Source organism: Priestia flexa (genome assembly GCF_021441905.1).
GTDB classification, from domain to species: Bacteria; Bacillota; Bacilli; order Bacillales; family Bacillaceae_H; genus Priestia; species Priestia flexa.
The window spans coordinates 173,015-634,387 of the sequence record NZ_CP090431.1 but is presented as its reverse complement, the minus strand read 5'-3'; the positions used below and the strand labels follow the sequence as shown (position 1 = coordinate 634,387).

Sequence of the window (461,373 nt, the reverse complement as noted above, 5' to 3'; positions counted from 1 at the left end):
ATGGGGAAAAACGTAATTAAGACCGTTACAACTACTTTGCTCCAGATTGAATAGCCAAACCAAAGTACAAAAATAGGCGCTAGCGCTATGATTGGAATGGTTTGCGAAGCTACTAAAATAGGATAGATAGCCCGCTCAATGGTTTTGTTGTTATTCATCCAAATCGCAACCACCACGCCTACAACAATTGAAATAGCTAAACCTATTAAAATAATCCGTAGCGTTGAAGGTAAATGTTCAATGAACAGCACATCTTTTAGCTCCCATATTCTCACGCACACCTCAACTGGAGATGGTAAAATAAAGGGCATCGCCACAACATAAGCGATAACCTGCCAAATAAGCAGCAACATGAGCGTTAAAATAATAGATGAACTCCACTCTTTTACCTTCTTCATGCATCCACCTTCATTCTGAGCTCTTCCATCAGTTGATGCTTTAGCTTTACAATCTCTGGTCGATCTATATCCTGCAGAGACCTTGGCCTTTCAAGAGGTACCTTGACCTGCTGAAATTCCTTTAAAGGCTGCTTATCAAAGATAAAGATTCGATCTGATAAAAACAGCGCTTCCTGTACATCATGGGTGATAAACAAAATGGTTTGCTTACGCTTTTGCCACTGTTCAAGCAGCCACTCCTGCATGGATAGACGAGTAATGGCATCCAAGGCACTAAACGGTTCATCTAGCAAAAGTACGTTTGACCCGCTTAGCACGCTACGAAGAAACGAAACCCGCTGCTTCATTCCTCCTGATAAATTGGCTGGAAATCGATGTTCATACCCTTCTAACCCAAATTCACTTAGCAGCTCTTTTACTTGTGTATATGCTTTTCCCTTCGCTACTCCTTTTAACTCTAAAGGTAAAGCAGCGTTATCTAGAATCGTCCTCCAAGGTAAAAGAAGATCTTCTTGGGGCATGTATCCCACATGACCCAATCTACTATGATGCTGCTGACCATTAATTAAAATCCTTCCGGTCTGCTCTATCTCTAACCCGGTAATGAGTCGAAAAAGCGTGCTCTTTCCTGAACCGCTTGCACCAACAATGCTGACAAACTCTCCTTCTTTAATATCAAAATTAAGAGATTCTAAGATTGCTCCTCTGCTTTCTTCATATGAGAAAGTCACCTTTTCAAACTCCAAAGCTTTTTTATACATGAACAGGCCACATCGCTTTTTCATAAGCCATATCCCAGAATAAGTATTCAAAGCGCGTCGTATTAATAAAGATTTCTTCTAGCTTGTTAAGCTCTGCTTCTGATTTTCCTTCTGCTAGCTGATCCATTAGATCAATGCACCAAATCGCAAGCTCACCAAATTCAGCTGAGCTGTACATGTGAATCCACTCACTATAAAGCTCATGAGCTGCTCCAGGCTGAGTGGAAAGCTCTTTGCCAATTTCCCAATAGCTCCACATGCACGGGAGCAGTGCGGCAACAAGCTCAGCTAGCGTTCCGTTTTGAGAAACGTGAAGCATATAGTGCGTGTAAGCAAGCGTTGTTGGCGCGGGCTCTGCTGTTTCTAGTTCTTCAGGAGTAATTAAAAAACGTTTTGCATATTGTCTATGTAGCTCCATCTCTTCGTTGATTGTTGAATGTAATAACGCTGCAAATTTCCCCATCGTTTGAACATCTGTTGCTTTTACTGCTCCAAGTGCAAATAGCTTCGCATAATCAATTAAATACACGTAATCTTGTACCATATAAAAGCGAAACTTCTCTTGCTCTAACGTCCCTTCTCCCATCCCCTTTACAAAGGGATGCTCATGCGTTTGCTTCCAAATAGGCTTTACTTTTTCATATAAACGTTCACTGAATCTCATTAGGCACTCTCCTTTTTTGTATGTAGCCACTCATAAATAAACTGAACCATCACTTTCGTGTAATCGAGTAATTGATCAACGGACAGCTTTTCATTAACAGCGTGTGCTTCCGTTAATTCGCCTGGGCCATAAATAGCTGTAGCTATACCTGCATCAGCTAGCCAGCCACCGTCCGTAACCGTTGGAGAGACGTTGACTTTCGCTTCTTTCATTGTCACTTCTCTATGAGCACTGACTAACGAGTGAACTGCTGGGTGATTTCTATCTACTTCAAATGCAGGGAAAATTTCACCTCTATCTTCAATCATTGATGTTCCTCCCCACTTAAACGTTGGGAGATTTTCTCTTAGCCACCGATCTGCTTTTGCAACCTGTAACAGATGGTCTTCTACTTCTTTCGCTACTTCTTCATACGATTCATTTGGATAATAATGAACGGTCACCCACAGCCTGCACTCATCTGCGATAAACGCTGCGTGGCGACCACCTTCAATAACCGCTGGATTGATTGTATTTGTTCCAGGCGGAAAGCCAGGGTAGCTTTTGACAACAGCCCAGTGGCGCTCTAACTCTTGTAGTGCACCAATTAATTTCGTCATTTTTTCAATTGCACTGGCTCCCAACAAACCGCCGCCGGCATGAATCATTTGTCTTCTTGTGGCATCATGATATGTTTGCTTACTTTTCACAGTTATCCACCCGGTAATGACTCCACCTTGACCTTGGATTTGCAAATCACTTGTATCAACCACAACCGCAAAGTCTGCGCTATATCCTCGCTTGCAGCATTCAAGGGTACCTGCTTCTCCAACCTCTTCACCGATAACTGACTGAAACACTAAATCACCAGGAAACTCCACTCCAGCTTCACGTAGAAGCTTAATAGCAAACAGCGCACCAGCGAGTCCGCCTTTCATATCGGCAGCGCCTCTCCCCGTAATAAATTCTTCACCGCACCTCGCTTGAAACGGATCAGCATTCCATCCTTCGTCTTCGTTAACAGCTGCAACATCAATATGTCCATTAATAATTAAGCTCTGGTACCCACTTCGATTTGTTCCCTTTAATGTTCCAACAACGTTAGGATCATTTGGATACACGTCCCACATATCTGTTTCAAAACCATAGCTTTCCAACAGCCGCGCAATATAGCTCTGCGCTTCTTTTGTATTACGTGCAGGTGGTGCTGGTGTTTTGTAAGATATGAGCTTGGTCAAAAGTTCAATAAGCTCATCTCGTTTGTCATCTACTTGCTTTACTACATCCGTAATATTCATGCCAATTCCCTCCTTCTAAACCACATAAAAAAGCGCTTCTTTTCATAGAAAAGAAGCGCTTGAATATACACATGTATCCCTCTTACATCACGTAAAAGTCATAGATGTAGCACACAATACCTCTTTCCTACGCTAGTATTACCTAGTTCAGGTTATAAGGGTTAAGACAAGCGTCTCTCTCAGCTTTGAAAAGCACCCCTAGTGGTTTGATAATGACTATTTTTTTGTAAAACTATCTGATTATTACCTCTATTAGTTGTACCACACTACCTTATATAGTTCAATACAATTTGCAGAATTCTAATTTGACCTTCAAAGCCACAATAGCGTTATGTTTAATTCTATCGGATGCCTACTAAGTATAGAAGACTAGGGACGAGCTATTCAGCTTAAAATCCCTCCTTTTCTATACTTACTTCTTTTGACAAGTTGGACAGTAATACAACCGCCTCATATTCCGTTCCCAAAAATACACTTAGAACCATAGAAAGTGGAGCTAATGCTAGCTCCACTTTTTTAATGACTTACCTGTTCAATTACTTCTTGCAACGACTTCTCTTTCATAGAGGCAATGCGTAAGTGATACGTTTCAAACGTCAAATGTGCAGAGAGACGATTCGGCACAATTACACATTGTAAACCCGCAGCAATCGCAGCTTTTGCACCGTTGGCTGAGTCTTCAAAAGCAATGGCTTCAGAAGGTTTTACGCCTAACTTTTCAACTGTTTGCTTATAAAGAGCTGGATCTGGCTTAACTTTTTCCACGTCGCCACGCGTTTGCATCACTTCGAAATGACCAAGGAGATCTAATTCCTTTAAAAACGACGTAACCCATGCACGGTCTGAACTGCTAGCTAAACCAATTTTCAGTCCTAATTCTTTCGCTTCTTTTAAATACTCAAGAACGCCTTCACGAGCTGCAAGCTGCTTCATTTTTTCTTGGTGACGCTTTAATGACTCTTTTGCAATTTCTTCCTTCGTTAATTCACGACCAAACTGCTCATATAAAAAGTCGTAAAGCGCTTTAGTATCCGTTCCTATATAAGACGCAAACTCTTCAATTTTCAAATGTACGCCACGAGGTTCTAGCATATCGCAGTATACTTCATACCAAACTGATTCTGTATCTACAATTAATCCATCAAAGTCAAACACAATTGCTTTAATCATCTTTCATACCGCCTTTATATCTCAATTCTAGTTAATATCCTATCACGTTCTTATGAGTAGAGCTACAAATGTATATTTCAGCTAGCACATCGACATATGGATATCATTTACATTTTTCTATTTCTTTACGCTCAACTTTTCTATTTCAGTTGATGAGCAAACAATACCCCCTATATAATTAAGGTACATTTTGAACTATAGGTTCATTTTATCGAACTGTATGTACAAAAAGTTTAGAGAGCATTTACTCTTTTCCATCTCTATAGAAGGAGGAACGAACAATGAAACAAGAAGTAATTCCGGTAACTGAGATACCAAAATTCCAAACGCGTTCAGAAGAATTTTTTCCGATTGATTGGTACAAAGAAATGCTAAATCAACACCCTGTTTATTTTCACGAAGAAACAAATACATGGAACGTCTTTACATATAAGCATGTAAAAGAAGTTCTAAGCAACTATGAGTTTTTTTCAAGCGAGGGACCACGAACAACCATTTTTGTTGGGAGTCAAAAAGCCAATGAGAGTCGTTCTGGAGTTACCAAACTAACGCTGTTAGATCCACCTGATCATCGTAAAGCACGCTCTTTACTTTCTGCTGCTTTTACACCACGTAGCTTAAAGAACTGGGAGCCACGCATTCGTCAAATTGCTGCTAATCTTGTCAAAGACATCGAAGCGAATACAACTGTAGATATTGTCGAAGTTTTTGCATCGCCTTTACCTAGCTACGTGATTGCAGATTTATTCGGCGTACCGATTGAAGACCGTCACCAGTTCAAACATTGGATAGACGTATTATTTCAACCTTACGATAAAGAGCGCCTTCATGAACTCGAACAAGAAAAACAACAGGCAGCTAAAGAATATTTTGAATATCTCTATCCACTTGTCGTTCAAAAACGTTCAAATCTTGCAGATGACATTATTTCGGATTTAATTCAAGTCAATATAGATGGAGAAGGTTTCACAGACGAAGAAATTGTTCAAACAACCATGCTCTTACTTGGAGCTGGTGTTGAAACAACAAGCCACGCTATCGCCAATACGTTTTATTCATTACTATACGATCAACCTTCTTTATATCAAGAACTACGTGAAGACATGTCCCTCATACCAAAAGCCGTGGAAGAGATGCTTCGCTATCGCTTTCATATTTCTAGAAGAGACCGAACAGTCGAGCAGGATAACGACTTACTAGGAGTGCCTTTAAAAAAAGGGGATGTTGTAATTGCATGGATGAGTGCCTCTAATTTAGATAAAAAAATGTTTAACGATCCCTTTACGCTCGACATTCATCGTTCAAGCAATAAAAAGCACTTAACCTTTGGAAACGGTCCTCACTTTTGCTTAGGTGCTCCGCTAGCACGACTTGAAATGCAAGTGGCGCTAGAAGCCTTTATCCAAATTTTTTCAGGAATTGAACCCGCTTCAGACTTTATATTAGAAGACAACCTAACCGCTTCGGCAACGGGTCAAACGCTCGTCCGCCTACCGGTCAAAGTATATAGCTAACTAAAAAGCCACGCTCTCACAGGAGCACGGCTTCTCTTATTTTTTCGCAACAATTAAAACGGATTCTGCTTGAAACGATTGAATGCTTTTACCGTCTGTTTGAATATGAAAGAACGTTTTCAGTTCACTTGAAGCACGCAGCATCTTTTCTATGAGCTCTTGCTTATCGTTTAGCGGTACTTTCATCATTTCACACCAATCATCAAACAGAAATGTTTTTGGAAAGCGCGTCATTAGCTCAATTGTGAAGCCCGCTCCCTCTAACATTTTAAACCACTCTGTCTTTTTATAAGCACGCTTATGGCTAGGATCTCGCTTCTTTTCCACTTCGTTATAAAAAGTATCATATGCGTCACTTTCTGGCGCCACGTTATCCACGACTATAAACGCTCCGTCTTTCTTTAATACCCGAGCTGATTCGTTAACAAAGCTTTGCACATCGGTAAAGTGATGAGGAGCGATTCGGCACGTTACGAGATTAAACGCTTCATCTAAAAACGGTAGTTTCTCTGCTTCACCCTGGACAAACGATACGTTCTCATGACCGTTATTTTTGATAAATTCTTCTGCATAAAGGAGCATTTGTGGAGTAAGATCAAAAGCTACTACCTCACCAAATAAACCGGCAAGCTTATTAGCTACGTGGCCTCCACCCGTTGCGATATCCAAGGCTTTTTCTCCGGCATAATCAGCCGCTACTTCTGTTAAGAAAGCTAAATCAGCTCCTTTGGAATGGCCTTTGCTTTTCACATAGTTTTTAGCATTGCTGCCAAATTGACTCACCACTAGCTCTTTTTCATGATTCATTTCCCACCACTACCTCTCTTCATAAGTCAGCTATTACCTTTCTTGAACCTTAGCATGAGCATGAACTTTCTGCTCCCCAACCTGATAGAACCATCTAAAGATTGGTGGTAATAGCAGCGAAACAATTAAAATACGAAATACTTGAACAGCTACAACAAACGGTGCATCTGCTCCTAGTACAACAGAAGTGGTCGCCATCTCCGCAACTCCTCCTGGAGCAAAAGCAAGTGCTGTTGTAATAAATGGTATGCCTCCAACCTCAGATACGATATATGCACATAGAAACATCGTACCAATTAACACAATTGTGCTAATAAAAGCCACTCCAATCGTTCGCTTCATACCCTGAAACATATCAGCGTGAAAACGTGAACCAATGCTTGTCGCAATGATTACTTGCGCAATAATTAAGACAAGATGTGGCCACCACGCTGTTAAGTTATAGCCTGCAATCGCTGAGCCTGCTACTTGCATGATGCCTACCGTCAGCATCCCTCCAACAAGCCACGGAGCCGGAAATTTGAAACGCTTGCCAATTAGGTATCCAATAAATGCTGCAAAGACTAATACAAATGTCCATGATACTGACTCTAAACTAAAAGAAAAAGCTGCCTCAGAGGGTGCTGCTACTGTTGCTTGTTCTCCTAACGATGAAACAAGAAGTGGAACCGTAAGCACAACAAGGAATACGCGCATAATTTGAACAACGCTTACCGTTGCAGTGTTTGCTCCCACCTCTTCTGCAATCCCTGGCATGGCACTTAGTCCACCAGGAGCTGTACTGAACAAGCTTGTTAACAAATCATTTGAGGTGAATTTAAAAAGAATAAACCCAGAACCTAATGAAAATAAAATAGAGATTAATAAAATGATAGATACAGGAAGCCAATTATCTACAAATGTGCTGACAACCGTTAGATTAATTTGTTGCCCTAGCTCAATTGCTAGAATAAGCTGACCAATATACAGCCAAACCTTTGGCATTCCTTTAGAATTCGAAGGAACCTTCAAAAATTGAGGACGAGTAATTGCTAAAGTTGTTGCCACAATAAGTGTTCCAATCATCCAGCCGATTGACATTCCTAATGAAGACAATAACAGCCCGCCTAAAGCGCTTAGTATAATCAATAAAAGCGTAGATGAAAAAGATAATGTTGCTTTCATTTCAAATCCTTCTTTCTATTTTTGCTACGATTACTTTGTCAGTTAAAAAACAAAACAAGCGGTTTAAGTCCCCTTGCTCTTACGCATAAACTTTACGTTTTCTATCTATCTAAACTATAGTATACTTTTAGAGATAATTGAAATATCGGATTTGTATGTAGAAAGATAAAAAAAATTAATACCTGAATAAAGGAGGAAGACATGGACGATCGCGATTGGCTCATTTTACAGCTTTTATACCAAGAAAAAAACATCACAAAAGCTGCAAAACTACTTTATATCTCACAACCAGCCCTGACGAACCGCCTGCAACAGATGGAAAAAGAATTTGGTGTACAGATTGTTAACCGTGGGCGCAGAGGTATCCACTTTACACCTCAAGGAGAATATTTAGCAAAATCTGCTGATAAAATGATTGCGCAACTCCAGCACATAAAAGACCACGTCTTAAATATGGGCGATAAATTAACAGGCACACTAAGGCTTGGCGTCTCGAATTTCTTCACAGATTATAAATTACCCGGACTCTTGCGTTTGTTTAAAGATAAGTATCCGGATGTTGAATTTAAAGTAACAACCGGCTGGAGCAGCGACGTTGTAAACCTCCTGCATCACCAAGATGTTCATATTGCTTTTGTAAAAGGTGATTATAACTGGCGCAACGCAAAGCGGCTTATCTTTGAAGAAACGGTGTGTATTGCTTCAAAGACACCGATCAAGCTAAACGATCTTCCGCGTCTACCTCGCATTGATTATCATCAAGACCGCTTTTTGAAAACAGCTGTCGACCATTGGTGGAGCGAAAATTTCAATCAGCCTCCAAGCGTCAGCATTCACGTAGATAAAGCAGATACATGTAAAAAGATGGTAGAAAACGGCCTTGGTTACGCGATGCTTCCCCACATGCTAGTTGAAGATGTTGAAGGGCTTCACGTCATTCCGATGCAAAACGAAGATGGGACTGCTTTGCTTCGAAAAACGTGGATGTACTTTCATGAGGAGTCACTTGAAATTAAAATTGTAAAAGCATTCATTGAGTTTATTGAAGAGATTGATTTGCATGATATTCATTAAACAAGTAAGAAGCTATATGAAGTCATATAGCTTTTTTACTTGCCGCTCATTAATTCTTCATACAGCTTACTTTGTCTTTCCAAAAACACAGAGGCACCGCTGCTGTTTTTATAAAAAGGATAAAAATCATTTTCTTTTAAAAGCTGTTTCCATGCCTTCGTATTGACCATTTTGTATATGGCTTGATTCCAGTAATCAATTTCTTCTTGCGTCATATTTGGTGGACCCATTAATCCTCTCCAATGGCTAAAAACAACGTCAATTCCTTCTTCTTTCCACGTTGGAACGTCATTAAATTCTGCTAAGCGCCGCGGAGCTGAAACGCCCAAAATCCGAACATCCCCTCGCTCATACGCATCCTTCGCTTCTGATAACGACATAGGAGCTACTTGAACTTCATTCTCTTGGAGCGCGTCCAGCACGCCATGGCTACTTCCATATACGTAAAAAGCTAAGCGAGACGTTTCAACTTTTGCTTTTTGCGCTGCTTGCACAAACGACAAATGATCATCATTACCTAACCGAGGAGATAATCCAATCTTTAATGGATGATGATTTTCTTTTAAAGCATCCATCAAGCTCTTCATTGTCATAATGGAGGAAGAGGCTGGAACAACGATGACTTCCCATTCGGTTGCCAAAATCGCAAGAGGCGTAAAGTTTTTATACGTTAGCTGACTTTGCCCCAGTAAATGATTCGTAATCAATAAGCTAGAGTTACCTGAAATGACGTTTCCCCCTTCAAGTTGCTGTACATAACGCCACGCTTCTTCTCCTTGACTTTGTGTTTTATTGACAACAGAAACAGGTACATCCATTACTTCTTGTTGTAACACGTGCTGCATGGTCCTAGCGGTTAAATCCGCTCCACCTCCAACCGCTCCTGGGGCTACTAATTCTACGTGATCAAAGTGCACACTTTGATCATGATTACTACAGCTCATTAACACAAGTATTATGCTTACTAAACTAATCCACTTCTTCATATAATTCATCCTGACCTATGTCAAATGATACTTTCGCTCTGGTCGACCAACAATGCCATAATCATACTGAACATGACATTCTTGCACAGATACTAAATATTCTAAGTAACGACGAGCCGTCGTTCGAGATACGCCCATCTTTTTGCCCATTTCTTCGATTGTAATACCTTCTGTGAGGCCTTTTAAAATAGCTTTCACCTGCTTTAACGTGATACCGTCAATTCCAGATGGTAAGACTTTTTCCACTGGCGACTGCTGCTTATCATAGCCAAAATACGAATTAACAAACGATTGGTCCACTTCATCTCGAGCTTGCAGCAAGCTTCTTTTTTTCTGGTACCCTTCAATTGCTTCAATGAATGACTCCATTTTTACAGGCTTAATCAAGTAATTAACAACACCATTTCGCAAACATCGCTCTAAAATATCCCTTTCAGTGGCAGCCGTCACCACAATGACATCTACTTCCGGAAATCGTTCTCGAATACGTGGTAATAAATCCGTTCCCATTTCATCAGGCATATAAATATCCAAAATAAGCAAATCGATAGGTTCTTGCTCGAGCATCTCTATCGCTTCTTTAGCATTTAAAGCTTTTCCTACCACTTTCACATTCTCTATTTCTTGTAAAAATCGTTCTTGAACCTGAGCGATTCGAAAATCATCCTCTGCAATGGCTACTTTTAACATGATGTCTCTCTCCTTTGTTTGATTTTCTCTCATCCCAATTGCGTCTACTTTTGCTTCGGTAGATAAACAGAGAATGTGGTACCTTCTTCTTCAGGATGAATGTCAATCCAACCTTGAAGCTCATCGATCATTTCTTTCACGTTTGAAAGCCCATATCCTCGGTTTTGTCCTTTCGTCGAAAATCCTTTTGAAAACAATTTATCAATTATTTCTTCTGAAATTCCACTTCCATTATCACTTACTTCAATAATGATGTCTTGACCAATATCGGTAATAAAAAACGATACTTTCTTGTCATCTTGCGTACTAACTGCATCAAAAGCATTATCAATTAGGTTTCCAATAATGATGATTAAATGTGAGACATCAATATGCGAAGGTAGCTCTTTCAATAAGCTATCCTCTGCAATGGTAAACTCTACTTTCTTTTCAGACGCTTTGCCCATCTTACCTAATAGCACAGCTTGTACTTTAGCATCCAAAATTTGATGAAATAAAATTCGATTTTGCGTTTGGTGCGCATTGGACTCTTTTTGAATAAATTCAAAGGCCTCATCATACTCTCCTAGCTGAAGCAGTCCAGATAGCACATAAAGCTTGTTTGTGAATTCATGTGTTTGTGCCCGTAAGTCCTCAGAGTATCTCCGTACTTCTCCTAGCGTATGGATTAAATGATTCAGCTCTGTTTTATCGCGGAAACTTGCTACGACACCAACGATTTTGTCATTTTCAATAATGGGCAATAAGTTTAAAATAAAAAGCTTATTATGAAAGCGAATCTCTTGATCATTTTGCGCTTGACCATCTACCAGCACCCGCATCATGTTTGTATAAGGGAATACTTCAATGATTGACTTTGGGATATAGTTATCCTGCAAGCCGAGCATATGCCTCGCTGATGTATTCATCATCGTAATTCGACCTTTCGCATCAATGGCGATAATGCCTTCTTTTATCGATCGCAAAATTGCACTACGCTCCCGATACAAAGAAGCGATTTCGTTTGGCTCTAAGCCAAGAGTATCTTTTTTAATGCTTTTAGCGAGTAAGACTCCCCCAACGATTCCAAGAAGAAGGACGAGAAAAGCGTAAAAAATAATCTGTTGAATGCGCTTAATTAAATGAGCATGAACGTCTCGCTCTAGAAATTCTACGGTAACGACACCAATAATTTCACGGTATTTTCCTTGTTCGCTAATCACCGGAGCTTTCCCCATAATAGATAGACCCGAAGTTCCCATGCCTTCCAGCGTATAGTACCCTCCAAACATAAGCGCACGATAGTTGGAACTGGCATTGGTTTGACGGTCTGTTCTTTTCTCTTCGTCAGGCGAATAAATGGCTTTTTTTCGGTTTTCAACGATAATGGCTTCAGCACCAATTTGTTCACGTACTTGCTCTGCTAAAGGCTGAATGACCTTTGAAGGATTCTTGTCATTGAAAGCTTGTTTGACTTCTGGCATAAAGGAAATCGATTTGGCAGCCTGCAAAGCTAACTGTTCTGCTTGCTTTTTTGACTCCACTGCTTGCATATAAGAAAAGATACTAGCAAGTAATGTAACCACAAGTAGTACCAAACCAACAGTAAGGCCAACTGTTTTTGTTTCTAACGAAATGGAAATTGTTTTTTTCATTCTATTTTGACATCCTTCTTCTATTTGCACTCCTCTTTTATTCTACCAAAATTTTTATCTTACGTTTCGATTTGTCTGACTTTTATAAATATTATCTTTCAGCTTTGAATAAGGTCATTACAAAATGCGCTCTCTGCCTGGCAGGAGGCTTTCGAATAGGCACAACCTTTGAGGAGTTTACTCTCTTGTTTGAATTTTAAAAGTACTCTTTTTACGTAGTGTGATTTCCATTCCAGATTGCCCCCTTTCCGCAGGGCGAGCGCCGAGCCTCCTCGTAAACTGCGGGGTCTCGCTAGTCCTGCAGGAGTGGCGCATCTTCCATTACAATCACAGGTTTTTTTATTAAGGTGCCTTTTGATGAGAACCGTTCATTTTTTTGTGTTTTAAAAACCTCCCTCTACTTGGTATGAGGTTTCAAGATAAGAACTCTATCGTCTTCTTGATTATTTAAAAGCATTACTATCGAATTAGACTACTTTTTATATCTTGAACTTACCTATCAATTATATAGAAAAGAACTTATCCGCTTGAAAGCGAATAAGTTCTCATGTTACAAGGTAATGACCCCTGTAATGATAGCAACAAGCAGCATGACCATTGATGTACCAATCGTCCATTTTAACGTGTAGCGCTGGAATTCTCCAAGGTCAACTTTCGCCATACCTACTAATAGATATGTAGAAGCAACAAGTGGACTTAGCAAGTGAACTGGCTGACCGATTAATGATGCACGCGCAATTTCAGCTGCGTCGATTCCGTATGTGGCTGCTGCCTGTGCGATAATTGGTAGAATGCCATAGTAGTAAGCATCATTTGACATAAAGAATGTAAATGGCATGCTTGTAATGGCTGTGATGACTGACATGTAAGGTCCCAGTGCATCTGGAATAAGAGAAACTAAGCTATTTCCCATCGCATCAACCATCTTTGTACCAGATAAAATCCCTGTAAAGATCCCTGCTGCAAATACTAGTGACACAACGGCTAGTACGTTACCCGCATGAGCTGTAATTCGTTCTTTTTGTGTTTCTAAATTTGGATAGTTAATCATAATCGCAATCGCAAACGCTATCATAAATAAAATTTGTAAAGGCATGATTCCGCTAATTAACCCAACCATTAATAAAATTGTTAAGCCAAGATTTACATAAAGTAATTTTGGACGCTTGTAGCTTGGCTGCTCCACTGCTGCTGCTTGCTCTGCAAACGCAACTTGTACAGATGAAATATCTTTTAAATCAATTACGCCTAAACGTTGACGTTCTTTTTTACCAAATAGGTAAGCGGTGAAGATAACCCAAATTGCTCCTCCAACCATCGCTGGAATTAACGGTGTAAATACTTGAGAAGCGTCTAGATTTAATGCACTCATCGCACGAGCAGTTGGACCACCCCAAGGCGTTAAGTTCATAACTCCGCTTCCCATAATCGCAATACAGGCTAACATCATCGTACTCATGTTTAACTTTTTATAAAGCGGTAACATTGCAGAGAGCGTAATCATGTATGTTGTTGTTCCGTCACCATCCAATGAAATAGTTAAAACAAGAATGGCTGTACCAATCGTAATTTTCAGTGGATCCCCTTTAACAATCTTTAAGATTTTACCTACAACTGGATCAAATAACCCAGCATCAATCATAATACCAAAGTATAGAATAGCAAACATGAGCATTACGCCCGTTGGTGCTAATTCTTTTACACCTGCTAACGCCATTTCACCTATATCTGTTGTAAAGCCACCAATGATTGCAAATATAACAGGAATAACCATCAGTGCAATTAGTGGTGTTAAGCGATTTGTCATAATTAAAAACATGAAGGTACATACCATTGCAAAACCAAGTATTGCTAACATATAAATCCCCCTACCCCTTGTTTTGTATACGCTTTCATTAAAGTTGACAAAGCTATGGTTTTATCTGCATTTACATGATGTTAAAAACTCAGCAGCCAGTTATACTAGTTTCTGTTCTTACAGCACCTTAATTTTCTGTTTTTTCTTAAAATAATCATAATTTAAGATTCGGTTCGCTGTAAATAATTCGTCATATAAATACTTTTAAAACTTTTTATATAATTAAATCCTTTTTGTTCATGGCTTTTAAAACATAGGTAGGAGTGGGTTCGTTATTCAACACGAAGAGTAAGCGGAGGACAGAATGGATAGTGCGATTGTTGGTATTCCTGAATCGCTTCTTGAAGGTAAGGAATATTGTGAAGCTGCTTGGATTCCATTCCTTCCATTTGTAAAAAACGTTCAATTGCATATGTGTTTGCAAATAGTTCTTGCTGCTTGTTTCCTTCTCTTAATACAGCTTGGTTTTGAGTTCGATCTACGTGATGACCTAGTTCATGAAGAACGATGAAAGCGAACTGATGAGCTTTTTTGTTTTTCATGGTGTCAACAAAGACAATAGGACACTCTGTCACTGTATATTTTTTATAGTTAATTTCAAATTGTAGAGCTTGCTTTTTTGAAGAGGTTTGCTTTGGAAATTGTCCGTAATAAACGCCTAATACGTCTCTTCCTTGTACCTTAACACTGCCGAGGCAATAAACGCCTTTTAAACCGTTCCATTCTTCAGGGGAAGTAACTTTTTCAATTTCTTTGAGGATTGCTCGTTGCTTTTTACTCAGCAAACCGTAAAAAAGTACACCATGAACAGCTACGGGTTCATCTTTTTTCCAAAACATCTTGTCGCCTCCTCTACAATCGATTAATTCTTTGTTACCTTAACTATATGATATTTATAGCCATAGTTAAAATATCGTTTTTTTATCGTTAGCTATTATATTTAGTTATGTCAGATTTAACTTGTTTTTAGAGGGGGAAGCACTTGTTCTCTGCCTAGCGTGATTTCCATTTCAGGTTGCTTCCTTTCCGCAGGGCGAGCGCTGAGCCTCCTCGTAAACTGCGGGGTCTCATCTGGCCCGCTAATCCTGCTGGAGTGGCGCACCTTTCATTTCAATCACGGGGCTTTTGAATAGGGAAAAACTTGATAAGGTTACTCTTCTATTCTAACAACACCCTTTACCTAGCGTGATTTCCATTCCAGATTGCTTCCTTTCCGCAGGGCGAGCGCTGAGCCTCCTCGTAAACTGCGGGGTCTCATCTGGCCCGCTAATCCTGCTGGAGTGGCGCACCTTTCATTTCAATCACGGGGCTTTTGAATAGGGAAAAACTTGATAAGGTTACTCTTCTATTCTAACAACACCCTTTACCTAGCGTGATTTCCATTCCAGATTGCTTCCTTTCCGCAGGGCGAGCGCTGAGCCTCCTCGTAAACTGCGGGGTCTCATCTGGCCCGCTAATCCTGCTGGAGTGGCGCACCTTTCATTTCAATCACGGGGCTTTTGGATAGGGAAAAACTCGATGAGATTACTCTTCTATTCTAACAACACCCTTTACCTAGCGTGATTTCCATTCCAGATTGCTTCCTTTCCGCAGGGCGAGCGCTGAGCCTCCTCGTAAACTGCGGGGTCTCATCTGGCCCGCTAATCCTGCTGGAGTGGCGCACCTTTCATTTCAATCACGAGGCTTTTGGATAGGGAAAAACTCGATGAGATTACTCTTCTATTCTAACAACACCCTTTACTTGGTATGATTTACAAAGAGCACGCTGTAAAATATCATATTACCCTTTGACTTTACTTCTATATATGTTCTACTTTCTGATTTCCCGTCATAAACTAAAAAAGACACCTTCGCTTAGCAAAGATGTCTTTTCGTATTATCTGGTGAGCTTTGTAATTGATTCAATGTCTTCAGGCGTTGTTCGGCAACAGCCACCAATAAGCTGCGCTCCCGCTTGGCGCCAGTCGGATGCGAAGCACTGGTAAGATTGCTCTGCTTCTACTCCTCCCCAAGTTTTGCTTGTTGGGTCGTATTGTTCACCAGAGTTCGGATATACAAGAAGTGGTGTCTTCGTTTTGGCTTTCATGCTTTTAATTAGACTTTTTACGTATTGAGGAGGCGTGCAGTTAATCCCTACCGCGACTACTTGTTCATGGGAACTTAGCCATTCTGCACACGCTGCAGCTACTGTTCCATTGCTGATGTGTTCTTCATCTTTGGCGCTGAAGCTAACCCACGCATAAGCATCAGGAAATTCTTTTAGCACCCGCACGATTGCTTTTGCTTCTTGCAAACTTGGAATTGTTTCACAAGCTAATAAATCAACGCCAGCTTCAAGCAATGCTTTTATGCGAGGACGATGAAAACCTATGAGCTCTTCTTCTGTTAAGCTATAGTCTCCAGTGTACTCAGATCCATCTGCCAAGTACGCTCCGTATGGCCCTACAGAACCTGCTACTAATGGTTTTGGTCTGGTATCAGTTTGATTCGTTTGCCAAAATTCATCTCTTGCTTCAATTGCTAACTCTGCAGAAAGCTTCATTAAACGAATGGCTTCTTCTTTATTAATACCGCGCTTGGCAAAGCCTTCAATCGTTGTTTGATAACTTGCCGTTATGGCACAGTCGGCTCCTGCTGCAAAATAATCTTTATGTACTTGTTTAATGGCTTCTGGTTTTTCAACCAATACTTTCGCTGACCATAAGCTGTCATTTAAATCACAGCCATATCGTTCTAACTCTGTGGCTAATGCGCCGTCGAGCACAATAAGAGGGTGTGTATGTAAAATATGTTGAATTGGATTCATAGCATGTAGAGTCTAAACTCTTTTAAAGCCACCTTTCAGATTATTTAAAATATGTTGAACAGTCTAATAGAGGCAAAGGTGTTTGTCAAGAAAACCTTTAGGTAACAAACTCTTAACATGAGATTAACAGTTTTTTCACTTGAATTTCATAAAGAAAGAGTAAGATTAACGTTGTAAAGATTCTTTTTGAAAGTAGATGTGCAAAATTTCACAAAGTGTTCATTTTTTTAGTGAAAACGCTTACTATTTTTGTGTATACTAAAAGTAGATAAAAAAACGCTTACATTTTACTTCGGTTTTCATAAATAAAACATACCATGAGAGGAGATTATCTAATGATTTTAAAAGCTTTACGAAAAAACGGTTCTGTTACAGTTAATTATTATCGTGATGGTTTATTAGAAACTTTCAAAGGAAAAGTGAAACAGTTAAACCTAGTCGAACAAACATTATCTTTACAGGATGAAAATCACAATACGTTATCTTTACGCTTATCAGGAATTAAAGAAATCTATGAATCATAGCTACAGAGACCGGTCCAGCAAAGAACCGGTCTTTTTTATGACTACTTTTGTTGCAATAAATAACGGTTAACAGGCCTGCCGACTCGGCCATACTCTACGTAAAGCTCAACTTCTTTCTCTTGATCTAAATACTCTAAGTATCGACGTGCCGTGACCCTTGCAATACCCATTCCTTCTGCAACTTCTTCTGCTGAAATTGGATCAGTTTGGCTATGTAAATACGACCGGATTCCAGCTAACGTGACCGTGTTTAACCCTTTCGGTAACGTTGGATTTTTCTCAACGGCTGTTTTAAATAATAGCGTATCGACTTCGTCTTGAGTGATAGATTCGCTTTTGCTTAGTTTGGTTTGGCGCTGTCGATAGTTTTCTAAAGCTTGCTTCATGCGTTCAAACTTAAATGGCTTCATAATATAATCAACGGCTCCGTATTGCAATACACGCTTGACCGTTTCACTGTCACTGGCCGCTGTGACGGCAATTACATCTGATTGATAGCCCTTTGAGCGAATTTTTTGAAGTGTGGTAAGCCCGTCTTGATTCGGCATATACATGTCGATGATGATTAGATCCGGATTATCTTTTTCAATCATTTGTAACCCTTCTACTCCGTTTGATGCGACGTTTGTCACTACAAACCCTTCCACCTGCTCGATGAATTGCTTATTCACTTCTTGAACCATTAAATCATCTTCAATCACAAGTACCTTCCATTGGCTTTTTGTCATGCTTCCATCCCCTTTTCACTTATAACCTATAGTACAAATGTAATGGTAAACGCCGTGCCACGCCCATATTCTGTTTCAATCGCAATATCTCCATCACCTTTTTGAACAATTTGGTGAATTAAATAAAGACCAATACCTCTATTTTCCTTTGCCTTTGTCGAAAATCCCTCTTCAAAGATATGCTTCGCTTCTTCTTTAGCCATGCCGCATCCGTTATCCTCTACCAAAATAGACAACACGTCCTCTGTTTGTTCAATGCTTACATAGACTTCTTTCTCATCATGAAAAGAGTTAGCATACGAATCGAAAGCGTTTTCAATTAGATTCCCAATAATGATTACAAAATCATGATGATCTAAATGCTGAGGAAACGTTTCTAAATAGCTATGCTTATCAATTGTTAACGTAATTCCCAATTCTTTTCCTCTGCTTACTTTGCTAATTAACAAGCCTGATATGCTTTCATTTTTAATATTTTTGTGTAAGAAATTCGTCAATTCTTCCTGCTGCTCGGAAACATCGAAGACGTACTCCAGCGCTTTTTCATTGTTTCCAAGCTGTATCAGCCCTGCAATTGTATGAAGCTTATTCATATATTCATGACTTTGAACGCGAAGTGCACTGACAAATGCTTTTACCCCAGTTAGTTCTTCAGCTAGCTTCTTTACTTCAGTTCGGTCCTGGAAAATCGCAACTGCTCCTACCGTTTCTCCTTTTACCTTAATTGGAACCCGATTGCTTAAAATCGTTAAATTCCGTACTTGAAGCTCTTTGTTATAAACCGGTTGATTCAGCTGTAAAATCTCTGGTAAACGGGTATCTGGAATGACGTCATAAATCAATTTTCCAATTACATCATCATGAATATTCATAATGGTTTTTGCTTTATCGTTAAAAATTGTAATATACTCATCTTTATCAATCGCGATTACAGCTTCATGCATAGCGTTAAAGGTTTCCGTTCGCTCGACAAATAGCCGTGCAATCTCATCTGGTTCTAACTCAAACATTTGCTTTTTTATGTGAGAAGCTAGTACCCAAGCTCCCCATCCACCAAATAGTAGAATTAGCAGACTGATGATAAAAATCTCTTTTTTCAAGCTCTGTATAATTTCTGAAAAAGTCGGCAACAAATAACCACTAATTACAACGCCAACCTGTTCATGGTGGTGATTAATAATTGGAACGAGTGAACGCACTACGGTGCCACTTTCTCCTTTGGCCTTATCCGTGTATGTGTGTTCAGCAAATGCTTGTCCTTCATCTTCACCATGCGATTTTGTGCCAATCATAGCGTTGACTGGATGAGACAGCCTTATCTTTTCCATATCAAGTACCACTACATAATCTGCCCCGTGAATAATTCGAATGGGGTCTACTATTGTGTTAATTTTCTGCCTTTTTTGTTCATCTCCCGTTATCTTTTCGCTAACCTCCGTCATTTCAGCTACAGTTCTTGATGTTACAAGAGCTCTCTGACGTAAATCTTCTTCCTTTGATTCCACAAACTCTTTAATCACGACAAGACCGGCTAAAAACAGCGCAAAGACGATAATAAAAAAGATTAAGGCAGTCATCTTCGTTTGCATTGAAAATCGATTCATAAAGCCTAAGCTACCTCTTCTTTCTCACATATACTATCTATATTTATTTTACCATGCTCCAAATCTGCATGGTAAAATAAATCATAAGATTACAATTCTTCTCATCGAGATGCGAGGAGCTGAGAGTAAGACCCTATGCGAATATTTATTGTAACAGCTTTATTTGTCAGCGCTTTCTTTACTTATATTTTGCTTTTCCCTCCTTCGTTTTTACATTCAGAACACGTCTATAGAGATGATGAACAACGAGGACTGGATGAGCAGATTGTGATTAACTTTAGTCATGTTGTAGCTGAAAACACCCCAAAAGGATTAGCAGCTCAAAAGTTTGCCAAGGTTGTTAATGAACGATCAGATGGCAAGGTTAAAGTTGAAGTTTTCTCAAATAGTGTGCTCTATTCTGATACAGAAGAAGTAGATGCTTTAAGACGAAATGACGTTCAAATGATTGCTCCTTCTTTCTCAAAACTTGCAGATGTAAACGAGGATTGGCTACTTTTTGACCTCCCATTTATGTTTAAAGATGAAGGTGAAGTTGAAGCCGCGTTAAACGGTCAGATTGGCAAGAGTCTGCAAGCATCTCTCAAAAAAGAAAATTTAAAAGGACTAGCATTCTGGAACAATGGATTTAAACAAATGACGAGTAGTCAAAAAAAGCTGGCTGTCCCGGATGACTTTAAAGGCCAACGCTTTCGTATTATGCCAAGCGAAGTCATAAAAAAGCAGTTTGATCTACTTGATGCTAAACCTACCATTGCTCCATTTAACCGAGTGTATGAATCGCTGGAAAAACAAGAGTTTGACGGTCAAGAGAACACAATTTCAAATATCTATTCAAAGCGTTTATATATGCTGCAGCGCTACATGACGATTAGTAATCACGGCTACTTAGGCTATGCGGTCATGATGGACGAGAGCTATTGGAACAGCTTGCCTCCCGATGTTCAACTTCTGCTTTCAAATGCGATGGAGGAAACAACAGCTTGGATGTGGGAGCACTCGAAAGGAATGAATGATCAGCAGCTCGAAAAAATTAAAAGTGAGTCTTCGATTCAAGTTCATTATTTAACAGAACAGGAAAGAGATAAGTGGAAACAGCGCTTTAAACCACTTTATACAGAGTTTCAAAAGCGTTTAACAAAAGATATTGTGGAAGAAACATATAAGAAGTAATTAAAGAGACTGAGACATAAGTAGTTCAGCCTCTACTATACCTGAACGATTGAGAGTTCCTCACTTTTAATCGCTCAGGTTTTTTGTTGATTGTGAAAACAATGTTGGAAACAGGGTGGAATGGAGCGTAGGACACTCGACTCCTGCGGGAAAAAGAGGTAAACCTGAGATCCCAAAGCGCAGCGAGGAAGCTCAGGTTCCTCCCCGCAGAAAGCGAGTGGCCGTAACGCAATGGAACGAACGTGTTCAGATAACCTAAAGAGATGGGAACAGCTATTGCTCGTCTTTTAGAAGCAATTATTTTGTTATGTCCCAAACTCTTTTCTATGAAAATTCTAAGAACTTAATGAACAAAAAGACCATTATCACCAGAAATTTCACCCCCCATTCATATGCGGTACTATAGGTTTACAAGATAAATGAAAACGCTGTCAAATTATGAATCAAGGGGGATGGAAGATGAAGATTAATTTTAACAACTTAACAGTTCGCGTTATTATTGGGATTATCTTAGGGATTATGGTTGGGTTTATTTTTCCTGAATTCGGCGCGCAGCTGAAAGTATTAGCTGACATCTTTATTAAATTAATTAAAATGGTTATCGCACCGATTATCTTTTTAACTGTTGTCATTGGAATTGGTGGTATGGGCGATTTGAAAAAAGTCGGGCGTATTGGTGGTAAAGCACTTCTTTATTTTGAAATTGTCACAACGTTCGCTTTAGCTATTGGTATTCTTGTTGTTAACTTCGTAAAACCTGGTCAAGGCTTTAATATAAGCGGAGCACAGGGAGCTGACGTCTCTGAGTATACGAAGCAAGCAGCCGAAGCTGAACATGGATTCATGGACTTTGTGATGAGCATTATTCCAGATAGCGTCTTTGGAGCAATGGCTAACGGAGAACTGCTTCCAATCTTATTTTTTGCCGTGTTATTTGGACTTGCAACAGCAGCTCTAGGCGAAAAAGCAGCACCTGTCATTACATTCTTTGAACGAGTGACGGATATTTTCTTCGGAATCGTTAATATGATTATGAAGATTTCTCCAATTGCTGCTTTCGGCGCGATGGCTTATACAATCGGAAATTTTGGAATTGGTTCACTTGTTTCGCTCGGAAAATTAATGGGATCTGTCTATATTACGATGTTCTTATTCATCATTTTTGTTTTAGGTACAATTGCTAAATTTTATGGCTTCAGTATTTTAAAATTCATTGCGTTTATTAAAGAAGAAATTTTACTCGTGCTTGGTACATCGTCATCTGAATCAGCTTTACCAAAAATGATGAATCGTATGGAGCAATACGGGTGCTCTAAGTCCGTTGTAGGTCTGGTTATCCCTACTGGTTATTCATTCAACCTTGATGGGACATCTATTTATCTATCAATGGCAGCAATTTTTATTGCACAAGCCTACGGAGTTGACTTAACGATTTGGCAAGAGTTAACGCTACTAGGTGTGTTAATGCTAACATCAAAAGGTGCCGCTGGCGTAACGGGTTCTGGGTTTATCACTCTAGCAGCAACATTAGCAGCCTTCCCAATGATTCCTGTTGAAGGTCTTGCATTATTAATTGGTGTGGATCGCTTTATGTCTGAAGCTCGTGCTATTACGAACTTAATTGGAAACGGAGTTGCAACGGTTGTTGTTTCAAAAATGGAAAACGAATTTCATCCACCAGCTCCACCTCAAAGTTCTGATTCTTCAATACCACTTGCAAAATAAAGAGAACCTTCCTCAGCTGATTGAGGAAGGTTTTTTCGAATGGAAAACTTTAAATAATTAACAATATCAAATAATTTGTTACAATAAAAATAAGTTTAAAAGATAACTAGTTTGGGTAAGGAGGAAAAAATATGATTCAGACCATTACAGCGCATTTAAAACAAGGCTTGCTTTCTTATAGACAAGCGATTTGGATTGCACGCTATCTCATCCTCGGTTTTATTGTATTTGGCACGGTTGAAAAGATTTTAATGTTTCAAAGTCATGAACTTAACGGCTTACAGCTCACATTTGAGCTAACTGCTGCTTTAATCTGTGCATTAATTCCCTTTGCATACGGCATTGACTCGTCCAAGCAAGAATAAAGGCAACGTTTTCTGATGAAACGTTGCCCTTTTTTTATAATCAAGCTTTTATCTGCATTTTTTTGTGATACAATTCCCCAAGCTCTACATCATCTAGCTGCCACACAACAGATTCACATTCTGGAAAGCTAGTAAGCAATGCATCTTCTAATTTTTCGCGTTCCCTTTCACTCAAAACATAGCGTTTCAATGTAAGCACTGACATTTTATGTTCCCCTCTCACAATTAATGTTAACGCTTTCGAGATTGATGTTTATACATATCTTATACGAATAATATCTCATATGTACAATGAATAAATAGAATAATGCGAATAAGCAAATGGAATATAGGAAACACTCATAAAGAATAAGAAGGTCACCTATGCTAGAACACTCTTGTTTAGACCATAGATTTTTGTCAGAAAAAGACGACAATCAATTATATAACAAAGTTGATATATATATCCTGTTATAGTACAATTATCATTACTTAATTCGATTTTAAATGGCTTTCTTATCTCCCCCATAGGCTGTAAGCTACGAACCATTTTTAGAAACATCGCATAGCTTAGAGTATGAATAGGTAACTAAAAATTTCTGAGGAGTTGATTTCCCCGTGGAAAAGCATTTGAATCATATCCAGAAACAAAATGAAGAAGATACAATGAATTCATTAACGGCTGAAATGGTATTAGATCATGCGCTTCGGATGTTTCAAAAACAACAGCTTCAAAAAGAAATTGATCATGCCTTATTACATCGTAACAAACAAGAATTTCTTAAACTATCGCAACAGCTACAAGCATATCTATAAGCAATAAAAAGAAACGAGGGAAATCCTCGTTTCTTTTTATTTAGCAAATACGTGATTTCCGATAACTGCTGTTACTTGCTTTGTTTCTAACCACGAATTTGTTGCAATCTGTGGATTATAGAAAAACAGCGCAGGGTTTTGATGATCTGGATTTGCTAACGCTTCTTCTACAGCACGTCTTGACTCCTCAGAAGCAGGCTGATTAATCGTTCCATTGCCTACTGGAGAAAACTCGTAACCACCGTTAGCTAAAGGTTGATTAATAACCTCTGTAATGCTGTTAGGGAATTGGGCTGACGCCACACGATTCATAACCACGGTTGCTACCGCTACTTTACCTTGGTACGGCTCACCTTTCGCTTCTGCTTCTACTAATCTTGCTAATAAATCTTTTTCCGCTTCCGCAACTCCTACGTTTGTAGGCTGTGGTGCTGGTGCCGCTTCAGAAGCTCCTTGTCCCGTTACAACTAGCTGTTGTCCTACGTTAATAAGATCACCTTGTAATCCGTTTAAATCTTTCAAACGATCTACGCTTGTATTATATGTCTGTGAAATACCAAACAATGTCTCACCTTGTACTACTGTATGTACTGTCTCTTTTTCTGGAATTGTTAGGACTTCTCCAACATAAATCATATCATTCGTGCGATTATTCGCTTGTTTTAATTCATCTACCGATACACCTTCTTGTTGACTAAGCTTCCACAGCGTATCTCCTGTCGATACTTTATGAGATGCAGCTGATGCAGCTGTTCCTTGTACTCCAAAAAATGAAAGTGATGCAGCTGATGTAATGACCCACTTTGTCAATTTTCCTTTTTTCATAAAAATACCTCCCGAAAAAATAACCTGACATTATCTTAGCATAGAGAAAGCCAGTTTCATTGAAAGAATGGGTAACATTTGTTCAGATTGGATTAAGTTTCTTACAAGAGAAATAATAATATTACAAACCATATAATTCCTTTAAAATTCGTAATGAAACTAACATTTTTATGACTGTTACTTGAATTTTATGGATTATTTTTACTTTTAGCTTTCGGCAACTGAAACCCATTCATTATTTTAGAAAAATAAGTAAGTATATTCCAATCTCCAACTACATCTCAGGTCTTACCTATAATTCATTCCTCGGGCTATTGATTAACTCCCACAAAATGGATAACATTGGTGATGTATCTTATTTCTTTATAAAATTGAAAGCAGGGTGAAGCATGAAAAAACTATTGTTTTTGGTTCTAGTATTTATCGGAGCTGCTTTTCTTTTGACTAATCCATTTACCACATCTACATGGACGTTAGGATCCTCCAAAACCGAAGCAGCTCTGACAAATTCAATTGAAAGTATTAAGCTTAAAACAGCGAACGTAAATACAGTCATTGAAGAATATAACGGAAAAGAAGTAAAAGCGGATTTACAAGGGAAGGGAAAAGTAAATGTTCAACGCAATGGAAAAACGATTACCGTTACGTATAAAAATAAGCCTTTTTCATTTTTCTCATTCGGTAATAGCAGTAAATTAACAATTTATATTCCAAAAGAATACAGCAATGATTTAGAGCTAAACGTAGGTTCAGGCGATGTAGAGTTTAACGAAACCTCTTTATCTCTTACTAATTTTTCAGTTAAAGTCCAATCTGGCTATACTGTTATTCAAGGAATTGATGCGGATAAATTAGATATCAATGTTTCCTCAGGAGACCTCGTAATCAACAAAGTGCGCACAAAAGAAGGCTCAGTTGATTTACAGTCAGGAGATATTACGATTAAAAACTACGAAGGAAAGTTGGATTCTCACGTGTCTTCAGGTGATGCTTCTATTTCTATAAATAGAGTGGTTGATTCGATTAAAGCTCACGTTAGCTCTGGAGACATGACTGTTACGCTGCCACCTAAAGCTGATATTACCTTACAAGCCAAAGCGAGCACGGGAGATATTAATAATCGATTTAACTTTAAAACAATGAAAGAACAAGAAGATGAAATTCAAGCTACGAATGGGAAGGGTACGCATCGAATAGACGTAGATGTCTCAAGCGGAGATTTCAATTTGCGATAAAAACCGCAGCTGGGACATAACTAAATGATTTCTTCTCAAAGACAAACCATGACTGTTCGAACATAGTTAGGCAGTGAGAACACGTTCGTTCTATTGCGCTGCATTCCACTAGTTTTTTAACTTGTTTTCGGAATCAACAAAAAAACATCCGAACGATTGCAAGTCAGCAATCGTTCGGATATCTAATTGACTGAAATACCTCAGCTACCTACCACAACAGTTTAACCTCTTCTTCAAGTACGCTAGTTAAATAATCTTTACCCTCTAATAATATTCGAGGTTCAAGGTAACCTACTTTCCAAATTAAATATTTGCAATATAAACAGCAACGGCAATAGCAGAACCTACTAGTAGCGCTACATAAATAAATGATAAGTTTCGAATTCGTTTTTTTCCAGTCTTTTTATACTGTTTGTCATCGTTATTCGCAATCCATATCGTCCCGACTAGCGAAACAATCCCCACAAACAAAATAAGAAAAAGTGAAATGGTCATCCTCTCTCCCCCTATTCATGTCCCCTTATCTTCTATTATATTATACATTCATCTAAAAAAAAGAAAATCACTCTGGTTTTGAGTGATTTTCTTCCTTATTCATATCTTAACGCTTCAATCGGATCGAGCTTGGCTGCTTTATTTGCTGGAAGCATTCCAAAAATCACGCCAATTGTCATTGAGAACAATAGTCCAATGACAATAATTTGCCATGAAATTAACGGTGGCCATCCTGCAAACATCGAAACGATAGAAGCACCGCCTGCTCCAAGTAAAATGCCAACGATACCGCCGATTAACGTTAGCGTTATTGATTCAATCAAGAACTGTGTTAAAATCTGTCTTTTCGTTGCGCCGAGAGCTTTACGAATACCTATTTCTCTTGTTCTTTCTGTAACCGATACAAGCATGATATTCATAACGCCGATGCCGCCAACTAATAATGAGATTCCAGCAATTGAACCAATAATTGTTGTCATAATTGTTGTGACTTGCCCAATGCCATCCGCAATGGCTTCCATATTCATGACGGTGTAGGAATCTTCTGTTCCGTACGTTTCATTTAATAGATTTGCTGCGCTCTCTCCAACAGTTTGTAATTCATCTGGATTGGAAGCTTGAAGACTTACAGACGTATAGTCTACTTTTCCAAAGCTTGATTTATACGTGTTGCTCGGCATATACACTTCCATCATGCCAAATGACCCTAATATGCCGGTTGGCTTTTCTAAAATTCCTACAACTTCAATTGGCTGGTTTTTCACCCAAATGATTTCGCCAAGGCCACTGCTATCTTTAAACATTTCCTTGTTTAGCTCATCGCTGATAAGAGCAACTCGGTTACCCGATAAAAAATCACCATCGGTTAAGCTTTGTCCCTGTGCAATTTTTAAATCATTTACGTCCAAATACGACTGGTTAATAGCATATACCGTTGTATCTAACGTGTCTTCTTTATAACGGACCGACATCATTTCCTGTAGAGATGCCACAACATTTTCAACACCTGGTAACTTGCCTAGATTATCAATATCTTGCGACGTAAAAAACGCCTGCTCCCAAATGTTTGGGTTTGTTTGTATTTCTTCCTCTGAAGGTTCGTACATTAAGTCAACCGTATTGCTATCGCCTGTAATTTGCGATTTAAGCATCTGCTCTCCACCTTGACCAATCGCTACAACGATAATAACTGCTGCAACCCCGATAATAATACCGAGCATCGTCAAGAGCGAGCGTAGCTTATGCGCAACAACCGACGCCAAAGCCATACGAATATTTTCCATCATGCTCATAGTTCAAGACTCTCCTTACCGTTGTACGCAACGATATTTCCATCACGAACTAATATTGTTCTTGAAGCATATTCAGCTACTTCTGGCTCATGAGTGATGACCACTACGGTTGTTCCATCTTTGTTTAAAGCAGCAAATTCCTCCATAATTGATACGCTTGTTTTTGTATCAAGCGCTCCCGTTGGTTCGTCTGCTAAAATGAGACTAGGCTTATTAACGATGGCACGAGCAATAGCAACACGCTGCTTTTGTCCACCCGATAGCTCATTTGGTAAGTGATTGATTCTTTCACCTAATCCTACCTTTAACAGCGCAGCTTCAGCACGCTCGCGTCGCTCTTTTCGAGATATGCCCGTATAGACCATCGGCAGCTCTACATTTTCCACGGCTTTTAACCGCGGCAACAGCTGGAATTGCTGAAACACAAATCCAATCTGTTCATTTCGCACCTTAGCTAGCTGATCATCACTGTACGTTGAAATCTCGAGTTCATTTAAAAAGTAAGCACCTGAAGTTGGTCGATCTAAACAACCAATAATGTTCATCAAGGTTGATTTACCCGAACCTGAAGGACCCATAATGGCAACAAACTCACCGTCTTTAATCGTTAAATCAATCCCTTTTAAAATAGGAACTTCTTCTTTCCCAAGACGATAGCTTTTAGAGATATTTTCTAATTTAATCATTTCACTGTCACTTCCACACCATCTGCTAGCTCATTAGATGGATTTGAGATGATTTGATCCTTACTCGTAACGCCTTTAACAATTTCAATTGACTTGTTTGTTGTTTGACCAACCTTCACTTCTCGCTTAACAGCTTTTCCATCTTTTACGATATACACGTACTTCTCATCGCCTTCATTGACAATTGCTTTTGATGGAACGGCTTTTGCTTTTTTGCTTTCAGTTTCAATTTCTAATAAAAGCTTAAAGCCTGGACGAATACTTTTAATCCCTTCATCCGTTACCTTTACTTGTACTGGATATTGATTCGCTGCGTCTCCACCACTTGCTGCATCGGACTGCTGTGGTAAGAAATCAACTTGCTGAACTGATCCTTCCCACTCTTTGTCCGGCACCACATCAGATGTAATTTTTACTGGCTGACCTACTTCAATATTAAGAGCATCATATTCTGATAGAACACCTGTTGCCAAATATTGATCCGTATTGCCAATATGTATAAGCGGCTTTTGAACCTCGCTTGTGTTGTGAGCAGCTTCTTTATCCACAGACAGCACTGTGCCAGCTAATTCACTTTTTTCAGTGAGATTATTCTCTTTCTTTGTTAATGACTTGCGCTCTAGCTTGTTGCGTTCAGCTTCAATTTTTGCTGTTTCAAGATCTAAATTAAGCTGAGTACGTTCTTCTTCTATTTGCGCTTTCGCTTCTTCTTTTGGAAGTTCTTTTTCCAGCTTCTTCTGCTTATCTTTCAGCTTAGCAATCTGCTTATTTAGTGAGCTAACCTGTAGTTCATTCGATTTTTCGCCAAGCTTATTTTGTTCTTTTTCAAGCTCTAAATCATCATTTGTATATGTGACAAGCGGTGTGCCAACTTGAACTCTTGTACCTTCTGTTACTTTAATATCTTCAATCTCACCATTTTCTGGCTGATAATACACATACTGCTCATCGGCAAGCTTAAGAGTACCTGGAATCATAACCGTACTGCGCAACGTCATATCTTTTAATGACGTCACGCTAACTTGTACGTCTTCACTTTTCTGTGCTTTAAACACGTTTACGCCAATTAGTACTACGATTAAGAGAGAAACAACTGTGATGATTATACCTTTTTTCATTACGCCATAACACTTCCTATAATTTGTGAAATAACAGACAGTACAAAAAAGACACTAGCAATAATAATTGCAGCTTTTTTAGATAAACCGCCTACTTTTTGTAAGCCCATTGCTGTTAAGATTAGCGACCAAATCGAGAAAATTTCAATGCTTGCTAATACGCCACCAACAGCTCCTTCAGCTCCAATTAAACCATTTAAAGACGTTATATTTATTCCTGTTCCAGCTACAACTGCAATGACTGTATTTAGTAATAAACCAAGCATTGTAATGAACGTAATAAATGCTGTTAAACTAAACATGTGCTTATACTTTGCTGTTCCTTTTCCGATTTTTACAATAAGTAAAAGGATTCCTGCACCAATTAACATCGCGATAGGCGTGACAATTAACGCTCCAATTCCAGCTCCAATCATGCTAAACAATTTCATAGAATCATCTGGCTCAATCCCAAGCTCCTGTAAAGAAGCCAAGCTTTCTGGCGTAATGGTACTAAGTGCGAATGCAACGGCACTTAGTAAGATAACGAGAATGAGTGAAGCCACAATCGCCGGACGCTGCTTCATTTTGTCAAACTCAGCGCCTGGACTAAAAATAAACTTAAATACGGACGGCTTTGGCCCCTGCTTCTGTTCGGTCGTCGTAATTTCTGGATTCATATAATAGCTCCTTTTTCAATAAATTTTTATTTGTTTACCTTTACACAGAACCCTGATAAATTATAAACAAATCAGTAACATTTTAACATAAAAATGTAATAAAGTTTACTTATTTACTATATTTTTACTTTTGTAGTTTTATACTCAACAAAAAAGATGCTGCTTATTAAGATAAACAGCATCTTTTCTTTCTTATTATATAGTTTTTGCCTTTCTTCCCACATCGCTTCCAAACTCAACGCCAAGCTCTCCTAACCATTTTCGGTATGCAATGCTAACGCGATCAGGATTAAGATGCAGCTCTGCTTGTAAGTCTAACGGAAGTTCTTCTGGCTTTTGACTTTCAACAATGCCTGTATCTTGTTCGATGATAAGCTGTTGAAATTCTTGAAAATATTCATCTGGCTTATCCAGCTCATAATTTCGTGATACGAGTGCAAAAACGGTTGATTTCAGCTGTTCTTGGGGCAATACGGCAAACAGCATGGAGAAGATTTCGTTGGTTTGATAATTCACTTTTTTTAACCGCGCAACCGTCGGGCGAAGAATTTCAAACGTATAGTAAATGGTTGACCAGTTCCCTGTGCCGTCCGCATCAGCATATACTTCAATCTCGTCTGAGACGTAGTGGTTATCACGCCAGTTCACTTTGTAATCCGGAATTTCTGTATAATCTGGATGCCCTAAGCTTCCTTCATGAACAAATGCAAGATGGCTCACATCCAAAAAATTCTCAACCACGCGAGGTGCCGCTGCATTCATCGTATGAGCATACGCATGGACAGTCTTAAAAGATGGGTGATTATATTCCCCATAGTAAGGAAGAGGTTCTGCTGCATCAGATCCTTGTTCACTGAGTCGAACCCAAATCATTCCGTATACTTCTCTGCACTGATATACAATAGCTTTTGCTTTGAGTGGAATCGCTCTATTCGGTGGCTGCTGCGGAATTTTTTTACACTGTCCATCCACATTATATTCCCATCCATGATAAGGACAAACGATGCAATCATCTTTTACCTTACCAAGCGATAAAGCAGCTCCTCGGTGAATACAAAGATCTTTAAAGGCTTTAATTGCTCCTCTTACCCGAAAAAGCACTACTCTCTCTTCCAATACCTTCACAGCAAGTGGATCCGCTCCTAGATCTTGACTGTACGCAACTGGCAGCCATTCTTTTGCTAATACAGCATCTTTAAACATCTGCTTCCCCTCCAGTTTGTAGACGAAAATGATATTTTAAAGATTAGCATCTCCAGCACAATCCGTCTTTTAGTTGGTAAGGTTAGCTGACAGATAATTTACATTTAGTTCCACGGCTGCTCGAGGCTTAAGAACTGTGCTAAGCTATTGCTGTTAGCGCGCACACTCTTTCTAATTTTTGCTCGCTCAGGTGCCGTTTGATATAAATACTTTTCTTCATCCGTTTCTGGGATTACGCTCGGCACTTCGCAAGGCTTTCCATCTTCTCCAAGCGCAACAAAAGTGATAAAGGACGTAGCAGCAATTTTTCGCTCTCCTGATTTTAAATTTTCTTTTATGATTTTCACAAAGATCTCCATTGAAGATCGGCCTGTCCAAGATACATATGATTCAAAACATACCGAATCCTGCGGAGTAATCGGATGTAAGAAATGCACAGAATCAGTTGATGCTGTTACGCACTCTGCTCGGCTATGACGAGAAGCAGAAATTGAAGCAATCATATCAATATCGCTCATGAGCTTACCACCAAATAACGTTTGATGATTATTTGTATCATTTGGAAATACGCGACTCGTTCTAACCGCTTTTGATTGTCTACAATATTTTGCTTTCATCTTCCATTCCTCCAACTATACACATAAAAACTTTTATTGAGACCATCATACTAGCACATCTTCATAAAAATAACTGTAAAATTTGCTCAAAACACAAACAAAATTTACAGTAAGCGCTTTATAACAATCAAAAAAGAGAGAAGATCATCTCTTCTCTCTTTCTAGGCTTACATCTTTAGTTAATGTCACCCGCAGCGAATGCTTTTTCAACTGTATCGCTATATTTATCTTTTGGCTTAATTTCCCATTTTCCGTCTTTTTCAACCATTTCAATTTCTAATGGATAGTTGCTTTCTTTAAGCTCTGCCCCACCTAGAATGTCTTTGAATTTTGAAATTGCATAAGCTTCTTGTTTTTTCGAATCATATTCATTTGTTTCTTGATAATAAGCGCGCTTATAATCAGAAACTGTATTATATAAGTTATATACGCCGATACCGGAATAATTCACTTCTACAACTGCTTTTCCATTAACATTTTCAATCGTTTTAGCTTCAAACGTCGCTTTTGAATTCAACTCGTCTTTATACATTTTGTATAAATTAGACGCACCTTCTTCTGTTAAATCATTTGAAAACACTTTATTAATTGATTCACGGAATGCTTTATTAGCAGACTTTTCAACCTCTTCCTTATCTGCTATTACATATTTATTGAAGTCTTCATTTTCTTTCCCTAAGAACAACACGTCAATATAGGCTGTCAATGCTTTTTCAGGAGTTTCTAAGTTTTTTAAGCTTTTCTCATATTTTGCTGTATCTAATTTTAGCTTTACTTCTTCAATCTTATTATCGTAGTCTTCACTAATTGGCTGAAGACCAATTTCATACTCTTTATCTTTTTCTACGTTAAAAAGATACGTAAGCTTTTTGGACTTATCAGACGCAATCTTTCCAGATCGCATGGACGTTTCAATTTCATCGCTGTATACGTCTGTATTAGGTTCTAATTGTTCGTCACCATCGTAAAGGCTGACATCATTGCTAGACAACGAAATGGCATCCTTAGACGTATTCTTTACTTCTAACTCCACCGCAAGTAAGGCCTCATCTCCGCTCACGCCACCGTCTTGCTCCGATACTAATATGTACTGTGCACCATCAATTTTTGCTTCAAACGACTTGTTTGCACCTGCTCCTTCTCCTTCTTCACTTGATCCACACGCTGCTAAGCCCAGTGAAAGAGCCCCAATTAAGACTAAACCTGCTGCTTTTTTCACGTAATCCTCTCCGTTTCTCTTTATGTTTTCATGAACTCTATCATCGACTAATTTCATAATCTCTATATTCACAATCACTTATTTCGAATTACTTTTTTACAGTTATTTGATAAAGTTCATTACTTAATTCTCCTTTACCATCATAAGGAAATCCTTAAACATCTTCAATCTTCCATAAGTCATTAAATTACCAGGATATTTTTGTAAGCATTTCGACTCATATTGTCCCCTTAATCTACCTACTTCTCAGTTATTTAAAAATACACTCTTTCCATTACAAAACCTACCATGATAATATTTACCATATACATTCCTTTTTTTGGCGTTGTATTTTAAGCTTGTTTCTTATCATGGAACAGACTTATAGTTCAAATGAACCATTTAACCCCTTTTAGGAATTTAGTTTTAGTTATATTTCATTTTTTTACAGATAATCCAACGTTAGTTTATTTCTTTTACGAAGAGGGAATGTTAAGAAAATACGATATTTGGAGGAGGAGAGATTGTGTCAGATGTAAAAGTTTTGTTTTTTGATGATGATGGGGTTATTCCCAACCACCCTTCCCTTCCTGTTTTACTCTATGAACATGCATTAATTGATCGTAAGGATAAAATGGAAACTATCTTTCATAATCACAACTGGAAAAATAGCTGGGTCAATGGCATTTATGATTTTCATCACTACCACAGCAACACACATGAGGTTCTCGGTATTATACGAGGCTGTGCTCGCTTACAGCTAGGTGGTCCCAAAGGTGAAAATATTGTTGTACACGCTGGAGATGTAATTGTACTGCCGGCAGGTACGGGACATAAGCGCCTTCAATCAACGGCTGATTTCCAAGTAGTTGGCGCGTATCCTGATGGAAGCAACTATAATTTAAAGACCGGTAATTCTAACGAACATACAGAAGCTGTCAAACAAATAAAGAATGTGCCTCTTCCGAAAACAGATCCAATCTACGGAGAGGATGGACCCTTACTTTCTTTTTGGCAGCAATAATATATGCAAAAAAATGGAAGGCCGTTTAAGCCTTCCATTTTCATTTACCTTACTCCCTTTTCTATTCGTGCACTCCATGCAGTGAGTAAAACAGCTCCAATCACCATTACTCCACCAATCCACGGCGTATGAATAATGCCGATTGAATCCACAATAAGCCCACCTACAAATGCACCGATTGCAATTCCGATGTTAAATGCAGCGATATTAAGCGCTGATGCCACGTTCACAGCAGATGGAACATACTTTTCTGCTAAATTTACCACTAAAATTTGTAAGCCCGGAACGTTCATGAAAGCGAACAGCCCCATTAAGAAAATCGTAATTAAGCCAACTATCTTAAACGGTGCCGTAAAGCTTAAAGCAACTAAGACAACAGCTTGCAAAATAAACATCCAAAACAGTGCTTTAAGCGGTGATTTATTCGCTGCTTTTCCACCTACAGTGTTACCAATTGCCACTGCAACACCATAGACCAGCAAGATGATACTTACCCATTTAGCACTAAAGCCTGTTACATTTTCTAAAAGAGGTGTTAAATAAGTGAACGCAACGAACGTACCTCCGTACCCTAGTGCCGTAATAGCAAATGCTAATAAAAGTGGACCATTTGTTAAAATCTTGACCTGTTCTTTAAACGACGTAGGCGGTGCTTCTTTTAAGTTATTCGGAATTAAAATTGCGCTTGCAATAATTCCAACCACTCCAAGTAAAGCCACTGCTCCAAAGGTTGCTCTCCAGCCAAATGTTTGACCAATAAACGTACCAAGCGGAACACCTGTTACGGTTGCAACGGTTAACCCTGTAAACATAAACGCAATAGCGCTCGCCCTCTTATGCTGTGGTACAAGATCTGCTGCAATTGTTGACCCAATTGAAAAGAATATTCCGTGTGAAAAAGCCGTAATGAAGCGGGCAACAAGCAATAACGTGAAACTTGTAGAAACTGCTGCTGCTGCATTGCCAATAATAAATACCACCATAAGTGCCATTAATAATGTTTTTCGATTCATTTTATTGGTTAAAGCCGTTAAAACTGGTGCGCCGATTGATACACCAATCGCATAGCCTGAAATTAATAATCCTGCTAGCGTAATTGAAATAGATAAATCATTCGATATACTAGATAATAAACCAACTGGCACAAATTCAGTTGTTCCAATACCAAATGCACTGATGGCTAACGCTAATAATGCAAAGGTACCGCCTTTCTCATTTGTTTTTGTATGTGAAAGTGAACTCATTATTTTTCCTCCTTAATCATTGCTTATCTTTTTTATTTTATGTTGAGCTCAGTATAGGCGCCTTTCTAGTTCCTGAGTCAATTCTGTCAGCAGCTAGCGCCGACTGGCTAGCTCTGTTAGTCATTATGCAAGATACCAATCCATAAAAAAAGTACGCACTTTCAAGTACGATAGGCACCAAAAAGTACCTAATGGACTATTTTGGGCGTAAAGCGGTACAATAACAATAAATTGATTAACGTTCACGCATGAGGAATATTTGTCGCATGCAAACGAATAGACAGAACATTGTTACGTAAGGAGGCTTTTAGTAATGAAAGTTTACAATATTCCAGTCGAAGCTTCTCTCGAAGTAATTGGTGGTAAGTGGAAAGTAGTGATTTTATGTCACTTGATTAAAGGAAAGAAAAGAACCGGAGAACTAAAGCGCTTGATGCCAGGCATCACTCAAAAAATGCTAACTCAGCAGCTTCGTGAGCTTGAAGAGGACGGCATTATTTTACGTGAGGTCTATAACCAAGTTCCTCCGAAAGTCGAGTATTCTCTAACGGAATATGGCTGGTCTCTTAAAGGAATTTTAGATGCTCTTTGTGCATGGGGCGAGCATCATATTGAAAAAACATACCCAAATAAAGAAGATGTGCTTGTACAGGTTGACTAAATCGTCAGCACATCGTGAAAGTGAAGTGGATAGAAATGAGCGGGCAAAATCGAAATGATATTTCTCCTGGAACGAAGGTATCAATCGTTCTGAAAGCTGATCAACGAACTGGAAAATTAACGGAGGGAATTGTGAAAGACTTGTTAACAAAGTCTTCGTTTCACCCTCACGGCATTAAAGTTCGGCTAACAGATGGACAGGTAGGGCGTGTAAAAGAGATTCATTCTGTCTAAAAGCTGTCGAAACATTGGCTGATTTGTAAATAAAAGTAAGACTTTGTATCTATTTTTATTCATCTCAATGAATATAGACGCTATTATTACTGATTACCCTGATTTTGTTCAAAAATGACAAAAAGCGAAGTGGAATTCTATCCACTTCGCTTTGTTTTATTAGTCTAAGAACTTTGTTTTATTCCCAACAGAGATGAGCTGCGTACGACGTTGATTTGTACTGATTATATACACCGCTACTAAAAAGACACCTACGACAATTGCTGATCCAATATTTACTAGTCCTTTTTCAGCATACCATACGATTGCATACCCAACCGCTCCGGATAAAAGTGCATAGTACATAAACGGCAGCAGCGTTTTTCGAATAACCGCTCCTTCTTTTCCAACCAGCCCTACAACAGCTGAAGCTGCCACAACATTATGAACGCAAATCATGTTTCCAGCCGCTCCTCCAACCGCTTGTAAAGCAACAATCCAAGTTGGATTCACGCCAATTTGGGTACCAACATCGTATTGAAATAACGAAAACATCATATTGCTTACGGTGTTGCTTCCAGCAATAAATGCACCAAGTCCTCCAATAAAAGTTGAAAGCAACGGCCAATATTCGCCTGCTAAAGCTGCTGCACCGTTTGCTAATTCAATTGGCATTTTATCGAACCCCGCTTCTCCTCCTCCTGAATTAATAAAAACCTGTACCATCGGAACCGTAAAAATTAAAGCTGTAGACGCAGCAATCGTTGTTTTTGCAGACTGTGCCCACGCCTTTTTATAAGCTTTTTTATTCATATGATGAAGGAAATAAGTGATTAGAGATACTAAGATGAAAATTGTTCCCGGAAGATACAGTGGCTGAAAGCTTGCACTTACTTCAGAACCAAATATATTCGGAAACGAAACGGTCCATGATTGTAGCCACCCTAAAATAGGAAGCGCTTTCAATCTTGATAGCACTAAGAACACGCCAACTAATACATAAGGGAGCCACGCACGAAACATGCTCATTTGTCCGTTATGATACGCAACATCTTTTATTTCTAAACTACCTATCCACTCAGGGTCCCACTTGCTTTTCTCTTCAAAGTCCCATGCTTCTTCTTTAGCTGGCATTAAAAATCCTCTTTTAGCAGCAAACACAACAACGACAAGTCCGACTAATCCACCAATCATTGATGGAAACTCAGGACCTAGTAGGTTTGCAACCAAGACATATGGAATGGTCATTGCAAACGCAGCAAAGAGTGCAAACTTCCAAACGCGGATTCCTTCCGTAAATGATTTATTCTTCCCAAAGAACTTTGTCATAAGCGCCACAACAAACAGTGGAATAAACGTACCCGCGATCATGTGTAAAATTGCTACCTGTCCACCAATTTCAGTTACCAGTGCTAGAAAGTTATCCGTAATGCTTGCATCTGCTGATAATCCTGTTTGAACGCCGACTAGCATTGGTGTTCCTACTGCCCCGAACGAAACGGGCGTACTTTGAATAACCATTCCAGCAATAACCGCTGCCATGGCAGGAAAGCCTAGGCCTACTAACAGCGGAACCGCAACCGCAGCCGGCGTACCGAAACCCGAAGCTCCTTCAATAAAGGAACCAAATAGCCATGCAATAATAATAACTTGAATACGGCGGTCCGGTGAAATATCCGTAAAGCCTTGGCGGATGGTTTTAATTCCGCCGCTTTCTTGCAGGGTGTTCAGTAATAAAATTGCACCAAAAATAATATATAAAAGCGTTCCTGCAACGACCAAACCATTAATGGAAGCAGCAGCGATTGTTACGCCAGGCACCTTCCATACAAATAACGCTAACCCTACAGCCACCAAGTAAGAAATTGGCATCGCTTTGCTAGCAGGCCATCTCAGCCCTACTAAAAAAATACCAACCGCTAAAATCGGTAAAAGTGATAGAAGTGCTAACATTCCAGTACTCATGCTTTTCTTCCTCCTTTTCAACAAGTGTTTAAAACAGTTTATTTTATGTGAGAGAATATCCGTTTCAGTCAAGCTATTACCTTTTTTCATAAATAAAAACCTGTTCGAAATCCGATTACGTCGCAATTCGAACAGGTTGTTTTTTGTTGTGATCGAAATACCTAAGCAGCCTGAACCTGTTTTATTCATGTAGACAAGCATGTTTACCGCAGATACCAAGCTGTATTCAAATCATTCTTTCTTATTAATTCACGCTGACTTTTACTTTGCTAAAAGTATTTTTCAGCGAGCCAATTTCATCAATATGACAATTAATAATGCTTCCTGTGCCCACTAATTCCGCTCCTACTGGACTACCTGTTAAAATAACGTCTCCTGGTTTGAGCGTCATCACATTTGAAAGATAAGCAATCATTTTTTCAACCGAGATGATGATAAGATCCATACCGCTATTTTGTTTTTCTATGCCATCCAGCGTCGCTTTTACACGAATGTTTGCAAGATCAAGCTCGGTTTCAATATAGGGACCAAGCGGCGTGAATGTATCAAATGATTTCCCCACCGTCCAGTGGCCGTCCGGGTGAATAAACTGCGGTGCTGTGACGTCATTTCCAATCGTATAGCCAAAGATATACTCACGAACATTTGACGCTGAAAGTTTTTTTGCTTCTTTTCCAATGACAACCGCAAGCTCAGATTCAAACTTTACTTCTTCAATTCCTTCTGGAATGATGATATCTTCACCAGGCCCAATAACCGATGAAATGGGTTTAAAGAAAAATACCGGAATATCAGGAAGCTTTTCAGGCAGCTCGCTCACATCTTTCACGTAATTAGCTCCAATGCCAATAATCTGATTTGGCTGTATTGGTGCTAACAGCTTCACATCTTCTCGTATAAATGTGCGCCCCGTGTATTCCCATTTCGTAAACAAATCTCCTGTTATTTCACGAATGTTTTCTTTTTCTACTACTCCTTGGCAAATCACACCTTCTGATTCAAAACGTGTAAATTTCATACGTAGCCTCGCTCCTTGATTCGCTTATTTTTGTTCGATTGCTTGCTTTGCTTTTGCTTCAATGCGGCGCGCATGCAAGATTGGCTCAGTATATCCGTTTGGTTGATCATATCCTTTAAACACAAGGTCGCACGCTGCTTGGAACGCAATAGACTCTTCATAATGAGGTGCCATTGGCTGATAGTTAGCGTCACCCGCATTTTGGCTATCCACGACTTTCGCCATTCGTTGTAGCGTCGCAAGAACTTGCTCTTTTGTACAAATTCCGTGATGTAACCAGTTTGCTACGTGCTGACTTGAGATACGAAGCGTTGCTCGGTCTTCCATTAAGCCTACGTCGTTGATGTCTGGAACCTTTGAACACCCAATTCCTTGATCTACCCAGCGTACTACGTAGCCCAATATACCTTGTGCGTTATTATCTAATTCTTGCTGTACCTCTTCTTTTGTCCAATTTGGTTCTTCAGCAAGCGGTACCTGTAAAATGTCATCTCGCAGATTAGTAGAATTGTTCGCCAGCTGGTTTTGAACATCCACAACCGAGACTTCATGATAATGAAGAGCATGTAACGTTGCAGCGGTTGGGGATGGAACCCATGCCGTATTTGCTCCTGCTTGTAAGTGGCCTACTTTTTGTTTCAGCATTTCAGCCATTAAATCTGGCATTGCCCACATACCTTTTCCAATTTGCGCTTTTCCTTGGAATCCGCTTTCTAAGCCTGTTAGTACATTTGATTTTTCATATCCTGCTAGCCAAACGGAAGATTTCATATCATTTTTTCGAATCATGACGCCTGCTTCCATAGATGTATGCATTTCATCTCCGGTGCGGTCTAAGAACCCTGTGTTAATGAACGCAACGCGATTTTTAACTTTTTCAATGCACGCTTTTAAGTTCAGTGACGTTCTGCGCTCTTCGTCCATCACTCCAATCTTAAGAGTATGGCGTGGCAATCCGACTAAATCTTCTACGCGATCAAACAGCTTATTAGCAAATGCTACTTCTTCAGAGCCGTGCATTTTCGGTTTTACAATATACACAGAGCCTTTTTGAGAGTTTTGATACTTACCAGTTCCAAGCAGCGTATGCTTTGCAATTAAACTCGTAATCATGCTATCTAAAATACCTTCTTGAATTTCATCACCGTTGGCGTCTAAGATGGCGCTGTTGCTCATCAAATGACCTACGTTTCGTACAAACATCAAAGAGCGTCCGGAAAGCGTCACAGTATCTCCGTTTGCAGTTTCATACTGACGATCGTCATTTAGCGTACGGGTCATTGTTTTTGCACCTTTTTTAAACGTCGCCTTTAAATCACCTTTCATTAAGCCTAACCAGTTGCGATACACTTCTACTTTGTCTTCTGCATCTACTGCAGCTACCGAGTCTTCACAGTCCATAATAGTTGTGACAGCCGATTCAAGCAGCACATCTTTTACGCCTGCATCATCGCTTTTTCCAATCGCATCCTGGCGGTCAATTTGAACTTCAAAATGCAGCCCGTTATTTTTAAATAACAGGGCACTCGGGTTTGAACCATCACCTTGATAGCCAACCCATTTGCTCGGTTCTTTCAGCTCCGTTGTTGTCCCGTCCTGCAACAATGCTTCCACCTTATTTGTCACGACGTACTGCACAACGTCTTCGTGTTTGCCTTCTTTTAATGGAATCGTATGATTTAAAAAGGATTTTGCAAACGTAATGACCTTTTCACCCCGAATCGGATTATACTGACTTTGAACTCCAGCTCCATTTTCGGAGCTAATCGCATCCGTTCCGTAAAGCGCATCGTATAAGCTACCCCAGCGAGCATTCGCCGCGTTAATTGCGTAGCGGGCATTATTAACTGGTACAACAAGCTGTGGTCCAGCTTGAAGCGCAATTTCATCGTCTACGTTAGCTGTTGAAATTTGAAAGTCAGCTACGTCTGCTTCTAAATAGCCAATGCTCGTAAGAAATGCTTTGTACGCTTCAAAGTCAAAGGAATCACGATTTTCACGATGCCATCGATTTAATTTGGCTTGCAGTTCATCACGTTTAGCAAGCAGTGCTTTATTTTCCGGTGTTAGCTCATGAATAAGTTGTTCGAATCCTGCCCAAAACGCCTCCTCTTGTAGTCCAGTCTCCGGAAGAGCTTCTTCATTAATAAATTTGTACAAAACAGGTGCTACTTGAAGTTTTCCAATTTGCTTATAAGCTACCATTTTACTTCCTCCTTTTAATGATTACGGACGTGCAACTGTTTGCTTATCCTTTAAATCACGCTTAATTTCAGCGCAGCGACTTGGACTTGGAAACAGTTTACCCGCATTTAGTAAATTTTCTGGGTTAAACACTTCACGAATGTTTGTTTGAGCCAAAATTTCTTCATCCGTAAAGACAAATTTCATTTCCTCTTTCTTTTCGATACCCACACCGTGTTCTCCTGTAATGGTTCCGCCAACATCTGCACAAACCTGTAAGCACTCACTGCCTGCTTTTAACGCTCTGTCTGTTTCTCCCGGCTTTGTCATATCGAATAGAATGAGCGGATGTAGATTACCGTCACCAGCATGAAAAATATTCGCAATTCTTAACTCATATCGCCTGCTAATTTCGTTGATCCGCTCCAGCACTTCTGGCAGTTTGCTTCTCGGAATGACGCCGTCTTGCACTAGATAATCCGGCGAGATGGCTCCCATTGCTCCAAAGCCCGTTTTCCGGTTTGCCCACCAGCTCGCTCGTTCTTGCTCATCTTTTGCAACTTTTACTTCTCTGACATGATGCCGTCGGCAAACGGCAAGAATTTCTTCAATTTGTTCCTCAATACCTGCTGAGATTCCATCAACTTCAATAAGCAACACCGCTTCAATATCTTTTGGATGTCCTACTGGAAAAGCAGCTGCTTCTACGCCTTCAATCGCAATTTTATCCATCATTTCAAGAGCCGCTGGAACAATACCTGCTGAAATGATGTCAGACACGGCTTGGCTTCCATCTGAAACATGGTCAAAATACGCTAGCACCGTCTGCTTGGCTTCAGGATTTTTCAAAATACGAACCGTAATTTTTGTTACGATTCCAAGCGTCCCTTCAGATCCTGTCAAAAGCCCAAGAAGGTCATAGCCTGGCGTATCCTGGATGCCTTCTCCACCAATAGTGATAATTTCACCATTCGGCAATACCACTTCAAGCGCTAAAATATGGTTTGTTGTGACTCCATACTTTAAACAATGAGCGCCGCCTGCGTTTTCCGCAACGTTGCCTCCGATTGTACAACAGTATTGACTTGATGGATCGGGAGCATAATAATAGCCCTTATCTGCAATTGAGTTTGTGAGCTTTAAATTAATGAAGCCGGGCTCAACAACTGCTTGCCGGTTTTCAAGATCCACGCTCACCAAGCGCTTCATTCGAACAAGGCTAATGATCACTTCATTGTTGAGAGGAATAGCTCCACCGCTTAGCCCTGTACCAGCTCCTCTAGCTAAAAACGAAAGGTTATGCTTCGCACAGTAGCGCACAACTTTTGCTACTTCTTCAGCATCTTTTGGAAACACCACCGCTCGCGGCAGTTTGCGGTGAACGGTAAACCCGTCACAGTCATAAGCGAGCAAATCAGCTTCTTCATATAAGATCGACCCACTGCCTTCCATGAGAGCAGCTAGCGCTAGGATATGCGCATCATTTGAACGAATTTTTTTCTTCTTCATGAGCGATACCCCTTTTCTTCATCTTCTTTTTCATACGCCCACTGCAGCAGCTGAACCGTATGGACAACCTTTTGGCTGCGACCGTATTTTTTTACACCCATGGCCATTTGGAGCATGCAGCCAGGATTCCCCATTGAAATTAACTCTGCATCTTCCGGCACGCTTTCCATTTTGCTTTTTAAGATTTCACCTGCCATTTCTGGATTGGTCATATTATAAATCCCCGCGCTACCACAGCACCGATCAGCATTTGGCATATGCACCATTTCCACTCCCGGTATATTAAGAAGTAAATCGCGCGGCTCTTTTCTCACGCCTTGACCATGCGCAAGATGGCAAGCATCATGATAGGTAATCGTTGTGTGTAAAGACGCTTTCGGTTTTTCATAGCCCGTATCGTATAAGTATTTTGAAATATCTTGGACTTTTCTGGAAAATGCTTTGGCTCTGTCGTACCATTCCGTTTCCTCTTCTCGAAACAGCTCGGGATATTCTTGCAGCATACACCCGCATCCCGCTGCATTTACAACGATGGTTTCCTCATTTTCAAATGCTTCAATGTTTTGTTTTGCAAGCTTCCTTCCCGTATCTCGGTCGCCGGCATGCACATGCAAAGCACCGCAGCACGTTTGTTTTTTTGGAATCGTCACGTTGTTTCCGTTGCGGGTTAATACTTGAATAGTAGCATCATTAATATCGCTGAACATCACGTCCATGACGCACCCAGTTAAAAAAGCCACGTTTGCTTTCGCTTCATTTTTTGCAGGAATCGTTGTTTGCTTCTTATATTTCTTTTGTACAGGCTTTTTAATATCTGGCATAACTGCTTCCATTTCAGCTAAATGCTTTGGCATCACGCTCATAAGTCCCGTTTTTCGCACAGCTTTTTGCAGCCCGCTTTTTTGATAAAACTTCAGCAGTGAACCGACGGATTCAAGACGTCGCTGGTATGGGAATAACCCTTTTAAAAAGAACTCGTTTACAGTTCCTTTCACACCAGTAAGCGGCATCGCTTGACGGATTTGGCCGCGCGCTTCTTCAATCAACCCACCGACATCCACATCGGCTGGACAAGCTGTCGTACAGGCTCTGCAGTCTAAGCAATCAAAAACTGGATCAATTAGCTGTTCGTTTACTTCAAGCTTCCCTTCAGCTACGGACTTAATGAGATGAACGCGCCCTCTTGGTGAATGCTGCTCTTGACCCGTTATCTCATAGGTTGGGCACGATTCCAAGCACATGCCACAGTGCACACAATCAGCCCATTTCATTGGGTCAGGCTTATCTTTCCATAAGTAGTTTGTTAGGCTACTTGCTGTACAGGCCGGCTCGTTTACAACCTCTCCACTCATAAATCAAATCCCTCCCACAAATCGCTTATGATTTAACATTTTGTTCGGGTCTATCCTTGATTTAATTCCTTCGTATAAAAAGAAGTGAGATGGCTTTTCTCCCCAGACGTTGAGCTGCTGACGAAATACAAGCGGTGCGTGCGTAACGACTACATATCCTTTTAGTTCATGAGCTTGCTTACGCATATCAACAATTGCTCCTAGAATGTCTTTAGAGCCCCCACTAATTTCGATTTGACAAAGACCGTGACCGATTCCCCCATGTGCCCGAATGCGGACATCATATCGATTCGTAAGCAAATATGCGCTTTCTACTACCTTGAGGGCATCGAGATTTTTCACTCCTACCTTTAAAACGGCTGTTAGAGAGTCCCCATCTATAAAAGAAGCTCCATTGACACCCATTCTGTAAAGCTGGTGCCAAAAGCGAATTCGCTCCTCTTCCGATTTGATGGAAACAACTGCTTGTGAGCTTCCCAGCCCTTGAATTGCTTTTTCTTGATAGCGAACAGAGCTCTCAACATCCTCCAGCGCAATGGCTAAACAGTAAGCTTCTTCTCCAACTAGCTCTCTACTCAAAGAAGGACTCATGAGTTGTAGGGATACGGGCTCTAGCATGGAATCCAGGATCTGAGTCGCTAAGGACCTGATATCAATTAAAGATGCCTCTGGAAACGCGATAACGACGAGTGATTGGCACTTTGGAAGCGGACGAAGCTTTAGCGTAATTTCAGACATAACAGCAAGCGTCCCCATTGAACCAATGAAGAGCTTATTCATATCGTAGCCGGCTACGTTTTTGACGACTTTTCCGCCAGAACGAATGATTTGTCCGTCAGCATACACAAGCGTCATGCCAATGACAACATCTCGACAAGATCCATATCCAAGGCGTTTAGGACCGCTGTCATTGGCTGCTACAATACCACCAATTGTTGCTGTTTCGGGCCAAGATGGATCTAACGAAAGCTGCTGACCGTATGTGGCTAAATGATCTTGTAACTCCTTAAACGATGTACCTGCTTTCACCGTAACCGTCATGTCGCCCGGTACATGCTCCACAATTCCCTTATAGCGAGAAAGAGATAGCAAGATATCAGCAGATTGAACTAAACCGCCGAACCCTCGCTTCGTACCTGCACCCATGATGGATACCGTATATCCATTTTGATTCGCATACGTTAAAACAGCTGCAATTTCGGCTTCAGAAGTCGGGTAAACCGTAACCTCCCCTCCATTTCCAAGCGGATGTGCTACTGCTGTTTCCTGCACTTGCTCAGTAGAAAAAAGCGCTTGAAGGTCAGAAAAAAGTCGTTCTGCAATCATCAAACTCCCCCATCGAAATTCAATTTTTATGAAGCATTAGCGCTGGATGCGCGCTAAGCTTGTTTGTAGAATATTTTCAACAAGTTCTAAATGATTCAGCATGTGTATGTAGGCATCTTTTGAATTTGATTGTTTAATGGATTCATAGATGTGATAGTGGTGTGACGCAATTTCTTTTAAAAAGGCTTCGTGTGGTTGAATGTACTGATAAAAATCAATCATTGCTTTTTGCATCGTCGTGGAAATAAACTGGATGAATTGAGTTAGCATTTTATTGCCTGCTGCATGGACAATCACTTGATGGAAGTGGTAATCGGCTTCCCAGTCATTTTCAAATGTTTTGGAAAGCGCTAGTTTTAATTTCTTTAAATCTTCTGGAGAGCGATTCTTGGCAGCCATTTCAGCAATGCCCGGCTCCAGCATTTTTCGGACTTGAAATAGTTCTCGAACATCCTCTTCGCTCGGTAAAAGCATGGTATATTGAAACATTCTTGATGAATCAAACTGACAAATAAACGTGCCTTCTCCCTGCTTTACATCCACAATTCCTTTACCTTTGAGTGCGGTAATGGCATCGCGTACAGATGAACGCCCCACGCCAAATAACGTGCACAGCTCTCTGACTGAAGGAAGCTTCTCTCCAGGCTTAAACTGACCCGAGGCAATCATGCCTTCAATTTGCTCTTCAATTGATTCTGAGATTTTCTTTCGAGCGATTCGTTCTACGTTCACAATAACACCACCTTTCAGTTATCACATATGTGATATGTTATCGCTTACATTTATTAAAGCACCTTCAGTTTTTGATTTCAATCTTTTTTTAAAAAAATTTACAAAAAATAAAATTAGCATATCGATTTGCAACATCAAAAAAGGACACTCATCGAAACGAATGTCCTCTTTGGTACAATCTTATTCTACTACTTTCCATACGACGGACGTACCTGGCGTATCACCAAGCGTCCACCACCGTGCTTCGTATGTGCGGTTTCCATAGTTTACTTTTGAACCACTTGGATAGGCTTTTTGTGCATTCCACTCCACTACGGTATCACTTACTAATTCCCACGCATCTGATGAATCAGGCTGATTGCCTTTGGTCCAGTATTTCGCTTTATATTCAAGCCCTTTAAACTGAACAATCATGCCAGCAGTATAGACTTTCTCTTCGCTCCATTCTTCAACGGAAGAATCACTTTTTAATGTCGATACCTCTAGCGGTGAGCTTGAATCCGAAACGTTCCCTGCTCCATCAATAGCAAAGACTGTATACGTATAGCTCGTATCTGGCTTAAGATTTTTATCAATATAGTACGTAGTAGCCGTCGTTGCAACTAGCTGTCCATCACGGTAGACTGCATATTCTTTAACGCCTACTTGATCTTCTGATGGCGACCACATTAATTCAATAGAACTCTCTGATTCTTTCATACTATGAAGACCGCTTGGGGGTGTTGGGGCTTCCATGTCTTCAACTGGCTTTAGTGTTTTCACAGCTACAGCCTTACTAGCAGAACTAGTATTACCAGATAAGTCAATGGCTTTTACATAGTATTCGTAGCTTGTGTCTGGCTTAACGCCAGCATCTTTATAGACGGTATTCATCGTAGTAGCAACCTTTTCTCCGTTGCGATAAATTTCATATTCTTTAATTCCTTGATTGTCCATTGATTTATTCCAGCTTAGCTCAACCATTCGATCTGTAACGTTTAACGCTTCAACGCTCGCGGGTGCTGTCGGTGGCTCTTTGTCGACTTCTTCACCGTTAATTAAATTCACATCAATGACGTTATAAAACGCATTCGGTGTATCCGCTACGTCCCATACGCCTAAAATAACGTGATAGCCACTACGATCTATAGGCACGTTAATTTCATGGGTTAAATTTGTATTTGCTGCTGTTCCATTGTGATTCACTGTACTAATTAACTCAAAATCCGATCGTTTCAAAGGTTCATTTGGATTCAATAGGTTTAGAAAAACGTAGAATAACCTTGTCTCATTTCCAGTTATATACTCATAAAGAACTAAACTTTATATTTTCGCATTCATTTTTTAAACAGTGCTCTAATCTAACGTTCAATATACAAACCCAAGAAGTAGATTTAACAAAGAATTTTCAATTTATGACATAAATCTGAAAGAGAAAGGTGAATAAGTTGGCTAACATTACAAGGCTCATACGCGCATACTGAAAGCTGATAAGAATCTCCTATGTTCTGTTGTTTAAAACAAATATTCTTAATTGGTTTATTCTTCACCGTATCTATAGCAGTTATAGGTTCTTCATCTTTTCCTTGAATCTGAAAAGAAGTAAGAGGTCTACTCATTCCTTCCCCCGTTGCTTTAATATAACTTTCCTTTAAAGTCCAAACACGATAGAAAGCTGTGATTTTATTCTCTGATTCTTTAATAACCTCTTTGTATTCTTCTTCAGTAAAGAATCCTTTTGCTATGTTCATATCAATGGATTGTACCTTCTCAATATCAACTCCTACACTTTTGTCATGCACAGCGCAAACAACAAATTCACCAGAATGAGAAATATTATATTGAAAATCTGGATATTCAGGGACAAAAGGCTTCCCGTATTTATTTTTATGAAACGTTAGCTCCTTTGGTATCACGTTGTATTTCCTATAAAGTCCATAACGTACTAATAGTTCACCAATTGCAGTGCGGTAAGAATCTTCAAGGTGAAAAAAACGCTTAATTTGTTTTTGTTTGGCCAACGAAAGCTGTGATGCAATTTTATTTAACGCGTCATCATCTATTGTTTTAGGAAGCTGACATATGTATATATGAACCAATTTTTTCTTCCTTTCTATTTTTAATAAATGAGAGTACTACTTATAAGCAGTACTCTCATTTATTACACTTTATTTACTAACTTTTACATCTTCGTTCATTGAACTATCGGAACGTGTGAAACGTTTTGTTTTTGGCATTTCAAAATTAGCTGTATGGATACGAAACGTTAAAATTAACGCAAGTAATAGAAATAAGCTGGCTACTAATAATGCAATTTGATAAGGAATTACGCTTGAATAATCTCCATCAAAAGCCGTTTGTTTCATTCCAATAATACTTGATAAGATAGCTATACCAACAGCTGATCCTAATCGATTTTGAACATTAAACAAGGTAGTTGCTCTCCCCATTAAGCTAGGGGAAATATTATTAAAGCTGATTGCTTGTACAGATACGACCGTATGTCCTAAAAACAATCCAACGCTAAACAAAATCATGCGAAAAATCCATGGACTTGCTTCTGTACTAATCAAGCTTAAACATATAAGCATAAGCGCCGATCCTACTAAACCCATTCTAATTACCCCGTGAACCCCTATCTTTTTGGTTGACCACGGCATAATGCGAGAAGCAATAATTAAGCCTATTGCTTCTGGAAATGTTGTTAATCCACTTTCCAGCGCTGAAGCACCAAAAGCATTTTGATACATTAAAGGAAACACATAAAGAATGCCTAGTAATCCAGCAACGCAAAGCGCTGAAATTATGCTCATTGTTTGAAACAAGCGATCTGATAGCAAGTGAAAATTCAGCATCGGATTTTTGGTACGCAATTGAACTCCAATAAAGATTGAAACGAATAGAAGGCCCAATCCACCTATCGATAAGATTAGAGGTGATAACCAACCTACTGATGGCCCATGGTTTAAAGCATACATCAAACTAGCTAAACCTACAGCAGACAGCATAAACCCTCTAAAGTCAAAGCTACCAGCTTCATTTTCCTTATGTTCATTTAAAAACTTAAGTCCAAAGAAAAATGCGAAAAATCCAAATGGAATGTTAATATAAAATACCCATGGCCATGACATAGCTTCAACTAAAAGACCACCGATAACAGGTCCAATTGCAGGTGCAACTGCAATTGGAAGTACTAGCGTACGCGCGACCTTCGAGCGCTCTTCTGGTAAAAACGTTCGATAAAGCATAGCCATTCCTACAGGTGTTAGTAACCCTCCAGCCGCTCCTTGACAAATACGGAATAGATTTAGTGAAAAGAGATGGGTTGCTAATCCACATAAAGCAGAAGAGACTGTAAAAATAGCTAAAGCAACTAAAAAGACTTTCTTTGTGCCAAATCGATCTCCAAGCCAACCCGATATTGGCAAAAATACGGCTAGACTAACAAGGTACCCTACATTAATACTACCGGTAGCCGCCGGAGAAATTTGAAACTCTTGGCTAATAGTTGGTAAAGCAACATTTACAATCGTACCATCCATCGCAGCCATAAACATTGCCATTACATACACAATCATAACAACTAGCTTTTGATTAGAATAAAGCTTCACTTCAATTACCTTTTAAGCTGCTTGCAACAAGCTTTAAACTATTCGGCTTGATATCAATCCAATGAGAATTTATATATTTTAAGCAGCTTTCACGATTTGATTCTCCATATACAACTTTCCACCCTAAAGGTACCTCAACAAAAGTTGGCCATAATGAATGTTGGCCTTCTTCATTAATCAATACTAAATAAGAACCAGATTGATTTTCAAAAGGATTCATTTTTTACTTCCTCTCTTTCATTTTTAATAGCATATCTATTCTTTCAATGAGAGTAACTTACGTGCTACTATTTCTCCAATTTCAGCAAGTGGCTCAGGCTGACACATATCTTTATGACGGCAGTTGATATCATACTGTTCAATTTCACCATGAATAAAAGATTTCCATGATTCTGGCTCAATCGGATCAAACCACTCTGGAATAATTGTAGATCTAAAAAATAAAAGATTGCCTGTAAATATTTTCGGATTATATTCCCCTAAAATTTGCACTGAGTTCACATAGGTATCTTTTAAGTTTAATATAGTTGATTTTTTTAAGCTCGCCAGCGCACTTCCATCTTTGCGGAGAAATTCAATTGCACTAGCAATATCCAACTTGTCCGCGCCTACGCTTTCTGGGTCATATCCACCTAAAGCAAGTAGTGCAACTAATGCTTCCTCTTCATTAGGCGCTTCATTTATTGGTAAGAAGTGGCTCGGATATGCATCTAGCATAGCAACAAGCCTGACTTCTTCACCTTGATTTTGAAGTTGAGTTGCCATTGCATGAACAACGTTTCCTCCAAGAGACCAACCTAAAAGATGGTATGGTCCTTCAGGCTGAACGGTACGAATCTTCTCAATATACCTTATGGCCATTTCATCTAATGATTTAGGATGTTGTCCTTTCTTAGCAATTCCTTCAGCTTGCAATCCATAAATTGGGTAATCCACACCCAAAGATTTCATTAAACCGGCATAGCACCAACTTAATCCTCCTGCTGGGTGTACACAAAATACAGGCAGCTCTTTTCCAGTTATTCTCAGTGGCAGTAAACTATCCAATGCACTGCCTTCACTACCTTTTTCTAAATATTCAGCTAATCCAGCGACTGTTGGAGCTTCAAAGAGACTACCGATTCCAAGCTCTATACCAAAGGCATCGCGAATTTTACTCATTAGCTGTACCGCAAGTAAAGAGTGCCCACCTAAGTCAAAGAAACCATCGTCAATTCCTACTTTTGTTAAACCTAATACTTCCATAAACAGCTGACAAAGTATTTCTTCTTTTGGATTACGAGGTACACGTTCTGTCACAAGCAAACCAAAATCTGGATTAGGCAAAGCTTTACGATCCAGTTTTCCATTTGGCGTAAGCGGAATACTTTCAATCTTCACGAAAGCTGCTGGTACCATATAGTTTGGAAGTTGATTAGACACGTACTGACGAATTGAATTTACATCGATAGATTCAGATTTATGATTTGGTGCTACGATGTACGCAATTAAGCGTTTGTCTCCAGGGTCACCCTCATGTACAACAACCACTGCATGTTTCACAGCAGGATGCTGAGCTAGAACCGCTTCAATTTCCCCTAACTCAATTCGAAAACCGCGAATTTTAATTTGATGATCCGCACGGCCCATATAATCTAGAGAACCGTCTTGACAAAAACGCGCTAAGTCACCCGTTCGATACATTCTCTTACCTGAAGTGCTAAAAGGATTAGCTACAAAGCGTTCCGCAGTTAAGTCTGGTCGACCTAGGTAGCCGCGAGCAAGACCTTCGCCAGCTACATACATTTCTCCAACAACGCCCGGTGGTACTGGTTGCAAATATGAATCCAACACATACACATCAAGATCCGAGATGCCTTTACCAATCAAACTGTTAGCCTTTGAAACAGCGATTTCTTTCGTAACCTTTAAATAACTAACGTGTACTGTTGTTTCGGTAATGCCATACATATTAATGAGAGAAGGAGAACCTTCTGGGTGGCGCACGTACCACTCATTTAAACGGCTAAGCTCTAGAGCTTCCCCACCAAACACGATATATCTTAAGCTTAATCTCTGGTCAATGGGAGATGCTTTATCTGCTTCAATAAGCTGATAAAAAGCCGATGGCGTTTGGTTCAAAATCGTAACATTTTCATCAACAAGCAGCTGTAAAAAATCTTTGGGTGATCTCGTAACATCATGAGATACAATAACAAGGCGTCCACCATATAGTAATGGTCCCCAAATTTCCCATACAGAAAAATCAAATGCATAAGAATGGAACATTGTCCACGTATCATCAGAACTAAAGTTAAACCACTGCTTTGTTGTATTAAAAAGACGAACAACATTTTGGTGAGGAATAACCACACCTTTTGGTAGGCCAGTAGAGCCTGAAGTATAAATAATATAAGCAGGATGATCAGGTGACAGTGGCTGTGAGCGCTCATTGTCACTTGGATTAATGCTAGAACAACCCTTTAACTCTTCAACGATGTCCCAATTATCTAACAATACTAAAGATGCATCCTTCATATCAGGGAGCTTTTGATATACAGAACCGTTGGTTACTACGTACCTAGGCTTTGTATCTTGTAGCATAAAGGCAATTCGCTCGTTTGGATATTCTGGATCTAAAGGTAAATAGGCGGCTCCTGCTTTAAGAATCGCAAGTAAGCCAATAACCATATCAATCGACCTCGGCAGGGATAAAGCGACAAATTCCTCAGGTCCAATTCCTTTAGAAATAAGCCAATGCGCAAGCTGATTCGATTTTTCATTTAACTCTTGGTATGTTAATACTTCTTTCTTAAAAGTAACTGCTATACGATGAGGGTGTAACACAACTTGCTTTTCGAATAATTCTGTCAATGAATGTTTTGATGTTTTCGTTGTAGGTTCATTCCAGTCTACAAGAATTTTGTGACGTTCCTTGTCAGTCATAATGTCCAAACGCTCAATTGGCTGTTCTGGATGCGAAACTGCCGATTCTAATACTGTTAAAAAACGTTTAATAAACGTTTTGATTGTCTCTTTTTTAAATAAATCTGTGCTATATTCCAAAAACCCTTCTAAACCACTAGCTTGTCCTTTATTATGAGTCTCTTTAAACTCTAATGTCATATCAAATTTAGCTGCACCAACGCTACGGACTTCCACAGTTGAATTAACCTTAGGTAAATCTACTTTTGGATCTGGTGTGTTTTGTAAAGCTAACATTATTTGAAATAAAGGATGTCTAGAACGCGATCTTACAGGATTTATAATTTCTACTAAGCGCTCAAAAGGTAAATCTTGATGGTCATAGGCTCTTAAGTTTACCTGCTTAACGCGTGCTAATAATTCTAGAAAGCTTGGGTTTCCAGAGGTGTTGGTTCTTAATACTAACGTATTGACGAAAAACCCAATTAAATCGTCAAGGACATCGTCATTTCTTCCTGCTATTGGACTACCAATAGGAATATCATTCCCTGCTCCAAGCCTTGTTAATAAAGTTGTTAACCCTGCCTGTAAAACCATGAATAAGCTGACACCTGCTTTTCTTGATAGCTCCAACAGCCTCTGATGTAAGTGAGCATTAATGTTAATTGCTATGGTTTCACCAAGATAACTGGATTCTAAAGGTCGAGAGTAATCACGTGGAATATCAATTTCACCTGGAAGATCCTTTAACTCTTTTTTCCAAAATTCAATTTGCTCGTTGACTAAGCTATTTGCTTCTTCATTATTTAATAACTTCTTTTGCCACATTGTATAATCGGCATATTGGACGGATAGAGGCGCCCATTCTACTTTTGAGCTTTGATAACGTGCTTTATACGCTTTAGATAAATCACGTGTAAGAGGTGTTAACGACCATCCATCTCCTATAATATGATGAACAACCAATACAAGCACGTATTCTTGAGAGTCAAGGGCAAAAAGCTGTGCACGAACGGCTGGTTCACTCTCAAGATTAAAACTATACCTCACTGCTTCATTTATTTTCTCTTCAACTTCTCTCTTGTTAATATGAGAAACCTTAAGCTCAACATGCATTTCATTTGGTTGTAAGATATGCTGATAGGATTCCCCATTTACTTTCGGAAATATTGTACGAAGTGGCTCATGACGATTCACTACGTCGTTTAGAGCTTCTTGGAGCGCTTTTATATTCAGCTCACCCATCAACCTTACAACTATAGGAATATTATAGGTAGGGCTTGCTCCTTCTAAATGGTTTAAAAACCATAATCGACGCTGTGCAAATGACAGTGGGATTCGCTCAGGTCTGCTTATCTTTTCAATAGGCGGTCGTTTTGACTGCCCTTTATCTAACTGACTGGCTAATCCAGCAATTGTAGGGGTCTCAAAAATTTGAGAAATTCCTAATTCTATCCCAAAAGAATCACGAATACGCATCATTAGCTTTGAAGCTAATAGAGAATGTCCACCTAATTCAAAAAAGCTGTCGTCAATGCCAATATTAGAAACACCCAGAACCTCACTAAATAAATCGCTTATTATTTCCTCTTGAGGTGTACGAGGTCCGCGGTTCGTCACCATCGCTTCAATATTAGGAGCTGGCAGATTTCTTCGATTCAATTTGCCATTAGACGTCAGCGGAAGTTCGTCCATTACTACAAATGCAGATGGAATCATATAGTCTGGTAATCGCTTATTTATATAGTTTCGTAGGCTCTTAAGGTCAAGCTTAGAAGTAGTTGGAACAAGATAAGCAACTAGACGCTTATCTTCTTTTATATCTTCTCTTACAATTACTGCAGCTTGAGCAACTTCAGAGTGACTCGTTAGCGCAGTCTCTATCTCTCCTACCTCAATTCGAAATCCGCGAATTTTAACCTGGTAGTCTGATCGACTAATATATTCTAAAGAACCATCTTTATGCCAACGAACAAGATCACCCGTGCGATACATCCTACTTCCTTTTTCTCCGTAAGGATTTGCAACAAAACGTTCAGCTGTTAAATCCATACGTCCTAAGTAGCCGTGTGCTAACCCTTTACCACCTATATATAAATCGCCAATAACCCCTTCTGGAACAGGCTGTAAACTGTTATCTAGCACATACATCTCAGTATTCCAAATTGGAAAACCAATTCTTGGCACACCTTTCTCTTCTGGATTCAATTTCAATGAAGAAGACCAGATTGTTGTTTCAGTAGGTCCATACAAATTAGTTACTTCACACTCTAAATCCTGTAGCTTGTCTTTAAGCTCACGAGAAAGAGCTTCTCCTCCTACCAAGACGCGGAGACCTCTTAGTTTTTCTGGATAACTTGAGGACAACGCCTGCCAAAGTGTAGGGGTTGCTTGCATGATTGTAATGTTGTGTTCATGCATCATATTCGTTAGAGTTTTTGGATCTTTAATATCTTCCTTCCTGGAAATTACGCAGCTAGCTCCACTAATTAGAGGTAAAAAAATTTCTAAAACTGAAATATCAAATGCAATTGTTGTTACAGCTAGTAAACAATCATCTGTACTTAAAGAGAACTGTTGTTTCATAGATAATAAAAAGTTAATTAATCCTTCAGAGGAAATGACAACTCCTTTTGGCTTACCAGTTGAACCCGATGTATAAATCATATAAACCGGGTTTAATACATGCCTTGGACCGTAAATGGTAGTCAGGTCAACGTTTTCATCTGAATAAATTTTCAGTGTTTTTGTTGTTTGCTCATCGTCTAGAATAAGTAGATTAATGTTCGAATAATCTAGCTGCTTACTAGTTACTTTATCCGTTACTATGTAAGTAGGTTGAGCATTACTTAGCATAAATTCAACTCTGTCGGCTGGATAATCAGGATCAATTGGTAAATAGGCTGCTCCAGCTTTAAGAACAGCTAACATCGCAATTACCATATCTGCAGAGCGTGGCAATACTAAAGCCACAAACTGCTCAGGTCCAATGCCTTTTTCGATTAATAAATTAGTAAAGCGATTTACTTGTTGATTTAATTGACGATAACTCAGAGTTTTACCTTGATAAAGTAAAGCTGTAGCTTCAGGATTTTCTGCTACTTGTTTTTCAAATAATGTAGGCAAGCTCACTGCAGGAAGTGGCTGAACTGTTTCATTAACTTCATGCACTAACTGCTTTCGTTCCCGCGATAATAATAGATTGATATTTCCAATGAATACATCTTTCTCTGCTTTGGAAATAGTTTCAAGTAGATGTAAAAAGCGACGATGATGCATATTTAACTCTTCATGGCTATAAACGGTAGGATTTGCATCTATGTCAACTCTTAACCCGCTTTCATGAGCTTGACTATAAACATTAATAGATAAGTCATCAACTGGACCCGTTGCTAACTTATGTGTAACCCCCTGACTTCCAGCAAAATTCAAACTATATTCAAACGGCATAACATTTACTTGCGGCCCAAATAAGCGATGGTTGTCTCCCACTAGCTTCAAATTTCTACGAAGCTCTTCATGGCGATACTTTTGGTGCTTTCGTATAGCATTAATTTCAGTGGAAATTTGCATCACCAAGTCTGACAAGCACATATCAGGACGTACTTGTAACCGTAGTGGCAATAAGTTCATAACCATAGCAGGTGTTTTAATCGCTTTGGAACCTAACCTTCCCATCATTGGTAAACTAAGCACAACATCGTTTGTACCAGTCAAACGACTTACGTACAAAGCAGTAGCTGCAATAATTAACTCGTGCCACTTTCCATTAAACAATTCTGATGCTTTATGTAACTCTTTCGTTACAGTAGGTGATAAATTCCCTGTCGCTTGAAGGTAACTAGTAGAACGCTTGGGTACCTGATTGGATAAGCTTGCAACTTCTAGATTTTCCTCGAAACGATTAACCCAAAATTCTTGATCGTTTATAAAACTTTCTGAATGACGATAAGCCTCATCTTCTTCTAACACAGATTGAAATGAATTGAAGAACCTTTCTTCATAATTGTTGTCATTCATTAATGCCGTATAAAGTGTCGCCACGCGCTGCGAAATAAGTGAAAAGCCAAACGCATCCATGACAATATGATGGATTCGCTGATACCATAAAAAGCGATGATTATTAACTTTAAATAAAGCTTGATTAAAAAGCGGATCTTTTTCAAGATCAATTGGCATTTTCAAATCGTTAAGCATTTCTTCTTTTGCTAACTCTTCGGCATTTGGCTGATCACTCAAATCAGAAAACTGCAGTTTAAATACGTCTGGTTTTTCAATTCTTTGCTGAGGTCCTTGTTCACCGTTCTCGAAGCGAATATGGAGAGCATCAGCTTCGAGAATTGTATATTGAACCGCTTTTTGAAATGTTTCAATGTCAACGGGTCCATTTATTTCAATATATTCACCTGTATTGTAAATTGGGTTATTTGGTTCTAACTGTTGAGCAAACCAAATCCCAGATTGTGCGCCGGACAAAGTCCAGCGCTCCTGTTGATTGCTTACCATCTTCTCTCTCCTTTCTACCTTATTCTGCATTTACTACTTCTGTTAATTGTTTATCTAAAACTAACTCCCACCATTTTAAAATCGTTGGTTCTTCTGCTAGTGTCATAAAGTTAACATCAACCCCTTTACCTCGAAGAGTTTCTACTAGACTCATCATTCGAATAGAATCTAAGCCTCTGTCAATGAGGTTTTCATCTTCTTTAATTTCTGAAGTAGATTCTTCTAATAACTTAGCGACCTCTTCCTTTAGTTCATCTAATGTAAAACCTTTAGCAACTAAGCTTGTATTAGCTTGTAGCTGATCTAGTACTTGAGCCGTAGAAGCGGTAACTGCGCAGCGTTCAGCTGCATATTGTATGGCCATTTTGTGATGCTCTAATGAAAAGTCAGCTATAGCATCTGCTACCAAGAAGGATTGAATATCTTCCATAAATGCTTCATTTGCTGTTGTTAAGCAACCGATATGCGCGTAAACCCCTGTAATAATTAATTGATTTCTATCTTGTTGCTTCATGATTTCTTTTAATTTTGTGCGCTTAAAGGCACTGTATCTCCATTTTGTTAATACCGTATCATTTTCATTTGGGGCTAATTCATCAATAACTTTTGTTTGCGTAGGATCATCTTCAAGTCCAGGCCCCCAGAAATCTGTTAATAACGCTCGGTCTTCTAACTTTTGATTTCCTGGTTGTGCCGTATATACAACTGGAATTCCTAGCTCAATGCACTTTTCCTTTAAAGCTTTAACATGTTCAATCAGTTCAGGAATAGGTGATTCAGAAAGCGTGTAATTATTAAGAAAATATTGTTGCATATCGTGAATTAATAACACGGCTTGGTTTGGATTTACGCTCCAAGAAACTTTATTTTTAGGTAAATTAGATTGTTCAGGCATTACATATGGTGTGATAGCTGGAATTGCCATCAAATCACTCCTTCATTTTTAATTTGGTTTTTGATTAGTTAACTGTCTTCATTAATTGGTCTGCAATCTGTTGGCGCAGTTTATTTTTGCTGACTTTGCCTAATGGTGTGTATGGAAATTCTTCAACAAATTCAATTCGATCGGGAATTTTAAAAGTTGCTAAGCCACGCTTCTTTAAAAAACTTTTCAGCTCATTGCTTGCGATTGTGGAATGCGGGCGACGAATCACAAACGCGCAAGATCGCTCTCCTAAATATTGATCCGGCATGGCTACAATTGCGACATCGTGTATATCTGCATGAGCTAGAAGGTGGTTTTCAACCTCTTCAGCAGCTACCTTTTCACCTCCTCGATTAATTTGATCTTTGTCACGCCCTTCTACCGTTAGATAGCCTTTTGAATCAACGCTTACTAAATCACCTGTACGATAAAAACCATCCGTCGTAAACGCTTTTGCGTTATGTTCTTCAGCTTTATAATATCCACGAATTGTATAAGGTCCTCTTGTTAAAAGATGTCCTACTTTCCCAATCCCTATGTCCTCGTCATTATCATCAACGACACGTATTTCATCATAAGGAGACATAGGCTTTCCTTGAGTGAAAATAATTGTTTCCTCGTCATCATCTAAGCGCGTATAGTTTACTAAGCCTTCTGCCATTCCAAATACTTGTTGTAACAAGCAATCGAACGTAGGCTTTATTCGCCTTGCCACTTCAGCGCTTAGCTTGGCACCTCCTACCTGCATAACTCGTAAACTAGAAAAATCATAATGGCGCGAACTTTTTGCTTCTAACCATACTAAAGCAAGCGGAGGCACCAGTGCCGTAATGGTCACACGTTCTTTTTCAATAAGAGGAAAGGCTTGATCTGGACTCGGTCCTGGTGACAGAACCACTCTTCCTCCTGCATATAGTGTTCCCAGTACCCCTGGCGAACTCAAAGGAAAATTATGAGCAACAGGAAGAGCACATAAATATACGCTTTTCTCATTCATTCCACATACTTCGTTACTAGTTCTTAAACTATAAATATAATCATCATGCGTTCTAGGTATTAGTTTAGATAGTCCTGTACTTCCACCTGATAGCTGTAAGAATGCTATATCACTCGGTGAAACCTCTAGCTTTTTTTGAATTGGTTTACGATATAGTGTAGATAAATTCACAAATTCTTGAGAGTCGCCAACTACAATGACATGCTTTAAACTAGGAGCGCTTTGCTTAGCTTGACGAGCTAATGATCTATAGTCGAATCCAGCATGCTTATCTGCAATGACATATGCAGTGGCCTCAGCAAACTGACAAAAATAATTAATTTCACTACTGCGATGAGTTGGAAGTGCAAATACAGGCAGTGTACCAATTTTAAACAGGGCAAAACATACTTCAAAGAATTCAATGATGTTTGGAAGTTGAATCACAACCCGATCATTCTTTTTCAGGCCTATTGCTAGGAACCCTGACACCAGCTCATTAACTCGTTTATCTAGCTCTGCATAACTTACGTTCCTTGCACCGCATGTGAGCGCAACGCAATCACCATAAGAGTTTGCACGCTTCTCTAGCATTTCCCCAAACGTTTCTCCCCTCCAGCACCCTTCTTTTCTGTAAAGCTCTTGAAACTCTTTAGGCCACAGTGGGCAATCCTTTAACATCATCATTCCTCCACATTCGATATAAACCGTTCTTCTTCAATTCCCATAGCCTTTAGAACGGTACGAAACTTAGCAGATGTTTCAGCTAGTTCTTCTTCTGGCTTAGATGCCCCAACCACTCCTGCACCGGCAAACAATTTAATTGAGCAGTCTTCAATCTCAGCACAACGAATTGTGACAATCCACTCTCCATCACCATTTTCATCGCACCACCCGACCATACCTGTGAAAAAAGCTCGGTCAAATGGCTCAATTTCATAGATTGATTCTCTAGCTGCTTCTGTTGGCGTACCACAAACAGCTGGAGTTGGATGAAGAGCACTTGCTAATTGGAAAGAAGATGTTGAAGAATTTACTATTTCACCGCGAATTTCTGTAGACAAGTGCCACATCGTTTCCGTATGCATAATGGATGGTTGGCTCGGTACTTCTAGCGTTTTACAATATGGCTTAAGAGCTTCTGCTACTGCCTGTACAACCACTGCGTGCTCATGCAAATCTTTTTCCGATGCTAAAAGCTCTGCTGCCCTTCTTTCATCTTCAACAGGATCTGCACTGCGAGGTCTAGATCCTGCAAGTGGATTAGCCACTATTTTTGGGCCTGCCTTAGAAACTAATAATTCAGGGCTAGCACCAATTAATGTGCGTTCAGGGGAATGATGACTGTCCTGATGACCTTCGTCTTTCAAATTAACAGCGAACGTATAACCTTGATGATTATGCTGTGCTAAACTACTTAACAATGCAGGCACATTCACTTGCTGCGAAGCCGTAAGATGCAGTGAACGAGATAATACAATCTTTTGAAGATTTCCGTCTTTTATCTGTGCAATACCTTTCGCTACCCCTTGCTTGTATTGTTCAAGGGAAGGTACAGATTTAATACGGTATGAAACCTCTGCAGCAGATGGTGCTTCATTCTCTACTGGAATATTTTCTGATTCAGATATCTCTACATGCTTAGGTATAATTAACTGAGCGCTGTTTTGATAATCGAATGGTACAGCTCCAACAACAATTGGTTTTGAATGCCCAGCCAATTTTGCATTTATCAATGTATCTGAAATACGATTTGCTAAGCCTTTTAGCTGGTTATCATTGGTATGATCGCGAGGAACTTGCGCAAAAACACCTTTTCCTAAAACAGTATTGCTTGGAGAAGCTAGAAAAAAATCTCCTGGTTGATAATCAGCCAACAGGTGTTTTTCTAAGAGAATCGTTTGATTAGTATTGTTCATAATGTCTATACCTCCATTTGACAGATGACGTTGAATGTTATGCTCCTAAAGTAGCTCCTCCATCTACGCACATGTCGTTCATCGTAATATGACTAGCCTGACTAGAAATTAAAAACAGAACTGCATTCGCAATATCAGAAGGCTTTGCAATTTTTTTCAAAGGGATTCCTACCTTAAAGTTTTCAGGTGTTCCTTGAATGACGGTCTCAGCACCTTTATCGCTATCCCATAAAGACCACTGCATCTCCGTATCTGTAGAGCCTGGTGAAACTAAATTACAACGGATGTTATGCTTGGCTAATTCCAGCCCTAAGCACTTTGTAAACATTGTCGCTGCCGCTTTTGATGCAGCATAAGCAGCCATCGATACTCGAGGTACATGAGCTGCATTTGAACCGATAGTGACGATATTTCCACCTTGCCGCAAAATCATTTTTTTACTTACAGCTTGCGAGACATTAAATACCCCTGTTGAATTCACAGAGAATATATCATTCCAATCCTTTTCTCTAATAGATTCGATTGTATCCATTTTCAATATGCCAGCAACGTTAATAAGAATTTCAATTGGCCCTATCTGTTCTTCAACTAAATCAACTTTTTTATTAACTTCTTTATAATTACTTACGTCGATTTCATATACCGTTACGTCCAAACCTTTAGACTGTAACTTTTCTTTTAGCATTTGTAGTTTTTCTATATTTTTATCTGTTGCAACAACTCTCGCACCAAACTTAGCTAATTTTCGTACAATTTCTTTTCCAATCCCTTGAGCACTGCCTGTTACAAGTGCTACCTTTCCTTTCAATTCCTCAGCTTCCATTTAGGTACTCCCCTGCCTTCCATTACTATAGTTTACTTTGATTTCAATTAATTGATAAAGATTATCGTTATCACTTAAAAAGAGGTAGACTGCTGCCTTTTCATCATTTCTTAAAGCGTAAGAAATGCCTTATTAAACAACGGATGAAAACCTTATTGCTTTGTTAACTAGCGGAAGCAGTACGGAAAGGTGACCTTCATCTTCAAACTCCTTAAATTCAACGTGTAGTCCATACTTCTTGAATCGATTGGAACATTGAAACGCATTATCGTTCATACCGCTTTTATGGTGTTTTTCTAATTCTCCTACGCTAATTAAAACATTAACATTAATTTTTTCTTTTCTTGCTTTTTCTTGAAACTGCTCTTCCAGCTGCGAAAATAACCGTTTATTCCAATGAATCGATGGACTTCCAGCTATATAGGTTTGAAATGTATGAGGCTTTACTAACAATGTGCTAAGAACAAAAAGCCCTCCTAGGGAATGACCAAAAATTGTTTGTTTATTTTGATCTACATGAAAATCTCGATGCATAATAGGTTTTAAGTCTTCCTCAATAAAACGCAAAAAGTTTTCAGCCCCCCCGTGTTTAGGCCACGCCCTTCCAGATGGTGAAAGCGGTAACTCTTCATTTGTAGATGGGAATGTAAAGTCATAATATCGCTCTACAGAAAACGGCGTATCAACCGGATAACCGATTCCAACAATAATTGCCGGAACTACGCCCGTTTTTTCTGACCTACCACTTTGCAAACGCATCGCTTCAACAACAGTACCAAAGATGGAGTTTGCATCTAATACATAGATAATTGGATAACCATTCTCGGGCGGTTCACTTGAAGGTTTTGAAACAAAGATTTGATACTCTTTGGCTTCAAACCTTGATTTAACTTGCTTTTGCTCTGCTCCAACAATTACTACTTCTTTTCGTTCAGTTGTGTTCACATAAGCCCTCCTTTTATTTTTTGTTTAAAACTACCAAAAACCATTGAGAAGTGTTATCATTTAAACAAGTCAAATGATAAACATTCTCAATAGTTATGTCAACCATATTTTCTTTTTTTTATAAAATATGGTCTTATTACCCATTTTTATTTAATTAGAAAATTTTTAATAAATAAAGATAAATTCTTCTTGAAATGATCTTTACATAGTTATATACTTGTCAATGCAAGTAATTGATACTGATAATCATTTTCAATTATTGAGGGAGGAGGTGATAAATATACCCAGCACACACGTTATTTTCTTAATATTCAGTATTTAAATTTAAAATTCATTTAAAAAGGGGCAATAAAACGATGAACGTAAAGAAAAAATTATTTTTAGCTAGTATGGCAACTGTTATTAGTATTAACCTGGCCGCTTGTGGTAGCACTGAAACAACTTCACAGTCTGACACAAAGCAAGAAACAAACGCCAAAGATAAAGAAAAAACTGAAGCAAAACAGGAAACAAGAGAAATTACATACCTTGATAAAACCTATACTGTTCCTACAAATGTTAAGAAAATTGCAGCAGCTAGCTTAGAATCCATGGAAGATGCGGCCGTATTAGGAGTAAAACCTGTTGGGACAATTACAGTAGGTGGTGAGCTACCTTCTTATTTAGCTAAAGAGCTACAAGGTGCTGAATCACTAGGAGAAAAAATGCAACCAAACTACGAGACTATCTTAAGCTTAAAACCTGATGTTATTTTCTGGACTTCTAAATCTCCCGAAAATGTTACGCAACAATTAGAAAAACTTGGTCCAACCTTCCCTTATTCTCATATTTCAACAAACTGGGAAGCTAACTTGCGCTTAATGGCCGAGCTTACTGGTAAAGAAGATAAGGCGGAGAAAATCATTTCAGATTATACGAAAAATGCTCAGGAAACAAAAGCGAAAATTGGCGATCAACTAACTGATAAAAAGGTTATCGTAGCTAGAGTACGCAATGGTAATCTTAACCTGTATCCACAGGATGTTTATTTAAATCCTGTACTATACAATGATTTAGGCATTGCTGTTCCAGAAGAAATTAAAAGTGTAAAAGCTCAAGAAATGATCTCAGTAGAACAGATGGCTAAGATGAACCCTGATTATATCTTTTTACAATTCGCCGAGAGCGAAAACGCTAATCAACCTAAAGGACTAGAAGAATTAGAAAACAACCCTATTTGGACAAGTATGAATGCTGCTAAAAATGATAAAATATTTGTTAATTCTGTAGACCCTCTTGCTCAAGGCGGTACAGCATGGAGTAAAACCAAATTTTTAGAAGCAGCATCAAAAGATTTAACAAAATAACAGGTGTTAACCGATATGACAAAAACAACTTGGTTACCAGTGCTCATTTTAGTAGTGGCTCCTTTATTTGTGGTTGGTTCTCTTATTCTATCAATCCTATATGGTGCCGATAATATTGGAATTAAAACCGTATGGAATGCTATTTTTCATTATGACCAAGCAAACGTGGATCATAATATAATTCTTACTTCGCGCGTACCAAGAGCGGTTGCTGCATTACTTGTAGGAGCATTTTTAGCCATATCGGGTTCCATTATGCAGGGGATGACAAGAAACTATCTTGCATCCCCTTCCATTATGGGGGTTACAGATGGCTCTGCTTTTGTTATTACGCTTTGCATGGTGCTTGCTCCTAGTATGTCTTCTTTAGAAATGGTGTTATTTTCAATCGTTGGTTCTGCTTTAGGAGCTGGAATTGTATTTGGATTCGGGTCTTTACTTCCAAACGGCTTATCTCCTGTTAGATTAGCAATTATCGGTACCGTCATAGGGACCTTTTTAAGTGGTACCTCTGCAGCTATCGCTTCTTATTTTCAAGTTTCTCAAGATATTAGCTTTTGGTATAATACAAAGCTTCATCAAATTGACCCTGCTCTCTTAAAGTTAACGATACCTTTTGGTTTAATTGGACTCCTTTTAGCACTGTCAATTTCAAAATCAATTACAATTCTTTCTCTAGGTGATGAAGTTTCAATTAGTCTAGGTCAACGTACGAAGGCTATTAAATTACTTTCTCTTTTAGCGGTTGTTTGTTTAACAGGAATTGCTGTTGCGCTTGTTGGAAAAGTAGGTTTTGTAGGATTGATTATTCCACACATCACCCGCTTTTTAGTCGGCATTGATTATAAATGGGTAATACCTTGTGCAGGTGTAATCGGAGGTGTCTTTCTAGTAGTATCTGACATTATCAGCCGGTTTATTAACTCCCCATTTGAAACACCAGTGGGCGTAATTACATCTCTTATCGGTGTACCATTCTTTCTTTATTTAATTCGAACACGAGGAGGAGAAAAGCATGCTTAATACTCCTCAGCAAAAATATATTGCAACGCTATTTATCATCACCATTCTAATTTTTATTTCTGCGTATTTAAGTATAAGCAGTGGTTTATTTAACATGAATATCTGGGATATTATAAAAACAATTTTGCGCATTGATCCAAATCCAGATTACGATTTAGTTATCTTCGACTTTAGACTTCCTCGGATTGTCATTGCGCTCTTAGTAGGAATTGGATTGGGGATTGCAGGAACAGTTGTTCAAGGGATAACTCGAAACGGATTAGCAGAGCCAGGTATTTTGGGCATCAATGCTGGCGCTGGAACCGCCATCGTTATTTTTATGCTTATCTTTCAGTTTCAAACTGCTGCAACAGGGTGGCTTGCTATCATGATGATGCCTCTTTTTGGACTGGCTGGTGGTTTACTAGCCGCTTTCTTAATTTATACATTCGCTTGGAAAGACGGCGAACTTGATGTGTCTCGCCTTCTACTAACAGGAATTGCAATTGGTTCTGCTTTCGGATCTTTATCTTTATATTTATCGTTAAAGATGAAGGCAACTGATTTTGAAATGGCAGCTGTTTGGGTTTCAGGAAGCATCTATGATGCTAACTGGATATATATTTCAGCTATGCTACCTTGGCTTATTCTTTTCATACCCATCATCTATAAAAAAGCGTACTTACTTGATTTATTTCAACTGGAAGAAACAAGTGTTAAAAGCTTAGGAGTATCTGTTCAAAAAGAGAAATCCATTTTACTCATCACCAGTATTGGATTAGTAAGCGCCTGCGTAGCTGTTTCAGGTAGTATTGGTTTCGTTGGGCTTATCGCTCCTCATATCGCTAAACGCCTGGTAGGCATTGATCATCGCTATGTTTTACCAGTTAGTGGCGCAATCGGTGCGTTATTGGTTATGTTCTCAGACTTTATTGGAAAAACCGTATTTGCCCCAGCTGAGCTTGCAGTAGGAATCGTCATTTCCATTATCGGCGTCCCTTATTTTCTGTATCTATTATTAAAAGCAAAAGCTTAGAAGGAGAGATTACTTATGAGCATTCTCCGCGTAGAAGATTTAGAAACTTGCTACGACAAATCACCTATCTTTCAAAACTTAAATCTAGACATACAAGAAGGAAAGATTACAACAATTATTGGACCAAACGGCTGTGGGAAATCAACGTTATTAAAAACAATTGGGCGAATTTTAAAGCAAACAAACGGAAAAGTGTATCTACAAGAAAAAGACTTAGCAACGATCCATACAAAGGAGATTGCTAAGCATCTTGCTTTACTTCCACAGCACCCAACAGCTCCAGGGCAGTTAAAAGTGGAAGAGCTGATTTCATACGGAAGATATCCGCATCGTAAAAATGTAAATAAACTTACAAAACAAGATCAAGAATTAATTAATTGGGCCATGGATATTACCAATGTTTCGGATTTTAAGAACCGACAAATTGCTAATCTATCGGGTGGGCAGCGCCAAAAGGTTTGGCTTGCAATGGCTTTAGCTCAAGAAACGGATATTCTACTATTAGATGAACCGACTACGTTTCTTGACATGTCTCATCAGCTTGAAGTTCTTCAAATTGTTGAAGAACTCAATGTAGAAAAGCATTGTACAGTTGTAATGGTGCTGCATGATATTAATCATGCAGCACGCTTCTCTGATGAAATCATCGCAATGAAACAAGGAAAGCTAATAAACGTAGGAAAACCTACTGAAATCATTACACCTGAAACACTTAAAACAGTTTTTGAAATCGAAGCACGCGTAATGGTGGACCCATATACTGGAGCTCCTGTTTGCTTTAGCTATGATAGCTTATCATCTAAAAAGCCTACTTTAGATATGTACGTCACAAACTGAATGAGGAGATTTCTATGAGCAATTCTACTTATCAACCAAACTCTAGTACGGAATCTTGGTCCATTACTTCTAAGGTAGATCAAACACAATATGAAATTGTGATTTCAAAACCCCTACCGCCTCCTCCACCTACAGGCTATCCAGTAATTTACGTATTAGATGGAAATGCTTTTTTCCAAACGGTTCAAGATGCCGTTCGTTTGCAGGCTAGAAAAAGTGAGAAAACAGGGGTATCTCCTGCTGTTGTAGTAGGAGTTGGTTATGCAACGGACCAAGATTTTGATACCGCTAACCGCTTGTATCATTTCACTCCTACTTCGAGAAGAAGTATAGATGCGGGAAAATCAGGTGGGGCTAAAAATTTTTTAGCATTCATTGAAGAGGAACTAAAACCACAAATTGAAAAGACTTTTTCTATAAATGTCTTGCATCAAACTTTATTCGGACATTCTTTAGGAGGATTATTTGCTTTATATACGCTGTTTATTAAAGCTACAGCTTTCCAATATTACATAGCAATTAGCCCTTCTATCTGGTGGGATAACCGCTATATCCTAACAAGAGTAGAACCATTTATGACAAATCTTCATAAACAAAAAAACAGGCTGAATCTATTTTTAGCAGTGGGCTCTAGAGAAACTGACTTTATGATTTCTGATTCAAGTGAACTATTTCATACGTTATTTCCCGCTACAAGCAGCAACCTTAACGTAACGTATTATAAAGCTGATGAAGAGAATCATATTTCAATGGTTCCCTCGGTTGTTAGCCGCGTGTTAAGATTTATATCAAACAGCTAAATATGAACAGTCTTTATTTCTAGTAAATAAAGACTGTTCTCGATTATACTTGTTTAAACAAGTATTTAAGAAATACTGTTTTTGAAGGATATAAAATAATACAAACCTATAGTCCCAACAATCATTAAACTACTTTTATCACTGTACCTTTATGTCCTCCACAACAGATTTGACTGACTAAAAATTTTCAAGGAGTATATAAACCATGTCAACAGACGAATATTTACTTTTTTTAAAACAGAACGGTTATCACATAACAAACCAAAGACGCGTCTTAATCTCTTTTTTTTGTGACCGCCAAGATGCCGAGCTGTCTGCTCAGCAAGTTATTGATCACTTGAAGAATACAAATAAAAGAATCAGCTTCGATACGGTTTATAAGAACTTATCTTTATTTGTAGAGTTAGGATTCTTAAACTGTAGAGAAGATGAAACAACAAAGACATTTTCATTGAATATAGTTGACTCTCCTGTTTACTACTGAGAGAAGTTACTACATTTACTCAATACAAAGAGCAAAAGGGTTCGCAATCATGAACACTTTTGCTCTTTTTCTTATTATTCTTGGCTTAATTCTATCGCTTGCTTAAGGTCATCAATAATGTCGTCAATCGCTTCCGTTCCAATTGATAAACGAATTAACCCTGGCGTTACTCCGCTTGCTATCTGTTCTTCAAGTGTTAGCTGTTGATGCGTCGTACTCGCTGGATGAATAATTAATGACTTGGAATCTCCTACGTTCGCTAAATGAGAAAATAGCTGAACCGAATCAATAAGCTTTTGACCCGCTTTGATTCCTCCTTTAATTTCAAACGTCATAATGGCCCCTTGGCCTTTTGGCAAATACTTTTTAGCTACCGAATAAGATGAGTGACTTTCTAAGCCTGGGTAGCTCACTGAGTCGACCGCTTCATGCTGCTCGAGAAACTGAGCTACGGCCAGTGCGTTTTGACTATGACGCTCCATTCGCAAATGCAAGGTTTCAAGACCTTGTAAAAATAAAAAAGAGTTAAATGGCGACAGGGCTGCTCCTACGTCTCTCAGTAATTGAACGCGTGCTTTTATAATATAAGCGTTTTCTCCAACAACGTCCGTGTACACCACTCCGTGATAGCTTGGGTCTGGTGTCGTTAGCCCTTTGAACTTCCCGCTTTTTTTCCAATCAAACTTGCCGCTGTCCACAATGACACCACCGATTGAACTGCCATGCCCTCCTATAAACTTCGTAGCGGAGTGAACCACAATATCTGCTCCGTGTTCGATTGGACGCAATAAGTACGGTGTTGGGAACGTATTGTCTACGATTAAAGGAATATCATGACGATGAGCCACGTCTGCTACTGCTTCAATATCAAGAACATCCCCTTTAGGATTACCGATTGTTTCTGCGAAAATGGCTTTTGTTTTATCTGTAATAGCATGCTCAAAATTGCTAGCGTCACTAGCATCTACAAAATGCACCTTGATGCCAAGCTTCCCTAACGTATGGGCGAATAGATTGTACGTTCCTCCGTAAATACTGGATGACGACACAATTTCATCGCCCGCTAACGCAATGTTTAAGATTGAAAACGTAATTGCCGACTGACCGGATGCTACCGCGAGCGCTCCCGTTCCTTTTTCCAGTAGCGCTATTCGCTTTTCAAACACGTCCGTAGTTGGATTCATAATGCGGCTGTAAATATTTCCTTCACTCTGTAAGCTGAACAAACTTGCTGCGTGTTCACTATCATGAAACACATACGAAGACGTTTGGTAAATTGGGACTGTTCTTGATAACGTCGTCGGATCAACTTCCTGCCCTCCGTGAATAGCTACTGTTTCAGGCTTCAATTCTCTTTTTTGTGTCATAATGCTTTCTCCCCTTGTCTTGGTTTTAACATAAGAACATTCTTTTACATAAATGCACAAAATCCTTTTTATTTTTACAACAAGGCAAATTATTTTTTCTATACCATTTTTTAGTTCACAAAAATGAATTGAATGATTTGCTACAATAAATCAGCTTAAACTGATATACCAAGTTTTATTTTTATTAGCAATCAACTAAACTTTTTATTGATAAAAATAGATATAAACCACAACTTTTCTCTAACTCTTTCTTCTAAACAATAGATTTTAACAAAAAGGAGCGTCAATCACTTGGTCGATTTACCAAAAAACAGATTTCTCTCTGGTACGATCAGTACGGTGAAGCAGTCTTTAAGTTTATCTTTATGATGATTAAAGACTACCAGCAAGCAGAAGATTTAACCGAAGAAACCTTTGTAAAAGCATACGTTCATATCGATGCTTTTCAAGAAACAGCGGACATTCTAAACTGGTCAGAAAGCAAAGTGAAGTCTACTTTATTTCGGGCACTGCACGGCTTAGAACGACAGCTTCTGAAGGGAGATTATGAATATGACAGCAAACCAAGACAAACGCAATAAACATATTTTCAAAGAGTTAGATGCAAGCTTTTCGCTGAGCGAATCAACGAGGAAAAGAATGAAGCAAAATATTATGGTGGAAATTGACAAAAGAGCTACAAGAATTCATTCACCTGTCCGAAAGAAACCGTTTCAAAAGAAGCTGCTTTATACAAGCTTAGCCACATGTCTACTAGCAGCTTTGTTTATTGGTTCAACCTTTGTCTCACCTGCCATGGCTCAGGTAGCTTCTAAAATCCCTTACCTTGGAAAGCTTTTTGAACCTGAACCAATTACAGATATAATCTTTGATACCTTAGAGAAACAAAACTATAAAGTAAGCAGTGTAGGAACTGTTTATCCAGACGGCAAAATCATGGATGACATACAACGAACATTGAAAGCTAAAGGATACCATTTAGTAACGATTGGAATTACTACTCATGTTGATAAAGATAATCACGATAGCTATTCTATTGACCTGGAAATAGCGGATACAGAAACAAGAACAGACGCTATAAAAAAAGAAGCGCAACAAATTTTAAAGAAATATGATCAAGCAAACACGGACATTACATTTACAAAAGTAAACGGACCAAAACGCGAACAAGACGGACGCTGGGGAACAATCGTTACCACAATAGGGGATGGTTTACTAAGCAAAAAGAAATATGAAGTCGTTGGAATTGGTTATTCAGTTAACCCATCTCCGCACCTAAACATTACAATATCTCGTCAAGAAGAACCGCAGCTATTTGCAAAAGAACTAGAAAAAGTTGTAGAGGAATTTTTAGAATCAGATAAGATGAAGAAACAACTTCAAGGTGATTCATATGAAGTTATTATTCAAAATGAAGCTGGGGAAAGGTTAAACTAGTTTCATAAAAAGCACCTATTTTAGGTGCTTTTTTGTGTCTACTCTTTTACAGGTTAATACAGTTCGTTCCCCTTGATATAGATGGGCGCCTAAAATTTCTAGTGAGACAATAATTCTTTTTCCATCCACTAAAATAGTTTGTTCAAAAGCTCTTAAACTTATAAAATTAAAAGTAATAGTTATCTCAAATAGATACTAGGTTGTAAAAACAAAAAGAAGTCAATCTATATTCAGATTGACCATTTAAAAGAGTAATTACATCACCCTTTTTTATTTTCTATCTCTTCTGATACTTTATGAATGCTTTTTATATTTAGAATCCATAGGATACTTACTCCTACATAATATATGCCTATTATTGATAGATTATCTGATAAATTAACCCAAATAGGTTTTGATAAGCCAAAATGCCCCCAAATAACAGCTATAAAGAAAAAGGTTAAAGGAGTGACCAGGTGGACCATCCCATATAAAACTTTGCTAAATTTCATAATTTATTCCCCCTTAACTTTTAACAATTTCTTTCTTACTATCCATGTTTATAGGTGCACACTCCTCCATAATAAATTAAAGTGCCTGCTAAACCAACAGCATTTGAGCCTACGGCAAACTTCACTAGTAATTTAGCCGCTTCCTTATAAGCTTTCTTTTCAAGATATGCCCATAACCCACCTTCAAGTGCAGCTGTGACCATCGCTACTCCGAAATGGTCTTTTATAGCTCCTATCATACATGATTTCCAAGCTTCGTTTGATGCCGTTACCATTAAATTCCCATTTCTAGATTTTGTGTTTTCAACTGGCTGAAGACCAACCGTTAACATCTCAATTTCATCACGGACTTCCTTTCCAAATTCATCTTCAATCTTTTCAAAGTCAAATGTTCTTAGTCCATTTTCTACGACCAAAGCTTCTTCCATCAAGAACTCAAGTTGAGCTGCTAATTCCTCCACTAGTTCTTCTTCCGCAGGAAATCCTTCAGATCCTTTTGCTTGCAAAGGAAAGCAGAAAGCAACAAAAAGTGCAAGTATCAATGTTGGGACACAAGTTAATCTTATTGCTTTGTTATTTATCATTCTCCCTAACTCTTTTTTGGTATTTTATTACACAAATTTAATATTAAAGCACATTTGAACCTGCTTCATTATGAAAATATAAAAAAGGAGAATCGATTCAAATTAATACAAGATAATGGATTGATTAGGTAATAAAAGTATTAGTTAAAAAACACTAAAAACTCTTCACATTAGCATTTAAAGGGCTTTCATATAATAAATAACTTTTTTCAAATATTCATGTAGTACAGATCTAAGCTTTCCCACCAAAATCAAAACCACAAGAAAAAACCGAGAAGCATTTACATCTTCTCGGCCTACTTTTACTGTAAGAGCTTCCTATATATAATACATGAGAGAATCGTCTTGCTCACTCTGCTTGTTCATATTTTGTGCATGTAACGACTGCGTAGATTGGACCTTATTAACGCGCTTCTGACGATTGGAAAACAGTAAACAAACGGAAAGAACGGAAGCTACTAAGCCTACAATTAAGGCACTCACCTGACATTCCTCCTTTATAGAATATATATATTCTATTTTACCACTAATGTACGTAAATGAAGCCTTTTTCTCCAAAATTCCCATCTACTTTTACAGAGTTGTTGCTTGCTTCATTTCTTCCTTCGTCTCTTTATTCCCTTTCCTACTCGATACGTAGCTATTTAGCGCCATACCAGCAATAACAAGTACAATTCCAATGCACGAAACATATGTAGGTAGCGGCATGCCAAGCAGAATCATTTCGCCAAGTAGCGCAAACAATACTTCAAGCGACTGAGTAGCTTCGACTGCTCCGAGCTTTTTCATATCACCTTTGACCATATTGGTTGCTGCAAAGAATAAGACCGTCGCAATAACGCCTGAAAACAAAGCAACCCAGCCCGATTGAATGACCTGTGAGGTGCTAGGTGGCCCAGCGGTAATCAAACCGTAAATCGCTAAGATGATCCAAAACGGTAAACTTGCAATTGTCATTCCGAGCACGCGCTGGTAAGCATCTAAGCGGTTGGATACAACCACCATCATCTTACGATTGCCAAGCGGATAAGCAAAAGAAGCAACTAAAATTGGCAATGTACAAAGCAGTACGCTCACAAGCGATAGTGTTGTTGCGTGTTCAATTTGCATAATGGCTACGCCAAGTAAAATAATGAGGGCCATCGCTAAGCTTTTAAAAGGTATTTTTCCTTTTACTTGAATAGGTCCCTTACTCGTTTGAATCGTTTCATAAAATAAAGGAGCTAGAAGCGAACCTGAGATAATCGTAATTTGCCACGTTCCCGCAATTAACCAGCTCGGACCGTAAGCACTCGCATAGCAAAGCGGCGCGTAGAATAACCCAAAGCCAATCGTGCTCCACATAACCCACTGCATTGGCGCTTTTTTCATTTCCGCAAACGTAGCGGAAAGTTTTTTCCTAGCGATGACGATGATCAACAGTAGTGGAACCATAAAGAAAAAGCGTAAGGAAGCACTCCAAATCCAGCTTCCACCTTCAACTTCCATCATACGATTTAAAACAAATGTAAACGCAAAGAAAAACGCCGAGCACACGCCTAATATAATTGGCTTCAATTCCCTAACCCCCGTATGTAACACATAATAATGTAAATAAAATGTAAAACCAATATATCGCATTTTGGTTATTTATTCAACGCTATTTTTAACTCATAAAAAAGAGCCCTCACGCTCGTGATGACTCTCTACGCTAATAGCTCTCCAAGGCTTAGCCAATTTTTCTCTACGAGATTCGCTGCTTGGAGCGGTTCCTGACTTTGACACACCTCAATAATTCCTTTGTGCTCGCTTACTGATTTGAATCCTTTCTCAGACGAAAACTTAGCTACTTCCAACCGGTAAATTTTTGACTCACTGCGCTCTAGTGCTAAGAGAATTTCAGGGTTATTCGCAGCTTCTAAAAACACGCGGTGAAAGGCTTGATCTGCTTCGATGGCGCCGATGATATCATGCTTTTCCACCGCACTCTGCAGCGCAGCATTATGATGAGCTAGCGCTTTGAAATCTTCTTCTGTCAGATGCGCAACGGCAAGCTTAGTTGCCAATGCATGAAGAACGGCAACTACGGTAAACGCGTGCTTGGCTTCTTCAGGGTTTAACGAAGATACTTTAGTAATGGAGCCTGGAATCGATTCAACAAGCCCTTCATCTTCCAAGCGTTTTAACGCTTCTCTTACCGGCGTTCTGCTGACGCTAAATTTTTCAGCTAGCTCCTTATCATTCAAGCGCTGGTCCGGTGGAAACTCTAACGTAATAATTCCTTGCTTTAAAGTTTGATAAATTTCTTCTCGCAATGATAAACGTTTAATGGGTTTAATCAATTCTCTTTTCATAAAACCAATATATCAAATGCTGGAAGTTTGTTCAATTCTGTACTTAGTCACCTTTTAAGTTAGGCTTATATGTATATATTACCATTTATAAACAAAAAAAATCCGCATTGTTTTACGGACTTTTTCGAGAACTTATTATGCATACCCAAGCGCTTTTAAAGCGGCTTTGACATGCGTATAGGTTTTTAAGACTGTAAAGTTTACTTGAAGGTCTCTCATTTTTTTCGCTATAGAAGGCATGATGCCTGTTATGATTACCTGCGTTCCGGTAATGGTAATTAAATCGTGCAGATTATACATGTAAGCTACTACATCTTCATCCATTTCCAATAAACCTGAAAAATCGATAATAAAATGATCATCTTTACTTTCATCAATGTATGTTGATACTTTGGATGCAATCATATGATATCGCTGTTCATTCAAAACACCAACAATCGGTAGAACAGAAACCCCGTCTTTCACTGGAACAATTGGCGTTGACATCTCCTGCATCCTTTCATAGTAGTCATAAATCACTTCTTCTTGCTTCATTTTCCCCGTAATGTCCTTTTGAATCCCAATAAAATAAACTTCATCATCAATCCACATTGGATCAATAAATAAGTCGTTCCAAAAAGGTTGGCTTTCTTTTGTATAGTTTAAAATTTGTACATTGACCGACTTTTTTTCGCGGATAGCATCTCGAATTTTTCGTACCGTATCTCGGTCGGTATTTTCCCCTTGTAAAAAGCGGCAGTTCTGTCCTACGATTTCTTCTTTCCTGTATCCGGTCATATCCAGAAAACCTTGGTTCGCATAAACAATCGGATTATCGGGCAAAGCAGGGTTGGTTAAAATTAATCCAGCTCTTGTAAAGTCTAGGGCTTTTTTAATAAATGCTAGTTCTTCTACCTTATGATCATCATTTGCAAGCAAGCTCTTCTCTCCTTCTCAAGTATAGTATAAAACATGACTTTTACTATGTATTAACGTACTTAACAACTTCTCTCTAATTCTGTCATATCTTGTGTCTTTTTTCTATAAATTAAAACCATTTAAATATGAAAAAAGCTTACATCTCTGTAAGCTTTTGTAGTATTAATCGATTAACTTTGTAAAGTTTACGCGCTTATGAATTGCCAGCATCACTGGAATTCCAACAAGCATCACTACAAATTCACCAATCGCAGTTGTTAACCATGTTAGTAAAAATGGAAAACCTAGTGCTAAATGAAGCTCAAACGCGATGATAAACATCGTAAACGTAAAGATCAGTGTATTGGTAACCATACGAGCAACCGTGCCCTTGGCAAACTTCATCGCAAAGATCATCAGTAATAAGGAAATTAAAGATTGTCCTACGCCAAATACCAAATCATACGCCACCATTGGTGAGAAGAATAAATTGGCTAAAAATACGCCTAGCACAATTCCATACAAATACTTCTTATTAAAAATAATCAAATGATTAAACATTTCCGCAATACGGAACTGAATATTTGTAAAGCCAAACGGCTGAATAAACATCGTTACCGCAATATACATTGCCGCAATAATACCGTTGACTGCAAGTGTTCTTACATTCATGCTGCATACTCTCCTTAGTTTTTTTTACGTGGGATGGTTCCGAACCACGTCTTACGCAAATACTAAAGAATCATACAGCAGTAAATTATATTAGTCAAGTATCTCAACCCTCTTTCGGTTACTGATCGAAATTCAATCTAAAAAATCCGCTTTTATGCAAAGCGGATTTTCTGTTACTTTGATAATGTTTCTTCTTTAACGATTTTTGGAATTTTCACTTCTTGAATACGCCCTTTTTCCATTTGCTTTTTATTGATAAACCAATATACGCTTCCTACAAATAAAGCGCCGCCTACAATATTCCCAAGCGTAACCGGGATCAGATTATGTAGCAGTCCAGCTAATGATATCGTTTCAGGGTGCGGATGAAGTAAAGCCAAACCAAGGAACGTCATGTTTGCAACGCTGTGTTCATAGCCAGATGCAACAAAGGCAAACAGCATCCAAAAAACTAACATAATTTTGGCCGCATCGCTTTTGGTTCTCAAAGCTGTCCAAATGGCTAAGCAGACGAGCCAATTACATAAAATCCCTCGAAAAAAAAGTTCGCTCATTGGCAGGTTCATTTTCTTTGCTGCGATTGTCAGTAATAAATGTGTATCGCCTACTCCTTTAAACAAACCAGTTCCAACGATTAAGAGACACAATACGAACGCTCCCAATCCGTTTCCAACAAAGCACCACAGCCAATTTTTCAACGTATCTTTCCACGTAGTAGCACCTGATAATGTACTGATTGTATAAAACATATGATTGCCTGTAAACAACTCGGCTCCGGCAAACATAACAAGTAGTAACGCAATGGCAAACGATAAGCCCATGACTAGTGAGACTATTGGTAATGATGCTTCGGCTAACGGAGCACCAACTGAAAGAGCTAATACTACACCAATTCCGACATAAGCACCTGCAAGCATAGCCAACAGTAAATAGCTCGGCAATTGTTTATTCACTTGATTTGTTTTTTGACGAGCTATGTCCGTCATAGACTCGATTGACGCTTTAAACACGCTTATCCCTCCCCTATTTCGTTAAAATTCTCTGATAAATTATATAATAAAAATATTACGCGTACACTTCTTGAAGTTTGGACTTTGAGAACCAGGAGAGAGTCGCTGATTGTTTTACCACTTCTCCGACCACAATCAGCGCTGGATTACTGACTTGTTCACTAGTGGCTATTTCTACAATCGTTCGCAGCGTACCAATTAAAACCCTTTGGTTAATAGAAGTACCTTCCTCAATCACCGCCACTGGTGTCTCTATGGACTTACCACCAGCTAAAAGCTGTTCACAAATATACGGTAAGTTTTTAACTCCCATATAAATAGCAAGCGTATCAACGCCTTGAGCTAGATGATGCCACCTAATATTTTCCGGAGTTCCAGTTAAACCGTGTCCGGTCACGATTGCAAATGAACGGCTTAACTCTCGATGGGTGACAGGGATTCCAGCATAAGCAGGAGCAGCAATCCCCGCTGTAATACCGGGGATGATTTCAAACTCAATGTGATGCTTAGCTAATACTTCAGCTTCTTCGCCTCCTCGCCCAAAAATGAAAGGATCTCCACCTTTTAGCCGTACAACTATCTTTCCTTGCTGGGCGTAATGTAATAATAAATCTTGAATGACTTTTTGAGGAACACAGTGATAACCAGGCGTCTTTCCGCAATACACAAGTTCTGCTCCCTCTTTTGCATAGTGTAAAAGATCAGGATTTACTAGCCGATCGTATAAAATAACATCTGCTATTTCTAAACACTTTCCTGCTTTAATGGTTAACAACTCTGGGTCGCCCGGTCCCGCTCCAACAAGATAGACTTTTCCTTGTCTCATTCTCCGCTTCACTCCTTCGGTATAACTATGATGGGATGTTTAATAGATGATTTACAACAGCTTATTAATCTTCTAACCACAGATATACAAGCTCTTCTTCAACAGATGTTCGGTATGACTTTACTAAGCCAGTATCAGGTTCATGAACACGCCCGTTGTCCAAACAAATTTTCCAATCATGCATAGGGCAAAATACCGAATCACCGCTCACTATTCCTTCACTTAATACGCCACCTTTATGAGGACATCTGTTATCAACGGCCTGAATTTTACCGCTTGATAGCTTAAAGACAGCAATTTCTTTTTGATTCACTTTCACGGTTTTACCTAGGCTTTCTGGAAAATCATGAATTGACCCAAGCAACACTTTTGTTATGTTTTTGTTTACCATCTTTTTCTCCTCCATTTGTTTTGTTATGATGTTACAACTGTCTCAAACAATTCTTTTTTTGCTTGCTTGTTCTCAACGATTTCCTTCCATGGATCTCGATACGTAGATAAGGCTTCATCTATACGAAGGTTTAGTTTCTTTCTTTCCTCTACATTATCAAGAATAGCCTGAACGTTTTTAATACCGATTCGTTCAATCCAAGCTGAAGTACGCTCTAGATAATTTGCCGTTTCACGGTAATATTGTAGATAAGCTCCTGTAATTTCCATTAACTCTTCGTCTGTTTTCACCTTATATAGCAAATCGCCTCCTCGTAAATGAGTGCCTCCATTACCACCAACATAAATTTCCCAACCACCGTCTATTCCAATAAAGCCAATATCTTTAAAGCCTGATTCAGCACAGCTTCTTGGACAGGCCGATACAGCCATCTTTACTTTATGAGGAGTCCATAATCCTTCAAATTTCTTTTCCAGCGCAATCCCTACTCCCATCGAATCCTGCGTACCAAAGCGGCAAAATTGTTCTCCAACACACGTCTTCACCGTTCGAAGTGATTTGCCATAAGCATAACCAGAAGGCATATCTAGCTCTTCCCACACTAAAGGTAAATCTTCTTTCTTTACACCGAATAAGTCTAAACGCTGTCCTCCCGTTACTTTTACAAGCGGGATGTTGTATTTATCAACCACGTCAGCAATGCGTCGTAAATCATCTGCGTTCGTGACACCTCCGTACATTCGAGGAACAACAGAATACGTACCATCCTTTTGGATATTAGCATGCATACGTTCATTTACAAATCTAGATTCTCGTTCATCTACATAGCCAGTTGGATTCACCATACCTAAGTAGTAATTCAATGCTGGACGACACTTAGAACAACCTTCTTCGTTACTCCATCCAAGCACATTCATCACTTCACGCGTATGAGATAAGCCTTTTGCTCGAATTTCCTCTACCACCTCATCTCGAGAAAGAGATGTACATCCACATATCGCTTCCTTTTGAGCTGCTCCATCAAACTCACTTCCAAGCGTGTGCTGAAGCAATTCAGCAACAAGCGGCTTACACCCTCCGCACGAACGTGAAGCACTCGTACAGGCTTTAAGCTCATCCACTGATGTACAGCCTTGATTTTGAATAGCTTCTACAATCGTTCCTTTCGATACGCCATTACATCCACAAACAATATCATCCGCACTCATACTTGCTACCAGACTTCCGCTTCCTTGCCCGCTTATTGGTTGTAGAATTGAAATCTTCTCCACTTCCGATACGTCCTGTTGCTTTTGAATCATGGAAAACAAGCGGTTTCCATCACGGCTGTCACCAAATAAAACGGCCCCTACAATTTGATTTCCTTTTAAAACAATTTTTTTGTAAATACCATCTTGCTCATCGAATACCTTGATCGATTTCTTTTGTTCATCTTCTATAAAATCACCGGCTGAAAAAACATCTACGCCCGATACCTTTAACTGAGTGGATAGAACAGACCCTTGATAAGGACGTACATCTCCTCCACAGATCGTTTTAGCTAGTACTTTTCCTTGCTCGTAAAGAGGAGCTACCAACCCATAAACCATACCTTTATGCTCTGCGCATTCGCCTACGGCATAAATGTTGGCACTACTCGTTTCCATATAATCATTTACCACAATTCCACGGTTGATATGAAGACCCGCTTTTTGAGCAAGTTCAGTATTCGGTCGAATGCCTGCTGCCATTACTACAAAATCTGTTTCCAATAGGTTTCCGTCTGAGAACTTTAACCCTTCTACGCGCTCATGACCCGTGATTTCTTGGGTTTGTTTCTCAAGCAAGAAACTCATCCCTTGCTGTTCTAACTCTTGTTGAAGCAACTTTCCAGCAGTCAAATCCAACTGACGCTCCATTAAATAAGAGGATAAATGAACAACCGTTACATCCATTCCTAAGTTTAAAAGTCCTCTCGCTGCTTCTAAACCTAATAATCCGCCTCCAATTACAGCTGCTTTTTTATACTGCTGAGATGCTTTTACCATTTGATTCGTATCGCTTATATCTCGAAACGTTGTAACGCCTTCTTTCTCTACTCCTGGAATTGGAAGAATAAATGGCAGAGAGCCCGTTGCTATGATCAGCTTATCGTAAAATTCAATCCTCCCTTGATCCGTACGTATTTCTTGATTAATTGAGTCAATGCTTATAACCTTTTCTTCTATATAAAGAGTAATATCGTTCTCCTCATACCAGTTCCAGTCGTTTAGCGTAATGTCTTCTACGCTTGTATCCCCTTGTAATACTTTAGATAACAAGATGCGATTATAGTTTGGATGTGGCTCACTCCCAAATACAGTGATATCAAATATTTCAGGGGACAAACTAATAATCTCTTCAACTGCTCGAATTCCAGCCATCCCATTCCCAATTACGATTAACTTCTCTTTTCTCATACTTCATTTCTCTCCTTTGCCTTCATTATTTTCGACTAAAAGATGCATTTAAAATGAATGTTTGAGTCTAATTTAAAGCAATTTTCCGAAAAGTTAAACAATTATGTTATATAATCTAACATATTTTATTAGTTTATTGAGTAAAAACCACCATCAACTTTTCAATTTTTTACTAATAAACAAAAAATATCCAAACGATCGAAAGTGTTTAACTCGCGATAGTTTGGATATATCATTAGCTGAAATATTTATGACTCAGATTCTAGTATAGCGTTGAATTGTAAAAAAACAGCTCACTTATTCTTGTAATCCATTAATAATCGTTTCCGTATTCCACTTCATCATTTTTAAATACGTGTCTCCGTCTTCCCCTGGTTTCCCAAGCGAATCGGTAAAAATTGTGCCAGCAATCGGAACCTGCGTTTCTTTGGATACCGTTTCCATACTTCGTTTATCTACGCTTGTTTCGACAAATAAAGCTGGAATGTTATTTGTTTCAATTAAACTTACCACGTCTCGAATTTGATCGGGCGTACCTTGGCTTTCTGAATTAATTTCCCAAATATAACCTGTATTTATTCCGTATGCATTTCCAAAGTATTTAAAAGCTCCTTCGCTTGAGATTAAGAAACGCTTTTCTTTAGGAAGCTGTTGGATCTTATTTAATGTATCATCGTGTAACTTTTGAAGTTCTGCTATATACTCTTTAGCATTTTTTTCATAAAATTCTTTGTTATCAGGATCCTCTTTAATAAGTGCTTTCTTTACATTTTCAGCGTATAGGATTCCATTTTCAATGTTCATCCACGCATGTGGATCAGGCTCTTTTTCTAATCCTTTTGTTTCTAGATAAATAGGTTTTACCCCTTCACTCACTCGATAAACAGGCGCGTTCTCACCTGATTTATCCGCTGTTTTCAATAATTTGTTAAACCAAGCTCCACCTTCTTCTAGATTTAACCCATTGTAAAATACACCGTCTGCATCCGTCATCTTCATTACATCTTCTGGAAGCGGATCATATTCATGCGGGTTCTTTCCAATTGGAACCAAACTATGAATCTCAACTTTTTCTCCACCGATTTGATTAACAATATCATAGATAATGGAATAAGTCGTAACGACTTTCAATTTGTCACTGTTCGCTTCGTTTCCATTGGTGCCACTGGAACACGCAACTAGTGTAAAGACTAGTAGACTAATGACTGATAACAACCAAATTTTTAATTTCATCTTCATCCTCCAATCGACTTTGAGAGCTTAGCTCGATTTCTTTTTATTTTTATCATTCTCCAAAACAGCCCTTGTGAAGGTGAAAAGAAGAATGCTAACGCAAATAAGAATGTTGCCACAATAACAATACTTGCTCCTGAAGCAAGGTTATATGAGAAGCTAAAATATAGCCCTACTATAGAAGAAAGCGCTCCGATACCAGCTGCTAAATAAATCATGACCCATAACCGGTTCGTTAATAGGTAGGCCGTAGCCGCAGGCGTAATGAGCATGGCAACTACGAGAATAATTCCTACAGTTTGAAGAGAGGCAACTGTCACCATCGTCAAAAGAACCATGAGCCCGTAATGAATCCATTTGTTTGGCAAGCCGTAGCTTTGTGCCATAGTTGGATCAAACGTCGACACCAAAAGCTCTTTATAAAACACATACACCAAGCCCATAATAACGACACCGATAATGAGTGTAGTCCACATATCAGAAGAGCGTACAGAAAGCACATTTCCAAACAAGATGTGATAAAGATCAGAACTGCTTTTCATAAAGGTAATTAAAATAATCCCTATAGCAAATACGGACGTAAACATAATACCAATTGCCATATCATGTTTGATACGACTATTTTGACTAACAAAGCCAATTCCAATCGCAGTAATAACTCCCGTTAAAACTGCACCGATAAAATAATTCATTCCCATCATGTAGGAGATAGCAACGCCTGGAAGAACAGCGTGTGAAATTGCGTCTCCCATCAGTGCCATTCCTCTTAAGACAATAAAACACCCAATCACTCCACAAATAACTCCTACCATAACGGACGTTAGCAACGCTTTTTGTAGAAAGCTATATTGCATCAACGCATTCATAAATTCTACAACCTTCATGATGAATGTACCTCCGTTGGATGATTAAAAAAGAGTTCTTGATTTACATAGGCTTTTACCATCACGGCTGGTTCGAGTACGCTATTTACTTCTCCATAATGAATCAATTCTTTATTCAATAATAATAATTTATCAAAATAGGATTCTGCTTTACTTAAATCGTGATGTACAACGACCGTTGTTTTTCCTTGTTGACGTAACTCTCGAAGAATAGTGATAATGGTTTCTTCACTCGTTACGTCTATTCCAACAAATGGTTCATCTAAAAAAAGGACCTCTGCTTTTTGAGCAAGCGCTCTTGCTAAGAATACGCGTTGCTGTTGACCACCTGACAGTTCGCCGATCTGACGGTGTTTAAATTCTTCCATTCCTACTTTGTGCAAACACTGTAACGCCCAACTCTTATGCTCTTTCTTGGGTCTTTTCATTATTCCCAAGGATGGATACGTTCCAATTAATACAACATCTAAAACGGTAATCGGAAAATCCCAATCAATCGTACTTCGCTGTGGAACGTAAGCAATTTGTTTCCTAGCACTTCGAATATTCTCTCCCAGGACTTCAATATGTCCTTTATCATTTGGGATTAAATCCAAAATAGCTTTCATTAACGTTGATTTACCAGCTCCATTCGGACCAATAATTCCAATAAGCAGCCCTTTCTCAATCGTAAACGAAACGTCTTTAACCGCTTGATTACCTTGATACGATACAAACAAGTCTTTTACAACGATTGCGTCAGTCATTTTATATACTCTCCTTTTTATTGGGTTCATTTAACTTTTTTGCACACAGGCAAAACTCAGGTAAAAAAATATAATACTCACGTATTACGAGTATATCAATAAATATTTTTCCTAAGGGAAACTTTTTTATATTAATCAAATTATATAGCCCATATGCAATTTTGTAAACATCCTCTTATTAAATTTAGTGGAAAAAGCACTAAACATAGAGGATTACGCTAAAATCCACATCGTACATGTTTTTTATTCGGCTTAAAAAAGTGAAATAAAACGATTTTATTGATATTTTATGAATGAGGGAATAAAATGATACCAAATATTTTACCAAAGGAAACTTTTTAGACAAAGGTAAATTATTTAATAAAGATCCCCATCAAAAGTAGAAAAAAGAATGAGAGGTAGCCTAGAACTACTTCTCATTCTTTTTATTGTTATTTCATTGGAAGCTCTTGCACAGAAGGTTGACCAACTTTATTTATCTAGACATAAAAAAGAGCCATTATGTTTCCAACAATGACTCTCATACTTTTTTATTTTCTAAAGACTATTATATAGCATCATTATGACTATCTAGCGAAATAGGAGGTCTCTTTAAAGGAACTTTCCAGTGCCACCAGTTGAAGATTCTAGCGATGATGATACACCCAAGGAAGATTCCGGTACAAGTTCAATGCTATCCGCTCATTAGCATTGCGGGTCCTGCCGACCGTGCAAATAATTCTAAAAGAGTACTTACAAATGTTAATCCGTTTACAACTTATTTTGTCGGTTATAGCTCTTCCTCTTATGTTATATAGTTTCATAACAAAGGATTATACTTTGCAGCCCTACGCGACGTTACTTTTCGGTTTAATCATGTTAATAATAGGACTGGTACAATTTCAAAATAAAAGTAAAGGTTTTGGCTGGCTGTTTTTATTTATATCTATTTATACTTTATATACAAGCGTCGAGAGCTTTTTATTGAAGTAGAATTGACAATGGATGTAGATGAAGAAGTGCAACCCATGTTTGCCCTACATCCTTAGCAAACCTTCTTGTGTGTCTCTCTTATTTATCATTCTCTCTTTCTTTTTAGAGAATAAAGACAATGCCATTAAAAGTGAAACTATACGTATGTAATTTTCGTTTAATAGCTAATTCGAGAGTTATTACTTATAAAAACCAGTTTGTTTTGGATTTTACGATTCCCATAGTGTTGGCAGCTTTTGAGAGAAGTCTTTTTATCCGTAATCAGTTTGACCTTAAGTTTTGTATTTAATTTAGCTTGTTGATTCACCTTGCTCGCACTCATTAATAAATAAGTACGTAATATATGAACGTAGGTCAAATTGATCTTCACTAACAAACGTAGAAAAAATGTTTTTGTTTTCGCTCATTGAATTTCCCTCCGATATAAAAGTTTCTATTTCTACTATTCCCCAACTAGTAATCTCTTATACATATAATTTCATATAAATAGTTTTTCATTATGGATTGAAGTAGAAAGTTCCTCTTGTGGAATCTGTTTAAAATTTCCAATAACCCTTTACTAGCCCTATAGTGTGCAGGTATGTTTTACTATGGAAGAATGCAATATATATACTTATTTTATGCAAAAATAAGTATATCAAAATAAATTATAAAATAAGTTTTTTTTGTTGCACTGCCTTTTTAAAAAACACATCATCTAATACCGCCATATGAAAATCATACTATTTATTTACCTTTTACAAGGGATATCCCATATCAATAGTGGTATAAAAGAATGGATTATCTAAAAGAATTTCTTTTTATTTTGTAAATCAATTATTTTTAAGTTAATTAATGGTAATACTAATTTGTTGATCAAAAAACTAAATATTCCTCAAATTATATGAAATTTCATGATACAATACGTATTAAAATACAAAGATATGTGTACAAACTGGCTAATCGCTAGCAAAAATAATGAGAAATCAGAAGAAGAAATGATAAAGTTAATATCTATCATAAGTGTCTCCTATACCTATGTAACTATTAAAAGTGAAAAGGAGTGATTTTTGTGGATTTCGAAAACCAAAAAAAATTGCTGTTAGATTTACTGATCACAACATGGGAACTTAATGGATCTCAAGTAGCTTTATTTGCCAAAGAGCTGTCGGAACAATTCAATATCACAATAGACCCTTTTAAAGGAACTATAAAAGCAAATGAAGATGGACAAGATGTAACGCTAAGATTCCTATTAAACAACCAAAACATCAACGTTACTTCTATAAATTATGATGATAAGCAGTTTTTCATAAGAAACAATATTGAGTATAGGTTAAGAAGAATCAGTTTAAGAACAATATGTGAAGTCCAGTATAATGGAGAAGTATACATTCCGAGTTGGAAGGAATCAGTTATGCTTAGGTGACCAATGATTCGTCCCGTGTTAAAAAGAACGGCCTGCTTGTTACTGAATTTGAGATTTATGAGAATAACAACCCCTACCATCAATTTTAAAAAGAACTTCAAATAAAAAAACATAGGAAGATCTTGATCTTCCTATGTTTTCATTCATTTTATTCATCTATTTTGCTTCTTTTTCAAATACTCCGCACGAAGTTTTTCAAGTTGCTGCTTTTTATCAACTTTAGTATTTTTTTGTTTTTCATGATACTTTGTCATAGCCATCTGGCCTTTGGTATCCAATAGATATTTGCTCACTTTGTTCACCTACATTTCTTGTCCTTTAAAAATTACTTCACCAAATATACTATACCTTATTTTACTGAAGTAAACCTTATTATTTATTAATTAGTTTATTGCTAACTTTGCATATATCAGTAAAAACATTAAAAATGTAGTAAAATATTTCATTGCTAATTGGTATTTATTTCGTTGGGATAATCAAAACAAAATGCCCAAATCCTTTATACAAAAGGATTTGAGCATTATTTAAATATGACCTGTGAGGGATTTGAGCTCCGCCCCCTTCCCGATCATTATTAATTATGTGAATAGACAACACTAAGTTGGGCACAGAAGCTAAAAGGACTTGGGGATTACTAAATTTACTATGTGCGTTTCTTACTACATCTAACATCAACAATCACAATATGTTAATATAAGGTAAATTAAACTAAAGGAGTAGTTACAATGTTAAATCGTTTACAGCTTATATTGTCAGCTATAGCTCTTCCCATTGCAATCTATGGAATAATAAGGAAAGATTACAGCTTGCAGCCCTATACAATATTACTTCTTGGTTTAATAATGTTAATAATGGGATTGGTACAATTTCAAAATGGTAGGAAAGGCTCCGGATGGCTGTGTGTATGTGTATCTATGTTTATTTTATATACAAGCTTTGAGAACTTTTTATGGATGTAGCACCCGCTTTGAAATTGTTTAAGGTGAAGAAGTGAGATACACAAAAGGATATTAAATAGATTTAATCACCTGCTGCACATATCACCTTACCTTTTGCTAAGGCATCTATACATAGTTGCCTTAAATCTTTAGCAAACCTTCTTATGTCTTGATCTTGTTTATCACCCTTTCTGTATTCTTCCAAAAGCGCTTCACATATTCCTTTTAAAGTATTTATTTCGCTTATTGAAAAAAGCTTACCTCTATATGGATTTAACGCAAGCAACAACTTTAGATACAAAAAACCCTTTGCTACAAGGGACTGACCCCTGTCTCAAAAACAGGAGTCAGTCCCAACAAGGATGGCTTTTTTTAGTATAGTTTTGCTTTAATTAGTTAGCCGTATATATGAGCATTACCTTCATAATACCTATCATAGAAATCGTTATAACGATCTTTTAACTTGGAAATGTTAGTAGCATTACTTGAAATAATATCAATAACATCACTACTTACATATAGAAGATATTCATTTGAATGAAATGCTATATATGCTCGTGTTAGTCCTTTTTTTACACTTAAGCAATAATTATATACATCTGTCGGATTTAAGCTTCCGATAGTACTATAAACGATTCCATCGCTGGTACCTTCTTCTAATACTACATGTTCTTTCCAATTCTTTAAATGAATAACTTGACCAATTCTTGTTTTAGCAGATTTGCGCTTATTGTTGACGATATATTCCGAAACAACAATTGCGTTAATTTGCTTATCCTTATTGAAAATATCATTAATAATTAATTTCAAATTAGCCATGTTTAGCGCATCGATATCAAATCTTACCCTATTATCTTGATGGACTTGAAAAAAAGGTGTCATTCCATTGCAATCGAAATCAACACTAAATTCTTTTAATTTCACCAAATTCATCAGTCTCCTATTCTCTTTAATTCAGCATCGTAAGTACCTGAACGCGTTTTCTTTGAACCTAAGTTTTTAATAGAGCTAGCTCCCTTCCAAGCTCCACCGTTATGACCATCTTGGTCTATTGATATATATTTAGGACTTCCTTTTTTATTATAAAATATCTTAGCTCCGTGTGAATACTGACCCTTAACCTCTGTATAGCCTAAATCTTTAGCCGCTTCTTTTGCTACAGCAGGAACTGAGCGAATCATAGAAGTAACAATGCTCTTACCCCACTTTTTCACAGCTTGTTTAATACCTTGTTTTGCTATGAAACCAACAATAACAGCAACTACAGGCCAAACTGAAGCTTGTAACTCTGAACTATCATACAGATATTCTTCTCCAGTTTGTTGATCAATAAAACTAGCTTTAAAATTATCTTCATCAGTAATTGACAAAAGCTTAACATCGAACTTTTTATCAATTGAATTACCATACGCGTCATCTAACTTAGCACTTACTGTTATAGTGTCTGTCTCTTCATTAAATTCTAGCAAGCTATCGATTGTAACTTCTTCTTTATTTAAACTAGATTCAACGTACTTAGAATCACCATCTACACTAAAATTAGTTTCTACTTCGTCACTATCTGAAACAAGATTACTATCTTCTGTATTAAGTTGAACCACTTCTGGCTTGTCATTCTCAATAGATGTTGCATGAGCTACACTTGCTACACCACCATAAGCGATAAATAAAGATAAAGAAAGTATTATCGTAATTATTTTTTTCATCATTCTTCCCCCTTATACTGTATTAAACCTTTTCCATAAACATTTTCAGATCCTAATTCTAATGCATTGGAATTTAAATATTCAGTAATTTCTTCGCTGTTCAATGATGTTTTAAGCACAGAGATAATTCCCGTAGCATAAGCTGCAGCAAAAGATGTTCCAGTTTGTTTATCAACTTTCCCACTTTCATTTAAAACCGGAACCTCCACCCCTGGAGCTACATAATCAACTTTTCCTTTTCCTGCATATATAAAGATGTTTTTTTGTTTATCAATTGCAGAAATAGATAAAACTTCTTTATATTTAGCGGGGTAATCGATGGATAATCCAAGGGTATTTCCTGAAGCCGCAACTAATATAATCCCTTCTTTTTCAGCTTTTTGTATAACTCGATGGAATTTAGGTTCATCTTTTGAAAAGCCATAGCTCATATTAATAATGTCAACTTTGTTCTCAATAGCCCATTCTATACCTGAAATTGTGTGTTCTATAGCCCCTACACCAGTTTTATCAAGTACTTGAACATCATAAATTTCAACTTGTTTATTGAGACCAATAGGGATTTTTCCAGAATATGTACCTGCTATAATACTGGCAATCATTGTGCCGTGATTATTTAAAGGACTTACTTCTGAAGAATTATCAATGGCATTATAACTTTTTACAACATAAGGACTAAGTTGCGAAATATCTTGATTGATACCGCTATCAAGTATTGCTACTTTAACAGGTTGCCCATTCGGAATTTGTTCCACTTCAAAAGGTATAGTTGTACATATAGCCCAATTCTTTTCACACGCTACATTTTCTTTTAGATTCTTTGAGCTACAACCGCTAATCACTACTAAAAGAAAAAGCAACAAAAGTAATTTTCTCTTCATTAATTCCTCCTTACATTTTTTATTACACAAAATAGAATTATATCATTATTTTGGAAAAAATAAAGAGTAAACGTTTACATTTATTCAAAAAAACAAGATAAATATAGAGATTATTGGTGTATCCAAAATAACGGCTAGTGTATTGATTCTGCTACTGAAATTTTTAGTAAGGAATGCATATTTAAAGATTCTTCATAGTAAACTATCTCTTCCCAAACTTCTTCGTGTTTCATTGATTTATCTAAATCTAGTTTTTTATAAGCATTTGCCAATAAATTTCTTATTTCTTTTTCTTTAGCAGAAGTATTATGGGTTCTGGTGCAAAAAACTAAAACCACCTGTAAATAACCTCTAAATCTTGGACAAACTGATACTAGTACTCTAAAACGAAGGACGTGATCAGTATGAAAAAGGAAAATCTATTCAAATGGAAACAGTATCAGCCAGATATTATTTTATTAACCGTAAGATGGTACCTACGGTACAATCTCAGTTTTCGTGATGTAGTCGAAATGATGGAGGAACGCGGACTATCGATTGCTCATACAACCATCATGCGCTGGGTTCACCAGTATGGTCCTGAATTAGATGAGCGAGTACGGCGTCATCTTAAGCCAACCAATGATTCTTGGCGAGTCGATGAGACGTATGTGAAAGTCAAAGGTCAATGGATGTACCTCTATCGTGCCGTTGATTCAGAAGGAAATACGATTGATTTTTATTTAAACAAAACAAGAGATCATAAGGCTGCAAAGCGCTTTTTCAAGAAAGCTTTGCGGTCTTTTCATGTTTCCAAGCCCCGTGTGATCACAGTAGACAAGAACCCAGCCTATCCTATGGCGATTGAAGAGTTGAAGAAAGAGAAAAAGATGCCGGTAGGCATCCAAATACGGCAGGTAAAATATCTGAATAACATCGTACAACAGAATCATCGATTTATTAAAAAACGAGTGCGCTCTATGTTAGGGTTAAAATCTTTTCGTACAGCTACATCTATTATTTGTGGAATAGAAGCGATGCATATGATAAAAAAAGGGCAACTTATTTCACGAGACAAGTCTGCCCAAAATCAAGTGGAGTTCATCCATGAACTATTTGAAATTGCTACTTAAGACTAGATTCTACTAGGGAGCTTTTCACCTCTTTACATCTTTCTTCAGTATTTGCACCAGAACCCCATTTTAAGCCAACGAACGATTCTTGACGGGATGTTTTCTTTTCAAAAAAAGGATTAAACTTTGTCTAATCCTTTTTTACTGTATTGTTATTAAATTTAAATTGATGCCTATACTGATCACGTCCTTTTTTAGAGTAATAGTATCAGTATGTCTAAGTTTGAGAGAATACTTGCAGATATTTTGAAGTTTTTGCACCAAACTCTCCAGGGTGTAGTTCATATCAAGGGCTCGTTCCCTTGTTGTTTTTCTTATTTATATATAGATGATGTAATGAAATCTTTATCTTGTTAAAAAGAAAAATAAATGCATAAAAGGGCAGCTATTTATATATCAATTTCTTTTATAAATAACAAAGTGATAATTAGATTTTCGTTTTTTTGGAAAAAGTCAATATATCAAGCCAATTCTTTGTCTATAACAATGAGGACTCAATTATTTTCATAATTTGTTGTTTTGTTTGACTCAAGTAGTTTCTTCTTTTAGAAGAGATCAATAGTCCTATAGGCATTTTGGGGTTAAATCCTTTTACCTTAAATGAGATGTTACTTGATTTTAAGGTTGTTCCTTTAGGAATAATACCTATTGCATCTCCAAAGATCATGTCTGGAATTAGATGTAACGCATTGCAATTATACACTCTTTGAAAAGTTAAATTGTTTTCTGATAAGAAATGATTTACGGATTGATAATAATAACAACTGTTTTCTCCAATCAAAATAGGATAGCGAATAATATCAGCTATATGTACTGAATCTTGTTGTAACAGTGGATGATTAGGGGTATTTACAATAAATTCGATTTGTTCTTCGCTAATTTGAGTAAACTGAAAGCCTGACAACTTTGTATTATGTCCACAAACAGCAAAGTCAAGTTTATTTTGATCTAATAAATCGGCTAACAGTGCTGTGTTATCAATAAAAAACTCACAATGTATGTATGGTTTATTAACATTTAAATAGTTTAATATAGCTGGGATTAGCTTCTGAGCAATAGTTTCTAATAAGCCTATTTTAATTGTCCCTTTCTCTTCATTGCTAATACGCTGAGCTTGAGATATGGAATAATCCCAATGTTTTAACAAATCCTCTACTTCTTTTATAAATAATGCACCTTCATCTGTTAATTTGGCATCCCAACCTCGTTTGAATAAAAGAAAACCAAGGTCCTTTTCAAGTTTTTTTATGTGTGTTGTTACTGTGGACTGAGCATAATTCAACTTTTTTGCAGCAAGCGAAAATGTTCCTTCTTCAACAATTGTGTTGAAGGTAGTTAATTCTTTAATTTCCACTTTCTAACCTCATCTCTATCTGTTTTTTTGATAATTATAAGATATATTTTCAATTATACAAATGAATATTTTAGAAGTAAAATAATTATATAGAAAGTAAGGTAACATATTATATTTGCTAATTTTTATTATCTATTTTCCATAATTCGCAGTATCTCGTAGAAAATAGGAGAAAGAGAATAGATAAAATAATTTATATTTCCATTGCATGTGGGCAGGGAAGAACAATTGAGCAGAAAAAGAATTTATACCAATCTATTACCTAGAGTCTTCACACTCATTCAAATATTGCCGTGAACGACATCTTTATTACGCTAAATGAAACATCTGCCGAAAACTGGTCATTTGGGCAAGGCATAGCACAAATGGTTAATCTAAGGGAGGAAAAATAAAATGAACACTCATATTGAATCCAAGATACCGCAAGAAATGAGAGATCTTGCTCCTGACTTTGTGAAGTATGGAGAAAGTATATTATTTGAAGAAGTTTGGAGAGATCCGACTTTAACATTAAAAGAAAGAAGTTTAAGCACACTTTCTGCTTTAATCAGTATTGGCAACACGGAACAATTGCCGTTTCATCTGCAATTGGCTAAAAAGAATGGAGTTACTGAAAAAGAAATTATCGCACTGATAACTCATATGGCCTTTTATGTTGGATGGCCAAAAGCATCTGCAGCACTAAATATAATAATGAAGTAACAATATAAGAGGTGGAGAAATCATGTTTAAGAATAAAGTAGTGCTGGTAACAGGTGGCGGTACAGGAATTGGCAAGGCTACCTGTATGAGGCTGTCTTCTTTAGGGGCTAATGTAATTATAAACTATTCAAAATCTGTAGAGGAAGCAAAAAATACATATAATCAGTTATCAACTGATGGACTATTATATCAAGCCGATATCAGTGATAAGAGTCAAGTGAAAAATATGATTATTGCTTGCGTTAAGAAGTTTGGAAAGTTAGATTACCTTGTTAATAATGTGGGGATTACGCATCAACTGGATATGGATGACCTGGAGGGAGCTACCGATGATGTATGGGATAAACTTTGGGACGTAAATGTTAAAGGAACATTTTATTGCATTAAAGAAGCCGTACCTTATTTGAAAAAAGCAGAAGATGCAGCAATTATTAATATTGGTAGTGTAGCAGGTATAACTGGGTTAGGTTCCTCCGTTCCATATGCAGTGACAAAATCGGCTGTTCATGGATTAACTAAATCACTGGCATTTTCACTAGCACCAGACATAAGAATTAACAGCATTGCTCCAGGTGCCGTGAAAACAAGATGGTGGAAAGGAAATGAAGAAAAAATGAAAGACCTGGCTGGAAATATTCTATTAAAAAGAATCTCTACACCTGATGATATTGCTGAAGCTATCTGTTACACACTTCTTCAAAAGTCACTAACAGGACAGGTTATTACAGTAGACAATGGTCAAACTTTGTAATAATAAATTAGAAAATAAAAATTATCCCATTTAATTTTTTCACCTTGAAAATCAATTTCAACTATAGATGTTAAATCTTTTTTATCGTCTGCTAGTATGTTTCGCAACTCAATAATTTTTTTCATTGTCTCTAAATAAGAACTTAACCTCCCTTTACCTTCATACTTTTTGTTTGTTGGAGATACTTTAGTACCTTGTTGTGTTTTATCTTTTTTTCCTCTTTTCCGTCAAGCTCATCATGAATCATTGTTAATCTAAAAATAAAATTCTTTTTATCTAAACGTGATAAAACATCATCATCTGATAACCTTGCTAAAATCCCCATCTGTCCTACAGCATAATACTGACACGATTCAATATGTTCTTGTTTACGTACAAAACAAGCCGTGACAACACTCTCATACCATTTATGTGCCCTTCTGTGAGACATTGATATAACACAATCTCTACACTTAAGGCCAACCTTTAAAAATTCATTTTTACTTACTTCTTCTGCCGAAACTTCTTTATTTAAGATTTGAGAAAAAGCTTTTTTCATTCCACATTCCCCTTTACAAACAATGTCATAAGAAGCGCTCAAATTGCCTGTTTTTCTACATATGGAGTAAGTACAAAAAAAGAGCAACCCTAGAGGCTACTCTTTTAATACTCAAATACAACTTCTAATAAGATATATTAAACAAATAGCTTCTAGTTTAAAAAGCTATTGCCTATTTAGAGCTTAAATTTAGAAAAAAATTCACCCTTGCTAAAAGTATTAGTTTTTGAGTAAATACGTTTCACATGTGTTCTTACTGTGTGAACAGATATTGAATGTATGCTAGCTATTTCTTCACAACTTAGGTTTTTTAACCATACATATGCAATCTCTTTTTCACGCGGAGTCATATTATAGTTGTTAAACATAATAAATATTTTTTCTTTTTGATAGATGGAACAAAATTTTAATAATCTGTCTTCTATGTTGTTAGAGAGTTGTTTCATCATTGGTATAGCAAATGTAATATCTTCTGCTTGTTGAAACATTAAGTTTAGAAAGCCAACTATTCTATTGCTGACCTCAATTGGTGTACAAATACAAGAATAACCCCTAAATAAGTTTGATCTATGTTCCCTTCCTAGAACAATACTTAGTTTTCTAGTTTCTTTGGCAACACCAATTGCATTATGCCCAATATGTGAGCTGTCTAAAGATGTCCCTAGTTCAATATCCATCTGAGTATTTATATTTATTACACTTAACACATACCCTCGAGGTCCTGCAAATATAAATGAATGTGGGCTCGTTATATATCTACTTAAATTCTGTAACTCTTCATGTATTATAGAGAGAGCTTCCTCCATATCATTTAATGAAGTAGTTAAATCATCTTTATTAAGTATATTTTCTAAATTACTATGGCTTGTTATAGCAGTTGCAACTTCCATTGGCTTGTCAGGAATAAATTTAGATTCATTACTCAATGGGGAGTTTCTAACTGTATTAGTTGTCACTGGCATAATATTGACCTCGTATAATTATTTTAGAAGCTTGTCTTACTCATTCGTCCGGGTGATATGATACGAAGTTACTCTGCGCTTCCGTTGTTAGTAGCTCTCAACTTAAGATTTGATTAAACAACTTATAATTAAACTTTAATGTAATTCCTCTTTACTTATCTGCCAATATGAGCCTTGCAAGTAATATCTTAAAGAAAATTTTAACTTTATATAACTACTTCAGAAACTTAGATTAATTAAATCTAATAATAAGATAAATTATAATAGCATTAACCCATTAAAGATTAATTATTTATAATTTTTTAAATATATAAAAATCAGAAAAACAGGCTGGAAGACACTAAAAAGAGTAACATACGTATTCAAATCACCCTTATTCGATTAACTTTTTAATTTTTCCAACCTATTTTATTTACCTTTGACGTCATGCTTCCTCCTTTTTCATTAGAAGTTTTAGATGACTATGATTAGGAATGTAGCATATAGGCGTCTTTTTCCTCGTTAACACTTAAATCCTGACTGTTTAAAATATCAAAAGCAATTGCATCTGCATCAATCATAAAATCAATCCACTTATGTGGGCGACTGCTACCCGATTGCATAAACCAACGGGTATGCTCAGTCGGTATACCTAGTACATATAGCTTTTCAGCGATAGTTCCATCTGCTCTGATTGGATGAAAGGGAGATAATGTAACATTAACTCCTCCTGTTTGGAATTCAATATCATCTTTTTTATTAACAAAAGGTACAAAAATTCCATCTTTAATAAGCGATTGAGTCAAATTTGAACAATCATAAGTAATATCAGTTGTTGGAATTCTAGCATCAATTACGACATTAAGTGCTACGTTAGAATTTTGTACATGCGGTGAATACATATAAATACATCTATCATTGCTAGAAGTTTTAATTTTCATTGAAGGACCAACAACGGTTAGAATTTTTTGTTTTATTAAGGCTTGCAGTTGCAGACTTCGAAAAGCTGGTGGTCCAGCAGAAAGAAAACTACTAGCAGAATTAAATTTATTTAGAAACTCAAATTGATGTGAATAGGGATGTAATCCACCAAAATCAACAAATAAACGTACTACTGATCTAGTGTTACGAATAACATCAAATGCTGCCTTTATTGGAGAATCCACATTTCCATTCATTGCCTCATTATAGTCATCTAAGATTATAGAATACAACTTTTTGTTAAATTCTTCAATAGATGGAAAAGTATTATTTTTGAAAGGATCTGCAAGATCGTAAATATTAATGGAAATAGGATGAGAAACCCCATATTTAAGAGCCAATTCATTTACACCATTTGCAGATTCTACCTGGGATTTGATAACATCTTTTCGTAATTGTTGTGCCACTAATTTACTTTTATTAAGTCGTAGTTCTGTCTCCGCATATACTAAAGTCATCTCTGCTTCTAATAATGGTAAGACATCACGCTCAAAGTAAATGTTTCCACGCTTTCGAATATTTAAAGCACGCTTTAGAGTGAAAATTGCTGGCTGATACTCATAGTCAAATGGCTTCTGATTACGTCCTCTTACTGGAAGTGGCATACCACTACGGCTTCCTGCATATATACGTGGTTCTTTCCCTGATGGACAATACCTTAACTCACCATTCTCTTCTGATACAAACTTTCCTCCACGACCTATAGTAAGTTCTGCCATCAAATCGTAGAAAGTTAATCCCATTCCAATAATGCCTACTCCTTGATCCGGCTGGATAGAAGAAAGGTCCATTTGAGCCACTGACCCACCTTTAATGAAGGTTACAGGAGGTGTATTAGAAGCAAAATCATCTAAATCCTTTTCAATATCCTTTAACTTGTTAGTTGAATGACCTGTTGCTATGACCGTTCTATTAACTAGTATTTCTTGATTATTAGAGAGTTGTAATAATTGATACTTTTCTGTTTCATCTAATCTTTCTACCCGAGCCGAGATTTTATGTAAAGTAACAGAAAAAGGAAGCGAACGTTCTATAGTTGATAAAACATATAGTAAGTATTCACCATAATATGCACGAGGTGCATAACCATTAAAGTCTGAATAATCATTACGATATTTTTGCCACCACTGAGCAAAAGAAGGTCCACTACCTGGTCGAGGTTCTTTTTCATCCCATAACCCAGAAAAAGCTGATATTTCTTGAGCTATGGTGTTCATTAGAAGAAGAGAAGATTGTTCTGTAGACCATATTCTTCCTGTTCCTACATGTCCATCGTCAATTAGGAAAATTTCAACTTTCTCTTTTATATCTAATTCAATTAAACGAGAAGCTAGCCTTTCTAGTACTGACATACCGCGAGGTCCACTGCCAATTATAGCAATTCTTACAGATTCAATTGGTATCTCATTTAAATTGGACATTGCTAATACCTTCTTTTCTTCTTAAAGTATTGGCTAGCTGTCTACTTCTAACTTTTTCGAATCCTTTAATACAGTCAATATCTTCAAGAGTTTGTTCGATGTCATCTAGATTAAGAATATATTTTTTTTTGAAATTCGGTGCAATAATTGCAGGTAGTATGTAGTCTTCGATATTAATAGTTTCAGCTTCCAAATCAATTTCAATTAATGCGTTAGGGTTGCGAACAAGAATACTCCATAAGGTTTCAATTCCTTGCTCAGTCGTTTTTAATGGTAAAAGATCGTTGATAATGGCATTTTTATAAAAAATATCACCAAAGCTTTGTGCAATAACAACTTTAAAACCATAGTCTTTAATTGCCCAAACCGCATATTCTCGTGATGACCCAGTTGCGAATTCACGACCTGCAACCAAAATAGTACCTTCTGAGTAACGTGAATCATTTAATACAAACGATGGATCTTCACGCCAATCACCAAATAACGAATTGCCATGCCCCGAACGTTTTGCTTGATAGCAAAAACGTGCGGGAATAATTTGATCTGTATCAATATTATTTCTAAACAAAGGAACACCTTGTCCATTAATATGCTCTCTACTCATTATATCCTCCATTATTATAAATCTGATGGACTAGCAATTCGTCCCATTATTGCACTAGCTGCTGCTACAGCAGGGGAAGCAATATGTGTCATTGAACCAGGTCCTTGTCTTCCTTCAAAGTTACGGTTACTTGTTGAAACAGAACGTTGTCCTCTCTGCATACTGTCTTCGTTCAGACCTACACACATTGAACAGCCAGATAGTTGACGAAAATCTGCTCCAGCCTTTTTGAATATAATATCCAATCCCTCATGAATTGCTTGATCTCTTACTTGGATTGATCCAGGAACGATTACCATATGTACTTCTGGATGAACTAAGCGTCCTTCTAAAATACTCGCCACTATACGCAAATCTTCTATGCGTCCATTTGTACAAGATCCTACAAATACTTTATCTATTAGAATGTCTTGGAGACATTGACCTTCTTTTAGCTTCATATATTCAAGAGCACGTTGAGCTGCTACTTTTTCACTTGGGTCTTTATAGCTCGCTAAATCTGGAATACTCTCATCAAAGGAAATATTTTGAGATGGATTTGTTCCCCAAGTAACTCTTTCATTAACTTCTCTACCATCAATGACAACTTCTTTATCGAAGAAGGCATTAGAATCACTCACAAAATTACGCCACCTTATAATTTCTTCCTCCATATGAGGTTTTCCGTCTAATACTTTGTACAAATAATCGATGGTTACATTATCAACACCAATAATCCCCGCACTTGCGCCTGATTCTACTGACATATTGCATAATGTCATTCGGGCTTCCATACTGAGTGAATGGATTGCTTCTCCAGCATATTCTATAACATGTCCAATTCCGCCGCCGGTTCCTATGTGACGAACAATATAAAGTGCCAAATCTTTTGAAGAAATATGTTCTGGTAAAGTATTTTCTACTTTTACACACATAGACTTAAACTTTTGGAGTCTTAAAGTTTGAGTTGCTAATACATGCTCTACTTGACTTGTACCAATACCAAAAGCAAGCGTAGCAAAGGCACCATGCGTAGTTGTATGTGAATCACAGCAAACAAGAGTCGTTCCAGGCAGAACAAGGCCTTGCTCTGGTGCAATTACATGTGTAATTCCTTGCCCAGACTCCCCAAGCTTATACAAAGGAATACCAAATTCTGAGCAGTTTTCACGTAATAGATCAATCTGTTTTTTACGTATTGTATCTCTTTCTAGTACTTCAACAGAGCGAGTTGGAGTATTATGATCCTCAGTTGCTACAGTTAAATCTGGTCTCCTTACTTTCCTTTTATCAGCACGTAAACTATCAAATGCTTGAGGAGTATTAATTTCATGTAATAAATGCATATCAATGTAAATTAAATCTTCAGCATCGCCTAAAGACTTAATGCAATGCTCATCCCAAATTTTTTGAAGTAAAGTTTTAGCCATTACTTATCCCTTCTTTGCCGATAGGTTTTTAATAAATATGTTCATAAATTATTTAGTAGCGCAAGGTTTGATACTCATCACACCACATATATTGTTCTATGAAGTCAGTTGTAATACGATAAGGAGCAATAATAAATTAATTGCTCCACTAATTTTTTTCAATATCTCATCAGTTAATTTCTAAGACTGTAGCACATAACTTGAAAAAGCAAAGTGAATAGATTAGATTTATTTATGTGCAATATCTAAGACATTTTGCGCAGGTTTTTCCCATACAATCAATGCCAAGCAACCTTTCTCACTTCTTGAGCTATGTTGACTACCAGGGGGTAATAACATTAAATCATTTTTCTTTAATGTTCCTTGATTGGTAATCATTTCACCATCGAAAATATATGCAAATTCATAACCTGTATGTACGTGAAGTGGAGATTCACCACCGGGATAATAACGGATAATAGCAGCACCACTTCCTCCAGTTTCCTCCGGATGAAATAACCAGTGAATTTCAGATTCTAACCGACCGCATTTACCAAATGGTGTAAAGTCAATATCTACCTCGGAAAGCATTCCTATTTTATTTTCCTTAAGAAGTACTGGAAGACCTGAGATAAGTCTACTTAATTGATTTTCCATAGGTTGGGATTTCCTTTCTCGTTTGCTATATTATAACTACGATTTAATTTTTAATAGTTTCTTTTATCTGATCCTTTGCACAACCGTAAATACCATTGTTCCAGTAATCAGCATACGTATCAGCTACTTTAGAATCCTTAAATGAATATGTTTTTAAGAGCCAACGTTTAGCTGTATCTTCTGCATTATTTACTTCAATACGTTCACGATTATGAAGTCCAGCTTGATTTGCAAAAACCAATAAATCTCCATTCTCCAGTCGATGACGTACTTTAGGAGACTTCGTCATAGCATCTTTAAATGCTAATAATGCTTCAACTGCACCTCTTGGTGCATTAGCAACAGGCTTAGTAAGAGTATCTTGAAAACAGATATTTCTGCCTTGGAGAATAGCATGGGAATTTGATTTTTCCCAATTTTCTGCCTTTTCTCGTGTTAAATCATCTACTTCAGTATAATACCAATTTTCACTTAACATTAGGATTTGCTCTAACGATAAGTGATTAATAATATCTTGGCCATCTACGTAAGTAGTATAAACCAAGTCATTTGCAGGACAACGTACACCTAATAAAGTTACATAATCTGCTCTGACTGGATGACTAGTACGATCATTATGAAAAATTAAATCTCCATCAGTAAACCCAGTGCGCTTACCTTTAAATCGATTGATGCTTACTACATCTGTAAAGAAGTCACCATTATTTCGAGATGCGTAAGATAATAATGGATTACCCAAAAGGTAAGCGAATGTACCTAAAAATGCTTCTCCAAGGAATGTTTTCTTAAGTCGATACTTATCATTTACTGGATCATCGTGATTTAAGTCTGGAACTTCATTATCTACAGGACAATTTTTAAGAACATGAACTTGTTTACCATTTTCTCTGTCTTCGCGGATATGTTCACACAATTTAATGAAGAATTCTGGAATTAAGTTTTCTTGAATATTACGAATCATAGCCTCTTTGAATTTAGAGTATTCTACATATGGTGAAATTGAAGCTACATTGGAAAGTGCTAAACACAATTCATTATGTTGTTCTTCTGTAAAAGTATGGATTGCCTTCATAATTAATTTTCCTCCTTAATTAATCGCTCAACATTATAGATATCTGAAAGTTTTTCAATAACATTCATAGCACATTCATGACTATACGAATTACTTGACGCAATACAATCTGATAGAGTTCTAACTTCGTACCCACGATCGTGCCCACTTAATACAGTGCTTAACACTACAAACTCTGTTGCTACTCCTGTCAAATAAAGCGTATCAATATTCATTGAATCTAAGACTATTTCTAAATTTGTATTATAAAAAGGATCAATACGATTTTTTGTGACCACAACCTCCTCTGGTAAAGGCTTAATTGCATCGTGTACCTTTGTCGCCCACGTACCTAGTAAGACTTGTTGCTTGTTCTTCACTTGACGAAATAGTTTAGATTTTTCACTCCATTCCGGATAACCCTCACTAAAACCAACGATTACATAAATAACAGGAATACCAACTTTTCTACAGTGTTCTATAGCTTGGGCAGTATGGGCGATTGTTTGTCGCTCCTGTACTTGATTATAAAAACCATCTTTTCCGACACTTCCGTTTTCATGAGTAATATCATTGATTAAGTCAAGCACAAGTAATGCTTTCTTCATTTAATTACCTCCAGTTTGTTATGAAGTTCATTTTGAATCTTCTGTTTAAAGGAATTTAAATCATCGTAAGGATTTTCATTTTGTCCAGCAATAAATTTTTCATATAAATAATCAACTTCATTATCATTTGTTACACCTAAATCCTTAAGGATATGACGAAGTATTGTTCTTCCTGAATGACGAGAGACTAAAATTTGTCTCTTTCTTCCAAAGTCCTTAGGTTTTACATATTCATAAGTATCAGGGTCATTTAACATACCTTGTTGGTGGATCCCCGCAGCTGTGCTAAATACATACTTCCCAAATAAAGGCTGCATACGGGATTCTTCTAAGTTAATAATTTCTTTTAATTTCAAGTAAGTTTGATAGAGTTTATCAAGTTGAATATTAGTATCTAAGCCGTACTCCTCTCCCTTGTATGCAAGAATGGTAGCCATTTGTTCAAGGGAAGTATTTCCTGCTCGCTCACCTATCCCACCAATAGTTGCTTGAATCTCATCTGCACCAGCTTTAATACCTTCTAAAACATTTGCCACGCCTAGACCTAAGTCATTATGGCAATGTGTTGAAACTTTAATTTCAGGGCCAGATACTTTACGTACAAAACGAATTAAATCTCCAAAAGATGTAGGAGTTGCGTATCCTGTTGTATCTGCAAGAATAATTTGGTTTGCTCCTGCTTTCATAGCTGCTTTAGTAATTGCTTCCACGTAGTCATATTGACTACGACTAGCATCCTCTATACCTACGGCAATATTTTTTAGGCCCTGTTCTTTTGCATAAGTTACTGCTTCAACTATTTCAGCTAGTCCTTGCTCCCGCGTAATATTTCTCTTATTTTTCAAGTGTAAATCGCTACCGGTAGCTACCAGCATTACTAAATGCTGATCACTCACTCCCCCAGCCTCTAAAGCAATTTTCACGTCTTTTACTTGAGCACGGGAAAATGTAGCAAATGATGCTCTTGTCAACTGGGCGCTAATCATTTGAGTCGCTAAGAAATCTGCAGGAGATGATGCAGGAAATCCAGTTTCAATAGTATCTATCCCAGCATCTTCAAGCATTAGAGCTAGTTTTAATTTTTGTTCGGGCGTCATAGCATTACCTGGCGCCTGCTCACCATCTCTGAGCGTTGTATCAAGAAAAGTAATAGTACGTTTTTTCATACGCTTAATCAACAACTCCTAAAATTTACTTCAGTGAGTATTTTATTCCATACATCACGGGTTATAAATACCTAAAATTGGGTATTTAAGTTAATTTATTAGTCTTATAGTATAGTGCTGGTAATAATGATTTTAATAAACCTATATGGGAATTTAATTACAATATAACTAAGACTAAAGGAGTTGTAGAATTGAAAGTTGCATATCTGGGACCACAGGGTACATTTTCAGAAGAAGCTGCATTTCGTTATTTCTCACCCAATAAAGTAGAATGGTTAATGTGTGATTCTATTTTAGACGTACTGGATGCTATAAAAGAATTGAAAGTAGATAAGGGCTTAGTACCTATCGAAAATTCTATAGAAGGCACAATTAATATGACAGCAGATGGTTTATTAACGGATGATTTTTTTATTGAGGAAGAAATAATACTGCCAGTTTCTTTAAACCTACTTACAATGAAAGGAGTGAAAACTAACCAGGTAGAAGAGGTTTGGTCGATTCCTCCTGCATTAGCTCAATGTAGAGATTATATCAGGGAATTAAAAGCTACAAGTAAACATTTTAACAGTACATCCTCTGCAACTAGAGCTTTACGTGATAAAGCTCGAAAAAATGTAGGAGCTATTGGATCAGAATGGTCTGCACGCATGTTCAATTTACAAGTTACAGAAAGAAACATCCAAGATCATCACGAAAATTGCACTCGATTTGTATTGGTAAGAAATTCTCGAAGTGCAATAGTTAATGCTGCAAAAACCCTCCTAGTTGTAACACCAAACGATGAACGACCAGGTATATTAGCAATCATCTTAAATGTCTTTTCTTCCCTTTCAATTAACCTTACTTGGATTGATTCTCGACCTACGAAGAGGAAACTAGGTACATACCGTTTTTTTATAGAAGCCGAAATGAGTTTATATAAAAAGAATATCCATAAAGCTATTGCTATTCTAGAAGCCTATGGACATAAAGTTTCAATTTTAGGTAACTATAATACAACAAAATTATAAGACTAATGTATTTATATTTTTACAGGCGTAAGTTCTAGTTACAATAATGAACGTTATTGATAACAGAATAAACAGGATAAAAGCGAATTTGTATAAAATACAAACTCGCTTTTATCTCTAATCTATCGAACATATTCTTAACATTGGAAATTATGTCAATGCTTTTACAAGGCTCCGACCAAATTCTTTGGCCCCTTCTGGACCATCACCTGTAATGATATCTCTATGAACAATAACGTGTTCTGAAACATAGTGTACTTTATTTTCTTTTAATACATTCATTTGGACATCTACTGGATAGCATGTGGCTTTTCGTCCTTTTAATAACCCAGTGTTTACTAGAGTCACAGATCCTGCACAGATGCCAGATAAAAGAATCTTTTGCTCATAAGCCTGCTTTAAATAATCTTGTAAGTCCTGATTTCCCCATAAATAATCATTTGTTCCAGATCCTCCAATAACGGCAATAACATCGTAATCTTTAAAAGAAACTTGAGAAAAAATTACAGTTGATACTACTCTACCGTGATAATCTCCTATAATTTCACCAGTTTTCGTGCTTGCAATAGTCACCTTAATTCCTTCATTTTCTAACACTTCTTTTGGCTGAAATAATTCGTCTTCGTTAAAACGTTCTGGTGGTATAATAAATAATGCTTTCTTATCCATTGTATGTTTTCCTCCTGAGGTATAAAAAAATTCAAATACTAAACATAGTTTAACTCGGTTAGGGTAGCCTGTGAAGAACGCACTTTATTGTGCGGAGGTTACCAAAAGGTTACTATTATAAAATAAAGGGGAATAAAATTTATGTCAGATACACTACGAGAAGAAATTAAAGAGAAAATCCTTCGTGGAGATTTTAATTGTGAGAAGGAGCTTACTTTATCTATTTTTAGTGGGAAATGGAAAATTGTGATTTTGTGGCACCTAGGGGTAGAAGGACCACACCGGTTTAGCCAACTTCAAAAGCTTTTCCCAAAAATATCTCATAAAATATTATCGAAGCAATTACGTGAATTAATGGAAGATGGAATAATACATCGAACAGTGTATCCTGAAATTCCTCCTCGAGTTGAATACTCCATGACTGAACGAGGAATGACATTATTGCCTATAGTTGAAATGATGTATGAATGGGGAAAAAATAGAATGTGTGAGTTAAAGAAAGATATACACCTTTGAAATACTGGATTGGTCGCATGTATCATTCCTATATTATTAGCGTTAACTCCTCTTCTTAAACTGTGTCACACTAGTTGTTTAGCCTCTTTATGTAAAAAATAATTTTCCATAAATATGTTTTTTTAAAAAAACATCTCTCTAATTATTAGAAAAAATTAATAACTAGAGAGATGCTTAATTTTATTAACTCTTCTTTCTGACTTTCTATAAGAAGATTGAGAGGTAAGACCGTTAAAAGTTTTATCCAATTAAATAAGAATGTTTGTCTACTGTTTTAAATAGAAGAGGTCAAATTGTACCTTCCCTAAATATTATATTTTCTTTTTCACCTCCCTTAGCTAAAAGTTCTTCTAAGTGGACTTTTACTGAAATCCACTCTTCATTTGTAATACTGTAGAGAACAGAATCACGGATATACCCATCATATAACCTTCTTTCATTGCGTAAGACTCCTTCTCGCACTCCTCTAATGCGCTCAATTGCCCTTTGAGCCATTACATTACGAACATCCGTTTTAATTTGTACACGTATCATATTTAGCTTTTCAAAGGCATACTGTAACAATAAATATTTACATTCAGTATTAACGCTTGTTCTTTGTACAGATTTATCATAAAAAGTAGATCCTAGTTCAACTGTATTACAATTAAAAGATATATTATATAAACGAGTACTTCCAACAATCTTATTACTAGTTTTATCTACCACTACAAAGGGAAGTTCTGTCCCCTTATCTAGATTCCCCAGTGCCTCTATTACTATTTTTCTCATATCTTCTGGACTATCCATTTTTCTAGTCATATATTTCCATAAACTTGGATTTTTATGAACGATATTATATAGGGACTCTATATCTTTTATGTTCATTAGTCTTAATTTTGATTTAACACCCATTAACTCCATAATTTTTAAACTTTCCTCTCCAAATTAAATATTTTTTTAGATAATTTGATTTTTCTTTGACCTTTAAAAAATGAATAGATTGTTACCAGTGAAACGAATATTACGCAAACTACTGAACTTGGTCTATTATCAGGCCTTATTAAAAAAACAATGAAACTAGTAGTTAACACAATTATAGAAAAAATAGTTAAATAAGGATAAAACCATAGTTTGAAATATGGCTCTTGTTTGTAAGTTCTTCTAAGTTTCAGCTGAGCTAGGCAAATGCTAATCCATATTATAGAAACTGTAAATCCCGGAATAGCTAATAAATAATTAAAGGCTTTATCTGGATATAAATAAACAATATATGTTCCTAATAGTAAAAATATAACGCTGAACAATAAACTGTATATAGGAACTCCCTTTCTATTGACGTACGATAAATACTTTGGAATATCTCCTGATTTAGATAAAGAAAAAAGCGTTCTTGTACAGCCATAGATACCTGAATTGGCGGCAGATAGGACAGCTGTTAATAAAATGAAATTCATAACATGAGAGGCCCCTTGAAGCCCCACAATTTCAAATACTTGTACAAAAGGACTAGCATTTACATCAATTTTATCCCAAGGAATTAACCCACATATTATAAGGATTGGTAAAGTATAAAACAACATAACTCTCCACATAACACCTTTCACTACCCCGGGTAATACTTTTTCCGCATTCTTCGTCTCAGTAATAGTTAGGCCAATTAATTCTGATCCCCCATACGAAAAAATAACGACAAGTAATGTAGAGAAAACACCCGTCCAGCCATTAGGAAAAAAATCAGTATAGTTTTGCATGTATGAATCGCTACTTTCGCTTGGCACAAACCTAATTAAAATAGCAGCCCCAACTATGATAAATGCAATAATAACAAAGATTTTTATACCGGCAAACCAAAACTCAATTTCTCCAAAAGATTTTACACTATTAGCGTTTATTAAGATAAGTACTACAGAACAAAGTAGACAAAGTATCCACAAAGGAATACTAGCAAACCAATATTGCAAGAAACTTCCTGCTGCTATCACTTCAATTACACAAACGGTTAACCACATAAAACAGTATGTAGAGCCTACTATAAAAGAAAAGCGTTTCCCTAATGCTTTCTCAATTAAATCTTTCATATTATGAGAAGGATGAATAATGGCCATTTCAATTAAAGCTCCCATAACAATCATGAGTAATAAACCAGCAAATATATAAGAAAAAATAACTCCTGGACCTGCTAATCCCACTGTATCCGCACTTCCTTTAAAAATTCCAGTACCTACAGTCCCTCCAATTGCAATCATTCTAATATGACGTGGTAATAACTGTTTTTTTAATTTTTGACTGGGTATATTGTTTTCTATCATAAATTCCTCCGAAGTTAATTAATTGTACATAAAAAATCCATACTGAAAGAATCAGCATGGATAAAGTCGAAACCATACTTAAGACTTATAGAAATAAATAAAAAAAGAACTAAATAAAGTTAATAGAAACATTACTAACATCCTCAAAAAATATTGAACGATACGAGACATTTAATATCTATTGAAAATGACTATACTTCCGAAAATTCCTTATTTGTTCTTCTTCTAAAACAAATAAGGAATCTCCCTAACAAGAGTTAATGTTAGAGAAAATTCCTTATTCACTAATTAATTTATTTTACAACCCTTTGCTAGCGATATAAGCTGTTAAGTCTACAACTCGATTAGAATAAGCCCATTCATTATCATACCAAGATACGACTTTAACCATATTTTCACCTATAACCATTGTTGATAATGCATCAATTGTAGAAGAGGCCGGATCTCCATTATAGTCTTTAGAAACAAGAGGCTCTTCATTATAATTTAAAATTCCTTTTAATGGTCCTTCAGCAGCTTCTTTTAATGCCTCATTAACTTCTTCCAAGGTTACATTTCTTTCTAATTCAGCTACTAGATCTGTAAGAGACACATTTGGTGATGGAACTCGCATTGCCATCCCATTTAATTTCCCTTCTAATTCAGGTAATACAAGGGTAACTGCTTTTGCGGCACCTGTTGTTGTTGGAATAATATTTAATGCTGCTGCACGAGCGCGGCGTGGATCTGAATGGTTAAGATCAAGTATTCTTTGATCATTGGTATAAGAATGAATAGAAGTCATAAGACCCTTAGCAATGCCAAATTTATCATTAAGTACTTTAGCATAAGGAGCTAAACAATTTGTTGTGCATGATGCATTAGAGATAATTGTATGTTCAGAAGGATCATATTGATCTTCATTAACCCCCATAACGATTGTAATGTCTTCATTCTTAGCAGGAGCAGAAATAATGACCTTTTTTGCTCCACCTTTTAGATGTGCTGCTGCTTTTTCTTTTTGTGTGAAAATTCCTGTAGATTCGATTACGACTTCTACACCATAATTACTCCAAGGTAGATTTCCTGGTTCACGTTCAGCAAAAACTCTAATTTCTTTTCCATCAACAATAAGATTATTCTCTGCAGCCTCTACCTTTGCGTCAAGTGCTCCATGATTTGAGTCGTATCTTAACAAATGAGCAAGCATATCTACATCCGTCAAATCATTAACGGCAACAACTTCTACCTCTGGATTTTTCATTGCAGCACGGAATACATTACGCCCAATTCTCCCAAAACCATTAATACCTACTTTTACCATATCCATTTCCTCCTAGATTCAATTTATAACATGTAAGGGTATATTAAACTTTTATATAAGAAAATATCTTTTCTTCTTCACGACTATCCAGAAAATAAAATTTAAAAATATCAAAAAATATAATCAAAGAACATTCATCATTGCCTTAGCAACTCGTTCCATATCAGCTGTACTAAGGCTGGCTATGCACATTCTTCCACTATCTAAAAGATAAATACCGTAATTTTCTCTCAAAGATTCTATCTTTTCTTGTGAAAGATTAAGGTAAAGAAACATACCTTTTTGTTGACGGTAAGGCATAATTTCATCAATAATGCCATTGTTAGACAGCTCAGAAAAGAACAAACTACGTCGTTGGTCAAGATCGTTACGTATGCTTTCAACTTCTTTCTCCCAATGAGCAAAACGTCCAGTATCATTAATAATGTGACTTGCAATAAAACTGCCATGTACTGGGGGCATAGAATAACTGCCTCTGATTAATCCTCTTAAGGTTTTCTTCCAATGAGCCAACTTCTCTCTATCTTTAAAGACAAGAGTCAATGCTCCTGTACGCTCATCATAAATCCCCATATTTTTCGAGAAAGAATTACAAATAATAAGTGTATCAACATATTTCTTAAAAATAGTAAGAGGTTCAGCATCCTTTTGAATTGAATTTGCAAAACCTTGATATGCAAAGTCGAATAAAGGAATAAGTTTTCGCTTCGCGAAAAAATCTGCTAGTAGCTTCCAATCAAAAGATGTAGGATCAATTCCAGTGGGATTATGACAACAAACATGCAATAACACAAAATCCCCCGGATTTGCCTGTTGTAAGTCATCTAACATGGTATTTAAACAAAGTTGATCCTTATTTGCAGCTTGATATCCGTAGTACCCAAATCCACCTAAGTGACTCTCTAAAAGTGCAGGGTGGTTTTCCCATGTTGGGGAACTTAACCATATTTTAGCTTGAGGAGCATAATGTTTTATCAACCGACCAGCAAGGTGGAGAGCTCCACTAGCACCTAAAGTTTGAGTCACTTCGGTATATTCATCCTCATTAATACCTTTTGTATCTGGAAACAATACAGTACGTACAGCTTGATGAAATTCTGCTGCGCCCGAAATATTAAATGATGCTTTACTAACTTGATTCTTAGTACGGTAATATTCGGCTTCTTTTACTGATTCAAGAATAGGAGAAACTCCATCTTCATTTGTATAAATACCTGCCGTTAAATTTACCTTTTCTATACGCTTATCCATACTATATTGTTCTAACAACTGCATAATATTAGTTTTTTTCTGAGATTTTATCATATATATTCACACTTCCTTTCACACTATTATTTTACAAACATGAATTAACTTGATTAGTTGTTCTATGATTCTAAATAGAGAATTAACAACGTATCACCCATCTATTTAATAGATAACCATGCGTGTAATCAGGTGTGTAGCTAATATACTAAATTAATATGAAATTAACTTAAATACCTAATATTAGGTATTTATTTATTATTTTTAGTTAGATAACATGGTTCATGTAAATACCAAATCAACCAATATGAGGAATATTTAAGGAGCGTTTAATTAAATGATACTTATGGGTGTGTTATTAATGGATTAAAATATGAAATTAAAATTTTTTTTAATTAAACATACAAAAATAAGAAAGGAAAGTATGATAATGTAAAAGTAATATCATACACGGTGAACAATATGAACTTTAAATTACCCGTACTTCACACACTAGATCAATTAGGGAAACTTTCTGAAACAGAAATTAACTTTGAATCTTATAGTGCAAATGAGCGCTCAAGCTCAGATATTCATTGGTTATTTAGACCTGAGGAAACTGGAGGTTCTGGTGCTGCTCTAATACGTTATAAAGCTGGTGGGACTTCTCCTCTTCATGTACATACAGGCTTTGAACTTGCTTATATTCTTGATGGAGAATTTATTACCGATCAAGGTACCGTTAAAAAGAACGACCTTATTTTGTTACCTCCAGGAAGTCAACATAATTCAAGAAGTGAAACTGGAGCCTTAGTTCTAATCATTTGGGAAAAACCTGCTGAATCTGTAGAGGGACAATGAATATGGAAGCAAAATATTCATCTGCCTCTAAATATCGATGGTTAATACTGTTTATTGGCGTTATTGCACAAATCACTTTTGCAATAGGGTTTGCAGGTATCCCTACTGCTGGAGTTATTATGCGCAATGATTATCACTTTACCATTGGTCAGTTAGGATTTGTCCTTGGATGTATGGGATTGGGTGTTGCAATTTCTGAAATTATATGGGGCGTTTTAACAGATAAACTTGGAGATAAGGTTGTTTTAATTATTGGACTTGTATCAATGGGTCTTACCTTTTTAATTATTTCATTTGGTTTTGTACCCAAAGAAGGCATGCTTCCTAGTTATAAATCTTTGGGAATACTATTAATTATTGCCGGCGCAGTAGGAGGGAGTATTAACTCTTCTTCAGGCAGTGCAGTCATGACTTGGTTTCAAGATAATGAGCGAGGCTTTGCAATGAGTGTACGCCAGACAGCTATTCCAGTGGGTGCAGCAATTGGTGCAGTGCTAGTTCCCTATATTGCTTCAGTGTATGGCTTCGGCCGTGTATTTCTTATTCTTGCTATTTTATGCTTTGTTGTAACTCTTAGCGTATGGATTTGGATGGTAGAGCTTAAAGTATCAGATGCTCCTACATCTACTTCAGATAACGGAGGAGTTTCTCCACTTAAACGAATGTCTGTATGGAAAATTGCTATAGCTGGTGCAGCGTTAACATTTCCTCAGATGTCAGTACTCACTTTTGCATCTGTGTTTCTTACTGACGAACATCATTTAAGTATGGGAACAATATCGATCATTGCTTTTAGTATTCAAATTGGCGGTGGTTGTTTAAGGCTGCTCACTGGTCGAATTACTGATAAATATAAAAATCGACGCAAATTAATTTGTATTATTGCTTTGATTGCAGGAATAGCAGGCATAATACTTGGATTAGTATCAAATCAAAATATCTATATTGTAGTATCTTTACTCATTCTTACTGGACTTGCTGGAAATGCTTGGCATGGCATTGGATATACGGAGATTGCAGTGAGCGCTGGTGTACAGTATGCTGGTAGAGCATTAGGAATGTTAGGGGCAACAGTTTTTGCTGTATCTTTCCTTATTCCTTATATGATTCCATTTATATTAAAACTAACTTCGTGGAATGGTGTTTGGATCGTGGTAGGTGTTGTATCCCTAATTGCTTGGCCACTTATGGTTGAAGTTAAAAGAGAAACAGATAATAAAGAAGTTAGGATATCTAGAACAAAAGAAGGAAAAAGTATTAGTTGAAATATAAATTTTTCATCAATCAAGCCAAATCAAATAAGTGATGAACACACTTAATTTGATTTAGAACCAAACTGTTATCTTTTTTAAACGATAGAAAAATTGACTATTACTTTTTTATCTCTCATTTTATATAGCTAGTTTTGTACAGAATTTTCTATAGTAGTAGCACTATGGCGAAGATCTTGTATAACAAAGGTCCTGCGAGTCTTTCAAATCTTTGATATTAATATAACCAAAAATATGTAACAGAATTATTGTAACAATACTTCATTTCGTAATTTTTAATAACAAATAACAAACAACATGTAAAAGGGGTTCTGGTGCAAAAACTTCAAAATATCTGCAGGTAATCTCCCAAACTTGGACAAACTGATACTAGTATTCTAAAAGAAGGACGTGATCAGTATGGAAAAGAAAAATCTATTCAAATGGAAACATTATCAACCTGATATTATTTTATTAACCGTAAGATGGTACCTACGGTACAATCTCAGTTTTCGTGATGTAGTCGAAATGATGGAAGAACGCAGACTATCGATTATTCATACAACCATCATGCGCTGGGTTCACCAGTATGGTCCTGAATTAGATGAGCGAGTACGGAGTCATCTTAAACCAACCAATGATTCTTGGCGAGTCGATGAGACGTATGTGAAAGTCAAAGGTCAATGGATGTACCTCTATCGTGCCGTTTATTCAGAAGGAAATACGATTGATTTTTATTTAAACAAAACAAGAGATCATAAGGCTGCAAAGCGCTTTTTCAAGAAAGCTTTGCGGTCTTTTCATGTTTCCAAGCCCCGTGTGATCACAGTAGACAAGAACCCAGCCTATCGTATGGCGATTGAAGAGTTGAAGAAAGGGAAAAAGATGCCGGTAGGCATCCAAATACGGCAGGTAAAATATCTGAATAACATCGTACAACAGAATCATCTATTTATTAAAAAACGAGTGCGCTCTATGTTAGGGTTAAAATCTTTTCGTACAGCTACATCTATTATTTGTGGAATAGAAGCGATGCATATGATAAAAAAAGGGCAACTTATTTCACGAGACAAGTCTGTCCAAAATCAAGTGGAGTTCATCCATGAACTATTTGGAATTGCTACTTAAGACTAGATTCTACTAGGGAGCTTTTCACCTCTTTACATCTTTCTTCAGTATTTGCACCAGAACCGACAAATACACATACGTAATACCATTTTTGCTTGACTCTTACGTATGTTAAATCGCTTACGATCGTTGTCATTTCTTCTTCCTGATGGAACTCGCGGTTTAGTTCATTCTTCTGTTCGGATTCATTACAGGATTTCGCATGTGGCTTAAACTGAGCTACCGTGTAAGCAGAGACAAGACCCTGCTCTTGCATAATACGCCCAATTCTCCGTCTAGACACGATGAGTCCGCGTTTTTTTAATTCCATTTTAATTTTGCGTGTTCCATAATTTTGACGGCTCGCGTGGAATATTTCGATCACATCTGAGGTTATATCATCCACGGCTGCTCTTTCTTTGGCTTCATAATAGTACGTGCTTCTAGGTAATTGTAGGACTTTGCACATTGCTGATATCGAGTATTTATGTTGATTATTCTTGATGACATTTACTTTCGTCCTAGTATCAACGCGGCTTGCTTTAAAATATCGTTCTCCATTTGAAGTTGCTTAATCTCTTTGCGAAGTCGATTCAATTCCTGTTGTTCAGGGGTTAGGTTGTCCTGTTCTTTGAACGATCCAGATTCCTGGCTTTGATTCACCCATTTGTCCAATGACGAGGGTGTCAAGTTATACTCCCGGCTGATATCCTTTCTTGGCTTTCCATTAAGATAGAGCTGCACGATTTGTTCCTTAAATTCAGCTGTAAATGTTCGTCTAGCTTTTTTCGTCATAGTAGATGCTCCCCCGTAGTATTTACTGTATTCTACTTGACCTTATTTTTTCTGTCCAACTCAGTGTAGCCTATCCAAGCTGCATAAACGATAAATTGTAAAAGTAAACGAGCCTTTGTGTATCAAGGGCTCGTTTTTGTGGTAAGTTCCGGAAAGAGAGTTTATGTTAACTAGATGTGTATAATCTATACATTATTTAAAAGGTTACCAATTAGTAAATCTTTAGTCTCTTCTAAGTGGGTTTCTGCACTTTTATTATCAATAGGTTCACTCCAAGTAAAACCGTCACCTTTGTATCTTGGAGTGATATGTAGGTGATAATGACTCAAATCATTAATCATCTTCTTCAAATAATCGTTCTAACATTGTATCTCTATTGTTTAAAAAAAACTTAGAAATTTGATAATGTTGTGTTTCCTCATAAATAACTTCTTTCAAATCATCTTCATCAAAACTTATTATAGAAGCGCCAGGATAACCTAAAAGAATAGGAGAATGGGTTGCTATAATAAATTGTGCTCTATCTTTTTTACCAAGTCATTGATAATTTTAAGGAAAGCTAACTGATTTTGAGGTGATAGAGCTGCTTCAGGCTCATCTAATAAATAGATAGCTTTTCCACGAAATCTATTTAAAAATAAAGAAAGAAACGATTCTCCATGCGATTGATGGTGTAACGAACGGCCACCATATGCTGCTAATGCCCCAATTTTATCAATATGTGTAGCAAAATCATAAAAGGATTCAGCTCTTAAGAAGAAACCATTTGTGATTTTTGGCATCCATGATAGTCTTATATATTGTCCTAGAGCAGACTCTGCAGCATGAAGTTCATATTTATTATTTCTTCCACCTCCTGCAGTGTTAAAATCACACTTATAAGCTATTGCTTCAAGTAAAGTTGATTTGCCAGTTCCGTTCTCACCTACAAAAAAAGTAACATTACTTTTAATATGTAATTCTTCAAACTTATTAATAGAGGGAATAGAAAATGGATATTTATTATGGTTGCTATTATCTTTAATCAGCTTTATCTTTTTAAGAAACATAAATAACACCTAGTATATTTAGTTTGCCCAAATTACAATTGGTCAAATAACATGTTCATTTTTAAGTGATTTACAATATTAGTTTTAACGTCCTGTTGTAACATTGAATCAAACATTTCTTCAATTAATCCACTTGTTTCTACATCTAAAATCTTTTTAAAAGTGTTCATAACTTCTGTATATCTAATTTCTTTGTTCTCATCAAGAATAGATTCTGCTTCTAATTCTTTTAATACTTTAATGTGTTTGTCTTTTATCTTCTCTTTTATTAATTCAGACAGTACTAAAAAAAATAAATCAATTGATGATCTTTGAGTTGAAGTGATTCCTGAGGTTACCAAGAAGTTATAATACGGAAATTCATCACTTGTTACTTTACATATACTTAAAAGCCTAACTTGTTCTTTTAAAGTGTTTAATTGTTCTTCAAATATTTCTATTTTTTTCTCCATTGTAGTAACTCCTTTAAAAATAAAATAAAAGTAGAAGGATTAATCTTTCTACTTTTTCATTCTAATCTTTAGCTATTTTATAATGCAAGAAAACTTACAACGGCTGCCATATTCTCAGCAATATCTTCAGCGGGTTCTGGTGCAAAAAACTAAAACCACCTGTAAATAACCTCTAAATCTTGGACAAACTGATACTAGTATTCTAAAAGAAGGACGTGATCAGTATGGAAAAGAAAAATCTATTCAACTGGAAACAGTATCAACCTAATATTATTTTATTAACCGTAAGATGGTACCTACGGTACAATCTCAGTTTTCGTGATGTAGTCGAAATGATGGAAGAACGCGGACTATCGATTGCTCATACAACCATTATGCGCTAGGTTCACCAGTATGGTCCTGAATTAGATGAGCGAGTACGGAGTCATCTTAAACCAACCAATGATTCTTGGCGAGTCGATGAAACGTATGTGAAAGTCAAAGGTCAATGGATGTACCTCTATCGTGCCGTTGATTCAGAAGGAAATACGGTTGATTTTTATTTAAACAAAACAAGAGATCATAAGGCTGCAAAGCGCTTTTTCAAGAAAGCTTTGCGGTCTTTTCATGTTTCCAAGCCCCGTGTGATCACAGTAGACAAGAACCCAGCCTATCCTATGGCAATTGAAGAGTTGAAGAAAGAGAAAAAGATGCCCGTAGGCATCCAAATACGGCAGGTAAAATATCTGAATAACATTGTGGAACAAGATCATCGTTTTATTAAAAAGAAAGTTCGTTCGATGTTAGGATTGAAATCTTTTCGTACAGCTACATCTATTCTTTCGGGAATAGAGGCGATGCATATCATTAAAAAAGGACAACTTGTTTTACGGGACAATTCTGTCCAAAATCAAGTGAAGTTCATTCATCAACTGTTTGGGTTGATTACTTAAGACAAACAGTCACTAGGAATCTGTGGCTTTTTTAGATTTTCTTCAAATATTTGCACCAGAACCGTTTATTTCACTTTGAACTAATGCAATATTTTCAGCATGTTTTTGTATCAATTTACTGTCTGCACCAACACAATAAACTAACCCTAAGATAATTTGATTTATTGAATATAAAAAATTGTTATCTCCAAAGAATAAAATTAGTGGAACCACCTCTTTAAAGATGAAAGAGGAAATAGAAAATAACACTTCATACTCTACTTTATTTCTTCTATAATATATCGTTTTATAAATATTAATAACAGATAAAAACACATCCAAAATAGTTTACAGGGAAGCTTGCATTTAGATAAATCAGATTTGAATTTTTTACATGTATTTATAGTTAATGGGGAAAATATTTTTAAAGAAGACTATAGGAGCTTAAATTTAATGAAATTCATTAAAAAATTATTAGGTTACACAAGGGTTAAAAATGAAGATATCCCCTCGAAAAAAGGGTCACAAACCTCTAATGATGTTTTCTCGACAGTTGATGAGAATATATCTATCATAAATCAAATCTTTTCTAACACAGAGGATTTAGTTATCAAAGAATTAAAAATGAAAACCGTAAGAGGTGTTATGATTTACCTCGAAACAATGGTAGATAAAGAAAAAATACAAAAATATATTTTGAATACTTGTTTACAATGGGAATCCGAAAGTGTTTCGACATTACTTAGTACTAATTTTCAGCCTGCGACTATTTTCAATCAAGTTGAGGCTGCTCTTTTAGAAGGTTCTTGTATTCTAAGCTTAGATGGTTATCAAGAGCTATTTATTGTTGATGTTTCTTTATCTAAGGAACGCTCTATTATGGAACCGGAGAACGAAAAGGTTGTTCATGGAGCTCATGATGGATTTATTGAAACCCTTTTGACAAACCTTTATTTACTTAGAAAAACAATGCAAAGTCCTAACCTATCCGTGAAGTACTTTCCTGTCGGTGCACAGGTTAAATCTAAAATAGCACTTGTTTATTTAAATGACCTTGTTAACGAAGAAATAATTCATGAATGCGAATATAGAATAGAGTCCATATCGATAGATACTGTTGTAAATATTGGGTTCTTGGAAGAATTAATAGAAGATTCTACGCTATCACCTTTTCCTCAACTATTAAATACAGAAAGAGTAGATCGGGTGGCGGGACATTTAAATGAAGGAAGAGTTGCTGTTTTAATGGAGGGCAGCCCAACTGCTTTAATTTTCCCTGTTACCTTTTTTTCTTTTTATCAATCACCAGACGATTATAGTTCTCGGTGGATGATTGGGACGTTTATACGTTCTATTCGGCATGCCAGTTTTTTAATTTCAATTATATTGCCAGCTTTTTATATTGCTGTTATTGCGTTTCACTTTGAAGTATTGCCTGATGAACTCGTAAACCCTGTTGGAAGTTCAATTAATAAGATTCCTTTTCCTCCACTAATTGAAGCATTGATTATGGAACTAACCATTGAATTAATTCGAGAGGCTGGAATACGTCTTCCCTCAAGGATCGGTCAAACCATCGGTATAGTTGGAGGGCTCGTTATTGGAGATGCGGTCGTTCAGGCGGGGCTTATCTCAACTACAATGATTGTTGTAGTTGCTCTAACTGCCATTTCTTCTTTTTGTGTTCCATCCCATGGAATGAGTGACGCAGTTCGGTTATTACGTTTTCCCTTTATGTTTCTCGCTGCCTCATTTGGATTCGTTGGAATAGTCTTTGGTTTTATTGTGCTTTTAGCTCATTTATGTAAGTTGGAGTCTTTTGGCACGCCCTACTTTGCTCCATTTGCTCCACTTAGAATAAAAGACATTAAAGATACTTTTTTACGCTTACCAGTTTGGAAATTAAAAACACGACCATTGGATTCACACCCTAAAAATATTGAACAACAAAATCCTTTAAGGGGGTGGAACTACAATGATACGAAAAGAAAATAAAATTTCAAATACACAATTGTTTTTTATTATTATCCAAGTTCAAATTGGAGTGGGTATTTTATCACTACCTCATGACGTATCACTAGTATCCAAAAACGATGGATGGATATCTACTTTACTTGCAGGGGCAATGGTGCAAGTCATTATTTTGGTTTTATGGGGACTTGGCAGGAGATTTCCGTCTTTAACTATTTACGAAATAACCCCTCTTGTAATAGGGAGAAGGTTCGGAAAGGTTATCATTTTCTGTTATGTGATTTACTTTATTGTTACAGGGAGTCTAGTCTTGTCTCGTTTCATTCAAGTAATTGACACGTGGATCCTACAAAGAACACCTAACTGGATTTTAATTTTTTTAACGTTAGGAGTTTGCGTGTATCTTATAAAAGACACTTTAAGAAGCATTGCTCGTTTTTATGTACTTGTTACACCATTATTAATTATCCTATTTGGATTAGTTACATATGCACTGAAAGATGCTAATTTTCTATATATCTTTCCAATTGGTCAATCCGGCATACCAAATATAGTAAAGGGCTCTAAAGAAGCTATATTTTCAATGTTAGGATTTGAGTTTATGCTTTTTATATACCCATATGTAAAGGCAACTGATGGACGTAAGCTCATGGCAATTTCAACTGCCAACCTTTTCGTAACTCTCTTTTATACGTATATGGTGTTTGCTAGTCTAGTCTTTTTTGAAACTAGACAAGATCTATATCTTACTCCTCAGCCTTTGTTGTATATGATTAAATCCTACTCCTTTGAGATTGTCGAACGAATTGATTTATTTTTCTTATCCATCTGGATTATATCTGTTGTTACATCTATTGCAAGTTGGATTTTTCTTGCTTCTAATGGTCTTAAATACTGCTTTACACGCGTCAACCATGCGGCGTCTCTCCTCTATACTGCGGCAGTTGTTTTCATAATTGCTCTTCTTCCTAGAAATGAAACTGACCTTGAAAAATTCAATCAAATTTTAGAGCCGGCACACTTAAGCTTTATCGTGGTTATACCACTCTTTCTATTCTTAATGTCAGTTTTCTTCGCTAAAAAAAGAGATGGAGAACACAATATATGAAGATCAAAAGATTAATTACCATCAGCATATGTTTATTGTTAACAACAGGGTGCTGGGATCAAAATTTGATGAAAAATGCCATTCTAATCCAAACTATAACTTTTGATCGCACTGATGAAGACAAATTTTTATTTGGAATTGCAATACCTGGTATTTATAGCAACTCATTAACATCAGGACAAGAGACTCCAGCTAGTAATAGCCAAACTTTATCTACAATTGCAAATACGCCCAGAGAAGGCCGTATGAAATTAAATACAGAAATACCTGGTAATTTAGATGCTTCGAAAAATAAGCTTATATTATTCGGTGAACAATTTGCAAAAGATGATATTTACCCATCTCTAGATGTGATTTGGCGCGACCCACGTAATTCCATGAGTGCCAAATTAGCAGTAGTAAAAGGTAAAGCCGTGGATACACTCAATATTAAACCTAAGTTAGAGTCAAGTATTAGCCAAAACATCTTAAATTTAATAAAAGGTACTGAAGCAAATACAATCATTCCTAACGAAACCATACAGACTCTCGCTTCAGAGATACTTGACCCCGGTGAAGATGTTGTTCTGCCTTTATTAAAAATAGGTCATAATGGTACAACTATTGATGTGGAAGGCCTAGCATTATTTGATGACAGAAAACTAACAGGAACTCTATCTCAAGAAGAATCCACACTTTTTCTTTTGTTAAATAATAAGAAAGGAAAATATGCACGTTTTACAAAGAATACAAATGATAATAAGGCAAAGATGACAAATTTTATTTCTCTGAATGTTGATAATATGAAACGAAAACTAAATGTTTCTGTAAATAATAATGGAGACGTTTCTGTTAATTTAAATCTGCATTTAGAAATGGCAGTAGAAGAATTCCCTCTGGGAGATGTACCTAAGAAACTTAATCAATTAAATAAAGAACTGTCAAAAAACTTAACTAATGAAGCAGAAGCAGTAATCTACAAGTTGCAAGAAGCTAATTGTGATGCCTTTGGAATCGGAAGGCAACTAATTGCTTTTCACCATGGATCATGATTAAAAAAGGATAAAGCAAGCTATTTTAAAAACGTAAAATTTAAATCAAAAGTAGAAGTAGAGATTGTTCGGTACGGTATTGTTAAATAAATTAATAATAGAGAGAATAACGATGTAACAAGGATTTGAATTTGTTCTTTTAATAATAAGCCTCCTAAATGGAAGGCTTATTATTATTCATATTAAAAGTCAAAAAAGAGAATCTGTTGCATTATGAATTTTCTCTTGGTTTCAAGACCTTGGTAAATGAAATGGCTTATTTATTTATAAAATGAGTTATTACTTTTTCGTATCATTTAGAAATTGAAACTAATAATTTTACTGATTCGCTTTCACGACTTACGTCATACGCACGCTTCCATCTTACTTTCTGAAGGTGTAGATGTTGTGAGAGTATCTGCTCGCTTAGGACACGCTAATCCTAAAATTACATTAGAAACATATGCTCACCTCATTCCAAATGCAGATAATGAAGTAGCGGATATCTTCCATAAAGCATTTGAACAGTCCCGTGAGCAAAATGTGAGCAAACACTAAATTCAACCTAAATGATTAAGAAACAACAAAACACAAAAAAGGCCAAAACCCTTATATACCAAGGGTTTCAGCCTTTTTAATAGAATGACCTGTGAGGGATTTGAACCCCCGACCCCTTCCCTGTCAAGGAAGTGCTCTCCCGCTGAGCTAACAAGTCGCAATATGATGTATGTATTGATATTATTATAGAGATGAATCTGATGAGTTGTCAATACTTTCTTTATCGGATATAGAACGCTTTCAACTAAAGGAGGATGTTCCTTTGAATAGTCAATATTACTTTACTCGCTTTTTGGCCAAGCGCCCGGCTGAGCCAACGCTTGAGAACCTGGCATTTTTGCAGGAAAAGCATATGCTGCATATTCCGTTTGAGAACTTGGACGTGATCAGCAAGACGCCGATCATTACGGACCTTGAGCGCATTTTTGAAAAAGTGGTAATCAATCTGCGCGGAGGTTTTTGCTATGAACTAAACGGTTTGTTTGGCTGGCTGCTTCGTGAAATCGGCTATGATGCTCACTACGTGGGAGCGACGGTGAAAAAGCCCGACGGTTCGTGGACGATTGAAGGCAGCCACGCAACGAATCTTGTTTATCTAGACGGTGAAACGTACCTGGTGGACGTTGGTTTTGGCGATTCAGTTCGAAAACCTGTCCCGCTTTCTGGAGAGGTTGTTCAGGATGTTAGCGGTGAATACCGAGCGCTTCAAATAGACGAAGCTCACTATGACCTTCAGCGCTTTGAAGACAATCAATGGCAAACGCTGCACCGCGTGTCGACAGTGCCAAAAGAATTTCATGAGTTTGCGCCGATGTGTGAGTTTAATCAAACGTCACCAGAGTCGCCTTTTACGCATAAGCGCTTAGTTACAATTGCCACAAAGGAAGGACGCAAAACGCTTTCTGATTCGACGCTTATCGTTACAGAAAACGGACAGAAAACGAAAGAAACGATTGCTGAAGAAGACCTTCCTATGCTTCTTCAACAGCACTTCTATTTATTTTTAATGGACAGCTTTTCATAAGATAAGCAAAAGCAGCGGGACGCAAAAGAGTTATATCTCTTTTAAACATCCCGCTGCTTTTTTATTGTTGAATTTCAACAAATTCAAACGAAGCTTCGTACCCTTCTCCCTGCGGACTGCATGCATAGATACCGATTTGCACAGTCTCTTCTTCTGTGAATAAATGCGCAATTCTTAGCTGCTTCCACTTCTGTCCGTCAATAGAATAATAGAGCGAGTAGTCTTGTCCTACTTTCTTCATTCGAAAGTAAAGAGCTGACTGATCCTCTTCAAAATCCTGCGTAGACCAGTCTGAGTAGCCGTTATTGGTAACAACCGCTCCCAGCTTGTTTGCTTCGTTCGGAATGTACTCAACGGATGATTTAATCCACGTATCCTTTGAGACACGTACCATTAATCCTGCTTGGTCGTAGCGGTTCACAGGCTTGGTATGTACTTTCGTTGTAAGCTGAAAATCTCCAGATACTTCTTTATAAAGAAAGTGACCGTTATCTGCTTGAAAACCGTAGTGCGTTCGCTGCCAAAAATCCGTATTGGCCTCAGGTTTGATGACAAGATGTTGCTCGTTTAATTCGAAATGGGTTGGCTCTGAAAACCATTTGAAACCCTTTAAAAGTTCTGTTCCGTGAAACGTCTGTGACATGTTTTTTCCCCCTTTACGCTTTACTTCTCTAATGTAGCACAAAAACGCTCTTTCTATATAGAAAGAGCGCTTCAAAATTAAACAATTAAGTTTACGATAAGTACCGTACCGAACGCAATAAATGAAAGCAATGTTTCAAGTACCGTCCACGTTTGGAACGTTTCTTTTACCGTTAAGCCTAGGTATTCTTTTACCATCCAGAAACCTGCATCGTTAACGTGTGAGAACATCAGTGAACCTGCGCCTGTTGCAATAACAAGAAGCTCTAGATTTACACCTGACATATGCTCGATAACCGGCGATACAATTCCTGCGGCCGTTGTGAGTGCTACTGTTGCTGAACCGGTTGCGATACGAATTAACCCTGCAATCATAAACGCTAGAACAAGTGGTGATAGTGAAAGGTTCTCTGACATTTGAGCGATTGTTGTACCTACACCGCTTTCAATTAGAACTTCTTTAAATCCTCCACCTGCACCGATGATTAAAATAATCGAACCAACTGGCAGCAAGCACTCTTCTGATAGCTTTTTGATTGTTTCTTTTGTCATGCCTTGCTTCATACCTAAGAAGTAGAAAGCGACAAAACACGCAATTAATAGTGCGATTAGCGGGCTACCGATAAAGACTAGAAGCTTTTCAAGACCACTTCCTAACGGTAAGTACGGCGCAACCGCTGATAAAATCATTAGTAAGACTGGTAACAAAATAACAAAGAATGAGATCCCTGTTCCAGGTAATTCTTTTGAAAGAGTTGTTACGCGAATAAGTTCTGGCTCACCTTGTGGAACAACGCGCTTATGAATCCACTTTGCGTATACGGGTCCTGCAATAATAGCTGCTGGAATGGCAACGATTAATGAGTATAAAAGAACGCGTCCAAGGTTTGCATCGTAAATGCTAATGGCAGCTAGTGCGCCTGGATGCGGTGGTACCAATCCGTGTACAATTGATAAACCTGCGATAACTGGTAAAGCAATTAATAAAATATTTTGTTTCGTTGTTTTATGAATTGAGATAACGAGCGGTAGTAAAATTAAAATACCAACTTCAAAGAAAACGGGAATTCCGATAATGAATCCTGCGATAAGCATCGCCCACGGTAAACGCTTTGTACCAAATGAACGAACAAAGAAGTCTGCCACTTGCATACCTGCTCCGGAGTCAGCCATTAGCTTACCAAGGATCGTTCCAAGCGCTAAAATTCCAACTAAGTGTCCAAGTACGCTGCCCACTCCTGTTTCGTAAGCTTTTACAATTTGATCTAATTCTAACCCTGACGTAACCGCTAAGAAGATGCTGGCTACTGTTAAGCTAATAAACGCATGCCATTTAAATACTGACACCCCTATGATAACGATTACAATTGATACTAAAGTCATCAGTAGTAAATAAGTATCCATGTTCATTCCGCCTCTCTTGTTTGATATGTAATCGGTTTCTTTTTTCATTTAAATAAATCGAAGCCTTGTAAGCTTCCAAACCATTAAACTTGTTATCGCTTTCAATTATCTTTCAATAGAAAACGATTTCATCAACTACTTAAATTATATGAAAAAATTTTTCTTAATTCAACCTTATTTTAGAAAAAATAATATTTTAATGCAAAAAAAGTACCAAAGGGTACTTTTTTTGCGCTTTTATTATTCTACGTGCTTCTTTTGAAAGTTTGCGATATTGGCATATTCTTCACCTAATAAACGCGATAAGCGAATATAGATAGGTGTTAGCTCTTCATAAATGGAAACATGAGCTTCAATTGGCTTATGGTGATGCGTTGCACCGACCATATCGGAAACAACTTCAAGAGAATCGACTTCTCCTAAACCGTACATACCTAAAATGATTGCTCCTAGACAAGAGCTTTCAAAGCTTTCAGGAACCGATACGTCTTGGTTAAAAATATCAGCCATCATTTGACGCCATAGTGGTGAACGAGCAAAGCCACCTGTTGCTTGAATTTGCTTCGGCTCACCGATTAGCTCTTCAAGTGCTAATAAAACCGTATAAAGGTTAAAGATAACACCTTCTAAGACCGCACGAATCATATGTTCTTTTTTATGGTGTAATCCAAGGCCAATGAATGAACCTCTGGCATTCGCGTCCCAAAGCGGCGCTCTTTCTCCAGATAAATAAGGATGGAACAGCAGGCCATCCGCTCCTGGCTTCACCGTATTTGCAATATCTGTTAGCATTTCATACGGATCTTTCCCCAAGCGCTTAGCTGTCTCTACTTCGGCTGCACCCAGCTGCTCTTTTGCCCATCTGAAGATCATTCCGCCATTGTTCACAGGACCGCCAATTACCCAGTGGTTTTCCGTTAACGCATAGCAGAAAATACGACCTTTTGGATCCACAACCGGACGATCGGTTACGGCACGAATGGCGCCGCTTGTTCCGATTGTTACCGCTACAACTCCAGGTTTAATCGCATTTACACCAAGGTTTGAAAGCACTCCGTCACTTGCTCCAACAATAAATGAAGTGGTAGGTAAAAGGTTCATTTCGGTTGCAAGATCTGGATTTAACCCTTTCATACAATGTGTCGTTGATACCGGCGTTGATAATTTGTCAGCTGATACGCCGCTTACCTTTAACGCTTCCTCATCCCAGCTTAAGTTTTTTAAGTTAAACATACCTGTAGCTGATGCAATTGAATAATCCACTACGTATTCGCCAAACAGCTTATAAAACACATATTCTTTAATTGAAATGAATTTATGAGCTTGTTCCACAATATCCGTATGCTCATGAGATAGCCACGTCAGCTTTGCTAATGGTGACATCGGGTGAATTGGTGTTCCGGTACGCAGGTAAATTTCATGTCCGTTCCACTCATTCTTAATCTTCTCTGCCCATTTCGCACTTCTGTTGTCTGCCCACGTAATACACTTTGTGATCGGCTTACCGTTTTCATCTACTGCGATGACGCTGTGCATCGCAGAGCTAAACGATACGCAAAGAATATCTTCCGGATTCACATTGCTTTCGTTCATGACGCCTTTAATTGTTGTAATGACGGCTTGAAAAATTTCCTCCGGGTCTTGCTCTGCTACATCGGGTACGGGTGCATATAAAGGATACTCAACTCCTTTTCGTGAAAGAGCCGTTCCATCTATTGAGAATAGAACGGACTTTGTACTTGTCGTACCGATATCAACTCCGATTGCATATTTGGTGCTCATGCTGCTTTCCCCCTTGTTTGATTATTTCTTAACTGTGCTATGTCCTCCGAACTCGTTGCGAAGAGCCGCTACTACTTTCCCCGTAAACGTATCTTCCTCTAATGAACGATAGCGCATCATTAAGGATAGTGCAATAACAGGTGTTGGTGCTTGTAAATCAAGCGCTTCTTCAACCGTCCATTTCCCTTCACCAGAAGACTGCATAACCCCTCTAATTTCATCTAGTTTTGGATCTTTCGAGAACGCATTCTCCGTTAGTTCCATTAACCATGAACGAATAACTGATCCGTTGTTCCAAACGCGCGCTACTTTTTCGTAATCGTAGTCGAATTGGCTTTTCTCAAGTACTTCAAATCCTTCAGCAATTGCTTGCATCATGCCGTATTCGATACCGTTATGAACCATTTTTAAGTAGTGGCCGCTTCCGCATTCACCAGCGTACAGGTAGCCGTTTTCTACACAGATATCTTGGAATAATGGCTCGATTGTGCTGAATACTTCTTTGTCTCCACCAATCATTGTACATGCTCCGTTTCGAGCACCTTCCATACCACCGCTTGTACCTACGTCAAAGAAGAAGATTCCTTTTTCTTTTAAGTCGTTTCCGCGACGTACAGATTCTTTATAGTTAGAGTTACCGCCGTCAATTACGATATCTCCTTCATTTAATAAACCTTTAAGTTGCACTAGCGTTTGTTCTGTTGCATCTCCTGCTGGAACCATTACCCAAACAATTTTTGGAGATGGTAGCTTTTCAATTACTTGCTCTAATGAATCAAACGCTTCTACGCCTTCACCATTCATTTTTGTTACTGCTTCTTTATTTAAGTCGAATGCTACGACATTGTGATTGTGGTCACGCAAATTTAATGCTAAATTGTAACCCATTTTTCCTAAACCTACTAAACCTAATTTCATGATGTATGTCCTCCAGAAAAAAATTTTCTTGTCTATTCACTATTATACGAAATTTTTTTCATAACCGCAAACGATTACAAGAAAATTTTTTTCGTTAATTATTCTATGCTATACTATCTTTACAAATATTCTGAAAGGAAATTAGTTTATGACGCAAAACTGCTTAGGAAACATTCGGTCTCATTATGCTCGCTTTAGCGATAAGGAAAAGAAAATCGCGAATTATATTTTAGAACACCCAGAAGATATTATTCATAGCACCATTAATGAAGTTGCTGATAACCTAAACGTTGCGGATGCGACGGTTTTCCGCTTTTGTAAACGAATCGGCTTTAAAGGCTATCAAGCTATGAAAATTTCTTTAGCAGCTGAAATTATGACGCCTATTCAGCAAATCCATGAAGAGATTACTGAGGATGATAATGAACGCGTCATTGCTGAAAAAATTTTCCGTTCAAATATTCGAACGCTCGAAAACACGCTTCAAATTTTAGATAAAGACGCGATTGAAAAAGCAACTCGCCTCCTGCAGCAAGCAAAGAAAGTCTACTTTTACGGTACGGGTGGATCGGCTATTATCGCGATGGATGCTTACCATAAATTTGTTCGAACGGGTACAGAAGTGTTTGCGTTTATCGACTCTCACTTTCAGCTCATGTCGGCATCTCAATTAACGAAACATGATGTGGCGGTCATTATCTCTCATTCAGGTACAAATAAAGATACGTTAAACATTTTAAATACGGCTAAGCAGCACGGTGCGAAAACCATTGGCATCACGGGCTTTCCAAAGTCACCACTTAGTCAAAATGTAGACGTTGCCCTGTATACAAGCTCTGAAGAAACGGAATATCGTTCCGAAGCCCTCGCTTCTCGCATCGGCCAATTAAGCTTAATTGACGCTCTTTACGTCAACATTATGATTGCCAACAAAGAAAAAGCAAAGCACTCTTTAGAAAGAGTACGAGACGCTATCTCAGAAACGCGTATTTAAAAGCCTGTGATATAATAACGCAGGCTTTTTAACATTCCTTCTTTTTTTTCATATGCTATAAGTATTCACGCTAAGTGGGCTTTTGACTAGTGGTATGCAAACTGATAAAAAAGCAGGTGAAACGAAAAATGGAAATCGTCTACCGAACAGCAAGAATAGATGATTATCAAGGCGTTAATGCGGTTTTAAAAGAATCTTTGGAGCTTCACGCCCACGCTTTACCCTCTTTATTTAGCACAGACCATATCGTTATTTCGTATGAACAGTATCAAGCCATCCTCTACTACAACTCCACTGACATTCTAATTGCTGAATACAACGGGCGTATCATCGGCGCTTCCGTTGTTGAGCTAAAATACTCCCCTCCTGTTAACGATCAATCTTTCATGTATACTGCCTACATTCAATATTTTGGTGTTAAAAAAGAGTGGAATAACTATGGAATTGGAAAAAAGCTATTTCATCGAACAAAAGAATGGGGGCGTAAAAAAGGGGCAAGTGAGCTTCAACTGACCGTGTGGGCTTTTAATCAAAAAGCCCAATCCTTTTACGAGAAGCTCGGTCTTAGCTCTCTTAGTCACCTTCTTTCTACAAAACTCTAACAAAAAAAGCGAGATGCATGTTCTCGCTTTTTTTATGAAATGATTATCGTTTCTCTAGAGATTCTTGGTAGCTTTCTAGCTCGTCTCGCTGACGATGAGCCAAGCGGCTTGCTGCGCTTGAAGCAACGCTCGCAATTAAATCATCTAAGAACGTATGAACTTTATGCTCATTCTCTTTTTTACAATCTAGCTTTTTAATGACGCCTACTTTTACCTTGTCCAGATAACCAAATGTCGTCACAGCAATGCTTCCATATGTAAGGACTGCCCCTAAAGCAATGGTTTCATCAACGCCAAATAGCCCTTCATCTTGCTCTACAATGCTTTGAAGAGGTTCTGAGAGCTTGCCTCGTTCCGCTAATTTATCTAGTTCAATACCGACTAAAAGCGCATGCTGAATTTCACGTTTTTGCAAAACACGCTCAACGCTTTCTGCACACTGTTGAATGGTTAGGTCTGGGTGATAAGGCAGCTGAAGGTCATACACAATCTCTGCAATATCAAATACTGAAACGCCTCTTTCTTCCAATAAACCCAGCGTCGCTGCCGTTACTTCTTTACTTGTTGGGATTTTTTTTGATGTCATCTTCTCCCTCTCCTTTGTCTAATGATGTACATGCCACTTATCTTCAATAGTTCTACACATTCAGTCAAAATCCTTTTTCACTAGGGCCTCCACCACACACAAATATGCGAACCTGCCTATTAATTGGTATAATTATTTTATTGATTGAAAGAAAAAGGAGGGACAGCGCAAAATCAGTCCTTTAGGTATTGGTTACGCACCAGCATGTCACAACACGAAGAAGAATATAAGCCGAAAAAGCTCGGGAAAATTATTTTACTAGCAGCGATTGTCATCACAGCATTGTTTTTCATTAGTCAGATTATCTTTTTACTTATCTCAGGATTTAGCAGCAATAAAGACGAAGTTGCGTTTTTCGCTGGGAATCATTACTCCATTATCCGTGAAGATGATACGTATCGCTTGTATGATAAAAAGACGAAGAATGTCATTTTGGATAACGTGAATGGCTATTACTCGAACAACGCTGTGTATAGCTATATTAAAAATGAAGAAGAATATGTCGTTATTAACGAACAAGAAGAAGAGTACATTATTCGTGAGATTGATCCAAGCAATTCCCAAGAAAAAGAGCTGTTTGAAAAGTTTACGCCATTGTCTAAATAAGAGACGATGGCTTTCTCTTTATCCTACCTAGCTTAAATATGCTACAATAAAGGTAGCGTTTTCATTCACTATCAGTATAGGAGTCGATATCATGTCAGAAAGCAAACGGCATTTAGAAGAACTATCTTTTTACAGCGAATCACTTCAAGAAGACGTGACGCTGCTTGTGTATTTACCTTCAAACTATTCAACGCTGTATAAATACTCACTGCTTATCGCGCAAGATGGGAAGGATTATGTCATGTACGGTCGAGCTCCTCGCTTAATTGATGAGCTTATGAAAGAATCTACTATCGATCGCACCATTTTTGTTGGTATCCCTTATAAAGATCCGTCCGACCGTCGTGAAAAATATCATCCGAACGGCTCACAGAACGAAGCATATATTCGCTTTTTAGCTCATGAACTCATTCCGTTTCTCGATGATAAATATCCTACTTATCAAATGGGGAAAACCCGAACGCTAATTGGGGATTCGTTAGCTGCGACCGTTTCCTTAGTAACAGCCATTCAATATCCAAATACATTCGGCAACGTTATTATGCATTCACCGTTTGTAAATGAAGATGTCTTAAAAGCTGTAAACGAATTTTCAACTCCTTCTCTGCTGGATTTATATCATGTCATCGGCACACAAGAAACGGCTGTAAAAACAACAAAAGACGGCGTATTAAATTTTATTGAGCCGAACCGACAGCTTCATGAAGCAATGAAGTCTAAGGGCTATGCGGTCTTTTACGATGAATTTGATGGCAATCATACGTGGAAATATTGGCAGAAAGATATTAAACGTTCACTTGAGATGATGCTTCGCTAGAAAGATGTCGCATTGTCGGAAAATTTGTTATACTAAACAAATGATATACATATTTTAAATCATTTATGTTGGAGGGATTTTTATGAAATTTGGCGTTGTTCTTTTTCCATCAAAAAAACTGCAAGATGTAGCGAACTCTTACCGAAAGCGCTACGACCCTCATTATTCATTAATTGCACCACATTTAACGGTAAAAGAAGTATTTGAAGCTTCAGAAACTGAAATTGAGCATATCGCTGCTCAGCTTCGTCAAGTTGCAAAAGATGCTAAGCCATTCACGCTAAACGTAACCAAAGTTAGTTCATTCTCTCCTGTGAACAATGTGATTTATTTAAAAGTCGAACAAAAAGCAGAACTAACGGCTCTTTACAATATGCTACACGAAGGGCAACTTAAACAGCCGACTGAATACACGTTTATTCCACATATCACAATTGGTCAAAGACTTTCAGATGATGAGCATTTAGATGTATACAGTCAGCTTAAATTAGTAGACGTTGCGCACGAAGAAGTTATCGATCGCTTTCACTTAATGTACCAATTAGAAAATGACACGTGGACGGTCTTTGAAACATTTAGATTTGGAAAGGAATAAAGATGTATGGAAATTAAAGTAGTAGCAACAAAAGACGAGCGGGAAGATGCGTACTATGTAAGAATGAAGGTCTTCGTCGAGGAACAAAAGGTCGATGTGGAAGAAGAAATCGATCAATACGAAGAAGAAGCAACGCATATCGTTGTGTATGATGAAGGTAAGCCAGTAGGAGCCGGTCGCCTACGCGTAGTTGATGGCTACGGTAAAATGGAGCGTATTTGCGTCATGCCTTCACATAGAAAAGCAGGTGTTGGTAAACTTATTATGAGCAAAATGGAAAGCCTAGCTGTAGATAAAGGCTTATCCAAACTCAAGCTCCATGGCCAAACTCATGCCGAAGGCTTCTATGAAAAGCTCGGATACGTAACGGTTTCAGGTGAATTTATGGATGCTGGCATTCCACATGTGGAAATGGTTAAAAAGCTGTAAAAACGTGTTTTATTATAGTCAAAACAAAAAGCGTGTTGCCTATAAGCAGCGCGCTTTTTGTTTGCGTCATTTTTAATTTAATGATGGCTAGCATTATTTTAAGCCTGTTTGCTAGAGAATTTCTTTCGGTTTCTTAGAAATGCGACAAAAAGAAGCACCAGCGGAATGACTACAAAAAGAGGGATATGTAAAACCTTTATTACTATTGTTAACCCTTCTTGAAGATGCTCTTGAACATTGCTTGCACTCATAATGGATATAAATAAAATAGTGATGCCAAAAGGATAAGAAAGGCGTGAAGGGGATTCAACTTTAAATAAACTTGCTGCACTTAGCATAAATAAAAAGCGAATTGATCGAGCTGAAATAGCCATCTCAAAAGCTGGAGTCGCAAAGCTAGCTATAGCTGTAATTGAAACAACAATAACCATAGCTGGAGCAATTAGCGAAATAAGAAACATAAAGATTCGTAATAAACGAATAGATGTTGCAATGTCAAAGCGAGCATAGTAGTCTTCTGGAGATTGGAAGAACTGCATAAAAATAGCCGGAACGATTAATATAAAAGGTGTTCCATCTACAAAAATAGCTATTCATCCTTCTGATAAATTTCCCGCTACTACATCTGGTCTTTCCGTATTATAAACGGTAGGAAACGGCATCAGTGTTTGATCTTCAATAAACTGTTCAATATATCCCGATTCAAGGATACTATCGATATCGATTTCTTTCAGCCTGTTGCGCACTTCTTGAATAATTTCTTCTTTCACGACGCTGTTTATGTACATTAGATTGACCTTCGTTTTCGTTATACAACCTATTTTTAAAGACTCCGTCCGTAAGTCAGGGCTCTTAATAATCCGCCTTACCAGTGCTAGATTTACTCCTATAGACTCTGTAAACGCAGCTTTTGGACAACGAACAACCATTTCAGTAGTCGATTCAGAAATAGCTCGAGTTTCTCCCCAGCAGCACTGGCGCTTAGCACTTTATTTATTCCGTCTACAAGTATAATTGTGTCACCTGCTGTTAAGGATAAAAACACATCTTCCCACTTATTAATAACCGATAAATCATCAATAGTTACGATACTTTCCGAAATGACGTCTAAAGCATTATTTACAGTTATATTTGTTTTGCTCGGCTCTTTGGTTATAGAATCAATTAAAGAATCTTGAATAGATTGATTGTCTACAATTCCTTCTATATAAATAATTGCAACTTCTATCTCCAAATTCAGCCCTAATTTTAAATGTCGAACAACTATATCCGAACTGTCACCCATTTTCTGTGCGATGTACTGACGGTTTGCTTCTAGAGAAGATTCTACACAAGAATTAGAATCATTGGCCGTATGCGAATTCTTTTGTTTTTTTTGTTTCTTAAAGAACGAAGGCATGAAATGAAACACCTTTCTTTTTATTTCTATTATCTTAACCTTACAGGGATTTCTTATGTGAGATTTTGCATTTTATATCTTTTTATAAATTGAGATAAAAAGGGAAAGTTACTTAAATGGAGTGTGTAAGCGATGAAAATTATAGGTATTGCTTTTCTAGTGTTAAGCTGTTTAATAATATTTTCCTTGGTTATTGATATTTCTCAACAATTCACTATTCATGAGGCGCTAAACAATGCCATAAGTCCATTTCGCGTAATGGGCATTGGAGAAACTTTTGCTCTTTGGTTACTTGTCTTTCTTTTTTTTGTCCAAGCATTTTATTTCTCCTGGAAGGACAAACGCAAAAAGAAGTAGGTACGCCTTGATGTAGATACAAGTAAAAATCCTCTTTGGATACATGGCTTTTTCATGTCAAATTTCATTGGATAAAAGAGCATTTATCTTTCCATACTAATAAATAAATATGGAAACAAGGTGAAATAATGGAATTTATAAGAATTGCTTCAGAGTTATTTGTAGGCTTTATTTGCTTGTTTTTTTTGACGAAATTATTGGGGCGTGCGACCATCACACAGCTCACAACGTTTGATTTCATTTCAGCGCTTGTGCTAGGTGAACTGGTTGGAAACGCGCTATATGATTCTGAAATAGGGATTGGAAGGATTGCATTTGCTGTAGCTGTTTGGGGCGCACTCATTTACTTTACGGAAGTTATTACACAAAAAAATATTCCTTTTCGTTTGTTTCTAGAAGGACGACCTTCCATTATTATTCGGAATGGGAAGGTTTCTTACAAAGAGCTGCAGCGTAATCGATTAGATATTGATCAACTATTGCACATGCTCCGCTCTAAGAACGCTTTCTCTATTCGTGAAGTAGCATATGCCATCTTAGAAACGGACGGCACAATGAGCGTTTTATTAAAGTCAGACTATGCTGCTCCTACCAAAGGTGATTTTCAATTACCTGTTACACAACCGACTCTTCCAATTGCCTTTATCAGTGATGGACGTATTTTGACTAAAAATTTAACGGAGTCAGGCTTTACAGAGGAATGGTTACATCAAGAAATCGGAAAGCAAGGAATTCCTAGTGTTAAACAAGTATTATACGCAGAATGGCAGCAAGGCGATGCACTTTTTATTCAAAAGTATTAGCGTTTGTTAATACAGAATAAAAGCATCGCCTTCTTTTTTTTAGATTAACACAACGAGAATGTTTAGGCTTTCTCGTTGATATACGTTCCTTTTGGAACATCTTGCTCAATGAATTGTGGAGCTTTTCTATGCTGATAGCGCACGTAGTTGTTCATGGAAGATAAAGGTAATGTAGAGTTTCGTTTATTTTGTAAGCTCGCAATTGGTTGGACATTTTGCACGGTTAGCGGCGTGTTGTTTTTCAGCTGACTTCTTTGCGCATATTGAATCGATTGATACGGTGTAATAGGTAAGATATAACCCATATTCTCTCCTCCTTTTATAGGTTTTTTCCCGTTTTAACAAGAGATATTCGACATTTTACATAAACAGTTGTTTCACCTTCTACCTATTCGACAGTCATTTGAATATGGTATGATAGTCTTTAGCTGTTTTAACCGAAATGAAACGACAAAGGAGGTCAGCGGTATGCAAACTGCTCTACGTAACGGGAAGAATATTGCACTGGACACATTAGGTCGCAACCAGTTTCAACTGATTTATGAAGCAGGAATTCGAAATGAATTAACTTGTGCTCATTGTAAGGAACCCGTTCATCTTGCAATTGGAATCCATCGAGCTCCATATTTTTATCATCGTAACGCTCCTCACGAACGCTCAGAGTGTATGAAACCATCTCCTAAAAAACAACCCGTTTCTGTGCTGGCTTCAAGTGCAAGCTATGAAGAACAAGGAGGATTTCGGATTCCAAAAGGCAGAGCAATTGGGAAAAACGAAGTAAAAAATGAGCCTCAGTGGAAAAATTCTACTTTTTTCACCCCAATTCCTGCTTTTTCAGCATCAAAAGCGGAAGTGAAAGAAACGAATTCACCCTACTTTCATACATTGAAAGAACATCAAATTACGTTAGATACAAATCAGTGGAGCTCAGTTACTCACTCTGAAGGACCTCTTCTAATTTTAGCCGGGGCAGGAAGTGGAAAAACAAGAGTCTTAACCGCTCGTACTGCTTATATGATTCAAGAGCATAAAATTGATCCGCGTTCAATTATGCTCGTAACGTTTACATCAAAAGCAGCAAAAGAAATGAAAGACCGTTTAGCATCTTACCCTGGAATATCACCATCAATTATTAGGCAGATGCTCGTCGGTACATTTCATAGTATTTTCCTTCGGATGGTTGTTCATCATGCGCCTGAGTCTTGGCAAATGAATCGATTGTTAAAATGGGATTGGCAAAAAGAACAGATTTTAAAAGAAGCAGGCCGAGAAATAAATCTGGATGAAAAGGATTTCCCATTTGACCAAGCCATTCAACAGATCAGCTATTGGAAAAATACGCTTTTGGGTGTGAAAGATGTTCGCCCTGCTAGCCAGTGGGAAGAGCAAGTTCACCATTTGTATGTTCACTACGAACAAACAAAACAAACGCAAGGGCTGTTTGATTTTGATGACATGCTAGACGGTTGCTATCAAATGCTTAGAGATAACCCTGAGCTGCTTGTTCGTTATCAAAAGCGATTCCGATACTTTCTAATTGATGAATTTCAAGATATTAATAAAGTTCAGTATGCTATTATGAAAATGCTAAGCGCAGACTCTAAAAATTTATGCGTTGTAGGTGATGATGATCAGTCCATCTATGCGTTTCGTGGCAGTGACCCAAGCTTTATCTTAAATTTCGAAAAGGATTTTCCTGGAACGAAAAAAGTAACGCTTCACCAAAACTACCGCTCTGCTCATTCGATTGTGTCAGCCGCCAATAAGGTCATTGAGCGCAATACGGAGCGTCATACAAAAAATATGAAGGCACAGTTTCACCATGATCATGTGCCAACCTTTTTCTTCCCTTATGATGAAGAAGAAGAAGCCACAATGATTGTGCGAGATATAAAAGAAAAGGTTCAAACAGGTGCGTCCCCTTCTGACTTTTCTATTTTATACCGTACTCATGCTTCTTCACGTGCGGTTTTTGAACGGCTGTCCCAGTCAAACCTTCCGTTCACCATTGAGCAAGATGCAGATTCATTTTATGAACGTCGGATTGTGAGAACGATGCTTGCTTTTTTACGTCTTAGCTTAGATCCAAACGATAATCAGTCGCTTACTAGTATCGTACAGGCACTATTTTTAAAGAAAACCATCTTAAATGACTTAAAAGCAATGAGCATTTTAAATGACGTATCATTTGTCGAAGCGCTTGGTCACCTAAAGGATTTAAAGCCGTTTCAACAAAAAAAGTTACAAAAGATTATTCCGTTGTTTTCAAGCTTAAAAAAGATGAAGCCTGTTAATGCCATTGAAACCATTTCAAAAGATATGGGCTTTGATGATTTTGTCAAAAAGCGTGGAAATGAAGGAAATGCCATGGAAAAAGGATCAGACGACGTTCGAGACTTAAGAGTTGTTGCACGTAAATTTTCAACTGTCCAAGAACTGCTTGACCACGCAGATCATATGATTGGCATGAACAAAGAAATGAAGGTTTTAAGTAAGCAGTTTAATGAGAGCGTTCATTTAACAACCATTCACCGTGCTAAGGGCCTTGAATATAAGCACGTATATGTTTTAGGTAATGTAGATGGCGGTATTCCTCATGACTACGCGCTGGAAGCGTATCGAAACGGTGAGATTGGTGCATTGGAAGAAGAAAGACGCTTACTCTATGTAGCGATGACGCGAGCAAAAGTATCCTTATACCTATCAGTTTTACAAACACGACGAGGAAAAACAGCGTACCCTTCTCGCTTTTTAAAACCTTTTTTAAAAGCATATTAGTCATTGAATAATAAAGAGCCGGGGAGTCCCCGGCTCTTTATTTATTTCTTCTTCTCATTCAGCATTTTAGAAATGGTACTAAAGTCAATGGACTGATTATTGCTAGCAAGTGCTTTGACAATCTGATCTTCTTTTTGTTTTGAAATTGGTTTATTTGCAATTTGAGCTACACGTTTGACAATATTGCGCACGGTTTGTTCATCTTTAAAGTTTGCATTTTGTACGGAGTTCGCTAGCTCGAAAATATCCTTCATATTAACGCCTGTTTTCTTTTCAATGTTCTTAAACATATTGTTATCCATTTACATTGCCTCCTTTGGCATATAAAGCTTATGAAACCAAATTGCCTCTAGCCGCCATATTGTGTGAGAAGAAGCGGTTCTGTACGGAATACTCTATCGTATGCAGCAGCTGCCCAGATGGTGACCACTTTCAATCGACGGTTTGTGAGGTACACTATCAAAACAAAGTACGAGTGAACGTTCACTCGTACTCTTCTTTACTATATTCAGTAGAAGGGATTAGTTGTAACAAGCACAACCAATGATAACTAATAAAATAAATAGTACTACGATTAACGCAAAACCACCGCCGTAACCACCACCGTAGCCACAGCCATATCCGCTGTATCCAAAGCCCATAATTACACCCCCTCTGTCCTTCTTCTCTATACAATATGTGAAGCGGAATGGATTGGTATGGGCTTTTGGTCAAGAAATATTTTCATTGTCCAAATGGGTCATCATTATACAAATCATCAATTTGCTTTTCTTGCTTTTGTAATTGACGCTCGTGCTTTTCAAACTGGTGAGATAACTTTTCTACTTCATCCATCTTCTTTTCATGAGAACCAATAATTTGCTCTTCAAAAAACTTCTCTAATTGCTCAAAAAAATCTCCCATGGCATTCACCTCCTTCTATACTATGTATAGAAAGAAAAAAAGTACTGCCAAGATAGGCAGCACTAATGACTTAACGCTTCGGTAATTTAGCTCCGCAGCCACAGCCACCTTGCTTTGGCATTGGCTTTTGCACAGGCTTTGAAGGATATTTTACTGCTTTTTTCATCACCGGCTGCTGATAGTAATGAGGGTGCAGGTGAGGGTATGCTTGATTTTGATTATAATACATCCTATGGTCCCTCCTTTTCACAAAATGCAATCTATGACATTATATTCAGTTTCCAGCAAGAAGTTCAGTATTATTTGTCCATTTTACGCTGCAGCTTTAAAAACAAGTCCTGATTGCTAATTTCACGCTCACGGCTGACCGACTGCTGCCTCATCTTATGCCTTTGAACGCCACTTAGCTTTTGCTGAAGTTCACTGAGCCCTTGATCAATCGTTTTATCAAATGATGGGTGTGCATTTACAACTTCCTTCTGTTTTGCAGGTTCTTTTGGCTTTACAGCTTCTTTTGCTTTTGCTTCTATCTTTGACTGCGCTTTTTTCTCCTGCTCTTTTTGTTCATTGATCATTGCTTTTAACCAATCAATTTCTTCAACTAGCTTTTTATTTTTCTCTTTATAACTCTCTAAGTCTTCCCGAAGTTCTTCGTAATTTAGCTCTTCACTCTTATATTTTTGATATTCTTCCTTATAGAACTCTAATTCAGCTTTTAAACTTGCAATATATTCTCTTACTTTTACTTCAGCCACAGCGCTTCACTCCTCCATGTCAGCTAGTTACTCATAAAATTTCTTTCTAGATGAATAACACATTTTCTTAATATGAATATGCTGTAAGTGAGTTTATTATTTCCTTCAAATTTTATGCATAAAGCGAACTTTTCTAAATTCCGCTTTTGTCACGGTCACACAAAACCGGGTCATTCATACACTATAGTAGTCCGATACCTAGTTAACGAACAGCATAAAGGAAGGACAATTACGATTAGGAGGTAAAAAAGAATGGGAGAACATTTAGAATCATTATGTATTCGCGTTCCTAAAGTATATGATTGGGTGAAACGTGAAATTGAAGTAGCACGTATTTTTAGTTCAGAAGATTTATTATTTGGCGCTTTCGATCCTACATCACCTTTTGTAGATATGGAAGTTATCTTAACAGATGAAGCGGGTAACCCAGTTGATCTTAGCGACGAAGATTCAATCGCAGAAGTATTAGAAGTCTCAACTGCTAGAGGAACTGGCCGCAGAGAAAGAGAAATCTTATTACCTGATGGAGAAACAGTAACGCTACACGAAGTAAGATTATCTATCAGTGGTTTCTACCGCATTAAGTTTACAAGAGATGAGTTTGGCTGTGACGATACTGGAGCACCAGCTTGCTTCTTATCAACTGTATTACCATGGTCTACAACACAACGCTTCTACTTATGTGCACCAGAAGGCACGTATCCAGCTGTACGTTTAGATCACTTTGAAGGTCAAGGAAACGTTCAACTATCATCAGCAGGTTTATTCCAAGGTTTAGATTTAGACATCATGCTCTGCATCAGTGTGCAAGTAGAACGCTTTGTAAATATTGAAGTTGAAGGTAGCTATTGTCACCCTCGCCCAGAACTTCTAGAAACATTAGGATGCGGACCAATCGTTCATCCACCACAATGTCACGATTTATTCCCTGGCACTCATCATTCTCATCATGAAGATCACGGCGGAGAATACGAATTCGAATAAGTCAATGCATAATCAGAGGAGAATTTTTCTCCTCTTTTTTCATTGATAGCTGTTGCTTTGCATACATATGGAATATCGATAGCTACGTTACGAAAGGAGATTACAAGATGTCCCCTTCATCTAAAGATGACTCAATGCTAATGCGCCAAAAGCTCATTCACTATAAATCCGAACTGAAAAATTTTGAAAATCAAATGAGACAGCTGGAAAGAGCGCTAGACCGCGAAAAAGAAAACGCCTTATTTTGGAAAAATAAGCATGCGGAAGCCTATTCAGTCAATGACAAAGATGCGGAATTAGAAGAACTTGAAAAAGAACTTTATCAGCTTAAAAATGAGCACTCCGAACAAGCCATTATCATTGAATCGCTCAAAGAGAGAATTTCTCGTAAACAGCCGATTATTGAAGAGAAAGTGATTGAAAAAATCATTGAAAAGCCTGTTGAAAAAATAGTTGAAAAGCAAGTTAAAGTAGAAGTTGATCGCTTTCAAGCAACTGACATCATCAGTTATTTTCAACACTCTGTCTTGTTACCAACTCCAGATGAGGAAGAAATGATGATTCTTGGAAACGCTGTGGTTACAAATCAAACAAGCAAATCGCTTGTCTCACCAATTATCTGCTTAAAAGTGAAGCCTCATGAGAATGTATCGCTAACGGGAAAGGTTATTGATGAAAAGGAAATTGAAAATTCCACCATTCCCTCATCAGCTCTTCAATGGAAGTATGCCCACCCAAAATGGCGAGAAAAAATAAAGCAAGATGGCGAATACTGGATCAGGCCCACTCGTCCTACCCAGCTAGCACCCAATCAGCCAATGCGTTTTGAATCGTTTCAGCTTCTCATTCCAAAAGAATTAAACTCATCTTTTGTCATTGTAGAAGGGTATTTTTACAGTGAGGAGTGGAAGCAAGGAATTCCTTTCCTCAATAAAATCGTGCTTACTCTTCCAACAGAAGAATAAAAAAACAATCGGCTGTAAGTCGATTGTTTTTTCTATGCCCGTCCATTTATTTCATAAATGATTCAACAATCCCTGCACACCCGGCAATCGCTAAAACAATAATTACAGGAATAGCTACCTGCGGGAATAGCGTATAGCCTGCATAAACCGCGATTGCACACCACATGCCCGTACACCAATAGCAGCTTAAGAGTTCTCCAATCCACTTTCTAAGCCCTTTTCCTTTTACCGTTAAGTAAGTAATCTCATTTCCTTGTTCATCAGGCTCTGTAACCATTTCATGAAACGGCTTACGAATAAATCCTGTAATCTTATCAAATACAATCAGCCTTGTGAGGCGAAACGTAGCAAAAACGAATAAAAATAAATAAATCCAGGTCATTTTAAACCCACCTTTACTGAAAAAAGCTAACAAGAAAAATTCATTTGTTAGCTTTTTACTTCTTTAAATCTTAACAATTGAAATCGTTACGATATCTTTGACAGGCACCCGATTCGGCTTATCATGTGGAGGAGCTAAAATTGATACTTCACCGTCTACAAATTCCACAATTGTTCCGATAAACGAATTTCCTTCTACACTTATTTCACAAATTGGCTGCGACATATGTTTTGGAAACCCACATAGAAAATTAAGTTTTTCACTAATGTTCATATATTGAAATGCTTTATTTGGCTTTTTTTGCTCTTTCTGTTTATGAACATTTGCAGGTAACCCAGCTTTCTCAGGTTTAACTTCCTGTGACTTTACGTCTTCAATTGGTGAGAAAGTTGGTTCTTCTTTTAAGGGCTCCTGCTCTTTTTCATTTTGCTTCGAGCTATAAAAATATTGCATAGATCTCGTTGTTTGTGCTTGGTTCGGCTGCACAATATACATTAAAGGCTCGTTGTCTTCGGACCTTGAGCGAGAGTCAGTCATGAAGCATACCTCCCATTGCTTGTTATCGTTCTCTTAAAAATGTATGCTTGCTTGCTAGAAAACTTGTTTCTTTTTTTATAACGACACAAAAAAAGAGCGCTACATGCCGTAGCGCCCTTACAAGAACGATTAACGTCCGATAATATGGAAACCAGAATCCACGTGTAGGTTTTCACCTGTAATTCCACGTGATAAATCACTGAATAAGAATGTTGCCGTATCGCCAACTTCTTCTGGAGTCGTTGTGCGACGAAGCGGTGCACGCTCTTCAATTTGTTTTAAAATTGAGTTAAAGTCGCTAATTCCTTTTGCAGATAACGTACGAATTGGTCCTGCAGAAATTGAGTTAACGCGAATACCGTGCTGACCTAAGTCTGAAGCTAAGTATCTTACGCTAGCATCTAAAGAAGCTTTGGCTACGCCCATTACGTTATAGTTCTGAACAACGCGCTCTCCACCTAGATAAGTTAGCGTTACGATGCTTCCGCCTTCTGTCATTAGTTCTTTTGCTTCACGAGCAACAGCCGTAAGTGAATATGAGCTGATATTGTGAGCTAAAAGGAAACCATCACGAGATGTATCTACAAAATTACCGTCTAAATCTTCGCGATTTGCAAACGCGATACAATGTGCTACGCCGTGAATATGGCCTACTTCTTCTTTAATTTTTGTGAAACATGCTTTAATATCTTCATCTTGCGTTACGTCACAAGGTAATACAAGCGTATCTTCACGCTCTAATGAAGCTGCAAGATCGCGAACGTTCTTCTCTAAGCGTTCTCCCGCATATGTAAATACTAAACGTGCGCCTGCTTCGTGCAGTGAGCGAGCAATACCCCATGCAATGCTTCGTTTATTTGCTACTCCCATAACAACAAATGTGCGATTCTCTAAGGATAAGCTTTTTAACATCTTTTAATATCCTCCTACTTATTACAAGTTATTAGTACCTGGTATTAATATAAGTATAACATAGAAAGAGCAAAAAAAGCTATCATTTATATAGACAAAGAGACTGAAGCTTAGTGAAGTGCTTGCTTCTGAAAAGAGGAAGCTAATCCTTCTCACTGCGCTACTGGGTCTCAGTCTTTCCTATCGTTCGCGCAGGAGTCACGTATCTTATGCTCCATTTCACTTTTCTTTAAACGTGGTTTCCGAATCAAAAAAATCCGAACAATTGAGAGTTACCTCTTAATTGTTCGGATAAATTATTGACTAGGTTACTTCCATCTAAGTCTTGTTTCACTAACGAATTTTATATTCCAACAGCATTTTCAGCTCGTTTACGTATGAGCGCGATCCCGTTACAATCAGTCGGTCATCTAACGCTAGTTCCGTATCACCGTGAGGAACGATGGAGTCTTTACCTCTAAAGATACGAACAAAGATGACATCACCCGTAAATGGGAATTTACGAAGCTCCACTCCCTCGTATTTTGGGTTACGCATATTGATTTGATAAAGAGCCGACTCTTGGTTTGTTAAGATATTTAAAACCGTCGGTGACTCAATTAACGCTTTTAATAGTGCTGTTGTTGACAATAGTACGGAGAAGACTTCCACTTGGTTTGCTTTTAGCTTTTCATCGAGCTCTGGCGTTTCAACACGCGCAATGACTCGACCTGTCCCATATTCTTTGGCAGCTAATGCAATCGATGTATTGCGCTCTTCTTCTCCTGTTGTAACAACGAGTACATCCGTATCTAAAATACCTTGTTTTTGTAGATATTCTACATCATAAGATTCAATATCATTAATATTAAAAACAGAGTCAGACGTACGGTTATCCAACTTTTCGTTCGACGTATGATAAATCGTTACGTCATACATATTTAAATCAAGATCACGAATTACTGGTAGGGTAAATTGATTCGCACCAAGCATGTTAATCTTAAGTTTCTTCTCATTGATCTCTGGCTTTGGAAACAGCTTTCTAAAGACGATTGGTGTAATAATACACGTGATAACCGCCACTAGAATGAGGGCTCCTGACATTTGTGAATCAATGACACCAATGTTTTCACCAACCGTAGCTGCTGCAATAACAAGTGAAAGCGTTGATGTTAATAAAAAGCCTGATGCTAACACTGTTTTTGTATCGTACCAAATGCGCATAATCATTACTGGTAACAGCTTTGATAACAATAAAGCTAAAAGCAATAAAGGCATTAGAATAAGTACTTTTGAATCTCCAAACAGCGACCAAACATCAAGGTCTACCCCAACCATTACGAAAAAGATAGGGATTAAAAAGCCATAGCCGAAGGAATCTAGTTTATGCACAAGATTCTTATCTGGAGCAAGCAGTGATACAAGTACGCCGGCTAAAAACGCTCCTAAGATATTTTCCGCTCCAATTGATTCAGAAAGTCCCACTAGGATAATAATAAGCGCAAATACTGCTCGCGTATCAATCTGAACTGTTCCTTTAGACATCGTTTCAAGGAAGGAACGATGCTTAAACTGCTTACCGATAAAGTAGAATAGAACACCGGCAGCAAATAGAATAAGCAGTAGCCATGTGTTTCCTCCTCCCGATTCTGCATAAATTGATGCAAAAACAGCAAGAAGAATCATCGTCACAAGGTCTGCAATAACAGCAATTAGTAGGATTGTTTGCCCAATGGACTTTTTCATAATTTGGGCATCCTTTAAGGTTGGAACAACAACTCCAAGTGAAATGGTTGAAATAATAAGCGTCATTAGAAACGCATTGTCAATAAATCCTGTCCAGACAAAAATATAGGATAATAACAAGGAAACAGCAAAAATAGCAAGAAATACAATGGTTGATACAGCAAACGAATTCGGAATCGTTTTACCAGATTTCGTCTTTTCCTTTTTTTGTCCACCTGCAAATGCAGAAAAATCAATTTCTAGCCCGCTTAAAAACATTAAAAAGATAAATCCGAGGGTAGACAACGTCTCTAACCACATATCTTGTTGAACTAAATCAAATCCACTTTTCCCGATAATTAACCCCATAATAATTTCAGCTACTACGACAGGGATAACGTTGAGTTTAAAGCGATGAAGTAGAATTGGTGTTAAAAAAGCGACCGTAATTACGATGACAAGAGAGGTTACGGATGCATGATGTTCCATCTACTTTTCCCTCCTTTTCCTTCACTTGCTTAGTATAATAAATGTATATTAAGCTAGTGTTAAATTTAAATGTCAAGCATAAAAGGGAATGCTCAATCTGTCAACAACTCTATTTTAAATAACCCATAAAAGTTGTCGCTAATCCGAAATAAATTAAAATACTAATAAGATCATTAATCGTCGTAATAAACGGTCCAGATGCTACCGCAGGGTCAATCTTCAAACGATGCATAAATAACGGAATAAATGCGCCTGTTAACGTTGCAACAATCAGCGTAGCAAATACAGAAATACCAACTAACGCTCCAAGAATAAAATCACCTTGCCATACATATACAACTAGCGTTACGGCAATACCACAGGAACCTCCTGTAATGACACCTGTTAAAGCTTCTCGAACGAGTAGCTTTAGCTTTCCTTCTTCCTGAATTTCCCCTGTTGCGATACCACGAACAGCTACCGCTAATGCTTGAGTACCCGTGTTTCCAGCCATCCCACCAATCAGAGGAATAAAGATTGCTAAGATGGCTACTTGGTTTAATGTGTCTTCAAAGCGGCCAATTAAGCTTGCCGTCATCATCCCTAAGAACAGAAGAATAATCAGCCAAGGCAATCGCTTTTTAGCTGCGCCGAACGGACTGTTCCCCGCCGTATCGTCCACGTCGCTAATACCCGCAAGTTTGGAATAATCGTCAGATGCTTCTTCGTCCATTACATCAATTACATCATCTACGGTAATGATTCCGAGAAGGTGCTGCTGAAAGTCTACTACCGGTAATGCCAGGAAATTATAGTCCCTCATAATTCGAGCAACTTCTTCTTGGTCTTCCGCAACAGAAACCGCTACAACACGTTCACTCATAACATCACTAATCATCGTTTCTTCATCTGCAACAATTAAGTCTCTTAACGAAATAACGCCTACCAAATGCTTTTGTTCGTCCACAACAAACGTATAATAAATCGTTTCAGCTCCCGGAGCTTCTCTCCTTAAAATTTGCATCGCAGAGCGAACCGTTTGGTTTGCTTTAATAGCGATAAATTCTGTGGTCATGATACTACCGGCCGTGTACTCTTCATAGTGAAGCAGTTCTTTAATTTCATCCGCTGCTTCTTCATCCATAATGGTTAAATAGCTCGCTACTTGCTCTTTATCTAGTTCGTTTAAAACGTCAACGGCGTCATCCGTTGACATCTCAGCTAGCATATCAGCAGCAAACGTTGGATGCATCTCTGAAAGTAAATCTTGATAGTCTTCTTCCGGTACTTCTACTTGTTCGAAAATATTAGCCATTTCTTCTGGTGAAAGCATTTCATAGAGCGCAAATCGCAAATCTTCGTCTAGCTCTTCAAAAAACTGGCCTTGATCATATGGATGCATATCTAGAAATTCTTCTCGAAACGCATCAATTTCATTTTCTTTGAGCAAGTTAATTAATTGCTCCTGAAGTCTCTTTTGCTCTTCTCTTTCCATTGATTCAGTCATAAACATTTCCTCCTCTCAGAACAAAACTTCTCTTACTTTATTATGAAATGAACTAGATTTCAACTCATAACCCGTAGTAAAATTTTAAAAACTTCTGTTTATCTAATTATTATGTGATAAATCTTATCGATAGTTTGCACAATATAGAATGAAATTTCTACACCATAAAAGGTTTATTTTTCAAACGATACGAAATTCATTAGAAAAGAGCGTGAAGAAATGTGAAGCTAGACATAATTGGAGATATTCATGGCTGCTACGATGAGCTTGTAGAATTAACAACTAAACTGGGCTATAGCTGGACCTCTTCCTACCCTGACCATCCAGAAAAGAGGCATTTAGCCTTTGTAGGAGACTTGATGGACCGAGGACCTCACTCCTTAAAAGTAATCGAGCTTGTTTGGAATCTTGTCGTCAAACAAAAAAAAGCGTATTACTGTCCTGGAAACCACTGCAATAAGCTTTATCGATTTTTCAAAGGAAATAAGGTCCAAATTAAGCATGGGTTAGAAACAACCGTAGCTGAATATAATGACCTCTCCGAAGCACAGCAGCAAGAAATCAAACATAAGTTCATGGAACTTTATGAGAATGCCCCTCTTTATGTTCACTTAAAACAAGAACAGCTTGTTATTGCACACGCTGGAATTCGGGCAGACTATATCGGACGAAACGACAAAAAAGTAAAAACATTCGTTTTATATGGAGACATTACTGGAGAAACACACCCAGATGGTTCACCTGTGCGCAATGACTGGGCTAAACACTACAATGGGACACCATTGATTGTTTACGGGCACACACCGATTAAATCTCCTAAGCTACGTAACAATACAATCAACATTGATACAGGAGCAGTATTTGGTGGCAAATTAACTGCGTTTCGCTACCCTGAAAAAGAGCTTGTTTCTGTTCCCTCTTCCATGCCTTATGTGGCTGAAAAGTTTAAAGAATAGCATAAGAGCACTACTCGCAAGTAGTGCTCTTATCGTATTTACCCTCTGTTTTGTTGAACTAAACGCTGCATATCCTCAGGAAGCGGTGATTGAAATGCTAGTTCACGTTGCAAAATAGGGTGAAAGAACGTGAGCTTATAGCTATGTAGCGCCTGTCTGCTTATCTTCTCTCTGTTCCCACCGTATAGAGAGTCACCTAGTAAAGGACTTCCCAAATACTCCATATGAACGCGAATCTGATGCGTACGCCCTGTATCCAGCTTCAAGTCTACTTCAGAGAACCCATCGTATTCTTGTATCACTTTGTAATGCGTAACGGCATGCTGACCGTCTGAGCGTACCATTCTTTCAATAATACTATCGTTCTTTCTTCCAATTGGGGCGTCAATTACTCCCTCTTTTTTTGAAAGAGTTCCATGAACAAGCGCACGATATGTACGCTTAACCGCTCTTTGCTCTTGAGCTTGAGAAAATAAGAAATGAACATGGCGGTATTTAGCGACTATTAATAAACCTGAAGTATCGCGATCGAGTCTATTCACTAAGTGAACCGTAGAAGCAATACCGTTTTGCTCATAGTAAAACAGCAGCGCATTGCTTAGCGAATCATTCAGGTGCTCTCGCGTTGGAATACTAGGCATACCAGCGGATTTATTAATGACTAGCAAGTAGTCATCTTCATAAATCACATCTAACGGTAGAGGTGATTTATGAAGATTTTCACTTGGATATTCAGGTGGAAACGTCACTTTCACAAAGTCTCCGATAGTGAGTATATGTCGAACATTTACTTTCTCACCATTTACTTCAATACAACCACCCTTAAACTTGATATCCGTTAATGCTGCTCGAGATATATGATGCCTTTTTAGAAAGTCGCGTAATAAAGAACCGCTAAATGAATCTGTTACGTGCCAACTTAATGTAAATAGCTTGTGCATATCATATCTCTCCACTTAATCACATACAAATGAATCTCTTACTCGCTGCCAAAACGGAAAAGCTCGGAAGCGCGCGAAACGAATCTTTTCATTCGCAACTCGACACTGAATAGACTTAACATTTTGATGTAACAACGTTAAATGATCGATGGTGATTTGAAAATCTGCGTAATTAACAGGCTTTAATAAAGCCGTATGATGCCCTGGTAACACGAGCGGAGATCCAATTGTACGAAACACACGATTATTAATAGATGCCATTTCAGCAATCTGAATCGCATGCAGTGACGGATGTAAAATAGCACCTCCAAGGGACTTATTGTAAGCCGTACTTCCCGATGGAGTTGATATACATAATCCATCGCCTCGGAATGTTTCAAACTGCTGTCCTCTAATTTCAACATCCATCACAAGTGAGCCTTCAACACTTTTGACCGTGCACTCATTGAGCGCCAAAGAACGAGCTTCCTTTTCTCCGGTTGTGTAACGAATAATAACTTCAAGTAGCGGATATTCAACAACTTGATAAGGTGTTTTCGCAATAGCAATGACTAACTTCTCAATTTCATCCGGTGTCCAGTCTGCATAAAAGCCTAAATGTCCTGTATGTACTCCAACAAAAGCCGTTTTGTCTAACCGGTGCTGATAATGGTGAAAAGCATACAATAGCGTGCCGTCTCCACCCACTGAAATGACAATGTCTGGTTCATCTTCATCGTGCTCTAAGTGAAAATCTAATAAGTATGTTTTCATTCTTTCCATTAATGTATTTGAAACTTGATCGCCCCTGGACGTAATAGCAAACTTGATATTACTCACCTTCTTCCCCCCTATCTGTGTTGAAAAACCTGATTTGACTTTTTATTCTTTATTCATTTTCTGTATTCTCTACTTCTTTTTTACGCGAAAAGAAAACCTGAGCTTCTTGTATTTCCCCTCGAATCTTTGACATCTCTTCATCTAATTGAAAAGCTGCTTCTGATGCTCGCTGAAGTCGTTCTTTTATCTCTTGAGGGAAATTGCCACTGTATTTATAGTTTAAAGAATGTTCAATCGTGGCCCAAAAATTCATCGCTAACGTACGAATTTGGATTTCTGCTAAAATTTGCTTTTCTCCGTGTATGGTCTGAACAGGATAGCAAATCACCATATGATAGGAGCGATATCCACTTTCTTTTTGATGAGTAATATAGTCTCGCTCTTCTACTACTTTAAAGTCCGTGCGCTGCCTCAGAATTTCAACTACTGCTTTAATATCATCTGTGAATTGACACATCATGCGCAGACCTGCAATGTCCTGCATCTCTTCCTCTAAACGCTCTAAAGAAATGTTTTTTCTTGCCGCTTTATCTAAAATACTAGCAATGGGTTTCACTCGGCCCGTCACAAACTCAATTGGAGAGTGCGTAGACCTCATATCGTATTGAGAGCGCATGCCTTTTAACTTTACTTTAAGTTCTTCTACCGCTTGTTTATACGGTGCTAAAAATAAGTCCCAATGCCTTACCATTGCTATCCCCCTCACCTTGTTATCTGCTTTTTTTATCTAAGAAAATTTCTTCTACTCTTGCTACCATATCATCTCCGTAGTTTACATTTCCTTCAATGTTGCTGATTAAGTCTGTTAACTCTTCTTTCATAGCCGTTAGCTCAACGACTTGCTTATTAACTTCTAAGAACACCTTTTTATCATCTTGTAAAACGTTCTTTAAATGTGGCCACATATTGTCACTTAGTCCAACATACATAAACTGCTCGTTGACTTCCACAATGTATACAAATGACATATTGTCAGAATCAGCAAGCACTTGCTTCATATCTTCAATCTGCTCGATTTGTTGTTCAATAGCCTCTGCCTTTAAATGTAGTTCATCTTTCTTCATCACACAGGTTGTGATTTCGATTCGATTTTGCATATATATACTCCTTCCAACTATACAATTCGTTCTTATTTTAACACATTCAAACGTGGTTTAATAAAGCGAAACGAAATCTATTCGGGTTTTCTATTACTTTCTGTTCCATCCCTTTTACAGAACGCCTATCGATTCGAGATATTAACGATACAAATTAACCATTTTATGATAGATTATAAATGAAATCTTATGACAATGATGCATCTGTTTTGCATCTCATAAAGAGGAACATATCTATGCTAAACATTATAAAACATCTTATTATACATCCTTACAGATACAGCATAAAGGAGCTTATGTAGCATGAAACAAGAAATTGAAATTGAATTTAAAAACTTAGTAAATAAGAGTGAATTTAAAAAGTTACTAGCTTATTTCCAACTAACGGATCGTGACTTTATCATGCAGGAAAATCATTACTTTGATACAAATGACTTTCAGCTAAAAAGCGCAGGGGCAGCTTTACGAATTCGAAACAAAAATGGAAAGTTTGTTTTAACTTTAAAACAGCCCCATGAGCATGGCTTATTGGAAACGCACATAGATCTTACAGAATCTGAAGCACAAGAACTAATGACTGAAACAAAGAATTTTCCAACTGAAATGACAGCAGCTCTCCAAAGACTTGGCATATCTTCATCACGCTTAGCTTACTTTGGCACACTTAAAACATACCGAGCAGAAATTGAATACAAAAGCGGTTTACTTGTATTTGACCATAGCTTTTATTTGGATACTGATGATGTAGAAATTGAGTATGAAGTTCAAGATGAAACACAAGGACTTCTTGCATTCGAGAGCTTACTTCAAGACTTTAGTATCCCTAAGCGTAACACAGCGAATAAAATCAAACGTTTTTATGATCGCAAATATCAATTATTAAGTGAGGAATAAATCAATGGATGTTCAAGCTTATCAAACGTGGTTACAGCTACAGACCCTGCAAACATTTACGGCAAATCGACCGACAGCTTCACCTGCAACACTTTTAACTCCGTCGATATTTGCAAACATTTTGGCACAATATATATCTGAAGAGAAAAACGCTAATGAGCAAACAGCTCAGCTCACTTCTAGATCTAATGCGCTGCCCTTACAAACGAATGCGGCTCCTTATTTGAATACATCGGTTCAAAAAAGCAGTTTGCCTACATCAACAATCACTGGCTCACGCTTTGATGATCTGATTAATGAAGCGGCTTCGAAATATGATTTAGACCCTAAGTTAATTTCAGCTGTGATTAAACAAGAATCTAATTTTAACCCTAACGCCAAAAGCTATGCAGGGGCACTAGGATTAATGCAGCTCATGCCCGCAACGGCTAACTACCTTGGCGTTCAAAATGCCCTTAACCCACGCGAGAACATTTTAGGAGGCGCAAAGTATTTACGACAAATGCTCGATAAATATAACGGGAACGTTAAGCTTGCTCTTGCTGCTTATAATGCCGGGCCAGGAAACGTCGATAAATACGGTGGTATCCCTCCTTTTAAAGAAACACAAAATTATGTTGCTAAAATTACGTCTACCTATAATGCGTAGAAAATAACTCATCATTTTCGGAAAGGGTATGTGACGGAAAGTTTTTTCTATAAACCCTGCTATTTTTTCACTTATTTCTTTATCTAGCTACCCTATCACCTTTTCTGTTTGAAGCGGATAGTTTGAGATAAATAAGGTACACTGCTAAAATTAAGAAAAACGATGGTACTACTCCACCACACTTGATGGAGTACATTTCTAGGATAAAGGAGTTATCAACATGAAAGAAAAAGTCAAATCTCCCTACGAACTATTGGGCGGTGAACATACGATTTCCAAACTTGTTGATGCTTTTTATAACAGGGTAGCTAGTCATCCAGATTTAGCCCCTATCTTTCCAATAGATTTAACGGAAACAACACGAAAGCAAAAACAATTTTTAACACAATATTTAGGCGGGCCGGCTTTATATACAGAAGAACATGGACACCCTATGTTACGTGCAAGACATTTGCCTTTTGAAATTACGCCAGCTCGCGCAAAAGCATGGCTTCATTGTATGCATGAGGCAATGGATGAAATTGGATTAGAAGGTCCGTTACGAGATGAACTTTATCACCGGCTCATTCTGACTGCTCAACATATGGTTAATTCACACGAACAGAACGATGAGAAAGGATTTTCACATTGAAGAATTTACACAGCGAACATCAATCATTGCGACACCTTTGTCAGGGTTCTAATCAGAAGCCACTGGAAATTTACGTATTTGTTGATCCACTTTGTCCGGAATGCTGGGCACTAGAGCCTATCTTGAAAAAATTGCAGATTGAGTATGGAAATTGGATTACTCTTAAGCATGTTTTAACCAGTAATTTGCAGAAGCTAAACATTGGTACAAAAAAGAAGTTTGAAGATATGGCCAAGACATGGGAGCAAACTGCTTGTCGATCCGGCATGTCTTGTGACGGTAACCTTTGGCTTGAGAATCCAATTTCAACACCATTTGCAGCATCGATTGCAATTAAAGCTGCGGGTTTACAGGGAAAAAAGCAAGGCATTCGCTTTTTACGAAAACTTCGCGAAGCATTATTTTTAGAGAAACAAAACGTTGAAAAAGAAGATGTGCTTGTCAAGTGTGCAGAAGAAATCGGACTTGATGTCGAAGAATTTGTGCGAGACTTACACGCTGAGCATGCTACAAAAGCGTTTCAATGCGATTTAAAGATTACATCAGAAATGGACGTAACCGATATTCCGACCCTTGTGTTTTTCAATGAAAAAGTTGAAGAAGAAGGAATTAAGATTTCTGGGCATTATTCATATGAAACGTACGTACACATCATTTATGAAATGTTAGAAGAAGAAATCAATCCTCATCCGCTTCCACCTCTGCGATCGTTTTTAGCTTATTTTCAATTTGTCGCAGCAAAAGAAGTAGCCGTTGTTTACGATATATCCATTGAGCAAGCTGAGCGAGAACTGAAAAAACTTCAGCTTCAGCGCCTTGTAGAACAAGTTCCAGTGAAATACGGTACGTTTTGGAGAAGCTTAGAAAAAGGATGTTAAAATACAAAAAAGACTTGGCAAATGCCAAGTCTCTTTGTTTGTCCTAAGACAACAAGGGGATGGGAGAAATTTTTCACGGTCAAACAAAGGGGTATATGTTTGTTTTGTGATAAACTTCACGATTATTACTATAGCAAATTATGTCGAGTTTTGACAACCCTTTTTTGATATTTTCATGATTTTTTTTAAAAAAAGTATATTTTGGTGCCTCGATTCATATAGTTCAAGCATGACAAGCAAGCGAGGTGACCAAACATGAAGCTCATCGGAGTGATCATCAGCATTGCAATTCTCTGTTTTTCCTTTGTCTTTTATCTACTGTCGTTAATGAAGCTTGCACCGCTTGTGATTGCTGCTCCTCTTTTACTTCTATCTCTGTTCATTACTATTATGCTTCTTAATTCATTTAATCGATTTCGAGGATTTAAATAAACAAAGCTTTGCGGATGCGCAAAGCTTTGTTTATTTAAACTTAGTTTTTCTCTAACAAACGTTCCATCTCTTCAAGCTTTTCTTTAAACACTTCTAATGCTTCTTTGATTGGTTCAGCAGTTGTCATATCCACTCCTGCGCGTTTTAGCACTTCGATTGGATAATCAGAGCTTCCAGCTTTTAAGAAGCCAAGGTAACGCTCAACAGCCGCGTCTCCTTCTTCAAGAATTTGCTTACTTAGCGCTGCAGCTGCGCTGAAGCCTGTTGCGTATTGATACACATAATAATTATAGTAGAAATGTGGAATTCTTGCCCACTCTAAGCCAATCTCTTCATCAATGACTAAATTATCACCAAAGTACTTTTTATTTAAATCATAGTATAACTTTGTTAGCAGCTCTGGTGTTAGCGGTTCACCATTTTGAGCCCGAACGTGAATTTCATGCTCAAATTCAGCAAACATCGTTTGACGGAACACGGTACCGCGGAAGCCTTCTAAATAATGATTTAATAAGTATAATCGTTTCTTTTCATCGTCGATTGTTTTCAATAAATAATCATTTAATAGGGCTTCGTTACACGTAGATGCGACTTCAGCGACAAAGATTGAATAATCACCGTATGGGTAAGGCTGTTCTTTACGCGTATAGTAACTGTGCACTGAGTGACCAAACTCATGAGCTAATGTGAAAAGATTGTTCACATTGTCCTGCCAGTTCATTAAAATATATGGATTTGTTCCATATGTTCCAGAAGAATAAGCACCGCTTCGCTTTCCTTTGTTTTCGTGCACATCAACCCAGCGGTTTTCAAATCCTTCTTTTAAAATGGAAATGTACTCTTCTCCAAGCGGCGCCAAACCTTTTAATAAATAATCTTTTGCTTCGCTATATGGTATTTCCATTTTGACGTCTTGCACAAGCGGTGTATACAGATCATACATGTGAAGCTCATCAACACCTAACACTTTCTTTCGTAGGTCAATATAGCGCTGTAATAGAGGCAGATATTCGTTTACCGTTGCAACTAAATTATCATATACCTCTTCTGGAATATTGTTTGCGCTTAGAGCTGCATGGCGAGCTGATTCGTAGTTACGGACCTTAGCGCTAAAGTTATCTTTTTTAACCGTTCCGCTAAGAGTACTCGCAAATGTATTTTTAAACTTTCCATACGTATCATAGACGGCTTTAAACGCTTCTTCTCTAACGCGTCGATCACTGCTTTCTAAAAACCGAATATAACGACCGTGGGTAATCTCCACTTCTTCCCCGTTTTCATCTTTAATGGATGGAAACTCTAAATCAGCATTATTCAGCATACCGAACGTATTACTTGATGCTCCTAGCGCTTCAGATGCCTGTGCTAGAATAGCTTCTTCACTCTCAGAAAGGATATGAGGACGCTCACGATTCACTTCATCCAGCGCATGTGCATATAGCTGTAAATCCTTGCTATCTTTTAAATATTGTTTTAGCGTTTCCTCATCTACTGCTAATAGTTCAGGCGTGACGTAAGATAACGCACTCGCAATTTCTGTATACAACATTTTAATTCGATCATTTAATCCTTGATAGAATGAGTTCGTTGTATCTTGGTCATACCTCATATGTGCATATGTATAAAGCTTGCTGACCCGCATTGTTAGTTCATCTTGCTGCTGAAGTGCTTTAAAAAGCGTGTCTGCTGATTCTCCAAGCTTGCCGCGATATTGTTCCATTTCCGGAACTAACGCTTTAACAGCTTGAAATTCTTTCTCCCACGCTTCATCCGTTTCAAAAATATCTTCTAATCTCCATGTATCTTCTACTTTAATTTCACTGCGATTTGGCAGCTTTTTCACCGTGGATTGTTCACTCATATTAACACCCTTTCATCTTTTACTCCGTCTCTGTTACTAATTTCGCTATATAGAAGACGAATCCTTTTTTATTGTATGTGGCTTTTCAAAAATTAGTCAGCCTGTAAGTACGCCCAAACAGTGCTTCTATTTAAGCGTACTTATTTTCTGCTAACGTGTCACTTCTTTTGCTTGGTCTAACCATTTTTTCATTAATAACCCATCTTCTAAGAATGCATCTGAGCTGAGCATAGGAACTGTATACCCTCTCTCGATTCGATAAGAGTCATACGTAACAGGAGAAAAGAATTTTAGCTTGCATAGTACTTCTACGTACTCTAACAGCGGCTTTTCAATTGTAGACTGCATGAACGGAACATATCGTAATTTAATTAACTTTTGGCGAACCCGAGCGCTAAACTGCATATATAGCTGCTTAAGATTCACTACTTCCCCTACCTTTTTCACTTGCATGATATCAAGCAATAGCCAAGTTTGCCATATGACAGCCGGTGTTTCAATCATAAAAGCAGAAGGAATTGGAAAACCGGCTTCAGAAGGAAAATGAGTGGGTGGAATTTGAAGGGTATAGAGCTTTTCTAAAAAATGTTTATATTGTAAGCCCGGATATAGCATGTATGTTGTACGGAAGTTCCTCTTTTTTTGAATCCACCCTTCATGATAAGAAGGAGACGTATGCAAAGTAAGCCATTCTGAAAATGTATGAGAACTAGGTGTGAGAATTTTCAATTCAGCAAAAGCAATTTGGGAGGAAAACGGAATGATATGCTCAAGTTTGATTAACTCATTTGTGAAGGGTGAAAAATAATAAAGAGTTGGCGATTGGTCGGTGAGAGTGAGGTACTGCCATTCTTGAGGAGATAGGCGAAAAAGTGAGGTACCTAAGCGTTTTAATCGCTTTGCGCCCATTATCCAAAAAGGGTGATACCCTTGCTTTCTATAGCCGCTTGTTCGCTGAACGAACGCTTCAGTAGACAATGAAGCACACTGAAATTCAAATGCATAAGCTGCTTTTCCTATTTCAACAAACAAATCTGGACGTTGTTGGATTTGAGGCAAGTAGTGCTCTAACTGAGCTGAGGTATGAGTTTGTAGCCAACGAAACAGCTGGAGCTTTCCTGTTACGTGATAATCGCTCTCTCCTTCCTGGTCAACTGTACACTCTTTTTTTCGATGCGCAAAATGGGAACAGCGCTTTACTCCTACGCGAAGCACAACAGATTCATTACAAGCTGGACAATAAAAAGACCCCGTTTTTTGCAAACGCCGAAGCTCTGCCTCTGTAAAGCCACTGGCTAATGAAACCAAGCGATTATGGACTGTTTTTGCGACGAGCAATGGCTAACACTCCTTCCTTATTGAATTCTTACTGTTATTCGTTAAAGGTTAGCAAATCCCTTCTTTTTGTAAAAAAAAAACTACCTTGTTAGGTAGCTTTCTTAGAGTAGAGGTGATAATAATCGAGATGTTGACTCGAAAACTCTCTGCAAGATGGGACGCTTTTGAAATTGATCTAAATGAAGTGACGAAGACACCTCTAAGTCCTGCATATACTCATAAACGAGCTTTTGAGTACTTGCTGTTTTATAAAGAAAAGCATTCACTTCAAAGTTTAAATGAAAGCTTCTCATATCCATGTTGGCAGTACCAATCGATGCAATTTCTTTATCCACAATCACAATTTTACTGTGCATGAAGCCTTTTTCGTATTCATACACTTTCACTCCTGCTGCTAGTAACTCTGGAAAGTAAGAGCGTGAAGCATGAAAAACGATTTTTTTATCTGGTTTTTTTGGTACAAGTAACCTAACGTCTACTCCGCTAAGCGCTGCTACTTTCAGCGCTGTGAAGATATCTTCATCAGGAATAAAATACGGTGATGCAATCCAAATTGATTCTCGCGCTGACGTAATCATGGAGAAAAATAAGTGTTTAATAACTTCCCATTCTCGGTCCGGACCTCCAGCAATCATTTGAACTCCCCCGCAGCTCTCCTCATCAACATCAATTAAGTCTGGTGACAAATAGGTTTGGGTTAACAGCGTTTGACCCGTCATATAATACCAGTCCTGTAAGAAAATTAGTTGTAAAGAGCGCACCGCTTCGCCACGAACCTGAAGATGCGTGTCACGCCAAAAGCCAAAGTGTCGACTTTGACCAAGATATTCATCCCCAATATTTAACCCTCCGACAAATCCAATCGTTCCGTCTATCACTACAATTTTACGGTGGTTTCGAAAGTTAATTTTATTGTTTAACAGCGGCAAGCGAACAGGTAAAAATGGTACCATTTCTACGCCTGCTTCTCGCATTTCGTGAATGTAGTGCTTAGAAAGCTTAAAACTTCCAACGGCGTCGTACAAAAAGCGCACATAAATACCCTCTTGTACTTTTTCAATCAAAATATCTTTAATTTTTTGTCCTAGGTCATCATGTCTGACAATGTAATATTCCATATGAATGTGGTGACGCGCATGCTGTAGAGCTTCAAGTATTTCATCAAATGTTTCGTCACCATTCGTGAGTGCTCGCGTATCAGACGCAAATGAAACGGGAGCTTTCCCGAGCTGAGTAGCTAATGTTAATAACTGTTTACGTTTTTCACCAAAGCGCTCAACCTGCTCATCAAAGATTGAAGAATCTCTTTCCAGCTTCAATAAAACCTGCTCATCTAGCTTCGCTTTTTTTGCAAACAATCGTCTCTTTCGAATGTTTCGCCCAAACAGTAGATAAAAGAAAAAGCCGACAACAGGAAAACTTCCTAAAACGACAAGCCATGTTAAAGTTTGGGTTGGGTGACGATTTTCAAGTGAAATAACTAATCCAATAAAGATCACGCTAATGGTAATCAGCAAGCTCAGAATCCCAATAATTTGACCACTCAAATACTCTTTTGTCAAAACAAGAACGACAACAAGACCTGCAATAAACACAAGTAGCTGTAAACGATTTTTCAATTTTATTCACCTATCCTACTAATGAACATGCTGTTCGTTCATAATAAAGACCGATTTCACATACATGAAATCGGCCACTTTTATCTTAACGGAAAATGAGCCTTTAATTGTTCTAATGCATTATCGCTCATTAACTGCTTTCCATATTCCATTAAACGGTGCACAGTTAAATGAGACTCGTTTCCATACTCTAAAATAATGCTTAATATATTATCAATCTCAGTGACGAAGTCTTCATCATCTGTAAATTCTACATATAAATAATATTTGCCTTCAAACACATACATATGATTGATTAGCTCATCTAATTCTAGATGGTGGCTTAACATGATTAAATCTTCTAAGTCACGGAAATGAGCCACAAAATGCAGGCCTTCATCTTCAATGACATCCTCTTCAAGCTCATCCTTTTTCTTTTGGTTGGCTTGATGCTGATCTAACAGCGCTTCAACTTTTCCGTCTACAGGGATATCAATTTTATCATTTTCGCCAACTGGTACTTCGAATTTTTGACCATCTTTTGAAATTTGAGCTCTTGTTACAATAACTTCTAAGCCTTTTTCAAGCGCATGTACCTGAATCCAAAGCGGACCTTCTGCTACGAACTCTTCTTCTTGATGAATTTCATCCATCATCTCCCAAAACAGTTCCTCGCTTCGTTCTCTGCTAAACCAAATTTCATTTCGGTCAAATCCTCGTTCTTCAATATCAACGTATGTGACAAAAAATTTTACCGTATTTTCATTAATGCGTTCGATTTCCATTATCATCTCTCCCTTCGGAAAAATCAGTGAAGGCAATACGGTCTTTCTTTCTCATTACCTTAACGAAATAAGGACTATTTTCCTTTATGTTAAAGCAATACTACATGGACTTTACAAATTTGTAAAGTATTCTAACTCCACGTAAACAAGCATAGAATCTTTCTGTACACCTCATATATCCATTCTATGATAAAATCCTATGGAAGGGAAATAAAACACTCTGTTAACCATGCGAGCCGGTGCAACCTTAACATGATACGACTGAAGGCTCAATACTGCGTAATAGTACAAACTGTTACACAAATCGGGGGGCGACGTATATTGGACTTGGAACTACTCACCTCCATCCTACTCATTATCGGTATTGATATCGTACTAGGTGGAGACAATGCAATTGTAATTGCCCTTGCTAGCCGAAACCTCCCTGAGAAACAGCGCAACAAAGCAATCGTTCTTGGTACAGGGCTAGCTGTTGTAGTTCGTATTTTACTTACTATTTTAGCTGTTTATTTATTAACTATTCCTTATTTACAACTAATTGGTGGAATTTTATTAGTAGTCATTGCATTTAAGCTGCTCGTTTCAAATGAAGACGACTCCTCCAATATTAAGGCAAGTGCTACATTAGGCGCAGCGGTTCGCACCATTGTATTTGCTGACCTTGTCATGGGCTTAGACAACGTCATCGCCGTAGCTGGTGCAGCTCATGGGAATATCTTACTGGTGATTATTGGTCTTTTCGTTTCTGTTCCTATTATTGTATGGGGAAGTAAGCTTATCCTATACTTAATGGAACGTTTTCCTCTACTTATTTATGCAGGAGCGGGTATTCTAGCTTACACAGCAGGAAATATGATTCGACACGAAAAGAACCTACACGGCTTCTTCGCCAATAATCATACGCTTGAAACATCAATTCCAGTCATCACTGTCATCTTGGTCTTAGCGAGCGGACTATTAATTAATAAATTTCGCTCACAATAAGCATAATATAGGAGCAAGAAAGCCTTCATGTTATACATGAAGGCTTTTATATTATATCTAATGTTCTATTTAACCATTAACAAGGCGTTGAGCTTCACGAAGTTGGAAAGTACGAACTTTACGAGGTAAGAAACGGCGAATTTCATCTTCGTTATATCCAACTTGAAGACGCTTTTCATCAATGATGATCGGGCGACGTAATAAGCCTGGATTTTGTTGAATTAATTCATATAAATCTTGAAGAGGCATTGCGTCTACTTGAACATCTAATTTTTGGAATGTCTTAGAACGCGTTGAAATAATTTCATCTGTTCCATCTTCAGTCATTCGTAAAATTTGTTTAATTTCATCAATTGATAAAGGCTCTGAAAAGATATTTCGTTCTACATATGCAATTTCATTTTCTTCTAACCATGCTTTCGCTTTTCGACAAGACGTACAACTTGGTGATGTATATAATGTAACCATTTAATCCTTCACTCCTTCTATCATAATCGGTCATAATGGGCAAAAAATCTTAGCCATAAGTTATTTTTCTTTATACTAACATCGTGCTGTTTTTATGAAAAGTTAACGATTGTAAATAGTTAATGACTGATAATGAAAATCGATATTATTTTATAATTACTTTAAATAAGATAATATCTATTTTGCATTATACTACAATTTTTATTGAAATGGTATCCTTATTTTATTGTGCAAAACCATTTTTAAAATCTGTCACTAATTATTTACCACACTACTAATACGTTTAAACATCAAATTAAGTTTCAAATTTTTTATTTGTTCACTTTTTTGTCAAACTTTTATTTGTTTTTTTCCATCAAAGATCAACAGTTTGGATTTTTTCTTACATGAGCACCTTATTAGGCGAAATAATAGGAAGATACGTGTATATTAAAAGATAGGTATTCGTCAATTTTTGCATGACTTTTGTCAAAAAGAATCATAATTTTATAAGAGATAATAGGCAAACTGAGACGATGTAGTTTATTATGAAGAAATTTAGGCCAACGAGGTGATTCACACATGAAAATCTTGCAGCTTAGCGCTGTTGCGACTGTTTTATTATTAGCCGCTTGTGCTCCGCAAGAAATCACTACCGAAGACACGAAAGATAACGTACCGGTAGTAGAAACAGCAAAAGTTTCAAAAAGTGACTTGGTTAACACCACTGAACTATCGGGAGTAGCCATGCCTTCAAAACAAGTCCCTATTGTAACGGCAAACCCCTTAAACGTAGAAAAAGTCCATGTTAAAGTAGGTGATACTGTCCAAAAAGGTGATTTGCTTGTGTCTTTAGATGCTTCCGAAGCAACTAAACAGCTTAATGAAGCTAGACAAGCGGCTGCTGATATTAGTAAAGCGGTTAAAGAAGCAGAAGCAAAAGCTACGCCTGATCAATCCCAAGAAATTCAACAGGCTCAAAAGGAACTTGAAGCTTCAATGAACAAATCAGAATCTTTGCTAGAGGAAGCTCAAAATGGAGATGTAACCTCTTCTGATTTAGTGCAAAGCGGACTCGAAATTTCATTAAATCAAGCAAAGTTAGCTCAAAAGTCTCTGTCACAGATTTCATTAACTCCTGATATGCTTCCGCAGTTAAAACAGCAACAGCAACAAGCAAACCAAGCAGTTGCTCAGGCTGAGCAGATTGTTGCATCTACTCGTCTAACTGCTCCAATAAGCGGAACGATTGCGGATGTCAGTGCTGTTGAAAATGGAATTGCCGCTCCTAGTACTCCACTTATGACGGTCATTGATCAATCCAATGTGGATGCTACTTTTCAAGTTAACAGCTATCAAGTATCACAATTAAAAGCTGGAAACCAAATTAAACTTACATTTGACGGGGTAACACAAGAATTTACTAGTAAAATTTCAACCGTGTCTCCTACCGCCAATCCTGAAACTGGACTGTTCACAGTAAAAGCACCTATTGAAAATGCAAAGAGTCAAGTAAAAGGTGGCATGAAAGCAACTGGAGAAGTAACAATTGATTCTTTATCAGATGCGTTAGTCATTCCATCCAGCGCCATCTCGTACGATGAAGAGCAAGCGTATGTATATATTGTTAATGGGAAGAAAGCAGTTAAGACTCCTATCACATTAGGATTTGCAAATGACGACCAGTATCAAGTTGTCGATGGTCTAAAAGCAGATGATGTCATTGTGACTGATGGAAAAGATCAGATACAAGACGGCAATGAAGTAAAGCAACGAGCGAGTGAAAAACAAGATGAAAATAGTTAAGCTATCCGTTCTTCGCCCTGTTGCCATGTCAATGGTTCTTGTTCTTCTTCTCATTCTTGGAGGCGTTAGTGGAAGAAACATGCCCGTTGATTTATTTCCTGAATTAACGTTTCCCGTAGCTGCCGTTACAGCTACATATGACGGAGCAGGTCCAAAAGAAATTGAAAACCTGCTTGCAGAACCACTTGAAAGTTCTATGAGTACGCTGCCTAATGTTGAAAGCGTACGATCTGTCTCTCAAAACGGTGGCGTACTCGTGCTTGTTTCGTTTACGTGGGGAACCGATATGAACTTCGCTACGTTAAATATGCGCGAGCGAATCGACATGGCACGCGAAGCTCTACCTGAAGGTGCTTCCCTACCGCGAGTCATGCGCTTTGACCCAAGTGATCTACCGATTGTTCAGCTGTCATTAACAAGTGAAAATGAGCAAATTCTTGAAGATTTAAAACAAATTGCAGAAGAAGATATTAAAGCTGCTCTAGATGGAGCTGATGGTGTTGCTTCCGTTACGGTATCGGGTGGAGCGGAAAAAGAAATCTTACTAACGCTTGATCAGCAAAAAATGTCTTCTTATAACTTAACGTTACAAGACCTTCAACAAATTATCGGATCAGAAAATTTAAACTTACCTGCTGGAAATGTTCAAGATCAAAATCAAAACTTACCAATAAGGATTACGGGACAGTTTACTTCAATTGAAGATATTAAAGAGCTCCCGATTCCTACACAGTCTGGTGTTATTAAGCTCGAAAATTTAGCAGAGATAAAAGAAGCTTATGCAGACGCTGACCAACTGAGCTACCTAAATGGAAAAGAAGCTGTTGGAATCTCTGTCTTAAAACAGTCAGGGGCAAATACTGTTTCCGTAGCAAATGAAATTGATGACAGGCTGAAAGAGCTAAATCAAACGCTTCCTGAAGGTGTAAAAATAGATACGATTTTGGATCAGAGTGATTTTATTAATCAGTCCATTAAATCCGTAACGTCCAATATGATTGTCGGAAGCATTTTAGCATCAATTATCCTTTACCTATTTCTACGAAATCTTCGTAGTACCATTATTATTGGTCTTGCAATTCCACTTTCAATTGTCACAACCTTTGTATTTATGTACTTTAGCGGTCAAACGCTTAACTTACTCACATTAGGTGGACTAGCACTTGGAATTGGGATGATGGTAGATAATGCCATCGTTATTCTTGAGAATATTTTCCGACTTCGAAAGCAAGGGTTATCAAAGAAAGATGCGGCTATTAAAGGAACAAATCAAGTTGGGACAGCAATCATTGCTTCCACTCTAACAACCGTTGTTGTCTTTCTTCCAATAGTATTCGTAGATGGACTGGCTGCGCAGCTCTTTAAGCCGTTAGCTTTAGTTATCAGCTTTTCATTGCTTGCGTCTTTATTTACAGCTTTAATCATTGTACCTCTGTTTTCTTCACTGTTCCTTAAGTTAGCGACACGTGAAAAAGAGCAAAGTAATACAGATGGAAAGTTGTTTGGTAAAGTAAAGCATTTTTATAAACGAAGATTAGACACCGCTCTACGCCATCCGAAAAAAACAGTTGGTGCAGTTTTACTTCTATTTGCTTTATCCTTTGCAGGAATTCCTTTTATCGGAACAGAATTCCTTCCTGCCCAAGATCAGAGCACCGTTTCTGTTACAGCTAAGCTACCTCAAGGAACGGCTTTAGAAGCAACTTATGAGAAAACGGAAGAAATTAATGAAATTCTTAAAGATATTCCAGAGGTTGACTTATCATCCGTTACCGTAGGTGGATCGAATAACTTTTCAGGCTCCGCTGGATCGAATACAAATCAGGCTACTTATAACATCTTATTAAAACCTGTAGGTGAGCGAGATCGTTCAGATAAAGAAATAGCTGATGAAATCCGCAATAAGCTTAACGACATTCCGAGCGTTGATGCAACCGTATCATCTAGTGAAGGAGGCTTTACCGGAGATCCGATATCTCTTGAAATTTCAGGCCCTGATTTGGATGAATTAGTGAGAATCTCAGATCAAACTGTTGATATTTTATCTGAAATTGACGGGGTGAGAGAACCCGAGTCAAGCTATAACGATGGAAATCCTGAAGTTGTGATTTCAATCAATCGTGATAAAGCATCACAATACGGAATTGGAAGTGCACAAATCTCCAGCACGATATCAGAAGCTACACAAGGCGTTGTCGCTAGCCAGCTTGCTCGTGACGGTGAAGAGCTAAACGTTCGCTTATTAATTGATCGAAAAGATACAGCTTCAACATCTGACTTAGAAAATTTATTAATTAAGTCGCCAACTGGTACAACAGTTCCGCTAAAAGCAGTTGCTGATATATCAAGGGGACAAGGTCCATCGCAAATTACGCGTGAAGATCGATTGCGAGAAATTCGTGTCACAGCAGACATTATTGGACGTGACCTCGGAAGTATTACAGATGATATTGAAAAGCAGCTAAAAAGCGAAATTTCATTACCAAACAAGCAATATAAAATTGTATTTGGTGGTCAGAATGAACAGATGAATGATGCGTTTTATAAACTTTCACTTGCACTTGCTTTAGCAGTAGTTCTTGTTTATATGGTAATGGCAGGACAGTTTGAATCTTTCTTGTATCCATTTATCATTATGCTTTCCGTTCCCCTAACTTTTATTGGAATCATAAGCGGTTTGCTAATTACCAATCAACCTTTAGGCGTAGGCTCTTTAATTGGAATTTTAATTTTAACAGGTATTGTTGTAAATAATGCCATTGTATTAGTCGATTACTTACAGCAGCTTCGTAAAGAAGGCTACGAATTAAAAGAAGCGATTTTACTAGCAGGTCCAACGAGACTTCGTCCTATTTTAATGACAACACTTACGACGATTATCGGCTTAATTCCTCTTACGCTAGGTATTGGAGAAGGAACAGAATTACAGCAGCCAATGGCCATTGTCATTGTATTTGGCCTAAGCTTTGCTACTATTATTACGCTCATTTTTATTCCAGTCATTTATTATCTAGTTGAAAAGCGAAAGTTGAAAAAGAAAGCGAAAAAAGAACAAAAACTGATTGAAGAAAGTTAATCCCCTTCCCTTGAACCACTCATTTTGATGGCTAACAATTTAGTCCCCGTGATGAGTGGTTTTTCTATGTCTATTGTCGTTTATTTTAAAGAAAAACGGGTAATTCTAAAAGGAAAACAAAGTGAGTCACTTAGTCCCAAAGGAGGGGTATTATGAATTGGTATGAAAAATTAAGTCAATACTTTCCTATAGAAGAAATGAAATCGAAGAAGCATTTAGAGCTACTATTAAGTGAACAAAGTGAAATTTACAACAAAGATGAAGGTCCTCACCACGTCTTGATGTATGTCGAAACGGATGAATTTATCTTTGTTGATTACTTATTTATATCAAAGGATGCGCGAGGACAAGGGTTAGGTGGAAAATTAATCAACAAGCTTAAAGATCATCAAAAGCCAATTATTTTAGAAGTTGAACCCGTTGACTATGCTGATTCCGACAGTGAAAAACGTCTTCACTTCTACAAAAGAGAAGGTTTTAAGCACGCGACTTCTATTGGTTACAAACGTCGATCTCTAGCGACAAACGAAGTCAATCAAATGGAAATCCTCTACTGGTCTCCTACTGAAGAAAGCGAAGAGAGTATTTTAAACAGCATGAAAAAAACGTATGAATTAATTCATACTTACAAAGATAAAGAAATTTATGGTGAAAAATACCAACCTGTTGACGAAGTGTTAGTACTAGATAAAAATCGTGAAGATATCGACATTCTATCTGAGCTATAATCTTTCTAAAAGGGAACTATCCAACAATTGTTCCCTTTTTATATTTATACAAGATATAGAATAAAAAAATAGAAAAATATTGATTTTAAGAAGTTTTATATGCATAAAGAAAGAGATGTTATAAATTTCTGAAAATTTTTAATAGTATTTAATCCTACTTTCATGTATAATATTTTTAAAGTAAGATGTCAGAGTAAATGACATGATTTTCTAGTCCTATATAATCAGAAAAAACGACCTCTTGTGAGATCGTTTTTGTCAACTCGTGTATTTAGCAAACTCAGTTTGTGAGCAAGATACGTAGTGTCCTGGTGATACTTCACGAAGTTCAGGCTCTTCACCATCGTAATTATGAATACTTGGATCATATACTTGACGCAGACGCGTACGCTCACTATCCGGATCTGGCAACGGGATTGCTGATAGCAATGCTTTTGTATAAGGATGAATGGGGTTACGGTATAGCTCTTCGCTTGTCGCAAGCTCTACAATTTTACCTTGATACATTACGCCGATACGATCGCTAATGTATTTTACCATTGAAAGGTCATGGGCGATAAATAAGTATGTTAATCCACGTTCACGCTGTAGCTTCTTCATTAAGTTAACAACCTGAGCTTGAATTGATACATCAAGTGCTGAGATTGGCTCATCAGCAATAATGAAGTCTGGCTCAACAGCTAGTGCGCGAGCAATTCCAATCCTTTGGCGTTGGCCACCACTGAATTCATGTGGGTAGCGGTTTGCGTGCTCTCGGTTTAATCCTACTGTTTCAAGAAGGGCTTGAACCTTTTTCATACGCTCTTCTTTGCTTTTTGCTAAACCGTGAATATCAATTCCTTCTGCAATAATATCAGCTACCGTCATACGTGGATTTAGTGATGCATATGGATCTTGGAAAATCATTTGCATTTTACGGTTGAATTTCTTCAGTTCAGACTTTGACTTACGACCGTGAACATTTTCACCGTTAAATAACACTTCACCATCCGTTGCGTTATAAAGGCGAATAATAGTACGACCCGTTGTTGATTTACCACAACCAGACTCTCCTACAAGACCTAATGTTTCCCCCTTGTAGATGTCGAATGTCAGACCATCAACAGCCTTAATCGTTCCTTTTGATGTTGGAAAGTGCTGCTTTAAATTTTTAATTTCTAGTAACTTTTCAGCCATCTTATTCACCGTCCTTTCGAGATAAAACTGGTTTTGTATAAGCTCCTTTTACTGGACGCATACGGCTTGTCACAGATGCTGGCGGTTCTACTTTTGGTGCATCTGGATGTAATAACCATGTTTTCGCATAATGCGTATCCGATACTTGAAACATTGGTGGTTCTTGCTCAAAATCAATTTTCATCGCATATGGATTACGCGGAGCAAACGCATCACCTTTTGGTGGATTCGTTAAATCTGGCGGTGTTCCCGGAATTGCAGCCAGCTCTTCTTTTGTATCGCTGTCAAGGCTAGGCATTGAAGCAAGTAGTCCCCATGTATAAGGATGCTGTGGATTATAGAATACTTCATCCACTGTACCCGTCTCGACGATTTGACCGGCATACATAACAGCAACGCGATCCGCAACGTTAGCTACTACTCCTAAGTCATGCGTGATGAAAATAATAGATGTATTTGTTTTCTTTTGAATATCTTTCATCAATTCTAAAATTTGAGCTTGAATTGTTACGTCAAGAGCTGTTGTTGGCTCATCGGCAATTAATAGCTTTGGATCGGATGCCAATGCCATTGCAATTACAACACGCTGTCTCATACCACCACTGAATTCGTGAGGATATTGGTTAACACGCTGATTTGGAAATGGAATACCAACAAGCTTTAATAGCTCAATCGCACGCTCTTTTGCTTGTGTTTTTGACATTTTAGAATGCTTAACAAGTACTTCAGCAATTTGACTACCAACTTTCATCGTTGGATTTAAAGATGTCATTGGATCTTGGAAAATCATCCCGATATCTTTTCCACGGATTGCCTCCATCTGCTTATCTGTTTTCTTTACAAGATCAATACCGTCAAATAAAATTTGACCTTTATTAATTCGACCTGGTGGCATTGGAATAAGGCGCATAATTGTTTGTGATGTTACACTTTTCCCTGAGCCCGATTCACCTACAATTGCGAGCGTTTCACCCTTATCTAAGTGGAAGTTAACACCTCGCACAGCTTTAACTTCTCCACCGTATGTTTGGAATGAAACTTCCAAATCTTTTACATCTAATAAACGTGACATAGGTTTCACTTCCTTACTTACGTAGTTTTGGATCTAATGCATCGCGCAGTCCGTCACCAATTACGTTAAATGCTAAGATTGTTAAGCAAATGAACGTTGCTGGGAAGAATAAACGCCATGGATAGTATTCTAATGCTGGTAATCCATCCGAAGCCATTGTTCCCCAACTTGCAAGTGGTGCGGGAACACCTAGTCCTAAATAACTTAAGAAAGCTTCTGTAAAAATTGCTGATGGAATTGTTAACGTCATTGTTACTAAAATTGGTCCCATCGAGTTTGGAATTAAGTGCTTAAATAGGATTCGTTTTGTATCGGCTCCAAGCGTTTGAGCTGCCATCACGTACTCTTGGTTTTTCAACTGTAGTACTTGTCCGCGAACGATACGCGCCATGTTAATCCATCCAGTGATGGTCATCGCAAGAATCATTGTACCTAAGCCTTGCTCTAACACAACCATTAAAAGAATAACAAGAAGTAAATATGGAACACCGTATAAGATATCTGCAAAACGCATCATTGCTTCATCTGTACGTCCACCGCGGTATCCAGAAATGCTTCCCCAAATAACACCGATGAACAAATCGATTAAAGCAGCAGATAAACCGATAAATAACGAGATACGTGCACCTTCCCATGTTCTTGTAAACACGTCACGACCAAGGTCATCTGTTCCAAACCAATGTTCCGATGAAGGTGGTTGGTTCGTATTCATTAAGTCATTTGTTTTGTAGTCATAAGGCGTCATCATTGGCCCGAAAATTGCCATGAAAACTAATAGAGCTAGTAATACAACACCAAACATCGCTAATTTATTTTCTCGAAAGCGTAAGCCTACATCTTTCCAAAACGATAAACTAGGCTTTGAAATCTTCTCTGCTTCGTTTGCATCAACTGATGCTGGTTCAAACATATTTTTTGGAATTTGTTGCATCGCTCGTTACGCTCCTTTCTTTCCGCCGCTTAGCTTAATACGTGGATCAATTAATCCGTATAGAATATCAACGATTAAAACAGACGCTAGTAATAAGATACTATAGAAGACTGTTACGCCCATGATAACCGTGTAGTCACGGTTTGTAATGCTTGTTACGAAGTGAAGACCTAAGCCTGGAATACCAAAGATTTTTTCAATAACGAAACTTCCTGTTAAAATACCCGCTGTCAGTGGTCCAATGTAAGAAACAACTGGTAACATTGCATTTCGCATCGCGTGCTTCACCGTAATAACTGGTTTACTTAAACCTTTTGCTTTTGCTGTTCGAATATAATCATTATTTAGAACTTCAAGCATACTGGAACGCGTTAACCTTGCAATAAACGCCATTGGAGTAGATGCTAAAGCGAGGGCTGGTAAAAACGTATGTGCCCATGATTCCCAACGTGCAACCGGAAATAATTCTAGTTTCATAGCAAAGATATATTGTAATGCCGTTGCCATGATAAAGCTTGGTACCGATATTCCAAGTACTGCAATAATCATCGCCGTGTAGTCCTGCCATTTATTATGTTTTAAAGCGGAAATGACTCCTAACAACACTCCAAATGCAAGCGCTAATAAAATAGCTTCCATTCCTAGCATAAATGAAACTGGAAAGCCGTTGCTAATTAAATCATTGACCGTTTGGCCCTTGTATTTAAACGATGGTCCGAAATCAAGGGTTGCAACAGATTTTAGATAGTCGAAGTATTGAACATATAGTGGTTGGTCAAACCCGTAAAATTCATTTAGGTTTGCTTCAATTTCTGGCGGAAGCTTTTTCTCTGCTGAGAATGGTCCCCCAGGTGCTGCTCTCATTAAGAAGAACGTTGCTGAAACAATAAGGAAAAGCGATAAGAACATGTACAACAAACGTTTACTAATATATTTAAGCATCGACAAACACCTCCATAATTTAACATTTTTCGCTCTTTAAACAGAAAAGTATATGGGGGTAAGAGATCACCCCCATATACTTGTTAATGCTAGTTATTACTCAAAGTGAGCCCATTTGAACTGTACATCACCTGTAGATAATACAGTAACATCTTTTAAGCTATCGCTTTGAATCCAAGCATCAGTGTAGTAATAGATTGGTGCCGCCGGCATTTCATCCATTAAGATTTGTTCTGCTTGTTTTAAGATATCTAAGCGTTTCTCAACGTCCGTTTCACCGCGAGAAGCATCGATTAGTTTTTTGTACTCAGCATTTTCCCAGAACGTATCGTTGTTTCCGCCGTCTTTATCTTTGAACATTTCTAAGAACGTAATTGGATCGTTGAAGTCACCAATCCAGCCCATACGTCCAACTTCGTAGTTACCTTTTTGTAACTCATCAATGTAAACGTTCCACTCTTGGTTGTTTAATTCAGCTTTAATACCTAAGTTTTTAGTCCACATATCTTGAATTGCTTGTGCAATCTTTTGGTGGCCTTCATCTGTGTTATAAGAAATCTTAATTGCAGGTAATTCAGACATACCTAGTTCTTTTAAACCTTCGTCAAGAAGTTTCTTCGCTTCTTTAACATCAGCATCTTTGAATAGTTCGTTCTTTTCGTCACCATATGCTTGTGGCGGAACCATTGCTAATGCTGGAACTTGCTCAGCTTTTGTAACGTTTTCTACAATCGCTTTACGGTCGATTGCGTAAGTTAATGCTTTACGAATTTTTGCATTGCTTAAAGCTTCTTCTTGAGTGTTAAACTTGTACATGTAAGTACCAGTTTTCACTTCAATGTTTAAGTTACCTTTATCTTTTAACTGAGGAATTGCGTCAGTTGGAAGTTGCCCAATTGGGTTACCTGCCCAATCTAACTCATCTTTTTCAAACATTGAAAGCTCAGTGCTTGGCTCGTTAATCATATACATGTTAATTTTATCAAGTTTTACTGCATCTTTATCCCAGTAAGTATCGTTTGCTTCTAATACGATTTCATCGCTATGCTTCCACTCAGACATTTTAAAAGGTCCGTTTGATACGTAGTTTTCACCAGCGTCTGTGTACCATTTGTCATTTGCTTCAGCAACTTTTTTGTTAACAGGGAAGTACGTGTAGAATGCTGTTAACTCTAAGAAATATGGAGTTACGTGATCTAACGTTACCTCTAAAGTTTTATCGTCAACGACTTTAATACCCACATCATCAATGTTTCCTTGACCTTTGTGTGCTGCTTCTCCACCTTTTACATAGTAAAGCATTTCAGCATACTGTGATTCATTTTTAGCATCTAAAACCCATTTCCAAGCATATTCGAAATCTTGTGCTGTTACAGGGTCACCGTTTGTCCATTTTGCATCTTCACGAATTTTGAACGTGTAAGTTAATTTGTCTTCACTTACGTTAATTTTTTCTGCCATTGCTTCTGTTGGTTTACCGTCTTTGTCTAAACGAGTTAAACCTTCAAATGTTTGACGTAATACGTTACCAGATACGCTATCATTTGCTAAACCTGGATTTAAAGAGAATGGTTCTGTTTTAATATTTACGCGAAGCGCTTGTTCTTTTGAACCGTCGCCGCTACCGCCTTCTTTGCCGCTCCCAGAATCGCTACCGCCGAATCCACACGCAGCCAAGAAAAGACTCATTACCAGCAGCATGCTGAAAAGAATGGATAATCTTTTCTTCATTGAATCTTACCCCCCATTGGAATTGTATGACTGACAAACATAATTTTTAATCATTTTTCAATACAAAATAGTCAGAAAGTTTTTCACCTGGTAGAGCATTAAAGCCCCTGTAGCAAAAAGAATGCCTTAATTCTTAAAACGGTGGTACATGCATGTATATGTATGCCATTCATTAAGAAAAGACGTGCTACCTAGTTGTAATAAAACATTTTCTATTTTATATTTTCTGAAAAATTAAGATATTGTAATATCTTTGTAAAAAATATGTTTGTTACGCCTATTATAAATATTTTAAAAATTTATTGCAATACTATTATTTACTGGTATTTTTTTGCTACACCCTACAAAAGCCGGTTTTATGAGGATTATGACTTCTTGTCAGACATCTAAAATCTTTTTTGTAGAATAGATATTGCAATAATGTTACAAAAAATATAGCATAAAATGATTTACTTGCAAATGTTTTTTTTCAAGATTTCGGTTTAATTTTTTTAAAAATCGCGTTATAATGGACTACAAACTGAAAAATTTCATACTGTAAAGCGATGAAAAAGAATAGTACATAGTTCCTTCATTTTTAGAGAGTTTGTGGTCGGTGTAAACAAACAATGAAGCCTATGGAATGGACTTTGGAGCTTTCAAGTGCAAAGCTTGAACGCTAATTGGCGTTATGTAAATGAAGATGATTACATTGTAATCTAATTAGGGTGGTACCACGGTTTATGCGTCCCTAGCTCCGGCTAGGCATGCATAAACCTTTTTTTATTTTCAAAAAAGAAAGGAAGTACGTTATGCAAACTATATTTTCAGGCATACAGCCAAGCGGTACAATTACACTAGGAAACTATATCGGAGCAATGAAACAATTCGTGGAGCTACAAGATGACTATAACTGTCATTTTTGTATTGTTGACCAGCATGCTATTACAGTACCGCAAGATCGACTCGCTTTACGAAAAAACATTCGTAGCCTGGCTGCACTTTACATTGCAGTTGGTATCGATTCAACAAAGTCAACGCTATTTATTCAGTCGGAAGTTCCAGCCCACACTGAAGCTGGATGGATGCTTCAATGCGTTGCTTATATCGGTGAGCTTGAGCGCATGACGCAGTTCAAAGATAAATCTTCTGGAAAAGAAGCTGTTTCAGCAGGGCTATTAACATATCCACCTTTAATGGCAGCGGATATTTTACTATACAAAACAGATTTAGTACCTGTTGGTGAAGACCAAAAGCAGCATTTAGAATTAACGCGCGACTTAGCTGAACGCTTCAACAAAAAATACAATGATATCTTTACAATTCCTGAAGTGCGCATTCCAAAGGTTGGAGCACGCGTGATGTCTCTTCAAGAACCAACGAAGAAAATGAGTAAATCAGACCCAAACCAAAAAGCGTTCATTACGATTTTGGATGAGCCAAAGGTCATTGAGAAAAAAATTAAGAGTGCTGTAACAGATTCTGAAGGCATCGTACGTTTTGACAAAGAAAATAAGCCTGGAATTTCAAACTTGATGAGCATTTATTCAATCCTTGGAAATGTATCAATTGAGGAAATAGAAAGAATGTATGACGGAAAAGGATACGGTGACTTTAAAGCGGACACAGCAAAAGTTGTTGTCGAAGCACTTGCACCGATCCAACAACGTTACTATGAGCTAATTGATTCAGAAGAGTTAGACCAGATACTAGATGCTGGTGCTGAAAAGGCAAATTTCGTCGCTAATAAAATGCTGCGTAAAATGCGCAATGCTATGGGATTGGGACGCAAACGATAAAACAAACCATAAAAAAGCTGTGCAGGAAAACCTGCACAGCTTTTTTAGTTTACTTTTGGCTCTTGCTCAATCTCCCAAAGCTTTTCAAAGAAAGGTTGTCCTTTAATAAGATGCTCACATAATTGACGATGCTTTGATGACCACCCTCGCTTTGTTTCTTCATAGAGCTTGGACCAAACGTCTTCAAATGACATGATTTGAATATCTTCGTATTCCGTTGGATTCCACTCTGTATACCAATAGCGAATTTGAGCTGTGTTTTTCGTTGTATGTAGTTGATCTAATGCCATGAACAACAGCTGCTTTAACTGGCGCTCTTTTCGAGTTAGCCCGCTCATTGTTACAGGTGATGGCGATAAAATATGATATTCTTTGCCAACTAATTCAGATTCTGTAAATTTATAATCGATTACTTCTTGATCAGCAATCATTTCATACACAAGCTGTTCCTGTCTTGGAATAAGCCTGCTTTTACGAATTGGAATTTGATATCCCATTGTATCCACTGCTAGGATATTCGTTCCATCTGTTACAATAAAGCAATACTCTACTTGCGTACGCTCATGATTTTTCCGAATATAAGCTTTTTGATAAACATCTTGTAGTAACTGTTGAGGTAATTCGGAAAGATCATTTTCAATATAACTGAATAATAAAGGACTTACTTTTAACAACGGCGCTTGATCTAGCAGCTCCACACAATCATCTTTTCGCCATTCATGAAAATGACAAACATTGTAACCATTTTCTTCGCCTTCAAACCAATTAACCCATACATCATGAAGATATAGCATTTTTTACCCCTCACTTACTAACTGTTTGTTACCCCTCAGTATAGGCAGACAAAGGAAGTTTTATTCCAAAACATACTATTTTCTTTCTAATTTTTTCAAAGCTTTTTGTATCGTTATTTCTTTTCTTTTTTCGAGTTTCTACTATTATATATGTGTTTGTCAGACCTTCTGACAAACACATATATCGATTTGATTTTAAAAAGTTGATTTACTTAAAATTTCTTCTGATGTAAGCTGAAAAAATTTTTGTGTGTCATACCCAAACTGCTGAGACACTTTACTAATCATTTGATACCCAATATTGTATCCTAACATTGTTGGGTACCACTTATGGCCATATAATAAATCATCGTATTTTTTATCACGAGGTGTTAATTCTATATATTCCTCTACATACTTGTTCCAAAACCTTTTTACTTCTTCATACGTATAATAAGATGTCCAAGGTGCTAAATACGCCTTTCCACAATGCTCTTTTACGGCTAATTCAGCTAAGCCTTCCATCAGCATGGCATCTAATAAAGTAATGGTTCGATCACTTTTTTTCATCTGCATTAACCGACAAGCATGATGATATTCGTGTGTTAAAACAGAGAGAACTTCTTCATCAGTCGTTTGATTAGTTAACAGTACGAAAATTTTATCTGTAAACGCCACTCCTGCTCTGCCATGAAATTCTCTTTGCATTTTATGATTATGAGGATTGCTGGGCAGCAAAAATACCGGCACATCTGGTCCTCCCCACTCATGCTTCAACAGCTCAAATTTCCTCTTTACCTTTTTCCAAAGAGTATGTCTCTTTCCTATCTTTTCTAATTCAAGCATAAAGGTTGATGAAGGTGGACACATTCCATATCCGACTAAAACATCTAAGAATTTGTCTTTTGATAAATCTTTAAAATAACGCTCAAGGCGGGTTACAACTTCTTTTTCTTTTGTCCATTTTAACGTAGCGACAACCGGCATTATATCACCTTCAATTTAAATTACTGTCGCTTTCATCTTATGTAGGAGACGTTTTTTTGGTTTCTATATTTTCAACATAAAAAAGCTGTTTTACCATGTAAAACAGCTTTTTTATGTTGACGAGAACCTTACAGGTTTCTCGTCAATCTGAAAAGCGCAGCGGATTAGCCGCTGCGCTTTTTCTATTAAGCTTCATATTTTTTAAAGATAATCGTTGCGTTATGACCACCAAAGCCTAAAGAGTTACTTAATACTGCCTTCACTTCTTGCTTTCTAGCTTTATTTGGAACATAGTCTAAATCACACTCTTCATCAGGCGTCACATAGTTAATTGTTGGTGGAATAACACCATCAGCAATAGCTTTTACGCTAAAGATTGCTTCGACACCACCAGCTGCTCCTAGTAAATGACCCGTCATTGATTTTGTTGAGCTGATCGCTACTGATTTAGCATAATCTCCAAACACTTCTTTAATCGCCATTGTTTCAAACTTGTCATTATACTCAGTGCTTGTACCATGAGCATTAATATAACTGATATCTTGTGGCTCAAGACCTGCATCAGCAATAGCTTTGTTCATTGCGCGAACGCCGCCTTCTCCTCCTGGAGCTGGTGCTGTAATATGATGCGCATCACCTGTAGAACCATAGCCCACAATTTCTGCATAAATGCGTGCACCGCGTGCTAGCGCATGTTCAAGTTCTTCTAAGACAACGATTCCTGCACCTTCACCCATAATAAACCCATCACGGTCTTTATCAAAAGGACGACAAGCTTTTTCTGGGTCGGGATTCGTTGATAGCGCTTTGTTTGCACAGAATCCAGCGATCGACAGCTTTGTAATTGGTGCTTCTGTTCCGCCCGTAATCATCACATCAGCATCTCCACGCTGAATAACTTTAAATGCATCTCCGATTGAGTTTGTACCAGTTGCACATGCCGTCACAGTACAAGAGTTTACCCCTTTTGCACCTAGAGCAATTGATACTTGACCAGTAGCCATATCCGGAATCATCATTGGAATAAAGAATGGACTTACGCGACGCTGACCCTTTGAAAGCAATGTTTCAAACTGGTTTTCGAACGTTTCCATTCCTCCAATTCCAGATCCGATCCACACTCCTACGTTTGGTGCAATTTCGTCTGTAATGGTTAAGTCCGCATCTTTAACAGCCATTTTGGAAGCTGCTAACGCATACTGCGTAAAGCGGTCCATTTTGCGTGCATCTTTTTTGTCGATAAATTCCTCAACATTAAAATCTTTTAATTCCGCAGCTACTTTTGCAGGAAATTCTTCTGGATTTAAGCGAGTTAATGGGCCAATACCTGATACACCCGCAACTGCATTTTCCCAAGTTGTGTCCACGTTATTTCCTAATGGCGTTACCGCTCCAAGACCTGTTACAACAACACGTTTATTACTCATGTTAGCTTCATCTCCTTCAAGAAATTATCTACAATTATCTTCCCCATCTAATTGCGATTGCACCCCATGTAAGGCCACCGCCAAAACCTACCATTACGAGTAGATCATCATCTTTAATTTTACCTTGCTCCAATTCATGCACAATTGAAATCGGAATTGACGCAGCAGATGTATTCCCATAGTATTGAATCGTTTTTGACATCTTTTCTTCTGGTAAATCTAATCGCTGTCTTGACGCTTCCATAATGCGAATATTCGCTTGGTGTGGGATTAAGAAATCCACGTCTTCTTTTGATAACCCAGCTTTATCAAGAACATTAATAGCTGACTCACCCATTTGGCGCACCGCAAATTTAAATACTTCTCGGCCGTTCATGATGATATGATCATGTTCATCTTGATACAGATGCTTTCCACCCGTACCATCTGAACCTAGTTCAAATGATAAAATGCCTCGACCTTCTGATACAGGTCCAACAACAACCGCACCAGCACCGTCACCAAATAACACGGCCGTATTACGATCGTTCCAATCTGTAATTTTTGAAAGCTTTTCAACACCAACCACTAAGACATTCTTATAAGCATTCGTTTCAATGAACTGCTTTGCGGTAATAACACCGTACATAAAGCCTGCACAAGCTGCGCTCACGTCATAAGCTGCTGCTTTTTTCGCCCCTAGCTTTTCTTGTAGCATACAAGAAACCGTTGGAAACGGCTGGTCGGGCGTCACGGTTGCGACGATGATCATATCAAGGTCTTCAGCTGATATATTTGCATTTTCTAGTGCATTTACTGCCGCTTTATACGCTAAATCAGATGTATCTTCATTATCTGCAGCGATTCGTCTTTCTTGGATACCCGTTCTTGTACGAATCCACTCATCTGAAGTATCAACCATTTTTTCAAGGTCAAAGTTTGTTAAAATTTTCTCTGGTACATAACGTCCAATTCCAATTACACCAGCGTTCATATTCTTCACTCCTTTTATAGAAGATGTGGGAACTACACACCTTAACGCGACTGCCTGTATAAAACAAAGCAGCCTTTTTTGATCAATCCTCGCTACTAAGATGATCGTTTCTATATCTTTTACAGTTTATATAATCAAATATTATGAGTTGGTACTAATTTTACTTCATTTTTTATTTTTTGTCTATATAGGTGTTTGTCCTAGTCGAATTTAATGGCTTCTACATATAGTGTTTATACGCAATGTTTTTACTCTTACCAAGAAAGGATGAGACAACATGGCGCGCAGACGCTCACCTGACTTTTTCTCACAAGTGATGTTTGGTCGTTCTCCTAAGCAAGAGGAAGAAAAAGTAGACTGGGAATCCTTGCTTACTCAAATTGATGAGATTATCGTTTCAATCGATGAATTGGCTCCCCTACTGCTTGAGCTTTCTCCACTCCTTGATCGCTTCCTCGACAAAAAATAACAGTCCAGAGTGGACTGTTATTTTTCATTCTGCTCTTTTAACGCATCTTCTTTACCAAGTTCATAAGCATCATTCATTACTTTTGTTAAAAGCCCTAAAACTGGCTGAACGTGCTCCATAGAAAGCTCTACGCCTGTTTGATCTAAAATCTCTTTTGCTTCTGGTAAATACTTCATTGCGATTTGCATAAACTGCATTTGTTGTTCCATCATTCTTTCTCCTTCATATAAAGAATCTGTTCTTTCGTTTCACATTTTATATTAGCGATTATTATGCAAAAGTACAACCAGTATAGCTTCTGTTTTTAGTAAGTCATCACTATGACTAGAAGAATGTTCTCATATGCCTTCTTTGAGCGCGAATCCCCTCTTTTAAGGTTGTTTTTGTTTCATAGTTTAAAAGTGTTTTTGCTTTTTTACTATACTCATACGCTTCATGTCGACTATTTTCCTCTACGTAATCTTTGTTCAGTAACTGTGCACCATCTTCCCACTTTTCTATTTTTTGATCAAGTAAGTGAATCACTTCGTTTCCATTTGCTCTTTCTTCTTTACATTTTAAAAAGGCAGGTACAACATCTTCAATATACGCAATATAATCGGTACCTTCTCTTATATCCGCTGGCTTTTGATTGCTTAATAGCTGCGAATAGTACATAGAAAGCGGCTGCCATGGGCCATACAAGTTTGGTATTCGGACAATAATGCACATTAATCCTTTTTCGCGATACTTATCAATAAGCTGCTCAAACTGTAGAAAAAGGCGCCCTTCGCTATTGTCAGGTTCAGGCTTCGTTTCTTCTCTTACTTTTAGCTGTTTTTTTCCAAATACTCGTAAAGATGACGTAAAGATTAGCTTGGTATGAGTCTGAATGCATTTTTTTACTACATCACGCAACGTTTGATATGCATTATTCATCTCTTCTCGTAAAAAATCATCATGATAAAAGTCGCCACCGTCAAAGTATGCAAAGTATACAGCATCTGTTTCAGATGTAATCATCTCTAGAACATCACGATCCGTTCGCTTTTCAAAATTAGCATTTCGTCCTAGCAGCAACCCCATTTCATTTTGCAAACTCGTTTCTGAAGTATGAGCTTTATGAACAGATCCGCTCACTTCTTCTCCATTTTCTAATAGCGCCGTACAAAGGTGGAACCCCAAAAAGCGGTTCGCTCCTATCACTACAAAATTCCCCATTTCTTCTCCCCCAGTCTTATTCAGAAAAAAAGCTCCTATGATATGTATAATCATAGGAGCTCTCCTTATAACACTTTTTCATTTAGTTTATAAAATTGTAAAAGCGAACGTTCAAACAAATATTTTTTTTCCATTAGATAAAGCGACAATGAAATCGGTGATTGTAAGCTTAGGCGATGCTGCTCATACTGCTTACTGTGAATAAGCGGATAGTGGGTGACTTCATTAGCAGTCGTCCAAATTTTTACAGGCAGTGTAGACGTTAATTGTTCACATGTAGGATACTGAGCAATCATTTTCGCAACTTGTTTACGCTCTACATCATAGGCTAGCGTCATATCTCTTGTAAATTGCTTGTAAAAAAATTTATTCTGTTTCTCATGACTAGCATGCGTATGCAAATCAATACACGGGTTCAAAAGAGCTACCGATCGAATAAACGTTTCTCCGCCTTCCATTAACTGCATGGCAAGCAATGCTCCCATACCCTCGGCTAAAATATGAATGCGTTTATTTAAGATTTCTTGTTTCATAACCAAGTGATATAACTGTTTGGCTAAGCGGTTGGCTTTCGGGCTGCCCCAATGGCGTCCGTATAAGTTTGAATAAAAAACAGTATAGCCTTCATCTTGTAAATATTGCAGCAGTTGAGATCTGCCACCGTGCTGAATCCAAAGACTTGTAGAGCTTTCAACAAAGTGGTCTTTATCACCAAGTACTAACACACCGAAACCATTCGGCTTTTCTGGTACATGTACGACATTCCATTGAGTATCTAGACTAAAAAAACGTCGATGCATCATGACTGATCCTCCGTATAAAAAGCTACTTTCCTTTCATACAGCTTATGACAAAGCGTCACAATGTGACCGATTCGAATGCCTATTTATTCATGAGTTTATCAATACGCTATACATTTTTTTAAACAAAAAAGGACTCTGTGTATAAACGCACTGAATAGAAAATACTATTCATAAAAAATTCAATTTCTTCTTTGTAAACGCTATGATAAAATAAAATCAAACTGTACTGTGAATGGGGTGAAAGTTGTGCGCATTATTGCTGCTTTATTTTGGGGATTTTTATTAATTAACATGTCGGTTTATGTTATTTCTTCTATGTCTGGTCAAGCGTTTGATTTTGCAACCGCTTCGATTATCAGCGTGGTATTTACGCTGTTAGTTGTTGTACTTGGTGAAGCCGGTGTTCCAAACGAACCTATTGACACTCATCATTAAAAGAACCGCTAGCTTTTGCTAGCGGTTCTTTTTATTCGTTAATTAACACCACTGCTTGAAGCGGCTTCAGCATTAATTCACCTTTTACAAGCTCATTTGTTGCGGCAGTCTTCCATGTTCCATCTGGAAGTTCAACTGGTGTTGTCTCTGTTGTTGAATGATTTAAAAAGCTATAGAATTGACCTCTTTTTACAACTTCAACTTCACCATTTGTTTTAAATGTGTCTACTTGCGCTTCAGCTAAGATATCATCATATAATCCATCTAACATAGCATCTTCAAGCGCTGTACCGATATAATAAACAGTGCCTTTCCCAAAACTATTCTTAGTTATAGCAGCAGTGCCTTCATAGAAACAACCTTTGTACTCTGCCAGCACTTCAGCTGTTGTTGGCTCAATTAAGTCACACCAAATCGTTGCTGTTGACTCTTGCCCTTTTATCGTACCTTTTGTGCCTACAACCATATTTTGTTGTGATGTTTGTAGGGATTCATATTCATGAATTTGAATACCCGTAAACTCTGATAATGCACCTGGAAGCGTTTGTCCTGTGACAAAATTGTTTTCTTCTTTTACACCTGCACGATAAGATAAAATAGCTGTTCCACCATTTGAAACAAACTGCTTTAACTTCTCCGTAAACTCACTATTTGTTAGGAAGTAAATTGGCACGATAACCGCTTTGTAGCGCGCTAAGTCATCTGCAGCCGTAACCAAATCTGTTAATACGTTTGCACTATGCACAGGGCGATAGAAGCGAAGAAATTCTTGCTTGTAAGCAAATGCATCACTTTGAGGCTGAATTCCCCACGCCCATGCATTCTCAATATCATAGTAAGCTGCTACTTCCGCTTCATATGACGCATTAATCCACTCATCACCAAACGTTTTTAGTTCTTGAATAACTTCTTTTACTTCCTCATACTTGCGCTTTGGTAACCCATCATGATCTAAAATCCCATGACAAAATTCTTCTGTCCCGAACTGAGCTGCACGCCAGCGGAAGTAAACGATTGCTTCTGCTCCTCGAGAAATCGCTTGATACGTCCACAGCTTAATATGACCTGGACGCGGTAAGTAGCCAATACGACTCCACCCTTGCGCTCCCGATAATTCTTCCATTACCCAAAAGTTTTTTCCACCTTTTGCAGAGCGACATAAGTCGTGCTGCTGAGCGATTGCTGCTGGCTTAATTGGTTCAGCTAAACCGCCCCAGACAGGGTAATTATCAAACGAAACAAAATCTAAATCCTTTGACATATCCCATTGATTGATGGCTTGATCTGTAAATACAAAATTATGCGTAATGAATTGATCTTTACGAACAATGGAGCGTAAGATATCAACTTGAAGCTTATTATAAGCCGTATAAGCATCTGCACAGAAGCGGTCAAAGTCTAAAAGAAGGCTCGGGTTATGCTCTTGATAAACTTTACGCGGCGTTGGAATTTGTGACCAGTCCGTATACGTTTGACTCCAAAATACCGTTCCCCACTGCTGATTCAACTCATCAAGCGTCTGGTATTTTTCTTTTAACCAGCATTGAAAAGCAGCGCGATCAAGGGCTCCATAGCTACGATCTGACTTTTCATGGCCATATTCATTGTCTACCTGCCAACCGATGATGTCAGGGTGTTGACCATACTTTTCTGCCATTTTTGTTACGATTTTCTTCGTAAACTGATGGTATTTTCCACTATTAACCGTGTAATGTCTACGCGCTCCAAAGGAAATAGTTACTCCGTTTTCATCAACCGGTAAAATTTCTGGATAGCTATGAATCATCCAAGCTGGTGGCGTAGCAGTTGGTGTACCAAGCACTACTTTGATTCCGTTACTTGTTAATAGTTCGATAGCTTCATCATATAGTGAAAAGTCATATACTCCTTCTTCGGGCTCCATTAACTGCCAACCAAATTCAGCAATACGCACAACATTAATACCTAGTTCTTTCATTAAGCGTACGTCTTCTGCCCATCTTGTTTTAGGCCATTGTTCTGGATAATAGTCAACACCAATATACATATCTTTCAGTCTCCCTTTAGCTGTTTATTTATCAAATGAATGTAAGAATGTTTTCTAGGTTATTCGCTACGTGCCGTTTGTTTTTTTAGCTGCTTTGTAAATTGATGAAAAGCTTCTTTCCCCTGCTCGTCTCGCTTGAATACACCAGCATGCTCTAAAATCGTCATAAATGTGGTACCAAGCTCCTTACGAATAATTTGCTGGACATTTTCTTTAGTAAAGCCTTCATAGCTTTCTCGGAGCCGTTTCATCCATGCTTCATGCTTTTGAATATGTGCATGCTCATCTCGAATTGTACAATCTCCATTAACCAAGTATTCACTGACTAGACGCATTTCTTCTTGTAAGCGACCCGGTAATACCGCAAGTCCCATCACTTCAATCAACCCAATGTTTTCTTTTTTAATGTGGTGGACTTCTTGATGAGGATGGTAAATACCATCGGGATGCTCGATACTCGTTCGATTATTTCGAAGAACAAGGTCTAACTCAAATAATTCTCCTCTTCTTCTCGCAATTGGGGTTACCGTATTATGCGGCGTTTCCCCTGTGAAAGCATGAACCCCAACGCTTTCATCACTGTACTGCTGCCATGTTTTATATACATGATTAGCGCATTCCACTAGCTCCTTTTTATCAGTGCTCTGCAAGCGGATAACGGACATCGGCCACCTGACAATTCCCGCTTTAACTGTCGGATAGTCTTCCATTGTAAAAGTTGCTTCTACGTGTGCTTTAGCCATTGGAAACTCATGATTTCCACCTTGAAAATGATCGTGAGTTAAAATGGATCCTCCTACGATGGGCAAATCTGCATTTGACCCCAAAAAGTAATGCGGAAATTGGTCCGTAAATGATAGTAGACGTTCAAACGTAGCCGATGAAATTTTCATTGGCGTATGTTCACCGGAAAAGACAATCGCATGCTCTTGATAATAAACGTAAGGTGAAAACTGCAGGTACCACTGCTCTTCTGCAAGTTCAACAGGGATGATGCGATGGTTTTGTCTAGCTGGATGATTAACACGTCCCGCATAGCCCGCATTCTCTTTGCAAAGCAGACAGTTAGGATATGAGCTCTCCTTCAACGTCTTGCTCGCAGCAATTGCTTTTGGGTCTTTTTCTGGCTTTGATAGGTTAATCGTAATCTCTAACTGACCATACGGTGTATCAGTCAGCCACCCCTCATTTTTAGCAATTCGATTTGTTCGAATATAGTGAACATCTTTTGAGTATTGATAAAAATCTTGCGTAGCTTGCTGCGCGCCTTCTTGTTGAAATGTTTGATAAAAACGGCGATTAACCTCAGATGGAAGCGGCACAAAACTACTCATGATTTTTGTATCTAGTAAATCTCGGTACGTAATGGTATCTTCTATTAGATTGTGTTCAGCCGCCCAATCAAGCATTTTCTCTAAAATATCAACCGGATTTTCATAGGTTTCTTGGCTAACAGCCGCTGGGATATATTCATCGAGCTGCAGTATTTCTAACAGCTTATTCCGAACAACATCAACGTCCCATGCTGTTATAAGCTCTTTTTGCAATCCGTATTGAATAAGTCTTTGAATTTGTTCATGAATGTTGACTGACATACAACCTTCCTCTCTTCTCGTTCCGTAATCTATGGCTAAGCTATTTTCTAACAGCTTTTTATCGCTGAGGCTGTTTATACCCTTCCGGATGTGCTTGAAACCATTTCCATGCACTTTCAATCATTTGCTCCATTGACGTATAGCGTGGATTCCAACCCAGTTCATCCATTGCTCTTTGAGAAGATGCTACTAGTTTGGCTGGGTCTCCCGCACGTCTCGGCGCAACGATAGCTGGAATGGAATGATTCGTCACTTTACGCGCAGCATCAATTACTTCTTTAACTGTAAAGCCGTTTCCGTTCCCTAAATTGTAGGTACCGCTTGTATTGTCACGCGCTAACTTTTCAAGCGCTAATACATGCGCATCAGCTAAATCTGTTACGTGAATATAATCTCGAATGCACGTACCGTCTTTCGTATCGTAATCGGCACCAAAAATTGAGATATGCTCACGTTTTCCAAGAGCTACTTGTAAAATGATTGGTATTAAGTGTGTTTCTGGCGTATGATCTTCCCCTAGCTTCCCATCCATATGAGCACCTGCAACGTTGAAGTAGCGAAGAACAACATAACGAAGTCCATACGCTTTCTCTGACCATTTCAGCATTTTTTCAATTGCTAGCTTCGTTTCACCATAAGGGTTTGTTGGCTCTGTTGGATCATCTTCTAAAATTGGAAAGTTCTTTGCTTCTCCATATGTTGCAGCCGTGGATGAAAATACAATGTGCTTAACACCATGTTTATTCATCACTTTTAACAAGCAAAGTGCGCCGTACACATTGTTATCATAATATGTTAAAGGATCTGTTACGCTTTCTCCAACAAGAGAATCCGCTGCAAAGTGCACAACCGATTCAATCTCGTTTTCCTGAAAAACTTCATCTAAAAACTCGGTATCTCTTAAATCGCCAACATATAAACGTACGCCTTCTAAAATCGCTTCTTTATGACCTTTTTGAAGGTTATCAACAACGACTACGTCTTTCCCTTTATTCAATAACTCTGCTACCGTATGGCTACCGATATAGCCAGCTCCTCCACATACTAATACAGCCATTCTTGCTCCTCCTTTTATACCGTTTCCAATGCTAATTCTCGTGCGCCTTCTCCAACTTCAACAACGTAAAAGTTTGCTTGTAAGCCTGTTGCTTTTGTATAAGCAGCGCCTACTTCAGAAATAAATGAATCGACCTTATTTTCTTTCACTATACTAATTGTGCAACCACCAAACCCTGCTCCTGTCATTCGAGAACCAATCACACCTTCTTGAACCCAAGCAGCTTCAACTAATGCATCCAATTCTTTTCCCGTAACTCCATAGTCATCTCGTAGTGAGCGGTGAGATTCGTTCATTAATAAACCAAACCCTTGCAGATCACCGTTGTTCAGCTTTACCACAGCTTCTTTTGTTCGTTCATTCTCATAAACTGCGTGTTTTGCACGCTTTTGATTCGTTGGGTTTTTAATCAAATGTTTTAACTGCTCAAACTGTGCCTTCGTTAGATCGCCTAATGACTCAAGCTCATAATTACTTTTTAAGTCTGCTAATGCTTGATCACATTCAGAACGGCGTTCATTATATTTGGAGTCTGCTAGCCCTCTTCGCTTGTTCGTGTTTGCAATTACTAACACTGCATTTTCTAACTGAAGCGGGCTGTACGTGTAGTCAAGTGTTTGGCAATTTAACAGAATTGCCTTATCCTCTTTCCCCATTCCAATTGCAAATTGATCCATGATTCCACAGCTAACGCCAATAAATTCATTTTCCGCTTGCTGTGACATCTTAACCATCTCGACCATATCAATATCTAATTCTTCTAATTGATTTACTAAAACAGCCGTTGCTAATTCGATAGACGCTGAAGAAGATAAACCAGCACCATTTGGAATATTGCCATAGAATAACACGTCAAATCCATTTCTTAGTTCATAGCCATTTTTAACAAATGTGCTAATTACTCCTTTTGGATAATTGGCCCAATCATGTTCTTCTTCAAATACAAGCTCATCAAGCTTGTATTCTATTACACCTTTATCCTCAAAGTTTGCCGAGTACATACGAACCTTCTGATCGTTTCGCTTGTGCACAACTGCGTATGTTCCAATACTTAAAGCACATGGAAATACGTGCCCTCCGTTATAATCTGTATGTTCACCAATCAAATTAACGCGTCCTGGTGCGAAGAAGCAACGAACGTTTTCCGTTGTTTGAAAGATTTCTTGAAACTTTTTAATTAATTCACCTATCATGTCACATCACCTGTTTCTTTTTTATATCGTTATCGCCAAACTGTAAACGTATTCATGTCTCTATTTTAAAAGCGTTAAGCACGTTTTCTCAATGGTAAAAATAATCCCTGTAAACGGTAATTTCTTGCTAACAAACTTACAATTATGAACACCCACTGCTAATAAAAACAGTGGATATCTTTTGAGAATGTAAAGAGTTTGGGACATAACAAAATGATTGCTTCTAAAAGACGAACACTCGCTGTTCCCATCTCTTTGATTTGTCTCAACTCGTTCGTTCCATTGCGCTACGGTCACTCGCTTTCCGCGGGGAGGAACCTGAGCTTCCTCGCTGCGCTGCGGGATCTCCGTTTTCCCTCTCTTTCCCGCAGGAGTCGAGTGTCCTACGCTCCATTCCACCCTGTTTCCAACATTGTTTTCACAATCAACCAAAAAACCTGAACGATTAAAAGTTATGAACTCTCAATCGTTCAGGTATAGTAAGGACTGAATTACTTATGTCTCAGTCTCCTTTTTTAATATTTTCATAAATAAAGTGAAATATATATAGCGAAATGAAAACGATTACGTTAAAGTATAAATAACAACATTTTTTAAAAAAGAAGGTGAAAATTTGCTACCACAATTTCAAACAAAAGAATATGCTACCTATGCTTATCGTTTCTTCGAATCCCGTACCAGTGATGTTGCACAGCTATGGTCAGTGGGATGGGATGAAGTATACTCTCCTCTTTATAATTGGAGCGGGAAACAGCGAAAAGAGGTAGGGAAATATATTTTTCAATATACAGTGTCTGGATATGGAATGATTGAAGTAGACGGAACTCAATATAAGGTAGATGCAGGTAAAGCCTTTATTGTCAGCACGCCGGGAGACTATAGATATTATTTACCTAAAGAGAGTGAAAATTGGGAATTTATCTTTTTAACGTTGTATGGTGATGAAGTGAAAAAATGCTGGGATTACATCAAAACAAAGTTCCAGTCAGTCATTCGATTCCACCCCGAATCAGCACCGATACAGCTTCTGGCTCAAATCTATAAGGGAGCAAGTGAAAAAAACATTACAGATCCATTTTATGCATCAAGCCTGTGCTATCGCTTTGTAATGGAGCTTTATCAATATGTAAAGAATATGGACTCCTTTACTGAAGACTGGCCTGAGAGCATTATTAGCTCTATCTTATTTGCTAGAAACCATTATCATGAAGAAATCGGCCCAGATGAAATGGCGGAATCAGCAAATTTATCTCGCTATCACTTCAGCCGCTTATTTAAGCAAACAACGGGATTGACTCCGATTCAATATTTAACAAAGATGCGGGTTCAAAAAGCAGCTGAACTTTTGAACCAAACAAAATACTCAATTGAAGAGATTGCAGAAAATGTCGGCTATGCCAATGCTAATTACCTTACGAAGGTGTTTCGTAAAACCACAAATATGACGCCTGGACAGTATCGAAAGAGCAACGCATCAATTGATGAGCTTTTTACTCTTCCAAAATAATCGTACAAGCAAAAAAAATCCCTTTGTTGTCCAAGATTCTCGACAACAAAGGGATTTTCATTTATTTTTCCGGTATTTCTACAACAACAGAGCCGTTTTCATAAATAAAAGTAAGTTTCTTACCCGGAATAATCATATTTTCTAAAATGTCGCGTGCTGCTTGCAAAGCAATTTCCGTACGCTGTCTTTTTTCTTTTATTTCATCATCTGCTTCTTCAGTGCATTCAACGCTTCTAATTTGTTGAAGTGCTTGATCAATAAAGTCATATGCCTCATCATATACGCGCTCAACATGTTCTTTCATAAATTCAACCGATTCCTTTCCTTAACCTCTAATCGAATTACGCTTTGTGCTTATTATCTTAAAGGATAGTACTTCGTTCGACAATATGCAAGATAAGAAATATTCATTCAACCCGTAAAATACTCTACTCTCTAGAGACAAGTTTGTTACATTGCGCCCCAGACACTTGCTTTCCGCGGGGAAGAATCCCAGCCTGTTCGCTTCGCTGCGGGTTCCCAGCTCTTTCTCTCTTTCCCGCAGAAGTCGTCTTTTACGCTTCATTCCACCAGTTTTTCAACTTGTTTTCGGAACGAACAAAAAATATCCGACCGATTGCAGGTTAGCAATCGGTCGGATATTTCGTTGACTGAAATATTTATATCCCAGCCTCTTTTGTCTTAAGAAGCAATTCCAATTGGTGAAAAGAGCGCGTAAACTACTAACATTGCAAGAACCGCTGCAATTCCCATCGGATACAGAAGCTTCCAAGGAGTTAAATCTACTGCTTTTTGATCTTCTAACACATATAGATCTTGCTTTGGAGCAATTTTTCCGATGATAAACATTAATCCGCTACATAAAACGAATAAGATGGCTAAAATGTGAAGATAGTGTAAGCCTGTATCCCATACTAGCTGCGTTACCGCATAGATTGAGATAAATACAGCTAATGACACTTTTGCTGCAACCGCAGGCACTTTTTTCGTTACATAGCCGATAAATACAATCGTAAAGATTGGAACGTTATAAAAACCGTTAACCATCTGAAGATATGCAAAGAATCCGTTTGGTACATTTGCAATTAAAGGCGCTACGCACATTGCAAAAATAGCTAAGAATACGCCTACTACTTTTCCATTTTTTACAAGCTCTTTATCCGTAGCTTTTGGCTTAAAATAAGGCTTGTAAATATTTAAAACAAAAAGCGTAACGCTCGAGTTTAACGCTGAGTTAAACGATGATAAAATAGCTCCGAATAATACAGCGGCAAAGAAACCAACAAGTGGCGTTGGCAATACATGATTAACCAACTTTGGATACGCTTCCATCGGTGGAAGTCCTGGTCCAAAAATATTAAATGCAATAATACCAGGGATAATTAAAAATGCTGGTCCTAATAGCTTTAGAAATGCTGCAATAATTAACCCTTTTTGCCCTTCTTTAAGATTTTTGGCAGCTAATGCACGCTGCATAATATGCTGTGCTGTTCCCCAATAAAACAAGTTTACAAGTAGCATTCCCGTAAACATCGTGCTGAACGGCACGGGATCTTTCTCTCCACCGATTGAGTTTAGCTTCTCGGGGGTATTTTCCATAATTTTATTGAATCCATCAACTGGTGAACCATCACCTAAAGCCATCAGCCCTAAAAATGGAATCATTAATCCTCCAATCAATAAACCAATGCCATTTACCGTGTCTGATACAGCAACCGCTTTTAATCCTCCGAATATTGCGTAAATTGATCCAATAATTCCAATTCCCCATACTGTAATCCACAGCGCGGTCGTTGAACTAACTCCAAACATGCCTTGAACATTAAAGATGCTGCTTAGTGCAGTGGCTCCTGAATATAAAATAGGAGGTAATAAATTTAGTACATAGCCAAATAAAAATAAAATGGTAACAATCTGTTTAGTGCCTGAATCAAATCGAGATTCTAGAAAGTCTGGAATTGTTGTAATTCCACCTTTTAAATAGCGTGGAAGTAAAAATAACGCAACCAATACAAGAGCGATTGAAGAACCTACTTCCCAGCCCATTGCGGACATATTAAACGAATAACCATCCGCATTTAAGCCTACAAGCTGCTCTGTTGATAAGTTCGTCAATAACAGAGACCCAGCAATAACCCAACCAGTTAAGCTTCTTCCCCCTAAAAAATATCCTTCTGATGTTTCAAGATTTTCATCGCGAGTAAAGCGATATGAAATATATGCTACTAAAACGGTAAAGAATATAAATGATCCCACAGTGACTATATTCATTGATGAACACCCTTTTCTATTTTCTGTCGTGTGCATTTTGATGAAGGAGAGATATTTTTGAAGCAAACATCTACTTTTGTAACGCTTACAATTAGCTGTTTTCATATCATCATACTGTTTTTTGTCAGACAGTTCGATGATTTCTATACCTCTTTAATGAATCTATTTATACTGCTGCTTACTTTTTTTTATACGCTATTGATTCAACAAGCGCTAAACAAAGTAATGAAAGTAAGAGCTTGTCTTCTTTTCGTGCAAATTAACGACTTATTTTTTTTCATATTATATATGGTCGTAATTTTCAACGGAATTTTTTCATTTATAAACGAGCAGGTGTTACATAGCTATCGTTTATTTACGCTCGTATGTATGATTCCATTTTATTTCATTTTAGTCTGGCTTTCTCTTCACCTCTTTATAGAAATGAAAAAAAGCGCGTTGTTGACTCTTTCGTTAGGTGCTCTGCTATTAGCTTGTTATCCCTTAATATCGCTTATTTCGTTAGCATCACCTTTCTCTAGTTTACTATTGCTTTCCTCCTTTATCTGTATAAGTTCTTTTGAAACCAAACAAGTATACGCATAATTGTTTACTGTCCATTGTTTCTTTTAGGATCCCAAATAGTGCTTTGCTAAGAAAGCGAATTCAATAATTTATACTCATTCTATAAGCGCTTACAATTATAGTCAATAGTAAAAATCCATTCTCACAAAGGTAGTTTTTTGCTCATTAAAAAGATCGATTCTATAGCTCCAATGCTTACGAGAATACACTTCGTTTTTAAAAAGCACAAAAAGACCATTTAGCAATCACTAAATGGTCTTTTATTTATTGTTCAATAATGAACTCTTCACCTCTATTATCAATAACTACATCGCTATGATTTGTGATATGGCCAGCAATTAATTCCCTAGCAATTTTAGTTTCAACATACTTTTGAATAAATCGTTTAAGCGGGCGCGCACCATAAACAGGATCAAACCCTGCTTTCGCAATGTAATTTTTTGCTTCTTCAGTTAGTGTCAGCGTAATATGTCTTTCTTGCAAACGGCTTTCAAGCTGCTTAAGAAGCTTTTCAATAATTGATTTTACTTCACTCACTGATAGTGGCTTAAATAAAATCGTGTCATCCACACGATTTAAAAACTCAGGTCGAAAATGCTGGCGAAGCTGCTGAAGTACTTGTTCTCGACTTGACTCCTCAATGTTTCCATCTTCTGTTAAACCTTCTAACAGTGTTTGTGAACCAATATTCGATGTCATAATAATAATCGTATTTTTAAAATCAACGGTCTTTCCTTTTGAATCTGTTATCCTTCCATCATCCAACATTTGAAGGAGCACGTTAAACACCTCTGGATGTGCTTTTTCAATTTCATCCAGCAAGACCACGGAGTATGGTTTTCTACGAACAGCTTCCGTTAACTGTCCTCCTTCTTCATAGCCAACATATCCTGGAGGAGCACCAATCAAGCGTGAAACTGCATGCTTTTCCATGTACTCAGACATATCAATACGAATAATATGATCTTCGCTGTCAAACAACGTTTCAGCTAACGTTTTAGCTAATTCTGTCTTTCCAACTCCAGTTGGGCCCAGAAAGATAAACGAACCGATTGGGCGATTTGGATCTTGAATGCCTGCTCGTGCTCGAATCACCGCATCAGTTACAAGCGACACCGCCTCATCCTGCCCAATTACGCGCGCTTTTAAAATAGATTCCATTTTTAACAGCTTTTCTCGCTCTCCTTCTACGAGCTTTGACACTGAAATGCCTGTCCATCGTCCCACAATTTCTGCAATTTCTTCTTCCGTAACTTCTTCACGCAGCAAACGAGACTCTTGTTTTTTTGCAGCTTCGGCCTCAAGCTGTTTTAATTCTTTCTCATAGGCTGGAATATGTCCATGACGAAGCTCTGCTGCTTTATTTAGGTCATAACGCCCTTCTGCTTCTTCTAGATCTCGCTTTGCTTTTTCTAGCTTTTCCCTGACGTCTTGGACAGCTTGAATGGACTGCTTCTCCTTCTCCCATTGAAGCTTCATCACGTCTGCTTTTTCAGTTAAATTCGCTACTTCTTCCCGAATAGCGGTTAGACGCTGTGTACTAGCAAAGTCCGTTTCTTTACTTAATGCAGCCTCTTCAATCTGCAGCTGCATGACTCTTCTTGTTACCTCATCTAATTCTGCTGGCATAGAATCAATTTCTGTTCGAATGGTTGCACACGCTTCGTCAATCAGATCAATTGCTTTATCGGGCAAAAAACGGTCAGATATGTAGCGATCTGACATAACAGCAGCTGAAACAAGAGCCCGGTCATGGATGTTTACACCGTGATGAATTTCAAATCGTTCTTTTAACCCTCGAAGAATAGAAATCGTATCTTCTACCGTTGGCTCTTCAACTAACACTTGCTGAAAGCGGCGCTCTAACGCAGGGTCTTTTTCAATATATTGACGGTATTCATCCAGGGTTGTTGCTCCAATGCAGTGAAGTTCACCGCGAGCAAGCATTGGCTTGAGTAAATTTCCAGCATCCATGGCTCCATCTGTACGGCCAGCTCCTACAATGGTATGAAGCTCATCAATAAATAATAAAATTTGGCCATTGCTTTTTTTGACTTCTTGTAACACCGCTTTTAAACGCTCTTCAAATTCACCGCGAAACTTCGCTCCTGCTACTAAGGCTCCCATATCTAGAGCAAACACCATTTTATCCTTTAATCCTTCCGGCACATCTCTTCGCACAATACGCTGTGCAAGTCCTTCTACAATCGCCGTCTTCCCAACGCCTGGCTCTCCGATTAATACTGGATTATTCTTTGTTTTACGAGACAGGATTCGAATCACGCGACGAATTTCTTGATCTCGTCCAATAACAGGATCTACTTTGCCTTCTCGTACTTCTGCTACCAAATCACGACCATACTTGCTTAAAACTTCATATGTGCCTTCTGGTGTTTGGCTCGTAATGCGCTGGTTGCCACGAATTTTTTGCAGAACTTCCATTAGTTTTTGCTTCGTGATTCCATACTGGCTAAACAACTTTCCCAAGCTAGTTGTAGAGGCCCCATTAGCAGCGGCTAAAAATAAATGCTCCACCGCCATGTACTCGTCTTTTAAACCGTCTGCCTCTTCTTGAGCTTTAACGAGCAGTTGCTGTAGAGCAGACGTAATATATATTTTGCCAGCTTCAACACCTGAACCTGTTACAGACGGCTTTTTCGCTAGCTCCGCTTCTACACTTTTTACAAACTTCTCTGTTTCAATATGTAAGTGCTCTAAAATACGAACCGCAATTCCATCTGGCTGATGAATCAATGAGTAAAGCAAGTGTAGACTATCAATTTCTTGATGACCTCGCTTGATGGCCTCAGATTGTGCATTCATAACTCCTTCCTGAAGCTTTTGCGTCATTTTATTTACATCCATTGAAACCCCTCCGTTTTTGACTATTTTTGACCTTTGTTTCATATTATAAAATGGTTTTCACACGCAAGTAAAGCCATCTGCAGAAGATGGCTTTACTTGCGTATTATGGCTTTCTAATATATGTCCAATGACGATCATCATTAGACGTTTCTGGAAAGCGATCTCCTGCTTTTAACTTCACTTTTTGCGGATGATTCACGTTGCTTCCAGTTTCACCAATTTCTATATAAACACCGTTATTTGGCGCTTTTTGACCTGCTGTAAAATGACGATTTTGTCCCATTTCCCTTCCTCCTTCATTAATAAAATCCAGCTCTTCTCTTATACTATGCCCCCTGTTTTTCATTTCATAATCAGGATATGAACTAGGAAAACATTAGAAAAAGCGTTTACATTTAAAGGAATTCCCCTTTTCACTTCACAGTGGCGCAAAGTTTTTTTATACTGGGATATGTACCTTTAACAAGTATCTAAATTAACTATTGAAAATGTAGAAAGGATTTATGCATGGAACAATTTTATTTGCTTTTGAAATATTTATTTTTAGGCCTTTTCCAAGGGATTACAGAGCCAATTCCTGTCTCGTCTAGCGGACATATTGTACTAGCTCAACATTTATTTGGTTTAAATATTGAAGGCCTCAGTTTTGAAATTTTAGTCAATACAGCTTCTCTCATTGCGGTACTCATTATTTATCGTGAAGATATTATTCGACTTATTGTAAATGGCCTTAAGTTCTTAAAAACAAAAGATCCAAATTCGAAATCAGATTTTCAATTTATTATCTATTTAATTATCGGAACAATTCCAGCAGGCGTTATCGGTGTACTGTTTGGCGATGTAATTGAAGCCAATCTAAAATCATTAAAAGTGCTTGGTTTTGCTTTAATTGCTACGGGTATTGCCCTTTGGATTATTCGTAACCTTCGCGGGCGAAAAAATGACGCAGCGCTTTCTGTAAAAGACGCTATCATTATTGGATTAGCACAGGCCGTAGCGCTTATCCCTGGAATTAGTCGCTCAGGGGCAACAATTGTTGCTGCTATGCTACGCGGAACAAAGCAAGAAACGGCTCTTCGTTTCTCATTTTTACTTTACATTCCCGTGAGCTTAGGTGTAACAGTATTAGGAATTAGCGACATCTTAAATGATCCAAACTTTTCTGAGCTATTACTACCCTATACAGTAGCTTTCTTTGCTTCATTAATCGCTTCTTACTTCTCATTAAAGTGGTTTATGGGCATTATGGCGCGAGGAAACTTAAAATACTTTGCCATTTACTGCTTCATTGTCGGTGCATTAGTGGTTATTTTCCTTTAAACAAAAAATGCGGATGGTTTTTTCCATCCGCATTTTTTTAATGAGCAAATTGAATTGCTTGTTCAATTTCTGTTTTACCGCTTAATATTTCAAACGTTTTGCCAACTGTTGTTTCTTCATCTAAGCTTGCTACAAGTACTTTGGCAACGTCTGCTCGAGGAATTGTTGCTGATTTGTCAGCAATGTCTGTGTTCACATCAATTTCTCCAGTGGCTTTATCATCTGATAAACTTCCTGGACGAACAATTGTATACGCTAGGTTTGATTGTTTTAAATACTCATCCGCAATTGCTTTGGCACGAAGATAGAGTTGAAGCCCATCTGGACCTTGCTCAGGCGCATCCGTCCCCATTGAACTTAACATAACAAAGCGCTTCACTCCTGCTTTCTTTGCTGCATCAATAACATTCTTCGCTCCATTTTGATCCACGGCAATTGTCTTATCATCTCCCGTATGACCACCAGATCCTGCGGTAAAGATAACAGCATCCATTCCTTTAACTGCTTCTGATACGTCTTTTTCTAAATCAGCTAATACCACATCTACATTTTGTTGTTCGAATGCTTGTTTTTGTTCTTCTTCACGAACCATTGCATATGGTTGGTGTTGACTAGAGCTAGCTAATAATTCAACTACTTGCTTACCTGTTGTTCCATTTGCTCCTACTACTAAAACTTTCATTATGTCCTCACCTTTCGTTCTGCTTAATATGTTTATCGTGTTCCCCGGGAATGTCCAAATTAAACATGATACGAAAGGAACATATATACAACAGGCTGTGACATAACGAAATGATTCCATCTCTAAGACGAACCATAACGTTTCTAAACGAGTTAGGTTGTAAAAACAAGTTCGTTCCACTGCGCTTAAGACATTCGCTTTCCGCGAGAGTCGAGTGTCTTAAGCTCCATTCCACTAGTTTTTAGTGGTTTTTCAAACCAACAAAAACTATCCGAGCTACCAAAAGTATTTAACTTTCAATAGCTCGGATATTTCATTGGCTGAAATACTTATGTCCCAGTCTCTTTATGCCATCATTACGCTAATATTGCTTGCAGCAATGCTTTTTGTACGTGCATGCGATTTCCGGCTTGCTGGAATACAACGGAGTTCGGCCCGTCAATAATGCTTGCTGTTACTTCTTCTTCACGATGTGCAGGTAAGCAATGTAAAAACAGATAATCTGACTTAGCATGCTGAACAAGCTCATCGTTCACTTGATACGAAGCAAATACTTCTAAACGCTTTTTCGCTTCTTCTTCCTGCCCCATACTCGTCCATACATCTGCATAAATAGCATCAGCATTTTGAACAGCTTTAACAGGATTTTCTGTAATCGTAATGGTTGCTCCAGTTTCGCTGGCAACTTTTTTTGCATATTCCGTTACAAATGCCTTTGGTTCATAGCCAGAGGGACAACCAATTGAACAATCAATTCCCATTTTTGCACATGCAATCATTAGTGAATGAGCTACATTATTTCCGTCACCTACGTAAGCTACCTTTAAACCGCTGAACGTTTGTTTATGCTCATAAATTGTAAGCAAATCCGCTAGTGCTTGACACGGATGATAATCATCCGTCAAGCCATTAATTACTGGGATAGAAGCGTATTCTGCCAGCTCTTCTATTTTAGAATGTTCAAACGTACGGATCATAATCGCATCGATAAACTGCGACAGCACTTGAGCCGTATCGCCAATTGTTTCACCGCGGCCAATTTGAAGGTCTTGACTGCTTAAAAACAACGCATTTCCACCCAGCTGAAGCATGCCTGCTTCAAACGATACGCGCGTTCGTGTAGATGACTTTTCAAAAATCATTCCCAACGTTTTTCCTTCAAGCGTTTTAACGATTTCTCCATTTTTATGCTTTTCTTTTAAGGTAATGGCGCTTTCTAGTAAAAACATAATATCTTCTGGTGTTAAATCTTTTAACGTGAGCAAATCTTTACCTTTTAAGTTTGCAGATGCTGATACGGTACTCATGAGATTGTCACTTCCTTTTCGTTATGTTGAAACCATTCTTGTAATGACGATACGCTATACTCACTTACATGATATGACTGTAAGAACAGTTCAAACGTTTCTAGTTCTGTTAGTACTAGCAGACCGTGCTTTAATGCAAGCATACGATTATCTTTCTTTGCAGAATCAAAACTTACAAATAGTAATGCTTCTTTACCTTTTGTCCAAGCTTGTAAATCTTTCGTATCTGCCAGTTTCAAGCCAGCATGGGTAATCGCTGTTTTTAACTCTTCTGATACTTCTGCTGCATCAATATAGACTTCAACAGCTTCTTTTTTAGATGTTACGTATTGATGAAATGCTTTTTTAGATGCTTCTTCAATTGTAGAAGCAATCGCAATTCCTTCTCCCGTTGATTTCATTTCCGGCCCAACAAGCGGGTCTACTCCTGATAACTTACTTGTCGAAAAGACAGGAAACTTAACTGTTACGTATGATGGGTCTGGCAATAAACCTGTTTGTTCGCTCATTTCCGACAAAGATTTCCCGAGCAATACTTGCGTTGATAGCGAAATAAGCGGAACATCGCATACTTTACTTACAACAGGGACTGTACGACTTGCACGAGGGTTTACCTCTAAAACATATACTTCGTCGTTATAGATTACATATTGAATATTCATAGTTCCTTTATAGTTAAGCTTTTGAACAATTTTTTGAGCATATAAAACCATTTGTTGTTTATGAGCGTTCGTTACACTTTGAGCTGGTAGAAGCGCATAGCTATCACCAGAGTGAACACCTGCTTTTTCAACATGCTCAACGATTGTTGGAATTAAAACGTCTTTTCCATCGCAAACGACATCCACTTCAGCTTCTTGCCCTGGATAGTAAGCATCGAGAAGCATTGGGAAATGTGATGGTTTAATGGATGATAAACAATCCATGAGCTCCTGTTCACTTTGAAGCGTAAGCATTCCTTTTCCTCCAATAACGTAAGAAGGACGAATTAATAATGGAAAGCCCATTTCTTTTGCCTTTTTCACAAGCTGTTGCTCGTTGTCTGCCATCTCACCAGGAATATGAGGAATATGACAATCGTCTAACAGCTGATAAAATTGTTCGCGGTCTTCCAGTGCATCAATCATGCTGTTAGTAATACCAAGCAAGTTCACTCCTGCTTCTTCAAGTCCTTTAACTAATGAAATAGCCGTTTGCCCGCCATACTGAACGATAACGTCATTTACGCTTTCTGCTTCTAAAACGTTTAAGACATCTTCAACCGTAACTGGTTCAAAATAGAGGCGATCTGCTACTTCAAAGTCTGTGCTAACCGTTTCTGGATTGTTGTTAATTAAAATTGTTTCATAACCGGCCTTTTCAAGCGCCCACACACCGTGTACAGAGCTGTAGTCAAATTCTACACCTTGCCCAATTCGAATCGGTCCAGACCCGATAATTGCCACTTTTTTGTTTGAAGACGTTTCGATTTCATTTTCCCCATAGTAGCTAGAATAGAAATATGCAGTAGATGATTCAAATTCTGCTGCGCACGTATCAACCATTTTGTAGCTTGGATAAATCTTCATATTTTTACGCTTCGAGCGTACTTGCAGCTCTGAAACATTCCAGATCGATGCTAAATATGCATCAGTAAAGCCTTGTTCTTTTGCATTCTTTAGTGCTTCTTTTTCAATTGAATCCAAATTAACGTTCTTTAATTCTTGCTCTTGTTTAATTAAGTTACTGAAATGATTTAAATAGAAATAATCAATTTTCGTTTTTTCATGAATCTCTGTTGTTGTCACACTTCGACGTAGCAATTCTAAAATGATAAAGATTCGCTCGTCACTTTGATCTGCTAGCTTATCAAATAGAGCTTCTAAAGATAAAGCCTGTAGTTCTTCTACTTCTAGTCCATTTAAATCAATTTCAAGAGACGATAATGCTTTTTGGAAGCTTCTTGTAAAGGTACGATCAATCGCCATTACTTCACCTGTTGCTTTCATCTGCGTTCCGAGCGTTCTTTCTGCATAGAAGAATTTATCAAATGGCCATCTAGGAAACTTAACAACCACATAGTCTAACGCTGGTTCAAAGCTAGCATACGTATCGCCCGTAACAGGGTTTAATAACTCATGAAGGTTATATCCAACGGATAGTTTCGCTGCAATCTTTGCAATTGGATATCCCGTCGCTTTTGATGCTAAAGCTGATGAACGACTGACGCGCGGATTTACCTCAATCAGATAATATTGCTTGCTAGTAGGGTCAAGCGCAAATTGAATATTACAACCACCAATAATACCAAGCGCTGAGATAATTTTAATCGATGATGAACGCAGCATCTGATACTCAACGTCTGTTAATGTTTGTGAAGGTGCGACTACAACAGAATCCCCTGTATGTACACCAACTGGATCAATATTTTCCATGTTACAAATTGTAATGCATGTTCCGTTGGCATCACGCATGACTTCATACTCTACTTCTTTAAATCCTGCGATGCTTTTTTCAACTAAACATTGGTGAATAGCACTTTCTCGAAGACCTGACGTAGCAAGCTTTTCAAGTTCTTCTAGTGAATGTGCAATCCCTCCACCAGTTCCACCCAGAGTATAGGCTGGTCGAACAATAACTGGAAAGCCGATTTCTTTCGCAAACGTTAACGCTTGCTCAACTTCTGTTACAACTTCACTTTCAGGAACCGGTTCATTTAGTTCTTGCATCAGAGCACGAAACTCTTCACGGCTTTCTCCTTGCTTAATAGATTCAATTGGTGTACCTAGCAGTTTCACACCGTATTTTTCTAAAATTTGATGTTCATGTAGCTCTAACGCTAAGTTCAGTCCCGTTTGTCCTCCTAGGGTTGCTAAAAGTCCATCTGGTTTTTCTTTTGCAATAACCTTTTCAACAGAATCCACTGTGAGTGGTTCAAAATAAATACGATCAGCTATATGCGTATCCGTCATAATGGTAGCCGGGTTGTTGTTAATTAAAATGACTTCATAGCCTTCTTCTTTCAGTGAAAGACACGCTTGTGTGCCCGAGTAATCAAATTCCGCTGCTTGCCCAATGACAATTGGACCAGAGCCAATAACTAAAATGGTTTGTATTGTTTTATCTTTAGGCATATACTTTTTCGCTCCCAACTTGCTGTACTTGCTTCATAAATTCATCAAAGATATATGTGCTATCACTTGGTCCCGGATGCGCTTCTGGGTGATACTGTACTGATAACACCGGAAGTTGCTCATGTACAAGACCTTCAACTGACTGATCATTTACATTTTTAAATCGTACTTTAAGAGGCGTTTGTTCGATTGTCATTTCATCTACCACATAGCTATGGTTTTGTGACGTCATACATACTTTGTTCGTGAATAAATCAATAACAGGCTGATTTGCTCCACGATGACCGAACATTAATTTTTTGGTTTTTGCACCGAACGCTAGGCCAATTAACTGGTGACCAAAGCAAATTCCAAGCGTTGGATACTTACTGATAATTGCTTTGATTTCTGATAATTGATTCGCCACTTGCATCGGGTCTCCCGGTCCGTTTGATAGAACAATTCCATCTGGCTTTAAGTCTTTAATTTCGTCTAGTGAAGTCGAATAAGGAACCACCGTCACTTTGCAACCACGGTTTAACAATTCTTGTAAAATAGACTTCTTACAGCCAAAATCCATTAGTACAATATGTTGTTTATCTCCAGCGTGTGATACAACTTCTTTCGTTGATACTTGCTTAACTACGTATGGTTCAGAGTGCGTTACTACGTTACCTTGAGCAGAAGCGGAAAAGGCTGCTTGCATTGTACCCTCTTTTCGAATTCGTTTAACGACCGCTCTCGTATCCACATGTGTGATAAGAGGAATATTCCACTTTTTCAAATATTGCTTAAAGCTATACATCGCTTCATAATGGAATCCTTCATCGGAACATTCGTATACGACAACGCCTGCTACGTGAGGTTTTTTACTTTCAAAGTCTTTTTCATTAATTCCGTAATTTCCAATCAATGGATAGGTGAAAACAATAATCTGGTCTTTATAAGAAGGATCCGTCACAACTTCTTGATAGCCTGTCATTCCTGTAAAAAAGACAATTTCTCCGCTTGCTTGGTGAGAGGCAGTATGTTCAATACTACCTTCAAATGAATCTCCGTTTGCTAAATGTAAATATCCATTCATTTTGCATCCCTCTTCGAATAATTATTTATTTTAAAGAATTTTTATACATAAATTCCAAAAAAATACCGGTTATATCGTTACCTTAAGCTCTTGAAATACTTGCTTCATAATATTTAGTGCTTCTGCCAATTCTTCATTACTTACTGTTAATGGCGGTAGTAAACGTATCACGTGAGGACCTGCACCTAACACTAAGAGCCCTTTTTCACGCATCTCAGTGATTAACTGTGCTTGATATTCACCGCATTCAATACCAATCATAAAACCTTTTCCACGAACTTCTTTAACAACCGAATAGCTTTCTAGCATTTCTGCTAACCGATTGTTGAAAGTGACTGACTTGACATTGACTTCTTCTAAGAATTGCTTATTAAAAATAATTTGTAGCGTTGCTTTAGCCGATGCTAAGGCAATTGGATTCCCTCCAAATGTCGTACCATGGCTTCCTGGTCCAAATGACTCCGTTAAAAAGGCTTTCCCAATCATCGCACCAACAGGCATTCCGCTTCCTAACCCTTTTGCAGCTGTAATAATATCAGGAGATAAATTAAAATGCTGATAAGCAAATGGTTTACCTGTTCGACCGATTCCTGTTTGTACTTCATCGACAATAAACAGCGCACCGTATTCCTGACATAGCTTTTGAATAGTTGTTAAAAAGCTTTCTGTTCCTGGCACTACCCCGCCTTCACCTTGAACAACTTCTGTCATGATTGCAGCTACCGTATCATCCATTTCCGCCTCTAAGCTTTCTACGTCATTATATGGAAGATAAACAAACTCATTAACAAGCGGTCCAAATCCTTCATGAATTTTTGCTTGCCCAGTTGCCGTCATTGTTGCAAACGTACGACCATGGAATGATTTCGTAAACGTAATAATTTTATGCTTTTTGGTATGCTTTCTCGCTAGTTTAATAGCTGCTTCGTTAGCTTCTGCTCCGCTGTTACAAAAGAACACTGCGTCTCCGCTTGAATTAGCAACAAGCAAGCTAGCTACTTCTTCTTGAATGGATTGATGAAATAAATTAGACACGTGCCATACTTTATTTAACTGTTCTTCTACTGCTTTTTGAACTTCCGGATGACGATGTCCCACGTTACATACGGCAATGCCTGAAATAAAATCTAAATATGTTTGATTCTTTTCATCCGTTAAATGTGTTCCGTTTGCTTCTTTTACATGTATATCAAGACGTTGATAAGTTGGAAATAACGAGCTCATCTTTATCCTCTCCACCTTTAATAGTATGTTTAATTGCAGTTCCGACTAAGTTTCCACTTTGATCTAAAAAGCCGTTAATACCGCTGATAATATTGACTTCGTGTAGCGTTGGAGACAGCGCTTTGACTGCTGACATGACCTTCGGAATCATACCACCATAAATGGTTTTCTCTTCGATTAGGTGGTTCACTTCTTCTACCGTCAATTCTGGTAACAGCTGCTGGTCTTTTAAAACACCTTGCACATCCGTTACAAACATGAGCTTTTCTGCTCCGAGTGCCTTAGCGATCGAACCTGCTGCTACATCAGCATTGATGTTAAACATCTCACCTTGGATATTTACACCAATAGATGAAATAACTGGAATATAACTTTGATCTATTAGCTGCTTTAAAAGCTGCTCATTAACAGAAACCACTTCGCCGACATAACCTAACTTTTCAAAGTCGATAGCTTCGGCTTCTAAGAGCTGTGCATCACACCCTGATAAACCAACTGCTTGGAGGCCTTGAATTTGAATATCGCGCACCAGCTGTTTGTTTACTTTTCCTGAGAGCACCATTGTCACTACTTCTAAGGCTTCTTTAGATGTTCGGCGCAAGCCATCGACAAACTCTGCTTCAATATTAAGCTTTGCTAGCATATTCGCAATATCTGGACCGCCACCATGTACCAATACAATATTATGTCCACTGTCAATCAGCTTTTTTAAATCCCGAAAAAATGAATTGGTTAGCTGATTAATGATGCTTCCTCCACATTTTATAACAATTGTTTTTACACCTGACATCGTCTTCTCTCCTTACGTTCGGTAACTTGCATTAATTTTCACGTAATCGTAGGTTAAGTCACACCCCCATGCTTTCCCTTTGGCTGTTCCTTCATTAAGAGATACATTCACAGCTACATGTTCCTGCTGTAAATAGTTTTTAGCCGCTTCTTCATCAAACGCTTGAGGCTGACTATTTTTCAGCATCACGATGTCACCTAACGCCACCGTTATATCATTTGGATTAATTTTGACTCCACTGTAGCCAACTGCGCAAATAATTCTTCCCCAGTTTGCATCCGCTCCGTACACCGCTGTTTTGACAAGACTTGAACCAACAATTTGTTTAGCAATTATATTGGCTTCTTCGTTGGTAGCAGCGCCTTCAACATTTACTTCAATAAGCTTTGTTGCGCCTTCTCCATCGCGAGCAATTTGCTTGGCAAGATCCTCACACACAAGTCGAAGTGCCTCATAAAATGCTTTCCAATCAGAGTGATTGACCGTTAGCGTTTCGTTTTCAGCCTTGCCATTTGCAAGTACTAACACCATATCGTTTGTTGATGTATCTCCATCAACCGTAATTTGGTTAAAACTTTTATTCGTAATAGAGCGAAGTGCATCTTGTAAAACAGCTGATTCGATATTGGCATCTGTCGTTACAAATCCAAGCATCGTTGCCATGTTAGGATGAATCATACCTGACCCTTTTGCTGCTCCACCAATCGTAACGGTTTTTCCATCTACGACCACTTCATAGCAAGCAGTTTTCATCACCGTGTCAGTTGTTAAAATCGCTGTTTGAAAAGCTTCTGCTCCTTTCTGCGTGTTTACTGGTTGGAGTTGCTTAATTCCTGCATTAATCTTCTTCATGTTTAATAGTTCGCCAATTACTCCTGTAGAAGCGACGGCTACATAATGAGCCGGTACGTGAAACTGCTCAGCGCTTGTAGCACGCATTTCATATGCGTCTTCTAAACCTTGCTCACCTGTACAAGCATTCGCACAAGCGCTGTTCACAACAACGGCTTGTAATTTTTGTTCTTGACTGATGCTATCTTTTGTCACATATAAAGGTGCTGCTTGAAACGTATTCAGCGTATAAACTGCCGCACAATTAGCAGGCACTTCACTCATAATAACCCCAATATCTTTTTTCTCATATCGAAGTCCTGCGTGAACTCCCGCAGCGGAAAATCCTTTTGGACTAACAACTGTACCATTCTCTATCTTTTTAATATCTAGCAAACTCTTTTTTACTGTAATCACATTATTCCCTCCTACGCTGCTCATCATGGATAAACAGGTAATCCATTAATACCTAAATTCTCTTCAAAGCCCAGCATGATATTTGCATTATGTACGGCTTGCCCTGCTGCACCCTTCATCAAATTATCAATGACTGAGACAATTGTGACCCTTTTTGTACGCTCATCGTAATCAAGGCCTATATCACAATAGTTTGATCCGCTCACTTCTTTTGTTGATGGAAATTCTCCCAGCTTCCTCACTCGAACAAAAGGCTTTGCTTCATACGCCTGCACATACAGCGCATGAAGTTCTTCTATCGACTTTTCTTCTTTTAATTGTGCGTACATCGTAGTCATGATTCCTCGCGTCATTGGAACGAGATGCGTATTAAACATTACGTTACCAATTTCAGAATCCCATCGTGATAATACGGATTCAATTTCTGGAATATGTTGATGCTTATTAACTTTATAGATTTTCATATTTTCATTAATTTCAGCATAATGTGCGAGTTGGGACAGCCCACGACCCGCTCCTGAAATACCGGACTTTGCATCAATAATAATAGAATTAGAAACCACTATCTTTTCTTGAGCAAGCGGTGCTAGCCCTAATAACGTTGCCGTTGGGTAACATCCTGGGTTTGAAATAAAGTCAGCGGATGATACCTCATCTGCAAACCATTCTGATAAGCCATAAATGGCCTTCTCTAAATCTTCCAAACTAGCAGAAGGCTTTTTATACCATTGCTCATATAACTCTTCATCTTTTAATCGAAAATCTCCTGAGAGATCAACTACTTTTAATCCTTCGTTAATTAGTGTGGGAACTAGTTTACTCGATACCCCTGAAGGAGTTGCTGTGAAAACCAGTTCAACTTCTTTTGCCATTTCTTTAGGATTAATTTCTTTTAATTTATATGCAAAATGGGATAAGTGTGGATAAACTTCAGATATTGGCAAATCATTCTGTGAAGATGAATAAACCGAATGAATATTAAAATGTGGATGACCGTCTAACAACCGAATTAGTTCGACGCCACCGTAACCTGTTGCTCCAACAATACCGACGTTAACCTGTGTCATAATACTACTCCTTTTTCTACGTAACTGTTTGAATTATTTCTCATTATAATACTGTATAAAAATAAAATCAAACGAATATTTAAAAAAAGTCTATCTTTTTTGAAGTTTATTATTTTGTTTTAAATATACATACAGATTAATTTTTATTACATAACATTCAAAAAAAGTACTCCAACTTTTAAGCTGAAGTACTTTTTCTTCACTGAATGCCTAATGCGATTTTCGCATATCGTGACATTCTCTCCTTTTCCCATGGAGGGTTAAAGGTAATATTCACTTCGACATTTTCAACGCCGTCTACCTCGATTACATTTTTCTTTACGTCTTCTGTAATTGCTCCTGCTAACGGGCAACCAATTGATGTTAACGTCATCGTCACAACAACTGTTTGGTTTTCCTCCATAATTACGTCGTAAACAAGGCCTAAGTTTACAATATCAACGCCTAGTTCAGGGTCAACTACCTCTTCCAGTGATTCCATGATCTTTTCTTTTAATTGTTCATCCATGTCGCAATCTCCTTTCATATATGAGATTCTTTTTTGATTGTTTTACCGTAACAATCTCATTTCTATCTGTCAAACGTTGTGCTTTGTTCTTTCCACAAACTTATGTAAGATAGAAAATAAGCGAATGAATTACGCTCTTTTTTAATATATATAAATCCAACTAATTAAGTTCGATTACTTATTAAGATGTGTAAAGGAGACTGTATGAATACAAAAAAACATTTAATTGCTTTAGATTTAGACGGCACGCTATTAGCTGATAATAAAACCATTCTACCTCAAACAAAACGGACGCTGGAACGAGCGAAAGAACTCGGACATATCGTTATGATTGCTACCGGAAGACCTTATCGCTCAAGCGCGATGTATTATGCGGAAATGGAACTAACGACTCCTATCGTTAACTTTAACGGAGCCTTGGTTCACCATCCTCTTGAAAAAAATTGGGGGGTATACCACGAGCCGCTTCATAAACAAACTGTTGACGATATCGTTGAAGCAATGAGCACCTTCCGCATTAACAACATTTTAGCCGAAGTAAAAGATGATGTGTATCTTCACTTTGAAGACCGAAAGCTGATGGATGTTTTAAGCTTAGGAAACCCACGCTTGGAAACAGGTGATTTGCGTCAACGACTTCATCATAATCCAACTTCTCTGCTTATTCATGCCGATGAAGAGCACGTACCTGACATTAGATCTCATCTATCTGATGTGCATGCTGAAGTGATTGAGCATCGACGATGGGGCGCTCCTTGGCACGTTATTGAAGTTGTCAAAAAAGGGTTAAATAAAGCTGTCGGGCTTGAACGAGTCGCAAATTATTATGGCATTGCTCAAGAAAACATTATTGCCTTTGGCGATGAAGACAATGATCTTGAAATGATTAAATTTGCTGGGCATGGAATTGCAATGGGCAATGGTATCCAAGAGCTAAAAGATACCGCTCGTGAAGTAACACTTTCAAATGAAGACAATGGTATTGCTTATTATTTGGAAAAGACCTTAAATTTATAACTTAACTATTTTTGAAAGCACAGGTAATTTTTTTACGCTATCTTTTCATCAAAGCTGCACACACTATAATCGACGCTTAGTTAAGTGTCGATTTTCTTTATTTTAGAGGAGGAAGATATGATGGGTAGAAGCAATCGATCAAAGCGTTTTGTCAAACAAGGTGCAGATGCAGTACAAAAGCATGATGAACGTATTCCTTATCATATGACAATGGCGGAGGCTGAAGCGTTTCAAGCCCAGCAAAGTCAAGCTCCTCATGGAGGGCAATAACGTATGAAACAGTCATTTTTTCAACAAGTAAAAGAGACAATCCAAAATGTTGTTTCAAATCGCTCTGAGCATCATAAAGGCGAGAGTCATTCAAATCATGAAAATCATAAAAGCCACAACGGCGAACTTGATATTTCAGGCGAAATGTTAAAAGCCGTGATGTCGGATGCTTCACCTCAAGAACAGGAGCAAATTCAGCATTTCGAAAATTCTTTAAATCAAACATATAATACAAAGCAGGCTGCTTCATCACACACGCCAGCAGGTCAGATGGAAATTGCGGAAGATATGTTATCTCATATTGAAAACAATGCCTCTCCATCTGAACAAGCACAGCTGCATGAGCTTGCTGAAGATTTAGAGAAAAAGAATTAATAAAAGCAAAAGCACGCTATGTATTGTAGCGTGCTTTTGCTTTTTATTCTTCTTTGCGAAATAACCCGAATATGCCTGTCGTTTGTACAATATTCGTAAACGCATGAGGATCGACGTCTTTAATAGTTTTTTCTAAATCAAAAAGCTCATATCTTGTCAAAACAATCATTAGCATTTCTTTTTCTTCATTTGTAAAACCACCTTTTGCAGGAACAGCGGTGATACCTCGTACCAACTTGGAATGAATGGCTTTTCTAAGCTCTTCGCCTTTTTTGGTTACAATCATCGCTGTCACTTTCACGTGGCGCGTATGAATAACATCGATGACTCGAGTCGTTGTATATAAGGCAACGAGCGTATATAACGATTTTTCAGCCCCATATAACAGACCTGCAGCTGCAATAATGACAGCATTTAACGTAAATAAATAGCCACCGATTGGCTTATCTTTCATACGGGACAACACCATAGCAATGATGTCTAATCCTCCTGTTGAAGCACCAAACTTCAGCGTAATTCCTACTCCTACAGCTAAAATGACTCCTCCAAATACCGCGTTTAAAATGATGTCTTGAGATAAAGCTTCAATCGGTACAAACTCTAAAAACACCGTTGTAGCTAAAACGCTATAAAAGCTATAAATCGTAAACGTCTTACCTACCTTTTTCCATCCTAAAATTGTTACGGGAATGTTTAATAAAAGCAGCAAAATACCTGTGGAAATTGTAAACGGCGTATAGTCAGTTACAACGCTTGAAATTAATTGGGCGACTCCTGTAAATCCACTGGAATAAACATTCGCTGGAATTAGAAATAAGTTTAAAGCAACTGCGTTTAATAAAGCACCAACTGTAACAACAATAATTTTTTTGACTTCCAGCCACTTGTTCAATCGTTTCAAACCTCCAAACTTATGTATACATGTAGTATTTGCTCATTCTTTTTTTATAGTATGAACATTTTTATTTCATAAAAAAATTATTCATAAATTGTATTTTTTCCTCAGTACTTATACACTAGTATTATTATTGTATTTATTTTCTTTTCATCAAACCGTAAAAAAATAAACGCTTAGATAAATGTAGTAGGAAGGTGACATTTATGTCAATAAAAATTTTAACAGATAGTGCTAGTGACTTACCTTGTTCTTTTTTCGAAGAAAATAACGTTTCATTGCTTCCTCTTCGCGTTCATTTACGCGACACGGAATATTTAGATTTAGAAACAATTAATCCTGCAGAAGTATACGAAGCCATTCGAGAAGGAGCAATGCCGAAAACATCTCAAGCTGCTCCAGCTACTGTATATGAAACATTTGAAGAGTTGGCTAAATCAGGTGAGCAATGTATTTATATTGCATTTTCTTCTGAACTCTCAGGAACCTACCAAACAGCTGTGATGGTCAAAAACGAACTATTGGAAACATACCCTAACTTCGAGTTAGAAATTATTGATACAAAATGTGCGTCTCTTGGGCAAGGTCTTGTTGTACACTATGCTGTTCAACAGCTGGCAGCTGGTCTCAACTTTAAAGAACTTGTATCTAAAACAAGACAATATGCGTCTAGCATGGAGCATATCTTTACGGTAGACGACCTTGATTTTCTTGCACAAGGCGGACGCGTAAGCAAAGCTTCTGCATTTGTTGGAGGATTGCTAAATATCAAGCCTTTATTACATGTTGAAGATGGTAAACTCGTTCCAATTGAAAAATTAAGAGGGCGCAAGAAAGTGTTAAAGCGTATGATTGATATCATGGACGAACGCGGTGCAAAAAATCTAGCTGATCAAACCATTGCAATTAGCCACGGTGATGATGAAGAAACAGCTATGCAGTTAAAAGCACTGATTGAAGAGCGATTCGGCTGCAAGTCGTTTTTAATTAACATGATTGGAGCTGCCGTTGGTTCTCACGCTGGACCTGGGACGATTGCTCTTTTCTTTTTAAACGAAATTATCGAATAATGCTTGTAGTTAAGGGTAATCTAACGATATGTTCTAAAAAGGAGTGTGTGTTAGAATGCCTCATACAAGTGATAACGATAAAAAGGCAAAAGATAATCAAGCAAAGCAAGAACAAAAGAATCTACATGAACAAAGAAATAGACAAGCAGGAAAACATTCATTTTCTAAAAAAACGGATCATCTATAAAGGCATCACAAAACCGCTTGGAAGCTTCCAAGCGGTTTTGTGATGCCTTTATTTATCTTTTTTGAAGTATGTCCATCCTTCTTCTTGATAAACCTTGTCTTCTTTCATCAGCTTTCCTAATGCGCGCTTAAACGCTGCTTTACTCATATTGAAACGCGTGCGAATATCTTCTGGGTAACTTTTATCCCAAAATGGCATAACGCCTCCGCGGCTTTCCATGTAATCGTATAGAACCTGCGCATCTTCATCCATACTTTCTTGCTTACGAGGTAGTAACGAAACATTCAGTGTACCGTCTTCTTTTACATTCACAACGCGTCCCGTTACAAGCGCACCAATCTTCGGTTCTTCCTTACGTTCTGATTCATGAATAAATCCAACGTAGCCTTCTTCTGTCATAATGAAAGATCCTACTCGTAGCACGCGATAGATACGACCCGTGACTTCACGATTAAACAGGTGACTTGGAGCCGGCTTAGCCATTGCTTTCATAACATCATCTGTTGCCACTTTCCCGTAAATTTTTCCATGCTTTGATATTTTCATCGTACAGTAAAGCTTGTTTCCTACATCAGGCCACAGACTTTCTAAAGCTGGAAGATCCGTTGAACCGATCAGCATATCTTTACTCATACCAATATCCACAAATACACCTAAGTCATCATTTACGTCAACTACTTCGACCCACGCATACGTTCCCTCTTCGACAACTGGCATATGCATAGTAGCAGTTAATCGACTTTGGTTATCTAAATATACAAACACTTCTACTTCTTCTTGCTCTGCTAGCTCTTGCGTTGTTTCATTTTTATGAAGAAGGATTTCTCCATCTTCACTGTCAAGCATATATCCCATCGGCGTTTCACGACTTACAGTCAAATATGCTCTTTGGCCTGGTTCTACTCTACTCATTTTTTATCCATCCTTTATGTGAAGTTCCTTTATTTCTTTTATGATCAAATTGTATTATCATCATTGATTCTACATTATGAAAACAAACGTTCAAAATTGTATTGTATCAATTTCAAGATGCTTGTTCAATATCAGTTGTATCCCCTTTTCGTTTTATTTATAATTAAAGAAAAAAACAAGGAGGATTCTATGGCAAAAGATAGCTCATTTGACGTAGTATCACAGGTTGACTTACAAGAAGTAACAAACGGAATTACAATGGCTTTAAAAGAAATTCGAAACCGCTATGATTTTAAAGGAAGTAAAAGCGACATTTCTGTCGATAAAGAAGAGCTTGTATTAATTTCCGACGATGAGTTTAAGCTAGAGCAGCTAAAAGATGTTATGGTTTCAAAATTAATTAAGCGCGGTGTACCAACAAAGAATATTGAATATGGAAAAGTTGAGAACGCTTCAGGCGGTACGGTCCGCCAGCGCGGTAAACTGATTCAAGGTATCGATAAAGAAAATGCTAAAAAAATTAATAATTTAATCAAAAAAAGCGGTTTAAAAGTAAAGAGCCAAATTCAAGATGATCAGCTTCGCGTAAGCGCTAAAAGCCGGGATGACCTACAGCAAGTAATCGCAGCGATTAAAGAAGCGGATTTATCAATTGACGTGCAGTTTATTAATTACCGCTAAGTTTATTCATTATTGTTAAGGGTAAAGACCAGTAGCTATGCTATTGGTCTTTTTTTCCTTTACGCATACTTATTCTAGCACCACGCATACTATTTACATTCTATATCATCAATTACTTTTAAAGGAGTGTATAAGCAAATGAGTCAACAACAGCAAAAACAAACCTTTCCCCCACAACATCAGCAAAAACAACCTGGCATTGAATCAGAAATGAACCCAAAACCAACTGCGATTGAGCCGGAATACAAAGCTAGTGGAAAACTTTCTGGAAAAGTAGCCATTATTACAGGCGGTGACAGCGGTATTGGACGTTCAGTTGCGTATCATTTCGCAAAGGAAGGCGCCAATATTGTTATTACGTATTTAGATGAGCATGACGACGCAGATGAAACGAAGAAGACCATTGAAGAATATGGTGTATCATGCTTAGCTCTTTCTGGAGACATTGGTGAAGAGCTGTTTTGTGAAAAAGTAGTTCATGAAACCGTTGAGAAATTTGGACAGCTTGATATCTTAGTAAATAACGCTGCTGAGCAGCACCCTCAAAAAGATATTACACAGATTAGTGCTGAGCAGCTGCAGCGAACATTTCAAACAAATATTTTCTCATTTTTTTATTTTACAAAAGCAGCGATGCCTCACTTAAAAAAAGGAAGTTCTATTATCAATACAACATCTGTGACTGCTTACCATGGTCACGATCAGCTTATTGATTATTCATCAACAAAAGGAGCCATTGTATCATTTACGCGCTCGTTGTCAGCATCATTAGCTGCGAAAGGTATTCGAGTAAATGGTGTTGCTCCTGGACCTATTTGGACACCTCTTATCCCTTCAACCTTTGATGAACAACAAGTAGCTTCATTTGGTGCAGATACGCCGATGCAGCGTGCTGGCCAGCCTTCTGAGCTTGGACCTGCTTATGTATTTTTAGCAAGCAACGATTCATCCTATATATCTGGACAAGTTATCCATATAAACGGTGGAACCATTGTAAATGGATAATACGTTACTGAAGCTGTAGATTTCCCTACAGCTTCTTCTTTTTTGCATATAAAAGACATATCTGCTTAAATAATAAATGATAAGATGCTGCTTTAAAGGGGATTGAGGAAATGACAAAGTCTAACTATTCTACACCGCTGGTTCAGTCCATCTTTGAAAAAATCATTAATGAAGTTGATGCTGGTATTCATGCAATTGATGAACATGGTACAACCATTATTTATAATGAACAAATGATGAAAATGGAATCAATGGAAAAACATGATGTGCTTCATAAGAACTTGCTTGATGTCTTCATGTTCCAAGATAATCAAGAAAGTACGCTTGTCAAAGCTCTACGTGAGGGTAAAACAACCATTAATGTCAAGCAAACGTACTTTAACAATAAAGGAAAGGAAATTACTACAATCAATAATACCTTTCCAATTATTGATGATGGAAAAATTAAAGGGGCGGTTGAAATTGCGAAAGATGTAACTCAACTTGAAAAGCTCATCCGCGAAAACAACCGACACCGAGAGTCAAAAATGGTGACGTTTGAGCAGATCATCGGTAGCAGTACCGCTATTCAAGATGTAGTGAATATCGCTAAACGAGCCACGCGCACTCCTTCATCCGTTTTGATTGTAGGTGACACAGGCACCGGGAAAGAGTTATTTGCTCAAAGCATACATAATGGAAGCAGTCGATCAGCTAAACCGTTTATTTCACAAAACTGCGCAGCAATTCCAGATACCTTAATGGAAAGTCTTCTTTTCGGCACAGTGCGTGGTGCTTTTACGGGCTCAGCAGACCAGCCTGGACTTTTTGAACAAGCTAATGGAGGAACACTGCTGTTAGATGAAATAAATTCGCTTCCTACAAATCTTCAAGCAAAGCTGCTTCGTGTTTTGCAGGAAAAAACGATTCGTCGCATTGGTGACACGAAAGAAAGAACGATAGATGTTCGCATTATCGCTAATATGAACGAAGATCCCATTGACGCTATTAACGAAAACCGATTGCGAAAAGACTTATACTATCGCTTAGGGGTCGTTACGCTACAGATTCCTCCTCTAAGAGAGCGTAAAGAAGATATCCCAGAGCTTGTTCAAACATTTATTCAAAAATACAACGATCGCTTTCAAATGGAGGTAATGGGAATTGATGAACGAGTCATGTCGTCTTTTTCACAATACGAGTGGCCAGGTAACGTTAGAGAGTTAGAACATGTCATTGAAGGCGCGATGAACCTCATGATTGGTGAGGAGGAAATTCATTATCATCACTTGCCATTTCAATATCAAAACCGCTTCCTTCCCCCTGTTAATACCAAAGTGATAAGCCAGGTACGGAATGAAGATCAAGCCTATGTCCCCTTGAAAAAACAGCTTTTACAGTTTGAAGCTCACTGTATTAAAGAGGCGCTAGAACACCATGAAGATAACATTTCACAGACAGCTAAGGCACTAGGAATGAGTAGACAGAGCTTACAATATCGGATGCGCCGTTTGAATATAACGAAATAAGGCTTTTGCCTTATTTCGTCTTCAATAGCTCCGTTGTCACATGCTGGATGAACTGAGGTAAAATCTTAAATGAATAAGGCTTATAGACTCTTTCCGTCCATTTATGACCATCTTTTCCGTATACGCCAAGGTTGATAGATGGAATGTCTAAATCCTTAATTTCTTGAAATGGGATGGTTTGATCAAACTCCCAACCTGGAAAATTCCTCGTGAAAGACTGTATTTCTTCTTGCGTTTCTGAAAATGATAAAAAACTTCCATCAGATAAATAAGGAAAAAACTTTCGCACTTCGAATTTCTCATTCGTTTCAGAAGTGAACTTTTCCACACAAGCATGTATCACGTTCACAAGTTCATGCCCTTTCTCAGTGCTTACGTCTACGTGATTATGCGGTAAATAAGGTGGTGCATAAAACAAAATCACTCGAGGCTTATGAGAAGCATCCAAAGCTTGAAGTGCTTCTACTAGTTTAAAAGCTTTCATTCGAGCTTCTAACGACTCATATTTAATTAGCGTTTGCTTGATATGAGAGCGCGGATCAATGCCTTGTATTTGTAAGTCTAGAAGGTACTGGTGTAACGTAACGACTTCTACCTCAAATGACAGGGTGCGATTAGGCAATTGTGCTCTTCTACAAAAATCTTCATACGCATGAGCAAGCCTATGTTCAACCTCTTTACATGCTTGACGTGCAACTTTCAACAATTCATTCGTTACTTCATTGCTTTTCTTTTCATACATAAAATAATTAAAGTACAAATGCGTATATACAGCCGTCTGCACATTATATGCGTCTTTTCCATCTCTCTGGTACAAACAAGTCGGTGGTAAAATCATTTCACCTTCAAGCTCTTCTGCTAAGCTCATATTATTATGAATACTTCGCGTCAGCTCAGAGGCAATCACATTTGGATCAATTCCTAGCAGCGTATCGCCTACGTGCACCGTACGACCATGAATGTAAAAGCATGGCAATACCTTTCCAGCTGTACCCGTATAGAGATAGCGTGTTTGATCTCCTTCATACAAAGGCGCAATGAAGTCATTGTTAATGGCCGTTACGTAGTCTAGCTGATACTCTGCTTTCACTCGTTTCAACTCTTTAACAGCAGCTAAGATTCCTCGGTGCTCACTTTCTTCATCCCCATTAATGACCAATAATACATTTCCTTCGAGCTCCTTAATTCTTTCCGTAAAGTAAAGAGTGTTAACAAGATGAACTGCAATACCACTTTTCATATCAAGGGCCCCACGACCAAATAGCCAGTCACCGGATGCTGCATCAGCTTGAACTTCTGCATCCTTTTGCTGAATCATAAAATATGTCTTTAATTCATCAGCATCGTATGCAATGTGCTTAAGGTGTCCATAATCATCTATCCCCACCGTATCTAAATGTGCATGGTACACAATGGTTTTTGCCGATTGCTTTTTACCTTTCACAAATGCAAAGATATTTTTTCGATCCACGGGATCTTGAGGAACGCTTTGTACCCATAGGTGATGGGGGTTTTCAATAAAATAAGGAAATGTTTGAAGTAACTCTTTTACAAATTCAGCAAGCTTCTCCTCTCCTTCTGTTCCGTTGACGCTTTCGATTTTCACCAATGTTTTTGTGAGCAGCTCCACTTTTTGTTCCAATGACAAATGAACAAGTTGTTCATACATATTATCAACATCTCCTTCTATCGTAAAAAAGCTCAGTCGCACGATGTAACACCGTACGACTGGGCTTTTTAGATATGAAATACTTTTTGAATTCGCTCAATTGCCCAATCAAGCTCTTCTTTCGAAATCGTGAGCGGTGGAGCAAATCGAATAACTGTGTGATGCGTTTCTTTACATAAAAGTCCTTCTGCTTTTAACTTTTCACAATATGGTCGAGCTGCTTCGTATAGCTCTACACCAATAAATAGACCACGACCTCGAACTTCTTTAATAATCGGGTTTCCAATTTTGCTGAGCTCTTCTTTGAAGTAATTACCTAATTCCAATGAGCGCTTTGCTAACTCTTCTTCTTCAATCACTTCTAGCGATGCTAGGGAAACAGCACAAGCAAGTGGGTTTCCTCCAAACGTAGAACCATGCGACCCTGGATTAAATACACCTAGAATATCATCGTTTGCAACAACGCATGAAATTGGGAATACGCCTCCCCCTAATGCTTTTCCTAAAATCAGCATATCAGGCTCAAAACCTTCCCACTCGTAAGCAAATAACTTTCCAGTACGAGCCAGCCCCACTTGAATTTCATCTGCAATGAAGAGTACATTATTTTCTTTACAAAGTTCAAAAGCAGCTTTTAAGAATCCTTCTGGCGGAAGTACTATCCCTGCTTCACCTTGGATGGGTTCAATAAGAAATGCTGCTGTATTTGGTGTAATGGCAGTTTTCAAAGCTTCTAAATCACCATATGAAATTATCTTAATTCCAGGTAGCATTGGACCGAATCCTCGCTTATATTCCGCTTCTGATGATAACGAAACAGCTGTCATTGTACGGCCGTGGAAATTTCCTTCACAAGCGATAATTTGCGCTTGATCTTCCGCAACGCCTTTTATATCATACGCCCAGCGACGAGCAGCTTTAACTGCTGTTTCAACCGCTTCAGCTCCCGTATTCATCGGCAATGCCATATTTTTATTTGTCATTTTGCAAATTTTTTCATACCATGGACCTAACTGATCATTGTGAAAAGCGCGTGACGTTAACGTAACTTTATCTGCTTGGCACTTTAGTGCCTCAATAATCTTAGGATGACGATGACCTTGGTTCACTGCTGAATACGCGCTTAGCATATCCATATATTTATTGTTTTCTGGGTCATGCACCCACACTCCTTCTGCTTTTTCAATAACAATTGGTAGTGGATGATAATTGTTTGCTCCGAACCTTTCCGTTTGTTGAATAATTGTGTCTGTTTGTTTTACCTGTACCATTTAAGTCATCCTCCTTCGTTTTATTTTACGTATATTATTAGAACATTTCAGATGTTGTTTTTGCTTGCATATGAAGCAGTAAATAATCAGGACCACCAGCTTTTGAATCAGTACCCGACATATTGAATCCACCAAATGGTTGGTAACCAACAATCGCTCCCGTGCACCCTCTATTAAAATATAAGTTTCCGACATGAAATTCTTCACGCGCACGCTCAATATTAGCGCGTGTATTTGATAGGACTGCGCCTGTTAATCCATAATCCGTGTTGTTCGCAATTTCTAACATATGATCAAAATCTCTTGCTTTACAAACCGCTACAACAGGCCCGAAGATTTCTTCCTTCATCAAGCGAGCATCTTGATGTATATTCCCAAACACAGTTGGCTGGACGAAGAAACCGTTAGATGAATCCCCTTCCCCTCCTACTAATAAATCTCCTTCTGTTCTACCAATCTCAATATATTTCATAATTTTATCAAACGACGCTTGGTGAATAACCGGTCCCATGTACGTATCTACGCTTTCTGGATTCCCTACTTTTAATGTTTTTGTTAAGGAGACAACCTTTTCGACGACCTCATCATATACGTCTTCATGAATAACTGCTCTTGATCCTGCTGAACACTTTTGACCAGAAAAGCCAAAAGCAGAGTAAACGATGGATGAAGCAGCTAACTCTAAATCAGCATCGCGGTCAACCAACACAGTATCCTTGCCACCCATTTCTGCAATCACACGCTTTAGCCAAATTTGGCCTGACTGTACTTTTGCTGCGCGTTCATAAATACGACATCCTACTTCTCGAGAACCTGTAAACGAAACAAATCTTGTTTTTGGATGCTCAACTAAATAATCTCCAATAATAGATCCTTTACCAGGAATAAAGTTAAGGACACCTTTCGGTAAACCTGCTTCTTCCATGAGCTCTACAAACTTGGCTGCAACAACGGGCGTTGCATCAGCTGGTTTTAATAAAATGGTGTTGCCAGTTACAATGGCCGCAATTGCTGTTCCAGCCATAATTGCAAGCGGGAAGTTAAAAGGTGAAATGATGACCCCTACCCCTAACGGAACATAGTTATATTGATTATATTCGCCTGGACGACTATTAACTGGCTGCCCTTTTGTAAGCTCTAGCATTTGCCTTCCATAATATTCAATAAAGTCAATTGCTTCTGCTGTGTCTGCATCCGCTTCGTTCCAAGGCTTCCCAGCTTCTTTGACTAGATAGGCAGAAAACTCATGCTTTCGGCGTCTTAGCATTGCTGCTGCACGGAACAAAATATTTGCTCGGTCTTCAGATTTCCATTTTTTCCAATCTACAAAAGCTTCTAACGCAGCATTCATTGCTTTTTCAGCTAGCTCTTGATTTGCTAATGACACGTAGCCAATTACTTCTTTCTTATTTGAAGGGTTAATAGACGTTGTTTTTTCATCCGTTTCAATACGCTCACCGTTAATAATGAGAGGGTATGTTTTTCCTAATTGTGTATTCACGTATGATAAAGCCTCTTGAAATAGCTCTTGATTCTTTTCATCTTTAAAATTAGTAAATGGTTCATGTTGATATGTACGCACCATGTAAATACCTCCTAAAGTTGACTTTTCTACTCACTAATCTTTATTGCAAGATTGATGCCAACATGCGTATCTCCGTTTTTTTCTTATTTTTCAAGAAATTCAGCTCCGACCAATAGCAAAAAATATTTGCACGCAAAAGAAATATCTATCAATAAGCAAAATTATTTTGCGTAACCTTATGCACCCTCACTCCCACAAGGTTTTTGGTATTTAAACAAACGTTTGATTAATAAAAAAACGACCGTATATACACATATACAGTCGTTTTCTACTCATTACCGCTTTTTACACGATTGCCTTGTCACAATTGAATGTGGAATGCGAATACTTTCAATTGGTTGAGAAGAAGCTTCGATTTTTTTCGTCAAGCTACGTACAGCCTGATATCCTAATTCAAAAATATTAATATCAATTGATGTGAGTGCAGGTCTTGCCATTTCAGCAATTAATACATTATTAAAACTAATAATCGACATATCTTCCGGAACTGAAATTCCAATTTCATCAAGAGTATTGAGTACACCTAAAGCCATTAAATCATCTGCTACAACGAGAGCAGTTGGTCGTTCCTCTAAGCTTAATAGCTCACAAACAGCTTCTTTTCCACCTTCTTGTAGAAATTCTTCATGAATGACATACTCACTACGGTAAGGAATCCCAGCTCCTTGTATTGCTTTATCGTAACCTGTTAAACGATCAATCGTTACAACAAGGTCTAAACTACCTCCAATAAACGCAATTCGGTTATGCCCCAGTTCAATTAGGTATTCTGTTGCTTCTTTCCCGGCTTTGAAATTATCGTTGTCTACATATGTGATATACTCACTATCTTTGAACGGTTTTCCCACTACGACAAATGGAATGTTTTGTTCTTTTAAATATGCTAATACCGGATCATCAATTTTAGAATATAAGAGAATCAGCCCGTCTACTCTTCTCCCTTGTACCATTTGCATTACTTCTCTTAAAATTTCTGATTCTGCTTCACCGGTTGACATATATATAGCTCGCTTTTTTTCATGAGCACCTGTACTGATTCCACGCAGTACTTCTGGGAAAAATGGATTTTGAAAAACGTTCCCAGCAGAACTTGGCATAACTATACCAATTGCTTCTGTTGTTTTATTAGCTAAGTTACGAGCAATAATATTAGGGTGGTATCCTAATTCTTCCATCGCTGCGCGTACTCGTTGTTTTGTTTTCTCACTAATTCTTGAACTATTTGCAATTACGCGTGAGACTGTAGAAGGAGCTACCTTTGCTAAATTTGCTACATCTTTTATTGTTACGCTCACCGCATGTCCCCTCCTATATGATCATCTCTCCATTACTTGATAGCGCTGACATTTTATAGTCAAATAGTATCATCAAACGATCGAAAATCCTATTGTTTTTCAGCATTGATTAACTTACCTTTTTTTCTTTTTTTAGAAGCAGCAATCAAAAAAATCAAAAAGCCTCCATAAACAAAAACCATCATACTAATATACCATATATTAACTCCTTTATCTTCAGCTATTCGATATATATTCGAAGAATCTGAATCTAACTGAATATGATATTGTCCACCTTGGGACCGAATGATGCCACCTTCTATAAGGCCTCTCAACTCTTGATCTTCACCTATTTCTTTTTCTTCTATTTGAGCAACTTGCACGCGAGAATCATTATTTATAACAAACAACGTTTTTTCACCCTTACTTTTATGAAGGTACACGCCCATTCCTTTATCATCTGAAAGCTGAGTGACATCTCCTTGGCGAACGGACAAAAGCTCAGCTCTCACGCCTGCCAACTTTGTGAGATACTCAATAATTTCAGGGTTCGATTGAAAGTTCATGAGCCGATGTGCATCGCTTCCTTTTCCACCATCTAGCGCAATTTCCGTACCATAATAAACAATCGGCACAGAAGAAGACAAATACAAATACGCTAATGCTTGTTTGGTTCGTACCACCGGGTGTTCCTTAGCATCTAGTACGGTTCGTGTAAAACGCTCAGTACGAGGATTGTCTAAGAACGTACCGCTCGCTTCGTTTGAATGATAACTTAGCTGAGGAAGTGCACCACCTTTACTTAATTGTTGTGTCTGTGCATTAGACTGCTTTTGGTTGACAAATAAATCCCATGAGAGAGATTCTATATCGGAATCTTTCGTACCTTCACCAATTAAATAAAAGCCTGCTTTCTTATTATGAAATTGCTGGGATAGCCGATTTACAAACGCCGCTGGAAAATCATCGACACCCGCAAAGTAATAGCCATCTAAGTTTGTTTGTTCAATCCACCATTCTCCAACTTCTTCTATGTACTTCTGCACATCCGGTTGCTTGACTTGTAGCTCTACACGTTCTCCTTGCTCGGTAAACCACTGCTCCTTACTCAAATCTTCTAGCATAGGATGCTTCTTGCTGACCGTTACAGGCAGCTCCATGACCACTTTCATGTCTTCTTTATGAGCTTGTTTGATAAATTCCTTCAATTGTGGAAAGGTTCCAAAGCGTTCATCCATTTGATAATGATCGATAACGTTATAACCATGATATCCACGTTCATCATTCTTGAAAATTGGCGTGATAATAATGGTTGTAAACCCCATATCTTTTATATACGGAATTCGATTTTCCAATCCTTTTATGTCTCCACCGTAAAAGCTAAAAGGATTATTATAGTCTATTTTTACATCATTGCTCTCGTCTCCATTTTGAAAACGATTTACCATTACATAGTACATAATCTCATCTTTAATTGATTCTCTTGCATCGGCTTGTACCGGAATAAAGCTAACAAACAGCAAACCTAACAGTAAGCTAATAACTTTTCTCCCCAATCCTCATCTCCCCTGTCATAGAGCCTTTCCTCTAGAGTATCGCTTTTGACAATTAAACTCAACGCTTTCTTATCCCCTCTTAATTAACACAATAAAAAAAGCTAGGTGATAACCACCTAGCTTAACATCTTTCTAAACCGATTCTTTCACACCGCTATTTACTTTACTAGAGCTTTTTCCGACGCTGTTCAAGCGATCAATTAGCCCTAATCCAAATTCCGGATTGATATCTGCACTTCCTTTAGATAATAAGTTTTCACGGAATTCGTAAGCTGATGAGCCATGCTCTGCGAAATCTAAACCAGCAATTTCTTCTTCGCTTGATACACGAATGGATGTAATTCTCGTTAAGACGAATAAGAAAATTCCAACTGTCCCCATTGTCCAAGCCATAACTGCTAGAATACCAATCGCTTGAACTCCAAGTAATTGAGCGCCTCCACCATAAAATAATCCATTTGCTGTATCGAATAACCCAACTGCTAATGTTCCCCAAATTCCACATACGCCATGAACTGTAATCGCTCCAACGGGATCATCCAACTTCATTTTACTATCAATAATATTAACAGCTTCAACAAGGATTACACCAGAGATTAAACCGATCACGATTGCACCTGGAATAGATACATTTGCTGTTCCTGCTGTAATACCAACTAACCCAGCCAAAGCACCGTTTAACGTTAAGCTTGCATCAATGCGCTTGTAACGTAATTTCGTATAAAGTGCTGAAGATAATACTCCACAAGATGCTGACATTAACGTTGTGGCAATAATTGAAGGCACTAATGATGGATCAGCAGCCAGTGTACTTCCACCATTAAATCCAAACCAGCCAAACCATAAAATGAATACGCCTAACGCTCCAAGAGGGATGTTATGTCCTTGAATTGCATTTACAGAACCATCTTTACCGTATTTACCAAGACGCGCTCCTAAAAATGAAACTGCAACAACCGCTCCTAATGCACCTGTTAAGTGAACAACCGTGGAACCTGCAAAGTCCACAAATCCTAGTTCCGATAACCAGCCACCACCCCAGATCCAGTGGCCTACAACTGGATAAATAACGGCTACCATCGCAATCGTTAACAACATGTAGCTTGATAGCTTCATACGCTCTGCAACAGCACCTGAGATAATTGTTGCACATGTAGCAGCAAATACAATTTGGAATACAAAGAAACTCATTTGATCGCTTTGACCATTTAAGAAAAAGCCACTTGTTCCAATAAAGCCGCCGCTTGAATCTCCAAACATTAAAGCGAAACCAATAACAAAATATAAGACCGACGAAATTGCCACTGTTAGCATATTTTTCATCAAGATGTTTAATGCGTTTTTAGAACGTGTAAAACCTGTCTCTACCATGGCAAAGCCGGCATGCATCAAGAATACTAACACCGCTCCAAACATGACCCACATCATATCAACCGAAGCGCTGACCGATTCTACCGTTGGATCTGCCGCGTAAGCTGTTGTTGATGTCAACAAACCTAACATTAACAAGGTACCTATTTTCTTCTTCATACAATGATCATCCTTTCACACTGTTTTTATAATATCGCTTGTAAACCCGCTTCGCCTGTGCGAATACGAACCGCATCTTCAACTGAATAGACAAAAATCTTACCGTCACCAATTTGGTTTGTTGAGCAAGTAGATTGAACGATTTTGATAATTTCATCAACATGTTCTGCTTCTACGACCATTTCAACCTTCACTTTAGGAACGAGTTTAATTTCGAAGCTCTGACCTCGAAACAACCCTTGCTCTCCCTTTTGTTGACCACAACCCGCAACTTCTGAAACGGTTAAACCGTTAATCCCCACTTCTTCTAACTTCTCACGTAACGATTGAAACTTTTCTGGACGGATAATTGCTTCCACCTTCTTCATTCATCGTTCCCCCTGTTTAAATGTAAGATTTTATTACATTGTATGTTATGTTTAATATCATATGATGATTTTTCAAAAAATTCAAGCTAATTTCAATAAAAAATAAGTTTTTTTTCAAAAACATGTTATGTAATCGTTATCACTAAATAATCAAGAACAAAGTTTGTATTTATTGTAAAAAAATTCAATTTATTTGTGTTTTTAGACACAAAAAAGAGTAAGTAGTTTAACTACTCACTCTTTTTACGAAATAGACGTTAAAATCGTTTGTTTTTGCAGGCTTGTTACGTAATGCTTTTCAGTAAATACACGATACTCTTCTTTTCGAATTTTCTCTAAGATCGCTCGATACAAATGGGCAGCTCCCTTTAAAGGAAGCTGTGAAGAGATTGGATACTTATGAAGAGACTGTAAGCCTTCTTCATAAAATCGCTCTGCTTCAATCGCAAGATCTTCCCATATTGAAATAAATGCAGGGTTAATTTCTTGGTTATAAAGCATCTCTATTGTATAGCCTTTTTCGTTCATAAGATCTTTTGGTAAGTATACTCGTTTACGTTCTAAATCTTCTCCTATATCACGTAAAATATTTGTAATTTGCATCGCGATTCCAAGAGAAATTGCATCTGCTTCCAATTCACGATGTGTTTTTGGGGCTAGTATAGGCAGTAACATTAAGCCTACTGTACTAGCAACATGATAAGAATACAACTTTACTTCTTTAAGCGTTTCATATTCATGCTTAACTAAATCCATTTCTTGACCAATAATCATGTCGTCAAACGCTTTTTCATTCATTTCATATTGATCAAATACGTCTCTTAAAGCAATCCACATCGCTGTATCTAACACTTCTCCATTTTTAAACCTGGAGAACTCCGCTTTAAAATGCTGAAGTTCTACTTTCGGATTGCTTCCTTCATCTACAATATCATCCACTTGGCGACAGAATGCATAAACAGCCCAAACCGCGTTCTTTTGTTTAGATGGCAACATGGAAAAAGCCTTATAAAATGTTTTCGAATTCGCTGCAATAATTGTTTCACATTGTTTATAAGCTTCTGTTAGTAATAGGCTCATAGTCGTTACTCCTCTCGTTTTAAAAGGATGATTCATGTTCAATACAGTTTACCATCTTTCATGATGTTCGCTTATGACAATTTTTCAAACGATTGATGGGATGCTTGAACCAACGAGTCCGCTAGCAGTTTAGCTCCTTGCATCACGATAGGTACTCCTCCACCAGGATGAATGGACGCTCCAACTGCGTATACATTTTTGTACTCGTAAGGCTGAAGCTGTGGACGAAACACACCCGATTGGAAAAGCTCTGGCGCAATTCCAAAAGAACCTCCTTCATACAACCCAAAGTCGCAAGCATCCTTTGGTGTACGAATTTGCTTCCATTCAATTGCTTCTCGTAAGCCAGGGAACCCTTTTTGCTCCAACGTATCAATTATTTGATCCATAAATGCGGATTCTTTATCCCAATCAATGTCATGACCCGAGGGTACTGGAACAAGCGCATAAAGCACACCTTTTCCTTCCGGCGCAAGAGTGTCATCAATAAGAGAAGGATAAAACGTGTAAATGGCAGGGTCAGTTGGAACAGTTTTGCTCTTAAACACTTGATCCATATGCTCATTGAAATCCTGTCCCATAAAATATTGATGTATATTACTATGAGCGTACCGCTTATTTAATCCAAAGTAAAATAATAAGCAGCTTGAAGAAGATACATATTTCTTTTCTTTTACTTTTGAGAGTTTTGCCATACTTGGAAAGTCACCGTTTAAAATCACGGAGTCAAACTCATTAATTTCACCGCGTACTTTTAAACCTCTAGCTTCATTCTCTTCAATAATCAGCTCATCTACAGGCGCATTTAAATGAATTTGGACACCGGCTTTTTTCAAAGCTTTCTCTAATACTGGAATCAAGCTTGCATAGCCCCCCTTCACGTAAAAAATACCATGAGCATGTTCACTATATGGAATTAATGAATAAATTGCTGGTGATGAATAGGGGTTGCCACCAATATATAAGGATTGTAAAGCATAAGCACTCGCTAAGCGCTCATCATTAAAATAACGCGAAACGAATTTATGCATAGACTGATTAGCGTTTAGCTGCTTTAAAAATTTCACATTTTGCCACGTCCAGAAATCCCATTTATTTACGAAAGACTTTTGTAAAAACGCTTTCTCTCCAACTTCAAAACGTTTTTTCATATCAACCATAAAACGCTTATAGTTTTCAGATTCTCCAGGAAACGAGCGTTCAATTTCACAAAATTGCTCTTCCTCTGTAGCTCTTTTGGTATACGTTGTACCGTCAGCAAAATGAATTTTGTACAGAGGGTCACATTGGATTAATTCGTACTGATTTGAAGATATTCCTGCTTCCTCTAGAATTGTTGTTAGCATTTTGGGCAATAAAACAATTGTTGGTCCTTCATCAATGCGATAGCCATTGTGTTCAACAAAAGCTAAACGTCCTCCCAACCGACTTTCTTTCTCAAAAATATCGATTTGAAACCCTTGCTTTGCCAACAATAAAGCTGTTGTTAAACCTCCTATACCTCCTCCAACAATTCCTACTTTCATAATGCTCTCTCCAATTCATTCGTTGTTTTATACGGTTCATTTAATAGCTGTTGATTTTTCTTTAAAATTGCTTTTGCTGTAATCCGCGCTGACTCTAAAATCGTAGGTAATCCGCTACCTGGATGTGTTCCTCCACCAACAAGCCAACAATTTTTCACTTCTTCAAATTGATTATGAGGACGCAAGACCATCATTTGTGACAGCTGATGCCCTAAATTAAATGTTGCTCCTTTATATACAAGCACGTCTTCTTCCCACTGCTTTGGCGATAAGATTTTTTCCACTTCAATATGCGCTTCTAAATTTTTAAAGCCTGTTTTTTCTGCTACGATTTTTAAGATGAGATCACGAAATTCTTTTTGCTTCTCATCCCATTCAATTTCGCTAAAATTATTCGGAACCGGTGCTAAAATATATAAAGCAGATTTCCCTTCAGGTGCTAGCGTTTTGTCTGTTACAACTGGGTTATGAATGTAAATGGAAGGATCTTCTGAAAGCAGTAAGCTTTTCGTAATTTCCTCTACATTTTTTTTGTAATCTTTTGAAAACACAATTGTATGATGAGGCAAATCAAATTGCTTATCAATCCCTAAGTAAATCATAAACGTCGAACAGGAATATTTTTTCTTTGTTAATTTTTCAGGTTTATATTTTTTCAAGACGCCTTCATCAAATAAATTAGTCATGGCATGAGCAAAATCTCCGTTTACCACCACTTGATCAGCCAATACTTTCTCTCCATTTTCAAGAAGTACACCTTTTGCTTGTTTATTTTCAACTAATATTTTCTTTACTCCTTGATTTAAGTGAATAGCCCCTCCATGTTCTTGGACCACCTTTGCCATTGCTTTAGACAACTGATTAACACCACCAACTGGATGAAAAACGCCGTATGCGTGCTCCATAAATGACAAAATTGAAAAAGCACCGGGGCACTCCCAAGGTGACATTCCTAAATACTTCGATTGAAATGTAAAAGCTAAGCGCAGCTCTTCTTCCGTAAAATAAGAGCTCAGTACGTCATATAAGGTTTTACCAAGAGATAGATGCGGCAAAGCTTTTAACGCTTCCGGCTTTAAATAGTGATGATATCGATCCATCTGACCTTGTAACAGAGGCATAAGTGCATTCATCTTCTCTTCCGTTTCTTTCATAAAACGATCGTACCCTTCGCCGTTCCCAGGAAAAACGCGCTCGATTTCCCGCTTCATTTCTTCATGATTATCCGTCATCTTTATGTTATAACGATCAAATATTAGCTCATACATCATATTCAAACGCTTTAAATCCATATAATCGTATGCATTTCGATTTACAGATTCAAACAGCTCTTCAAAAATTTGAGGCATGCTTAGAAACGTTGGACCCATATCAAAGGTAAATCCATTAATATGAATGGAAGCATTTCGTCCGCCAACGTACGGCTGTTTTTCAAATACATCTACTTGATACCCGTGGCCTGCTAGTAGCATAGCTGCCGCTAAACCACCTGGACCTGCTCCAATTACAATAACACGCTTTCGCATGATAACCCCCCTAATAGTTATACATTTATTATACAAACATTATACAAATCTTTGGTGATAAACACAATTAAAAATATGTGGAATTTATTTTCAATCTATTATTTATTGTAAAATGCTTAAAAAATACTGTTCATATGATTGCATAAGTAGTAGTATCTACCCATCTTTTACCCTACCTCTATAAAAATATGTATGTGTTGTCCAAATAAAATAGACGTCTCTAGCACGCCATATAAAAAGCCTTTTGATTCAGTAGAAATTTCTGAATCAAAAGGCTATATAACTTTACTCTTTAATTTGAATGTTATTATGCGCAAACCACACGTGAATTTGTGCTAGGTGAGCAAGCAGCTGAGGTCCTGTCATTAATTGACCAAACCAAGGCACTTTAAAGTCTTCTCCACCGGATTTAATAATCGCGTTTAATTGCTCACGATTAAAGAATTCATGAAGCGCTGAAGATTTGTCTCCTAAAAGCGACTCCAACCAGAGCGTTACCGCTTTTGTATAGGCTGGATTATGGGTTTTAGGATAAGGACTCTTTTTACGATATAAAACATCATGTGGTAAAACCCCTTCTAATGCTTTTCTCAAAATCCCCTTCTCTTTATTACCAACCATTTTCATATCCCAAGGAATGTTCCATGCATATTCTACTAGTCTATGATCAGCAAACGGAACCCGTACTTCCAAACTAGCTCCCATACTCATGCGATCTTTTCGGTCTAATAAAGTTGTCATGAACCAAACCATGTTTAAATAAAATAATTTGCGGCGCTGCGCATCTTCACCTGATTCTCCATCTAGTTCAGGCACTTCTTTAATCGTCTTATCGTAGGTAGCTCTTACGTATTCTTCTAAATTAAGTTTCTTTCTCCAAGAATCTTGTAGCAAGTTCATTCGTCCTTCTAAAGAACGCATCCAAGGAAACGTATCGGATTGCAGGTCGTGTTGGCGATGAAACCACGGATATCCCCCAAAGATTTCATCTGCACATTCTCCAGATAATCCAACAACAAAATCCCTCTTAATTTCTCTACAAAACCATAATAATGAGGAATCTACGTCAGCCATTCCAGGCAAATCACGTACAATTACAGCTTCTGTTAAATGATGCACAAGGTCTTCCGTTGATATAACGCAACGATGATGATTGGTTTGGAAGGTATCAGACATGAGCTGAATATACGTATAGTCTGAGTTCGGCTGAAATTCATTTGCTTTAAAGAATTTGTCATTGTCTTCATAATCAATCGAATACGTATGAAGCTGACCTTTCCCATTCTCTTTAAATGAATTAGCTGCAATTGCTGTAATGGCGCTGGAATCTACTCCACCTGATAAAAATGTACACACTGGAACATCCGATACTAATTGACGCACAATCGCATCTTCAACTAAAAACTTTACTCTTTCCGTTGTTTCTGCTAATGAATCCGTATGCTTTGCACTTTTCACATTCCAATATCTCCACACTTTAAGTCCACTTTTACTTAGCGTCATTGCATGAGCAGGCCTTAATTCATCAATTCCTTTAAAAACACCGTGCCCTGGAGAGCGTGAAGGGCCTAATCCTAACACTTCAGCTAATCCATCTAAGCCAATTTCAGCTGGTACTTCTGGGTGAGCTAAAATCGCTTTTAATTCTGATGCAAATTGTATTCCACCATCATACGATCGATAAAATAAAGGCTTGACGCCTAGACGGTCACGTGCGATAAATAACTTTTCTTCAGACGCATCCCAAATAGCAAAAGCAAAAATTCCGTTGAAATAGTCCACACACTCCTCTTTCCATTCAACATAAGCTGTTAGTAGTACTTCCGTGTCAGAGTGCCCTTGGAATTCATACCCTCGCTTCAATAACTCTTTGCGAATATCTTCTGTATTATAAAGCTCACCATTATAGCAAATCGTATATTCTTTTTGCTCTTTCTGTCTAGTCATCGGCTGCTTGCCACCTTGTGGATCTACCACAACCAATCGCTTATGCCCAAACGCCGCATGCTGTTGAACCCACACGTTTGTATCATCAGGACCTCGCTTTTCTAATGTTTCCGCCATTTTTTTAACGGTGCCTTGTTCACCTAACAAGGACCGTTTAAAATCAACCCATCCGGTGATACCACACATTAGTTATCATCCTTTCCTTACGCGCTTTGTAATGAATGAAATAATGCCATTGTATGCATGGAATTCACACAGTTGATTTGTCCATCTATTTTATTTCAATTATTTTGGTTATAAACGCCTTTGTTTTAGGAAATACAAACAAATAACAATTTTGTATATGGAGGTTTGTAAAATGAAGAGTGATTCAAAATATTCTATTCTACAAAATCAGCCCCGTTCTTTTATGACGGGAACTGTTGAATACATTGATTCAGAATGGATTTTCTTTGATGAAGAAACAGATGAAGCATCTATGCTAAACGATATCTTAAACGAATCCGTTGAGCTATACGTCAATATGAGTTGGGAAAAGGGACTATTCGTCTCAGACCACCAATTTAAGATTCACAACATGATTTATCGAATTAAAAATGGTGATAAGCTTCGCGTAACAAGAAAGCTTCCATACGCATATGAGCAATTACTGAAACACCTAAAAAAAGAAGCGTTTCACACCCTTACAACCCACTTAAATTCATTAAATATCTCACTTTATGACTGTATCTATTGTCACAATACGCTTTGTTTCCTGCCAGAAGATAAAGATACAAAAGGAGCAAACTTTCTAATCTTTGATAATGAAGAAATCATTTGTTCCGTTCAACACTTATTTGAACGTGGCGAAAACGGTTTAGACCGCTTCGAATACACGTTAAGCGACGGAAATCGCTCAATGAATTTAATTCTTCACTAAGCTGCAGAAGTACAATTATACATCAATAAGCAAAACAAAGAATACAACACACCCATGACATTAGCAGGCCCATACAATTGTACGGAAAGAATCCTTTGTTCTGTACGATTTTTTTGTTAAACGCAATCTAAAATAAGGATGTATAAAAAGCAGTATAAATGATAAATAGATAACGTGAAGAGGATGGGACATAACAAAACAAATTTTCCAAAAGACGAACACTCCCTTTTCTCACCTCTTTACGTTGTCAGAACACGTTCGTTCCATTACGCTACGGCCACTCGCTTTCCGCGGGGAGGAACCTGAGCTTCCTCGCTGCGCTGCGGGATCTCAATTTCCCCTCTATTTCCCGCAGGAACGTAGTGACGAGGAAGTTCAAAGCGAGCCCCGTGGAAAACGAACAATCCGGAGTGGAAATCACCCCAGTTGCATGCGTCCTTCCCTCTTTCAAATAACAAAAAAAGCTGCCTATATCAGCAGCTTTTAACCTAAAACAACATATCCATAATAGAATACTAGCACAAGCGCTACGATTAGAAGTGCCCATGCACCTCCCGTTGCTTTGGCTTTTTTCGTTCTAACAAGTACCATTTCCATACCAACTAGCACTAGAACCCCAGCCAATCCTTTAATAAGAGCTTGTCCTTTAAACTGATACCAGTCTGCTAGCAAATGAGCACCTGATAACAACACAAGCACATACAACAGACGAGTAATCATATGTACAATCTTTGCGCCTCTTCCTTTACCAGACTTCGTTAAAACAACCGCTACCACAAAACCAATCAACAATAATGTCCATAATGTTACATGTAAATGAATCATCGTATCCACTCCTTTCATTCCATATCATACCACGAATACAAGCCTTCTCACCACTGCACATAAGCACCAAACAACAATGCGCTTATCACTTTCACATATCTGCCATATATCGCTTTAAATATGAATACATATGAACAGAAAGAACTTTTTAACATTCTTTTCATACCATGATAAGAGACTATAATGAAAAAGGATGTTTGCTTATGCCAGCCATCGTCGGTGTTGTCAACGTAAACAGTGTCGGTTCTTCTGGAGTTCTGCATATTGGCGATGTATATAGTATTGCTCCCATTTCAACAGCTAAAACATTTGCTGGAGCGGGATCGTTTAATACTGGAGACCGCCTGCATGTCATTAACCAACAAAGCGCAACGAACGTTCAAGATAGTGATTTGAATGACCAAAACATTACCGCTAATGCTTAAGTTTTAACAGAAAGGAGCTATCTCCATTGAACTTCTATGTAAATCAAAGCATTTGTATCCAAAGTTTAAAAGTAAGTGCTGTCAGTAACTCATCTGTATTACAAATCGGCAGCGCAGGCATCATTAAACCTAACTCTAACTTATTTAATACAGGTGGCTTTACTGGACCAGCCCCTGATGAACAAAAAAAAGGGATTCTCGGCTCAGTTTCTCCATCTACTTTCACACCGACACAATCTTCAGCCGTTCCAGCACCTTATTCTCAGTCGCTCACCCCACCTGTTCGGCCGAACAACTGACATGTTCATAACTTCTTCACCATATGTATAAAATATATCATCTTTAAATGACAATTTGCATACAGGGTGAAAGAAGGTGCCAAATATGAAAAGCATGGACTATACACAGCAAATGCATCGTTATATTGAACAGCTATCAGTGCGAGTTGCTACCCTTGAATCAACCGTTCAAAAACTAGAGCAACAGTTAAAAGAGTTAGAAGAACAAACGCCTATTAATATTGAAAAAATTGAATATAAATTTGAACAACTAAAAATCGACTCCCTTGATGGCACATTAAACATTGGCTTAAACCCGCTTACACCAGACAATCTAGAAGACATTATCATAAATAATCAAACTCCTGAAATTACGCTTCCACAGCAAGGACCACAAAACCCGAGTCTAAAGCCACTTGATCGTAATACGCTGAAACATTGGGTTGAAGATATATACGCATCTATGACGTCTGAACTTGACCAACACGGCTATTCAATGGTTCAGCATGTTCTTGACCAGCGCTCTATGACCATTGAAGGAGCGTACTACGACTTTATAATTGAAGACGTAAAAAAGCAGTTAGAACAACGTATTACCTATTATCTAAATCAAGTTCAACCTGAAGAATTAGAACAAAACTTTGAAGCAATTAAGCCCCAAATTATAGAGAAAATTTATGAAGATATCAAAAAAGGCATCGATGCTTTCTTAACTTATTTACCCGATTCCTTAAAGAAAGGCGGTCACAACCAATGAACTATACCGTCATCAATCGAGAATTAATGGTTGGAAACATTGATATCACCGGCGTATCTTCATCCTCTGTATTTTTAATTGGAGACGCTCACTATATCAATTTATCAGCAACATTTGATACACCAGCGGAATCTCTTATTATTGGTCCTTACGTTCCACTATCTCTTTCATAAAGGAGACTTTTTTATGCTATCTAGAATTTCTCAAGTCAATCATTTGACATTAAATTCTCTTTTATCATCCTCATTATGCCAGATTGGAGATTCTACTCATATAGTATTAAAGACGCGTGTCCTAGCAATAAAGCGGGAATATCCTTTATTTTATGGACGTGAAGGAGATTTCAATTCTTACGATGTTTTTAATGAGCCTATACCACAGCCAATAAATGAGTTTATCAATATGCAAGTAAATAATACTGCCCCACTTATTAAAGTGGACCGCGTTACTATTCGAGGATGCTCATTCTCTTCAGTTATTCATGTGGGCTCCACATGTACCATTGATGCAGAAGCACGAATTAAACATATCCGCCAACTTGAAGGAGATACACCACAAACTCCTGATATCGGCCTAGAAAAACAGCTAAGTACAACAGTCAGTGAACTTCAAGAGACCCTTCAAGACGATGCAACAAGATGAACAAATCTTACCGCTTCATCATACACTAGATTATTATCACGATAATAAAGGGTGGATATTATGCCAGCTTTAATCGGTCCTGTTAGTATTACAAGCGTGGGTGGCGGTGTTGTAACGTTTGGAGATACCTTTTATGTGTCCCCAAAAAGCTCATCAAAAACGAATACGGGCTCAGGAGCAGTTAACACCGGTAACTTCGTCAATACCAATACCGGAATCTCTGGAACAAATACGCTTGATCCCGATCTTGCAGATCAAAACAACGTTGCCAATGCATAAAAAAACAGCTGAAATGTCAGCTGTTTTTTTATCTTTTTTTTCGTTCATTCGACTTTTTAATTTTAGGCACTCGTGAAGATGGCTGCTTTTGAATCCACTTTATAAATGAATGAATCTGTAGATCATCTCTTAGTAGAGCAATTGTATTTAAGCGAACCGCTAATTCTGCATTCGTATAAAGCGCATGTATTTGCTTATGACACGGAATACAAAGGTTAGCAGTAGGCTCAAATGTCCCTCCCATTTCTTTGGGAGTGAGATGATGAACGGTAATTTCAACATCTTCTCGTTCACATAATTCGCACCAGCCAACGTGACGATCTTTTTTCCCCACTGCTTTTCAACCTTTCCCTTTATAACGTTTCAACAGCTACTCGTGTTCCCATACCAGTAGCATCAGCAGGCTGTACAATTAAACGCTTAGGTAAGCGTGCTCGAAGCTCTTGCACGTGACTAATAACTCCGATTGATAGGTTATCGGACTGTAGCTTTTCTAAAGCCGTCACAACCGTATCGAGAAGCTCTCCATCCAGTGTTCCAAATCCTTCATCTAAAAAGAAAAATTGTAAAGGGTACTCTCCCCGAAGCTGGATTTGTGCAGATAATGATAGGGCTAATGCAAGAGACGTTAAGAATGTTTCTCCTCCTGAAAGAGTTGAAACCGGGCGCTTAACTCCACCGTTAGCATCGTCTCTCATAATAAATCCACCTTGAGAATCCACTTCAATTGCATAGCGGTGACGTGTTAAAATAGCTAATCGCTCTGAAGCATCTCGACTAATCGCCATCAGCTGTTCTTCAGCCATATACTCAACAAACGTATTACCTTTAAACACAGACTGTAGCTTTTGATACTGTTCAAACAAAGCTTCTTTCTCTACCCTTTGCTTTTCAAGCTCGTTAAAGCGTTCATGTCTCTTTAACATATCTTTTAAGGTCTCTTCTGCTCCACCCTTTAGCTGATTTGCTTCGCTAACCGCTTCTTTTATGTTTACCAGCAGAGATTTAGTTTCTTCCCACTTATCTTTAGTTATAGCTTTACCATTAAGTTTTTTCTCAACTTTAGCTATGTCAGCTTTGGCTTGTTTTAGCTTATCCTCAAACTCTTGAATTTCTTCAGTTAATTTCTGTATATCATCACTTGTTTGAACTGCTTTTTTTACTTCCTCTTTTTCTGTAAAGCCTGACGGTTGAAGCTGCTCTTCCCATTCTTTTTTAACTTCTTCATATCGTTCTGTCAAATCTTCTAATACTTTACGCTCTGCATGCTCATTTGCCTGTAGCTTTTGATAGGTCACTTGCATACCATTTAGCGTTTCATAACAGGCATTCTCCGTTTGATCTAGCTCACGAATGCGCTGTTCAACCTCTTTTAGCTCTGACGCTACATCTCCTGCTTTTGAAAGTTCCGTAAGCATGCTTTTTTGTTCTTGGAGGGCTTGATGAAGGTTTTTCTGTTCTGCTTCTAACTGAACACTCTTACGCGTCGCTTGATCATACCCTTCTCTCGTATGCGCAATTTTAAGTTGGTGTTCATCAAAAAACTGATAGCTTTTATTGATGCGTTCAACAAGTGTTCGCTCCTCTGCAATTCGCAATTTCATTTTTTCTTGAACTTCATGAATGTTATTCATCTCTAGATGTGGATATAGCTGATGCCATTCTTTAATAAGCGTATCCTGATGGTCGTTGTGCTTACTTAACTCTTCAGTAAAGTTTTCCACCTCTTTTATGAGTTGCTGCTTGCTAAACAGTAAATCTTGCTGCTGCTTTTCACTTTGTTTATAGCGCTGTAACAAGTCTGATTGCTTCTCGCGAACTTCAATGTAATCTTGCTGTAAGGCTTTCAGCTCAATTTTTAACCTAGTGCTGTATTCACCGCCATTCTCTTCTAACGGCTGGATAGTCGGCAAGTCATACTTCGTATCAGCGACCTCGGGGTAAGCATCGAGTAACATTGAATGAAGCTGCTCTAAGCGAAGTTTTAACGCTCCGTACTCTTGCTTTTGCTCATCCAGTATATGCTTCTCTGATTCATAACTGGTAATCTGTTCATCCAATTGTAAGTTGGTGTGTACCTCATTAGATACTGCAGGTGAAGGGTGGTCATTTGAACCGCACACTGGACATGGTTTTCCTTCACTGAGACCATCGGCTAGCTGGTGAGCTAAGTGGTTAACCTTTTCCTTCATTTGTTGCTCACGCAGTGACTGTAATTGACGATTTACCGAGCTAAAAAGCTGTTCAAATTCACGTTCACGCTCACAAACGATATGATACGTGCGCTGAGTGGATACAAATAGCTTTTGTGCTTGAGAAGCTTGACTTTGTTTTAACTCTTTTTGTTTTTCAATGTTTGCTTCAGTTGCTTTCAGCTCTAACTGCTTTTTCTGTACTTTTTCTTCTTGTTCTTTTATAACTCTCTTTAATTCCACTGCTTTTTCTGCTTTTATTGCAGCTTCATAAACTTGTTCACGCTCTGTGTCAGAAACTTTTACCGTTTCTAATTCTTTTTTCAAGCTACTTTGAAGCAATTTCCCTTTTTCTAACTGTGCTTCAAGCTTTTGTAGCGCTTCCAAACTCTCTTTTACATCAGCTGAGGCCTGGTTATATGCTGCTTGCTTTTCAACGTAGCTCTTTTCTAGCTCCTGTATCAGTTCTTGAATTTTTTTCGCTTGCTCTAACTGTTCTTTCCGAATAAAGAGCTTTGGCTGTTCTTGCTGTTTCGTTAACCGTGCTTGGTCATACGCCACCTGGCTTTTTTCATACTTATCATACTGGGTACGCAGCTTCTCTTGAATAGCTGATACGTTTTGACGAGTCTTTTGCTTTTTCACCGTAAGCTGCTCGTACGCGTTTAGATATGGCAACAATTTTTTTGCTTCTTCAGCTATAGCTACTTGTTTTCGCTTCTCATTTATAAGCAGCTCTTGCTCATTTAATTCTTTTAACGTTTCTTCTAATTCATGTTTGATTTGCATATCATTCCAAATCGCAGTTTGTTCATCGTACAACTTTTCAATGTCTTTCAGTTCGCACTCACGCTTTTCCAGCAAAATGATACGCTCTTGAAGGACCTGCTCTGCTTGCTTAACACTTTCCTCTGATGCTTCCCCTAATCCCGTCTGCTCTGCAGAAATCGTATCAATTTCACCTTTTAATAGCTGAACATTTGAACGAATTTTTTTGTTAAGTTGATCACCGTACTGCTCTAAATTAAATAAACGCTGCAGCATTTGACGGCGCTCCGTGCCTTTCAATGATAAAAACTCAGCAAATTTCCCTTGTGGCAATACAACAGCGCGCGTAAAGTCGTCGATTGTTAAACCTAATAGCGACTGAACCTGCTGGTTTACGTCATTTGTTTTATCAGCCAGTACGATTGTTTCATCTCCTACTTCAATAAAACGGCTGGTTGCTGACCTTACTCGCATTTCATCTGAACGCTTGAAGCTACGCTCGACGGTATAGCGCTTTTTATGATTTGCATTTTCTAATTCAAACGTAAAAGCAACTTTTACTTCGTTTTCGGCGTGATTTAAAATGCCATGCGTGTTGTTAGCTGCCCTTTCTACTTTGCCGTAAAGCGCAAGAGTCATCGCATCTAAAATAGAAGATTTACCGCTGCCTGTTGGACCAAAAATACCGAACACACCGCCAGAACATAAGCTTGTAAAATCGATAACTTGTTTTTCTCTAAAGCTGTGCAAGCCTGCTATTGTTAACGTAATTGGCTTCATCTTCTACTCCTCCTCTTCTGCTTCTCGTGTATGAATCAATGATAAAAAGAGTTGAACCAACTCGTCGCTTGGTGTCGCTCCCCCCGTTTGCTTCCGATAGAATTTAGCAAACGACTCTTCGATTGGAACATTTCGCTGTTCTTGTTGAACTTGAACAGTTTCTTCCTCTTTAAAAACCGGTCGGATATGAATGAACCCTTTGTGCAGCTTACGTAATCGGTGAATTTCTTCAAGAGACAATGCATCTTCTAAGTGAATCTCTAAATCAATCCAAGCAGTGCTATCTTTTCCTTCATCCAGCCACTGGTACACTTCTGCGATACCGTTTTTCGCTTTCCATCTTGTAAGTGGTCTTCCGCTTGATAAAGGAATTTCCGTTACCTTCACTTCTTCTCCCGGCTTAGCATCGAGTATCGTTACGGATTTGGTATAGCCTGATTCAGAAAAGCTATAGGCAAGGGGTGAACCCGAATAACGAGCTTTTGTAGAAGCTCGCTTGATGTCCTGAGGTCGGTGAAGATGCCCAAGCGCTACGTACTGAGCTGCCGCTGGAAGGCTTGACGCTGCCACCGTATACGCTCCACCTACTTCAATTGGCCGTTCAGAATCTGTTGAGCTTCCTCCCGCAACATAGATATGACTCATGGCAATGTTTACACTGTCGTTTGTAAAATGTGAGCTCATCTTTAAAAAGATTTCGCCTACTCGCTCATCATATGAGTTTCGAAGCAACAATTCATCGTCTTCCTCAGCCAACATTTCCTTTAATCTTGATTCTGATGGATAAGGAAGTGCACCTACTTTTAACGTTTCTTCAACAGTTGGAAGGTAAATCTCTTGTACATCAGTTGTCGGTAAACCTATGAGCGTAATATTTTGTTCAAATGCAAGCGGAGAGGCTGCAGATAAGCGATCGGGATTATCATGGTTACCCGCAATTACAATAATTGGACGCTTGCCTTTTTCACTCAGCTTCGACATACTATCATAAAATAATTGCTCTGCTGCTGCGGGCGGATTAACGGTATCAAATACATCACCGGCCATTAAAATTGCGTCGATTTTTTCTTCCTTTACAATTTGAGCTAACTCATCTAAGAACTGAGCTTGTTCTTCAATTCTGCTCCTACCTTCTAAGGTTCTCCCTAAGTGCCAGTCGGCCGTATGTAATAACCTCATGTGCTCCCCACCTTTTCTTGACAAAAAGAAGACGAAAAGCTCGCCTTCTTTTTACTCTTCTATTTCTATTACATGTCCACCATCTAAAAAATATAAATAGCTATGTGCTATCGGCTTTTTCACGATGGTTTCTACCGCTTTTCGATACAGCTTCAGCTGCACTTCATAGCGGTTTTTCAAGATTTCTTCAGCGCTGTTAAAGTCATTGCTAAAGCGATTTTTTATATCATCGGTTTTGTAATCAACGAGGATTAGCTGACCATTCCATTCATATAAGCAATCTATAATCCCTTGGACTAAAATTGCTTCATTATCGTTCCACCCGTATACTTCTTCCGTTGAAACATTTAAGCTAAACGGCATTTCACGATAAACCTTTTCTGCTTCTTTGAGCTGTTGTCCAATGAAACTTTCCGTAAATTGAGCAATGTCAGAAGGGTTAATACTTTCTGCTTGCTCAGTTGTTAAAATTTCATTGGTAACGAGGGAATCAATAAGCTCTTGTACGGCTTCAATTGTTAACGATCCCTTAAATGGTAAATGCTGCATCACTGTATGCACAGCTGTTCCACGTTCTGCTGCGGTTAATGAATGCGACTGCATAAAGGCCGGGCGATCTTCAATAGTTGACTTAAAGCCTGTTATAAGCTGACTTTCTTGTTCTTCACCGCTCGCTTGGTACTGTCTCTTTAAATCAGAAACAGATTGCTTAGAGCGATGTGTTGTTGCTTCTAAATGACCATACTCCCAGCGTAATCGCTCTTCAATGCGTTCTTTATGGATACTTTCAATATGAACTTGATCACCTTTTTGTACCGCAGCTAACAGTTCTTCATGCTCCAATTGTTCTTCAACAAGCTGTTCAGATAGCTCCGCCGCTTGGATCGTTTGAATTTCCCACTTGGAGCTGTGCTCATACACCTCTTGCAACACCGCTCTTTGTTCTTCTGGTATCCATTTTTCGAAGTGACGATGTCTGGCCAGAGCAAGACCAATCCAATCAAGATAAGACTTTGCATCTACACGCATATAAGCCGGCAGTTCCCATTGATCATGGGTCAACACGTGACTCCATTTTTTCATTTGAGCCTCAGCATCTTTTACAGTTCCTACTAAAATTAATTTTTCTTTAGCACGTGTCAGCGCTACATATAAAACACGCATCTCTTCGGCAATGCTTTCTTTTTTCATTTTTTGTTTCATTACTTGCTGAAGCAACGTTGGGTACGTAATACGAAGCTTTGGATCAATATATTTAGAACCGAAGCCAAGTTCTTTATCTAGAATATAAGATTTATTTAAATCCATTAGATTAAATTTACGATTCAATCCAGCTACGAAAACAATAGGAAACTCTAAACCTTTACTGCTATGGATTGTCATTAAACGAACAACATCTTCTTGCTCACCTAAAGACCTTGCCGTTCCTAAATCATTTCCACGCTCTTTCATACGATCAATAAACCGTAGAAAGCGGAATAAGCCTCGAAACGACGTCGCTTCATATTGACGTGCACGGTCATATAAAGCTCTTAAGTTTGCTTGACGCTGCTTACCTCCAGGCAGACCTCCTACAAACTCATAAAATCCTGTATCACGATAAATTTGCCAGATAAGTGTAGATAAAGAAGTTTGACGTGCTTTTGTTCTCCACTCACTAAGCTTTATGGCAAAATGATGAAGCTTTTCTTGAAGATTTCCTTCAGGAGATATGCGCACATAATTTTTCATCGCTTCATAGTACGTTCCCTTCTTATCCTCAGCACGAATTAAAGCAAGCTCTTCATCTGACAAGCCTACAATTGGAGAACGCAATACAGAAGCAAGCGGAATATCTTGATATGGATTATCAATGACTTTTAATAAAGACATCATCATCATTACTTCCGTTGCATCAAAATACCCTGATGAAAGATCTGCATAAACAGGAATTCCTTCTTGCTTAAACTCTTCCATAATTTGTGGTGCCCAAGGCATAGAACGCAGTAAAATAACAAAATCTCGATACGTTACGTTTCGCATCACATCTAGCTTACGATCGTATACTTGAAAACGATCTTGAACAAGCTGTTTTATCTTCCGAGCCATTGCGCGAGCTTCTAGCTGAGCTGTTTCTAGCTCTGCTTCTGAAAACCCTACTAAATCCGACTCTTCTTCCTCTGCTCCACCTTCTTTGGAAATGAGCAAAAGTTCAGACTCCATCTCACTACTGCTAGGATACGATGCTCCTAGCTTCAAAGATGCATCATTGTCATAGGCGATTTCGCCAACTTCTTCATCCATTAACTGCTGAAAGATAAAGTTGGTCGCATCGATAATCTCAGAGCGACTGCGGAAGTTTTTATTCAAGTCAATTTTCATACCATTTTTTCGACCGTCATGTGTAAAAGTTTTATATTTTCCAAGGAACAGAAACGGTTCTGCTAAACGAAAGCGATAAATAGATTGCTTGACGTCACCAACCATAAAAAGGTTACCATTTTTACCATCATTATGCGTCACAAGCTGAATGATGGTCTCTTGTACCATATTCGTATCTTGGTATTCATCTACTAAAACCTCAACAAACTGCGTTTTATATTTATAAGCGACTTCAGAAGGTTCAACCCTTCCATCTACAGAATGGCTTAAAATTTGCAAGCAATAATGTTCTAAGTCTGAAAAGTCCACGAGCCCTTTCGCTCTCTTTTCTGCTTCATAGCGATTACCAAACTTCCTTACAAGCGATACGAGAACTTCTACTACAGGATACATTTTCTGAAAGTCACTCATGTATCCACTGAGCGGACGAGAAAATAAATCACCTTGCAATTTTTCAAGAGCTGCTTTTGCTTTTTTACGAAGCTCTCCAAACTCATCAAGTAAGGCAACATCATACTCGTCACCTTTACACGGCTTTAAACGCGTAAAGCTAAGAATTTGCATATGTTCATGTAGCTCAGCAAAAGTGCCAGCTGCAAGCATACGGTTAACCTGAGCTAAATCATCTTCAATATTTACTTTTCTTGGGGCTGGACCTCCAGGCATGGTTGTGAGCCTAGAGGCTTGGTTTAGCATAGCTTGAACACCGCTCAGCTGCTTTTTCACTTCGTCCATTAAAAAACTCATAAATGGAAGAGAGTCAATTGTAGCTTCTTCATCAATGCTATATTGGCGAAGGAGCATATCTAACCACCTATTTGGATTTGGATTAGAACGAGCAAAATCGTATAATCTGCGAACCATATGCTGCACGTCCAAGTCATGACGGTCACTCGTATAGCGGTCCACCAATTCAAAGAATGATTGATTACCTTCAAGGCTATACTGCTCTTCAAAAAGCTCGTCTAATACTTCTTCTCTTAAGAGTTCCGCTTCAGTATCGTCTGCGATTCGAAAACCTGGATCTAAGTTAATCATATAGTAATAGGTGCGAATAACTTCCAGACAAAATGAATGAAGAGTTGAAATAGACGATCGGTTTAGTAAGTGTAGCTGTCTTCTTAAATGTAAGGAAGATGGATTTACCTTTAACTCTTTTTCTAAAGCTTCTCCTATACGATGACGCATCTCTGCTGCTGAAGCGTTTGTGAACGTTACGACTAACAGACGGTCGACGTCTACTGGATTTTCAGGATCGATAATTTTTCGAATAATACGCTCAACTAACACAGCTGTTTTCCCTGAACCTGCGGCGGCTGCTACTAAAATATCTTGCCCAGATGATACAATGGCTTTCCACTGGTCATCTGTCCACTGCGAATCCGCTGGCTTACTCATTCGTTCCTGACTCATGCTTATCCTCCTCTCGTATTTTTTCTAGAATGCTATTTTGATTTTCATTTCTTAACTGACGATATTCATTTTCGCTTAATGCTTCATCAAATTGACAAATCGAACGATAGTCACAAAAAGCACACGGTGTTTTATCTTTAAGTTTATAGGGAGCAATGTCAATTTTACCTTCAGTAATTTCTGTCCCTGCCTCCACAAACTTTTTACGTACATATTGTCTAAGATGTGTAAAGTCCGTTTCAGATGCAATAGAAGAATTCGAATAGAAACCACCTGTTTTTTTAATACCAGCTGAGATAATTTGTGAATGACCGGACTCAAGCGTTTCGTCCATTAGGCGAACCGCTTCTTCATCACCTAGCAGTAAGCCTTTCATCTTAAATTTCTTAAAGATTTCTTCTTCAATCTGATTTTCACTCAGACTATTTGTACTATTAACCATCGGATTATGAACGTGGAAATATAAAACACCTGCAGGTAAAGCACCTTGGTTAGTTTTCAAAAGCTGCTCAGCGTAAGTTACCACTACATCCAAATATGCGAGAATTTGAAGTGAAAGTCCATAATAGACCTCCAGTAAATTTAACGCTTTGTCACTCGATTTATAATCGACAATCCGAAGTAGTATCCCTTTAGAGCTTTCTGCTTTATCCACTCGATCAATTCGTCCGACTAGCTCCATCGTATGCCCATTTGGAAGCGTAAAGGTCATGGAAGGTAGTTCTGCATTAGGACCAAATCCTAACTCTAGTCCAACTGGTACAAAACCGCTCGCTTTTGCATGTTGGCTTAATACAATCGACGCTCTTTCAATTACTTGCTGTAACTTATATGCGAGATATTGATGACGATTCGAGCTCAGCAATATTTCGTTTTGTAAGCGCGGCGCTAATTCTTGAACTGCAGTGGCTGAAAGGGATTGACAATCTTTTTTCGTTAACTGCTTCCAATCTTTCTCACCAGTTCGTAACTTATCCGAAATATGCTTTAACGCTGCGTGAAAAAGCTCACCAATATCAGGTGCCGCTAGCTGAAATACTTTTCGATCCTTCAGCTTTAAGCCATGAGAAGCAAAATGCGAATAAGGACAGGCTTCAAACTTCTCCATGCGTGATACGCTTGCTTGAATATGTTTTCCATACAAGCGCTCACTCGTCTTTTTACTTAATCGCTTTGCATCGTTTTGATAAAATAAGCTGCTCAGAACTCTTTGACTATATGTTTTCCAGTCTGAAGTCATATAAAAGTTATAAACGTCCCACCATGCATCGCTCATTGGATAATGTCGTTTCCAAGCCTGTAAGTTACTTGCTAAATAAGCCATCGTAGACAACGGATTCGCAATATAGTCAAGCTGCTTTTCCTCTTCTAAACTTGTAGGATCATTCATTAACAACGTTTCTTCAAGTAGTGGAAAGAGCTCTTTCAGTCGGTTAATAACTAAAGACGGAAGCAAAGACTTCCCCTCATCATTCGCTAGTGGGTAGCTGATATATAACTTTTCTTCAGAACTTACAAGCGCTAAATAAATCAAGAACTGATCATCAAACAGCTGCTGCTTACCAGTTGGAGCTAGCGTCACACCTGATTTGAATAATTCGTCGCGGTCTTGATCAGATAAAATACTATCTCCCTGCGGCTTAGCTGGTATTACACCATCGTTCACACCTACGATAAAGGTAGCTTTAATATTAGAAAAACGAGAGCGTTCAAAGCTTGCAACAAGGACTTGGTCAAGCGATGGTGGGACAATAGCAAACTGCATGCTATCTAATCCTGTCTCAAAAAGCTCAGCAAATAGCTTGATGGACACTTTTTCTTCTCCCATCATTTCTACAAATTGATCAAACAGGTTTAAGACAGCTTTCCATACTTGTTCATGTTCCCGTGCTTCCTGTACCTTTCCATTTTCTTCACAATGGTCACGAAGCTTCTCAATTTTTTGTGGGATGCTTAGCTCTGTCAAAAAGAGATAAAGAGCTTTTGCTTTTTCCTCTCCCGTCTTTCCTTTCTTTAAGGCCTGCTGTAGTTTCATAAGTGGGTTTACAACAAGTTCTTTTAGCTCATTAATTTTTTCTTCAAACTGTACTTCCTCATCCGTTTTTGGTAGATTCATATCCTCTAATGAACGATATTTTCGGTATTTCCACCTTTCACCATTCGTCCACTTAGTACCTTGAATCCCGTATGCTAATACGTAGTTTTCAAATTGATCCATACCTTCTCTCAATGCTTCAACCTCAGCCTCTATCGAAAAAAACATATCCGTCTTAATAGCACGAAAAATACTTTCATAGCGCCACGAACCACTCACTACCTCTAAGCTGGAACGAATAAACTCAATGATTGGGTGATGGAACATTGCTCTTTTTTGATCAATAAAGTATGGAATTTCATAATCACGAAATACGGTTTCAATTAATTCGCCGTAGTCATTTTTATTTCGAACAACTAGAGCAATATCTCGATACCGATAATTGGAGTCTTTAACTAGTAGCTGAATTTCTCTTGCAATTCCTTCTACCTCTGCACGACGACTCACAGCAGGATATAAAGAAATGTGAGTTGGCTTTTGAGAAAATTCAGCAGCTGGACGCTCATCATAATACTTCTCCAAATGAGACAGCTCTGGGCTGTTTGCATGGCGAATATTATCCTTTAATAAAACAGGGTCTTTTATTTCAATTCCATGTTCTAGTGCTGCTGTTGTTAATTCTCTATATGTTTCTCCAGTTAATCTAAAGAGCTGCAAATCAGTTGGTATATAACTTGCTTGTGTATGATCTCCGGTCAATGCGACAGTTACATCTGAACAAGCTTTCATAAGTTCAACTAAGACATCTAGTTCTTGCTTTGTGAAATGATGAAATCCATCGACATAAATAACTGCTTTCTTTAAATATGAGGAAAGCGGAATTTTTTCAGCTAATAGTTTTAAATAATCTTCGCTATCTACATATTTCATTAGCAGCTGCTTTTCTAGTTCTTGATATATAATTCCTAAATCATGCAGCTTGTCCGCTAGCACGTGCTCGTTATTGTCTTTAAACTCTTGTTGCAGAGCCCCTAACGATTCAGGCTCTAATCCATACTGCTTAAATTCTTTCAACATTTGTTCTAGCTTTGTGATAAACCCTTCTTTTTCAGATGCTGCTGCAAATAAAGTGAGCTCTTCTTTTTGTTGCTCTATAATTTTTCTGAGCATCATATGCATGCCCGTTTGATCAATATGATAACGGCTAATGCCGCCTGCTTCCTGGAGAACTCGCCACGCCAAACGCGTAAAACTATAAACTTGAGCTCTCATCATCCCGCCCAATCCCGGCGTTTGGATAAGCTCATACTCTGATTGGAAGGTCATTTGCTCTGGAACAATATAAATAATTGGGTTGCCCAGTGGCTCTCGCACCAATTCTTGGCGAATAGCATTTAAACACGCTGTTGTTTTACCACTTCCAGACCTACCCAGCATAAACTGTAGCATCTTGTTCACCCCTAACGAATTTGAACGCCACAAAAAAACGTGACGTTCAACAAGTTCTTTTTCTATACTTTTATCGATTTTTATCCTTTTTGTTACCATTTATTTTACTGGACTTACGTAAAGAAATCCAATAAAATAAACCGTTTTGGCTCATTGCCAAAACGGTTTATTTTTCCTATTACATCATAATTCCACCATCGACATGTAATACGGTTCCGTTTACATAATTAGATTCATCTGATGCTAAATATAAGTATGCATAGCCAATATCAGAAGGCTGTCCTAATCTTTGAAGCGGAATCGTCGACTTCATTTGATTAATGACTTTCTCTGGAACAGCAGCTACCATGTTCGTTTCGATAAACCCTGGCGCAACGGCATTTACGTTGATTCCTTTACGCCCAAGTTCTTTCGCCCAAGTCTTAGTCATTCCTACGACCGCAGCTTTTGCCGCTGCGTAATTGGTTTGTCCAACGTTCCCATATACGCCTGAAACAGATGAGGTACTAATAATTTTCCCTCTACCTTGAGCCACCATATGAGGGACAACAGCTTGTGTACAGTTAAAAACACCGGTCAAGTTAACGTTAATAACTGCTTGAAAGTCTTCCATTGTTAGCTTAGTTAACATTGCATCTCTGGTAATTCCTGCATTGTTAACTAAAATGTCTATCTTGCCGTAGGCTTCTACTACTTCTTCTACCATTCCATCTACATTATCACGATCTGCCACATTAACTTGAAAGAACGTGACGTCTCCACCTTCATTTCGTAAAACCTTTGCTTTCTCTTCACCTAAAGCTTGATCATAATCAACGAGTGCTACTTTTGCCCCTTCTTTTGCAAAAATTCGTGCAGCTTCAAAGCCTAATCCATTTGCAGCGCCTGTAATAATTGCCACCTTATCTTTTAATCTCATCTCCTACCACATAGTATGAACGTTCGTAAGAACAGGCTTGCCTTCATACTATGCATAGCCCCCTTTTACTTGACGACAAGCACGTCGTATTCGTAAAGCATGTGCAAAAGCGATGAATTAAACAACCCTTTTACTAACATATGTAGTAGAGAATTGTCCAAAACATTCATAACTTTTCAGAAAACAGGGAAATCAACAGATTAAGGTGAGGTAAAGAACATGTAAGGCTTCTAGAAAGTTTAGCAAAACCTGCTAATTTTATCCTTATTTTAACATATATTCTACAAAATCGAAATCATGAATTCAGAAAAGAAAATCTCTCTTCATTTTTACTACTGATTTGTACGAACATTTAGACGTCTCTCTATTTGTTTTCCCACAATCCATAATACAAAAACAACAATTAAAACAACAATAGCTTTTGTAGGCTGTTTTATAAAGGAGATAAAGTCAGCTCCTATAAAGCTCATCATAAAGATCATCACCATTTTTCCTGCTAAAACTGCTAATACGAATTGTGACATACTGACCCTAGATAAGCCAGCAACAACATTAATAGCAGCTGACGGAGTAAATGGGAAGCATAGCATTAAAAACAGTGGACCAAACCCATGACGTTCAACCCAAGTCATAATCTTTCGAATTTGAGCATGTCTACTTATAAAATTCAAGAAGCGAGCTTGTCCATATCGACGAAAGATAAGAAAAACAATAATCGCCCCTACACATGACCCGACCCATGAAATTAGAAACCCTAGCCATAAGCCAAATGCTGCAGCATTTGCCATAACGAAAGCAAAAAGAGGTAAAATTGGAATAAATGCTTCAAGAATAGGAAGTAATAATCCCGGTATAATGCCAAATGATTGATATTCTTTTAAAAGTTCAAGCACACCTTCAAGCGTTAAGTATTCCTTAATTGTATCAAAGTCCATTACTTAATCTCCTAACTGATGACTACTAACTTAATCAACATTGTACTACTTTCATTACCGAAACAAAAGCTACTCAAACATTTATATTTGTCTGACCAATATACAACAAAATACGTCTAAAAATTTAGAAAATTAGTTGTTTTTTTGTTCCTTACTCTATATACTAAGAAAAAGGCTGCAGAGGTGATGATGTATGAACAATGAAAAATCGTACGCCGAGATGATGAAATCCCTCGCTCGCAAAAGAAAGATTCGCGAAGCTGATAACGTGCTTGATATGTATATTGACATGATTATTGACGATGCCTTATTTAAACACAAAAAAAGCATTTTAGAAACTCAAATTAACTATGCATTAGATGAACGAGATCGTACTGCATTTTATGACTTGTCTCTTCAGTATCAATCTCTTTTAAAAACATCTACATGAAAAAGAGCATCTTAACTAGATGCTCTTTTTTAGTGGGCCTAAGTGGACTCGAACCACCGACCTCACGCTTATCAGGCGTGCGCTCTAACCAGCTGAGCTATAGGCCCGTTATGGAGCGGGTGATGAGAATCGAACTCACGACATCAGCTTGGAAGGCTGAGGTTTTACCATTAAACTACACCCGCATATATAAATTAAAGATATTTCCTGGTCGGGAAGACAGGATTCGAACCTGCGACCCCTTGGTCCCAAACCAAGTGCTCTACCAAGCTGAGCTACTTCCCGTTTTATGGCGCGCCCGAGAGGAGTCGAACCCCTAACCTTTTGATCCGTAGTCAAACGCTCTATCCAATTGAGCTACGGGCGCTTAATATGAGCCATGAAGGACTCGAACCTTCGACCCTCTGATTAAAAGTCAGATGCTCTACCAACTGAGCTAATGGCTCTTACTGGCTGGGCTAGCTGGATTCGAACCAACGCATGACGGAGTCAAAGTCCGTTGCCTTACCGCTTGGCTATAGCCCAATAAGATGGTGGAGGGGGGCAGATTCGAACTGCCGAACCCGAAGGAGCGGATTTACAGTCCGCCGCGTTTAGCCACTTCGCTACCCCTCCAGCTTAAATAAATGGTGGAGGATGACGGGATCGAACCGCCGACCCCCTGCTTGTAAGGCAGGTGCTCTCCCAGCTGAGCTAATCCTCCAAATTTTTCATATAAAAAAGGTGGTGACCCGTACGGGATTCGAACCCGTGTTACCGCCGTGAAAGGGCGGTGTCTTAACCACTTGACCAACGGGCCAATATAAATGCCTGGCAACGTCCTACTCTCACAGGGACAAAGTCCCAACTACCATCGGCGCTAGAGAACTTAACTTCCGTGTTCGGCATGGGAACGGGTGTGACCTCTCTGCTATCGCCACCAGACATGATTTGAGATTATTCTCTCAAAACTAGATAACATTTTGCTGAGTACTAAGTTTACTGTCTAGCTATGGCTCCTAATTAGTCGCCTTCGCTTTTCTAATTTGGTTAAGTCCTCGATCGATTAGTATCAGTCAGCTACACACGTCGCCGTGCTTCCACCTCTGACCTATCAACCTGATCATCTTTCAGGGATCTTACTAGCTTGCGCTATGGGAAATCTCATCTTGAGGGGGGCTTCATGCTTAGATGCTTTCAGCACTTATCCCGTCCACACATAGCTACCCAGCGATGCCTTTGGCAAGACAACTGGTACACCAGCGGTGTGTCCATCCCGGTCCTCTCGTACTAAGGACAGCTCCTCTCAAATTTCCTACGCCCACGACGGATAGGGACCGAACTGTCTCACGACGTTCTGAACCCAGCTCGCGTACCGCTTTAATGGGCGAACAGCCCAACCCTTGGGACCGACTACAGCCCCAGGATGCGATGAGCCGACATCGAGGTGCCAAACCTCCCCGTCGATGTGGACTCTTGGGGGAGATAAGCCTGTTATCCCCGGGGTAGCTTTTATCCGTTGAGCGATGGCCCTTCCATGCGGAACCACCGGATCACTAAGCCCGACTTTCGTCCCTGCTCGACTTGTAGGTCTCGCAGTCAAGCTCCCTTGTGCCTTTACACTCTACGAATGATTTCCAACCATTCTGAGGGAACCTTTGGGCGCCTCCGTTACTCTTTAGGAGGCGACCGCCCCAGTCAAACTGCCCACCTGACACTGTCTCCCAGCCCGATCAGGGCTGCGGGTTAGAATTTCAATACAACCAGGGTAGTATCCCACCGACGCCTCCACCGAAGCTAGCGCTCCGGCTTCTCAGGCTCCTACCTATCCTGTACAAGCTGTACCAAAATTCAATATCAGGCTACAGTAAAGCTCCACGGGGTCTTTCCGTCCTGTCGCGGGTAACCTGCATCTTCACAGGTACTATAATTTCACCGAGTCTCTCGTTGAGACAGTGCCCAGATCGTTACGCCTTTCGTGCGGGTCGGAACTTACCCGACAAGGAATTTCGCTACCTTAGGACCGTTATAGTTACGGCCGCCGTTTACTGGGGCTTCGATTCAGAGCTTCTCCCAAAGGATAACCCCTCCTCTTAACCTTCCAGCACCGGGCAGGCGTCAGCCCCTATACTTCGCCTTGCGGCTTCGCAGAGACCTGTGTTTTTGCTAAACAGTCGCCTGGGCCTATTCACTGCGGCTCTCTCGGGCTATACACCCTACCAGAGCACCCCTTCTCCCGAAGTTACGGGGTCATTTTGCCGAGTTCCTTAACGAGAGTTCTCTCGATCACCTTAGGATTCTCTCCTCGCCTACCTGTGTCGGTTTGCGGTACGGGCACCTCCCGCCTCGCTAGAGGCTTTTCTTGGCAGTGTGGAATCAAGAACTTCGGTACTATATTTCCCTCGTCATCACAGCTCAGCCTTATGATGAGCGGATTTGCCTACTCATCAGCCTAACTGCTTGAACGCGCATATCCAGCAGCGCGCTTACTCTATCCTCCTGCGTCCCCCCATTACTCAAACGGCGGGGAGGTGGTACAGGAATATCAACCTGTTGGCCATCGCCTACGCTTTTCAGCCTCGGCTTAGGTCCCGACTAACCCTGAGCGGACGAGCCTTCCTCAGGAAACCTTAGGCATTCGGTGGACAAGATTCTCACTTGTCTTTCGCTACTCATACCGGCATTCTCACTTCTAAGCGCTCCACCAGTCCTTACGGTCTAGCTTCGCAGCACTTAGAACGCTCTCCTACCACTGACATCTAAGATGTCAATCCACAGCTTCGGTGATACGTTTAGCCCCGGTACATTTTCGGCGCAGAGTCACTCGACCAGTGAGCTATTACGCACTCTTTAAATGGTGGCTGCTTCTAAGCCAACATCCTGGTTGTCTAAGCAACTCCACATCCTTTTCCACTTAACGTATACTTGGGGACCTTAGCTGGTGGTCTGGGCTGTTTCCCTTTTGACTACGGATCTTATCACTCGCAGTCTGACTCCCACGGATAAGTCTTTGGCATTCGGAGTTTGACTGAATTCGGTAACCCGTTGGGGGCCCCTAGTCCAATCAGTGCTCTACCTCCAAGACTCTCACAACGTGAGGCTAGCCCTAAAGCTATTTCGGAGAGAACCAGCTATCTCCAGGTTCGATTGGAATTTCTCCGCTACCCACACCTCATCCCCGCACTTTTCAACGTGCGTGGGTTCGGGCCTCCATTCAGTGTTACCTGAACTTCACCCTGGACATGGGTAGATCACCTGGTTTCGGGTCTACAACCACATACTAAACGCCCTATTCAGACTCGCTTTCGCTACGGCTCCGTCTCTTCAACTTAACCTTGCATGGGATCGTAACTCGCCGGTTCATTCTACAAAAGGCACGCCATCACCCATTAACGGGCTCTGACTACTTGTAGGCACACGGTTTCAGGTTCTCTTTCACTCCCCTTCCGGGGTGCTTTTCACCTTTCCCTCACGGTACTGGTTCACTATCGGTCACTAGGGAGTATTTAGCCTTGGGAGATGGTCCTCCCAGCTTCCGACGGAATTTCACGTGTTCCGCCGTACTCAGGATCCACTCAAGAGGGAACGAAGTTTCAACTACAGGGTTGTTACCTTCTTTGACGGGCCTTTCCAGACCTCTTCATTTACCTCGTTCCTTTGTAACTCCGTATAGAGTGTCCTACAACCCCAAGAGGCAAGCCTCTTGGTTTGGGCTAATTCCGTTTCGCTCGCCGCTACTCAGGAAATCGCATTTGCTTTCTCTTCCTCCGGGTACTTAGATGTTTCAGTTCCCCGGGTCTGCCTTCAATATCCTATGTATTCAGATAAAGATACTGCTCCATTACGAACAGTGGGTTTCCCCATTCGGAAATCTCCGGATCAAAGCTTACTTACAGCTCCCCGAAGCATATCGGTGTTAGTCCCGTCCTTCATCGGCTCCTAGTGCCAAGGCATTCACCGTGCGCCCTTTCTAACTTAACCATTAGCGAATAAATGGTGCAACTTGCGTTGCGTTATTTATTGGTTTGATTAAAGAAAAGTTTCACTTTTCCTCAGCTATTACTGTTATCTAGTTTTCAAAGAACAATCGCACTCAAAATTCTTCTTATTAGATAAGAAGAAAGTGATGTACTTTCTATTAAATGAGAGATTGAACTCTCAAAACTGAACAAAGCTTCAAAACGTACGTCTTGTCTAGCTACGGCTCCTAGTCATTCGATCGTTTCACTTTTGTCAACGAAACCAAATAACGGTTTCCCTGTCAAAAGCTCCAACGCTTTTCATGACTAAACAATCGCCTTCGCTTTTCATGTAAAAAATCCTTAGAAAGGAGGTGATCCAGCCGCACCTTCCGATACGGCTACCTTGTTACGACTTCACCCCAATCATCTGTCCCACCTTAGGCGGCTGGCTCCATAAAGGTTACCCCACCGACTTCGGGTGTTACAAACTCTCGTGGTGTGACGGGCGGTGTGTACAAGGCCCGGGAACGTATTCACCGCGGCATGCTGATCCGCGATTACTAGCGATTCCAGCTTCATGTAGGCGAGTTGCAGCCTACAATCCGAACTGAGAATGGTTTTATGGGATTGGCTTGACCTCGCGGTCTTGCAGCCCTTTGTACCATCCATTGTAGCACGTGTGTAGCCCAGGTCATAAGGGGCATGATGATTTGACGTCATCCCCACCTTCCTCCGGTTTGTCACCGGCAGTCACCTTAGAGTGCCCAACTAAATGCTGGCAACTAAGATCAAGGGTTGCGCTCGTTGCGGGACTTAACCCAACATCTCACGACACGAGCTGACGACAACCATGCACCACCTGTCACTCTGTCCCCCGAAGGGGAACGCTCTATCTCTAGAGTTGTCAGAGGATGTCAAGACCTGGTAAGGTTCTTCGCGTTGCTTCGAATTAAACCACATGCTCCACCGCTTGTGCGGGCCCCCGTCAATTCCTTTGAGTTTCAGTCTTGCGACCGTACTCCCCAGGCGGAGTGCTTAATGCGTTAGCTGCAGCACTAAAGGGCGGAAACCCTCTAACACTTAGCACTCATCGTTTACGGCGTGGACTACCAGGGTATCTAATCCTGTTTGCTCCCCACGCTTTCGCGCCTCAGCGTCAGTTACAGACCAAAAAGCCGCCTTCGCCACTGGTGTTCCTCCACATCTCTACGCATTTCACCGCTACACGTGGAATTCCGCTTTTCTCTTCTGCACTCAAGTTCCCCAGTTTCCAATGACCCTCCACGGTTGAGCCGTGGGCTTTCACATCAGACTTAAGAAACCGCCTGCGCGCGCTTTACGCCCAATAATTCCGGATAACGCTTGCCACCTACGTATTACCGCGGCTGCTGGCACGTAGTTAGCCGTGGCTTTCTGGTTAGGTACCGTCAAGGTACAAGCAGTTACTCTTGTACTTGTTCTTCCCTAACAACAGAGTTTTACGACCCGAAAGCCTTCATCACTCACGCGGCGTTGCTCCGTCAGACTTTCGTCCATTGCGGAAGATTCCCTACTGCTGCCTCCCGTAGGAGTCTGGGCCGTGTCTCAGTCCCAGTGTGGCCGATCACCCTCTCAGGTCGGCTATGCATCGTTGCCTTGGTGAGCCGTTACCTCACCAACTAGCTAATGCACCGCGGGCCCATCTGTAAGTGATAGCCGAAACCATCTTTCAATTTTCTCTTATGCAAGAAAAAATGTTATCCGGTATTAGCTCCGGTTTCCCGGAGTTATCCCAGTCTTACAGGCAGGTTGCCCACGTGTTACTCACCCGTCCGCCGCTAACGTCATAGAAGCAAGCTTCTAATCAGTTCGCTCGACTTGCATGTATTAGGCACGCCGCCAGCGTTCATCCTGAGCCAGGATCAAACTCTCCGAAGAAATGTTTGACTTGCTTGCTCATAAAAGTTTAAAAAATTAACGTTGACGTTTGTCGCTTTGTTCAGTTTTCAAAGTTCAACCGTCGCTCTTAAGCGACTTTACTATCTTATCAAGTTATCAACTCGTTGTCAACAACTTTTTTGTTTTTTATTTTATTCTTAACTTACTTGTTATCTGTTCGTTAAGAACATTTATTAATATAACAAATAGAATACTGCTTGGCAATCCCAAAGTAATAAGTTTAAATTTTCAATTATATTAAAGGAATAATTCCCCTCACAGCAAAAAACACAAGTGAAAGCCACTTGTGTTTTTTTGCTTCTTAATATTAATTACTTGTAAACTGCTCTTCTTCCGTTGATCCTTTTAGTGCTGTTGTAGATGATGTACCACCTGATACAACTTGAGCAACTTCATCAAAGTAGCCCGTGCCTACCTCTCGTTGATGCCTTGTTGCCGTATAGCCATTTACTTCGCTACTAAACTCTCTCTCTTGCAGTTCTGAATAAGCCCCCATACCTCTATCTTTATATCCTCTAGCCAACTCAAACATGCTATGGTTAAGCGCATGGAATCCAGCTAGCGTAACAAATTGAAACTTGTAACCCATCTTCGCAATTTCGCTTTGAAACTTTTCAATTGTTTTTGCATCAAGTTTTTTCTTCCAGTTAAACGAAGGTGAACAATTGTAAGCTAACATTTTACCAGGGAACTTTTCATGAATTGCATCCGCGAACTGTTGTGCTTGCTCTAAATTAGGCTCAGATGTCTCACACCAAATTAAATCAGCATACGGTGCATAAGCTAACCCTCTGGCAATTGCTTGGTCCAACCCAGCTTTTGTACGATAAAAACCTTCTGCAGTCCTCTCTCCTCTAATAAACTGTTTATCAACCGGATCAATATCGCTTGTGATTAAATCTGCAGCATCTGCATCAGTACGAGCAATTAATATAGTAGGAACTCCCATAACATCTGCAGCTAATCTAGCAGCAATCAAATTTTTAACTGCCGTTTGCGTAGGAAGTAAAACTTTTCCTCCAAGATGACCACATTTCTTTTCAGAAGATAATTGATCTTCAAAGTGAACAGCAGATGCACCTGATTCAATCATACCTTTCATTAATTCAAAAACGTTTAGCTGTCCACCAAACCCAGCTTCAGCGTCCGCAATGATTGGAGCAAAGTAATCCACTTCTCCTTCTCCTTCTAAATGTTGAATCTGGTCGGCACGTTGGAGCGCTTGATTAATTCTTTTTACAACATGCGGAACGCTATTAGCTGGATACAAACTTTGGTCAGGATACATATGGCCGGATAAATTGGCATCTGCCGCTACCTGCCAGCCGCTTAAATAAATAGCTTTTAACCCTGCCTTGACTTGCTGAACAGCTTGATTTCCAGTTAATGCTCCTAATGCATGAATGTAGTCTTCTGTCTGAAGCAAATTCCAAAATTTATTGGCACCCCTTCTAGCCAATGTATGTTCAATATCAATCGAGCCTCTTAAACCAATTACTTTTTCTGCTGAATAAGGTCTTTCAATTCCACTCCAACGCTCATCATCTTTCCAACTATCCTCTAATTGCTTTACTCTTAAATCGTTCACTTTAATATCCCCCTTGCGATTTTCTCTTCTTTTTAGCTTCTCTACTAGCTAGTAATCCGCTTACATGTACTTGTTAGAAACAACACATCAACTTTATAAGTGTGAGAGTTATAAGAATGAAAGTTGGATCTTATTCAGCGTATATTGGGATGCATCCGCTTCTTTGTTAAGTAATATGAAACGCTCCGCTATTTTTATAACTTTACATGTTATGAGAGTCACTACTCCTCCTTATCACTTTGTTATAAAACAGATAATATTTTACAATGATTATTATATAACAGTATATTCAAAAGATGAACCCTTGCTTTTACGAATTTTCTATATAAGCAAGGGTTTCACACCTAAAACCCTTGCTGTTAGTGGGTTTTTACTTATATTTACTTTCTTTATAACAGTTATTCTTCTTTATTATGCTCTTCCATAAACTCAATTCTCTCTAAAATGGTTGGATGACTATAACGAAATACTTTCACAAGAAATGGAGGGTTTACCTGAGATAGACCTGAACGACTGAGTGCTTGAAACGTTTTGACCGCCGCTTCCTTGTCTTCCGTTAACTCTAAAGCATAAGTATCTGATTGCACTTCATGGTGTCGAGATAATAAGTTTGTAGCTGGACTAACCGCAAACGTAAGAACGGAGAGCAACAGTAAGATTAGAGGTAATGATGATACATCCTGAAATGATTTAACCTTTAAGTTAGTCCCCCACTTACGCATTATCATGTCTGACAGCTTCTTTGTCATCCATAACCCAACCAAAGAAAGCACTAGAGCACTGGCAATTCCAACATAGATATGCTTTTTCACATAGTGTCCCATTTCATGAGCCATGATAAATAAAATTTCATTATCGCTTAATTTATTTAAAGTGGTATCCCATAGTACAATCCTTGAGTTTGCACCTATCCCTGTTACATACGCATTCATTGAATTTGTCTTTTCAGACATATTTACTTCATATACATGATCCGTAGGAATAGATGCTTCATCTGCTAAGTGGAGAATTTTTTCTTCTAACTGCTTATCCTTCAGCGGATAAAAGTCATTATATAAAGGGTCGATGACGACCGGCTGAATAAATGTGATAAATAGTGTAAAAGGAATTGATAATAGCCATGCATAAAGCCACCATCTTTTTGGCGACTTGTTAATTAGAGTATATAGAACAAACACGATTAAGCACACCATAATAAAACTTATCCAAAAGTCAATAGTCATATCCTTCATCCAGCTTGTAAAAGGTTGCGTTGTAATATTATAGGCCATCGATAATTTGTAGCTAATCCAATCAAGCGGGAACGTAAACACCTGTAAAAGCAATGATAGCCAGAATACGTAAATAGCAGTTTGCAAAGCACTCATTTTCGTAATGTCCTTTGCCCACTTACTAAATTTACGCGAGAATCCCAGTACTAGAACTAAAACAAAGCCCAACCATTCATATGGAACAGAGAGAAAAAATAAAAAATCTTTTATTTGTGAATATTCTTGTGCTAATACAAGTTCTCTCTCATTCATAAAAGTGGCCGGATCAACACTTGTCCCTTTTAACGCATCAGGAATAGAGGTATCGCTCCATTGAAATAAATAAAGCCATATTAATACAGCGTATACAACAAATAAAGTAAACGAACCAAGTACAATTTTTTTCATATAAACCCCTCCTTTTAAAACCATTCAAAAGTGTACAAACAGTTATCAGCTATTATTATTGTAGGTTTCATTCTGAAATTTAGAACAAAATTATTGGGTTCTTTTACTTTATATAGGGAGGTTTCCCGTTATCCTTTTCCATAGAAAAAGAACTGCCGCTATCGACAGTTCTCTTTCATTCTATTTATCTTCCTTTAAAGACAGGCTTTCTTTTCTCTGCAAAAGCTGTTAAAGCTTCAATACGATCTTCTGTTGGAATCGTTAACTCATACGCTTTCCGTTCAATTTGCAATCCCGTCTGCAAATCTACTTTCATTCCTTCTTTAATAGCAAACTTTGCTTGTTGCAAAGCAATTGGTGCATTTGCTAATATGCGGCTAATAAAACCGTCAACAACATCGTTTAATTCATAGAGTGGACTAACCTTTGTCACTAATCCAACCTTTTCTGCTTCCTGTGCTAGTAACCGCTCTGCTGTTAGAATTAGCTCAAGTGCTTTTGTTTCTCCAACAATGCGAGGCAATCTTTGAGTTCCACCAGCACCAGGGATAATTCCCAAGCTTGTTTCAGTTAATCCAAGTCCTACATCCGCTGCAGCAAATCGAAAGTCACAGGCTAAAGCCAACTCCATTCCTCCACCAAAAGCATAACCGTTAATGACGGCAAGCGTAGGTTGTGGAAGCTGTTCAATTTTAGAAAACACTTCACCAATTTTAAAAATATTCCGCTTTACTTCTTGGTCAGTAAGTGTTTTTCTTTCTTTTAAATCTGCTCCCACGCTAAATGCTCTTTCACCTGCACCGATAAACTTCACCACTCGCACATCTGGATCAATACGAGCTTTTTCTACCACCCGCTCTAGTTCACATAGCATGTCGTAGTTAAATGCGTTCATCGCTTCCGGGCGATTTAAAATAACTGTGGCGACTTGTTTATCCTTATCATACACAATAGATTCCATAGTACCCCCCTATTCTGAAATCGCTTTCAATTTTTTATTTACTTTCCTAATAACTCTTTTCGTAAAGCCTTTCGCAAAATCTTCCCTGTAGCATTTTTCGGCAACTCATCTAAAAACGTAATGCTACTTGGAATTTTATATTTCGCTAAGTGAAGTTGACAGTAATCAAGTAGGTCTTGTTCACTAACAGCAGCATCTTTAACTACAACGTAACATTTAATTTGTTCACCAAATACAGGATCTGGAACACCAAGTACTGCCACTTCTACAACGTTAGGGTGTGAATACAACACTTCTTCCACTTCTCTTGGATACACGTTATATCCACCTACAATAATCATATCTTTTTTGCGATCTACAATATAGAAATAACCTTCGGGGTCCATACGAGCCAAGTCACCTGTATACAACCACCCATCTCGAAGTGCATGAGCTGTATCCTCCGGCAGCTTATAGTAACCCTTCATGACGTTTGCACCTTTAACAATTAACTCTCCCACTTCTCCTACGGGAACTTCTCTTCCTATTTCATCAACTACTTTATTTTCGACATTCATAATGGAAGTTCCAATAGAACCAGGCTTACGCTCTTTATCAATCGGATTAAAGCACGTAACCGGAGATGCTTCTGATAAGCCATATCCTTCGGCAACAACCACTCCGAATTGTTTTTCAAATTCTTTTAATAAAGCCACCGGCATTGATGCTCCCCCAGATATGCATAAACGTAGCGTCTTCACTTTTTCTTGAGCACCCTTATTCGATTGTAAAAGGAAGTTATACATCGTTGGCACACCAGCAAAAATTGTTGCTCTTTTCTCTTCCACAAGCTGAAAGAAAATAGTTGGACTAAATTTAGGCATCACTAAAACTGTGCCCCCATTCATCAGCGGGGCATTCAGCGCAACAGTTAAGCAAAAAACATGAAACATTGGCAATGCAGCTACTACTCGATCTTCGCCATTAATACTTAAATAATCAGCGACGTCTTTAGCATTTTGATAGACGTTTTTCTGAGTAAGCATAGCGCCTTTTGGTTTACCTGTTGTTCCAGAAGTATATAAAATTAAAGCTGTGTCATCTTCATCAAGTGTTGGGAATTTATATGTAACGTCTTGGTGTTGTACAATAGATGAAAACGAATGAATATCATTTGAAGATAGAAAATTATGTTCTTTTTGAAGGCTACTCTCACAAACAACCAAATGCTGAAGCGCAGATATTTCTGCTTTCATTTCTTCCAACAAAGGTACTAAAAGATCAAGCGTAATAGCTACCTTTGCATCGCTGTTCTGTAAAACATACGTGATTTCCCCTTTCGTGTAGGTTGGATTAATCGGAATAACTGTAGCGCCAACTCTTAAAGCACCATATAATCCAATAATAAAATGCGGTGAGTTTCCAAGTAATAATGCAATATGGTCTCCTTTTTGAACTCCTAACCTTTTTAAACCGTTTGCAAATAAAGTGATAGAGGTATCAAGATCAGCATAAGTGACTTCCTTATCCAAAAACACGTATGCAATCTTTTCAGGATACTGCTTCGCAGTGGTATGAAGCTGTAACGACAAATTCAATTATTCTCCTCCTCTCGCCATAATGAATGAATAACCATTCATTATTTAGGCGTAATATTGGAAACTTTCTTACTATATTATACTTTTTTTTATCTATCGTTGACAAGACTCTTATAAAGATAAGACTGACTTTAAATTTTCTCCATTACAAACGATTACTGCAGCTATTATAGTTCTCTTACTTTTTATAGCTTCTTACTATATAAATAAAAAGCAGGCTAGAAAAGAATTAAGTTCTTTTCTAGCCTGCTTTACGCTCTTAATAAATAAGATCAATAAACTCTTCTTTTTCAACGTTCCCAAAATAGTGCTTCACATCAACATTTTCTAATGCTGCTGCAATACTCGATCTTTCGTATCGGATGTTCGTTAACTTTTCTTCGACTTCACTAACATCTCCTACTCCAAAGAAGTCTCCATAAATTTTACATTGTGTAATGGTACCTTTGCTTACTTCTAAGCGCACATCAATTTGTCCAACTGGAAAACGGTGAGCATGCTGCACGTTAAATTTTGGTGATTTCCCATAATTCCATTCCCACGTTTGATAACGCTCGTTCGAAATTTCGTTGATTTTTCCCCAATCTTTTTCAGTCAGCTTATATTCTTTAATATTTTCTTCTCCATCAAAAATGTAGCGTAAGATAAGCTGTTTAAATTCATTTACGGTAATTTTATCCGTTAAAAACTCACTGATATTTGCTACGCGACTTCTAATAGACTTAATACCTTTGGATTCAATTTTATCTTTTTTTACTTTCAACGCAGATACAACATTTTCAATTTCAGAATCAAATAAAAGCGTTCCATGACTAAACATACGACCTTTTGTTGAAAACTGTGCATTCCCAGAAATTTTACGTCCTTCGGCTAAAATATCATTACGGCCACTTAATTCTGCGTTTACTCCCAGTTTTGCTAATGCTTCAATAACAGGCTCCGTGAATTTCTTGAAATTATGAAAACTTTCCCCATCATCTTTCGTAATAAAGCTAAAGTTGAGGTTACCCAAATCATGGTACACAGCACCTCCACCTGATAAACGGCGAACAACATGAATTCCTTGATCTTCTACGTACTTCGTATTGATTTCTTCAATTGTATTTTGATTTTTACCAATAATGATAGACGGTTCATTCACGTAAAATAATAAATACGTTTCGTTAATATCTAAATGCTTAAGCGCATACTCCTCGATTGCTAGATTAATTCTTGGGTCATGTATATCTCCGTTGTTAATGTATAACATTTTTCTTTTATCCTCCTACTTATTCCATTGTAATCCTGAACTTGCTAAAAAAACGTTCCCTGTAAACTCGTTTTTTGCTTCTACTACTAATTGTTCTACTTCTCCGTAGTGTGGCAGATGCGTTAGCATTAGTTCTTTCGCGTTAGCACCGTGTGCTAACTTCCCTGCTTCGGTACTGGTCATATGCCCTGCCCCGCTTCCATTCTGGTGAGCATAGAAGTTGCATTCACAGATTACTAAATCAGCTTGCTGTGAAAAAGGCACGAACGCATCAATGTAGCTAGAATCTGCTGTATACACGACAGCTTTATCTCCAGCAGAAATTCGCATCGCATAGCATGTCACAGGATGCTTTGTTTGTAAAAATGTAATGGTAAATGGTCCAACTTCTAGCGATTGATTAGGGTTATAAGAAACCCCTTTTGTAATGCCAGAATGTGTCAGCTTTTCAAACGCTGCTTGATCGTATGTATGTCCATAAATAGGTAATTCTTTCACATCATTTCCTAAGTAAGATTGAATTAATCGAGCATATTGAAGTACGCCAATATCAGCAACATGATCATGATGATAGTGAGATAAAATAACTGCGTCAAGTTCTTGTGGAGCTACGTACTTTTGCAACTGTCCAAGTGCTCCACTTCCACAATCCACTAACAACTTATAGCCATCATGTTCAAATAAATAGCTAGAGGTTGCTTCTGACACGCCAGGGTATCCACCCCAAAAACCAACAACTGTTACTTTCATCCAAGTTGTCCTCCCTTTCTGAATGCCTTTAGCCCTAGTATACCCCAGGTCCATTTAAAATCTAAACAAAAAAGGATGGAACAAGAATTGACAGATAACTAACTGTTATATAACAAATTACATTTTTTTATAAAAAAGGGCTATTTTTGTTCTAAAACACAGTTGCCAAAATAAAACTGTTATAATACAATGTTAATAACAAACAAACGGAGGCGATGGAGATGTTAGAAAAAATGTCTGATTTTTTCAAAAAATTACCGACTAAAAAGTGCTTAGAATGCGGTCAAGAGATTGAAGAGCAGCATGAATGCTATGGAAATAAATGCGATAACTGTGTAGATGTTATGAAATAGTAAGCGGTTACGTCAAAAAGGCTCTGTTTTATAACAGAGCCTTTTTGACGTAACCTTCAGTATTTATGCTACTCTTTTCGATTATCAAACAAATAAAGGCCTTTCTCTAACGTATTTAAGCAATTTTAGTTGAGCCGCGCATACTCATTTTGCTTACAGAGAAAGAAAACTATTCATTTAATCACATGAATTCTTCAATTTTTGATACAAAAAAATTTTTTTATCTAACTCCTGGCTAACTTTTAGAATCGTGCCATAAGAGTACTCATTCGTTTCCTTTGCCAAGTGATAGATAATATCTTGTAAAGCACGAATCTCCTTTTCTAACTGAGATAGTTTCATCCAGTTACTTCATCCCCTAGGTTAAATTTCAACTACTTCATAATATCATTAACACCCGCATAAATTCATAGTTTTTTTGTAATAAATGCCATAATATTAGGCTAATCCAAAAAAGGAGAGCGATTTTTTATTCTCTCTCCATTTTTTATCTAAAAACAGGAAATTTGATGCTTTAGCCCCTGCCTTTTAACTAGATGGCTAACATATATGTTATCGCTTTTCTATGAAAAAAGAATATTTATAATATATAAACTTCTTAAAATACATTAATTTAATGTTGTCATACAATAGTCATATTGATAGAATGAAAACACATTTTTATACGCTTCCTTTGTATAATCGCGATAATATGGATCGCAAGTTTCTACCTAACAACCGTAAATTGTTAGACTATAAGGGAAAGCGGTACGTATGAGGTAAGACTTACTGCTGCTTTCTCCTATAGCTGGGAGGAAGCAGTTTTTTTATAGGAGGATTCCATCATGTCTTATCTTATCGGTCTACTATCGCTTGTAGCAATTTTGTTTGTCAGCTGGCTTTTAAGTACAAATCGAAAAATTTTTCCTTGGCGTACGGTTCTCGTAGGTCTTTCACTCGAAATTTTATTTGTACTTTTTGTTCTTAAAGTACCTCTAGGTCAAACTTTTCTTGAAAAAATGGCATTAGGTGTTCAAAAAGTTATTAATTATAGCAATGAAGGTGTTCAGTTTGTGTTCGGTGGTTTTTTTGAAAACACCAATATTACTTCTGTTTTTGCCATTAACGTACTAACCGTTATTATCTTCATTTCAGCTTTAGTGTCTGCACTTTACTATTTACGAATCATTCCTTTTTTTGTCCGCATCGTCGGAATTATCTTAGGAAAAGCTCTTGGCACTACGCAAGTTGAAACGTTTAATGCGGTTGGAAACTCATTTTTAGGGCTTGCTGAAGCGCCTTTACTCGTAAAACCTTACCTTGACAGGCTTACAAGATCTGAGCTTTTTGCTGTTATGGTAGGAGGAACGGCTTCTGCCAGTGGTGCAATTCTTGTTGGGTACTCTTTAATGGGAATTGATATGAAATATTTGCTCATCGCTGTCTTTAGCGTACCTCTTGTTTCAATTATTATTGCAAAAGTTATGTTACCAGAAACAGAAGAGTCTCAAACAAAAGAAAATGTAGCAATGGAAAAAAGCAATCATGCAAATGTGTTTGAAGCGATGGCAGACGGAACAGCAAGCGGTGTAATGCTAGCTTTAAATATCGGTGGTCTTTTAATTGCTTTCATTAGTATTCTTGCGTTGGTTGACGGGGCACTAGGCCTTGTAAACATAGATTTAGCAACCATTTTCAGCTATTTATTTTATCCTTTTGCTATTATTATTGGTATTCCTTTCTCAGATGCTTTACAAGCTGCTTCTATTATCGGAACGAAGCTTGCCGCTAACGAATTTGTTGCGTATTTAAGCTTAACTGAAGTGATGGATGAGCTATCGCCAAAGACCGTAGCAGTTCTTTCAATTGCTTTATGTAACTTTGCGAACTTTTCATCAATTGGACAGCTTATTATCGGCTTAGGTTCTTTAGCCCCTTCTAGACGAAAAGAAGTTTCGAAACTCAGCTTGCGCGCAATCATTGGTGGAACATTAGCAAGCTTCATTACGGCTATTCTTGTCGGTGTATTTATGTAAATAGAAGTCTGACGACAGACGTCATACTAAAAAAAGGCCTCCTTTTATTGCAAAGGAGGCCTTTTTTTAAACGGATAGTTGGCGGTATTCATTTGGAGTTAATCCTTCTAATTTTTTAAACACTTTACGAAAGTATTTATCATCTTGATACCCAATCATATTTGCTACTTCATAGATTTTCAGCTGCTCATTTTTTAATAAGGACTTTGCTTTGCTCATTCGAACTTTTACAATATAGTCAGAAATGTTTTCCTGAAATTCTTGTTTGAACTTTCTTGAAATGTACTCTCTGCTTAAATAGAAGCGTTCTGCAATTTCCTGAAGCTTCACGTCTCGATCATAATTCATCTGTAAAAACTGCTCAATTTCATAAATAATATCGCGGTTGTTTTTTTGCTTATCTCGCTTCACAATATTTAAAAAGCGTACAATCTCTCTTTGCTTTCGATTCATATATCTATCGAAGTCAAATCTGCCTTTCACATCAAAAAAAGCGGCCAGCGCCTTCTCATAGTGACTTTGCGCATTGTATGAAATCTCGTATTTTTTTAACCAGTGTTCACTAAGAAGCTGATACTCTTTTTCAATATGCAACAACTCCTTTAAAGATAAATAATTGGCCTGCTTCACAGCACTCTTCACTTCATCAAAAATCGTTGTAAATGCATCTATTTTGCCTATTTGCATTCCTTCTACAATCTTTGTATTGTAGTCCATCAAATTTAACAATACACTACTTCTCTTTAAACTACCCGCACTCTCATAGAACTCAACGCAACTGTCAGCTAGCACGTTGCTCGCTAACAAAGCATCTTTTGCTGTTTGATAGGATTCTAGCAATACTGAAACGGATTCAACATGACGCCCCTTAGCAAGTGGACAACATACGTTGAATGCTAAGAAAATCTCTTTGTGTAGCTTGTTCAAAAGCTGCTTGATTTCAGAGAAATGGTCCCAGAAAATCATTACGATTTCGCCCTTTTGCGATAAATAACGAAAAGCGACCCCATTCTCCTTTTCAACTAAAAGCTCATTAGCCACGTTTAAAATTGAAAAATAAGCTAAGTCACGATCTCCACCAAATGCTTGGATTGTCGCTTCGTCAACTCGAATAATAGCTACTTCATACTCACTGTTTGAGTGAAAGCCAAGCTCTTCATACACCGCATCCTGCAGCACATAGTTATTAATAATTTGTGTCAGCTTACGGTCTCGGTACATAGGCTTCATCTCATTAATTAACTGATAGCTGTTATTATGCTGTTTGCGCTCGTTCTCTTCTTTATGCCATTCATTAACTGCTCTAGTTAACGTGTCATTTAAGATTGAAGGGTCGACAGGCTTTAAAATGTAGTCGGTTGACCCAAAGTGAATGGCTTTCCTCATGTAATGGTAATCATCATAACCCGTTACAACAATGGTTTTCGTATGAGGAGTATGTTCTTTCATCCATTCCAACAGGGCAATCCCACCCATATTCGGCATCTTCATGTCTGTAAAAACGATTTGTGGTTTTTGTTCTCTTATAAGCGCAATCGCTTGCTCACCGTTTTCAGCTTCAATAATGCTTTCAATGTGATGCGTGTCCCAGTCGCCTAAGAGCTTAATTCCTTCACGAACGTGTTCTTCATCATCAACAATCAGGACTTTCATTATGATCATCTCCTTTGTTTAGCTCAAGTGGTAAAATCATTGTTACTGTAAAATATTCATTTTCTTTACTTTCAACTTCCATTTTTGCTGCGTTTTCATAGTAGATCAATAAGCGGTCTGCAATATTTTGCAAGCCTATATGCTCTCCTGTATGCTGATTAGACATCGCTAAGCTTTCATGTAAGGATGCTAATGCTTTCTCATTCATTCCTTTTCCATTGTCTCTTACGCAAATTTGAATAAAGCTTTCTTTTATTAAAGACGCTGAAATCGTTAGCTTTCCATCTCCTACTCTTGTTTCAAATCCGTGCTTAAAAGAATTCTCTACAAGCGGCTGTAAAATCATCTTTGGAACCAATGTCCTCTTTAACCTTTCGTCAATCTGAAATTCATACGAAAACTTAGAGCCAAAGCGTTGTTTTTGCAAGGCTAAAAATGCTTCAGCATGATTCACTTCCTCAGTAAGAGTTACAATATCTTCTTTCATATTCATACTGTACCTCATCATATTTGAAAGAAGCGTTAATAGCTTATAGACTTCGACCGCTTTATGTTTCAATGCAAGCGTGCCAATCGATTGAAATGCATTGTATAAAAAGTGAGGATTCACTTGGGACTGTAACACTTTGAGCTGCGTTGATTTATTTTCAATTTCCAAGCGGTACTTTCGCTTAATTAAATCATTAATCGTTTCGACCATGGATTTAAAATGCTGACCTAACATACCAAATTCATCGTTTCCTAATGTTTTAAACCGAACCACAAAGGAGCCTTTCTCAACTTCTTTCATATTTTGAATTAAAATTCGAATCGGCTCTGTAAATCGTACTGATACAATCAATGTAGCAATAATAATCATTAATAAAAACGGTAATCCAATTAAAACATTTATTAGAGCGGTTCTCCTTGCATCTTCATATAAAACACTATAAGGAATTCGCTTTACGATATGCCATCCATCAAATGGAGCTGCTAGTTTGTCATAAACGAGTACTCCAGAAAACTTTGAATCTTCCCATTCTACGCTATGAGATTCCTTGTTTTTCAATTGGTGAATCCACTTATATTTTTGTGTTGTTCCAATTGCTTTTTGATTTGATGAATACATGATCATCCCATCATCATTAATTAAATAAAAGTCTTCTTCTTCTTTATTGAATAAGCTATCCGAAGTAGATTTAATTTTAGACAAGTCAATGTCTATTGACAGAAAGCCTAACAAGTTGTTAGAAGGTACTTCATTGATCATGTGATGAAAGCTAATGACTTGCTTCGGATCAGAGTCTAAAATGGTCGATAAATTGTTGTAGCTGTATACTTTATGAGTAGGTTCAATTGATAGAAACTGCTGTTTTTCTTTTAACCTGGCATAATAAGAATGTGAATAAATATCTTCATACTTTTTCCGACTGCTAATTTTAGAATTGTATACCGTATAAGAATCTTGTCCATTTTCAATATATAAATGAAGCTGCCTAATTTCTGGTCGCGTATTAAATAAATAAGATAGCGTTCTTCGCACTTCTAATTGACTTGCCCCTAAATCATTATTTACACCTTCTTGTAATACTTTAATAAATGGATAATAGCCGTATAAACGCGGTGTAATATCAGAAATTTCATGCAAGTATGTGCTCAGATCATCACTACCGCTTTTGACCACTTGGTAATTCGTCGAAATAAAGCGGTTTTTCACAGTTTCTTTTGTATATTGATAGGTGAACACGTTTGAGATAATAAACGGTACAACAGTCGCAATGAGTAAAAACAAAATAAGCTTTTTGCGAATGCTCCACCCCTTCATCACACCCCTCCTTCTTCTTACTATTCGATAAATTATATTGCATTGCTATCATTATACAATAAAAGCGCTTTCAATCTACTTTTTTTTTACAGCTTCATCACAAAGAAGCCTTCTATATGTCTATCCTATACCATACAGAAGGCTTCCATTTTACATTTATTTTTTCATTTTCGCCCAAATTCCATCTAACTTTTTCAAGAACTCATCTTCTGAAATTTGATCTCCTGCATAAGACTGCATTGCTGCTCCAATTTCTTGTACAGCGCCGTCTGGATACTTAAACCAGTTCCATGATAATGTTTTGCCTTCATCAGAGTATTTTAAGATATCGTCTGATAAAGAATCGATTCCTTTTCCATCAATGCTCTTAAATGCTGGGATAAACTTAAATTCTTCTACTAAGAATTTTTGGCCTGTTTCAGATGTTACCAGCCAGTTTAAGAATTTTTTTGCTTCTTCTTTATCAGCTTCTGGAGCGTTCTTATTAACTACCCAGTTATTTGGTACACCAACTGCTAACTTATCATTTTTCTCTTTGTCGTCGCTAATTGGCATTGGGATAAAGCCCATTTCCATATCTGGATTGATTTTTGTAATCATGTTTACAGTCCAGTTTCCTTGCTGCATCATCGCTGTTTCGCCCGCAGCAAACTGCGTTACTTGCGTATTATAATCCGTTGTTAACGGATTATCATTTCCATATTTTAGCGTTAAGTCAAATAAATTCATAAATTGCTTAAACGTTTCGTTACCTTCAAACTTTGCAGTACCCTCATTTAACCCTTTAATGAAAGCATCAGGATCATCCTGCTGAGCTACCGGAATATTAAACAGGTGATTGCCTAATACCCACCACTCACCGTATCCATTTGAAAATGGCGTAATTCCTTTTGCTTTTAGCTGCTTAGACGCTGCTTCTAACTCTGATAATGTAGTTGGCAACTCTTTTATACCAGCTTTTTTGAATAAATCTTTATTGTAAATAAAACCATATCCTTCAAGGTTTAAAGGCTGACCATAAATCTTTCCATCAACTGTCATTGGTTCTTTTGCAACGTCATACAAATCATCAACCCAAGGTTGATCAGAAAGGTCTTCTAGCTTTTCTAGCCATGTTTGTGCTTCTTGGAACCCGCCGTTATTAAACAAGTCTGGCTCGTTACCAGAAGCAAACTGCGCTTTTAAAGCTGCACCATAATCTGCGCCTCCGCCAACTGTCTGAATATTAAACGTAACGTTTGGGTTTTCTTTTGTATATGCATCCGTTACTTCTTTTAACTGTTCAGCAATTTCCACTTTAAACTGGAACATATCAATTACGACTTCGTCCCCTGAACCACCGCTTGATTTTGTTGTTGACTCTGAACCAGAATTCGAGCATGCAGTTGCAAATAACAATGATGAAGCTAATACCCCAGATAATAATGTAAGCCTTTTCATTTTATATACCCCCTTGATTGTCAGGACCCTAATTCCATTGTAACGATTATAGGTAATTTGAATAGGAGACAATATTGAACAAAAGAGTGGAAAATATTGATGACCTGTTCAAGTCACAAGAACTGTTGGCCATATTCTCTAACTCTTCTATCAATGGAAAACAAGCAATTTGAAGAAAAATCAAGACTCGTTGCGCGTTCCTTCTCTATTCCAAACCCAACAAGTAAAAGAGTTTCCTCCTACTCAAGAAGCCTGTGATTGGAACGAAGGATGTGAGACTCCTACGGGATTAGCGAGACAGATTGAAATCCCGCAGGAACGCAGTGACGAGGAAGTTCAACACTAGCCCCGTGGAAATCGAACAATCCTAAGTGAAAATCACTACTCATTGCATGCGCTCTTCACTCTCCAACTCTATTTCAAACGACTAATAACCCAAACCTTTTTTCCCAGATTGTGATAATGCGAAAAATTGGATGCGATTAATTTCTTAGAACTATTCCACCTAATAACAAATTTAGACATAATTATGTTAAGATGTAAGATAGTAGATTGATAGCTCTATTTTCAATAAGTGAAGGTGTTTATATGAAACAAAAGAAAAGAAAAAGAAATCATGTCTCTTTACGCGTCAATATATTATTCTTTATTGTATTTATCCTATTTTCTGTTCTCATTTTGCGCCTTGGAATCGTCCAAATCGTTCATGGTGAAAGCTATAAACGCGAAGTTGAAAAAACCGAGGACGTCACGGTTAATACGCCTGTACCAAGAGGAAAAATGCTCGACCGATACGATCGTGTTATCGTGGACAATAAACCTTTAAACGCGGTTACTTACACCCGCTTAAAAGGCGTAAAACAAGAAGAAAAGCTAAAGATTGCGAAATCATTAGCTAAAATAATTGATCTTCCTGTCACAACAAATGTGTTTGGCGATGAGGATCAAAAAAGCGATGATAAAAATATCGTTAAGCTCACTGAGCGTGACTTGAAAGACTATTGGATTGCAACAAATCCAGAAGAAGCAAAGAAAAAGATTACGGATAGCGACTTGAAGAAAGTAGAACAAGGAAAATTGAAAGAAGAAGACCTTTATCCTCTACAGCTAAAGCGCATCACTAAGAAAGAACTCAATACCTTAAAAGATGATTTAGAAGTCATCGCTATTAAAAGTAAAATGGAAACTGGCTATGAGTTAACGCCTCAAATTATAAAAAGTGGATTAAACGACCAAGAAATGGCCGTTATTAGCGAACAGCTCTCTACTTTACCTGGCGTTGATGTGACAACCTATTGGGACCGTATGTATACATATGACAGTCTCTTAAGTACGCTACTCGGTAACATTACGTCCGCTGATGAAGGACTGCCGCGTGAGAATTTACAATACTACTTATCACACGGCTATAGCCGAAATGATCGCGTCGGAAAAAGTTACTTAGAAAAGCAGTATGAAAACGTACTGCGTGGACAAAAAGCCCGCATTCAGCACGTAACTGACCGCTCTGGAAACATTTTAGAAGAAAAAATTGTATCGGAAGGTCAACGTGGTAGCGACTTAGTCTTAACCATTGATATGGAGCTTCAAAAACAAATTGAAGAAATTCTGACTAACGGATTGCTAAAAGCAAAAGCAGCAAAACCTGGAACAAGTCTGTTAGACCGTGCTTTCATCATTATGATGGATCCACACACTGGTGAAATCTTAGCTATGGGCGGGAAACAGCTTGTTTATAATGAAAGCAGCGGTAAACGAGAAGTAAAAGATTTTGCGCTTGGCAATATTACAACCGCTTATGAAATGGGGTCAACCGTTAAAGGTGCAACCATTTTAGCAGGGTTGGATTCAGGAGCTATTAACTTAGGCACTGTATTTTATGACTCACCGATGTACTTTAAAGGCGGTGGCAAGAAACAGTCTTCTCACCCAATTGGATCTGCTGGCATCGGTCGCGCGTTAGAACAGTCTTCCAACGTATATATGTATAAAACCGTTTTAAGCATGGCTGGTGAAAACTATGTACCGCATGGTGGTCTTAATATTCCTCGAAAAACGTGGGATCAGCTTCGTTCGTATTACAGTCAGTTTGGTCTAGGCGTCTCAACGGGTATTGAACTAGACAATGAAACTACAGGGATGATTGGAAATGACTATTCTTTACCTGGTAAAGCGCTCGATTTGGCAATTGGTCAGTATGACACGTATACGCCTCTACAGCTCGTTCAGTATACGTCTACTATCGCTAACAACGGGTATCGTTTAAAGCCTCAGCTTGTGAAAGAAATTCGCGAGCCTGAGCTTGATACGGAGCTGAAAGGCAGTGTACAAAAATCCGTTGAACCGGAAGTATTAAACCGCATTACAATGAGCCAAGAGGAAATCAATGCTGTGAAAGCTGGATTCCGCCGTGTAATGACAAGCGGAACGGCTAGAGCTCAATTTAGCTCAGAGCCCTATAAGCCTGCCGGCAAAACAGGAACAGCTGAAACTTATAGTAAAGGCGTATCGGTACGTAATTCAAACCTAATTGCATATGCACCTTACGATAACCCTGAGGTAGCCATGGCAGTTGTAGTCCCTTCTGCATATGTTAAAGGTACAAGTCATGCGTTAAACCGTGAATTAGGCCAGGCTGCTATGCGCGCTTACTTCGACTTAAAGAAGAAAGGTGAACAAGAGCTAGGTGAGAAAGAAAAGCAACAAGAAGAACATAACCAAACAAATGATTAACGAAAAAGCCGGACTTCAATGAAGTCCGGCTTTTGTTTATTTAGTAAATAACCCTCTCAAAAAGTACAGTTCAATTAGTTCACCAATTTGCTGCTCAGATAGCGGCTTATGCTGTTTTTCCCAATCATAAACTAACGCAATGTACATTTTCACGAGTAAAAACGCCGTCACTTCTGGGTCACAGTTTTGAATTTCACCTTTTGCAATGGCTGCTTCAATTCTATTTTTTATATACGTCAAAATTTCGTTTTCAACCTGTACCAACACGTCTTTTACAGCTGACGTACCCATTTCCTGTTCCTGAACGAGCTTGAGCATAAGCTGATGCTCTGTTCGAAACTGGAGCATGCGATAAATAGCAGCTTGAGCATTTTCAAAAAACGTGCGCTCAGAAGAGATTGCTGACTCTGCTTGTTGCAGCATATCTCGAATCATTCTAGACACAATTTCATCAAAAAGCTCTTCTTTGTTTTTAAAAAACGTATAGATAGTTCCTTTTCCAACATTCGCCATTTTAGCGACTTGGTCCATTGTCGTTGCCTTATAGCCAAACAGTGAAAACGATTTTGACGCTGCGTCTAGCACTGATTGCTTTCGATCAATTGCCAATTGATACACCCCTCTTTTTTGACCAAATGAACATTATGGTCAATTCGTACGTTGTAACTATAGCATAAACCTGTCAGCCGACGCAACTCCATGAGAATTTTTACAGAAAAAGCGAAGCAGGTTTACTTCTGCTCCGCTTTTTCTGCTTGAAAATATTTCAAGACTTGCTTCGCTGCATTCTCACCTTGTTCGATGCAGTCTGGTAACCCAAGTCCTTCATAAGAGCTTCCCGCTAGATATAAACCTTTCAGCTGTTCTTCAATAGCTTGATTGATTTCTTCTAAACGCTCTTGATGTCCAACCGTGTATTGAGGCATTGCTTTTTTCCATCGCGTCACTACATAGAATTCTGGTTTTTCCGTAATCTGCATAATGCGATTTAAATCCTCTAATACCACTTGAACAATTTCTTCGTCGGACTGATCGACAATTGCCTCATCTCCTGCTCTTCCCACATAGCAGCGTAGTAGTACTTTACCGTCTGGAGTGGAATGAGGCCACTTTTTATGAGTCCACGTACAAGCCGTAATTGTATAATCGCTGTTGCGAGATACAACAAATCCGGTACCGTTAATATCTTCTTTCACTGCTTCTTTCGGAAAAGCCATCGCTACTGTAGCAACAGAAGTAGACGGCATCTCACGAAGTGGTTCAAAGATTGGATAGTGCGACAACATCGATTGAGCAGCGAAATGAGGAGAAGTGATAATGACTGCATCGGCAGTAATCTCTTTTCCATTGCTCAATGTTAAATCATATCGTTCACCCATACGGTTTACTTTTTCAACTTTAACTCCTTTGACGACAGCCAACGGATCAAGCTGCTCTTCAATTGCATCAACAAGCGACTGCAGGCCCTTTTTCAACGTTAAAAAAGCACCTTGCTTTTTTGCATTAGCATCCTCCGCTTGCTTAGGCTGAAGTTCTTTAAACTTCTTCATACCGACAATTAAACTTCGGTGTCGCTGCTCTGCATGTAAAAACTGTGGAAACGTTGATTTTAAGCTTAAACGGTCAATGTCTCCTGCATAGATGCCGGAAAGCAAAGGCTCAATTAAGTTTTCAACAACCTCATCGCCTAAGCGTCTTCTAAAAAACATGCCCAGTGATTGGTCACCTTCTTGCTTTGTTTTGGGAATAACAAAATCGGCAGCGGCGCGCAGTTTACCAATCGGAGAAAATAGACCCGTTGTCACAAAAGGAGAAATCTTTGTTGGCACGCCCATTACGGCACCTTCTGGCATTGGATGAAGGTTTTCTTTCACCAATACGTAAGACTGGCCGGTTGAGTTATGAACAAGATCATCCCCTAATCCTACTTCTTTTACCAGCTTAGAGCCCGGTAATTTACGTGCTAAAAAGGAATCGGGACCTCTTTCAATTGTAAAACCATCACGGGTTACGGTTTGAATTTTCCCTCCTAATCGATGGGTTGCTTCAATTAATTGAAATTCATACGGCAAGCCTTTCTCTTTAATTACTTTTTGTAAGTAATAGGCAGCTGAAAGACCTGTTATTCCACCACCGATGATAACAATCTTTTTGTTTGCTTCCGTCATGTAATCATCGCCTTTTCATTAAAATTCAATAGAAAGAGAAGCGGCTAGGGTCATAGCTCGCTTCTTCTATTTTTATTGATTTTCAGATTCGTTATTTAATTTCTTTAACACCACTGTTGCTAATGCATCAATAAATTCTGGCTTAGCATTTGGCATTTCCGGACGATAGTAGTTTGCACCTAATTCATCCGTCACAACCTTGCATTCATAATCATTATCGTACAACACTTCAAGATGATCCGCAATAAATCCTACAGGTGTATATACGAAGGAACGGTATCCTTTATGCTCATACAAATCACGTGTTAAGTCCTGTACGTCTGGACCAATCCACGGATCTGGCGTATTTCCTTCACTTTGCCAGCCAATTTCGTAATTGCTAACTCCCGCACCTTCAGCAATAAGGTCTGCCGTTTCCTGTAGTTGCTTCGGATAAGGGTCTCCAGCTGCAATGATTTTCTCTGGAAGACTGTGAGCTGACACGATAAGTACAGCTTTTTGTTTTTCATCGTCTGACATTAAATCAAACGTTTGTTTAACTTTCTCGACCCAATAATTAATGAACTTAGGCTCTTTATACCAGCTTTCAATTGAATGAATAACCAGGCCACCTAGCTTCTCAGCCGTTTCTTTTGCACGACCATTGTAAGATTTCACACTGAACGTTGAGAAATGTGGAGCAAGCACAATGCTAACCGCTTCTTTAATCCCATCTTTATGCATTTGTTCTACTGCTTCTTCAACAAATGGTTCAATGTGCTTAAGACCAAGGTAAGCCTTAAACTCAATTTCATCTTGAATTTCATTTAAATGCTGCTCAAGACATCGCATTTGCTCTTCGGTGATTTTCGCTAAAGGTGAAATACCACCTATTGCTTCATAGCGCTGTTTTAAGTCTTCAAGCGCTTCAGCAGATGGCTTTCTTCCTCTTCTAATATGCGTGTAATATCTTTCAATATCTTCTTCTTTATATGGCGTACCGTAAGCCATTACGAGTAACCCCATGACTTTTTTACTCATGATTTACACCTCTTTGTTAGAATTCGTCTGTTTCTACATTTTCTCACGAACAAAAATAAAAAGACAAAAAATAAGGCTCCGTTTTTTTTGACAATTTATTGTCTATTTGTTGAATATTCATGAATAAAAGCAGTAAGCCTTTTTAACGTCTCAGGATTAACCTGTGGAAATACACCGTGTCCTAAGTTAAAGATATAGCCGTCTTGCTGCATTCCTTGATCAAGGATAGTTTTTGCACGTTCTTCAATAACTTCCCAAGGAGCTAGTAAAATTGCTGGATCTAAATTACCTTGTAGCGTTTTAGTTAGGCCAAGCTCTCGTGCTTCTTGAACTTGCATACGCCAATCGAGACCTACTACATCTAGCGGAAGGTCGTGCCATTCTTTTGCTAAGTGACTTGCTCCTACGCCAAACATAATAAGCGGCACATTCTTTTCTTTTAGCTCTGTAAAAATGCGATTCATTACTGGTTTAATAAAGTAGCGATAGTCTGCTACATTTAACGCGCCAACCCATGAATCAAAGATTTGAATAGCTCTTGCTCCAGCATCTATTTGTGCTTTTACATATGTAATTGTCATATCCGCTAACTTATCCATTAATGCAAACCAAGCTTTTGGCTCCGTATACATAAATGCTTTTGTCTTATTGTAGTTTTTAGAAGGTCCGCCTTCAATCATATAGCTAGCTACTGTAAAAGGTGCACCAGCAAATCCAATTAAAGGAACGTTCAGCTGCTCCGTTGTTAAAAGCTTGATTGTATCTAATACATAGGCTACATCTTCTTCAGGCGTAATATACCCTAAGTTTTCAACATCTTGCATTGAACGAATTGGGTTTGAAATCACAGGACCAATACCTGTTTTAATCTCAACATCCACTCCAATTGCAGGAAGCGGTGTCATAATATCTTTATATAAAATAGCTGCATCGACTCCGTACTGCTCAACTGGTAAGCGCGTCACATAAGCTCCTAATTCAGGCTGATGCGTAATTTCAAACAGTGAATACTTTTCTTTTAAAGCACGGTATTCCGGCTGAGAACGGCCTGCTTGACGCATATACCAAACTGGTACATGATCCGTCTTTTCTCCTCGGCATGCTTTTAAAAATGTATCATTCATCAGTTGTTGACTCATGGCTTCCACCTTTCTCTATCTGTTCGTCTCAAGTACTATTTGTTTTTCCTAATCTAACTTGTCCTCAATACTAACCGCAGTTTGATAAAAACTGCGGTTTATCTCTTTTCTCTACTTGTCACTATACTCATTTCTGTATCCGTTGTATAGACACCTGCTCAAAATGTCAAAAAATCGACTAACTATAACAATTTAATCGCTAAATAATGTTGGTGTTACCTCATTAGAAGGCATTCCTTCTTCTTTCGTTTGCGAATTATAGGGAACGATGTAGTACGTTGGTGATTTAAATAGATTTATGCGTTCTACTTCATATGAGCCTTTGCCTTTCACTTTTCCAATTACGTTTCGTTCACTACCTTGCTTTTCATAAACATAGTAGACAACGCGCTTATCTTCTGAAGGTTCCCACGTTAGATTAACCGTCAGCAGTCCAAATGGTTGAAATGTTAACTCTTGCTGGAGCGAGTTAATAATTGGCAGCCTAATTGGGTCAGGTAAATCTTTGACGCCTTTTGGTTTTTTAAATACTTTACCTGTTTCTTGCTTTGCCTCTGTCAAAATATCTTTGAACAATTGACTTGGATAAGAGCTACCTTTTGTAAGGTAATGCTGGTTATCCGTACGATCATATCCCATCCAAACGGCTCCCACTACACTTGGCGTATAGCCAACAAACCAAGCATCACGCGTTGCTCCTTTCACCCCAGCATAAGAAGTGGATCCCGTCTTCCCAGCCAGCGCTCCTTCGTACTTACCTACCGATGCTGTTCCATCTTTGACAACAGCTTCTAGCATTTTCGTCATATACCATGCGTTTTGGTTTGAAAATACGTTTGTAGTACCCTGCTCTGCCTTAGCAATCACGTCACCGTTTTGGTCTTTAATTTCTGAAATAAAGTACGGTTCTTTCTTTTCACCGTCTTGAGCAAACGTACTATAGGCAGATGCTAGCTGAAGAGGCGTAACTCCTTCTGTTAATCCTCCTAATGCAATTGATAGACCCTTGTCTTCCGTTTCTATGTCCAGCTTTGTTAAATAGTCTTTTGCAGTCGAAATTCCTAGCTTGTTTAAGGTCCAAACCGCTGGAATATTCTTGGAGTCTTTAATTGCATCATACATTGTAACTTTTCCTGCATACTGCCCGTTAATATTTTGGGGCTTATATTGCCCAAAGTTTTGCTTCTTATCACTTAAGAGAGAATACGGTTTATAAAGGCTTTCCTGCAAAGCAGGTCCATAAACCGCTAAAGGCTTCATCGTTGAACCTGGTTGACGCTTTACTTTTACACGATTTAATCCTTTTTGAACGTAGTCTCGTCCACCCATTACGGATAAAACGCCGCCCGTACGATGATTCATTAATACAAAAGCACCTTGGGCTTGTTCATCCACTCCTGGAAAATAAGCAGCTTGTTGGAACAATTCATAAGCTGTTTCCTGATAGTCCCTGTTCATCGGAACAGTTACCGTATATCCGCCTCTTAATAAATCATCGCTTGAAATATGATGTTTTTCCGCTGCTTCTTCAATCACCATATCAATATAGGTTAAATAAGCAGGATTTTTCGTTTTTTGCTGTACGTCTAAACTAAGCGTACGTCCTTGCAGTCGTACCACCTCTTCTGCACTTAAAAAATCCGCTTTTTGCATCGAGTTTAAAACCACATTTCGCCGTTCAATACTCTTTTCTGGATGAAGAATAGGAGAATACGAATTTGGACCTTTGGGGAGTGCAGCTAGAAGAGCTCCTTCTTCTACGGTAAGCTCTGATACATCTTTGTTAAAGTACAGTTGAGATGCAGCTTGAATCCCGTAAGCACCGTGTCCAAAATAAATTTGGTTTAAATACATTTCTAAAATTTTTTGTTTACTATAGCGCTGCTCTAAGTTAATAGCTACCATTACTTCTTTTGTTTTACGAAGCCATGACTTATCATTTGTCAAAAAAATATTTTTAGCTAGCTGCTGCGTCAGTGTGCTTCCACCTTCTACTTTACTACCTGCTAAAATATCTTTATATAGCGCTCGCCCAATTGCTTTTACATCGATGCCGTGGTGCTCATAAAAACGGACATCTTCAACTGCAACAAATGCGTTTTGCACATGTTTTGGCACCTCTTCTATTGAAACCGGATCGCGATTTTCTACATATAGCTTCGTAATCTCATCACCGTTTTGGTCAACCAACTTTGTAGCCGAATTCATGACGAATTTTTTCTCATCAATTACATAGCTCCCAAAAAACAAAATCATAATATACCCAATCAGAGCAAATAATAAAATACCCGCTACGATAGAGAATATATAAAGTGCTCGTTTGTACATGCTACCACCTCTCTTCTTTTCATTGCATAATAGCGTATGTAGTACGGCGGTCATATGAAGAAAGCATGAGCCTGTCAATATCATCTTAAAGGACGAGCATCTATTTTTGTATTTTTTTGTTTAACATTTTATAATTTTAGTATGATTAACCTCTTTAAAATGTATGCATTTTCCAATTAAGAAGGAGTGTTCAAAAATGAATTTCTTTATTACATATGGAACCGTTGAATTTTTACAGCACTTAAAAGAACAACACCCCGAAGAAAAATTGTATTTACTTCATAAAGAAGGCGATCAAGGCTGCCTTTTACATGAAACAACTGGTGAAACAATATTTAAAGAAGGTCACAATTATGAAGCGCTAGATTACGTAGGCTCGATTGCAGATGGAAAATATGTGGTGATGAACAACATTGCGGTTACAGATGAAGGACGTCCTTTATTTGAAAGTAGATTTAATCAACGTGCCCGCTTAATTGAAAAAGAGCCCGGCTTTGCTGCGATTCGCGTTTTGCGTCCATTAAGCAACGATACCTATATTATTTTAACTGCTTGGGAAGAAGAAAAAGCCTTTACGGATTGGCAAGCGTCTCAAGCCTATAACCAAGCTCATAAAAAGCGCGGAACATCAGAAGGAGTAGATAAACAGCCAGCTATTTTTCTAAGACCTTCTTACGTCACAAGCTATCATGTTATGCACTAAAATACCCCAATCTCTCTACTAGGTCAGTGTCATATGAAAACACCCATTCATATGATACTATACACTGAACTATAGGGGGATTTTTTATGGGAATGGACCTCGTTTCTCTTCATTGGATATACGTCTCATTTATTTTACTTATCTTAGGATTCATGATTATTAGACGGGATACTACGATCATTTGTATTATCGGTATCTTTCTTCTTTCATTCACTGCTACTTCTTCTCTAACAGGATCGATTAGCGGCGTGTTTTCCAGCTTTATCTATGCTATTACAGAGTTGCTGCCTACTATTTTAATCATTTCAATCATCGTTTCCATGAGTAAAGCGCTTATTACAACGGGCGTCAATGACATGATGATTTCTCCTTTTGCTCGCTTCATTAAGACACCTACTCTCGCTTATTGGGTCATTGGACTTGTCATGATGATCATTTCCTTCTTTTTCTGGCCTTCTCCAGCCATTGCACTGTTAGGCGCCGTCTTATTACCTGTTGCATTAAGAGCCGGGTTACCAGCGCTTGGTGTCGCAATGGCCATGAATCTATTTGGTCACGGTATTGCTCTTTCTGGGGATTTTGTCATTCAAGCAGCACCAAAGCTCACTGCAGATGCAGCAGGATTACCCGTTTCAGATGTTATTCAAGCAAGCGTTCCATTAGTGATTACAATGGGCGTTGTCACAACCGTTACGGCTTTTATCTTTTTAAAGAGAGATTTAAAGAACGGTACACTTCCAGTTCAAGCTTCTCCTCTTATTGAAGCAGCTGAAAATACCGAAAAGGTGCAGATGCCTCTTGTTTTGAAAAGAATTCTTGCACTTTTAATTCCAATACTATTTGCCTTAAATGTGTGGGCAATGTTTACGTTTAACTTGCAAGGCGGGGATGCAACAGCTTTAATTGGAGGCACTTCGCTTTTTATCTTAATGATTATCTCCATCATCGGACACCAAAACAAAGGGTTAGAAAAAACAACGTCTTACCTAATTGAAGGATTTCAGTTTGGATTTAAAGTATTTGGCCCGGTCATTCCTATTGCTGCCTTCTTCTACTTAGGTGACGCGGGATTCACGAGTATTATCGGAGACTTTTTACCAAAGGGTTCTCACGGAATTGTAAATGACCTTGGCGTAGCCATTTCTTCCGTTGTTCCTTTAAATGAACAGATTGCTGCTGTGACCGTCATGACCATCGGTGCGATTACCGGCTTAGATGGCTCCGGCTTTTCAGGAATTTCGCTTGTAGGATCCATTTCTCAACTATTTGCTACTGCAATTGGCAGCGGTACTGCTACGCTGACTGCTTTAGGGCAAGTTGCGGGCATCTGGGTTGGTGGCGGTACGCTAATTCCCTGGGCATTGATCCCCGCTGCGGCTATCTGTGGTGTGAGTCCGTTTGAGCTAGCGCGCAGAAACTTAAAGCCTGTGGCAATTGGATTAGTTGTCACGACCGTTGTAGCAATGTTTCTTATTTAAATTTTACATTTTTATAAAGCATGAGTAATACAGTTAAATTTGGATACGATAAAAATCCTGGTCTAATAATCTAGACCAGGATTTTTTCATCCCATATATTGCTTTGAATTCATTGGAGCAGTTGGTGTTAAATAAGCTTTTACTAACGTATAAAACAGCAAACCCACTGTCAGCCAAAAACCACCTAGTAAGTAGCCACCCAAAACATCTGTCATATAGTGCTCAGCTAATAGGAAACGACTGACACCAATGAATAGAATCAGTAAACTAAAAACGATAATTGAAGCCTTTCTAACCGTCTCATTCTTCACATAAAAAATAATAAAAAACAATAAAAACCCATAAAGCATCAAACCCAGCATGGCATGACCACTTGGAAAGCTGTATCCCTCTACTCCCAATGTCGGACGGAGTCGTTCAATCCATGCTTTTACGGCGTTGTTCAGTAAATAACCGCTTAAAACAAAAGCCAGTACAGTCACAGCACCTACAGTGTCACGCTTGTTGAAACCTAATACTCCAACAAGTAAAAGGGATAGAATAATAATCATTGGCTTTGAAGCAAAAAATGAAGTAACTTCTAAAATTTGAATCACCAGCTCATGATTATGTATGTTTGTAGCAATGGTTAGAAAGAACGCATCTATGCCGTGCACCGGTCCATTAATTGTCATAACGACACCTATAAACATCCCCATCAGTGCAAGTAATAATAAAAGAATAAATCGATATTTCATACGCCACTTCCTCATGTATAAATTTATCTCCTTCTATTATTCATCGAACAAAAGCAAATGTGCAATCAATTTTTTATTGGGAACGCTTCATTTGTTTTCATTTTCATCAAATATTGATATAATATAAAATGTCAAATAATTCTAAACTATTTATTTATTTAACAAAAACTCTACAAACAGCTATTATTAATGAAAGGATCTGACTTAATGATTTCAGAACTACACTCTTTACTAGAAAAAAGCTATGATGAAATGGTCCAAATTAGACGTTATCTTCACCAATACCCTGAACCTTCCTTCAAAGAATTCCAAACCGCTACTTATATCCGTAGCTTTTATGACAAAATTGGCGTGCCTTACCGAGCAAACGTTGGTGGAAATGGCATCGTCGCAACGATTAAAGGAGAAAAGCCTGGTCCAACAGTTGCTTTACGTGCCGACTTTGATGCTTTAGCCATCCAAGATGAAAAAGACGTACCCTATAAATCAACTGTTCCTGGCGTAATGCACGCTTGTGGACACGATGGACACACGGCTACCCTTTTAGTTCTCGCTAAATCCATTCAACAGTTAAAAGATCACTTAGAAGGAACGATTGTGTTCATTCATCAGCATGCTGAAGAATATGCGCCTGGTGGAGCGAAACCAATGATTGAAGATGGATGCTTAGATGGCGTAGATGCGATTTTCGGCACACATTTATGGGCTGTTACCCCTACAGGTGTCATTCAGCACAGAAACGGTCCGTTCATGGCGGCAGCGGATCGATTTGAAATTACCATTAAAGGCGCTGGGGGTCACGGCGCTCAACCTCACAAAACCAAAGATGCAATTGTCATTGCTTCTCAGCTCGTGGTTAACTTGCAGCAAATTATCAGCAGACGCGTCAATCCAGTTGAATCAGCCGTCATTACTGTTGGTTCTTTCGTAGCGGAAAATGCCTTTAACGTAATTGCTGATTCAGCAAAGCTTGTTGGTACAGTTCGCACGTTTAGCGAAGATGTACGCAATGATATGGAAAGAGAAATTGAGCGTGTCATTCAGGGAACCTGCTTAGCTGCTGATGCTTCCTATGACTATTCATTTAAACGCGGCTACCCCGCTGTTGTCAATCATAGCGAAGAAAATGCGTTCTTAGCAAAAGTAGCAGAAACAATTCCAGAAGTGGAAAAAGTGGAAGAAACCGAACCGCAAATGGGTGGAGAAGATTTTGCTTATTATCTGCAGCACATAAAAGGAACATTCTTTTTCACAGGAGCGCAGCCTGAAGGCGTCGATACTCCTTATCCACATCATCATCCAAAGTTTGATTTTAATGAAAAAGCGATGTTAATCGCTTCAAAAACACTCGGTACAGCAGCAATTGAATACTTATCTAAAGAACAAAAAGCAGAATCCATTACATCTTAACTAGTTCGCCTCCATCTATTGAGTGTGGAGGCTTCTTTGCATAGGTAGAAACTTTTTGTCTCTTGCTTCGTATATAAGAAAAGCGGTTTTCAAAAAGGGGTGTCTGAATGACTGAGTATGAACAAAGAGCGTTGGCTGATGCAGAACACTGGAAGATTACGCTGTTAAAGCGCCCATCTGCCTTTCAGCGAAATGCCAAGCAGCTGCAAAACAAATTGAATAAAAAAGTACCAGAAAGCATTCATAAAATGATTACGGAAAGCATAAAAAAAATGGTAGAGACCACAATTATTGGCTCTACCATTACCACAAAGAAGGACTATAATCGCCATTTAAGCTTTGAAGAGCGTGAAGCTGAAATTAAGGCAACGATTTCTAAATATCGTAAAACTGCTGCCGTTGAGGGGGCAGGAACAGGCGCTGGCGGACTGTTGTTAGGCGCAGCTGACTTTCCTCTTTTTTTATCAATTAAGATGAAATGTTTGTTTGATATTGCTACTATTTACGGTTTTGACGTCCGCAAGCAAGACGAACGGCTATTCATTTTATATATTTTTCACCTTGCGTTTTGTAGCGAAGAAAAGCGAACGGAAGTCTTTGCTCTTATACAGGAATGGAATCAATCGTCTCAACATAATCTCGATTGGAAAAGCTTTCAGCAAGAGTATCGTGACTATATTGATGTAATTAAAATGCTTCAGCTCATGCCTGGATTTGGCGCTTTTGTTGGTGCTTTTGCAAATTATCACCTGCTTGATCATGTCACTCAGGTTGCAATGAATGTATATCGTCTGCGGTTATTATCCTCAAACGAAAAAAATCTGCCCTAGGAGGCAGATTTTTTTATGCAATGGCTTTTTTCTTAATATAAGCAGTAACAAAAAATTGAACAAATAGCCCACCTGCAACAAAAGCAAGCAAACCAACAAGCAAGTTAGAAGCTGCTACCACAATACTTAAACAAGCTGCTTGCAAAAATAAGACATTTCGAATAATGCTTAAAAACGCTGCTCTTCTTGTTTGCTCTTGAAGAGGATACAGAGATAACCACAAAACTTGTTTATGATGTTTCCATAGCGGCATGATTTGAAATCCTGTTATATAAAGCGTTAACAGTACAATAACAATATTTCCATAAGCAAAAGGAGTCGCTATCAAAATTAACCCGCTAATGACCGTCAAGCGTACTAGCAGACCTAAATAATCTCCTGCGCGCAAAAACGTACGCGTATATAAATAGCGATGAGTTGCCTGCTGTTGAAACGGGATGCTCTTTAGAATAGTGTCCAAGTATGCCCTACGCTTTACCTGCTCCTTTAGTTGCGGAACATCCGTAAATAAGTTAGCCAAGCGATAAAACATTGCCACTCTCCACTCTTCAAGCTCGATCAATGTTTCCCACTTCAACGGCTTTGCTTTTACAAGGGAACGGTAATATAGGGCTAAGCCGATAATAATAGCTCCTGTAACAGCAGGGAAAAACGCATAAGATCCCACAAATAGAAAATAAACAAACACTCCATTTAACAGGAAACGTACAAGGTAATCGATCCACCTTGCGTACTTTTCTTCAAAATAAACGCTCCACCACGTCATTTTTAAATTGATTGCTTTTAAAATCAGCAAGAGAATTAAATGCGTAAAAATCGTTGAGTACGTCTGGTCCGTTACTTTTACGTGCAGCGGAGCAACAGCGGCTGTTAGTATAAGTAGCACATAAATATATGTGGAAAACGTATAAAAAAATGACTTTTTAAAATACAACTGTAGCTTTGATTCAAGCGCAAGCATAAAGACTAAATCTGGCCTTTTTAAAAACGTACGAATAGAACCGCTCGTGAGTACCAGACTCATGATTACTGCAATTAAAAACGCTGATGGAAAAGCTGGTGTTAACGTATCTAACCACTGCTGATAATAATAAGCAGCTGCCCCAATGGCAAACACGAGCACAAGCTTTAAATGATCGTTAAAAATATACTTCATATAGCGGCGCGTATCTTTTAGATGCTGCTGAAATCGCTGCTGCCACAGCCCTTCAATACTACTCATAGTCCTCTTCCTTCGTCAGTTCAATATAGATTTCATCTAGCGTTGCGTTTGGCTTATTAAACTGGGCTCTTAAATCCGCTAGCGTTCCTTGTGCTCTTACTTGACCGTTATGTAAAATAACAAATTTATCACAATAGCGCTCTGCTGTGGCTAAAATATGCGTAGACATTAAAATGCCGGCTCCCTGCTTTTTCATATCAGTCATTAAATCTAATAATGACTGAATACCAAGTGGATCTAGCCCTAAAAATGGTTCATCAATAATATAAAGTGAAGGCTGAACTAAAAAGGCACACATAATCATTACCTTTTGCTTCATCCCTTTTGAAAAATGAGCTGGAAACCACTTCAGCTTTTTATCCATACGAAATTCTTTTAACAGCGGCTTTAAGCGAGCTTCATACGTTTTGGAATCTAACCCATAGGCCATTGCCGTCATATCTAAATGTTCTTTTAACGTTAGCTCATCGTATAAGATTGGCGTTTCAGGAATAAATGTAAATTGCGTACGATAGCCGGTTGAATCCTGTTGAAACGTTTTATTATGAATAGCAATGGATCCTTTCTTTGGCTCCATTAACCCAATAATATGTTTAATGGTTGTACTTTTACCTGCTCCGTTAAGGCCAATAAGCCCAACTAGTTCTCCTGCATTAACCTCGAAAGATACGTCCTTTAATACAGGCGTTTTTGTATATCCTCCAGTTAAATGTTGAATTTGTAATAAACTCATTGAATTCTCCTTTAAATACGTGAATTTAGTAAACAAAATAACGTGACATACGCGGTAAATGAAAGCGTTCCATACAACATAGCAATGATGACAAACCGCTCATTTTTATCTATTGTACCAAATCTTCTTCAAGGATACATTTTTTTAACCATCAAAGATAAGGATTATATTTCCAGTTTAAGTTTTTAAATACGTGGACATTCTAATTAGGGAAGAAGGAAAGCAGTTGATGTTCAACATTAGCTTTCTACATCTGAAATGAGGTGTCTACACCAGACATTAATCATGAAGCCCTATGTTAAGCGTTATAATAAGGGGATGTTAGTCATGAGCGTAGTTGGAATTGATTTATAAAAGGTAGACAATATTGTTCATTTATCACTGTGTAAATGAGGTGTTTGTCAAAGACCACGAACGACTTCGTTCAATTTATTTATCCATTCTACAAATTGCTTAAATGAGGTGTTTGTCAAAGAGAAGAAACGTTTTATTCTACGTTAATGCTTGTCATTAAAATGTCGAATGAGGTGTTTGTCGAAGACAATTTACATGAATTAGGCACATTATTACGTAAATGAGGTGTTCCTTAAACGCAATATAGTGAAATAGAAGCTTTGTTTCCTTCTTCATAGCGAGGTGCATCATTCGATTGCATCTCGCTTTTTACTGTTCTCTTCTTTTTCCTCTTCTATTTATGCTAAAATTAAGTCGTACAAGCTATTTTATTTTTATGAAAGAAGGGTGAATAATATGAGTAATCTCGATGAAAACTGCATCTTCTGTAAAATTATCCGCGGAGAAATTTCGTGTGCCAAAGTGTTTGAAAATGAACATGTACTAGCATTTTTAGATATTAGCCAAGTCACAAAAGGCCATACGCTTGTTATTCCTAAAGTACATAAAAAAGATATTCATGAGCTTACGCCTGAAATTGCTCGTCATTTATTTGAAGTCGTACCGCAAATTGCCACGGCAATCAAAGAAACATATGAGCCAGTTGGAATCAATATTTTAAATAATAACGGTGAAAAAGCAGGTCAATCTGTGTTTCATTATCATATGCATATTATTCCTCGCTACGGTGAAGGCGACGGCTTTGGTGCAGTGTGGAAAGAGCATACAAGCGACTACACACCTGAAAAGCTACAGAGCATCGCAGCTGAAATTTCGGAGCGTTTATAAGACAAAAGAGTCTGGGACAAAACAAAATGTTCCTTTCTAAAGGACGAATGATGCCTTTTTTAAAGTAGTTAGGTTATAATAACCGGTTCGTTCCATTGCGCTACAGACACTCGCTTTCCGCGGGGAGGAATCTGAGCCTCCTCGCTACGCTGCGGGGTCTCAGCCTTTCCTCTATCTCCCGCAGGAGTCACGTGTCTTACGCTCCATTCCACTAATTCTCTAAAATTGGTTTCCCAATCAACAAAAAATCCGAACTATAAAAGAGTCGTTAACTCTCAATAGTTCGGATAGATCATTGACTGAAACACTTATGTCTCAACCTCTTCTTTAATCATATCTACGTGCGGAATCCCGTCGTCATCATACACGTTTGAAATCGCATAAAACCCAAATGATTCATAAAAATGCTGCAGGTGACTTTGTGCCTGAATTTTTACAACCTCTTCTCCCATTTGATCCTTTAAGAACGCTAATCCTTTTTGAACTAACTCTCTTCCCATCCCTGTTTTTCGATAATCTGAGTGAACAAGGACGCGACCAAATGAGGCTTCTTGATAGCTAACTCCTTTAGGCATTAAACGGATGTATGCAATGATTTGCGCATTTTCCACTTTAAATAAATGATAAGAAGCCTGGTCCTTTCCATCCACCTCTAAATAAGCACACTCTTGTTCAACAACAAATACCCTAGTACGCTCCTGTAAGATGTCATATAGCTCATGCGTTGTCAGCTGCTCAAATGTTTTAATATGCCACGTCAAGATGATAACCTTCTTCCTGTTTAGATATTTTATGTATTTATGGATTTTAACACCTTTTGTCACGCATTCCTACGTTTTTTATTTTCTATACTGATTACTTAAAATTTTTCAAAAGTTTTCACACATTAAATTATTTTCATGATAGTATAGTGATATTCTTTCTGACAAAGAAGCAAGATACAGTCTGTGATGAATGTGAAAATCTGAGGAGGAATTAACGTGATTTCAGTAAAACGTGCTTACAATTTTAACGCAGGACCATCTGCACTTCCCCTACCTGTCTTACAACTTGCTCAACAAGAGCTAACGGATTTTAAAGGGACGGGCATGTCCGTAATGGAGTTATCTCACCGTAGCAAAGAATTCGAAAATGTTTTGAACCATGCACAAGAAACATTAACAGAACTACTTTCAATCCCAGACACACATGAAATTTTATTTTTACAAGGCGGAGCTAGCCTTCAGTTTTCAATGATTCCAATGAACTTTTTAGGAAAAGATCAAGTAGGAGCATTTGTGCTCACTGGTGCTTGGTCGGAAAAAGCATTAAAAGAAGCTAAAAAAGTTGGTGAAACAACGGTTGTTGCGTCTACTAAAGAAGAAAATTACCGTTCAATTCCAACATTAGATCGCGCTGCTCTACCTTCAAACACCGCGTATCTGCATATCACATCTAACAATACAATCTTTGGCACACAGTGGGCTGAATATCCAGAATTTGAAAACATTGATTTAATCGCGGATATGTCAAGCGATATTTTGTGCCGTCCAATCGACGTATCTAAGTTCTCCTTAATTTATGCCGGTGCTCAAAAGAATTTAGGCCCATCCGGCGTAACCGTTGTTATTATTAAAAAAGACTTGTTAAAGCGAATCCCAGCAAACTTACCAACTATGCTTGATTACAATACGCATATTAAAAGCAACTCATTATATAACACGCCTCCAACGTTTGGTATTTATATGCTATCTCTTGTTTTAGACTGGATTAAAGAACAAGGGGGCGTCACAGCAGTTGCAGAAAATAATAAGAAAAAAGCAGAGCTAATCTATTCTAGCATCGACAAGTCAAATGGCTTTTACACACCGCATGCAACAAATGATAGCCGCTCACTAATGAACGTGACGTTTACTTTACCAAATGAAGAATTAACCGCTGCTTTCTTAGCACAGTCAAAAGAACAAGGCTTTGTTGGCTTAGCGGGACATCGTTCTGTAGGCGGCTGCCGTGCTTCTATTTATAACGCTGTTCCACTAGAAGCATGTCAAGCATTAGCGGCATTTATGGATGAATTTGCATCCGTTCACGCGTAAACTGATTGATTCTATTTTCACAGATTTATGTTATAATTAGTCTATAAATATATGCAATAGGCACAGGCGCACTATTGGTATATTTAGAGCTTAGCTTAGAAGAGGAGAGATGAGAAATGAACACAAAAACATTAGTATCACTATCTTTATTAGTTGGAATTGGTGCCGTACTGCATGCGATTATGCCACCTGTCTTGTTTGGTATGAAGCCAGACATGATGTTAACCATGATGTTCTTAGGTATTTTACTATTCCCTGGGGTCAAAAACGTTTTACTGCTTGGATTAACAACGGGTGCTATTTCTGCCTTAACAACAGGATTCCCTGGTGGGCAAGCGCCAAACATCATTGATAAACCAATCACTGCTTTTATTATTTTTGGTTTATTACTTCTTGTTCGTAACGTTACAACAGTGAAGACACCTGTAGCTGCCGCTCTAACAGCGGTTGGTACACTTGTATCAGGCATTATTTTCTTGTCAGCAGCAGCACTTATCGTTGGGTTACCAGGTGGTTTAATGGCGCTAATTGTAGGCGTTGTATTACCTGCAACGGTTGTAAATACCATTGTTATGGTTGTGGTGTACCCGATCGTAAACTCTGTACTAAAGCGCACAAGTATTTCAGCAAAAGTATCATGATTTGAAAGGGCCTGTACCACGCGGGCCCTTTTTGTATTTAGCAGGTTTATTTCTTAACGGTTAGGAAACATAATACAGTATAAACTCTTTGACTCTTAAAAAGTTAGATGATGTCATTATGAACAACTTTGTTCATAAAAAGAAATAATATATAGGAGTGATTTTATGAAACGTACTACCTCCCTTTTTACAGGCATTGCGGCTGGGAGCATTGCCGCAGCTGCTGCAACGCTTTTGCTAACCCCTACTTCAGGTAAAACATTGCGCCAACGCATTGCGCAAGAAAGTCATCAAGTAAAAGAAACAAAAGAAGACATCTCCGGAAAGATTAAACATCTTAAAACGCAGATTCAAACGACTGCTAAAGATGGAAATACTATAGTGAAAAATATCGCAAAAGACCTTTCAAAAACGCTTAACGAATTCCAAAAAGACATTCGTCCACACCAGCAGTCCATCCAATCACACTTAAATGAAATTGAAGATTCACTTTCACACCTAGAAAAGCACATACAAACAGCCAAAACTGAAGGGAAATAAAGGAGGTTTTTTACCTCCTTTATTTAATTTTTTAAAATTTCGTAAATTTACATCTTTATAATTTTTTATTTTATTGGCATAATAGAAGATAAATAAAAAAAGCAATTGCGCTAAAGTAGGTGGGGAGAAAATGAAAAAAACAAGTGATCAAGTGTATGATTTGAAAGAAGCACTCTTATTTAGCCAACGTATTGCCCAATTAAGCAAAGCACTGTGGAAGACCGTAGAAAAAGATTGGCAGCAGTGGATTAAGCCCTATGACTTAAATATTAATGAGCACCATATTCTATGGATTTCATATCATTTAAACGGGGCATCAATTTCAGAGATTGCAAAGTTTGGGGTAATGCATGTTTCAACAGCGTTTAACTTTTCTAAAAAGTTAGAAGAAAGAGGATTGTTGGAATTTTCAAAAAAAGAAACCGATAAGCGCAACACTTACATTCAACTAACGCAAAAGGGCGAAGATATTTTACTAGCTTTAATGGAGAGCTACAAGCCATCTCAGAACTCTGTTTTTAATGGTGCTCTTCCCCTTCGAAACTTGTATGGCAAATTTCCAGAGTTTATGGAACTAATGACCGTAATCCGTAAAATTTACGGGGAAGACTTCATGGATATTTTCGAACGTTCATTTCATCACATTGAAGAAGAGTTTGTTGATAACGATGGCAAGCTAGAAAAAAGAGAAAAAATCGTGACTGATCAAAAAGAAAGCATTTCTAATTAAGAACTAGTCACGAATCCATTGCACGATACTAAAAAGCTCTGTCATTACATCTTGATACGAGCTTTGATTCAGTAAAGACTCGATTGTTTCCTGCGGGTCCAGCTTATAATTAAGCATTCCAACAAATTGTGTAAGAAGCGGAACGAAGTCAGTTAAGCCTTCCGCTTTTTGCTCAATGTACACCTCTTTAATTTCTTCGCATAGAAGTAAAACATCTTCTACTTCTCTTCTCGTTAGCTCTTCTTTAACAACGAGCTCAATAAATGGCTTTGCTTCCTGCTCAGGCGTTCCAGCTAGCAATTTTATGTAGTATTCTAAACGTGACACTCTAGATTCTAAAGTTTCCATCCTTTACTCTACTCCTTCACCGTTCATGTCCCTACTTCATATTGTACATGATTCGAACCCTTTCTTCCAAATAATTCTTTATGTCACAATGCATTTCAACGGCCTTGTCTTTATTTCGCAAGGACATTTCGATACCCCCTTATTTTCGACAGTTCTTCTGCAATTTACAGGAAGTTTTAGCGAATCTCTATCTATTTTCCTTATTTTTTGGTAATGTTAATATTGACATTACTCGCTAGATATTATTTTCTCATTAGATAAACTACGTATAGTCCAGATAATTGACGTCGATTTTAGGGGGATTCTACTTTATGTACATATTCTTTATACCGTTTGCTTTATTTATTTTATTTTACATTAATACACTAACAAATACATTATGTCTACAAAAAGAAATTCCTGAAGAGAAGCAACCAAAGGTATTTCGTACAATTAATATTTTAATTACAATTTTATTGATCTCCTCCTATGTTGAGGTATTATTCACATAAAACGCGGTGAACCCAGTCACCGCGTTTTACTTTATTGCTTAGTATGCTAAGCCATAGCCGATGATTACTAGTAAAATAAACAGGACTACAATTAAAGAAAAGCCGTTTCCATATCCATGTTTACCCATTTGTTTCTTCCTCCTTCATCTCCTACAGTCTCTGGTGTTATTAGTAGTAACAAGCACATCCGATAATTACTAATAAAATAAATAACACAACTAATAACGCAAAACCGTTTCCATATCCATATCCATTACTCATAATATGAGCACCTCCTTCGTTTACTAATACTGCATGTTATGCATGAACACTCTAAAGCGTCTAGGCGTTTATCACGATTTTAATAATTATTTCTGCATTTCTTACTTTCAGAACGGATTTAATTAAGGGAAATAATTACTTTTTATTCTTGTTTTCACTTTATTTCCATATTCATTTCGTTAAATTTGAGAAATATGGTATAGTAAAACGTATGAGTGAACTATCATTACACTTTATATGAAAACAAAGAGTAGGAGTGTGTACATATGAAAAAAAGCTTAATTGCGCTGTCAACTGCTGCAAGTATCGTAGCATTATCAGCTTGTAGTAGCGATGCTTCAGAATCAAAAGGTGACTCAGCAAAAGTCATTGTTGAAACTGATGCAGGAAACGTGACTCAAGGTGAACTATATGAGGAAATGAAGAATTTAATTGGTCAAGACCAATTCAACACTTTAGTGCGCAATGTAGTAGATGAAAAAGTACTTAGCGAAAAATATAAAATTACTGATAAAGAACTTGATCAAGAGTTAGACAATCTTCGTGAACAATACGGAGATCAAATTGACCAAGCTATTGAGCAAAATGGTGAAGATTCCGTAAAAGACATGCTTAAAGTAGACCTTTTACGTGACAAAGTAGCAACAGCTGATATTAAAGTATCAGAAAAGGAATTAAAGGAAGCATATGAAGCGAAAAAGCCTGAAATTAAAGCTAGTCACATTCTAGTTGAAGATGAAAAAACAGCAAAAGAAGTAAAGGCTAAGCTTGATAAAGGTGAAGACTTTGCAAAATTAGCGCAGGAATATTCAACTGATACAGGTTCTGCCGAAAAAGGTGGAGACCTTGGATATTTCGGTGCTGGCGAAATGGTAGAAGCGTTTGAAACTGCTGCTTACAAGCTTAAAAAAGGCGAAATTAGTGAGCCGGTTAAATCAGACTACGGCTATCACATCATTAAGCTAGAAGATAAAAAGAAATTAGCTTCTTTTGAGGATATGAAAGCTGACTTAGAGCAAGAGATTAAGCGTTCAAAAGTTGACCAAGCTAAGCTAGAAGAAAAGCTTTTAAAAGAGCTTGAAGATGCAAATGTAGATGTAAAAGATAAAAAGGTTGAGCCTGCGTTTGAAAAAACAGATAGCACAAATGCTCAGGGTTAATAACTTAACTTAAAAAAAAGGACCGTTCGAAGGAACGGCCCTTTTCTTATTCATGTGCTTAGATTGAATTGCCTTCGCGGCGCTCTTTTTCTACATTCATCCGGTCAATAAAAATTTGACCTTCCTTTTCAATAAATGACTCATCAATGTGCTTTTCTTGCTGTGCAGAGCGAATGGCCATAAATCCACTAAAAAAGATACCTGCTACAACTAAATAAATCCAAATCGGTAATGTTACCATCTCTTCATCCTCCACATCCGTTATTTACAACCACTATATGTACAAGTTGTCTCGGATATGACTGATACTTTTATTCAACTGTTGGTTTATAGAATGATCTATTGTCCAATGCAAAGATACGCTCTGTAAATTCACCTGGCTTTGTTTTGTCTAAAGCACGATCTAACATATTCATTTTAGCATCGACGTTGTCAATTAAATGGAGCATTTCTGCTTCTTTAATAAGCGGCTTTTTCGGGCTCCCCCACTCTTCTTTCCCGTGGTGAGATAGAACCATATGTTGAAGAAGCATAACTTCTTCACCTTCAATACCTAACTCTTCAGCTGTTTTCCCAATTTCATTCACCATAATTGAAATATGTCCCAATAAATTCCCTTGAACCGTATAGGTTGTTGAAACAGGACCAGAAAGCTCAAATACTTTTCCTAAGTCATGTAAAATAACGCCAGAATATAATAAATCTCGATTTAATGATGGATATAAGTCAGCAAACGTTTTGGCAAGCTTAAGCATCGATACAACATGATAAGCCAAACCTGAGACAAATTCATGGTGATTTTTTGTTGCCGCTGGATATTCTAAAAACTCTGACTGATACTTATTCAATAAATGACGCGTCAGGCGCTGAATATTAGAATTTTTCATTTCAAAGATGCTTTGTGTAATATATTCAACCATTTCTTCTCGAGATAATGGTGCTACTTCTAGAAAATCCGAAACTCGAACTCCATCTTGCGGCTGTGCTGGGCGAATGTTGCGCACCTTCAACTGATTTCTACCGCGATAATTCATTACTTCTCCTGCAACCTTTACGATCTTTTCTGCAGCATACGTTTCTTCATCTTCAGGAGATACATCCCATAGCTTCGCTTCAATATCGCCTGTTTTATCTTGTAAGATTACCGTCAAAAACGGCTTTCCGTTACTTGCAATTCCTCTTGTTGAAGATTTTATTAAAAAATATAAATCCACTTGTTCGCCTACTTCATGCTGGCCAATTCCTTTTGCCATGTCAGTTCCTCCTTACGTTACGCGTCTATTCTCGCTGTAACCTGTCATTCCTTTACATTTATTTTAACACCATCACTTCGTTAATGCACGACTCGACCGAAAAAGGCATGAACTCACTACGATATGAGCTCATGCCTTTTTCTGTTCTTATTTTTTTATGGATTCTTTCTTTGTTAACTGAAGTGCTTTTTTAATATCTTTAAACGATGAAGATTTTCCATACATCAAAACGCCACCTCGGTAAACTCGAGCACCAAACACAGCTAGTAAGCCAATGGTTGCAACGAGTAAGCCAATGGAAAGCGCAATTTCCCACACCGGCACTGTTAGCATTCCAACACGCAAAAACATAATCATTGGTGCAAAAAACGGAATAAATGACGTGATAGTAATAAATGACGCTTCAGGCTTCCCTAAACCAAACATAGCAATCATAAATGCTGCTACAATTACAAGCGTCATCGGTGTAATCATTTGCTGTACATCTTCAATACGGCTAACAAGCGACCCCAAAAACGCAGCTAGGGTTGCAAATAAGAGATAACCTAGAATAAAGAAAACGAACGCATACACAAACGTCTGAATCGGTACATCTGAAAACCCTAGGAAATCAGAAAGTTCGCTGGAACTTCCTTGTAAAGACATATAGCCGACCGCAGCAATAATTGTAAACTGAGTCAAGCTTAATAACGCAATCCCTGCAATTTTTGCAAACATTTGCTTTACTGGAGAAACGCTGGACACGAGAATTTCCATCACTCGTGATGACTTTTCAGTTGCAACTTCCATCGCAATCATGCTGCCGTACATAATAACGGAGAAATAAATAACGAACAGTAAGACGTACACAAGTCCCCTAGCTTGACTTAGTTCTTCCTCTGTTTTGGCATTATCTACTAACGCTTCTTTTTCAAATGCAACTGGACTATAAATCTCTTCAATCTGCTGAGGGTCTAAATCGACCTTCTGGGTAGCATAAGCAACTTTCATTTGTTGAAGTCCCTGCTGTAAGGACGTCGCAACCGCAGATTCTGCTAAAGAGTTTGACTTGTAAACACCTTGTGGTAGCTCTTCGCTATTGATTGATAGCTGAAGATACCCTTCAATCTCTTCGTCTTTGACCTGTTTCTTAGCTTCTGACTCCGACTTAATTTCTTTTAGCGCTAAGTCTTCATCAATGAGTTTCATATTTTCCTTGAATGTGCTGTACGTCTCTTCGGATTCACTGAGAACTCCCACAGTCGTTTGCTCGTCATTATCAAATGCTTTAATAATTGTATCTAAGTTCGTAATTCCTAATAAAAGCAGGACTGTAATAGCAGTCGTAATGATAAACGATTTTGTCTTAAGCTTGTTTAAATACGTATGCGCTACAATGATCCAAAATTTATTCATACGAAGCACCTACCTTTTCAATGAAAATATCATTTAGAGAAGGTTCTTCTACAATAAATTTTCGCACAAATGAAAAGTCTGCGAGCTCTTTGAAAATAGCTTGAGAGACATCCTCATTCTCGATTTGCAGATTAACACCTTCAACCGTTTGTTTCATTTTGACAACTCCATCTACAGCTTCTAAGCGTTCAAATGGACCTTCTCCGTGAACGATAACATTCTTCTTACCAAAAGAGCGTTTAATGTCCCCTAGCTTGCCGTGCACAACAGGCTGACCATGGTGCATGATGCATAAATGCTCACAAAGTTCTTCCACGTGTTCCATACGGTGACTTGAAAAGACGATTGTTGTTCCTCGCTCTTTTAAATCAATGACCGCTGACTTGAGGAGCTCAACATTAACTGGATCCAGCCCGCTAAACGGTTCATCTAAAATAAGCAGTTCTGGACGGTGAATCACTGATGCGATGAACTGGATTTTTTGTTGATTTCCTTTTGACAACTCTTCTACTTTTTTATTGGCGTAGTCAGGTACGTTAAAACGCTTCAACCAATAATCCATTTCTTTTAAAATATCATTCTTGTTCATCCCTCGTAGTTTACCAAGATAAACAAGCTGATCTCGCACTTTTAGCTTTGGGTACAACCCTCGCTCTTCTGGTAAATAACCAACGATATTGCTTGTTTCATATGTAATCGGTGCATCCTTCCACGTAATGGTTCCCGCCGACTGTTCAATCAAGCCTAATACCATTCGAAACGTTGTTGTTTTCCCTGCACCATTAGCTCCTAAAAATCCAAATATCTCACCTTTTGGAATATGTAACGATAAATTGTTCACGGCTGTAAATGAGCCGTATTGCTTTGACACATCCGTCAATAACAGAGACATATTTCTCCTCCTTTTAATAAATTACTTCGCTAACTATCTCTTGAACCAACAGCCTAGTCACCAGTAAAGAAACAGGATAATAGAAATGAATAAAAAGTTTTAAACAAACCGAAGTTTAAATGTTTTTATCACTTACTAATCTACTTATCCTTGGCGACGTGCTGAAAAAATCACTCAGTTAGACCTACTTCTTATTGTATGGAAATTTTATGTAGTTGTAAACCGAAGCAGGAATTTTCAATATAAACTTCGAATTTTAATAAAGTGAACAGATATCCATTTTCTAAAGGAGAGGTCTTCATGACAATGTATACGCTAACCGTTTTTGAAAAAGACGGAGAAAAACTATTGGATGAAACGTTTGAAGCTGCAAGTGAACGTGATGCAAAAGAAATTGGAATGAGTAAACTAACGGAGCTAAATTACCATGAAAAAACGCACCGATGCGTACAAGCTAACGGGAAGCTTGTATTATTTCATCGTTAAAATAAAAAAGCGTGGTTTCTAAAAAGAAACCACGCTTTTTTATTCACTTTACAGCTTCTTTTAATTCTTTACCTGCTTTAAATGCTGGTACTTTAGAAGCTGGAATTTGCATTTCTTCACCAGTTTGTGGGTTGCGCCCTGTACGAGCTGCGCGCTCACGAACTTCAAATGTACCGAAGCCGATAAGCTGAATTTTTTCACCTTGACCTAATGTTGTAGAAATTGTGTCTAGTAGTGCATCTACTGCTTTTGATGCGTCTGCTTTTGTTAATTCCGATTTTGAAGCTACTGCATTTACTAAATCTGTTTTATTCATCTTTCAATCACCTCATTAATTTCTATTATTATCTTTTGATACCACTGATGCTAATTTTTTAAACATGCTCTATCTACATGATAGACAAAAACACTTGCTTTTAAACTAGTTCACTTAATTTTCGGAAATATCTTTTGAACGCTGATTAAACACTGGCAAACGTTTCGCCAAAAATGCTTCAATCCCCTCTTGATGATCATCACTTTGGCTCATGCTAAACTGACTTCTTTTCTCTAACTGTAATACAGTCTTCAGCTCTTCAATTGACGTTTCAACGAAAATTCGTTTCGTCTCTTTTAAAGCAAGCGCTGGCTTTTTAAGCCAGTATGAAACATAATCTTCTACATGCTTCGCCAAATCTCCTTCTTTTATTTCATCAATTATCCCAATTTTATACGCTTTTTCTGCTGATAGCGTTTCCCCCTGCCAAATAAGCTGTTTTGCACGGTGATTACCGAGGCGTTTTGCTAATAAGAAGTGGCCTCCTCCATCTGGAATAAGTCCGATTCCAATAAAATTCATAGCAATCTTAGCATCTTTTTGCGCAATGATATAATCACTCGCGAGCGCAATGCTAAGCCCTAAGCCAGCCGCTGCTCCGTGAATAGCGCTAATGGTAAGCTGAGGAAGCGTGTATAACCTTAGCGTCACTTCATTGATTAAATCCATTACCTTACGAAATGAGTCTGCTCTGTTTGGATCCAGCATCATTTTGATATCACCACCTGCAGAAAATACGTTTCCTTTTCCTTGCAAGACGACAATATCTGCTTGGCTCTCTTCTACTTCTTTTAAGCATTGAACAAGCTGTTGCAGCACTTCTATATTGAGAGCATTTAATGATTCCGGTCGATTTAAAGATAAAATAGCCACGCGTTCTTTCATTTCTAATTCAACAACTTTTAAATTTACAGTCATCTTCCTTCACCCTTTCAATTCATAGCGTTCTAGTACTTGTTCACGAAGTGCTCGTTTTAGAAATTTACCGACGGTTGTTTTCGGAATTTCATCCATAAAAATCACATCGTCTGGAAGCCACCATTTCGCAAATTGAGGCGAAAGGAAAGTTAAAATATCTTCCTTGGTTACTTGTGCTGTATATCCTTCTTTTAAAACGACGCACGCCACTGGGCGCTCTTGCCATTTTTCATGAGGTACAGCAATAACCGATGCTTCAAAGACACCTTCATGCCCCATCAATGCATTCTCAATGTCGACCGATGAAATCCATTCTCCACCGCTTTTAATCAAGTCTTTTGTACGATCAACAATTTTAATAAAACCTTCTTCATCAACTGTAACCACGTCTCCTGTATATAACCAACCATCTTTAAACGCTTCGCTCGTACGGTCATCTTCATAGTATTCTGAAGCAATCCAAGGTCCCCTGAGCAAGAGCTCACCCATTTCATTACCATCCCAATCTACTTCTCCAGTCTGACCGATTACTTTCATTTCAACGCCAGGAACAAGGAATCCTTGCTTAGCTTTTAACGCTAATCGCTCGGGAGCAGACTTCTCTTCTTGATAACTTTTTAATCTAGATATCGTGACAAGGGGACTGGTTTCCGTCATGCCGTACGCATGCATAAATGGAATATTAAACTTTTCTTCAAAACGCTGAATAACGCTCGGCGGTGCCGCAGACCCTCCGCATAAAAACGCACGCACATGACTGGTATCATACTCACCTTTTTCAAGCTCTTGCAGCAAACCTAGCCATATTGTTGGTACTCCAGCTGCAATCGTCACTTTTTCATTTTGAATCATCTCCGCTAAGATAGTCGGAGTGAAAAAAGCTCCCGGCATTACAAGGGTTGTGCCAAGCCAAACAGCAGCAAACGGTAAGCCCCATGCATTAACGTGGAACATTGGAACTACCGGCATAGCAATATCAGCTTCAGACAGCTCTGCACCATCTCTTAATCCGAGTGCCATGCAGTGCAAATAAATGCCTCGATGTGAGTAAACAACGCCTTTTGGCTTACCTGTGGTAGCGGAAGTGTAGCAGATTCCTGCTGGCTCTTCTTCTTGAATATCTGAAAGAAAAGCAAACGTTTCATCTCCACGCTTTAGCAGCTCTTCGTAATGATAAATTGGCTTTACACTACTTTCAGGGAGCGAGGGTTCGTCAGACATAATAATATAAGCTTCTACGTGAGGTAATTCTTGGTGGATTTTTTCAAAGAGCGGTAAAAAGCACTCATCAATTAAAAGTACTTTATCTTTTGCATGATTAATAACATAAATAATTTGCTGAGGATCTAAGCGAATATTAATCGTGTGCAACACGGCACCGATTCCTGGAATTGCAAAATAAGCTTCTAAATGGCGATGATGATTCCAAGCAAACGTTCCAACACGGTCACCTCGTTCTACTCCGAGCTCTACTAGCATGGAAGACAATTTTCGCGTTCTCTTTCCCGTTTCTTCATAGGTAAAACGTTCCATACCTTTTGTGGACCTTGAAATAACCTCCTTCTTCTTAAAAAACGTCTCTGCTCGCTCCATCATTGAAGGAATCGTTAATTGTACATTCATCATTGAACAGCACCTCACTTATTTTTAGAAAACGTTTGCAACAAATTATATATTCAATCGTCTTCGACATATTTCCTTCTCTTTATGCAAATTAAAAAACTGCCATGTATTTTCGGAATAAATACACGGCAGTTTCTATTAAACATTGAATAAATCAGTTAGAATTTTAATTTTTTCTTCTGTATAATGCTTAAACCCATCATTATATGACTTCGGATCTTTCGGATTAGCAAAACGCGTAATCACACCTGTCTTTGGATGAACAAATTTACTAGAAGCCCCGCATCCTAATCCAATAATCGTCTGTTTCTCTTCCATAATCATAATATTATAGATGCTCTCTTGACCTGGAAATGCATAGCCCACATTTTCAAGATTACCTAAAATATTTTTTTGGCGATACAAATAGTAAGGCTTATAGCCGTTTTCTTTTGTCCACTCTGTTGCCATATCCATCATTTGGCTGATTTCATAACGATCAGCCACTTTATATTTACGCTTATTTTGCGTCATTTCAGATGCACGCTTAAAGGAAAGCGTATGAACCGTCAGCGATTCAGGCAACAGCTTCTGTGATTCTTTTAACGTATGTGAGAACTCCGTTACGCCTTCATTTGGTAACCCAATAATCAAATCCATATTAATATTGTTCATGTTCATTTCACGAGATAAATGGAATTTTTCAATCGTCTCTTCAACCGTATGATGACGTCCAATTGCTTTTAACGTCTCTTGCGTATACGACTGTGGATTGACGCTAATGCGGTCGATATTCCATTTTTGCAGCACTTTTAACTTATCAGCTGTAATGGTATCAGGGCGCCCTGCTTCCACCGTAATTTCACGAATGTTTTTCACATCAGGAAAAGATTCATACATTTCTTCATACAGCATGTCCATTTCCTCAGCAGTAATGCTTGTTGGCGTCCCTCCACCGTAATAAACAGTTGTAATTTTGATATTGTTTTCTTTTAACCATTTTCCAATTTCACGCATTTCGTAGTGAAGGCCACCCAGAAATGAATTAACCGAACCTTGACGCCCGTTAATCGCATAAGCAGGAAACGTGCAGTATGCGCACTTTGTCGGACAAAAAGGAATGCCAATATAAATGCTTACTTCACCAGATAACTCATGAAGATCAGGAACAGCGGCTAGTTGGCGATCGACGATATCCTGCATCAGCTGAATTTTATCGTCCGTAATTAAATACTGCTCTTTCAACTCCTGATGAGCTTCGTCTTTTGTTTTTCCAGCTTGAAGCTTCATATGAAGAAGCTTTGTTGGACGAATTCCCGTTAGAACTCCCCACTTTTGTACGATATTCGTATATTCTTGGAGCACAGATAAAAAGACGCGGAGGACAACATTTTTCACTTGCTTGAACTGTTCTTTTTCAGATAAACCTACTAAGTTTGGCTTTGATAGTTCTTCTTTATATACTTTATCATGGTCTCGAGCCTTTAAAGCAATATGTGCTGAAATCTGCTCATTGACAGTTAGTGTAAACGTAATTTGTAGGTCTTCTTCTTGATTTGAAGTAAAAGAAACATCGCTCTCTTCAAAGAATAAGTCAGAAATGAGCTGAAGCGGTCGAAGAAATCGTTCGTCTTCTAACCCTTGAACATATATTTTCACGATAATCACCTTTCAATTTTAAACATAGATAAGCTTCTATCAGTTTACAGAACATCAATGACTCGGTCAATTGCTGCTAAATTAAAAAACGAATTATGCCTTTTCTAACATGTTTAGGTTATCATAACTAGTTCGTTCCATTGCGCTAGTTCTCTAAAATTGGTTTCACAATCAACAAAAAATCCGAACTATAAAAGAGTCGTTACCTCCCAATAGTTCGGATTGATGATTGACTGAAATACTTATGTCCCAGCCTCTATGCCTTAGTTTAGTCTCGTTCCATCAAGCTGGTTCAAGTAACCTAATCGCTGCTGTTTTCTAAACAGCTCTTTAATCATATATGCCACTCCGTTTTCATTGTTTGACCTTGTGACCCAATCGGCCAGCATTTTGAGATTTGTTGGCGAATGCCCCATAGCTACACCCATACCGGCTTGCTCAATCATTTCGATATCATCATAGCAATTGCCAATTGAAACGACATCCTCCATCGGAATGCCTAGTCGACTTGCTACATAGCGAATACCGGATGCCTTATTCGCTCCTTTTGGCGTAATGTAGCATCGATTTTCGTTGGGGTAAGAAAACCATTCAATGTCCTTCACCGCAGATGCAATGGTTTGTTCTGCATATTCCTTTTCTCTTTTATCTGCAAAATACACTTCAATTTTTGGAGTCGATACTGGCTCATCCCTTAGCGCATCTCCCAATGAATCTACAAACTGAACAGGATAAAAAAGTGGTTCTCCTGTTTTTAACATCGTTTTAGCCACGATATTATTTGGAAGCTTGACACGATTACCAATTGAAAAGCGTTCATGTAAAATTCGAATATGACAGTTAAAGTTCTCTAACAGTTGAATAAGGTTAAACGTTTTTTCTTCGCTTAATCTTCGGTCTAATACCGGCTTATCAACGGAAGAAGCGATAAACCCTCCACTGTGCGTAATGAGCATTGTTGGATGAATTTTCAAGGACCTTGCAATCTTTCGCGCAGATGGAAAATGGCGATTTGTTACGAGCGTAACGTAGACGCCTTTATTTTTAACGAACTGAATTGCTTCTTTCGTTTCTTTTGTAACACGGCCTTGACTATTTAAAATGGTACCATCAATATTTAACGCCAGTAATCGATATGTCATTGTTAAATCCCTTCCTTCTCAGATGTCTCTCAGCTTATTACCACGTTAGAACGTTGGTATTTATTTAAAAAAACTTGATAATTAGTTATATGAGCATATGACTATAATTAGAAGGGATTAAAATGTGATTTTATCGTACGTTATACGAGATCGTTGATGCTTTTCTGAGCAATAGCCATGTTGGAATAACTGTTAAAACGGCCAGTACCGATATTGTACCTAGGTTAGGAGTGACCTGAAACGAGTCATTTATTGTGACAAACAGTTCAACAATCCAGTCTCTTGTAGTTGAAAATAAAAACAGCCCAAATAGAAAAGCAATGACACTTGCTCCTCCAATCAAACCCGTTCGGTAAAAGACGCTTCCTAACAAAAGCCCCGCTGATAGCAAAAAGAAACAAAGAATGCAGTCAAATAGAAGTTGGTTATACCAAGTAGAATTCATAGTAGTAGCTTCAATGGTACTAAAAATCCTGACCTGTGTAGATGTAATGTCAATGACTAGACGAAATAGTGCATTTACAAAAGCTTGAATAATGGATATCCCCGCCGCTAACAGTATGTTGAATAAAAAAACGCTTGTTAAAAAACTTTTTCGCGTCATGCCCATTTTAATACAAAAAGGTAGCGACTCTTTCACCATTACAAACCCTGCAATCCCGCAGAAAATAAGGATTGGTAAGCTTGGTGATACGACCATAACAGAAGTATCAGCAGCCGTCGTAATTGTTAAAATAGCCAAGATGCTCCCAATAAAAATGCCCCAAAAGATCAAAATTGACGAGCGATGGTCAAGAAATAAATAATACAGCATTGCTTTTGTATCTTTAAACATAAAGCTTTCCACTCCTTTTCTCTTCTGTGAGATAAACCATCAACTGCTGAACGTTAATACTCTCAATCGTTAATCTATGCTCACGTACTTCAGCAAGGTTATATGGTCCTCCAAACAACACTGCCGATTTTCTACCTGCGATAACAGATTGATGGATGACGTTTTGGTTTTTAATAAAAGCGTCAACTACATCTTCTTTCCCGCTAATATGAAGAGCCTTATTCATCATATTTTCTGCTGTTTCATGCAGCAACTTCTGTCCTTTTTGAATAACGACTACTTGTTCAAATAAATTGCTTACTTCATCAATTAGATGGGTAGATAGAATAATCGTTCGTGGCTTTTCTTGATATGCTTCCAAAATCAAGTCGTAAAACAAATAGCGTGCCGACGCATCTAAGCCGATGTATGGTTCATCAAAAATGGTAAGCGGTGCTTGACTAGCCAAGCCAATTGTAATACCTAAAGCAGACTCCATTCCTTTTGATAAACCTTTGGTACTCATTTTGCCATTAAGATTAAAGCGTGCTAATAAGTCATTAGCAACCTCTTGTGACCAGTTTGGATACACAAGAGATGACACCTTCAAGACATCTTTAATTTTAAGCTTTTTCTTGAAGTTGTTATTTTCACTAATAAAGCAAATATTCTTCAAAACCTCACGATTTTCAAAAGGTGATAGCCCCTCAACTTTTACCTCACCATCAGTTGGCGTTATGTGTCCTGCTAGCATTTGCATAAGCGTGGTTTTTCCTGCTCCATTTCGTCCAAGCAGACCATAGATCTTATTAGCTTCTAGACTTAAACTTAAGTCATTTAATGCTTTTTTCTCCCCAAACGTTTTTGTAACGTGTTCAACCGTAATATTCACCCTTATTCCTCCCTCTTTAATAAAGACTGTAGTTCTTCAAGTTGAATTCCTAACTTTTCAGCTTCCTGCTTTAGCGGGACAATATATTGATTAAAAAATGCTTTTTTTCGCTTTTCTAAAATAATACTCTTAGCTCCATCTGCTACAAACATCCCTACGCCCCTTTTTTTAAACAAAATCTCTTGGTCAACAAGCTGGTTAACCCCTTTAGCAGCAGTGGCTGGATTAATTTGATAGTACTTGGCAAACTCATTCGTAGAAGGAACGCGATCACCTTCCTGAATGGATCCGTCCAAAATACTTGTTTCAACCTGCTCTGCAATCTGCTGGAAAATTGGCAGATCCTCTCTTAATTTAAAATCCATACGACCACCTTCTAAGTTAATTGGTTAGTTACTCATGCAACTAACTATATAACATATGTATTTATTTGTAAATAAGTTCCTGTTATTTTTTTGAAATTTTTGCATGTACATGATCAAGCCCCTATCTTCTAGCAAAAAGGTACAGAGATGAGTGCTTCTTTTCCTATAACAGAAGCCGGTGATTGAAACGAAGGATGCGTGACTCCTACGGGACTAGCGAGGCTGCTTGAGACCCCGCAGGAGCGTAGTGACGAGGAGGCTCAACGCTCGCCCCGTGGAAAGCAAGCAATCCGGAGTGAAGATCAACCTTTTTGCATGTGTTCCTTCTATACAAAAAAGCGACTAGAACTAAAATTAGTTCTAATCGCTTTGATTTTTTAAGCTATTATTCAGCGTATAACTCTTCTAATGGCTTCATGATAATTTTGTTTAGCTCACCGATTACCATGCTCATGCGTTGCTCAGCTTCCATTAACTTCGCGATATTTTCATCTTGTTGAACAATCGCTACTGTTTGCTGTGCTCGTTGAACTTCTTCTTCCGTAATCTCTTGACCCGTCATTTGTTTTTGCTGTAACTCCATTTGTAATGTACGAAAGCGCTCAAATAATTGTTTTGAACCTTCGTCATTGTTTACAGCCGCATACAAGCTCTTTAGATTTGTATAATCGTCACTTTGACGAATGGCTCTTTCTAATTCATTTGCTACATCGTACAAGTTTACAGACATATAAACGTCCTCCTAAATTTTTTTGCTATAATCATCTTCCCAACTACTATAACAAATTATGGCGAGAAATTCAGCTTAAGACCTTTATTTCTCAAAATCAATCAAATAAAGTAAAAGCTCAATTAGTAAGATCGTTTTTTCTCTCTTGAAGTAAATACTTAAGCAATAAACAGAGCAATAACTCCTTGAACCACTCCAATTATCCCTCCAAGTAAAGCTCCTAGATACGTAATCATCTTAAACTCACGTTTTGAAATCCCTAAAATCAATTCCTCAATGCGCTCCACTGAAAACGACTCTACCTGTTCACGAACAATATCTTCTAATTTAAGCTGGCTCATTAACGAATCAATGCGCTCTACTAAAAAATCCCCTGCTTTTTCAACGACTACCGGAACAACCTTCTGCACATACGAATGAGCAGGTGCCACAAGCTCAGAAACAGGCTTCGCAAATAAGGTATCTACCGATATAGTTCGATCAACAATACTCTGAATGCCTTCTAACATTGTTTCTCTGCCGATAAACTCTTCCGCTTCATCCACCGTCTTCTCTTGCAGCTTCTTCCACTCTTTTTCAATCAAGCTTTCAAAAAGCTCACTCGTTCCTTCATGCTTGAAAAACTTAATAATTTCTGGCTGGACCTTATCGATGACTTTTGTATTTCCAAGAAACATTTGAATCATGTTTCCAAGCATCCCTTTTTTCATTAAAAAGTCATCAATCATGCGTTCTAAGCGACGTTTTCCCTCTTCGCTTTCAAAATACTCCACCGCTTTTTCACAAATTTGCTTTGCGATAACAGGAATGACTTGATCTACCTTTTGCTTTGTTCCCTCAGTTAATAAAGAAGAAAGTGACTCACCTGATTTGCTCGTCATAAACTCAATATACTTCTTTTCTACAAGCTTACGAACAGCGTTCTTTGTTTTATCTTGAGCTTCTTTAATACCAATAGCGTCAAGCACCTCGGCTAACGTTTGCTTCGTTGTAAATACCTTTTCAAGCCCGTCATTTGCCATTCGTAATAAGATTTGATGAAAGGCTGGATCTTTTAACTTTCTCTTTAAACTTTCTGGTGTTAATAAATAATCAACCACCGTTTTCCCAAGCTGAACAGCAAGTTCATCTCGCCTTTTTGGAATAAGCCCAGGAGTAAATGGAATTCTTTTCCTAAATAAATATTTGGCTTCGTATGGGTGAAACAACATTTTAATAGCCAAGTGGTTCGTAACACCACCGATGACCGCCCCAATGACGGCCATAATAATGATTGTAATAAACTGTTCCATTATTTTCTTCGACCTTTCTGTAACAAATTCTCTCACATATTCTCTTTGCAAATCATACCATATATCAGCATTCGCCTATAAAATTAAAAAATGAGGACGTATTTATGAACCCTCCATGCGTAATGATTAAAGCATCTCAGTCAAAACTGGGTAAGAATCAGATCTACATGAGTCAGGGACTTTGCCAACAACTTAGCTGCGATACTCATATTACCATCACATTCGGTCGTATGCACAAAGAAGTAAACATTATACCATTTACAAGCTCTGATTACTCTATTATGTGTTGCAAAACCCTTTTACAAGAATGGGGGCTATTTGAAGACGAAACCGTTCTACGATTTTCTTCTCCATCTAAGGATGAACTATTAATTGGTCCCGTTATTTGTGTCGTCACGGAAATTAAGTCATCGCTAGATCTCTTTGGAAGTATAACAACCTTCTGTGAAGAGTTTGCATCTCTTAGCGATTTGGAAAACTGCTTCTTTTATGTCAGTACACTAGATGATTTACTTAACGGAACGAAAAAAGGCTATACGCTTCAATATAATTCTTGGGTACTACAAAATGTACCTCTACCAAATGTCATTCATAACCGAATCCATAATCGAAAAACGGAGCATACGGCTAAATTTCAAGAGCTTACTACAAAAGCGATTGAAAATGAAATTCCCTTTTTTAACGCTCACTACTTAAACAAGTGGAAGGTGTTCGAACGCTTGTCTCAAACAGTGCACTTAAACACCTATTTACCCGATACGTATCAGCTCCGGTGTAAGCAAGATCTATTGGATGCACTATCATCTTACCAAACCATTTTTCTAAAACCCATACACGGTAGCCAAGGTAAACATATTTTTAAAATCGCGCACGTCAATGAGCAATATCACCTTGATTATACTACGATTGGACACGAGTATAAAAAAGAATACGATTCTGCACACGACGTATTTGAAACTTTATTTCACACGTTAAAAAAACAAGGGTTTATTATCCAAGAAGGAATCGACCTTCAAACATATAAGGGGTGCCCCTTTGACTTTCGTATCCTTTGTCACAAACACTCCCACTCCAAATGGAAAGTAACATCGGTTATAACGCGAGTTTCTCAAAGAGGTTGTTTTGTTTCAAATGTTGCACGTGGAGGAGAAATCTATTCACCCAAACATATACTCACTTCGTTATACGATGAGCATACTGCTAAACATATCATCGCTTTATTAAAAGAGATTGCGCTTGAAATTTGTATTAATTTACCATGCCAAGACGAAATTTATGCGGAGTTTGGCATTGACTTAGCTATTGATGCCAACGGGCAGCCTTGGATTATTGAAGTGAATACAAAACCTTCTAAACAAAGTGACGAAGCTTCTCAAACGATTCGTCCATCCACTAAAGCCCTTATGAATTATTGCCTTACCATTACACGTTTTCATTAAGATGAGGAGGTCTTTCTTATGATTTCATTAGGTTTTATTACCATTCATCCCGAACAGGAAGTAGAATATGCAACCAATCTTGCAAAATACGCAGCTGCGTACAATATTGAATTTTATCGATTTACTCCCTTTCAACTTCAGCCGGTATCGCAGAAAATAACAGGATATAAATATAATTCAGAAATAAATGAGTGGCAGTACGATACATTCTCTCTTCCTATGTTTATTTATGATCGATGCTTTTATCGCGGTGATTCCCTCTCTAAAAAAGCTATACCCATTGTCAACTGGCTGAAACAAAATCCAACGATTACGTTCCTTGGATATGGTCTACCAAATAAATGGGATGTTTACACAGAGCTCATAAAAGATGATGACCTGTCTCCTTATCTTCCTTCGACAACTAAAATCACGGCTGAAGAGCAGGTAACGCAGCTGTTACGCTTACATGACGCTCTTATTCTAAAACCGATTGCAGGTGCACAAGGAAAAGGAATTGTTAAGCTTGTTCAACGCTTTCGAATCATTGAAGCATCTTTTCATTCCAAAAAAGGTCTTCAAACAAAGCAGTTCACACAGCTAGCGGATTTTCATGCTTGGCTATTTAACATCATGCAAAATGCAACTTATCTCGCTCAGCCTTTCATTCCACTATTATCACTTCAGTACTCTCCTCTTGATGTTCGCGTTTTATTGCAAAAAGATGCAAGCGGAGATTGGAATGAGATTGGAAGAGGCGTTCGAAAAGGAAAAGAAGACTCATTTATTACAAATATTAGCCACGGGGCTTCTATTTCACCATTTGAAGAGTTAATGAAGCGACTTCCACCTCATAAAGCTACATTTATCACAGATGAAATTAGCAGCTTATGTGAACGAATACCGCTTGTGCTAGAAGCTCAGCTCCCTTCTCTTTTTGAACTTGGCTTAGATATTTGTATCTCTAGAGACTATAGCATTTGGCTTCTTGATTTAAATTCAAAGCCTGGAAGAAAAACAATCATTGAAACAACTCCAGAATCTACTGAAAAGATGTATGAAAATGTGATGGCCTACTGCTCATATTTGGCTACTTTACCTTCATCTCAACATAAGGAGTAGAACAATGACGAACTTACTTTTTCAATTAAAAGTGTTACCAGAACAAGAGGATGTACTCTATGTACCATCCTCTCTTTATCATCATCAACTAAACACTATTTATTTCGGTACGTTTTCTTCTATTTGTCAGGTTTACGAAGACCATGAAGCGGTGAATGAAATCAAAATCTCACAAAACCTGTTGGACTTATTACACCTTCCTATCCATAATGATGTTCATATCTATACCGATGAACATAACATCTATATCGGTCCTTTAATCGGCATACTATCAGCAGGATTTACCGGTTCGTTATTACGCCCAATCGGCAAACGATCTTTATTGTTTGCAAAGCTCTTGTCAACTGCTTCCATTACGGGAGGAATTCCATTTTTATTTGGCATTCATCATATTCAATGGGATTCTGGCACAATCTTAGGTTATTTTTATACATCAAACGGCTGGGAACAACGTGAAGTTCCTCTTCCAAACGTAATTTACAATCGATTACCGAATCGAAAAACAGAAAGCCTTGATGCCTTTCAAACGATTAAAGAAAAATTAGCCGATGAATATCAAATTCCACTCTTTAATCCTAACTTCTTTAACAAATGGACGGTCCACACCCTGCTACAGAAAGATGCGGCGGTAAGAGATTTCTTACCTTATACAATTGATGCACCTAGCCTCGAGCAGCTGTCTGAGATGTTAGAACAGTACGAATCAGTCTATTTAAAGCCCAAAAACGGTAGTCTGGGACGTGGTATTTATACACTTTCTTATTGTTCTACTCAGCACGTTTATCAAATTTGTTTTAAAGAAGAGAAACTCATAAAAAAAACACATGCTTCGTTAGCTGTCTTAGTCGATGAAATATTTAAAACAAACGAGCGCGAACACTACATTGCACAGCAAGCAATCCCACTATTTAAAAAGGATAACCGAATTGTTGATTTTCGCGTCCATACGAATAAAAATTTACACAATGAATGGGAACTATCTGCCATTGCAGCAAAAATTAGCGGTGGCGAAACGGTCACGACGCACATGACAAACGGAGGGGAAATTGAATCCTTACAGCGGGTTTTTACGAATCCAGAAACACGAAAGAAAACAGAAAAGCTATTAGAAAGTACGGCTCTTCTCATCAGCTTAGCATTAGATCACCAGGTAGAAGGCCTTATTGGTGAAATCGGATTCGACTTCGGCGTTGATACGAGAGGAAACGTGTGGATGTTTGAAGCTAACTCAAAACCAGGTCGTTCTATCTTCTTACACCCATCTCTACGAAAAGAAGATCAATATACAAGAAAGCTGTCGTTAGAATATGCCATTTTCTTGTCAAAGCAAGCCATTTTATCCCTTGAGGCTTCATATCCATGATTACTGTTTCTTACAGTAAAACAGACGACACTTGGTATCATCAAGAAGCACATTCCTCCTACGTATGGGGTTCACAAAACATCGAGCTTCCTGTTAAGCTTGAACCTACTGTGGCTTCCGTTCGCTTGCGAACTAGAGGAAATAAAGCAGGTCCCATAATTGGGATTGTTACGAGCAGCGCTGTTTTAAACAGCTTGAACCAGAAGCAACACCTCTACTTCAAGGAAATCCATCGAGCGCTGCAGACAACCGGAGGAATCCTTGTTTTATTTTCTCCTGAACAGTTCTATGAGCGCTACGTATATGGTGTTTATTTTGAGGAGATAAGCGGTGAATGGCGACAAGCCACGCTTCCTCTTCCTGATTTTATCTACAATCGCTTTCCCAATCGCTATACCGAACGTGAAAAACTTAAAGAATTAATGTCTCAAAGCGAGCATCTTCATATTCCTTTTTTTAACACCAGCTTTTTTTCAAAATGGGAAACGTATGAGCTATTATCAAAAAACACCGTTACACAAAAGCACCTCCCTGATACTCGGCTACTTTTATCGCTTGAAGATGTACGTATTATGCTTAAAAAACATCAAAAAGTTTACTTAAAACCAATTCATGGTAGCAAAGGGAGAGGAATTTTCACCTTAACAACTCTTCAAGATGGAAGCATTCACTATGAAAGCTCTCGTCAAAAAAAGATTTATTCTTCCCTTGACCATGTGCCTCTCCCTACTCGTTCTTACATTGTCCAAGAAACGATTGAAACCGATACCCTTCAAGACATGCGCTATGACCTTCGCATACTAGCTAATCGCTTTAAGAAGCGATATATCATCAGTGGAATCGGAGTTAGACAAAGCGAGCGTCAGAGTGTAACAACTCACACATTAAATGGAGGAATTCTTAGATCTATTGAGGAGCTACCTTTTGATATAGACACTTCTTTTTTAACATCTCTAATAGATGCATGCGGTCAGCAGCTTCATCAGCATTTTCAATTTGTTGGAGAATTTTCGCTTGATATCGGAAGAACAAAAACCGGTGATTATTATATCTTTGAAATCAACGCAAAGCCGATGATTTTTGATGAACCTCACATTCGATCCATTGGAATTAAGCATCTGATAAGGTTATTCTATAAATTAACGAATTTTTAAAATAGTTACTTTCCATTTCCTCTTCTCATGATAAGCTTATTAAAAAGCAGTGAAAATGAGAAAGGGGATTTTTTATGATTACACACTTTCGAATCAAGCCTTTGTATCAGCAAAAAGAAATGCCAGGATGGTTTATCTCCTTTTATATAAGCGGTACTTACTACGAAGCGAACTATCTAAAAACAGGAGAAATTCAGTTTAAACATCAACTCTCTCCCGCTATCAATCAAGAGGAAATTACTTCCCTTATTCATGAACTAATGTTATTTCATGTCTATCAAGACTAGTTAAAAGTACAGAGCAGAAAGGAGTTTCATGATGGAGCAACTAAAAAGCATCTTTGGCAATAAACTACTATATTCAGATGTTCCCTACCACTTTCACCAATATAAATGGTTTCGAAGCGATGAATATCATTTTATTGGAATTGAACAAGACGCACTTTCTGAGAAGGAACTTGCTCTACTCTCAGCGTTTCTTATTCCTTACGAAGCAATGACCACCACGCTGTCAGCAGAACAATCATATTGGTATCAGCTACTATTCGAAGACAAGCCTGCGGTGATAGATGAGCTGGATAAATTCAAGCTTATTCGCTTTACTTACTTTTCAATTAAACGTTTGTTTGAACAGCGCACAGAGTTTGAAGATGCCCTTTCATCCATGTATGCAACGCCCATTACCATCTTATGGGACAACTTACAAAGCGGAGTAATTATTGAAAAAGTAACGGACTCATCAGAATTAACAAGAGATTTACAGGACAGCGTAACAATTTTATCACATGACTTTGAAAGTGATATGCAGTTTTTTGAAGGACAGCTGCACTCTTTTCCTTTCTCACCCTCTCATGCTTTTCACATGGAGAAAAGCTGGTTTGAACAAGTTCAAAAAGTGTTTGAAAAAGAAAAGGTGATCAAGCTTTCAACGACGCTCCCATATTGGTTGATTAAAGAGATGTCTCCCGCTGCCAAGGAACAAATGAATACCATTTTATCGTTAATAAAAGATGATGAAACTTTGCTTAACACTGTTAAATGTTATTTAGAGTGCAACCTGAATGTATCGCTTGCTGCAAAGAAGCTATACATGCACCGGAACAGCTTGCAGTATCGCATTGATAAGTTTATTGATCGAACGGATTTAGATATTAAAAACTTTCAAGGGGCCGTTTCAGCTTACCTTGCTATCTTAGCAGCTGAGTCTCTAAATCAATAAAATGAAAAGGTTTTCGTAAACATGCACGAAAACCTTTTCATTTTTTTGTGCACATCTTCCATTTACCAGTTTTTCTATTCATCGTACACTATTCATACAGAAAGCGGTTTCATAATAACAAGGGTACATATTCAAGGGGGAGAATGAGAAATGGCTGAATTAAAATTAGAGCATATTTATAAAATTTATGATAAAAACGTAACGGCTGTAAAAGATTTTAATCTTCATATTGAAGACAAAGAGTTTATCGTATTTGTTGGGCCATCTGGCTGCGGTAAATCAACAACTCTACGTATGGTAGCAGGTTTAGAAGAAATTTCACAAGGTGATTTCTATATTGATGATAAGCGCGTGAACGACGTTGCTCCAAAAGACCGCGATATTGCGATGGTATTCCAAAACTACGCATTATATCCTCATATGACTGTATATGACAACATGGCGTTTGGATTAAAGCTTCGTAAACTTCCAAAAGATGAAATTGACCGTCGTGTAAAAGATGCTGCGCGCATTCTTGGGTTAGAACAATACCTAGATCGTAAGCCAAAAGCTTTATCAGGAGGTCAGCGTCAGCGTGTAGCATTAGGACGTGCAATCGTTCGTGATGCAAAAGTATTTTTAATGGATGAGCCGCTATCAAACTTAGATGCAAAACTTCGCGTGCAAATGCGCTCTGAAATTGCTAAGTTGCACCAACGCTTAGGTACAACAACAATTTACGTTACGCATGATCAAACGGAAGCAATGACAATGGCTAGTCGCTTAGTTGTTATGAAAGACGGTATTATCCAACAGGTCGGAACGCCTAAAGAGGTATATGAAAAGCCAGAAAACGTATTCGTAGGCGGATTTATTGGTTCACCTGCAATGAACTTCCTAAAAGGAAACTTATCAGATGGTAAAATTACGGTAGGCGATTCTGTTCTGGCAGTTCCAGAAGGAAAAATGAAAGTATTACGTGACCAAGGTTATGTAAATAAAGAAGTTATCCTAGGTATTCGTCCTGAAGATTTCCATGACGAGCCTGTCTTCATTGAAGCTTCAGCTGGCACAAAAGTAACCGTTAATGTTGATGTGTCGGAGCTAATGGGAGCTGAAACAATGGTTTATGCTAAAATTGGCGAACAAGACTTCGTCGCTCGCGTAGACGCTCGTTCTGAAGTAAAAGCCCAGCAAAAGCTTACTTTAGCATTAGACTTAAATAAAGCTCACTTCTTTGACGCGGAAACAGAAAGCCGCATTCGTGCAGAAAAAGAATAAGAATAAAAAAGAGAAGAGGAAAAACTCTTCTCTTTTTTATTCTTTAATGAACTTAATCTCTTCGTGCTGACATCTCTGACAATAGAAAAAATGTGTGCACATATGCTGCACGTAATCATTTGAAATGCCATTTTCAAGCTTTAATTCATCAATTTCCATATACGCGCTGTAATCATCGAAATAGTCGCTAACCTTTCCCATATCGCTTAACTCATAGCCACATACCTTACAATATTCAGATAAAGCGGACAGCCCATTGCAAAGCTCACATATATGCATCATTTCCTTACCCCTTCTTCACTTCGATAAGATATACATAATATGTGCAACTCCATTATTTCTACTCTACTGATTTTCCTTTAATTTACCAATAATTACTAATATTTTCTGGTGTATAAACTTTTGAATGCTTTATCATACTACTAGTAACAACAAAGCAAACATCTACTACTGGGCTACGCCAAGGTAGGCAGATAAGTTTCTTGCTAAACTTATCCACGCTGGTTCAATTCCAGCTAGCTCAACCATACTACTATTATTTTATCTAACGAGGAGATGAATAAACATGGCAAACTACCAAAAAGCATCAAACAGCAATTCATCAAACAAGTTAGTAGCACCTGGAGCTCAAGCTGCTATCGATCAAATGAAATTCGAAATCGCAAGTGAATTTGGCGTAAACTTAGGGCCAGACACAACAGCTCGTGCAAACGGATCTGTTGGTGGCGAAATCACTAAGCGCTTAGTACAATTAGCTGAGCAACAATTAGGTGGCGGCAAGTACTAATATTTACACAATTTTATAACATGGCTATAGCACCTCAACAGCTGTTGAGGTGCTCTTTATTTTCACGACAGTAAGATACCGTCTTTAGTCTGCTACTTCCATTTCGCTTTCGTTGTTTAACATTGACTGAATTTGAACGTTGACTTTACGAATCCGACGATTTTCAACCTCTTTAATTGTAAACGTTACGCCTTCATAACTAAAGAAATCTCCTGCAACAGGAACTCGTTCAAATTGTTCGAAAATCCAGCCGCCAAGCGTATGGTAAGAACTTTCTGGTGCCGGTACCTCAACATACTTTAAGAAATCATCAAGCGGAATTTCTGTATTAAATTCAAATTCTGTTTCACTAATTTGATCAACATAGCGAACAGCTTCATCATGTTCATCCCAAATTTCGCCTACTATTTCTTCTAAAATATCTTCAAGCGTCACTAGACCGGAAGTGCCACCAAATTCATCTACAACGATTGCCATATGTACTTTGTTCTTCTGCAATTCAGGTAGTAAAACAGAAATCTTCATTGATTCGACTACAAACATTGGCTCACGTACTAATTCACGAAGATTTACTTCTTTTTCTTGAACTAAGTATGTTAAAAAATCGCGCTCTGATAAAATCCCAATAATATTGTCAATATTGTCCTCATAAACTGGAATTCGCGAATATCGTTCTTCTAAAAAGATTTCTTTTATTTCATCAATCGGCTGATTGACCTCTATCGCTACCATATCGATTCTTGGTTTAAGAATTTGTCCAACAACAATTTCATTAAACTCTAACGAACGATGAACAAGCTCTTTTTCTTGATTATCAATAACGCCTTCTTCTTCACTTAAATCAACCATTACTTTAATTTCTTCTTCAGTAACCGAAGGGCTATATTCTTTACCTGTAAATAGCTTTGACACACCAGACTTCAGCAAAACAAAGAGATAAGAGATTGGTGTTAGTACTTTGATTAAAAAGTATAAAATACCGGATATCATCAATGTGAAGCTTTCCGCATGCTCTTTTGCTAATGATTTAGGTAATACTTCACCAAAGATTAAAATTAAAATGGTCATAACTACTGTACTGATGACAAGCGCTGAATTACCGCCGAATAAATCAATTGCTACTTTCGCCGAAATAGACGATGCAGCAATATTTACAATGTTGTTTCCAATTAAAATGGTGGATAACGCTTGGTCAAAGTTTTCAGTAATCAACAGCGCTTTTTTGCTTCCTCGTCTTTTTTCATCAGCATAGTTTTTCAGACGTATTTTATTTACGCTCGAAAAAGCTGTCTCAGCAGATGAAAAGAAAGCTGATAATAAGATAAGAACTGCCAACAAAATAATTTGACTCAGGGGTAGGTCTACCAAAGGTCATTCACTCTCCTAAAAAAATAATAAAATTTTATACTACATAATTGCGTTTACCCTTTAGTGCAAAATAGTACAAATATATCATATCAGAAACCTTCTTATTTGAAAATGAATGTCAACTGCTATTACAAACCATTTTTCATTTGGTTATTTCTAGAAACTACTTTATTATATTCTATGAAAGAAAGATTCATGCCCTTCGTATATTTACATAAAGGAGAGATGAGATATGAACATTGCTTTATTAGGCACAACAGGGCGCGTTGGCCAACAGCTTCTTGAACTATTATTGGAAAACAATCACAAAGTAAAAGCTTTGGTTCGGAACATACAGCGCCTATCTATTTCACATGCTAACCTCACAGTCATTGAAGGAGACGCTCGTGAAGAAAAAGTGCTGGATTGCTTATTTCACGGGCAAGACGTTGTCATTAGTACACTTGGTACAGACGGAGCTAACGTTATTTCAGAAAGCATGCCTGTTATTGTGAAAGCAATGAATAATCAAGGTATTGAACGAATTATTACTGTCGGCACAGCAGGGATTTTACAAGCACGAACGGAACCTTCACTATACAGATTTCAGTCTAGTGAATCAAAGCGTAAGCTTACAAGAGCTGCTGAAGATCACCTAAAAGGGTTTCTGACTTTGAAAGAGAGTAACCTTCTTTGGACGATTGTATGCCCTACTTACTTACCTGATGGACATATTACAGAGCGCTACCGCGTTGAAAAAAACGTCCTTCCCTTAGATGGAAAAAAAATATCCACAGGTGACACCGCTCATTTTATTTATAAAGAACTGTTAGATCCTCAATTTATCCGTTGCCGAGTGGGTCTGAGTGAATAGTAAACAGCATCTCAAAAGTAGAGATGCTGCTTTTTGCTGTCATGTTGTTTTACGTAAGCTTGCGATAAGCCCAATGGTTTGTAGGTCCATGCCCGCTTCCAATTTGTAACGTGTCCTTAATCGCAGCATGAACAAAATCTGAAGCAAGCTGAACGGATTCTAGAAGAGTTGCCCCTTTAGCTAACTCGGCTGCTATACAAGCAGCAAACGTACAACCTGTTCCGTGCGTATGCTTCGTATCTACACGCTTATGAACAATTTCATGAAAGAACTGACCGTCGTACACTAAGTCAACCATCTCCTCTTGTGATTTGTCATGTCCCCCTTTTATCACCACATTTTTCACTCCAAGGCTATGAAGACTTTTGGCTGCTTCTTTGCGCTGTTCCATTGTTGTAATTTCATATCCCGTCATAATTTCTGCTTCAGGAATATTAGGCGTCACGACTTCAGATAATGGTAACAGTACATCATTTAGCGCAGCAATAGCTTCTTGCTGAAGTAGTGATTGTCCCCCTTTTGCAATCATAACCGGATCCACTACTACATTTTTCAGTTCATACTTACGTAGCTTATCCGCAACAATACGAATAATATCAGAGCTAAAAAGCATGCCAGTCTTAATAGCATCCGGACGCAAATCAGTAACAACTGAATCAATTTGCGTGGCAATTGCTTCTTCAGTTAACGGATACACACCTTGAACACCTAAAGTGTTTTGAGCCGTTACTGCTGTGATAGCGGACATTCCAAATACCTTACGCTCTTGAAATGTTTTTAAGTCTGCTTGAATTCCGGCTCCTCCTCCGCTATCAGAGCCAGCGATTGTCAATGCTTTTGCTACACTCATAAAAATCTTCCTTTCGTCATTTACCCGATATAACGGTGATAAAGATTCTTTGCTTCTACTGTATCTTTTGTGCCGTGTACAAAGATTCTTCCATCTTGAAACACAACAAGGCGATAATCATCAATTGCTACGGACAAAAGATACGGATTTCGGTCCACTCGGTACCCTTTACCTTTTAAATGCTGTTCTAACTCCACTATGTTAGGTGCTTTTGTTGCCTTTGCAGGGCGAATTTGTACAGTATCACGTCCGCATAGTACCGCTGTTTTTAACTGATTTTCAAATTGAAGCGCAGGAAAAACTGGCTGTTGACCACACGATGAACATTCATCCGATTTTAGAGCATGAACATTTATGGTACGGTATTCATTTCTCCAAACGTCAAATGATACTAGCTGTGACCGTAGCGCCTCATGATCTTCTACAAGAATCTTTAGTGCCTCCGTGACTTGATGTGAAACAACCATTTGGACAGCAGGGCTAATAATCCCTACCGTATCGCACGTAACTCCACCTAAAGGTACTGATTCCAGCAAACATGCTAAGCATGGGGTTTCTCTAGGAACAATCGTATAGCTAATTCCATAGCTCCCCACACATGCTCCATAAATCCAGGGAATTCGGTGTTTTTGTGATAAGTCATTTATCACAAGCCGTGTATCAAAGTTATCCGTAGCATCGATTATTAAATCCACGTTTACCAACAGCTGTTCAATAAATTGAGGAGTCCCGTCCGCTACGTGCGCTTCAATATCAACATCTCCGTTAATTTCGACGAGCCTTTCCGAAGCAGCTACTGCTTTTGGAATACGATTAGCTGCATCCCTCTCGCTATAAAGCTGCTGACGCTGCAAATTACTCCACTCCACATAATCTCGGTCAATTATTGTTAACTTTCCAACTCCGGCTCGAACAAGCGCTTCCGCATTTCCTGTCCCTAACGCACCTGCTCCAATTAATAAGACATGCTTTTGTGATAACTTTTTCTGTCCTTCTTTACCTATTGGAGAAAAGAGCTCTTGACGTGAATAGCGCGCTGTCACCCGATGCTCATCCCTTCTGTTGGGCTACTGGCTACCGCATATTCTTTAAATGGAATGCGACCAGCTAAGTAAGCATCACGCCCCGCTTCGATTGCAAGCTTCATCGCGCGAGCCATTTTTACAGGATCTTTTGCACCTGATACAGCCGTGTTTAGTAGAACACCATCTGCACCTAACTCCATTGCTTTGGCAGCATCAGAAGCTGTACCGATACCCGCATCTACAATCACAGGCACATTAGATTGCTCAATAATAAACTGCAGGTTCAGCGGGTTAATAATTCCTTGTCCTGATCCAATTGGAGAAGCTCCAGGCATAATAGCATGAACGCCTAATTCCTCGAGTCTTCTAGCAAGTACAACATCATCAGACGTATACGTTAACACTGTAAATCCTTCTTTTAGCAATTCTTCACTTGCTTTTAATGTTTCAATTGGGTCTGGCAATAGCGTTTTATCACAGCCAATTACTTCAACCTTGACCATATCACACAGCCCAGATGCTTTTGCCAACTTTGCAATCCGAACAGCTTCTTCAGCATTTTTGGCTCCAGCTGTATTTGGTAAGAGCGTAAATCTTTTAACATCAAGAGCTTCAAGTAAGTTAGGCTGAGACTGATCAAAAATATCCATTCTTCTCACTGCAAATGTTAAAATTTCTGTTTCTGATTCTTCCACTGCTTGACGCTGCGTTGTGTAATCTGGAAACTTCCCTGTACCTAAAAGCAAACGAGATGCAAATTCATATTTTCCTATTTTCAACATAACTTTCATCCTCCTCCTACAAATGAAACAATCTCTAATAAATCGCCTTCTGATAGCAACGCTTTTTCATGATCTTGCTTTTGTAAAATTTTTTTATTTAACTCGACAATAACCACTTTCTCGTGTAAATCTCTTGATTCCAATAGTTGAGAAACCGTCTGAATTGAGGAATCTATATCAACGCTTTTCCCATTAATTATTAAGTTCAATACGTTCCCTCCATTTCTCTTTGTAAGCGAAAAGCCGTAAAAAAGGAATGTTTTGGATGTTCACCCATCATTTGTTCCGCCATAATTTTCCCTGTAATCGCACTTAGTAAAATACCGTTTCGGTAGTGCCCACAAGCTAAGTAAACATTATCTAGCTCAGGGTGCTGTCCTAAATACGGCCACCCATCTACGGTTTGCGGACGAAGTCCTGCCCATGCTTTTTCAAACGATGCATTTGCAAGTGATGGAACGAGAGAAATCGCTTTGCTAATTAGAAATTCAATAGCTTCTGCAGATACGTGCTTCGTGTAATCATGGGCGCGCTTTGTAGCTCCAATCACTACTCTTCCTCCTGCTTTTGGAACAATATAAAATCCTTCATCTAAAAAAATAGTCTTTTGAATGCTTGGCTGATTCGTCGTGAGAGATATACACTCACCTTTAATAGGAAACAGATGCTTTGGATGAATAGCGGCCACCAGCTCTTTTGTCCAAGCACCTGCACTTACCATCACTTGGTCGCTGTAAAAGTTGCCCGCTGATGTCCGAACGCCAACTACCTTTTTGTTATCGTATATAAAGTGATGGACATGACAGTTCTCATAAATTGCCGCTTGATGGTATAAAGCTCCGTGTGCCAAAGCATGAGTTAGCTTAGCTGGCATCAGCTGTCCATCTTTTGGGATGCTAATCGCCCCGTATGTATCAGGGGTTAAGAGCGGTTCAGCTTCACTTGCTGCGTCAGGAGATAACCACCTAACGTCTGAATCCCACCGTCTGTGGCGCTCCGCTTTGTCTTGTAGCACGTTTGCTTCAGCTTCAGTTGTTGCTACTTTTAACAAGCCTTTTTGAATGAGCTCAACATCAATATTTGTTTTTTCTTTTAATTCAGCTACCAGATTCGGAAAAAGTGCTCTACTTCGAATGGCTAGTTCCAAAAGAGGCCCTTCTTCATCAATTTCAGCTTGTGCTCCTAATATTCCAGCAGCTGCTCCCGATGCTTCACAACCAATCTGATTTTTTTCCAAAATGGCTACCTTATACCCCATTTTAGAAAGCTGATACGCGGTTGAAGCTCCAATGACTCCACCACCAATAACGAGCGCATCATAATGTGCCTCCATATGTATCACTCCACTTTCGTAGTTGTTCACCGTATTCCTTTGCCGCTTGTAACGGGTTTTCATCTTTAAATACACCAGCCATGACAGCGACGCCATGTGCCCCTGTACTCAATACCTCTCTTACATTGCAAGGCATAACTCCCCCGATTGCAATTACCGGTATCTGCACTGAATCAACGACTTGTTTCAGCTGTTCAAGTCCCCGAGGTGTTTGACCCAGTTTTGATTGCGATGGATAGATATGACCATAAATGACATAGTCGACGCCTGATTGTTCAGCTTCCTTTGCTTCTTTAACGCTGTGTACAGATTTACCAACAATCAATTGCTGAAAATGTGCTTTTACTCCTTGAGCACTTAGACTGTGATAAGCCAAATGCACACCTTTGACTTGAGCAGCAAAAGCTACATCTACTCGATCGTTAACAATTAGCTTTGAAGCCGGAACTTCTTTTTTCAGGTCTCCAATAAGCACTTCTAACTCTCGTGCCGTTCGCTCTTTTTCTCGAATATGGATAGCTCCTACATATGGTTCAATGTCTCTGATAATTTTCAAAAGCTGTTCAAGAGGCTGTTTCCCTGTTGACACAGCGTGTAACTTGGGTACCATAGCATCCTCACCTTTATTTCGACATAAACGTAAAAAACCACTCTACAACGTAGAGTGGTTTGGCATGCATTAATTATGTAAACATGGCTCATCCACTTCCCTACGCTGGTACAAACCAGATCAGGTTCAAAGGGTCCGAATTTTTCGTCTCAGCCATAAAGGCTCCCCTAGTGATTTTTTCTAATATTTTCACTTTTCATTTAGAAGTATAACATATTTGTGAGTGATTACAACCTACTGGACCGTTTTTCTCATGTATTGAGCTAATAATCTTCGAGCTCTTTTTCTTTTTCCCTATGCTCTTCCCACAGAAATGAGCTCAGTAAGATGGCAAATGTTAAAATATAAAATCCGTAGAATAACAAAGCAGCTATACTGTTGACCATTAAAAAGATAAAACTAATGACTTGTCCCGCAATTGTTACAATCAATAAAATATATTTCCATACTTCACGTTTTCTCATTAAACTTATCTCCACTTTTCAAATCCTAATTTCAATGCTCTTCTCTCTATTATAACAAGTTTCGAGTATGAGTAAGGAATATCTGATCAAAATAAAACAATTGTCCCAAAAACGATAAGAGAAGAGCGTCACGTTTGTTAAAGTATCATCGGCTATCTACTTATTCCCTTTCCTTTTTACCCTTAAACTAATCATCTTAAATGTGCTAAGCCCCCTCTTCCTTTTTTAGTCTTCACCCTTTTTCTGATGGTCTACAAAGTACATAAACCCATTGAGAAAAGCCATACTATCTATTAGAAGTTTTTTTATTGACTTTTAACTTCTTCTTGTTTAATATCAATTACGCTATCAAGAAATATAATTCCTATCAAATTACTGGGGGTTTAACAAAAAATGAAAAAATCAGTTGCATTTTTATTCCTTTTATTAGCGTTCACAGTTGTCCTAGCAGCTTGTGGCTCAAATGACAAAGAAACAAATAACGCAAGTAAAAGTGATCAAGATTTATACGAAAAAGTAAAAGAGGATGGCGTTCTGACAATTGGAACAGAAGGTACGTATCCTCCATTTACGTTCCATGACGACGCTAATAAGCTAACAGGCTTTGACGTTGAAATTGCACAAGAAGTTGCAAAACGTCTTGGCGTGAAAGCTGAATTTAAAGAAACACAGTGGGATGGAATGTTTGCTGGTCTAGACGCAAAGCGCTTTGACATGATTGCTAACCAAGTTGGAATTCGCCCAGACCGTGAAGAAAAATACGACTTCTCTGACCCATACATTGAGTCTGCAGCGGTGCTGGTTGTTCGTGAAGACAATAATGATGTTAAATCATTTGAAGACATGAAAGGTAAAAAATCAGCACAATCACTCACAAGTAACTATGCTGATTTAGCAAAAAAATATGAAGCTGAGCTCGTGGGTGTTGAAGGATTCACGCAATCAGCAGAACTAATCGTTTCAAAACGTGTAGACGGTACAATTAATGATAAATTATCATTCTTAGACTATAAAAAGCAGCGTCCAAATGCACCTGTAAAAATTGTGGATGAAGCAGAAGACGCATCAGCAAGTGGATTAATGTTTCGCAAAGATAGCGGTAAGTTAGTGGAAGAAGTAAATAAAGCTTTAGCAGATATGCAAGAAGACGGCACATACGCTAAAATTTCTGAGAAATGGTTTGGTGAAGATGTTTCTCCTAAATAGTATCTTTACTGACCCTGAGCGTGCAGAGCGCTTACTCTCTATCGCTCAATCCTCCCTCTATCCAATGATAGAGGGAGCTATTCAATATACCATTCCACTAACGCTTATTTCATTTGTATTAGGCCTTATTTTAGCTATTCTTACAGCGCTTGGTCGCTTATCTTCTATAAAAATATTTAATATAATTGCGCGCGTATACGTGTCACTTATTCGTGGGACACCTTTACTTGTGCAATTATTTATTATTTTCTATGGATTGCCAACGCTAGACATTACAATTGATCCATTTATTGCTGCAATCATTGGCTTTTCATTAAACGTGGGTGCATACGCATCTGAGATTATTCGTGCTGCCATCTTATCCATTCCTAAAGGTCAATGGGAAGCTGGCTATTCAATCGGCATGACATACGCTCAAGCTTTAAAACGTATTATTTTACCTCAAGCCGCGCGCGTATCGATTCCACCGCTATCAAATTCATTCATTAGCCTTATTAAAGATACGTCGTTAGCATCTCTTATTTTAGTAACCGAAATGTTTCGTCGAGCACAAGAGATTGCGGCCACAAACTATGAATTTTTACTACTTTATACGGAAGCAGCTCTCTTATATTGGATTATGTGTACCATTCTTTCCATTGTTCAAGGACGCATTGAAGCAAAGCTTGACCGTTATGTCTCAAGATAGATAACCGTATTAAAAAAGGAGTTTATTAGCGTGATTAACATTACGAACCTTCATAAATCATTTGATGATTTACACGTATTGCGAGGAATTGATTTAAACATAGAGCAAGGTAAAGTAGTGGTTCTAATTGGTCCTTCAGGTTCCGGAAAAACAACGTTTCTTCGCTGTTTAAACTTACTGGAACTTCCTACTAATGGTAAAATCATCATCGATAACCAAGAAGTCAGCTTTGAGAAAAATTTACCGAAGCAAAAGATAACGTCTTTTCGCAGCTTAACGGGAATGGTTTTTCAAAGCTACAATTTGTTTCCTCACAAAACAGCGCTTGAAAATGTCATGGAAGGACCTGTTATTGTAAAAGGTGTTCCAAAACAAAAGGCAAAAGAGCGCGCTGTTTCCCTACTACAAAAAGTTGGTCTAGGAGACAAAGTGAACTTTTATCCATTTCAATTATCAGGAGGACAACAGCAGCGCGTGGGTATCGCTCGTGCAATGGCTATGGATCCTAAAGTCATGCTATTTGATGAGCCTACATCTGCTTTAGACCCTGAGCTTGTAGGTGATGTGCTAAAAGCTATGAAAGATTTAGCAAAAGAAGGTATGACCATGGTCGTGGTTACACATGAAATGCGCTTTGCTCGCGAAGTGGCAGATGAAGTAATCTTTATGGACCAAGGCGTTATTATGGAGCGTGGAACACCAGAAGAGATCTTCCAAAAACCTAAAGAAGAGCGAACTCGTCGCTTTTTAAATATGATTCAGTAAAAGGCTGCTTAACCGCAGTCTTTTTCATTATCTGCATTACATTATACTTTTGAATTTTTGTGTTTTATAATAAACATAAGATTTATGATATGAAAGGAGACAAGACGACATGCAAAATTTTAAAGCTCTTGTATTAACAAAAGAAGAAGAACAGGTTCGTTCTCATATCAAAACGCTCACACTTGATGATTTACCACAAGGTGATGTCCTCATTAAAGTTCACTATTCAGGTATCAATTATAAGGATAGCCTAGCTAGCATTCCCAATGGAAATATCGTCAAAGCGTATCCATTTGTACCAGGAATTGATTTAGCAGGTACGGTTGTTACTTCGGATAACCCTCGCTTTAAAAGCGGTGATGAAGTGATTGCAACCAGCTATGAAATTGGAGTGTCTCATTACGGTGGCTATAGTGAATACGCTCGTATTCCTGCCGACTGGATTGTTCCTCTTCCCGATGGATTAACCTTAAAAGAAGCTATGATAATTGGAACAGCTGGTTTTACGGCTGCTTTATCTGTAAAGAAGCTAATTGATTCGGGCTTGAAACCACAAGATGGTCCTGTCCTAGTCACTGGCGCTACAGGTGGTGTGGGAAGCTTTGCGATTTCTATTTTATCAACGCTGGGCTATGAGGTTGCTGCGAGCTCTGGAAAATCTTCTAGTGCCACCTATTTAACCAATCTTGGGGCTACCACTCTTTTAACTAGAGAAGATGTTTACAACGGAAAGGTCAAAGCACTCGCCAAAGGAAAGTGGGCTGCTGCAGTCGATAGCGTAGGCGGTGAAACGCTCGCAAGCGTGCTATCACAACTTCAATACGGTGGGTCTGTTGCAGCTAGTGGCTTAACGGCTGGAACAGCTGTCCCAACTACAGTTTTCCCATTCATTTTACGTGGTGTGAACTTACTCGGTATTGATTCTGTCTATTGCCCAATGTCCCTTCGAAACGAGACATGGAAGCTGCTAGCAACAACTTTTAAGCCATATCAGCTTGAAGACTTCATTCAAAAAGAAATCTCTCTTAATGATGTACCGAACCATCTTCCAACACTGCTTGAAGGACAGGCTCAAGGTCGTATCCTCATTAAACTCTAAACACGCTAAAAGGAGAAGCGAATGCTTCTCCTTTCATTATAAGTGCTTTCGATGCACCGTTTTCCCGTCGTACGTAAATGCAATTGGCTTTTCTTCCATTACGGTTTCTAGATGCACTGGTCTCCCCCACAATTGATACAAGTATGGCACAACTTTTTCTAGATATTTAACATCTAGTTCAATTCCTTCATACCAATGTTTTAAGTATAACTCTCCATTTTTTAAGTAATCACCATTCGTGACTGTAATATATGGAAAACCACCATTTACGCGCATGTTAACAAGCTGATCTCGCACTTCTGTCCAGTCTTTATCCACAATTTTATAATCTTTCCCCTGTTTTTGAAATAAGTACATATCCTCTCTCATGACAAGGTCTTTTGTTAGGTAGTTTCGAATGAATGAAATATCAGATTCAACTTCCCTGACTTCAAACATTTTCTCTCGCCCTGAGCCTTTTTGAATACCACGTCGTTGCATTTCAGCAGTAGGATTATCATAACGTTCTTCAATATCCTCAAAGATCTTCAAGCCTAAATAATAAGGGTTGATGCTTGTTCTGGACGGTTGGACAACACCTGCATTTAGCTTTGCAAACTCAATGGCCTCATCGCTTGTTAAGTCCATCTCACGAATGATTCGCTGATGCCAATAGGATGCCCAGCCTTCGTTCATAATTTTTGTTTCAAGCTGTGGCCAAAAATACAGCATCTCTTCTCTCATCATCGTTAAAATATCGCGCTGCCATTCTTCTAAATATGGGCTGTATTGTTCGATAAACAAAAGAATATCCTTCTCAGGTTGAGGTGGAAATTTCTTAAACGTTTCTACTTGACGGCTCTTCTTTTTCCCACGTGAATCCAGGTTCCATAAATCATCGTATGGTGATGACACCTCTTCCTGTTCTTCTTCTACATCATCCATGCTCCATGACAGCTTTGCTCTCATTAAGGATGGGTCAATATGCTCTTGAACCGATAGAATGGCATCTAAGAACTTCTCCACTTCTCGCTTTCCATATTGTACTTCATATTCTTTAATACGATCTGCAGTTGCAGCCATGCTTTCAACCATATCTCGCTTCGAGTTTGCAAAACGGCTGTTATTTTTAAAGAAATCACAATGAGCTAAAACGTGGGCTACAATAAGCTTGTTTTGAATCAGTGCATTTGAGTTAAGTAAGAATGCATAGCAAGGATCTGAGTTAATAACCAGTTCATAAATTTTGCTTAAACCAAGGTCATAGTGGAGCTTCATTTTATAAAACTGCTTTCCAAAGCTCCAGTGAGAAAACCTTGTAGGCATGCCATATGCACCGAATGTATAAATAATATCAGCTGGACAAATTTCATATCTCATTGGATAAAAATCTAAACCAAAACCTGTTGCAATTTCAGTAATTTCGTCAATCGCTCGATGTAGTTGTTTATAGTCCGCTTCCTTCACTACAACTCCCCCTTTATATCCCTTAATTCAATCTATGTCCTAATGACACAAATCATGTGTTTTGAATCAGGTTCTTTATAAGAAATTAGGAAGGTAGTGTTTTACTTTTAGAAAAAATAATCGATTCTAATTTCATTTTGGCTCCCTAACCTTTATTTATACATTGGTCTTTTGACCAACATTTACAGGGGAACAAATTTCGTAAATGTCATACACTAATTTCAACTCCTCAAAAGGAGGACTGTTAATGGACACAATTGATTATGACCGTGCTTTATATTACACGAATCGATCACAATGGGATAACTTGTTAATTTTAATGGTTCGTACTGAAGATGATTTTCTTTCAAAGAAAATCGAACATTTTTTACACGCCTACAACTTTGAACGAAACTATCGAGTAATTCAAGAAGAACTGTACTCGTTATTGCGTTATATTGACCATGCTTCAGAGCTTTCAGAGCACAACCTGAATGATTTTGTGGCAGTGGATCCCTTAACGTAACATTACCTATAGATAAAAGAAGAGGCTTTCCTCTTCTTTCTTTTTTGTGAACCTAAATAAAAAATAGGTTGACATAAATAATCATTTACACGTACAATTTGAATATCATTCACTATCTTACATATGAAGGAGAAGATTACTTTGAGTGGAAAACCTCGTTTTCGTACACTTGATTTAACATTAGCAGGGATGTTCGCAGCTCTCATGGCTATCGGTGCAAACATTACATCTTGGGCGCCATTCTTACAGGTAGCTGGCGTTCCACTGTCTATGCAGCCATTTTTCGTAATACTAGCAGGGATTTTATTAGGAAGGCGCTTAGGGGCTATTTCCATGATTGTATACTTCCTTGTGGGGCTTGCAGGAGCACCTGTATTTGCTCAGTTTAAATCAGGAGCTAGTGTTTTATTTGGCAGTACGGGCGGCTTTTTATTATCATATATCGTTGCTGCCTATGTGGTGGGGAAAATTATTGAATGGAAAGGGAAACCTCACCTTTCAGTATTTATAAGCGCTTCGCTTGCAGGTATTGCCATTATCTATATCATTGGAACAACGTATATGTACATGGCCGTTAACTATTGGTTAGAAGCTCCAGCAATGAGCTACGCAACAGCTTGGAAAGTTATGCTTTGGTTTGGTGTAAAAGACATTATCTTTACGATTATAGCGGCGTTAATTGCGCCTCGAATTTATAAAGCTTTAACAGCTTCTCCTTATTACAAAGGAATTCATTCAAATAAAGCTGTATAGAAAAGGCTGAGCAAATAAGCTCAGCCTTTTTTTAAGCGTTCACGCGATTAATAACTTCTTCTACTTGATTCATAACGGCTTTTTGAACCTCAGCTAACTGGTTAGCGCTCGCTTGCTCATCCTTGGTTACGACACCAAAATAAAACTTAACTTTTGGTTCTGTACCAGATGGACGTAAGCAGAACCATGAACCATCTTCTAGTACATATTTAAGTACGTTTGATTTTGGAAGCTCAATATCTTCTACTTTTCCACTTTCAACAAACTGACGAGTTCCTAGCGTATAGTCTTCAAGAACAGATACTTTAAGACCTGCAATCTCTTTTGGTGGCTCATTTCTAAACGTCGCAAGAATATGTTGAATTTGTTCAGATCCTTCTTTTCCTTTTAACGTTAATGACTTTAATCCTTCTTGATAGAAACCGTATGTTTCAAAAATTTGATGAAGTGCTTCGTAAAGCGTCATACCTTGCTTTTTGTAATACGCGCATACTTCAACTGCTAACACAGCAGCTTGCACCGCATCTTTATCACGTGCAAAGCTACCGATTAAATAACCATAGCTTTCTTCATAACCAAATTGGAATTCGTATTCCCCTGTTTGCTCGTATTGCTTGATTTTTTCTCCAATAAACTTGAACCCTGTTAGCGTGTCGACAACATGTAAGCCAAACGAACGAGCAATCTCAGCTCCTATTTCTGATGTTACGATTGTTTTTAATACAACACCGTTTTCAGGAAGCACACCTTGTTCTTTTTTCTGAGAAAGCAAGTAGTGAAGTAAAATTGCTCCCGTTTGGTTTCCTGTCAGCAATGCATATTCACCGCTTGAATCCTTCACAGCAATTCCTAATCGATCGGCATCTGGATCTGTAGCAATCAATAAATCTGCATCGATTTCTTTTCCTTTGTTCACAGCATATTCAAACGCTGCTTTCTCTTCAGGGTTAGGTGATTTTACTGTTGAGAAATTAGGATCTGGTAACTCTTGTTCTGCAATAACAGTTACGTTTGTATAACCGATTGTTTCTAACGCTTTTCGAACAGGTTTATTAGCCGTACCGTGAAGTGGTGTAAAGACAACTTTTAATTCTGGACCTACCTCTTGTGCTAAGCTAGGATTTAATAAGATTGTTTTCAGCTTCTCATTATACGCTTCATCCATGGAAGCACCAACCATTTCAATCAAACCAGCTGACTTCAACTCTCGCTCTTCTTTTACTGACAGCTCAAGTTCGTTTTCAACAGCATTTACGTATCCTACAAGCTCATCTGCTTCTTTTGGAGGCAGCTGACCACCATCTGGACCATATACTTTATAACCGTTGTACTCAGGGGGATTATGACTCGCTGTAATAACAATCCCACCAAAAGCACCTAATTGACGAACTGCAAAAGATAGCTCCGGCGTTGGGCGAAGCTCATCAAATACGTATGTTTTAATCCCTTCAGTTGCAAGCGTTTTAGCAGCTTCCATCGCAAATTCTGGCGATTTATGTCTTGAATCGTAAGCGATAACAACTCCTTGCGTTTTCGCTTCTTCACCTGCAGCAGCAATGTAGTCTGCAAATCCTTTTGATGCTTTACGAATTGTATACAGGTTCATACGGTTAGTACCTGGACCAATTTCGCCACGCATTCCACCTGTACCAAACTCTAAGTTTTTATAGAAACAATCTTCCAGCTGTTTCTCATCCGCTTTAATGTTTGCTAACGCTTCCTTTAACTCTTCATCTAAATGTACATTTTCAATCCAAGATGTGTATACTTGCTTCCAGTTCATGAAAAAAGCCTCCTCATCAATACCTTTATGTATGAAAAGAGAAAAACGACAAATGTCGCCTTTCCCTTTAAAATGACATGTCATACCTTGTCAATATTGTAACGCAATATGATAAAAATTCGATGAAAGAATCGAATTTCCTGCTATTACTTCTTACGCAATTGACAATTTTTGAAATACAGTACTATTGTATCATGAAATATCAGCGATTTGGCTACCTTTTTCATCAACTGGCACAACTGCATCATGTAAATGTTTGTTAAGCTCTTGGCTATACTCAGACGTTTGCTGAGGCGTCCAGCTTAGTTCTTGTGCCATGTATTTAATAACGGCTTCTTTCCACTCACGAACCCAAGCAATATCAAAGAATAACGCGCCTGTACGACGGATGAATAAATCGATTGGCTTTGTCACCATCTCTTCTTCTATTCCATACTGTACTTGTAAAAATACGCTTGTCGGTAAGTTACTTGCCTTCATTTTATCCTTGTAGTCTGTCATGTAGCGATATAATACATCAATGTTAGAACCATAACGCTTAACAAGCTTTGTAGCTGCTTCAGGTGACAACCCCAGCTCTACGCCAACTTTCACTTTTTCCTCGACAAATTTCGGGAAGTTTTTAGAACCACCCACAGCTCCTCCAGAAATTGGTAAATATTTTGTTTGACTTGGCTTAAACGTAGCTCCTTCTGCTTTTAACTGCTCTGCAACTGTGTTTACCACAAGCTCTGCCATTTTGCGATACCCAGTTAACTTACCTCCAGCAATCGTAATTAGACCTGAATGTGATGTCCACACTTCATCTTTACGTGAAATCTCAGATGGATCTTTTCCTTCTTCATGAATTAATGGTCGCACACCAGCCCAGCTTGATTCAACGTCATCAACAGTAATGTTTACTGTTGGGAACATGTAATTGATTGCTTCAATTACGTATTCACGATCTTTCACAGTCATTTGTGGATGTCTTGCATCTTCTTTATAAACTGTATCCGTTGTTCCAACGTACGTTTTACCATCACGCGGGATAGCAAACACCATACGCCCATCTGGTGTATCAAAGTAAATAGCTTGTTGCAGTGGAAAACGCTTTTGATCAATTACTAAGTGAATGCCTTTTGTTAACTGTAACTGCTTTCCTTTTTTTGAATTGTCTTTTTCACGTAGAGAATCAACCCAAGGACCAGCTGCGTTAACAATTTTTTTCGCATGAATTTTGTACGATTTTTTCGTGATTTGATCAACAACAACTGCGCCAATAACCGTTCCGTTGTCGTAAATAAATTCCTCTACTTTTGTGTAGTTCACTAAATCTGCACCGCGACTTGCTGCTTCTTTCGCTACTTCAATTGTTAGTCGTGCGTCATCTGTCTTGTATTCAACATAATAGCCGCCACCTTTTAAGTCCTGTGACTTTACAAGAGGCTCACGCTTTAATGTTTCTTCAGCACTGAACATTTTACGGCGCTCAGAGCGTTTAACACCTGCTAGATAATCATATACGCGTAGTCCTACAGATGTTGAGTACTTTCCGAACGTACCTCCTGTATGAAACGGTAGTAGCATCCACTCTGGTGTTGTTACGTGCGGACCATTCTCATACACAATTGCACGCTCTTTCCCAACTTCCGCAACCATTTTAACTTCAAACTGTTTTAAATAACGCAGACCACCGTGCACGAGCTTTGTCGAACGACTTGATGTTCCAGATGCAAAGTCTTGCATCTCAACTAATGCTGTTTTCATTCCGCGATTTGCTGCATCTAAAGCAATTCCTGATCCTGTAATACCTCCACCAATAACAAGTAAATCATATTTTTGAGTTGTCATTTCTTCTAATTTATTTACACGCGTTTTGCTTGAAAACATTTGTCATTCCCCTTTTCTTTTTTCATTTTTTTACAGTTATCTAAAAAAAGAGACCACAAATCGCATATGTATAACATATGGATTCGTGGTCTCTCCGATTCTCCAACCAAATTATTAACTTGTCTTTAGTATAGCATAACCATGATTCATTTTAAAGGTTTTTCCTCTATCTCAGTAGGAATTTTTCAATTTTAAAACGCAAAATAACAATATTTACATTTACTTTTATTTAAACGCCATTGCTGCGTTAACTGCTTTTTTCCAACCTGCATATAAGTCCTCACGACGGCTTTCTTCCATATCAGGTTCAAACGACTTTTCCATATTCCACTGCTGCGCAATCTCTTCGCGATCTTTCCAGTAGCCTACAGCCAGACCTGCAAGATAAGCTGCTCCTAACGCCGTTGTTTCATTAATTTCAGGACGCTCAACCGGCACGTTTAACAAGTCGCTTTGGAACTGCATTAAGAAGTTGTTTTTAACTGCTCCACCGTCTACACGAAGGGTTTTTAATGTAATGCCTGAATCAGCTTCCATTGCGCTTAGCACGTCTTTTGTTTGATATGCTAATGCTTCTAGCGTAGCTCGAATAAAATGCTCTTTTTTTGTACCTCGCGTTAAGCCAAACATGGCACCGCGAACATCACTATCCCAATACGGTGTGCCCAGACCTACAAAAGCAGGAACCATGTATACACCATCTGTTGAATCTACGCGATTAGCATATTTTTCTGTTTCTTTTGCATCCTTAAACATGCGCAGCCCATCGCGAAGCCACTGAATGGCAGAACCAGCTACAAAGATACTTCCTTCTAGTGCATACTCAACTTTTCCATCTACGCCCCAAGCTAGCGTTGTTAAAAGCCCATGATCAGACTTAACGGCTTTTTCACCCGTGTTCATTAACATGAAGCACCCAGTTCCATACGTGTTCTTCGCCATTCCTTTTTCATAGCATGCTTGTCCAAATAAAGCTGCTTGCTGGTCCCCTGCTGCTCCTGCAATTGGAATGTGGTGACCAAAGAAATGGTAATCAACCGTATGCCCATACACTTCTGATGATGGCTTGACCTCAGGTAACATTGATTTTGGCACTGATAAGATATCCAATAGCTCATCATCCCATTGTAAATCGTAAATATTAAACATTAGTGTACGAGACGCATTCGAGTAATCGGTTACATGAGCTTTTCCTCCAGATAACTTCCAAATCAGCCATGTATCAATTGTACCGAACAAAAGCTCACCGTTTTCAGCTTTCTCGCGTGCACCTTCAACATTATCTAAAATCCATTTTACTTTTGTACCTGAGAAGTACGCATCAATTAACAAACCTGTTTTTGAACGAAACGTATCGTTGTATCCTTTTTCTTTCAGCTCTTCACAAATGCCTGCTGTTTGACGAGATTGCCATACAATTGCATTATAAACCGGCTTACCTGTTGCTTTTTCCCACACAACTGCTGTTTCACGCTGATTTGTAATTCCAATTGCTTCAATTTGTTTAGGCGTTACCCCTGATTCTGATAAGCAAGAAGCGATAACTGATAAAATAGAGCCCCAAATCTCGTTAGCATTATGCTCTACCCAACCTGGATTAGGAAAGTATTGAGTAAACTCTTTTTGAGCAACGTGAACAATTTCTCCTTTTTTATTAAATAACATTGCACGAGAGCTTGTTGTTCCCTGGTCCAATGATAAAATGTATTTTTCCATATTTTATTTCCCCTTTTCGTATCATTTCTTTTATTTTACTCTGGCTCTGATTAAAACGCATTCATTTATTTAATAGCGCTTTTCTTTACCATTCCTGGTGCATTTTTTTCTTTTGATAAACCATATATTCCTGCAAATACTATTACTACAATTGTTAATACAATCCATAATGCACTGCCTGTTTGGTTTTTAAATGCTGCAAGGTAAAATACTGCTCCTAACGATCCACCTATTACAGGTCCTAACACAGGTACCCAAGCGTAACCCCAGTTTGATGATCCTTTTCCCGCAATCGGTAAAATTGCATGTGCAATACGGGGACCTAAGTCACGTGCAGGGTTAATAGCATAACCAGTTGTACCACCGAGTGATAAACCAATACTTATAATAAGAAAACCTACAATTAATGGGTTTAATCCTTCTGTAAACTCGTTTGCTCCAATTGTTAATAAGCCAACCACTAGAATAAATGTGCCAATTGTTTCACTTAATAAGTTTGAAAATGGATTTGGGATAGCTGGCCCTGTTGCAAAAATACCTAATTTTGTTCCTTGGTCAGCTGTTTCTCTCCAATGCGGTAGATAGTGTAAATATGTTAATGTTGCTCCTAAAATTGCACCAATCATTTGTGCTAGTATATAAAGTGGTACTTCCTTCCACGAAAAATCTCCGACAATGGCTAATCCGATTGTTACAGCTGGATTTAAGTGAGCACCACTAATGTTACCAACTGCGTATACAGCCATTGCAACAGCTAGTCCCCAACCAAACGTAATAACAATCCAACCTGAATTTGCTGCATATGATTTTTTTAAATTAACGCCGGCACAAACTCCAGCACCTAATATAATTAAAATCATCGTGCCAATTACTTCACCTAAAAATGGACTCATATAAAAACCCTCCTTCGGTCTAATAAGAAACCGTTTACAACGATAAGAGAATAAAAAAATCCACCATACTTCCCTCTAAATTCATGTATATAAATTTAAAGAGCTATATCGTGGATCTCCTATTCTCCGTCACATGTATTAACTTGTTTACAAGTTTACTAGCTATTGAAAGCGTTGTCAACACATTTTCGACAAAAAATTCAAACTTCATAACTCTTTATTTAAATGTATTCCACAATTGTTTATTCGAAGTAGTGACTGCAGCTGCACCTGCAGCGATTGCATTCTTTACTTCCTCTTCCGTTCGAATAAGACCACCTGCGAGAACTGGTATCCCGGTTTCTTCCGCTACCTCTTTAAGAAGTGATGGAATAATCCCTGGTAGCAGCTCAATAAAATCTGGCTCGACCTTTTTAATGAGCTCATAGCTTTTCTTAAGGGCTGTACTATCTAGCAAAAAGACGCGCTGAATGGCATAAATACCTCGCTGTTTCGCTTTTAAGATCACGTTGGTACGAGTGGAGATAATGCCAGCTGGCTTCAATTCTTGACATAGAAAGTCGACTGCATATTCATCTTGCTTTAGGCCATGTATTAAATCGAGATGAATAATCATTTTTTTTTGATGACGATGAACTTCTTTCATAATGCCTCGCAGTAATCCCACTTGGTTATCTAACAAAACGCCATACTCATATTCACTTGCTAAAAAACGTTCCAACTGCTTCATATCACGTACAGCAGGCAAAACGGATTGTCCATGAAAACTCATGTTTTCCCCTCACTCTGTTTATTTATTTCTTTATATTATGACAAAAGATGAGCAAAAAAACACCATGCATTTGCATGGTGTAAAATAATTTACTTTTTATATTTAATATTATAGACGTCATGTCTACGATCTTTTAACTGACGAACTGTTCCTGACTGGCGCTGTCTGCGTAAAATCTCAAGATCAACGTCCCCAATCACAACCATCTCAATATTTGGATTACATTCCCCTACAATACCATCTCTTGCAAACTCAAAATCGGAAGGGGCAAAGATAGCTGATTGCGCGTATTGAATATCCATATTTTCCGTTTCTGGTAAATTCCCTACTGTTCCTGCAATTACGGTGTAGATTTGGTTTTCCACAGCGCGTGCCTGAGAACAATAGCGAACACGTAAGTAACCTTGACGGTCTTCCGTACAGAAAGGTGTAAAGATAATGTTAGCTCCTTTATCCGTTGCGATACGTGCCAGTTCAGGGAACTCAATATCGTAGCAAATTTGGATCGCGATTTTCCCGCAATCTGTATCAAATACTTCGACATCATTTCCTGGACTAATGCCCCACCATTTGCGTTCATTTGGCGTAATATGAACTTTATACTGTTTCTCAATTGTTCCATCTCTGCGGAATAAATACGCAATATTAAAGATATCACCGTCATCTTCTTCAACAAAGTGTGAACCGCCAATAATGTTTACGTTGTATTTTACAGCTAACCCTGTAAAAAGCTCAATATATTCTTCCGTGTACTCTGTAAGGCGCTGAATTGCTTTACTTGGAATTTGCTCATCTAAAAATGACATAAGCTGCGTTGTGAATATTTCTGGGAATACGCAAAAATCTGCTTTTGCATCATACGCAACGTCTGTATAGTACTCCACTTGAGTAGCAAATTCTTCAAACGAATTGATTTGCTTCATCATATACTGCACAACACAAATACGCACTGGGAATGATGTTTTAAAATGACGCTTTGAACGTCGTACATAGTCTACGTTATTCCATTCCATGAGCGTTGCGTATTTATTAGAAGCTAAATCATCTGGCAGGTAGCCAGGATTGATGCGCATCAAAGTAAAACCGTTCATTAATTGAAACGATAAAACAGGGTCATAGATTTTATGATGAATTACCTGTTCTACATATTCACGAGGGGACATTTCTCCTGAATGCTTATGGTAGTTAGGAATGCGCCCCCCAATAATAATACTCTTTAAGTTCAGTTCACGTGCTAAATCTTGGCGCGCTTCATATAGTCGTCGTCCAATTTTCATGCCTCGATAATTTGGATGAACCATCACTTCAATCCCATATAGGTTATAGCCTTCTGGATTATGATTTGTAATATACCCTTCGTCTGTAATATCATCCCATGTATGCTGGTCATCATACTCATCAAAGTTGACGATCAAGCTTGAACATGAACCAATAATTTCACCGTCAAACTCTGCGCAAATTTGACCTTCTGGAAAAATTTCTAGGTGGCTTTCTAACTGTTCACGCTTCCACGGCTCCATCCCTGGGAATGATAGTTTTTGAAGTGCTAAAATTGCATCTATATCAGAGTGTTTAATGTTTCGGATAATCATTTTTTTCTCAAACTTTGACAAATCTATTGTTGACATATTTAACAACCCTCTTTCGCACATAACTGAGAATTTAGTTTCCCTTTTTTTCATTATATTAAACAAAATTAAAAATTCTAACTATTCAACATCCTAAAAAGGAACATCCAGCGGATGCTCCTATTTTAATGATAATATTCAGTTTGAGATGAGGTCTGTGAATAGGATACAAGTAAATTTTCTCGTTCAAATAGTTCAATAGATAAAGGAAAGATAAACCCGAATTTACTGAGTATTCTAACATTTTTACTGAATCGATCACGATCACTCTTTTCAATTGGACGATGTTGAATCGATTCAACTAAAGCAATAACCGTTTGTAAACTACTAATGACTTGCAATGCTTCATCAAGTAATCCATTATATAATGGGTTAGACTCATCATGATGACCAAGTAAATAATGATTATGAATATGCTGTAGCCGTTCATCTGATACATATTGAGGTAATAAATCGTATAGAAGTTGTTCCGTTAATTCTTCTATGTAATGTTCCATCTCAGCTGGAGCTGCACATGCAATTTTCAACGTTGCCCCTCCTTTTATAAAACAAGTTTATATACGTAGGATAACATAAATAAAAACAAAGAAGGTAAGGTAGTTATTTCCTCCTAAAAAAAGGAACTTCCGCACTTGTTGAAATCTACCATAATTCATGAAAGAAAAGGATGAGATAAGCGTGAATGTACAGAGTGAATGGGTAACAATTCCCATTACTAAGCAAGACAATCAGTTAACAATTGAAGAATATTTAAAAGAAAAGTGGCATCTTCCTAAAAAAAACGCTGCATTTATTTCGAATGAATAAAAGCATCAAAATAAACGGGGAAACGCTATCGTGGAATTACGTGCTACAAGAAGGAGATAAAGCCGACCTTCATCTTTACAGTCCAGAAGAGCATACGATTAAGCCGTATCCTCTGCAGCTTGAGATTTTGTATGAAGACCCTCATGTGTTAATTATAAATAAACCGCAGGGCCTGGATACACACCCTTCATCTCCTGAGGATACTAAGACGCTGTTAAATGCCGCTGCTTATTATTTTTCTAAGCAAGGTTTATATACAAAACCCCGACACGTTCATAGGCTTGACCGCGATACGTCAGGAGCTATTCTATTTACAAAACACAGTATTGCTAGTTCTGTATTCGACCAACTGCTTGCGCAGAGAAAAATTAAGCGATCATACGTTGCTCTTGCACATGGACTATTTGCTAGAAAACAAGGAACAATTTCAGAACCAATTGGGAAAGACCGTCATCACTCTACAAGGCGAAGAGTCTCAAAATCCGGGCAAGCTGCAGTTACTCATTTTCAAGTGTTGACACAAAATAAGTCAAAAAACGAAACGCTCGTCTCACTTATGCTTGAAAGTGGACGCACGCATCAAATTCGCGTGCATTTAAGTTTTATTGGCCATCCTTTAATCGGTGACACCTTGTATGGTGGACGCAAACAAAGTGGTCAACAGCAAGCTTTACATGCCTTTAAACTAGCCTTTTGGCACCCGTTTACAGATGAACATATTTGCATAACAGCAAAAACGAATCAGACTCCGTTAATTCCTTACAACCAGTATTTTTAAAGATAAAACAGCTTTGTTCTACACGCTTAGTGTTGAACAAAGCTGTTTTTATTTGCCCTGAACAAAATTTCCTCTTAACATTTCGTTACTCTTTCTGTATAATACATTCTTAGAAAACATTTGTACTTCACAGGAGGACATCATGAAAAAAATTGGGCTTTTACCACGGATTATTCTGGCCATTTTTGCCGGTGTTGTAATCGGAAGCTTTATGCCGGGATGGTTTGTTCGTATATTCGCTACGTTTAATGAAATATTTGGAAACTTTTTAGAATTTGCAATTCCTCTCATTATTCTTGCATTCATTGCTCCAGGAATCGGAGAGATTGGAAAGGGAGCAGGAAAGTATCTCGGATTAACAACTGCTCTAGCCTATGGATCCACAGCAATAGCTGGATTATTGGCTTATCTTGTTGCGCATAATTTATATCCGGTTATGTTGAATAACTCCATTCAATCCTCTGCGTTTGAAAACCCTGAGAAAGCATTATTAAAACCTTTCTTAGAGCTTGAAATTCCGGCTCCAATGGAAGTGATGACAGCACTTGTTTTAGCTTTTACTCTGGGGCTAGGCATGGCCGCTATTAAAAATGATTCATTAAAAAAAGTAATGATTGATTTCCGTTCGGTTGTGGAACTACTCATCGGTAAAGTCATTATTCCTTTATTGCCCATTCACATTCTGGGGATTTTCGCTAACATGACACAAGGTGGTCAAGTGCAAACAATTGTGAGCGTTTTTGCAAAGGTATTTTTGATGATTTTAATTCTGCATTTTGCTATTTTACTTATTCAATACAGTGTATCTGGCACGTTGATTAAGAAAAACCCGCTTGCTTTATTAAAAAATATGATGCCAGCTTATTTTACAGCACTTGGTACGCAGTCATCCGCTTCAACAATTCCCGTTACAATGGAACGTGCGAAAAAGAACGGAGTAAGCGATAAAGTAGCTGATTTTTCAATTCCATTACTAGCAACGATTCACTTGTCAGGAAGCACTATTACCATTGTTTCATGTGCAATGGCGGTACTGTACATCAATGGTACAGAAGTGGCGTTTGGGACAGTCTTACCTTTCATTTTAATGTTAGGTGTTACAATGATTGCTGCACCGGGTGTACCAGGTGGTGGCGTTATGGCTTCTTTAGGTTTACTGCAAACAATGCTAGGTTTTGATGCGACGATGGCTTCTCTCATGATTGCACTATACATGGCTCAAGACAGCTTCGGAACAGCGTGTAACGTAACTGGAGACGGAGCGATTTCACAATTAGTTGATCGCTTTACTTCTAAGAAACCCAAAGCTGAATCCATTCAAAAAGCTAGCTGAATTTGACACTAAAAAGCACAGCCTGTGAGGCTGTGCTTTTTAGCTGTTTATTCTGCTTTTGCGCTCTCTTCAATTTTAAATTGATGAATCATTTTCATTAGCCCTTCACTTAGCTCTTGAAGATGTTCAGCTGATTCAGACACGGTGGAAATAGCTCGAATTTGCTCTTCAGTCGATGCAGTAATTTCTTCTGTTCCTGCAGCTGACTGTTGCGCTATGGCAGCAATACTTTGAATCGATGCTACCACACCATCTTTATGGGTATCAATTTCTTGCATATTATTCATTACATCTTGAATGGATGTAACGACCTGTTCAATATTTTGAGCGATATCATGGAACGATTGCTCTGTATCCGTTACAGCTCCTTCTTGCGCTACTGAAAGCTCTTTTGTGTGATCAAATTCTTGACGAGCCACGGCAACTTCTTTTTGAATACTAGCAATTGTTTGACGAACCTTCTCTGTTGCAGTAGATGACTGTTCAGCCAATTTACGTACTTCTTCCGCCACTACAGCAAACCCTTTTCCATGTTCCCCTGCTCTAGCAGCTTCAATGCTCGCATTTAACGCAAGTAAATTTGTTTGATCTGAAATATCATTAATCGTATGAATAACATATTCAATTTCTTGCATTTTATCCGTCAGTTCATTGATAACAACTTGAACTGATTCAATCGTTTTAGCAGATTGATTCGTTTGTTCACGCAGTGACTGTACTTGATGTAAGCCATGCGTATTTGCTTGAATGGCTTCATTAGTTAGCGTATTAATCTTCGTATTTTTGTCAATTACCTGCTCAATTTGAGCTGATAAACTCATCGTTTTATGGTTGGTTGAATCAGCATCAGAAGCCTGCTGCGTCGCTCCGCTTGCAATTTCATGAATCGCTCTTCCTATCTCTTCACTAGATGCCGTCGCTTCTTCTGATACTGCACTTAAATTTTCCACAGAAACCTTGACTGTTTCCACAGATTCTTGAACGGCTGCAATCAATTGGCGATTGCGCCCTACCATCACGTTAAACAAGTTGGTTAGTTGACCAATTTCATCTTTAGATTTGGTTTGGATATGAACCGTTAAATCTCCCTCTGCCACTTTTGCCACTTCTTCTTTTAATCGAACAATTGGCTTTGTCATGCTTTTTGAAATAAAGAAGATTAGGAGAATTGATAATAAAATCCCAACGGCTGCGATAGTCATAATAATACGAAAGATTTCCTTAGCGCTACTAAGCATATTATCGTAAATAAAGGCATTTCCTATTTTCCACCCTGTATCTTCAATTGTCTCAAAGGCTAGAACTCGATCCTCTCCTTTGTATTTATAATGAAGAAAGTCTTTATCTTTTGCATAAACGTCATCCATAAACGCTTCTTTTTGCAACTCATTGCCTGTTGCGGTTGGATGAACGAGAACAAGACCTTGCTGATCAAATAAAAAAGCGTAACCATCATAATTCACTTGAGCTTTTGCTACCATAGAATTTAAAGCATCTAACTCTAAATCGATTGCTAGTACCCCTAGACGTTGATTTGTTTTGGGATCATCAATGGTTTTAGCAATAGTCACGACAGTTTTGCCAGTAGATGCATCTTCATAAGGCTCTGTATAAATAACTTCTCCAGGACTTTCAACGGCTTGTTTATACCAAGGTCTAGCAGTTGGGTCATAGTCTGCATCATATTCTAGCGTCGGAACCGTGTACATTCCTTTATTTTCTGTTCCAATATACTGAAGCGCCATATTTGGATATTTTTCACTGACTTGCTGAAATTCCTTTTGAACCGTTTGCCAGCTAAAGTAGCTGTCTTTTTGTGGCTCTTTTTCTTCTTTTAGAAAATTAACCAGTACGTCGTTTTCACTATACTCAGCTACTTTACGACTATACATTTTCAAATAAGTATCGATATTTGTTTTGAGCTCTCCCACGAGCGTTTGTGATTGTACCTGCACATCGTGTTCAATTTGCTTTTTCGTAAATTGATAAACAATTCCTGAAACCAGCAATAATAAGATGATGATAATCGATGTGAAGAATAAAATCATTTTGGTGCTTAATTTTTTCATGCTCTCACCCTTCTACATTACATTCATTAATTCACTGTCCTCTTTTATAACGGATACTTGTCTGAAAATGTGAAGAGTTTTAAAATACTTTTTTCTAACAATCAATTTTTCTCAAAAGAAAAAAGAGTGCTTTCCCTAAAGAAAAACACTCTTTTCACGTTAACTTTCTTGATACATCCGGCTCAATATGTACCAGCGTATCTTTAATTTGATACTCGTCGCTCATCATATGTTCTATCTTATCAGCAATTTGATGACTATTAATGACGTCTAGATAAGGATCGACCTTCACCGTTACATCTAAAACAACGTGATTCCCTAGCATTCTTGCTTTAACATCGTGAACTTCATTAACTCCGTGAACTTCAGAAATAACTTCTTTATAATGCAACAACTGCTCTTGATCAAACCCGTCTGTAAGGGAATGTGTCACTTCTTTAAAGATTTCTACAGCCGTCTTACAAATGATCAGTCCAACAATGATAGCTGCTACCAAGTCAATCCACGGTAATCCAAACTGAGAGCCGACAATTCCAATAACAGCGCCAATGCTGACTAATGCATCTGATAAATTATCTTTTGCTACGGCTCGAAGCGACTGACTGTTTAGCTTATTAGCAAGCATAATGTTATAACGATAGACAAAGAACATAATAACTGCGGCTGCCAGCCCTACCCATGCAGCTAACAGATTAGGAGCTTCTACTTCTTTTAGAAAGATAGATTGTCCTGCATCAGCAAGAACTTGTAAACCAATAACCATCATAATAAATGACGCGATTAAAGAAGCGATATGCTCTGCACGCGAATGTCCATATGGATGATCATGATCTCGAGGCTTTTGAGAGATTTTCAATCCAACTAATACAGCGATTGAAGCAATAATATCCGTTACGTTATTTAAACCATCCGCTTTTAAAGCGAATGAACTAGTAATGAATGCAATGACTAACTTACAAATTGATAATGTAATATATGAGACAATGCTAACCCATGCACCTTTTTGAGCTTGTTCATAATAATTTTCCACACTGTTCGCAACCTTTCTCAACAAAATGAGCAAAACTAGTGTACCAAACGAGTTTCGTGTGGGTCTATAGAAACATTGTTGACTCTTAACACGTAAATAGAGCCTATTAAACTATTTAGTTTTATGGAAAAGAAGTTGTATTTGTACAACTTGAAAAGAGGCTAGGCCATAACTAAATGATTCTTTCTCAAATACGAATCATGACGTCTCTACAATCGTTAGGTTGTAAGAACAAATTCGTTCCATCATGCTACAGACAATCCTTCTATTCTAATAGTTTTTTAACTTATTTTCGAAACCAACAAAAATATCCGAACTACCAAAAGGATTTACCTCTCAACAGTTTGGATATCTCATCAACTGAAATAATTATGTCCCAGCCTTTCTCATTTACTTATATCCTGCTACTCATTTCCAAATCATCCGTCATAATAACCTCTACACCTTCATTGATAAGCTGAAGAAACAAATGCTTGTCGTTAACCGTATATACGCGAAGCTCTAGTCCAGACGCTTGTGCTCTTTTTCCTTCTGCTGAAAATGCATACTGAGGCTCACAGTGAAGGCCACTTGCCTGAATAGTCAAAGCTTTTTCAACCGCTTTGTTATCGATTCCTTCAAATAGAAATCCTAGTGAAATATGTGGATGTATAGACCTAACTTTCACCAAGCTTTTGTAGTTAAAAGATGAGATAACGACTTGGTTCACAAGCTCATACTCTTCTATAAGCTCTAGCACCTTTTCTTCCAGAGCTTCATACGCTATCACATCATTTTTTAGCTCAATATTAAGGATTAACTGACTCTTTGTACTAACTATCCATTCAAACACATCTCGAAGCGTAGGAATAGCCTCCTGGTGAAACGCCTTATGAAACCAAGTTCCGGCATCAAATAAAATAATTTGCTTTAAGAAAAAGTCTTGAACATAGCCGATACCATTAGTAGTTCGATTTATTTCTTCATCATGAATAACAACGACTTCTCCATCTTTTGTGAGCTGTACGTCTAATTCAATACCACTTACGTTTCTCTGCCTAGCTTCTTCAAATGCTCGCATCGTATTCTCTGGAAATTGGCTGCTAAACCCTCTATGAGCATACACCTTTGTTTTTTTGATCATACCGATTCCCCTTATTATGTAGAATAAAAGCCCGCTTGATTTTTCATAAACGGGCCTTATACCATTTCTTATTTTTGATTCGCTGCTTCAAGAGAACGATTGGTCTCTTCTGCTGCTCGATCTAAAGCTTCTTGTGGTTTAACACCCTGATATAAACTTTCCATCCCCGATACAATTTTCTGACGAGATTCTGGGAAAACAGAAATCAGCGCACCTTGTGTTGCTGGAGACGGCTTTGTCTGGCTCAATTGGTCAACCGTTACTTTTAATTGAGGATATTTCTCCCATTCCTTTTTTACAATATCTTGCTCGTATGCTTTTGGATTAATAGCAAAATACCCTGTTTCTACATGCCATTTCGCCTGAGCTTCAGGTGTTGCAAGATATTTCATAAAATCCCATGTTGCCTTTTGCGTTTCTTCACTGATTCCATTCGACATCCATAAAGAAGCTCCCCCAATAATAACGCCTTGGCGATCTTCTTCTTTTGGAACTGGTAAATAGGCTACCCCCACTTCGAACGGCGCATTATCAATCAACGTTTTGACACCTGCTGATGAATCTAAGAACATCGCAACTTTCTTCGATTGGAACGCAGCTCGAATGTCATCCCAATTCTGACCTACATTATAAAAAGTACCGTCGTTATACATATCTGAAATCAGATTAAAAGCGTTTAACCCTTCTTTTCCATTAAATACTGCTTTCTCAGCGTTACCGTTGCGTCCGTTTTCATTATCAACATACAAACCGCCTTGTGCAGCTACTAGCTCTTCAAAAAACCAACCATAATTTAAAATAGAGAACCCGTACTGCGTTGTTTGATTTCCTTTTTTCTTTGTTAATTTTTCTGCTGCTTTTTGTAGCTCATCATAAGTCGTTGGTGCTTTTTCAGGATCTAACCCAGCTTCTTTAAATGCATCTTTGTTATAAACAAGAACAGGCGTTGACGAATTAAAAGGCATTGAATACTGTTCACCATCTACTTGATAGTAGCTTGAAATATTTTGTTCCCACTGAGAGGTATCATAGTTTTCTTCATCAATAAACTTCTGAACAGGCTGAATTTTCCCGCTATCAATCATATATTTTGTTCCTACTTCAAATGTTTGCATAACAGCAGGCGCATCTTTTGTGCCTGCTACCGTGTTGAATTTTGTTAATGCCTCTTCATACGTTCCTTGAAACATTGGTTTTACTTCTACTTCATCCTGTGACTTATTGTAATCGTCTACCATCGTATTTAAAACTTTTTCTAAGTCACCACTCATCGCATGCCAAAAGACAACTTCTGTTTTACCATCCTCTGTTTTCTTTGTTTCTTGTACTTCAGAACCACTACTCGAGTTTGAACACGCTGCAACAAGCATTAACATACAAGCACTAAGTATTGCTAACCATTTTTTCATCACTGTCACTCCCTTATTTAATTGCACCTTGTGTAAGACCTTTTTGAAGTCGTTTTTGACCTAAGAATAGAAGCAATAATGTCGGTAAAATCACCACAACAACCGCTGCCATCACCACCCCCCAATCAGTTGAAATCTCTTGTGTTTGCATTTGCTTTAAACCAATTTGTACTGTTCGTGCCTCTTCAGTGTTGGTAACAAGAAGTGGCCACAAGTACATGTTCCAAGTCGTTAAAAAGCTATAGACTCCTAATGTAACTAAGCTCGTCTTTGAAACTGGTAGTACGACATTCCAAAAAAATCGAAATCGACTAATTCCAGCAACTTGAGAAGCTTCATACAGTTCATGAGGGATTGTCTTAAACTGTTGTCGTAATAAAAACGTTCCAAACGCTAAAGCAAAAAACGGAATCGTTAAGCTAAGATGGCTATTTAACCAACCAAGCTTTTGAACAGTTAAAAAATTTGGAACCATCGTCGCTTCCCACGGTATCATCATCGTGGAGATAAAGAGAAAAAATAATGCTTCTCTCCCTTTAAATGAGATAAACACAAAAGCAAAAGCAGCAAGACTGGAAACAATAATCTGACCAAACATAACTGAAATGGATACGATAAAACTGTTAAGTAAATAGTGTAAAAGCGGAACTCGCTCAAAGGCCGCTCTGTAATTATCGAACGTAAAGGAAGTTGGTAAAATCTTTCCTTCTAGTACTTGTGCCCCGGTCATAAAGCTGATGGAAAAAGCGTATAGAATGGGAAATACGATAATGAAAGTCGATATAATTAGCAACGTATACGTGATAAACTTTCTGGTTTTGCTCATTGATAGTGAACCTTCCTTTCGCCTAGTTTAAATTGAAGGACGGTTAAAAGCAGAATGCAAAAGAATAAGATAACGGCCTGTGCACTTGCAGATCCAACATTATAATTGATAAAGGCATCTTTATAGATAGAGTACACGATTACGTTTGTTGAATCTGTCGGACCTCCTTTGGTTAAAATGTCGATTTGGCCAAAGGTTTGAAACGCGTTAATAAACGAAACGGTAATGATAAAAAAGAGTGTTGGAGATAGCATTGGAATTGTGATTTTCCTTAGTTGATACCAATAACTTACCCCTGCAATTTGTGCGTTTTCATACAGCTTTTCATCGATATTTTGCAACCCACCAAGCAAAATTAAAAATGTAAAACCAACGTTCATCCAAATGGTTGAAATCGAAACTGCAATAAGCGAAAACTTTGGATCAAGCAGCCATTGAACTCCTTGAACCCCTACCGTATTGAGGACTTTATTTATAATGCCAATGGCCGGATTGTACATAAACATCCAAATAACAGATGATGCCGCTACGCTCATACCCATTGTCGATGAAAACATCGTGCGAAAAAAGCCAATTCCTTTTAACTTTTCATTGGCGATTAAAGCTAAAAATAAAGCGATAATAATCCCAATGGGGACCGTGTATAAAACAAATAAAAAGGTAGCTTTCATACTTTGTAAGAAATTAGGGTTCGATAGTAAATTCACAAAGTTATCCACCCCTACAAACCTTATGGGAACACCTTGACTATCTGTTATAAATAGGCTTAAATACAGCGTGCGAAGCATAGGATAGAAAAGAAACACGCCAAATAAAAGGATAGACGGCAATAAGTAAATTAAGCCTTCTAACAACGATGAACGTTCTCGAGAAGCAGGCTTTTGTTGTATCACCTCAGCATTTGATAGCTTTGGTATAGCACTCATGCTAACTCCTCCTCAACCGTATGTGACGTAATATGCTTTGTATCTTGATGCACGCATTCACCGGTTTCAGAGTGAAATAAAAAGATATCTTTCGGATCAATATAAATCGGAATCTCATCACCGACAGCAATGTTCCATTGACCATTCCATCTTGCAACCCATTGTTCAGTTGAACCAACTGTAAAAGTAATTAGTGTTTCCGTTCCTAAGATTTCTACGTTTACAACCTTTACTAACAGACTTGGCTCTTCCCCTTTTGCCAGCTTCACTTTTTCTGGTCTTACCCCAACGATTAAATCTTTGTATTCCGTCATCAATTCAATAGACATGGGGTATGAAAGTGACTGGCCCTGTTCAAAGACCAGCTGATGTGAATGCACCTGTACCGTTGCTAGATTCATAGGAGGCCCTCCAATAAATGAAGCAACGAACGTATTGTTAGGTGAATTATAAATATCTAAAGGCTTTCCTACCTGTTGGATATGTCCACCGTTTAAAATCATCATGCGGTCTGCCATTGTCATAGCTTCTGTTTGATCATGTGTTACATAAATCATTGTGATACCTAGCTTGCGCTGAAGCTGCCGAATTTCGGACCTCATTTTGGCACGAAGCTTTGCATCTAGATTTGATAATGGTTCATCCATTAAACATATGGGTGCCTGCGTAACAATTGCTCGTGCTAGCGCAACACGCTGACGCTGTCCACCAGAAAGCTGTTTTGGTTTACGATTCAAAAGTTGGTCAAGCCCCAAAAGCTCAGCAGCTTCTTGACAGCGCTTTCTTTGCTCTATTTTAGATATCTTCTTTGTATGCAATCCAAAGGTGATGTTTTGTTCTACGGTTAAATGCGGATATAACGCATAATTTTGAAATACCATTGATAAGTTGCGCTGACTTGGTAACAAGCCATTTGCTTTTTCTTCTCCAATAAACAAATTTCCTTCTGTAATTTCTTCAAGTCCAGCAATCATGCGGAGCATCGTGCTTTTTCCACATCCAGATGGTCCAACCAAGACGAAAAATTCTCCTGCTTCAATGGTGACGTTGATATCGCTAATGACATTTGTTTTTTGATCGTATGATTTTTTAAAATTTTGCAGTTGTACTCTCTTCATATCATCACTCCCTTTTTTACTTTACGGACCTAGACAATCATTCATGACTATTTTGTGTCTTCCATAACCAATTTCTACCTGTCGATACTGCTACTGCTCCACTTTGTAATGCTTGATCGATATGTCGTTGATTTTGAATGAGCCCTCCTGTAATGAGTGGACAAGAGGTTTTTACTTTTAACTTTTCAATCATTTCGGGTATTAAAGCTGGCATAATTTCAAGAGCATCTGGCTGGATTTCTTCAACCACTTTCAGCCCGTTTGCTACCGCGTCGGTATCCACCAAAAACAAACGCTGAATAGCAATCAAACCTTCTTTTTTCGCAAGCTGGATTAGAGAACTCTTTGTTGTCACAATTCCGGTAGGCTTTACGAACTTTGCAATAAATTTGAGACCCTCTTTGTCATAACTAATTCCCTTTATCTTCTCCAAATGTAAAAACACAAAGCGGTCATGTTCCGTTAATAGCTCTACATACCTTTTAATGACGCTAATGTTACCTGTAAGAAGAAAAGCCGCTTTCACTTCTGATTCTAAAAAGAGCTCTAGACTTTTCGGCGTTTTAACGGATGCAATCATTCGATCTCTATTTAAATAAAATTCGAATTCATTTATTCTATCCATGCGTACAATCACCTCAGATAAAGTAAATAAAAAAGCCATAAAAAAACGGATAGATCTTTCATTCTATTGTTTTTTCATGGCTTCTCTTATTCATAACCGGTTATCTATTCACTTGTCTTTCACAGTTATTATGTTAGCTTGTCTATATAAAGCCACTGTGAAGAAAGTGTATAGTTTTGTAAAGGTGGAATAGATGTTTTGTAAACAAAAAAAGAGCGATTACAAAGATGTAATCGCCACTTTTTATAGTGCACACTCTTCAATCTCAAACCCTAAATCTTCAATCAGCTGCCAATCTGACGTTGGCTCTTGTCCTTCTGTTGTTAAATAATCTCCAACAAAAATCGAGTTAGCCGCAAATAGCCCTAGTGGTTGTAACGAGCGAAGGTTAATTTCTCGGCCGCCGGAAATACGAATTTCCTTTGTCGGATTTACAAATCTCATCATCGCTAAAATTTTTAAACACTGCATCGGAGTAAGGGATTTTTGATTCTCTAACGGTGTGCCTGGCACTGAAACTAGGAAATTACACGGAATAGAGTCTGCATCTAACCTATTTATCTCAAAAGCTATATCTACTCGCTGCTCCTCCGTCTCACCCATTCCAAAAATAGCACCTGAGCAAGGAGATAATCCGGCTTGTTTTGACTTTTGCACGGTATCAACTCGATCGTCATAACTATGTGTAGAACAAATTTCATCATAATGATCAGCGTGTGTGTTCAAGTTATGGTTGTAGCGATGTACGCCTGCATCTACTAGCCTAGAGGCTTGATCATCATTTAAAAACCCTAAACAGGCGCAAATCTTCAAATCCGTTTCTTCACGAATCTGTTTTACAGCACCAATAACGTGCTCTACTTCTCTATCCGTCGGACGACGTCCTGATGCAACAATACAGTATGTACCCGCTTTACGGCGCTTTGCTTCAAATGCACCTTCAACGATTTTTTCTTGTGTTAACCAAGCATATTTATCAATTGGTGCCTCTGAAATAATAGACTGTGAACAGTAACCACAGTCTTCCGGACACAGTCCTGACTTTGTATTAATAATCATATTTAACTTTACTTTCCGTCCATAGTAATGGTGCCTAATTTGATAAGCGGCATTCATAATGTTTAAAATTTGTTCATCTGGAACAGTTAGTATTTGGTGAGCTTCTTCTTTTGTTAGGGCGTATCCTTCTTCAATAACCTGATTAGCTAGTTTTCCCCAATCCTTTATATAGGCTGCTTTCATGGCAATCCCCTCCCTCTAAATATGTTAATCTATATAAAATAAAAGTTAACATTTACCATAGATAAATGTCAACAAAATATATAAATAAGTTAACATTTAGACAAACATAAAAAAGCAGGTATCTTTAAAAGCTACCTGCTAAACCACTTTATTATAAATCTCTTTTAACCAATTGGATAACGCCAGATTTCAGACATCTGAATGTATGAAATCCTGAACTTAGAAATTGATTTTCACTATGAACCAACTTCCCTAAACAGTTAAATATCTTTATTTGCCATGTTCCACCTGTTAGCTTTACAATCATCGTCTCTTCTTCCGATCCGTTCACAATTGTACATAACTGATTATCTTTCTTTAACTGAATAGCAGTAGAATCATAGCGCACTATTAAACTCTCATTCTCATGCTGTACGCTCATAACCGCATTCAACTGGGCTGAACTAGCTCTTATCTTTTTAACATTTAGAAGGTTGCTATGATTCTTCCAAAATGTAATCCAATAAGATAATAGCTGAGAGTGTTCATAGCTTAAGTGCTTTAAGTTAATACTAACATGCGGAACTGCAAATAATGTGTTAATTAAATAGAGTGAGGCATTTTCTGCACTTTCATTTTCGTGCCATTGAATAATAGGTGATTGAATTGATTGATTTGGATACAAATACCGCAAATTTTTTATGTGTAATCGTTCTACCGCTCGATCACCCATCATGAAAGAAGAGGGAAAACTATAGTGAAGCGATTGCTTATCAACCATAAAACAGCCAACTTCTAAAACTTGAACCCCTTTTTGAAGGCTAGTAATATGCTTTAATAAACGATAAACCATATGTTCCGTGTCGTCACAATCAGAACTCGCTTGTACTCGAAGCTCTATTCGGTCAAACTTCCACTTATCTAAGAGCTGCTGCATATGTGTTAAGATATGTAGCCTCCTCGCGCTAAACTGCTCATTTGTGAGATAAACAGACAATGTGTAGTCCAGCTCCATTTGATGAATGTGCCCAATATGTTTTTGAATTGAAGCATCATGTTCCCTATCCTCTAACAAATCTTTTACTACTTCATACGAGACTTCAGCAACGATTCGTTCAAAACCAAGCTGCTTAGCTATATAGACATTTTCTTCAATTTCTTGGATTTCTGAAGGAAACGCACCTGTACATACATAAGTGGGAGAAGATACATGTTTTTTCGAAAAGTGAGCAAACACATTTCCTTTGTGTTCATGCCATTCTTTTAACTCTACTAGAGACTGTTCATATGGAATATCTCGTGTGTCGATGCGAATTTCGCACTCGTATTCTGCATTATTTAAAGGTATCTCCACCTGAAGGCTAAAGTTCATTGTCATTTTTGCTTGATCAAAGGCCATAAAAAGAGCAACATACCTTGATGTATCTGAACAGGTTACGCTATACCGATTTTCACCTTGATCATTATAAAAGCTATTAAGGTACGGTAGCTTTCTCATATCCTGGTCATCAAAACGTATACGAGACTGATTGAATAGCCAATAGCCATGAATATCCGTGCATGGATTTGTCCATTCTAACGATAGTTTTGCCCCTGCAGTCGCATGATTATTTTTCACCTTTACTTTTACCAAATGAATACCATCTTCATTTGTTTCATCTAATAGAACATGCATGGTTGGTGATTTGATAACTTCAAAGTTCAAATATTGTTTTACAGCCATTTTCTTACCACCCTCTTGTAAGCGTATACAATCTATTCCATTACTTTTTTTGTTAGTTTTATTTTATGTGTAAAACTACTTTCTCTCAATGGTAAATAACTAACGAAATAAAAGTACTTTTTTGCTTTAAACAAAACAAGCATGATGATTTATGCGCATCATGCTTTTAATCAATTCCATATCGCTTACATTTATCATAAAAGCTTGTTTTACCAATTTCTAAGAGCTTAGCTGCTTGCTGTTTGTTTCCATTCGTACTTTTTAAAGCTTTTATGATTGCTTCTTTTTCGGCTTGTGCCACCACGTCCTTTAGTGATGGGACCTCATCCTTTTCTGTCATCACTAAGCCTTTGCTTTCTTTTTTTATATCTTGATTGCCTCCTTCAAGGTCTTGAAGATATAAAGGTAAATGAGATAAGAGAATAGTTTGACCATCTAAAATATTAACAGCTCTCTCCAATACATTTTCTAATTCACGTATATTGCCAGGCCACGAATGCTTTTGTAACTGCTGTAACACCTCGTTTGATAATTTGAGATTAGGGCGATGAAAGTGCCGCTCTAGTTTTTTTAACAGCACATAAGCAATTTCAGGTAAATCTTCTTTTCGCTCACGAAGAGGTGGGATATCAACTTTAATAACATTCAAGCGATAATATAAATCTTCTCGAAACTCACCCTTTTCCACCATTTCTTCTAAATTTCGATGGGTAGCGGCAATAATTCGCACATCAATATCGATGGTTTTTTGACCCCCAACTCGTTCTAGCTCTTTCTCTTGTACCACACGCAGCAGCTTGCTTTGCATTTGAAGAGGCATATCACCTACTTCATCTAAAAAGATTGTACCTCTATGAGCTAGCTCAAATTTCCCTTTTTTCCCTCCTCTACGAGCACCTGTAAACGCACCTTCTTCATACCCAAACAGTTCAGATTCTAAAAGTTGCTGAGGAATAGATGCACAGTTGACTCGAACAAGCGGAAAGAAGCACCGCGAACTCGCTTGGTGAATTGCGTGAGCAAATAATTCTTTCCCAGTCCCAGATTCTCCTAATAACAAAACAGCAGATTTACTGTTGGCCACTCTTTCAGCTAACTGTTTAGCCAAGAGAAACCTTTCATTATCTCCAATAAGATCTTGAAAACTATATTTACTTTCCGATTCGTGCTCAAGTTTTTTCTTATAATAATTTAATTCTTCTAATAGAGGCTGTATTTTTTCAGAATAAGCTAGCCAATCTTTAGCATTCCGAAACATTACCGTTCCCACAGCTCCAACTAATTCATTGTCTACATATAAAGGATATCTATTTGCAATCATCTCATTCCCTTTAATAAAATGAATGCTAGCTACTTCTGCTTGGCCTGTTTGAGTCACAATATGCATTCTTGAGTTTTCAATCACTTCTTGAACAGAGCGTCCAATTGCTTGTTCAACAGTCGTATGTAAAAACTCACAGTAAGCTTTATTTATATAAAGGATTTCCCCCTGAACATTTACTACAACGATCCATTCTGTTGCTACATTTAAAATCTCTTCAAACCATTTATCAGGAATTCGATTTTTATTAGCCATCATCGCTCCTCCTATGTACACGCTTCTACTATCTATTATACCAAACTCTCCTTGTACAATTGTTTTCATTCCGGAAAAACGGATTTTTTCCGGATTTGCGGAAGTAAACATCTCTCATATTCCGGTTTTTCGGAAATAAAAATTATACTTCTCTATATTTCTATTCAAATATCCAGACTTTGTTTATTATTGTCTGATTTTTAGAAGTTGGCACGAATCTTGCAAATATATTTCGTTAAGTAAACGCTTACATTATTTTTTATAAAAGGAGGATTATATCGATTTAATAAAGTAAAGAACGCTATGGGGGGGATTTGAAATGGAACTAGTTATTATCCTTTTATCACTTAGTCTTTTAATGTTTGTCGCATATCGCGGATTTTCAGTTATTTTATTTGCACCGATCTGTGCACTTTTTGCTGTTGTGCTAACTGAGCCAAGCTATGTATTACCTTTCTTTTCAAATATTTTTATGGAAAAGATGGTAGGATTTATCAAGCTTTATTTTCCCGTTTTCTTACTAGGGGCTATTTTTGGTAAAGTCGTTGAAATGTCAGGGTTGGCTGAAACGATTGCTAAAACAATTGTACAAGTTGTTGGTGCAAAGCGTGCAATTTTAGCTATTGTCATCATGGGAGCGATTCTAACTTATAGTGGAGTTAGCTTATTTGTTGTTGTTTTTGCTATCTATCCATTTGCAGCTAATCTATTTCGAGAAGCCAATATTCCTAAAAGGCTTATTCCAGGAACGATTGCATTAGGTGCCTTTACGTTTACAATGGATGCTTTACCAGGTACTCCACAGATTCAAAACGTTATTCCAACTACTTTCTTCAAAACTGATATTTATGCTGCACCGATGCTCGGTATTATTGGAGCCATTTTCGTCTTACTTGTAGGGATGAAGTATTTAGAAGCTCGTCGTAAAAAAGCAGAAGCTGCTGGTGAAGGATACTACGGCTTTGACCACGAAACTGCAGCTGCAGCTGAGAAGCTAGAAAATGATGTAACAACAGGAGAAGAAGAAACAAGTACGAAAAGTGAAAAACCAACCTTGCCTCGTCAAATCTTAGCGTTTGTACCACTCATTTTAGTAGGTGTTATGAATAAAGTATTTACAATGGCTTTGCCTGTTTGGTATCCAAATGGCTTTGATTTTACTGCCATTGGTCTTGACTCCTTTGGAAAAGTTGAGCTTTCATCTGTACTTGCTATTTGGTCAGTTCAAATGGCTCTAGTAGTAGGGATTATTGCGACACTACTGTATGATTGGAAAAAGGTAAAAGTAAACTTTCAAGCAGGTCTTAACACCAGTATCAGCGGGGCATTGTTAGCTTCTATGAACACGGGTGCTGAATATGGTTTTGGAGGCGTTATTGCTGCTCTTCCAGGCTTTGGTGTTATTAGTAAAGGAATTTCCGAGACATTTACAAATCCACTTGTTAACGGTGCTGTGACTACAACAACATTGGCTGGTATAACTGGTTCTGCATCAGGCGGTATGGGAATTGCATTAAGCGCTATGTCAGAAAAGTATTTAGCGGCAATTAATCAGTTTAATATACCACCTGAAGTGATGCACCGCGTTATTTCGATGGCATCAGGCGGTATGGATACACTTCCACATAACGGTGCTGTTATTACGCTTCTTGCAGTAACAGGTTTGACTCACCGTCAAGCATATCGAGATATTTTTGCAATTACGATCATTAAAACGCTAGCGGTTTTTGTCATCATTGCACTTTACACTTTCTTCGGTATTGTTTAAGGTAAAAAGCATCCTTTCTTAGTAGCAAGGATGCTTTTTTATCGACATATTTCCCTAGAAATAATGTTATTTCGCAGGAAATGTCTTATTATGACTCTTGTAAATTCTTTTCTTGTTCTAATCGTTCTAAGATGCGGCGTTTACGATAAAGCATCGTCCCTATTTCTCCAATGTCTCCAATCGCCTGCTTATTTACATAAGCACCGAAGATCATACCTGCTATAGGAATCATTTGAAAAAGTTTTTTCCATCCCCAGTTATCTCGATAAGTCGTAAATACCTCTCTCCAACCTTGAAGCTGCGATAAGCTTTGTTCTCGCTTCCCTTCTGATAGCTCTTCTAAAATTGCTCGCTTACCTACAATGTCAGAGGATGAGAACTGCATGCACTTTACCATAAACACACGCTCTTCTTGTTTTGTCGGGTCGTATCCATAGGAAACAGCTACTTCTTGTAGCGTTTTTAAAGTTAGCCCTAGTACAAACGGTACATCAATAGCCAGCGTGAAGATACCACCAATTCCAGTCGTAGCACCTTGAATTTTAGCATTTTTTTGACGTGCCTCCACAAAGGCATTTGCTAACTCATCCATTTCTTGAATAGATAACTGCTGAATATCCGTTAATGTTAAATCTTTTTCTTTTAAGCGTTTAGATGCTTTTTCTAACGTAGCGGAAGTATTAGCTAAATATTGGCCTCCGTTATCAATGTACTTAGCAACCTCGTCAAGAAGCTTTTCTATTTTTTCGTGGATAAACCTAGGCGTGACTTTATCAAGCGCTGCAAAAGGTAAGCGAAGCAGCTTTTCCCAAAAGAATAGTCCCTTTTGACTTTTTTCCCACTTTTCAATCTTCTTTAATTCTTTAGCCAGCTGTTCAGTCGTTTCCATATGCTTTCCCCTTTCTACATAAAGCGCCCAGACAACTAATTTGCTGGACGCTCTCTTTTCCCTTATGCTTTTTGTTTCTTTTTCACATATTTAAACGTAAAGAAAATAATAATGATAACTAATAGTCCAATTCCAATCGGCTGCATATATTGAGATACAATAGGTCCAACATCTTCCCATTTTGGGCCTAACTTATAACCCAGATATACGTAAAGAGCCGTAATTGGTAACATCGCTACAAACGTGTAAATAGAAAATTGCCAAACGTTCATTTTTGCCATTCCGCAAGGAAGCGAGATGGCTGTACGTACTCCAGGAATAAAGCGACCAAAAAAGGCTACTCCTGCCCCATATTTATTAAAAAATCGATCTGCTGCATCGATTTCCTTTTCTTTTACTAGAAAATACTTTCCATATTTTAAGACAAGTGGACGCCCACCATAGCGACCAAGAGCATAAAGTGTTAATGGTCCAAACACGCCTCCAACTGTTCCTGCTAAAATAGCTAAATAAAGGTTCATGTCACCTTGATATACCCAATATCCTACGAGTGGTAAGACTAGCTCTGCTGGGACAAATTCAAACGTTAGCGCTAAGATAACGCCGAAATACGAAAGTTGCTTAAGCGCTTCTACTAGTGATAAAACAATTGTTTCTAACAAACGACTTCCTCCTTAGTTAACTTACTGCTCTATAACAAAACGTGATATTTTAAAGCTTCACAAGTCATAATTGTATATTAATCCCCTTTAATTGAAAAGTAAAAAAAGAACGAATGCTGTCAATCTAACGAATTAACGAGTCGTTCTGTAAAAAATCCCAACAAAAAAAGCACTAGATTACTAGTGCCTAAATTTTAAAGTTAATTTGGATGACGCCAACTTTTCGAAGCGCATCATATAAGATGACAAGAGCTGGACCTAAAAACAGCCCCACAAACCCTAGCAATTTAAATCCAATATACAGGCTAATTAACGCAGCTAAAGGAGAAATTCCCATGTTTGTTGAAAAAACTTTTGGTTCTACAACTCTTCGAACGACGGTAATCACCCCAAATAAAATAAATAGACCAATTGCCAACGAGTCTTGACCTTGAGTTAAAGCAAATATTCCCCATGGAACTAGAACGGAACCTGTTCCTAGAATTGGTAGAATATCAACGATAACGATTAAAAGACTCAATAAAGCCGTGTACGGAACATTTAATAGCCATAGCCCAACATAAGCCATCACAAATGTTAAAAGACTCAATACAATCTGAGCTTTAATGAAGCCAACACCTGCTTGCATTAATTGCGTAATAACAATCTTTGTTTTATATTTCGTTTCATCTGTTAAAAACGATTTTACTTTTTCTTTTATGTTCGGTAGCTCTAAGCTAATGAATACTAAAGCAACTAAATAAATCAGAAATTCTAGCAAGAAGCCTGGAACGGTTGCAGCAAAGCTAATAATTAACTCAACGGTTCCTTTTAATAGTGTATCCAATGAATTAATGGTGCTTTCGATTGCGTTTTCAATGGATGAAATGACTTCTGTAGGAAGAGCGTTTGAATAATACTTCCACTTAATAATGTTAGGATAAATTGTTGTTTCATAAAGCTCTTTTACAAAAGAAGGCGTAACTTTTGAGAGAGCCACTACTTGCGTTACAATTGTACGAATAATAAAGAAACCAATTAATGTTATGGATACAACATATAATAAAAACGCTACTAATACAGCATAGATTCGACTAAACTTCAAAGAATGCTGCAACTTTTGAATAAGACCTTCTAGAACAATTGCTGTTAATAATGCAAAGACAATTGGTAAGCTATAAGGAATTAAAAAACAAGCTGCAATAATCGATACAATAATTGCTATGCGCTTCTTCCACATATGTAAATGCCTCCCACGCTTTCTTCCTAAATTCACTCACATGCCACATACTAGAGCACGCTCAGCTTGTTTATTTAAAAACATATCTGTTGTTACCTACTATAATTATAGGTTTAATTTCTTTATTAATAAAGAACTAATCAAAAAATTATCAAAAAAGCTACTTACCTGTTCATAAAAATAGAACCGGTAAGTAGCCTTATGCATTAAGCATTGTTACGAGATTAGAAGATACATTAGCTAGCTACTTTTGCCTCTCTCGACTGTTTCATCACTTCATTAGCTTTTATAGGATTGTACTTGCCTTCAGACTTAGACATAACAATTCCTGCAATTGTGTTACCCATTAAGTTTACAACTGTACGAGCCATATCCATAATTCGGTCCACACCGGCAATGAATGCAAGACCTTCGGCTGGAATTCCAATCGTACCTAACGTTGCTAATAATACAACAAATGATGTTCCTGGAACGGCTGCCATCCCTTTTGAAGTAATCATAAGCACTAGGATTAGCGTTAGCTGTTCGACAATTGTTAAGTCAATTCCATAAACCTGTGCCAAGAAAATAGCGGCAATTGCTTGATACAGCACAGATCCATCTAAGTTAAACGTATAACCAATTGGGATAACAAACGATACAATAGCTTTTGGACATCCCATTTTTTCTAATTTGCCCATAATACGCGGTAATACCGTTTCTGAACTTGATGTACTATATGCTAACAGCAATTCATCTTTTAAATAACGCATTAATGTAAAGATATTTACACCAGCCCATTTCGCAACCGCTCCTAAAACCACAATTAAGAAGAACAGTAAACCAGCGTGAACTAGAATAACAAGTTTCGCTAGAGACATTAATGATTCTAAACCAAACTTAGAAACAGTTACACCAATGAGAGCAAAGACCCCGATAGGAGCAACTTTCATCACCATGTTAACAACATGGAACATCGCATGAGAAACGCCATCAAAAAATTGTAAAACAGGCTTTCCACGATCCCCAATAGCTGCTACACCTAATCCAAATAACACGGAGAAAAAGATGATGGCTAACATGTCACCTTCCACTAATGATTGGAAGAAGTTCGTTGGAACAATATGAAGGAACGTTTCTGCAACGGATTTCTCACTTTGTTCTTCACTTGTCTCTACGTACTGGTTAATATCAGTCTTTTGTGCAGATTCAATGTCCACTCCTACACCTGGTTGGAAAGCATTAGCCAATAAAACACCTATAATGATTGCAAACGTTGTGATGACTTCAAAGTAAATGATAGTCTTAGCACCTAATCGGCCTACTTGCTTGCCGTTACCAGCGCCCGCAATACCAACAATTAAGCTTGAGATAACAATTGGAATAACAATCATTTTAATCAGGCGTAAGAATAAGTCGCCCAGCGGCTGTAAATACGTTGCTACTCTTGGATCATTAAACCAAATAACACCAACTAGAATACCTAAAATTAAACCAACAAAAATTTGTGTTGCCATGCCAAACCGCAATTTTTTCATATGTGCTCTCCTCTCTGTTGTAAAGCGATTTTATTTTTTCTGAAAATTAAAAAAAGACCATTCTAAAAGAAAGAATGGTCGACAAAAAGACAATGTTCTTTCTCTCAATAAGCAGACGAGGTTAACTGTCGGATTCGGGTTTGAGAGTACCCTACTTTCACTCAGGAAAGATTCACCCCAAGGCATATGATATACCAAATTTGTGGTTCCCCCGCTCTAATTTAGATTAAGCTTCTTATTAAATTATTTTTCTAAAATATTATACAGAATTAATGTTTTATTCAATAAGAATAATTTATCTGTTTTTCGAAAGCTTGTCAATTTATTTTTATGACTCAAAACTTTTTAACTATATAAATGCCAAAATATAAAACAGCCTTGGTTCTAAATGTAACCAAGGCTGTTTTATCATTCTTAAAAGAATACAAGATAAATAGCAACTGCTAATACAATACGATAAATAGCAAAAGGTACCAATTTTATTCGATTAATTAATTTTAAGAAAAAGCGAATGGAAACAAGCGCTACAATAAAAGCACTAATAAAGCCGGCAATGAAAAAAGGCAATGCATCAATCGTGAAATACTGCCAGTTTTTGATTAATGATAACCCACTAGCTCCTGCCATGATAGGAACAGCCATAATAAAAGTAAAATCAGAAGCTGCTCGGTGACTCATGCCTAAAAGTACCCCACCTGAAATGGTAGCACCAGAACGCGAAAATCCTGGCCATAGAGCGATACACTGAAACAATCCAACACCAATGGCTTGACGATAGGTCATTTGATCTACCGTTTCTGTTTTTGGAATTCTTGAAGCAAAGCGGTCTGCAATAATCATTAAAATTGCTCCTGCAATTAAGCTGACTAACACCGTGTTCAACGAGAACAAATGCTTGTCAATAAAATCTTCAAATAAGAATCCTAATACAGCTGCCGGAAGCAAACCAACGATAACTTGAGAAAGTTTTAATCGATTTGTTACCTGTTCATATTTCTCATTTTTACGATTTAACCCTAATAGATTAATAAAACGATTTCTAAACAAAACAACAACGGCTAGGATCGAGCCTAATTGAATGACAATCTTAAATGTATTAGCAACCTCTGGTGAAAATAGTTCTTTTGAATTCAGCCATAAATCATCTACAATAATCATGTGTCCGGTCGATGATACAGGCGCAAATTCAGTTAGACCTTCTACAATTCCTAAAATAATCGCAACAATAATTTCCCACATTTTTACTCTACCTTTCAAGATTACATAATTTTTTCATCTTCATAGCAAACGTGAATATTCGCTTTTTATCATAATTGTTTGCTGATAAAAACACAATCTTTATTTGAAGAACAAAAAAAGCCCAAACTGGGCTTTTTTTATGGACAATCTTATTTACTATATGATTTAACTTGTTTTGAGTGAACTACTTTACCTTTTAGATTATATAAGCTAAGAAGATAACCGCCCATAGCCCCAGCGATTGCTGGTACTAACCAACCAAATCCTGTGTTATACAATGGCAAAGTCTTTACAAGTCCCCCCCAAGCACCTAAGTTTAACCCTGACTGAAGACAAGCGTCCGTTACGCTTACAATTCCAACGAATAAAATAGATAAAGCATATACACCTTGCTTTCCTTTGATTAAAGAATTCGTTAATGATAGAACAATTAGCATAATAGCAACAGGGTAAATAGCTGTTAAAACTGGAACTGAAATTTTTAGAATCATGGTTAATCCTAAGTTTGCAACAAGTAAACTAAATACGGCAATTGTACTAACCCAAACCTTATATGATACTTTCGGTACTAATTGCTCAAAATACTGACTGCATGAGGTTAATAATCCAACAGAAGTTGTTAAACACGCTAGCGTAAATACAACTCCTAATAGAACAGCTCCGAACGGTCCAAAAAGCGTAAATACAATGTTCGTTAACGTTATTGCTCCATTTGCTGCATTGGCATGACTAACAGATCCTAAATATGCCAGCATAAGATAAATAATAGCTAGCAACGTTCCTGCAATTACTCCTGCACGAATAGATGATGACATAATACTTTTCGTACTAGTCATTCCTTTTTGCTTCAAAGCCATTGCAATGACAATTCCAAAGTTTAGCGCAGCAATTGTATCCATGGTCGCATAACCATCGGTAAATCCAGTAGCAAATGCTTTTGTCACATAGTTACCTGCAGGTTGACCAGCCGGCTCAAAAGGATAAGAAAGGGCACGAATAAAAATAAGTGAAATAAGAACTAATAAAACTGGCGTTAATACTTTCCCAAAGCGGTCAACAAGCTTTGAAGGCTTTAAAGCTAACCAGTAAGCAAGTGCAAAATAACAAAACGTATATCCAAACAGCGCGGCTTTTACATTTACTCCTTCAGGTAAAAAAGGCTGTACGCCCATTTCAAATGCTAAGCTTCCTGCTCGTGGGATTCCTAAAAAAGGTCCAATTGCTAAGTAAATCATGACCGTAAATACAACGGCGAAAACTGGGTGGACTCGGTTTGCTAATGATTGAAGACCATTTGATTTTGCTACAGCAATGACACCCAGGATTGGTAGCCCCACAGCCGATAAAATGAAGCCTGTAACAGCTGGCCACAATTCACTTCCAGCAGACTGTCCTAAAAATGGAGGGAAAATTAAGTTTCCTGCTCCAAAAAATAATGAGAATAGCATTAAACTAATAAACAGTGTATCTTTTCTTGATAAAGCATTCATGTGAGTTCCTCCTAGATTGTTTGTACTGCTGATTTTTCTGTCTAATGTCAATATCACTTTCCACTCGAATCACTCCTTTTTATACACAAAAAAATCCCGTCCCTAAAAAGGGACGAGATATAATTCTCGCGTTACCACCCTCGTTCTGCTAAAAACAGCAGCACTCGCCAACGTACGTGTTCATACGTGTTCCTTCTAACGGTGGACGTCCGAATATACTTACTATAAAGCTTCAGCATATTTTCTCAGAGATGATTTTCAGCTAGGAACTGTACGCTAACTTTCAGCAAACGTTAGCTCTCTGGGGAACAGTTTTCATAACCTACTCGTTCTCTTCAACGAATTTATAAGGTGTTTTAATTGAATAAAAATATTCTAACAAAACTTTTCAGATTTGTATACAAAAATTAAAATATTTTATCAATTATTTTTTTTCCCATTAATAGTCAGTCTATAAAATGAAACTTCTAGCTAATTCGTTCGTATATACTACTACATTACTTAATAGGAGGCTCTTATACATGAGCGGAAATGTACGTGTTATGAAATGGCTAACGGCTGGGTATGAAGCATTTTTAGGTATTCCTCTAATTGGTGGTGCATTCATCATAAGCTTTTCATGGGGACCTTTAGTATTTGCTTTTTTCCTACATGCAATTGCTCTATTTTTATCTCATAAAGAAGGTCGTTCAGCTTACGGAAATATTTTGGGTATGGTGACATCATTTGTCGGCGTAATCCCAGTTGTGGGAATGGTTATGCATATTATTACCGCTATTGTTATTGCATTTGAAGCAGCAAAAAGATAAATAACCGCTTGCATTTTTTCCTAATGATGGTAGAATGAAGTCGTCAATTAAATGATTTTCTACTAGGGGTGTCTGATTACACAGACTGAGAGAAGAGTTATTGTGCTCTTTAACCCTTTGAACCTGATTTGGGTTATACCAACGTAGGGAAGTAGTCTTGAAAGAACGGTGTTTTATGCTGTTTTCTTTTTTGTCTATTCCATCGGGCTCTTACATAGAGCCCGATTTTTTTGTTCGGTATAGCTTATTTTCTCAAAATCTACTAGCATAATGGAGGAATAAGTATGTCTAAAGAACAAGTAATCATTTCAATGCAACAGCCGTTTCCAAACAGTAAAAAAGTATACGTGCAAGGGACTCGAAGTGATATTCAAGTACCGATGCGCGAAATCCACCTTTCCCCCACTGTAAACGACCGCGGTGAAGAGCAAAACACCCCCGTTCGCGTTTACGATACAAGCGGCGTATACACCGATCCAGCCTATAGTGTAGATTTAGAAAAAGGACTGCCACCTTTACGCAAACCATGGATTGCAGAACGAAACGATACTTTTTCCTATGCTGGCCGTACCGTTCAAGCAAGAGATAACGGCTATAAAGAAGGCGATCAACGGAACGAAACGAAAAGCTTTCCCCTTATTAATTATTCACCACAAAAAGCAAAGGATGACAGAAACGTCACCCAAATGCATTATGCAAAAAAAGGAATTATCACTCCTGAAATGGAATTTATCGCAATTCGTGAGCAAATGAGTGCAGAAACGATTCGTGAAGAAGTTGCAGCAGGGCGTGCAATCATTCCCTGCAATATTAACCATCCAGAAGTTGAACCAATGATTATTGGAACAAAGTTTCACGTGAAAATTAATGCAAATATCGGAAACTCTGCTGTTCATTCATCAATTGAAGATGAAGTTGAAAAGATGACGTGGGCTACAAGGTGGGGAGCAGATACAATTATGGATCTTTCAACTGGTAAAGACATTCATAAGACGCGCGAATGGATTATTCGAAATTCACCCGTTCCTGTTGGCACTGTCCCAATCTATCAAGCTTTAGAGAAAGTTAATGGCATAGCAGAAGACCTATCTTGGGAGGTTTATCGTGATACACTCATTGAACAAGCAGAACAAGGAGTTGATTACTTTACAATTCATGCAGGCGTACTGTTGCGCTATATTCCACTAACTGCTACGCGAACAACCGGTATTGTCTCACGGGGTGGTTCCATTTTGGCTCAATGGTGCTTAGCACATCACCAAGAAAACTTTTTGTATACACACTTTGAAGAGATTTGCGAAATTTGTAAGCAATATGATATCTCAATCTCACTGGGAGATGGCCTGCGCCCTGGTTCAATTGCTGATGCGAACGACGAAGCTCAATTTGCAGAGCTTGATACGCTTGGCGAATTAACAACAATTGCGTGGAAGCATGATGTTCAAGTAATGATTGAGGGTCCTGGACATGTGCCAATGCATCTGATTAAAGAGAACGTTGACCGACAAATGGAAGTTTGCCACGAAGCACCATTCTATACCCTGGGACCACTAACAACTGATATAGCACCGGGCTATGACCACATTACGTCTGGTATTGGAGCTGCAATGATTGGGTGGTTTGGTACAGCAATGCTTTGTTATGTAACCCCAAAAGAACATTTAGGCCTCCCGAATAAAGAAGATGTTCGCGAAGGTGTAATTACCTATAAAATTGCTGCTCATGCTGCTGATCTTGCAAAAGGTCACCCAGGTGCCCAAATTCGTGATAACGCGCTTTCAAAAGCTCGATTTGAGTTTAGATGGCATGACCAATTTAATTTATCGTTAGATCCTGACCGAGCTCGAGAATACCATGATGAAACACTACCAGCAGAAGGTGCTAAAACCGCTCACTTCTGTTCCATGTGTGGACCTAAGTTCTGTTCAATGAGAATTTCTCACGATATTAGACAGCTAGCGGATGAAAAACAGCTCGTTGATTTCGCTAAACAAGGCATGAAAGAAAAATCACAGGAATTTATTGAAAAAGGATCTAAACTTTACTCTTAATAAAAAACACCGAGATAGGTAGCTATTTATCTCGGTGTCTATTGTTTCAAAATAAGTCTTTTAAAGAAAAAGAGCAGCTTAACTAAAATCCATCCGACAAGTGTTCCAATTGAATTTAATAGAATATCATCAATATCAAAGACTCGCTCTGTTAACTCATATTGTAAAATTTCAATAGTAAAACTAATTAAAAAACCCGTCACAAACACTTGAATAAATCCATCAAATGATTTCATAAAAAGTGGTATAAACATTCCAACCGGAGCAAACATTACAATATTACCTAATACATTCACCACTGCTAGCTCCAAGTTTCCACTGTCCCACATGAGCTTAATTGTACTGAATAAGCTTAAATTCATAGCTTGCCCATATACTTGCTCATTTTCTTTAATTAGCGTTACGTAAATAAGTGCCACACCATATATAATAAACAGGAAAAACAATCCTTGTTTTACTTTTTTCTTTGTCTTATCCGTCATGCTTTTTCCACACCTTTTCTGTCCTTGCCGTCTGCTTTTACTTCTATCATATTGTACATGCTATGTATTTATGAAACATTCAGCTTACCTTATCCTATCACGTTACCTCTTTTTCTGGATATCAAACTTTAAAAATAAAGAGACTGGGACACAATGAAATGATTCCTTCTCAAAGATGAATCATTACTTTGTTATAATAGCTAGGTTGTAAGAACAAGTTCGTTCCCTTGCATTAGTTTTTTAAACTTGTTTTCGAGCCAACAAAAAAATACCCAAACTATCAAAAGCAGTTAACTTGTGATAGTTGGGATATATCATTAACTGAAATACTTACGTCTCAGCCTCTTGTAATTAATTAATGATTCCTCTATGAATCACTTCAACGGTTACATCCGGTTTAATATCAATTTGAGCATAATCCTTTTTCCATTCTAATTCTTTCCATACATCGGGGTGGTAAGCCATTAGTTCTCTTCCTACCTCTAAGAAATCACAGTTTGCTTTTTGAAGCTTTTCGACAACTTTCTCAGCTTTATTTTGAACATTTTTGTTAATATGATTTTCAATTTCTTTAATAAGATCTTCTGATCCAACTTCTCCATACGTAAACTCAGTAATACTGACTTTTAGTGAAATGAAATCGTAGCAATATATAATGCTGGTAGACTGATTGCCACAAAAAAACTAAAGATCCTCAACAATCGAAAGAAAGAGCCGTACAAAGAGCGCGTATTATAATCTTCTGGTGATTGATAGAATGTAAAAAAGCAAGAAGGCGCAACAATTGTGGATGATTTTCCTGCTGTCATAATTGCAATTCTTCCTTCTAATAAATTTCCCATCACGCGGTCTGGCCTTTCTGTATTAAGGAGCTGTGGAAATGGTGAGAAAGGTGAATTTTCTAACGCTTCTTCAATAATACTGCCACTTTCCACAGCGTCCACGTCAATTGATTCTAATCGTCGAAATACTTCTTCATAGTATTCTGGATTTGAAATTCCTTTAAGGTATAAAACAGCTACTCTCGTGCGCGAAATTGTACCGACTTCAAGGTATTTAACGATTAAGCTTCCATCTAAAAAACGCTGACGCATTAAGTTTATGTTTTTATCTAGATTTTCAACAAACCCTTCATGAGAACCGCGCACAACTTTTTCATCGATTGCTTGGCTAACTTCCCTAGATGCAGGAAGCGTAGCATCAATTACATATAAAATGGGTGTATCTTCAAGAAATAAAATAGCTCCTCCGCGACAGAGCAACGTAATGATTTCATGCAAATCCTGAGATTCGTTAACGGAACCGATTTGAATAACCTCTTTTGGGTCTCCTTCCTTTTCAAGAAGCATTGGTTTAATTACATGTTCGTTTAATTTCACCGAATCCATGAGCGGTACAAAATACATTAAAAGCGCTTTTTTACCATTAAAAGTTAGCCAGCGCTCGCCTAAATCACTTGTATAGTCTAAGTACTCTTGAATATACTTTTTATTTTCTTCAATTGTTAGTTTGAGCGGAATGTTGATAGATGCTGGATCTTGCTTTGGTACGCTTGCTTGCTTTTGTTTTTTCTTTTTGGGATAACGTTTAATCAGCATCAAATCCACCTCAATTCTAAATAGTTATACTTTCAGTGTTTCTAAATTTAGAAAGATTATGTAATTTAAACATAAAAAAGAAGATTTGGTGTTTATCCCAAATCTCCTGACTTATACGTTCCAATCGGTTCCCCATATTTTAATTTTGTTCCACGTTCCAATGTATTCGTTAGCTTTACCTTATCTCTTTCGAACAAAAGGACTACCGTTGAGCCAAACTCAAATAACCCCACTTCTTCTCCTTTTTCATAAAAGGTATCGTTAACAGATGTCGTATAATATTTTCCATTCTTTACATTAGTCGTATGATTTCCGTATGGTACCCGGACACTTCCAACAATAAATGCGCCTACTTTAACAAGCGCTATTGTTCCAGCTTGCGTATCCACATATGTGATCAATCGCTCGTTTTTTGTGAATAGCCCGGGAACATGCTCGACTCCGATACGATTAACCGGGAACAAACGTCCTGGTAAATATGTTGCTTTTGTGACCGCTCCTGAAAGCGGCATATGAATGCGGTGATAATCGCTAGGGCTTAAATAAATGGTTAAAAAAGTTCCACCGTCAAACCTTTCAGCTTCTTCTTTCGTACACCCAATCAGCTGCTCTACTCGATAATCAATCCCTTTTGCTTGAATAAGAGTTCCTTCCTTAATATCGCCATATTCTGCTACTTTTCCATCTACTGGACTGGAAAGAGTATATGGATCGGCTGCGACTTCTCGGGCTTCTGCTTTTAGCTTTCTCGTGAAAAATGCAGTGAAATTAGGATAAGAGCCTAAAGATTGTTCCATTTCATCTAGATTAATTTTATAAATTTTGCTATATGGCTTGATGATATATCTACTAATGCTTGAGCGTCCTAACACCCCTACTCCACGTGAAATCGCATTTTGCGGTAATATTTCAATGATTTGCTTTGCTATTTGATTAATCATTTCCTATAACATTCCTTTCATATGGCAGACCTTGCATAAAGTTTTCGAACTACAAGTATGATAAGTACGCAGCCTATGAAAGAAATCAATACCTTCCCAGTACTTGTCCAGTTCATGACTTGATAAACAGAATAGCCTTCAATAAGAATTGAAGGAAGCTTCCCAATTGAGCTTGCTAAAATAAAAATCCCTAAAGAAGTCTTTCCAATAGCCGCAATAAATGTAACAAGTCCTGAAGGGACAAAAGGTAATAGTCTCAAAGAAAGAATAAGTAGAAATGCTTCTTTTCCCCGTGCATGTAAAAGCTGTTGAATTTTAGGAGAAGACAACCGCTTATGAGCAGTTAGCTTTCGAAAACCTTTTCGGTAGAGCCAAAACGAAACAACTGCTCCAACTGATTCTCCAATAAACGAAATAACCATTCCTTCCCAAAAACCAAAAACAACCAAATTAGCTGCTGTTAAAAATACGCTTGGTAAAACACCAGCAATACTAATGAGCACATTCAACAAAATACTTAGTATAAATGCAATACTATCATAGCTTTCGAATAGCTGAACCGTAATTTCTTGGATATCCGCATTCATTTGTCGCTGTTTTCTCCTGTTACGACTCGATAAAGCTTGTTAGCAATTTCTTTTAGCTGCTGTGTTTCTTCCATAGATAAATGGGAATAGTAGCGCTCTATAATAAATTGATCAATTCGCTCATATTCATCAAAGTATTCCTGTCCTTTAGGACCAAGCGTTAAAAGGATTTCCCGACGATTTTCAGGATTAAGTTCTCGATGCAAATAACTTTCTTTTTCTAATTTAGTAATAAGCTGACTAACAGAGCTCATTGACAAATTATATTTTTTCGCAATCGTTTGCACGTTTACAGGTTGCATATCATAAACTGACCTCAGCACATTAAATTGCTTTGGCGTAATATCATTAATTAGCGAAGAAAAGTACGTCTTCATTAAATAATCGTTTACTTTATTAAATATAGAAATAGCTTTTTTTATATTATCAGCTTGTTCCATTTAGACACTCCTAGTTTATATACTTAAATAGTTTAACTACATAAACTATATAACGGAGACGAATAGCTGTCAACTACAAGAAGCCCCTTCTTGTATAGAAGTGGCTTCTTAAGTGATACCTTATGCATATTTTGTTCCTTCTGGCTCTTTTCTAAAAAAGCTTTTCATCGCATGAAATACATCTGCTTTTTGCTTAAGAATAAAATGGCGGAACTGTTCATCCTGAATATTCTTATATGCAGACATTAAAGTCGAATGACGATTGTATTGATTTACTTCTCCATATCCAAACATATTAGAAACCTTCATTAGTTCATTTACAAGCTTAACACACCTTGCGTTGTCGGATGTTAAATTGTCGCCATCTGAAAAGTGAAATGGATAAATATTATAACGGCTAGGATCGTACTTTTTATTAATCAATTCAAGTGCTTTACGGTAAGCTGATGAACAAATAGTTCCACCGCTTTCTCCCTTAGAGAAAAAGTCTTCTTCTGAAACAACTTTGGCTTCTGTATGATGGGCAATAAATTCAATTTCGACAGTTTCATACTTTGTTCGTAAAAAGCGAGTCATCCAAAAGAAAAAACTTCTCGCCATATACTTTTCCCAAATCCCCATAGACCCACTTGTATCCATCATCGCAAGCACAACTGCTTTTGATTCAGGTTTTGTTACTTCATTCCACGTCTTAAACTTTAAATCTTCAGGGAAAATTGGGTGAAATGCAGGCTTACCAGTCATTGCATTTCTCTTGTACGCAGACATCATCGTGCGCTTTTTATCAATGTTCCCCATCAAGCCAGTACGTCGAATATCATTAAATTCGATGTGTTCAACAACAATGTTATCAGATTCTTTTCGCTGTAAATTCGGAAGTTCAAGCTGTGCAAACAGTGCTTCTTGTAGCTCCATGAGCGATACTTCTGCTTCAAAGTAATCTTCTCCAGCTTGATCACCTGCACCTTGACCTTTGCCAGCACCTTTTTTTCCATCACCGCCAGATCCATCTCTGGCTACAACATCTCCTACTTTGCTTTCACCATCCCCTTGGCCAACGTGTTTATTCTTATCATAATTATAGCGAATTCTGTACTCATCTAATGAACGAATTGGAATCTTAACAACGTCTCTCCCATTTGACATGACAATGTTTTCTTCTGTAATTAAATCCGGTAAGTTATTCTTTATCGCTTCTTGGATTTTTTCTTGGTGTCGCTTCTGATCGTCATGACCTTTACGGTGGAGGGACCAGTCTTCCTTGGAAATCGCAAAACTCTTATCAATCTCTTTACCCACGTATTTCCCCTCCTTGTTCAAGCTGCTTTTGAAAGGTTGGTTATTCTATCCTATGTCTCAAAATGGTATACTTGCTAATTAATTTAGCTTCGGCTTTTAAAAAGCCCGGCTGTACACTATCATATGAAAAAGCATCTACTGTGAATGAGATAAATGCCTATTTTGCTAATATAAAAGATAAAGAAAACATGGCACATATCAGCGGTGCCATGTTTTTTATCATTCTTTATCGATTCAATAAGCTTCCTACATAGCGTAAAAGTTCGTTCGCTGAAACGGAATTATAGCCATGCTCATCAATTAAGCGAGCAACTACCTCATTTACTTTTTTCAGCTGCTGTTCGTCTGGTGTCTTCGTTGATGTGGTAATTTTCACTACATCTTTTAAGTCCGCAAATAATTTTTTCTGAATAGCTTCACGTAAACGCTCGTGCGAATTATAGTCAAAGCGTTTCCCTTTACGAGCATACGCAGAAATACGGATTAAGATTTCTTCACGGAACGCTTTCTTCGCATTTTCTGAAATGCCAATTTGCTCTTCAATTGAGCGCATTAGCTTTTCATCTGGATTCATTTCTTCCCCTGTTAACGGATCGCGCAGCTTGTTTTTATTGCAATATGCCTCAACGTTATCGAGGTAGTTCTCCATCAGCGTCTTCGCTGATTCTTCATATGAATATACGAATGCTTTTTGAACTTCTTTTTTCGCGATTTCATCATATTCTTTACGTGCTAATGAAATGTAGTTTAGATAGCGCTCACGGTCTTCTGCTGAAATAGATGCATGCTGATCTAACCCCTCTTTTAGTGAACGCAATACATCTAACGCATTAATTGATTTAATATCTTTTCGAATGATGGTTGATGAAATACGGTTAATTACATAACGTGGATCGATTCCACTCATACCTTCATCCGAATGTTCTTTCTTCAACTCTTCCACATCTGCATCGTTGTAACCTTCAACAGATTGGCCATCATATAGCCTCATTTTCTTTAATAGATCAATATCGCCTTTTTTAGGCTCTTTTAATCTTGTTAGCGTTGTAAAGATGGAAGCAATGCGCAGCGTATGTGGTGCGATATGCACATCCGATACGTCGCTTTCTCGAATCATTTTTTCATAGATTTTCTCTTCTTCACTAACCTTTAAGTTATATGGAACCGGCATGACGATAATACGTGAATGCAAGGCTTCATTTTTCTTATTCGAAATAAAGGAGCGATACTCCGTTTCATTTGTATGTGCGACGATTAATTCATCTGCACTAATTAAAGCAAATCGTCCTGCTTTAAAATTCCCTTCTTGGGTAAGAGATAATAAATGCCATAAGAACTTCTCATCACACTTTAACATCTCCTGGAACTCCATCATTCCTCGGTTCGCTTTATTTAGCTCTCCGTCAAATCGATATGCTCGTGGATCTGATTCTGATCCGTATTCAGCAATGGTTGAAAAGTCAATGCTTCCTGTTAAGTCAGCAATGTCCTGAGATTTTGGATCAGATGGACTGAATGTACCAATCCCCGTACGTTTATCTTCAGAGAAGAAGATTCTTTCGACAATAACGTCTTCAATTCTGCCGCCATACTCTTCCTCTAACCTCATTGTATTTAAAGGCGATAAGTTTCCTTCAACTCGAATGCCATACTCTTCATAGAAGTCTCGACGCAGATGGTGTGGAATTAAATGAAGTGGATCTTCATGCATTGGGCATCCTTTGATTGCATAGACAGCACCACGATCTGTTAAAGAATACGCTTCTAATCCTCTTTTTAGCATGGTAACAAGCGTTGATTTCCCTCCACTAACTGGTCCCATAAGTAATAAAATACGCTTCCGGACATCTAATCGTTTCGCTGCAGGATGGAAGTATTCTTCAACCAGCCTTTCAAGCGATTCTTCTAGACCAAACATTTGTTCACTGAAGAATTTATATTGCTTTTTCCCATTGACATCTTCAATTCCTGCATCTTTAATCATATTGTAGACCCTTGAATGCGCTGGCTGAGCAATTAAAGGCTCATCTTTAATTAGTTTTAAATATTCTTCAAATGTACCTTCCCATTTAAGTCGATTCTCTGCTTCACGGTATTTTTCAATTTTCTTTAATATATCCATTAAAGGACCTCCCCTACTAGTTCTGGTGCTAGTGAACAAGATTAATACAATCTATGCAGTAAAATGTTTGAACATGCTTTTTAAATTAAGAAATTCAGAATTTTGTCTACATTAAAGATTCACAGCGTGCCATGAATTAGCTATAATAATTAGGAGGAGCATGACAGAAAAATAAAGGAGGCTCTATCCATGAGGTTACTATTGGTTTTAGGAGTATCACTTGCTTTTTTATCAGCAATTTTTACGGCTGGGTATAATGACAAGCCTGGGGTAAAGCGCAAATAGAATGAACCTACATAGAACAGTCATCCTTGTAAAAAAAAAGAAAATCCCCTTAATCAAGGGGATTTTCTCTTAATAAGTCGCCGTACTCTTGCTGTCGCAGCGCTTCATAAATTAAAATAGCTGCCGTGTTTGATAAGTTTAAAGAACGAACGTTTTTCGTCATTGGTAAACGCAAGCATCTATCCATATTCGCTTCAATGATTTCATCAGGTAAGCCACTTGTTTCGCGACCAAACACAAAGAAGTGATCATCTTCTACATTGCTATAGTCAAAGGATGAATGCGGCTTCTTTCCGAATTTAGTGATGAAGTAAAATGCTGCTTCTGGATACTTTTCAAAAATTTCTTCTAACGAATCATGATAGACAACCTCAACATAATCCCAATAATCTAAGCCGGCGCGCTTTAACATTTTATCATCCGTCGAGAAGCCTAATGGACGAACTAAGTGTAAAGTTGTGTTCGTTGCTGCACAAGTTCTCGCAATATTACCAGTGTTAGCTGGAATTTCTGGTTGATATAAAACAACATGTAGTCCCAAAATAGTCACCTCTAAATACAAATCTATTCATCATTATACCATTAACTTTTCAAAACAAAAGGGATATTTATTGATCGGTAATATGGAAAAACGTATACTTCATATTTGGCGTATAAGCTGTCGAATCTTCATAAGCCCAATAGCGCATGCGGCTATTATACGTATTAGCATTAACTAAAGGCATCCCGTCTGCATCTTTTGCCACAACGATTGTCGTGTGGTTCCATCTGCCGTCTCCTTCAAAATCATAGCAAATAACATCACCCATTGTTAACTCTTTAACTGAGCTTTTTTTAATGGCTCGCAGCCCTTGTTTTGAGTTTTGGAGATAACTGTGCATCGAGTGTGCCACCGCCCAGCTATAGCTCCAATTATCTTTACTTAGCCACCAGCCTTTACTTCGATTAGGTTGACCTCTCATAGGGGCTTTTCCTGCTCGTAAACACTGAGAGATGTAATTCGTACAGTTCACCTCAAAGTATTTATAAGCTGGATTAGGCGTATTCCAATATGTTTCTGCATACTGTACCGCTGCTAGACGGTCATAGTACCCATTTCGATCAGCTACTTCTTCCTTATCATCCAGACTAAATTCTAAGTCATCTATTTCATCTATATGAATAGGAAGCAATTTATCATGAATTAGCGTATCTTTATAAAACAATGCGCACCGCTCTTCTACCTCTTCTTCTACGTAAAATAAATCATCTTGTTTACATAAAAATCGTTTGTGTATTTGATAAGTAACCTTTGTCTCTTCATCTTCATTTTGAACGTCATGAATAGCTCCTTTAACTGTACACTTCACAACCTCTACTTTTCTCTTTCTCAGTAAAGACTGCTTAAGCTCGTATTCCTGTTCGATAAACGGCTTAAAGTCCTCGCTGATTACTTGATTCACGTAGCTATTTGCTTTGGCTTTCATCAATGTATATAGGACATTTTTCTTTGCTAGCATCTGTTCACCACATTTCTCTGCTTTTACTATACGCTATGATGAACAGCTTACCTTTTAACACAACAATTTCATCTTCTATGACTTTACTAACAGCGCAATTCCCTTTTCAAACTCTTGCTTGGCTTCCTCATCCTGCTCTTTTTCTTTTAATTGTTCCAGTATAGGTAGCACCTCATCGTTTCCAATTTTCCCTAAGGCCCAAGCTGCTGTTCCTCGTATTACAGGACGTACATCTTCTTTCATTACTTTAATTAAATCAGGTATAGCTGTTTCATCCTTAAAATGAGCAAGTGCAATAATTGCATTACGTTGAATTGGTTTTTTTCCACGCCAAGAACCAGATACATGGCCATATTTTTCTTTAAACTCACGATTGCTCATTGTTAATAACGGCTTTAACTTCGGCTTTGCAATCTCAGGATCTGGTTCCATTTCAGGATGAAAGTGAAAGTCTTTACCTTTATTCTCAGGACATACCGTTTGGCACGTATCGCAGCCGTATAAGCGGTTGCCAATTTTATCTCGAAACTCATCTACCAAAAAACCTTTTGTTTGTGTTAAAAATGCAATACAACGCTGAGAATTAAGCTGTCCGCCTGTAACTAATGCACCTGTTGGGCATACTTCAACACATTTATTACAAGTACCGCACTGGTCTTCAATTGGTTGATCCGGTTCAAATGGAATATTCGTGACGATTTCACCTAAATATACGTATGAACCAAACTCCGGCGTAATAATCGCGCAATTCTTTCCACTCCAGCCAATCCCAGCTCGCTCGGCAACGGCTCGATCAGAGAGCTCGCCCGTGTCTACCATAGATTTCACTTCAACACCTTGAACTTTTTCTTTTAAGAACGATTCAAGTTTTTGGAGCCTATCTCGTAAAATGGTATGATAATCTTGTCCCCAAGAAGCACGACAAAAAATGCCTCTTCGGTCTTCCTTTGTACTTCTTGGTGCATTAGGCATTTTAGAAGGGTATGCAAGAGCAATGGCAATGATTGACTTCGCTTTTGGAACCAAAAGCGTTGGATTCGTACGCTTCTCAATATCTGGTTCTTCAAACCCTGAAGCGTAGCCTAATTCTTGTTGTCTTAATAAACGATCTTTTAACGTCTCAAACGTTGACGCACTAGCAAAACCAATTTTATCAATACCTATTTCTTTACTATAGGCAATCACTTCTTTTTTTAACTGTTGAAAATCCATTTATGCTATTCTCCTTTAAAATTCAATGCGTAGAATTGCTTTTACTATCATTTTCACTGGAACAATTCTACTCTATACATAACTCACTAATGAAAAGGTGGTATTTTATATGAACGTTATCATTTCACCAGAAATTAAAGAAAAAAATAATGATATTAAACTAGGTATTATTCATTATCGAAATATCGAAGTAAGCGAAGCTCCACAAATGTTAAAAGGAAGGTTACGACTCTTTCAAGAATCCATTTATTTTGATTTACAAGATAGAACCATCACTTCTTTTGAAGGAATCAAGGAGTGGAGAAGCATATTTAAGGAGTTTGGAACCGATCCAAGCAAATATCGTCCATCCATTGAAGCATTATTTCGTCGAATTCAAAAACAAACGTACTTACCCACAATTAATTCAGCTGTAGACTTAAATAACTTCTTTTCCCTTCAGTACGAAGTTCCTTTAGGCATTTACGATAAAAGCTGTTTAAATGGAGACATTTCGTTACGACTTGGGAATGAAGATGAAAGTTACCTTGCAATTAATGGTCGAGAAGTGTCTCTATACAATAAGCTTGTATTAGCAGATGAACAAGGTCCTTTTGGAAGTCCTTATGTTGACTCCAACCGAGCTCCAGTTTCTGAACAGACATCTGAAGCACTTCAAATAATCTTCTTAAAACCTTCTCTATCTACTGAAAGCTCCTTAAAACTAACTGAATCTCTCAGCACCATGTTTACACAAATTCATGGTGGAGAAGCTTCGTATTCGCTTATCAACTAACCACAAAGACGTTTATCTAATTTAGATAAACGTCTTTTTTTATTCACTATAACCCTAAAAATATAAAAAACGCAACACCTTGTTTTTGGTAAACAAGATACTGCGTTGTGATCACAATATGTATGGAGCGGGTGATGGGAATCGAACCCACGACATCAGCTTGGAAGGCTGAGGTTTTACCATTAAACTACACCCGCAAATGAAGTTGTGCTATCTCTTAACAACATTCATTATAGTATCTTTCGACATAAATTGCAACCCTTCTGTTAAATTTATGTGAAAATATTAACGAACTATTAAGTTTTCATAAACAAATAGGCTTTACAAGTTACCTTGCAAAGCCTATTTCTTAGCTATATCGATAATCTCTTAAAGCTTTTAAAACTGAAATTTCTTCTAATATCTGTTCACCTACATTTGTTTCTTTTACCATTTTTCGTTCCAATTCTTTATCAACTAGTCGCTTAACGGATAGTACATCAGCTTCGTCCAATAAGATATCTTTTTTGGAGTTAAAGTGCTTATGAGCAACTAACTGCATGCCATAAGAATTAGACAATAACGTATATCCTGCAATTCCGGTTTGTGATTGATATGCTTTTGAAAACCCGCCATCAATGACAATCATTCTACCGTTTGCTTTAACAGGGTTTTCACCTTCTATCTCTTTAACAGGCGTGTGACCATTAATGATATGACCATGATCTGGATTTAATCCAAAATCAGCTAATATTCGACGGCACATATCCTCTTTTTCACGAAGATAATAATATGGATTTTTCTTTTCTTTATGCGTTGCTTTATCTTTAATGAAATAGCGCTCAAACGTCGTCATCGCTCGTTTTCCAAATAGAGATGAATATTCGCCCGTCCATAAATACCAGACCATGTCAGTTGCTAAATCATCCGTTTTATCCGGGCCTGCAAAAGCCGAACGCAAATACTGCTCAAACACATCTAACAGTTGACGACCTGAATAAAACTTGCCTTCAATCACCATCTTTTCCATATTTCCTTCTTCATCTAAAGGAATGCATCCATGGATGAGTAAGTTCCCATTGTATTTCAAATAGAGATTTCCTTTATTCATAAGAAAGTTCATATGTCTTGCTAGCTTTTCAGAATGTTGAACTGAAAACAATAATTTCTCAATGACCTGCTCCTCTTCTTCTAAGAGCTCTTGTGGATTTTCAGGGTTTACCGTTGCAAAGCATCCATTTTCAATAGGATACGTTTTATCTCCAAGTGTAATTTCATTTGTTTCATAATTAACTTTCTCAAGCAAAAGTCGTTCTGACATATTGAAATACGGACGTCTTTTAATAATTGGCATTTCAAGCTTAAACTGAATCATCGCAATAGCTTGATGAATTTTTGTAATCTGTAAACGTTCATGCTCAGATAGTTGCGAACCTACATTTTCTTTTGGACGGAATGCAGGATTATCATCATAATATTTTTCTGCTAGGTTTAGAAGTGGTCGTAAGTTAATACCATACGCATCTTCAATAATATTTAAGTTATTATAACGTGCACAAATACGAACAATATTAGCTAAGCATACTTTCGAACCTGCAAAAGCTCCAATCCAAAGAACGTCATGGTTTCCCCACTGAATATCGACGGAATGATAGTTAATAAGAGTTTCCATGATTTTATCAGGTTCTGGACCACGATCATAAATATCTCCAACGACATGCAAATGATCGACAACCAACCGCTGAATGGTATAAGCCAGTCCTGATATAAGTTTATCAGCTTGTCCTAATGAAATGATTTGCTGCACAATTTTATGATAGTAATGCTCTTTATTTGTAAATTCATCTGTCTTATATAAAAGCTCTTCAATAATATAAGCAAACTGCTCAGGGAGTGCTTTACGCACCTTTGAACGTGTATACTTCGATGATGCATACAAAACTAAATCAAGCATGCGATTAATCATTGTCGTATACCAATCACGTAGTTCTTGTTTGCGAGTAAAGTTTGCTTTAATAATCTTCAGCTTCTCTTCTGGATAATAAACAAGCGTCGCAAATTCATTAATTTCTTGTTGAGATAATGTATCCTTAAATAGATCTTTAATCTTTTCTTTTACGTTTCCCGACCCATTTCGTAATACGTGTTGAAAGGCCTGATACTCGCCGTGTAAATCACTTACAAAGTGTTCTGTTCCTTTTGGCAAATTTAGAATTGCTTCTAAGTTAATAATTTCCGTTACCACTTTCTCTTCTGTGTCATACTTCTTAGCCAGTAGATCTAAATAATTTACGTTCAAAACTATGTATCCCCTTTCAAACTAACTTATCACCTCAGCAGTGAACTAAGAAGCTTACTGCGTGAGTCTTTCATCTTTAGTACTTATTGTACACCTCTTCACACTCGACTTCTAGAGAGATCAATTACATTTTGTTAACTAATTTACAATTTTTATTTAATTCAAACTTAATCAGTTGCTTTGAAAAGACTAAACACAAAAAAGACCTCAACATCTTTGTTGAAGTCTTAACATTACGTTCTTTTATGTAAAACTAATACCAGTGGTCGGGGTCGAACCGACACTCCCGAAGGAACACGATTTTGAGTCGTGCGCGTCTGCCAATTCCGCCACACTGGCAAAATAAAAAAGGCAGAAATAATATAAATGGTGCCGAGGGCCGGACTTGAACCGGCACGGTAGTCACCTACCGCAGGATTTTAAGTCCTGTGTGTCTGCCAATTCCACCACCCCGGCAGGACTTATTGTGAATAATGGAGGCGGCAACCGGATTTGAACCGGTGATAAAGGTTTTGCAGACCTCTGCCTTACCACTTGGCTATGCCGCCACTTTATTCAAAATATGGAGCGGAAGACGAGGTTCGAACTCGCGACCCCCACCTTGGCAAGGTGGTGTTCTACCACTGAACTACTTCCGCATATTGTATGGCTGGGCTAGCTGGATTCGAACCAACGCATGACGGAGTCAAAGTCCGTTGCCTTACCGCTTGGCTATAGCCCAATAAAAATGGGGCGACTGATGGGAATCGAACCCACGAATGTCGGAACCACAATCCGATGCGTTAACCACTTCGCCACAATCGCCGTATTAATTGGCAGGGGTAGTAGGAATCGAACCCACACTGACGGTTTTGGAGACCGTAGTTCTACCTTTAAACTATACCCCTATAAGATGGTGGAGGGGGGCAGATTCGAACTGCCGAACCCGAAGGAGCGGATTTACAGTCCGCCGCGTTTAGCCACTTCGCTACCCCTCCAGAAAAACATGGTGCCGGCAAGAGGACTTGAACCCCCAACCTACTGATTACAAGTCAGTTGCTCTACCAGTTGAGCTACACCGGCGTGTTTTCATAAGATGGTGGCTCGGGACGGAATCGAACCGCCGACACAAGGATTTTCAGTCCTTTGCTCTACCAACTGAGCTACCGAGCCTTCTTATAATGGCGGTCCCGACGGGAATCGAACCCGCGATCTCCTGCGTGACAGGCAGGCATGTTAACCGCTACACCACGGGACCACTTTGGTTGCGGGGACAGGATTTGAACCTGCGACCTTCGGGTTATGAGCCCGACGAGCTACCAGACTGCTCCACCCCGCGATGATAAGAACATAAATGGTGGAGGATGACGGGATCGAACCGCCGACCCCCTGCTTGTAAGGCAGGTGCTCTCCCAGCTGAGCTAATCCTCCAACTATGTATAAGAATTATGGTGACCCGTACGGGATTCGAACCCGTGTTACCGCCGTGAAAGGGCGGTGTCTTAACCACTTGACCAACGGGCCATTTAAGAAATAAATGGCGGAGAGCAAGGGATTTGAACCCTTGAGACAGCGTTAACCGCCTACACGATTTCCAATCGTGCTCCTTCGGCCACTCGGACAGCTCTCCAAATGGCTCCACAGGTAGGACTCGAACCTACGACCGATCGGTTAACAGCCGATTGCTCTACCACTGAGCTACTGTGGAATCTTATAAAGCCTGGCAACGTCCTACTCTCACAGGGACAAAGTCCCAACTACCATCGGCGCTAGAGAACTTAACTTCCGTGTTCGGCATGGGAACGGGTGTGACCTCTCTGCTATCGCCACCAGACATATTATATTATACAACTTCTTTGAAAAAAAGCAAGACTTTTTTATCTTGTTCTCTCAAAACTAGATAACATTTTTCGCTGAGTACTAAGTTTACTGTCTAGCTACAGCTCCTAATTGTTCGGTCGTTTCACTTCTGTTATTGAAACCAAAGAGCGGTTTCCCCTATCAGAAGCTCCAACGCCTTTCACAATTCAACAGTCGCCTTCGCTTTTCTAATTTGGTTAAGTCCTCGATCGATTAGTATCAGTCAGCTACACACGTCGCCGTGCTTCCACCTCTGACCTATCAACCTGATCATCTTTCAGGGATCTTACTAGCTTGCGCTATGGGAAATCTCATCTTGAGGGGGGCTTCATGCTTAGATGCTTTCAGCACTTATCCCGTCCACACATAGCTACCCAGCGATGCCTTTGGCAAGACAACTGGTACACCAGCGGTGTGTCCATCCCGGTCCTCTCGTACTAAGGACAGCTCCTCTCAAATTTCCTACGCCCACGACGGATAGGGACCGAACTGTCTCACGACGTTCTGAACCCAGCTCGCGTACCGCTTTAATGGGCGAACAGCCCAACCCTTGGGACCGACTACAGCCCCAGGATGCGATGAGCCGACATCGAGGTGCCAAACCTCCCCGTCGATGTGGACTCTTGGGGGAGATAAGCCTGTTATCCCCGGGGTAGCTTTTATCCGTTGAGCGATGGCCCTTCCATGCGGAACCACCGGATCACTAAGCCCGACTTTCGTCCCTGCTCGACTTGTAGGTCTCGCAGTCAAGCTCCCTTGTGCCTTTACACTCTACGAATGATTTCCAACCATTCTGAGGGAACCTTTGGGCGCCTCCGTTACTCTTTAGGAGGCGACCGCCCCAGTCAAACTGCCCACCTGACACTGTCTCCCAGCCCGATCAGGGCTGTGGGTTAGAATTTCAATACAACCAGGGTAGTATCCCACCGACGCCTCCACCGAAGCTAGCGCTCCGGCTTCTCAGGCTCCTACCTATCCTGTACAAGCTGTACCAAAATTCAATATCAGGCTACAGTAAAGCTCCACGGGGTCTTTCCGTCCTGTCGCGGGTAACCTGCATCTTCACAGGTACTATAATTTCACCGAGTCTCTCGTTGAGACAGTGCCCAGATCGTTACGCCTTTCGTGCGGGTCGGAACTTACCCGACAAGGAATTTCGCTACCTTAGGACCGTTATAGTTACGGCCGCCGTTTACTGGGGCTTCGATTCAGAGCTTCTCCCAAAGGATAACCCCTCCTCTTAACCTTCCAGCACCGGGCAGGCGTCAGCCCCTATACTTCGCCTTGCGGCTTCGCAGAGACCTGTGTTTTTGCTAAACAGTCGCCTGGGCCTATTCACTGCGGCTCTCTCGGGCTATACACCCTACCAGAGCACCCCTTCTCCCGAAGTTACGGGGTCATTTTGCCGAGTTCCTTAACGAGAGTTCTCTCGATCACCTTAGGATTCTCTCCTCGCCTACCTGTGTCGGTTTGCGGTACGGGCACCTCCCGCCTCGCTAGAGGCTTTTCTTGGCAGTGTGGAATCAAGAACTTCGGTACTATATTTCCCTCGTCATCACAGCTCAGCCTTATGATGAGCGGATTTGCCTACTCATCAGCCTAACTGCTTGAACGCGCATATCCAGCAGCGCGCTTACTCTATCCTCCTGCGTCCCCCCATTACTCAAACGGCGGGGAGGTGGTACAGGAATATCAACCTGTTGGCCATCGCCTACGCTTTTCAGCCTCGGCTTAGGTCCCGACTAACCCTGAGCGGACGAGCCTTCCTCAGGAAACCTTAGGCATTCGGTGGACAAGATTCTCACTTGTCTTTCGCTACTCATACCGGCATTCTCACTTCTAAGCGCTCCACCAGTCCTTACGGTCTAGCTTCGCAGCACTTAGAACGCTCTCCTACCACTGACATCTAAGATGTCAATCCACAGCTTCGGTGATACGTTTAGCCCCGGTACATTTTCGGCGCAGAGTCACTCGACCAGTGAGCTATTACGCACTCTTTAAATGGTGGCTGCTTCTAAGCCAACATCCTGGTTGTCTAAGCAACTCCACATCCTTTTCCACTTAACGTATACTTGGGGACCTTAGCTGGTGGTCTGGGCTGTTTCCCTTTTGACTACGGATCTTATCACTCGCAGTCTGACTCCCACGGATAAGTCTTTGGCATTCGGAGTTTGACTGAATTCGGTAACCCGTTGGGGGCCCCTAGTCCAATCAGTGCTCTACCTCCAAGACTCTCACAACGTGAGGCTAGCCCTAAAGCTATTTCGGAGAGAACCAGCTATCTCCAGGTTCGATTGGAATTTCTCCGCTACCCACACCTCATCCCCGCACTTTTCAACGTGCGTGGGTTCGGGCCTCCATTCAGTGTTACCTGAACTTCACCCTGGACATGGGTAGATCACCTGGTTTCGGGTCTACAACCACATACTAAACGCCCTATTCAGACTCGCTTTCGCTACGGCTCCGTCTCTTCAACTTAACCTTGCATGGGATCGTAACTCGCCGGTTCATTCTACAAAAGGCACGCCATCACCCATTAACGGGCTCTGACTACTTGTAGGCACACGGTTTCAGGTTCTCTTTCACTCCCCTTCCGGGGTGCTTTTCACCTTTCCCTCACGGTACTGGTTCACTATCGGTCACTAGGGAGTATTTAGCCTTGGGAGATGGTCCTCCCAGCTTCCGACGGAATTTCACGTGTTCCGCCGTACTCAGGATCCACTCAAGAGGGAACGAAGTTTCAACTACAGGGTTGTTACCTTCTTTGACGGGCCTTTCCAGACCTCTTCATTTACCTCGTTCCTTTGTAACTCCGTATAGAGTGTCCTACAACCCCAAGAGGCAAGCCTCTTGGTTTGGGCTAATTCCGTTTCGCTCGCCGCTACTCAGGAAATCGCATTTGCTTTCTCTTCCTCCGGGTACTTAGATGTTTCAGTTCCCCGGGTCTGCCTTCAATATCCTATGTATTCAGATAAAGATACTGCTCCATTACGAACAGTGGGTTTCCCCATTCGGAAATCTCCGGATCAAAGCTTACTTACAGCTCCCCGAAGCATATCGGTGTTAGTCCCGTCCTTCATCGGCTCCTAGTGCCAAGGCATTCACCGTGCGCCCTTTCTAACTTAACCATTAGCGAATAAATGGTGCAACTTGCGTTGCGTTATTTATTGGTTTGATTAAAGAAAAGTTTCACTTTTCCTCAGCTATTACTGTTATCTAGTTTTCAAAGAACAATCGCACTCAAAATTCTTCTTATTAGATAAGAAGAAAGTGATGTACTTTCTATTAAATGAGAGATTGAACTCTCAAAACTGAACAAAGCTTCAAAACGTACGTCTTGTCTAGCTACGGCTCCTAGTCATTCGATCGTTTCACTTTTGTCAACGAAACCAAATAACGGTTTCCCTGTCAAAAGCTCCAACGCTTTTCATGACTAAACAATCGCCTTCGCTTTTCATGTAAAAATCCTTAGAAAGGAGGTGATCCAGCCGCACCTTCCGATACGGCTACCTTGTTACGACTTCACCCCAATCATCTGTCCCACCTTAGGCGGCTGGCTCCATAAAGGTTACCCCACCGACTTCGGGTGTTACAAACTCTCGTGGTGTGACGGGCGGTGTGTACAAGGCCCGGGAACGTATTCACCGCGGCATGCTGATCCGCGATTACTAGCGATTCCAGCTTCATGTAGGCGAGTTGCAGCCTACAATCCGAACTGAGAATGGTTTTATGGGATTGGCTTGACCTCGCGGTCTTGCAGCCCTTTGTACCATCCATTGTAGCACGTGTGTAGCCCAGGTCATAAGGGGCATGATGATTTGACGTCATCCCCACCTTCCTCCGGTTTGTCACCGGCAGTCACCTTAGAGTGCCCAACTAAATGCTGGCAACTAAGATCAAGGGTTGCGCTCGTTGCGGGACTTAACCCAACATCTCACGACACGAGCTGACGACAACCATGCACCACCTGTCACTCTGTCCCCCGAAGGGGAACGCTCTATCTCTAGAGTTGTCAGAGGATGTCAAGACCTGGTAAGGTTCTTCGCGTTGCTTCGAATTAAACCACATGCTCCACCGCTTGTGCGGGCCCCCGTCAATTCCTTTGAGTTTCAGTCTTGCGACCGTACTCCCCAGGCGGAGTGCTTAATGCGTTAGCTGCAGCACTAAAGGGCGGAAACCCTCTAACACTTAGCACTCATCGTTTACGGCGTGGACTACCAGGGTATCTAATCCTGTTTGCTCCCCACGCTTTCGCGCCTCAGCGTCAGTTACAGACCAAAAAGCCGCCTTCGCCACTGGTGTTCCTCCACATCTCTACGCATTTCACCGCTACACGTGGAATTCCGCTTTTCTCTTCTGCACTCAAGTTCCCCAGTTTCCAATGACCCTCCACGGTTGAGCCGTGGGCTTTCACATCAGACTTAAGAAACCGCCTGCGCGCGCTTTACGCCCAATAATTCCGGATAACGCTTGCCACCTACGTATTACCGCGGCTGCTGGCACGTAGTTAGCCGTGGCTTTCTGGTTAGGTACCGTCAAGGTACAAGCAGTTACTCTTGTACTTGTTCTTCCCTAACAACAGAGTTTTACGACCCGAAAGCCTTCATCACTCACGCGGCGTTGCTCCGTCAGACTTTCGTCCATTGCGGAAGATTCCCTACTGCTGCCTCCCGTAGGAGTCTGGGCCGTGTCTCAGTCCCAGTGTGGCCGATCACCCTCTCAGGTCGGCTATGCATCGTTGCCTTGGTGAGCCGTTACCTCACCAACTAGCTAATGCACCGCGGGCCCATCTGTAAGCGATAGCCGAAACCATCTTTCAATTTTCTCTTATGCAAGAGAAAATGTTATCCGGTATTAGCTCCGGTTTCCCGGAGTTATCCCAGTCTTACAGGCAGGTTGCCCACGTGTTACTCACCCGTCCGCCGCTAACATCATAGAAGCAAGCTTCTATGATGTTCGCTCGACTTGCATGTATTAGGCACGCCGCCAGCGTTCATCCTGAGCCAGGATCAAACTCTCCGAAGAAATGTTTGACTTGCTCATAAAAGTTTTAAAAAATTAACGTTGACGTTTGTCGCTTTGTTCAGTTTTCAAAGTTCAACCGTCGCTCTTAAGCGACTTTCTTATCTTACCAAGTAGTTAACTTTTTGTCAACAACTTTTTTAAGATTATTTTTCAAGTTTTTCATAAACTTGGTATCGCTCATCAGCGACGTATATAAATTTAACATGTATTTTCATGAACGTCAACATCTTTTTTAAAAAAAGATAAAAAAACATTTGTTTTTTTATCTTTCCTTTATTAACCCTTATTAATAGCGTAGTAACGATGATATAAACTCTTTCCTTTTGTCTCCACTTTATGAATTACTACAATCTCTTTTTGGATGAGGAATTCTAGCAAAATTCCTAAATCGATTGCATATGGGCTAACTTGCTGATGTGAAATGAGTTCATTAAACGTCCACTCTTCTTTTTCGCTCATAATTGTTAATAGATGTGTAGAACCTATATCAACCTTTTTATTTACATAAAGCTCACTAGCTAAGAATAATAGCTCAAGCTTCTTGTTTATCTCTTCTTGGCTGCCAACAAGCTCTTCATATAAACGATAAATAGATGGCTCAATTTTTTTCACTTGATTCCAAACAGTAACCTCTGGGTAAAACCCATTTTCTAGTACTGATAGACGCGCTAAATGGTGTAAAGCATGAACCACATGATTGAATGCATCTAGATGATGATTTGACGTATAAAAGTCTTTTCCTTCTTTAAAACGGCGAATAAGCTTGGCAAATTCAATACCTATCCTCTTCACTCGATCTTCGCGCGGAAAATCCAGTAGTCTTTTTTTCAAATTTGCTACGTATTCATTACGATCAAACAGTACTTTTCCATTTAACACCCAATCAACAGTACGTCGGTTGGTACCCATCATAATCCATTCGCTAATCTGCTGTTCTGAAGCTATATAAAGAGCTGCTCTTTGTTCTTTATACTCATACTGCTTCACAAACACAGGTACCTCATTGTTACTTGTGATAATAAATAGTATGGCATCTAAGTCATCTGTAACTGGTGAATCTGTTTTCCTTTTTTCTATTAATAAAATACCTAACGTTTCTTTTTTACTTGCTCGCTCTTGGTATAGCGGTCGTAAAATATCTTCCATTCTGCAAGCTCCTCACTATCATAATTAAAGATATTGGTCTAATCTTCTTTTATATTGAAACACATTTAGTGTGAATGTTCGTGACGGACTTCCTCACAGCTTATTATAACAAATTCTCTCTTTTATTCACTCCCTAAACAGTTCTATCAGTTAATTCAACCTAAAAGACTTATTTTTCTTACAATTATGCTATATTTATAAAGTGGGAGGGAGATTTTTCATGGGAATTAAATACTCAAGTAAAATCAATAAGATCAGGACATTTGCATTAAGTTTAATTTTTATTGGCTTCATCGTGATGTATGGAGGAATCTTTTTTAAATCTTCCATGTGGCTTATGACCATTTTTATGCTATTGGGTTTACTATGTATCATTGCTAGTACCGTTGTTTACTTTTGGATTGGCATGCTTTCTACTAAAGCTGTACAGGTCACATGCCCAACCTGTAATAAACATACGAAAATGCTTGGACGAGTAGACTTATGTATGTACTGCAATGAGCCTTTGACTCTAGATCCAGCCCTTGATGGAAAAGAGTTTGATGAGAAATATAATAGAAAAGACACAAAGAAAGCTGATAGTATATCATAACTATCAGCTTTTTAATGTGCTTTTTTAGTTGTACAATCCGGACAAGTACCATAAATCTCCATACGGTGGTGACTAATCTCAAACCCGGTAATGTGCGCTGCAAGTGCTTCTACTTCATCTAATCCTGGATAATGGAAGTCAACAATTTTTCCACACTTTTCGCATATTACGTGGTAATGCTCGGTCGTAATATAATCAAAACGACTTGAAGCATCTCCGTAAGTTAGCTCTTTTACAATTCCTACTTCTTTAAAAACGCGTAGATTATTATAAACGGTTGCCACACTCATATTAGGAAATTTATCCTCCAATGCTTTATAAATATCATCAGCAGTTGGATGTGTCATTGAATTGATTAAATACTCTAAAATAGCATGACGTTGCGGTGTAATGCGAACGCCAGTTTCTTTCAGCATTTCAAGCGCTTCTTGTAAATGTTTTGACACGTCATGCACCTCTCTTCTATAAGCATTCTTACTTTATAATTCTTACAATTAGTGTAACTCTTACTGCTTCACTTTGTCAATCTCATTAACAATTCCTACTATATATTATTTTTAAACGATTTTTTATTCATTCAAAAAAAACGCGACTATCTAAGTCGCGCTTTATATCGTAACACCTGAGGAGGTATGCCCTACATTGTTATCATACGCATAACGAAAGATTTTGTTATAGACGAATGCCTTAATTATGCTAAATTTTCTTTAATAAAACGTAAAGCTTCTGCTACGTGATCTTTCACACGCACTTTGCGATATTCTTTCGCAATTTCACCGTCTTTGTTAATAATGAACGTCGAGCGCTCAATGCCCATATACTCTTTTCCAAAGTTCTTTTTTAACTTCCATACACCATATGCTTCAGCAACTTGATGATCTTCGTCTGCTAATAGTAAAAATGGTAGTCCGTGTTTATCAATAAATTTTTGATGTTTATCAATTGGATCTGGACTTACGCCTAAGATAACGGCATCTAAGTCTGCAAATTCTTGATGAGCATCTCTGAAATCACATGCTTCTGTCGTACAGCCCGGCGTCATATCTTTTGGATAAAAATAAAGAACAACATTTTGACCTTTATAATCAGATAGAGCTACCTCTTCTCCATTGTTAGCTGCTAGTTTAAAATCTGGTGCTACTTCACCTACTGTTACTGTCATCTTATATCGCTCCTTTTATACAGTTCTCTATGGTTATAGGGTAACCAATTTCGCGATTTAAGACAACTTTTAAACTTTCTCATTTCGACTTACCGTGCGAATCACAAAAACAGCTGGCATCATATACCCAATGAGAGCTTCGATTGTTGCAAACATCTTTCCAATACCAACGGGATACATATCTCCATACCCTACAGAGAATAGCGTAATGGCACTAAAATACATGCTGTTGAACAGTGTATAAAAATAATGTTCTTGATGATAAAATCCTCCACTAATTACTTCTATATTACTCATTTCACAAACCGTATAGATTAAGCTAAAGCCAAGCAAAACCGTTAAATATGAATAAAGTAAAACAAAAAAATGACCAAGTGAGAAGAAATGAAATTCACCGAGCTCTTTTTCAAACAAAAATTTCATGCTTCCTACCATTAGAAACACAATGACTAGAATCAACGAAACCGTCATACGGATACTCCTTTAAGTAAAAAAGTTCTTGTATTACTATACGTTGTCCCCTACCTACTCATTACTGTTCAATAGCATAAAAAAAGCAGGCATCAGTTGCCTGCTCCTCGATACCTTTTTACACCAACATTCCATAAGACAATAGCTAGAGTAAAAAAGATAACCCCCATAACTGGAGTTAAAAATGCATAGCCATACCATTCTTCTCTTCCTAAGAAGTAAGCAGCTGGATATACTCCAACAAAGGCAAACGGTAAAATCCATGTTAGCACATAACGAATAACGTTGTTATAAATATCAACAGGATAGCGTCCATAGTTTCCAATGTTATACATCGTTGGCATAATAGACGTACGAGCATCTGACCAAAAACCTATGCTTGCGAGTGCAATAAAGATACCTGCATATACCAACGCTCCCCCGAGCACAAATAGAATAAAGATGAAAAAGTCATACCAAGCAAACAAAAGGTCTAAAATGGAGCCAGCATAAATCATCACTGCCACCCCGGTGATTGCTCCAAATAAAGACTCTAATTCCATTCTTTCTAAAATCACTTGAAACAAGCTATGAATAGGTCTTGTTAAGATACGATCCATTTCACCTTTAACAATATAGCGCTCATTAAAATCCCAAATGTTAAAGAATGAAGAGAATACTGCAAAAGGAACTAGGAAGAATCCATAAATAAAAATGATTTCTTCTCGTGACCAACCGTTGAGAAATTGAGTGTGGCCAAATACAACTAAAATAAAAATTAGGTTTACTGCTTGAAATAGTAAATCAGATACAACTTCAACAACCATATCAGCTCGGTATTGAAGTCTGGTTTTTATATATTGACTGATGTATTGAAAGAACATAGAAAAATAAAACATTGCTTACCCTCCTTGGATGACCATCTTTTTCTTTGCAACATTCCATAGAAAGACGATAGGAATAAATAAAAGCAGTGACCAAATAAGCTGTGTCACCAATGCAGTTACCACTTCACTTCCCGTAAATCCTTCTGTAAAGATCATGCTTGGAATATAGCTGATTGCTTGAAAAGGAAGATACCCCATTAAATCTTGTGCCCAAAGAGGATAAAAGCTAATTGGTAATAAAAGCCCTGAAAACAAATCTATGATAACGCGCTTTGCACGAATTAATCCATCATTATTAAACAAGAAGAATGTCGTAATTCCCGTTAATAAGTTAATTTGAGTATTAACAATAAAGCTAAAGATAATTGAAAAACTAAAATAAATCCATGTCTGTACGTGGCCTGATAAATCTATCGGGAATAAAAACCAGACAATCACCATTCCTGGAATGGAGAAGAATAGCAGTCTAAAAATCCCTTCTCCAAGCCCCTGCATCATTTTCATTCCAAGATAGTTATAGGGCTTAATTAGTTCAACCGCCACTTTCCCGTCTTTAATTTCCATAGCCATCTCACGATCAATGTTGTTGAAATAAAAGGCGCGCGCCATCCAGGACACAGCTACATATGTTGTCATCTGCGTCATTGATAGCCCTTGAATATTTTCTTTCCCTCCGTAAATAGCAGACCATAGGAAATAGTAGGCTCCAATATTAATCGCATAGATTAATATACCGCTGTAGTAATTCGTTCGATACGCAAGCATCATTAAGAAACGAATGCGTATCATTTCAATATATTTATCCATTCACAACACCTTCTTCATAGATGTTACGAATAACTTCTTCAGTTGAAATTTCATGAATACTTAAATCAGCAATTTCGTATTTCGCTGCTACTTTAGCAATTAGCTGTGACATGCTATCTCCTTTGTTCTCAAGATTAGCAACCCAGCTGTTGAGGCGGTCTCCCCTCACCCACGTAACAGGTAACCCCTGTGTAATTAATTGCAGCTGTTCTTGAAGTGGTTCTTTTGTAAATTCAAATATAACCTGTTTCATATCTCCCCAGTTAGAACGCAGCTTTTGTAGCGAACCATCATAAATAATGTTTCCTTCATCCAACATAACGACGCGCTCACATAAGGCTTCAATGTCAGCTAAATCATGCGTTGTTAATAAGATTGTTGTATTGTATTTTTCGTTAATTTCTTTTAGGAACTGACGAATTTTTAGTTTCACTAATACATCTAGCCCAATGGTTGGCTCATCTAAAAAAAGCAGCGGTGGATTATGAATAAGTGCTGCCGCTAACTCACATCGCATTCGTTGACCAAGAGATAGCTTTCTCACAGGCTTATCTAATAATGGACCAATATCCAGCGTTCGAATCACGTGCTCCATATGGTTGTTATAATCTTCATCTGATACTTTATATACTTTTTTTAGTAGACGAAACGATTCTTGAACAGCAATATCCCACCAAAGCTGTGAACGCTGACCAAATACTACCCCAATGGTACGCGTAAACTGCTCACGCTCTTTATGAGGATTCATTCCGTTCACTTGAATCTCACCGCCAGTTGGTGTTAAGATTCCCGTCAGCATTTTAATGGTCGTCGATTTCCCTGCTCCGTTTTCTCCAATATATCCAACCATTTCACCTTGTTTGACTGTAAACGAAATATCGTTTACAGCTTTTAATACTTTATAATTTCTTGTAAACAAGTCACGAAACGCACCTTTTAAGCCTGAACGACTCGAATAGGCCTTAAATTCTTTTCGCAACCCCTTTACCTCAATTGCATTTGTCATCTCGTTTCCTCCATCTATTCAACTAGTTTTATCTACTATTTAAATTGTTCATGCACAGTTTTCTATCATACACCTTCTACAATGTTTTTCAAGAAACAAATAAGTTTGGTAGAATAGAACGTGGAATTATACTTTAGGAGGCATATTATGCAGTTTACGAAATCAGAACAGCTTCACGGAGAAGCACTTCAACATATTGTCGGCGGTGTAAACAGTCCGTCTCGTTCATATAAAGCAGTAGGTGGCGGATCCCCAGTTGCAATGGAAAAAGCAAAAGGCGCTTATTTTTGGGATGTTGATGGAAATAAATATATTGATTATCTAGCAGCATACGGACCAATCATCACGGGTCATGCTCACCCTCACATCACAAAGGCAATTACACACGCAGCGGAAACAGGCGTATTATACGGTACTCCAACTGCTCATGAAGTAAAATTTGCAAAAATGTTAAAAGAAGCGATGCCTGCAATGGATAAAGTTCGCTTTGTCAACTCTGGAACAGAAGCTGTCATGACAACAATTCGCGTAGCGCGAGCATATACAGGTCGTGACAAAATCATTAAATTTGCTGGTTGCTACCACGGACACTCAGACCTTGTGCTTGTCGCAGCAGGATCTGGCCCTTCAACGCTTGGCACACCAGACTCAGCCGGCGTACCAAAAAGTATTGCAAAAGAAGTTATTACCGTTCCATTCAACGATATTCAACCATTTAAAGAAGCTTTAGAAAAGTGGGGAGACCAAATTGCTGGTGTCCTGGTCGAACCAATCGTAGGGAATTTTGGAATTGTCGAGCCGCATCCAGGCTTTTTAGAACAGGTAAATGAACTAACACACGCAGCAGGTGCACTTGTTATTTATGATGAAGTCATCACCGCTTTCCGATTCATGTATGGTGGTGCCCAAGACTTACTTGGTGTGAAGCCAGACTTAACAGCATTAGGAAAAATCATCGGTGGAGGCCTTCCAATCGGAGCATACGGTGGTAAACAAGAAATCATGGAAAAAGTTGCGCCTTTAGGTCCCGCTTACCAAGCTGGAACAATGGCCGGAAATCCAGCTTCCATGCTTTCTGGAATTGCGTGCTTAGAAGTATTAAAAGAAGAAGGCGTATACGACAAAATGGACAAGCTTGGTGCGATGCTTGAAGAAGGTATTTTAAAACACGCTCGTACATATAAAATGCCAATTACTATCAACCGTTTAAAAGGTGCGCTAACGCTTTACTTCACAACAGAGACAGTCACTAACTATGAACAGGCTGAAAATACAGACGGTGAATTGTTTGCAAAATTCTTCAAGCTCATGCTTCATCAAGGTATTAATTTAGCTCCTTCGAAATACGAGGCTTGGTTCTTAACAACAGAACATACGGAAGAAGATATCCATGTGACGTTAGAAGCCGTAGAAAAAGCTTTTGAGCAGCTAAGCAAAGAATTGTAATCCTTCTTTTCTTGTAAACTAATTGAACATAAAAATACTTGTCGAAAAATCCCGTTATTTAACGGGATTTTTCTTATTCCTTCCTCTTGATATCCACATGCAAACCTTGTATAGTATGTTATTGTTTATATAATTCAAGATGGGTTATGTATACTATAAAGAAGCTTTTATTTATTTTATCAAAATCTTATGTATAGAAAGGACTATGAAAGCATGAAACTTGGTGCCCGCATTTTAAAAACGGGAATTGCCATTACACTTTCATTGTTAGTCGCTGAATTGCTCAATCTGCCATCACCCACATTCGCAGCAATCGCAGCAGTTTTTGCTATTCAGCCTTCAATTTATCGCTCGTATTTGACAGTTTTGGAGCAAATTCAAGCTAACGTCATCGGAGCGTTACTAGCAGTTGGGTTTGGACTTTTATTCGGCACACATCCGTTTATTATTGGTTTAACGGCTGTTATGGTAATTACGCTTAATTTAAAGCTAAAAATCGGCAATACAATTGGCCTTGCGCTGGTAACCGTTATTGCTATTATGGAAAGCCCTAGTGATGACTTTGTTCAGTTTGCAGTCATCCGCTTTGCAACCGTCTTATTAGGGGTCTTTTCAGCATTTATTGTAAACTTAATTTTCTTACCACCAAAGTATGAAACAAAGCTTTATTATAAAATTGTTGGTACAACTGAAGAAATTATTAAGTGGATTCGTATGAATATCTACCATGCTTCTGAATATACGCTGTTAAAAGAAGACATTGAAAAAATCAAGGATCAGCTAACGAAAGCCAATCAGCTGTTTGATTTCTATAAAGAAGAGCGAACGAATTCAAAGAAAAAGGTATTTGTTAAATCTCGAAAACTTGTGCTTTTCCGCCAAATGATTACAACAACCTCCCATGCTCTTAAAACATTAAAGCAGTTGCATCGTCTTGAAAATGATATTCAACACATGCCACAGTCGTTTCAGAATCTCATAAAATCTGAGATGGAATGCTTGCTAATGTATCACGAGCAGGCTCTGTTAAAGTTTATTGGTAAGCTAAAGGTTCAATTAACAACATCTGTACCAACTGAAGCATATACAAAAAAGCGTGCATTAATTGATGCATTTATGAAATATAAGCTGCTTGAAGATGACGAAGATAACAAGATGTTGTATCACTTATTTCCTCTCATCGCAAGTATCATTGAATACAGTGAAGAGCTAGAGCATTTAGATCGATTAATCGATAGTTTCCACAATTATCATAAGGAAGACAATGCACTTGAAATTAATCATGAGCGAGAACAAGATTAAAAAAAGCCAGGTACCTACCTGGCTTTTAATTTTGCCCTAACTGCTGTACAGTGAACAAATCATAGTAATATCCTTTTTTCTTCATTAGCTCTCCGTGAGAACCCTGTTCAACGACTTTTCCATCCTGAACGAGTACAATTTCATCCACATGTGTGATGGTTGACAAACGGTGCGCCACGATAAACGTCGTTCGTTCCTTCGCAAGCTTTTCAAGAGTTTCTTGAATGTAATGTTCACTTTCTAAGTCCAATGCAGATGTTGCCTCATCAAAAATTAAAATCGGTGGGTTTTTCAAAAATACGCGAGCAATGGAGACGCGCTGCTTTTGCCCACCTGAAAGCTTCATTCCTCTTTCTCCCACTTTCGTATCATAACCGTTGGGCAATTTCATAATGAAGTCATGTGCGTTAGCTGCTTTCGCGGCTGCTACAACGTCTTCATCTGTGGCACCGGGTTTTCCCAATAGAATATTGTTACGAATCGTATCGCTAAATAATACCGTATCCTGCAAAACGATTCCTATTTGATCGCGCAGATTTTTCGTTTGATAGTCTTTTACGTTTACACCATCAATTAAAATTTCCCCGGAAGAGACATCGTAAAAGCGTGGAATAAGGCTAATGATGGTTGATTTACCGCCACCACTCATACCTACAAACGCTACCGATTTTCCTTGTTCAACATCCAAGTTAATATCGTGCAGGATATACTCATCTTCTTCATACGCAAATGATACGTTATTAAACTGAACTGCTCCCTTAATCTCTAGAGCGTCTTTCGCATTAGGCGAATCTACAATGTCATATTGTTCATCAATAAATTCAAACATTCGGTCCATAGAAGCAACGGACTGCGTTAATGTTGTTGATGAGTTTACAAGTCGACGCAGCGGGTTATATAACCGATCAATATAGCCTACAAACGCCACCATGGTACCAATCGATAAATTTTCGTTAATAACTTGATAACCAGCAAACGCAATAACAATTAACGGGGCTAAGTCCGTAATCGTATTCACCACTGCAAATGTCTTAGCATTCCAATTTGTATGATCAATTGCTTTTTGTAAAAAATTACGGTTCTGATCATCGAACTGCGCTTGCTCATGATTTTCAATCGCAAAGCTTCGAATAACTGAAATTCCCTGTACCCGTTCATGTAAATGACCTTGTACTTCAGCTAATGCTTGAGAGCGTACACGAGTTAAATGACGTAGCCTACCATAAAAATATCTAACGGATAAAGCGTATAATGGCAGTAAAATAATAGATACCAATGTTAGTGGCACGTTCATTGTAAACATAATAATAATAGCAATTACTATGGTGAACATATCAAGCCAAACATTCATTAAACCCGTGATTACGAAGTTTTTCGTTTGCTCTACATCGTTAATGACACGCGAGATGATTTCACCTACACGCGTATTAGAATAATAACGAAGGCTGAGCTTTTGAATATGATCAAACAGCTGGTTTCGAATATCATACAATACTTTGCTTGATACCCACTGCGCATAATATTGACGATAATATTCAACTGGAGGGCGTAAAATTAAAAAAACAAAGAAAGAACCACCCATGATCATCAACAACTGCTTTATTTTTTCACTGTCTGATAATGTATCTGAATCAATAACGTCATCAAGTACGTATTTTAACAGCAGTGGAATTAATAGTGGAATTGAAAACTTTACCACACCAATTAAAACTGTTCCAACAATTTGCCACTTATATGGCTTTACAAATTCCATATACCGCCTGATGCTTCCCACTTGTTCTCTCTCCCTTCTTCCTCTAAATGGCTATGCCTATTAAGCCTCTTTTATAATGTAACATTCTGCACACTTTCATATACGGTTTTTAAGCTCTGGTACTCAACATAAAAAAGCATCATATAGGTCAAATTTCTAGATCCTATAATGACGCTTATATCCGTGCGCTTATGCATGTCGATATGTTAAAAAACGCTCATACCACGTATCGATAAATTCTGGTGCAAACGGTCCTTTACGTTGGCGAATCCAGGTTTTCAAATGCTCAACATGAGTATGTAAAATACGGTCTACCGCTTCTGGGTAGTTCATTTCTTGACGATGTTTTTCGTACTCATCTTCATCTAGAAGCGTATAGGTCATATCTGGGTATACTTTAATATCTAAATCATAATCAATGTACTTCAGCGCTTCTTGGTCATGCGTAAATGGTGAACTAATATTGCAATAATAATAAATACCATCTTCACGAATCATACCAATCACGTTAAACCAATATTGCGAATGGAAATAACAGATGGCTGGCTCTCTTGTAATCCACGTTCTACCGTCTGATTCTGTTACGACCGTGCGATCGTTTCCTCCAATCATCAGGCTACTTGTCGATTTTAAAACCGTCGTCTGATCCCACACACGATGAAGCTTGCCATCGTGCTTATAACTGTGTATTTGAATTGTTTCTCCTTCCATTGGAAATCCCATCTCCACTCCCTACTTTCATTTTGACTATCACAATTACCTCACGTACGCTTTTAAGTAGTCACAGCCTAGTCTTATATGTCATTACTTCTTTTAGTTAAAACCATCGATGCTTTTTATCAAAGCGGTAACATATCTGCTTTCTAAACAGTGACCTTGTTTCGTATATACATTGTCCTCTCCTATTTATTATAACGGTTTCTCTTCTATTTTAAAACAAATGTGATGTGGTTCTTCTTGAATAAAAAAGCTGCACCTCTCTTTTTAGCAAGGAAACATCCTTTAAAAAGAGAGGTGCAGCTTTCCTTTAACGAGATACCGGATAGTGGGAATCCTTTTTGTATGAAGAGATAATCTCTTCTGTTTGTACCTCAAAAGTTTGCTGAATTTCTTTTAGCCTTTGCTTCATCTCGCTAATTTCTCCGCGGATACAATCCAGCTTTGCTTCTGCCTGTAGTTTAATAAGCTCTTCTTCAATTTGTTGACAGCGTTCAATTTCTGATTGTAAAAACAAAAGTTGGTCCATCGTTTCTAATTGTTGAGACACTAATTTTGTAAATTGCTCCATGTCTTACTCCTCCTTCTAGTAAACAGCTCGTTCACTTCTTTCATTTCAGGTAGGTAACACATTTATAAAGCAGAATCTGTTGAAATTGAAATCAGAACGCTCTTGGGTATAAGTCCACTTTTAACATTCTGTTCTTTCACCTTTAATTCCTTTGACGAGATATGTAAAGTTTCGAGAGCTTTTGTCAAATTAAAAAGCGAAGCCATGGTCCTTCATAAGAACCTTGGCTTCGCTTTTACCATTAACCTTGGTGTTTACCAGAGTTTTGGTTTTTCTTTGCTTCAGCTTGTGCGTTTTGTTGCTTCACTTGTTGCGCATCTGTTTCGCTAGCAAATTCTGCACCGTATTGGTTGTTTGCAGCTTGTGCGTTTTGTTGCTTTACGTGTTGCGCGTTTGTTTTGTTTGGTTGTTTTGCCATTGTAATCACCTCCACAAAAATTAATATGTCCAGGTGATTACGGCGATATACACTCTTTTTTATTTTAGCTTATTACATCAGTAAAGAACGTCCGCCATCTACGATAAGCGTTTGACCACAAATCATATTGGCTTTATCCGACACTAAAAATTGAACCGCATCTACCATATCATTTGGCTCAACCATTCGACCTGTTGGCGTATGTTGACGCGCATCGTCTAACAGCTCATTGCGATTTGGGAAATGCTTTAACGCTTCGGTATCAACGGCTCCTCCAGATACAGCATTCACAATGATGTTTTTCGGAGCTAACTCTACCGCAAGATAGCGAGTTAATGCTTCAACGGCTGCTTTTGAAACTCCTACCGTTGTATAGTTTTCTAAATAGCGAATCGAGCCCAGTGAACTGATGGTTACAATTTTGCCGCCCCCGACTTTTTCCATTCTTTTTGCCGCTTCTTGCGCACAGAATAAATAACCTTTGCTGTTAATATCCATTGTCCAGTCCCAGTGTGTTTCTTCAAGCTCCATTACAGGACGTAAAACACCAGATGCTGCATTGCTAATAAATACATCCAAGCGCCCGAAAGCTTCGTCAATTTGCTCAAACATCTCTTTGATTTTTTCGACCTTACCGACGTTTGCTTTTACAACCAGCACTTCACGTCCGAGTGCTTTTACTTCTTCTGCTACTTCTAATGCTGCACTTTTGCTACGCGCATAGTTGAGGACGATATTGTATCCGTCCTTTGCAAGTCTTAGTGCAATTTCTTTTCCAATTCCACGACTGCTTCCCGTTACAAGTGCTACTTTTTGTTCCATATTATCTACTCCTTATGTATCGTTCTGTTCATATTGTACTTATATTTCTGTATAAGAAACAAGGGGAGATGAAAAAATAAGTCTGCCTAGATTCATTTGCTTACGATGCAAGAATGAGGCTTAATTAATGATAAGAAGGTGATGAAGCATGTACGTAGGTCGTGATATGACTGAATTATCAATGATGGCAAAGACCGAATGGCGAGATAGTGAGCTCGCATATTTTCATCATTCCCTCCAGCAAATCATGCCTTATTTAAATACTGAAGGCCAAGGTATTCATCGTCAAATTGTAGAAGAAATTGAAAATCGTGGCGGTCTGTATCGAAATGAAGCTGATTACACGCACTCCACCAACGTAATATATGATTAAACACAACAACAAAGAGACTGTGAACAACCACAGTCTCTTTTCATTAAGTAATTTTATGGTATTCCTTTAGAATTTTTTGATGAGACACTGGAAACGCATATTCTTCTATTTCTTTAACCGATACTAACTTTAAATCATCTCGGTTAGCAATATTGCCCGTGAGTACCCCTTTATACACGTTAATGTTCCACACAATGTGGGAGAACACGTGCTGAATGACTGTAAAAGGAGGGTCTAGCACCACTTCTGTATCATAATCGGCTTCAACAAAGGATGTAAGCTGAGTTTGCTCTGTCCCAATGGTAAGATCCACTTCTACATTTGGAAATTCCCACAGGTTTGCAAGTAAACCTTTATTGGGACGCTTGTGAATGAGGAAATTACCTTGTTCATCTGTAACAACAGCCGCTGCGATTTGAACAGCTCTTGGTGGTTTTTTCTTTGACTTAACCGGTAACTCCTGCTGAACACCCTGCTCAAACGCTCGACAATGCTCACGCACAGGGCATAGAAGACAGGATGGAGAAGTTGGGGTACATACAATGGCGCCTAATTCCATTAGGCCTTGATTAAAAAACGACGGGCTGTCTTTTGAAATGATTTCATGAACAACCTCTTCAAAAACCTTGCGAGTCTTTGGCTTTGCAATATCGTCCCAAATTGATAAAATACGGGATAATACTCGCATGACGTTCCCATCAACAGCTGGCTGAGGTACCCCGTATGCAATACTAAGGATGGCTCCAGTCGTATATGGTCCTACTCCTTTTAACTTTGAGATTTCATCTGGCGTGTGGGGAACTTTGCCACCGTATTGTTCGTGCACTTCGCGAACAGCTGCTTGTAAATTTCGCGCTCGTGAATAATAGCCTAGCCCTTCCCATGCTTTTAATACGTCGTCTTCAGGCGCATAGGCTAAGTCTACAATCGTTGGGAATTTCTCAATAAAATTATTAAAGTATGGAATGACTGTATCAACTCGCGTTTGTTGTAGCATAATTTCAGAAACCCATACTTTATAGGGATCTTGATCTTGTCGCCATGGTAAAATGCGCTGTTCTGTCTCAAACCATGAGATAAGATCGTGCTGAAATTGTTCTATTTGAAAATCTTTGACAATATCTTTACTTTGTTTCACGTTATATCCTCCGAGGTATGAGCTATACATATACAATGTATTGGTATTGAAATATTGTTCTGTTTCTATTCATGTTATACTCTAAACACACTTGCTTCTATCTGAAAAGTAAGGTTAAGCAAATAAGGAGGTTGCTTTAATGGATACTGGTACACATATTGCAATGGGAATCGCCATCGGTGCACTTGCTACTTTAGATCCTGTTGTCGCGGCAAGCAGTGTCACCACAGAAGCCGTAATGATTGGCGTTATTGCCGGTTCATTAGCACCTGATTTAGATACGATTTTAAAACTTAAAAATAATGCTCACTACATTCGAAATCATCGCGGAATCACGCATTCAATTCCAGCAGTGGCGCTTTGGCCCTTGCTTATTATTGTAATTGTTTCGCTGTTTTTTCCAAACGCTAATTTATTCCACTTATGGATTTGGACTTTTGCTGCCGTTATCATTCACGTTTTTGTTGATGTGTTTAATGCTTACGGCACACAAGCCTTAAGGCCATTTACTGATAAATGGATTGCGCTCGGTGTTATTAATACATTTGACTACTTTATCTTTGCTGTCCATGTTGTTGCCATCTTAATTTGGTTCTTAGGAATGAGTCCTGGCCCAACCTTTATTACCATGTACAGTATTATTGCTTTGTACTATGTATGGCGCTTTTACATGAGACACCAAATTGCAAAGAAAATACGCCAGAAGTTTCCGGACGTGGTAAAAATGAATATTTCACCAACGATTCGCTTTACACACTGGCACCTAGCCATCACAACCAAAGAAAACTTCCACGTTGGGCGCGCAGTTGGCCAGAAAATCTTTATTTACGATACATTTAAAAAGATTCCTATTCCTGAGTCTGACGTAATTGATGTTGCTAAACGTGATGAAAACCTGGCTGCATTCTTATCTTTTTCCCCAATTTATCGTTGGGAAGTTGATGAATACAGCGATCATATTGAAGTTCGCTTCATTGACCTTCGCTATCGTAGCAAAGATTATTACCCGTTTGTAGCAGTAGTTCAGCTTGATTATGATTTGAATATTATTTGTTCGTATACAGGATGGATTTTTAGTGAGAAAAAGCTTCGTAAAAAGCTCGACTATCTTCCTCACTAAGCCATTTGAGCACCTAAAGCCCCCTAAGCTAGAGCCAGGGGGCTTTTCATTTGTAAATTAATGCTTTAAATAATCATCGTTATTTAATAAGTGCTTATATTTTGGGTTTTTGACCGCCACTTCATGAAGCTTATCCCCATAGTGGTTAATGTACATTTTTACAACTTGCTCTGCAGCTTCTTTTCCCTTGTATTCATAGCCTGCTTTTGCATACGTTGACTCGAAATCTTCCCAAAATAACTCAACCCACGTTCTTGCTTGTGCATAAGAAAGTGTATCATTTTTTGCAAGTAATTGATTTGTGAGTCTTTCAAAAATATCTTCCATATAAACACCTCTGTTACCAAATTATTCATGAGTAAACGATTGGTTTCGACTTACACTAAGTCAAGGGGAGTATAGCTTTCCCTGACTTACTATATCATACACACAACAAATTCTTTTGTAAAAGGGGCAGTCTTGAATGCGTAATAAAGAAAAAAACTTTCCAAATCAATCAAACAACAAACTAGAAGGTGAGCCACGCGCTAAAGCTGAATTCGCTTCAAAACGCGCTGATGGAACAATTAACACAAACCCACAGGAGCGTATGCACGCATCTAACCAACGTACAGACGGCTAACAAAATAAAAGCACGAATTGATCGCCGTCAATTCGTGCTTTGTTTTATGAATCGCTCTTAAGCATTGAGATTGGTAGTGCTTCTTCTTTCTCAGAGGTTCCTAAACGAAACCCCCAAGCAAACACTCCATTCATGTAATCAATTTTAAAATATTGACCTGGAGCTCCTTCAATTTCATATACTTCACCAGGTTTGTATGAAGATGGATCCAACAAGTACGACTTAGCCATCACAATTTTTCTTTCTAATACGGCATACTCGTTAATCATCCCTAATTGCTCAGCTTTTCGTGCTTTATCATTTAGCACGCTAATCTCTTGCTGAATCTCATACGTACTCATTTCACTATACCTTTTGTCTGACACGATGTTTCCCCCTTTTGTTCCTTTCTTTTTATTATAACAAAAGGTATAACTAAAAGGAGAGCAATATAAGGAGGCGCTTACATGAAAACAATATTAATTACGGGCGGAGCAACGGGTCTTGGCAACGAGCTTGCTAAGCTATATGTACAAAATGGCGATCAAGTCATTTTATTAGGCAGAAATGAAGAAAGACTGAATAAAGCACAAGAAGAGTTAGGTACAAGCTGCATTGCCACCGTTTCAGCGGACTTGACTAATTACCAAGAGCTTACACAAAAAATGGATAATCTTTTGTCTTTTCACTCCGTTGACGTTTTAGTTAACAACGCAGGTATGGGACATTTTGGACCACTTACAAGCTACACAAAAGAGATGATTGATGAGGTCATTGATACCAATGTTAAAGGAACAATTTACCTCACACAAGCCCTGCTACCTCATCTACAAACACGTGAGCAAGCCTCTATCTTAACAATCATCTCAACTGCTGGGCTGCGCGGAAAGAAAAACGAATCCGTTTATGTCGCAAGTAAATTTGCGCTCAGAGGATTTGTTGAAAGTTTAAAAGTAGAATGTGAGCACACTTCTGTTTCATGCACTGCTGCTTATATGGGCGGAATGGATACGCCTTTTTGGGACAACAGCGATCATATCGCGGATAAAAGCCGCTTAAAGCATCCAAGTGAAGTAGCTAGCATTATTTTCAACCAGCGTATGACAAAGGAAGACATTATGATGTAACATACACAAAAGCCTTGCTGACAGCAAGGCTTTATTCTTCTTCCAAGGATGAAATAAACGCTTCAATTTGATCAATTGAAAAGCCTTTTCGATAGAGGTTCTGCTTCATTTTTTGCTCATACTCCCAGCCGCTATACTTCGCGTATTTCCTATGAGCCTTCATGCCTTGTTGTGTAAGAGCTTGCCATTCTTCATCACTATTTTTTTCAACATCCACGTGCTGCATGGCTTCGTTAATAATGCTAAAAGAATAGCCTTTGTTCACTAAAAACTGCTCAATCTTTTGCTTCATGACGATTTCTGAGTACTTTTTATATTTCCCCTTTAGCTTTGCAATGAGCTTCATTACTGTTTCAATTTGCTCTTCTTTTGAGAAATGTTCAAGCGTAGACTGAACGATGTCTGGTTTAATCCCTTTTTCTTGAAGCTCTCGTTTAATAACGCTCGGCCCTTTTGACGTAGTGTTAACCTGCGTAAGCACGTAGGCTTTGGCAAACTCTTCATCATTTAAATACCTGTGAGAATCTAACCTTTGAATCACCTGCTGAACAATCATATCTCCTACTTCTTTTTTCTTTAAATAATCTCTTACTTCTTTTTCAGAGCGCATTCGATATGAGAGATAGGTTACCGCTAAGTTATAAGCTTTTTTTTCCTCATCTGCAAATTGAATTTCCGCTAGTTCAAACTCATCCAACACTCGTCCTTTTTTCAAGTCATACTGAATGAGAACATTGGCATCAACACCAAAAGCAAATTCTTCGCCTTTTCCTTGATCTATATAAACATTAAATCTCTCTGCGCTATTCTTTTGCGTTGTAATTTTCGTAATAACCGTCATTTTTTCACCTCATCCAATTCAACAAAAAAATTCTTCTTGGCTCATCATATCACACTGAACCAAGAAGAACGTATCCGTTGCTTTTAAATTAAGATGCTACGGTTGCTTTTAATAATTTCCGCATATCGATATGCACTATCTTTCCAAATTCGCTCTTGAGAATCAAAATCTACATAGAGGATTCCAAAGCGTTTATCGTAACCAAAGCTCCACTCAAAGTTATCCATTAATGACCATAAATAATAGCCTTCAATACCCATTCCTTCTTCATTGAGTTCATGTACAGCCTGTAAATGTTGCTCCACGTACTCTACACGACCTGCATCATGAACGCGGCCATTTTCAACAATATCATCAAACGCTGCTCCATTTTCCGTAATATAAATTGGAAGGTTGGTATACTCTTTTCGTAAACGATGGATTAGATCTTTAAACTCTTTTGGTGAGATGTCCCAGCCCATTCCTGTTTTTGGATAGTCAGAATATGCTCCTTGATACATAAAATCAGAAGCTGCGTTAAACTCAACTAGCGCTCGACTATAGAAATTAATTCCAAAAAAGTCGCACGGAGTCGAAATTATGTCTAAATCACCAGCTTGGATAAAATCATAGGAATGAACGTATTTTGAAAAAACATTCATCATATCAACAGGGTACTGCCCTTTAAAAACCGGGTCTAAAAACCATCTGTTGGAATACCCATCTGCATTATTTGCTGCAAGCTGATCATTTAAAGAGCTTGTTTTCGCATAGACCGGTGATAAATTAAGCGTAATTCCAATCGGTGTACTTGACTTTAGCTCTTCTTTCAACACGCGTACGGCTTGGCCATGAGATACTAAAATATGATGAGCTGCTTTTAACGCTTCTTCCATATTTTGATGTCCTGGTGCATGAACACCTTGATGATAGCCTAGAAAAGCTGCACACCATGGCTCATTATGAGTAATCCAAGAATCAATATTGGCATCTAATTCTTGAAAACAAGCGCGTGCATAATCCATAAACCATTGAACCGATTCACGGTTCGCCCATCCGCCTTCTTCATGTGCCCATACCGGCAAATCCCAATGATAAAGCGTTACGGCTGGCTTGATGTTTTCAGAGCGTAGCTTTTTAATCAAACGTTTGTAAAAATCCATTCCCTGCTGGTTAAACACGCCTTTTTCCGGAAAAATTCGTGGCCAAGAAATTGAAAAGCGATATGTATCGACTCCCAGCTTTTTAATTTGATTTACATCTCCTTCAAAGCGATGATAATGATCACAAGCCACGTTGCCATTATGACCCTTATGCACTTTTCCTGGTATGCCACAGAACATATCCCAGATAGACGCTGTTCTTCCGTCTTCTAAATATGCCCCTTCAATTTGATAAGCTGATGTTGCCGTTCCAAACGTAAACCCTTTGTGAAATTTCATCCGATAATCCCCCTATTCTTTAATAGACCCTGCTGAAATGCTATTGACAATGTATTTTGATAGAAATAAAAATGCGACCATAATTGGTACAACCGATATCGCAATACCTAAATAAAGTGAACCTAAGTTCTGAGCAACTTGAGAACCTTTCAAAAAGCCCATTAACACTGGTAAAGTAAACTTTTCTGGTGAGAACAACACAACCAATGGCGTAATATAGTTGTTCCATGATCCAATGAATGTAAAGATAGACATCGTCGCAATTGCCGGCATCATAATTGGCATGGCTACGCGATGAAAAATGGTTAGCTCGCTGGCTCCATCAATTCGCGATGCCTCAATTAAGCTTGGGTGAAGCGTTGTTTGAATGTATTGTTTTAAAAAGAACACTACAAACGGACTTGCGATGGCTGGGACGATAAGTGGAATAAACGTATCTAGAATTCCAAGATTTTTACTCAGCTCATAAAAACCGATTAAACCAAGCTGTCCAGGTACCATCATCATGACAAGCATGAAGACAAACAAGAAATTTTTCCCTTTAAACGTGTAGAAAGCAAATCCATAAGCAGTCAACGCTGAGAAATATCCTGATAGCACAGTGACAAGCACTGAAATGATTAGGCTATTTTTAAATCCTGTCCATATGTTGATATACTGTAGCATCGTTTCATAGTTTTCCATCAACGAAGAGCCTGGAAGAAGTTGAAACCCGGTCAAAATTTCTTCATTTGATCGCGTAGCATTAATCATCATCATAAAGAATGGAATAAAACAAATGACCGCTAAAAGGATAAGCGCTGCGTAAATAAACAGCTTGATTGCTTTTGCCTTTCCAGATCCGGGTGTTTTAATCGAAACCTTAGTCTCTAACGATTGACTTTGCTTACTTTTATTCACCACAGGTCGTTCTATCATTGTTTACACCTGCTTTTCCTTTTTATTTTGGTTACCGTACATTCCTTTGAAGACAAAAATAGAGAAAATAACGGTAATGATAAATAATCCGTAGGCAACTGCTGATGCATAGCCGTAGTTGTTGTATTTAAATGCTTGGTTATATAGATATAGCACCATCGTATTTAAAGCTCCGTCTGGAGAACCAACGCCATCCGTTAACAACATTGGTAAATCAAATAACTGCAGGCCGCCAATAAGAGACGTAATCATGATATACAGTAAAATTGGCTTTAATAATGGCAGCGTAATTTTCGTAAACGTTTGCCAGCGGTTAGCTCCATCAATTAGAGCAGCTTCGTAGTAATCTCTTGAAATACCAGAAACCCCAGCCATAACGACGATAAATGAATGACCAAACCACATCCATGTTAAAATCAGGGACACGGAAAGCTGAGCCGTTGTTGGATTATTAAGCCAGTTAATGGGCTCAGAGATAATTCCTAAACTCATTAATACCATATTTAATGACCCATGCTGCCAATCTAGTAAAATACCAAATAAAAGCGCAACGGAACTAATCGTGATTAAGTTCGGCAAGTAGAAAATGGAACGAAAGAATGCCAATCCTTTCATTTTGACGCGCATATCTGAGAATATTGCTGCTAGCAGTAGCGCGATCCCAATTTGTAAAACAAAGTTTACTCCCCAAATCTTCCATGTATTAAAAAAGGCTTCTACAAAATATTGATCCGTAAATAAGCGTGTATAGTTGGTTAATCCAACGACATCAGGAGTTCCGCTGCCGGTATAGTTTGTAAAGCTATAATAAAACGTCAGTCCTACGGGGTAGATGCTGAAGATTAAAAAAACAATCCAAAAGGGGGCTATAAAAAGATATCCATATCGATTTACCTTGTTCATCCCTCTACCTTCTTTCTCAATTTTTAAGGCGGGGGACACCAAGCGTCAGGTGCCACCCTTATTTAGTTAGCTCTTTGGTACAGTAATATCTGGGTATGCATTTTTCACTTTTTCATAAAATTCTTTAATGGCTGCATTCTTTGACTTTTTACCTTCTACATATTCTCTGACAGCGTTACCAAAAAGAGTATCGATTTGCTGGTCATATTTTGTTACAATTCCTGCATCAATCTCTTCTGATTGTTTCAAGAAAAATTCATAGTTGTTTTGTCCACCTAAGAATTCGTCACTGAAATCGCTTTTAATTTGCTCCGTTACTGGAAGGTAAGATAATACATCTCCCGTTTCCTTTGCCCAGTCCGTTAAAAACTCATCTTCTTGCGTCATCATTTTGACAAACTTGTATGCTAGCTCTTTGTTTTCAGATTTACTGTACACTCCAAGCCACGTGCCACCCCAGAAATAAGGCGTTGGTCCATTAGTAACGGCCCAATCTCCAGCTGAATCTTTGACGTTAGGCTTTAATACGCTGTGTAGTCCCCACGTTGGTAATACATATGAGAATACTTCCGTTTCAACTTGTTGACCGTTTTCTTTTACTTTCACTTTTTTATCCATTGATTCCAGCCAAGATGGAGACCATTCTGGCGCTAATGCCGTATAGCTCTTTTCGCGTAATTCCTTTGCATAATCCATGTATTCAATTCGTTCTTTTGTAAGCTTTAACTCGTTGTCTTTATTTACCCATGGCTGAGGGTTTGTCCCTTGAGAAAACCAACGTAGTGCACCTTCATCTGGGAACATGCGGTAGCCTTTTTCTTTCATTTGCTCTGCTACTTTAAATACGTTTTCCATTGAATTTAACATGCTTCCTACCCGATTTGGATCATCGGTGCCAAGCACTTCTTTTGCAATACTACGCTTATAGTAAATCCCTCCAGGCGTCGTTTGCCAAGAAACAGCGCGTACATTACCCTCTTTGTCTTTTCCTAAATCAAACGTGTAAGGTACATATTTGTCTTCCATCTTATCCACGTTGTAAGGATCTTGGGATAAGTTTTCCCAATACCCAGCGTCCACCCACTGTTTTAAAAACGCGATTTCTCCTGTAAATACATCAGGTGCTCCTACTCCACTTTCAAGTACAGGCTTAAGCTTCGTTGGATAGTCAGCAATTGGTACAATTGTCAACTCTACTTTAACACCATTCTTTTCTTCAAATGTTTTAATCGGCTTTTTCAATTCATCAGTGAATGACCAAATTCGTAAATCGACGTCATTATCGCCCGACGCTTTATTACCGCTGGAACAAGCAGCCAACACGCCGCAAAGTAACACCATTACCATGAAAAAAATCCCCTGCTTTTTCATCTCTTTCTCCTCCTTCTCTATTACAAAAATCCATCCGAAAGCGGTTTCGAAAATAAGTTAAAAATAAGTAAACCGAAACCGATTTCGATTCACTGTAAAAAAATAATAGCAGCTATTATTTTTTTTCTTTTAATGCTAGACAGCTTTCTCGACTGACAAGCTCAACTGGAATGACGTTGGATGAGATCACTTTTTTCTTGTGAGTGATTTGTTCAATTAAAATTTGTGCAGCTTGATTTCCCATTAAATCCGTATCTTGCCTAATCGTTGTCAACTTCGGGGTAATATACTGTACCATGTCAATATCATCAAATCCAATAATTGAGATATCTTCCGGCACTCGAAGCCCTCGCTCTTTTATCGCTTCAATTGCACCAATCGCCATATGGTCACCAGCTGTAAATACTGCGGTTGGCTGAACCTCTAAATCTAAAAGCTTATTCATTGCTAGCTTTCCTTCTTCAATTGAAAAGAAGCCACCGTCTACAAGATAACCGTCTCGAATTGATAAGCCTATTTCTTGCATTCCCTTCTGGTACCCTTTTGCTCTCGCTTCTCCAACAGCATTTATAAAACTGCCTGCAATATGAGCAATTCTTTCATGACCGAGTGAATGTAAATGTTGAACAGCTAGCTTTCCTCCTTCCACATTATCAGAATAAACCGTACTGCACGGAGCTTCCATCATATCAATGACAACAATGGGAAGCTTGCTGTTAATTAAATCTTGAATTTGAGAGTCATCAGCACGCGAACAAAATACAATAACTCCGTCTACGCCTCGGTACATAAAATGTTCCAAATAACTAACATCACGATTGCGTAAATTTCGCGAAGCAAAGATGAGATCGTATCCTTGACGCTCGGCATGTTTCCTAAAACTTTCAATCACAGCGTTAAAAAATGGATGCTTCATACCAACGCCGTTTTCTTCAGCAAACACAACGCCAATCATGTGGGACTTCTTTGTAGAAAGTGATTGAGCATTGGAGTTAGGCAAATAGCCCATCTCAGCCGCGGCCCGTAAAATTTCTTGCTTCGTTTTTTCACTAACGTCTGAATAGTTATTTAAAGCTTTTGATACAGTTGTACTTGAAAAACCCGTTTTCTTTGCAACATCATAAATTGTAACCATTGTTTTCTCCTCTGTTACGAAAGCGCTTTTGATAGCGTCATTATAACGTATTCATTTTATATAGACAATACTTATTTTAAAATTTTCAAAAAATAAAATCAACCACTAAACATTTTTTGAATATTTTATAAATTTTCCATTATATGATCTAACAAAAAGAAATGTTTTTTTCGATAAAAAAAGGGTTTTATAACTATAAATACTAATATAAGAACAATGATTGAAACCATCGTTTTGGTAAACAATAGAGCTAGTATTAGGTGGTACTTATCAAAAAGGAGGAATGAAAATGAAAGTTGTGATTGCTGGCGGTACGGGTTTTGTAGGAAAAGCACTCGTGCATGATTTACTAAAAAAACAGCATGAAGTATACGTGTTAACACGGAATGCTAATAAACCCTCTCACAATCCTAACCTTCACTATGTAGAATGGCTAAAAGAAAATGCTAAGCCTGAAGATGTTATTCAGAGGGCTGATGCCTTTATTAATCTAGCAGGCGTTTCGTTGAATAGCGGTAGATGGACAGAGGAACGAAAACAAGCGATTGTCCAAAGTCGAGTTTCTTCTACTCGTGAAATCATTCGAATTATGGATAGCTTAGAAAGAAAACCTTCTGCTTATATTAACGCAAGCGCTGTAGGTTATTACGGAACATCGGAACACGATACCTTCACAGAAACGTCTCCATCCGTTGGTGATGACTTTTTAGCTGAAACGGTTAAAGTGTGGGAAAAAGAGGCATCGAAAGCTAAAGATTTAGGAATTCGCACTGTATTTACGCGCTTTGGCGTTATTTTAGGAAAAGAAGGCGGCGCATTATCAATGATTGCCTTGCCTTATCGTTTTTTTGCAGGAGGAACAGTTGGCTCAGGAAATCAATGGCTCTCTTGGGTGCATATTAAAGACGTTGTGGGAATAATTCAGTTTGCGATAGAGAACCAAGACGTACAAGGACCTGTTAACGTCACAGCACCTACCCCTATCCAAATGAAAGAGTTTGGTCAAACTGTGGGTGCAGTTTTACACCGTCCTCACTGGCTTCCAGCCCCTAGTTTTGGCCTGAAGCTTATGCTTGGCGAAATGAGTATGATTATTTTAGAAGGACAACGCGTAATTCCTGAAAAAATGATGCAACACAACTACCATTTTACATATACTAAATTAGAAAATGCATTACAAGACTTATTATAACGGTGTATGAATGTATCAGATAAGGAGTTTGCTATGAAAGCGACACTATTTAAAAATGCTACAGTTTATCCAATTACATCACGGGCAGTACCTAACTGCGACGTACTTGTTGCTAATGGAAAAATTAAAGATGTTGGGCCGAACTTACAGCCTCCTCTTCAAGTGGAAGTCGTGGATTGTAAAAACCAATACTTATTTCCTGGGTTTATTGATGTTCATACACACCTTGGACTCTATGACGAAGGCACGGGTTGGGCTGGTAATGATGCAAATGAAACTATCGAGCCGCTCACTCCACATATTCGAGCATTGGATAGCGTACATCCACTTGATTCTGCATTCAAAGACGCTGTTCAGCACGGCATAACAACCGCTCATATTATGCCAGGAAGCGCAAACGTAATCGGCGGTACAACTTCTGTGATTAAAACTACTGGCACCAACATCTCAAGCATGCTCATCCAAGAAACTGCTGGTCTGAAAATTGCGCTTGGTGAAAACCCTAAGCGAATTCACAGTCATGGAAACAAAGAATCCATCACTCGCATGGGCATTATGGGGATGCTTCGCGAAGCGTTCTATGAAGCAAAATACTGTGACAATACCGACAGTTTACGAATCAAGCCTCTTGTGCAGGCTTTGCAACGTGAAATTCCTGTTCGAATTCACGCTCATCGCGCGGATGATATTTTATCTGCTTTACGTTTTGCGGATGAATTTAATTTAGATATCCGTATTGAACACTGCACCGAAGGTCATTTGATTGCTCATGAGCTAGCTTCTAGAAACTTAAAGGTTTGTGTTGGACCTACGCTAACAAGACGATCAAAGATTGAGCTCAAAAATAAAAGCTGGGAAACCTATCAAGCACTTTGGAATCAAGGCGTAGAAGTGTCCATTACAACTGACCACCCCTACACGCCGATTCAATATTTAAATATTTGTGCTTCCATTGCTGTAAGAGAAGGCTTAGATGAACAAAAAGCACTCGAAGGTATTACAATTGCAGCTGCTAGAAACCTGCGCGTTGATCACCGTGTTGGCAGCATTGAACGTAATAAAGACGCTGATTTAGTACTATGGAATTACCACCCTTTTCACTACCTGGCTAAGCCTTTAGTAACAATGATTAATGGAAAGATATTATTTAAAAAAAATTAACAAAATAACTATTTTCAATTTCAAATTTTTTTAGTATGATACGTACAGAAACATATGAAAAAAACAAATCTATACACATCACTTGTTAACATTTGAAATCGTTGACTTGTAATGGGAAGGCAAATGGTGCGCCACCAGGTAACTGGTTCTAGTGGGTTCGATTCCCACCCCGAAATTTTTTTTACTACTAAAAAATTTCGAGGGTGGGGACTTGAAGGTCCTTTGTATGCCCTCATTCAGGAGGGAAAAGTTATGTTAAAAAAACGTGACCTACAAGACTGTCAATCTCTTTATGACCTAATGATGCATCCAGATGTCTTCCCTTTTGTTCGTCATAAAGCGTATTCTCAAGAAGAGTTTTTGTTCGTGACGAAGCAAACAATGGAAGCAGAAGAGCACGGGGAAGTCATCTCGCGTACAATTCTTGATGAATGGGGTAACCCAATCGGCACGATTAACTTATTTGATATTGAAGACCAAGCTGGCTTTTTGGGTACTTGGTTAGGCAAACCTTATCACGGCAAAGGATATAATCAGCTCGCGAAAGAAGCATTCTTTAACGAACTCTTTTTCGAACTAGAAATTGAGCGCGTATTTATGCGAATCCGAAAAGTCAATGTCCGTTCACTGAAAGCAGCTGAAAAGCTACCTTATGCAGTCCTTGCTAACGAAACGCGAAAAAGCTTATACGATGAAATCAATCGAAAAGAAGAAGTATACGATTTATATGAAATTCCCAAGGATTTATATACACTTTACTACATGCGTCACGAGCAAGAAGTTCATGAAGACCACCAGTTAAAAGAAGCGTAGAGAGCAAATCCATCTCCATGGATAGCTCTTTTTTTATGTTTGCCTATTGGTTTAAAAAACGCCAAACTTGGTGAAACTTAGTACAGAAATGAACTACTTGGAGGGATTTTAATGGCTGATAAAAAGCGTCATGAAAAAACGAAAAGTACACTAAGAAGCGCACAAGAAGTAACGTATTCTCATGAATTTAAGTTAGCAGACCAAGCTGGCGGCTATACTAAAAAGCAATCTAGACATTAATCTCTTAGCAAAAAAAGGCACCTCATACAGGTGCCTTCTTTTTGTTATGCAGTTATTTTTTAACAATAATAAATAGTTAGGTCAGTAAGAAGGAATTCCTTAGCTCAACTCTCTTTCTAAACAATAAAAGATATACACATAACTTACTAACATGTATGTGGATAATGTGTATAAGTCGTTAATAACTGTATTTAACAATAGTTATGACCTGGTATAACAATGTGAATATTTTATAGGAATTTTCAGAATTATTGTTGATAATGTGTATAACTCTGTTAATATCCTTATTTTGTATGCACTTTCATTAAAAACTTGTTGTGGATAACTCTTCTGCTACGCACCTTTCCTATCACTATTTTTTTACTTTTTTACAATACTATGAACTGCATAATAAAAAGACAGGTTTCCCTGCCTTTTTGTTATGAATATGACTCAGAGTGATCAACACTTGTTGACTTAATTTCTTCATACGTCACGCTTTCTTCTGCTTGTAGCATAATTTCATATTGACGAAGGCGTAATTGGAATACAGAAAGTGGATCACTATATACCGTCAGGCTTTCCTTCATCTCATTAAGTGCATTCTTACTGCGCTCAATTGTTTCATGAGACTCTTCAACTGCTCCGTGCAGCTCTTGAATAGGTGGCTCAAAAAAGAGATGAATATCCACTTCTAGAGACTTCTCAAACAAATCAAATTGTAAAAAGAACTTATTTAGCACAGATGCCGTAACATCTTCATACTCTTCATTTTCAATATATTTTTTATATTGATTATAAAGCATCGTTTTATTTTGCGAGAACGAGCCAAAAATCTTTCCTGCGCTTTTTAAAAGAATTTGCGCTGGATTCACGCGTAAAAAGATGTTTTCTTCTTCTAACTGCATGCGCGTTGTCATTCGGTTAATATCACGTTTCCAATCATCCAGTACTTTAAAATCACACTGGAGCATAAAACGCTCTTTTTCATACATTTCATTAAAGCTATTGCCCATATCTTCAATATAAGATTGCATGTCAGTAAAGTGGTCGTTGCACTGTTTCATCCAGTCATGCAGGGACGCTCGAAATTCTGGTAAAAGGTCTTTTTCAATATACTCTTGAATTTTCTCGTTCATCTTTTTGTTTAATTCCAGGTGGATTCGACGGAAATCACTCTCTTCATTTAGCATGCTAGAACATTCACGCAGAAGCTTAGGAAGATTTTTCGTTAACGCTTGCTTCATTTGATCTTTAATACCTTGATACACGTTTACAAGCTCATGAACCGCTTCGCTTTCTTTATCCTCTAGCGTATTAATAAAGCCGTTCACACGCACAAGCATATCTTCATTCCAATGAATAGCTTGTACGTATCCACTCTCTTGCTCCGCACGCTGTTTTAATAAATCCGAAAGCGTTTTGCGAATAAACGTTAATAAACTGCTAATGCGACGTTCACGGTTATTTTGTAGACTAATGAAGCGGAAGTTTTCTTTCATAAATCGAGCTATGCTACCTCTCTCATCCAGCTCATATACCGAAGCATATGGTAAAATGCTCGCTTCTGGAAAATCAGCGTGAATATAAGCTGACGTTTCTTCGATAAAACGTTCCATTTCCCGCTCATCTTCTAGCGCATTCACTTTATTTAAAACGAAGTGAATAGGAAGCTCTGGCGCTTGCTTCTTCACAAGCAGCAACATATCTCGCTCTTTTTCTGTAAACGGCTGATTTGCATCAAGTACAAATAGTAGTCCGTCTGCAATAGGAAGATACTCAAACATATACTCAGCTTCATCCATTTGTCCGTGAAAGCCTGGAATATCAATGAGACCGTAGTGTTGATCTTGTAAAAAACGATTTGGCACTCGAACTTCTAAGCACGTATCAGCTTCGCTTACTTCTTTTAATTTACTAAAAGAATGCCATTCTGTACTCGTATTCATTTCTTTTGACGAACGTTGATTCACTTTAAATTCTTCATCATGGAAGACTAGGATTGGTACGTTATTTCCACCTGCTATATGCTCGTTTAATACAGCATTAACAATTGAGGCTTTATCGCTTTGCATCGCACCCGCTACCATAACATATTTCGTTTTTAAATCTGCAAATGAACTAGCTAACCAGTTAAACTTATAGCCAACTTCAAGCCCATGGTGCCTTCCCCATTTTGTAATATTTTCACCAAGCTCAAGAAAATACGTTAAGCCATCTATATCACTTGATGACTCAAAAATGAGACGCTCTGCTTCTTGTAAGGCAGGTGAAGCAATCGAAGATGTAAACTGCTCATTCCATGCCAAAATAGCTGCTGAAGGAAATAACGAGCGGGCTTGGCTCGTAACTTTTAGCCAGTTAGCAAGCAAGTGTGGCACAACATCGTGAAGGTCACGCATTGTATACTGACCGTTAATGAGCTCTACGTACGTCTCTTCATATAAGCGAGAGATTTCTTGCCAGTATTCATATAGACCTACTTCTACATTTAAAAAGATATTATTAATGGTTTTAACCCACGCTAAGTGTGAATCTTGACCAACGTAACTCTTCCAAAGTGCACAGACAAGCTGCTTAAAGTGTAGCTGATCAACTTTATAGAAGGTAATAAGTACCTGATAAAAATAATCAGGTGCGAATGATTTTGTATAGCCTTTATCTACATATTTCTTTAATGTATCAAACCACTTTAATGACTCAGTGCGAATCGCTTCGTCCACAGCTAGCTCTACGGCACTTTTCCAGTCGCTCTGCTCTTCGTAAAACTCTCTTGCTAACAGCGTAACGTTCGGGTAGCTAGGCTGAAATGATACAAGGTTCTTAATCACTTCATAGGAGCGCTCGGAATTTTGCTGTTCTTTATATAATGAAAATAGCTTTAAGCCAACTTCCGCTGTGAGCGTGCTAGATTCCGAGTCGATAGCGGTATACATCTCCTCGGCAATTGATAGCAGTCCCAGCTCATAATAAGCATCTCCGATATTTTTCTTTGCCCAAAGCTCAAGCTCTCCATTTACGTTTTCCCACTTATAAATAGCTGCTTCAAAGTCTTTGTTATGGAAATAAATTTCCCCTTGTGAAAAACGAATAAATGATAGTTCATAAACCTCTTGCTTTTGTTCTTCCAAAAGCGCTTCACCTAACGCCATAATTGGATTAGATAAATTTTCTTCTGAAAGCAAGGTTTCATAGTACTCCTTTTGAATTAAATGCCTTTCAATTGTCATTCATCTATTCCTCCATCTATGTATAGAAATTCAACATTTTCAATGATTTCTTCCTATTATTTTAACAGAAATCTCCGGAAGAAAAATTTCATTTGCATGTCAATTGCTGAATCGCAACCTTTTCCCTAATTAATCTATCAACCTGACAATTTTAAAAAAAGCATAGTGATAATCATTCACTATGCTTTTTTACTAGTTATGATGTTTTTTTCTTTTTGATTTGACCAATACCAAGCGCTTTTGCTTCTTTGTTTAAATCTTTTAATAAACTAGCTGTCATTAATGCCATTACGACAGAGAACGGTAGCGCTGCTATAATCATGGTATTTTGTAACGCTTGAAGTCCGCCAGAGTATAAAAGCACTAGCGCAATAACTGTTAGCGTAATTCCCCAAACCAACTTAACGCTGTTTGCAGGGTTTTGTGAACCATTTGTTGTCATCATTCCAAGCACAAACGTACCTGAATCTGCTGATGTAATAAAGAATGTAGCAACAAGAATAATCGCTAAGATTGACATAAGAGTTGCTAGCGGATAATTTGCAAAAACGCCAAACAGAGACTCTTCTGTTGCCAGCTTTGAAATTTGTGCAATACCATCACGCTCTAACGTTAACGCAGATCCTCCGAATACAGAGAACCAAAGGAAACCAATTAGAGAAGGTACCATTAACACAAAAATAACGAACTCACGAATTGTACGACCTTTTGATACGCGTGCGATAAAGATTCCAACAAACGGTGACCATGCAATCCACCAAGCCCAATAGAAAATTGTCCAGCCGTTAATCCACTGACGGTCTTCTTCATTTAATGGTGCAATACGGAAGCTCATGTTCACTAATGTTTGCAAATACTTCCCAATCGTATCTGTAAAGATATTTAGCGTAAATAGCGTTGGGCCTAATATAAACATTAACGCAAATAAAGCAAAGGCTAAAATCATGTTTGCATTACTTAAAATCTTAATTCCTTTTCCTAATCCCGTTAAGGCTGAGATAATAAATAACACTGTTACAACAAGAATAATAATGAATTGCGTCACAATATTCGATGGCACATCAAAAAGATAAGACAAACCACCGTTAATTTGAACCGCACCAAACCCAAGCGTTGTGGCTACACCAATTACAGTGGCAATAACTGCAATAACGTCAATAATTTTACCAAGTACGCCATCTGCATATTTCCCTAAAATTGGCTTTAGTGTTGCGCTGATTAATCCACGCTCTCCTTTTCGGAACGTAAAGTATGCTAGACACATCGCAACAATACCATAGATAGCCCAAGCATGAATTCCCCAGTGGAAGAACGTAAAGCGCATTGCGTCTTGCAAACCTTGGTCTGTCCCTACTTCTCCTGTTGGAGAGCTGATCGCATAATGGCTAATAGGCTCAGCTGTGCCCCAAAACACAAGACCGATTCCCATTCCTGCACTAAAAAGCATGGCAAGCCAGGTTGAGCGTGAAAACTCAGGCTTGTCCTCCTGTTTCCCGAGTTTAATTCGACCAATCGGACTTACTAATAAATACAAACAAACTAATACAAACAAAGACACCACAATTAAATAATACCAACCAAATGAATCTGTAATAAAACCTTGGATTGCTCCCGTCACGCTCTCAAGCGTTTTGGGTGCACTCACACCAAAAATAACTAATAATGCCATGATGGCAATAGAAACATAAAAAACTGTTGAAACTTTTTTCATTTGAAATTAAAAACTCCCATCTTTGATAAATTCGCAGAGGGCTTTACTTCAATTGGAGAACACAAACAATATGCAAAACCAAATAGAAAACAATATTTTTTTATGAAGCAATAATAACTAACCCTTAAAGATTGCGTTAAGACGTACTTAAGCTACATCATTTTTACTTAGCTAATATTCCTCATGTAACACTAAGCAACCAAGACCTACCTGCGATCTACTTATGCAGGACGGTTTGTTGACTTGGAATTTATGGAACTGGTTGTATGGTGAAAAGTTTGTTCTTGCTTCTTTCGTGGGCATGCTTTTTAGCATTACGTTCTTTAGGTAATAAGGGGGATTGGTGTATTGCCACAGTATATAGTAACATATCTCTACAAAATTGTCTGTTTTTTAGTGATATTCTTTTACACCTTACCTGTTCATCTCTTAATACTTCAGCTCGTACACTAAAAATCTTTCGAGTGAATTTCGTTGCGATAAACCTTGAATCTCGATTTCTTCCTTTAGCTGAAAAGGCGTGCGGCGCGTTAAGAAATCAGTATAGTCCTCTGAGCTATAGTAAAGAATAATTGTTACGGGTCGATATGCTTTTCCTACTGAATCTAAGATATTCCCAACGACTTTCATAAAAATTTGAATGGAAAACGGATTAAAAAAATAAAAGATAGTATCTCGAATATCAATCTCATACTCTTCTGCTAAGCAGCAGTGAAAGGACAATTCAGCTCGGCGATGGTGATATTTCTTTAAATAACTTCGCTTATTGAGAAGCGCTTCTTTGTAAAATTCTTCATTCATTTCAATCCCAACTACAGATGCTTGATAGCGGTAATGCAGGTAAAAATTTAATCGCCCTTTTCCACACCCAAAGTCGACAACTCGATCCGAAGAGCTCAGCGATACCTTCGCAAATAGCTCATCAAGGCCTTTGTATGGTGTAGGCTCATAGCGATGATAGTGCAGTGAATCGTAAAAACCTTGTTGATTTCCACTTGTTTGTATATTTAACAGCTCGTCATAAAAATGATCTGTCATGTTAAGACTCCTTTTTGTTTGTCCCATACATTAATACCTACTTTCCCATTCTTTCAAACCTATTTCTATTCACTTCAAATAATTTTATTTCAAATAGCTTGATTTTGGGTAAAAATAGTCGAAATAATAAAGAGAGTTTGTTTAAAAGGAGCAAATAGTAATGATAAACAAAAGTGCTAGCACACAGGTGTTAAACCAAGATTCAGTACTCGCTGCGTTAGAGAAATCTTTAGCGATGATTGAATTTGACTTAAATGGAGAGGTACTTTGGGTCAACCAGCTCTTTGCCCAAACGATGGGATACCGCTGCGATGAAATGGTTGGAATGAGCCACCGTTCTTTTTGCACACCTGCATTTTATAACAGTATGGAATACGCTCAGCTTTGGCATAACCTACGATTAGGTAAAGCATTTCAAGAAAAGATTCAGCGCGTCACAAAACAAGGAGAGCTTTTATGGCTAGAAGCAACTTACACCCCCGTCTTAAATGAAATAAATGAAGTCGAAGCTGTAATTAAAGTAGCTACAAATATCACAGACCGTGAACAGGCTACTTCTAAACTTGTGAATGAATTGGATGTCATGTCTGAAAGCTTAAAGGAAAAAGCAGAAAAAGGTATTTCTACTATTCAACATGTATCTTCTTCCATCCAAAATATTGTAGAAGATGCGAAAGGAAACATGGACACACTTTCTCAACTTCAGATTCAAACAAACTCCATTCGCAGTATGGTAAAAACGATTCAAGATATCGCAAGCCAAACTAACCTACTAGCACTAAACGCAGCTATTCAAGCAGCTCATGCTGGTGAACATGGAAAAGGCTTTGATGTAGTTGCAAAAGAAGTGCGAAACTTAGCTACCCGAGCAAACGAATCAACAAAAGAAGTTCACAGTAAAGTAGAAGAAATAACGTCTTTTGTACACACCATTTTAAACGAGACAAACACTTCTGAAAAAGCACTTACATCAAGTAGAGAGCAAATTGAGAAAGCAATCGCTAAATTTGCTTCAATTGATGAAGCTGCTAAGCACTTGGAAACACAAACTAAAGCGCTAACAAAACTGGTAGAGGCATAAGAACTTTTCACACTAAAAAAGCCTGAAAATCACCTCAGGCTTTTCATTATTATTTCCACTCAGCTACGCGATTGATTGGTAAACGAACTGATGGATGACCTTCATCTACTGCTTTACCGATTGAAATAAGCATAACTGGTACGTGGCGCTCTTTGTCCATTCCAAATACTTCTGTTACTTTTTCTTTTTCATAGCCACCAATTGGGTTTGTATCATAGCCATACGCGCGTGCTGCTAGCATAATTTGCATAGATACAAGACCACCATCAATTAAGACAACATCCTTCATATCTTCGTTTGAAATTGTTTCAAAGTATGAAGAAAATGCTTGTTTAATATTGTCTTTTACTTCTTGTGGCATATAGCCTACTTCTACTGCTTTGTCATAAATTTCATCGAAGTATTCAACGTTTTGAACATCTCCAAATACAGCAATAACGGCTGCAGATGTTTCAACTTGAGTACTATTGAACTTAGCTAGTTCTGCAAGCTGCGCTTTTGCTTCATCGCTTTCGATTACTAAAAAGCGCCATGGCTGCATGTTAACTGAAGATGGTGCAGTTGTTGCCACGGTTAGAATTTCTTCCATTTCCTCACGGCTGATTTTTACAGTTGGATCGTAACGTTTAATTGAGCGACGCTCTTTTAAAATTTTATTAAAGTCATTTGTTGTTTGCATGTTAAATCTCTCCTTTTATTGTTATTTTTATATAACTACTTACTTAAAGTTATCTACTTTTATTAATGCAATGTCTATTACCTTACTCTCATTTTCTTGTTTTGTAAAATAATTAGCCTTTCGAAATAAATAAAAAATATTTTCTGATAAAAACCGTCACATAATAGACCAAACTTGTACATTTATTCCGTGTTAAAATAAAGAATGCATTCTTATTTTTAATTATTGGAGATGACCTAAGATGTTCTGGACAGTTATTGTTATTGTTGTTGTCAGTGCTCTTAAACTTTTAATTACGTGCCTACCTAACACAGTCGTAGAATGGCTTCACGGTAAATTCAAGCTACACCCTACCTTATCCATTGATTCAGCTATTGTGAAAAGAAATGGAAGCACCATTGAAGGTGAAGAAAAAGCACAAATTATTGAAGCCTTTAACAAAGCGACGTTTCTAGATCAATACTATGTACACGATGGGAATCGTACTCACTACCTTAACCTTGAGCGAAACGAAACTCCCGTTATTATTCACAGTGTAAACGGCAAACATACCTTTGAACTGCTTATATACGGCTACAGCGATCATGTAGATGTGGTGAAGAAATCCAAAAAGAAAGTACTCGCGTACCGCATGCTTTCAGACGAGTTTCAAACAAATATGCACGTATCATAAAAAAACAAGGTGAAAATTCACCTTGTTTTTTTATGATATTAAATTATGATAAAGCGTACATCTTGTTCTTCAAAAATGCGTGCAGTTAAACGTATCACGCTCTTTAAACACTTACTTTTCCTCTCACTTCTCACTCAGGGCAATTCTCAACCCAATCAGTGTAAACAAAGAGCCTTCAATCAAGTTTACTTTTTGTGAAATTGCTGGTCGTTTACGTAAGACGGTTCCCACTTTACCTGCAAATAAACTGATTACCGTAAAGACAAAGAGCGCCTGAACTAGAAATGTGATGCCATATACCAGCATTTGAAACGCTGCGCTTCCACCGCTAGCAGTAACAAACTGCGGTAAAAATGCTAGAAAAAACAAGGATACCTTCGGGTTTAAAATATTCATGATAATTCCTTTTTTATAGAGTGCATCATAACTCACTTGTTGAGTCTTCTGTACTTCTAAAGGAGAGCTTTTTGCTGTAAATGCTTTATAAGCTAAGTACAGTAAATACGCAGCTCCCGCATATTTAATGATAGAAAATGCTAAAGATGATTGATATAAAAGTGCGCTCACGCCTAAAATAGTAGCTAAAATATGAACAATCAGACCTGTACATAAACCAAATGCCGTGGCAATACCCGCATTTTTCCCATTAGAGATACTTTGAGCAAGCACAAATAGGTTATCTGCCCCTGGCATAATCGTAAGCAATAGAGCTGCTCCTAAAAATGACAACCAAATTAAGAAATCCATAATCAAAACTCCTATGTATTATTTGCATTCAAACGAAAGCACTTTATTGAGCGTTCCCACCTCAACAGCGGGCATTCCACCGCTATCAAAACAAGAGTTCGTTAACGTATTCAGCTCTTTATTATTAAAATATGACTCTGAAAACACAAGTGATGCTCCTACAACAAGTATGAAAGAAGAAATAATAGATAGCCTTTGAATATTTGTTAATCTTTTAATGATCCATCACCCTCTATTTTTCTATATTTTAACATATATTCATACAAAAAAAAGCAGCATCTTATAATAGAAACTGCTTTTTACTATGATTTATTTCTTTTACTTTATCCACTGCACTACTTCGTCAAAGTCTCTTCTTGTTTTTTCACGCTTTGGATCTTCAACGCGATAACCAAATGCAACCATAACAGAGATATCGTATTGACCATCCTCAAGAAGTCCTTCTTCTTTTAAAAGCTCATGCGTTTTTTCATAATTAAAGCCTTCAATTGGACAAGAATCAACACCGATTTGCGCTGCTGCTGTCATCATATTACCAAGTGCGATATACGTTTGCTTACTTGCCCAGTCAAACAGCGCACGGTCGCTTTCAAATAAGCGAGCATCTTCTTCTTGGAACGCTCTGAATCTTGGTAAAACAGACTCTAACACATCTTCTGGCATTTCTTTAACTGTTTTTTGATGATTCATTGCGTACTCTGAATCATAGCGTGCGTCTGTACGCGCTAGAATGATAACAAAATGACTTGCTGTTGGCAGTTGTCCTTGCGCTCCCCATGAAACTTCTTTCAAGCGACGTTTTAAGTCTTCGTTCTCAATCACCAAAAACTTCCATGCCTCATAACCTAATGAACTTGGAGATAAGCGTCCAGTTTCCATAATAAAACGGAAATCCGCTTCTGACACTTTCTTTGTTGGATCAAACTCTTTCGTTGCGTGACGGAAATGAAACGCATCTAGAATTTCTTGTTTTTTTGCTTCGTTGCTCATGACATATCCACCTTTCTTCTCTCATCAATTTCTATGTGTCATGGTAATGAATTTCATTGCAGAATACAACTATTTAGCTTTTTACAAAAAGATTAACTATTCCATATTTCCTTTGTATAATAAGGTAAAGCAGAATGAGAAGGAGATAAAGTAACATGAGAATAAAAGTGAAAGAATGGGTTTCTTCACTATGTAACAATACACCGTTATCAAAAAACAATGCTATTATAAAAAACCAAACTTTTTACTTAACACTAGAAGAATTTGCTGATCAACCTCAGGTCTATATGCGTACCATGAACGAAGGATTATCATTCGGATATGAAACTGTACAATGGGATGGGCCAATTCCTGCTTCTGAGCCAGCTATCCACCAAATTCATATTCTCTATTGGAAAGAAGTCGAACTTTTATCACATGTTCAACTCTGCGAAAAAATAACTAAGCTTTTGATTCAAACTATCGAAAAACGAAAAAGCGAATATGCAAGATGTCAATTTTGTAAAGACTTAGTGAGTCAAGAGCATCGATTTGATGAACAAACATGTCATAGTTGTGCATCTCGTCAATATGGAGTCGTTTATTAAGAGAAACTTAGCGATGAGCCAAAAAGGTATTTTCTTCTCTTTTTAACATTCAGCCTCCCTATTAACATAGCAGCTCTCATGATTTGGGTCATAACAATTTAGGTTATGGCTTTTTTCATCATTTGAAAATTCTTTTCACCAGCGGTATGTTTAAAAGAAAAGATTTCTTAAAGAAAACGAGGAGCTTATATGAAAAAGATTCTACTTGTCGATGATGATTTACATATTCTCCAGCTTGTAACTATTCACCTATCACAAGCTGGCTATGATGTAATACAAGCAAAGCACGGAAGCGAAGCGCTCGAAAGACTACAGGAAGAAGACATTGCTCTAGCCGTCGTTGATGTAATGATGCCTTTTATAGATGGCTACACTCTGACAAAAGAGATTCGTCGCTTATATGACCTTCCCGTTATTTTGCTCACTGCAAAGAGCCAAATTGAAGATAAAGAAGAAGGCTTTGCCGCCGGAACAGATGATTATCTTGTAAAGCCTTTTGAACCAAAAGAGCTGCTGTTTCGCGTTCAAGCACTTTTAAGAAGATATGCAAAAGAAGAAGATGCGTCTGTTATTAAGCTGGGCCAAACGATCATTAATAAAAGAAGCTACGAAGTCAAAGTTGGAACGAAAACGCTTCTTCTACCGCTGAGAGAATTTGAGCTACTGGCCTTTCTCGCTTCTAATTCCATGCGTGTTTTTTCCAGAGAAAACCTGATTGAACACATATGGGGCCTTGACTATGAAGGTGATGCCAGAACGGTAGACGTTCATGTTAAACGGCTGCGCGAGCGTTTTACAAACCTAACAGAAGACTTTCATATTAAAACGGTTCGCGGAGTTGGCTACTCATTGGAGACGAAACGATGAAGTCTCTTTATAGCAAATTTGTTATCATTACCGCTAGTATCATGCTCCTTAGCGGCGTGTTGGCTTTTTTAGGTTCGAACCTGTACTATCAGCAAAAATTAAAGCCTTCAAACGACGCAAAGAATACGGAAATTGCTCTTGATATCGCTGAATTTATCAATGAAAACCCACACATTCAATTGAGTGATTACCTTGAGAATATCGCTGAAGTAGGGTATCAAATTTATCTCGTTGACGCTGGTGACACCGAACGTTTTTTTGGAGCAGCATTTCGAGATACAGCATTAAAAAATGAAGTCAAAGCACAGGTTTTAAACGGTGAGATCTATCATGGAATGCGCCAGTTCCCCAAGCAAACGTTTGTAACCGGATTTTTTGCAAATGAGCTTACCAATACAATCGGTGTTCCAATTACGCATAACAGCAAGTCATATGCCCTCTTTTTACGACCAGACATCAAGCTTTTGTTCAATGAAATGCACCTATTGCTAGCATGGCTACTTGCGCTCACTATTTTACTTAGCATCGTTCTTGTCTTATTTAGCACGAACTATTTGGTAAAGCCCATTTCGAGCCTAACGGCAGCAACAAAAGCATTAGCTGCTGGAAATTTCCATCCTAAGCTTCAAACGAAGCGAAACGATGAGCTTGGTGAACTGTCAAAAAGCTTTTTGCAAATGGCTCAAAAGTTAGAACAGCTAGATGATATGCGAAAAGAATTTATTTCGAACATCTCTCATGACATTCAATCTCCGCTGTCTACTATTAAAGGATATACCGGCCTTTTAGAACAAGACAGTCTAACAAGCGAGGAAAAAGTTCAATATATTTCTGTCATTAACAGTGAGATTAATCGATTATCAATTTTAACCAAACAGCTGTTACTTCTCGCTTCTCTTGATCGAAACGAAGACATGATGAAGTCACAGCGTTTTCATGTCGGAAAACAGATTGAGAACCTAATTAAAACGCACCAGTGGGCAATTAGGGAACGGGACTTGATGATTACCTACTCCCTTCCAGATATTACAATCACGGGAGATCCCTCACTGCTGAGCACCGTTTGGGATAACCTGTTAACCAATGCGATGAAATACAATAAGCCTGGTGGAACGATTGATGTTTCAATAAAAGTTGCGCATGACTATTTAGTAGTCTCGTTCCAGGATACAGGAATCGGTCTAAGTACTTCACAGCAAAAGCGTATCTTTGATCGCTTTTACCGTGCTGATACCGCTCGTTCACAAACGGTCGAAGGAACGGGACTTGGTCTTTCAATCGTTTCAACAATCATAAAGCTTCATAACGGCGAAATTAAGGTAGACAGTCAAGAAGGTGAAGGCACATTATTTCAAATTAAACTTCCTATTTCCTAAAGCTACATCCTGATGGATGGGGCTTTTTTCATTTGTAACCTGCCGTTCATCGTCCATTCACAAACAACTTATACACTAAAAGTACGAAATCAAATTGGAGGAGATTTTGATGAACATCGCATGGAAAGAAATCAAAAAAAACAAAGCAAAATTCCTTATACTAGGCTCCATTATCTTTCTTGTAAGCTTTTTAACCTTTATTATTTCAGGCCTTGCAAACGCTCTGTCAAAGGATAATGCAGCACTCATTAAAAACTTGCCTGACGGACAGTTCTACATGACGAAAGAAGCAGAAGAAACGTATAACCTCTCGTCAATTGACCGTTCTGTTCAAGAGAGTGTTCTAAACGAGTATAAAGACGCTGTCGCTTTTTCAATTGGAATGGGTTTTGTGAATGATGAACGAGATAAACAACGTAGCGTTTCCTTTGTCACATCAACGGATTCAAAGCTCTTTCCGAATCTAAATAAAGGTGAAGTTATCCTAGACTCCTCCTTGAAAAAAGAAGGAATCAAAGTTGGGGACACGCTTACTCATGACCAATATGATGGAACGTTTGTGGTGAAAGGCTTTGTCGATGAAGCCAAATATAGTCATACACCCGTTGCTTATATTAATGAGGTGGACTACCAAGGAATGTTTGCCACAGAAGACCTGCAGCTGATTTTCTTGCCGAACATAGATGAAGCTCCGCTTGTTAATGGACTTCAATCTTTTTCAAACAAAGAGTTTTTAGCTACCATCCCAAGCTACAATGCTGAACAAATGTCATTGAATATGATCATTTGGTTTTTAATTGTCATTAGCTGTATGCTGTTTGCCATTTTCTTTTATATGATGAACGTTCAAAAAATTGGACTGTACGGAATTCTAAAAGCAATTGGGATGAAAACGAGCAGATTGTTTACAATCATGTGGACGCAAATGCTGATTATCACCGCTGCTTCTATTCTATTGTCCATTGCATGTAGTCAGCTATTCAACCTAATAGCACCTGAAGGAATGCCTTTTAGCTTACCTGTTCTAACTACTCTTAAACTTGCTGGTGTGTTTCTCGTTATCGGCTTTACCGGCTCGACGCTATCGGGTATTCAAATTAAAAAGATTGAACCTTTAAAAGCAATTCAACAAGGAGAGATGTAAAATGACGACTTTTACAATAGAACATGTAAAAAAATCGTTTACTAACGGAGAACGAAGGGAAGATATTTTAAAAGGAATTGACCTTTCATTAAAAGAAGGTGAAATCACTGCTCTTGTTGGTGCATCAGGTTCTGGAAAAAGTACGCTCCTTACAATTGCAGCTGGACTGCAGTCCGCATCAAGTGGACACATTATATTTGAAGAAAAAGACTTAGTAACCATGAACCCTGAGCAAATGCGGAAATTGCGTGCAATCAAGTTTGGGTTTGTGTTTCAATTTGCTCACCTTGTGCCATTTTTGACGGTTGAAGAACAGCTTCTCTTAATGTTAGATGTAGCGGAAGTATCGATGTCAAAACGTGAAAAGAAGCAAGAAGTACAGCATATCTTAAAACTTGTACAAATGGAACATCGAAAGAACGCATACCCTCCCTCTTTATCAGGAGGAGAAAAACAACGCGTCGCAATCGCTCGAGCCATCATTCATCAACCAAAAATACTGTTTGCTGATGAGCCAACAGCAAGCCTTGATTCAAAGCGTTCAAAAGACATCATGGCTCTTTTACAAAAGTTAACAAATTCACTGAAGATCACAACGCTTATCGTTACGCATGATGAAGAAATGCTTATCTATGCAAATCGTGTGATTCGTATGAGCGATGGCGTTATTATGCAGGATTAACTCAGCGACCTTTTCACATCTCCCATGGTGAAAAGGTTCTTTTTTACTTTCTAGACCGTTTACCAATAAAAAATCTTTAAGATGCTAATCCTACATCATATAATGTCATTTTTAATTTATCTTTTCAACGTACGATACATAATGAGCCATATTCAGTTACTAATTTACTACGTCACACCAACTAGAAAGAAATGAAAGAAGGAATACTTATGCAGGAACAAAAATTAGCAAGAGGTTTAAAAAATAGACATGTCCAATTAATTGCTATTGGAGGTGCTATTGGTACAGGGCTATTTCTCGGATCAGGAAAGTCCATTAACTTAGCGGGACCGTCCATTTTGTTTGCTTATATGATTACAGGACTAATTGGGTTCTTAATTATGCGCTCGCTGGGTGAATTACTCTTAACCAACCTTGATTATCATTCTTTTGTCGATTTTGTTCGTGATTATTTAGGAGACATGCTTGGGTTTATTACGGGTTGGACCTATTGGTTCTGCTGGGTCTGTATCGCTATGGCTGACTTAACAGCTATTGGGCTTTACACTCAGTATTGGTTTCCGTCCGTACCGCAATGGATACCAGGTCTCATTGCGCTTGTCATTTTACTCATGATGAACCTAGCAACGGTCAAGCTATTCGGTGAGATGGAGTTTTGGTTTGCATTAATTAAAATCATTGCCATATTAGCTTTAATTATTGCAGGTACTTTTATGATTATTAGGGGTGCGTCGACACCAAACGGAACTGCTAGCTTAGGTAATTTATGGAATCGCGGAGGCATGTTTCCAAATGGTTTGAACGGATTTATTCTCTCATTCCAAATGGTTGTATTTGCTTTTGTAGGAATCGAGCTCGTAGGATTAACGGCAGGAGAAACAGAGAATCCCGAACGCAATATTCCCCTTGCCATTAATAATATCCCTATTCGAATTTTACTTTTCTACATCGGTTCTCTTTTCGTCATCATGAGCATCTATCCTTGGAATGATGTAGATCCATCTCAGAGTCCCTTTGTTCAAGTATTCGCTGCAATCGGAATTATTTCAGCTGCGACAATTGTTAACTTTGTGGTCTTAACATCAGCTGCGTCTGCGGGAAATAGTGCTGTATTTAGTACAAGCCGCATGGTTTATTCCCTAGCTAAAGATCAGGATGCACCAAATTCTTTAGCAAAAATAAACGAGCGACAAGTTCCCGCAAACGGACTCTTTTTCTCAACTGTGGTCATTTTAATCGGAGTTGTCTTAAATTACACCATGCCAGAAGGTGTATTTACCTTAATCACGAGTATTTCAACCGTATCATTCATTTATATATGGGGGATTATCGTTATTTGTCATATGAAATACAAAAAAGATCGCCCTGATTTAGCAAAAGAAAATCCATTCAAAATGCCGCTTTACCCGTTTACTAACTATTTAGTTTTAGTCTTTTTAGCATTTATTTTAGTGGTATTAACACTCGCTCCGGATACGCGCGTTGCACTGTTTGTCACGCCGCTTTGGTTTATTTTGCTCGTTGTTCTCTATAAAGTTAAAAAAACAAGACAAGATTCTTTACATCATTGACAAAATGAACAAAAAGCATCTTCACTAAAAATCTAGAAAGTGAGGATGCTTTACTTTATAAAACTTATTGACTTATTCGATGCCTAGCTTCTCAATTCGCCTCATTAATCGTTCTTTATATATGCCAGAAGAGAAAGCTGTTTGATCTAAATAGTCTTCTGCTTGGTTTTCGTATTCGTCTACCTTTTCAAGCTCTTCTTCATTTCCTGTTTTAAAATACTCACCTGCTCCAATCATCAGCTCGCTGTGAGTATGAAACGCTTTTAATAGCAGTTCATGGTCATGTTCAAACATTTCTGGTGGCTTTACGCCCTTTAATTCTTTATAAATGTCTTCAAACTCCCCTTGTGCTCTTTCAGCAGGCTTTGTTAATTGTTTAAACTCTGAATCCCATTCCATGTTGACATCAACGGAGCTATTTTCAATTGAACTAGAAAACTGTTCTTGCACCGCTACATCCTTTACTAATAAATCGAGAGCGAGCTGTTCATATTCTGCTTCCGTGAGCTTTTTTGGAATCATTATGTAAATGATGACACCGATAATTAAAATAAGGCCAGCAATAGTGATTTTTTTATTGTTCTTTCCTGTACCTATCACTTCTTCTACACGCGATGCTGACGCGTTCTGCTTTTTTTGTACAGGTTCGCTTATCTTTTTACTTCGATTAATTACTGCACCACATCCGCTACAAAATTGATCTTCCCCTCCCAATGAATTTCCACAGTTCGTGCAAAACTTCATCTGTGCCCCCTCCTGCCTATTTTTTATACACAACTAGTAAAATTATACTACAAACAAACTGAGAGAGATAGACTAATTAACCTATTATATACTATGTTTGTACAGTAGTGTTTTTAAACGGTTTACATACTAAAAGGTTGAGGAATCCCCTCAACCTTTTTCATGCTCTTACCCTGCAAAAAAGCTAATAACTCCCAGCAGTACTAAAAGAATTAAAATAATCGAAATAACCTGCACAAATCTAAAAACAAATCGCAAACTAGAGTTATTGTTTCTTTGATCTAGCTTATTATTTAAGTCATCTAACTTTCTTTCTATTTCACTTAGACGGTCTTCTGTATTCATTTGACAACCCCTTCTATCTATTAAAAGTTGTTTATCATTATAGTACATGATAGAAATTTTTGTAAATACCTCTATGATGTTTATCCACAAAGACACCCTTTTAATAAATCCCATATTATGTTAAATTTGAATTAATATCCTTATTCATACTTAGAGCTTTATTAACGGAAAAGGAGGACATTATGCTAAATTCATATACGTTTATCATTATGACTACTTTAGTGATTCTTATTTTTTCTTATCTTATTGGACGAAAGAAAGAATCGTTGAGATATGTAATCCCCCTTGCTGTAGCAGTACTTAGCCTAGCAGGGTTTATAATTAGCTTACTAGTTGGAGGATGGGAAGGGCTTGGTTATGGGGCATTGAGCATCATGGTTTTTGTAGCTGCCGTGCTGTCTTTACTCATTGTGACAATTTCTCAAATGGTGAAGCGTAGAAGATAGTTGTTCCACATGGAACTATTTTACTTTCTCTAAGGAGGAATACTGTGCTATGGATATCGTTTTGGATTTTATTCTTGGAAATCTCTTTATTTTTATCATGATTTTATTTCTAGCATTCTTCATTAGTATTCTGATTAAGAAAAGAGTGCTGATTCTCACTTTTTCTATCTTCACGCTTATAAGTGGCTTACTTTTACTCATTTATGCTTTTAACACTATAACAGGGTTTGATTTAGTCGATGCACAAATGAAAAGTGTGATTGTAATTGGAATAGGACTATTACTCATTCTATTATCAAGTATTTTTATTATTAACCAAGAATTAAAAAGGAGACTGTAACAAATGGGATTTGATTTTTTATTAATTGCGATTGTTGTTATTGGGATTACGTTCTTTTTCTCTAAGAGATACAAGAAAACAGAAAAGGTTGATAAAGGCTTTGCAGTTAGCTACTACAAGCTGTCTTATCGCCGAAAAATGATTCGTACGCTTACAAGTATTCCGTTCATCATCGTTGCTTGCGGAGTTCTGTACTACCTTTCAGATTGGCCTCTTCCCATATACTTTGGGTTTGTCGGTTTAATTAGCGTGATCTTTCTTGTTCAAGTTCTTTATAATTATAAAATGTGGAAAAAAGAAGAACAGGGCTAACTTTTAAAATAGATTATTTAGGCAACACTAGAGATACCCTTACGTAAAGAGATGTCTCAACATGAACTCATGGATGCAAAACGTAGATTTTTCAGTTATTTTATCTTTTATTGTGTTTGCCTTTGTATTACCTTGGCATATGCGGTTTATAAAAAAGGTAAACTAAAAACTTTACATATCGAGAAATATCGATTAATATAGGATCATGGAAAATAAACTTGTAGATATTTTTAAGGTTTTGGGCAATGAAACTCGTTTAGAAATGTTGAAGTGGTTAAAAGATCCAATGGAGCATTTTGATAAGCCTACTGCGCACCTGTCAAAAACTATTAGTGACAAAGGTGGTATTTGTGTGGGAGATATTCAAGAACGCGCAAACTTATCACAATCCACTACTTCGCATTATCTATCAATGCTTCAGCGCATTGGATTATTAGAATCAGAAAGACATGGAAAATGGACGTATTACCGCAGAAACGAAAAAAAAATTGCGGAGATTGCTGAAATCATAAAAAAAGAGCTGTAAGTTCTTTTTTTTTGCTTTAACATATCTATAAATCTCGATATAAGGATGTGAAAGTATGAAATTTTGGATTTATATTGTGGCTGTGTTAGCTGGAATGTCCCTCAGTATTGAAGGGGCTATTTACGGTGTGCTAGGTCAATCCGTCGGAAAACTAGAAAGCAGCTTTTATAACTTCGCGGTTGGTTCTGTTATTTTAGGAATCGTTGTGCTTTTTGTAGGAAAAGGTTCGCTTTCCTACGCGGCAAAAGCACCAAAATGGCAGCTTACAGGAGGAGTATTTGGCGTCATTTATTTAACGATTTTAGTTATTGGCGTTCCGCTTCTAGGCGTTGGCTTAACAATGATTAGCGTAATTGTCGGACAAATGGCGATGAGCATGGTTATTGAGCATAAAGGGTGGTTAGGTAGTAGCAAAACACCCATTACAAAAGAAAAAGTAATGGCCGTTGCGTTGATGGCAATTGCTTTACTACTCGTTTTTTAATTAATTAAAGGAGGTTTTACGATGAGTTTTATCTTGCTCATTGCAGCTGTTATCGGTGGCGTTTTACTTAGCGCTCAATCTTCCGTAAACGGCGCGCTCAGCAGAAAAGCCGGTACGTATGAAAGCGCGTTTCTTACCTTTGCAACAGGTACACTTGTTTTATTTTTACTTATTTTATTCTTTGGCAAAGGTGACGTATTAGCTCTTTTAGATGCGCCAAAATGGCAGCTAAGTGCGGTTTGGTTTGGGGTTAGCTATTTATTTTTAACCGTTTTAGCCGTTCCGCAAATCGGCGTCATTGCAGCCAACATTTCAACAGTTATCGGTCAGCTAAGCGCAGGTATTATTATTGATCACTTTGGATTCTTTGGCGGTGCACAAATTTCATTGGATTGGAAGCGTGGACTCGCTATTGTACTGATGTTAATTGCCCTAAGACTGATCTATGTTGGAAACAAAAAGTCTGTTGAAAAATCAACTTCAAAAGCTGCATAGACGATAAAAGCCACTCTAAGCGAGTGGCTTTTTTTGGATTATCTCTTTCTCAACACCGCGCGTACTGGACTTCCGTCTGCTTCCGTTAGTGAAAGTGGCAAAGCAGCTAGCTCATAGTCTCCTTCCTCAATAGCATCAAGAACAAGTCCTTCTAAAATATGAACGTTATGTGCCGCCAGCTCATGGTGCGCAGCTAGCTCTTTGCTATCAAGCGAGTCCACTGAAGGTAAGTCGAGACCGAGTAAACGAACACCTTGATTTGAAAGATAAGCGGCTACTCCTAGATCGATAGGTGGAATAGACGTTGGAAAAGTCTCGCGATTTGTCCACGCACCGGTCTTGATAAGCAGTCGCGTTACCCCAGCTAAGTCGATTTTCTTTAGCTCTTCAACGCTTATACTGGAAGGATTGTGAAGATGCACAACTTTTGCTTCTCCAATATAAAGATTCACGTCTAAGTCCTTTACTTTTTTCCCTTCACTATCAAAATGAAACGGCGCGTCAATATGAGTACCCGTATGTACACTCATTGTAATTTCACCTACATTTACTGAGCCAGACTCCTCTTTACTCCAGCTCACTCTGTAGGAAAACGGCGTATCACCTGGCCAACATGCCACCTTGTTGCTGAGCAGCTGTGAAACATCGATCCATTTATTCATTATCTAGCACCCTTTCTATTTATCCTTATAGCTTAGTACGCAGACTCCATAATTCCGGGAAGAAGTGCTTATCGAGCGCACGCTTTAAATAGTTTACCCCCGAAGAACCTCCTGTTCCCGGCTTATTGCCGATAATTCGTTCAACGGTACTCATATGGCTAAAACGCCATGTTTGCTGCTGGTTACCAATATCAACAAGCTTTTCAGCTAACTCATAAAGATCCCAGTACTGATCAACGTTTCGATAAACTGTTAGCCATGCTTCATCCACAGCTCGCTTGCTTGGTGAATAACAATAAACAGCATTTCATCATGGTGATTCGAGAGGCGCTGCTGGCTTGATAGTATTGAATCAAGCTGTAAGTAATCTCCGTATGACATTGTCTTCTGAAAGTCTGTCTGTAGGTTTTTTTCTAATTCTATCGCAGTTCTCTTCTTTTGATTTGGCGTATTCACGTTATGTCCCCCTTATTGCATCTCTTTAAATTCATCTGTTACTGTATTTCTAGGTGCATCTACGTCTACCTTCTTACGCTTTGCAACAAAATACGCAATCGTTAAAAATACAAGCTATGGAATACCGAACTGAAGCATAATACCAATTGTTAACACGTAAAATGTTGTTAATCGAAACACCGTTGCTTTGAGAGCTTTTGGAACGGCGACATCAGGATCTTTTACTTCTCCAGAAGTAACGGCAATCATTTCTGTTCCTAAAAAGCGAAATAAAAACGTCCACCCACATACCCCAAAAGCCGAACGGTAAAAACCCTCCGTCATTGACAAGATTTTTTGCACCGATAGCTGAGCTTGGCTCTGTGCCAAACAATATGTATGAACCTAAGAGGATAAAACCTACGATAGCGCTAATTTTAATCATTGATTGAACTTTTACCTATAGAAACTGCTTACTTCGTTCAAGTAAGCAGCTGTCGATTTACGCGACGACTTCGCGTTCGTTTTTAAATTGTTCATAAAGCTTCTCGCTCATAATTTTTTTCAACGTTTGAACTACTTCCCACACCTCGCTATAGGACGTATATAACGCTACGGGTGCTAAGCGAATAATATTTTGGGCGCGAAAATCAGGAATAATTCCTTCTTTCTTTAACGCTTTGCAAATGCGTGCTGCCTCTTTATGTTCAAGACTCACGTGGCCACCTCTGCGCTTGTCATCTGTAGGGCTTCCAAGGGTAAAGGCATATTCCTTTAACTCTGCATCTAGTAAATCCATTAAGTACTGATTAATACGAAGAGATTTTGTTCGAATGCGTTCAATTCCTGCTTCATTAAACAGTTCAAGAGATCCGATTAGCGGTGCTAGACTGAGCACATGTGGCGTACCAATCTGATAAGCACCTGCTGTATGAGCCGGCGTTAGCGTATGGTCCATATCAAACTGCTTTTCTTTCTTTGAGCTGAACCATCCTGCTAAGCCTGGAAGAGTCCCAAAATGCTTTTTATTCACGTATAAACCACCAACAGCTCCTGGCCCACCGTTTAAATGTTTATAGTTACACCAGTAAGCAAAATCGACGCCCCAGTCGCTAAAATGATGAGGAATTGCGCCAATAGAATGGCAGCCATCAAACCCAATGATGATACCGCGCTTATGTGCTTCCGCAGTCAAGCGCTCCATATCTAATATTTGACCGCTTCGATACAGAACGGTTGGTAGAACAATTAATGCGATTTCATCCGTCATTGCTTCAATAATATCCTCTTCTTCTAAAAAGCGACCATCGCGACTTTTCACACGAACTAAATGCTCATCAGGATCGTAACCACGCGTACGCAGCTGGCTTTGAAGCGCATAGATATCAGATGGAAATGTCAGCTCATCCGCTAAAATTTTGGTGCGTGTTCCGCTTGGTTCGTAAAACGTTGAAACGAGTTGATGAAGGTTCACAGTTGTTGAACCTGTTACAATAACCTCTTCAGGAAAGCCTCCTACAAGTGGTGCCATCATTTCACCGAGCTTTTCAGATAGTGAAAACCAAGGATGCTTACCCTGTGTCCAACCATCAATCCCCTGCTCTTTCCAATCTGTGATGACTTCCATCAGCGTTGTTTCCGCTGGCTTTGATAGAAGACCTAGCGAGTTTCCGTCCATATAAATAGCGTCTTGTTTGAGGTAAAATTCTTCTCGAAAAACCACTAATTCATCCTGCGCATCCAGCTTTTCTGCGCATTCTTTTGTTGAATCAAACATCGCAGTCTCCTCCTTTTAGCATTTGTAATCGCTATCTTAACCAAAGATTATCAAAAAATATGACATGATGTCAATATTATATTTCTGAAAATTATAAACATTTTTAACAACTATCTCTTTTCCTTTTATGAGATTTTCTATATGCTAGAAACTAAAGAAAGCTGGAAGGGAGCATACATCATGACAAAGCATAACGTAGAAGATAAACGACATTTGCGTTCGATTAAAACGCGCCAAAAACTATTACAAGCAGCCAAAGAAGTATTTATGGAAGAAGGCTTTCAAAAAACAACCATTAAACAAGTTATTGAAAAAGCAGAAGTTGGCTATGGAACAGCATACGTCCATTTTAAAGGAAAAGAAGAACTGTTAATCGTACTCATGGACAGCGTCATGGCAGAATTCTATAAGATTGCAGAAACCTCCTTTTTTCCACAAACAAAAGAGGAAGCAACGAACATCATCCACAGGCAAACGAATGCCTTTTTACATATGGCTGAGCATGAGCGCAGTATGATGCAGGTATTCGAACAAGCAATCGGCATCTCTCCTGTCGTGTCGGAAAGCTGGAAGAATATTCGAAGGAAATTTATTCAGCGCATCTCACAAGATATCGCTTATGCCCAAGAGAAGGGACTTGCTAGAGATGAATTAAATCATGAACTAGTGGCAAGAGGCTGGTTTTTCACCAATGAAATGTACCTCTGGGATATCGTTCGGCATGAATACGAAAGCTCCATTGAAGAAATTGCGCGGAACATCGCATCTGTTTACATTCGAGGGCTATATAAATAAGAAAAAGCCCTCACAGGGACTTTTTCTTATTTGTCTTTTAACGTACGTTTTAAGAACTCACGCGTACGTTCGTGCGTTGGATGATTAAAGATTTGCTCAGGAGTACCCTCTTCTGCAATAACGCCTTTATCCATAAAGACAATGCGATCCGATACCTCTTTAGCAAATTCCATTTCATGCGTTACGATAAGCATTGTTAGACCTGACTCTGCAAGCTCCTTCATAACCTTTAATACTTCTCCCACCATCTCAGGGTCTAAAGCCGATGTTGGTTCATCAAATAAAAGGACATCCGGCTGCATGGACAAAGCGCGAGCAATAGCCACGCGCTGCTTTTGACCACCTGAAAGCTGTCTTGGCTTCGCATTGATGTACTGATCCATCCCAACGACCTTCAAATAGCCGAACGCTACCTTTTCAGCTTCTTCTTTTGAACGCTTTAACACTTTGACTTGTCCTACTACACAGTTATTTAAAACATTATGGTTATCAAATAAATTGAACTGTTGAAAGACCATTCCTAAATTTTTACGATACTCAAATAGATTATGCTGATCATCCAGAACATTTTCCCCGTTATAAATAATTTGGCCACCGTTCGGCTGCTCTAATAAATTGATACAACGAAGGAGCGTTGATTTCCCCGAGCCCGAAGAACCAATAATGGTCACAACTTCTCCTTTGTTAACAGAGAAATTAATATCTTTTAATACTTCATGACTTCCATACGCTTTGTTTAAATGTTGAATATCAATTACTTGTTCCATTTTCTTATACCTCCTTACCCTTCATTATCGATTTTGGTCCGTTTTAATCATCGTGTAGCTGTCGGGTCCGTCTAATTTACGCTCAAAGTAGCGCAGAATTTGCGATACCATAAACGTCATGACAAAGTAAATCATACAAGCAACAAAGAATGACTCAAAATATCTAAAGTTGTTTCCTGCTACTGATTTCGTGACAAAGTATAGCTCGGAAACGGAAATAACGTTTAATACCGACGTATCTTTAATGTTAATCACAAACTGGTTACCCGTTGCTGGTAAGATATTACGAATGACTTGAGGTAAAACAACGTTCATCATTGTTTGATAATGATTCATGCCAATGGCTTTGGCTGCCTCAAACTGTCCTTTATCAACGGAAATAATCCCGCCACGTACAATTTCAGCCATATATGCTCCTGTATTAATTGATACAACAATAACCGCTGCTAACATCACGTTCATATCAAAGCCAAATGCAAGCGCTGAACCATAGTAAATAACCATTGCTTGCACAATCATTGGCGTACCTCGGAAAAATTCAATGTATACAGATAAAACGAAATTCGTTACCTTCAATCCTGCTTTTTTCAGCCCGCTCGTTGGCGTTGGAACAGTTCGGATAATACCAGCAACTAACCCAATGACCGCCCCAATAATGGTACCTGTCAGCGCAATTAATAGCGTCATCCCAGCTCCGCGTAAAAACATTGGCCAGTTTTCTGAGATGATTGTAATAACCCATTCAAAACTCATCGTTCTTCCTCCCTTACCTCATTACAAAACCGACTGTATGTAGATACAGCCGGTGTTATGTCATCATTATTTTGCTGCAGGTTGGTTTTTGATTGCCGCATCCATAATGCTTGTGCGTTCTTCTTCTGAAATACCTTTTAAGGTTTTGTTGATTTCTTCTTTTAGCTCACTGTCTTTTTTAAGACCCACGGCTACAGCTGTATCGTCAGCTGATGTTTTGAAGCCATCCTTGAATTCAACCATTGCAAAATTATCATTTGCTGCTGAAGCACTTACTGCTTCAGGTCGCTCTGATACATAACCATCAATAACTCCTGATTCTAGCGCTACGCGCATTGCTGGGAAATTATCCATTGCTGTTTCTTTTGATACACCTTTAATTTGATCAATGACGGAGTAGTGAAACGTGTTTAATTGAGCCGTAATTTTTGCGCCTTTGAAATCTGCAATCTTCGTAACACCTTCATACTTACTACCTTTTTTCACAACCATTACTAGGTTTGAATTATAGTAGTTATCAGAGAAATCAATTGTTTCTTTTCGCTCTGCAGTCGGTGACATTCCTGCCACAATCGCATCAATTTTACCTGATGTTAAGGCTGGTACAAGACCATCCCACTCAGTTTTTACAATCACTAGCTCTTTGCCTAATCCATCAGCAATTTTCTTAGCCATCTCAACATCATAGCCGCCTGCATACTGTGAGCCGCCCTTAATTTTAACCGCTCCGTTTGAATCGTCATTTTGAGTCCAGTTAAATGGTGGATAGCCTGCTTCCAAGCCTACCGTAAACGTATCAGCGTCTCCTGAACCCGATGCTGACTCACTGCTTTGACCACAGCCTGCTAATAAAACGACTGCTGAAAGCAATAATGTTAAGAAAAATCCTGCTTTTCTTTTCATAGTTTGTTTCCCCCTTATATCTTTTTAAGCTTTGAAGACAATAAAAAAACGACCCGAGATTTACTCAGGTCGTTTCATTCATCGTTCCCTAAAGTCCTCTCTTTTAAAAGATGAGATAGCACAACTCAATAAGCTGGTAAACTTATTGAGACAGTCCTGCAGTTCTTCACTACAGACCCAGCAAGCAATTATTGAGAACAATTTACTCACTTCGGCGATATTTCCTTCTCTCTAGCTTCAACGTCTCTCAAACTCTGCTAAAGACTGTTAAATACCGCGCCTCTACCTCACTTGACTAAAAGTGAGGTCTTATTAAATTTGTTTCAAGTCTACATCTTTCTTCCTAATCTGTCAATCTGGTTTTTATCGGATAATTTTCCAGCTAATCCTTTCAGCTCTAAAAAAAAAAAAACAATTTTATACAGAATAAAAAGGAGGATTTAATGAATGTTGGTTTTTCTAAAGTTTCCACCCTTTACTTCGGCAACGTCATACACGCGCACAAAAGCATCCGGATCGATTTCGCTGATAATTTCCTTCATTTTACTTTCTTCTAAACGGTTAATAACACACGTAATCTCTTTGAACTTTTCGTGAGAATATCCGCCGTATACTTCTTTATATGTAGCGCTTCGACCTAGTCGATCACGAATTGTTTTAACCATTAAAACAGGCTCATTTGTAATGATTTCAAACGCTTTTGAACCGCTTAACCCAACTTCAACGACATGAATAACCTTTGAAGCGATGAAGTAAGCAATGGCAGAAAGAATGGCTCCTTGCAAGCCAAACACAAAAGAAACCACGATAAATACAAACATATTTAGAAATAAAATAAGATCACTTGTTCCAAACGGTGACTTTCGTGAAAGGAGTACAGCAAGCATATCAATACCGTCCAATGCTCCTCCATTACGCAGTGCTAGACCCATTCCAAAACCAAGGATTACACCACCTACAACGGTTACTAAAAGCGTATCTCCTTCAATAATGGCTGGAGTGTGATGCATAAGAGTTGTACTAACTGCTAAAGAAGCAATACCGATGGTTGAAAAAATAGCGAAGCTTTTTCCAATTTGCTGATAACCTAACCAGATGAAGGGAAGATTGATGATGGCGATTAAAACGCCTAGTGGAATTCCAAAGAGCTGGGAACCAACGATGCTAAGTCCCGTCACACCCCCGTCAGATACGCTATTTGGAATTAATACTGTTTCTAACCCATAACCTGCGATAATGCCACCAATGATGACTAAAAGGCCTCGAAACAATAGTTTTTGTTTACTCGATTTTCGATGCTGTTTTAACGCATTCATGTAATTCCTCACTTCTAATGTTTTTTGACACACATAATTTTATCATAAAATCATCTTCATTTATAAAATTAAGGTATCTCTAAAAGGTACTAAGCATAAAAAACGTAAATAGCCAGTCATCGGTTCAACACCGACAACTGGCTATTTAACTACTTTAAAAATAGAAATAATTACAAAAACTCATTGTAGCTCTTCGTCTTCATCTTCAGGCAATTCAGGTTCATACAGTCCTAGAAAACAACTTGTTGTAAAGGTAGCTTGTGTCATAAATAAACCCGTAGCAGCAACAAAATTATAAAGATACTTTTTCATTTAAATCAATCTCCTTTTTTATTAAAATTTTATCTATTGAATGTATGATAAATACTCCAATAGGTGTAATTGTAAATGTTTGATAAACCAATACCTGCATGATGACAATTGAATATGTCTTGGGAATAAATAAACTTACAATCATTAGAAATAGTGCAATTGAAATAGAGATCCATTTATTTTGTTGTTTCTGCGAATCACTAAAAGCTGCTTCTTTCTTAAATAAAATAGGGGCATATCGCCAAACAAAGAAAATGACTATTGGATAAGCAATGAGCTGCCAATAAATAATATCAAGCATAGGTGAGAGATACTTAGAAGTAAAAGAAATGGTGAAGATAAGCATAACGCTTGCAATTAAACAATGATGGAATTTAGAGAAATGTGCTCCTCCGGAAAACATTCGAAATACGGATAGAGATAGTAAACAAAGTACTGTGAGAAAAAATAGGTCAAATAGAGAACCCAATAGTAAAACAATGAAGACCTGATAAAGTAAAATAATCATCATTTCTAAACCATAGCGAATTTTCCCGCTTACTTTTCTAAAGCTACTTTCGTGAGCAATAACTTCATTGGTTATTGCTTGAGCTAAGTCTTTTGGTCCCCAATTCACACTTACTCCTCCAAACAAACTATACTTTACAATCGTTATATTAGCACAAAAATACTATTAAGTTAAATTAATACAGTTCATTTAAAACACAAAAACTTCCCTGAAAATTCTTTTTCTGGAATTTACAGTACAATTTTGAACCTTTATACGTCATTCTAGTATTTTAGATTCGGTATTTATAAGATAATTTTTATAACCCATCTACATTACTCAACTATAGTTCAGAAAGGCTGGTGAAAGTACTGTCTATTTATAGTCAAATGATTAAAGGCTTATTAGAAGGTAGTATTCTATCTCTTATTAAGCAAAATGAAATATATGGGTATGAATTAATTGAAAAGTTGAGGCAAGGTGGATTTAACAAAGTAAGTGAAGGAACTATTTATCCGCTATTGCTGAGATTACAGAAAGAAAAGCTTATCTCTGCATACTTTATTGAATCCAAAACAGGACCAAGGCGAAAGTACTATAAAATAACGCGGGAAGGTCTAGAGTTTTTACAAGACTTTGAAGGTGAATGGGTTAAATTAGAAAAATCAGTAAACTACTTTCTAAAACATAGAGAGGAGCACTCACGAATATGACTTACCAAGAGGTTGAAAGATTAAAACTTAGATTAACTAAGTACAATAAGCAACAGTTTGAAGAGTTTTGTCTATATCTATCTAGCAGCGATTTAGACACGGAGAAACGTAATGAAATTAGAGATGAAATACTCGATCATCTTTTAGAGGGAGAGAAACAAGGAAAAGGCTTTCAGGACTTATTTGGTCAAAACCCCAGAGAATATACACAACAAATCGTAGAACAGCTACCGAAAAGCTCCTTAAAAGAAAAAATAACCTTTGCGCTTAGTATTCTACTCATATCAACTATTATTATCTTTAGCCGTTCACATAACGATTCATCTGTATTCGTTGATTTAACTTTATTTTCTATTTTAAGTAGCGCTGTCATCATAGGATTTTTTAAATTGACTAAGCGTTTTGCCTTTAAAAGCTCTATCATGAGCATTTTAATTTTAACTCTCATTATTCAAGTTGCAGGTGTACTGTATTACTTTTTAAAAATTCTTTTTATCAACATTAGCTAAAACAATCTCGATTGTGGTAACATTCATTTTATTCTGTTTTGTAGACTACATAACAATGGCTAACCAAGAGCAAAAGAACCATATTAACCTGCCTAATACTAGTAACAGGTGATTGGCTATCTTCTCTTCACTCTTTAAAGGACTGCTTAATGAAACCACTAAGTCACGCCTATTAAATATATTTAGGCGTGACAAATCCTTCAATAAGGCCTGCTATTAAAAGTAATACAACAATAATACCTACTGTTGATAGATTCCTTTTCCAGTTCTTTTTTTGAAAATAAAATTTAAAACCAACGAATCCTATGTAACCTGCTAATAACAAAGCTGGAATCTCGAAAATCCCATGTGGTAATATGCTTATACATAATTCCCAGACGCTTGTGCCATTTAAATATTGACTCGCTATTACGCCCCCAAGCCAAAATCCATTGATCACTAATACTAAAAAAGTAGAAAGCCCAAAGCAAAAAATCCCCGAAAGCAACATGAGCACAACTTTAAAATTTTGAATAAAAAAGAATGTTGCTCCTGAAATCCCTTCTCTTTTCGTGTAATAATTATTGTTGTTACTAATAGCTTCGTTCACATCTGCACTTAAAACTAAACCTAGTCCAAAGATTAAACTTAAGAAGAAGCACCCAACGGAAAATAGAAATAAATACCTATCTTTTAATAATCTTTCCATTTTTACCACCTTAAGATTTTTTTTATACAAGAATTTTGTTATAATAAATTAAGGGAAACGACCGACATCGTTCCCCTCACTACAATTTAATTTGTAGTTGCAATCGTATTAGTAGGCAACTGCAGTTTTCTTAGCGCCTTTTTTCAATAATGATTTAGCTGTTAAGATTAGTGCTGATGTTAATCCAAAGCTAGCAAACATTGAGATTAAAGCTAGAACTGTGCTGCCTGCTTCGATTGCTGTTACGATTACGTTTGCCCAGTATTCAGAAATTCCTAATGCTCCTGCGATATATGCTACTACTTCCATGTTTTCCACCTCATTTTAAAATTTTTAATTTATTAGTAAGCTACTGCCGTTTTCTTAGCGCCTTTTTTCAATAATGATTTAGCTGTTAAGATTAGTGCTGATGTTAATCCAAAGCTAGCAAACATTGAGATCAAAGCTAGAACTGTGCTGCCTGCTTCGATTGCTGTTACGATTACGTTTGCCCAGTATTCAGAAATTCCTAATGCTCCTGCGATATATGCTACTACTTCCATGTTTTTCACCTCATTTTAAAATTTTTAATTTATTAGTAAGCTACTGCCGTTTTCTTAGCGCCTTTTTTCAATAATGATTTAGCTGTTAAGATTAGTGCTGATGTTAATCCAAAGCTAGCGAACATTGAGATCAAAGCTAGAACTGTGCTGCCTGCTTCGATTGCTGTTACGATTACGTTTGCCCAGTATTCAGAAATTCCTAATGCTCCTGCGATATATGCTACTACTTCCATGTTTTTCACCTCCTTTAAATGCATTTATTCTTTTCTAATTAGTAAGCAATTGTTTTTTGCTTGCCAATTTGTTTGATTAACTTTCTCAATGTACTAATCAAGGTTCCTGTTAATCCAAAGCTTCCAAATGCAGCCAATAACTGTGTTACTGTATCTCCAGCCATAATGGCATTCACAATCAAAGTAGCCCAATACTCAGAAATCCCTAATGCCCCGACTAAATTAGCGATTACTTCCATCCTCTCACCTCCTTCAATCAGTGCGATTTTCTTAATTTAAGATGCTCAATAGCATAGAAGAAATAGTAAGAAATACTAACCATGTAGAGAACACAAGGATCATACTTTTTTTCCTACTAAATCCAATACATACGCTAGCACCTAAGGCAATGATGAAGTAACTCCACATGCTGAATATTTCAAGACTAGAGAAGAAATTAAGGATAAAAACCGAATCAGTCCAAGATTGTATCGTAAAACCTAAGCTCGTAATTGGCATTTCCATCGTGTTTTCATTAATAAATAATAGGTTAATTGCTTTCCCAATAATAAGGGGGATTTGCGCAACCATTACGATATGAAAAAGCCCTTTAAACGTTACTCGAACCTTTGCAAATGATAAGATAATTTTATAAATTAAAGTGGAAACCAAGACTGTAAATAAAAACTGAAAAATTCCTACCAAGGTGGTGCCGATTACCATAATCATTTGACTTTTTCCATTTTGCAGTTCTTTTGGCAACATGGATCCAATTTCATTATTCGTTAATAAGTGTTGAGAAAGTAAGTACGTAATAATTCCATATAGAACTAAAATAATGAAGATATTGACCCCCAGTTTTCTTTGCACTTTTAGTTGACTAAAGAATTTAACTGGACTAAATAGTGCGCTAACTAGACTAATGGGATTGGTAGTCGAGAGTGATACAGATTGTTTATTTTCCATTACTTCAGATTGATTCATCATGGTACTTTCTCATCCTCCTGTTTGTTCGTTGCTTCCTGAATAAATAGTACAATAAAAACCCAAAGAATAAACATTTTTTGGATATTGTGGTCGTTTTTTGTATTTTCAGGGGTTATTTTGCTAATATTAGTGACGAAAATAAAAAGACTAAATCCTTAATTTTTTAAGGACTTAGTCTTTTCTTACTTTTTTCTTCTAACAAATTCATATGTTGTAATCGAAAAAACAATAATTATAATCAAAGAGATGACCATAATATCCTTTACCTCTCCTTGATAAATAGCTAATATAAGTGGCGGTGAAGCGAATAGTAAAAACACAATAGTAGCCAGTATAAAGAATTTTTTAGTCATGCTGAGTGCCTCCTGACATATTTAACATTGAAATAAAGTAGTCTTCTAAGCTTTCATTTTTTGTAAAAACACTTGATATATCGCTTTCTATTTTCAAGATTTTTCCTTCATTAATAAAGACTAAAGAGTCACAAAATGTTTGTGCTACTTCTAGCTGATGAGTAGAGAGCAAAATAGAATTACCTGCTGATACATAATCTTTTAAAATTGATTTTATTTTTTTCATATTAATCGGATCAATACCCGATATGAACTCATCTAACAATAAGACGCTAGGCTTATTCAGTAAGCTGCCCATCAAAGCTAATTTTTTTTTATTACCTAAAGATAAATTTTTAATTTTCTTATCGATTTCTTTCTCTAAATGATAGTAAACAACTTGTTTCTCTACTTCCTCTTTAGATAGATTCAAATCAGTTAATTCCATGATGAACTTTATATATTCTCGACCCGTTAACTCGTCGTATAAATACGGATGGTCAGGTATAAAGGTGACTTCTTTCTTCATTTTCTCTATGCTTTCATTATGCAAAAGCACCTTTCCCTCATCCGGTGTAAGGAGTCCCATTGCAATTTTCAACGTTGTGGTTTTACCCGCTCCATTCTGACCAAGAAATGCCGTGATTTTCCCTTTTTCAATATCAAATGAGATATGGTCTAATATGCGTTTGGTTTCAAACGATTTACTGACGTTTTGAAAGCTTAAAGAGTAGTTCATACAATCCCTTCTCTCTATAAGTTTATTTGTTCAAAGCTTGATTTTTTAACTAACAGTTTGGAAACGAGCGGCAGCGCTATTCCAACGAATAAAAGAAGAATCATTCCAACCATGCCCCACTGAATGACGATATAACTTGAAACCCCAATACTATCCACTAAAAACAAAGCCGTAGGAAGCATCAATAGTGGAACCATTAACCCAACAGTCGCAAAACGGATGACATCTGCGACAATTTTTTTATCTGGATAATCATCTAGCTGTTCGATATTTTCATAATTAAAATGTGGTCTAAGTACCCCTGGCAAGAACATTAATAAAGCAAAGAAGAAAAAGCTAATAATATGCAATAACAGAGTCATGATACTTAACATGAGTGGCATTTGATTAACGAAAAAGAATAGGATATCTGCGACAATAAACAAAGGTAAACTTGTCAAAGCGAATAGATGAAATCGATATTTAAACACATCCCATAATGATTTTCCATTTAATAAATAAGTAATTACTTGCTTCCCTTCCCCGTCCACAGAAAACATGCCATTTAACTCGGTGAAAATTGAATATACATAGAAATAAGTTAGGAAAAATAAATAAAATGACATGATTAAAAAATAAATCTCTTCACTTTGATCAAGACTTTGCAGAAGACCTGTAATTACTCCCCAAATTACCCAAAATAAAAATGACCCTAGAACAACTGGAAACCGATAGCGTAAGTAATCCGTTCGATAATGATGCTTCGCTAAAATGGTTGTATACGATGTGCCAGGAATAACTTTAGATAAAAGAGTATTGAAAGCCTCTATTCTCTTAAAAGGATAATACGGAGTTCTTCTATGATGATTCATTTTTGATAAAATGGATAAAAGAACGATCACTCCTATAAAGAACATCGCTAGCTTCAGCAAGGCATGGAGTTGAAGGCCATTAAACAAAATGTCTGAAAACACGTTATACGGCATATAGGGATGTAAGAAGATGTTTGATAGTGGTGCTAAAATAGAAAAGATGACGTCTACTCCCTCATTGATCCACTCATTGTAATGTTCATAATTGACATTATTGCTCGTTAGAGGAAATTCCTTAATCCACGGAGAACTCATTTTCCCAACAAAAAATGCTGTATACACAATTAAAAGGCGAAGAATTAGGTTCGTTAACAATCTCAAAAAGAAATTCCATTTATAATGCTGTAGCTTCATATAATTGTTATGCAATATTGAAACAAGTAAAGTTAGCAGCAGGTAGCTTCCTAACGTTAAAATTAGTAAGCTAGCAAGATAAACTTTATTTACACCTGTAACAACGCCTAAAGCTAATAGAATTGGGATGTAGTTAAAGATAAAATCCTTCGTGTCCCATACAATCGATTCTAAATAGAGAAAGATGTTTGCTTTTCTTTGCTTGATCTTTAACGTAATCATTAACCATTCTTGGTCTTTGGATTGTATTTGCCATTTAGAAGAACTTATCCCCGAAATAAAGGCAAAAATCATAATCAAACAAAATAAAATGGACCAAAGAATCTCCCCATTTTGTTGTATGGAAGACAACGTCTTTAGAATTAGATTAATTACTAGACTTTGCTTCGCTTCACCATTTGTTAAATGTTCGTTAAGAACTACGTATTTTAAAAGGAAATACGTTCCGAAAAAAATCAAACATGAATTAATTATATTTTGAATAAAAAATAAGACCCAGAGGCTTCTTCCGACTGATAAATCTCTAAAGATTTTAATATAGTTCCATTGATTTTTCCATCGAATAAAAAGCTTCCATTTCAGCCATTTGCTTAGCATTTTTTCACCCCTCCACTATATTGCATTACAACATAGTAACTCAGAAAACTTCTTACAATAATTTAAAATAAACATACATATATGTCTATATATTCTGCTTATCTAGGAGATTTTTTGTCTTATCAGGGTCAAAATACCATCTGTTCAACTCGTTATATTAACCAAGTATTGTTATTTTTAGAAATAATTATCGTAATTAACATATTAAAAAAATTCAATATATGCTATTTTATATATCGTAAAGGGTTGTTAGCATAATTAAAAATAGGAGGTAAAAAGAATTAAAATGAACTTCTTCGTTGAAGTAATAGGCACCTTTTTAGAGGTTTTTTCATTAATATTTTTCTTGATTGCCTTTTTAGGTATTAAATTTTCGAAAGTAAAAGCACAGTTCATAGCAGTCAACTCAATCGGAGTAGCATCGATTATGCTATTAAAGTTAACGACCAATTTTTCACACGCCATTACTTTTTTATGCAGCTTTCTCATTTTATTCATCTTAGGAAGCTTAATTTTTAAGATTAGCTTTTCTGCTGCCTTTATTTCAGTAGTACTCGGTTTATGTATTTTATTATTAGGAGAATTGATAGCGCTCCTTTTTTTAGGCAATATCTTTGATGTCATAAGCTTTTTGGAAGCTTATTCCTTTAAGAAAATGTTCATTGCGTTACCTCATATTCTATTAATTAATTTCATTAGCTTTCTATTTATTAAATACAAACTATCTTTCATTCCGCTAACTATTATTTACAAAGATCAAGATGATTTCTTTTATAAGAAATATGGGCCTAAATATATCATCTTAACTTGCGTTACTATGGTACTTATCATTGTTGTAGCATTTACGATTTCGTATAATTTATTTTATTTACAACAAACAAATTCATCCATTTTATTCATTACAGTTGTATCTATCATTTATCTACTATTCTTTTCACAAATTGTGCTCAAGCATGAATCTGAACGATTAGAGAAACTGTTAGAAAAACAGCATGAAGTGGAAATTAAGCGGTACTTTCAAGTTATCAAATCTCAGCGGCATGATTTTATTCATCACCTTCATACACTATACGGATTAATCGCCCAGCAAAAGTTTCAGGATACTGAAGAATATATAGAGGAAGTCATTGAAGATGTGAGAAAAATAAATGAAGTCATTCCTATTCATCATCCAGCCGTTTCGGCTTTACTGTTAACTTTAAAACAGCAAGCATATACCAAAAATATTCAGATGTCCGTAATTGCAAAAGATAATTTAGCCCACATTCCTTGCAAAGTAACCGATATTAATCGCGTACTAGGGAATTTAATTTCAAATGCGATGGATGCTCTAACGCACGATAAAACACAAGATAGCTGGATTGAAGTCTTAATTGAGCTTGAGCATTTATCCAACGAATACATATTTACAGTAACAAATAGTGGAGAAATAGACTCTCACATTGCTTCAAAACTATTTAATAATCAGTTTACAACTAAATCAAATAATCATGAAGGTATTGGTTTAATTGCTACTAAGCGGATTATCGAGAAGTATGAAGGCATGATTTACTTAGAAACAACTAGTAACACTACGGCTTTTATTGCTAGGCTTCCAGCCATGAAAAAGAACAAAGCGATTTAAAGGAGAGAGACGGATGGATAAATATAATGTTTTAACCGTAGATGATCAGGTCCATTGCACGGATATGTTAAAAAATTTATTAACGCAATATCCATTTATTGAAAACATTTATAGTTATTCAGATCCCAGAGACGCACTAGCATTTCTACAAACATCAGCGATTGATTTGGTTTTCTTAGATATAGACATGCCTCACATCAATGGTTTAAAGTTGGCCGAGACCATTAAACAGCAATTTCCTGATATTTTATTGATTTTTGTAACGGGTCACTCTGACTATGCTCTACATGGGTATGAATTATATCCTATCGACTTTTTATTAAAGCCTGTAAGCCCCTTACGACTTGAAAAAGCGTTGGTTCAGTTTCGTAACCAGCGCTCAAACAGAACCGTTTCTCAAGAACTTAATTTTGATCACACACAAGAACAAGCGACAAAGAAAATTACGGTAAGAGACAAAAGCTCCATTCACTTTATTACAATCAATGAAATTAATTTCGTTGAAAAACGAGGCCGAAAATGTATTATTAGCGTAAAGGATAACAAAGAAATTGAATGCAGCAATACACTGAACGAGCTAGAAAAAATGCTAAGCAAACATCATTTTTTCAGACCGCACCAATCATTCTTAATTCCTTTATCAAAAGTAGCTGAAATTAAGCCTGATGAATATATGCGCTCCTATTTAATCGAGCTTGAAAATGTGAATGCTGAAATTCGAGTTAGCAAAAATAAATATAGTGAATTGCGAAATGCTATCAATTCGCACTTATAAGCAAGCTGCATACCTTAGAGAAATGAAAAGACCCCTCTTTATGAGGGATCTTTTCGTTAGTTAAACAATTGTTATCTACTCTTTCAGATCAGAACCGATAACCTCCAGCTTCTCTAAAGGCCAGTATGCAAGCTCTGCTTTTCCAACCACTTGATTGTATGGAACGGTGCCAAGCATCGGGGACCTGCTGTCTAGGCTGTTGCGACGGTTATCACCCATGACAAACAGCTGACCTTTTGGTACAACCGTTTCACCCGTATAATCTTCAAGCTTAAAATCTTCTGTAAGAGGTTGTCCCAACAAACCTTTCTTATATTCATCCAAATAAGGCTCGTCGTATGCTTTTCCGTTAATATAAAGCGTATCATCTTTATATTCAATATGGTCACCTGGTAGTCCAATGACTCGCTTGATGTAATCTTTATTCTTCGTCACGTGAAACACAACAATATCAAACCGCTCAATATCTCCAAGCTTGTTGACAATCATCCGTTCTTCGCTTTCTAGCGTTGGCATCATCGACGCGCCGTCTACAATGATTGGAACAAATACGAAGTTTCGTAACAAAAAGACAATGGCAACTGCAATTAGAATGGACTTTCCCCAAGCTACTACTTCTTTCACTACCTACACCTCTATTCAGCATTTGCTTTTCCTACTTCTAGTTTGTTCACCATTTTATCCATTTAGACCTCTTTTACATTCTACCTTATTTTGTTATAGGTTATTTGGAAGATATATTTTGTTTGTGTAAAGATTGGTAAGTGGCTGATAGAAGAAGATTTATTTATTTTGCAGCCAGGAGCGCCATTTTATTGATTTTAATCATAATCAAGATAAAACCGCCAATGTATTGAGCACCTGGCGGTTTCGTATCAATCAGTTGATTAATTGCCTCATAATTACAGACCCTGATATCTGTAAGAACTTACTACCTTCATGTACCTATGACTTATGCTTTTCCGTAAGAATGGTTTGAGCCAAGTTCTTGTCCAAATGCTCAAAATCATAGTACGAAATGATGTCGTATAGCTCACTTCTTGTCTGCATATCTCTTATTGCTTCTTTTTGGGTACCTGTCGCCTTGATTAAATCAAATATCCTTTCGTACGCTTTTGCTGCTACGCGAAGCGACGAGACGGGATAAATGACCATCTGAAAGCCCATATTGCTAAATTCTGTTGCTGTATAGTACGGTGTTTTTCCAAACTCCGTCATGTTAGCTAAAAGAGGCGCTTGAATTTGATCTTTGAATGTCCGAAACTCTTCTTCAGAGCCGAGCGCTTCAGGGAAAATAGCATCTGCCCCTGCTTCTACATATGCAGCTGCTCGTTTGACAGCTTCCTCCAGGCCTTCGCTACTGCGAGCATCCGTCCGAGCCACAACAACTAAAGAAGGAGCGACTTCTTTAGTTACTCTGATTTTTTGTGCCATTTCTTCTATTGTTACAAGCTGTTTTCCATTGAGATGACCGCATTTTTTTGGAAGCTGCTGATCTTCAATCTGAACGGCTGCTACGCTGGCTTCAACCATTTCTCTAGCAGTACGAGCAGCGTTTAACACGCCACCAAAACCAGTATCAATATCAACCAGCACAGGTAAGTTTGTAGCTCGTATCACGTCTTTCGCCCGGTCGGCTAGCTCTGTAGATGTTACAATTCCTAAATCTGGTAGTCCCCGACTTGCCGTATAAGCAGCACCTGATAGGTAAAGTGCTGAAAAGCCAGCTTGCTTAGCCACCAGTGCGGCCATAGCATCATGTGCACCTGGAAGTTGAAGGATTTCTTGCGCATCCATAAGCCGTTGAAATTTAGCAGCTAGCTCCTGTTGAGATAACGGCTGATTGACAATCCACGTCATGTAAGACCCTCCTTATTTAGATCAAAAACAATTGAACAAACTCGTTTACGCTCATGCTTTCAAGCTCCTCTTGGTTATAACAAACTGCTTCAATTTGCTTTTGCTGTTTGAGAGGAAAACGCGTTTTGATATTAGTTGAGAATTTTTCTTTAACCTTTGGAATGGCTTCATCTCTTCTAAAACGGTGCCCTAACGGATATTCACACTCTACTTCCTCTGTTTGTGTACCATCTTTAAAATGAATCTGCACGGCATTTGCAATCGATCTCTTTTTCGGATCCAGGTAGTCTTCGCTATACTGCTTATTTTCAACAACCTTCATCTTGCTGCGCAGCTCGTCAATTCGAGAATCAGATGCGACTTCGTTTTCATAATGATCGGCAACAATTGTTCCTTTAAGGAGACCAATCGCCGTAATATACTGCAAACAATGATCTCGATCGGCCGGATTATGAAGTGGCCCCTCTTTATCAATAATGCGAATCGCAGACTCATGCGTTGTAATTGTAATCGAAGCAATATCGTCTAATCGATTCACGACTTCTCGATGCAGTTTAACCGCACACTCCGCGGCCGTTTGAGCATGAAACTCCGCTGGATAAGACACTTTAAATAGCACATGCTCCATAACATAGGAATCAAGCGGACGACCAAGCGTTACCTGTTTTTTGTTAAATAATACGTCCTGGAACCCCCAATTAGGTGCAGACAACGCAGTGGGATAGCCCATCTCTCCTTTTACTGCCATCATAGCAAGCTGTACGCCTCTGCTTGTCGCATCGCCGGCAGCCCAAGACTTTCTAGAACCGGTATTCGGCGCATGTCTGTAGGTACGTAAGCTTACCGTATCAATCCACGCATTGGACAAAGCGTTAATAATTTCTTCACGCGTTCCTCCAAGCATTTTGGTAACAACTGCAGTCGTGGCAATCTTCACAAACATCACGTGATCTAATCCAACTCGATTTAAGCTGTTCTCTAACGCCAGCACGCCTTGAATTTCGTGCGCTTTAATCATCATTTCAAGCACATCACGAACGGCCAGCGGCTCTTTCCCTTCTGCTACGCGTACGCGGCTAATGTAGTCAGCTGTCGCTAAAATACCTCCAAGATTATCAGAAGGATGTCCCCATTCTGCCGCTAGCCACGTATCGTTGTAATCCAGCCAGCGGATGATGCAACCAATGTTGAACGCAGCTCGAATTGGATCTAACTCAAATGACGTTCCCGGCACCCGACTGCCATTTGGTACAACTGTTCCTAGAACAATGGGGCCGAGGAGCTTTGTGCACTCTGGATAACTAAGCGCCAGCATCCCGCATCCAATCGTATCAAGCAGGACATAACGAGCGGTTTGGAACGCTTCTAAACTCTTAATCTCTTTATGAAGAACGTAATCTGCGATTTCCTCTAATAAAACATCCGTTTTGACTTGCTCATTCGTTTTCAACATGTGCATCTTTCCTTTCTCCTCAAATTTATTTATGATAGAAATGGGTATTCGCCAAAATATCCATTCGGTGAGTGGCCGTGAACAACCCCAAATTGTTAAAAGCGGCGCTCGCCTACATAATGTACGCGCGGTCTAAAAAGTCGATTATGTTCATGTTGCTCAATAACATGCGCACACAACCCTACCGTTCTAGCACTGAAAAAGATCGGTGTATAAAGTGAAATAGGAATACCAAGCATCCAATAGACAGGTGCTGCGTAGTAATCCAAGTTCGGATAAAGACCTTTTTCACGCTTCATAAGCTCTTCGCCCGCTTCGCACATGCGATAAAGACGATTATCTCCTTGCAGGTCGCATAGCTGTTTGAGCGACTCTTTCATCATTAAAGCCCGCGGATCAATTTTGTTCATATACACGCGATGGCCAAATCCCATGATACGCTCTTTTTTATAAAGCTTAGCGATCAGCAGCTCTTCAAATTTATCTACAGTACCAGCTTCTAAAAGCAGTTCCATTACCGCTTCGTTAGCTCCTCCATGCAGGTTTCCTTTTAAAGAAGCAACCGCTCCTGTCAATGCACCGTATAAATCAGACTGAGTAGAAGAAATGACTCTCGCTGTAAACGTGGAGTTTGGCATCTCATGCTCACTATATAAAACAAGTGAACGATCAAAGATTTGCTCTTCCAGAGATGATGGCTTCTTCCCCGTAATCATGTAAAAGAAATTTGCGCTATACGATAACTCTTTAAGCGGACGAATCGGCTCTTTCTTTTCGATTAAACGGTAGCTGTTCGCCACAATCGCAGGCACTTTGCCTAACAGCTTGTAAGCACGGCTTTTATTTGCCGATAGAGAACGATTATCAAGCCCTTTATCAAAGCCTGAAAGAAATGAAATTCCTGTTCGCAAGCCATCCATTGGATGCGTGCCATTAGGGAGTAAGCAGAAGACATCCAACAGTTCATCTGGAATCTCGTACTCCCCTTTTAACATTTCTTCAACTAGTTCCTTCTCGTTAATATTCGGCAGCCTTTCTTCTAGTAAAAGGTAGATCATATCGAGGTAGCTCTTTGATTTTGATAGCTCAATCAGGTCATACCCTTGAATAATAATTTTCCCCTGTTGGGTATCAAGAAATGAAATCTTTGTTTCAGCAGCCACAACGCCTTCAAGTCCCGGAAAAAACCTCGCTTCAGTCTCCATCTCTCTTTTCCTCCATTCCAAATATCTCTTCACCTACTGTTTTGTAAGCCTTTTCAATATTGTGTAAAAAAAGAGCCTTCTTTTCAGCATCCCCCCTCTTGTCTACCACAAAATCTCTTAACTCCTGATAATAGTCTGAAAGTGTACAAGGGTTCTCTGCCACTACGTTATTCATAATGCTCGCTTTGAAGTAATTCACAAAATACTCAACTGATCCGTCCACAGCTGCTCACCTCCATCACGCGTACCCGCTAAAAAAGCAATAAAAAAACAACTTCCCAAAGAAGTTGTTAAGCCGCGAGACAATACTCAAATAAACATGTTTTTAAATCATTTTTAAAACATGTTTGTCACTTCGCACTTAACACCCCCTATCCGCGTAGGTATTGATGCATGCTAAAACAGGCAGGTCTCCTGGCTTATGATCATCGCTCTTCGAACCTTCCCATCTTCATTTCCATGAAAACAGTGGCTTTTTCGAATCGCTCCCAAATACAGTTGCGGGACAGCGTCGGATTCCAACCGAACTTCCCTTTTAAGCAGATGAAAGACACCTTTCACCTACACCTGTTTCTACATCGATATTATTTTCACTTTAAACATATCAAATTTTATAAATTTTTACAATTTTTATTTTAAAATGCACTATATATGTATTTATTTGGAAATTAAACCTTATCTATATATTTTTATTTTATGCTATACTTATTAACTGGACTTTTTGAATTTATTTACATAATAAAAGTTCAGAATATACACAACTGGGGGCATCAATATGTATAAAGAAAAATGGTACCACTCTGCGTGGTTTATTGGCGTATTATTCGCTTGCTGGCTATTAATCATTCCACCGATTGTTGGAATCATTCTCATTATTCAGCGTCATAAATCATGGAAAGCATTCCAAACACGCTTTCAAGAAAGCAATCTTGATCAAATTTTAGATGCAAAAGCTACGTTACAACAGTTAAATAAGGATATTAACGAAGCTACATCGAAAAAAGAACGTTTGCTATCTGAATATGAAGACATTCAATCCGTTACCACTCTAGTGGATGACAAGAAAAAAATTGAAGAAAAAATTAAAGAATTTAATTTAAAATGCCAAGGCATTATTAATGAAACAATGACTGCTCAAGAAAAGTTAATTGTTGTTCAAGATGAGTTGTTAATGCAATCATTTGGCTTTTATGAACCAAAATATAATTTTGAGAACTCTGAAGCTTACAAAGCTAAGTTGGATGATATTCGAAAAGAACAGAAGCTGATGGTTACAGAAAAATCCGCTACGAATCATTCCTTAGATTGGACTATTGGTAATGATAAGAAAAAAGGAAAAGAATTTATTTTGGATACCATAAAATTAATCCTGCGAGCGTTTAATAACGAATGCGACAATATCATTTCTAAAGTGAAATTTAATAATATTGAAGTTAGTGAGAAAAGAATTCATAAAGTATATGAAGATTTAAATAAGCTAACTGATATGCAGCGTGTGTTCATTAAGAGAGAATACTTGGAACTAAAACTACAAGAGCTATACTTAAAATACGAATTCGAGCAAAAGAAACAAGAAGAAAAAGAAGAGCAGCAAGAGATTAAAGAGCGCATGCGTGAAGAAGCTCGTGCTTTAAAAGAATTGGAGAAAGCGAAAGAAAAGGTAGAGAAAGAAGAAAAACACTTCGCTCAAGCTATTGAAAAAATGAACAAACAGCTTGCTACATCACAAGATCATGAAAAAGAAGCGCTTCTTGAAAAGTTAAAGCAGTTAGAAGCACAACTTGAAGAAACCAAACAAAATAAAGAAGACGTCTTATATCGTGTTCAAAATACTCGTGCTGGATATGTATATATCATTTCTAATATTGGCTCTTTTGGTGAAAATATATATAAAATTGGAATGACTAGACGATTAGAGCCTATGGATCGAGTAAAAGAACTAGGTGATGCATCTGTTCCATTCTTATTTGATGTTCATGCTTTAATTTTCAGCGATGATGCACCGGGTTTAGAAAATGCACTTCACAAAGCACTTGCTCATAAGAAAGTAAATAAAGTAAATGAACGCAAAGAATTTTTCAACGTGACCTTACAAGAAATTGAAAAACTTGTGAAGCAAAACCACAATAAGACTGTAGAATTTACGAAGTTAGCGGTAGCTGAGGAATATCGTAAATCTATAAGTTTGAGTAAAGGTAATTTACAAGGAGCATCTTAATATCACGAAACTATAAAAGAGCAAACAAACAGCGAAATCGCTTTCCGTTTGCTCTTTATTTATATTTACAAAGGTTGACTTCACAAATTCATCTATACACTTCATACCAAAAGCATAAATAAAACACGGAAATTCAATTGTTAATTATTGGATAAAAATTAATTACTGTATAATAAAGGAGGAAATTAATGTAATAACCTCGTTTTATACTAAAAATTAAAGGAGCGATATGATGAAAAAACGATGGATCTCCTGGTGGATTACGAACTGTTTTTGGGCTGTACTATTTGTTTTAGGCACTATTATGGTATGGACGCGAAAAGTGGACGGAGCGGGTGCCATTCAAACCCCTGAGGTCAAGCTTATATCCTTTGTTGTGTTAGTGCTTGCGTTTGTCATTCCGCTTGTGATTCAAGTTGTGTGGCTTGTTGTTAATGTAAGAACGAGTAAATGAAACCCACCTCTCAATTCCGATCTTATAATCTCCCACTCTCCTATGTTATGATGAAACAAAACAGCTGTAAGGAGAATGAACTGTGAAGAAAAAAGTAAAGGTTGTTGCCGCCGTTATTGAAAATGATCAAAATGAAGTCCTCTGTGCCCTCCGTTCAAACGACATGTCTCTACCGAACATGTGGGAATTTCCTGGTGGGAAAGTAGAAGAAGGCGAAGATATTTACTCTGCGATTGTGAGAGAAATCGCAGAAGAGCTTCACTGTAAAATCAAAGCAACGGAGCTACATAACGAACACACCCATGAATACGATACGTTTATTATTGAGCTCATTGCGATTAAAGCTGAAATTGTTGAAGGTACACCGCAGCCCACTGAGCATGCCAAGCTTGTTTGGTTAAACAAAGAAAATCTAGATTCACTTGTCTGGGCACCGGCGGACGTTCCGGCGGTTGAACTATTAGTAGAAAAGAAATAGCCTTCTCGCGATGAGAAGGCTATACTCTTTCCGTAAACTCCGTATACAGAAACGCTGGAATTTCATTTTCTAATTCTAAGATTACCGTAATCGGCTTTTCCCCGTGGTACTCAACCGTATTTCCTTTACCGATATAAATAAACGGTTCAGTCTTACCATCCATCTCACGATATTTTCGTACAAATAGATGCAGGTGAATACCTCTGTCTTTGTTAAAAATAATATTCTTTCCTCGCTCAGACTTTTGGGTCGTACTGTTTGGCGTTTGCCAGTGGAACGTGCGCTTATCGATGAACTTATCCTGATAGTTAATGCTTTCTTTAATATCTTCTTCCTTATGAAGATCAATAAATAAGAAAAACTCTTTATCATTTGTCAATAAGCCAGAACCACGAAACGAGCTGTGCGTTTTCCGGTAGTTAGATAGTAGCGCTGGGTCCATCATTGTGTACTGTTCATACAGCTTTAAGTGCGGTACGCCGTAATCTCGTTTACCAAACTCTTTCTCGTAGCGGAAAATGCCGTAATCAATCGCATCTTTAATAAACGGCTTAAACTGGTCGTTATGTAAAACATTCGCAAAGCGCTCCGTTCTCACCGCTTCTTCTCCGTTAAAATCAATTAGCTTTAACTTAGAACGAAGCTGGCCACTATCATAGTACGCTTGATTTAATACTTCAAACGCGTGCCTTACCGTATCTTCTTCCACATCCTCTACGTATTTCAAGATTTCTTGATTGGCTTGCTTCAGTGAAACTTTGTCATGACTTAGTAAATATTTTAAAATCACAAACTCGTACACGCGCTTGATTGGTAGCTTACTAGACAACTCCTTAAAGGCACTTTCAAAGTCTTCATGAAGTAACAGAGTTTTCAGCTGGTCGTCTTTTTCGGTTTTCGCTACAAACTGAAGATATGACTTTTCTTTATTGATAAACTTCACTGGGTCAGGCGCTCCATCAAACTTTAAATAGTCCATCAGGTAATACGGAATTATGCCTTGATTTAATTTTTTAAATTCGTTGTACTCTTCTCTCAGGTACTTCAGCGAATTGAAGTTTTCACGGTCAATTTGCGCTAAAATTCGGTCGCGTGATATCTCATCCATTTGAATATGTGTAGCACCTGGAATGCTTGGGAATCCCTTTGCGATGGCTACCTTTAAGCTTTCCTTATCGTAATAGCGGCTGCCGTTTAGAGCGAGCGCAATTAAAAAGACCTTGCTGTGATTTCCGATAAAATCAAGTACTGTTAAGAATGATTTGCTGGCGTGCTTGCGCAAACCGCGCCCCAGCTGCTGGATGAATACAATTGGTGAATTCGTTGGACGAAGCATTAATACAGAATTCACCGACGGAATGTCCACACCTTCATTGAAAATATCCACTGAAAAAATGACTTCTAATTCATCTCTATCATCTTCTAATCGCTTAATACACTCTTGACGCTGGGGAATGGAATGGCCGCCATGTAACACTTCACTTTTGTAGCCGCGCTTATTAAACTCTTCTGCCATATACTCAGCGTGTTCAATGCTAGCGCAAAAGCCAAGCGTTTTACGCGTTAAGCCATCGTGACCATAAAACTCCATCTTTTCAATAATAAAGTCGACGCGCTCATTTACTTTTAACCGTTTGGTTACCTCAGCTATATCATCAATGTCAATACCGCTTAAATCAACATCTTCAATATCAGTAATACCAAAGTAGTGAAACGGTACGACTAACTGATCTTCTAGCGCTTCGTGAAGACGAACTTCAATGCCTACGTTGTTATCAAACAAATCAAATACGTTCATGCTGTCGCTTCGCTCCGGCGTTGCCGTCATGCCTAGGGTAAATGCTGGCGTGAAATATTCCATCACTCGCTGATAAGAAGGACTTGTCGCATGGTGAGCTTCATCATAAATAATATAGTCAAACGAATCTCGCTCGAACTCACTATAGTACTTTGTTAACATTTGAATCGTCGCAAACAAGTAGTCTGCTTCTTGATCTTTTGAACTTCCCGTCAACAAGCCAAATGTCACTCCCTCGTTCACAAACAGCGTTTCAAACGTTTCTTTTGCTTTTTGAAGGATCTCTTCTCGGTGCACAATAAATAAAAGGCGCTTTGGCTTCACTTTTTGCACGTCAAATGCCGACATATATGTCTTACCTGTACCCGTTGCCGCAATAACTAGAGCTTTCGTTTCACCAAAACTGCGCAGGCGTTCTAGATTTTCCATTGCGCGCTGCTGCATCTTATTTGGCTTGATGTACTCACCCTTTTCAAAAATCATTTGAGGTTTGTAAGCTGCTTCCTTTAACGCAGCCAAAAACTTCCCGTACTCCTCTAGAAATTCGCTTGTTGCTTCGTTACTAATGTCCCACAAGTGCTCGTATTCCTTTAGAACATCCTGAATGAAAGGCATCTCGCTCTTTGACACAACCTCTACATTCCACTCAATATTACTTTTCAACGCGCTTTGCGTCATATTCGCAGAACCAATAATTACTTTATAGTCGTTCTCATATTCAAAGATATAAACCTTCGTATGAAAACCTTTTTCTTCTACCGCGCTGAATACCTTAAGATCAATATTATCAAAGCTTTTAATCTTCTCTAACGCCTTCACTTCCGTAAAATTCAGATACGTCGATGTAATAATACGCCCTTCTACACCGCGACTAGCCGCTTCCTTCAAAGGGTCTAAAAGCAGCTGCAGCCCGCTAAAATTAATAAAGGCCACGCTAAAATAAAAGCTCTTACACTCCTTCAAAGAAGTCACAAGCTCATGTAGAAGATTCGTGTTTTTTGAGTTTACTAGTAATCGATTTCCCATATAATCCACCACTCCACCTTTTTCCATTAAACTGTTACTTTTAGTTTAGGGGTTTAGGTGGGGTGGATCAAGGGGTTTTTGGTAAATAAAAAAGAGTTAAAGTAAGGCTTTAGAAGCCCTGCTTAACTCTTTTGATTTGTGATACGGTTCTCCTTGGTTTATCTAAATGAGGTTTTTCTAAATTAGAGTAAAAAGTCTAGCACTCGTTAACTAGATGCTAGACTCTTTGAATTTTTTTCAAATGTTTTTTCACTATAAGAAAATAAAATGGGAAAGTTTCCTGTGGGGATTGTGAATGGAGAAAGGCAAAAACAATTTCACTTGGATTAGTTAGGATTTAATTTACAATTTTTTAGCCAATTAAGAACCAGGAACTAAAAAAATTCCAAATCATATATAGGTAATATCCCATGCGAAATTTTTGAGGAGGAGATCAAACCTATGTTACCTATGGAAAAATATTTCGGTAAGTTAGAACTAGTCCATGTATTTTATGGGGCTATGCCCACAGGCCTTAGTGTATCAGAAACCGGTCGTATTTTCATTTGCTTTCCGAAATGGGGAGACGACGTTAAATTCACAGTTGCGGAGATTGTTGGGGATACTTTGCAGCCTTATCCTAGTTTAGAAACCAATTTGGGTAATCAAGGTAATACCACAATGTCTTTTATCAGTGTCCAAAGTGTT

At 38.2% G+C, this 461,373-nt stretch carries 434 protein-coding genes, 28 tRNA genes, 6 rRNA genes, 9 pseudogenes, 8 riboswitches and 2 other annotated features (2 of these 487 only partly in view); of the genes and pseudogenes, 149 read left to right on the top strand and 328 right to left on the bottom strand.

What is annotated here, in order from left to right; all coding sequences use genetic code 11:
• The 5 genes from LZP85_RS03230 to LZP85_RS03210 form a co-directional block, all read right to left on the bottom strand.
• Nucleotides 1-398, bottom strand: partial view of an ABC transporter permease gene (locus LZP85_RS03230; RefSeq protein ID WP_061786167.1) — the 5' portion only. The gene continues 355 nt to the left of window position 1, outside the view; 398 of the gene's 753 nt are visible here — the first part of the coding sequence; its start codon is at nt 396-398; its stop codon lies off the left edge, out of view.
• Nucleotides 395-1,159: an ABC transporter ATP-binding protein gene (locus tag LZP85_RS03225; protein WP_119543997.1), complete on the bottom strand. Its 765-nt coding sequence runs from the start codon at nt 1,157-1,159 to the stop codon at nt 395-397. The genes LZP85_RS03230 and LZP85_RS03225 overlap by 4 nt, the downstream gene beginning before the upstream one ends.
• Nucleotides 1,152-1,823, bottom strand: a complete 672-nt coding sequence (tenA, locus tag LZP85_RS03220; protein ID WP_119543996.1) for a thiaminase II — start codon at nt 1,821-1,823, stop codon at nt 1,152-1,154. The genes LZP85_RS03225 and tenA overlap by 8 nt, the downstream gene beginning before the upstream one ends.
• A complete protein-coding gene (locus LZP85_RS03215; RefSeq protein WP_119543995.1) occupies nt 1,823-3,100 on the bottom strand; it encodes an acetylornithine deacetylase in 1,278 nt (425 codons plus the stop codon). The genes tenA and LZP85_RS03215 overlap by 1 nt, the downstream gene beginning before the upstream one ends.
• A gap of 107 nt (nt 3,101-3,207) precedes the next feature.
• Nucleotides 3,208-3,310: riboswitch (TPP riboswitch) on the bottom strand.
• Nucleotides 3,311-3,616: 306 nt separating this feature from the next.
• Nucleotides 3,617-4,270, bottom strand: coding sequence for an HAD family hydrolase (locus LZP85_RS03210; protein WP_061786166.1), 654 nt, complete (start codon nt 4,268-4,270; stop codon nt 3,617-3,619).
• A 281-nt stretch (nt 4,271-4,551) separates the two neighbouring features.
• Here LZP85_RS03210 and LZP85_RS03205 point away from each other — a divergent pair, with 281 nt between their 5' ends.
• Nucleotides 4,552-5,784, top strand: coding sequence for a cytochrome P450 (locus LZP85_RS03205; protein ID WP_206782279.1), 1,233 nt, complete (start codon nt 4,552-4,554; stop codon nt 5,782-5,784).
• A gap of 36 nt (nt 5,785-5,820) precedes the next feature.
• On the opposite strand, the gene LZP85_RS03200 is transcribed toward LZP85_RS03205, so the two are convergent.
• Together LZP85_RS03200 and LZP85_RS03195 are read right to left on the bottom strand one after the other, a co-directional pair.
• Nucleotides 5,821-6,591: a class I SAM-dependent methyltransferase gene (locus tag LZP85_RS03200; RefSeq protein ID WP_119544015.1), complete on the bottom strand. Its 771-nt coding sequence runs from the start codon at nt 6,589-6,591 to the stop codon at nt 5,821-5,823.
• A 33-nt stretch (nt 6,592-6,624) separates the two neighbouring features.
• Nucleotides 6,625-7,755 (bottom strand): AbrB family transcriptional regulator, encoded by a 1,131-nt coding sequence (locus LZP85_RS03195; RefSeq protein WP_119544016.1) that lies wholly within the window; start codon nt 7,753-7,755, stop codon nt 6,625-6,627.
• Nucleotides 7,756-7,956: 201 nt separating this feature from the next.
• Here LZP85_RS03195 and LZP85_RS03190 point away from each other — a divergent pair, with 201 nt between their 5' ends.
• Entirely contained in the window at nt 7,957-8,829 is an 873-nt protein-coding gene (locus LZP85_RS03190; protein ID WP_206782280.1) for a LysR family transcriptional regulator, read from the top strand.
• Nucleotides 8,830-8,864: 35 nt separating this feature from the next.
• Here LZP85_RS03190 and LZP85_RS03185 read toward each other — a convergent pair whose 3' ends face one another.
• From LZP85_RS03185 to mmuM, 6 genes are all read right to left on the bottom strand, one after another.
• The gene (locus LZP85_RS03185) at nt 8,865-9,815 is read right to left on the bottom strand and encodes a tripartite tricarboxylate transporter substrate binding protein (RefSeq protein WP_119544018.1); all 951 of its coding nucleotides are present in this window, start codon (nt 9,813-9,815) and stop codon (nt 8,865-8,867) included.
• 15 nt (nt 9,816-9,830) lie between these two features.
• Nucleotides 9,831-10,505, bottom strand: a complete 675-nt coding sequence (locus LZP85_RS03180) for a response regulator (RefSeq protein ID WP_025910359.1) — start codon at nt 10,503-10,505, stop codon at nt 9,831-9,833.
• 44 nt (nt 10,506-10,549) lie between these two features.
• On the bottom strand, nt 10,550-12,139 hold the full coding sequence (locus LZP85_RS03175; RefSeq protein WP_206782281.1) for an ATP-binding protein: 1,590 nt from the start codon (nt 12,137-12,139) through the stop codon (nt 10,550-10,552).
• Nucleotides 12,140-12,689: 550 nt separating this feature from the next.
• Nucleotides 12,690-13,997: a CitMHS family transporter gene (locus tag LZP85_RS03170; RefSeq protein WP_025910357.1), complete on the bottom strand. Its 1,308-nt coding sequence runs from the start codon at nt 13,995-13,997 to the stop codon at nt 12,690-12,692.
• A 272-nt stretch (nt 13,998-14,269) separates the two neighbouring features.
• Nucleotides 14,270-14,836 (bottom strand): ImmA/IrrE family metallo-endopeptidase, encoded by a 567-nt coding sequence (locus LZP85_RS03165; RefSeq protein WP_119544020.1) that lies wholly within the window; start codon nt 14,834-14,836, stop codon nt 14,270-14,272.
• Nucleotides 14,837-15,873: 1,037 nt separating this feature from the next.
• On the bottom strand, nt 15,874-16,803 hold the full coding sequence (gene mmuM, locus LZP85_RS03160; RefSeq protein ID WP_234561971.1) for a homocysteine S-methyltransferase: 930 nt from the start codon (nt 16,801-16,803) through the stop codon (nt 15,874-15,876).
• 335 nt (nt 16,804-17,138) lie between these two features.
• Here mmuM and LZP85_RS03155 point away from each other — a divergent pair, with 335 nt between their 5' ends.
• The gene (locus LZP85_RS03155) at nt 17,139-17,327 is read left to right on the top strand and encodes a YolD-like family protein (RefSeq protein WP_025910354.1); all 189 of its coding nucleotides are present in this window, start codon (nt 17,139-17,141) and stop codon (nt 17,325-17,327) included.
• A gap of 41 nt (nt 17,328-17,368) precedes the next feature.
• On the opposite strand, the gene LZP85_RS03150 is transcribed toward LZP85_RS03155, so the two are convergent.
• Both LZP85_RS03150 and LZP85_RS03145 read right to left on the bottom strand, forming a co-directional pair.
• Nucleotides 17,369-18,055, bottom strand: coding sequence for a response regulator (locus tag LZP85_RS03150; protein ID WP_234561969.1), 687 nt, complete (start codon nt 18,053-18,055; stop codon nt 17,369-17,371).
• 26 nt (nt 18,056-18,081) lie between these two features.
• A complete protein-coding gene (locus LZP85_RS03145) occupies nt 18,082-19,659 on the bottom strand; it encodes an ATP-binding protein (RefSeq protein WP_119543323.1) in 1,578 nt (525 codons plus the stop codon).
• Nucleotides 19,660-19,794: 135 nt separating this feature from the next.
• Between LZP85_RS03145 and LZP85_RS03140 the strand changes: the two genes are divergently transcribed.
• The 3 genes from LZP85_RS03140 to LZP85_RS03130 all read left to right on the top strand — a co-directional run bounded on the left by LZP85_RS03140 (nt 19,795) and on the right by LZP85_RS03130 (nt 22,922).
• Nucleotides 19,795-20,832 carry a DctP family TRAP transporter solute-binding subunit gene (locus LZP85_RS03140; protein WP_206782283.1) on the top strand — a complete coding sequence of 346 codons (1,038 nt, stop codon included), beginning with the start codon at nt 19,795-19,797 and terminating at the stop codon, nt 20,830-20,832.
• A gap of 459 nt (nt 20,833-21,291) precedes the next feature.
• Entirely contained in the window at nt 21,292-22,557 is a 1,266-nt protein-coding gene (locus LZP85_RS03135) for a dicarboxylate/amino acid:cation symporter (protein ID WP_119543321.1), read from the top strand.
• 131 nt (nt 22,558-22,688) lie between these two features.
• The gene (locus tag LZP85_RS03130) at nt 22,689-22,922 is read left to right on the top strand and encodes a hypothetical protein (protein ID WP_061786374.1); all 234 of its coding nucleotides are present in this window, start codon (nt 22,689-22,691) and stop codon (nt 22,920-22,922) included.
• A gap of 40 nt (nt 22,923-22,962) precedes the next feature.
• On the opposite strand, the gene LZP85_RS03125 is transcribed toward LZP85_RS03130, so the two are convergent.
• A complete protein-coding gene (locus LZP85_RS03125; RefSeq protein WP_153301191.1) occupies nt 22,963-23,127 on the bottom strand; it encodes a hypothetical protein in 165 nt (54 codons plus the stop codon).
• A 392-nt stretch (nt 23,128-23,519) separates the two neighbouring features.
• On the opposite strand from LZP85_RS03125, the gene LZP85_RS03120 reads away from it, so the two are divergent.
• Nucleotides 23,520-23,717 (top strand): IDEAL domain-containing protein, encoded by a 198-nt coding sequence (locus tag LZP85_RS03120; RefSeq protein ID WP_025910344.1) that lies wholly within the window; start codon nt 23,520-23,522, stop codon nt 23,715-23,717.
• Between the two features lie 36 nt (nt 23,718-23,753).
• Here LZP85_RS03120 and LZP85_RS03115 read toward each other — a convergent pair whose 3' ends face one another.
• Complete coding sequence (locus tag LZP85_RS03115) at nt 23,754-24,542, bottom strand: cell wall hydrolase (RefSeq protein ID WP_119543320.1); 789 nt, start codon at nt 24,540-24,542, stop codon at nt 23,754-23,756.
• 389 nt (nt 24,543-24,931) lie between these two features.
• Here LZP85_RS03115 and LZP85_RS03110 point away from each other — a divergent pair, with 389 nt between their 5' ends.
• Nucleotides 24,932-25,777 (top strand): DUF4097 family beta strand repeat-containing protein, encoded by an 846-nt coding sequence (locus LZP85_RS03110; protein ID WP_061786376.1) that lies wholly within the window; start codon nt 24,932-24,934, stop codon nt 25,775-25,777.
• A gap of 303 nt (nt 25,778-26,080) precedes the next feature.
• Here the strand turns inward: LZP85_RS03110 and LZP85_RS03105 are convergent, their stop codons facing one another.
• The 8 genes from LZP85_RS03105 to LZP85_RS03070 form a co-directional block, all read right to left on the bottom strand.
• A complete protein-coding gene (locus LZP85_RS03105; protein ID WP_076512585.1) occupies nt 26,081-26,272 on the bottom strand; it encodes a hypothetical protein in 192 nt (63 codons plus the stop codon).
• A 95-nt stretch (nt 26,273-26,367) separates the two neighbouring features.
• Entirely contained in the window at nt 26,368-27,564 is a 1,197-nt protein-coding gene (locus LZP85_RS03100; RefSeq protein ID WP_025910340.1) for an ABC transporter permease, read from the bottom strand.
• On the bottom strand, nt 27,561-28,250 hold the full coding sequence (locus LZP85_RS03095) for an ABC transporter ATP-binding protein (protein WP_119543318.1): 690 nt from the start codon (nt 28,248-28,250) through the stop codon (nt 27,561-27,563). Before LZP85_RS03095 ends, LZP85_RS03100 begins: the two co-directional genes overlap by 4 nt.
• Nucleotides 28,247-29,368, bottom strand: coding sequence for an efflux RND transporter periplasmic adaptor subunit (locus LZP85_RS03090; RefSeq protein ID WP_061786379.1), 1,122 nt, complete (start codon nt 29,366-29,368; stop codon nt 28,247-28,249). Before LZP85_RS03090 ends, LZP85_RS03095 begins: the two co-directional genes overlap by 4 nt.
• Complete coding sequence (locus tag LZP85_RS03085; protein WP_119543317.1) at nt 29,368-30,027, bottom strand: YknW family membrane protein; 660 nt, start codon at nt 30,025-30,027, stop codon at nt 29,368-29,370. Before LZP85_RS03085 ends, LZP85_RS03090 begins: the two co-directional genes overlap by 1 nt.
• A gap of 195 nt (nt 30,028-30,222) precedes the next feature.
• Nucleotides 30,223-31,230, bottom strand: a complete 1,008-nt coding sequence (locus LZP85_RS03080; protein ID WP_119543316.1) for an aromatic ring-hydroxylating oxygenase subunit alpha — start codon at nt 31,228-31,230, stop codon at nt 30,223-30,225.
• Nucleotides 31,231-31,334: 104 nt separating this feature from the next.
• A complete protein-coding gene (locus LZP85_RS03075; RefSeq protein WP_061786382.1) occupies nt 31,335-31,847 on the bottom strand; it encodes an acyl-CoA thioesterase in 513 nt (170 codons plus the stop codon).
• A gap of 175 nt (nt 31,848-32,022) precedes the next feature.
• A complete protein-coding gene (locus LZP85_RS03070; RefSeq protein WP_226639656.1) occupies nt 32,023-33,066 on the bottom strand; it encodes a DUF5105 domain-containing protein in 1,044 nt (347 codons plus the stop codon).
• Between the two features lie 505 nt (nt 33,067-33,571).
• Here LZP85_RS03070 and LZP85_RS03065 point away from each other — a divergent pair.
• Complete coding sequence (locus tag LZP85_RS03065; protein ID WP_226639660.1) at nt 33,572-34,069, top strand: cupin domain-containing protein; 498 nt, start codon at nt 33,572-33,574, stop codon at nt 34,067-34,069.
• Nucleotides 34,070-34,113: 44 nt separating this feature from the next.
• Here LZP85_RS03065 and LZP85_RS03060 read toward each other — a convergent pair whose 3' ends face one another.
• Nucleotides 34,114-35,313 (bottom strand): MFS transporter, encoded by a 1,200-nt coding sequence (locus LZP85_RS03060; RefSeq protein ID WP_226639661.1) that lies wholly within the window; start codon nt 35,311-35,313, stop codon nt 34,114-34,116.
• Nucleotides 35,314-35,626: 313 nt separating this feature from the next.
• Here LZP85_RS03060 and LZP85_RS03055 point away from each other — a divergent pair, with 313 nt between their 5' ends.
• Nucleotides 35,627-35,974: a winged helix-turn-helix transcriptional regulator gene (locus tag LZP85_RS03055; RefSeq protein ID WP_025909676.1), complete on the top strand. Its 348-nt coding sequence runs from the start codon at nt 35,627-35,629 to the stop codon at nt 35,972-35,974.
• Nucleotides 35,975-36,009: 35 nt separating this feature from the next.
• Entirely contained in the window at nt 36,010-36,207 is a 198-nt protein-coding gene (locus tag LZP85_RS03050) for a YwbE family protein (protein WP_025909675.1), read from the top strand.
• Nucleotides 36,208-36,366: 159 nt separating this feature from the next.
• Here the strand turns inward: LZP85_RS03050 and LZP85_RS03045 are convergent, their stop codons facing one another.
• From LZP85_RS03045 to LZP85_RS02965, 17 genes are all read right to left on the bottom strand, one after another.
• Nucleotides 36,367-38,151 (bottom strand): L-lactate permease, encoded by a 1,785-nt coding sequence (locus LZP85_RS03045; RefSeq protein ID WP_078990151.1) that lies wholly within the window; start codon nt 38,149-38,151, stop codon nt 36,367-36,369.
• A gap of 244 nt (nt 38,152-38,395) precedes the next feature.
• Nucleotides 38,396-39,169 (bottom strand): fumarylacetoacetate hydrolase family protein, encoded by a 774-nt coding sequence (locus tag LZP85_RS03040; RefSeq protein WP_226639662.1) that lies wholly within the window; start codon nt 39,167-39,169, stop codon nt 38,396-38,398.
• Nucleotides 39,170-39,193: 24 nt separating this feature from the next.
• Nucleotides 39,194-41,374 carry a malate synthase G gene (locus LZP85_RS03035; protein ID WP_119543313.1) on the bottom strand — a complete coding sequence of 727 codons (2,181 nt, stop codon included), beginning with the start codon at nt 41,372-41,374 and terminating at the stop codon, nt 39,194-39,196.
• A 21-nt stretch (nt 41,375-41,395) separates the two neighbouring features.
• Complete coding sequence (locus tag LZP85_RS03030; protein ID WP_226639664.1) at nt 41,396-42,862, bottom strand: FAD-linked oxidase C-terminal domain-containing protein; 1,467 nt, start codon at nt 42,860-42,862, stop codon at nt 41,396-41,398.
• Nucleotides 42,859-44,214, bottom strand: a complete 1,356-nt coding sequence (locus LZP85_RS03025) for a (Fe-S)-binding protein (RefSeq protein WP_119543311.1) — start codon at nt 44,212-44,214, stop codon at nt 42,859-42,861. Before LZP85_RS03025 ends, LZP85_RS03030 begins: the two co-directional genes overlap by 4 nt.
• 3 nt (nt 44,215-44,217) lie before the next feature.
• Nucleotides 44,218-45,540 (bottom strand): FAD-binding oxidoreductase, encoded by a 1,323-nt coding sequence (locus LZP85_RS03020; RefSeq protein ID WP_100347199.1) that lies wholly within the window; start codon nt 45,538-45,540, stop codon nt 44,218-44,220.
• A gap of 36 nt (nt 45,541-45,576) precedes the next feature.
• Nucleotides 45,577-46,272: a FadR/GntR family transcriptional regulator gene (locus tag LZP85_RS03015; RefSeq protein WP_119543310.1), complete on the bottom strand. Its 696-nt coding sequence runs from the start codon at nt 46,270-46,272 to the stop codon at nt 45,577-45,579.
• 180 nt (nt 46,273-46,452) lie between these two features.
• Nucleotides 46,453-47,553 carry a fibronectin type III domain-containing protein gene (locus LZP85_RS03010; RefSeq protein WP_326490225.1) on the bottom strand — a complete coding sequence of 367 codons (1,101 nt, stop codon included), beginning with the start codon at nt 47,551-47,553 and terminating at the stop codon, nt 46,453-46,455.
• Between the two features lie 92 nt (nt 47,554-47,645).
• Nucleotides 47,646-48,350: a 4'-phosphopantetheinyl transferase family protein gene (locus LZP85_RS03005; protein ID WP_025909665.1), complete on the bottom strand. Its 705-nt coding sequence runs from the start codon at nt 48,348-48,350 to the stop codon at nt 47,646-47,648.
• A gap of 69 nt (nt 48,351-48,419) precedes the next feature.
• Nucleotides 48,420-49,862 (bottom strand): MDR family MFS transporter, encoded by a 1,443-nt coding sequence (locus LZP85_RS03000; RefSeq protein WP_226639666.1) that lies wholly within the window; start codon nt 49,860-49,862, stop codon nt 48,420-48,422.
• Between the two features lies 1 nt (nt 49,863).
• The gene (locus tag LZP85_RS02995; protein ID WP_025909663.1) at nt 49,864-50,082 is read right to left on the bottom strand and encodes an MbtH family protein; all 219 of its coding nucleotides are present in this window, start codon (nt 50,080-50,082) and stop codon (nt 49,864-49,866) included.
• 35 nt (nt 50,083-50,117) lie between these two features.
• Nucleotides 50,118-57,272 (bottom strand): amino acid adenylation domain-containing protein, encoded by a 7,155-nt coding sequence (locus LZP85_RS02990; protein ID WP_226639668.1) that lies wholly within the window; start codon nt 57,270-57,272, stop codon nt 50,118-50,120.
• Between the two features lie 19 nt (nt 57,273-57,291).
• A complete protein-coding gene (locus LZP85_RS02985; protein WP_025909661.1) occupies nt 57,292-58,197 on the bottom strand; it encodes an isochorismatase family protein in 906 nt (301 codons plus the stop codon).
• Nucleotides 58,198-58,231: 34 nt separating this feature from the next.
• Complete coding sequence (locus tag LZP85_RS02980; protein WP_407681854.1) at nt 58,232-59,854, bottom strand: (2,3-dihydroxybenzoyl)adenylate synthase; 1,623 nt, start codon at nt 59,852-59,854, stop codon at nt 58,232-58,234.
• 2 nt (nt 59,855-59,856) lie between these two features.
• Entirely contained in the window at nt 59,857-61,092 is a 1,236-nt protein-coding gene (gene dhbC, locus LZP85_RS02975) for an isochorismate synthase DhbC (RefSeq protein ID WP_234561968.1), read from the bottom strand.
• 37 nt (nt 61,093-61,129) lie between these two features.
• Nucleotides 61,130-61,915, bottom strand: a complete 786-nt coding sequence (locus LZP85_RS02970) for a 2,3-dihydro-2,3-dihydroxybenzoate dehydrogenase (protein ID WP_206782290.1) — start codon at nt 61,913-61,915, stop codon at nt 61,130-61,132.
• Between the two features lie 132 nt (nt 61,916-62,047).
• Complete coding sequence (locus LZP85_RS02965; RefSeq protein WP_206782291.1) at nt 62,048-62,860, bottom strand: alpha/beta hydrolase; 813 nt, start codon at nt 62,858-62,860, stop codon at nt 62,048-62,050.
• A gap of 356 nt (nt 62,861-63,216) precedes the next feature.
• Here LZP85_RS02965 and LZP85_RS02960 point away from each other — a divergent pair, with 356 nt between their 5' ends.
• The 6 genes from LZP85_RS02960 to LZP85_RS02935 all read left to right on the top strand — a co-directional run bounded on the left by LZP85_RS02960 (nt 63,217) and on the right by LZP85_RS02935 (nt 68,365).
• Nucleotides 63,217-64,206 carry an ABC transporter substrate-binding protein gene (locus LZP85_RS02960; protein WP_226639670.1) on the top strand — a complete coding sequence of 330 codons (990 nt, stop codon included), beginning with the start codon at nt 63,217-63,219 and terminating at the stop codon, nt 64,204-64,206.
• Between the two features lie 15 nt (nt 64,207-64,221).
• The gene (locus LZP85_RS02955; RefSeq protein ID WP_206782292.1) at nt 64,222-65,229 is read left to right on the top strand and encodes a FecCD family ABC transporter permease; all 1,008 of its coding nucleotides are present in this window, start codon (nt 64,222-64,224) and stop codon (nt 65,227-65,229) included.
• Nucleotides 65,222-66,244, top strand: a complete 1,023-nt coding sequence (locus tag LZP85_RS02950) for a FecCD family ABC transporter permease (protein WP_025909654.1) — start codon at nt 65,222-65,224, stop codon at nt 66,242-66,244. Before LZP85_RS02955 ends, LZP85_RS02950 begins: the two co-directional genes overlap by 8 nt.
• Before the next feature lie 15 nt (nt 66,245-66,259).
• Complete coding sequence (locus tag LZP85_RS02945; RefSeq protein ID WP_025909653.1) at nt 66,260-67,081, top strand: ABC transporter ATP-binding protein; 822 nt, start codon at nt 66,260-66,262, stop codon at nt 67,079-67,081.
• A gap of 14 nt (nt 67,082-67,095) precedes the next feature.
• Nucleotides 67,096-67,881: an alpha/beta hydrolase gene (locus LZP85_RS02940; protein ID WP_206782293.1), complete on the top strand. Its 786-nt coding sequence runs from the start codon at nt 67,096-67,098 to the stop codon at nt 67,879-67,881.
• 205 nt (nt 67,882-68,086) lie between these two features.
• Entirely contained in the window at nt 68,087-68,365 is a 279-nt protein-coding gene (locus LZP85_RS02935) for a Fur family transcriptional regulator (RefSeq protein WP_025909651.1), read from the top strand.
• A 74-nt stretch (nt 68,366-68,439) separates the two neighbouring features.
• Here LZP85_RS02935 and LZP85_RS02930 read toward each other — a convergent pair whose 3' ends face one another.
• On the bottom strand, nt 68,440-69,732 hold the full coding sequence (locus tag LZP85_RS02930) for a homocysteine synthase (protein WP_119542729.1): 1,293 nt from the start codon (nt 69,730-69,732) through the stop codon (nt 68,440-68,442).
• A 260-nt stretch (nt 69,733-69,992) separates the two neighbouring features.
• Between LZP85_RS02930 and LZP85_RS02925 the strand changes: the two genes are divergently transcribed.
• Nucleotides 69,993-70,313 (top strand): RNA polymerase sigma factor, encoded by a 321-nt coding sequence (locus LZP85_RS02925; protein ID WP_309599132.1) that lies wholly within the window; start codon nt 69,993-69,995, stop codon nt 70,311-70,313.
• Nucleotides 70,285-71,169, top strand: coding sequence for a DUF4030 domain-containing protein (locus LZP85_RS02920; RefSeq protein ID WP_234561966.1), 885 nt, complete (start codon nt 70,285-70,287; stop codon nt 71,167-71,169). Before LZP85_RS02925 ends, LZP85_RS02920 begins: the two co-directional genes overlap by 29 nt.
• 260 nt (nt 71,170-71,429) lie before the next feature.
• On the opposite strand, the gene LZP85_RS02915 is transcribed toward LZP85_RS02920, so the two are convergent.
• The 14 genes from LZP85_RS02915 to LZP85_RS02850 form a co-directional block, all read right to left on the bottom strand.
• Nucleotides 71,430-71,660, bottom strand: coding sequence for a hypothetical protein (locus LZP85_RS02915; RefSeq protein ID WP_206782294.1), 231 nt, complete (start codon nt 71,658-71,660; stop codon nt 71,430-71,432).
• Between the two features lie 38 nt (nt 71,661-71,698).
• A complete protein-coding gene (locus LZP85_RS02910) occupies nt 71,699-72,244 on the bottom strand; it encodes a hypothetical protein (protein ID WP_025909859.1) in 546 nt (181 codons plus the stop codon).
• A gap of 318 nt (nt 72,245-72,562) precedes the next feature.
• On the bottom strand, nt 72,563-72,727 hold the full coding sequence (locus LZP85_RS02905; RefSeq protein ID WP_153301192.1) for a hypothetical protein: 165 nt from the start codon (nt 72,725-72,727) through the stop codon (nt 72,563-72,565).
• A gap of 90 nt (nt 72,728-72,817) precedes the next feature.
• Nucleotides 72,818-73,801 (bottom strand): DMT family transporter, encoded by a 984-nt coding sequence (locus LZP85_RS02900; RefSeq protein WP_076512594.1) that lies wholly within the window; start codon nt 73,799-73,801, stop codon nt 72,818-72,820.
• Nucleotides 73,802-73,929: 128 nt separating this feature from the next.
• On the bottom strand, nt 73,930-74,577 hold the full coding sequence (locus LZP85_RS02895; RefSeq protein ID WP_025909861.1) for a GntR family transcriptional regulator: 648 nt from the start codon (nt 74,575-74,577) through the stop codon (nt 73,930-73,932).
• Between the two features lie 135 nt (nt 74,578-74,712).
• Nucleotides 74,713-75,495: a YtvA family blue-light photoreceptor gene (locus LZP85_RS02890; protein ID WP_076512595.1), complete on the bottom strand. Its 783-nt coding sequence runs from the start codon at nt 75,493-75,495 to the stop codon at nt 74,713-74,715.
• A 162-nt stretch (nt 75,496-75,657) separates the two neighbouring features.
• Nucleotides 75,658-76,146 (bottom strand): QueT transporter family protein, encoded by a 489-nt coding sequence (locus LZP85_RS02885; RefSeq protein ID WP_025909863.1) that lies wholly within the window; start codon nt 76,144-76,146, stop codon nt 75,658-75,660.
• An 8-nt stretch (nt 76,147-76,154) separates the two neighbouring features.
• A riboswitch (PreQ1 riboswitch) is annotated at nt 76,155-76,200 on the bottom strand.
• 119 nt (nt 76,201-76,319) lie between these two features.
• Nucleotides 76,320-77,156, bottom strand: a complete 837-nt coding sequence (locus LZP85_RS02880) for a formate/nitrite transporter family protein (RefSeq protein WP_119543761.1) — start codon at nt 77,154-77,156, stop codon at nt 76,320-76,322.
• 55 nt (nt 77,157-77,211) lie between these two features.
• Nucleotides 77,212-77,982 (bottom strand): uroporphyrinogen-III C-methyltransferase, encoded by a 771-nt coding sequence (cobA, locus tag LZP85_RS02875; protein WP_076512598.1) that lies wholly within the window; start codon nt 77,980-77,982, stop codon nt 77,212-77,214.
• 64 nt (nt 77,983-78,046) lie between these two features.
• Entirely contained in the window at nt 78,047-78,373 is a 327-nt protein-coding gene (gene nirD / locus LZP85_RS02870; RefSeq protein ID WP_025909692.1) for a nitrite reductase small subunit NirD, read from the bottom strand.
• A 23-nt stretch (nt 78,374-78,396) separates the two neighbouring features.
• A complete protein-coding gene (gene nirB, locus LZP85_RS02865) occupies nt 78,397-80,811 on the bottom strand; it encodes a nitrite reductase large subunit NirB (RefSeq protein ID WP_078990163.1) in 2,415 nt (804 codons plus the stop codon).
• A gap of 297 nt (nt 80,812-81,108) precedes the next feature.
• Nucleotides 81,109-82,044: a metal ABC transporter substrate-binding protein gene (locus LZP85_RS02860; RefSeq protein ID WP_234561964.1), complete on the bottom strand. Its 936-nt coding sequence runs from the start codon at nt 82,042-82,044 to the stop codon at nt 81,109-81,111.
• A gap of 2 nt (nt 82,045-82,046) precedes the next feature.
• Entirely contained in the window at nt 82,047-82,928 is an 882-nt protein-coding gene (locus LZP85_RS02855) for a metal ABC transporter permease (protein WP_078990165.1), read from the bottom strand.
• The gene (locus LZP85_RS02850; RefSeq protein ID WP_025909688.1) at nt 82,925-83,674 is read right to left on the bottom strand and encodes a metal ABC transporter ATP-binding protein; all 750 of its coding nucleotides are present in this window, start codon (nt 83,672-83,674) and stop codon (nt 82,925-82,927) included. Before LZP85_RS02850 ends, LZP85_RS02855 begins: the two co-directional genes overlap by 4 nt.
• A gap of 738 nt (nt 83,675-84,412) precedes the next feature.
• Between LZP85_RS02850 and LZP85_RS20845 the strand changes: the two genes are divergently transcribed.
• Complete coding sequence (locus tag LZP85_RS20845; protein ID WP_094912217.1) at nt 84,413-84,646, top strand: DUF3953 domain-containing protein; 234 nt, start codon at nt 84,413-84,415, stop codon at nt 84,644-84,646.
• A 1,051-nt stretch (nt 84,647-85,697) separates the two neighbouring features.
• Nucleotides 85,698-86,054, top strand: coding sequence for a hypothetical protein (locus LZP85_RS02845; RefSeq protein WP_025908862.1), 357 nt, complete (start codon nt 85,698-85,700; stop codon nt 86,052-86,054).
• Nucleotides 86,055-86,206: 152 nt separating this feature from the next.
• Here LZP85_RS02845 and LZP85_RS02840 read toward each other — a convergent pair whose 3' ends face one another.
• Nucleotides 86,207-86,347 (bottom strand): hypothetical protein, encoded by a 141-nt coding sequence (locus tag LZP85_RS02840; protein WP_025908863.1) that lies wholly within the window; start codon nt 86,345-86,347, stop codon nt 86,207-86,209.
• Between the two features lie 432 nt (nt 86,348-86,779).
• Between LZP85_RS02840 and LZP85_RS20715 the strand changes: the two genes are divergently transcribed.
• The gene (locus tag LZP85_RS20715) at nt 86,780-87,013 is read left to right on the top strand and encodes a DUF3953 domain-containing protein (protein ID WP_206782295.1); all 234 of its coding nucleotides are present in this window, start codon (nt 86,780-86,782) and stop codon (nt 87,011-87,013) included.
• A 61-nt stretch (nt 87,014-87,074) separates the two neighbouring features.
• Here LZP85_RS20715 and LZP85_RS02830 read toward each other — a convergent pair whose 3' ends face one another.
• The 5 genes from LZP85_RS02830 to LZP85_RS02810 all read right to left on the bottom strand — a co-directional run bounded on the left by LZP85_RS02830 (nt 87,075) and on the right by LZP85_RS02810 (nt 89,917).
• Entirely contained in the window at nt 87,075-87,281 is a 207-nt protein-coding gene (locus LZP85_RS02830) for a hypothetical protein (protein WP_206782296.1), read from the bottom strand.
• 107 nt (nt 87,282-87,388) lie between these two features.
• On the bottom strand, nt 87,389-87,916 hold the full coding sequence (locus LZP85_RS02825; RefSeq protein ID WP_234562226.1) for a hypothetical protein: 528 nt from the start codon (nt 87,914-87,916) through the stop codon (nt 87,389-87,391).
• Nucleotides 87,917-87,924: 8 nt separating this feature from the next.
• Nucleotides 87,925-88,701, bottom strand: coding sequence for an SAR2788 family putative toxin (locus LZP85_RS02820; protein WP_138117339.1), 777 nt, complete (start codon nt 88,699-88,701; stop codon nt 87,925-87,927).
• Nucleotides 88,698-89,579, bottom strand: a complete 882-nt coding sequence (locus LZP85_RS02815) for a S8 family peptidase (RefSeq protein WP_138117340.1) — start codon at nt 89,577-89,579, stop codon at nt 88,698-88,700. Before LZP85_RS02815 ends, LZP85_RS02820 begins: the two co-directional genes overlap by 4 nt.
• Nucleotides 89,580-89,713: 134 nt before the next feature.
• Nucleotides 89,714-89,917, bottom strand: a complete 204-nt coding sequence (locus LZP85_RS02810; protein WP_131887323.1) for a hypothetical protein — start codon at nt 89,915-89,917, stop codon at nt 89,714-89,716.
• Nucleotides 89,918-89,983: 66 nt separating this feature from the next.
• Between LZP85_RS02810 and LZP85_RS02805 the strand changes: the two genes are divergently transcribed.
• Nucleotides 89,984-90,691 (top strand): IS6 family transposase, encoded by a 708-nt coding sequence (locus LZP85_RS02805; RefSeq protein ID WP_226639783.1) that lies wholly within the window; start codon nt 89,984-89,986, stop codon nt 90,689-90,691.
• A gap of 478 nt (nt 90,692-91,169) precedes the next feature.
• Here the strand turns inward: LZP85_RS02805 and LZP85_RS02800 are convergent, their stop codons facing one another.
• Entirely contained in the window at nt 91,170-92,045 is an 876-nt protein-coding gene (locus LZP85_RS02800) for a LysR family transcriptional regulator (RefSeq protein WP_226639785.1), read from the bottom strand.
• Between the two features lie 137 nt (nt 92,046-92,182).
• Between LZP85_RS02800 and LZP85_RS02795 the strand changes: the two are divergent.
• From LZP85_RS02795 to LZP85_RS02785, 3 genes and pseudogenes are all read left to right on the top strand, one after another.
• A pseudogene (locus LZP85_RS02795) lies at nt 92,183-92,437 on the top strand (tautomerase family protein); the annotation flags it as partial.
• 1 nt (nt 92,438) lies between these two features.
• Entirely contained in the window at nt 92,439-92,747 is a 309-nt protein-coding gene (locus tag LZP85_RS02790) for a carboxymuconolactone decarboxylase family protein (RefSeq protein ID WP_226639787.1), read from the top strand.
• Nucleotides 92,748-92,766: 19 nt separating this feature from the next.
• Entirely contained in the window at nt 92,767-93,498 is a 732-nt protein-coding gene (locus LZP85_RS02785; RefSeq protein ID WP_455657279.1) for an SDR family NAD(P)-dependent oxidoreductase, read from the top strand.
• A 142-nt stretch (nt 93,499-93,640) separates the two neighbouring features.
• On the opposite strand, the gene LZP85_RS02780 is transcribed toward LZP85_RS02785, so the two are convergent.
• From LZP85_RS02780 to LZP85_RS02740, 9 genes are all read right to left on the bottom strand, one after another.
• Nucleotides 93,641-94,036, bottom strand: a complete 396-nt coding sequence (locus LZP85_RS02780) for a hypothetical protein (protein WP_226639791.1) — start codon at nt 94,034-94,036, stop codon at nt 93,641-93,643.
• A 176-nt stretch (nt 94,037-94,212) separates the two neighbouring features.
• Complete coding sequence (locus tag LZP85_RS02775) at nt 94,213-94,998, bottom strand: helix-turn-helix transcriptional regulator (RefSeq protein ID WP_226639793.1); 786 nt, start codon at nt 94,996-94,998, stop codon at nt 94,213-94,215.
• A gap of 467 nt (nt 94,999-95,465) precedes the next feature.
• A complete protein-coding gene (locus LZP85_RS02770) occupies nt 95,466-97,379 on the bottom strand; it encodes an FAD/NAD(P)-binding protein (RefSeq protein WP_226639795.1) in 1,914 nt (637 codons plus the stop codon).
• The gene (gene leuD, locus LZP85_RS02765) at nt 97,363-97,983 is read right to left on the bottom strand and encodes a 3-isopropylmalate dehydratase small subunit (protein WP_226639798.1); all 621 of its coding nucleotides are present in this window, start codon (nt 97,981-97,983) and stop codon (nt 97,363-97,365) included. Before leuD ends, LZP85_RS02770 begins: the two co-directional genes overlap by 17 nt.
• A 14-nt stretch (nt 97,984-97,997) precedes the next feature.
• A complete protein-coding gene (gene leuC / locus LZP85_RS02760; RefSeq protein WP_226639800.1) occupies nt 97,998-99,392 on the bottom strand; it encodes a 3-isopropylmalate dehydratase large subunit in 1,395 nt (464 codons plus the stop codon).
• 228 nt (nt 99,393-99,620) lie between these two features.
• Nucleotides 99,621-100,028 (bottom strand): cupin domain-containing protein, encoded by a 408-nt coding sequence (locus LZP85_RS02755; RefSeq protein ID WP_226639802.1) that lies wholly within the window; start codon nt 100,026-100,028, stop codon nt 99,621-99,623.
• A gap of 43 nt (nt 100,029-100,071) precedes the next feature.
• Nucleotides 100,072-101,100 (bottom strand): TauD/TfdA family dioxygenase, encoded by a 1,029-nt coding sequence (locus tag LZP85_RS02750; RefSeq protein WP_226639804.1) that lies wholly within the window; start codon nt 101,098-101,100, stop codon nt 100,072-100,074.
• A 2-nt stretch (nt 101,101-101,102) separates the two neighbouring features.
• The gene (locus tag LZP85_RS02745) at nt 101,103-101,687 is read right to left on the bottom strand and encodes a cysteine hydrolase family protein (protein WP_226639806.1); all 585 of its coding nucleotides are present in this window, start codon (nt 101,685-101,687) and stop codon (nt 101,103-101,105) included.
• Nucleotides 101,684-102,853, bottom strand: a complete 1,170-nt coding sequence (locus tag LZP85_RS02740) for a LeuA family protein (RefSeq protein WP_226639807.1) — start codon at nt 102,851-102,853, stop codon at nt 101,684-101,686. Before LZP85_RS02740 ends, LZP85_RS02745 begins: the two co-directional genes overlap by 4 nt.
• 191 nt (nt 102,854-103,044) lie before the next feature.
• Between LZP85_RS02740 and pheA the strand changes: the two genes are divergently transcribed.
• The gene (gene pheA, locus LZP85_RS02735) at nt 103,045-103,866 is read left to right on the top strand and encodes a prephenate dehydratase (RefSeq protein ID WP_226639809.1); all 822 of its coding nucleotides are present in this window, start codon (nt 103,045-103,047) and stop codon (nt 103,864-103,866) included.
• A gap of 150 nt (nt 103,867-104,016) precedes the next feature.
• Here pheA and LZP85_RS02730 read toward each other — a convergent pair whose 3' ends face one another.
• On the bottom strand, nt 104,017-104,535 hold the full coding sequence (locus LZP85_RS02730; protein WP_226639810.1) for a DJ-1/PfpI family protein: 519 nt from the start codon (nt 104,533-104,535) through the stop codon (nt 104,017-104,019).
• 141 nt (nt 104,536-104,676) lie between these two features.
• Between LZP85_RS02730 and LZP85_RS02725 the strand changes: the two genes are divergently transcribed.
• Entirely contained in the window at nt 104,677-105,051 is a 375-nt protein-coding gene (locus tag LZP85_RS02725) for a winged helix-turn-helix transcriptional regulator (protein WP_226639812.1), read from the top strand.
• A gap of 288 nt (nt 105,052-105,339) precedes the next feature.
• On the opposite strand, the gene LZP85_RS02720 is transcribed toward LZP85_RS02725, so the two are convergent.
• From LZP85_RS02720 to LZP85_RS02705, 4 genes are all read right to left on the bottom strand, one after another.
• Nucleotides 105,340-105,954 (bottom strand): GNAT family N-acetyltransferase, encoded by a 615-nt coding sequence (locus LZP85_RS02720; protein ID WP_226639814.1) that lies wholly within the window; start codon nt 105,952-105,954, stop codon nt 105,340-105,342.
• A gap of 5 nt (nt 105,955-105,959) precedes the next feature.
• Nucleotides 105,960-107,342, bottom strand: coding sequence for an amino acid permease (locus LZP85_RS02715; protein ID WP_226639816.1), 1,383 nt, complete (start codon nt 107,340-107,342; stop codon nt 105,960-105,962).
• 298 nt (nt 107,343-107,640) lie between these two features.
• The gene (gene gap, locus LZP85_RS02710) at nt 107,641-108,645 is read right to left on the bottom strand and encodes a type I glyceraldehyde-3-phosphate dehydrogenase (RefSeq protein ID WP_226639817.1); all 1,005 of its coding nucleotides are present in this window, start codon (nt 108,643-108,645) and stop codon (nt 107,641-107,643) included.
• Nucleotides 108,646-108,768: 123 nt separating this feature from the next.
• Nucleotides 108,769-109,950 carry an aromatic amino acid transaminase gene (locus tag LZP85_RS02705; RefSeq protein ID WP_226639818.1) on the bottom strand — a complete coding sequence of 394 codons (1,182 nt, stop codon included), beginning with the start codon at nt 109,948-109,950 and terminating at the stop codon, nt 108,769-108,771.
• A 402-nt stretch (nt 109,951-110,352) separates the two neighbouring features.
• On the opposite strand from LZP85_RS02705, the gene LZP85_RS02700 reads away from it, so the two are divergent.
• The 3 genes from LZP85_RS02700 to LZP85_RS02690 all read left to right on the top strand — a co-directional run bounded on the left by LZP85_RS02700 (nt 110,353) and on the right by LZP85_RS02690 (nt 113,108).
• Nucleotides 110,353-110,730, top strand: coding sequence for a cupin domain-containing protein (locus LZP85_RS02700; protein WP_226639819.1), 378 nt, complete (start codon nt 110,353-110,355; stop codon nt 110,728-110,730).
• A gap of 2 nt (nt 110,731-110,732) precedes the next feature.
• Nucleotides 110,733-111,995, top strand: a complete 1,263-nt coding sequence (locus LZP85_RS02695; RefSeq protein ID WP_226639820.1) for an MFS transporter — start codon at nt 110,733-110,735, stop codon at nt 111,993-111,995.
• A 405-nt stretch (nt 111,996-112,400) separates the two neighbouring features.
• The gene (locus LZP85_RS02690) at nt 112,401-113,108 is read left to right on the top strand and encodes an IS6 family transposase (RefSeq protein WP_226639821.1); all 708 of its coding nucleotides are present in this window, start codon (nt 112,401-112,403) and stop codon (nt 113,106-113,108) included.
• A 256-nt stretch (nt 113,109-113,364) separates the two neighbouring features.
• Here the strand turns inward: LZP85_RS02690 and LZP85_RS02685 are convergent.
• The 3 genes and pseudogenes from LZP85_RS02685 to LZP85_RS02675 all read right to left on the bottom strand — a co-directional run.
• Nucleotides 113,365-113,882, bottom strand: a pseudogene (locus LZP85_RS02685) (transposase); the annotation flags it as partial.
• Nucleotides 113,883-114,215: 333 nt separating this feature from the next.
• A pseudogene (locus tag LZP85_RS02680) lies at nt 114,216-114,931 on the bottom strand (AAA family ATPase).
• A 32-nt stretch (nt 114,932-114,963) separates the two neighbouring features.
• Nucleotides 114,964-115,383, bottom strand: coding sequence for a hypothetical protein (locus LZP85_RS02675; protein ID WP_226639626.1), 420 nt, complete (start codon nt 115,381-115,383; stop codon nt 114,964-114,966).
• 224 nt (nt 115,384-115,607) lie between these two features.
• Here LZP85_RS02675 and LZP85_RS02670 point away from each other — a divergent pair.
• From LZP85_RS02670 to LZP85_RS02650, 5 genes and pseudogenes are all read left to right on the top strand, one after another.
• Nucleotides 115,608-116,315, top strand: a pseudogene (locus tag LZP85_RS02670) (IS6 family transposase).
• Nucleotides 116,316-116,747: 432 nt separating this feature from the next.
• Nucleotides 116,748-118,289: a spore germination protein gene (locus LZP85_RS02665; RefSeq protein ID WP_226639625.1), complete on the top strand. Its 1,542-nt coding sequence runs from the start codon at nt 116,748-116,750 to the stop codon at nt 118,287-118,289.
• Nucleotides 118,270-119,373: a GerAB/ArcD/ProY family transporter gene (locus tag LZP85_RS02660; RefSeq protein WP_226639623.1), complete on the top strand. Its 1,104-nt coding sequence runs from the start codon at nt 118,270-118,272 to the stop codon at nt 119,371-119,373. Before LZP85_RS02665 ends, LZP85_RS02660 begins: the two co-directional genes overlap by 20 nt.
• Nucleotides 119,370-120,404, top strand: coding sequence for a Ger(x)C family spore germination protein (locus tag LZP85_RS02655; RefSeq protein WP_234561963.1), 1,035 nt, complete (start codon nt 119,370-119,372; stop codon nt 120,402-120,404). Before LZP85_RS02660 ends, LZP85_RS02655 begins: the two co-directional genes overlap by 4 nt.
• A 324-nt stretch (nt 120,405-120,728) precedes the next feature.
• Nucleotides 120,729-120,941: pseudogene (locus LZP85_RS02650) on the top strand (tyrosine-type recombinase/integrase); the annotation flags it as partial.
• 85 nt (nt 120,942-121,026) lie between these two features.
• Here the strand turns inward: LZP85_RS02650 and LZP85_RS02645 are convergent.
• A tRNA-Val gene (locus LZP85_RS02645) sits at nt 121,027-121,098 on the bottom strand.
• A 105-nt stretch (nt 121,099-121,203) separates the two neighbouring features.
• On the opposite strand from LZP85_RS02645, the gene LZP85_RS02640 reads away from it, so the two are divergent.
• Nucleotides 121,204-121,965 (top strand): arylamine N-acetyltransferase family protein, encoded by a 762-nt coding sequence (locus tag LZP85_RS02640; protein WP_226639620.1) that lies wholly within the window; start codon nt 121,204-121,206, stop codon nt 121,963-121,965.
• Between the two features lie 61 nt (nt 121,966-122,026).
• Here the strand turns inward: LZP85_RS02640 and LZP85_RS02635 are convergent, their stop codons facing one another.
• The 4 genes from LZP85_RS02635 to gnd all read right to left on the bottom strand — a co-directional run bounded on the left by LZP85_RS02635 (nt 122,027) and on the right by gnd (nt 126,711).
• On the bottom strand, nt 122,027-122,608 hold the full coding sequence (locus LZP85_RS02635) for a DUF1349 domain-containing protein (RefSeq protein ID WP_206833272.1): 582 nt from the start codon (nt 122,606-122,608) through the stop codon (nt 122,027-122,029).
• 77 nt (nt 122,609-122,685) lie between these two features.
• The gene (locus LZP85_RS02630; protein ID WP_061786020.1) at nt 122,686-124,011 is read right to left on the bottom strand and encodes a GntP family permease; all 1,326 of its coding nucleotides are present in this window, start codon (nt 124,009-124,011) and stop codon (nt 122,686-122,688) included.
• A 240-nt stretch (nt 124,012-124,251) separates the two neighbouring features.
• Nucleotides 124,252-125,793: a gluconokinase gene (gene gntK / locus LZP85_RS02625; protein ID WP_025908650.1), complete on the bottom strand. Its 1,542-nt coding sequence runs from the start codon at nt 125,791-125,793 to the stop codon at nt 124,252-124,254.
• A gap of 21 nt (nt 125,794-125,814) precedes the next feature.
• Nucleotides 125,815-126,711, bottom strand: a complete 897-nt coding sequence (gnd, locus tag LZP85_RS02620; RefSeq protein ID WP_025908649.1) for a phosphogluconate dehydrogenase (NAD(+)-dependent, decarboxylating) — start codon at nt 126,709-126,711, stop codon at nt 125,815-125,817.
• 148 nt (nt 126,712-126,859) lie between these two features.
• Here gnd and LZP85_RS02615 point away from each other — a divergent pair, with 148 nt between their 5' ends.
• Both LZP85_RS02615 and LZP85_RS02610 read left to right on the top strand, forming a co-directional pair.
• Nucleotides 126,860-127,705 (top strand): MurR/RpiR family transcriptional regulator, encoded by an 846-nt coding sequence (locus LZP85_RS02615; RefSeq protein ID WP_119543578.1) that lies wholly within the window; start codon nt 126,860-126,862, stop codon nt 127,703-127,705.
• Between the two features lie 128 nt (nt 127,706-127,833).
• Nucleotides 127,834-128,307, top strand: coding sequence for a GNAT family N-acetyltransferase (locus LZP85_RS02610; RefSeq protein ID WP_025908646.1), 474 nt, complete (start codon nt 127,834-127,836; stop codon nt 128,305-128,307).
• Nucleotides 128,308-128,350: 43 nt separating this feature from the next.
• Here the strand turns inward: LZP85_RS02610 and LZP85_RS02605 are convergent, their stop codons facing one another.
• The gene (locus LZP85_RS02605; RefSeq protein ID WP_025908645.1) at nt 128,351-128,893 is read right to left on the bottom strand and encodes a phosphatidylglycerophosphatase A family protein; all 543 of its coding nucleotides are present in this window, start codon (nt 128,891-128,893) and stop codon (nt 128,351-128,353) included.
• 204 nt (nt 128,894-129,097) lie between these two features.
• Between LZP85_RS02605 and LZP85_RS02600 the strand changes: the two genes are divergently transcribed.
• The 4 genes from LZP85_RS02600 (at nt 129,098) to LZP85_RS02585 (ending at nt 131,340) form a co-directional block, all read left to right on the top strand.
• Entirely contained in the window at nt 129,098-129,499 is a 402-nt protein-coding gene (locus LZP85_RS02600) for a hypothetical protein (RefSeq protein ID WP_061786023.1), read from the top strand.
• 91 nt (nt 129,500-129,590) lie between these two features.
• Nucleotides 129,591-130,316 (top strand): alpha/beta hydrolase, encoded by a 726-nt coding sequence (locus LZP85_RS02595; RefSeq protein ID WP_025908643.1) that lies wholly within the window; start codon nt 129,591-129,593, stop codon nt 130,314-130,316.
• An 82-nt stretch (nt 130,317-130,398) separates the two neighbouring features.
• Nucleotides 130,399-130,911 (top strand): YjcG family protein, encoded by a 513-nt coding sequence (locus LZP85_RS02590; protein ID WP_025908642.1) that lies wholly within the window; start codon nt 130,399-130,401, stop codon nt 130,909-130,911.
• A gap of 6 nt (nt 130,912-130,917) precedes the next feature.
• Complete coding sequence (locus LZP85_RS02585) at nt 130,918-131,340, top strand: GNAT family N-acetyltransferase (protein ID WP_025908641.1); 423 nt, start codon at nt 130,918-130,920, stop codon at nt 131,338-131,340.
• Nucleotides 131,341-131,438: 98 nt separating this feature from the next.
• Here the strand turns inward: LZP85_RS02585 and LZP85_RS20840 are convergent.
• A pseudogene (locus tag LZP85_RS20840) lies at nt 131,439-132,739 on the bottom strand (spore germination protein).
• A 482-nt stretch (nt 132,740-133,221) separates the two neighbouring features.
• On the opposite strand from LZP85_RS20840, the gene LZP85_RS02570 reads away from it, so the two are divergent.
• Entirely contained in the window at nt 133,222-133,899 is a 678-nt protein-coding gene (locus LZP85_RS02570) for a DUF421 domain-containing protein (RefSeq protein WP_076512612.1), read from the top strand.
• A gap of 62 nt (nt 133,900-133,961) precedes the next feature.
• On the opposite strand, the gene LZP85_RS02565 is transcribed toward LZP85_RS02570, so the two are convergent.
• Nucleotides 133,962-134,204 (bottom strand): hypothetical protein, encoded by a 243-nt coding sequence (locus LZP85_RS02565; protein ID WP_061785614.1) that lies wholly within the window; start codon nt 134,202-134,204, stop codon nt 133,962-133,964.
• Between the two features lie 163 nt (nt 134,205-134,367).
• Here LZP85_RS02565 and LZP85_RS02560 point away from each other — a divergent pair, with 163 nt between their 5' ends.
• Entirely contained in the window at nt 134,368-136,677 is a 2,310-nt protein-coding gene (locus LZP85_RS02560; RefSeq protein WP_206833274.1) for a UvrD-helicase domain-containing protein, read from the top strand.
• A gap of 41 nt (nt 136,678-136,718) precedes the next feature.
• On the opposite strand, the gene LZP85_RS02555 is transcribed toward LZP85_RS02560, so the two are convergent.
• From LZP85_RS02555 to LZP85_RS02535, 5 genes are all read right to left on the bottom strand, one after another.
• Nucleotides 136,719-136,979 carry a sporulation-specific transcription regulator SpoVIF gene (locus tag LZP85_RS02555; protein ID WP_025908120.1) on the bottom strand — a complete coding sequence of 87 codons (261 nt, stop codon included), beginning with the start codon at nt 136,977-136,979 and terminating at the stop codon, nt 136,719-136,721.
• Nucleotides 136,980-137,198: 219 nt separating this feature from the next.
• Nucleotides 137,199-137,318, bottom strand: coding sequence for a YjcZ family sporulation protein (locus tag LZP85_RS02550; protein ID WP_076512614.1), 120 nt, complete (start codon nt 137,316-137,318; stop codon nt 137,199-137,201).
• 82 nt (nt 137,319-137,400) lie between these two features.
• Nucleotides 137,401-137,580 (bottom strand): hypothetical protein, encoded by a 180-nt coding sequence (locus tag LZP85_RS02545; RefSeq protein WP_119543574.1) that lies wholly within the window; start codon nt 137,578-137,580, stop codon nt 137,401-137,403.
• Between the two features lie 70 nt (nt 137,581-137,650).
• Nucleotides 137,651-137,809 (bottom strand): hypothetical protein, encoded by a 159-nt coding sequence (locus LZP85_RS02540; protein WP_167556173.1) that lies wholly within the window; start codon nt 137,807-137,809, stop codon nt 137,651-137,653.
• A 70-nt stretch (nt 137,810-137,879) separates the two neighbouring features.
• Entirely contained in the window at nt 137,880-138,335 is a 456-nt protein-coding gene (locus LZP85_RS02535) for a hypothetical protein (protein WP_119543573.1), read from the bottom strand.
• A 252-nt stretch (nt 138,336-138,587) separates the two neighbouring features.
• Here LZP85_RS02535 and LZP85_RS02530 point away from each other — a divergent pair, with 252 nt between their 5' ends.
• On the top strand, nt 138,588-139,319 hold the full coding sequence (locus tag LZP85_RS02530; RefSeq protein WP_206833276.1) for a BMQ_0737 family morphogenetic spore coat protein: 732 nt from the start codon (nt 138,588-138,590) through the stop codon (nt 139,317-139,319).
• 107 nt (nt 139,320-139,426) lie between these two features.
• On the top strand, nt 139,427-140,284 hold the full coding sequence (locus LZP85_RS02525; protein ID WP_119543097.1) for a hypothetical protein: 858 nt from the start codon (nt 139,427-139,429) through the stop codon (nt 140,282-140,284).
• Between the two features lie 46 nt (nt 140,285-140,330).
• On the opposite strand, the gene LZP85_RS02520 is transcribed toward LZP85_RS02525, so the two are convergent.
• From LZP85_RS02520 to mgtE, 5 genes are all read right to left on the bottom strand, one after another.
• Complete coding sequence (locus LZP85_RS02520) at nt 140,331-140,666, bottom strand: DUF1360 domain-containing protein (protein ID WP_119543098.1); 336 nt, start codon at nt 140,664-140,666, stop codon at nt 140,331-140,333.
• Between the two features lie 63 nt (nt 140,667-140,729).
• Nucleotides 140,730-141,203: a CotO family spore coat protein gene (locus LZP85_RS02515; protein ID WP_025908126.1), complete on the bottom strand. Its 474-nt coding sequence runs from the start codon at nt 141,201-141,203 to the stop codon at nt 140,730-140,732.
• Nucleotides 141,204-141,332: 129 nt separating this feature from the next.
• The gene (fabI, locus tag LZP85_RS02510) at nt 141,333-142,115 is read right to left on the bottom strand and encodes an enoyl-ACP reductase FabI (RefSeq protein WP_025908127.1); all 783 of its coding nucleotides are present in this window, start codon (nt 142,113-142,115) and stop codon (nt 141,333-141,335) included.
• 333 nt (nt 142,116-142,448) lie between these two features.
• A complete protein-coding gene (locus tag LZP85_RS02505; protein WP_119543099.1) occupies nt 142,449-144,308 on the bottom strand; it encodes a monovalent cation:proton antiporter family protein in 1,860 nt (619 codons plus the stop codon).
• A gap of 109 nt (nt 144,309-144,417) precedes the next feature.
• Nucleotides 144,418-145,794, bottom strand: coding sequence for a magnesium transporter (gene mgtE / locus LZP85_RS02500; RefSeq protein ID WP_119543100.1), 1,377 nt, complete (start codon nt 145,792-145,794; stop codon nt 144,418-144,420).
• Nucleotides 145,795-146,015: 221 nt separating this feature from the next.
• Here mgtE and prpE point away from each other — a divergent pair, with 221 nt between their 5' ends.
• On the top strand, nt 146,016-146,750 hold the full coding sequence (prpE, locus tag LZP85_RS02495) for a bis(5'-nucleosyl)-tetraphosphatase PrpE (RefSeq protein ID WP_119543101.1): 735 nt from the start codon (nt 146,016-146,018) through the stop codon (nt 146,748-146,750).
• Between the two features lie 38 nt (nt 146,751-146,788).
• Here the strand turns inward: prpE and LZP85_RS02490 are convergent, their stop codons facing one another.
• The 4 genes from LZP85_RS02490 to LZP85_RS02475 are packed head-to-tail and all read right to left on the bottom strand — an operon-like array spanning nt 146,789 to nt 149,607.
• The gene (locus tag LZP85_RS02490) at nt 146,789-147,691 is read right to left on the bottom strand and encodes an RluA family pseudouridine synthase (protein ID WP_206833280.1); all 903 of its coding nucleotides are present in this window, start codon (nt 147,689-147,691) and stop codon (nt 146,789-146,791) included.
• Between the two features lie 15 nt (nt 147,692-147,706).
• Nucleotides 147,707-148,501, bottom strand: coding sequence for an NAD kinase (locus LZP85_RS02485; protein WP_182840833.1), 795 nt, complete (start codon nt 148,499-148,501; stop codon nt 147,707-147,709).
• Nucleotides 148,502-148,559: 58 nt separating this feature from the next.
• The gene (locus LZP85_RS02480; RefSeq protein ID WP_025908133.1) at nt 148,560-149,201 is read right to left on the bottom strand and encodes a GTP diphosphokinase; all 642 of its coding nucleotides are present in this window, start codon (nt 149,199-149,201) and stop codon (nt 148,560-148,562) included.
• A gap of 19 nt (nt 149,202-149,220) precedes the next feature.
• Entirely contained in the window at nt 149,221-149,607 is a 387-nt protein-coding gene (locus LZP85_RS02475) for a UPF0738 family protein (RefSeq protein ID WP_025908134.1), read from the bottom strand.
• A 303-nt stretch (nt 149,608-149,910) separates the two neighbouring features.
• On the opposite strand from LZP85_RS02475, the gene LZP85_RS02470 reads away from it, so the two are divergent.
• From LZP85_RS02470 to LZP85_RS02450, 5 genes are all read left to right on the top strand, one after another.
• On the top strand, nt 149,911-150,501 hold the full coding sequence (locus tag LZP85_RS02470) for a CYTH domain-containing protein (protein ID WP_076513368.1): 591 nt from the start codon (nt 149,911-149,913) through the stop codon (nt 150,499-150,501).
• Nucleotides 150,502-150,505: 4 nt separating this feature from the next.
• The gene (locus LZP85_RS02465; protein WP_206833284.1) at nt 150,506-151,150 is read left to right on the top strand and encodes a lytic transglycosylase domain-containing protein; all 645 of its coding nucleotides are present in this window, start codon (nt 150,506-150,508) and stop codon (nt 151,148-151,150) included.
• Between the two features lie 220 nt (nt 151,151-151,370).
• Complete coding sequence (locus LZP85_RS02460) at nt 151,371-151,781, top strand: globin domain-containing protein (RefSeq protein WP_061785625.1); 411 nt, start codon at nt 151,371-151,373, stop codon at nt 151,779-151,781.
• Nucleotides 151,778-152,659: a ClpXP adapter SpxH family protein gene (locus tag LZP85_RS02455; protein WP_319004681.1), complete on the top strand. Its 882-nt coding sequence runs from the start codon at nt 151,778-151,780 to the stop codon at nt 152,657-152,659. Before LZP85_RS02460 ends, LZP85_RS02455 begins: the two co-directional genes overlap by 4 nt.
• Nucleotides 152,660-152,914: 255 nt before the next feature.
• Nucleotides 152,915-153,091, top strand: a complete 177-nt coding sequence (locus tag LZP85_RS02450) for a hypothetical protein (protein ID WP_090752849.1) — start codon at nt 152,915-152,917, stop codon at nt 153,089-153,091.
• A 40-nt stretch (nt 153,092-153,131) separates the two neighbouring features.
• On the opposite strand, the gene pepF is transcribed toward LZP85_RS02450, so the two are convergent.
• From pepF to mecA, 4 genes are all read right to left on the bottom strand, one after another.
• Nucleotides 153,132-154,952 (bottom strand): oligoendopeptidase F, encoded by a 1,821-nt coding sequence (pepF, locus tag LZP85_RS02445; RefSeq protein WP_076513372.1) that lies wholly within the window; start codon nt 154,950-154,952, stop codon nt 153,132-153,134.
• Between the two features lie 150 nt (nt 154,953-155,102).
• Complete coding sequence (locus LZP85_RS02440) at nt 155,103-156,290, bottom strand: competence protein CoiA (RefSeq protein WP_226639616.1); 1,188 nt, start codon at nt 156,288-156,290, stop codon at nt 155,103-155,105.
• Nucleotides 156,291-156,391: 101 nt separating this feature from the next.
• The gene (cls, locus tag LZP85_RS02435; RefSeq protein ID WP_119543105.1) at nt 156,392-157,909 is read right to left on the bottom strand and encodes a cardiolipin synthase; all 1,518 of its coding nucleotides are present in this window, start codon (nt 157,907-157,909) and stop codon (nt 156,392-156,394) included.
• An 80-nt stretch (nt 157,910-157,989) separates the two neighbouring features.
• Complete coding sequence (mecA, locus tag LZP85_RS02430; protein WP_061785448.1) at nt 157,990-158,673, bottom strand: adaptor protein MecA; 684 nt, start codon at nt 158,671-158,673, stop codon at nt 157,990-157,992.
• 321 nt (nt 158,674-158,994) lie between these two features.
• Between mecA and LZP85_RS02425 the strand changes: the two genes are divergently transcribed.
• Nucleotides 158,995-159,657 (top strand): TerC family protein, encoded by a 663-nt coding sequence (locus LZP85_RS02425; protein WP_119543106.1) that lies wholly within the window; start codon nt 158,995-158,997, stop codon nt 159,655-159,657.
• A gap of 69 nt (nt 159,658-159,726) precedes the next feature.
• Here LZP85_RS02425 and spxA read toward each other — a convergent pair whose 3' ends face one another.
• Nucleotides 159,727-160,125, bottom strand: coding sequence for a transcriptional regulator SpxA (gene spxA / locus LZP85_RS02420; RefSeq protein ID WP_025908146.1), 399 nt, complete (start codon nt 160,123-160,125; stop codon nt 159,727-159,729).
• A 561-nt stretch (nt 160,126-160,686) separates the two neighbouring features.
• Here spxA and LZP85_RS02415 point away from each other — a divergent pair.
• The 3 genes from LZP85_RS02415 to LZP85_RS02405 all read left to right on the top strand — a co-directional run bounded on the left by LZP85_RS02415 (nt 160,687) and on the right by LZP85_RS02405 (nt 165,714).
• Nucleotides 160,687-161,910 carry an efflux RND transporter periplasmic adaptor subunit gene (locus LZP85_RS02415; protein ID WP_025908147.1) on the top strand — a complete coding sequence of 408 codons (1,224 nt, stop codon included), beginning with the start codon at nt 160,687-160,689 and terminating at the stop codon, nt 161,908-161,910.
• Nucleotides 161,897-164,986: an efflux RND transporter permease subunit gene (locus LZP85_RS02410; RefSeq protein WP_119543108.1), complete on the top strand. Its 3,090-nt coding sequence runs from the start codon at nt 161,897-161,899 to the stop codon at nt 164,984-164,986. Before LZP85_RS02415 ends, LZP85_RS02410 begins: the two co-directional genes overlap by 14 nt.
• 152 nt (nt 164,987-165,138) lie before the next feature.
• Nucleotides 165,139-165,714 carry a GNAT family N-acetyltransferase gene (locus LZP85_RS02405; RefSeq protein ID WP_119543109.1) on the top strand — a complete coding sequence of 192 codons (576 nt, stop codon included), beginning with the start codon at nt 165,139-165,141 and terminating at the stop codon, nt 165,712-165,714.
• 258 nt (nt 165,715-165,972) lie between these two features.
• Here LZP85_RS02405 and LZP85_RS02400 read toward each other — a convergent pair whose 3' ends face one another.
• The 5 genes from LZP85_RS02400 to LZP85_RS02380 all read right to left on the bottom strand — a co-directional run bounded on the left by LZP85_RS02400 (nt 165,973) and on the right by LZP85_RS02380 (nt 171,566).
• Nucleotides 165,973-166,890, bottom strand: a complete 918-nt coding sequence (locus LZP85_RS02400; protein WP_025908150.1) for an ABC transporter ATP-binding protein — start codon at nt 166,888-166,890, stop codon at nt 165,973-165,975.
• Nucleotide 166,891: 1 nt separating this feature from the next.
• Nucleotides 166,892-167,962, bottom strand: coding sequence for an ABC transporter ATP-binding protein (locus LZP85_RS02395; protein WP_025908151.1), 1,071 nt, complete (start codon nt 167,960-167,962; stop codon nt 166,892-166,894).
• A 13-nt stretch (nt 167,963-167,975) separates the two neighbouring features.
• Nucleotides 167,976-168,893, bottom strand: a complete 918-nt coding sequence (locus tag LZP85_RS02390; protein WP_025908152.1) for an ABC transporter permease — start codon at nt 168,891-168,893, stop codon at nt 167,976-167,978.
• Nucleotides 168,894-168,899: 6 nt separating this feature from the next.
• Nucleotides 168,900-169,835 (bottom strand): ABC transporter permease, encoded by a 936-nt coding sequence (locus LZP85_RS02385; RefSeq protein WP_025908153.1) that lies wholly within the window; start codon nt 169,833-169,835, stop codon nt 168,900-168,902.
• A 96-nt stretch (nt 169,836-169,931) separates the two neighbouring features.
• Nucleotides 169,932-171,566, bottom strand: a complete 1,635-nt coding sequence (locus tag LZP85_RS02380) for a peptide ABC transporter substrate-binding protein (RefSeq protein ID WP_076513380.1) — start codon at nt 171,564-171,566, stop codon at nt 169,932-169,934.
• A 536-nt stretch (nt 171,567-172,102) separates the two neighbouring features.
• Nucleotides 172,103-172,301: a binding site (T-box leader), on the top strand.
• Nucleotides 172,302-172,357: 56 nt separating this feature from the next.
• Here LZP85_RS02380 and trpS point away from each other — a divergent pair.
• Complete coding sequence (gene trpS / locus LZP85_RS02375; RefSeq protein ID WP_119543110.1) at nt 172,358-173,344, top strand: tryptophan--tRNA ligase; 987 nt, start codon at nt 172,358-172,360, stop codon at nt 173,342-173,344.
• 44 nt (nt 173,345-173,388) lie between these two features.
• Here trpS and LZP85_RS02370 read toward each other — a convergent pair whose 3' ends face one another.
• The 4 genes from LZP85_RS02370 to LZP85_RS02355 form a co-directional block, all read right to left on the bottom strand.
• Nucleotides 173,389-174,138: a YjbA family protein gene (locus LZP85_RS02370; RefSeq protein WP_025908156.1), complete on the bottom strand. Its 750-nt coding sequence runs from the start codon at nt 174,136-174,138 to the stop codon at nt 173,389-173,391.
• Nucleotides 174,139-174,333: 195 nt separating this feature from the next.
• The gene (locus LZP85_RS02365) at nt 174,334-175,104 is read right to left on the bottom strand and encodes a DUF2268 domain-containing putative Zn-dependent protease (RefSeq protein ID WP_119543111.1); all 771 of its coding nucleotides are present in this window, start codon (nt 175,102-175,104) and stop codon (nt 174,334-174,336) included.
• 185 nt (nt 175,105-175,289) lie between these two features.
• Nucleotides 175,290-176,531 carry a beta-ketoacyl-ACP synthase II gene (gene fabF, locus LZP85_RS02360; protein WP_061785439.1) on the bottom strand — a complete coding sequence of 414 codons (1,242 nt, stop codon included), beginning with the start codon at nt 176,529-176,531 and terminating at the stop codon, nt 175,290-175,292.
• Nucleotides 176,532-176,565: 34 nt separating this feature from the next.
• The gene (locus LZP85_RS02355; RefSeq protein ID WP_025908159.1) at nt 176,566-177,504 is read right to left on the bottom strand and encodes a beta-ketoacyl-ACP synthase III; all 939 of its coding nucleotides are present in this window, start codon (nt 177,502-177,504) and stop codon (nt 176,566-176,568) included.
• 277 nt (nt 177,505-177,781) lie between these two features.
• Between LZP85_RS02355 and LZP85_RS02350 the strand changes: the two genes are divergently transcribed.
• The gene (locus LZP85_RS02350) at nt 177,782-177,973 is read left to right on the top strand and encodes a hypothetical protein (RefSeq protein ID WP_025908160.1); all 192 of its coding nucleotides are present in this window, start codon (nt 177,782-177,784) and stop codon (nt 177,971-177,973) included.
• 17 nt (nt 177,974-177,990) lie between these two features.
• Here the strand turns inward: LZP85_RS02350 and LZP85_RS02345 are convergent, their stop codons facing one another.
• From LZP85_RS02345 to LZP85_RS02335, 3 genes are all read right to left on the bottom strand, one after another.
• Complete coding sequence (locus LZP85_RS02345) at nt 177,991-178,185, bottom strand: ComZ family protein (protein WP_025908161.1); 195 nt, start codon at nt 178,183-178,185, stop codon at nt 177,991-177,993.
• Between the two features lie 112 nt (nt 178,186-178,297).
• Nucleotides 178,298-179,173 carry an NAD-dependent epimerase/dehydratase family protein gene (locus LZP85_RS02340; RefSeq protein WP_025908162.1) on the bottom strand — a complete coding sequence of 292 codons (876 nt, stop codon included), beginning with the start codon at nt 179,171-179,173 and terminating at the stop codon, nt 178,298-178,300.
• Between the two features lie 65 nt (nt 179,174-179,238).
• Entirely contained in the window at nt 179,239-179,976 is a 738-nt protein-coding gene (locus LZP85_RS02335; protein ID WP_061785438.1) for an alpha/beta hydrolase, read from the bottom strand.
• A 246-nt stretch (nt 179,977-180,222) separates the two neighbouring features.
• On the opposite strand from LZP85_RS02335, the gene LZP85_RS02330 reads away from it, so the two are divergent.
• Nucleotides 180,223-180,411 carry a YjzD family protein gene (locus LZP85_RS02330; protein ID WP_025908164.1) on the top strand — a complete coding sequence of 63 codons (189 nt, stop codon included), beginning with the start codon at nt 180,223-180,225 and terminating at the stop codon, nt 180,409-180,411.
• Between the two features lie 31 nt (nt 180,412-180,442).
• Here LZP85_RS02330 and LZP85_RS02325 read toward each other — a convergent pair whose 3' ends face one another.
• The 4 genes from LZP85_RS02325 to LZP85_RS02310 are packed head-to-tail and all read right to left on the bottom strand — an operon-like array spanning nt 180,443 to nt 186,282.
• Nucleotides 180,443-182,437, bottom strand: coding sequence for a beta-galactosidase (locus LZP85_RS02325; protein WP_119543184.1), 1,995 nt, complete (start codon nt 182,435-182,437; stop codon nt 180,443-180,445).
• A gap of 59 nt (nt 182,438-182,496) precedes the next feature.
• A complete protein-coding gene (galT, locus tag LZP85_RS02320; RefSeq protein WP_119543185.1) occupies nt 182,497-184,032 on the bottom strand; it encodes a UDP-glucose--hexose-1-phosphate uridylyltransferase in 1,536 nt (511 codons plus the stop codon).
• A 58-nt stretch (nt 184,033-184,090) separates the two neighbouring features.
• Entirely contained in the window at nt 184,091-185,089 is a 999-nt protein-coding gene (gene galE, locus LZP85_RS02315; RefSeq protein ID WP_119543186.1) for a UDP-glucose 4-epimerase GalE, read from the bottom strand.
• Between the two features lie 14 nt (nt 185,090-185,103).
• On the bottom strand, nt 185,104-186,282 hold the full coding sequence (locus LZP85_RS02310; RefSeq protein WP_119543187.1) for a galactokinase: 1,179 nt from the start codon (nt 186,280-186,282) through the stop codon (nt 185,104-185,106).
• Between the two features lie 613 nt (nt 186,283-186,895).
• Between LZP85_RS02310 and LZP85_RS02305 the strand changes: the two genes are divergently transcribed.
• The gene (locus LZP85_RS02305) at nt 186,896-187,789 is read left to right on the top strand and encodes an AraC family transcriptional regulator (protein ID WP_119543188.1); all 894 of its coding nucleotides are present in this window, start codon (nt 186,896-186,898) and stop codon (nt 187,787-187,789) included.
• 61 nt (nt 187,790-187,850) lie between these two features.
• Here LZP85_RS02305 and LZP85_RS02300 read toward each other — a convergent pair whose 3' ends face one another.
• The 4 genes from LZP85_RS02300 to LZP85_RS02285 form a co-directional block, all read right to left on the bottom strand.
• Nucleotides 187,851-188,093: a hypothetical protein gene (locus tag LZP85_RS02300; protein WP_025908171.1), complete on the bottom strand. Its 243-nt coding sequence runs from the start codon at nt 188,091-188,093 to the stop codon at nt 187,851-187,853.
• 377 nt (nt 188,094-188,470) lie between these two features.
• Nucleotides 188,471-190,060: a solute:sodium symporter family transporter gene (locus LZP85_RS02295; RefSeq protein WP_119543189.1), complete on the bottom strand. Its 1,590-nt coding sequence runs from the start codon at nt 190,058-190,060 to the stop codon at nt 188,471-188,473.
• A gap of 828 nt (nt 190,061-190,888) precedes the next feature.
• The gene (gene clpB, locus LZP85_RS02290) at nt 190,889-193,489 is read right to left on the bottom strand and encodes an ATP-dependent chaperone ClpB (RefSeq protein ID WP_119543190.1); all 2,601 of its coding nucleotides are present in this window, start codon (nt 193,487-193,489) and stop codon (nt 190,889-190,891) included.
• 103 nt (nt 193,490-193,592) lie between these two features.
• On the bottom strand, nt 193,593-193,772 hold the full coding sequence (locus LZP85_RS02285; protein ID WP_119543191.1) for a YjzC family protein: 180 nt from the start codon (nt 193,770-193,772) through the stop codon (nt 193,593-193,595).
• Between the two features lie 224 nt (nt 193,773-193,996).
• On the opposite strand from LZP85_RS02285, the gene LZP85_RS02280 reads away from it, so the two are divergent.
• Nucleotides 193,997-194,809, top strand: coding sequence for an undecaprenyl-diphosphate phosphatase (locus LZP85_RS02280; protein ID WP_119543192.1), 813 nt, complete (start codon nt 193,997-193,999; stop codon nt 194,807-194,809).
• 37 nt (nt 194,810-194,846) lie between these two features.
• Here the strand turns inward: LZP85_RS02280 and LZP85_RS02275 are convergent, their stop codons facing one another.
• From LZP85_RS02275 to LZP85_RS02235, 9 genes are all read right to left on the bottom strand, one after another.
• Nucleotides 194,847-195,491 (bottom strand): SDR family oxidoreductase, encoded by a 645-nt coding sequence (locus LZP85_RS02275; RefSeq protein ID WP_076513392.1) that lies wholly within the window; start codon nt 195,489-195,491, stop codon nt 194,847-194,849.
• A 356-nt stretch (nt 195,492-195,847) separates the two neighbouring features.
• Complete coding sequence (argF, locus tag LZP85_RS02270) at nt 195,848-196,798, bottom strand: ornithine carbamoyltransferase (RefSeq protein WP_206782321.1); 951 nt, start codon at nt 196,796-196,798, stop codon at nt 195,848-195,850.
• Nucleotides 196,795-199,911, bottom strand: a complete 3,117-nt coding sequence (locus LZP85_RS02265; RefSeq protein ID WP_206782322.1) for a carbamoyl-phosphate synthase (glutamine-hydrolyzing) large subunit — start codon at nt 199,909-199,911, stop codon at nt 196,795-196,797. Before LZP85_RS02265 ends, argF begins: the two co-directional genes overlap by 4 nt.
• Nucleotides 199,904-200,974: a carbamoyl phosphate synthase small subunit gene (locus LZP85_RS02260; protein WP_061785610.1), complete on the bottom strand. Its 1,071-nt coding sequence runs from the start codon at nt 200,972-200,974 to the stop codon at nt 199,904-199,906. The genes LZP85_RS02265 and LZP85_RS02260 overlap by 8 nt, the downstream gene beginning before the upstream one ends.
• Nucleotides 200,975-201,043: 69 nt before the next feature.
• A complete protein-coding gene (locus LZP85_RS02255) occupies nt 201,044-202,198 on the bottom strand; it encodes an acetylornithine transaminase (protein WP_078990202.1) in 1,155 nt (384 codons plus the stop codon).
• On the bottom strand, nt 202,164-202,988 hold the full coding sequence (gene argB, locus LZP85_RS02250; RefSeq protein WP_119543195.1) for an acetylglutamate kinase: 825 nt from the start codon (nt 202,986-202,988) through the stop codon (nt 202,164-202,166). Before argB ends, LZP85_RS02255 begins: the two co-directional genes overlap by 35 nt.
• A gap of 12 nt (nt 202,989-203,000) precedes the next feature.
• A complete protein-coding gene (argJ, locus tag LZP85_RS02245) occupies nt 203,001-204,233 on the bottom strand; it encodes a bifunctional ornithine acetyltransferase/N-acetylglutamate synthase (RefSeq protein ID WP_373688705.1) in 1,233 nt (410 codons plus the stop codon).
• 26 nt (nt 204,234-204,259) lie between these two features.
• Entirely contained in the window at nt 204,260-205,303 is a 1,044-nt protein-coding gene (gene argC, locus LZP85_RS02240; protein WP_061785608.1) for an N-acetyl-gamma-glutamyl-phosphate reductase, read from the bottom strand.
• Nucleotides 205,304-205,502: 199 nt separating this feature from the next.
• Nucleotides 205,503-205,811 carry a metal-sulfur cluster assembly factor gene (locus LZP85_RS02235; protein WP_025908185.1) on the bottom strand — a complete coding sequence of 103 codons (309 nt, stop codon included), beginning with the start codon at nt 205,809-205,811 and terminating at the stop codon, nt 205,503-205,505.
• A gap of 204 nt (nt 205,812-206,015) precedes the next feature.
• Between LZP85_RS02235 and LZP85_RS02230 the strand changes: the two genes are divergently transcribed.
• The 3 genes from LZP85_RS02230 to LZP85_RS02220 all read left to right on the top strand — a co-directional run bounded on the left by LZP85_RS02230 (nt 206,016) and on the right by LZP85_RS02220 (nt 207,473).
• Nucleotides 206,016-206,828 carry a Cof-type HAD-IIB family hydrolase gene (locus LZP85_RS02230; protein WP_206833305.1) on the top strand — a complete coding sequence of 271 codons (813 nt, stop codon included), beginning with the start codon at nt 206,016-206,018 and terminating at the stop codon, nt 206,826-206,828.
• Between the two features lie 117 nt (nt 206,829-206,945).
• Nucleotides 206,946-207,098 carry a hypothetical protein gene (locus LZP85_RS02225; protein WP_182840861.1) on the top strand — a complete coding sequence of 51 codons (153 nt, stop codon included), beginning with the start codon at nt 206,946-206,948 and terminating at the stop codon, nt 207,096-207,098.
• A 3-nt stretch (nt 207,099-207,101) separates the two neighbouring features.
• Complete coding sequence (locus LZP85_RS02220; protein WP_078990204.1) at nt 207,102-207,473, top strand: hypothetical protein; 372 nt, start codon at nt 207,102-207,104, stop codon at nt 207,471-207,473.
• 43 nt (nt 207,474-207,516) lie between these two features.
• Here the strand turns inward: LZP85_RS02220 and LZP85_RS02215 are convergent, their stop codons facing one another.
• A complete protein-coding gene (locus tag LZP85_RS02215; RefSeq protein WP_061785606.1) occupies nt 207,517-208,365 on the bottom strand; it encodes a YitT family protein in 849 nt (282 codons plus the stop codon).
• 209 nt (nt 208,366-208,574) lie between these two features.
• On the opposite strand from LZP85_RS02215, the gene LZP85_RS02210 reads away from it, so the two are divergent.
• Nucleotides 208,575-209,438, top strand: a complete 864-nt coding sequence (locus LZP85_RS02210; RefSeq protein WP_078990206.1) for a DegV family protein — start codon at nt 208,575-208,577, stop codon at nt 209,436-209,438.
• A 55-nt stretch (nt 209,439-209,493) separates the two neighbouring features.
• Complete coding sequence (locus tag LZP85_RS02205; protein WP_076513403.1) at nt 209,494-209,625, top strand: DUF3941 domain-containing protein; 132 nt, start codon at nt 209,494-209,496, stop codon at nt 209,623-209,625.
• A 48-nt stretch (nt 209,626-209,673) separates the two neighbouring features.
• Here the strand turns inward: LZP85_RS02205 and LZP85_RS02200 are convergent, their stop codons facing one another.
• Nucleotides 209,674-210,537: a CvfB family protein gene (locus LZP85_RS02200; RefSeq protein WP_119543677.1), complete on the bottom strand. Its 864-nt coding sequence runs from the start codon at nt 210,535-210,537 to the stop codon at nt 209,674-209,676.
• A 189-nt stretch (nt 210,538-210,726) separates the two neighbouring features.
• On the opposite strand from LZP85_RS02200, the gene LZP85_RS02195 reads away from it, so the two are divergent.
• The 3 genes from LZP85_RS02195 (at nt 210,727) to LZP85_RS02185 (ending at nt 213,731) form a co-directional block, all read left to right on the top strand.
• Nucleotides 210,727-211,218 (top strand): YajQ family cyclic di-GMP-binding protein, encoded by a 492-nt coding sequence (locus tag LZP85_RS02195; RefSeq protein WP_025911874.1) that lies wholly within the window; start codon nt 210,727-210,729, stop codon nt 211,216-211,218.
• A gap of 138 nt (nt 211,219-211,356) precedes the next feature.
• The gene (locus tag LZP85_RS02190; protein WP_119543676.1) at nt 211,357-212,223 is read left to right on the top strand and encodes an SDR family oxidoreductase; all 867 of its coding nucleotides are present in this window, start codon (nt 211,357-211,359) and stop codon (nt 212,221-212,223) included.
• A 110-nt stretch (nt 212,224-212,333) separates the two neighbouring features.
• The gene (locus LZP85_RS02185) at nt 212,334-213,731 is read left to right on the top strand and encodes a sigma-54 interaction domain-containing protein (RefSeq protein WP_025911876.1); all 1,398 of its coding nucleotides are present in this window, start codon (nt 212,334-212,336) and stop codon (nt 213,729-213,731) included.
• Nucleotides 213,732-213,741: 10 nt separating this feature from the next.
• On the opposite strand, the gene LZP85_RS02180 is transcribed toward LZP85_RS02185, so the two are convergent.
• The 11 genes from LZP85_RS02180 to asnB all read right to left on the bottom strand — a co-directional run bounded on the left by LZP85_RS02180 (nt 213,742) and on the right by asnB (nt 229,249).
• A complete protein-coding gene (locus LZP85_RS02180; RefSeq protein ID WP_234561960.1) occupies nt 213,742-215,400 on the bottom strand; it encodes a M20/M25/M40 family metallo-hydrolase in 1,659 nt (552 codons plus the stop codon).
• 68 nt (nt 215,401-215,468) lie between these two features.
• Complete coding sequence (locus LZP85_RS02175) at nt 215,469-216,671, bottom strand: ornithine--oxo-acid transaminase (protein ID WP_025911877.1); 1,203 nt, start codon at nt 216,669-216,671, stop codon at nt 215,469-215,471.
• Nucleotides 216,672-216,708: 37 nt separating this feature from the next.
• Nucleotides 216,709-218,256 carry an L-glutamate gamma-semialdehyde dehydrogenase gene (pruA, locus tag LZP85_RS02170; protein WP_226639611.1) on the bottom strand — a complete coding sequence of 516 codons (1,548 nt, stop codon included), beginning with the start codon at nt 218,254-218,256 and terminating at the stop codon, nt 216,709-216,711.
• A 275-nt stretch (nt 218,257-218,531) separates the two neighbouring features.
• Nucleotides 218,532-219,551 (bottom strand): LacI family DNA-binding transcriptional regulator, encoded by a 1,020-nt coding sequence (locus LZP85_RS02165; RefSeq protein WP_119543673.1) that lies wholly within the window; start codon nt 219,549-219,551, stop codon nt 218,532-218,534.
• Nucleotides 219,552-219,640: 89 nt separating this feature from the next.
• Complete coding sequence (locus LZP85_RS02160) at nt 219,641-221,086, bottom strand: alpha-amylase family glycosyl hydrolase (protein WP_138117366.1); 1,446 nt, start codon at nt 221,084-221,086, stop codon at nt 219,641-219,643.
• Between the two features lie 132 nt (nt 221,087-221,218).
• Entirely contained in the window at nt 221,219-222,616 is a 1,398-nt protein-coding gene (locus tag LZP85_RS02155) for an ammonium transporter (protein WP_061786621.1), read from the bottom strand.
• A gap of 26 nt (nt 222,617-222,642) precedes the next feature.
• Nucleotides 222,643-222,984: a P-II family nitrogen regulator gene (locus LZP85_RS02150; protein WP_025911225.1), complete on the bottom strand. Its 342-nt coding sequence runs from the start codon at nt 222,982-222,984 to the stop codon at nt 222,643-222,645.
• A 243-nt stretch (nt 222,985-223,227) separates the two neighbouring features.
• Nucleotides 223,228-224,064, bottom strand: a complete 837-nt coding sequence (locus tag LZP85_RS02145; RefSeq protein ID WP_206833312.1) for a phytoene/squalene synthase family protein — start codon at nt 224,062-224,064, stop codon at nt 223,228-223,230.
• 71 nt (nt 224,065-224,135) lie between these two features.
• Nucleotides 224,136-225,590, bottom strand: coding sequence for a phytoene desaturase family protein (locus tag LZP85_RS02140; RefSeq protein ID WP_206833313.1), 1,455 nt, complete (start codon nt 225,588-225,590; stop codon nt 224,136-224,138).
• On the bottom strand, nt 225,587-227,116 hold the full coding sequence (locus LZP85_RS02135; protein WP_076513415.1) for a phytoene desaturase family protein: 1,530 nt from the start codon (nt 227,114-227,116) through the stop codon (nt 225,587-225,589). The genes LZP85_RS02140 and LZP85_RS02135 overlap by 4 nt, the downstream gene beginning before the upstream one ends.
• Before the next feature lie 285 nt (nt 227,117-227,401).
• Nucleotides 227,402-229,249: an asparagine synthase (glutamine-hydrolyzing) gene (gene asnB, locus LZP85_RS02130; protein ID WP_138117368.1), complete on the bottom strand. Its 1,848-nt coding sequence runs from the start codon at nt 229,247-229,249 to the stop codon at nt 227,402-227,404.
• A 172-nt stretch (nt 229,250-229,421) separates the two neighbouring features.
• Here asnB and LZP85_RS02125 point away from each other — a divergent pair, with 172 nt between their 5' ends.
• Nucleotides 229,422-229,982, top strand: coding sequence for a DUF2777 domain-containing protein (locus LZP85_RS02125; protein WP_076513418.1), 561 nt, complete (start codon nt 229,422-229,424; stop codon nt 229,980-229,982).
• Between the two features lie 483 nt (nt 229,983-230,465).
• Here the strand turns inward: LZP85_RS02125 and LZP85_RS02120 are convergent, their stop codons facing one another.
• A complete protein-coding gene (locus tag LZP85_RS02120; protein ID WP_025911221.1) occupies nt 230,466-230,807 on the bottom strand; it encodes a DUF1516 family protein in 342 nt (113 codons plus the stop codon).
• A 203-nt stretch (nt 230,808-231,010) separates the two neighbouring features.
• Between LZP85_RS02120 and LZP85_RS02115 the strand changes: the two genes are divergently transcribed.
• The 6 genes from LZP85_RS02115 (at nt 231,011) to LZP85_RS02090 (ending at nt 233,188) form a co-directional block, all read left to right on the top strand.
• Nucleotides 231,011-231,232 carry a spore germination protein gene (locus tag LZP85_RS02115; RefSeq protein ID WP_076513419.1) on the top strand — a complete coding sequence of 74 codons (222 nt, stop codon included), beginning with the start codon at nt 231,011-231,013 and terminating at the stop codon, nt 231,230-231,232.
• Between the two features lie 26 nt (nt 231,233-231,258).
• Nucleotides 231,259-231,531, top strand: coding sequence for a spore germination protein GerPB (locus LZP85_RS02110; protein WP_061786000.1), 273 nt, complete (start codon nt 231,259-231,261; stop codon nt 231,529-231,531).
• An 85-nt stretch (nt 231,532-231,616) separates the two neighbouring features.
• Entirely contained in the window at nt 231,617-232,267 is a 651-nt protein-coding gene (gene gerPC / locus LZP85_RS02105; RefSeq protein WP_224840076.1) for a spore germination protein GerPC, read from the top strand.
• On the top strand, nt 232,264-232,440 hold the full coding sequence (locus LZP85_RS02100) for a spore gernimation protein GerPD (RefSeq protein ID WP_025911217.1): 177 nt from the start codon (nt 232,264-232,266) through the stop codon (nt 232,438-232,440). The genes gerPC and LZP85_RS02100 overlap by 4 nt, the downstream gene beginning before the upstream one ends.
• 13 nt (nt 232,441-232,453) lie before the next feature.
• Nucleotides 232,454-232,909, top strand: coding sequence for a spore germination protein GerPE (locus LZP85_RS02095; protein ID WP_226639610.1), 456 nt, complete (start codon nt 232,454-232,456; stop codon nt 232,907-232,909).
• A gap of 60 nt (nt 232,910-232,969) precedes the next feature.
• Nucleotides 232,970-233,188 carry a spore germination protein gene (locus tag LZP85_RS02090; protein WP_094912879.1) on the top strand — a complete coding sequence of 73 codons (219 nt, stop codon included), beginning with the start codon at nt 232,970-232,972 and terminating at the stop codon, nt 233,186-233,188.
• A gap of 28 nt (nt 233,189-233,216) precedes the next feature.
• Here the strand turns inward: LZP85_RS02090 and LZP85_RS02085 are convergent, their stop codons facing one another.
• The 7 genes from LZP85_RS02085 to LZP85_RS02055 all read right to left on the bottom strand — a co-directional run bounded on the left by LZP85_RS02085 (nt 233,217) and on the right by LZP85_RS02055 (nt 247,219).
• The gene (locus LZP85_RS02085; protein WP_119543525.1) at nt 233,217-233,522 is read right to left on the bottom strand and encodes an HNH endonuclease; all 306 of its coding nucleotides are present in this window, start codon (nt 233,520-233,522) and stop codon (nt 233,217-233,219) included.
• A 19-nt stretch (nt 233,523-233,541) separates the two neighbouring features.
• Entirely contained in the window at nt 233,542-236,928 is a 3,387-nt protein-coding gene (locus LZP85_RS02080; protein ID WP_226639608.1) for an SbcC/MukB-like Walker B domain-containing protein, read from the bottom strand.
• 3 nt (nt 236,929-236,931) lie between these two features.
• Nucleotides 236,932-238,107: an exonuclease SbcCD subunit D C-terminal domain-containing protein gene (locus tag LZP85_RS02075; RefSeq protein WP_025911212.1), complete on the bottom strand. Its 1,176-nt coding sequence runs from the start codon at nt 238,105-238,107 to the stop codon at nt 236,932-236,934.
• A 51-nt stretch (nt 238,108-238,158) separates the two neighbouring features.
• Nucleotides 238,159-241,881: a helicase-exonuclease AddAB subunit AddA gene (addA, locus tag LZP85_RS02070; protein ID WP_206833315.1), complete on the bottom strand. Its 3,723-nt coding sequence runs from the start codon at nt 241,879-241,881 to the stop codon at nt 238,159-238,161.
• Nucleotides 241,859-245,365, bottom strand: coding sequence for a helicase-exonuclease AddAB subunit AddB (gene addB / locus LZP85_RS02065; RefSeq protein WP_226639607.1), 3,507 nt, complete (start codon nt 245,363-245,365; stop codon nt 241,859-241,861). The genes addA and addB overlap by 23 nt, the downstream gene beginning before the upstream one ends.
• Nucleotides 245,366-245,543: 178 nt before the next feature.
• Complete coding sequence (gene fabG, locus LZP85_RS02060) at nt 245,544-246,284, bottom strand: 3-oxoacyl-ACP reductase FabG (protein ID WP_025911208.1); 741 nt, start codon at nt 246,282-246,284, stop codon at nt 245,544-245,546.
• A 332-nt stretch (nt 246,285-246,616) separates the two neighbouring features.
• The gene (locus LZP85_RS02055) at nt 246,617-247,219 is read right to left on the bottom strand and encodes a TVP38/TMEM64 family protein (RefSeq protein ID WP_025911206.1); all 603 of its coding nucleotides are present in this window, start codon (nt 247,217-247,219) and stop codon (nt 246,617-246,619) included.
• A gap of 193 nt (nt 247,220-247,412) precedes the next feature.
• On the opposite strand from LZP85_RS02055, the gene LZP85_RS02050 reads away from it, so the two are divergent.
• Nucleotides 247,413-247,649 (top strand): IDEAL domain-containing protein, encoded by a 237-nt coding sequence (locus LZP85_RS02050; protein WP_025911202.1) that lies wholly within the window; start codon nt 247,413-247,415, stop codon nt 247,647-247,649.
• Between the two features lie 33 nt (nt 247,650-247,682).
• On the opposite strand, the gene LZP85_RS02045 is transcribed toward LZP85_RS02050, so the two are convergent.
• The 18 genes from LZP85_RS02045 to LZP85_RS01960 form a co-directional block, all read right to left on the bottom strand.
• Nucleotides 247,683-247,756, bottom strand: a tRNA-Ile gene (locus LZP85_RS02045).
• 4 nt (nt 247,757-247,760) lie between these two features.
• Nucleotides 247,761-247,834: transfer RNA gene (locus LZP85_RS02040), tRNA-Gly, on the bottom strand.
• A 23-nt stretch (nt 247,835-247,857) separates the two neighbouring features.
• A tRNA-Pro gene (locus LZP85_RS02035) sits at nt 247,858-247,934 on the bottom strand.
• A 5-nt stretch (nt 247,935-247,939) separates the two neighbouring features.
• Nucleotides 247,940-248,016, bottom strand: a tRNA-Arg gene (locus tag LZP85_RS02030).
• A gap of 6 nt (nt 248,017-248,022) precedes the next feature.
• Nucleotides 248,023-248,095: transfer RNA gene (locus tag LZP85_RS02025), tRNA-Lys, on the bottom strand.
• Between the two features lie 4 nt (nt 248,096-248,099).
• Nucleotides 248,100-248,174 (bottom strand) — tRNA-Gln (locus tag LZP85_RS02020).
• A 6-nt stretch (nt 248,175-248,180) separates the two neighbouring features.
• A tRNA-Tyr gene (locus tag LZP85_RS02015) sits at nt 248,181-248,264 on the bottom strand.
• Nucleotides 248,265-248,276: 12 nt separating this feature from the next.
• Nucleotides 248,277-248,352 (bottom strand) — tRNA-Val (locus tag LZP85_RS02010).
• Between the two features lie 21 nt (nt 248,353-248,373).
• Nucleotides 248,374-248,448: transfer RNA gene (locus LZP85_RS02005), tRNA-Glu, on the bottom strand.
• 9 nt (nt 248,449-248,457) lie between these two features.
• Nucleotides 248,458-248,573, bottom strand: a 5S ribosomal RNA gene (rrf, locus tag LZP85_RS02000).
• 101 nt (nt 248,574-248,674) lie between these two features.
• Nucleotides 248,675-251,609 (bottom strand): 23S ribosomal RNA (locus tag LZP85_RS01995).
• A gap of 345 nt (nt 251,610-251,954) precedes the next feature.
• Nucleotides 251,955-253,507: ribosomal RNA gene (locus LZP85_RS01990) — 16S ribosomal RNA — on the bottom strand.
• Together the 16S, 23S and 5S rRNA genes with 9 tRNA genes alongside form the textbook arrangement of a ribosomal RNA operon.
• Nucleotides 253,508-253,835: 328 nt before the next feature.
• Nucleotides 253,836-255,116, bottom strand: a complete 1,281-nt coding sequence (gene aceA, locus LZP85_RS01985) for an isocitrate lyase (protein ID WP_025907645.1) — start codon at nt 255,114-255,116, stop codon at nt 253,836-253,838.
• 398 nt (nt 255,117-255,514) lie between these two features.
• Nucleotides 255,515-256,774, bottom strand: coding sequence for a M48 family metallopeptidase (locus LZP85_RS01980; RefSeq protein ID WP_234561957.1), 1,260 nt, complete (start codon nt 256,772-256,774; stop codon nt 255,515-255,517).
• A 184-nt stretch (nt 256,775-256,958) separates the two neighbouring features.
• On the bottom strand, nt 256,959-257,735 hold the full coding sequence (locus LZP85_RS01975) for an enoyl-CoA hydratase-related protein (RefSeq protein WP_119543361.1): 777 nt from the start codon (nt 257,733-257,735) through the stop codon (nt 256,959-256,961).
• A gap of 38 nt (nt 257,736-257,773) precedes the next feature.
• Nucleotides 257,774-259,312, bottom strand: coding sequence for a fatty acid--CoA ligase family protein (locus LZP85_RS01970; RefSeq protein WP_119543360.1), 1,539 nt, complete (start codon nt 259,310-259,312; stop codon nt 257,774-257,776).
• 259 nt (nt 259,313-259,571) lie between these two features.
• Entirely contained in the window at nt 259,572-260,561 is a 990-nt protein-coding gene (locus LZP85_RS01965) for a lipoate--protein ligase (protein ID WP_119543359.1), read from the bottom strand.
• Between the two features lie 15 nt (nt 260,562-260,576).
• The gene (locus tag LZP85_RS01960) at nt 260,577-261,311 is read right to left on the bottom strand and encodes an MBL fold metallo-hydrolase (RefSeq protein WP_025907640.1); all 735 of its coding nucleotides are present in this window, start codon (nt 261,309-261,311) and stop codon (nt 260,577-260,579) included.
• A 221-nt stretch (nt 261,312-261,532) separates the two neighbouring features.
• Between LZP85_RS01960 and yhfH the strand changes: the two genes are divergently transcribed.
• Nucleotides 261,533-261,664 carry a protein YhfH gene (gene yhfH, locus LZP85_RS01955; protein WP_064484053.1) on the top strand — a complete coding sequence of 44 codons (132 nt, stop codon included), beginning with the start codon at nt 261,533-261,535 and terminating at the stop codon, nt 261,662-261,664.
• A 177-nt stretch (nt 261,665-261,841) separates the two neighbouring features.
• Here yhfH and LZP85_RS01950 read toward each other — a convergent pair whose 3' ends face one another.
• Nucleotides 261,842-262,006 (bottom strand): Spo0E family sporulation regulatory protein-aspartic acid phosphatase, encoded by a 165-nt coding sequence (locus LZP85_RS01950; RefSeq protein ID WP_234561955.1) that lies wholly within the window; start codon nt 262,004-262,006, stop codon nt 261,842-261,844.
• Nucleotides 262,007-262,317: 311 nt separating this feature from the next.
• Nucleotides 262,318-262,419, top strand: a riboswitch (purine riboswitch).
• Nucleotides 262,420-262,488: 69 nt separating this feature from the next.
• On the opposite strand from LZP85_RS01950, the gene LZP85_RS01945 reads away from it, so the two are divergent.
• Nucleotides 262,489-263,679 (top strand): NupC/NupG family nucleoside CNT transporter, encoded by a 1,191-nt coding sequence (locus tag LZP85_RS01945; protein WP_206783164.1) that lies wholly within the window; start codon nt 262,489-262,491, stop codon nt 263,677-263,679.
• A 66-nt stretch (nt 263,680-263,745) separates the two neighbouring features.
• Here the strand turns inward: LZP85_RS01945 and LZP85_RS01940 are convergent, their stop codons facing one another.
• The 3 genes from LZP85_RS01940 to LZP85_RS01930 all read right to left on the bottom strand — a co-directional run bounded on the left by LZP85_RS01940 (nt 263,746) and on the right by LZP85_RS01930 (nt 268,576).
• Nucleotides 263,746-265,332, bottom strand: coding sequence for a response regulator (locus LZP85_RS01940; RefSeq protein ID WP_119543357.1), 1,587 nt, complete (start codon nt 265,330-265,332; stop codon nt 263,746-263,748).
• A complete protein-coding gene (locus tag LZP85_RS01935) occupies nt 265,313-267,136 on the bottom strand; it encodes a sensor histidine kinase (protein ID WP_234561953.1) in 1,824 nt (607 codons plus the stop codon). The genes LZP85_RS01940 and LZP85_RS01935 overlap by 20 nt, the downstream gene beginning before the upstream one ends.
• A gap of 156 nt (nt 267,137-267,292) precedes the next feature.
• Nucleotides 267,293-268,576, bottom strand: a complete 1,284-nt coding sequence (locus LZP85_RS01930) for an ABC transporter substrate-binding protein (protein WP_234561952.1) — start codon at nt 268,574-268,576, stop codon at nt 267,293-267,295.
• Nucleotides 268,577-269,164: 588 nt separating this feature from the next.
• Here LZP85_RS01930 and LZP85_RS01925 point away from each other — a divergent pair.
• Nucleotides 269,165-271,309: a peptidoglycan D,D-transpeptidase FtsI family protein gene (locus LZP85_RS01925; protein WP_119543354.1), complete on the top strand. Its 2,145-nt coding sequence runs from the start codon at nt 269,165-269,167 to the stop codon at nt 271,307-271,309.
• Between the two features lie 36 nt (nt 271,310-271,345).
• Here the strand turns inward: LZP85_RS01925 and LZP85_RS01920 are convergent, their stop codons facing one another.
• The 5 genes from LZP85_RS01920 to LZP85_RS01900 all read right to left on the bottom strand — a co-directional run bounded on the left by LZP85_RS01920 (nt 271,346) and on the right by LZP85_RS01900 (nt 277,964).
• Complete coding sequence (locus LZP85_RS01920; RefSeq protein ID WP_025907629.1) at nt 271,346-271,918, bottom strand: TetR/AcrR family transcriptional regulator; 573 nt, start codon at nt 271,916-271,918, stop codon at nt 271,346-271,348.
• Nucleotides 271,919-272,040: 122 nt separating this feature from the next.
• Entirely contained in the window at nt 272,041-273,477 is a 1,437-nt protein-coding gene (gene hemY / locus LZP85_RS01915; RefSeq protein WP_025907626.1) for a protoporphyrinogen oxidase, read from the bottom strand.
• Between the two features lie 72 nt (nt 273,478-273,549).
• Entirely contained in the window at nt 273,550-274,497 is a 948-nt protein-coding gene (hemH, locus tag LZP85_RS01910; RefSeq protein ID WP_119543353.1) for a ferrochelatase, read from the bottom strand.
• A 95-nt stretch (nt 274,498-274,592) separates the two neighbouring features.
• On the bottom strand, nt 274,593-275,636 hold the full coding sequence (gene hemE / locus LZP85_RS01905) for a uroporphyrinogen decarboxylase (protein WP_076513307.1): 1,044 nt from the start codon (nt 275,634-275,636) through the stop codon (nt 274,593-274,595).
• 192 nt (nt 275,637-275,828) lie between these two features.
• The gene (locus tag LZP85_RS01900; RefSeq protein ID WP_078990223.1) at nt 275,829-277,964 is read right to left on the bottom strand and encodes a transglycosylase domain-containing protein; all 2,136 of its coding nucleotides are present in this window, start codon (nt 277,962-277,964) and stop codon (nt 275,829-275,831) included.
• A gap of 196 nt (nt 277,965-278,160) precedes the next feature.
• Here LZP85_RS01900 and LZP85_RS01895 point away from each other — a divergent pair, with 196 nt between their 5' ends.
• Nucleotides 278,161-278,667, top strand: a complete 507-nt coding sequence (locus tag LZP85_RS01895) for an antibiotic biosynthesis monooxygenase family protein (protein ID WP_076513310.1) — start codon at nt 278,161-278,163, stop codon at nt 278,665-278,667.
• 86 nt (nt 278,668-278,753) lie between these two features.
• Entirely contained in the window at nt 278,754-280,145 is a 1,392-nt protein-coding gene (locus LZP85_RS01890; protein WP_206833698.1) for a hypothetical protein, read from the top strand.
• Between the two features lie 86 nt (nt 280,146-280,231).
• On the opposite strand, the gene LZP85_RS01885 is transcribed toward LZP85_RS01890, so the two are convergent.
• Nucleotides 280,232-280,897, bottom strand: coding sequence for a phosphatase PAP2 family protein (locus LZP85_RS01885; RefSeq protein ID WP_119544143.1), 666 nt, complete (start codon nt 280,895-280,897; stop codon nt 280,232-280,234).
• A gap of 192 nt (nt 280,898-281,089) precedes the next feature.
• Here LZP85_RS01885 and LZP85_RS01880 point away from each other — a divergent pair, with 192 nt between their 5' ends.
• Both LZP85_RS01880 and LZP85_RS01875 read left to right on the top strand, forming a co-directional pair.
• Nucleotides 281,090-282,292, top strand: coding sequence for a M20 family metallopeptidase (locus tag LZP85_RS01880; protein ID WP_100348058.1), 1,203 nt, complete (start codon nt 281,090-281,092; stop codon nt 282,290-282,292).
• A gap of 107 nt (nt 282,293-282,399) precedes the next feature.
• The gene (locus LZP85_RS01875; RefSeq protein ID WP_061786591.1) at nt 282,400-283,122 is read left to right on the top strand and encodes an EcsC family protein; all 723 of its coding nucleotides are present in this window, start codon (nt 282,400-282,402) and stop codon (nt 283,120-283,122) included.
• A gap of 13 nt (nt 283,123-283,135) precedes the next feature.
• Here LZP85_RS01875 and LZP85_RS01870 read toward each other — a convergent pair whose 3' ends face one another.
• Both LZP85_RS01870 and LZP85_RS01865 read right to left on the bottom strand, forming a co-directional pair.
• Complete coding sequence (locus LZP85_RS01870) at nt 283,136-284,344, bottom strand: ABC transporter permease (RefSeq protein ID WP_226639678.1); 1,209 nt, start codon at nt 284,342-284,344, stop codon at nt 283,136-283,138.
• Nucleotides 284,337-285,077, bottom strand: a complete 741-nt coding sequence (locus LZP85_RS01865) for an ABC transporter ATP-binding protein (protein ID WP_025907779.1) — start codon at nt 285,075-285,077, stop codon at nt 284,337-284,339. Before LZP85_RS01865 ends, LZP85_RS01870 begins: the two co-directional genes overlap by 8 nt.
• A 750-nt stretch (nt 285,078-285,827) precedes the next feature.
• On the opposite strand from LZP85_RS01865, the gene LZP85_RS01860 reads away from it, so the two are divergent.
• Complete coding sequence (locus tag LZP85_RS01860; protein WP_119544141.1) at nt 285,828-286,259, top strand: HIT family protein; 432 nt, start codon at nt 285,828-285,830, stop codon at nt 286,257-286,259.
• A 308-nt stretch (nt 286,260-286,567) separates the two neighbouring features.
• On the opposite strand, the gene LZP85_RS01855 is transcribed toward LZP85_RS01860, so the two are convergent.
• Nucleotides 286,568-287,020, bottom strand: a complete 453-nt coding sequence (locus tag LZP85_RS01855; RefSeq protein WP_119544140.1) for a GNAT family N-acetyltransferase — start codon at nt 287,018-287,020, stop codon at nt 286,568-286,570.
• A 222-nt stretch (nt 287,021-287,242) separates the two neighbouring features.
• Between LZP85_RS01855 and serC the strand changes: the two genes are divergently transcribed.
• From serC to LZP85_RS01835, 4 genes are all read left to right on the top strand, one after another.
• Nucleotides 287,243-288,334, top strand: a complete 1,092-nt coding sequence (serC, locus tag LZP85_RS01850) for a 3-phosphoserine/phosphohydroxythreonine transaminase (RefSeq protein ID WP_182840889.1) — start codon at nt 287,243-287,245, stop codon at nt 288,332-288,334.
• A gap of 116 nt (nt 288,335-288,450) precedes the next feature.
• The gene (locus LZP85_RS01845) at nt 288,451-288,975 is read left to right on the top strand and encodes a tryptophan transporter (protein ID WP_119544138.1); all 525 of its coding nucleotides are present in this window, start codon (nt 288,451-288,453) and stop codon (nt 288,973-288,975) included.
• Nucleotides 288,976-289,140: 165 nt separating this feature from the next.
• Nucleotides 289,141-289,515, top strand: a complete 375-nt coding sequence (locus tag LZP85_RS01840; protein ID WP_119544137.1) for a YtxH domain-containing protein — start codon at nt 289,141-289,143, stop codon at nt 289,513-289,515.
• A 130-nt stretch (nt 289,516-289,645) separates the two neighbouring features.
• A complete protein-coding gene (locus tag LZP85_RS01835) occupies nt 289,646-290,245 on the top strand; it encodes an HTH-type transcriptional regulator Hpr (protein ID WP_119544136.1) in 600 nt (199 codons plus the stop codon).
• Nucleotides 290,246-290,248: 3 nt separating this feature from the next.
• Here the strand turns inward: LZP85_RS01835 and LZP85_RS01830 are convergent, their stop codons facing one another.
• Nucleotides 290,249-290,593 (bottom strand): DUF1878 family protein, encoded by a 345-nt coding sequence (locus LZP85_RS01830; RefSeq protein WP_206783056.1) that lies wholly within the window; start codon nt 290,591-290,593, stop codon nt 290,249-290,251.
• 311 nt (nt 290,594-290,904) lie between these two features.
• On the opposite strand from LZP85_RS01830, the gene LZP85_RS01825 reads away from it, so the two are divergent.
• The gene (locus tag LZP85_RS01825; protein ID WP_025907787.1) at nt 290,905-291,084 is read left to right on the top strand and encodes a hypothetical protein; all 180 of its coding nucleotides are present in this window, start codon (nt 290,905-290,907) and stop codon (nt 291,082-291,084) included.
• A 38-nt stretch (nt 291,085-291,122) separates the two neighbouring features.
• On the opposite strand, the gene LZP85_RS01820 is transcribed toward LZP85_RS01825, so the two are convergent.
• Nucleotides 291,123-291,212, bottom strand: coding sequence for a YjcZ family sporulation protein (locus tag LZP85_RS01820; protein ID WP_076513324.1), 90 nt, complete (start codon nt 291,210-291,212; stop codon nt 291,123-291,125).
• 40 nt (nt 291,213-291,252) lie between these two features.
• A complete protein-coding gene (locus LZP85_RS01815) occupies nt 291,253-291,345 on the bottom strand; it encodes a YjcZ family sporulation protein (RefSeq protein ID WP_094912699.1) in 93 nt (30 codons plus the stop codon).
• A gap of 266 nt (nt 291,346-291,611) precedes the next feature.
• Here LZP85_RS01815 and LZP85_RS01810 point away from each other — a divergent pair, with 266 nt between their 5' ends.
• The gene (locus tag LZP85_RS01810; RefSeq protein ID WP_061786418.1) at nt 291,612-292,505 is read left to right on the top strand and encodes a peptidylprolyl isomerase; all 894 of its coding nucleotides are present in this window, start codon (nt 291,612-291,614) and stop codon (nt 292,503-292,505) included.
• Nucleotides 292,506-292,563: 58 nt separating this feature from the next.
• On the opposite strand, the gene LZP85_RS01805 is transcribed toward LZP85_RS01810, so the two are convergent.
• The 4 genes from LZP85_RS01805 to LZP85_RS01790 form a co-directional block, all read right to left on the bottom strand.
• Nucleotides 292,564-292,746: a sporulation YhaL family protein gene (locus LZP85_RS01805; RefSeq protein ID WP_025907789.1), complete on the bottom strand. Its 183-nt coding sequence runs from the start codon at nt 292,744-292,746 to the stop codon at nt 292,564-292,566.
• Between the two features lie 70 nt (nt 292,747-292,816).
• Nucleotides 292,817-293,758 carry a 3'-5' exoribonuclease YhaM gene (yhaM, locus tag LZP85_RS01800; protein WP_061786417.1) on the bottom strand — a complete coding sequence of 314 codons (942 nt, stop codon included), beginning with the start codon at nt 293,756-293,758 and terminating at the stop codon, nt 292,817-292,819.
• 147 nt (nt 293,759-293,905) lie between these two features.
• Nucleotides 293,906-295,153 carry an ABC transporter permease gene (locus LZP85_RS01795; RefSeq protein WP_119544134.1) on the bottom strand — a complete coding sequence of 416 codons (1,248 nt, stop codon included), beginning with the start codon at nt 295,151-295,153 and terminating at the stop codon, nt 293,906-293,908.
• A complete protein-coding gene (locus tag LZP85_RS01790; RefSeq protein ID WP_119544133.1) occupies nt 295,146-296,045 on the bottom strand; it encodes an ABC transporter ATP-binding protein in 900 nt (299 codons plus the stop codon). The genes LZP85_RS01795 and LZP85_RS01790 overlap by 8 nt, the downstream gene beginning before the upstream one ends.
• A 300-nt stretch (nt 296,046-296,345) precedes the next feature.
• Between LZP85_RS01790 and LZP85_RS01785 the strand changes: the two genes are divergently transcribed.
• Nucleotides 296,346-296,531 (top strand): YhzD family protein, encoded by a 186-nt coding sequence (locus LZP85_RS01785; RefSeq protein ID WP_061786415.1) that lies wholly within the window; start codon nt 296,346-296,348, stop codon nt 296,529-296,531.
• A gap of 43 nt (nt 296,532-296,574) precedes the next feature.
• Here LZP85_RS01785 and LZP85_RS01780 read toward each other — a convergent pair whose 3' ends face one another.
• From LZP85_RS01780 to LZP85_RS01735, 10 genes are all read right to left on the bottom strand, one after another.
• Nucleotides 296,575-296,847, bottom strand: coding sequence for an HU family DNA-binding protein (locus tag LZP85_RS01780; protein WP_025907794.1), 273 nt, complete (start codon nt 296,845-296,847; stop codon nt 296,575-296,577).
• Between the two features lie 114 nt (nt 296,848-296,961).
• Entirely contained in the window at nt 296,962-297,765 is an 804-nt protein-coding gene (locus LZP85_RS01775; RefSeq protein ID WP_119544131.1) for an enoyl-CoA hydratase, read from the bottom strand.
• Nucleotides 297,766-297,771: 6 nt separating this feature from the next.
• Nucleotides 297,772-299,391, bottom strand: a complete 1,620-nt coding sequence (locus LZP85_RS01770) for a long-chain fatty acid--CoA ligase (protein WP_119544130.1) — start codon at nt 299,389-299,391, stop codon at nt 297,772-297,774.
• A gap of 135 nt (nt 299,392-299,526) precedes the next feature.
• Nucleotides 299,527-301,026 (bottom strand): coproporphyrinogen III oxidase, encoded by a 1,500-nt coding sequence (locus tag LZP85_RS01765; RefSeq protein ID WP_119544129.1) that lies wholly within the window; start codon nt 301,024-301,026, stop codon nt 299,527-299,529.
• A 263-nt stretch (nt 301,027-301,289) separates the two neighbouring features.
• The gene (locus LZP85_RS01760; RefSeq protein ID WP_119544128.1) at nt 301,290-302,168 is read right to left on the bottom strand and encodes a Cof-type HAD-IIB family hydrolase; all 879 of its coding nucleotides are present in this window, start codon (nt 302,166-302,168) and stop codon (nt 301,290-301,292) included.
• 130 nt (nt 302,169-302,298) lie between these two features.
• Complete coding sequence (locus tag LZP85_RS01755) at nt 302,299-303,003, bottom strand: hypothetical protein (protein ID WP_025907799.1); 705 nt, start codon at nt 303,001-303,003, stop codon at nt 302,299-302,301.
• Nucleotides 302,996-303,874 (bottom strand): ABC transporter ATP-binding protein, encoded by an 879-nt coding sequence (locus tag LZP85_RS01750; RefSeq protein WP_119544127.1) that lies wholly within the window; start codon nt 303,872-303,874, stop codon nt 302,996-302,998. Before LZP85_RS01750 ends, LZP85_RS01755 begins: the two co-directional genes overlap by 8 nt.
• Before the next feature lie 2 nt (nt 303,875-303,876).
• A complete protein-coding gene (locus tag LZP85_RS01745) occupies nt 303,877-304,239 on the bottom strand; it encodes a GntR family transcriptional regulator (RefSeq protein ID WP_025907801.1) in 363 nt (120 codons plus the stop codon).
• A gap of 385 nt (nt 304,240-304,624) precedes the next feature.
• On the bottom strand, nt 304,625-304,969 hold the full coding sequence (locus LZP85_RS01740) for a YlbF/YmcA family competence regulator (RefSeq protein ID WP_094912685.1): 345 nt from the start codon (nt 304,967-304,969) through the stop codon (nt 304,625-304,627).
• A gap of 158 nt (nt 304,970-305,127) precedes the next feature.
• Nucleotides 305,128-306,261, bottom strand: a complete 1,134-nt coding sequence (locus LZP85_RS01735; protein WP_234561950.1) for a DUF445 domain-containing protein — start codon at nt 306,259-306,261, stop codon at nt 305,128-305,130.
• Nucleotides 306,262-306,365: 104 nt separating this feature from the next.
• Between LZP85_RS01735 and LZP85_RS01730 the strand changes: the two genes are divergently transcribed.
• From LZP85_RS01730 to LZP85_RS01700, 7 genes are all read left to right on the top strand, one after another.
• Nucleotides 306,366-307,700, top strand: coding sequence for a YheC/YheD family endospore coat-associated protein (locus tag LZP85_RS01730; protein ID WP_224840306.1), 1,335 nt, complete (start codon nt 306,366-306,368; stop codon nt 307,698-307,700).
• Between the two features lie 18 nt (nt 307,701-307,718).
• The gene (locus LZP85_RS01725; RefSeq protein ID WP_119544125.1) at nt 307,719-308,801 is read left to right on the top strand and encodes a YheC/YheD family endospore coat-associated protein; all 1,083 of its coding nucleotides are present in this window, start codon (nt 307,719-307,721) and stop codon (nt 308,799-308,801) included.
• A 4-nt stretch (nt 308,802-308,805) separates the two neighbouring features.
• A complete protein-coding gene (locus LZP85_RS01720) occupies nt 308,806-310,164 on the top strand; it encodes a YheC/YheD family endospore coat-associated protein (RefSeq protein ID WP_119544124.1) in 1,359 nt (452 codons plus the stop codon).
• The gene (locus tag LZP85_RS01715) at nt 310,161-311,318 is read left to right on the top strand and encodes a YheC/YheD family endospore coat-associated protein (protein WP_119544123.1); all 1,158 of its coding nucleotides are present in this window, start codon (nt 310,161-310,163) and stop codon (nt 311,316-311,318) included. The genes LZP85_RS01720 and LZP85_RS01715 overlap by 4 nt, the downstream gene beginning before the upstream one ends.
• A 74-nt stretch (nt 311,319-311,392) precedes the next feature.
• Entirely contained in the window at nt 311,393-311,605 is a 213-nt protein-coding gene (locus LZP85_RS01710; protein ID WP_206783051.1) for a DUF5342 family protein, read from the top strand.
• Between the two features lie 31 nt (nt 311,606-311,636).
• Complete coding sequence (locus LZP85_RS01705) at nt 311,637-312,536, top strand: PucR family transcriptional regulator (RefSeq protein ID WP_119544122.1); 900 nt, start codon at nt 311,637-311,639, stop codon at nt 312,534-312,536.
• 150 nt (nt 312,537-312,686) lie between these two features.
• On the top strand, nt 312,687-313,796 hold the full coding sequence (locus LZP85_RS01700) for an ABC transporter ATP-binding protein (protein WP_025907809.1): 1,110 nt from the start codon (nt 312,687-312,689) through the stop codon (nt 313,794-313,796).
• A 36-nt stretch (nt 313,797-313,832) separates the two neighbouring features.
• Here LZP85_RS01700 and LZP85_RS01695 read toward each other — a convergent pair whose 3' ends face one another.
• Complete coding sequence (locus tag LZP85_RS01695; RefSeq protein ID WP_374955980.1) at nt 313,833-314,078, bottom strand: hypothetical protein; 246 nt, start codon at nt 314,076-314,078, stop codon at nt 313,833-313,835.
• Between the two features lie 169 nt (nt 314,079-314,247).
• Between LZP85_RS01695 and LZP85_RS01690 the strand changes: the two genes are divergently transcribed.
• A tRNA-OTHER gene (locus LZP85_RS01690) sits at nt 314,248-314,323 on the top strand.
• Between the two features lie 38 nt (nt 314,324-314,361).
• Nucleotides 314,362-314,583, top strand: coding sequence for an alpha/beta-type small acid-soluble spore protein (locus LZP85_RS01685; RefSeq protein WP_025907811.1), 222 nt, complete (start codon nt 314,362-314,364; stop codon nt 314,581-314,583).
• Between the two features lie 84 nt (nt 314,584-314,667).
• On the opposite strand, the gene LZP85_RS01680 is transcribed toward LZP85_RS01685, so the two are convergent.
• Complete coding sequence (locus LZP85_RS01680) at nt 314,668-315,951, bottom strand: hemolysin family protein (protein ID WP_025907812.1); 1,284 nt, start codon at nt 315,949-315,951, stop codon at nt 314,668-314,670.
• Between the two features lie 232 nt (nt 315,952-316,183).
• Between LZP85_RS01680 and LZP85_RS01675 the strand changes: the two genes are divergently transcribed.
• On the top strand, nt 316,184-316,804 hold the full coding sequence (locus tag LZP85_RS01675; RefSeq protein WP_119544120.1) for an NAD(P)-dependent oxidoreductase: 621 nt from the start codon (nt 316,184-316,186) through the stop codon (nt 316,802-316,804).
• A gap of 49 nt (nt 316,805-316,853) precedes the next feature.
• Here LZP85_RS01675 and thiD read toward each other — a convergent pair whose 3' ends face one another.
• The 7 genes from thiD to LZP85_RS01640 form a co-directional block, all read right to left on the bottom strand.
• Nucleotides 316,854-317,654, bottom strand: coding sequence for a bifunctional hydroxymethylpyrimidine kinase/phosphomethylpyrimidine kinase (thiD, locus tag LZP85_RS01670; RefSeq protein WP_078990269.1), 801 nt, complete (start codon nt 317,652-317,654; stop codon nt 316,854-316,856).
• 20 nt (nt 317,655-317,674) lie between these two features.
• Entirely contained in the window at nt 317,675-318,697 is a 1,023-nt protein-coding gene (locus tag LZP85_RS01665) for a thiazole biosynthesis adenylyltransferase ThiF (protein ID WP_119544119.1), read from the bottom strand.
• The gene (locus LZP85_RS01660) at nt 318,694-319,461 is read right to left on the bottom strand and encodes a thiazole synthase (protein ID WP_025907816.1); all 768 of its coding nucleotides are present in this window, start codon (nt 319,459-319,461) and stop codon (nt 318,694-318,696) included. The genes LZP85_RS01665 and LZP85_RS01660 overlap by 4 nt, the downstream gene beginning before the upstream one ends.
• A 5-nt stretch (nt 319,462-319,466) precedes the next feature.
• On the bottom strand, nt 319,467-319,670 hold the full coding sequence (thiS, locus tag LZP85_RS01655) for a sulfur carrier protein ThiS (RefSeq protein WP_025907817.1): 204 nt from the start codon (nt 319,668-319,670) through the stop codon (nt 319,467-319,469).
• On the bottom strand, nt 319,667-320,794 hold the full coding sequence (gene thiO / locus LZP85_RS01650; RefSeq protein ID WP_025907818.1) for a glycine oxidase ThiO: 1,128 nt from the start codon (nt 320,792-320,794) through the stop codon (nt 319,667-319,669). Before thiO ends, thiS begins: the two co-directional genes overlap by 4 nt.
• A complete protein-coding gene (tenI, locus tag LZP85_RS01645) occupies nt 320,778-321,404 on the bottom strand; it encodes a thiazole tautomerase TenI (RefSeq protein ID WP_025907819.1) in 627 nt (208 codons plus the stop codon). Before tenI ends, thiO begins: the two co-directional genes overlap by 17 nt.
• A gap of 80 nt (nt 321,405-321,484) precedes the next feature.
• Nucleotides 321,485-321,583, bottom strand: a riboswitch (TPP riboswitch).
• Between the two features lie 84 nt (nt 321,584-321,667).
• Nucleotides 321,668-321,868 carry a hypothetical protein gene (locus LZP85_RS01640; protein WP_035319942.1) on the bottom strand — a complete coding sequence of 67 codons (201 nt, stop codon included), beginning with the start codon at nt 321,866-321,868 and terminating at the stop codon, nt 321,668-321,670.
• A gap of 393 nt (nt 321,869-322,261) precedes the next feature.
• On the opposite strand from LZP85_RS01640, the gene LZP85_RS01635 reads away from it, so the two are divergent.
• The 4 genes from LZP85_RS01635 (at nt 322,262) to LZP85_RS01620 (ending at nt 325,626) form a co-directional block, all read left to right on the top strand.
• A complete protein-coding gene (locus LZP85_RS01635) occupies nt 322,262-323,074 on the top strand; it encodes an amino acid ABC transporter substrate-binding protein (RefSeq protein ID WP_061784697.1) in 813 nt (270 codons plus the stop codon).
• Nucleotides 323,058-323,762 carry an amino acid ABC transporter permease gene (locus tag LZP85_RS01630; RefSeq protein ID WP_119544115.1) on the top strand — a complete coding sequence of 235 codons (705 nt, stop codon included), beginning with the start codon at nt 323,058-323,060 and terminating at the stop codon, nt 323,760-323,762. The genes LZP85_RS01635 and LZP85_RS01630 overlap by 17 nt, the downstream gene beginning before the upstream one ends.
• 30 nt (nt 323,763-323,792) lie before the next feature.
• Nucleotides 323,793-324,527 carry an amino acid ABC transporter ATP-binding protein gene (locus LZP85_RS01625; RefSeq protein ID WP_025907822.1) on the top strand — a complete coding sequence of 245 codons (735 nt, stop codon included), beginning with the start codon at nt 323,793-323,795 and terminating at the stop codon, nt 324,525-324,527.
• A 109-nt stretch (nt 324,528-324,636) separates the two neighbouring features.
• Nucleotides 324,637-325,626 (top strand): acrylyl-CoA reductase family protein, encoded by a 990-nt coding sequence (locus tag LZP85_RS01620; protein ID WP_119544113.1) that lies wholly within the window; start codon nt 324,637-324,639, stop codon nt 325,624-325,626.
• Nucleotides 325,627-325,662: 36 nt separating this feature from the next.
• Here the strand turns inward: LZP85_RS01620 and LZP85_RS01615 are convergent, their stop codons facing one another.
• Nucleotides 325,663-327,072: a SpoVR family protein gene (locus tag LZP85_RS01615; protein WP_119544112.1), complete on the bottom strand. Its 1,410-nt coding sequence runs from the start codon at nt 327,070-327,072 to the stop codon at nt 325,663-325,665.
• Between the two features lie 247 nt (nt 327,073-327,319).
• Between LZP85_RS01615 and LZP85_RS01610 the strand changes: the two genes are divergently transcribed.
• Together LZP85_RS01610 and LZP85_RS01605 are read left to right on the top strand one after the other, a co-directional pair.
• Nucleotides 327,320-327,577, top strand: coding sequence for a YhdB family protein (locus LZP85_RS01610; protein ID WP_078990274.1), 258 nt, complete (start codon nt 327,320-327,322; stop codon nt 327,575-327,577).
• Nucleotides 327,578-327,766: 189 nt separating this feature from the next.
• The gene (locus tag LZP85_RS01605) at nt 327,767-328,330 is read left to right on the top strand and encodes a biotin transporter BioY (protein WP_234562222.1); all 564 of its coding nucleotides are present in this window, start codon (nt 327,767-327,769) and stop codon (nt 328,328-328,330) included.
• A gap of 31 nt (nt 328,331-328,361) precedes the next feature.
• On the opposite strand, the gene LZP85_RS01600 is transcribed toward LZP85_RS01605, so the two are convergent.
• From LZP85_RS01600 to LZP85_RS01570, 7 genes are all read right to left on the bottom strand, one after another.
• Nucleotides 328,362-330,113 carry a phospho-sugar mutase gene (locus LZP85_RS01600; protein ID WP_234561948.1) on the bottom strand — a complete coding sequence of 584 codons (1,752 nt, stop codon included), beginning with the start codon at nt 330,111-330,113 and terminating at the stop codon, nt 328,362-328,364.
• Nucleotides 330,114-330,305: 192 nt separating this feature from the next.
• The gene (locus tag LZP85_RS01595) at nt 330,306-331,985 is read right to left on the bottom strand and encodes a glycerol-3-phosphate dehydrogenase/oxidase (RefSeq protein WP_119544109.1); all 1,680 of its coding nucleotides are present in this window, start codon (nt 331,983-331,985) and stop codon (nt 330,306-330,308) included.
• A 225-nt stretch (nt 331,986-332,210) separates the two neighbouring features.
• Complete coding sequence (gene glpK, locus LZP85_RS01590; RefSeq protein WP_025907829.1) at nt 332,211-333,701, bottom strand: glycerol kinase GlpK; 1,491 nt, start codon at nt 333,699-333,701, stop codon at nt 332,211-332,213.
• A gap of 65 nt (nt 333,702-333,766) precedes the next feature.
• A complete protein-coding gene (locus LZP85_RS01585) occupies nt 333,767-334,594 on the bottom strand; it encodes an MIP/aquaporin family protein (RefSeq protein WP_025907830.1) in 828 nt (275 codons plus the stop codon).
• A 217-nt stretch (nt 334,595-334,811) separates the two neighbouring features.
• Complete coding sequence (locus LZP85_RS01580) at nt 334,812-335,366, bottom strand: glycerol-3-phosphate responsive antiterminator (RefSeq protein ID WP_025907831.1); 555 nt, start codon at nt 335,364-335,366, stop codon at nt 334,812-334,814.
• An 89-nt stretch (nt 335,367-335,455) separates the two neighbouring features.
• Nucleotides 335,456-336,994 carry a bifunctional GNAT family N-acetyltransferase/carbon-nitrogen hydrolase family protein gene (locus LZP85_RS01575; protein ID WP_025907832.1) on the bottom strand — a complete coding sequence of 513 codons (1,539 nt, stop codon included), beginning with the start codon at nt 336,992-336,994 and terminating at the stop codon, nt 335,456-335,458.
• 125 nt (nt 336,995-337,119) lie between these two features.
• Complete coding sequence (locus tag LZP85_RS01570; RefSeq protein WP_025908490.1) at nt 337,120-337,521, bottom strand: DUF5365 family protein; 402 nt, start codon at nt 337,519-337,521, stop codon at nt 337,120-337,122.
• Between the two features lie 127 nt (nt 337,522-337,648).
• On the opposite strand from LZP85_RS01570, the pseudogene LZP85_RS01565 reads away from it, so the two are divergent.
• Nucleotides 337,649-338,579: pseudogene (locus tag LZP85_RS01565) on the top strand (RluA family pseudouridine synthase).
• A gap of 142 nt (nt 338,580-338,721) precedes the next feature.
• Nucleotides 338,722-339,912: a dicarboxylate/amino acid:cation symporter gene (locus LZP85_RS01560; RefSeq protein WP_025908488.1), complete on the top strand. Its 1,191-nt coding sequence runs from the start codon at nt 338,722-338,724 to the stop codon at nt 339,910-339,912.
• Nucleotides 339,913-339,959: 47 nt separating this feature from the next.
• On the opposite strand, the gene LZP85_RS01555 is transcribed toward LZP85_RS01560, so the two are convergent.
• From LZP85_RS01555 to LZP85_RS01505, 11 genes are all read right to left on the bottom strand, one after another.
• A complete protein-coding gene (locus LZP85_RS01555; protein ID WP_206783047.1) occupies nt 339,960-341,981 on the bottom strand; it encodes a methyl-accepting chemotaxis protein in 2,022 nt (673 codons plus the stop codon).
• 154 nt (nt 341,982-342,135) lie between these two features.
• Entirely contained in the window at nt 342,136-343,011 is an 876-nt protein-coding gene (locus LZP85_RS01550) for a cation diffusion facilitator family transporter (protein ID WP_206783046.1), read from the bottom strand.
• 394 nt (nt 343,012-343,405) lie between these two features.
• Nucleotides 343,406-344,134: a glycerophosphodiester phosphodiesterase gene (locus tag LZP85_RS01545; RefSeq protein ID WP_206783045.1), complete on the bottom strand. Its 729-nt coding sequence runs from the start codon at nt 344,132-344,134 to the stop codon at nt 343,406-343,408.
• A gap of 68 nt (nt 344,135-344,202) precedes the next feature.
• The gene (locus LZP85_RS01540) at nt 344,203-345,543 is read right to left on the bottom strand and encodes an ABC transporter substrate-binding protein (protein WP_025908482.1); all 1,341 of its coding nucleotides are present in this window, start codon (nt 345,541-345,543) and stop codon (nt 344,203-344,205) included.
• 13 nt (nt 345,544-345,556) lie between these two features.
• On the bottom strand, nt 345,557-346,369 hold the full coding sequence (locus LZP85_RS01535) for a carbohydrate ABC transporter permease (protein ID WP_206783044.1): 813 nt from the start codon (nt 346,367-346,369) through the stop codon (nt 345,557-345,559).
• On the bottom strand, nt 346,366-347,295 hold the full coding sequence (locus LZP85_RS01530; protein WP_078990280.1) for a carbohydrate ABC transporter permease: 930 nt from the start codon (nt 347,293-347,295) through the stop codon (nt 346,366-346,368). The genes LZP85_RS01535 and LZP85_RS01530 overlap by 4 nt, the downstream gene beginning before the upstream one ends.
• Nucleotides 347,292-348,413: an ABC transporter ATP-binding protein gene (locus LZP85_RS01525; protein WP_025908479.1), complete on the bottom strand. Its 1,122-nt coding sequence runs from the start codon at nt 348,411-348,413 to the stop codon at nt 347,292-347,294. The genes LZP85_RS01530 and LZP85_RS01525 overlap by 4 nt, the downstream gene beginning before the upstream one ends.
• A 37-nt stretch (nt 348,414-348,450) precedes the next feature.
• Complete coding sequence (locus LZP85_RS01520) at nt 348,451-349,038, bottom strand: glycerol-3-phosphate responsive antiterminator (protein ID WP_226639685.1); 588 nt, start codon at nt 349,036-349,038, stop codon at nt 348,451-348,453.
• A 243-nt stretch (nt 349,039-349,281) separates the two neighbouring features.
• Entirely contained in the window at nt 349,282-350,280 is a 999-nt protein-coding gene (gene bioB / locus LZP85_RS01515; protein ID WP_025908477.1) for a biotin synthase BioB, read from the bottom strand.
• A gap of 151 nt (nt 350,281-350,431) precedes the next feature.
• Nucleotides 350,432-351,982 (bottom strand): hypothetical protein, encoded by a 1,551-nt coding sequence (locus LZP85_RS01510; protein ID WP_206783042.1) that lies wholly within the window; start codon nt 351,980-351,982, stop codon nt 350,432-350,434.
• A gap of 166 nt (nt 351,983-352,148) precedes the next feature.
• Nucleotides 352,149-353,561, bottom strand: a complete 1,413-nt coding sequence (locus tag LZP85_RS01505; RefSeq protein WP_224840308.1) for a sigma-54 interaction domain-containing protein — start codon at nt 353,559-353,561, stop codon at nt 352,149-352,151.
• Between the two features lie 316 nt (nt 353,562-353,877).
• Here LZP85_RS01505 and LZP85_RS01500 point away from each other — a divergent pair, with 316 nt between their 5' ends.
• Entirely contained in the window at nt 353,878-355,326 is a 1,449-nt protein-coding gene (locus tag LZP85_RS01500) for a GntP family permease (RefSeq protein WP_119543564.1), read from the top strand.
• 88 nt (nt 355,327-355,414) lie between these two features.
• Here LZP85_RS01500 and LZP85_RS01495 read toward each other — a convergent pair whose 3' ends face one another.
• From LZP85_RS01495 to brnQ, 6 genes are all read right to left on the bottom strand, one after another.
• Entirely contained in the window at nt 355,415-356,215 is an 801-nt protein-coding gene (locus tag LZP85_RS01495) for an EcsC family protein (RefSeq protein WP_119543565.1), read from the bottom strand.
• A 62-nt stretch (nt 356,216-356,277) separates the two neighbouring features.
• Nucleotides 356,278-356,877, bottom strand: a complete 600-nt coding sequence (locus tag LZP85_RS01490) for a DedA family protein (protein ID WP_119543566.1) — start codon at nt 356,875-356,877, stop codon at nt 356,278-356,280.
• A 187-nt stretch (nt 356,878-357,064) separates the two neighbouring features.
• Entirely contained in the window at nt 357,065-358,096 is a 1,032-nt protein-coding gene (gene ytvI / locus LZP85_RS01485) for a sporulation integral membrane protein YtvI (RefSeq protein ID WP_025908472.1), read from the bottom strand.
• 236 nt (nt 358,097-358,332) lie between these two features.
• The gene (locus LZP85_RS01480) at nt 358,333-359,613 is read right to left on the bottom strand and encodes a glutamate/proton symporter GltT (protein ID WP_076513350.1); all 1,281 of its coding nucleotides are present in this window, start codon (nt 359,611-359,613) and stop codon (nt 358,333-358,335) included.
• 96 nt (nt 359,614-359,709) lie between these two features.
• A riboswitch (cyclic di-AMP (ydaO/yuaA leader) is annotated at nt 359,710-359,856 on the bottom strand.
• A 171-nt stretch (nt 359,857-360,027) separates the two neighbouring features.
• Entirely contained in the window at nt 360,028-360,852 is an 825-nt protein-coding gene (locus LZP85_RS01475) for an undecaprenyl-diphosphate phosphatase (RefSeq protein WP_025908470.1), read from the bottom strand.
• A gap of 149 nt (nt 360,853-361,001) precedes the next feature.
• A complete protein-coding gene (brnQ, locus tag LZP85_RS01470) occupies nt 361,002-362,342 on the bottom strand; it encodes a branched-chain amino acid transport system II carrier protein (RefSeq protein ID WP_234561944.1) in 1,341 nt (446 codons plus the stop codon).
• A gap of 105 nt (nt 362,343-362,447) precedes the next feature.
• Nucleotides 362,448-362,690 (bottom strand) — a binding site (T-box leader).
• A 173-nt stretch (nt 362,691-362,863) separates the two neighbouring features.
• On the opposite strand from brnQ, the gene LZP85_RS01465 reads away from it, so the two are divergent.
• Both LZP85_RS01465 and thiC read left to right on the top strand, forming a co-directional pair.
• Nucleotides 362,864-363,151, top strand: coding sequence for a hypothetical protein (locus LZP85_RS01465; RefSeq protein ID WP_025908468.1), 288 nt, complete (start codon nt 362,864-362,866; stop codon nt 363,149-363,151).
• Nucleotides 363,152-363,205: 54 nt separating this feature from the next.
• Nucleotides 363,206-363,318, top strand: a riboswitch (TPP riboswitch).
• 117 nt (nt 363,319-363,435) lie between these two features.
• Nucleotides 363,436-365,202: a phosphomethylpyrimidine synthase ThiC gene (thiC, locus tag LZP85_RS01460; protein WP_025908467.1), complete on the top strand. Its 1,767-nt coding sequence runs from the start codon at nt 363,436-363,438 to the stop codon at nt 365,200-365,202.
• A 38-nt stretch (nt 365,203-365,240) separates the two neighbouring features.
• On the opposite strand, the gene LZP85_RS01455 is transcribed toward thiC, so the two are convergent.
• The 11 genes from LZP85_RS01455 to queG all read right to left on the bottom strand — a co-directional run bounded on the left by LZP85_RS01455 (nt 365,241) and on the right by queG (nt 375,667).
• Nucleotides 365,241-365,684, bottom strand: coding sequence for a VanZ family protein (locus tag LZP85_RS01455; RefSeq protein WP_119543568.1), 444 nt, complete (start codon nt 365,682-365,684; stop codon nt 365,241-365,243).
• A 351-nt stretch (nt 365,685-366,035) separates the two neighbouring features.
• Nucleotides 366,036-366,260 carry a Ger(x)C family spore germination C-terminal domain-containing protein gene (locus tag LZP85_RS01450; protein WP_234562220.1) on the bottom strand — a complete coding sequence of 75 codons (225 nt, stop codon included), beginning with the start codon at nt 366,258-366,260 and terminating at the stop codon, nt 366,036-366,038.
• A gap of 50 nt (nt 366,261-366,310) precedes the next feature.
• The gene (locus LZP85_RS01445) at nt 366,311-367,282 is read right to left on the bottom strand and encodes a spore germination protein (protein WP_119543910.1); all 972 of its coding nucleotides are present in this window, start codon (nt 367,280-367,282) and stop codon (nt 366,311-366,313) included.
• 92 nt (nt 367,283-367,374) lie between these two features.
• Complete coding sequence (gene asd, locus LZP85_RS01440) at nt 367,375-368,223, bottom strand: archaetidylserine decarboxylase (protein WP_119543909.1); 849 nt, start codon at nt 368,221-368,223, stop codon at nt 367,375-367,377.
• Between the two features lie 17 nt (nt 368,224-368,240).
• On the bottom strand, nt 368,241-368,798 hold the full coding sequence (locus tag LZP85_RS01435) for a TVP38/TMEM64 family protein (protein WP_119543912.1): 558 nt from the start codon (nt 368,796-368,798) through the stop codon (nt 368,241-368,243).
• 8 nt (nt 368,799-368,806) lie between these two features.
• Complete coding sequence (locus LZP85_RS01430; RefSeq protein ID WP_025908461.1) at nt 368,807-369,250, bottom strand: MarR family winged helix-turn-helix transcriptional regulator; 444 nt, start codon at nt 369,248-369,250, stop codon at nt 368,807-368,809.
• A 120-nt stretch (nt 369,251-369,370) separates the two neighbouring features.
• Nucleotides 369,371-370,549, bottom strand: coding sequence for a sporulation protein YhbH (gene yhbH / locus LZP85_RS01425; protein ID WP_025908460.1), 1,179 nt, complete (start codon nt 370,547-370,549; stop codon nt 369,371-369,373).
• A 226-nt stretch (nt 370,550-370,775) separates the two neighbouring features.
• The gene (locus LZP85_RS01420) at nt 370,776-372,671 is read right to left on the bottom strand and encodes a PrkA family serine protein kinase (RefSeq protein ID WP_025908459.1); all 1,896 of its coding nucleotides are present in this window, start codon (nt 372,669-372,671) and stop codon (nt 370,776-370,778) included.
• 334 nt (nt 372,672-373,005) lie between these two features.
• Nucleotides 373,006-373,506, bottom strand: a complete 501-nt coding sequence (gene trmL, locus LZP85_RS01415) for a tRNA (uridine(34)/cytosine(34)/5-carboxymethylaminomethyluridine(34)-2'-O)-methyltransferase TrmL (protein ID WP_119543911.1) — start codon at nt 373,504-373,506, stop codon at nt 373,006-373,008.
• A 58-nt stretch (nt 373,507-373,564) separates the two neighbouring features.
• Complete coding sequence (locus LZP85_RS01410; protein ID WP_206783038.1) at nt 373,565-374,455, bottom strand: amidase domain-containing protein; 891 nt, start codon at nt 374,453-374,455, stop codon at nt 373,565-373,567.
• A gap of 75 nt (nt 374,456-374,530) precedes the next feature.
• Nucleotides 374,531-375,667, bottom strand: coding sequence for a tRNA epoxyqueuosine(34) reductase QueG (gene queG / locus LZP85_RS01405; RefSeq protein ID WP_025908456.1), 1,137 nt, complete (start codon nt 375,665-375,667; stop codon nt 374,531-374,533).
• Between the two features lie 109 nt (nt 375,668-375,776).
• Here queG and LZP85_RS01400 point away from each other — a divergent pair, with 109 nt between their 5' ends.
• The gene (locus LZP85_RS01400; RefSeq protein ID WP_076513359.1) at nt 375,777-376,442 is read left to right on the top strand and encodes a B3/B4 domain-containing protein; all 666 of its coding nucleotides are present in this window, start codon (nt 375,777-375,779) and stop codon (nt 376,440-376,442) included.
• Between the two features lie 123 nt (nt 376,443-376,565).
• On the opposite strand, the gene LZP85_RS01395 is transcribed toward LZP85_RS01400, so the two are convergent.
• From LZP85_RS01395 to LZP85_RS01290, 22 genes are all read right to left on the bottom strand, one after another.
• Nucleotides 376,566-376,639 (bottom strand) — tRNA-Gly (locus LZP85_RS01395).
• 152 nt (nt 376,640-376,791) lie between these two features.
• Nucleotides 376,792-378,720 (bottom strand): fructose-bisphosphatase class III, encoded by a 1,929-nt coding sequence (locus LZP85_RS01390; RefSeq protein WP_062686542.1) that lies wholly within the window; start codon nt 378,718-378,720, stop codon nt 376,792-376,794.
• Between the two features lie 257 nt (nt 378,721-378,977).
• Nucleotides 378,978-379,059: transfer RNA gene (locus tag LZP85_RS01385), tRNA-Leu, on the bottom strand.
• A 28-nt stretch (nt 379,060-379,087) separates the two neighbouring features.
• Nucleotides 379,088-379,176, bottom strand: a tRNA-Leu gene (locus LZP85_RS01380).
• Between the two features lie 18 nt (nt 379,177-379,194).
• A tRNA-Cys gene (locus LZP85_RS01375) sits at nt 379,195-379,268 on the bottom strand.
• 15 nt (nt 379,269-379,283) lie between these two features.
• Nucleotides 379,284-379,358, bottom strand: a tRNA-Gly gene (locus LZP85_RS01370).
• A gap of 8 nt (nt 379,359-379,366) precedes the next feature.
• Nucleotides 379,367-379,441, bottom strand: a tRNA-Gln gene (locus tag LZP85_RS01365).
• A 7-nt stretch (nt 379,442-379,448) separates the two neighbouring features.
• Nucleotides 379,449-379,524, bottom strand: a tRNA-His gene (locus LZP85_RS01360).
• A gap of 9 nt (nt 379,525-379,533) precedes the next feature.
• Nucleotides 379,534-379,607 (bottom strand) — tRNA-Trp (locus tag LZP85_RS01355).
• Nucleotides 379,608-379,613: 6 nt separating this feature from the next.
• A tRNA-Tyr gene (locus tag LZP85_RS01350) sits at nt 379,614-379,697 on the bottom strand.
• A 9-nt stretch (nt 379,698-379,706) separates the two neighbouring features.
• Nucleotides 379,707-379,782, bottom strand: a tRNA-Thr gene (locus tag LZP85_RS01345).
• A gap of 14 nt (nt 379,783-379,796) precedes the next feature.
• Nucleotides 379,797-379,872, bottom strand: a tRNA-Phe gene (locus LZP85_RS01340).
• 9 nt (nt 379,873-379,881) lie between these two features.
• Nucleotides 379,882-379,957: transfer RNA gene (locus LZP85_RS01335), tRNA-Asp, on the bottom strand.
• Nucleotides 379,958-379,961: 4 nt separating this feature from the next.
• Nucleotides 379,962-380,038: transfer RNA gene (locus tag LZP85_RS01330), tRNA-Met, on the bottom strand.
• Between the two features lie 16 nt (nt 380,039-380,054).
• Nucleotides 380,055-380,130 (bottom strand) — tRNA-Val (locus LZP85_RS01325).
• Between the two features lie 18 nt (nt 380,131-380,148).
• Nucleotides 380,149-380,223: transfer RNA gene (locus tag LZP85_RS01320), tRNA-Glu, on the bottom strand.
• Between the two features lie 14 nt (nt 380,224-380,237).
• Nucleotides 380,238-380,329 (bottom strand) — tRNA-Ser (locus tag LZP85_RS01315).
• Nucleotides 380,330-380,332: 3 nt separating this feature from the next.
• Nucleotides 380,333-380,407 (bottom strand) — tRNA-Asn (locus LZP85_RS01310).
• A gap of 10 nt (nt 380,408-380,417) precedes the next feature.
• A 5S ribosomal RNA gene (rrf, locus tag LZP85_RS01305) occupies nt 380,418-380,533 on the bottom strand.
• Nucleotides 380,534-380,752: 219 nt separating this feature from the next.
• Nucleotides 380,753-383,687: ribosomal RNA gene (locus tag LZP85_RS01300) — 23S ribosomal RNA — on the bottom strand.
• 344 nt (nt 383,688-384,031) lie between these two features.
• Nucleotides 384,032-385,584: ribosomal RNA gene (locus LZP85_RS01295) — 16S ribosomal RNA — on the bottom strand.
• A gap of 276 nt (nt 385,585-385,860) precedes the next feature.
• Nucleotides 385,861-386,730: a nucleotidyltransferase-like protein gene (locus LZP85_RS01290; RefSeq protein WP_119542843.1), complete on the bottom strand. Its 870-nt coding sequence runs from the start codon at nt 386,728-386,730 to the stop codon at nt 385,861-385,863.
• Nucleotides 386,731-386,950: 220 nt separating this feature from the next.
• Between LZP85_RS01290 and LZP85_RS01285 the strand changes: the two genes are divergently transcribed.
• A complete protein-coding gene (locus LZP85_RS01285) occupies nt 386,951-387,322 on the top strand; it encodes a YgzB family protein (RefSeq protein WP_025909549.1) in 372 nt (123 codons plus the stop codon).
• A gap of 11 nt (nt 387,323-387,333) precedes the next feature.
• Here the strand turns inward: LZP85_RS01285 and perR are convergent, their stop codons facing one another.
• The 6 genes from perR to LZP85_RS01255 form a co-directional block, all read right to left on the bottom strand.
• Nucleotides 387,334-387,738 carry a peroxide-responsive transcriptional repressor PerR gene (perR, locus tag LZP85_RS01280; protein ID WP_061786178.1) on the bottom strand — a complete coding sequence of 135 codons (405 nt, stop codon included), beginning with the start codon at nt 387,736-387,738 and terminating at the stop codon, nt 387,334-387,336.
• Between the two features lie 275 nt (nt 387,739-388,013).
• Entirely contained in the window at nt 388,014-388,484 is a 471-nt protein-coding gene (bcp, locus tag LZP85_RS01275) for a thioredoxin-dependent thiol peroxidase (protein WP_025909547.1), read from the bottom strand.
• A gap of 69 nt (nt 388,485-388,553) precedes the next feature.
• Entirely contained in the window at nt 388,554-388,955 is a 402-nt protein-coding gene (locus tag LZP85_RS01270; RefSeq protein WP_061786177.1) for a potassium channel family protein, read from the bottom strand.
• A 92-nt stretch (nt 388,956-389,047) separates the two neighbouring features.
• Nucleotides 389,048-389,833 carry an ABC transporter permease gene (locus LZP85_RS01265; protein ID WP_206782881.1) on the bottom strand — a complete coding sequence of 262 codons (786 nt, stop codon included), beginning with the start codon at nt 389,831-389,833 and terminating at the stop codon, nt 389,048-389,050.
• A 3-nt stretch (nt 389,834-389,836) separates the two neighbouring features.
• The gene (locus tag LZP85_RS01260) at nt 389,837-390,628 is read right to left on the bottom strand and encodes an ABC transporter permease (protein WP_025909544.1); all 792 of its coding nucleotides are present in this window, start codon (nt 390,626-390,628) and stop codon (nt 389,837-389,839) included.
• Nucleotides 390,621-391,634 carry an ABC transporter ATP-binding protein gene (locus tag LZP85_RS01255; RefSeq protein ID WP_061786176.1) on the bottom strand — a complete coding sequence of 338 codons (1,014 nt, stop codon included), beginning with the start codon at nt 391,632-391,634 and terminating at the stop codon, nt 390,621-390,623. Before LZP85_RS01255 ends, LZP85_RS01260 begins: the two co-directional genes overlap by 8 nt.
• 147 nt (nt 391,635-391,781) lie before the next feature.
• On the opposite strand from LZP85_RS01255, the gene LZP85_RS01250 reads away from it, so the two are divergent.
• Nucleotides 391,782-393,080: a glutamate-1-semialdehyde 2,1-aminomutase gene (locus LZP85_RS01250; RefSeq protein WP_061786175.1), complete on the top strand. Its 1,299-nt coding sequence runs from the start codon at nt 391,782-391,784 to the stop codon at nt 393,078-393,080.
• A gap of 213 nt (nt 393,081-393,293) precedes the next feature.
• Entirely contained in the window at nt 393,294-394,382 is a 1,089-nt protein-coding gene (locus LZP85_RS01245) for an FUSC family protein (protein WP_025909541.1), read from the top strand.
• Nucleotides 394,383-394,407: 25 nt separating this feature from the next.
• On the opposite strand, the gene LZP85_RS01240 is transcribed toward LZP85_RS01245, so the two are convergent.
• The 5 genes from LZP85_RS01240 to fabL form a co-directional block, all read right to left on the bottom strand.
• Nucleotides 394,408-396,156 (bottom strand): ABC transporter ATP-binding protein, encoded by a 1,749-nt coding sequence (locus LZP85_RS01240; RefSeq protein WP_025909540.1) that lies wholly within the window; start codon nt 396,154-396,156, stop codon nt 394,408-394,410.
• Nucleotides 396,157-396,324: 168 nt separating this feature from the next.
• Nucleotides 396,325-396,858: a nucleoside tri-diphosphate phosphatase gene (ntdP, locus tag LZP85_RS01235; protein ID WP_025909539.1), complete on the bottom strand. Its 534-nt coding sequence runs from the start codon at nt 396,856-396,858 to the stop codon at nt 396,325-396,327.
• A gap of 304 nt (nt 396,859-397,162) precedes the next feature.
• Entirely contained in the window at nt 397,163-397,423 is a 261-nt protein-coding gene (locus tag LZP85_RS01230; RefSeq protein ID WP_119542847.1) for a YgaB family protein, read from the bottom strand.
• Nucleotides 397,424-397,664: 241 nt separating this feature from the next.
• On the bottom strand, nt 397,665-397,841 hold the full coding sequence (locus LZP85_RS01225) for a gamma-type small acid-soluble spore protein (protein ID WP_119542848.1): 177 nt from the start codon (nt 397,839-397,841) through the stop codon (nt 397,665-397,667).
• A 72-nt stretch (nt 397,842-397,913) separates the two neighbouring features.
• The gene (fabL, locus tag LZP85_RS01220; RefSeq protein ID WP_025909537.1) at nt 397,914-398,663 is read right to left on the bottom strand and encodes an enoyl-[acyl-carrier-protein] reductase FabL; all 750 of its coding nucleotides are present in this window, start codon (nt 398,661-398,663) and stop codon (nt 397,914-397,916) included.
• A 148-nt stretch (nt 398,664-398,811) separates the two neighbouring features.
• On the opposite strand from fabL, the gene LZP85_RS01215 reads away from it, so the two are divergent.
• Nucleotides 398,812-399,036: a hypothetical protein gene (locus LZP85_RS01215; protein ID WP_119542849.1), complete on the top strand. Its 225-nt coding sequence runs from the start codon at nt 398,812-398,814 to the stop codon at nt 399,034-399,036.
• 43 nt (nt 399,037-399,079) lie between these two features.
• Here the strand turns inward: LZP85_RS01215 and mutY are convergent, their stop codons facing one another.
• Nucleotides 399,080-400,174 carry an A/G-specific adenine glycosylase gene (gene mutY / locus LZP85_RS01210; protein WP_076512914.1) on the bottom strand — a complete coding sequence of 365 codons (1,095 nt, stop codon included), beginning with the start codon at nt 400,172-400,174 and terminating at the stop codon, nt 399,080-399,082.
• Nucleotides 400,175-400,313: 139 nt separating this feature from the next.
• On the opposite strand from mutY, the gene LZP85_RS01205 reads away from it, so the two are divergent.
• The gene (locus tag LZP85_RS01205) at nt 400,314-401,294 is read left to right on the top strand and encodes a metal-dependent hydrolase (RefSeq protein WP_206782880.1); all 981 of its coding nucleotides are present in this window, start codon (nt 400,314-400,316) and stop codon (nt 401,292-401,294) included.
• 57 nt (nt 401,295-401,351) lie between these two features.
• Here LZP85_RS01205 and LZP85_RS01200 read toward each other — a convergent pair whose 3' ends face one another.
• Nucleotides 401,352-401,621, bottom strand: a complete 270-nt coding sequence (locus LZP85_RS01200; RefSeq protein WP_025909533.1) for a YfhJ family protein — start codon at nt 401,619-401,621, stop codon at nt 401,352-401,354.
• 136 nt (nt 401,622-401,757) lie between these two features.
• On the opposite strand from LZP85_RS01200, the gene LZP85_RS01195 reads away from it, so the two are divergent.
• Nucleotides 401,758-401,916 carry a small, acid-soluble spore protein K gene (locus LZP85_RS01195; RefSeq protein ID WP_025909532.1) on the top strand — a complete coding sequence of 53 codons (159 nt, stop codon included), beginning with the start codon at nt 401,758-401,760 and terminating at the stop codon, nt 401,914-401,916.
• A gap of 44 nt (nt 401,917-401,960) precedes the next feature.
• On the opposite strand, the gene LZP85_RS01190 is transcribed toward LZP85_RS01195, so the two are convergent.
• A complete protein-coding gene (locus tag LZP85_RS01190; protein ID WP_025909531.1) occupies nt 401,961-402,281 on the bottom strand; it encodes a YfhH family protein in 321 nt (106 codons plus the stop codon).
• 81 nt (nt 402,282-402,362) lie between these two features.
• Between LZP85_RS01190 and LZP85_RS01185 the strand changes: the two genes are divergently transcribed.
• Nucleotides 402,363-403,022: an SDR family oxidoreductase gene (locus tag LZP85_RS01185; protein WP_025909530.1), complete on the top strand. Its 660-nt coding sequence runs from the start codon at nt 402,363-402,365 to the stop codon at nt 403,020-403,022.
• 31 nt (nt 403,023-403,053) lie between these two features.
• On the opposite strand, the gene recX is transcribed toward LZP85_RS01185, so the two are convergent.
• From recX to LZP85_RS01155, 6 genes are all read right to left on the bottom strand, one after another.
• On the bottom strand, nt 403,054-403,863 hold the full coding sequence (gene recX, locus LZP85_RS01180) for a recombination regulator RecX (RefSeq protein WP_061786517.1): 810 nt from the start codon (nt 403,861-403,863) through the stop codon (nt 403,054-403,056).
• A gap of 83 nt (nt 403,864-403,946) precedes the next feature.
• Nucleotides 403,947-405,284 carry a GH1 family beta-glucosidase gene (locus LZP85_RS01175; RefSeq protein ID WP_206782879.1) on the bottom strand — a complete coding sequence of 446 codons (1,338 nt, stop codon included), beginning with the start codon at nt 405,282-405,284 and terminating at the stop codon, nt 403,947-403,949.
• A gap of 12 nt (nt 405,285-405,296) precedes the next feature.
• Nucleotides 405,297-406,202, bottom strand: coding sequence for a carbohydrate ABC transporter permease (locus LZP85_RS01170; protein ID WP_206782878.1), 906 nt, complete (start codon nt 406,200-406,202; stop codon nt 405,297-405,299).
• A 3-nt stretch (nt 406,203-406,205) separates the two neighbouring features.
• The gene (locus LZP85_RS01165; protein WP_206833667.1) at nt 406,206-407,105 is read right to left on the bottom strand and encodes a carbohydrate ABC transporter permease; all 900 of its coding nucleotides are present in this window, start codon (nt 407,103-407,105) and stop codon (nt 406,206-406,208) included.
• A gap of 66 nt (nt 407,106-407,171) precedes the next feature.
• Entirely contained in the window at nt 407,172-408,476 is a 1,305-nt protein-coding gene (locus LZP85_RS01160) for an ABC transporter substrate-binding protein (RefSeq protein WP_234561942.1), read from the bottom strand.
• 115 nt (nt 408,477-408,591) lie between these two features.
• Entirely contained in the window at nt 408,592-409,611 is a 1,020-nt protein-coding gene (locus LZP85_RS01155; RefSeq protein WP_234561940.1) for a LacI family DNA-binding transcriptional regulator, read from the bottom strand.
• Between the two features lie 289 nt (nt 409,612-409,900).
• Here LZP85_RS01155 and LZP85_RS01150 point away from each other — a divergent pair, with 289 nt between their 5' ends.
• The 4 genes from LZP85_RS01150 to LZP85_RS01135 all read left to right on the top strand — a co-directional run bounded on the left by LZP85_RS01150 (nt 409,901) and on the right by LZP85_RS01135 (nt 413,017).
• Nucleotides 409,901-410,803: a TIGR01777 family oxidoreductase gene (locus LZP85_RS01150; protein WP_078990323.1), complete on the top strand. Its 903-nt coding sequence runs from the start codon at nt 409,901-409,903 to the stop codon at nt 410,801-410,803.
• 33 nt (nt 410,804-410,836) lie between these two features.
• A complete protein-coding gene (locus tag LZP85_RS01145; RefSeq protein ID WP_234561938.1) occupies nt 410,837-411,964 on the top strand; it encodes an amidohydrolase in 1,128 nt (375 codons plus the stop codon).
• 252 nt (nt 411,965-412,216) lie between these two features.
• Nucleotides 412,217-412,777 carry a GNAT family N-acetyltransferase gene (locus LZP85_RS01140; RefSeq protein WP_025909523.1) on the top strand — a complete coding sequence of 187 codons (561 nt, stop codon included), beginning with the start codon at nt 412,217-412,219 and terminating at the stop codon, nt 412,775-412,777.
• Nucleotides 412,778-412,888: 111 nt separating this feature from the next.
• The gene (locus tag LZP85_RS01135; protein WP_076512909.1) at nt 412,889-413,017 is read left to right on the top strand and encodes a YfhE family protein; all 129 of its coding nucleotides are present in this window, start codon (nt 412,889-412,891) and stop codon (nt 413,015-413,017) included.
• A 419-nt stretch (nt 413,018-413,436) separates the two neighbouring features.
• Here the strand turns inward: LZP85_RS01135 and LZP85_RS01130 are convergent, their stop codons facing one another.
• The 3 genes from LZP85_RS01130 to LZP85_RS01120 form a co-directional block, all read right to left on the bottom strand.
• Nucleotides 413,437-416,226, bottom strand: a complete 2,790-nt coding sequence (locus tag LZP85_RS01130) for a dynamin family protein (protein WP_234561936.1) — start codon at nt 416,224-416,226, stop codon at nt 413,437-413,439.
• Nucleotides 416,227-416,422: 196 nt separating this feature from the next.
• Complete coding sequence (locus tag LZP85_RS01125) at nt 416,423-417,937, bottom strand: glycine betaine uptake BCCT transporter (RefSeq protein ID WP_226639440.1); 1,515 nt, start codon at nt 417,935-417,937, stop codon at nt 416,423-416,425.
• Between the two features lie 429 nt (nt 417,938-418,366).
• Nucleotides 418,367-418,975 (bottom strand): methyltransferase, encoded by a 609-nt coding sequence (locus LZP85_RS01120; RefSeq protein ID WP_025909890.1) that lies wholly within the window; start codon nt 418,973-418,975, stop codon nt 418,367-418,369.
• A 160-nt stretch (nt 418,976-419,135) separates the two neighbouring features.
• Between LZP85_RS01120 and LZP85_RS01115 the strand changes: the two genes are divergently transcribed.
• Nucleotides 419,136-420,056 (top strand): methyl-accepting chemotaxis protein, encoded by a 921-nt coding sequence (locus LZP85_RS01115; protein ID WP_234561935.1) that lies wholly within the window; start codon nt 419,136-419,138, stop codon nt 420,054-420,056.
• A gap of 49 nt (nt 420,057-420,105) precedes the next feature.
• On the opposite strand, the gene LZP85_RS01110 is transcribed toward LZP85_RS01115, so the two are convergent.
• Nucleotides 420,106-420,735: a nitroreductase family protein gene (locus LZP85_RS01110; RefSeq protein ID WP_119542858.1), complete on the bottom strand. Its 630-nt coding sequence runs from the start codon at nt 420,733-420,735 to the stop codon at nt 420,106-420,108.
• Between the two features lie 241 nt (nt 420,736-420,976).
• Between LZP85_RS01110 and LZP85_RS01105 the strand changes: the two genes are divergently transcribed.
• On the top strand, nt 420,977-421,408 hold the full coding sequence (locus LZP85_RS01105) for a YfmQ family protein (protein ID WP_119542859.1): 432 nt from the start codon (nt 420,977-420,979) through the stop codon (nt 421,406-421,408).
• 123 nt (nt 421,409-421,531) lie between these two features.
• Here the strand turns inward: LZP85_RS01105 and LZP85_RS01100 are convergent, their stop codons facing one another.
• The 3 genes from LZP85_RS01100 to LZP85_RS01095 all read right to left on the bottom strand — a co-directional run bounded on the left by LZP85_RS01100 (nt 421,532) and on the right by LZP85_RS01095 (nt 423,145).
• On the bottom strand, nt 421,532-422,155 hold the full coding sequence (locus LZP85_RS01100; RefSeq protein ID WP_119542860.1) for a LysE family translocator: 624 nt from the start codon (nt 422,153-422,155) through the stop codon (nt 421,532-421,534).
• Nucleotides 422,156-422,173: 18 nt separating this feature from the next.
• On the bottom strand, nt 422,174-422,302 hold the full coding sequence (locus LZP85_RS20695; RefSeq protein WP_259344280.1) for a hypothetical protein: 129 nt from the start codon (nt 422,300-422,302) through the stop codon (nt 422,174-422,176).
• Between the two features lie 171 nt (nt 422,303-422,473).
• Nucleotides 422,474-423,145: an NAD(P)H-dependent oxidoreductase gene (locus LZP85_RS01095; protein WP_025909885.1), complete on the bottom strand. Its 672-nt coding sequence runs from the start codon at nt 423,143-423,145 to the stop codon at nt 422,474-422,476.
• 155 nt (nt 423,146-423,300) lie between these two features.
• Here LZP85_RS01095 and LZP85_RS01090 point away from each other — a divergent pair, with 155 nt between their 5' ends.
• The 6 genes from LZP85_RS01090 to LZP85_RS01065 all read left to right on the top strand — a co-directional run bounded on the left by LZP85_RS01090 (nt 423,301) and on the right by LZP85_RS01065 (nt 429,372).
• The gene (locus tag LZP85_RS01090) at nt 423,301-423,732 is read left to right on the top strand and encodes a hypothetical protein (RefSeq protein WP_119542861.1); all 432 of its coding nucleotides are present in this window, start codon (nt 423,301-423,303) and stop codon (nt 423,730-423,732) included.
• A 189-nt stretch (nt 423,733-423,921) separates the two neighbouring features.
• A complete protein-coding gene (locus LZP85_RS01085; protein WP_119542862.1) occupies nt 423,922-424,599 on the top strand; it encodes a response regulator transcription factor in 678 nt (225 codons plus the stop codon).
• Entirely contained in the window at nt 424,596-425,975 is a 1,380-nt protein-coding gene (locus LZP85_RS01080) for a sensor histidine kinase (protein WP_226639434.1), read from the top strand. The genes LZP85_RS01085 and LZP85_RS01080 overlap by 4 nt, the downstream gene beginning before the upstream one ends.
• A 109-nt stretch (nt 425,976-426,084) precedes the next feature.
• Complete coding sequence (locus LZP85_RS01075; RefSeq protein WP_226639433.1) at nt 426,085-427,119, top strand: ABC transporter permease; 1,035 nt, start codon at nt 426,085-426,087, stop codon at nt 427,117-427,119.
• Nucleotide 427,120: 1 nt separating this feature from the next.
• Nucleotides 427,121-427,801 carry an ABC transporter ATP-binding protein gene (locus tag LZP85_RS01070; RefSeq protein WP_119542865.1) on the top strand — a complete coding sequence of 227 codons (681 nt, stop codon included), beginning with the start codon at nt 427,121-427,123 and terminating at the stop codon, nt 427,799-427,801.
• Nucleotides 427,802-428,010: 209 nt separating this feature from the next.
• The gene (locus LZP85_RS01065) at nt 428,011-429,372 is read left to right on the top strand and encodes an amino acid permease (RefSeq protein WP_119542866.1); all 1,362 of its coding nucleotides are present in this window, start codon (nt 428,011-428,013) and stop codon (nt 429,370-429,372) included.
• 72 nt (nt 429,373-429,444) lie between these two features.
• On the opposite strand, the gene LZP85_RS01060 is transcribed toward LZP85_RS01065, so the two are convergent.
• Both LZP85_RS01060 and LZP85_RS01055 read right to left on the bottom strand, forming a co-directional pair.
• Nucleotides 429,445-430,116, bottom strand: a complete 672-nt coding sequence (locus LZP85_RS01060) for a zinc-ribbon domain-containing protein (protein ID WP_025909878.1) — start codon at nt 430,114-430,116, stop codon at nt 429,445-429,447.
• Nucleotides 430,117-430,284: 168 nt separating this feature from the next.
• Complete coding sequence (locus tag LZP85_RS01055; RefSeq protein ID WP_156413464.1) at nt 430,285-430,461, bottom strand: hypothetical protein; 177 nt, start codon at nt 430,459-430,461, stop codon at nt 430,285-430,287.
• Nucleotides 430,462-430,643: 182 nt separating this feature from the next.
• On the opposite strand from LZP85_RS01055, the gene LZP85_RS01050 reads away from it, so the two are divergent.
• From LZP85_RS01050 to LZP85_RS01025, 6 genes are all read left to right on the top strand, one after another.
• Complete coding sequence (locus LZP85_RS01050; protein ID WP_025909877.1) at nt 430,644-430,907, top strand: YesK family protein; 264 nt, start codon at nt 430,644-430,646, stop codon at nt 430,905-430,907.
• Between the two features lie 49 nt (nt 430,908-430,956).
• Nucleotides 430,957-431,247, top strand: a complete 291-nt coding sequence (locus LZP85_RS01045; RefSeq protein ID WP_025909876.1) for a hypothetical protein — start codon at nt 430,957-430,959, stop codon at nt 431,245-431,247.
• Nucleotides 431,248-431,250: 3 nt separating this feature from the next.
• On the top strand, nt 431,251-431,559 hold the full coding sequence (locus LZP85_RS01040; protein ID WP_206782867.1) for a cytochrome c oxidase subunit II: 309 nt from the start codon (nt 431,251-431,253) through the stop codon (nt 431,557-431,559).
• A 205-nt stretch (nt 431,560-431,764) separates the two neighbouring features.
• Complete coding sequence (locus tag LZP85_RS01035) at nt 431,765-432,085, top strand: ArsR/SmtB family transcription factor (RefSeq protein ID WP_025909875.1); 321 nt, start codon at nt 431,765-431,767, stop codon at nt 432,083-432,085.
• A gap of 55 nt (nt 432,086-432,140) precedes the next feature.
• Nucleotides 432,141-432,569, top strand: a complete 429-nt coding sequence (locus tag LZP85_RS01030) for a DMT family transporter (RefSeq protein WP_206782866.1) — start codon at nt 432,141-432,143, stop codon at nt 432,567-432,569.
• A 21-nt stretch (nt 432,570-432,590) separates the two neighbouring features.
• Nucleotides 432,591-433,064: a DMT family transporter gene (locus tag LZP85_RS01025; protein WP_144594221.1), complete on the top strand. Its 474-nt coding sequence runs from the start codon at nt 432,591-432,593 to the stop codon at nt 433,062-433,064.
• A 38-nt stretch (nt 433,065-433,102) separates the two neighbouring features.
• Here LZP85_RS01025 and kynB read toward each other — a convergent pair whose 3' ends face one another.
• The 4 genes and pseudogenes from kynB to kynU form a co-directional block, all read right to left on the bottom strand.
• A complete protein-coding gene (kynB, locus tag LZP85_RS01020; protein ID WP_206782865.1) occupies nt 433,103-433,726 on the bottom strand; it encodes an arylformamidase in 624 nt (207 codons plus the stop codon).
• A 25-nt stretch (nt 433,727-433,751) separates the two neighbouring features.
• Nucleotides 433,752-434,107 (bottom strand): annotated as a pseudogene (locus tag LZP85_RS01015) (tryptophan 2,3-dioxygenase family protein).
• Between the two features lie 207 nt (nt 434,108-434,314).
• A pseudogene (locus tag LZP85_RS01010) lies at nt 434,315-434,609 on the bottom strand (amino acid permease); the annotation flags it as partial.
• A gap of 54 nt (nt 434,610-434,663) precedes the next feature.
• Nucleotides 434,664-435,938 carry a kynureninase gene (gene kynU, locus LZP85_RS01005; RefSeq protein ID WP_206782864.1) on the bottom strand — a complete coding sequence of 425 codons (1,275 nt, stop codon included), beginning with the start codon at nt 435,936-435,938 and terminating at the stop codon, nt 434,664-434,666.
• 180 nt (nt 435,939-436,118) lie between these two features.
• On the opposite strand from kynU, the gene LZP85_RS01000 reads away from it, so the two are divergent.
• Nucleotides 436,119-436,733, top strand: a complete 615-nt coding sequence (locus LZP85_RS01000) for a TetR/AcrR family transcriptional regulator (RefSeq protein ID WP_119543736.1) — start codon at nt 436,119-436,121, stop codon at nt 436,731-436,733.
• A gap of 26 nt (nt 436,734-436,759) precedes the next feature.
• On the opposite strand, the gene LZP85_RS00995 is transcribed toward LZP85_RS01000, so the two are convergent.
• From LZP85_RS00995 to LZP85_RS00970, 6 genes are all read right to left on the bottom strand, one after another.
• Complete coding sequence (locus tag LZP85_RS00995) at nt 436,760-437,500, bottom strand: amino acid ABC transporter ATP-binding protein (RefSeq protein WP_206782863.1); 741 nt, start codon at nt 437,498-437,500, stop codon at nt 436,760-436,762.
• 24 nt (nt 437,501-437,524) lie between these two features.
• A complete protein-coding gene (locus tag LZP85_RS00990) occupies nt 437,525-438,253 on the bottom strand; it encodes an amino acid ABC transporter permease (RefSeq protein ID WP_119543734.1) in 729 nt (242 codons plus the stop codon).
• A gap of 66 nt (nt 438,254-438,319) precedes the next feature.
• Nucleotides 438,320-439,156, bottom strand: coding sequence for a transporter substrate-binding domain-containing protein (locus tag LZP85_RS00985; RefSeq protein ID WP_206782862.1), 837 nt, complete (start codon nt 439,154-439,156; stop codon nt 438,320-438,322).
• 108 nt (nt 439,157-439,264) lie between these two features.
• Nucleotides 439,265-439,449, bottom strand: a riboswitch (Lysine riboswitch).
• Between the two features lie 147 nt (nt 439,450-439,596).
• A complete protein-coding gene (locus LZP85_RS00980) occupies nt 439,597-440,472 on the bottom strand; it encodes a YitT family protein (RefSeq protein ID WP_061786685.1) in 876 nt (291 codons plus the stop codon).
• A 180-nt stretch (nt 440,473-440,652) separates the two neighbouring features.
• The gene (locus LZP85_RS00975) at nt 440,653-440,784 is read right to left on the bottom strand and encodes an AgrD family cyclic lactone autoinducer peptide (protein ID WP_119543731.1); all 132 of its coding nucleotides are present in this window, start codon (nt 440,782-440,784) and stop codon (nt 440,653-440,655) included.
• Entirely contained in the window at nt 440,765-441,400 is a 636-nt protein-coding gene (locus tag LZP85_RS00970) for an accessory gene regulator ArgB-like protein (RefSeq protein WP_163070980.1), read from the bottom strand. The genes LZP85_RS00975 and LZP85_RS00970 overlap by 20 nt, the downstream gene beginning before the upstream one ends.
• Before the next feature lie 248 nt (nt 441,401-441,648).
• Here LZP85_RS00970 and LZP85_RS00965 point away from each other — a divergent pair, with 248 nt between their 5' ends.
• On the top strand, nt 441,649-441,984 hold the full coding sequence (locus LZP85_RS00965) for a PadR family transcriptional regulator (RefSeq protein ID WP_076512921.1): 336 nt from the start codon (nt 441,649-441,651) through the stop codon (nt 441,982-441,984).
• On the top strand, nt 441,981-442,493 hold the full coding sequence (locus LZP85_RS00960) for a DUF1129 family protein (RefSeq protein WP_119543727.1): 513 nt from the start codon (nt 441,981-441,983) through the stop codon (nt 442,491-442,493). The genes LZP85_RS00965 and LZP85_RS00960 overlap by 4 nt, the downstream gene beginning before the upstream one ends.
• Before the next feature lie 172 nt (nt 442,494-442,665).
• Here the strand turns inward: LZP85_RS00960 and LZP85_RS00955 are convergent, their stop codons facing one another.
• The 9 genes from LZP85_RS00955 to LZP85_RS00915 form a co-directional block, all read right to left on the bottom strand.
• Nucleotides 442,666-443,181 carry a stage II sporulation protein M gene (locus LZP85_RS00955; RefSeq protein ID WP_076512898.1) on the bottom strand — a complete coding sequence of 172 codons (516 nt, stop codon included), beginning with the start codon at nt 443,179-443,181 and terminating at the stop codon, nt 442,666-442,668.
• A gap of 108 nt (nt 443,182-443,289) precedes the next feature.
• Nucleotides 443,290-443,490 carry an uberolysin/carnocyclin family circular bacteriocin gene (locus LZP85_RS00950; RefSeq protein WP_076512897.1) on the bottom strand — a complete coding sequence of 67 codons (201 nt, stop codon included), beginning with the start codon at nt 443,488-443,490 and terminating at the stop codon, nt 443,290-443,292.
• A 32-nt stretch (nt 443,491-443,522) separates the two neighbouring features.
• A complete protein-coding gene (locus tag LZP85_RS00945) occupies nt 443,523-443,723 on the bottom strand; it encodes an uberolysin/carnocyclin family circular bacteriocin (RefSeq protein ID WP_076512897.1) in 201 nt (66 codons plus the stop codon).
• Between the two features lie 32 nt (nt 443,724-443,755).
• Nucleotides 443,756-443,956 carry an uberolysin/carnocyclin family circular bacteriocin gene (locus tag LZP85_RS00940; RefSeq protein ID WP_076512897.1) on the bottom strand — a complete coding sequence of 67 codons (201 nt, stop codon included), beginning with the start codon at nt 443,954-443,956 and terminating at the stop codon, nt 443,756-443,758.
• A gap of 38 nt (nt 443,957-443,994) precedes the next feature.
• Nucleotides 443,995-444,195: an uberolysin/carnocyclin family circular bacteriocin gene (locus LZP85_RS00935; protein WP_078990337.1), complete on the bottom strand. Its 201-nt coding sequence runs from the start codon at nt 444,193-444,195 to the stop codon at nt 443,995-443,997.
• A 31-nt stretch (nt 444,196-444,226) separates the two neighbouring features.
• Nucleotides 444,227-444,922 carry a YIP1 family protein gene (locus LZP85_RS00930; RefSeq protein ID WP_119543726.1) on the bottom strand — a complete coding sequence of 232 codons (696 nt, stop codon included), beginning with the start codon at nt 444,920-444,922 and terminating at the stop codon, nt 444,227-444,229.
• A 182-nt stretch (nt 444,923-445,104) separates the two neighbouring features.
• On the bottom strand, nt 445,105-445,275 hold the full coding sequence (locus tag LZP85_RS00925; RefSeq protein ID WP_153301208.1) for a hypothetical protein: 171 nt from the start codon (nt 445,273-445,275) through the stop codon (nt 445,105-445,107).
• A complete protein-coding gene (locus tag LZP85_RS00920; RefSeq protein WP_061785741.1) occupies nt 445,268-445,993 on the bottom strand; it encodes an ABC transporter ATP-binding protein in 726 nt (241 codons plus the stop codon). The genes LZP85_RS00925 and LZP85_RS00920 overlap by 8 nt, the downstream gene beginning before the upstream one ends.
• 14 nt (nt 445,994-446,007) lie before the next feature.
• A complete protein-coding gene (locus LZP85_RS00915) occupies nt 446,008-447,795 on the bottom strand; it encodes a hypothetical protein (protein ID WP_078990339.1) in 1,788 nt (595 codons plus the stop codon).
• Nucleotides 447,796-448,081: 286 nt separating this feature from the next.
• On the opposite strand from LZP85_RS00915, the gene LZP85_RS00910 reads away from it, so the two are divergent.
• A complete protein-coding gene (locus LZP85_RS00910; RefSeq protein ID WP_061785739.1) occupies nt 448,082-449,419 on the top strand; it encodes a sensor histidine kinase in 1,338 nt (445 codons plus the stop codon).
• Nucleotides 449,420-449,432: 13 nt separating this feature from the next.
• Nucleotides 449,433-450,194, top strand: coding sequence for a LytR/AlgR family response regulator transcription factor (locus LZP85_RS00905; protein ID WP_076512892.1), 762 nt, complete (start codon nt 449,433-449,435; stop codon nt 450,192-450,194).
• Between the two features lie 75 nt (nt 450,195-450,269).
• Here LZP85_RS00905 and lepB read toward each other — a convergent pair whose 3' ends face one another.
• The 5 genes from lepB to LZP85_RS00880 form a co-directional block, all read right to left on the bottom strand.
• The gene (gene lepB / locus LZP85_RS00900; RefSeq protein ID WP_206782860.1) at nt 450,270-450,818 is read right to left on the bottom strand and encodes a signal peptidase I; all 549 of its coding nucleotides are present in this window, start codon (nt 450,816-450,818) and stop codon (nt 450,270-450,272) included.
• A 321-nt stretch (nt 450,819-451,139) separates the two neighbouring features.
• Entirely contained in the window at nt 451,140-452,054 is a 915-nt protein-coding gene (prpB, locus tag LZP85_RS00895; RefSeq protein WP_234561932.1) for a methylisocitrate lyase, read from the bottom strand.
• A 16-nt stretch (nt 452,055-452,070) separates the two neighbouring features.
• On the bottom strand, nt 452,071-453,507 hold the full coding sequence (locus LZP85_RS00890) for a bifunctional 2-methylcitrate dehydratase/aconitate hydratase (protein WP_234562218.1): 1,437 nt from the start codon (nt 453,505-453,507) through the stop codon (nt 452,071-452,073).
• 95 nt (nt 453,508-453,602) lie between these two features.
• Complete coding sequence (mmgD, locus tag LZP85_RS00885) at nt 453,603-454,712, bottom strand: citrate synthase (protein ID WP_076512890.1); 1,110 nt, start codon at nt 454,710-454,712, stop codon at nt 453,603-453,605.
• The gene (locus tag LZP85_RS00880; RefSeq protein ID WP_061785735.1) at nt 454,702-454,935 is read right to left on the bottom strand and encodes a hypothetical protein; all 234 of its coding nucleotides are present in this window, start codon (nt 454,933-454,935) and stop codon (nt 454,702-454,704) included. The genes mmgD and LZP85_RS00880 overlap by 11 nt, the downstream gene beginning before the upstream one ends.
• A 164-nt stretch (nt 454,936-455,099) precedes the next feature.
• Nucleotides 455,100-455,298: riboswitch (cobalamin riboswitch) on the bottom strand.
• 189 nt (nt 455,299-455,487) lie between these two features.
• Here LZP85_RS00880 and LZP85_RS00875 point away from each other — a divergent pair.
• The 3 genes from LZP85_RS00875 (at nt 455,488) to LZP85_RS00865 (ending at nt 457,862) form a co-directional block, all read left to right on the top strand.
• On the top strand, nt 455,488-456,930 hold the full coding sequence (locus LZP85_RS00875; RefSeq protein WP_138117415.1) for an SNIPE associated domain-containing protein: 1,443 nt from the start codon (nt 455,488-455,490) through the stop codon (nt 456,928-456,930).
• A 232-nt stretch (nt 456,931-457,162) separates the two neighbouring features.
• Nucleotides 457,163-457,384: a DUF3923 family protein gene (locus LZP85_RS00870; RefSeq protein ID WP_119542728.1), complete on the top strand. Its 222-nt coding sequence runs from the start codon at nt 457,163-457,165 to the stop codon at nt 457,382-457,384.
• An 82-nt stretch (nt 457,385-457,466) separates the two neighbouring features.
• Complete coding sequence (locus LZP85_RS00865; RefSeq protein ID WP_119542727.1) at nt 457,467-457,862, top strand: (deoxy)nucleoside triphosphate pyrophosphohydrolase; 396 nt, start codon at nt 457,467-457,469, stop codon at nt 457,860-457,862.
• A gap of 19 nt (nt 457,863-457,881) precedes the next feature.
• Here LZP85_RS00865 and LZP85_RS00860 read toward each other — a convergent pair whose 3' ends face one another.
• Complete coding sequence (locus LZP85_RS00860; RefSeq protein ID WP_182840809.1) at nt 457,882-460,686, bottom strand: DEAD/DEAH box helicase; 2,805 nt, start codon at nt 460,684-460,686, stop codon at nt 457,882-457,884.
• 432 nt (nt 460,687-461,118) lie between these two features.
• On the opposite strand from LZP85_RS00860, the gene LZP85_RS00855 reads away from it, so the two are divergent.
• Nucleotides 461,119-461,373 carry the 5' portion of an L-dopachrome tautomerase-related protein gene (locus tag LZP85_RS00855; RefSeq protein ID WP_061785733.1) on the top strand. The gene runs 843 nt beyond the window's last position, so only the first 255 of its 1,098 coding nucleotides appear in the window; its start codon is at nt 461,119-461,121; its stop codon lies off the right edge, out of view.

What these genes read in the sequence shown, in the direction of transcription:
- LZP85_RS02655 (WP_234561963.1), top strand. Translation starts at nt 119,370, where the DNA reads ATGAAGATCAAAAGATTAATTACCATCAGCATATGTTTATTGTTAACA.
- LZP85_RS02340 (WP_025908162.1), bottom strand. Translation starts at nt 179,173, where the DNA reads ATGGGGAATTTTGTAGTGATAGGAGCGAACCGCTTTTTGGGGTTCCAC.
- LZP85_RS00940 (WP_076512897.1), bottom strand. Translation starts at nt 443,956, where the DNA reads ATGGAAGTAGTAGCATATATCGCAGGAGCATTAGGAATTTCTGAATAC.
- LZP85_RS02590 (WP_025908642.1), top strand. Translation starts at nt 130,399, where the DNA reads ATGAAATTTGGCGTTGTTCTTTTTCCATCAAAAAAACTGCAAGATGTA.
- LZP85_RS02395 (WP_025908151.1), bottom strand. Translation starts at nt 167,962, where the DNA reads ATGTCACGTTTATTAGATGTAAAAGATTTGGAAGTTTCATTCCAAACA.
- argB (WP_119543195.1), bottom strand. Translation starts at nt 202,988, where the DNA reads ATGTCAGGTGTAAAAACAATTGTTATAAAATGTGGAGGAAGCATCATT.
- LZP85_RS02370 (WP_025908156.1), bottom strand. Translation starts at nt 174,138, where the DNA reads ATGCTATATCTTCATGATGTATGGGTTAATTGGTTTGAAGGCGAAGAA.
- LZP85_RS02150 (WP_025911225.1), bottom strand. Translation starts at nt 222,984, where the DNA reads ATGAAGAAGGTGGAAGCAATTATCCGTCCAGAAAAGTTTCAATCGTTA.
- hemH (WP_119543353.1), bottom strand. Translation starts at nt 274,497, where the DNA reads ATGAGTAAAAAAGTCATGGGGTTACTCGTAATGGCTTACGGTACGCCA.
- LZP85_RS01505 (WP_224840308.1), bottom strand. Translation starts at nt 353,561, where the DNA reads ATGATGGCTAATAAAAATCGAATTCCTGATAAATGGTTTGAAGAGATT.
- LZP85_RS01200 (WP_025909533.1), bottom strand. Translation starts at nt 401,621, where the DNA reads ATGGAAGATATTTTTGAAAGACTCACAAATCAATTACTTGCAAAAAAT.
- LZP85_RS00860 (WP_182840809.1), bottom strand. Translation starts at nt 460,686, where the DNA reads ATGGGAAATCGATTACTAGTAAACTCAAAAAACACGAATCTTCTACAT.
- LZP85_RS01885 (WP_119544143.1), bottom strand. Translation starts at nt 280,897, where the DNA reads ATGAGGAAGTGGCGTATGAAATATCGATTTATTCTTTTATTATTACTT.
- LZP85_RS02255 (WP_078990202.1), bottom strand. Translation starts at nt 202,198, where the DNA reads ATGAGCTCGTTATTTCCAACTTATCAACGTCTTGATATACATGTAAAA.
- thiO (WP_025907818.1), bottom strand. Translation starts at nt 320,794, where the DNA reads ATGGAGGCACATTATGATGCGCTCGTTATTGGTGGTGGAGTCATTGGA.
- LZP85_RS01795 (WP_119544134.1), bottom strand. Translation starts at nt 295,153, where the DNA reads ATGAATAAATTTTGGATCATTGTAGCGCATACGTATTTAAACAAGCTT.
- LZP85_RS01170 (WP_206782878.1), bottom strand. Translation starts at nt 406,202, where the DNA reads ATGATAGAACGACCTGTGGTGAATAAAAGTAAGCAAAGTCAATCGTTA.
- LZP85_RS02180 (WP_234561960.1), bottom strand. Translation starts at nt 215,400, where the DNA reads ATGTATGAACAACTTGTTCATTTGTCATTGGAACAAAAAGTGGAGCTG.
- tenI (WP_025907819.1), bottom strand. Translation starts at nt 321,404, where the DNA reads ATGGTACCCAAGTTACACGCTGTGTCAACAGGGAAACAGCCTCTTGAA.
- cobA (WP_076512598.1), bottom strand. Translation starts at nt 77,982, where the DNA reads ATGAGACAAGGAAAAGTCTATCTTGTTGGAGCGGGACCGGGCGACCCA.
- LZP85_RS02970 (WP_206782290.1), bottom strand. Translation starts at nt 61,915, where the DNA reads ATGGAAGCTGAGGAATTGAAAGGAAAGGTAGCACTTGTAACAGGCAGT.
- pruA (WP_226639611.1), bottom strand. Translation starts at nt 218,256, where the DNA reads ATGGTGCGTACATATCAACATGAACCATTTACTAATTTTAAAGATGAA.
- LZP85_RS01580 (WP_025907831.1), bottom strand. Translation starts at nt 335,366, where the DNA reads ATGAGTTTTCATGGACAATCCGTTTTGCCTGCTGTACGTGATATGAAG.
- LZP85_RS02380 (WP_076513380.1), bottom strand. Translation starts at nt 171,566, where the DNA reads ATGAAGAAAAGATTATCCATTCTTTTCAGCATGCTGCTGGTAATGAGT.
- LZP85_RS01610 (WP_078990274.1), top strand. Translation starts at nt 327,320, where the DNA reads ATGGACACAATTGATTATGACCGTGCTTTATATTACACGAATCGATCA.
- hemE (WP_076513307.1), bottom strand. Translation starts at nt 275,636, where the DNA reads ATGAGTCAACAACTGATGAATGATACATTTTTAAAAGCATGCCGAGGA.
- LZP85_RS01145 (WP_234561938.1), top strand. Translation starts at nt 410,837, where the DNA reads ATGAAAGCGACACTATTTAAAAATGCTACAGTTTATCCAATTACATCA.
- leuC (WP_226639800.1), bottom strand. Translation starts at nt 99,392, where the DNA reads ATGGCTAAAACTTTACTTCAAAAAATTTGGGATGAGCATTGCATTAAG.
- LZP85_RS02355 (WP_025908159.1), bottom strand. Translation starts at nt 177,504, where the DNA reads ATGAACGCTGGTGTAATTGGAATTGGACGTTATGTACCAGAGAAAATT.
- LZP85_RS03040 (WP_226639662.1), bottom strand. Translation starts at nt 39,169, where the DNA reads ATGAAATTTACACGTTTTGAATCAGAAGGTGTGATTTGCCAAGGAGTA.
- LZP85_RS02185 (WP_025911876.1), top strand. Translation starts at nt 212,334, where the DNA reads ATGACAAAGTCTAACTATTCTACACCGCTGGTTCAGTCCATCTTTGAA.
- LZP85_RS02400 (WP_025908150.1), bottom strand. Translation starts at nt 166,890, where the DNA reads ATGGCTGAAAAGTTACTAGAAATTAAAAATTTAAAGCAGCACTTTCCA.
- LZP85_RS00875 (WP_138117415.1), top strand. Translation starts at nt 455,488, where the DNA reads ATGTATAAAGAAAAATGGTACCACTCTGCGTGGTTTATTGGCGTATTA.
- LZP85_RS02715 (WP_226639816.1), bottom strand. Translation starts at nt 107,342, where the DNA reads ATGATAGAAAACAATATACCCAGTCAAAAATTAAAAAAACAGTTATTA.
- LZP85_RS02665 (WP_226639625.1), top strand. Translation starts at nt 116,748, where the DNA reads ATGAAATTCATTAAAAAATTATTAGGTTACACAAGGGTTAAAAATGAA.
- LZP85_RS02350 (WP_025908160.1), top strand. Translation starts at nt 177,782, where the DNA reads ATGGCGCGCAGACGCTCACCTGACTTTTTCTCACAAGTGATGTTTGGT.
- LZP85_RS02390 (WP_025908152.1), bottom strand. Translation starts at nt 168,893, where the DNA reads ATGCAACAAATTCCAAAAAATATGTTTGAACCAGCATCAGTTGATGCA.
- LZP85_RS01735 (WP_234561950.1), bottom strand. Translation starts at nt 306,261, where the DNA reads ATGGAACAGTTTATTACAATCATTATTATGGCCGTCATTGGGGCGGTC.
- leuD (WP_226639798.1), bottom strand. Translation starts at nt 97,983, where the DNA reads ATGAGTAGAGAGCATATTAATGGACAAGGTGTTCCTTTGTTTAGAAAT.
- LZP85_RS01825 (WP_025907787.1), top strand. Translation starts at nt 290,905, where the DNA reads ATGTACATATTCTTTATACCGTTTGCTTTATTTATTTTATTTTACATT.
- LZP85_RS01530 (WP_078990280.1), bottom strand. Translation starts at nt 347,295, where the DNA reads ATGAGTGCTATACCAAAGCTATCAAATGCTGAGGTGATACAACAAAAG.
- LZP85_RS01430 (WP_025908461.1), bottom strand. Translation starts at nt 369,250, where the DNA reads ATGGAACAAGCTGATAATATAAAAAAAGCTATTTCTATATTTAATAAA.
- LZP85_RS02915 (WP_206782294.1), bottom strand. Translation starts at nt 71,660, where the DNA reads ATGAAATTTAGCAAAGTTTTATATGGGATGGTCCACCTGGTCACTCCT.
- LZP85_RS01935 (WP_234561953.1), bottom strand. Translation starts at nt 267,136, where the DNA reads ATGAAGGGGTGGAGCATTCGCAAAAAGCTTATTTTGTTTTTACTCATT.
- LZP85_RS01540 (WP_025908482.1), bottom strand. Translation starts at nt 345,543, where the DNA reads ATGAAAAAATGGTTAGCAATACTTAGTGCTTGTATGTTAATGCTTGTT.
- LZP85_RS01135 (WP_076512909.1), top strand. Translation starts at nt 412,889, where the DNA reads ATGGCTGATAAAAAGCGTCATGAAAAAACGAAAAGTACACTAAGAAGC.
- LZP85_RS03185 (WP_119544018.1), bottom strand. Translation starts at nt 9,815, where the DNA reads ATGAAGAAGTGGATTAGTTTAGTAAGCATAATACTTGTGTTAATGAGC.
- LZP85_RS01445 (WP_119543910.1), bottom strand. Translation starts at nt 367,282, where the DNA reads ATGCTGATTAAACGTTATCCCAAAAAGAAAAAACAAAAGCAAGCAAGC.
- LZP85_RS01595 (WP_119544109.1), bottom strand. Translation starts at nt 331,985, where the DNA reads ATGTTTTCAAGCAAAACGCGTGTAAATAAATTAGAAGAAATGACAACT.
- galT (WP_119543185.1), bottom strand. Translation starts at nt 184,032, where the DNA reads ATGTCAGTCAACATTCATGAACAAATTCAAAGACTTATTCAATACGGA.
- prpB (WP_234561932.1), bottom strand. Translation starts at nt 452,054, where the DNA reads ATGACGTGGATTGTCAATCAGCCGTTATCTCAACAGGAGCTAGCTGCT.
- LZP85_RS01930 (WP_234561952.1), bottom strand. Translation starts at nt 268,576, where the DNA reads ATGAAAAGGCTTACATTATTATCTGGGGTATTAGCTTCATCATTGTTA.
- LZP85_RS01715 (WP_119544123.1), top strand. Translation starts at nt 310,161, where the DNA reads ATGATTACTGTTTCTTACAGTAAAACAGACGACACTTGGTATCATCAA.
- LZP85_RS01975 (WP_119543361.1), bottom strand. Translation starts at nt 257,735, where the DNA reads ATGGAATCTATTGTGTATGATAAGGATAAACAAGTCGCCACAGTTATT.
- glpK (WP_025907829.1), bottom strand. Translation starts at nt 333,701, where the DNA reads ATGGAAAAATACATTTTATCATTGGACCAGGGAACAACAAGCTCTCGT.
- LZP85_RS01080 (WP_226639434.1), top strand. Translation starts at nt 424,596, where the DNA reads ATGAAGTCTCTTTATAGCAAATTTGTTATCATTACCGCTAGTATCATG.
- LZP85_RS02930 (WP_119542729.1), bottom strand. Translation starts at nt 69,732, where the DNA reads ATGACACAAAAAAGAGAATTGAAGCCTGAAACAGTAGCTATTCACGGA.
- LZP85_RS00925 (WP_153301208.1), bottom strand. Translation starts at nt 445,275, where the DNA reads ATGACTAAAAAATTCTTTATACTGGCTACTATTGTGTTTTTACTATTC.
- LZP85_RS00955 (WP_076512898.1), bottom strand. Translation starts at nt 443,181, where the DNA reads ATGGAAAGATTATTAAAAGATAGGTATTTATTTCTATTTTCCGTTGGG.
- LZP85_RS01465 (WP_025908468.1), top strand. Translation starts at nt 362,864, where the DNA reads ATGAGCGGAAATGTACGTGTTATGAAATGGCTAACGGCTGGGTATGAA.
- LZP85_RS02135 (WP_076513415.1), bottom strand. Translation starts at nt 227,116, where the DNA reads ATGCGAAAGCGTGTTATTGTAATTGGAGCAGGTCCAGGTGGTTTAGCG.
- LZP85_RS01640 (WP_035319942.1), bottom strand. Translation starts at nt 321,868, where the DNA reads ATGAGAAAACGTGAAGTATGGAAATATATTTTATTGATTGTAACAATT.
- yhaM (WP_061786417.1), bottom strand. Translation starts at nt 293,758, where the DNA reads ATGGCAAAAGGAATTGGCCAGCATGAAGTAGGCGAACAAGTGGATTTA.
- LZP85_RS02755 (WP_226639802.1), bottom strand. Translation starts at nt 100,028, where the DNA reads ATGGAAAATCAATTAAGTAGACTTATCTCAGGTCTTCCAGTACTTCTT.
- LZP85_RS02115 (WP_076513419.1), top strand. Translation starts at nt 231,011, where the DNA reads ATGCCAGCCATCGTCGGTGTTGTCAACGTAAACAGTGTCGGTTCTTCT.
- LZP85_RS02385 (WP_025908153.1), bottom strand. Translation starts at nt 169,835, where the DNA reads ATGCTTAAATATATTAGTAAACGTTTGTTGTACATGTTCTTATCGCTT.
- LZP85_RS01890 (WP_206833698.1), top strand. Translation starts at nt 278,754, where the DNA reads ATGGGAATGGACCTCGTTTCTCTTCATTGGATATACGTCTCATTTATT.
- bioB (WP_025908477.1), bottom strand. Translation starts at nt 350,280, where the DNA reads ATGAAAGCAGCCTATATAAAGGATTGGGGAAAACTAGCTAATCAGGTT.
- LZP85_RS02855 (WP_078990165.1), bottom strand. Translation starts at nt 82,928, where the DNA reads ATGAAGGTTGTAGAATTTATGAATGCGTTGATGCAATATAGCTTTCTA.
- LZP85_RS01520 (WP_226639685.1), bottom strand. Translation starts at nt 349,038, where the DNA reads ATGGATAGAATAAATGAATTCGAATTTTATTTAAATAGAGATCGAATG.
- LZP85_RS02550 (WP_076512614.1), bottom strand. Translation starts at nt 137,318, where the DNA reads ATGGGCTTTGGATACAGCGGATATGGCTGTGGCTACGGTGGTGGTTAC.
- LZP85_RS01815 (WP_094912699.1), bottom strand. Translation starts at nt 291,345, where the DNA reads ATGAGTAATGGATATGGATATGGAAACGGTTTTGCGTTATTAGTTGTG.
- LZP85_RS01980 (WP_234561957.1), bottom strand. Translation starts at nt 256,774, where the DNA reads ATGAAAAAAATTGTACTTGGTTCGTTTACTTTATTTGTTGTATACGCT.
- trpS (WP_119543110.1), top strand. Translation starts at nt 172,358, where the DNA reads ATGCAAACTATATTTTCAGGCATACAGCCAAGCGGTACAATTACACTA.
- LZP85_RS02750 (WP_226639804.1), bottom strand. Translation starts at nt 101,100, where the DNA reads ATGAAGGCAATCCATACTTTTACAGAAGAACAACATAATGAATTGTGT.
- LZP85_RS03030 (WP_226639664.1), bottom strand. Translation starts at nt 42,862, where the DNA reads ATGAAGAAGAAAAAAATTCGTTCAAATGATGCGCATATCCTAGCGCTA.
- LZP85_RS01745 (WP_025907801.1), bottom strand. Translation starts at nt 304,239, where the DNA reads ATGGATTTTAAATTAAGAGAGGATCTGCCAATTTTCCAGCAGATTGCA.
- galE (WP_119543186.1), bottom strand. Translation starts at nt 185,089, where the DNA reads ATGGCTGTATTAGTATGTGGAGGAGCTGGCTATATCGGTAGCCATACG.
- LZP85_RS02600 (WP_061786023.1), top strand. Translation starts at nt 129,098, where the DNA reads ATGTCACAACACGAAGAAGAATATAAGCCGAAAAAGCTCGGGAAAATT.
- LZP85_RS01875 (WP_061786591.1), top strand. Translation starts at nt 282,400, where the DNA reads ATGACTGAGTATGAACAAAGAGCGTTGGCTGATGCAGAACACTGGAAG.
- LZP85_RS02895 (WP_025909861.1), bottom strand. Translation starts at nt 74,577, where the DNA reads ATGAAAAGAGAATTGATTAAACCCATTAAACGTTTATCATTGCGAGAA.
- LZP85_RS01105 (WP_119542859.1), top strand. Translation starts at nt 420,977, where the DNA reads ATGTTCTGGACAGTTATTGTTATTGTTGTTGTCAGTGCTCTTAAACTT.
- LZP85_RS02145 (WP_206833312.1), bottom strand. Translation starts at nt 224,064, where the DNA reads ATGAGCCTATTACTAACAGAAGCTTATAAACAATGTGAAACAATTATT.
- LZP85_RS02470 (WP_076513368.1), top strand. Translation starts at nt 149,911, where the DNA reads ATGAAACAAGAAATTGAAATTGAATTTAAAAACTTAGTAAATAAGAGT.
- LZP85_RS01630 (WP_119544115.1), top strand. Translation starts at nt 323,058, where the DNA reads ATGTTTCTCCTAAATAGTATCTTTACTGACCCTGAGCGTGCAGAGCGC.
- LZP85_RS01870 (WP_226639678.1), bottom strand. Translation starts at nt 284,344, where the DNA reads ATGAGTAGTATTGAAGGGCTGTGGCAGCAGCGATTTCAGCAGCATCTA.
- LZP85_RS01250 (WP_061786175.1), top strand. Translation starts at nt 391,782, where the DNA reads ATGCAGTTTACGAAATCAGAACAGCTTCACGGAGAAGCACTTCAACAT.
- LZP85_RS01225 (WP_119542848.1), bottom strand. Translation starts at nt 397,841, where the DNA reads ATGGCAAAACAACCAAACAAAACAAACGCGCAACACGTAAAGCAACAA.
- LZP85_RS02295 (WP_119543189.1), bottom strand. Translation starts at nt 190,060, where the DNA reads ATGAATATAGTCACTGTGGGATCATTTATATTCTTTACCGTTTTAGTA.
- LZP85_RS01480 (WP_076513350.1), bottom strand. Translation starts at nt 359,613, where the DNA reads ATGAAAAAATTGCGGTTTGGCATGGCAACACAAATTTTTGTTGGTTTA.
- LZP85_RS00920 (WP_061785741.1), bottom strand. Translation starts at nt 445,993, where the DNA reads ATGAACTACTCTTTAAGCTTTCAAAACGTCAGTAAATCGTTTGAAACC.
- LZP85_RS02285 (WP_119543191.1), bottom strand. Translation starts at nt 193,772, where the DNA reads ATGGGACAAAATCGTCATTTTACAGCAGGTCAAAAAGCGCCAAATAAC.
- mgtE (WP_119543100.1), bottom strand. Translation starts at nt 145,794, where the DNA reads ATGACTGAATCAATGGAAAGAGAAGAGCAAAAGAGACTTCAGGAGCAA.
- LZP85_RS01095 (WP_025909885.1), bottom strand. Translation starts at nt 423,145, where the DNA reads ATGAGCAACGAAGCAAAAAAACAAGAAATTCTAGATGCGTTTCATTTC.
- LZP85_RS01740 (WP_094912685.1), bottom strand. Translation starts at nt 304,969, where the DNA reads ATGTCTGTAAACTTGTACGATGTAGCAAATGAATTAGAAAGAGCCATT.
- LZP85_RS01560 (WP_025908488.1), top strand. Translation starts at nt 338,722, where the DNA reads ATGAAAAAAATTGGGCTTTTACCACGGATTATTCTGGCCATTTTTGCC.
- LZP85_RS01755 (WP_025907799.1), bottom strand. Translation starts at nt 303,003, where the DNA reads ATGTTTAAAGATACAAAAGCAATGCTGTATTATTTATTTCTTGACCAT.
- addA (WP_206833315.1), bottom strand. Translation starts at nt 241,881, where the DNA reads ATGAGTCAGGAACGAATGAGTAAGCCAGCGGATTCGCAGTGGACAGAT.
- LZP85_RS01205 (WP_206782880.1), top strand. Translation starts at nt 400,314, where the DNA reads ATGGATACTGGTACACATATTGCAATGGGAATCGCCATCGGTGCACTT.
- LZP85_RS02635 (WP_206833272.1), bottom strand. Translation starts at nt 122,608, where the DNA reads ATGTCACAGACGTTTCACGGAACAGAACTTTTAAAGGGTTTCAAATGG.
- LZP85_RS02690 (WP_226639821.1), top strand. Translation starts at nt 112,401, where the DNA reads ATGGAAAAGAAAAATCTATTCAAATGGAAACATTATCAACCTGATATT.
- bcp (WP_025909547.1), bottom strand. Translation starts at nt 388,484, where the DNA reads ATGACAGTAACAGTAGGTGAAGTAGCACCAGATTTTAAACTAGCAGCT.
- LZP85_RS02695 (WP_226639820.1), top strand. Translation starts at nt 110,733, where the DNA reads ATGGAAGCAAAATATTCATCTGCCTCTAAATATCGATGGTTAATACTG.
- hemY (WP_025907626.1), bottom strand. Translation starts at nt 273,477, where the DNA reads ATGACGGAAGCAAACAAAAAGATTGTTATCATCGGTGGTGGAATAACA.
- kynU (WP_206782864.1), bottom strand. Translation starts at nt 435,938, where the DNA reads ATGTTTGATTCAACAAAAGAATGCGCAGAAAAGCTGGATGCGCAGGAT.
- LZP85_RS01030 (WP_206782866.1), top strand. Translation starts at nt 432,141, where the DNA reads ATGAAATTTTGGATTTATATTGTGGCTGTGTTAGCTGGAATGTCCCTC.
- LZP85_RS03110 (WP_061786376.1), top strand. Translation starts at nt 24,932, where the DNA reads ATGAAAAAACTATTGTTTTTGGTTCTAGTATTTATCGGAGCTGCTTTT.
- LZP85_RS01845 (WP_119544138.1), top strand. Translation starts at nt 288,451, where the DNA reads ATGAACACAAAAACATTAGTATCACTATCTTTATTAGTTGGAATTGGT.
- LZP85_RS03090 (WP_061786379.1), bottom strand. Translation starts at nt 29,368, where the DNA reads ATGAAAAAAGGTATAATCATCACAGTTGTTTCTCTCTTAATCGTAGTA.
- LZP85_RS00980 (WP_061786685.1), bottom strand. Translation starts at nt 440,472, where the DNA reads ATGAATGCGTTAAAACAGCATCGAAAATCGAGTAAACAAAAACTATTG.
- LZP85_RS03025 (WP_119543311.1), bottom strand. Translation starts at nt 44,214, where the DNA reads ATGAGTGGAGAGGTTGTAAACGAGCCGGCCTGTACAGCAAGTAGCCTA.
- argC (WP_061785608.1), bottom strand. Translation starts at nt 205,303, where the DNA reads ATGACACAGGTTAACGTCGGTATTGTTGGAGCAACAGGTTACGGTGGC.
- LZP85_RS01500 (WP_119543564.1), top strand. Translation starts at nt 353,878, where the DNA reads ATGGAACTAGTTATTATCCTTTTATCACTTAGTCTTTTAATGTTTGTC.
- LZP85_RS01060 (WP_025909878.1), bottom strand. Translation starts at nt 430,116, where the DNA reads ATGAAGTTTTGCACGAACTGTGGAAATTCATTGGGAGGGGAAGATCAA.
- addB (WP_226639607.1), bottom strand. Translation starts at nt 245,365, where the DNA reads ATGCTACAGTTTATGCTGGGTAGGTCTGGAAGTGGTAAAACAACAGCG.
- LZP85_RS01025 (WP_144594221.1), top strand. Translation starts at nt 432,591, where the DNA reads ATGAGTTTTATCTTGCTCATTGCAGCTGTTATCGGTGGCGTTTTACTT.
- LZP85_RS00870 (WP_119542728.1), top strand. Translation starts at nt 457,163, where the DNA reads ATGAAAAAACGATGGATCTCCTGGTGGATTACGAACTGTTTTTGGGCT.
- LZP85_RS01215 (WP_119542849.1), top strand. Translation starts at nt 398,812, where the DNA reads ATGTACGTAGGTCGTGATATGACTGAATTATCAATGATGGCAAAGACC.
- LZP85_RS01255 (WP_061786176.1), bottom strand. Translation starts at nt 391,634, where the DNA reads ATGACAAATGCAATTGAGGTAAAGGGGTTGCGAAAAGAATTTAAGGCC.
- pepF (WP_076513372.1), bottom strand. Translation starts at nt 154,952, where the DNA reads ATGAGTGAACAATCCACGGTGAAAAAGCTGCCAAATCGCAGTGAAATT.
- LZP85_RS01185 (WP_025909530.1), top strand. Translation starts at nt 402,363, where the DNA reads ATGAAAACAATATTAATTACGGGCGGAGCAACGGGTCTTGGCAACGAG.
- LZP85_RS00950 (WP_076512897.1), bottom strand. Translation starts at nt 443,490, where the DNA reads ATGGAAGTAGTAGCATATATCGCAGGAGCATTAGGAATTTCTGAATAC.
- LZP85_RS01535 (WP_206783044.1), bottom strand. Translation starts at nt 346,369, where the DNA reads ATGAGCAAAACCAGAAAGTTTATCACGTATACGTTGCTAATTATATCG.
- LZP85_RS02940 (WP_206782293.1), top strand. Translation starts at nt 67,096, where the DNA reads ATGAGCAATTCTACTTATCAACCAAACTCTAGTACGGAATCTTGGTCC.
- LZP85_RS00905 (WP_076512892.1), top strand. Translation starts at nt 449,433, where the DNA reads ATGGATAAATATAATGTTTTAACCGTAGATGATCAGGTCCATTGCACG.
- LZP85_RS01075 (WP_226639433.1), top strand. Translation starts at nt 426,085, where the DNA reads ATGAACATCGCATGGAAAGAAATCAAAAAAAACAAAGCAAAATTCCTT.
- LZP85_RS02235 (WP_025908185.1), bottom strand. Translation starts at nt 205,811, where the DNA reads ATGGATGAACAATTAAAAGAAAAGATCATGGAATCACTGGAAGAGGTA.
- LZP85_RS02225 (WP_182840861.1), top strand. Translation starts at nt 206,946, where the DNA reads ATGATGGGTAGAAGCAATCGATCAAAGCGTTTTGTCAAACAAGGTGCA.
- LZP85_RS02990 (WP_226639668.1), bottom strand. Translation starts at nt 57,272, where the DNA reads ATGGTAAGCAATCAACAGGAGCGCTGGACTTTGTCCGGCGCACAATCT.
- kynB (WP_206782865.1), bottom strand. Translation starts at nt 433,726, where the DNA reads ATGAATAAATGGATCGATGTTTCACAGCTGCTCAGCAACAAGGTGGCA.
- LZP85_RS01055 (WP_156413464.1), bottom strand. Translation starts at nt 430,461, where the DNA reads ATGAATACAGAAGACCGTCTAAGTGAAATAGAAAGAAAGTTAGATGAC.
- LZP85_RS01945 (WP_206783164.1), top strand. Translation starts at nt 262,489, where the DNA reads ATGTCTTATCTTATCGGTCTACTATCGCTTGTAGCAATTTTGTTTGTC.
- LZP85_RS02050 (WP_025911202.1), top strand. Translation starts at nt 247,413, where the DNA reads ATGAACAATGAAAAATCGTACGCCGAGATGATGAAATCCCTCGCTCGC.
- LZP85_RS02545 (WP_119543574.1), bottom strand. Translation starts at nt 137,580, where the DNA reads ATGGGAGATTTTTTTGAGCAATTAGAGAAGTTTTTTGAAGAGCAAATT.
- LZP85_RS02505 (WP_119543099.1), bottom strand. Translation starts at nt 144,308, where the DNA reads ATGGAACATCATGCATCCGTAACCTCTCTTGTCATCGTAATTACGGTC.
- LZP85_RS01770 (WP_119544130.1), bottom strand. Translation starts at nt 299,391, where the DNA reads ATGATGAATGTACAATTAACGATTCCTTCAATGATGGAGCGAGCAGAG.
- LZP85_RS03080 (WP_119543316.1), bottom strand. Translation starts at nt 31,230, where the DNA reads ATGTTTAAAGATGCTGTATTAGCAAAAGAATGGCTGCCAGTTGCGTAC.
- tenA (WP_119543996.1), bottom strand. Translation starts at nt 1,823, where the DNA reads ATGAGATTCAGTGAACGTTTATATGAAAAAGTAAAGCCTATTTGGAAG.
- LZP85_RS02520 (WP_119543098.1), bottom strand. Translation starts at nt 140,666, where the DNA reads ATGACCTGGATTTATTTATTTTTATTCGTTTTTGCTACGTTTCGCCTC.
- mmgD (WP_076512890.1), bottom strand. Translation starts at nt 454,712, where the DNA reads ATGGAGACTGAAGCGAGGTTTTTTCCGGGACTTGAAGGCGTTGTGGCT.
- LZP85_RS01805 (WP_025907789.1), bottom strand. Translation starts at nt 292,746, where the DNA reads ATGGTAACATTACCGATTTGGATTTATTTAGTTGTAGCAGGTATCTTT.
- LZP85_RS03095 (WP_119543318.1), bottom strand. Translation starts at nt 28,250, where the DNA reads ATGATTAAATTAGAAAATATCTCTAAAAGCTATCGTCTTGGGAAAGAA.
- LZP85_RS01195 (WP_025909532.1), top strand. Translation starts at nt 401,758, where the DNA reads ATGCGTAATAAAGAAAAAAACTTTCCAAATCAATCAAACAACAAACTA.
- LZP85_RS01835 (WP_119544136.1), top strand. Translation starts at nt 289,646, where the DNA reads ATGAAAAAAACAAGTGATCAAGTGTATGATTTGAAAGAAGCACTCTTA.
- LZP85_RS01840 (WP_119544137.1), top strand. Translation starts at nt 289,141, where the DNA reads ATGAAACGTACTACCTCCCTTTTTACAGGCATTGCGGCTGGGAGCATT.
- LZP85_RS01495 (WP_119543565.1), bottom strand. Translation starts at nt 356,215, where the DNA reads ATGGAAACGACTGAACAGCTGGCTAAAGAATTAAAGAAGATTGAAAAG.
- LZP85_RS02675 (WP_226639626.1), bottom strand. Translation starts at nt 115,383, where the DNA reads ATGGAGAAAAAAATAGAAATATTTGAAGAACAATTAAACACTTTAAAA.
- dhbC (WP_234561968.1), bottom strand. Translation starts at nt 61,092, where the DNA reads ATGAACAATACTAATCAAACGATTCTCTTAGAAAAACACCTGTTGGCT.
- LZP85_RS01810 (WP_061786418.1), top strand. Translation starts at nt 291,612, where the DNA reads ATGAAAAAAAGCTTAATTGCGCTGTCAACTGCTGCAAGTATCGTAGCA.
- gerPC (WP_224840076.1), top strand. Translation starts at nt 231,617, where the DNA reads ATGAAAAGCATGGACTATACACAGCAAATGCATCGTTATATTGAACAG.
- perR (WP_061786178.1), bottom strand. Translation starts at nt 387,738, where the DNA reads ATGCTGAAAGAAACTGGCGTTCGCATTACACCGCAACGTCATGCTATT.
- LZP85_RS02095 (WP_226639610.1), top strand. Translation starts at nt 232,454, where the DNA reads ATGCTATCTAGAATTTCTCAAGTCAATCATTTGACATTAAATTCTCTT.
- LZP85_RS02490 (WP_206833280.1), bottom strand. Translation starts at nt 147,691, where the DNA reads ATGCACAAGCTATTTACATTAAGTTGGCACGTAACAGATTCATTTAGC.
- LZP85_RS03055 (WP_025909676.1), top strand. Translation starts at nt 35,627, where the DNA reads ATGAAAGTTTACAATATTCCAGTCGAAGCTTCTCTCGAAGTAATTGGT.
- LZP85_RS01065 (WP_119542866.1), top strand. Translation starts at nt 428,011, where the DNA reads ATGCAGGAACAAAAATTAGCAAGAGGTTTAAAAAATAGACATGTCCAA.
- LZP85_RS02265 (WP_206782322.1), bottom strand. Translation starts at nt 199,911, where the DNA reads ATGCCTAAAGATAAAACAATACAAACCATTTTAGTTATTGGCTCTGGT.
- LZP85_RS01555 (WP_206783047.1), bottom strand. Translation starts at nt 341,981, where the DNA reads ATGAAAAAATTAAGCACCAAAATGATTTTATTCTTCACATCGATTATC.
- LZP85_RS02945 (WP_025909653.1), top strand. Translation starts at nt 66,260, where the DNA reads ATGAGCATTCTCCGCGTAGAAGATTTAGAAACTTGCTACGACAAATCA.
- LZP85_RS03205 (WP_206782279.1), top strand. Translation starts at nt 4,552, where the DNA reads ATGAAACAAGAAGTAATTCCGGTAACTGAGATACCAAAATTCCAAACG.
- LZP85_RS03190 (WP_206782280.1), top strand. Translation starts at nt 7,957, where the DNA reads ATGGACGATCGCGATTGGCTCATTTTACAGCTTTTATACCAAGAAAAA.
- LZP85_RS02120 (WP_025911221.1), bottom strand. Translation starts at nt 230,807, where the DNA reads ATGATTCATTTACATGTAACATTATGGACATTATTGTTGATTGGTTTT.
- LZP85_RS02630 (WP_061786020.1), bottom strand. Translation starts at nt 124,011, where the DNA reads ATGGATACTTATTTACTACTGATGACTTTAGTATCAATTGTAATCGTT.
- LZP85_RS02725 (WP_226639812.1), top strand. Translation starts at nt 104,677, where the DNA reads ATGTCAGATACACTACGAGAAGAAATTAAAGAGAAAATCCTTCGTGGA.
- LZP85_RS03175 (WP_206782281.1), bottom strand. Translation starts at nt 12,139, where the DNA reads ATGAAAAAAACAATTTCCATTTCGTTAGAAACAAAAACAGTTGGCCTT.
- queG (WP_025908456.1), bottom strand. Translation starts at nt 375,667, where the DNA reads ATGGATTTTCAACAGTTAAAAAAAGAAGTGATTGCCTATAGTAAAGAA.
- LZP85_RS01760 (WP_119544128.1), bottom strand. Translation starts at nt 302,168, where the DNA reads ATGACATATCGATTACTGGCGTTAAATATTGATGGTACCATTTTAAAT.
- LZP85_RS03085 (WP_119543317.1), bottom strand. Translation starts at nt 30,027, where the DNA reads ATGAATCCAGAAATTACGACGACCGAACAGAAGCAGGGGCCAAAGCCG.
- LZP85_RS00930 (WP_119543726.1), bottom strand. Translation starts at nt 444,922, where the DNA reads ATGATGAATCAATCTGAAGTAATGGAAAATAAACAATCTGTATCACTC.
- LZP85_RS01150 (WP_078990323.1), top strand. Translation starts at nt 409,901, where the DNA reads ATGAAAGTTGTGATTGCTGGCGGTACGGGTTTTGTAGGAAAAGCACTC.
- LZP85_RS02365 (WP_119543111.1), bottom strand. Translation starts at nt 175,104, where the DNA reads ATGCCGGTTGTCGCTACGTTAAAATGGACAAAAGAAAAAGAAGTTGTA.
- LZP85_RS01950 (WP_234561955.1), bottom strand. Translation starts at nt 262,006, where the DNA reads ATGAAACTATCTCAGTTAGAAAAGGAGATTCGTGCTTTACAAGATATT.
- LZP85_RS03215 (WP_119543995.1), bottom strand. Translation starts at nt 3,100, where the DNA reads ATGAATATTACGGATGTAGTAAAGCAAGTAGATGACAAACGAGATGAG.
- LZP85_RS02325 (WP_119543184.1), bottom strand. Translation starts at nt 182,437, where the DNA reads ATGTATATTGGTGTTGACTATTATCCAGAACAATGGCCTAAAACAAGA.
- LZP85_RS02345 (WP_025908161.1), bottom strand. Translation starts at nt 178,185, where the DNA reads ATGATGGAACAACAAATGCAGTTTATGCAAATCGCAATGAAGTATTTA.
- LZP85_RS03140 (WP_206782283.1), top strand. Translation starts at nt 19,795, where the DNA reads ATGCGAATATTTATTGTAACAGCTTTATTTGTCAGCGCTTTCTTTACT.
- LZP85_RS03050 (WP_025909675.1), top strand. Translation starts at nt 36,010, where the DNA reads ATGAGCGGGCAAAATCGAAATGATATTTCTCCTGGAACGAAGGTATCA.
- LZP85_RS01100 (WP_119542860.1), bottom strand. Translation starts at nt 422,155, where the DNA reads ATGGATTTCTTAATTTGGTTGTCATTTTTAGGAGCAGCTCTATTGCTT.
- LZP85_RS03105 (WP_076512585.1), bottom strand. Translation starts at nt 26,272, where the DNA reads ATGACCATTTCACTTTTTCTTATTTTGTTTGTGGGGATTGTTTCGCTA.
- LZP85_RS02540 (WP_167556173.1), bottom strand. Translation starts at nt 137,809, where the DNA reads ATGTATTATAATCAAAATCAAGCATACCCTCACCTGCACCCTCATTAC.
- LZP85_RS00975 (WP_119543731.1), bottom strand. Translation starts at nt 440,784, where the DNA reads ATGAAAAAGTATCTTTATAATTTTGTTGCTGCTACGGGTTTATTTATG.
- asnB (WP_138117368.1), bottom strand. Translation starts at nt 229,249, where the DNA reads ATGTGTGGTATCACCGGATGGGTTGATTTTAAACGGTCCTTGTTAGGT.
- LZP85_RS02660 (WP_226639623.1), top strand. Translation starts at nt 118,270, where the DNA reads ATGATACGAAAAGAAAATAAAATTTCAAATACACAATTGTTTTTTATT.
- spxA (WP_025908146.1), bottom strand. Translation starts at nt 160,125, where the DNA reads ATGGTTACATTATATACATCACCAAGTTGTACGTCTTGTCGAAAAGCG.
- LZP85_RS03020 (WP_100347199.1), bottom strand. Translation starts at nt 45,540, where the DNA reads ATGATTGCAGAACGACTTTTTTCTGACCTTCAAGCGCTTTTTTCTACT.
- mecA (WP_061785448.1), bottom strand. Translation starts at nt 158,673, where the DNA reads ATGGAAATCGAACGCATTAATGAAAATACGGTAAAATTTTTTGTCACA.
- LZP85_RS02605 (WP_025908645.1), bottom strand. Translation starts at nt 128,893, where the DNA reads ATGACATCAAAAAAAATCCCAACAAGTAAAGAAGTAACGGCAGCGACG.
- LZP85_RS00960 (WP_119543727.1), top strand. Translation starts at nt 441,981, where the DNA reads ATGACTTACCAAGAGGTTGAAAGATTAAAACTTAGATTAACTAAGTAC.
- LZP85_RS02200 (WP_119543677.1), bottom strand. Translation starts at nt 210,537, where the DNA reads ATGAGTAGAGTAGAACCAGGCCAAAGAGCATATTTGACTGTAAGTCGT.
- LZP85_RS02100 (WP_025911217.1), top strand. Translation starts at nt 232,264, where the DNA reads ATGAACTATACCGTCATCAATCGAGAATTAATGGTTGGAAACATTGAT.
- LZP85_RS02125 (WP_076513418.1), top strand. Translation starts at nt 229,422, where the DNA reads ATGAAGAGTGATTCAAAATATTCTATTCTACAAAATCAGCCCCGTTCT.
- LZP85_RS01780 (WP_025907794.1), bottom strand. Translation starts at nt 296,847, where the DNA reads ATGAATAAAACAGATTTAGTAAATGCAGTAGCTTCAAAATCGGAATTA.
- gntK (WP_025908650.1), bottom strand. Translation starts at nt 125,793, where the DNA reads ATGAGCACCAAATATGCAATCGGAGTTGATATCGGTACGACAAGTACA.
- LZP85_RS03225 (WP_119543997.1), bottom strand. Translation starts at nt 1,159, where the DNA reads ATGTATAAAAAAGCTTTGGAGTTTGAAAAGGTGACTTTCTCATATGAA.
- LZP85_RS01260 (WP_025909544.1), bottom strand. Translation starts at nt 390,628, where the DNA reads ATGGATAAATATATTGAAATGATACGCATTCGTTTCTTAATGATGCTT.
- LZP85_RS02275 (WP_076513392.1), bottom strand. Translation starts at nt 195,491, where the DNA reads ATGAAAGTTTTAGTAGTAGGAGCAAATGGAACAACAGGTAAGCAAGTA.
- LZP85_RS02935 (WP_025909651.1), top strand. Translation starts at nt 68,087, where the DNA reads ATGTCAACAGACGAATATTTACTTTTTTTAAAACAGAACGGTTATCAC.
- fabF (WP_061785439.1), bottom strand. Translation starts at nt 176,531, where the DNA reads ATGAGTAATAAACGTGTTGTTGTAACAGGTCTTGGAGCGGTAACGCCA.
- LZP85_RS02190 (WP_119543676.1), top strand. Translation starts at nt 211,357, where the DNA reads ATGAGTCAACAACAGCAAAAACAAACCTTTCCCCCACAACATCAGCAA.
- mmuM (WP_234561971.1), bottom strand. Translation starts at nt 16,803, where the DNA reads ATGAATCCAATTCAACATATTTTACATACACACCCTCTTATTGTGCTC.
- LZP85_RS02195 (WP_025911874.1), top strand. Translation starts at nt 210,727, where the DNA reads ATGGCAAAAGATAGCTCATTTGACGTAGTATCACAGGTTGACTTACAA.
- LZP85_RS01035 (WP_025909875.1), top strand. Translation starts at nt 431,765, where the DNA reads ATGGAAAATAAACTTGTAGATATTTTTAAGGTTTTGGGCAATGAAACT.
- LZP85_RS02850 (WP_025909688.1), bottom strand. Translation starts at nt 83,674, where the DNA reads ATGACTGACGCAATCGTTGTAAAAGACTTGTTTGTATCGTATCAAGGT.
- LZP85_RS01820 (WP_076513324.1), bottom strand. Translation starts at nt 291,212, where the DNA reads ATGGGTAAACATGGATATGGAAACGGCTTTTCTTTAATTGTAGTCCTG.
- LZP85_RS02155 (WP_061786621.1), bottom strand. Translation starts at nt 222,616, where the DNA reads ATGAAGAAGAAAATAGGTACCTTGTTAATGTTAGGTTTGTTGACATCA.
- LZP85_RS03075 (WP_061786382.1), bottom strand. Translation starts at nt 31,847, where the DNA reads ATGAAAGCAAAATATTGTAGACAATCAAAAGCGGTTAGAACGAGTCGC.
- LZP85_RS01130 (WP_234561936.1), bottom strand. Translation starts at nt 416,226, where the DNA reads ATGACAATTGAAAGGCATTTAATTCAAAAGGAGTACTATGAAACCTTG.
- LZP85_RS01705 (WP_119544122.1), top strand. Translation starts at nt 311,637, where the DNA reads ATGGAGCAACTAAAAAGCATCTTTGGCAATAAACTACTATATTCAGAT.
- LZP85_RS02770 (WP_226639795.1), bottom strand. Translation starts at nt 97,379, where the DNA reads ATGTCCAATTTAAATGAGATACCAATTGAATCTGTAAGAATTGCTATA.
- yhfH (WP_064484053.1), top strand. Translation starts at nt 261,533, where the DNA reads ATGTTAGAAAAAATGTCTGATTTTTTCAAAAAATTACCGACTAAAAAG.
- ntdP (WP_025909539.1), bottom strand. Translation starts at nt 396,858, where the DNA reads ATGGGATTTCCAATGGAAGGAGAAACAATTCAAATACACAGTTATAAG.
- LZP85_RS01270 (WP_061786177.1), bottom strand. Translation starts at nt 388,955, where the DNA reads ATGACGGTTTCGTTGATTCTAGTCATTGTGTTTCTAATGGTAGGAAGC.
- LZP85_RS01285 (WP_025909549.1), top strand. Translation starts at nt 386,951, where the DNA reads ATGGGAATTAAATACTCAAGTAAAATCAATAAGATCAGGACATTTGCA.
- nirB (WP_078990163.1), bottom strand. Translation starts at nt 80,811, where the DNA reads ATGAGAAAAGAGAAGTTAATCGTAATTGGGAATGGGATGGCTGGAATT.
- LZP85_RS02565 (WP_061785614.1), bottom strand. Translation starts at nt 134,204, where the DNA reads ATGGGTTATATCTTACCTATTACACCGTATCAATCGATTCAATATGCG.
- LZP85_RS02740 (WP_226639807.1), bottom strand. Translation starts at nt 102,853, where the DNA reads ATGAAAAAACGTACTATTACTTTTCTTGATACAACGCTCAGAGATGGT.
- LZP85_RS01860 (WP_119544141.1), top strand. Translation starts at nt 285,828, where the DNA reads ATGAGTAATCTCGATGAAAACTGCATCTTCTGTAAAATTATCCGCGGA.
- LZP85_RS01775 (WP_119544131.1), bottom strand. Translation starts at nt 297,765, where the DNA reads ATGACTGTAAATTTAAAAGTTGTTGAATTAGAAATGAAAGAACGCGTG.
- brnQ (WP_234561944.1), bottom strand. Translation starts at nt 362,342, where the DNA reads ATGAATGCTTTATCAAGAAAAGATACACTGTTTATTAGTTTAATGCTA.
- LZP85_RS01660 (WP_025907816.1), bottom strand. Translation starts at nt 319,461, where the DNA reads ATGTTGAAAATAGGAAAATATGAATTTGCATCTCGTTTGCTTTTAGGT.
- LZP85_RS02090 (WP_094912879.1), top strand. Translation starts at nt 232,970, where the DNA reads ATGCCAGCTTTAATCGGTCCTGTTAGTATTACAAGCGTGGGTGGCGGT.
- gnd (WP_025908649.1), bottom strand. Translation starts at nt 126,711, where the DNA reads ATGAAATTAGGTTTAGTAGGTTTAGGAAAAATGGGTTACAATTTAGCA.
- LZP85_RS01455 (WP_119543568.1), bottom strand. Translation starts at nt 365,684, where the DNA reads ATGACGGATAAGACAAAGAAAAAAGTAAAACAAGGATTGTTTTTCCTG.
- LZP85_RS01575 (WP_025907832.1), bottom strand. Translation starts at nt 336,994, where the DNA reads ATGTCAACAATAGATTTGTCAAAGTTTGAGAAAAAAATGATTATCCGA.
- LZP85_RS01120 (WP_025909890.1), bottom strand. Translation starts at nt 418,975, where the DNA reads ATGACAGATCATTTTTATGACGAGCTGTTAAATATACAAACAAGTGGA.
- LZP85_RS02055 (WP_025911206.1), bottom strand. Translation starts at nt 247,219, where the DNA reads ATGGACTTTGATACAATTAAGGAATACTTAACGCTTGAAGGTGTGCTT.
- LZP85_RS02820 (WP_138117339.1), bottom strand. Translation starts at nt 88,701, where the DNA reads ATGATGAAAAAAATAATTACGATAATACTTTCTTTATCTTTATTTATC.
- LZP85_RS01090 (WP_119542861.1), top strand. Translation starts at nt 423,301, where the DNA reads ATGAGAATAAAAGTGAAAGAATGGGTTTCTTCACTATGTAACAATACA.
- LZP85_RS20845 (WP_094912217.1), top strand. Translation starts at nt 84,413, where the DNA reads ATGTTAATCCGTTTACAACTTATTTTGTCGGTTATAGCTCTTCCTCTT.
- LZP85_RS02300 (WP_025908171.1), bottom strand. Translation starts at nt 188,093, where the DNA reads ATGAAAGAACATGTTGAGCGCGTATATGATGAGGCATATGACTTTATT.
- LZP85_RS01720 (WP_119544124.1), top strand. Translation starts at nt 308,806, where the DNA reads ATGACGAACTTACTTTTTCAATTAAAAGTGTTACCAGAACAAGAGGAT.
- LZP85_RS03130 (WP_061786374.1), top strand. Translation starts at nt 22,689, where the DNA reads ATGATTCAGACCATTACAGCGCATTTAAAACAAGGCTTGCTTTCTTAT.
- LZP85_RS01695 (WP_374955980.1), bottom strand. Translation starts at nt 314,078, where the DNA reads ATGATGCATATATGTGAGCTTTGCAATGGGCTGTCCGCTTTATCTGAA.
- LZP85_RS00915 (WP_078990339.1), bottom strand. Translation starts at nt 447,795, where the DNA reads ATGCTAAGCAAATGGCTGAAATGGAAGCTTTTTATTCGATGGAAAAAT.
- LZP85_RS01545 (WP_206783045.1), bottom strand. Translation starts at nt 344,134, where the DNA reads ATGATCAAAAAAACAAAGGTGTATGCTCATAGAGGGTTTAGCAGCCAA.
- LZP85_RS02815 (WP_138117340.1), bottom strand. Translation starts at nt 89,579, where the DNA reads ATGAAGAGAAAATTACTTTTGTTGCTTTTTCTTTTAGTAGTGATTAGC.
- LZP85_RS02460 (WP_061785625.1), top strand. Translation starts at nt 151,371, where the DNA reads ATGAAAGAAAAAGTCAAATCTCCCTACGAACTATTGGGCGGTGAACAT.
- LZP85_RS03060 (WP_226639661.1), bottom strand. Translation starts at nt 35,313, where the DNA reads ATGAGTTCACTTTCACATACAAAAACAAATGAGAAAGGCGGTACCTTT.
- LZP85_RS01000 (WP_119543736.1), top strand. Translation starts at nt 436,119, where the DNA reads ATGACAAAGCATAACGTAGAAGATAAACGACATTTGCGTTCGATTAAA.
- LZP85_RS02730 (WP_226639810.1), bottom strand. Translation starts at nt 104,535, where the DNA reads ATGGATAAGAAAGCATTATTTATTATACCACCAGAACGTTTTAACGAA.
- LZP85_RS01290 (WP_119542843.1), bottom strand. Translation starts at nt 386,730, where the DNA reads ATGGAAGATATTTTACGACCGCTATACCAAGAGCGAGCAAGTAAAAAA.
- LZP85_RS01245 (WP_025909541.1), top strand. Translation starts at nt 393,294, where the DNA reads ATGAAACTTGGTGCCCGCATTTTAAAAACGGGAATTGCCATTACACTT.
- LZP85_RS00985 (WP_206782862.1), bottom strand. Translation starts at nt 439,156, where the DNA reads ATGAAAAGAAAAGCAGGATTTTTCTTAACATTATTGCTTTCAGCAGTC.
- LZP85_RS02475 (WP_025908134.1), bottom strand. Translation starts at nt 149,607, where the DNA reads ATGCAAAATCGAATCGAAATCACAACCTGTGTGATGAAGAAAGATGAA.
- LZP85_RS01785 (WP_061786415.1), top strand. Translation starts at nt 296,346, where the DNA reads ATGACAATGTATACGCTAACCGTTTTTGAAAAAGACGGAGAAAAACTA.
- LZP85_RS02230 (WP_206833305.1), top strand. Translation starts at nt 206,016, where the DNA reads ATGAATACAAAAAAACATTTAATTGCTTTAGATTTAGACGGCACGCTA.
- LZP85_RS03180 (WP_025910359.1), bottom strand. Translation starts at nt 10,505, where the DNA reads ATGTTAAAAGTAGCCATTGCAGAGGATGATTTTCGAATCGCTCAGGTT.
- LZP85_RS03125 (WP_153301191.1), bottom strand. Translation starts at nt 23,127, where the DNA reads ATGTCAGTGCTTACATTGAAACGCTATGTTTTGAGTGAAAGGGAACGC.
- LZP85_RS03155 (WP_025910354.1), top strand. Translation starts at nt 17,139, where the DNA reads ATGATTTTAAAAGCTTTACGAAAAAACGGTTCTGTTACAGTTAATTAT.
- LZP85_RS00945 (WP_076512897.1), bottom strand. Translation starts at nt 443,723, where the DNA reads ATGGAAGTAGTAGCATATATCGCAGGAGCATTAGGAATTTCTGAATAC.
- LZP85_RS02560 (WP_206833274.1), top strand. Translation starts at nt 134,368, where the DNA reads ATGCAAACTGCTCTACGTAACGGGAAGAATATTGCACTGGACACATTA.
- LZP85_RS02220 (WP_078990204.1), top strand. Translation starts at nt 207,102, where the DNA reads ATGAAACAGTCATTTTTTCAACAAGTAAAAGAGACAATCCAAAATGTT.
- LZP85_RS01965 (WP_119543359.1), bottom strand. Translation starts at nt 260,561, where the DNA reads ATGTTATACATTAACAACGGAGATATACATGACCCAAGAATTAATCTA.
- LZP85_RS02615 (WP_119543578.1), top strand. Translation starts at nt 126,860, where the DNA reads ATGACGCAAAACTGCTTAGGAAACATTCGGTCTCATTATGCTCGCTTT.
- LZP85_RS01635 (WP_061784697.1), top strand. Translation starts at nt 322,262, where the DNA reads ATGAAAAAATCAGTTGCATTTTTATTCCTTTTATTAGCGTTCACAGTT.
- LZP85_RS20715 (WP_206782295.1), top strand. Translation starts at nt 86,780, where the DNA reads ATGTTAAATCGTTTACAGCTTATATTGTCAGCTATAGCTCTTCCCATT.
- LZP85_RS00935 (WP_078990337.1), bottom strand. Translation starts at nt 444,195, where the DNA reads ATGGAAGTAATCGCTAATTTAGTCGGGGCATTAGGGATTTCTGAGTAT.
- LZP85_RS02595 (WP_025908643.1), top strand. Translation starts at nt 129,591, where the DNA reads ATGTCAGAAAGCAAACGGCATTTAGAAGAACTATCTTTTTACAGCGAA.
- LZP85_RS02175 (WP_025911877.1), bottom strand. Translation starts at nt 216,671, where the DNA reads ATGGTACAGGTAAAACAAACAGACACAATTATTCAACAAACGGAAAGG.
- LZP85_RS02260 (WP_061785610.1), bottom strand. Translation starts at nt 200,974, where the DNA reads ATGAATGGATATTTACATTTAGCAAACGGAGATTCATTTGAAGGTAGT.
- LZP85_RS01085 (WP_119542862.1), top strand. Translation starts at nt 423,922, where the DNA reads ATGAAAAAGATTCTACTTGTCGATGATGATTTACATATTCTCCAGCTT.
- LZP85_RS01410 (WP_206783038.1), bottom strand. Translation starts at nt 374,455, where the DNA reads ATGCTAGCAAAGAAAAATGTCCTATATACATTGATGAAAGCCAAAGCA.
- LZP85_RS03145 (WP_119543323.1), bottom strand. Translation starts at nt 19,659, where the DNA reads ATGAATCGATTTTCAATGCAAACGAAGATGACTGCCTTAATCTTTTTT.
- clpB (WP_119543190.1), bottom strand. Translation starts at nt 193,489, where the DNA reads ATGGATGTAAATAAAATGACGCAAAAGCTTCAGGAAGGAGTTATGAAT.
- LZP85_RS01510 (WP_206783042.1), bottom strand. Translation starts at nt 351,982, where the DNA reads ATGGCTGTAAAACAATATTTGAACTTTGAAGTTATCAAATCACCAACC.
- LZP85_RS01940 (WP_119543357.1), bottom strand. Translation starts at nt 265,332, where the DNA reads ATGAAAGTCCTGATTGTTGATGATGAAGAACACGTTCGTGAAGGAATT.
- LZP85_RS03100 (WP_025910340.1), bottom strand. Translation starts at nt 27,564, where the DNA reads ATGAGCATGATGGAAAATATTCGTATGGCTTTGGCGTCGGTTGTTGCG.
- LZP85_RS02310 (WP_119543187.1), bottom strand. Translation starts at nt 186,282, where the DNA reads ATGATAGGTGAATTAATTAAAAAGTTTCAAGAAATCTTTCAAACAACG.
- LZP85_RS02995 (WP_025909663.1), bottom strand. Translation starts at nt 50,082, where the DNA reads ATGAATCCTTTTGAAAATCAATCTGGTTCTTATTTAGTATTGATTAAT.
- LZP85_RS01830 (WP_206783056.1), bottom strand. Translation starts at nt 290,593, where the DNA reads ATGGAAACTTTAGAATCTAGAGTGTCACGTTTAGAATACTACATAAAA.
- LZP85_RS02280 (WP_119543192.1), top strand. Translation starts at nt 193,997, where the DNA reads ATGGAACAATTTTATTTGCTTTTGAAATATTTATTTTTAGGCCTTTTC.
- argF (WP_206782321.1), bottom strand. Translation starts at nt 196,798, where the DNA reads ATGAGTACCGTATCAGCATCTGCAAACTTAAAAGGTAAAGATTTGCTC.
- LZP85_RS02920 (WP_234561966.1), top strand. Translation starts at nt 70,285, where the DNA reads ATGACAGCAAACCAAGACAAACGCAATAAACATATTTTCAAAGAGTTA.
- LZP85_RS01175 (WP_206782879.1), bottom strand. Translation starts at nt 405,284, where the DNA reads ATGAAATTTCACAAAGGGTTTACGTTTGGAACGGCAACATCAGCTTAT.
- LZP85_RS02745 (WP_226639806.1), bottom strand. Translation starts at nt 101,687, where the DNA reads ATGAAGAAAGCATTACTTGTGCTTGACTTAATCAATGATATTACTCAT.
- LZP85_RS02955 (WP_206782292.1), top strand. Translation starts at nt 64,222, where the DNA reads ATGACAAAAACAACTTGGTTACCAGTGCTCATTTTAGTAGTGGCTCCT.
- LZP85_RS01925 (WP_119543354.1), top strand. Translation starts at nt 269,165, where the DNA reads ATGAAACAAAAGAAAAGAAAAAGAAATCATGTCTCTTTACGCGTCAAT.
- LZP85_RS03170 (WP_025910357.1), bottom strand. Translation starts at nt 13,997, where the DNA reads ATGTTAGCAATACTTGGTTTTGCAATGGTATGTACCTTCATGTTTTTA.
- LZP85_RS02775 (WP_226639793.1), bottom strand. Translation starts at nt 94,998, where the DNA reads ATGCCAGTGACAACTAATACAGTTAGAAACTCCCCATTGAGTAATGAA.
- LZP85_RS02555 (WP_025908120.1), bottom strand. Translation starts at nt 136,979, where the DNA reads ATGGATAACAATATGTTTAAGAACATTGAAAAGAAAACAGGCGTTAAT.
- LZP85_RS01400 (WP_076513359.1), top strand. Translation starts at nt 375,777, where the DNA reads ATGAACGTTATCATTTCACCAGAAATTAAAGAAAAAAATAATGATATT.
- LZP85_RS02585 (WP_025908641.1), top strand. Translation starts at nt 130,918, where the DNA reads ATGGAAATTAAAGTAGTAGCAACAAAAGACGAGCGGGAAGATGCGTAC.
- LZP85_RS02980 (WP_407681854.1), bottom strand. Translation starts at nt 59,854, where the DNA reads ATGTTAAAGGATTGCCCACTGTGGCCTAAAGAGTTTCAAGAGCTTTAC.
- LZP85_RS02805 (WP_226639783.1), top strand. Translation starts at nt 89,984, where the DNA reads ATGAAAAAGGAAAATCTATTCAAATGGAAACAGTATCAGCCAGATATT.
- LZP85_RS03115 (WP_119543320.1), bottom strand. Translation starts at nt 24,542, where the DNA reads ATGAAAAAAGGAAAATTGACAAAGTGGGTCATTACATCAGCTGCATCA.
- LZP85_RS01880 (WP_100348058.1), top strand. Translation starts at nt 281,090, where the DNA reads ATGATTTCAGAACTACACTCTTTACTAGAAAAAAGCTATGATGAAATG.
- LZP85_RS02480 (WP_025908133.1), bottom strand. Translation starts at nt 149,201, where the DNA reads ATGGTAAGGCATTGGGACTTATTTTTAGCACCGTATAAACAAGCGGTA.
- LZP85_RS01230 (WP_119542847.1), bottom strand. Translation starts at nt 397,423, where the DNA reads ATGGAGCAATTTACAAAATTAGTGTCTCAACAATTAGAAACGATGGAC.
- LZP85_RS02075 (WP_025911212.1), bottom strand. Translation starts at nt 238,107, where the DNA reads ATGAGGTTATTACATACGGCCGACTGGCACTTAGGGAGAACCTTAGAA.
- asd (WP_119543909.1), bottom strand. Translation starts at nt 368,223, where the DNA reads ATGATTAATCAAATAGCAAAGCAAATCATTGAAATATTACCGCAAAAT.
- LZP85_RS01475 (WP_025908470.1), bottom strand. Translation starts at nt 360,852, where the DNA reads ATGTGGGAAATTATTGTTGCGATTATTTTAGGAATTGTAGAAGGTCTA.
- fabL (WP_025909537.1), bottom strand. Translation starts at nt 398,663, where the DNA reads ATGGAACAAAAAGTAGCACTTGTAACGGGAAGCAGTCGTGGAATTGGA.
- LZP85_RS00910 (WP_061785739.1), top strand. Translation starts at nt 448,082, where the DNA reads ATGAACTTCTTCGTTGAAGTAATAGGCACCTTTTTAGAGGTTTTTTCA.
- LZP85_RS02960 (WP_226639670.1), top strand. Translation starts at nt 63,217, where the DNA reads ATGAACGTAAAGAAAAAATTATTTTTAGCTAGTATGGCAACTGTTATT.
- LZP85_RS01050 (WP_025909877.1), top strand. Translation starts at nt 430,644, where the DNA reads ATGCTAAATTCATATACGTTTATCATTATGACTACTTTAGTGATTCTT.
- LZP85_RS03200 (WP_119544015.1), bottom strand. Translation starts at nt 6,591, where the DNA reads ATGAATCATGAAAAAGAGCTAGTGGTGAGTCAATTTGGCAGCAATGCT.
- LZP85_RS00995 (WP_206782863.1), bottom strand. Translation starts at nt 437,500, where the DNA reads ATGGAACAAGTAATTGATATTCAACATTTAAACAAAGCGTATGGAAGT.
- LZP85_RS00990 (WP_119543734.1), bottom strand. Translation starts at nt 438,253, where the DNA reads ATGAGTTTTGAATGGGTTATTACAATCATCTCAGAAAACTGGCCAATG.
- LZP85_RS01115 (WP_234561935.1), top strand. Translation starts at nt 419,136, where the DNA reads ATGATAAACAAAAGTGCTAGCACACAGGTGTTAAACCAAGATTCAGTA.
- LZP85_RS02525 (WP_119543097.1), top strand. Translation starts at nt 139,427, where the DNA reads ATGTCCCCTTCATCTAAAGATGACTCAATGCTAATGCGCCAAAAGCTC.
- LZP85_RS02530 (WP_206833276.1), top strand. Translation starts at nt 138,588, where the DNA reads ATGGGAGAACATTTAGAATCATTATGTATTCGCGTTCCTAAAGTATAT.
- LZP85_RS01040 (WP_206782867.1), top strand. Translation starts at nt 431,251, where the DNA reads ATGGGATTTGATTTTTTATTAATTGCGATTGTTGTTATTGGGATTACG.
- LZP85_RS01725 (WP_119544125.1), top strand. Translation starts at nt 307,719, where the DNA reads ATGATTTCATTAGGTTTTATTACCATTCATCCCGAACAGGAAGTAGAA.
- LZP85_RS02780 (WP_226639791.1), bottom strand. Translation starts at nt 94,036, where the DNA reads ATGAAAAAAGCTTTTTCTCAAATCTTAAATAAAGAAGTTTCGGCAGAA.
- LZP85_RS01110 (WP_119542858.1), bottom strand. Translation starts at nt 420,735, where the DNA reads ATGCAAACAACAAATGACTTTAATAAAATTTTAAAAGAGCGTCGCTCA.
- LZP85_RS01960 (WP_025907640.1), bottom strand. Translation starts at nt 261,311, where the DNA reads ATGAAAGTAACAGTTGTTGGTTTTTGGGGTGGATACCCTGGCGTGTCA.
- LZP85_RS02610 (WP_025908646.1), top strand. Translation starts at nt 127,834, where the DNA reads ATGGAAATCGTCTACCGAACAGCAAGAATAGATGATTATCAAGGCGTT.
- LZP85_RS02950 (WP_025909654.1), top strand. Translation starts at nt 65,222, where the DNA reads ATGCTTAATACTCCTCAGCAAAAATATATTGCAACGCTATTTATCATC.
- LZP85_RS02465 (WP_206833284.1), top strand. Translation starts at nt 150,506, where the DNA reads ATGGATGTTCAAGCTTATCAAACGTGGTTACAGCTACAGACCCTGCAA.
- LZP85_RS02210 (WP_078990206.1), top strand. Translation starts at nt 208,575, where the DNA reads ATGTCAATAAAAATTTTAACAGATAGTGCTAGTGACTTACCTTGTTCT.
- LZP85_RS02860 (WP_234561964.1), bottom strand. Translation starts at nt 82,044, where the DNA reads ATGAAATTAAAAATTTGGTTGTTATCAGTCATTAGTCTACTAGTCTTT.
- fabG (WP_025911208.1), bottom strand. Translation starts at nt 246,284, where the DNA reads ATGAGATTAAAAGATAAGGTGGCAATTATTACAGGCGCTGCAAATGGA.
- LZP85_RS02410 (WP_119543108.1), top strand. Translation starts at nt 161,897, where the DNA reads ATGAAAATAGTTAAGCTATCCGTTCTTCGCCCTGTTGCCATGTCAATG.
- ytvI (WP_025908472.1), bottom strand. Translation starts at nt 358,096, where the DNA reads ATGTGGAAGAAGCGCATAGCAATTATTGTATCGATTATTGCAGCTTGT.
- LZP85_RS01700 (WP_025907809.1), top strand. Translation starts at nt 312,687, where the DNA reads ATGGCTGAATTAAAATTAGAGCATATTTATAAAATTTATGATAAAAAC.
- LZP85_RS01675 (WP_119544120.1), top strand. Translation starts at nt 316,184, where the DNA reads ATGAACATTGCTTTATTAGGCACAACAGGGCGCGTTGGCCAACAGCTT.
- LZP85_RS01895 (WP_076513310.1), top strand. Translation starts at nt 278,161, where the DNA reads ATGAATTTCTTTATTACATATGGAACCGTTGAATTTTTACAGCACTTA.
- LZP85_RS01265 (WP_206782881.1), bottom strand. Translation starts at nt 389,833, where the DNA reads ATGTTTTATTTTTCTATGTTCTTTCAATACATCAGTCAATATATAAAA.
- LZP85_RS02885 (WP_025909863.1), bottom strand. Translation starts at nt 76,146, where the DNA reads ATGAATGTAAGAACACTTGCAGTCAACGGTATTATTGCGGCAATGTAT.
- LZP85_RS01710 (WP_206783051.1), top strand. Translation starts at nt 311,393, where the DNA reads ATGATTACACACTTTCGAATCAAGCCTTTGTATCAGCAAAAAGAAATG.
- LZP85_RS00890 (WP_234562218.1), bottom strand. Translation starts at nt 453,507, where the DNA reads ATGTTGAAAACGAATGAGCAAGTCAAAACGGATGTTTTATTAGAGGAA.
- LZP85_RS02450 (WP_090752849.1), top strand. Translation starts at nt 152,915, where the DNA reads ATGAAGCTCATCGGAGTGATCATCAGCATTGCAATTCTCTGTTTTTCC.
- gap (WP_226639817.1), bottom strand. Translation starts at nt 108,645, where the DNA reads ATGGTAAAAGTAGGTATTAATGGTTTTGGGAGAATTGGGCGTAATGTA.
- LZP85_RS03045 (WP_078990151.1), bottom strand. Translation starts at nt 38,151, where the DNA reads ATGAGTACTGGAATGTTAGCACTTCTATCACTTTTACCGATTTTAGCG.
- LZP85_RS02415 (WP_025908147.1), top strand. Translation starts at nt 160,687, where the DNA reads ATGAAAATCTTGCAGCTTAGCGCTGTTGCGACTGTTTTATTATTAGCC.
- LZP85_RS03035 (WP_119543313.1), bottom strand. Translation starts at nt 41,374, where the DNA reads ATGGTAGCTTATAAGCAAATTGGAAAACTTCAAGTAGCACCTGTTTTG.
- LZP85_RS02720 (WP_226639814.1), bottom strand. Translation starts at nt 105,954, where the DNA reads ATGGAGTTAATGGGTGTTAAATCAAAATTAAGACTAATGAACATAAAA.
- LZP85_RS03165 (WP_119544020.1), bottom strand. Translation starts at nt 14,836, where the DNA reads ATGTTTTGGAAAAAAGATGAACCCGTAGCTGTTCATGGTGTACTTTTT.
- LZP85_RS01620 (WP_119544113.1), top strand. Translation starts at nt 324,637, where the DNA reads ATGCAAAATTTTAAAGCTCTTGTATTAACAAAAGAAGAAGAACAGGTT.
- LZP85_RS03210 (WP_061786166.1), bottom strand. Translation starts at nt 4,270, where the DNA reads ATGATTAAAGCAATTGTGTTTGACTTTGATGGATTAATTGTAGATACA.
- LZP85_RS02140 (WP_206833313.1), bottom strand. Translation starts at nt 225,590, where the DNA reads ATGAAAGTAGGAATTGTTGGAGGAGGTATAGGAGGTTTAACAACAGCT.
- LZP85_RS03150 (WP_234561969.1), bottom strand. Translation starts at nt 18,055, where the DNA reads ATGACAAAAAGCCAATGGAAGGTACTTGTGATTGAAGATGATTTAATG.
- LZP85_RS03135 (WP_119543321.1), top strand. Translation starts at nt 21,292, where the DNA reads ATGAAGATTAATTTTAACAACTTAACAGTTCGCGTTATTATTGGGATT.
- LZP85_RS02205 (WP_076513403.1), top strand. Translation starts at nt 209,494, where the DNA reads ATGCCTCATACAAGTGATAACGATAAAAAGGCAAAAGATAATCAAGCA.
- LZP85_RS01125 (WP_226639440.1), bottom strand. Translation starts at nt 417,937, where the DNA reads ATGAAAAAAGTTTCAACAGTTTTTTATGTTTCTATTGCCATCATGGCA.
- LZP85_RS01165 (WP_206833667.1), bottom strand. Translation starts at nt 407,105, where the DNA reads ATGAACAAGGTAAATCGATATGGATATCTTTTTATAGCCCCCTTTTGG.
- LZP85_RS03195 (WP_119544016.1), bottom strand. Translation starts at nt 7,755, where the DNA reads ATGAAAGCAACATTATCTTTTTCATCTACGCTTTTATTGATTATACTA.
- LZP85_RS01155 (WP_234561940.1), bottom strand. Translation starts at nt 409,611, where the DNA reads ATGGTTACAATTTATGATGTTGCAAAGAAAACGGGTTTTTCAAGTACA.
- thiC (WP_025908467.1), top strand. Translation starts at nt 363,436, where the DNA reads ATGTCTAAAGAACAAGTAATCATTTCAATGCAACAGCCGTTTCCAAAC.
- LZP85_RS02985 (WP_025909661.1), bottom strand. Translation starts at nt 58,197, where the DNA reads ATGGCAATTCCAGCTATCACACCATATGTAATGCCTGAACAATCTAAT.
- recX (WP_061786517.1), bottom strand. Translation starts at nt 403,863, where the DNA reads ATGACGGTTATTACGAAAATTACAACGCAAAAGAATAGCGCAGAGAGA.
- LZP85_RS01790 (WP_119544133.1), bottom strand. Translation starts at nt 296,045, where the DNA reads ATGTCTCTGTTATTGACGGATGTGTCAAAGCAATACGGCTCATTTACA.
- LZP85_RS01045 (WP_025909876.1), top strand. Translation starts at nt 430,957, where the DNA reads ATGGATATCGTTTTGGATTTTATTCTTGGAAATCTCTTTATTTTTATC.
- LZP85_RS01730 (WP_224840306.1), top strand. Translation starts at nt 306,366, where the DNA reads ATGAACCCTCCATGCGTAATGATTAAAGCATCTCAGTCAAAACTGGGT.
- LZP85_RS02705 (WP_226639818.1), bottom strand. Translation starts at nt 109,950, where the DNA reads ATGATAAAATCTCAGAAAAAAACTAATATTATGCAGTTGTTAGAACAA.
- LZP85_RS01865 (WP_025907779.1), bottom strand. Translation starts at nt 285,077, where the DNA reads ATGAGTTTATTACAAATTCAACATTTAACTGGAGGATATACAAAAACG.
- LZP85_RS01070 (WP_119542865.1), top strand. Translation starts at nt 427,121, where the DNA reads ATGACGACTTTTACAATAGAACATGTAAAAAAATCGTTTACTAACGGA.
- LZP85_RS02910 (WP_025909859.1), bottom strand. Translation starts at nt 72,244, where the DNA reads ATGATAAATAACAAAGCAATAAGATTAACTTGTGTCCCAACATTGATA.
- LZP85_RS02515 (WP_025908126.1), bottom strand. Translation starts at nt 141,203, where the DNA reads ATGACTGACTCTCGCTCAAGGTCCGAAGACAACGAGCCTTTAATGTAT.
- LZP85_RS01160 (WP_234561942.1), bottom strand. Translation starts at nt 408,476, where the DNA reads ATGAAAAAGCAGGGGATTTTTTTCATGGTAATGGTGTTACTTTGCGGC.
- fabI (WP_025908127.1), bottom strand. Translation starts at nt 142,115, where the DNA reads ATGTTAAAAAGCTTATCCTTAGAGAATCGCACATTTGTTGTTATGGGA.
- LZP85_RS01140 (WP_025909523.1), top strand. Translation starts at nt 412,217, where the DNA reads ATGTTAAAAAAACGTGACCTACAAGACTGTCAATCTCTTTATGACCTA.
- LZP85_RS02405 (WP_119543109.1), top strand. Translation starts at nt 165,139, where the DNA reads ATGAATTGGTATGAAAAATTAAGTCAATACTTTCCTATAGAAGAAATG.
- LZP85_RS01685 (WP_025907811.1), top strand. Translation starts at nt 314,362, where the DNA reads ATGGCAAACTACCAAAAAGCATCAAACAGCAATTCATCAAACAAGTTA.
- LZP85_RS01420 (WP_025908459.1), bottom strand. Translation starts at nt 372,671, where the DNA reads ATGGATATATTAAAGAAAATTGAAAAATACCGTGAAGCAGAGAATCGA.
- thiD (WP_078990269.1), bottom strand. Translation starts at nt 317,654, where the DNA reads ATGAGTGTAGCAAAAGCATTGACAATCGCTGGCTCTGATAGCGGAGGA.
- LZP85_RS01605 (WP_234562222.1), top strand. Translation starts at nt 327,767, where the DNA reads ATGTTCGCAGCTCTCATGGCTATCGGTGCAAACATTACATCTTGGGCG.
- LZP85_RS01585 (WP_025907830.1), bottom strand. Translation starts at nt 334,594, where the DNA reads ATGAGTCCATTTTTAGGTGAAGTAATTGGCACGATGATTTTAATTATA.
- nirD (WP_025909692.1), bottom strand. Translation starts at nt 78,373, where the DNA reads ATGGTAAACAAAAACATAACAAAAGTGTTGCTTGGGTCAATTCATGAT.
- LZP85_RS02080 (WP_226639608.1), bottom strand. Translation starts at nt 236,928, where the DNA reads ATGAAGCCAATTACGTTAACAATAGCAGGCTTGCACAGCTTTAGAGAA.
- LZP85_RS02700 (WP_226639819.1), top strand. Translation starts at nt 110,353, where the DNA reads ATGAACTTTAAATTACCCGTACTTCACACACTAGATCAATTAGGGAAA.
- LZP85_RS01900 (WP_078990223.1), bottom strand. Translation starts at nt 277,964, where the DNA reads ATGTACAAACGAGCACTTTATATATTCTCTATCGTAGCGGGTATTTTA.
- LZP85_RS01525 (WP_025908479.1), bottom strand. Translation starts at nt 348,413, where the DNA reads ATGAAGAGAGTACAACTGCAAAATTTTAAAAAATCATACGATCAAAAA.
- LZP85_RS02790 (WP_226639787.1), top strand. Translation starts at nt 92,439, where the DNA reads ATGAACACTCATATTGAATCCAAGATACCGCAAGAAATGAGAGATCTT.
- LZP85_RS02335 (WP_061785438.1), bottom strand. Translation starts at nt 179,976, where the DNA reads ATGATGCATCGACGTTTTTTTAGTCTAGATACTCAATGGAATGTCGTA.
- LZP85_RS01600 (WP_234561948.1), bottom strand. Translation starts at nt 330,113, where the DNA reads ATGAACTGGAAGCAAGTATACACATCTTGGATTGAAAATGTACATTTA.